Origin of the sequence: Shinella oryzae, from assembly GCF_023038235.1 — a bacterium.
Lineage (GTDB): Bacteria > Pseudomonadota > Alphaproteobacteria > Rhizobiales > Rhizobiaceae > Shinella > Shinella sumterensis.
On sequence record NZ_CP081988.1, the window covers coordinates 968515 to 1429887 of the forward strand.

Below are 461373 nucleotides of genomic sequence, written 5' to 3' on the forward strand. Positions count from 1 at the left end.
CCGCAGCCCCAGATCGCGATCGTATCGCCCGGCTTGATGTCGCAGAACTCCGCGGCCATGTAGCCCGTCGGAAAGATATCGGAGAGAAACAATACCTGTTCGTCGCTCAGGCCATCCGGCACCTTGATCGGCCCGGCATCCGCGTAGGGCACGCGCATATATTCCGCCTGCCCGCCGCTGAAGCCGCCGAGCAGGTGTGAGTACCCGAAGAGCCCGGCGGGGGAATTTCCCCAGAGCTTTGCCGCCTTTTCCCGGTTGGGATTGGAGCGCTCGCATCCGGAGTAATAGCCGCGTTTGCAGAAGAAGCATTCGCCGCAGGCGATCGTGAATGGCACCACGACGCGGTCGCCGACCTTCAGCGCCTTGTTGTCGGATCCGACTTCGACCACCTCGCCCATCGTCTCGTGACCGACGATATCGCCATGCTCCATGCTGGGAATAACGCCGTCGAAGATATGCAGGTCCGAGCCGCAGATCGCACAGGCCGTCACCTTGATGATCGCATCACGGCCATGTTCGATCCTGGGATCGGGAACGCTCTCGCAGCGGATGTCACTCTTGCCATGCCAGGTCAGCGCTTTCATGAGGGCGTTCTCCATCGTTTGTTGCTACCAAGAGATCGCCTGCCAACCTCACCGATGCATATTTGTTCCCATTATTCGGCAGCGCTTCGTCTTCCGCGCAGAAAAGGCCGGGGCGGCCGCCCCGGCCTGTAGGCCGTTACGCGGCTTTGCTTTGCCCCTTCACATTGACCTTCGTCTCGGCAAGCTGCGTCAGCGTTTCGTCGGTCTTGGTCTCTTCCTGCAGCGTCTGATCCAGAAGCTTGGCCACATCGTTCTTGCCGAGCTGCAGCGCCCAGGATTTCAGCGTGCCGTAGCGTGCAATCTCGTAGTGCTCGACGGCCTGTGCGGCGGCCAGCAGTCCGGCGTCGATGGCGGAGGAGCCCTTGAACTCCTCGAGGATTTCCTGGCCTTCCTCGATGATCCCGTCGATGGCCGGGCAGGTCTTGCCGCGCGCGGGCTTTCCGAGCAGTTCAAAGACCTGGACGAGGCGCTCGACCTGGCCTTCGGTTTCCTGGAGATGCGTGTCGAAGGCCGCTTTGAGGTCTTCCGACTGGGCGCCGCGGATCATCTTCTTCAGGGCTGCGATAATCTTGCGTTCAGCGTAGTAGATGTCCTTCACGCCATCGGTGAACAGGTCTTCGAGTGTCTTCGGAGCCATGGGCTTCTCCTATGTTGAAAATGATCGCGTAGACCGCGGCTTCGAAAGCGAAGCAGCCTGACGAACCGAAGAGGCAGGTAAATGTTCCCGCATGGCTCCGCCCGCCGCCCACGGTCCGCGGAAGCCTGAACGGTCCTCGTATCGCCACGGATAAGCAGTGAAAGCCGTGATAGGGCGGGCGTTGTCAGCCGCCGCGTGCGGTCGACAAAAGCGCTTGCTATGAGATCAGACGATCAAGGGGGATGTATAGGTCTAAGCCCTGTCGGGCGGGGCTCATGACGCGCGTTGGCATCAGCCCCTAAGGAGGAGTGCCACAAAGCCGTCACGCGGAGGCTGCGTCATTTTTTCAAGCCGGCGTCCCGCTTGTCCAGGGCGTCCTGCAGCGCTTTTGCCAGTTCCACCATCTTGCGCGGAAGCGGCTCTTGCCGGATTTGCCTGATCAGGTTCTCAATCGCTTTGTCCGCGTCTCTGGCTGTATGTTGGTCGGTCATGAAAACCCCGCATGTCGACTTAAAATGTCTTTTACGCAGCCCGTTTGTCAACGGATCAGCCGCGAGCTGGAAGTATGGATAGAACGCCCCAAACCGGGAGAAAGGACGCGAGTTCCGCATCAGATGCGTGGTCCGGTTTCAGGAACATTCTTTCAAGGACCCGGTTAGCAGCCTGACAGATTGCACAATCCACAGGCACGCGATCGACACGGGGTCATGGAGACCATTTCATCGCGAACGGGGCCCGGCGCTGCCTCACTGAACATCGGGAGAAAACGCGGTATGGCCGGCAACTGGCGTCACATCTGCGTGGACATGCAGCGAATGTTTGCCGAAGACACGCCGTGGCGGGTTGCCTGGATGGAAGCCATTTCTCCGCAGGTCCTGGAAGTCGCGTCACGTCACAGCGAACGTACGATTTTTACGCGTTTCTGTCCGCCGGCCCGGCCATCGGATGCGCATGGCATGTGGCGGGGCTATTATGAAAAATGGTGGATGATGACGGCTGAGCACCTTCCTTGCGAAATGCTCGGCCTCGTTCCCGAACTGGCACGCCTCTCGCCGCCCGCAACGATCTTCGACAAACATGTCTACTCGCCGTGGATGGATGGCCGTCTGCATGCCGGGCTCACGAACGAGGCGGTCGATACGCTCGTCGTCACCGGCGGGGAGACGGATGTCTGCGTGTTGGCGACCGTGCTTGGCGGCATCGACCTCGGCTATCGCGTCATAATTCTCAAGGATGCGGTGTGCAGCGGGACCGACGAGACCCACGATGCGTCGCTCGAACTGCTCGGAAGCCGCTTCTCCGCACAGGTCGAGCTCATGCTGACAGCCGATTTTCTGTCGTCCGATCCGCAAAGGGGTTTGTAGCGCTGCACATCTCCCGCAAGAACGGAAAAGCCCCGGCCAAGGCCGGGGCTTTTACTTACCGGCTGGCAATTGCCGCCAGGGCAATCAGCACAGCGGCGCCGGCAATATTCCACCATCGCGTCGTGTTCTGACGACGGCGGGCGCGGACACGCTGGCGCATATCGGCGACTTCAGCACGCATCGCTGCCAGGATGTCGAGGTCGGCCTGCGTGTCGCGCGGCCTTGGGGCAGGTCGTATCACCCGTTCGTCGATCTCCTCGAGATATTCACGCCATTGCGCATCGCTTTCAAAGCCGTGTTTGCGGATATCCGTCATCTCAACCTCCCTTAGATCATGATCTCGCCGCCCGTGACGGGGATCACCGCCCCCGTCATGTAGCTGCCGAGATCCGAGGCGAGCAGGACATAGGCGCCGGCGAGTTCGGCCGGCTGCCCGGCGCGCCCGAGCAGCACCTGCTTGCCGAAGTCCTTCGTCTTGTCAGGCGGCATGGTGGAGGGAATGAGCGGCGTCCAGATGGGACCCGGGGCGACCGCGTTCACGCGAATGCCCTTGTCGGCAACCATCTCCGCGAGGCCGGCGGTGAAATTCGAGATCGCGCCCTTCGTCGACGCATAGGCCAGCAGATGCGGCGAGGGCTGGCGGGACTGGATCGAGGTGGTGTTGATGATCGCGCTGCCCCGCTTCATGTGCGGGATCGCAGCCCGCGCCAGAAAAAACGGCGCGTATATATTGGTGCGGAAGGTCTGGTCCCACTCCTCGGTGCTGATATCGGCGATATCGCCATAGGTGCGCTGGAAGGCGGCATTGTTGACGAGAACGTCGATCCGGCCAAAATTTTCAAGGCATTGGCGGACGAGATGCTGGCAATGCTCCTCGCGTGTGATGTCGCCCGGCAGAACCACGACCTTGCGGCCGGCGGCCTCGACGAGCCGCGCGGTATCGTTCGCGTCCTGATCCTCATTGAGGTAGGAAATGACGATGTCAGCACCTTCTCGCGCAAAGGCGATGGCGACCGCGCGGCCGATACCGGAATCACCACCAGTAATCAGCGCAACCTTCCCTTCAAGGCGGCCGGACCCGACATAACTGTCTTCGCCATGGTCGGGCGGCGGGTTCATCGCGTTCGTCAGGCCGGGAGGGTTCTGCTGCTGTTCCGGCTGGGGCGGAACAGGACGACGCACGTTGTTCTCAGACATCTCGGTCTCCGTATGAGTGGGTTCGATCACCCAACTCGGCGTCCGCCGCGATGTTCCCTGCTGGACAGCCGCCGGCAATCCGAGCCTGCCGCCGGCTCCAGCCTCTTTATCGTCCGCCAATTTATGGAAGGCTGCGGGAACATATCCGCCCGCTCCATGTTGGAGACTTGCTTCGAGCATAGCCTGGAGCGGTCCCTGGACTGCAGGCGCGATACATGTCGTGCCTGCAGTTTCCGTTTCTGCGATCCGACGCCTCAAGCGACATCGTCGCGACGCGCGATGAATTCCGTGTACCGGATCTCCGGGGTCAGTAGCGCCTATTCATGCAATAGACGCGTTTGATGCGAGGCTCACCTCGCATCAAACGCGTCCTGTTCAGTCAACGGTCATCAGGAGAGTTGGCCACCGCTTCAGCATGGAAGACATACCGCAAGCGCAACCAGGCGTCCTATTCCGTCGAGTCTGCAGCGATATGGCTGTCGATGCCGCGTGTCGCGAGGCCTTCGGCCGCCACATCGCGCACCCCCTTCACGCCTCGAACGAAGCGGATGAGATGGTTTCGGTCATCTTCGCTGTCGACGGCGCCATCGAGTTCGGCAACACCGTCGCGAATGGTGATCTGCAGCATGTCCAGTTCCACGCGGCCATCGTCCTCGAGCGCCTCCATGATGCGGGCCTCCAGATCATCGTCGCTGATCGTTCCACCCTCCTCGTCGGAGAATGGCGTCGGTGCGCCGGCGACGGCGCGCTCCTCGGGGTCCGACGTCACAGCAAGACGCTCGTTGTCGATCTGGTCGAGTTCCGCGCCTCCGGCGCCATAGGGTGCGTTGCCGCCGGCCTTTCGGCCGTCGTCATTATCCGAATAAGGCCAGCCGTCGCGGATATCCCGCTCTTCGTAGTCGCGAAAATCCTCTTCGCGGGATGGGTGTTTGCGATCGGTCATCGTCGTTTCCTCGCTCACAATTGGCGTTGCATGCCTAACCGATCAGGGTTCGCCCTTGTTCCACGTCGCATTTCGCTCGCCGGGAAGACCGGCGGCGACGATGCGGCTTTTGAGGAACAATCGGCGAAAAGCGTGGTTGGTCATCAATCCCGACACGCGATGCCCAACACAAGAGGCGAAGATGGCACTGACAGCACTTGCGCTCAACTGCACCTTGAAGACGAAGAGGGCCGAGGACCCGTCCTCGACCGACCGCATGGTGAAACTTCTCGCCGCGGCCATGGAGCCGTTCGGCGTCACCACGCAGTTCTTGCAACTGGCCGATCACGATATCAAGCCGGGCGTCACGTCCGATGAAGGCGATGGCGACGCGTGGCCGGCCATCCGTCAGAAGATCCTCGACGCCGACATCCTCATCATGGGCACGCCGATCTGGATGGGGCAGCCCTCCAGCGTCTGCAAGCGCGCGCTTGAACGCATGGATGCATTTCTGGAGGAAAAGGACGACGAGGGGCGCATGGTGTCCTACGGTCGCGTCGCCGCCGTTGCCGTCGTCGGCAACGAGGACGGCGCGCATCATGTCTCCGCGGAGCTTTTTCAAGCGCTCAACGATGTCGGCTTCACCATTCCCGCAAATGCCGTGACCTACTGGGTCGGCGAAGCGATGGGATCCGTGAACTTCGTCGACCTTGAGGAAATCCCGGAGGCCGTGCGCTCCACGCTCTCGCTCGTCGCACGCAACACCGTGCACGCCGCGACGCTGCTGAAGGCCCGTCCCTATCCGGGTGAAGGTGCATGACCATGGGAAAGAAAAAGAAGAAGTGGTCGCAGGACGTCACGGAAAACAGCGACGCCATGGACCTCGAAAACGGCGTCTTCAAACACAAGAGCGCCAAGAAGATCGCCAGTTCGCTCAAGCAGTCTGCCGAAGAAAGCGGCCGGCGCAAATCGAGCCCGTTCCGCTCGGCCATGTCCATGCTGACGTTCTATATCAACCGCGCCGGCAGCCAGCTCTCGAAGAGCCGGCGCGACACACTGGAAGACGCGAAAGCGGAGTTACGAAAGGATTTCGGCAAGCAGCCAAAGAAGGGCAAGTAGCCTGAGATTCATGATGCTCAGGGCGCCAAAGGCGTCACCCTTCAGGCCAAGGCGCCGTCTCAACTATCCTGCGCAATGATGGACGACCGCTTCTTCAACCAGCGAAACACCTGGATTTCATCCTCGTCCATCCAGTCCAGAAGACGTTTTGCGCTTGTCTTCATCTTCAATACCTCGCCCAGCCTGCCGGCATGAAAATCCTCGAAAACGGCCGGATGAATGTAGGATGAGCGACAGACGGCACGCGTGTTCACCAATCTTGCCGCGACCGTGTCGATCGCCTGGTTGATCTGCCGGGTGAGTTCGCGCTTGGTCGGCGGAACATCGACGGTGGCAAGCGCCTGGACGGCCATGCACGTTGCGCCCCAGGTGCGAAACTGCTTCGAGCTGAAACCGTCGCCGGCGATCTCGCGAATATAGTCGTTTACGTCCTGCGAGGAGATCGGCCGGCAGCCGCCCTCATCACACACATATTTGAAAAGGTGCTGTCCCGGCAGCTCCTGCAGCTTGAGGACCACATTGGCAATCCGGCGATCGCTGTGGACGAGGTTCCATTCCTTGCCCGACTTTCCCTTGAAACGGAACTTGAGGTTGCCGCCGTCGACCTTGACATGCCGCCTGCGCAATGTCGTCAAGCCATAGGATTTGTTCGCCTCGGCATAGGCCGCGTTGCCGACACGGATATAGAGATTGTCGAGCATCCAGACGACGGTCGCCAGCGCCTTGTCGAAAGTCAGGCCGGGCGAACGCAGGTCGTGTTCCACGCGCTCACGCAGGTCCGGCAGCCGGTTCGCGAAGTCGATGAGCCGTTCGAATTTGGCGCGGCCGCGCTCGGCATGCCAGTCGGCGTGATAGCGATACTGGCGGCGGCCGCGCGCATCCTTGCCGATCGCCTGCAAATGAGAATACGGGTTGGTGGAAATCACCACGTCGGTATAGGCAGGTGGAATCGCCAGAGCATTCAAGCGCGCGATTTCCGCGCGGTCCGTGATCCTCCGCCCGTCGGGCCCGTAATAGAGATATCCCTTGACGCCTGGTTTGCGCGTGATACCGGTTTCCAAACCTTCGATGTAAACCAACTTCGCGTGGAGGTCGGTATCGGAAGGGGCATCGGCGAACACGCGGGGCATCTGGTTCATGACGCGATAACTCGCAGACCCGTCCGCTGTTCCCGGTCTAAATCGTCGGAAGGACCTCAACGGCTCCAAGATCGCGCAGAGCTTGGAGCTGGTCGCCCGAGGGCTCGCCGTCCGCAAAGACGCGGAAAGCCTTTCCCTGGTCCTTCAGCCCCTGCGCCATTTTCAGCGCATCTGGAAAGACCAGTTTCGGCTCGTCGCGTGTGTCCGTGCCGTCGGGATCGAGCGCGCTGAGCGCGACGATCTGATAGGTGGTCGGCATCCGCCTCTCCTCTTCAACCTTCATTTCCATCCGAAACGAAATTGTCGAGCACAGCCGCACGTGCGCGTCTCATCGCCTCGATCTGATCGAGCCAATTGCGGCTCAAGACCTGCTGGATCGCCAGAGCGATGTCCTCCATGTTCCAGCCGGCATCTTCGAGTTCCACAACGAGAGCGGTCAGCTTTGTATCGATGACGGCGTTCAGTTCTTCGGTCCGGTCGTCACGGGAATCACGCATGTGCCTGGCCTTCTTGTCGTGGCGCTCTAACGTCAAGCGTCGGGCGCGGTGATATCTCGCGGCTTAACGCCTGAAATGGCATCAGGTTTCGCGGGATGGATCAGACGGCGCCGAAATGGAACCGTAACGGCATTTGGCGGTTAGGAGATGTTGGGGCAACGCAGCATCTCGTCAAAGACCTGAAACTGGATGCTGCTGCGAGAAGGAGCCGGCCTTGGCCACGGACAATCACAGCAATGGACTGCTTGCGCGCATTGACCCCGATGATTTGGCGGCGTTATCGGCGCATCTTGAGCGCGTGGATCTGGACCAGGGGCAGTTCCTGTTCCACGCCCACGAGATCATCGAGCATGTCTATTTTTTGCTAAACGGCCTATCGTCGGAAATCGCAGGCTTGCGCGGCAAGGAGGTCGAGGTGGGCTGCGTCGGCGCCGAGGGATTGTCCGGCGTGCCAGCACTTCTCGGCGTCGACAGCAGCCCGCATTATGCTTTCATGCAGGTCGGCGGGACGGCCTTGCGTATCCGCAGCGACGCCCTGAGGGACCTGATGGACGATCGACCGCGGCTAAGGTGGTTTCTCCTGCGTTTCGCGCATGTCTTCATGATGCAGATCGCCGCCACCAGCCTGGCCAATGGAAGGTTCAATGTGGAGCAGCGCCTCGCGCGCTGGCTGCTGATGTCGCAGGATCGCCTCGGCGACAACCTTCCCCTCACCCACGATTTTTTCGCGCTTATGCTTGGCGTGCGCCGGCCGAGCGTAACGGACGCCCTGCATCTGCTTGAGGAAAAACGACTGATACAATCCAGTCGCCGCCTGGTGACGATCCGCGATCGTGCAGGGCTGGAAAACCTTGCCGGTGCTTCATACGGAATGCCTGAAATGGAATACAGACGGATTATAACGGGTCATGCCGAACAGCGCACACCGCTCATTGCGACTTCGATCTGAGCGCTGAGCGAAACGGCACGCTGACAAGAACCCGGCCCTCTTCATCGGCGATATCGAAAAACTGCCCGTCCGGCTCATATCCCGCCAGAACATGCTCCGCCATGATCTCTCGCGCCGCCAACCGTGCGTCCTCGATCGCAAGCTCCAAAGTATCGAATTCCGATCCTTCGAGATCCTTTTCCGTGCGCTCTCCGTCGCGAATATTAAAGAAGTATCGCACTCTTATTTCCTCCTGCAAACCATGCGAACAGACAGCTGCGGTGCTTTGTTCCGGACGGTGTTGACCCGGCAGGTCGACGGGTCGCGCACAAGGCGACGCCGTGCGCCCGATACTCCGCTTAGAGACCAGCGCCCGCCTTGTTTTTCACGCCTGTCGGTCCCTTTGGAAACGGAACATCCCGCGATCCAGACGGTTTAGAGCGTGAAAGGAGATCTCACATGGGTATGAACAAACCGCAGGACGGTGCACCAGGCACCACGGATCAGTCCCCTCGCTGGGAAGGGCCGGAATCATCCAGACCGCGCGGCTACCTGCCTGCTGAGGACGATCCGGATACCGCGCGCGACGCGGTAGGTGAAACAAACAAGGATCCAGAGCGCAATGGAGTGACAGACGCGATGAAAGCCAAAGATGATCACAACGGACAGTCTCCCGCCGTGCAATCCCTGAAGGAAGAGCAATCCCGCCAGGCGCGACCCACCCAGGAGGGCGAGCTTGAGAAAGGGCTGGAGGACACCTTCCCCGCCTCCGACCCGGTTTCAGCCGCCAATACCTCGACCGTGAAGAAACACGTTCCCCAGGATGAAACATAGCCACCGCAGCGGGCACCGCAACACCGACACGAAAGACGGCGGCATCCCGGATGCCGCCGTTTCTCTTGAGGCGGTACGATAGAAAGAGCGGCTCCCGTCAGTCGAACAATGTCCCGCGGGCGCCTTCCTGCTCGCGTGCCAGCTGCCTTATGGCGGCTTGCGCCTCGTCGGCGCGCCACCCTGCTCTCTCCGCTCTTGCAACAAGCTCCGCGAAATCGCCCGCAGGCCCGGTGGTCATCGTTGTCGTCAGATCTTCCGGCGCCGCTATCGCCAGGTCCGCGACGGCAGGTCGCAGCGCGGCGACGCAGTCGGCGCTGCGCCCGGGATAGTCTGAACTCTCCTTGGGAGGCTCGATAGCGTGCTGATGCGGCATGGCGTTTTTCCTCGTTGGCACTACACTGCCAATCCCCGCCAACCTCCATTGTTCCCCGCCAAGGTTGGAACAATCCTTGAAAGCCGAGGTTGGCCCATTGTCCTGATGTGCAGCGGCACATGTCATGAAAGAGGCGCGCAAGAGACCATGTCCACCCATGACCCTTACACGCATTCTCAGGTCGTGATCATTGGCGCGGGCTTTGCCGGCCTTGCCTGTGCAAAGGGCCTCGGCAAGTCGGGCATCACCGTCACCGTCGTGGACCGGCGCAACCACAATCTCTTCCAGCCCCTGCTCTACCAGGTGGCCACTGCCGCCCTGTCGCCGGCCGATATCGCAGAACCCGTGCGTCGGACGCTCGGGCGATATGACAATATCCGTGTCCTGCTGGGCGAGGTTGTCGGTATCGACAGCACTGGGCATCGTGTCCTGCTGAAGGACGGCACCTCGCTCCCCTATGACGACCTCGTCATCGCGACCGGCTCGGAATACAACTATTTCGGCAACGACGGGTGGAAGCCATTCGCCCCGGGCCTCAAGACCATTCATGAAGCACGGCTCATCCGCCACCGATTGCTGTCCGCCTTCGAGCGTGCGGAGCGCGCAATCGATCCCGCGATCCGCAAACGCCTGCTCACCTTCGCCATCATCGGCGGCGGTCCCACCGGTGTCGAGATGGCCGGCGCCATTTCCGAGCTGGCGCGCCAGATGATCCATCATGACTTCAAGGCCATCAACAAGAACGAGGTCGATGTCCTTCTCATCGAAGCCGGGCCCCGCATCCTTGCCGCCTTCCCGGAGAAACTCGCGGCCTACGCGCATGCCTATCTGACGGATATCGGCGTTCGGGTCCTGACCGGCCGCAGCGTGACCAAAATTGACGCCGACTCCTTGTCGCTGGGCGACGAGCGCATCGAAACAAGCTGCATCGTCTGGGGTGCGGGCGTGCGTGCCTCGCCCGCTGCGCGCTGGCTTGGCGTGGAAGGCGGGCAGCAGAGCCGCATCCCCGTGGAACCGGATCTGTCGCTGCCCGGGCATCCCGATATCGCGGTCATCGGCGACACGGCCCTGGCGACGGATGAGGATGGAAAGCCGCTTCCGGCACTGGCGCAGGTCGCCAAGCAGCAGGGTGAGTATGTGGCGGATCGCCTGCGCCATAAACTGACCGGCCGCACGCACACGGCACCGTTCCGGTTTCACAACCGTGGCAACACCGCCGTCATCGGCCGCAACGCCGCGATCTTCGATTTCGGGTCCTGGACCCTGAAGGGCCGCATGGCCTGGTTCCTGTGGGCCCTCGTCCACGTCTATCTGCTGGTGAATTTCGAAAAACGCCTGCTGGTCAGCATTCAGTGGATAACGCGGTACTTCACCCGGCAACGCAGTGCACGCCTGATCGACGAGAACCACGGTCGCGACGACGACACATCGGATCCACCCGACAAACCGTTCGAGAACCCGCCGGCAGCGGGGCGTTAATTCCGCGAGGTCGACAAGGCCGGAGGCGGCCTGCGTCGCCTTCACGAGCCAAACAGGAGGACGCTATGGAAGCGATGGAAGAACAATTCTGGTTTCTGGCGATTGCGGGCGGTGCGCTGCTCCTGGGGGCTGTGCTGGTTTACGGTATTATGAAGCAGCGACGCCTGTCACCAACGGACCGCGCGCAGCAAAACCGGAAGGTCAGAAGCCTCTATGGAAAGGACACCGCCGCCGCAACGCCGCCGGTCGACGACGGTTCGGACCAAACCCGCGCACGGACCGGGCCTATCGTTCTGGCGGTCCTGTTAGTCGTGGTGGGCTGCATTCTCGGCTATTTCGTCATCAGGCAACCGACGGCGCCCTCCCCTTCCGTCGAGGGAAAGGAAACCAACGATGCCCAACCTGCCGCCCCGGCTGACAAGAATGCCCTGCCCGGCCAGTCTTGAGCGCGCGGCCTACGTCTCTTTCGCGTAAAACATGCGAGCCGACGACTCTACGACAAAGCGATGCTTGGCGGGATCGAATGTAGCGTCGGCGAAGGTATCGAAGAGATATCTGGCAAAGCTCTCTCGCGCTTCGTCCGAGGCGTCAAACCATGGCTGTGCAGTCAGGTCGTCGAAGACCGACTGCAGCGCGCCCAGTTCTTCACGGTCGAATGCGCCGTAATGTGTGTAGCTGCACATGCTCACCTCCTGAATAACAAGAGGAAAGCTTAGAGAACTTGCAACCCAATACAAAGCAGGAACACTGTACGAAAGCGTACAGTGTTCGGGCCGCTCAGCGCCGGCGCGGGTGGACGCCTACATGACCCCGGGGCGCCCGATATCGTCCTCGAGCATCTTTCTCGCACGGTTGACCCGGCTCTTGACCGTGCCGATTTCACAGGCGCAAAGCCTTGCCGTGTCGATGTAGCTGACACCCATCGCCACCAGCAGCAATGTGCGGCGAGTGCTGAAAGGAATGCGCTTGAGCGCTGACCGCAATTCGCTGCGGCAGACCGCCCATTCCTGCGGCGCGCTGATGCTGATCCGTTCGAAAAGCTCCGCATCCATGCCTGCGGGCTCCCGGCAGCGGCGCCGATATTCGGTGTTGAAGGTGTTGCGCATGATCGTGAACAACCACGATCGGAGATTTGTATTCGGGCGAAACTGATGGGAGGACCGCAGGGCCCGCATCACCGTTTCCTGAACGAGGTCTTCGCGATCGCTGATTGCACGACACAATTGCCGCGCAAACCGCCTGAGGGCAGGCAACTGGGCTTCGATCTGGGCATGAACTGTCTGCTCGATGGGGGCAATAACCAAGGCGTCCATTCGTTCCTCCATTTCAAAGGGAACGAGACGGCTTCAAAGAGGTTGCGGTACGTTATCGTACGGATCACCGCACGGAAATGCGCACGCGGTCGCGCTTCGCGATCGGCGGGACCGCACGGTTTCCGGCAAAACGCGAAGGCGTATTCCGATCAGTCCAAGGGACGAGCGATGCTTGTCCCGATGAGGCGCTCATATTGCCGCTCGCATTCGCCATAGGCGTCCCGCGCGAAGGCGACCAGCCCCGCCCTGTCGCGGACGCTGACGACACCCCGTTCGGAATAGATGAGCTTCTTGCCCTCCAGCACGTGGAGCGCCGTGGTGATGCTGGGACGCCTGACCGCAAGCACCATCGACATGAACTCGTGCGTCAGACTGATCTCCGTTCCGTCCACACGGTCATGGCACATCAGGATCCAGCGGGCGAGACGCTCGCCGATCTGGTGCACTGCGTTGGAGAGCGAGGTGTAGGCCTGCTGGACGGTCAGCGCCTGGACGTAACAGGCAAGCAGCCGCTGGATCTCCGGATCTTCGGCCATCATCGACTTGAGCGCGGGCGTGGCAATCCGGTGCGCTTCGCCCTGGATCTGCATGTGGACCGAGAACGGATCGGCATCCACGTCCAGAATGGCCGAGGCGGGATACATGCCATCCCTGCCGATGATGCCGATTTCGCTGCACCGTCCATCAGGCGATCGGATAACCACCGATGCTATGCCGCTTTCGAAGAAGTAGGCGTGTTTCATCGGCTGCTGGGGTGAAGACAGCTGATGCCATCGGGGAAGCCGCACCCGTTCGAGATGCGGCAAAATCCGTTGCAGGCTCGCTTCCGGTAAACGCCGGAGAAGGTTGTTCCGAAACCCGCCGTCACAACCAGCTGCCATCAATAAATCCAATGCAGTCCCATCGACCGCATATCCGCCAAAGGCCTCGGTCTCTCCCAAAGTCAATGGCTGTCCATCTATGGCCATACAATCGGCGAAACAACCCGGTGCGGAGGGTCGGTACGAAAGCGGACAGAGGTCTCCCGCCCCCAGGCGCCGCATCGCATTCGTACGGTTTCGTACGGAGCTTTTACCCGCGGAACTTCCCGCCGCCGCGTGCATTTCGAGGGCTTCACCGGGAGGAACACCATGCAACACGTCGACAGCAATCGCTCTGTAGCGCAGGTCACGGTGTATGACGTCGTGCTCTACTGCAGACAGCAGGGCATACACGAAGCGGAAGCCCGGAAACTGGTCCGCCTGATCGGGCCATTCGCGGACCGCTTGGCGATCCAGATGAACCTGACGAAACGACCGGTCCGTTTCCGCTAAAGCCAGCGGAGGCCGTCCGTCCTTGACGATGTTCTGATATAGAACGCTTGCGGTTTAACTCTCGAGCCCACGCCTATATCTTGTCGGACTGAACAGCAGTGCGACAGAGGGCATTCGTGACGGGCAGACTGAGCCATCGGGAAACAAAACTCGGCCGTAACCGGCGTCTGGACACTGCGGGGAACGCCATTTGGCCCGCGTTCCGCTACGGTGTCGTCGGCCTCCTGATCTGGCTTACGGCATCCTGCCACGCGTGGGCGCAACAGCCCGTACCGGCGGGCTGGACGAAACAGACCTTCGACTTCGGGAGCGCGGACCTTCGGGGCGAAATCCTCGTTCCCGCCAACGCCGATTTCCAGACCGTGGAAATTCAGCCTCGCCAGGCGGGTACCGCCGGCAACGTGACGGTGGTCGGCAAGATCGCACCTTCGGCGACTGTGCCGGCGGACGTGACCATCATGGCGCTGGATCTGGAATATCCGGCGGCGGCATTACGGGTCTGCCTCTACGAGGCGGGATTGATTGGCCTCGAAGTTTTCTCGCGATCCGTCGGGGACGACCTGTCGAGCGCATCCGTGCGCAGCATGCGCGTCAAAGACGGCCGGTTCGAGCAGGTGGCTTATTCGCACTGCCTGACACGCGGCACCAAGCTCCTCGTCTTTCATTTCATCGCCTCGCCCGCCGGTACGGACGAGGAAAGCGCCTTCGCGACCGGCGGGAACATCGAGACATTCGCACGAACGGCGCTCGATGGCCTGACCTTTGCCGACGGGAAGCCGGTGAGCCATTGGGCCGGCATGACCGATGTAACGCTTAAGCTCGGGTCACGCACCGTGGCCCTGCCGGTGTCGCCCGCCTGGAGCATCGCCATCAACGACTTCCAGGGCGGCATCCCAGCCGAGCTCAACATGGTGCGCAAGCGCGATGGCAAGGATGCCGGCCTCGTCTGGCTGGGTGCTTTCGATGCGCCCGCCGGCTTCGACATCGCACGCGATGGGGAAACGTTCCTGCGCGATTTCATCGCCAGGCAGTCGCCGGATTTCGGTAGCGCGAAACTGCTGTCGAGCGACAGCGCTTCGCCGCCCGATGGCGTCGAGGGCACGAAGAACCATTTCCACTTTGACATCGCCACGAAAACCGGAGGCGAGGCCGGAGAGGTTTTCGCAACCGTCGCCCTGAGCGGCGACAGGCTCTACACCGCTGCATGGTGGTCGCCGCCCGTGTCCGGCGATGGTCGCGCCGCGTTCATGGCCCGCCTGCCCGGCATGACGGCCTTCGATCTGGCACGGCGGGCGGCCGACCGGATGATGGCCGCGCCGTAGCGTCCGGCGCGCCAAACCGAATTTCCGAAGAATATTCCAGGCCGCGCGGACGTCGAACAATCGGGTACGGGCTGGGGCGCCCTACGAACACGCAGATGGAGGACAGCACGATTTCGAACAGACCGGAACTGCGCGAGCTTTTCCCCCTCCCCTATGCGCACTGGTACGCGGCATCGCTCTTTGCCGACGTGGGGCGCCCCGCACGCGAAATCCTCTCCCGGCTCGGCATCGACGCTGCCCGCTGGCAGCACTGCAACAATCGTTACGGGCAGCTTCACTTCGCCAATACGGGTTGGGTTGCCGGCGCCTATGCCCGCGAGGGCTTGCCTGAGCCCGAGCAGGACCGCGCGCTCTTCGATCATCTGACCGAACATGACGGCATCGACCTTCCCGTGCACGAGCCGTTCAGCATGCGCCGGCAACTCGGCACCCTGCGGCGGGCGGTCGAGGCCAACCCGCGCATCGGCCCCTTCTCGGATGTCGACTGGGTCGCGCACTACATCTGCGAGCGGCGCTTTCCCGTTATCCGCTACGTTCACGATGGCAGCCATGTCTGCGTCGACGGTGCTCCGATCTCAGATCGAAAGGGGGTGCCTCTCGCCGGCATCGACCTTTTGACCTTCCGCCAGCTTGGCGACCGCTGGTTCTGTGACGCCAAGCGCGTCTACGGCCAGGGCGAGACGCCCACGAAAATCTTCTGGTTCGTCGCGCGCGGCGCCGATCCGGAAAGCTTTACCGTGCTGAACGAGCGCTACGGCGCCGACAAGGCCGCCGGCTTCTACATCACCAACCTGCGCCTGCCGACGGAGGAGCCCGGCACGTTCGAAATCGTGAGCTATTATTACGGGCGCGGCCAGAAACCCGGCATCCATGTCGATGAGAGCCACTATGCGAAGGACAGCCGCAAGGTCTATGCCTATGGCGTCGAAATCAAGGGCGCGGACGCACCGAGCTTCCACGCGATAGGCGACGAGGGTCGGTATTTCGCCGACAGGAACCGCATCTACTGGGAAAACCGTCCGATCCCCGAGGCGGACCGGCAAAGCTTCACCTGCGCGTCCGAGGCCGGCCAATATTGCGCCTACGACAAGGACCGGCCCTTCTCGCGTGGGGAGCCGAAATCGGTGTCAGCCGAATTCGAACATTGGAGCTCCTATTTCGAGTCGCATCCCGAGCTCACCGGCACCTGGTGGCATCGCGAAAAGGCACGGCGGGAGCGTGGGGTCTCGGACGCCGCCGAGCCGGTCCCCATGGGCGGGCCCTATTTCAGCGAAGGAGGCCGTGTCCTGGTCCGGCCGGCACGTCCGCGTGATGGCGCGTGGGTCTCGCTGGATCATTTCGACCATGACAGCCTTCGCCACATCGTCGATGTCTTTGCCGAGGACAGGCACGGGCTGCGCTATTTCGAACCGGGGATGGAGCGTTACGGATGCTCGCCGGTCAGGGGTGCCGACCCCGCGAGTTTCGAGCGTGTGTCCGGCCCCTGGTTTCGCGATCGCCGGCAGGCCTATTATTTCGACAGCACGGCGCCCATGCCGGCGCTTGTTATCGTCAAGGCGGATCTGAAGAGTTTCGAGGTGCTCGGCGGCGCCTATGCGCGCGATGCCAAGGGGCTGATCGTCGAGGGCGTGCGCAAACGCGGCATCGATGATCCCGATGCTGTCGAAGCGCTCGGCTGCACCTTCGCCCGTATGGGCGAGACGCTGCTTTACCGGGGTAAACCCGTCACCAGGCCCGGGAAGGTCGATCCCGCAACGGCGCGTGGCGTCCACGAACAGCTTCTGATCGATGCTGAGGGACACATGCTTTTCGGCGGCAGTTATCGCAAGCCCCTCCCCGGCATCGATACCGCCACACTGACCTTCCTCAACCGCATTTTCGCGGCCGACGCGCGGCATGTCTATGCCCTTACCGATTCCGGCCTCGTCGCGTGCCCGGAGGTGGACCGCACCCGCGTGCGGACGCTGGGGCACTATGCCGTGCATGTCGGAGACGTCAAATTCCAGGTCGTCAGCGGCCGCGTTCAACAATTCCCGTTGGAGGAGCCGGTGTGAGCGACTGGCGGATCCCCTTGCCATACGTCATGACTGCGACCACGATCGACATCAGAACACCGAGGCGAAGCGAACCCAGATGATGACCACTCCAAGCCGCGACCATAGACGATACACGATCCTCATGACCGTGCTGGCATTCATCATCATCGCGGCCTGCATGCGTCTTCCCATTCCCGGCATCGATCTTATTTCGGCAAGTTTCCAGCTGGCGCAGTCCGGCGGCATGGAGCGGCTGTCGCTGTTCGCTTTGGGAACCGTTCCGCTGTTCAGCCTGCTGGCGCTCGTCGAACTCGTGAGACTGGTGGCGCCGGACCTGGCGGAACGGCTGGGCCATGCCGGCTGGCCAAGGCTGCTCTTCGGCATTGCCGTGCTGCTTTTGACCGCCCTGCAGGCCTACGGTGTGTTGACGGCATTCGTCGCCATGGGCCTCATGGCCGATACGCTCGGCGCCATGGTCCTGGGGATCGCAGCCTTTGTCGGCGTATCCGCCCTGTTGCTGTGGCTGAACGATGCGATCCGGCTTCCGGGCCTCGGCAGCGGCATCTGGCTGCTCATGACGATCCCCATGTTTTCGCGCGTGCCTCGGGAAATCGTCATGTCCATTGAAGCGGTCCGATCCGGCATCATGCCGCCGTGGCATCTCTGGGCGCTTGCCGGCGCCGTCGTCATAGCCGTCGCCATCGTCGTGGCGCTGAACCGGCTGCTGCTCGATACCCGTCGGAATGACGGCATGCGGCAGGATACGCCCTTGAGCGTTCTCCTCTGGCCTCCGTTTCTAGCGGGCATCGCCACCGGATATCTGATGGTCGCTCCCATCATCCTGCTACCGGCCTCGCTCGAAGCTGCGCCATGGCTCGCCACGGCGATGCAGACCGTGTTCATGAGCGTGCTCATACCGCTTTTCGTCTATGGTTATTTCCGGCAGCTGCCGGTCGATCGCCGGGCAGACATGAAGCCGATCCTGACCGTCGTGGCCTTGTCGCAGGTGCTGCTCTGCGCGGGCCTCGGGCTGCTGCCCCTGATCGTCTTCGCGCCAGCGGCACCCACCGGCCCCGCACTCATCGTCTGCGTTACGGTCGTCCTCGCCCTGGGGCGGGTTCTGGTGAGCGACCGCCGGCAGACCCGATGAGGCATTTGCCCGGCCAACTGAACTCTCGGGTCAGGCCGTCGCGAAACGACTCATGGAATGCGCAGTTATACCGCGCTAAATCGCGCAAAACCGCACGCCCCGTCAGACGTGCATAATGCGCGATAATCGATGGATTACAGGACTAAGGTAGGCGTCCCGCATGAAGGGCAAAACCGAGATGAGCCGCTGGAATTATAATGGTGAGACTGACGGATAAGATGGGAAAAAGACCGCGCATCAATTCAGCAACGATGGACACGAAAATCCCGTAGCAAACGACCATCAGCGGAATCACCGCACAACTCAGACCAAACCAGTATCGCCGCCTCGCTTGCGCTAATACTGCTTGCCTTCCGCGAATATAATCCAACGAGAGCCTGAGAAATATACAAATTGCCGACACGCTGAGAATCGCCAGGCCGATACCCATTCCGCTACCAACGGTGCGCTGTACATTTTCGACCCCGCCGTGCGAAAGCGCAGACCACGCGCTTTCCAGGAAGAAACGACCGCTATCCATCCCCACCAGCACGGCAAAATAGCCGGCAAGGAGCGTCGCTGGAAGCGCAAACACAGCCAGTTCAGCAATGTAAACACCGCGCGCACGCAGTGACCACATTCCCGATGCGCCAACTCCTGTTTCTTTGTTTTCGCCTCGATCGTTTTGACCCATTTTACCGGTTCATATGGGATTGAAAGCAAGACCTTCTGCAAACCCGCTAGGCTGTTCTCACGCGCGCTTGATGTTGGCGGCCAGCATTTGCCTGAAGTCGTCGATCTGGGCTGGCGTGAGGACACGCTTGGGCAGCATGTTGAACAGGCGCGGCCCCTGGAAGAGGAGGATCACCTTGCTGTTCTCGGTCCATTTGAGGTAGTCGGCCCAGGGGATGTTCCATTCGCCTTGCTCTGCGGTGCTCTTGAAGCCATCTTCCGACCAGGCAATCGTCATCGGGTGCTGAAGGGTTTTCTGGGCTGCGTAGGCCTTGCGGGCAAACACGGGAGCGGCGAAGAAATATTGGTAGAACGGTATCGCGATCACAACCGCCACACAGATGTAGAAGAATGCCGCGTAAGGCTCAACACGAAGCCGCAGCGCCGGTACGAGGAACGAGCCGAGCAGCAGCGCAACGAATATCAGCCAGCAAACGAGCGGCCGGAGTGACGTTGCATTTTTCAGGATGAACAGCTTGTTGGCCGCGACATAGTCGTCGGCGGTCAAGGTGAGGGTAACGCTGCGGTTCGTATCGCTCATTGCCTGCCTGGTAAGGGTCTGTTTCAGCTCTTTAACAGCAAACGTTTGTGACGTCTAAAAGCAACGACTGCGACGTGCAAAAAATCAGGATTTCGGCGACATCTGGTGGATAAGAAGGTGCTGAACGGGCTGCCGATGAACAAACTCGGCCTCCACGCACAACAGCAGGCTATTGTCATGACGGTCAGAACAAGGAGAAGATCATCATGCCGGCGAAGGCTATGAGCAATATGATGTAAAACGGACGGAAGAGATAGAAGCGCTGCCAGTTCGTGAGGCCGAGAGCATTGATATGAACACGCTCATCAAGCTTCAGATTGTCGACGCCGCTGTCGACGGAAAAATCACCGCCGTTGCTCTTATAAAATCGGTACTCCCTGACCTGCGTGACAATTTGGTGAGCCGCCAGAAGAATGACTGCCAAAAACGCTGCTGAAAAAAGCAAGATTTCCACTAACAGCAAAACTGGAAGACTCCTCTTCAACTCCCTTGGGCAGGCGTAAATAGCAGCCAGCGTCTCTATGACCAATGGCGATGCGCTCCCTTTGAGACGCTTCGAAGACGCGTGTAAACCCGATCTGTGAGCCCATGGAGGAGAGCCGGTCAGTCCATCGCCTCGTTTGATATCTCGATGAGGTTCTTCTCCTGGAACAGGCCATGGCCGCGCTGAAACAGCACCAATTGCGGCCAGGTAAATCCTGTCGTCTTGCTCATGAAGATCGGCGGCTTGCCCTTGGGGCTGTATTCAATGACAAAACCGGCCAGTTCCAAGCCCAAAGAGGGCATAATCACGCTGTTATGGTGCCAATAAACCGCACCAGCGGCCCGCCCCAGTGTCGAGTAGACGTGTTTCGGATCATCCTTGAAAACGGACACATCATGAAACCTGACGTCGATAATGTCGGATTGGCCAATCGAAATATAGGTCAGGAACCCGTCCTGAAACGAGCACAGTGGCGCGTCGCGATGACGAAACTCGTTTAATGCCACGCGTCCATTGGATAAGGCCTCTTCCTGCGTTTCGTCGAGAGGACCCATGATGTGCTCGAATTTTGCGACCTCGGCTCGCGACATGCCAAACTTCAGCGGCCCCAGACCTTCTTGTGGAAGCACATTCCAAACGACGCTCATCTTGTACAAATCTCTCCAGAAAGCCTGGTTTGCCCCATGTAAAGCGGAACCAGCGCCAGAATAGGTATTTTTGCAGCGATCTCCAGCGAGCAGGTTGCTCACGGTTCCAGACCCTGTGCCGTTGGGACCGGCGACCGATTAGGACAGCACGGATATGGCCTTGCCGCGCGCGACCGGTCGCGCATGTCGTTGATCAAAAGGTCGATGCTGCGTCGCAGCCGACGAGCCGGGAAAGCGGCTCTCGGCCACTGGTCCGGATGAAGCGGAAATGACCGCTCGACACGGGGCCCGGGTCGGGTTCGCAGTCGAAAAGCCATGCCTGCCGCGGCCGTCACTATATAGTAACGTCCGATATACGGTTCATTCGTTGTTCAAAAATTGGGGGTTTAAAAATCGGAAAGGCTTTTTCAGCCGACGAAGCCGAAAACCACGGCGCTGACGAAGATGAAGGCACCGGCAAAGAGCACGGTGCTGACGAGGGCCTGGCGCTCCGCCCGGCGGGCACGGCGCGAGCCGAAGGTTGCGTAAGTCGCACGGCTGTCGAGTTTCATATCGCGCATTGCCACCGTCCTTTGCTCGAGCGTCTGCTTATCGCAGGTTGGCCAGGAGGAGCGCTTCATTCCGCTCCGGGAGTTATTTCTATAGGATCCCTATAAGATTGGTAGGGTATTTTTTCTCATTTTGGCCGCAATCGTAAATTCGCGTTTCTCCCTTCTTCCAGCGATGACTTGCCACAGTGGGTGACGGGTTGCAGGGCAAGGCGTTCTAGGCCATAAATCCCGCCCCACCTGTCGGAGGCAGCCGTCATTGCGAGTGTTGCGGGCCGTGCGTGAATGTCACGCCACGACGCCTCCCCTGCGCTCCTCCCGCCCCGACAGCACCGGACACGACTGCGGACCGACCAAAAAGGAGAACGCATCATGGGCGCAACGGGACACCTTGGCACAGCCTGGCGCAAGCGCGACTATCACCGTCAGTGGCTCTGGCGGGAGGCAAACCGCCTGTTTGATTTCTTCCAGAACCGGGCCTTCAATCCGCTCGGCGGCTTTCACGAACTCGACGTCGACGGTCGCCCGCTCAATGCCGGCAACCCGGTGCGCGGCATTCATTCCACCGCCCGCATGGTCCATTGCTTTGCGATCGGCAGCCTGCTCGGCCGACCCGGCTCCGACGATATCGTCGACCACGGCATGAAATTCCTCTGGGAAAAGCACCGCGACCACGAACGCGGCGGTTATCATTGGTCGCTCGACAATGCCGGCCTGCTGGATGCCACCAAGCAGGGCTATGGCCATGCCTTCGTGCTGTTGGCCGCCTCGAGCGCCAAGCTTGCCGGCCACCCCGATGCCGACCGCATGATCGCCGACGTGACCGAGGTTCTGGACAAGCATTTCTGGGAAGACCGTCACGGCGCCATTGCGGAGGAATTCGAGGCCGATTGGACGCCGGTTGCCGGCTATCGCGGCCAGAACTCGAATATGCACCTCACCGAGGCCCTCATGGCGGCATACGAGGCGACCGGCGAGCGCTTCTATCTCGACCGGGCCGAGAGCATCGCCGACCTCATCATCCGCCGCCGTGCCGCCGAGAGCGGTTTCCGCGTGGGAGAACATTTCGACGAGAACTGGATGCTGGATCGCGATTACCGCGGTAACGAGATGTTCCGCCCCTCCGGCACCACGCCGGGCCACTGGCTGGAATGGACCCGCCTCGTGCTCCAGCTCTACGCACTCGGCGGCCGCAAGCATGCCTGGATGCCGGAGGCGGCGAAGGCCTTGTTCGACCACTCCATCGCATTGGGCTGGGATACGGAAAAGGGCGGCTTCTACTACACGCTCGATTGGGACGACGTCCCGGCCAAGCGCAACAAGCTCTGGTGGCCCATGGCCGAGGGCGTGGGCGCCGCCGCGTTTCTGTGCGAACATCTGCCCGATGATAAGCATGAAATCTGGTATCGGCGGATCTGGGACTCGATTTCCCGCCATTTCCTCGACAACGAGCGCGGTGGTTGGCACGAAGAGCTCACGGAAGACCTCACGCCGAGCTACACGCTGTTTGCGGGCAAGAGCGATATCTATCACGCCCTCCAGGCCTGCCTCATCCCGCTCTATCCGGCAACCGGCAGCCTGACGCGCGGCATCATCGAAGCCGGCCAGCGCTGACATCTGCTGCCGCGCCGAGACCGACGGGATCCGAAACGCCGCCGCACCGGCGGCGTTTTACGATGTGGTGTTCCCGGCACCATGCACGCAGGACGATGCAGGACCGCCAAGGGGACGATAGCGACGGCGCCCGCCCCGGCCCGGAAGCCGGCTCGGCTTTTAACGACATCCTCCAGGCCGCAATCGTCTCCATGCCGGCCGTCGTCGCCGGCGAAGGATTTTTCTCCCGCAGACCCTTTCGTAAAATAGATTGTCTACTGATTTTATAGAAATCCTGAAAGGCTACGCTTTCCGCCAACAGGGAGCACCGCCATGGGGATCATCGAACAGCAGCCGATCGACTACACCGTTCATCCGCGCGTCAACTCCAGCGATCCGGTCCCGCCGCGGCCGCGGCCACAGACGCCGGCCCATATCATCACAAGCGATGCCGAAGCCATCGAGGTTGCTCAGCGACTGGCTGCGGAGTTTAGCGCCGGCGCGGCACTGCGCGACCGTGAAGGCCTGCTTCCCCTTGCCGAAATCGATGCCTATTCCCAGAGCGGCCTGTGGGGCATCAACGTGCCCAAGGCCTATGGCGGGGCGGGCGTTTCCTACCGCACCCTCGCCCGCGTGATCGCCATCATCGCGGCGGCGGACTCCTCCATCGCACAGATCACCCAGAACCACCTCTCCATCAATGGCCATATCGAGCTCGACGGCACGGAAGCGCAGAAGCGCGAGTTCTTCGGCTGGGTCCTCTCCGGCCTGCGTTTCGGTAACGCCTTCTCGGAGCTGAACAGCAAGAATGTCGGCACCTTCGAGACGCGGGTGGCGTTCGATGGAGACGAGGCCGTCGTGAACGGCGAGAAGTTCTACACGACGGGCGCCCTGCTCTCCCATATCATTCCCGTCGTTGCCCTGGACGATGACGAAAAAAGCTACCTCGTCTTCGTCGACAGAGAGGCGCCCGGCATCACCGTCACGAACAACTGGTCGAGCTTCGGCCAGCGCACGACGGCATCCGGCTCGGTCAGGATCGAGAATGTGCGCGTGCCGAAAAGCCGCGCGCTGCCTGTCCTCGCCTTCGATCGGCCGACAGTGGCCGGCCCGGTTTCGCAGATCATCCAGGCGGCCATCGATGCCGGCATTGCGCGCGGTGCCATCGATGACGCCATCGCCTTCATCAAGACGCAGAGCCGTCCGTGGATCGACAGCGGCAAGGAAACCGCGGGCGAGGACCCTTTCACCATCGCCGCCATCGGCGATCTGAAGATCAGGCTGCATGCCGCCGAGGCGCTGCTCGATATCGCGGGCGACGCCATCGATGCCGGTCTGGCAAACGCCACGGAGGACACCATCGCCGAGGCGACCGTGAAGACTGCGGAAGCCAAGGTGCTCACGACCGAGATCGCCATCCTCGCCACGAACAAGCTCTTCGAGTTGGCCGGAACGCGCTCCACCCTTGCCAAGCACAATCTCGACCGCCACTGGCGCAACGCGCGGGCGCACACCCTGCACGACCCCGTGCGATGGAAGTTCTTCCACGTCGGTAATTACTACCTGAACGACCTCAATCCACCGCGCCACGCCTGGAGCTAAACCGGCCCGAGCCGAAAGGCTGACCGCCGTAAACCGAGGAAGGCCGCCATACGCTGGGTGCGACATGCGGCGGTAAAGTTCCTGTCAACGAGATGGCCCGCGAGCCTGGCGGGCCACAGTTCTAACATTTACTGCGGGATCAAGTGCGACATGGTTCATGATCGTGAACTCTCCGATTACGAGAGGCATTGCACATGAGAGCCCTCCTCCCATAACAGAACTTGCCTCCGTGACAGAATGACGGGTTGCGGACGGCGGGGCCCGCTCGTATCTGATCATCTCTCGATGCGCGTTCGTCCGGGGAGGAATCAGGTGGGTCTGTCGCAGAATCTCGTTCGCCGGCTGGAAAATCCGGCCTTGTTCCGGGCTATTGCCGATGGCGCGGGTGCGGCGACGTTCGAGGTGTTCAACCCGTCCACCGGCGAGGTCCTTGCCACGCTTCCCGATATGGGCGCGGAAGAGACGCGGGCGGCCATCGAACGCGCCGCCGTCGCGCAGACCGAGTGGGCGGCGCAGACCGCGCGCGAGCGCTCCGACACCCTCTGGCGTTGGCACCAGCTCATCGTGCAACACACCGATGACCTCGCCATCATCCTGACGGCCGAGATGGGCAAGCCGCTCGCGGAGGCGAAGTCCGAGGTATCGCACGCCGCCGCCTATCTGCAATGGTATGCCGAAGAAGCGAACCGCATCTACGGCGAGACGATCTCCGCCCCTTCCCGCGACCGGCGCATGATGGTCATCAAGCAGCCCATCGGTGTCGTGGGCGCCATCACGCCCTGGAATTTTCCGGCATCGATGGTGGCACGCAAGATTTCGCCGGCGCTTGCGGCGGGCTGCACGGTCGTCCTGAAGCCTGCCGAGCAGACGCCGCTCGTCGCCGGCGCCATGTTCGCGCTGGCCGAGAAGGCCGGGTTCCCCGAAGGCGTGGTCAACCTCATCTACGCATCGGAAGGCGATGCCGTCGGTCGAGAGCTTTGCAGCCACCCGAAGGTGCGCAAGATCAGCTTCACCGGTTCGACGGAGGTGGGTCGGCTGCTGATGCGGCAATGTTCCGACCAGGTGAAGAAGCTCAGCCTGGAACTCGGCGGCAACGCACCCTTCATCGTTTTCGATGATGCGGACGTCGATGCTGCGGTGGATGGCGCCATCCAGGCGAAGTTCCGCAATGCCGGCCAGACCTGCGTTTCGGCCAATCGGCTCTACGTGCAGGCCGGCGTCCATGACGAATTCGCGCGGAAATTCACCGAGCGCGTCGGCACGCTGGCGGTCGGCGACGGGTTCGATCCGGCCGTTTCCATCGGTCCGTTGATCGACGACCGCGCGCTCGCCAAGATCGAGGCCCATGTCGCCGACGCCGTGGCCAAGGGCGGCAGCATTCATTGCGGTGGCCGGCGCTACGAGGGTGCCGGCACCTTCTACGCGCCGACGGTCCTGACGGACGTCACGCGCGACATGCGCGTCGCCCAGGAGGAGACCTTCGGGCCGCTTGCCCCAATCATCCGTTTCGAGGATGCGGATGCTGTCGTGCGGGAGGCGAACGATACGATCTACGGGCTCGCCGCCTACTTCTACGCTTCGAATCTCAGCCGCGTCTGGCGCGTCGCCGAAGCGCTGGAATACGGCATGGTTGGCATCAATACCGGGCGCATGTCCTCCGAAGCCGCCCCCTTCGGCGGCGTCAAGCAATCCGGCATGGGTCGAGAAGGTTCCCGCCACGGGCTGGAGGATTATCTCGAGATGAAGTATCTCTGCATGGGCGGGATCTGACGGGACGGGAACAGCGAGCGCCCTGCCCCGTTTTCTTCCCATCGCGGAACCGATATCCGTAATCATGCCGGCGTTCCGTATATATGAGACCGATAAAATGCTGGTTGCACGATGGAGGCCGGCATGATCACCCGGCGCTGCCGGCATCGGATTGGCGCTGAAAACCATCGAAAAGAATCTATACAGTTTCTATAGAATGTGATTTTTTACCCGCTTGAGCCTGTGCGACCTGAAACCACCTTCGGCAAGGAGCAGACGACATGGGTACGATTTCGTCGACGCTCGACCATCCCTCGCGCACTGCTGCCGTTATCGGTACGGAGGACGAGGCCTTAACGATCATCCGCACGCTCGCGGGTGTCTTCGGCGGTACTACGGGCGAGCCCGGCACGGCCGAGCTGCGGCTGGAACTGCTTTCGCGCTCCGGCCTCTTCGGCATATCCGTGCCCACCGACAATGGTGGCATCGATGTTTCCAACACGGTGCTGGCGACGATCTGTTGCGAGGCTGCGGTGCGCTCCGCCCCGCTCGCCGATATTCTGGCCGCCCATTTCGTCGGGCTTGAATCTCTGCGCAGCCACGGAACGGAGGGCCAGCGCAAGACCGTGTTCGCCGCCGCGCTCGCCGGCGCGCGTGTGGCTCGCGGCGCCGCGCGGTCGGGCGAAGCCCTGCCGATCCTGTCGAATGGAGTTGCCTTGCGCTTTGGTGGCGAGGTCTTCTGCACCCCCTGCGCTCGCCACGCCGATTGGATGCTGCTGCCGGTGCAGACCGGCGGACGGACGGGGAAACTCCTGTTGCCCGTTCGCGCCGAAGGCGTGCATTTCGTCGCGAATACCTGCGAGCCCGCGCCGGGAGCCGCACAGGCGGCCGAACATGTGCTGTTGAAGGATGTCGCGGTGGAGCCGGACTTCCTGCTTCAGGCCTCCGGAGATGCGGCGCCCGTGGCCGTTCCCCGCTCGCTCGGCCTGCTTCTGGAGGCGGCGTGCCGGCTCGGTGCCGCGCGGGGCGTCCTGGAAAGGCTTCTGGATGCGGGTGATGCGGACCCTCTCGCGGTCGGGCTGTTCACGGCCCGCCTTGCCGCTACCGAAGCGATCATCGCGGATGCAGGGCGCGCGATCGACGCGGCGCAGATCGGCCTTGCCGATCAACATCGCATCAATGCGTTCCAGGCATCCGCGTCCGCGCTGGCTTCTGCGCAGGCGGTGGCGCATGACGCTGCATCAGCCGGCCGCGAGCCGCCGGCCGATATCCCCCTCACCGCGCAGGCGATGGAAGCGCTGGCCGAAAGCGGACGGATCACGATCGATGCCCACAGGAGCGGGGCGCGGGACGTTTAGGCGCAGATCCGGCGGGCGCGATCAGCCCACCAGTTTCTCGCGTCCGTCTTCGTCCTCGATGATTGCCGCAGCACCCGGCACGGCGACGAACTGTTCCAGCGTCATCGTGTCGAGGATCGAGGCGATGGCATCGCGCACATCCGTCATGGCGCGGCGGACCTGACAGGTCTCCGGATCGGCACAGTCCTCGCAGGCTTCATAGGCCGTGCGGCTGGCACAGCGGATGGGCGCCAGCGGGCCGTCGAGCACGCGGATCGCGTGGCCGATGCGGATTTCGGACGCGGGATGAGAGAGCGAATAACCGCCGCCCGGGCCCTTCTTGGAGCGCAGCATGCCGGCATTGCGCAGTTCCAGGAGGATCGTGTCTAGGAACTTCTTCGGGATATTGTTGCGCAGGGCGATTTCGCTGACGAAAGCCGTTTCGCCCGGTTGAAGCCGTGCGAGGTCCACTAGGGCCTTCAGACCGTATTTTCCCTTTTTCGTCAGCATTCTTGCCTGCTTTCCATCAGCATCTATGCGTTGCGTGCCGCACGTTTGCGCACGCCGCGTTTCCTCGTCTTCTTCGGGAAGATCGACCGACTCCCCTTTGACGGGTGATTCTGGCCCATTCTAGGCACCGAAGTGCGAAAAACATATAAAAACGGTATAATTTATTTACGGCATCGCCCGCAAGGAAATTGCTGCTTCTGTCAAGCCCTTAGGTCGTTTTCGTCCGATCCGTGCCCATTCGGCACCATCTCGGGCGATTTCTACCTGCCGATACGGCGCTAGGCCTGCCATTGCGCGGCCGATAGCATTGCTCGACCCGGTTTTCGCGGTGCGCGTGCAAAACGCAAAACCAATCGCGGACAGCCACCAAGATTGAGGCGAAAATTTCTCTACTAAAATTATTGATTATGTAGCCTTGAGTAACCGGCCCGCAAAGACAGGGCGACGGCAATTTGAGGAGAGGACCATGACCATTACCCGCAGGACCCTGCTGGCCGCCACCGCCGCCGTTGCAATGGCAGCGTCGTTCAGCACCGCCCGCGCCGCCGATGTGACGCTGAATATCGGCTACCAGCCGATCGTCGAGCCGTCGCGCGTTCCGCAGGCCGACGGCACGTACGAGAAGGCGACGGGCGCCAAGATCAACTGGCAGAAGTTCGATGGCGGCGCCGATGTCATCGCGGCGATCGCTTCCGGCTCGCTCGATATCGGCTATGTCGGTTCGTCGCCGCTCGCGGCGGCGGCAAGCCGCGAGCTGCCCATCGAGGCGATCTTCGTCGTCGGGCTGATCAGCGAAGCCGAGGCGCTGGCCGTCAAGTCGGTCGAGAAGCCGGAAGACCTCGTCGGCAAGAAGATCGCGACGCCCTTCGTTTCCACCGCCCATTACAGCCTCCTGACCGCGCTCAAGCATTGGAATGTCGATCCGAAGTCGGTCGAGATCCTCAATCTGCGCCCGCCGGAAATCGCAGCCGCCTGGGAGCGTGGCGACATCGAGGGTGCCTATGTCTGGGATCCGGTGCTGGCGCAGCTGAAGAAGAGCGGCAAGGTGCTCGCGACCTCGGCGGATGTCGCCGAATGGGGCGGGCCGACTTTCGACGCCTGGATCGTCAGCAAGAAATTCGCCGAGGAACATCCCGACGTCGTGACGGCCTTCGTCAAGGTGACGGGCGATGCGACCGCGGCCTATCGCGCCAACCCGGATGCCTGGAACGCGACGTCGCCTGAAGCGGAAAAGATCGCCCGCCTCACCGGCGCCAAGCAGGATGAGGTGCCGGCCCTGCTCAAGGGTTACATCTTCCCGACGCTCGAAGAGCAAGCCGGCGAACCGCTCCTGGGCGGCGGCACGGTGAAGGCCGTTTCGGATACGTCCGCCTTCCTGCTCGAACAGGGCAAGATTCCGGCGGCACTCTCCGACTACACGCCCTACGTCTCCACCCGCTGGGTGACGGATGCGGCAAAGCTTGTCAACTGACGCGCGACAATCCTGCGGCGGAGATGGCCCGGTCGCGCGAAAGCGCCGCCGGGCCATCGGCTGAACCCTTTCCCTTCCGGAGGTCTCATGAGCATCCTGACATTCCGCAACGTGTCGCTTCGTTATCCGCCGCAGCCGGGCCGCAAGGGCGCGGGTGAAAAGCGTGTCCTCGACGGCATCAACCTGCAGGTCGCCTCCGATGAACTCGTGGCCGTCATCGGCCGCTCGGGCTCCGGCAAGACAAGCCTGCTCAACCTCGCCGCCGGCTTCCTGGCACCGAGCACCGGCACGATCACCGTGGATGGCACGCCGGTGCGCGGGCCCGGCGCCGACCGCGCGGTCGTCTTCCAGGACGATGCGCTCTATCCGTGGCTCGATGCGCGCGACAATGTCGCCTTTCCTCTCAAGCTCAAGGGTGTGCCGCTTGGCGAGCGGCGCGCGCGTGCACAGGCGCTGCTCGACCGTGTCGGCCTCGCGGATGCCGGCGACCGGAATATCTGGGAACTGTCGGGCGGCATGCGCCAGCGCGTCGGCATCGCGCGCGCGCTCGCGGCCGAACCGCGCTTCCTGCTGCTGGACGAACCGCTCGGCGCGCTCGATGCCCTGACCCGCACGCGCATGCAGGAATTCCTGCTGCGCATCAAGGCGGAAAGCGGCGCGGGTGCGCTTTTGATCACGCACAGCATCGAGGAGGCGCTGCTGCTCGGCACGCGCGTCGTCGTTCTCTCTCCCAATCCGGGCCGCCTGACCGCCGAGATCGAGGCCGGCTTCAATGCCGAGGTGCGCGCAGGCGCCTCCGTCGCAGCCGTGAAGGCCTCGCCGATCTTCAAGCGCATGCATGCCGGGCTGACCGGCCTGATCCATTCCGGTGACGACGAGGAGCTCGCGGCATGACATTCTCCACCGATATCGAAACGCTCGCCCCCGCGGCCGACACCGCAGCCGACGAGAAGGCCCCCGCCGGCCGGCCCATTCCCGTGGCCCTTATCTCCGCGGTCACGGTCGCGGCAATCATCGGCGCGTGGGCTGTTGCAGCCTCCTACGCGCTCGTATCGCCCGTGTTCCTGCCCTCCCCCCGGCAGGTCGTCGTGGCGCTTTACAATCTCGTGGTAACGGGCTTCGTCGATGCGACGCTCGCCGAACATGTCGGCGCCAGCCTCTACCGGATCTTCGGCGCGCTGATCGCGTCGATCCTGATCGGCATTCCGGCCGGCATCGCCATCGGCACGAGCCGCGTCGGACGCGGCATTCTCGATCCCATCGTGGAATTCCTGCGCCCGCTGCCGCCGCTCGCCTATCTTCCGCTCATCATCATCTGGGTCGGCATCGGCGAGGCGTCGAAGATCACGGTGATTGCGCTCTCCATGCTGCCGTCGATCATTCTTTCGACGTCCGCCGGCGTGCGCTCCGTGTCGAAGGATCACGTCAACGCGGCGCGCTCGCTTGGCGCCACCCGGCGGCAGGTGCTGGCCGAGGTCGTCCTTCCAAGCGCCGTGCCATCGATCCTGACGGGCGTGCGCATCGCGCTCGGGGCTGGCTGGACGACGCTGGTTGCGGCGGAACTCGTCGCCGCGACGAGCGGCATCGGCTTCATGATCCAGTCGGCCGCACAGTTTCTCGTCACCGATATCGTGATTGCCGGCATCGTCGTCATCGCCCTGATCGCGATCCTGCTGGAGTTCCTCGCGCGGCTGATCGAGCGCCGGCTTGTGCCGTGGGCGGCGCATCGCTGATGCTCAGTTGAGCATCAGCCCCGTATTCGACACGGCCGCCGAAAACAGGCGGCCGTCTTTCGTTGCGGCGAAGGCCGCGCGTTCCTTCAGAAGTTCGAGAAAGTCGTAGCCCGCGGCCCAGCGGCCAAATCCGCTCGCGATGTTGATGTGGCCGGCTTCGCCGATATCGATGAGATCGCTGCCCCAGTTGTCCGCCGTCTTCTTGAGCCGGGCGACCGGCATATAGGGATCGTTCAGGCTGCCGACGACAAGCGAGGGAAACGGCAGGCGCGCTGTCGGCATCGCGCCGAACCGGATGATACACGGATGCATCGTTTCCGTCGTATCGAGGTCGCAGGGCGCGACGAGCAGCGCGCCGCGGATGCGCGAGGCGATGGGGCTTTGTGCCAGATGCGCCGCCAGCACGCAGCCGAGGCTGTGGGCGACCAGCCAGACGTCATGGCCCACCCGCTCGATATCCTCTTCCACGCGGCTGAGCCAACTCTGCCGCTCCGGGCAGGTCCAGTCATATTGCTCGACGACACGGCTTTGCGGATTGTCACGCACCCAGTGGCGCTGCCAGTGGGCCTCGGGCGAACCGTTGAGGCCGGGCAGGATAAGTGTGTCGAGCGGAATATCGATCGAGCGCATCGCGCAATCTCCTTCGCAAATCGGAATGCTTGCGATGATGCGCGCGAAGGCTGCGGAAGATAAGAAAGTCCCTCCTATAGTCCTGCAAATCCATAGAATTTCCTTGCGGAAGCTTGGGCTGCGAACGGCAAAACCCCGGGCGTTGAACCCGGGGCGTGCCAGGAGCGCTGCCGATCAGCTGTGCGTGATCTTCGTGCCGAGCACGTTCAGGCACTCGCGCATGAAGGCGGCGAGGCCCGTCCAGCCCTTGGCCGAGACCATGTTGCCGTCGACATAGGCCTCGGTGGGCTTCACGTCGATATAGATGCCGCCGACGGCCGTCACTTCCGGCTCGCAGGCGCCGAGGCCGGCGACCTTCTTGCCCTTCAGCACGCCGGGCACGGCCATCAGGATCTGCACGCCGTGGCAGATGGTGAAGATCGGCTTTCCGGTCTCGTGGAAATGGCGCACCATGTCCTGCACGCGCTTGTCGGTGCGGATGTATTCCGGGCCGCGGCCACCGGCAGCGTAGACGGCGTCATAGTCCTCGACGCGCACTTCGGAAAAGGTCTTGTTGATGTCGGCGTAATGGCCGAGCTTTTCGGTATAGGTCTGGTCGCCTTCGAAATCGTGCAGCGAGGTCTTGATGCGGTCGCCGGCCTTCTTGTCGGGGCACACGACATGTACCGTGTGGCCGACAGCCTCCATCCCCTGCTGGTAGACGTAGATTTCGTATTCCTCTGTGAATTCGCCGGTCAGCATGAGGATTTTCTTGCCGCTCATGTCTTGTCTCCTTGTCTCATGGTTGTCGTGGTGTGCCCGGCTGAAGCCGGGCACGGTCTGCGATCAGAACGGGGATGCGGGGAAGTAGAACTGGTCCGCATTTTCCGGGGTGATGAGCGGCGCGCCAAGCAGGAAGGAGCCGCGCACCGGTGCCTGGCCTGCAAACTGGGCAGCGGTCATGTAGATGGCCGACTTGATCATCGACGGCGGATAGGGCGTGGAGATCGGCGTGCGCTCGTTCTTCTCCTTCACCATCTCGATGACCTGCTTCATGCCGTTGCCGCCCAGCGCATACTTGATGTCCTTGCGGCCGGCATTGTCGACGGCCTCGAGCACGCCGAGCAGCATGTCGTCGTCATTGGCCCAGACGGCGTCGATCTTCGGATATTTCGCCAGATAGTCCTGCATCAGCTTGAAGGCTTCGTCCTGGTTCCAGTTGGCATACTGGATGTCGAGGATCTTGATGTTGGACTTGGCGATCACATCCGAGAAGCCCTTGATGCGCTCGTCGTCGATGACGGTCGGAATGCCGCGCAGCACGACGATCTGGCCTTCGCCGCCCAGCTTGTCGACGAGCCAGTGCGCGGTGTTGGCGCCAACGGCGATATTGTCGCCGGCAACATAGAGATCCTGCACCGCCGGGTCCGTCAGGCCGCGGTCGACGACCGAGATGAAGGTGCCCTGCTGCTTGATCTGCTCGACCGGCCCCGTCAGTTCCTCCGACGTGAAGGGCAGGATGACGAGCGCATCGAGCTTGCGGCTCGCCGAAAGGTCCTCCAGCGCGGAAACCTGCGCGGTCGCCGAGGACGCCGTGGACAGGACGACGTCGATGTTCGGGAACGCGGCCTCGATCTCCTTTTCGGCCTGCTCGGCGTGATAGACCACGCCGCCCGTCCAGCCGTGCGTTGCGGCCGGAATGGACACGGCGATCGTCACCTTCTCCTCCGCCTGGGCGCTGGCGAGCGGCAGGGCGATGGCCAGGGCGGCCGTTGACAGCAAGAGTGCTGCTTTCTGCATGATAGACTTCATTTTCTCCTCCTTTTGAAGTCAATGCCGGTCTCGACCGAGGGCCGGGATCAGCGGTTGGCGGTAAAGCGGTGCGCCAGCATGGCGATGATGATGATCGCGCCCTGAACGGCGGCGACGAGATATTCTGAGACCATGTCCGAGAGCACCATGACATTGGCGATGACCTCGAGGATCAGCGCGCCGGCGACGGTGCCGCCGATACGTCCACGCCCGCCGCGCAGCAGCGTGCCGCCGATGACGACTGCGGTGATGACCTGCAGTTCCCAGAGCTGGCCCGTCGTGGGGGTGGCGGCGCCAAGTCGCGGCACGTAGCAGATGGCGGCGACGGCCACGCAGACGCCCTGGATGACATAGGCCATGGTGCGCACGGCAGCGACGTTGACGCCGGAAAAGCGCGCGACCTCGACATTCGAGCCCGCCGATGTGAGGCGCCGGCCGAACTTCGTCTTGTAGAGCAGGAAGGCGCCGACGAGCACGACGACGAAGGTGATGAGCACCGGATAGGGAATGCCGAAAAGGCTGCCGAAATAGACCGGGCGATAGGCCTCGCGCAGGCTGCGGTCGATCGGCAGCGAGCCGCCGTCCGTCATGAAGGTGATGAAGGCGCGGAAGATGCCCATGGTGCCGAGCGTCACGATGAAGGGCTCGATGCGCCCGACCGTCACGATCAGCCCGTTGAAGAGCCCGCACAGCGAGCCGACGACCAGGGCCACCCCAGCCCCCATCGGGATGGCCCAGGCGCCGAAATTCGGCGCAAGATGGTTCATCACCATGATCATGATACCGGTAACGAAGGCCATCATGGAGCCGACCGACAGGTCCAGCCCGCCCGAGGAGATCACGAAGGTCGCCCCGACAGCAATGATGGCGATGAACGCGCTGCGCGTGATGACGTTGATCAGGTTGGCCGACGAGACGAAATTGGAATTCACCAGCGCGCCGAAGAGCACGATCAGCGCAAGGGCGATGAACGGCGCCAGATCGGCCCAGCGGATGCGGGCGGCGTCGTCAGCCGGCGGGATTGTTATGGTCGCTGCGTTGGTCATGGTCTTCCTCCCCGCCGTCCGCGCCGCCACCCGTCGTGGCCGCATAGACGACATTCTCCTCATTGATCTCATTGCCGCGAAGCTCGGCGACGATCCGTCCGGCCCGCATCACCAGCACCCGGTCGGCGAGGCCGACCAGTTCGGGCATTTCCGACGAGATGACGATGCAGGCCTTGCCGGCGCGCACCATCGCGTCGATGAAGTCGTAGATCTGGCTCTTGTTGCCGATATCGATGCCGCGCGTCGGCTCGTCGATGATGACCACCGAGGGGTTTGCCATCATCACCTTGGCCAGCAGCAGCTTCTGCTGGTTGCCGCCGGAAAGCTTTCCGGCCTCCAGGCGCAGCGAGCGCACCCGGATGTCATAATCGGCCACCGCCTTTTCCAGCCGCACGACCTCCGCCCGCTTGTCGAGCACGGCGCCCGGATTGACGGAATCGAGCGCCTGGAGCGTCAGGTTGGGGCCGAGCTTCTCCTCCAGAAGAAGGCCCTTTCCCTTTCGGTCCTCGGTCAGGTAGACGAGCCCGGCTTCCATCAGCGTGCGCACCGACCGGCCGGCGATCTCCTTGCCATTCACGGTCACGCGCGCCGCCTGCGAAGGGCGAAGCCCCATCAGGCCTTCGATCAGTTCCGTGCGTCCTGCCCCGATCATGCCGCCGATGCCGAGCACCTCGCCCGGACGCACGTCGAAGGATACCGTCTCGGAGCCGTGATCGACGGCGAGATCGCTCACGGTCAGGATCGGCTCGGCCATGGCTTCCGGCCGCTTGTGCGGATAGAGCATGTCCAGCTCGCGCCCGACCATCAGCTCCGCCATCTCGCGCTGGCCAAGGCCGGCGGCCGGCCAGGTGCCGATCATCCGCCCGTCGCGCAGCACGGTGATGCGGTCGGCCAGCGCCTGCACCTCATCGAGGCGGTGCGAGATGTAGAGCACGGCGACGCCGTGGTCGCGCAGGCTGCGTACGATATCGAGCAGCGCCGCCACTTCGTCATTCGCCAGCACGGCCGTCGGCTCGTCGAGGATCACGACCTTGCGCTCGTCCAGCAGGGCGCGGGCGATCTGCACGAGCTGGCGCTGGGCAAGCGGCAGGTCGCAGACGCGGTCGCGCGGACGAGCAGTCGAGCCCACCCTTGCCAGGAGTTCGGCGGTGCGCCGGTTCATCGACCGATCGTCGACCATCAGGCCGCGGCCGACCTCCCGGCCGAGAAAGAGGTTTTCGGCGACCGTCAGGTCGGCCGCCAGCAGGATTTCCTGGTGAACCAGCACGATGCCCGCATCTTCGGCTTCGACCGCATTGCGGAAGGCGACCGGCCTGCCGTCCATGAAGAGGCCGCCCTCGGTCGGCGTCACATGGCCGGAGAGGAGCTTCATCAGCGTCGACTTGCCGGCCCCGTTCTCGCCGATGATCGCGTGCACCTCGCCGGGGCGGATGTCGAGCGTGACATCCGACAGCACGGTGATCTGACCATAGGTCTTGCCAAGCCCCTCGGCGCCGAGGGCGGCGGCCGTGCCCGCGGGCGCCATGGCCAGCTGTGGGGTGACGACCGCGTTCATTCGAAGGCCGACAACAGGCGGTCGCGCGAACGCTCGATATGAATGCGCATGGCATCGTATGCCGCCTGCGGTTCGCCGGAGCGGAAGGCGGCGAGCAGGTTCTCGTGTTCCTCCAGCGCTTCCTGCGTGACGCGGGTGTGGAACATCAGCCGGAAGATATGCAGGTGGACATGCTGGTTCGACAGCGTACTGCGGATGATCTCGTTGCCGGCGATCTTGAGAATGGCGTCGTGGAATTGCGCGTCGGCGCGGGCGAAACGGGAATAGCGCGTGTTGCGGTCGACCGGCGTCTCGCCATGGCCCATGTCGGCGGCGGAGGTCTCCAGCTGCGACAGCGCCTCCGGCGTCATGTTGATGACCGCAAGCCGCGCCGCCTCCGGCTCGACCAGAAGGCGGAAGGCGTAAAGGTCCTCGAACTGCTTGCGCGTCCATTGCGGGGCAGCGCTATAGCCGACGAGATGCTCCTTGCGGACCAGCCCCTCGCGCTCCAGACGGCTCAGCGCTTCACGGATCGGCGTCTGTGATACGCCGAGGTCCCGGGAGAGCACGTCGATCGGAATGCGTGCTCCCGGCGCGATCTCCAGCGACATCAGGCGATGGTAGATACTGTCGTAAACACCTTCCACGACGCTGATGGGGCGAATAACCGGCGCCTTGCCTTCCCGCTCCGCTGCAATTGCCACGTTTGCTCTCCGACTGCTTATTGACATGCGATCTTTTGTTGCAAATAAGATATCCTATGTCAAATACAATATCGTATATGATCCGATATAGGATATGAAATGCAGGTGATGCCCGATCAACTCCGCAGGCTGGCGACGGCGCTGCTCGAAAGCCGGGGCGTGGAGCCTCGGGCGGCAGCGCTTCAGGCCGACCTTCTGGTCGAGGCGGAGTTGCGCGGCCTGCCCTCGCACGGGCTGCAACGCTTGCCCCTTCTGCTGTCACGCCTTGAGAAGGGACTGGCCGACGGGCGCGCGCAGGGGGCCTTCAAATGGTCGCGGCAGGCCTTTCTCGATGCGGATGGCGAGCGCGGCCTTGGTCCCGTCGTGCTGATGAATGCGATGCAGCGCCTGAGGAAGAGCCTGCCCGAAACGGGGATAGCGGTGGCGGCCATTCGCAACGCCAACCATATCGGCATGCTCGCCTATTATGCAGAGACCGCCGCGCGCCAAGGGCTGATCGCGATCGTGATGTCCACGAGCGAAGCCCTCGTCCATCCCTTCGGCGGCACAAAGGCGATGCTCGGCACGAACCCGGTTGCGATCGGTATTCCCGCAGGCGAGCGACCGTTCGTGTTGGACCTCGCGACCAGCGTCGTCTCCATGGGCAAGATCCGCAACCATGCGCTGCGCGGCGTGCCGATCCCGCCGGGTTGGGCCGTCGATGCGCACGGGGAGCCGACCGAGGATCCCCTCGCCGCGCAGACCGGCGCCATCGCGCCCTTCGGCGATGCGAAGGGCTATGGTCTTGGCCTCGCCATCGAGCTTCTTGTGGCGGCGCTTGCCGGTTCGGCCCTGTCGCCTGACGTGCACGGCACGCTCGATGACGATCATCCCGCCAACAAGGGCGACCTTCTCGTCCTCATCGACCCCGCCGCCGGCAAGGGCGCGGCCCCCGCGCTGACCGCCTATCTCGACAGCCTGCGGCTCTCCCGCCCGCTCGATCCTGCAAGACCGGTCGCCATTCCCGGCGATGGCGCGCGCAGCCGCCGGGCCGCCGCGATGGCCGAGGGCATCACCCTGCCGCAGCCGCTTTTCGAACAGCTTATGGCCCTTGAGGCCGCCTGAATTCACTGGAGGAGACACGGAATGAACCTATTCGGCACATTGAGGGCGCCGCGCGAACTGCTCTTCGGGGCCGGCCAGCGCCACGCGCTCGGCAGCGTCGCGGCCAGGCTCGGCCGCCGCGCGCTGGTCGTCACGGATACCCGCCTTGCGGCGGACGCCGATTTCCGTGCGCTGGTCGGCCAGTTGGAGGCCGCGGGCCTTGCCGTGCTCATCGACAGCTCCACCCTGCCGGACGTTCCCGTCGAACAGGCCGTCGCGAGCGCCGAGAATGCGCGGATATTCCGGCCTGACCTCGTCATCGGCATCGGCGGCGGCTCCTGCCTGGACATGGCGAAATGCGTGGCGCTTCTTCTAGCGCATGGCGGACGCCCGCAGGACTACTACGGCGAACACACGGTTCCCGGGCCGGTGCTGCCGCTGATCGCCATCCCCACCACCGCCGGCACGGGGTCCGAGGTGACGCCGGTTGCGGTGCTGTCGGACAGCGAGCGCAGCCTGAAGGTCGGCATTTCCAGCCCCCATCTCATTCCGACCGTATCGATCTGCGACCCTGAACTGACCCTTTCCTGCCCGCCCGGTTTGACGGCGATTGCAGGTGCGGATGCGCTGACCCACGCCATCGAGGCCTTCACGGCGATCCGGCGCGATCCGGTGCCCGGCCTTGCGCTGCAGCGGGTCTTCGTCGGCAAGAATGCGCTGTCGGATCATTTTGCGCTGAGCGCCATCCGCCTCCTGTGGCTGGGGCTTGAAGCGGCCTGCAAGGACGGCGCCGATCAGGCCGCGCGCGAAAAGGTCATGCTCGGTGCGACGCTTGCGGGGCTTGCCTTCGGCGTGGCCGGCACGGCTGCGGCCCATGCCATCCAGTATCCCGTCGGCGCGCTCACGCACACCGCTCACGGCCTCGGCGTCGCCTGCCTCATGCCCTATGTCATGACCTGGAACCAGCCGGCCATCGGGCCGGAACTCTCTGAGATCGCCGACGCCGCGGGTCTCGACGGCCCCGAGGACGTCATTCCCGCGCTTGCCGCGCTGTTCGAACGGATCGGCATTCCCGTCACGCTTCGCGATCTTGGCCTCGCCGAAGACCGCATCGACTGGGTGGCCGAGCAGAGTTCCGGTATCGCGCGCCTCATCCAGAACAATCCCCGCCCGCTGAACCCGCAGGAAATGCGCTTCCTCGTCGCCGCCGCGCATGGCGGCGACCGCGCCAGCCTGATCTGATCTGAAAGGACAAGCCATGACGTTCCACGCCAAAGTTTCCGGCTATGCCGATCCCGCACTCCACGCCCAGGGCCTCTATATCGGCGGCAGCTGGGTCAAGGGCGGCGGGATAAAGGTTCTCGACCCCTCGACCGGAAATCTCCTCGCCGAGGTAGCCGACGCGTCCATCGACGATGCCCGCCGCGCCGTCGACGCGGCCGAGGCGGCTGCCGCCGGCTGGCGCGCCACCCCGGCCCGCCAGCGCGCCGAAATCCTGCGCCGCTGGTTCCAGCTGATGACGCAGCACGCCGAGGAGCTGGCCACACTGATCTCGCTCGAAAACGGCAAGGCGCTGCCCGATGCACGCGGCGAAGTGGCCTATGCAGCGGAGTTTTTCCGCTGGTATGCCGAGGAGGCCGTGCGCATTCCGGGCGAATATCGTCATACGCCGTCCGGCTCGCACAATATCCTCGTCGATCACGAGCCGATCGGCATTGCGGTCCTCATCACGCCGTGGAACTTCCCCGCCGCCATGGCGACGCGCAAGATCGGCCCGGCGCTTGCCGCCGGCTGCACCGTCATCCTCAAGCCCGCCTCCGAGACACCGCTCACCGCCTATGCCATGGCGCGCCTCGGCGAGGAGGCAGGGGTGCCGCCCGGTGTCGTCAACGTGCTGACCACGACCAATCCGAGCGGCGTGACGAACGCCATGCTTGCCGATCCGCGCGTGCGCAAACTCTCCTTTACCGGCTCCACGGGCGTTGGCCGCACACTTTTGGCTGAGGCCGCCAAGTCGGTCGTCAGCTGCTCGATGGAGCTTGGCGGCAACGCGCCGTTTCTCGTCTTCGACGACGCGGATCTTGAAGCCGCGCTCGATGGCGCGATGATCGCCAAGATGCGCAATGCCGGGGAAGCCTGCACCGCCGCCAACCGCTTCTATGTGCAATCGGGCATCCACGACGCCTTCGTCGCCGGCCTGACGGCCCGCATGGCGGCGCTCAGGATCGGTCCCGGCTATGATCCGGAGACGCAATGCGGTCCGATGATCACGACGAATGCCGTGCGCAAGATCGACCGCCTCGTTTCCGACGCTGTGGCCGCAGGCGCCCGCGCTACGACGGGCGGCAAGCCGCTTGGCGAAAACGGCTATTTCTATCCGCCGACGGTTCTGGAAAACGTGCCCGTCGACGCAGCGATTGCGCGCGAGGAAATCTTCGGCCCCGTCGCGCCCGTCTACAAGTTCGACACCGACGACGAGGCGGTTCGCCTTGCCAACGACACCGAGTATGGTCTGGCCGCCTATATCTATTCCGGAGACCTGAAGCGGGCGCTCAAGGTCGGCAAGCGCCTCGAAAGCGGCATGCTGGGCATCAACAGGGGGCTGATGTCGGACCCGGCGGCACCCTTCGGGGGCGTGAAGCAGAGCGGTCTGGGCCGTGAAGGCGGCGTTACCGGTATTCTGGAATTCATGGAGGCGAAGTATTACGCCGTCGAGTACTGACGCAGGAGAGCGAAGAGGATGACGTCACAGGACCTTTACCGGATTCGCGATTTCGTGCCTGATTTCGATGCGATCGCGGCCGAATTTGCGGAGCGCAGCCGGGTGTTTTCGGCTCGCGCGGAGGTGCTGGCCGATCTGCGTTACGGCGCGCGGCCGCGCGAGGTCCTTGATGTCATCCTGCCGGAGCGCCCGAAGGCCGGTGCGCCGATGCACGTCTTCGTCCACGGCGGGTACTGGCGCTCCGGCGAGAAGGAGAACTATCGCTTCGTTGCCGCACCGGTCCTGGCCGCCGGCGGTGTCGCGGCCCTTGTCGAATATGATCTCATGCCCGGCGAGCGGCTCGATGTGCTCGTCGGCCAGGTGCGGCGTTCCGTGCTCTGGCTTCAGGAGCACGCACGCGATTTTGGCGCCGATCCCGCGCGGCTCACCGTCAGCGGCCATTCGGCGGGCGCCCATCTCGCCTCGTTCCTTGCCGCGACGGGCGTCGACGAAAAAGAGGCGCCGCCACTTCCCGCCCTGAAGGGACTTTTCCTGCTCAGCGGCATCTATGACCTCTCTGGAATTCCCGGCAGCTTCCTGCGCGACGAAGCGCGGATGACGCCCGCGGAGGCGGCGGCGTGGTCGCCGTTGACCGCCGCCCAGCATGCCTGCGCCCTGCGTGTGATCGCTTTTGGCGCGGAGGAAACGACGCCCTTCCTTGAGCCCGCATCGGCACTGCATTCCCGATTGAACGCGCAGGGCGAGGCTGCCCAGCTTCTCCCGCTGCCTGGCCTCAACCACATGTCGGTCGTGCTGGACCTGGGAAACCCGCTCGGCATCGCCGGCGGCCGCATCGCGGATATGGTCGCATCGAGCTGACGCGATCCGGGCGGAAAGCGAAGCCGCGCCGCCCTGTCTCTTTCCCTGAATTTCCCAAAGCTGCAAATGTTGCCGGCATTTTCGCTCGGAAAATTCCCGCAAACGGAATTTTGCACGCCCCTGTCGCGCAGGCGGGATGAATCTTCCAAGAAAAATCACTGATAAAAGCAGCAAATTCAATCGGTTGGATATTCTTTCCATCAAGGCCTCGCCACGGGATTGACAAGGTTCCGGCGCCCATGATGCCATGCTAGCAACATATGTGAAATAATATCACTTATGTTGCTCTCTGGGAGAGAGGGCGATTTTCGGTTCTTTAGGGAGGAAACCAATGAACACGCGTCGTACATTTCTTGCCGGTCTCGCCGGCACCGTTTCGGTTCTCGCCGTCATGGCACTTTCGCCTGCCGCCGCTCATGCCGAGGGCCTGAAGATCGGTTTCAGCCAGGTCACGCTTCAGTCGCCCTTCTATGTCCAGCTGAAGAACGGTGCGGAGGCCGCCGCCAAGGCATCCGGCGATACGCTCGTCTTCCTCGACGCCAATGGCGATGTCAGCAAGCAGAACAACGATATCCAGGATCTGATCACCCAGGGTGTGAGCGCGATCATCATCAACCCCGTCAACCCGGAAGCCGTCGCCCCGTCGCTTGAGGCCGCCGCCGCTGCCGGCATTCCCGTCATCACCGTCGACCGTCCCGTCACCGGCGGCAAGGTCGCCGCCCATGTCGGCCGCGACAACAAGGCGATGGGCAAGCTGGTCGGCGAAGCCGTTATCGCGAAGCTGAAGGCCGATGGCGTCACCGGCGCCAAGGTCATCGAGATCCAGGGCGATGCCGGCGGCGCGGTCATGATGGACCGTCGCGATGGCTTCCATGCCGCGCTTGAAGGCTCCGGCCACACGATCGTCGAAGGCCCCTATGCGGAATATATCCGCGCCAACGCCGTGACGGCCATGCAGGACCTGCTTCAGGCCAATGCCGACGTCAAGGTGGTCTACGCCCATAACGACGACATGGCGCTCGGCGCCCTGCAGGTTCTCAAGGAAAACGGCCGCGACGACGTGCTGATCGCCGGCGTCGACGGCCTGTCCGAGGCTCTCGAGGCCATGGCCGACGGCAAGTACATCGCCACGGCGCTGAACGACCCGCAATATCTCGGCGACGTCACCATCCAGGTCGCACGCGAAGCTGCTGCCGGCAAGACGGTCCCCGCTTTCGTCGATGCCGGCACGGCCCTCGTGACGCCCGACAAGGTCGGCGAATACCCGCATAAGGAACTGTTTGCGGAATACCGTCCGCAGGTTCTCGACAAGTAACTCCCAGGGCGGCGGGGGGAGCTCCGGCTCCTCCCGCTTTTCCGAACGCTGGCGGCTGTCCGCCGGCGCAAGCCATTTCGTTTTAAAGGAACCCATTCATGCGCGCCGCCGTCCTCTACACGCCCGGAGACATCCGCCTCGAAAATGTCGACAAGCCCGTTCCGAAGGCGAACGAGGTCCTGCTGCGCGTGGCCGCCGTCGGTGTTTGTGGATCGGACCTGCCGCGCATGCTCATCAAGGGCGCGCACAAGATGCCCATCATCTGCGGCCACGAATTTTCCGGACATATCGAGGAACTGGGCGCTTCGGTAACGGGCTTTTCCAGGGGCGACCTCGTCACGGTCCCGCCCATGCTGCCGTGTGGCACCTGCGACCAGTGCGCAACCGGAAATTTCTCGCGGTGCCGCAACTACGATTACTTCGGCTCGCGCCGTGACGGCGCCTATGCCGAATGGGTCTGCGCGCCGGTCGAAAACCTCCTGAAGGCGCCCGAAGGCTGCGATCCGCGAGCCGCCGCCATGGTCGATCCCGCCTCGATTGCCCTTCACGCCATCTGGAAGGCCGGCGGCGTGCGCATGGGCGATCGCGGCGCGGTCATCGGCTGCGGCCCGATCGGCCTCTTCGCCATTCAGTGGATGTTGCTGATGGGCGCGCGCGATGTCGTCGCCATCGATGTGTCCGAGCAGAAGCTGGAGCTTGCCCGCCAGGCCGGTGCGACGCACACCTTCCTTGTCGGGGGCGACCTGCCGAAGGAGCTGCTTGCCGATATCATCGTGGAAGCGGCGGGGCATCCGACATCGGTCAACGCCGCCGTCAGGCTCGCCGCGCCAGGCGGTCATGTGGTCTTCATCGGCATTCCCGTCGGCGACATACCCCTCACCAATGCCGCATTCCAGCACTTCCTGCGCCAGGAAGTGTCGCTGCACGGTTCGTGGAACTCCTTCGGCGCACCCTATCCCGGCAAGCAGTGGACGGTGACGCTGGACAAGCTTGCGTCCGGTGCGCTGAAGTGGGAGTTCATGATCACACACGATCTGGAGCTGGAGGAACTGCCTGGGATCTTCGAGCGGCTTCGCACCGACCGCGAATTCTTCTTCTCGAAGATCATGTTCCACCCCTGAAGGGGTGCCCGGCACTGGAGGCGCTGCCGGGCGACGGAGAATTTAGGGAGGATCATCGGTCATGGCTCATATCCTGAGCTTCGACTTCGGTACGGGCGGCCTTCGCGCCGGCATCTACGACACGGACCGGCGCCAGATGCTGGCCCAGGCGGAGGCGGCCTACGCGACGCACTATCCGCGCGCCGGCTGGGCGGAGCAATCCCCTGCCGAGTGGCGTGCGGCCCTGCGCACGGCCGGCCGCGCCGTGCTCGAAAAGGCGGGCCGGCGCACCGTCGATGCGGTCTGCGCCGCCACGACCGCCTCCACCGTGGCGATCTGCCAGCGCGACGGCACGCCGCTCTCTCCCGCCCTGCTCTGGATGGACTGCCGCGCTGAAGCCGAGGCGCGCGAGACGGCGAGCCTTGACCATCCCGTCATGCGCTATTGCGGCGGCTCCGATGCCGTCGAATGGCTGGTGCCGAAGGCCATGTGGCTGAAGCGCAACCGCCGGGACATCTGGGATGCCGCCGAGGTCGTCTGCGAGGCGCTCGATTACGTCAATTTCGACCTGACGGGCGAATGGGTCGGCTCACGAATGAACGCCGCCTGCAAATGGAACTACGACAGCGCCGTCGGCCAGTTCGTGCCCGCGGTCTACGAGGCCTTCGGTATCGCGGACCTGACTGAGCGCCTGCCGCAGCGCATCGTGCCCGTCGGTGGCGTGATCGCGCCGATGCGCGCCGCCATGGCGGCAGAACTGGGACTGGAAAACCGGCCCGTCGTCGCCCAGGGCGGCATCGATGCCCATATCGGCATCCTCGGTGCCGATACCATCGAGCCCGGCGGCATGCTGTTCATCGGCGGCACGTCCATCGTCCAGCTGGTGCAGCTTGCAGAAGAGTCCGACGTTTCCGGCTTCTGGGGCCCCTACCCCAACGCGCTCAACGACGGCCGCTGGCTGGTCGAATGCGGACAGGTGGCAGCCGGCTCGATGCTCAACTGGCTTGCCGGCGAGATGTTCGGGCTGGATGCCGCCGGCCACGCCGCGCTGATCGCCGATGTCGCGGCCAATCCGTCGCGATCGGAAGGCCTGCTGGCGCTGGATTACATGATGGGCAACCGTACGCCCTATCGCGACGCCGCCCTGCGCGGGGCGCTGATGGGCCTGACGCTCGGCCATACCCGAACTGACGTCTATGCCGCCTCGATCGATTCCATCGCGCTCGGCTCGGCCAATGTGCTGTCGGTGCTGAAGGCGCGCGGCGTTTCCGTGGACCGCGTCATGATGGCGGGCGGCATCGTCAAGAACGCCGCCTGGCTTCAGGCGACGGTCGATGCCATCGGTCAGCCGGTGCAGGTCGCGCGCGAGGACAATCTTTCGCTCGTCGGAACCGCGGCCGCTGCGGCTGCCGCCATCGGCGAATTCCCGGATCTTCGCGCCGCCGCCGCCGCTTGCGTGGCGCCGTCGAAGGAACTGCTGCCCGATCCGGCGCGCGCTGAATGGTTCCAGAAGATGCTGCCGCTCTATCAGGATGCGACGGAACGGCTGCGGCCGGTGCTCCACCAGCTGGCAAGCCGCCAGAGGGAGGCGTGACATGGCCGAACGCAATCCCTATTCCGTCCGCCTGCCCTCCTCCGATCAGCGCGATCACCTGATCGTCCAGGTCGCCAAGCTCTATTACGACCTCGACCGCACCCAGTCGGAAATCGCAAACGAACTCGGCCTCACGCGCTGGCAGGTCGGCAAGCTTTTGACCGAGGCGAAGGAGGCGGGCATCGTCCGAATCGAGATCACGCCGCGCGCCGGCCGCAGGACCACGGTCGAACTCGAATTGCAGCGCAGCTTCGGAGTCAAGGAGGCCATCGTCGTGCCGACCGGCGAGATCGATGACCCCAGCCTCGTCATCGACAGCGTCGCCCAGGCCGCCGCCACGCATCTGGCGAGCCTCAGCCCCAAGCCGAAGCTGATCGGCGTCAGCTGGGGGCGCACCATGTCGGCAGTCGCCCGCGCGCTTCCGAAGGACTGGTGCCCGGGGCTTCATGTCGTGCTCGTCAACGGATCGACCGCGCTGACGGCGACCAGCAGCCGCAATTCCGCCGTCGCGGAGGAATTCGCGCAGTCGACGGGTGGGCGCGCGACGCTGCTGCCCGTGCCGGCGATCATCGGCTCGAAATCCACCCGCCAGGCGCTTGAACAGGATCCCATTCTCGGCCGCGTTCTGGCGCTGGCCGAAGAGGCGCCGGTGCTCTGCTTCGGTCTCGGCGGCCTCACATCCCAGTCGGTCCTGCTCGGTTCCGGCTACCTCGGCGACGAGGATATCGCGCGGCTGCGCAATCTGGAGGCCGTCGGCGACATCATGGGCCGCTTCGTCGATCGCAACGGCCGCATCGCCGACACCCAGCTCGACGACCGCACCATCGGTCTGAAGCTGGAGGCGCTTGCGGCCAAGGAGCGGGTGATCGGTGTCGCGGCGGGCGAGGACAAGCACCGCATCGCGGCGGCCTGCCTGCGCGCCGGTTACGTCACCGATCTCGTGACCGACGAGGTTACGGCACGCCGCATTCTGGAGGAGGGCGTATGACGCCGGACGTATTGACCATCGAGGGCCTGTCGAAACGCTTCCCGCCCAGCATCATTGCGCTGGAAGAAGCCAATATCGCCGTGCGCAAGGGCGAGGTCCATTGCCTTCTCGGCGCGAATGGCGCCGGCAAGTCCACCTTCCTCAAGCTCATCGCCGGAGCGCTATCGCCATCGGCCGGCAAGATTCAGGTGGACGGCACGCCGGTGCATTTCCGCGCGCCGGCGGAAGCGGCTCGCGCCGGTATATCGATGATCTATCAGGAACTCGATCTCGTGCCGCAGCTGACGGTGGCGGAAAACCTCTTCCTCGGTCACCCGCCGTCGCGCTTCGGCTTCATTGATAAACGAAGCCGCCGGGCGCGGGCCCGCGAAGCCCTTGCCCGGGTCGGCGCGAGTTTCACGCCGGAGGACCGCGTCGGCAGCCTTTCCATCGCCAACCAGCAATTGACCGCGATTGCCCGTTCGCTGACGCGCGAGGCGAAGGTCATCATCATGGACGAGCCTTCGGCGGCACTCAACGAGACCGAACTGAAATCCGTCTTCCGTGTCATCCGCGAACTGACGGCGCAGGGCGTCGCCATCCTTTATGTCAGCCACCGCCTGGGTGAGCTTCGCGAGATCGGCGACCGCGTGACCGTGCTGCGCGGCGGGCGCACCATCGAGACCTTCGATGTCGAGGGCACGCCCGACAGTGCGCTGGTGGAAGCCATCCTTGGGCGCGATCGCGGCTTCGTCGAGCGCCGCGAGCGGCCGCCGGTCACCGGCGAGGTCGTGCTGAAGGTCGATCGTCTGACGGCGGCGAACGGCCTCGATATCCGCGATTTCGAACTGCGGCGCGGCGAGATCGCCGGCCTCACCGGGCTGAATGGCTCCGGCCGCACGTCCTTCCTCAAGGCGCTGTTCGGGGCCGACCCGCACGAGGCGCGCATGTCGCTCTACGGTAAACCCTACAAGGCGAAGACGCCGCGCGATGCCATCGCCGCCGGCCTCGGTCTCGTGCCGGAGAGCCGCAAGACGGAAGGGCTCATCCTCGACGCGCCGATCTATCGCAACGCCACCCTGCCCGCCATGCAGGGGCAGTTCCTCGCACGGCACGGTCAGCTCAAGGCGAAGACGGTGCCGGTGCTCAGGCAGCTTTCCACCAAATACGGCTCGCCCGAGCAGAAGGTCATCCAGCTTTCGGGCGGCAACCAGCAGAAGGTCGTGCTGGCCAAGTGGATCATCAAGGGCGCCAGGCTGCTCCTGCTCGACGAACCCTCACGCGGCCTCGATATCGGCGCCAAGGCCGATCTCTACCGTCTGGTCGACGAACTGGCCGCCGATGGGGCGGCCGTCATCGTCGCCTCGTCCGAGCTGGAGGAGCTCTATGCCGCCTGCGACACGATCTGGGTGTTCCATGAGGGGCGCAACATCGCCCGCTTCGATCCCGCCACCACCGATCAGGACACGATCCTGAAACATCAGATTCTCGGAGACCACCATCATGACTGATACTGTGACGGGCGTTGCGCCGGCACGCACTTCCGGGCGTCGCGTCGCCGATCTTCTGATCGAGTACAATTTCATCGCGATCTTCCTCGTCGTCGTCGCGATCGCCGCGATCCTGTCGCCGAACTTCCTGACGTCGACCAACATTGCCAACCTGTTTCAGCAGGCGGCCGTGGTCGGCGTCGTGGCGGTCGGCATGACCTTCGTCATCCTGACGGGCAATATCGATCTTTCCGTCGGGTCGGTCGTGGCGCTGTGCGGCATGCTCGTCGCCGTCTTGCTTGCCGGCGGCATGCCGATCGTGCCCGCACTGGCCATCACCATCCTGACCGGCGCGCTTGCGGGCGCCGTCATCGGCCTCATCACCGCGCTGGCCGAAGTGCCGAGCTTCATCGTCTCGCTTGCCGGCCTCGTGTCGTTCCGCGGCATCACCTACCTGCTGACGGATGGCGTGCCCGTCTCCGGCCTGCCGCCATCCTTCGGCGCGATTTCCTCGACCATGGTCCCGGTGCTGCCCGGCCTCCAGGTCAGTTCGATGGGCCTCATCTTCGTTGTGCTGTGCATTGCCGCCGGCGCGTTGCTGCGCCTCACGGTGTTCGGCGAATCCGTCTATGCAACGGGCGGCAATGCGGAGGCGGCAAGACTTTCGGGTTTGCCCACCACCCGCATTCTCGTTCTCGTCTTCACGGTGTCCGGCGTCATGAGCGCGCTCGCCGGCATTCTCCTCACATCGCGCCTGCGCATCGGCCAGCCGACCGCCGCACAGGGGCTTGAACTTGACGCCATCGCAGCGGTGGTGCTTGGTGGCACATCGCTTTTTGGCGGACGCGGCGGCGTGCTTGGCACTTTTTTTGCCGTCATGCTGCTGCAAGTGCTGCGCAATATCTTCAACCTGCTCGGGCTCGGTTCCTTCTACCAGATGACCGTGACGGGCCTGATCATCGTCGCGGCCATCCTTCTCAACCGCTTCATCGACATCCGCAGAGGCCGGGCATGAAACCGCAAGAAAAATCGCTGGAAACCACCATGACAGATCACTTCCCCCGGCCCGAGGGCACGCCGCTGACGCTCGACTGGTTCGAGACGCATTCGGTCAACCTGTCGGCCGCGCAGCGTCGTGCCGCGACCCTGCCCACCCGGCGCTCGGTCAAGAAGGAGTGGCAGGCGGCGTGGCTGCTGCGCGCAATCACCTGCATCGACCTCACGACGCTGGCGGGCGACGACACCGAAGGCCGCGTCCAGCGTCTCTGCGCCAAGGCGAAGGCACCGGTGCGCGCCGATCTTCTCGAAGCGCTCGGCATCGAGCGCCTGACGGTCGGCGCGGTCTGCGTCTACCCGACGATGGTCGGCCATGCCGTGAAGGCGCTCGAAGGCAGCGGCATCCCGGTCGCCTCCGTCGCGACGGGCTTTCCCGCCGGCCTCACGCCCCTGCCGCTCAGGCTCGGCGAAATCCGCTACGCCGTCGAGCAGGGCGCCAAGGAAATCGACATCGTCATCACCCGCGAGCATGTGCTGCGCGGCAACTGGTCGGCACTCTATGACGAGATGCGCCAGATGCGGGAAGCCTGCGGCGACGCCCATATGAAGGCGATCCTCGCGACCGGCGACCTCAAGACGCTTTCCAACGTCTACAAGGCCTCGATGGTCGCGATGCAGGCTGGCTCGGATTTCATCAAGACCTCGACCGGCAAGGAAGACGTCAATGCCACGCTGCCGGTGTCGCTCACCATGGTCCGGGCGCTGCGTGACTATAAGGACCGCACGGGCCAGATGGTCGGCTTCAAGCCGGCCGGCGGGTTGAAGACCGCCAAGGATGCGATGAACTGGCTGATCCTCATGAAGGAGGAACTCGGCACGCGCTTCATGATGCCCGATCTCTTCCGCATCGGCGCGTCCTCCATGCTCGGCGACATCGAACGCCAGCTCGAACATCATATTACAGGCCGCTACTCGGCCGCCAACCGCCACGCGCTGGCCTGAGGTTAGACCATGCCTTCCATCAAGGACATTATGCAGACCATGGAATACGGCCCCGCCCCCGAAAGCAACGCAGAGGTCAAGGCCTGGCTTTCCGCCCGCTCCGCCGGCATCGGCCACTTCATCGACGGCAGGTTCACGAGCGCCGCCGGCGATCTCATCGATGTCGTCAACCCCGCGACGGAGGACGTCATCGGCCGTGTCGCCAAGGGCACCGCTGATAATGTCGATGCGGCGGTCGCGGCTGCGCGCGCGGCGTTCCCCGAATGGTCGGCGCTGCCGGGCCATGAGCGCGCGAAATATCTCTATGCCATCGCGCGCCACATCCAGAAGCGCGAGCGCTTCTTCTCCGTGCTGGAGACCATGGACAACGGCAAGACGATCCGCGAGACCCGCGATATCGATATCCCGCTCGTCGCGCGCCACTTCTACCATCATGCCGGCTGGGCCGAACTCGTCGCCGACGCGTTCCCGCAACACAGGCCGGTCGGCGTCTGCGGCCAGATCATCCCGTGGAACTTCCCGCTGCTGATGCTCGCCTGGAAGGTCGCGCCGGCGCTTGCGGCCGGCAACACGGTCGTGCTGAAACCGGCCGACCTCACGCCGATGACCGCGCACGCCTTCGCCGAACTTCTCGTCGAGATCGGCCTGCCCGCCGGCGTCGTCAACATCGTGCAGGGCGACGGCGAGACGGGAGCCGCCATTGCCGGCCATCCCGATGTCGACAAGGTCGCCTTCACCGGCTCGACGGATGTCGGCCGCCTCATCCGCCGCCAGATCGCCGGCTCGGGCAAGAAGCTCAGCCTGGAACTCGGCGGCAAGTCGCCCTTCATCGTGCTGGAGGATGCCGATCTCGATGCCGCGGTCGAAGGCGTCGTGGATGCGATCTGGTTCAACCAGGGCGAGGTCTGCTGCGCGGGCTCCCGGCTCCTCGTCCAGGAAGGCGTCGCGCCGCGCTTTTTCGACAAGCTGAAAGCCCGCATGGCGACGCTCCGCGTCGGCGATCCGCTCGACAAGACGATGGATATGGGCGCCGTCGTCTCCATGAAGCAGCTTTCGCGCATCAAGACCCTTCTGAAAGCCGGTGAAGAGGAAGGGGCGACGCTCAATCTCGCTCCCGTGGCCTTGCCGGAAAAAGGCGCCTTCTGCACGCCGGGCTTCTTCACCGACAGCCATCCCGCCAACAGCGTGTCGCAGGTCGAGATCTTCGGCCCTGTGGCAACGACGCTCACCTTCCGCACGCTGGACGAGGCCGTCGCGCTCGCCAACGACACCCGCTACGGCCTGGCCGCCTCTCTCTGGTCGGAGAACGTCAACCGCGCCATCGAGCTCGCCGCCCGCGTCAAGGCGGGCGTCGTGTGGATCAACGCCACCAACATGTTCGACGCAGCCGCCCCCTTCGGCGGTTATCGCGAAAGCGGCTATGGCCGTGAGGGTGGCCGCGCCGGCATGCTCGAATATCTCACCACCGGTTGGGACAAGCAGGGCAAGGTCCGCGCCGCCTCGGCCGCCCCCATCGATGTGGCCCCTGCCACGGGCAAGGCCGACCGCACGGCAATCGACGTGACGGCAAAGCTCTATATCGGCGGCAAGCAGGCGCGGCCGGATGGCGGCCAGAGCTACACGGTCTATGGCAAGGGAGGTGCGGCCATCGGCGAGGCCGGTCTCGCCAACCGCAAGGATGTGCGCAACGCCGTCGAAGCGGCAAACAAGGCGACCGCCTGGGGTGGCGTGACCGCGCATAACCGCGCGCAGGTGCTCTATTTCCTCGCCGAAAACCTCGAGCAGCGCCGTGATGAATTCGTGGCGGCCCTCGCTGCAACGGGCACCGTCGCGAAACCGGAAGAGGAGTTCGAGGCGGCGATCCGCCGGTGCTTCTGGTATGCCGCGCAGGCCGACAAGTTCGACGGCGCCGTGACCGCGACGAAGTCGCAGCATGTCACGATGACCGTCAACGAGCCCTTTGGCACGATCGGCGTCGTGGCGCCCGACGAGGCGCCGCTTCTCGCCCTCCTCTCCTTGATCCTGCCGGCGATCACCATGGGCAACCGCGTCGTGGCCGTCGCCTCGCAGGCGCATCCGCTCATCGCCGCCCGCCTCTACCAGGTCTTCGAAACGTCGGACATTCCCGCTGGCGTCGTCAACCTGCTGACCGGCGAGCGCGATGTGCTGGCAAAGACGCTTGCCGAGCACGACGACGTGGCAGCACTCTGGTACTGCGGAAGTGAGGACGGCTCGCGCATGGTGGAAGTTGCGTCGGCCGGCAATCTCAAGCCGGTCTGGTCCGATCTCGGCCGTCTGCGCGACTGGCTGGACCCGCGCTTCGGCCACGGCCAGGAGTATCTGCGCCGCGCCAGCCAGGTGAAGACGATCTGGCTGCCTTACGGCGAATGACCAAGACGGGCGGGGAGCGACAGCCTCCCCGCCCCGCCGTCCCCGATCTCGACTTTTTGACGCCCTGCGCCCACGGCATATCGCATCCGCCCGACCTCCAGCGACCAGCGCATCCCCGGGTTAATTCGTATTTGAATGATCAATTCCTCTGTGGCAGTGTGGCCGTGCGGAGGAGGCACGCATCATGATCATCGATACCCACCTGCATCTCGTCTACCGGGACCGCCTGACCTATCCCTGGCTTGCCGACGTGCCGCCTCTCAACGCCGATTTTACCCACGATCTTTACGCCAGGGAGGCCCGGCGTCTCGGCATCGCGGCCTCGCTGCATATGGAAGTGGATGTCGCCGAGACGGACATCGCGCGGGAGACGGAGGTCATCGAGGCGCTCGCCTCCGCTGCGGACAGCCTGCTCGTCGGCGCCATCGCCAGTTGCCGGCCGGAGCTGCCCGACTATCCCGCCTATCTCGAGCGCGTGCGCGCCAACCCCTTCGTGCGCGGCTTTCGCCGCGTGCTGCATGTCGTGCCGGACGACGTGTCGGAAGGGGCCTTGTTCCGCGAAAACATCGCAAGGCTTTCCGGCAGCGGGCTTACCTTCGATCTCTGCGTCAAGCCGCACCAGATCGAACGGGCGATCGCCCTTGTCGACCTCGCGCCGGATGTCTCCTTCGTGCTGGATCATTGCGGCGTGCCTGACATCGCCGGCGGCGGGTACGATCTCTGGAAGGGCCCATTGTCGGAGATCGCCCGGCGCCACAACGTCACGGTCAAGCTGTCGGGGATTCCGGCCTATGGCGCGGAAAACTGGACGCTGGAGGACCTGAAACCCTATTTCGCCCACGTCGTGCGCTGCTTCGGTTTCGACCGCATGGTCTGGGGCAGCGACTGGCCGGTCTGCACACTCGGCGGCGGCCTCTCCACCTGGATCGGCGCCACGCATGCGCTCCTGTCGGGCGTCAGCCTGCCGGAAAAGGCCGGGGTGCTCTCGGACAATGCGCGCCGGTTGTGGAAGATCAGCCCGCGAGCGTAGCGCCGGCTTGCCGTAGCGGTCAGAGCGTCTGCGGCGCGATGAACTGATAGTAGGCCCACGCCAGCAGGATCACGGCCAGCACGGCGAGCCAGATGTGCCCGGCCTGGAGCCGTTGCGCGGCGGCGGGTTTCTTTTCCGGCTGCGGCTTGCGTCGTTCGAACTTCACTACATTGTCGTCGTCCAAGGCGTTTCCTCCCGATGGCAGCGCCGCTGACTTACCGGTGCTTCGCCATGCAATGCAAGAGCGGTGTGGCTTGCTCGCCTAATCTGCCCTGCCGGTGATCGCCACACGTTCGAAATGCCCGCGGCCGAGATGGCCCGCACCGTCACGTATGTCGGCGGTTATGGCGGCCTTCAGCGCCTCGGCGTCCTGTCTTGTTATGGCCAACAGCGCTTCGGCGTGGCGATCGACCTGGTAGGTTTGGGAAAGGTTTTCGCCGGCCCGCCGCATGAAGGGGCCAAGACGCAGCCAGAGGGATTCGATCAGCGGCAGAATCACCGTGCCCGGGCGCGCCTCGTACAGGGCGCGATGGAAGGCGAAGTTGGCTTCCACCAGCCGGCGGAAATCGCCCGCGGCCAATGCCTCGTCCGCCTGTCGGTCGAAGGCCCGCATACGGGCGAGCGCAGGCGGGTCTATAAAGGGCATCGCGCGTTCGGCGGCGCGCGTCTCCAGCGCGGTGCGCGCCTCCAGCACCTCATCGAAACCGGCGGAATCGAGGTCCGGTACCCGGACGCGGCGGTTGTCGAGCAGTTCCAGCGCACCTTCGGAGACGAGCCGGTGCAGCGCTTCGCGTACCGGCATGGCGCTGACGCCAAGCATGTCGGCGAGGCCGTTGATCGTCACCGGTTCCCCCGGTTCGAAACCGCCTGTCATGATGCTGTGCCGCAAGACACGATACACCCACTGCTTGGCGGATTCGCTTTCTTCCCGCCGCTCGGAAACCAGCATGCTCATACCCTCCCTGTGCGGGTCCGCCAATCTGCGCCAAAGGCCGACTTAGGGCTGAATTCTCGGTAGATTGCACGCAGAACTGATAATGTTGCGAAGCCGAAAATGACCCTTTACAGATTTGATCAAATTATGATTTGTTGTGATCATAAGCAAGATAAGCATATCACATAAGAGCCGTGATCGACGGTCAGACAATGGTAAGCCGGCGATCCGGACAGAGGAAGTCTCGGGTGTCGGTCGACGAACGGGGAACCGATGACTGAATCGCGAACGACTGCGGCGCATGGCGGTGCCATTGGCCTGCACGGTATCAAGAAATGGTTCGGAAACTTCCAGGCCGTGGACAATGTCACGCTGGATATCCGCCCCAATGAATTCTTCACGCTCCTCGGCCCGTCGGGATGCGGAAAGACCACGCTCCTGCGCATGATCGCCGGTTTCGAAATGCCGACCGAAGGGCAGGTCCTGCTCGACGGGTCGGATATTTCGGGGCTTCTGCCCAACCAGCGCCCGGTCAACACGGTCTTTCAGAACTACGCTCTCTTCCCGCACCTCACGGTCGCCGAGAATATCGGTTTCGGCCTCAAGATGCTGGGGCGGCCGAAGGCGGAGATAACCTCCGTCGTCAACGACATGCTGAAGCTCGTTCATCTCGACGGCCGTGGCCACAATCCGGTCACGCAGCTTTCCGGCGGCCAGCAGCAGCGTGTCGCCCTTGCCCGGGCACTGGCCCCGCGGCCGAAGGTCCTTCTGCTCGACGAGCCGCTGTCGGCGCTCGATCTCAAGCTTCGCAAGTCGATGCAGATCGAGCTGAAGCGTCTTCAGCTCGAAACCGGCATCACCTTCGTCTTCGTCACCCACGACCAGGAAGAAGCGCTCACCATGTCGGACCGCATCGCGGTCATGTCGGCGGGAACGGTTCGTCAGGTCGGCTCGCCCTGGGATATCTACGACCGCCCGGCCGAGCGTTTCGTCGCCGACTTCATCGGCGAGACCAATTTCCTTTCGGCCGACGTCGTCTCCGTGGCGGATAGCCGGGCGCGGGTGCGGCTTTCCTCCGGCGCCGAAATCTCCGCAAGCTTCCCCGCGGATGTGACGCCGAACGGCTCCGTCACCGTCGTGGTTCGGCCCGAACATGCCCGCGCGGGCGCGCCGACCGGCACCTCGGCGCTGCGGGGCGTCGTGCATGATATCGTCTATCTCGGCACCGATACGCATGTTCACGTGCGACTGGACGACGGCACCGCTTTCATGGTGCGCCAGCAGAATGCGCGCAGTGGCCATTGCGGCTTTTCCAAAGGCGATACCGTCGGCATCGACTTCAGCGACGACGTCGCTCAGATTCTGAGGGACTGACGATGAACGGCGCAGAACAGGTCGCGATCGAGGCCAGGAAACAGGATATCCGCTCCCGCTGGCTCCTCAGTGCGCCGGCCCTCGTCATCATCTTCGTGGCGGCGATCGGGCCGCTCTTCGTGATGCTGCTCTACTCCTTCATGGTTAAGGGCGATTACGGGGATGTGAAGCCCTGGGAATTCTCGCTCGATGGCTGGACCTCCGTCTTCTTCCAGCGGGATATCTTCGACGATACGCTCGGACTGGCCGATGCGCATATTTCGATCATCTGGCGCTCCATCCAGCTATCGTTCTTCACCACCATCCTCACCCTGATCCTCGGCTTCCCGACCGCCTATTTCATCGCGACAAGGCCGCCGCACACCCGCGAAATCTGGGTATTCCTCGTCACCATCCCGTTCTGGACGAACCTCCTCATCCGCACCTTCGCCATGCAGCAGGTCATCCGCAACGAAGGCCTTCTCAACAATGCGCTGATATGGCTCGGCATCATCAAGAGCCCGCTGCAGATCATCTATACCGACACCGCCAACCTGCTCGGCATGACCTATGTCTATCTGCCGCTCATGGTGCTGCCGCTCTATGCCTCCATCGAGAAGCTGGATTTCCGGCTGGTCGAGGCAGGATACGATCTTTACGCGACACGTTTCCAGGTGCTGCGCAAGATCGTCATCCCGCTGGTGAAGCCCGGCATTATCGCAGGCTCGATCCTGGTCTTCATCCCCTCGCTCGGCGCCTATGTCATCCCGCGCGTTCTCGGCGGCGGCAAGAACATGATGCTCGGCAACCTGATCGAGATGCAGTTCGGCGCCGGCCGCAACTGGCCGCTCGGTGCGGCTATGTCGATCACGCTGATGATCATCGTGATGGTCGCTCTCATCGTCTATGTCCGCAACGCCTCGCGCGGAGGGTCCGGACATGTTTAGATCGCGTTTCGACATCAAGTCGCAGCCTGGCTTCGGCTTCATCACGCTTTTCACCTTCTTCGCGCTTTACCTGCCGATCGGCGCGCTGGTCGTCTATTCCTTCAACGACGCGGAATCGCTGTCGCAATGGGGCGGCTTTTCGGGGCGCTGGTTCGTGGCGGCATGGCAGAACTCCGCCGTGCAGGACGCGGCGATCCGCTCGCTCATCATCGCGCTCTGGGCGGCAGGCCTCGCGACGATCGCGGCGCTGATGGCGGCGCTCGCCACGACCCGCACCGCGCCCTATCGCGGGCAGACACTGAAATACGCGATGATCAACCAGCCGCTGATGGTGCCGGAAATCGTCACCGCCGTTGCGCTGCTGATCGTGTTCTCGCGCATCAAGGTCTGGACCGGCTATTCCGGCCTCGGATACCTCGTCCTCGCGCATACCGCCTTCTGCATTCCCTTTGCCTATCTGCCGATCCGCGCCCGGCTGGAAAGCATGGACCTCACGCTGGAACGCGCGGCGGCGGATCTCTACGCCTCGCGCTGGCAGACCTTCCGTCATGTGACGCTGCCGCTCCTGCGTCCGGCCGTCATCGCCGGCTTCATGCTGGCCTTCGTCATTTCGCTGGACGACGTGGTGATTACCGAGTTTGTCAAATCGGGCGGGCAGGATACGCTGCCCACCTACATGCTGGGACAGCTTCGCCGTGAAACCACGCCCGAGATCAACGCGATCGCCACCGTGTTCCTCGCGCTTTCGACCGTGCTGGTCGTGATCTTTTTCTTCATCAACCGGAAAAAACAATAGCCAAATCCGACAGACCAACGACAGAGAGGAACAGACATGAAATCGAAATGGATCACCACGACGGCAATGGCTGCGGTCGCCGCCCTGGCCTTCGCCAACAGCGCATCGGCCGCAGGCGAACTCAACATCTACAACTGGGGTGACTATACGAGCCCCGAACTGATCAAGAAGTTCGAGAAAGAGTTCGACGTCAAGGTCACCGTGACCGACTACGATTCGAACGATACGGCGCTTGCCAAGGTCCGCGCCGGTGGCCACGGCTTCGACATAGTCGTCCCCTCGGCCAACTACGTCCAGATCTGGGTCAAGGAAGGCCTCATCGAGGAGGCCCGCCCGGACCAGATGGAGAACTTCAAGAACGTCGATCCGCGCTGGGTGGACGTTCCCTGGGATCCGGGTCGTCATTACACCGTTCCGTGGCAGTGGGGCCTGACCGGCATCGGCGTCAACACCGCGGTCTATAAGGGCGATATCAACACGTCCGCCATCTTCCTCGATCCGCCGCCGGAACTGGTCGGCAAGATCAACGTCGCGCCGGAAATGAACGACGTGCTCTTCGCCACGATCAAGTATTTCGGCGGCGACTGGTGCACCACCGACAAGGAAGTGCTGCGCAAGGTCCGCGACAAGCTGGTGGAAGCCAAGACCAAGTGGCTCGCCATGGATTACAGCGTCACCGAGAAGCTGCCTTCCGGCGACTATGCCGGCGTCTACTACTGGAACGGCGCCATCATGCGCTCGCGCCTGAAGAACCCTGATGTCAAGATGGGCTATCCGAAGGAGGGCTTCCCCTACTTCATGGACAGCGCAGCACTCCTCAAGGACGCGAAGAACCCGGAAAACGCGAAGCTGTTCATGAACTTCATCATGGACCCGGAAAACGCCGCGATGATTTCGGCCTTCGCGAAATATGCCAACGGCATCAAGGGGTCGGACAAGTTCCTGCCGGAGGAGATGAAGACCGCGCCGGAACTGGTCGTTCCGCCGGAATACGAGAAGGCCGGCGAGTTCCTGCTGAGCTGCGAGCCGGAGACGCAGCAGCTCTACACCCGGATCTGGACCGAACTGCAGAAGTAACGCGTCGCATGTAACAAGGACAGCCATATGCGGGAGGGCTTGACGCCTTCCCGCAGACCGGCGGCATTCTCATGATCAAGACCTTCAAGGAAACGCACGGCTTTGCCCGTGCCGACGTTACGCTCGCAAATTGGCGCACCGCTCCCTACAGCCGCTGGACATTCCAGAACGTGCGCGATTTCGTGCCGACGGCCGTGATCGCCGCCGAGCTGGTCAGCGCGGAGCAGCCCCTTTCGAGCGATGCCTTCCTCGATGCGGCGATGGAGACGGGCCTTGCCGGGGCGGCCACCGCACGCGCCTTCCTCGATTTTGCCCATACCGACGCGTTCGTCCTGATGCGCCGGGGCGAGATCGTCGCTGAATATTACGCCCCGCATGCCGATCCCAACGCGCCGCACCTCGTCTTCTCGATTTCGAAGTCGCTGACGGCCGTCGTCTCCGGCATCCTTGAAGCCGAGGGCATCATCGAACCCGACCGCCCCGTCACGGACTACCTGCCCGAGGCAAAGGGCAGCGTTTATGGCGACTGCACCTATCGCGACGTGCTGGACATGCGCGTGAGCCTCGACTTCGAGGAAGCCTATCTCGACCCATACGGCGCGTTTGCACGCTATCGCCGCGCCATGCTGTGGAACCCGCCGATGCCGGATGTGGAGCCGGAAACGCTGGCCTCCTTCCTGCTGACGCTTCAGAAGGCTGAACGGCCGCATGGCGGACCGTTCTACTACGCCTCGCCCAATGCCGATCTGCTCGGCGTCATCATCGAACGGGCGACGGGCGCGCGCTTTGCAGACCTGACCTCCGATCTGCTGTGGAAGCCCATGGGTGCCCGGAACAATGCCGAGGTCACGGTGGATGCCATCGGCACGCCGCGCACCGCTGGCGGCGTTTCCATCACGGCGCGCGATCTGGCGCGGCTTGGCGAACTGCTGCGCAATCACGGTGTGCGCAACGGCCGTCAGGTCATTCCGGAAGGCTGGATCCGCGACATGCAGGACAATGGCGACCGCGAGGCCTGGCAACAGGGCCGCAATGTCGACCTGCCGAACGGCCGCTACCGCAGCCAGTGGTATCAGTCCGGCGAGGCCGACGGCGCATTCTGCGCGATCGGCATTCACGGCCAGTGGCTCTATGTCGATCCGAGCACCGAGACCGTCATCGTCAAGCTCTCCTCCCAGCCCGAACCGCTGGGCGACGAGGAGAACCAGGACGTCTTCACCTTCTTCCGCGCGCTTTGCCGCCGGGCAATCTGACCCTTCAAGGAGCATTCCATGCAGGCCGAGGCGAGCTTTATCATCCGCAATGCGCGGGTGCTGACGATGGACGACGCCAATCCGCGTGCAAGTGCCGTGGCGCTTGCCGGCAACCGCATTCTCGCCGTCGGCTCGGAAGCCGAGATCGATGCCTTCTCCGGTCCCGACACGCATGTCATCGACGCCAAGGGCGGGACGGTGCTGCCGGGCTTCAACGAGGCGCATATGCACATCTTCGGCGGGTCGGCCGAGCTGCGCGAACTCTCGCTCGCCGGCGTGAAGGGCTTCGATGCGCTGGCAAAGGCCTTGCGGGATTATGCCGCCGAATATCCCGACAGGGCGCTGCTGATCGCCCAGCATGCCGACTACACGGTCCTGTCCGACGACGAGCGCGTGACGCGGCACCATCTCGACCGCATCCTGCCGGACCGCGCCGTGCTGATCTTCGCGCCCGACCATCACACCGCCTGGGCGAACACGCTGGCGCTGAAGGGCGGCGGCATCCTGGAAGGCCGCGATGTCGGTATCGGCAACGAGATCGTGATGGGCGATGACGGGCTCGCCACCGGCGAACTGCGCGAAAGCAACGCCATCCGTCCGGTCTCGGCGCTCGGCGAAACGGGCGGCCGCGAAATGCTCGGCGTCGGCACCGGCGGTGACCCGGAGCATGTGACGGACGAGGAGCGCGCCGGCGATATCGCGATCCTCAAGGAGGGTCTCGCCTACGTCGCCTCACTCGGCATCACCTCGCTGCAGAACATGGACGGCAGCCTCTACCAGCTGGAAATGCTCGAGGAGATCGAGAAGACCTTGGGCCTGCCGGTGCGGGTGCGCATGCCCTTCCACATGAAGAACTTCATGCCGCTGTCCGACCTCGAGACGAAGGCCGCCGCCTGGCGGGCGCGCTTCGATACGGACCGGCTGCGTTCGGATTTCGTCAAGCTGTTCATGGACGGCGTGACGGAATCCGGTACGGCTGTTTTCGTCGACGACTATGCCCACCAGCCCGGCTGGAAGGGCGAGCCGCTTTTTACGCAGGAGCAGTTCGATTCCATCGCGATCGCCGCCGACAAGCTCGGCCTGCCGGTCGCGGTCCATGCCATCGGCGATGGCGCAGTGCGCATGGTGCTGAACGGATACGAGGCCGCGATCAAGGCGAACGGTAAGCGCGACAGCCGCAACCGCATCGAGCATATCGAGGTGGTTCACCCCGACGACATCCCGCGCTTCAAGGAACTGGGCACGGTCGCTTCCATGCAGCCGACACATCCGCCGGGCAGCGCCGGCCTGCCGCTCGAACCCTACCTCTCCTATATCGGGGAGGAGCGCTGGCGATACGCCTTCGCCTGGCGCACGCTGGTCGATGCCGGCGCGCCGATCGTGTTTGCCACCGACTGGCCGGTCTCGCCGCTCGATCCGATGCATTCCATCGAGTGCGCGATGTCACGCAAGGTCTGGAAGGACGGTTTGAAGGACGAACGTCTCTCGCTGCACGAGACGCTCGCCGCCTATACCAGGACCGGCGCCTGGGTCGAGTTCATGGAAGACCGCAAGGGCATGCTGAAGAAGGGCTACCTCGCCGATGTCGTCGTGCTTTCGGCCGATATCGAGGCGACGGACGTCACGGCGCTCGCGACGGTGCGTCCGGTCACGACGATCTGCGACGGGCGGATCACCTATCAGGCCTGATGAAGGGCCGCCTACAGCGGCAACGACTGTATCCACGCGGCGGTTTCGCCCGTGGTTTCAAAAAGCGTTCGGACGGGGCGCCGGAAGCTGCCTCGACTAAAATATATTTTGATGACACCTTCCGGCGCCTCGTTCGGCGGTTTTTGCCTGCGACTTCGGTCTCTCTGCGATGACGGGGTGCGTGGGAACGGTGGCGCGCCCCTCCGCAGACGGGGTCATGCGCGCCCTCAGACTTACGATGCCGCAGCCATGACTGCCGGTCGGCATCGTCTTCCACTGCGCCGCGCGACAGGGACACGTCCCCCGGACGCCCCGCGGCGCATCCGTCCACTTGTGTGCCACACAGGCACGCCCGGCGAAGGCGTGGTCGAAAAGGCGGTCCGACGCCCCTCGCCCGTCCCTTGCCGGAGGGAGACCATTTTCCGCAGACCCGGTGCTTGAAGTCCTGCGTCCTTCCTTCACGCCCCGCGCCGACCTCGCCTCGCCGCAACGCCTTGCGGTGTATCCGAGGGCGGGATGGAGCGATTGTAGGCGCGACCTGACTGCGCGGGGAAATCGGCGCGGGATTTTGCTTGAAAATCAAAGGGCCCTTCGAGGATTGTCCCCGGTAGCAGCCCTCTCGAACCCGCCGCTCAGTGCTCAGGCGGGACGGTCCAGATCGGCCAGGTAGGTGTTTTCGGCGCGTGAGGCCTCGTAGTCGGCCGGCCGGATGTCAGCGAAAAGCAGAGCCTCGCCTTGCGCCGGGCCTTCGGCGAGCAGCGCGCCATCCGGGGCGGCGATGCGCGAGAGGCCAGCATAGGCGAAAAGGCCGTCGCTGTCGCAATGATCGACATAGGCGACGAAGACCTGGTTCTCGAAGGCCCGCACCTGGATCATGTGATTGGCGATGAAGGTGCCAGAGGCGCCCTCCGGCAGGGCGGTCGGGACGACGACGAGATCGGCGCCGGCACGGGCGAGGCGGCGGACATTCTCGGGGAATTCCACATCGTAGCAGATCAGCATGCCGAGCCTCAGCCCGCCAAGCTCGACAAGGACGGAGGCCGGTGTCGCAGGCTTGAAGGCGGCGCGCTCGTATTCGCCGTAGAGATGGGACTTGCGGTAGACGGCATTGGTGCCGATGCCATCGGTGAAGACGGCGCTGTTATAGACCGCCGTGCCCTCGCGCTCGGCAAAACCGGCGATAATGGCGATGCCGTTCTCACGCGCGATGGCGCTGAGGCGGGCGACGGTGTCGCCGGATGCCGGAGAGGCGAGGTCCGCGAAGGCCGCCTCGCCCGCGCCATAGCCGGTGACGGCAAGTTCGGGCACGACGAGCAGGCTCGCGCCGCCCGTCGCGGCATCGGCGGCCGCAGCCGCGATGCGGGCCATGTTCGCTTCGACATCGCCGGCGACGGCTTTCATCTGTAGGGCGGCGATGCGCATGCTCTTACTCCTGGTCGCGCGACGACATGGCGCCGAGCAGCTTGGGCAGGTCGCCGAAGCGCGCGACGAGGCCGAATATCGTGGCTGCGATGGCGACGAACAGGATCGTGACCGAGGCCATGGTGGGCGTGTAACCGTAGCGCAGGGCGTTGAAGATCTTGATCGGCAGCGTTTCCATGGTGAAGCCGACGGTCATGTAGGCGACGATGTATTCGTTGAGCGACAGCACGAAGGCGAAGGCATAACCGGAGACGAGATAGGGCAGGATCAACGGCAGCACGACGGTGCGGAAGACCGTGCGGTCGTCCGCACCCATGGTCGCGGCGGCCTCCACCAGCGAACGGTCGATGGAGGAAAAGCCGAGCGATAGCGTCACCAGCGGCAGCGTCACGAAGAAGATGGCGTGGCTGATGACGGCCGTCGCCGGCTGGCCATAGAAGCCCGTCGCCGCCCAGAAGGTGAGCAGGCCAAGCGCCGTGATGACCGGCGGCAGCGTGAAGGGTGCGATGCCGAGCAGCTGGAAGATATTGGCCCAGGGCGCATGGCGCCGCCACAGGAACCAGGCGAGCGGCAGCGCGATGAGAAGCGCCACGGCCGCCGACAGCGCGGCGAGCGTGATCGACGCGAAAAGCGCGTTGCGCCATTCGACATTGGTGAAGATCTCTGCGTACCAGCCAAGCGAGAAGCCCTTTGGCGGGAAGGCCAGGTCCTGCTTCTCGTTGACCGAGACCCCGGCGACCACGATGATCGGCAGGGCGAGGAAGAGGCCGATCAGGCCGAAATAGAGGCGCTGGAGAAACACGGTCATGCGGTTTCTCCCTTGCGCCCGGCATAGACGGTGAGCCCGACGAGACCGAGCGTGACGAGGACGAGGAACACGGCCATGGCGGCGGCGAACGGCATGTTCGACTGGTAGATCGCCTGGTCGGTGATCAGCACCGAGAGCGTCCAGTGCTGCGGCCGGCCAAGGATCTGCGGCAGCAGATAGCAGCCGAGCGCGAAGATGTAGACCATGATCAGCGTGGCGACGATGGTGTTGCGCAGCGCCGGAACGACGACGGTGAAGAAGGCGCGGATCGGTGATGCCCCGAGCGTGCGCGCCGCTTCCGTCAGTGTCGGGTCGAGCCGCACGAGCGCGGGATAGAGCACGAGGACGGTATAAGGCAGCGCCTGATAGGTCATGGCCGTGAGCACCGCACCGAAGCTCGGATTGAGCGCCACCGACTGATCCATGATGCCGAGCATGACGAGGAGATTGGTTATGCCGGCGGTGCGCGAAAACAGGGTCGACCAGGCAAAGCCGATGATGACTTCCGAGAGCGACAGGATCGACAGAAGTGCGACGAGCCAGAGCACCTGCGTGCGGCGCCTGGCGCGCGACAGCAGGTAGGTGAAGGGCACGGCGAGCACGATGCAGCAGATGGCCACCGCAATGGCGAGCATCAGCGAGAAGCCGAGCACCTTGCCGAAGAACAGGCTGAGGAAGCGGGCGTAATTGTCGAAGACGAAATCCGGCGTATAGAAGCCGGATGGATTGCGCTTGAAGAAGGAGACCGCGATCATCGTCGCGAAGGGCACGACGAAGAAGACGATGAGCATGCCGGCCGGGAAGACCAGCGGGCTGTAATCGGTGAGTTTCTGCGGCGTCTCGCGTCTCATACCTTGAGCACCACGCAATCATCGGGGTTGAGCGCAATGCCGACGCTCTGCCCGACGGCGACGTCGGGGCGGGCATTGGGCATGGACACGGCGACGATCTGCTTGCCGGCGGCCTCCACGAAGGTCTCGATCGTGCCGCCGAGATCGCGCACGAAGGTGACGGTGCCCGTGATCGGCGCATTGCCCGGTGCGGTGAGATGCACATCCTCCGGGCGCACCGAGATGATGCCGGATGGCAGGCCGTTCGGTATGACGAGGCCGGGAACGGAGGCGCCGAGAACCTGCGTGCCGGCGCCATCGGCCTTGAAATCGATGAGGTTCGTCATGCCGATGAAATCGGCGACGAAGGTATCGGCCGGGCGGCGGTAGATCTCGACCGGAGGCGCGGCCTGGCGGATCTCGCCGCCGTTCATCACGACCACGGTGTCGGCCATGGTCATGGCCTCGCGCTGATCATGTGTGACGACGATGGTGGTGATGCCGAGGCGCTGCTGGAGCTGGCGCAGCTCGACCTGCATGGCCTCGCGCAGCTTGGCGTCGAGGGCGGAGAGCGGTTCGTCGAGCAGGAAGAGTTTGGGCGAGATGGCGAGCGCGCGGGCGATCGCCACGCGCTGGCGCTGGCCGCCGGACAGCTTGGCCACCGGGCGGTCGGCGTAGCCGGTCAGGTGGATCATGGCGAGAAGCTCGTCGACGCGCTTCTTCTGCTCGGCCTTGCCGACGCCGCGGATGCGCAGCGAATAGGCGATGTTCTCGCCGACGGTCAGATGGGGAAAGAGCGCCAGCGACTGGAAGACCATGCCGAGGTCGCGCTTGTGGGTGGGCACATTGGTGATGTCGCGGTCATCCAGGCGGATGGAGCCGCTGGTGGGAAGATCCAGCCCCGCGACCATGCGCATCAGCGTGGTCTTGCCGCAGCCGGACGGGCCGAGCAGGCAGACGAAGGTGCCGTGCGGCACCGTGAGTTCGACGTTCCTGACGGCGGTAAACGTGCCGAATTCTTTGGTGACGTTCTGGAGGGTCAGTCCGGACATTGGTTCTCCGCTCGGCGCGTTCGGTTCAAGGCACGCGGCCGCCAGCATAGGCTTCACGCTGGCGGCCGGGCAAGGTTTCGATGGATCGGGCTATCAGCCGGCGATCATTTCCGTCCACTTCTGGTTCAGCCAGTCGGACTTGGTCTGGTAGAGGTCGTAGCGCGGAATGATCGGCTCGATGTCCGACGACACGGCGGCAAACTCTTCCGCCGTCAGGTCGAGCAGATCGCGCTTGACGGTCGGCGCGGTGCCGACCTTGCGCGACAAGAGCGCCTGGATCTTCGGCTGGCTCATATAGTTGATGAAGGTGTGGGCTTCCTCGACCTTGGCGGAGGCGCGCGACAGCGCCCAGCAGCCCGAATCCATGATGCCGCCTTCCTTGGGGAAGGTCGAGCGCACCGGCTGGCCATCGGCCGCGGCAAGGCCCGTCACGTCATGATAGTACTGGCCCATCGGGATTTCGCCCGACTTCAGGGACTGTTCGAACTGGGCTTCGTCGCGATACCACAGGCGCACGTTCGGCTTGACCTCGGCGAGCTTCTCGAAGGCCTTGAGGAGGCCGTCCTCGGTGTCGAGCGCGTTGGTGCCGCCGAAATGGGTCTTGGCGGTCACTTCCAGCAGGAACGAGTTGGAGACGAGCGCCAGCAGGCCGAGCTTGTCGGCATTCGCCGGATCCCACAGCGCGTTCCACGAGGTCGGCGCTTCCTTGTAGACATCCGTGTTGGTGACGAGCGTGATGTACCAGGCGACGGCGCCGATGCCGGCGATGCGGCCATCCGGGTACTTGTTGACGAAATGGTCGATGAGGTTGGACGCGTTCGGGATCTTCGCCACATCGAGCGGCGCCCACAGCTCGGTGGACTGGCCCTTGAGCATGGCGACCTGCGACATCATCGAGACGTCGGCCGGGGCCTGGCCGGCCTTGGCGGCCTGTTCCAGCTGGACCAGCCATGCCTCACCGGTCGGCTCGGCGACGGATTCGACGGCGATGCCGGTTTCCTTGGTGAAATCCGCAAAGATGTTCTTGTCGAAGGAATCCTTGAAGTAGCCGCCGTAGACGCCGACCTTCAGCGACTTGTCCTGCGCGCGCAGGATGGCCGGCATGGCCAGCAGAGAGGCACCGGCGACGCCGGCGCCCAGCACCGCGCGGCGGCTGACAGTGGTCTTGAGGATATCACGCATGGTCGTTTTTCTCCTGTTAGGCCGACCGGTCTGGACCCGCCGGCATGTTCCCGTTGTTGCTATTGTATGTCAGGCTTTCGCCGCCACGGAAGGGCTGAATACCATCAGGCTCAGAATTTCGAACAGCACCTGCGCGCCGGCATGGGCGCTGTTGGTCGTCGCGTCGTATTGCGGGGCGACCTCCACGACGTCCCCGCCGACGAGATTGATGCCCTTGAGGCCGCGGATGAGTTCCAGGACCTCGCGCGTCGTCAGCCCGCCGATCTCGGGCGTGCCGGTGCCGGGCGCGAAGCTCGGATCCAGGCTGTCGATGTCAAAGGAAAGGTAGGTCGGGCCATCGCCGACGATCGCCTTCGCCTTCTCGATGATGGCGGGGATGCCGAGGCCGGTGACCTCTTCCGCGTGGATGACGGTCATGCCGGAATCGTAGGAGAACTCCCACAGATATTCCGAGGAGCCACGGATGCCGATCTGGATGGTGCGCCTCGGATCGAGCACGCCGTCGAGCACGGCGTTGCGGAACGGGCCGCCGTGGTGGAACTTCGTCTGGTCGAAGAGGCCGCCGGTGTCGCAATGGGCGTCGATATGGATCATGCCGACCGGCTCTCTCTTGCCGACGGCCTTCATGATCGGATGCGTGATCGAGTGGTCGCCGCCGACGGCGAGCGGAATGACGCCGGCATCGACGATCTGGTTGAAGCGCTTCTCGATATCGTCGTGGCTGAGCTCGAGCCGGTAGCGGCTCTGGAACGGCACGTCGCCGATATCGGCCACGCGCAGCTCCTGCACCGGCGCGCAATCCAGCACGTGGTTGTAGGGGCCGATGCGCTCGATGGCGCGCATGGCGCGGGGCCCGAAGCGCGAGCCCGGACGGTTGGTGACGCCGAGATCCATCGGCACGCCTGTTATGGCCACCTGGAGATTGCCGAAATCGGGCGCTTCGGCATCGACGGGCATATAGGGGGCGGAGAGGAAGGTGGGGACGCCGGCATAGGGCGCAAGACGCGTGCCGCTCTTGTTGAAAATCTTGTCCGCTACCTTGCGGAAAGCCGGGTCGAAGATGTCGCCGCCATGGCTCTCGCCGTATTTCGCCCTGAGCTCTTCGAGCTTCGTGTCGCTCATGATCCTGCCTCACCTGTTGAGATGCGGGCGGTCCGGGGCCGGTATGCGATAGCCTGATAACGTTCCCCGGGGCTTTGCCCTCGTTGACAGCATTATCGCGGCAATCCATATGGAAAATCAATTGACATTGTTGTAGCGGTATTCGTGAGAAAAACTCACATACAGGTTTGCCATGGCTTCGCGCCTTCCGCCACTCAACCCGCTGCGCGCCTTCGAGGCCACCGCCCGCCGTGGCGCCGTCTCCGCGGCCGCGCGGGAACTGAACGTGACGCATGGCGCGGTGAGCCACCAGATCCGCGCGCTGGAGGAATCGCTCGGGACCACGCTCTTCGAACGCAATGGCAAGCGCCTGAAGCTGACGCCGCAGGGCGCGCTGCTTCTGCCGGCCGTCACCAACGCCTTCAGCGAGATCGCCGCGGCTACCGCGCTGATGAAACAGCCCGAAACGCGCGGCGACATCACCATCAGCTGCGTGCCCGCACTGCTGTCGCTCTGGCTTCTGCCGCGGCTGAACACGTTCACGGACCAGTTTCCCGGCGTGAAGGTGACGCTGATCGCCTCCAACGACCCCGAGCACCTGCGTTCGCTCGATACGGATGTGAGCCTGCTCTATGGCGATGGCAACTGGCCGGACTGCTGGACGCGGCTGTGGTCGAACCTGCGGCTTTTCCCGGTCGCCAGCCCCACGCTCCTCAACAGCCGCCCGCTGCGCTCCGTTCGCGATCTGGCCGATCACGCGCTGTTTCACGGCGATGACGGGCGCGAATGGAACACATGGCTGGCCGCCGCCGACGCCATCGACATGCCGCGTGACCGCCAGCATTTCATGAGCGATGCACGTCTTTCGACGGAAGCGGCGCTCTACGGACAGGGCATCGCGCTGGGCGACAACATCACGGCGAGCAACCTGATCGCCCGCGGCGAGCTTGTCGTGCCCTTCGACCTTTCGGTGCCGGCCAACGATGCCTTCTATGTCGCCTGCCGGCAGGCGCTGCGCCAGTCGCCCATCGTCAAGGTGTTCATCGACTGGCTCTTTGCCGCGCTGGAAGAAACCCTGCCCGAGCCGCAGGCCTCCGCCCGCCTGCATCTGCGCGGGCGCGGCGGCCGTAGCGCCGATGCCTACCGCGCCACCACGACACCGGCCAAGCGCCTGATACCAACAAGCCCTCCGCGCAAGACCCGCGCCTGATATCAACGGACCGACCATGCCTCGCTTCAATCCTCTCGTCGAAACCCTCGCCGCCCCGCCGATCCCTTCCGTCTTCGCCTGGGCAGACGCCTATGACGGGCGTGGCGGCGCGATGATCGATTTCTCGCAGGCCGTGCCGGGTTATCCGCCGCATCCGGACATGCTGAGGCTGCTGGGCGAATACGCCGCCTCGCGCGCCTATACCGGCTATGGCCCGATCGAGGGCGAGACGGTGCTGCGCAAGGCCTATGCAGACCATCTCTCCGAAAGCTACGGCGTGGCGCTTGCCGCCGGCAACGTCCATATCACCGCCGGCTGCAACCAGGCCTTCATCTGCGCCGCCATGGCGGTGGCGGGCGCGGGCGACGCGGTGCTGATGACCGATCCCTATTATTTCAACCAGGAAACGACGCTGGCCATGCTGGGCATCAAGACCCGGTTTGCCGCCTGCGACCCGAAAAACGGCTTCCTGCCCGACCTCGCGGCGCTGGCCGCCGGCGTCACCCCCGACGTGCGCGCCATCGCCCTCGTCTCGCCGAACAACCCGACCGGCGCGGTCTATCCGCCGGATATGCTGGGCGCGATCTACGATCTTTGCGTCGCGCGCGGTATCTGGCTGATCCTCGACGAGACCTATCGCGACTTCCTGCCCGCCGGCGCCGGCCGGCCGCACGACCTGTTCGGGCGCGCGGGCTGGGAGGATACGCTGATCGGCCTCTACAGCTTCTCCAAGTCCTTCTGCATTCCCGGTCATCGCCTTGGCGCGATGACGGCTGGCAACGCGGTGGTGACGCAGGTGGCCAAGATCATGGACAACCTGCAGATCTGCCCGCCCCGCTCGGCGCAGGCCGCCGTGGCGACGGCCATTCCACTTCTGGCAGAATGGCGCGCGGAAAACCGCCGCGAGATCGCGCGCCGGGTGGAAGCGCTTCGCACGACCATGGCAGCGGCGCCGGACTGGCGCGTCGGTGCGGTCGGGGCCTATTTCGCCTTCATCGGGCATCCCTTCGCCGGCACGCCATCGGCGGCGGTGGCGGAGCGCCTGGCCAAGGAGGCCGGCATTCTTTGCCTGCCGGGCAGCTATTTCGGGCCGGGGCAGGAAGGCTATCTGCGTTTCGCCTTCGCCAATGCGGATGTCGAGACGATCGGCAAGCTCGGCGCGCGCCTTGCCGGCTTTTCGATGGACGGGGCTTGACCTTCCCACGCGGGAAGGCGCTAGCCTCGATCCAACATCAAGGAGTTTGCCATGCCTGCCGAAAACAGCCTCACCTTCACCGTTCCCGACATGACCTGCGGCCACTGCGTCAAGGCGATCACCGGTGCGGTGGTTGCCGCCTATCCTGAAGCGAAGGTCGAGATCGACCTTGCGTCCAAACGTGTCAGCGTCGAAAACGCCGGCGACCGGGCGGCGGTCGCATCGGTCATCGAAGCCGAGGGATATTCGCCCGCCGATGCATAATCGGCGAAACGGGGCTTGACCTTGACATGATGGGAAGGTGCACGATCTATCCAAAAGGATGAAAGGTGCACCATGCTCACCACCACGGGACCGGGCGACCGGCAGACCATCAAGCTTTCCATTTCCGACATGACCTGCGCGTCCTGCGTGCGCCGGGTGGAGAAGGCCATAGAGACGGTGCCGGGTGTTTCCGGCGCCGCCGTCAATCTGGCGACGGAGAAGGCAGACGTGACCTTCGACGGCGCGCCCGACATTGCCGCCGTTGCCGCAGCCGTGCGCGGCGCGGGTTACGGCGTCGATGAGGACGTGCTGGAATTTCCCGTCGAGGGCATGACCTGCGCCTCGTGCATCGGCCGCGTCGAAAGGGCGCTCAAGGCCGTGCCCGGCGTGCTGGATGCCACGGCGAACCTTGCGCAGGAGCGGGCGCGTGTGCGCCTTGCCAGGGGTGCGGCGACTTTCGACGACCTTGCCGCCGCCATCGAGCGTACGGGCTACAAGGCGGTGCGCGTTGCCGCCGACACGCCCGCGGAGGATGACCGCCGCGCGGCGGAGGCAAGTGCGCTCAAGCGTGATCTCATCATCGCGGCCGTGCTGACGGCACCGCTTTTCGTGATGGAGATGGGGGCGCACGCCGTGCCCGCATTCGGCCATTATATCCACGAAACCATCGGCATGCAGGCGAGCCGGGTCATCCAGTTCGTGCTGGCGACGCTGGTGCTCGTCGGCCCCGGCCGGCGCTTCTTCCTGAAGGGCATACCGAGCCTCGTCCGGCTCGCGCCCGACATGAACGCGCTGGTGGTGATCGGTACGCTCGCGGCCTGGATATTCTCCACCGTGGCGACCTTCGCACCGGCTCTTCTGCCCGGCGGTACCGCCAATGTCTATTTCGAGGCGGCAGCCGTCATTGTGACGCTCATCCTGGCCGGCCGCTTCCTAGAGGCGCGCGCCAAGGGCCGCACCGGCGAGGCGATCCGCCATCTCGCCGGCCTGAACGCCCGCTCCGCCCGCGTGATCCGCGGCGGAAGGACCGAGGACGTTTCCCTGGAAAGCGTCGTGGCCGGCGATGTCGTTCTGGTGCGGCCGGGCGAGAAGGTGCCCGTCGACGGCGAGGTGATCGAGGGCGAAAGCTATATCGACGAATCCATGATCACCGGCGAACCGATGCCGGTCGCCCGCAAGCCCGGCGACACGGTGACGGGCGGCACCGTCAACACGACGGGCTCGCTGACCTTCCGCGCCACGCGTGTCGGCGCCGATACGGTGCTCTCGCAGATCATCCGCATGGTGGAGGACGCGCAGGCGGCGAAGCTGCCGATCCAGGCGCTGGTCGACCGCGTGACGCAATGGTTCGTGCCGGCCGTCATCGCCGTGGCGCTCCTCACCTTCGGCCTGTGGCTGATCTTCGGGCCGAGCCCGGTTCTCGCCCATGCGCTGGTGAATGCCGTGGCCGTGCTCATCATCGCCTGCCCCTGCGCCATGGGGCTCGCGACGCCGACCTCGATCATCACGGGCACCGGCCGCGCGGCGGAACTCGGCGTGCTGTTCCGGCAGGGCACAGCGCTCCAGACGCTCGAAGGCACCGATATCGTCGCCGTCGACAAGACAGGCACGCTGACGCTCGGCCGCCCGACGCTGACGCGCATCGTGCCGGCAGAGGGCTTCGGCCGTGATGAGGTGCTTGCCCTCGTCGCTGCTGCCGAGATGCATTCCGAACATCCGATCGCGGCCGCCATCCATGGCGCGGCCGTTGCGGAAGGCGTGGCGGTGCCCGCGGCGTCCGGCTTCGTGGCGACATCGGGCCAGGGCATCGCCGCCGAGGTGGCCGGTCGCAGGGTGGACGTCGGTTCCACTGGCTTCATGGCGGGGCTTGGCCTCGACGTCCGGGCCTTTGCGGACGAGGCGGCGCGACTTGCGGCCGAGGGCGCCTCGCCGCTCTATGCCGCCATCGACGGCAGGCTTGCCGCGCTCTTTGCCGTGACCGACCCCGTCAAGCCGACGACGCGCGAGGCGATTGCCGCGCTCAAGGCGCTCGGCATCGAGGTCGCGATGATCACCGGCGACAACAGGGGCACGGCACAGGCCGTCGCCGCCTCGCTCGGCATCGACCGGGTGATGGCGGAGGTGCTGCCCGATGGCAAGGTTGCCGCCGTGCGCGAACTGTCGGCGGGCGGCGCGAAGAAGGTCGCCTTCGTCGGCGACGGCATCAACGACGCGCCGGCGCTGGCGGCGGCCGATACCGGCATCGCCATCGGCACCGGCACCGATGTGGCCATCGAAAGCGCCGACGTGGTGCTGATGGCCGGCGACATGCGGGGTGTTGCGACGGGCATCGGCCTCTCGCGCGCGACGATGCGCAATATCAGGCAGAACCTGTTCTGGGCCTTCGGCTACAATGTGGCGCTCGTGCCGGTCGCCGCGGGGCTGCTCTATCCCTCCTTCGGCATCCAGCTTTCACCGGCTCTTGCCGCAGGAGCCATGGCGCTCTCCAGCGTCTTCGTGGTGACGAATGCGCTGAGGCTGAAGCGCTACAGGCCGTCCTTCAAGGGAGACAAGGCATGAATATCGGCGAAGCGGCGGAGGCCACGGGCGTGACCGCCAAGATGATCCGCCATTACGAGCAGATCGGCCTCATCAAGGCGGCCGGGCGCACCGGCGCGGGATATCGCGTCTATGGTCCAAACGACCTTTCGACGCTGTCCTTCATCCGCCGCTCTCGCGATCTGGGCTTCTCCATCGCGCAGATCCGTGACCTGCTTGCGCTGTGGCAGGACCGCGCCCGCGCCTCCTCCGAGGTCAAGCGCATCGCAAGCGAACATATCGCGGAGATGCGCGCCAAGATGCGGCTGCTGGAGGACATGGTGGGTACGCTGGAGCATCTTTCGGCGAACTGCCACGGTGACGCGCGGCCCGATTGTCCGATCCTGCAGCAGCTCGCCACCGGCAATGCCGAGACGTCCTGCTGCTAGCCGCCTTTCCACCCTTGGCACTTTCGGGGGCTTGCGCTTTTCGCCGCGCCGAAGGACATTCGCTGCCGGAAAGACGGACCGGCTCATGCAGGGTCGGCGCGATAAAACGGGAATGACGGGAGAAAAGCATGCTCGACAGGCGCAAGTTCTATATCGACGGCCAGTGGGTCGATCCGTTGACGCCGAACGATCTTTCGGTGATCAACCCGGCGACGGAAAAGCCTATCGCGGTCATCTCGATGGGCACGGCCGCCGATATCGACCGCGCCGTGGCGGCCGCCAAGAAGGCGTTCGCGACCTACAGCCAGACCAGCACGGAAGAGCGGCTGGCGCTGTTGGAAAAGCTCCTCGAAATCTACAAGCGCCGCTATGACGAGATGGCGCGCACCATCACGCAGGAACTCGGCGCGCCCATCACCATGAGCACCGAACAGCAGGCGGATGTCGGGGTCGGCCACCTCCAGGGCTTCATCGATGCGCTGAAGCGGCTGAAGAACCGCGAAGTGCTGCCGAACGGCGACATCGTGCGCCGCGAGCCCATCGGGGTCTGCGGCCTGATCACGCCGTGGAACTGGCCGATCAACCAGATCGCGCTGAAGGTGGTTCCGGCACTGGCGACGGGCTCGACCTGCGTGCTGAAGCCGTCGGAATTCACGCCGCTCAACGCCATGCTCTATGCGGAGATGGTGCATGAGGCCGGCTTCCCGGCGGGGACATTCAACCTCGTCAACGGCGACGGCCCGGAATGCGGTGCGGCCCTGTCGCGCCACAAGGACATCGACATGATGTCGTTTACCGGCTCCACCCGCGCCGGCATCGCCGTCAGCAAGGATGCGGCCGATACGGTCAAGCGCGTGACGCTCGAACTCGGCGGCAAGTCGCCGAACATCGTGTTCGCCGATGCCGATCTCGAGGACCGCGTGGCCGGCAGCGTGCGCGAATGCTTCAACAATTCCGGCCAGTCCTGCGATGCGCCGACGCGCATGCTGGTGGAGCGCTCGGTCTATGACAAGGTGGTGGAGATCGCCGAACGCACCGGCAAAGAAGCCAGGGTCGGCAATCCCGAAGAGGAAGGCGAGCATATCGGCCCGCTCGTCTCGCACATCCAGTTCGGCCGGGTGCAGGCGCTGATCGAGGCGGGCGTTGCCGAGGGCGCGCGGCTTCTGGTCGGCGGTCCCGGCAAGCCCGATGGTTACGAGACCGGCTATTTCGTGAAGCCGACGATCTTCGCCGACGTGAACAACACCATGCGCATCGCGCGTGAGGAGGTGTTCGGTCCGGTCCTGTCGATCATTCCCTTCGACACCGAGGAGGAGGCGATCGCGATCGCCAACGACACGGCTTACGGACTTGCGGCCTATGTGCAGACCGGCGACCCGGACCGCGCGGAACGTGTTTCCGCCCGCCTGCGCGCCGGCATGGTGCATATCAACGGCGGTCCGCACCGCTATGGCAGCCCCTTCGGCGGCTACAAGCAGTCCGGCAACGGCCGCGAGGGCGGCATGTTCGGCCTGGAGGACTTCCTGGAGATCAAGACCGTGCATCGCCCCGAGGCGGCGTAATACCCAGGGGCCGGGCCGCCCGCTATTGCGGGTGGCCCGGCCTCCTCGTTCCGCGTCTTCGCCCGATGACCGGCCGTCGGCCAAAGCCCGTCGCTTTGCCGCCGCTCGCCGAAGTTCTCCGGAGAATACGCGGCGTGCCTCTGGCTGAAGCCGCTGCGCTCTGATAGCGCGCACGGCATCGCCGCTCCCTGGACGTCCGCCTTGTCCCCCGTTGCATCCCCGTCGCATGCGCGCCTCGCGCTCATCGCTCTCCTCGTTGGCGGCATCGCCATCGGCGGCTCGCCGATCTTCGTGCGGTTTTCCGAAGTCGGGCCGATGGCGACGGCGTTCTGGCGCGTCGCGCTCGCGCTCGTGCCGTTCTTCATCGTCTCGCGCGCGCTCCCGCACGCCGACGAGCGGCCGTCCGGTCTTCGCGACCGCCTCTTCCTGTTCCTGCCCGGCATCTTCCTGGCCGCAGACCTTGGGTCCTGGCATCTCTCGCTGCACATGACCTCGGTTGCCAATGCGACGCTCTTTGCCAACCTGGCACCCGTCTTCGTCACGCTCGGCTCCTGGCTGCTTTTCCGCACGACCATCACGCCCGTCTTTCTTGCCGGGCTGGCGCTGGCGCTGATCGGCGTCGTCGTGCTGAAGGGCGGGCCGGCGGCGCTGGGCGGCGGGCAGATGGCGGGCGATGCGACGGCCGTCGTCGCGGCGATGTTCTACGCCGGTTACATGCTGTCGATCGGCCATTTGCGGGCGCGGTTCTCCACGTCGCGCATCATGGTGTGGACGACATTCGCCGCAATGACCTGCATGCTGCCGGTCGCCTTCTTCCTGGAAGCCGACCTGGTGCCGGCGACGCTCGTCGGCTGGGGCATGCTGCTCGGTCTCGCGCTCATCAGCCATGTCGGCGGGCAGGGCCTCGTCACCTACGCGCTCGCCTATCTTCCGACGGCGTTCTCCTCGCTGACGCTGCTTCTCCAGCCGGTCGTCGCCGCACTCCTCGCCTGGCTGCTGCTGGGCGAGCCTGTCGGGCTGATGCAGGCCATCGGTGGCGCGATCGTGCTCTTCGGCATCCTCATCGCGCGCCGCGGCTGAACCGCATCAGTGGTTGTGGCGCGGCGGGGTTTTGGCGATCCTGCGGAAATCTGCCGCTCCGTCGATCACCGCACCATCCGAGAGCTGCGTAACGGTGCGGCGATAGAGGCGCTGCCACGGCGTGGCGTCTGCCGGAACGGCGGGGATGCCATCGGCCTTGCGCTTTTCGATCTCTTCCTCTGCCACCAGCATGTCGCAGCGGCCGTGTTCGAGGTCGATGCGGATGATGTCGCCGGTGCGCAGCCAGGCAAGTCCGCCACCGGCCGCGCTTTCCGGCGAGGCATTGAGGATGGACGGACTGTCGGCGGTGCCGGACTGGCGGCCGTCGCCGATGGTGGGCAGGCTGGTGACGCCGCGCCTGAGCAGATGGTCCGGCGGCTGCATGTTGACGACCTCCGCCGAACCCGGCCAGCCAAGCGGTCCGGCGCCGCGGATGACGAGGATCGTGCGCTCGTCGATGCCGAGCGCCGGGTCGTTGATGCGCGCGTGGTAATCCTCCGAGCCGTCGAAGACCGCCGCCCTGCCCTCGAATATGCCTTCGCGGCCGGGCTCGCTCAGATACCGCTGCCGGAACTCCTCGGAGATAACCGAGGTCTTCATGATGGCGAAATCGAAGAGATTGCCCTTGAGGACAAGGAAACCGGCGCGTTCCTTCAACGGCGCATCATAGGACCGGATCACCTCGCGATCGCTTCCGGCGCGTCCCTCCAGGTTTTGCGCCATGGTGCGGCCCGTGACGGTGGGACAGCTGCCATCGAGTTTTCCCGCCCCCAGCAGTTCGCGCATGATGGCGGGGACGCCGCCTGCACGGTGGAACCGCTCGCCGAGGAAGCGGCCGGCCGGCTGCACGTCCGCCAGCAGCGGGATATCGTAGCCGTAGCACTGCCAGTCGTCGGGCTCCAGCGCGACACCGGCATGTTTGGCCATGGCCATCAGATGCGGCTGCGCATTGGTGGAGCCGCCGATGGCGGAATTGACACGGATGGCATTGAGGAAGGCCTGCCGCGTGAGGATATGGGAGGGGCGGATATCCTCCAGCACCAACTCGACGGCGCGCCGGCCGGTGCGATAGGCGATCTGCCCGCGCTCGCGATAGGCGGCCGGAATGGCGGCGCAGCCGGTGAGCGACATGCCGAGCGCCTCGGCCAGCGCGTTCATGGTGGAGGCCGTTCCCATCGTGTTGCAATGGCCGATGGAGGGTGCGGAATCCATCGCGGCCTGCAGAAATTCCTCTTCGTCGATGGCGCCGGCGGCAAGCTTGCGGCGTGAGCGCCAGATGACGGTGCCCGAGCCGACAAGATCGCCGTCGTGCCAGCCATCGAGCATCGGCCCGCCCGACAGGACGATGGCGGGAATGTCGACCGTCGAGGCGGCCATCAGGGCCGACGGCGTGGTCTTGTCGCAGCCGGTCGTCAGCACGACCCCATCGAGCGGATAGCCGTAGAGGATTTCGACCAGCCCGAGATAGGCGAGGTTGCGGTCAAGCGCCGCGGTCGGCCGCTTGCAGTTTTCAAAGATCGGATGGGTGGGGAACTCGATGGGAATGCCGCCGGCATCGCGGATACCGTCGCGCACGCGCTTGGCGAGATCGACATGGTGGCGATTGCAGGGCGTGAGATCGCTGCCGCTCTGGGCAATCCCGATCACCGGCTTGCCCGAGCGCAGCTCCTCCGGCGTGATACCGTAATTCATGAAGCGTTCGAGATAGATGGCGGCCATGTCGACGTGGTCGCGGTTGTCGAACCAGTCCTGCGAGCGCAGCCGGCGTTTCGTCGTCTTCGTGTCCGTCATCATGAAGCTCCTCCGCAACGGCCGCACTGTTTCATTGCCGGCGACGGGGATCAACCGCCAGGTGGTGATGGAGGGGCTTATGGAGCCATCAAAAATAGTCGCTGGATCGGGGACGGCGAATGTGTCACAGCGCGTCAACCGCCATCAGAGTTGCCGACATGACAGACACCGCCGCCGCCACGCCCGCCACCGGCTCCGCCCGCCTCGGCGTGCTGTTGATGCTGCTCGGCATGGTGATGTTTTCGCTGAACGACGTGCTCGGCAAGTGGCTGGTCTCGACCTATTCGGTCGGGCAGCTGATGCTGATCCGCAGTCTGGCCGCCATGGTCGTGCTGGCACCGTTCTTCTGGCGGGTCGGGTGGCGCCGGCTGATCGAGGTCGAGCAGCCGAAACTGCACCTGCTGCGCTCCGCGCTCTTCGCATTCGAGGCATCGGCGTTCTATTTCGCGGTGGCCTATATGCCACTGGCCGACGCGATGACCTACTGGCTTGCGGCACCGATCTATGTCGCCGCCCTCTCGCCGCTGATGCTGGGCGAGCATGTCGGCTGGCGGCGCTGGTCGGCCATTCTCGTCGGCTTTGCCGGCGTCATCATCGCGCTGTCGCCCTCCAGGGAAAGCTTCACGCTGCCGGCCCTGATCGCGCTTGCGGGCAGCCTCGCTTTCGGGCTCGCCATGGTGTTCAGCCGGTCGTTGCGCGCCACACCCGACACGACGCTTGTGTTTTGGCAGGTGACCGGTGCGGCGCTCTTCGCGGGCGTCTGGTGTCTTTCCGATCCCGGCGGCTGGGCGCCGGTCAGCGCCGTCGATTTCGGCCTGCTCAGCCTGCTCGGCATCGTGGCGATGGCGGCGCATATGCTGGTCAACCGCTCGCTGAAGCTGGGCGATGCCGCGACCGTGGTGCCGCTACAATACACGCTGCTGATCTGGGCGGTTCTGTTCGGATGGCTGTTCTTCGGCGATGCGCCGCGCCCGGCCATGCTCATCGGCGCAGGCTTTATCGTGGCCTCCGGCCTCTTCATCTTCTTCCGCGAATTGCAGCTGAAGCGGCGTGGCGGCTGAGCGGGCTTACTGCGCCTTGACCGATTTCAGATAGGCGATGACGTCGGCGATGTCCTGCTCGGACTTGAGGCCGGAAAAGGCCATGCGCGTCTTGGGGATCATCTTTTTCGGGCCGGCGAGATAGGTGGCGAGCGTCGCCTCGTCCCATGTCAGGCCCCTGGCCCCTTCTTCCTTCATGGCATCGGAATAGTTCGTGTAGTCGGCAAGCGCCGCCGCGGGCCGGCCGACGACGCCGTCCAGATGCGGGCCGACCTTATTCGTCGCCTTCTCGGCATTGTGACAGGCGGTGCATTTCTTGAACACGACCTTTCCCGCCTCGGCGGAGCCTTCGGCTGCCAGGGCGGTCGAGGAAAGCGTCAGGAGGATCAGGGCGGCAAGCGTCTTCATGCGTCGTTCCATCGAAAAGGCGGCCGGCGTGAGCCGGCCGGAGTTGGCGCGGCCTGCCGGCCGCACGCGATCACCGGCCGCCCGAAGGCGACCGGGGAGGATCGCCAGGAGATATCAGATCGAACCGGCGGCCATTTCCTTGGCGATGTAATCCGCCTGGCGGATCGCAAGCGACACGATGGTGAGCGTCGGGTTTTCCGCGCCGCCCGTCGTGAACTGGCTGCCGTCCGACACGAACAGGTTCTTGATGTCGTGGGTCTGGCCCCACTTGTTGACCACACCGTCGCTCGCCTTCTCGCTCATGCGGTTGGTGCCGAGATTGTGCGTGGATGGATAGGGCGGCGTGGGGAAGCTGCGCGTCGCGCCGACGGCTTCGTAGAGCGCCTGCCCCTGCTGGTAGGCATGGTTGCGCATCGCGACGTCGTTGGCGTGATCGGTGAACCAGACATCCGGGATCGGCATGCCGTACTGGTCCTTAAGTTCGCCGTGCAGCTTCACGGCATTCTGTTCCTGCGGCATGTCCTCGCCGACGATCCACAGGCCCGCCATGTTGGCGTAGCTGTCCATCGCCGAGGCGAAGGAGCGGCCCCAGCCGCCGGGATCGAGGAAGGCCGCCATGAAGGGCACGCCGAGGGAGAGCGTTTCCAGCTCGTAACCGCCGACGAAGCCGCGCGACGGATCGTGCTTCGCCTCGTCCCTGATAATGCCGGCCATGGTGGTGCCGCGATACATGTGCACGGGCTTCTCGAACACGGCATAGACCGAGCCCGTCGTGTGGCGCATGTAGTTCTTTCCCACCTGGCCGGAAGAGTTGGCAAGGCCGTCGGGGAACTTGGCCGAGGCCGAGTTGAGCAGCAGGCGCGGGCTTTCGATGGAGTTGCCGGCGACGGCGACGATGCGGGCCTTCTGGCTGTGCAGCTTGCCGTCCTTGTCGGCATAGACCACGGCATTGACCTTGCCGCTGGCATCATGCTCGATCTTGACGACATGCGACTGCGGACGCACTTCCAGCTTGCCGGTGGCCTCCCCCTTGGGGATTTCCGTATAGAGCGTCGACCATTTGGCGCCCCATTTGCAGCCCTGGAAACAGAAGCCCGTCTGCTGACAGCTCATGCGGTCGTCGCGATCGGCGGAGTTGATGGCCATGTTGCCGGTGTGACATTCCTTGTAGCCGAGCTTGTCGGCGCCGGCCTTGAGGATCTTGAAGTTGTTGTTGCCCGGCAGGCCTTCGATGCCGTTGGTCCGGGTCACGCCCATCTTGTCTTCGGCCTTGGCGTAATAGGGCTCCAGCTCGGCGAGCGTGATCGGCCAGTCGAGCAGGTTGGCGCCGTCGATCTTGCCGTAATGGCTGAGCGTCCTGAACTCATGCTCCTGAAAGCGCAGCGAGGCGCCGGCCCAGTGGGTGGTGGTGCCGCCGACCGCCTTGACGATCCAGGCCGGCAGGTTCGGGAAGTCCTTGGCCACACGCCAGCCGCCGCCCGTCGTGCGGTGATCGAGCCAGGCGAGCTGGGCAAAACTGTCCCACTCGTCGTTGATGAAGTCCTCGTGTTCGTGCCGCGCGCCGGATTCGAGCACGACGACGTCGATGCCCTTCTGCGCCAGTTCGTTGCCCAGCGTACCGCCGCCGGCGCCGGAACCGATGATGACGACCACGCTGTCGTCGTTGAGATCGTAAGGAGCTGCCATGGTTTCCTCCTGAAACGGGACGGTCGGCTTTGCGCCATGCGGCCGCGCCTCCTCCGGCGCTGGCCGTCAGACCGTCGTCAAAGCCATTCGATGTCGTCGAAACCGCGGGCGATATACCCGCCCTTCGAGTAGGATTCGCCCTCGTAGCCGAAATGCGGCCAGAGTTCCTTCTGGTTATAGAAGGAGACGACGAGATCGCCGCGCACCGCCTGGAAGAACGGTGTCGTCTCGATGTCGCGCAGGATCGCGACGCGGTCGTCTTCCCAGCCAAGGCCGCGATAGCCGTTGGCGCCGGCGCGCTTGTCGAGATCGGCAATGCCGTCCTCGATCAGCGTCTTGTGCGCGGCATCCGTGCCGGCCTTCGTCTCGTGACCCTTGACGGCGATGGCGTAGAAGCGATCGGAAATCGCGTCGTGCGGGTAAATGTCACGGGCGAGCTTGATCAGCGTCGCCATGGTCTCCGGCTTCAGCGCCGTCGTTTCCATGCCCCACGCGCGGTCGGGGCTGATGACGGCGTTGCCGGCGATGATGAGTGCGGCACCGACCGTGCCGCGCTTCAGAAGCTCGCGCCGGGAAATGCCGGGGCGCTGCTCGTAGATGGTCGTCATGTCACGTTCCTCCCGTTGCATTCATGGCGGGCGGCCTCCCCCGGGCCGCCGGCCTCTTTACTTGTAGCGGCCGTGCCGCTGCAGAACCTCGATCTTGTAGCCATCCGGATCGGTGACGAAGAAGAAGCGGGCAAGCAGGCCGCCATCCCGGTTGAATTCGACGATCTTGCCGGTGGTGAAGCCGAGCGCGGAGACGCGGGCACGCTCGCTGTCGAGATCGGACACCGAGACGGCGAGATGGCCGTAGCCATCGCCGAGATTGTAAGGTTCGGTGCGGCCCTTGTTGATCGTCAGTTCGAGTTCGAATTCGCTTTCGGCATTGCTCATATAGACGAGCGTGAAGGTCTCGAAATCCAGCCGCTCGGCGATTTCGAGGCCGAAGGCCCTGTTGTAGAAATCCACGGACCGGTCTTCGTCCAGAACACGGATCATGGAATGTATCGTCTTCGCCACGCCTGGTTTCCCCCGCTTGCAGTTCGCTTGTAGGGGGAAGTGTGCGTCCGGAATCGGGGCTGCGGGTAGCAGCCCGTTACCGCACATGGATTTTCATTTCTGGAGTATATGGAGAAGGAATTTTTATCGGTTCGCACACGCCGGGATGATTTGACCAAATACAAGCGTCGCCGCATAATCGAGGGCATAAAAACAAGACTGGAGGATATGCCAATGTGTGAGGTTTTCGCGGGCCAGGATCCGCAACGCTACCGGCCCGTCAACCGGTCGGTGCGCATCGGCGGACATTCGACGAGCATTCAGCTCGAGGCGGCCTTCTGGGTGCTGATCGACGAGATCGCCAGCGGTCAGGGTATGTCGACGTCCCGCTTTCTCTCGACGCTCTATGACGAGGCGCTGGAGCGCAACGGCACGGTGTCGAACTTCGCGTCGCTGCTGCGCACGAGCTGTCTCATCTATCTGATGGGCGGCACCGCCAGGGAGGCCGAACCGCGCGCCTTCCACATCGTCGCGGCCGAGTAGCGTCAGAAGGTCGGCGGGGTGTTAATCCAGATCAGCACCGTCTCGCCGTCATGGCTGTTGTGCCAGGAATGGTGGCGGGTGCTCTCGAAATAGAGGCTGTCGCCGGGCCCAAGGTCGTGGAATTCGTGGCCGTCGAGCACGATCTCGACGCGCCCCGCCAGGACATGGACGAATTCCTCGCCGTCGTGCTGGTAGGCGCCATCAGAGGTGGCGCCGGGCGCCAGCACGAAACGGTGGCAATCCATCATGTTCCGGCCGTCGGCCAGCACCTGCACGGTCACGCCCGGCGATGTCTCCGGCCACAGCTTCCATTCGCCCGAGCGCACCACCGCACGGTTGTCGGTCTCCTCCTCGCCGGAAAGCTTCGAGACGGTCGTGCCGTAATAGTCGGCGAGATCGTGCAGCACGCGGAAGGTCACGCCCTGCGAGGTGCGTTCGAAGGTGGAGAGAACGGAGGTCGCGATGCCGATATCGCCGGCCACCTGCTCCAGCGTCTTGCCCTCGGCATGGCGCAGGCTGCGGAACTTGCGGCCGATGCCCTGCGGCGCATCGCCGTCCGACGCCTGCGTTTCCGCGGCAGGCTCTTCCGCCTCCAGCGCCTCGCGGATCGCGGCCGGGTTGAGGCCGCGCTCGGTGCGATACCAGGCAATGCGCTTGAGGCGGTTGACATCGTCGGCGCTGTACTGCCGGTGGCCGGTGTCCGAGCGGCCGGGCACGACGAGACCCTGCGTCTCCCATAGCCTCAGCGTGGAGGCCGAGACGCCTGCAAGGCGTGCCGCCTCCGTCACCTTATAGTGCACCGGTTCCGGGGAACCCATCGCGCCAATCCCTGATTCTGTGTTCGTTTCGCTTATACACACCCACGCGGGCGCGCGGCCTGAAAATCGGTCGCATTTCCCGCGTAGAATGCCAGTTGCATTCTTGCAGAAAAAATGTAGGAATTCCACTCGAAGCTTGCAGAAAAAATGCAAGTTATTGATCGAAGCCTCCAGATTCAGGATAGCGCCATGACCGCCTCCCCGCTGACCGACCGCAAGAACGCCGCTATTTCGCGCGGCGTGGGCATGACCACGCAGATCTACGCCGACCGCGCGGAAAATGCGGAGATCTGGGACAAGGAAGGCAATCGATATATCGATTTCGCCGCCGGCATCGCCGTCGTCAACACCGGCCATCGCCATCCGCGCGTCATCGAGGCCGTCAAGAAGCAGCTCGACCGCTTCACGCATACCTGCCACCAGGTCGTGCCCTATGAAAACTATGTGGAACTCGCCGAGCGCCTGAACGCCATCACCCCCGGCGATTTCGAGAAGAAGACGATCTTCGTCACCACCGGTGCCGAAGCCGTCGAGAACGCCGTGAAGATCGCCCGCGCCGCCACCGGCCGCCAGGCCGTCATCGCATTTTCCGGCGCCTTCCACGGCCGCACCTTCATGGGCATGGCGCTGACCGGCAAGGTCGTTCCCTACAAGGTCGGCTTCGGCGCCATGCCGGCCGACATCTACCATGCACCGTTCCCGGTCGAGATGCACGGCACGACCGTCGAGCAGTCGCTGGATGTGCTGAAGAAGCTCTTTGCCGCCGATGTGGACCCGAACCGCGTCGCCGCGATCATCATCGAGCCGGTGCAGGGCGAAGGCGGCTTTTATCCGGTTCCGGTCAACTTCATGAAGGCTATCCGCGAAATCTGCGACAAGTACGGCATCCTGCTGATCGCCGATGAAGTGCAGACCGGCTTTGCCCGTACCGGCAAGCTGTTCGCCATGGAGCATTTCGGCGTGACGGCCGACCTCGTGACCATGGCCAAGGGCCTTGGCGGCGGCTTCCCGATCGCGGCCGTCACCGGCCGCGCCGACATCATGGACGCACCCGGTCCGGGCGGCCTGGGCGGCACCTATGCCGGCAGCCCGATCGGCGTTGCGGCAGCTCATGCCGTTCTCGACGTCATCAAGGACGAGGACCTGTGCAACCGCGCGGAAAACCTCGGTGCACGCCTCAAGCAGCGCCTCGCATCGCTGCGCGACAAGGTTCCCGAGATCGTCGACATCCGCGGCCCGGGCTTCATGAACGCCGTCGAGTTCAACGACGTCGCGACGAAGCAGCCGAGCGCCGAATTCGCCAACAAGGTTCGCCTGAAAGCGCTCGAAAAGGGCCTGATCCTGCTGACCTGCGGCGTGCACGGCAACGTCATCCGCTTCCTCGCGCCGATCACCATCCAGGACGACGTCTTTGCCGAAGGCCTGGACATCCTCGAAGCGGCGATGATCGAAGCCCGCGGCTGAGCGGTACGAGACAGACGACACATGACCAAGCAAGCGACACCCGGAGCAGAGGCTCCGGGTGAAGGCGCTTTGCGACCCAAAAGGAACGACAATGGCTTTCTATGATGCTCTGACCCGGCACTTCACGTCGGGCGACCTGCTGCGCGATGCCGGCTATGTGGACGGCAAGTGGATCAGCGACAGCGCGGCCGGAACCTTCGACGTGCTCAATCCCGCGACCGGCGAGACACTGGCGACCCTGCCGGAAATGGGTGCGGCCGAGACGAAGGCCGCAATCGACGCGGCCTACCGGGTCCAGCCCGCCTGGGCGGCGCGGCCGGCAAAGGAGCGCAGCATTCTCCTGCGCAAGTGGTTCGATCTGATGATCGCCCATGCCGACGAGCTTGCCGCCATCCTGACTGCCGAAATGGGCAAGCCGCTGGCCGAGGCCAAGGGCGAGATCCTCTATGCCGCCTCCTATGTGGAATGGTATGCGGAAGAGGCAAAGCGCATCAACGGCGAGACGATCCCTGCCGCCAGTGCGGACAAGCGCATGATGGTCATCAAGCAGCCGGTCGGCGTGGTCGGCACGATCACGCCGTGGAACTTCCCGACCGCGATGATCGCCCGCAAGGTGGCGCCGGCGCTCGCCGTGGGCTGCACGGTGGTTTCCAAGCCTGCCGAGCTGACGCCGCTTTCGGCCATTGCGCTCGCCGTGCTTGCCGAGCGAGCCGGCATTCCCGCCGGTGTGTTCAACATCGTGCTCGGCACGGACGGTCCGGCAATCGGCAAGGAACTGTGCTACAATCCGAAGGTGCGCAAGATCTCCTTCACGGGCTCGACGGAAGTCGGGCGCATCCTGATGCGCCAGTGTGCGGACCAGATCAAGAAGATGAGCCTGGAACTCGGCGGCAACGCGCCCTTCATCGTTTTCGACGATGCGGATCTCGACGCTGCCGTGGAAGGCGCCATGGCCTCCAAGTACCGCAATGCCGGACAGACCTGCGTCTGCGCCAACCGGCTCTATGTACAGTCGAACGTCTATGACGCCTTTGCCGAGAAGCTGGCCAGGAAGGTGGCCGAACTTTCCGTCGGTGACGGTTTCGCCAAGGGCACGACGGTCGGTCCGCTGATCGAGGAAGCCGCGATCGAGAAGGTCGAGGCCCATATCGCCGATGCCGTTTCCAAGGGCGCGACGGTGGTTTCCGGCGGCAAGCGTGTGGCCGGCAAGGGCACCTTCTTCGAGCCGACCGTGCTGAAGGGCGTCGCCCGCGGCATGACGGTCGCGCGGGAGGAGACGTTCGGCCCGCTCGCGCCGCTCTTCCGTTTCGACACGGTCGAGGACGTCATCGAACAGGCGAACGACACCGAGTTCGGTCTCGCCGCCTATTTCTATGCCGGCGACCTGAAGAAGGTCTGGAAGGTGGCCGAGGCGCTGGAATACGGTATGGTGGGCGTCAATACGGGCCTCATTTCCTCTGAAGCCGCGCCCTTCGGCGGCATCAAGCAATCCGGCCTCGGCCGCGAAGGCTCGGCCCATGGCGCCGAAGACTACCTGGAAATGAAATATGTCTGCATCGGCGAACTCGCCTGATGAATGAAGGTCGCCCGCATGATGCGGGCGACCTTCATGCCGTATCGATGTCGGTGCGGGCGAAATCGTCGCCTTTATAGAGCAAGGGAATGCCGTGCTGACGGGCGCAGGCATAGGCGAAGCAGTCGCCGAAGTTCAGCGCCGCCGGATGGCGGCCCTTGCCGAACCGTTGGAACGCCTCGACGTCCGCCGCTGTGATGGCGGCATCGACGGCGAGCGTTTCGATTTGCAGCAGGCGGAGATAGGCCTCCACTTCGCCCAGCGCCGCCTTTGGCTCAAGGCCCGTCACCCGCGCATAGGCGACGGCGGCCTCCCAGATCGCCATCGGTGACGTCAAACGGCGGTCGGTCGCCACGAGCCGTTGACCGAGCGATCGCGCGTCATCCTCGTTCGTCATCATCGCGACGATGGCGGAGGCGTCGACGAACATCAGTCCTCGTACAGGCTATCGATGAAGGCCTTGTCGGCGGCGGGACCGACAGGCGGATACTTCCGGTTCAGCACGCGGGTCATCTCAAGCGCCTTGTCGACCAAAGAGGGCTCCTGCTCCAGCCGTTGCAGCTCATGCGCCAATGCCTGCCGCACCGCCTCCGTCTTGCTGACCTTGCGCAGTGCGGAGACGCGCTCGGCCAAGCGATCGACTTCGCGGTCCTTGACGTAGAGCGGCATGGTATATCCTTTCTTTCGTAGAAGTATATACCATGCCCTTGCCGCCTCTGAAAGACCGGCGTGTGGCCGCTCAGCCCCTTTCGTAGCGCGTCACCGTCTGCTCGATCGCGCCGAAGATGGAGTGGCCGGTCTCGTCCTTCATCTCGATGCGCACGACGTCGCCGAACTTGAGGAACGGCGTCTTCGCCGCGCCGGTGGTGATGGTCTCGATGGTGCGCAGCTCCGAAAGGCAGGAATAGCCGGCACCGCCTTCCGCGATCGGCTTGCCCGGACCGCCGTCGAACCTGTTGGACACGGTGCCTGAGCCGATGATGGAGCCGGCGACGAGCGGGCGGGTCCTTGCGGCATGGGCAACGAGCTGCGCGAAGTCGAACACCATGTCGATGCCCGCATTGGCCTTGCCGAAGGGGCTGCCATTGAGGGAGACCAGAAGCGGCAGATGGAGTTTGCGGCCATCCCAGGCCGTGCCGAGCTCATCCGGCGTGACGGCGACGGGCGAGAAGGCAGAGGATGGCTTCGACTGGAAGAAGCCCAGCCCCTTGGCGAGTTCCGACGGCATGAGGCCGCGTAGCGACACATCATTGGCGAGCATGATCAGCCGGATGGCGGCCCCTGCCTCCTCCACGCTTATGCCCATCGGCACGTCATCGACGATGACGGCGACTTCGCCCTCCATGTCGATACCCCAGGTCTCGTCCTGTACGACGATGGGGTCACGGGGACCGAGGAACGTGTCCGAGCCGCCCTGGTAGAGCCGGGGATCGCTATGCGCGCCCTCGGGCAGCTCGGCGTTGCGCGCCTTGTACATGAGTTCGACATGATAGAGATAGGCGGAGCCGTCGGCCCATTGATAGGCGCGGGGCAGCGGCGAGGCGGCATCGTGCTCGTGAAAGCGCATGGTGGGTTGCGAGCCGGTTTCCAAGCCCTCGGCGACCCGCGCCAGGCGCGGTGCGGCGTGTTCCCAGTCGTCGAGCGCATCCTGCAGCGTGCGGGCGATATGCCCAACCTCCGAGCAGCGCGTCAGGTCACGCGAGACGACCACCAGGCGGCCGTCACGGGTGGAACTTTTCAGTGTCGCCAGTTTCATAAGTCTCTCTCTCCCAGTCTTGTTTCCTGCCCTGCGATCGTGTCATCTACCGGTCGCATGAACCTTCCTGCGCCCTCCCCGGCGCACCGCTTTTCAAGGACATTCCGCTTGAACCCTACGGTCCGAAACGCCCTGCTGATCGTCGCAGCCTTCGTCGCCGCGACGGCCACGATCCTTTATACGATGGGCCAGCCGCTCATCTGCAAGTGCGGATATGTCAAATTGTGGCACGGGGTCGTGGTCTCCTCGGAGAACTCGCAGCACCTCACCGACTGGTACACGCCAAGCCACATCATTCACGGCATCCTGTTCTTCGGTTTGTTCACCCTCATCCTGCGCAAGGCTAGCATCAATGTCCGCCTGACGCTCGCGCTCATTCTCGAATGCGCCTGGGAGATCGTCGAAAACACCGACATGGTGATCAACCGTTATCGCGAGGCGACGATCGCGCTGGATTACTTCGGCGACAGCGTCATCAATTCGAGCGCCGACATCCTGGCCATGGTGGTGGGCTTCTTCCTCGCAGCGCGCCTGCCGGTCTGGGCGAGCGTGGCGATCATCATCGTCTTCGAGGCGACGACGACATGGCTCATCCGCGACGGACTGGCGTTGAACATCCTGATGCTCGTCTGGCCGATCGACGCCGTGAAGGCGTGGCAGGGCGGCTGAGACATCCGGCAGCACGCGTGGGAGCCGGTCTTCTCGCGCGGCAGGAAAGCCCGAACGGCAAAGATTACGGGCGGATCGTATGATGGCGGCACAGCGGATTTGCGATTGGAAACCGCGTGTTAACCACGGGCTTCCTAATGATGGGCGGAGCAATAGGGAAATCCGAATCAATGCCGTCACCTGCCTCGGCCCAGCCGCGCCGCCGTTCCACCGCTATCGAAGCCGGCCCGGTCGTGCCGTTTCCGGCTGCGCGTCGCACCGCGCATGTCCGTCAATGCGCAGGCGAACTGGGCGGGCTGCATGGCGAGGACGCACGCCGCTACTGGTTGAAGGTCTGCCGCGAACTTGCCGACGAGCTTCTGAAATTCGGTTCGAGCGAAAGCCAGGCACGATCCGCGGTGCTGGCCTTCCAGGATGAAGTGCAGCGCGAGCTTCTGCGCCAGCATGAAAGCGAACAGGACTGATCCGATTGCCGTCATCGAGGGTGAGCCCCACCCTCCTGCCCTTCCCTTTCCCAAGAAGGCCGGCTAGGAACGGTCGGGAAAAGCACTGGGAGGATGGCTATGACGGAAGCGATTGCGGACGATATCCGCCGGCTTGAAGAACAGGAACGCCTGCTGCGTTTCAGCCGGTTCAGTCCCGATGATGCCTGGGCGCTCGGCAACCGCATTCGCGAGGTGGCCATGGCGCGCGGCGCCGGCGTCGCGATCGATATATCGCTGCGGGACCGGCCCCTGTTTCATTGTGCCCTGCCCGGCACCACCACGGACAACGGAGAATGGATCCGGCGCAAGCGCAACACCGTGTTGCGTCTGTGGAGCGCTTCCTATCTCGTCGGCCGACGCTTCGCGCTTTCGGGCCGTGACCAGGTGGAAGCGCGCAATCTCGCCTATGCGGATTTTTCCGTGCATGGCGGCAGCGTTCCGCTTTTCGTCGCGGATCTCGGTTGCGTCGGCGCGGTCACCGTCTCCGGCGTGCCGGAGCGCATCGACCATGCCATCGTCACCGACGCGATGGCGCGTTTCCTCAACATCGATCTCGGCGACAGCCGGTTGCCGGAGTAACATCCCTCCCCCTCACGCGGAACGGGATGAGCCATGCCCTGACGTTGTCAGGCAGTCGGAACGCCCGAATTTATGGCGTGCGTGAGCCGTTACCCGGGAGCCGTGTGTTCGGCGGCAAAGCGGCAATCGCAACATAGCCAGGCCGCTGAGCCGCCCTATGCTTCCTTGAAGCATTACCGGGAGAGAACAATGAATGTCGTCGAAATTGCCGATCTGACCGAATGGGATGCCAACGACCTTGGAAACCTCAATCTGGCCGTTCCGCTGTTTGCAGAAAGCTTGCCGTTTGTGCTGTTTCCCGCGCCTGGGGCGCGACCGGTCGTCACCGAAAAAATGGCAGCAACCATAAACGACGTCCTTGCCCTGCCGCCGAGCGAACTTCAACGCGTCAAGGAGATGCTCTGGGACGAGGCAAACTTTGCGTTCCAGGTAGCGGACTACGGGGTCGAACCTGAAGGTGACGAAACGCCGCTGGAAGCACATCTCCGTGAATTCGCCATAACGACCCCGGACGACGCCTATGAGAAAAGCACGGTCCGCGAAGTGCATATCTTTGATGAGTTTGCTGGCCGCTTCGCGGAAATCAAGGTTTATACCGGGGCCGAAAACAGCATAAGCGTTATCGTCAAGAACGGCCGGATCATCGATTGGGACAATGACGGCACGTATCTCGGCTGGTTCGACGATGACGAGCAGTCCGCCGCGAAGAAGCGCCGCGATGTGTTGGCGTGACTGGTCACGGATATCTCAAGGCAGTAGCGGCTGGGGATAGGGTAGACAAAGGCAGAGGATGAATCATTCCGATATACTTGGCCGCAGCATCGCCGACCCGGTCGTGAAATCCTACCTGGCCGATCACGAAAATCTGGACCCTGTCGATTTTCATGCCAATGCGGAGATCGGATTCTTCGGTGGTTTCGACAGCGGTTTCGGCCTGCAGGTGGAAAGCCTCGGCGCATACAATGCCGAATTCGAAGACATACGGTCGAGACACCTGCCGGACGATGAGGAAGGGATCGTTTCCCGGCTGTCTTTTACCGGGCCCGACGCGATAAGGCCGGTGCAACGCGCCTATCGGTCGGCACTGCCCTTCGGCCTGACATTCGGAGACAGCAGCGACGTTGTGGCCGAGAAGCTCGGGACGCGCCCATTCCGGGAAGACAAGAGCGGCACGCTGCCGGACTATTCAGCCGCGCGCTTCGATCATTCCCATGCGGTCGGTGACTTGGTCGTGATCGCAAAATATGATGCGGACTTGCGGCTGATCGCGGTTTACCTGGCGCCGGCAGACCGCACCATGCGCAATGCGAAGCGCCGGAAGGCGTCCTTGCCCAGGCAGAAGATCGTGCCCGGCAATGCCGATAAAGTCGAAGCATTGCGGGGGCGGATCCCGACGCCGCGTTGGCGCGAGTCGATGGCCCAGGGAGACGATCTCTTCAACGAGGCCGATATCGCCAAGGCCGAAAAAACGCTGAATGTCTTCATCGACACGGTGAAGGCCGCAACGATTGAACGGGATGCCCCGACCATCCGGGCGGCTGTCAAGGGAGCCGTTCTTGCGACCAACGAGATCAACAGTCGAAGCGGGATGATCGAGACACTGGAACGCGACGAGCTTGGTGCCCTGATCGATGCGGTGGTGAGGGCGTCGGGCTTCAGCCTGCGTGATGATGAGGATATCACGGCGGAATGGCGTGATTGGTAACGGAGTCGTCATTTTCCGGGATGCTGCGTTGCACCGCTGCGTGGAACTGACAGTCACGGTATACGCTCGAAACGTAAGTATACGCTAACGCAATGACCGGCCTCGTGACAGTTCTTGGCGCGGTGCGGAGGCTAACGACAAGCGATTTCCCTTCCCACCCGGTCCCCTCGAATTGGGTCATGTTGCGCGCGACGCCATTTGCCTGTAGAAAACTTGAGGGAGACAAGAAGGTATAACCGGACGGCAAGATGACCTTCCAGCCGCGCATGCAAAACAGGATCGAAGGCTTTTCCGTTGTGGGCGATCTCAGCCGGCGGCATTGGAATGGCATCGTGGCCGACGTCTGGAATGTGGAATGTGCACCGCATGCCGGCGGCTACTATGTCGGGCGCGATCCTCGCCTTTTCGTGCTGCTCGACAAGCGGGGCCCCGGATCCTCCCGAATGCGCCTGTCATCCGGCGGTAAGGAGACGGTCGCGGATTGGGGCTTGCAGCCGATTGCCTATATCCCGGCGGATTTCGAACTCTGGGCCGAGCTTGCCGACCACCGCTTCATGCGCCATCTCGACCTGCATTTCGATGTCGAGACGATCCGCCGGAGGCTGGCCGACGATCTGGACGCCGAGCGCCTGGCGACGCCGCAACTGTTTTTCTCCGACAACCGGCTTCTATCCCTGGCGCACCTGATCGCCGCGGAATGCTGCAACCCCCTCCCCCTGCACGACCTCTACGGCGACGGCCTTTCGCTCGCCCTGCTGATCGATGTCATGAAACTGGCCAAGGTGCAGGGCCGCAAAAGAAGCAAGCTCGCCGGGTGGCAACTGCGTCGCGCGACCGACTTCATTGAAGAAAACTGCTTGCGCAATATCAGGCTTGAGGAACTGGCCGGGCTCGTGGGGCTTTCCCAATCGCATTTCAGCCACGCCTTCAAGGCCTCCACCGGCATGGCGCCGCATCAATGGCAGGTCAATGCGCGGCTGCGCCGCGCCAAGGCATTGATTCGACGTGGAAATTTTTCGTTGATCGACATCGCGGTCGAGACGGGCTTCGCTGACCAGGCGCATTTCACCCGGGTCTTCCGCAAGAACTTCGGCACCACGCCCGCCAATTGGCGCAAGTCCAATGGTGCCTGAAGGCGTGCCATCCGTGCCCGCGACCTCGGCTGAAAATAGCCCAAGAACGTTCAATTTTCGCGGAATGTGACAATCCCGAATATTAAAACTGAGTTAATTACTCATCTTATTGCCATTCGCTCGGCCGATCAGGGCCGAGCCTGAACTGCGTGGGATGTGTAGGGGATGATCACGTTGAAAAACCAGAAGAAAATCAGACTGGCCCTCGCCTGCGGGACCGCCGTCTGCGCCATGATCGCGTCGGCAGGCGCGTTCGCCCAGGAGCGTGCGACCCAGCTTGAGGAAGTGCGCGTCGAGCAAGGTGCGGAGAATGCCGATACCGGTATCGAGCCGGTCAAGGGTCTTGTCGCAAAAACCACCCGTGCGGGCAGCAAGGCAGCCACGAAGATCAATGAAATTCCGCAGTCGGTCACGGTCGTCGGCCGCGAGCAGATCGATGCGCAAAGCCCACAGAAGGTTGACGAGGCGCTGCGTTATGTTGCCGGCGTGAACGCATCGACCTATGGCACGGATGCGGATACGGACTGGCTCTTCATTCGCGGCTTCCAGGCGGAACAGTCCGGCATTTTCCTGGACGGGCTGTCGCTCTATCAATCCGGCTTCGGTACCTTCCTGATCGATCCGTTCTTCCTGGAGCGCATGGATGTGGTGAAAGGGCCGAGCTCCGTGCTCTATGGCAGCGGCAATCCCGGCGGTTTCGTCGATCTGATCAGCAAGCGGCCGACGGATGAGCCGCTGCGCTATGTCGAGACCGGCGTCAACAGCTTCGGCAACGGCTATCTTGGGCTCGACTTCAGCGATCAGCTCGGCGCGGACGACGCGGCCCGCTATCGTGTGACCGGCAAGGTTTCCGGCGGCGGTTGGGAAACGGACAAGGCGAAGGATTTCCGCGGCACGATTGCGCCAAGCCTTACCTGGCAGCCGGACGAAGATACGAGCCTCACCATCCTGAGCTCGTATCAGCATATCGACCTGACGCATACCAGCACCGGCTTCCTGCCCTATGTCGGGACGGTCATCGACGCGCCCGGGGGTATCCGTATCCCCCGTGACTTCTTCTATGGGGAGGAGGACTTCGACACCTACGATCGCCAGCAGGCGATGATCGGCTACGCGTTCGAACACCGGTTCGACAATGACTGGACGGTGCGCCAGAACCTGCGCTACGCCCGTGTTTCGCTTGAGGAAGATGCGCTTTATGCCAACGGCATTACGGGTACGACGCTGAACCGTTTCCGCTTCGCCCACGATACGGATGTCGGGTTGTTTACCGTGGACAACCAGCTTGAAGGCGCTGTGCAGACCGGCGAAATCGAACATAACCTCTTGTTCGGATTGGACTATCGCCGTTATGGAATTGATCAGGTACAGGCGTCCGGCAATGCTCCGGGCATCGATCTGCTCAATCCGGTCTATGGCGCGGCCCCCTCACCGCTCTTTGCGCCCTATCTGAACGAAGACCTCACCCGCAACCAGCTTGGTCTCTATGCGCAGGACCAGATCAAGTTCGGCGGCGGCTGGATCGTCACGCTGAACGGTCGCTACGACCTCGTTTCCACCGACATCGACAACCGCAACAACGACACGTCGATGAGCAGCGACGACCGCGAGTTCACCTGGCGCGCCGGGCTCGCCTATGAGTTTTCAAACGGCCTGACGCCCTATGTCAGCTACACCACCTCCTTCAACCCGACCACGGCGACAGACCCGGTCAACGGGCTGCTGCCGCCCGAAACGGGCAAGCAGCTGGAGCTGGGCGTAAAATACCAGCCTGACTTCATGGACGGCCTGATCTCGGCCGCCTACTTCGACATCACCCGGCAGAACGTGCCGACCGCGCTCATGGAAAACGGCGTTTCCCGCAACTTCGCCATTGGCGAGGTGGATGCGCGGGGCTTCGAGACCTCGGTCCAGGCGAACGTGACGGAGGGCCTGAAGCTCATCGGCGCGTTCACCTATATCGACATGGAAGTGACCAAGGCGACCGGCGGTGCATTCGACGGCACGCCGGCCGGCAATACACCGATCCAGGTTCCGGACGTGACCGCGTCGCTATGGCTGGACTATGCCTTCCAGAACGAGACGCTGGACGGCGTGAGCGTGGCCGCCGGCGTGCGGCATGTCGGCCAATCCTGGGCGGACCGGGCGAATACGCTCAAGGTGCCGTCGGCGACGCTGGTGGACGCGGCCATTCGCTACCAGAAGGACAACTGGGCCGTCGCGCTCAACGTCGCCAACCTGTTCGACAAGGATTATGTGGCGAGTTGCCAGGGGCTCGGCTCGTGCGGCTACGGCGCGGGGCGCACCTTCATGCTGAAGGCGAGCACGAGCTGGTAGTTCGGGCGGACGGTTTTCGTCCAGCATGACGTTTCAACGGAAGGCCCGGCGATTTTTCGCCGGGCTGGAGACGTTCATCCAAACTGCATCATGCTTGCTCCTGAGCGGCGAGACGGTCGGTAAACTGCTGAAAATGGTTTCCCTCGTCCCCGCCAAGCGATATGGCTCAATTCATCGAGAGAGCAACGAGCCGCCGTGCTATGCTTATCAGAAGTGAGCGCCATGGATGAGACGACCGAGACGATGACGATCGCCAACCGCGGCGATTTTGCCATTTGGGCTATCGAGCGAGCAAAGGCGATTGTCGCCGAACAGGGCGGCAACCTCGCGGTCGCCACCCGGGATCACGGCGACGAAGAGATTGCCACGTCAGCGAACGCGCTCGGCCAGGCCATCGTCGATGCCCTCCTGGAAGTTTTCGACGGCCTGACGGAACCGTAAGGTAAAGCGGCTGCCGCTCTGCCTCGTCTCATCGTCGTCGCCTGGGCGCTCCCTCTCGCGTGATCGCGCCGGCCCTATTAATTCTGCATTAATTCGGCTCGCGCATATTTGCACCTCACTCGGAATGAAACCGCTGTCCGAGGCGAGAAGCGAGCGCATGAGAATGCCCGAAATCGCAGTGAAAAACGCGCTCTCACAGGAGACGGAAGCCGTGGGCATTCCTGCGCATGGCCGTTCCCGCCAGGATGTCGATTTCTGGATGAACTGCATCGGCGCGCCCCTGGTGCTCGTCGAGATGCAACAACTGACCGTTCGTCAGGCCAACCGCAACGCTGCCATCCTCTTTGGCCGCGGCCTCGAAGCCTTCAACCACTGTCAAATGGAAGAACTTGTCGGGCCGGAAGCCACCATGATGCTCGGCCAGATCTGGAACGTTGCGCCCGTGGGAACGCCCGGCGAGCCGTTCATCATCCCGGCACGGGTGCAGGGCCAGGAGCGTTCGCTCATGGTGCAGGTCACGAAGATCGCGGTCGAGGACGAGGTCCTTCGCCTGTTCACCTTCATGGATGCACCGCCACAGGGCTCCGTCGCGCTCGCGGGTTGGCAGGACAATATGCTGTCCTTGCTCAACTGGCTGCCCTTCGGCTTCGAGATCGCGGGCGCCGACGACCAGATCCAGTTCGCCAACTCCACCTTCAACGAACTGTTCGGCTTCTCGCAGGACGACATTTCCGACATCGAGGATTGGTGGCGTGTTGCCTATCCCGATCCCGAATACCGCGTCTATGCCCGCAAACAGTGGTATGATTCTATTGCAGAGGCCCGCGCCGAGCAGCGCGAGATGACCCCCTTCGACCTCGAGGTCGCCACGGCGAGCGGCCGGACGCGGACCATCCAGTTCCGCCACCGCACGATCGGCAACTTCAACATCAATCTCTATATCGACGTGACGCAGGAGCGCGCGGCCGCGCGCGAGCTGAAGATACTTGCCGAAACCGACTCGCTGACGGGCGCGATGAACCGCCGCCGTCTGATGGACGAGGCTATACGCCTGCACGCCGAGAGCCGCGACCGCAGCGCCGCTTTCGCCTTCCTCATGCTCGACATCGACCACTTCAAGTCGATCAATGACCGCTACGGCCACAGCGCGGGCGACCGCGTGTTGGTGGACTTTACCCGGCGCTGCCTCGATGCGCTGGAACCGCAGGATTGTTTTGGCCGCATGGGCGGCGAGGAATTCGCCGTATTGATGCGGCGTCCGGATCTTGCATCCATCGCCGCCGCGGCGGAAAAGCTGCATCGTGTTGTTGGTGCCACACCCTTCTGCATCGACGACGACAGCTTGACCATCACCGTCAGCATCGGCGTTGTCATCTGCGATCCCGAGGCGAGCCTGGAAGCCGCCATTTCACGGGCCGACAAGGCGCTCTACATGGCGAAGGAAGCCGGGCGCGACCGCGTCATCATGTGGAAAGCGCCCTAACCCGGCCGCCAGCCGCCCATTTCGCTATGCCGTGCGCCGACTTGGCGTATGATGCCGGCGAGTTCCAATGTCGCATGAGAGGACGATGCGCAAACTTCCCGGCCTGTCGGCCATGAAGGTTTTCGAAGTGGTTGGCCAGACCCGCAGCTTCACGCGGGCCGCCGAGCGGCTGAACCTGACGCAGAGCGCCGTCAGCAAGCAGATCAAGAGCCTGGAAGACGATATCCGCGAGCCGCTGATCATCCGGCACCATCATCGCCTTGAGCTGACGCCGGCCGGCGCCGCCTTGCTCGAAACCGTGCAGCAGGCATTCCACGATATCGAGACCTCGCTGCGTGGCATTGCCGACAAGCAGAACCGCAACCGGCTGCGCATCAACGTTCCCGCGACATTCGCCCGGCGCTGGCTGATGCCGCGGCTTGCCGATCTCAGGCGCACCCTGCCCGACATCGATCTCAGCATCGGAACCGAGGCCGCAGACAGCCTTGCGGAGCGCGGTCTTCTTGATTGTGCCATCCGCTTCGGCGACGGCGAGTGGCCCACGCTCGATGCCAGCCTGCTGATCAGCGAGGAACATATCGCCGTCGCAGCCCCCGGCCTTGTCGACGGCAGGCCGCTTGCCTCACCCGCCGACCTTGCGCAATTCACCTTCCTGCATGTGCTGGCTGCCCCCGACCAGCGCTATCTCACCTGGCGGCACTGGCTCGACGCAGCCGGCTTTCCCGAACTCGACACCAGCCACGGCCTTGAATTCGACGTGCTCGACCTCGCAATCGAGGCGGCGCGCGCGGGCCTCGGCGTCACCATCGCCGACCGCTGCATGGTGGCCGCCGATCTGGCTGCCGGCACGCTGCGCCAGCTCTTCGATATCGCCGTCGACGGCCATGAATCCTACTGGCTCGTCACCCGTCCCCGTGCCGTGGTCTCACCCGCACTCGCCGCATTCCGGACCTGGCTCTTCGCGCAAGCCGGGCGGGCCGGCTGAGGCCTCGAGCATTCCCCGGCGGAATACCTCACCCGAAAATTCCTCGTTTGCGCATTTCTACCGCCCCCGCGACACTTGCCCGGCGGACTGGCGCGGGGAGAGGCGTCGTGCGCCGCTCGCTCATCCTCTCCCGGCCATCCTCCAGCGAAGAGGGCGCCAGCCGAGATGGGACATATGCGCGAATTCCGCAACTTCATTGCCGGCCGCTTCGAGCGGGCCGCCTCGTCCGAAGAGATTCCCGTGCGCAATCCCGCGACGGGCGAGGTCATCGCCACCCTGCCGGCCACAAGCGAGGCGGAGGCGCTTTCCGCTGCCACCGCCGCGCGGCGGGTGCAGCCCGCATGGCGCGTCCTGCCCGCCATCGCCCGCGGCGACGCCTTACGCCGGCTGGCCGATGCGCTGACCGCCCGGGCCGGCGAGATCGGCGCGGTGCTCGCCGCCGAATCCGGCAAGAGCCTTGACGATGCGACCGGCGAAGCGACCTACGGCGTCGAACTGCTGCGCTACCACGCCGAATGGGCGCGGCGCATCGAGGGCGAGGTCATCGAGAGCGACAATCCAGACGAGACGCTCATGCTGCGACGCGAGCCCATCGGGGTCGTCGCCTGCCTCATCCCGTTCAACTATCCGATCTATACGCTGGTGCGGAAGATCGCGCCCGCGCTGATCGCCGGCAATGCGGTCCTCGTGCGGCCGAGCAACAACACGCCCCTCTCCGCCCTGGTCTTTGCGGAGGCGGTGCAGGCGGCGGGCCTGCCGGAGGGGCTCGTCAGCATTCTCGCCATGAACCACGACACCGCCCGTGCGCTCTGCACCCATCCGGCCGTGGGCATGATCACACTGACCGGCAGCGTGGCCGCGGGGCAGGCCGTCCTCGATTACTGCAAGGAAAACATCGCCAAGCCCTCGCTGGAACTGGGCGGCAAGACGCCTGTCATCGTCGAGCACGACGCCGATATCGACGCTGTGGCGGCGATGATCGTCGCAGCCAAGACGAACCATAGCGGCCAGGTCTGCACCAGTCCGGAACGGCTCTATGTGCACGAGGCAGTGCATGACCGTCTGCTCGCGAGGCTGAAGGAGGCCTTCGCCGCACGGACCTTCGGCGACCGTGCGGAGGATGCCGCGCGCATGGGCCCGCTCGTCAGTGACGCCGCTCGACAGCGCGTCCATGCCATGGTGGAGCGCGCGCGAGCAGCGGGCGCGCGCGTCGAAGTTGGTGGTTTCCTGCCCGAAGGCGCGGGTTTCTTCTATCCGCCCACGCTGCTTTCCGACTGCCAGCAGGATATGGAAATCGTGCGCGAGGAGGTGTTCGGCCCGGTTCTCGCCATGCTGCGCTATGCTACCTTCGAGGAGGCGCTGGCGCTGGCGAACGACCATCAATATGGCCTCAGTGCCGTGCTCTTCACCGAGAGCTATCGCAAGGCCATGCGCGCCGCAGCGGCTGTCGAGGCCGGCGAACTCTACATCAACCGCCTGCCCGCCGATCCCTATCAGGGCTTCCATGCCGGCTGGAAGAAATCCGGCCTTGGCGGCGACGACGGCAAGCACGGCATGCTGGAATTCACACAAACGCGGCTCGTCGTGTTCAAGCACTGAGCGCGCCCATCGATTTCACGAAGACGGGGGAACCCATGAAGATCGCCTCTCTCACGACCCATATCGTCGCGGTGCCGCCGCCGCATATCGGCGGCATGTACTGGATCTTCGTGCGGCTGCGCACCGAATGCGGCATCGAGGGCGTGGGCGAAATCTACGCCACCGCCTTTCATCCGGCCGCGATGACGGCGCTGATCGACGACGTCTTCGAGCGTTACCTGCTGGGCCATGATCCGCACCGGATCGAGCGCTTCTGGCGAGCGGCCTATTCCAGCGGCTTCACCCAGCGCCCCGACCCCACCATGATGGGCATCATCTCCGGATTGGAGATCGCCTGCTGGGATATTATCGGCAAGGCCGCCGGCCGGCCGGTCTGCGATCTGCTCGGCGGCACGGTGCATGAGAAGTTGCGCGCCTATACCTATCTCTATCCCGTGAATGCGGCCGGCGAATATGATTACAACGACCCGGACCTTGCCGCCGACTATGCGGTGAAGATGGTCGAGATGGGCTTCACCGCCGTCAAGTTCGATCCGGCCGGCCCCTATACGGATTACTCCGGCCATCAGCTCTCGCTCGCCGTGATGGACCGCTGCGAGGCGTTCTGCCGCAAGATCCGCGACGCCATCGGCTCGCACGCCGATATCCTGTTCGGCACACATGGCCAGATGGTGCCCTCCTCGGCGATCCGCCTCGCGCGGCGCCTGGAGAAATACGATCCGCTCTGGTTCGAGGAGCCGGTGCCGCCCGGCCAGGAGGCCGCGATGGCAGAGGTCGCGCGGGCGACCTCCATCCCGATCTCGACCGGCGAGCGGCTGACGACGAAATACGAGTTCCAGCGCGTTCTTGAGGAGAAGGCCGCCTCGATCCTTCAGATGAACGTGGCGCGTGTCGGCGGCCTGCTGGAAGCCAAGAAAATCGCGGGCATGGCAGAGGCGCAATACGCGCAGATCGCGCCCCACCTCTACAACGGCCCCGTCGGCGCGGCGGCCAGCATCCAGCTTTCGGCAGCGACCCCGAACTTCCTTATCCACGAGGCCATCGTGGATTTCTCGGGCTTCCACGCCGAGATCCTGAAGACGAAGCTCTCCGTGGAGGACGGCTACATCATTCCGTCGCGCGAGCCCGGCCTTGGCGTCGAACTCGATCTCGACGTGGTGGAGCGCCACTCGCCCTATACCGGCGCGCGCCTTCACCTGCAGATGGCAAGCGAGCCTGCCGACGTGAAGGCGCTTGCCCCGGCGCGGGGCTGAGGGCGCGGCCATGCAATACGACTATATCGTCGTCGGTGCCGGATCTGCGGGATGCATCCTGGCGAGCCGGCTCAGCCAGGACGGCCGGCATTCCGTGCTCGTGGTCGAGGCCGGTGGCAGTGACCGTTCCTTCTGGTTCCAGATCCCCGTCGGCTATGCGCGCAGCTACTACGATCCGCGCGTGAACTGGATGTACCACAGCGAGCCGGAAGGTGCACTGAACGGCCGGCGGGTCTACGTGCCGCGCGGCAAGGTGCAGGGTGGGTCGGGCTCGATCAACGCCATGATCTTCGTGCGCGGGGCGAAAGCGGATTTCGACGATTGGGCCCGCGCGGGAAATCCCGGCTGGGGGCATGACGACGTCCTGCCCTATTTTCGTCAACTCGAAAGCCATGCCGGCGGAGCATCCGAGTGGCATGGCGCCGACGGACCGATCCATGTCACGCCGATGCGCGGCATGACGCATCCGATCAGCGACGCCTTTCTCGAGAGCTGCCGCGCGCTCGGCCTGCCCATGAACGCGGATTTCAACGGAGCGGACATCGAGGGCGCCGGCGTCTACGATATCAACACGAACAAGGGCCGGCGCTCCCATTCCAGCGCGGAATATCTGCTCCCGGCACTACACCGCGCCAATCTGGCGATCGAACGGGACGCGCTGGTCGAGCGGCTGACCTTTGCGCAAGACGGCCGCGTCAGCGGCATCGAGGTCGTCCAAAACGGCGCGAAGCGCCGCTTTACCGCACGCCGCGAGGTGGTGCTGGCAGCCGGCGCCATCGGCAGCCCGCAGATCATGCAGCTTTCCGGCCTTGGCGACGGCGACCGGCTGAAGGATCTCGGCATTGCCGTGCGCCGGCATCTGCCCGCCGTAGGCCAAAACCTTCAGGACCATCTGTGCGCCAGCTACTATTACCGCGCGACGATCCCGACGCTGAACGGCGCATTCGCCAGCCTGTTCGGCCAGGCGCGGCTCGGGCTGCAATATCTTCTGACCCGCAAGGGTCCGTTTGCGATGAGCGTCAACCAGGCGGGCGGTTTCTTTCGCGGCGCGCCGGACGAGGCAGCGCCGAACATTCAGCTCTATTTCAACCCTCTCTCCTACCGCACTCCAGCCGAGCCGAAGGCAGGGCTGAAGCCCGAGCCCTATCCCGGCTACCTGATCTGCTTCAATGCCTGCCGGCCGCAAAGCCGCGGCAGTGTGACGATCACCTCTGCCGAGCCGCATGTCGCGCCGGCGATCCGGCCCAACTACCTCTCCACCGACAGGGACATCGCGGACGTGTTGCAGGGCAGCCGGCTGGTGCGGCGGATCGCGGCACAGGCCGCGCTCGCCGCCGTGACATCGGAGGAAGTGTCTCCCGGACCCGCAGTTGATGGTGACGCGGCGCTGCTGGCCTATTTCCGCGACAATGCCGGCTCGATCTACCATCCGTGCGGCACCTGCGCGATGGGCCCGGATGCCGGCACGGCGGTCGTCGACAGCAGGCTACGGGTGCATGGCGTGGCGGGCCTGCGCGTGGTCGACGCGTCGATCTTTCCCAACATCACCGCCGGCAACATCAACGCGCCGACCATGATGGTGGCGGAAAAGGGCGCCGCGATGATCCTCGAAGAGGCACGCTAGGCGACACCATCGCGTAGAGAGATTGTCTACACGCCGAGACGCATTTGGCCCAAGTCTCTGCTGCCAGCCCACCCAATAGACAATTTGACCGCCATCCTCTGGCAGACTTTCGGCACATCAGAGGAGGCCTTCATGACCGCCACATTCGCCCGTCCCGCTTTTCACGAAGCCCTTGCCCGGCTTGCCGATCCACATTTGTTGCGCAGCCTCGCCTATGTCGATGGCCGCTGGGTGGCGGGGCGTGATGGCGCAAGCTTTGCGGTGACGGACCCCGGCTCGGGCACAACGCTCGGCTGGGTCGCGGCGCTCGACAGCGCGCAGGCGGATCAGGCGATTGCCGCCGCAAGCAGCGCCTTCCCGGCATGGCGGGACCGGCTGCCGCAGGAGCGTGCGAAAATTCTGCGCAAATGGCACGACCTGATGCTGGAGGCCCGCGAGGACCTCGCGCTGCTGATGACGCTCGAACAGGGCAAGCCGCTGGCCGAATCCCGCGGTGAGATCGACTATGCGGCGTCCTTCATCGAGTGGTATGCCGAGGAAGGAAAGCGCCTCAACGCCGAAAGCGTCACCAGCCACCTTCCCGGCGCAGAGATGATCGTGCGCCGCGAGGCGCTCGGCGTCGCCGGCATCGTCACGCCGTGGAATTTCCCGTCCGCCATGGTGACGCGCAAGGCCGCGGCAGCGCTCGCCGCCGGCTGCACCGTCGTCGCCCACCCATCCAGTGAAACCCCGCTCTCCGCGCTCGCGCTTGCCGAACTCGGCGAGCGGGCCGGCCTTCCCGCCGGCGTCTTCAATGTCGTGACGGGCGACGCCGCGACCATCGTCGGGCGGATGAATGCCGATGCCCGCGTGCGTGCTCTCAGCTTCACCGGCTCGACGGAAATCGGCAAGCTGATCGCCGGCCAGTGCGCCCCCACCATGAAGCGGCTCGTCATGGAACTCGGCGGCCACGCGCCGCTGGTCATCTTCGCCGATGCCGATATCGACAAGGCCGCCGATATCGCGATCAACGCGAAATTCGCGACCTCCGGGCAGGATTGCCTCGCCGCCAACCGCATCTACGTCGAGCGCCCTGTGCTTGCCGCCTTCACCGCCGCCTTCAAGGCCCGCATCGAGGCGCTTAAGGTCGGCGGCGGGCTGGAGGACGGTGTCGAGATCGGCCCGCTGATGCACGAACGCGCCGTCGCCAAGGTGGAGGAACAGGTGGCCGACGCTCTCGCACGCGGCGCGACGCTGCTGACAGGCGGCAGCCGCCACCCGGCCGGCCCGCTGTTCTACACGCCGACACTCCTGGCTGGTGTGACGGACGACGCGCTGATCATGCGCGAAGAAACCTTCGGCCCGGTCGCCGGCATCAGCGTCTTCGACAGCGAGGCGGAGGTGGTGGCGCGCGCCAACGACACCGAATATGGCCTCGTCGCCTATGTCGTGACCGAAAACGGCGCCCGCCAGATGCGGCTTGCCCGCGCGCTGGAATACGGCATGGTGGCGGTCAACCGCGTGAAGATTACCGGCGGCCCGATCCCTTTCGGCGGCTGGAAACAGTCCGGCCTCGGCCGCGAAGGCTCGCGCCACGGCATGGAGGCCTTCACCGAACTGAAATATCTCTGCATCGACACGGCTGCCTGACCGCGCCGGACACCAACCTCTCCATCGTCATCCTCGGGCTTGACCCGAGGATCTATGCACCGCCCGGGTTGTGGATCCTCGGGTCACGCCCGAGGATGACGGAGGAAGAGTGTAACGTTTGAAACAACGACTTCGAAAGGAAATACCATGCTCGACCAACGCAATGAACTGAACGCCTGGGACCGCGATCACTTCTTCCACCCCTCCACCCATATGGGCATGCATGCGCGCGGCGAAACGCCGACCCGCGTCATCGGCGGCGGCGAAGGCGTCTACATCACCGATACCAGCGGCAAGACCAGCCTCGATGCCTTTGCCGGTCTCTACTGCGTGAACGTTGGCTACGGTCGCCAGAAGATCGCCGACGCGATCGCCGAGCAGGCCAAGAACCTCGCCTATTACCACGCCTATGTCGGCCACGGCACGGAAGCGTCGATCACGCTTGCCAAGATGATCATCGACCGCGCGCCCGAGGGCATGAGCCGCGTCTATTTCGGCCTGTCCGGCTCGGACGCCAATGAAACCAACATCAAGCTCATCTGGTACTACAACAACATTCTGGGCCGCCCCGAGAAGAAGAAGATCATTTCCCGCTGGCGCGGCTATCACGGCTCCGGCGTCATGACCGGCTCGCTGACCGGCCTCAGCGTCTTCCACAATGCCTTCGACCTGCCGCGCGCACCCGTTCTGCACACGGAGGCCCCCTATTTCTATCGCCGGCCGGACCGCTCGATGGACGAAGAGCAGTTCGCGCAGTACTGCGCCGACAAGCTGGAAGAAATGATACTGGCCGAGGGGCCGGACACGGTGGCGGCCTTCATCGGTGAGCCGATCCTCGGCACGGGCGGCATCGTCCCGCCGCCGAAGGGCTACTGGCAGAAGATCCAGGCCGTGCTCGACAAGTACGACATCCTCCTGGTCGCCGACGAGGTCGTGACGGGCTTCGGTCGTCTCGGCACGATGTTCGGCTCGGATCATTACGGCATGAAGCCGGCGCTGATCACCATCGCCAAGGGCCTCACCTCCGCCTATGCGCCGCTCTCCGGCACCATCGTTTCGGACAAGGTCTGGGAGGTCCTCGTCAAGGGTTCCGACGAGCTCGGCCCGATCGGCCACGGCTGGACCTACTCGTCGCATCCGATTTGCGCTGCGGCCGGCGTCGCCAATCTCGAACTGGTCGATGAACTCGGCCTCGTGGAGAACGCCGGAACCGTCGGCGCCTATTTCCGCAGCGAACTCGCCAAGGCCGTGAGCGACCACAAGCATGTCGGCGACGTGCGCGGCGATGGCCTGATGGCGGCAGTCGAATTCGTCGAGGACCGCGACGACCGCGTCTTCTTCGATCCTGCAAGGAAGATCGGACCGCAGGTCTCGGCCGCGCTTCTCGAGCGCGGCGTCATCGGCCGCGCCATGCCGCAGGGCGATATCCTGGGCTTTGCGCCCCCGCTTTGCCTGACGAAGGACGAGGCCGATATCGTCGTGAAGGCGACCGCCGACGCGGTGAAGGCCGTGCTCGGCTGACGTGACAGCGCGAGGGCCGTCATCCGGCGGCCCTTGCTCCTTGACGATAGAAGAAAGCCGCCACGGCGCATTCTCCTGATGACAGGAGGGAATACAGGCAATATACAGTCAATACCCGTTTGACTGGAACCTGTGACGTGAAGACCTGGCATCCCGATCTCGGTCGAAGCAGCAATCCCCTCTACATGGCAATCGCCGACCTGATCGAACTGGACCTGAAAAGCGGCCAGCTTTCGCCCGGTGACAAGCTGCCGACCCATCGTGATCTCGCCCGCCGGCTCGCCATCGACGTCACCACCGTGGCGCGCGGCTATGTGGAGGCGCAAAAGCGCGGGCTCGTCCAGTCCCATGTCGGCCGCGGCACTTTCGTCACCGGCACCGAGAGCCCGAGGGCGAACCCGCCGGTCGCGACGCCTCCCGACGGCCGCCGCGCGGCGGTTATCGACCTCTCCATGAACATGCCGCCCGAGCCGGACGACCCGGCGCTCATCGCGCGCATGCGCGAAGGCCTTGCCACCGTTTCGGCCGATCTTCTGCCGCTCCTGCGCTACCAGGGTTTCGGCGGCGCCGCGATGGACAAGGAGGCGGCCGCGTCCTGGCTTGTACGCCGCGACGTGCGTGCGCCGGCCGAGCGCATCTTCGTCACGCCGGGCGCGCACCCGGCCCTGCTGGCTATCCTTTCAATACTCGCGAAGCCGGGCGAGACGGTGCTTTCGGAAAACATCACCTATCCGGGCCTGCGCTCTATCGCCGCGCAACTGCGGCTCAGGATCTGCGGCCTGCCGATGGACGCGGATGGCATCCTGCCCGATGCCTTCGCCGAGGCCTGCAAACGCGAGCAACCGAGAGCGCTGTATCTCAATCCGACCCTGCAAAACCCGCTGACGTTGACCATGTCGCAGGCCCGGCGGCAGGCGATCGTGGACATCGCGCGGCATTACCGGGTGCCCGTAATCGAGGACGACGCCTATGGCTTCCTGCCGACGGGGGGCCCGGCGGCGCTGGCCTCGCTTGCTCCCGAGCTGACCTGGTATATCGGCGGGCTTTCAAAATGCATCGGCGCTGGACTGCGCGTTGCCTACGTTGCGGCACCCGATGACAGCCGTTCCCTCTGGTCCTTCGCGGGCGCCATGCGCAGCGGCAACGTCATGGCCTCGCCGCTGACAACGGCGCTTGCCACCCGCTGGATCGGCGACGGCACGGCGGATGCGATCCTCGCCTTCCTGCGCGCGGAAGCCGCCGCGCGGCAGGAAATCGTTGCCGGGCTGCTGCCTGCGGGAAGCTACGGCGCTGACGCCGTCAGCTTCAACATATGGCTGCCGCTGCCACATGGCTGGACCCGTTCCATCTTCAGCGCCCATATGCGCAGCTGCGGCTTGGGCGTGGTCGCAAGCGACGCCTTCACCGTGGACGGCACGCCGCCCGAAGCCGTGCGCGTCTGCCTCGGCGGGCCCATCCCGCGCGCGCAGCTGCAATCCGCGCTGGAATTCATGGCGCATGCGCTGGAAGGGCCGCCGGAAATGGCCGGCTCCTTCTTCTGACGACCTGCGTCATCATGTCTAATCGACAGATTGACAGGATGCGCACATCTATATGACTGCATTTAATGACAGGATTGAACGGTTCCGAAAGGCATGTGTCATGAGTGAGACCTATCCCGCACTTCCGCCCCTCCAGACGGGCATTCGCGGCCGGTGTCCGCGCTGCGGCCAGGGTCACCTGTTCAAGGGTTTCCTCAAGATGGCGCCGCGCTGCGAGGCCTGTGGGCTTGATTACGCCTTCGCCGATCCCGCCGATGGCCCCGCCTTCTTCGTCATGATCTTTGCCTGTATCCCGAGCGCGGCCCTCGCCGTGTGGCTGGAGGTGAATTACAATGCGTCGCTGTTGACGCAGCTCTTTGTGACCGGCCCCTTCATGCTGCTCACCTGTATCCCGCCTTTGCGCCCGCTCAAGGGATGGCTGGTCGCGAGCCAATATTTCTACAAGGCGGAACAGGGCCAACTCGTACGCCGGTCCGAGAACACCTGACCCTACCCTGTGTCGTGCCGGCCATGCCGGTGCGACCGTCTGGTCCTGCCGTGAAACCGCGAGTGCGGTCACAGCCCGCCGACCTCAGACGCCTGACGGCTGTCCTGCCCCTATTGCCGTTCTGTTCATGCGTCGCCGCCGCTGTTTGGCTCGAGCGTGGCTGATGCTGCGTCGGTCCATGCTGCCCCAATGCGGCAAACACAAATTCCATCTCTTTTATAGACTTCTTTTCGGAACGTTCTTTTCCGTTCACGGCCCCGACGCAAACCGCATGCCTCGCGGGCGGACAGGCAATGCCCGTAAGCTCTGGCCCGTAAGCTCTGGCCCGTAAGCTCTGGCCCGTAAGCTCTGGCCCGTAAGCTCTGGAACGAAACAACGGCGGGCGCATTACAACGCCGCTGCCGGCTCCGCCGGGCGTGAAGACGGCCACGTTAACCATTTGTTAACCAAACTGCCGGACCCTCGCCGACCTGGGGCTCGATATCCGAACGGAAGGAGACGCCGAATGACACTGATGACGATGCCGGGCAAGATGAGGCAGGACGGCCAGCACACGTTCCTCGTCATGCGCGACGAGCGCAAGTGCCAGGCGGTCTGCATCGTCGATGACGGCACGATCGGCGACGTCACCACCAAGCTCGGCCTCATCGAGGCCATTGCCAGCCGCAAGCTCGCGGACGGCGAACTCGCCTTCGACGGGCGCGTCTGGATCACCCCAGCCGACATGCCCGTGCCCGCCGCCATATCCTGAGCCCGATCTTGAGCCCGGGCGGACCGGATATGGTGGAGAGCTTGTACGACGCGGTACGGGAGAGATAGGCCGGCCGCTGCAATTCGGATATAGCAGGTCGCCACCGATCTGACGCTGCCCGGAGAGCGCCCCGCATGAAACTCGACGCCATCGACCTGCGCATCCTGGAAGCCATCCAGGAGAACGGGCGCATCACCAAGCTGGCGTTGGCGGAGAAGGCGGGCCTGTCTCCCACGCCCTGCTGGCTGCGGCTGCGCAAGCTTGAGAAGGCCGGCATCGTCACCGGCTATCACGCGCGCGTGGCGGTGCGGCGTGTCGCGCCGGTGGCGAGCGTCATGATGGAAGTGACGCTGGCAAATCACCGGCAGGCGGATTTCGAACGCTTCGAGCGCGCCGTCGCCGCCACGCCGGAAATCGTGGCCTGCTGGTCCGTCGGCGGCGGCGTGGATTATATCCTGCGTATCATGGCCCCCGATATCGACGCCTATCAGCGGCTGGTCGACGGCCTGCTGGACCGCGAACTCGGCATCGACCGCTATTTCACCTACATCGTCACCAAGACGGTGAAGGAGGAAACGGTGCTGCCGCTCGCGACCCTCCTGCCAGCGCGCGACTGAAACGCAAGGCAAACGCCTGAAAGCAGAACGCCCGGGCGCAAGACCCGGGCGCTACGGCCCCGCCTTGGCGGGACCATACGATGGTGTGCGGCTTATTCGGCCGGCTGGAGCACCGGAACCTCTTCGGGCAGCGGGAGGGCATTGCCGTTCAGCGCTTCGTTGAGACGCTCCACGTCAAGCTCGTTTTCCCAACGGGCCACGACGATGGTCGCGACCGCGTTGCCGACGAAGTTGGTGAGCGCGCGGCATTCCGACATGAAGCGGTCGATGCCGAGGATCAGCGCCATGCCGGCGACCGGCACGGAGGGAACGACCGACAGTGTCGCGGCGAGCGTGATGAAGCCGGCGCCGGTGATGCCGGCAGCACCCTTGGAGCTCAGCATGGCGACGAGCAGAAGCAGGACCTGATCGGCGAAGGACAGCTGGATACCCACCGCCTGCGCGATGAACAGAGCCGCCAGCGTCATGTAGATATTGGTGCCGTCGAGGTTGAAGGAGTAGCCCGTCGGGATGACGAGGCCGACGACCGAGCGCTTGCAGCCGGCCTTTTCCATCTTCTGCATCAGGCCGGGAAGCGCCGCCTCGGAGGACGACGTGCCCAGCACGAGCAGCAGCTCTTCCTTGATGTAGCGGATGAGCGCGATGATGGACAAGCCGTTGTAGCGCGCGACCGCACCCAGCACGACGAAGACGAAGAGGAACGACGTGATGTAGAAGGTGGCGATCAGGAAGGCGAGATTGGCCACCGAGCCGATGCCGTATTTGCCGATGGTGAAGGCCATGGCCCCGAAGGCGCCGATGGGCGCAGCCTTCATCAGGATGGCGACCAGACGGAAGATCGGGCTGGTCAGCGACTGGAGGAAGTCGACGACCGGCTTGCCCTGGTCGCCTACCATGCCGAGCGCGACGCCGAACAGCACCGAGAAGAACAGAACCTGCAGGATATCCCCTTCGGCGAAGGCGCCGACGATGGTCTGCGGGATGATGTTCATCAGGAAGCCGGTGATGGTCGATTCATGCGCCTTGGTGGCGTAGGTCGCCACCGCATTGGCGTCGAGCGTGGCCGGATCGATATTCATGCCCGCACCCGGCTGCACGACATTCGCGACGAGCATCCCTACGGCGAGCGCCAGAGTGGAAAAGGTGAGGAAGTAGATCATCGCCTTGCCGGCAACGCGCCCGACCTTTTTGAGGTCCGACATGCCCGCGATACCGGTGGCGACCGTCAGGAAGATCACCGGTGCGATGATCATCTTGACGAGACGGATGAAGGCATCGCCGAGCGGCTTCAGGCTGGCGCCGAAATCCGGATAGAAGTGGCCGACGAGCATGCCGGCGACGATGGCGACGATCACCTGGAAATACAGGTGACGATAAAATGGGAGAGGTGTGCGCGGATGCGTATCGACAGCCGAGATCTGCATGATTTCCTCCTGTGACACCCCAACCGGAAAACCGGCTCTTCCCGGGGTGGTTTGCTGAACATGACATTTCTTCAGCAAGGGCTGTGCCAGATCACGAACTTGGATTTAAATCATTGAAATCAAAATATAATCTTGTGGCATCAGCAACCGATCGCTCAGCAATGTGCGATAATCCGCACGAATTTCATTGAGCTCTGTGCGGATTTGTGCTCGAAATGGCCGATGGAAACATCTGCGGCGAGCCCCGACCAGACAGAGCTTTCGCGCATCGCGCGGCGGCAATGGCTCGCCTTTGCAGTCGTGCTGCTGTTTGCATTAATCGGTGCGCTCCATGCCGCCGGTCTTTACGGCCGCGCCTCCGCGCTGGCCGGTCTGGAGGAGCAGGGCCGCACCGATGCCAATCTGAAGGTCGCGCTGCTGCGCGCCGTGCTGGAGCGCCCACGCGCCCTGCCCTTCCTTCTTTCGCGCGACCGCGATCTCGCCGATGCCCTGACCGCCACCGATCCTGCGCCGCGCGCCACGCTTGATCGCAAGCTGGAGGAACTGGTGGCCGGCACCAGTGCCGCGGTGATCTATGTGATGGATGCGGCCGGCATGACGATATCGGCCAGCAACTGGCGCGAACCGACGAGTTTCGTCGGCAACGACTATTCGTTCCGCCCCTATTTCTTCCGCGCGATGCAGGACGGCACGGCGGAGCATTTCGCGCTCGGATCCGTCAGCAAGCGGCCGGGTCTCTATATCTCGCACCGGATCGGCCCGCCGTCCGCGCCGCTCGGCGTCGTGGTCGTCAAAATGGAATTCGACCAGCTCGAACAGGACTGGCATGAAACGCAGCGCCCCTCCTATGTGGTCGATCCCGGCCATGTGGTGCTGATCACCAGCATCCCGTCCTGGCGCTTCATGACCACGCAGCCGCTGCCCGCCGAAAACCTCGCGGCCATCCGCGAGAGCCTTCAGTTCGGCGAGGCCCCGCTTTTGCCGCTGCCCTTCATGCCCACGGCCGACGACAACATCATTCGCGTCGTCGAACCGGGCGGCGGAAGCGAGAACTATCTGCGCATTTCAGTACCCGTGGCCACAACGCCCTGGCGGTTCGAGTATCTCGTACCGGTGACGGAGGCGGTTGCGGCCGGACGGCGTCAGGCACAGTTGCTGGCCCTGCTCCTCATCGGCGCGGCCACCATTGCCGCCGCGATATGGCTGCGCCGCCGCCAGACCGCGCTTGCGGGCGCGGTACGCGACCAGGCGGCACGCGAGGAGCTCGAGCGCCGGGTGGTGGAGCGCACGCGTGACCTCAGTCTCGCCCGTGACCGCCTGGAGGCCGAAATCGTCGATCACCATCGAACCGAGACGCAATTGCAGGCCGTGCAGCAGGATCTGGTGCAGGCCAACCGGCTTGCCATCCTTGGCCAGGTGGCCGCCGGCGTGGCGCATGAGATCAACCAGCCGCTCGCCACCATCCGCGCCTATGCCGACAACGCCAAGGTCTTCCTCGGGCGCGGCCGCACGGAGCCAGTGGCGGAAAATCTCGATCATATCGCCGGCCTGACGGACCGCATCGCGACGATCACGGAAGACCTGAAGGCGTTGGCGCGCAAGGGCCGCTCGGGCGAGGAGCCGGTCAACCTGCGCGCAGCTCTGGACGGCGCCGTCCTGCTGCTGCGCAGCCGCTTCACCGGCCGTCTCGATCGCCTGATCATCGCCCCCTTCCCGGCCGGCCTGGAGGTCATGGGCAACCGGCTTCGGTTGGAACAGGTGTTTATCAACCTCTTCCAGAACGCACTGGAAGCGGTTGCGGAAAAGGCGGACGGCCGGGTGGATGTTACCGTCGAGGAAAACGGGACGGAAATCGCCCTGACGGTTGCAGACAACGGTCCCGGCCTTTCAGACACGATCCTCGCCTCCCTGTTCGAGCCCTTCAACACGTCCAAGGAGGCAGGCCTGGGGCTCGGTCTCGTCATCGTCAAGGACATCGTTTCCGATTACGGCGGCCGGCTGGAGGTGGAAACGGACACGCGTGGTGCCAGATTCCGCGTGCATCTCAGAAAGGCTGCGCCATGAGCACACCCGTTCTCCTTATCGACGACGACGGGCAGTTGCTGCACGCGACCGCGCAGACGCTGGAACTGGCCGGCTTCGACGTGACGCCGCTTGCCCGCGCGACCGATGCCCTCGGCTCTATAGACAGCGGCTTTGCCGGCGTCGTCGTCTCCGATATCCGCATGCCGGGCATGGACGGGCTGCAACTTTTCGAGCGGATCCGCGCAATCGATGCCGAAATACCGGTGATCCTCGTCACCGGCCACGGCGACATCCCGACGGCGGTGAAGGCCATCCAGGACGGCGTCTACGACTTCATCGCCAAGCCTTTCCCGGCCGAACGCCTGATCCAGTGCGTGCATCGCGCCGCCGAAAAGCGCAACCTGGTCATGGAGAACCGCCGCCTGAAGCACGCTGCCCGGCAGGCAGAGGATGATTTTCCGCTGATCGGCCAGACCATGGCGATGGACCGTCTGCGCCAGACGCTGCGCCAGATCGCCGATACCGATGTCGACGTGCTCGTGACGGGCGAGACGGGCAGCGGCAAGGAGGTGGTGGCGCGCCTGCTGCATGGCTGGAGCCGGCGCTCGAAGGGCAATTTCGTCGCGCTCAACTGTGGCGCCCTGCCCGAACAGGTCATCGAGAGCGAACTGTTCGGCCACGAGCCCGGCGCCTTCACCGGCGCGCAGAAGAAGCGCGTCGGCCGCATCGAACATTCCAGCGGCGGCACGCTCTTTCTCGACGAACTGGAAAGCATGCCGCTTTCGACGCAGATCCAGATGCTGCGCGTTCTCGAGATGCGTGAAGTAACCCCGCTCGGCACCAACGAGGTGCGTCCCGTCGATATCCGCATCGTTGCGGCCGCCAAGGTCGATCTCGCCGACCCCGAACAGCGCAAGACCTTCCGCGAGGATCTCTATTATCGCCTCAACGTGGTGTCGCTGACGATCCCGCCGCTGCGCGAGCGGCACGAGGATATTCCACTGCTGTTCAGCTATTTTGCAGAGCGCGCGGCGCGGCGCTTCCAGCGTGAAGCCCCGCCGCTGTCCGCCGCCATCCTCAAACATCTGGCCGAGCACGATTGGCCCGGCAACGTGCGCGAACTTTCCCATTTCGCAGAACGCGCCGTGCTGGGCATGATGCCGCCCGCCGCGCCGCAAACAACGACCGCGCCTGCCGGTGGTGACGGTGGCACACTTCCCGAACGGCTGGAGAGGGTGGAGGCGCAAATCATTCGCGATACGCTGTCCGCCCACGGCGGCGACGTGCAGGAGACGATCGCCGCACTCGGCATTCCACGCAAGACTTTCTACGACAAGCTCCAGCGCCACGGCATCGTGCGCCGCGACTTCACGCAGAAAACGGACGGCTGAGCGATCGTCATCGCCGCACCATCCGAACGCCGAAGCGAGCCGGCGTCTCGTGGCTTAGAACAGGGCGTCCTCGAAGAGATCCTCGTCGCTGCCGGCGGCAGCGGGTGCGGCCGTCGGCTCGGCGGCCACGCCGAAGATGCGGGCGTGCACATCCCGCTCGGACACCATCGTATAGGTCTTGGCAATCCGCGCACCGAGATCGGCCAGCACGGCTTCGAGGCCGGTCGTATCCGGCAGCTCGGGCCCGCTGAGATCGCCCGCCCGCGCCGTGCAATCCGCGAGGACATCGCCGAGTTCGGCATTGAAATCGAGGCCCTCCACCATGCGTCCGGCCGTTGCGGTGACATCGACCGCGCAGGCGCGCAGGGCCGTCATATCCTCTTCCATGCGGTCACCGGTCTGGCGCAGATGGCCGAGGACGTCTTCAAGCCGCGCATCGAGCGAGTCACCGGCCGCAGCGCCGACGGCGCCAAGCTTGCCGGCATCCTCTTCAAGCGATTGCAGCGCCGTGAGGATGCGCTCCGCCGTCTCGTCGAGCTGGCTGGAGAAACTGCGCAGCTCCGCCGTGACGACATTGATCGCGCGGCCTTCCTCGCCGAGCTTGCTGCAGCGCAGATTGGTGTTGAGTGCCATATACTGGATGTCGGTGCGCACCAGCTGGATGGTCTTCACGCCGTTGAGAAGTTCGCGCACCGTGGCGACCGTGCTTTCGCCAAGGGTGTTGGCCTTGTCGGCCACTTGCTCGATGTCGCGCACCACCGCACGCGCAGCGGCGATATCCGCCTCCAGCGTGCGCATCGCGCGGTCGGCGGACGCGCCGTCGCCCGCATCCATCTCCCGATAGAGCGTCATGAGACTATCGACATCGGCGCCGAAACTGCGGATCGTCTGGACGACGGTGCGGCATTCGCGCTCGAAATCACGCGCGATTTCCGCCAACTGGGCGTGGACGAGATGGCGGATGAACTGCGTCAGGCGCGCCGATGCCTCCTTGTCGAAGCCCCCCGTCGTCAGCTCCGCTTCGAGCATCGTCAGGGCCGACTGGCAGTGTTCGATGCGTTGGCGCGTGATGTCGCCGATCTGCATGGCCGAAAGCGTGGTTGCCACTTTGCCCTGCACGCCGCGAGCCAATGCGCCGACCTTGCCGGCCAGCTGTGAAAGATGCCGGCGCTGCGTGCCGAGATCCGCGGCGTTGCGCGAAAGGTTGCCGGCGATATCGGGCACGCTGCTGCGGAAGCGCTCCAGCGCATCTCCGCCACCGGCCGAGGCGCTGGAAATGACGGTGCCGAGCGTGCTGATCTTGCTGCCGAGGGCGTTGACCTCTCGCGTGCCGAACTGAATGCGTTCGAGGATTTCTTCCGCAAAGCCGGCAAAATCGGGGATCGCGGCGCCGGTGATCTTGGCTGTGGTGGCGAAGGTGCGCAGGTAGCGCAACGTCTCCTGCATGGCGGCGATGTGGGTGCCGAGGGATTTTTCGGTGAGCGCCACACCGGCAAGCCGCTGCTGGCGCGTCTCCTCGATGCCGGGCAAGGCCGTCAGCTGGTCGATCGTCGCCAGGAGGCGCGCCGTGGTGGCTTCCGTCTCATCGCCCCCCAGCGAACCGGAGAGGTTTTCCAGCGACGCCACGAGCCGGTTGAGCACGTCGAGCACGCCGAGCAGCACGACGCCGCCATCGAGAAAGCGTTGCTCGATACGAGAACGCGCGCCTTCGAGCCGCGATACGAGTTCGGCTTCATTCGTCTGCTGCTCAAGCCGCAATGCGCCCGCTGTTCCTGACACGCCATACCCCATCTTCAAGAATCCCAGAGCCGACGCTAAGGCAAACAATGTAACGGCCAGTAAATTCGGATTCCCTCATAGAGGCGAAAACGCCCTTTTGGGCCTCCGACACGCATTATGCGCCGCTTGCACGCATCCCTAGAATTAGTGGTTCATAAATAGTATTAACTATATCTAATTTACGTGATTTCCCATATTATTCAAATATTTGATCGTATATTCTAGATCCATTGAATAATGATTTTCTTTTTACATTCCCCCCAACTGGTGGATTTCGCCTCTCCAAATTCACAGTTCGTTAAGCATGAGCTGGGAATTTGCACAGGCAAATAATCTACGCAAAAACCTTATATCGAGGCCTCCATGTCGTCGCCTGCGCCCGATCACACGTCGTTAACCTTACCAAAAACGCTAACGATCAAAAATATACTTGAAGCTCACGAGAAATTTCTGGGCGCCATCGACAATAATGCCGATATTGTACTTGATATCGCCGATGATGCGCAGGTCGATCTCAGCTTCGTGCAGCTTGTCGTCGCAGCACGCAGCCACGCCGCAGAGAAGACAGGACGTGTTCTACTTGCGCGACCGGCGGCAGGCGAGTTGCGCGAGGCTCTCCGGCGCGGCGGCTTTCTCGATGAGCTGACACCCGACGCCGCCCAATTCTGGTTACATCAGGAGCAGACTTTATGACCGCAAAGATTTTGACCGTCGACGACTCAGCCAGCATCCGGCTGACGACACGCATTGCGCTTGGCAATGCGGGCTACACCGTCACAGAGGCCGTCGACGGCCTTGACGGCCTGAACAAGCTGAAGGGCGGGGAATACGACCTCGTCGTCACCGACCTGAACATGCCCAACATGGACGGCCTCACCATGATCCGCGAGCTGCGCAAGCTGCCCGCGCATACCGGCGTTCCGGTCGTCTTTCTCACGACGGAGTCCGACGGCGAGCTGAAGGCACAGGCCAAGGCGGCCGGCGCCACCGGATGGCTCACCAAGCCCTTCGATCCCGAAAGCCTCGTCAAGATCGCCCGAAAGGTCCTCGGCAGATGAGCAACCCGGACCCGATCTCAGTCTTCCGGACAGAAGCTGCCGAACTGCTGGAGCAGATCGAGTCCGGCCTTCTCGACCTCACCCGCCGCCTTGACGACCGCGATCAGATCGACGCGGTCTTTCGTGGTTTGCACACGCTGAAGGGCTCCGGCGCGATGTTCGGCTTCGACCAGCTCGCCGCCTTCACGCACCATTGCGAGACCGCTTTCGACCGGGTGCGCAAAGGCGATGTCCCGGCAACGCAGGAACTCGTCTCGGCGGTTCTCTCCGCGCAGGACCATATGCGCGCCCTGCTCGAAACACCGAACGGCGATCACGACGCCGTCAGCGCAGCCTTGCTCGAAGGCCTCCACCGCGCCGTCAACGGTGCCGGCATACCCGCTTCGGCCCCGCAACATGTCGAGGCGGTTGCGGCTGCCGGCGACGATGCCGGTGGCATGCGCGAATGGCGCATCCGCTTCAGCCTGCCGACCAACGCCATGGCCAACGGCACCAACCCGCTCGGCCTGCTCGACGAGATGCGTGATCTGGGCGAATGCACCATAGTCGCCGACACTGCCAAAGTGCCCTCGCTCGATGCGCTTGATCCGCGCGACATCCATCTCCACTGGCTCGTGACGCTCAAGACTGAACGTCCACGCAGCGAGATCGAGGACGTCTTCATCTTCGTCATGGACGAGATGGAGCTTGATATCACGGAAATCGCCGCCGAGCGCCCTGTCGCTGCAGCGGCCGCCAAAGTCGAGCCGGCCGCACCGTTGACGCCCGTCTTCACCGAGCGCGAGCCCCCGCAGGCGGCCAATGATCCCAGGCAGAACAAGACCGCCGAGAATGTCCGCGTCCCGGCCGAACGCCTTGACGAGATGATGGACCGCGTCGGCGAGCTGGTCATCGCGCAGTCGCGCCTGACCCAGCTCGCGGGCACCGCCGCCGATCTTGGCCTGCGCTCGGTTTCGGAGGAAATCGAACGGCTGTCCGGCGAACTGCGTGACACGATGATGGTGCTGCGCATGATGCCGGTCGCCAGCCTCTTCAGCCGCTTCCGCCGCCTGGTGCACGACCTGTCGCGCGAGACGGGCAAGGAGATCGAGCTCATCACCGAAGGCGAAAGCACCGAAGTCGACAAGACGGTCATCGACCGGCTGGCCGATCCGCTCGTGCATCTCGTACGCAACTCGATCGACCATGGCCTCGAACAGCCCGATGAGCGCGTGGCAGCCGGCAAGCCCGCCAAGGGCCGCGTCGCGCTCTCGGCGCACCAGACGGGTGGCGAGGTCATCATCACGATCAAGGACGACGGCCGCGGTATCAACCGCGATCGCGTCCGGGCCAAGGCGGAGGCCTCCGGGCTCATCCAGCCGGGCGCAACGCTTGCCGACCAGGATCTTCTCCAGCTGATCTTCCAACCCGGCTTCTCGACCGCTCAGCAGGTTACGAACCTGTCTGGGCGCGGCGTCGGGATGGATGTCGTGAAGAAGACGGTGGAAGCGCTGCGCGGCACGATCGACATTGCCAGCCGGCCCGGCGAAGGTTCCGAAGTGTCGCTGCGCATCCCGCTGACGCTCGCCATCATCGAGGGCCTGCTCGTGCGCGTCGGCAACGGCTGCTACGTCATCCCGCTCTCGGCGGTCGAGGAATGCCTGGAAATCTCGCTGGAGGACGATGTCCGCTCGCGCGGCCGCAGCTTCATCTCGCTGCGCGACAGCCTCGTGCCCTTCCTGCGCCTGCGCGAACTCTTCCGCACGGGAACGCAACCCGATCCGCACCAGAAGGTCGTCGTCATCTCGACGGGCTCGGAGCGCGTCGGCCTCGTCGTCGATCAGATCATCGGCGACCATCAGACAGTCATCAAATCCATGTCGAAACTGCACCATGACGTCGTCACCTTCTCCGGCGCGACCATCCTCGGCGATGGCAGCGTGGCGCTGATCCTCGACGTCACCCATCTGGTCGCGGTCGGACAGCAGCAGGAGGCGCAATTGCGGGCGGCAGGATGAGCGAAGCAGCACGAAAACTCGACCATGATGCAATCTGGGGCGCCGACGAGGACCTTTCGGTCCTGACGTTCAATCTCAACGGCGAGACCTTCGCCATCGAAGCGACCGTCGTGCAGGAAATCCTCGATCTCCTGCCGGAGACCCACGTTCCCGGCAGCAAGCCCTTCGTCTCCAGCGTGATCAACTTCCGCGGCAAGGTCATCCCCCTGTCGGATATCCGCCTTGCCTTCGGGATGGAGGCAGTCGAGGCGACGATCGACAGCCGCATCATCGTCATCGAGCTGTTGCTCGACGACGAGACGACGTTGATCGGCATCCGCACGGACAAGGTCAACGAAGTCACCACGCTGCCCAAGGTCGCGAGCGAACCGCCGCCGAGCGTCGGCATGCGCTGGCGGGCGGACTACATCAGCTGCCTCGTCAAACGTGACGGAGAATTCATCATCGTCCCGAACCTGCAGGCGATTTTTGCCCCGCAGAGAGACCGTGTCGGCGTTGCAGCCGGGACCAACTAAAGGATTTGAACGATGCGTATTGCGATTAAGACAAAGCTTATAGCCACCTTCACGACCGTCATCCTGCTGTCAGGCGTCAGCATGTATGTCGCGGTGCAGGACCTGGGGGAACTTAACGACCGCATGGAACGGGTCGTCAACGGCCGCGCGGCCGCCACGCTCGGCCTCAGCCAGACCGAGACCCTGACCACCGACGTCGCGTCCCAGACCCGCCAGATGATCCTCAGCGAGGATCCCGAGGAGATGGCGGCAATTGCCCGGACCCTTGAGGCAAGAAACGGTGAGATCGCCGCAACGCTGGCAGACGTCCGCTCGAAGCTGACGACGGACGCGGGCCGCGCCATCCTCGACGATTTCGCCAAGAAGTGGGAGCTCTATTGGGCGCAGAACCTGAAGATGCAGGCGCTGACGCGCAAGAACACCGATGTAGAGGCGCTGCGGATCTCCACGACAGACGGCAGCGCGGCCATATCCGCTGCTGAAGAAAACATCATCCGCTTGTCGAAGACACTCCAGGAGGCTGCCAATCGCGGTGAGCCGGGTGCGATCGAAAACTTCAGCCGCGTCTCGGAGTTGCGCGCCGACATCAGCGACTTCTTCCGCCAGCACCGCAATATCCTGCTCGCGAGCAGCGATCCGGAGCGCCAGACGAACTGGGCGGCAGACTATGCCAAGGCCGGTTCCGATATCGAAACGAACATCTCGATGCTCGTCGCAGGCTTGCAGGGCAACGCCCGCCAGCTGGCCGTCGAGGTGCAGAAGAGCTTCGCGGCCGTCAAGGATGCCGCGGACCGCGGCAACGCGCTGGCACTTGAGCGTAGCAACTTCGAAGCCAGCCGGCTTGCCAACCACGAGATGCGCGCCGCGCGCGAAGACGCTGTCGCCTCGCTGAACGAGCTCGTCTCCTTCAACGGTGAACGCCAGAAGGAAGATCTCCAGGCCGCGGTCGAGACCTACGAAGCCAGCCGTTCGCTGCTGATCGCTCTTCTCGCCATCTCGACACTGATCGCCGCCGGCGCCGCGTCATGGATCGTGGTTTCCATTGCACGCGGCCTGCGCAAGGCGAACGAGGCGGTTCGTTCCGTATCCGAAGGCGATCTCACCCGCTTTGCCGATATCACCACCAAGGACGAGATCGGCGACCTGCTCGGCTATGTCAACACCATGATCGAGCGCCTGCGCGGCGTCGTGGCCGATGCGCTCTCCGCGTCCGAAAACGTGTCGTCGGGCAGCCAGGAACTGTCGTCGAGCTCGGAAACGCTGTCGCAGGGTGCGACCGAACAGGCGTCCTCTGCCGAAGAGGCATCCGCCTCGATGGAGGAGATGGCCGCCAACATCAAGCAGAACGCCGACAACGCCGCGCAGACCGAGAAGATCGCGCGTCAGTCGGCCAAGGACGCCGAAGTCTCCGGCGAGGCCGTGGGCCGCGCCGTCGGCGCCATGCGCACCATCGCCGAAAAGATCTCCATCGTACAGGAAATCGCCCGCCAGACCGACCTGCTCGCCCTCAACGCCGCGGTGGAAGCCGCCCGCGCCGGCGAACATGGCAAGGGCTTTGCGGTCGTCGCCTCGGAAGTGCGCAAGCTCGCCGAACGCAGCCAGGCTGCGGCCGCCGAAATCAGCACGCTTTCCGGCCAGACGGTTTCCGTCGCGACCGAAGCCGGCGAGATGCTGAACCGCCTGGTGCCTGATATCCGCAAGACCGCCGAACTGGTTTCGGAAATCTCGGCCGCCTGCCGCGAACAGGATATCGGCGCTTCGCAGATCAATGAGGCGATCCAGCAGCTCGACAAGGTGACGCAGCAGAATGCCGGCGCATCCGAGGAGATGTCAGGCACGTCGGAAGAACTCGCCGCACAGGCGGAGGAACTCCAGGCCTCCATCGCGTTCTTCCGGGTCGACAACGCCGCACGCAGCGAGCAGAACCATGCCGACAAGCTGCGGGCAACGGCAGCCCGCATGGCGGCTCCGGTCGCCAAGCGCCCGGCCGCGACCCCGGCCTATCGTGCGGCGCCGGCCACGGCCAAGACGACCCGCAGCGGCGGCTTTGCCCTCGACATGTCGATGGGCGGCCCCGACGCCGACGATGACGATTTCCGCCAGAGCGCGTGATTGAACAATCCGCCGCGCAGAACCTGCGCGGCGGAAAAACCGGCGTGTGTACGCGCCGGCTCAAGGGCCGCTTCGACGGTCCGCGGAAGGGTGAATGTATCGGTCTTCACGCATAAAGAACGCCACGTTTCGGTATGCCGCCGGAACAGGGCATCTGTGATCAAGGAGACCTACTAGATGCGCCTGACCATCAAATTCAAGCTCGCCCTCGTCTTCGGCTTTCTGATCATTCTGCTTTGTGTTTCCGCTGGTATCGGCGTCCGGAGCATGAGCGAGATGAACGCGCTCCGTGACAGCCTTCTTGAAGGTCCAATCCAGCAGGACGATTATGCCGACGAGCTCGCCGGCGCCTTCGACGGCCTTGGCCTCGCCGAAGCGGACCTTCTCCTGGCCTCGACGCTCGAGCGCGCCAACAAGGCGAAATCGACAATGGCCGCGGAGCGCGAGGCTTTCGAGACGGCGCTGAAGCATGGCCAGGAAACCGCCACGGATGAATTCAAGGCGAAGTGGAAGGAAATAAACGACTTCTGGGACGACTACCTCGCGATCAACGAACGAATGGTCGCGCTCGTCGCGTCGGGACAGCGTGACATGGCGATCGAGCTCAACCAGACGGAAGGCACCGTCGCCAGTGAGAAGCTCGACAAGATGACCGAGGACCTGGCCGCACTGACCGAGGTGGCGATCAAGGATTCCGACGCCACCGCCGATGCCCGCTATGCAAGCGCGTTCTACACCCTCGCAGCCCTAACGGCGATCGCCTTCGTTCTTGCCATAGGTGCGGCGTTCTGGATCGCCATTGGGATCAATTCCGGCCTGCGCAAGATCCGTGAAGCCGCTGAATCCGTCGCAATCGGCGACCTCGACCAGACGATCTCCGTCAAGACGAATGACGAGATCAAGGACCTTGTCTCGACCATCAACGTCATGACCGGCAACCTGCGCGAAACGGCTAATATTGCCGACCAGATCGGCAAGGGCGACCTCTCGGTCACGCCGAAGCCGCTTTCCGACAAGGATACGCTGGGTCACGCCATGCTGGGCATGGTCGTCAACCTGCGCAACACCGCCACCATCGCCGACCAGATCGCCAATGGCGACCTGACGGTCACGCCGAAGCCGCTTTCCGACAAGGATACGCTCGGCCTTTCGCTGGAAAGCATGGTGGAGCGCCTGCGCGGCGTCGTCGCCGATGCGCTTTCGGCCGCCAACAACGTGTCGTCGGGCAGCCAGGAACTGTCGTCGAGTTCGGAGACATTGTCCCAGGGCGCGACCGAACAGGCATCGTCTGCCGAAGAGGCGTCCGCCTCGATGGAAGAGATGGCCGCCAACATCAAGCAGAACGCCGACAACGCCGCACAGACCGAGAAGATCGCGCGTCAGTCGGCCAAGGATGCCGAAGCCTCCGGCGAGGCCGTGGGCCGTGCCGTCGGCGCCATGCGCACCATCGCGGAAAAGATCTCCATCGTACAGGAAATCGCCCGCCAAACCGACCTGCTCGCCCTCAACGCCGCGGTGGAAGCCGCCCGTGCCGGCGAACATGGCAGGGGTTTCGCCGTGGTTGCTTCTGAAGTGCGCAAGCTCGCCGAACGCAGTCAGGCTGCCGCCGCCGAAATCAGCACGCTTTCCGGTGAGACCGTATCCGTGGCAACGGAAGCCGGCGACATGCTGACCCGCCTGGTGCCTGACATCCGCAAGACGGCCGAACTGATCTCCGAAATCTCGGCCGCCTGCCGCGAACAGGATATCGGCGCCTCGCAGATCAATGAAGCGATCCAGCAGCTCGACAAGGTGACGCAGCAGAATGCCGGCGCATCCGAGGAGATGTCCGGCACGTCGGAAGAACTCGCCGCACAGGCCGAGGAACTGCAGGCCTCCATCGCCTTCTTCCGGGTCGATCTTTCATCCAGCGCCCAGGCCGCCGCGCAACGTCGTCCAGCGCCTGTCGCCGCCCGCCAGCCGGCCGCCAAGCCGATCCGCAAGGCGGACCACAGCATCAACGCCCAGCAGGCCCGCGCCCGCGGCTTTGCCCTCGACATGTCGATGGGTGGTCCCGACGCGGACGATGACGATTTCCGCGAAAGCGCGTGATTGAACATGACCGCCGCGCACCCACCACGGATGCGCGGCGGAAGAAAACCGGCGTGTGTACGCGCCGGCTCAAGGGTCGCTTCGGCGGCCCGCGGAAGGGTGAGTGTATCGGTCTTCACGCATAACGGACACCGCGTCGGTGTCTCGCCACAATACGGCATCTGTGATCAAGGAGACCTCTTGAGATGCGTTTCACCATCAAACTTAAACTCGCGATCGCGTTCGGCATCATCATTGTCATGCTCGCCGGCACGTCGGTTTACGCCATAATCAGCCTTTCTGCGCTCAACACGGCGATCAGCGACATGATCGCAGGCCCGGCGGCCCGGCTTGAAGCCGCGCAGAATCTTGCGAACTATCAATTGCGTCTCGTACGCTCGCAGATGAACCTCGCGACATCGACAAACCCGCGTGATGCCGCGTCCTACATCGAGGCCGGAGATCGCAACCGCCAGGGCTTCGACGACACACTCAACACACTTATGGGCCTGGCCTCGGATCCGGCTGCGCTGCAGCAGTGGAAGGATGTCGGGGAAAAGCAGAAGCAGGTTGTCCGCCTCGATGATCAGGTCCGCTCCCTGATAGCGGCAGGCAATGCGTCTGAAGCCATTCGCCTCGTTACGACGGACAGCCGTCGCGTCATGGATGAGATGGAAGAGACCATCAAGGCTCGCATCGAAGCCAACAAGGAGATGATGACGGCGGCGGATCGTGCAACCGATGCGCAGTATGCCACGACGCGCAACCTGATCATGGCCATTTCCGGCGTCGCTCTGCTTCTCGCGGTTGGCGCTGCCATCTGGATCGCCATCGGCATCAATGTTGGCCTTCGCAAGATCAAGGCAGCTGCGGAAGCTGTCGCGATCGGCGACCTCGACCAGAATATCGATGTCAAGACAAACGATGAAATCAAGGACCTTGTCGACACCATCAATGTGATGACCGGCAACCTGCGCAACACCGCCACCATCGCCGACCAGATCGCCAATGGCGACCTGACGGTCACGCCGAAGCCGCTTTCCGACAAGGATACGCTCGGCCTTTCGCTGGAAAGCATGGTGGAGCGCCTGCGCGGCGTCGTCGCCGATGCGCTTTCGGCCGCAAGCAACGTCTCGTCCGGCAGCCAGGAACTCTCGGCAAGCTCCGAAACCCTCTCGCAGGGCGCAACCGAGCAGGCATCGTCTGCCGAAGAGGCCTCCGCCTCGATGGAAGAAATGGCCGCCAACATCAAGCAGAACGCCGACAACGCCGCACAGACAGAGAAGATCGCACGCCAGTCCGCCAAGGATGCAGAAGCCTCCGGTGAGGCCGTGGGTCGTGCCGTCGGTGCGATGCGTACCATCGCGGAAAAGATCTCCATCGTGCAGGAAATCGCCCGCCAGACCGACCTGCTCGCCCTCAACGCCGCGGTGGAAGCCGCTCGCGCCGGCGAACATGGCAAGGGCTTTGCGGTCGTCGCTTCGGAAGTGCGCAAGCTTGCCGAACGCAGCCAGGCTGCCGCTGCCGAAATCAGCACGCTCTCCGGCCAGACGGTTTCCGTCGCGACCGAAGCCGGCGAGATGCTGACCCGCCTGGTGCCGGATATCCGCAAGACGGCCGAACTGATCTCCGAAATCTCGGCCGCCTGCCGCGAACAGGATATCGGCGCCTCGCAGATCAATGAGGCGATCCAGCAGCTCGACAAGGTGACGCAGCAGAATGCCGGCGCATCTGAAGAGATGTCCGGCACGTCGGAAGAACTCGCCGCCCAGGCCGAGGAACTTCAGACATCGATCGCCTTCTTCCGGGTCGAGATGTCATCAGGCGCCCAGGCCTCCATGCAGCGCCGCCCCGCTCCCGTCGCCGCTCGCCACCAGCCCGCCAAGCCGGCCGCTACAGCGGCCCGCAAGGCAGACAACAGCGTCAATGCCCAGCAGGCTCGTGCCCGCGGCTTTGCCCTCGACATGTCGATGGGCGGCCCCGACGCCGACGACGCCGACTTCAGAGAAAGCGCTTGATCATGACCGGTCCGTCCTCCGAATCCCAATACGTCACCTTCTCTCTCGACAACGAGGTCTTCGCGGTGCCCGTTTCGGTCGTCCGGGAAATCCTCGATCATGAGGATGCCTTCCGGATACCGCACGGCCCCGACTACCTGCTCGGGCTGAGGGACGTGCGCGGCCAGGGCGTGCCGGTCATCGACCTGCGTCTTCGTCTTGGCATGACGAAGACGCAGAAGACGCACAACACGCGGGCACTCGTGCTCGACGTGCCGATCGACGGGAAGATCCTGACGCTCGGCCTCGTCGCGGACCGGGTCTACGAAGTGGTGCCGTTCCGCAACGACGAGATCGAGGGCGCGCCCGATATCGGCGTGCGCTGGCCTTCCGATTACATTTCCGGCGTCGTGCGCCGGAACGGCGCCTTCGTCGTCATCGTCGATCTCGCACGCCTCTTCTCCAGTTCCGAAGTGGCGATGATGGGCACGGCAAACCGCCTTGCGGCCACGGCATAAGCTTCAGGAGGACCGCGTGGCGGCAGCAGCAGCACTACAAACGCAAGCGCAGACGGGCCCGGACGGATTGAACAGCCGGAACTTCGACGCCCTGTCCCGCTTCATCTACGACTACAGCGGCATCAAGATGCCGATCACCAAACTGACGATGCTCGAGGGCCGTCTTCGGCGGCGCCTGAGGGCCACCGGCATCCCGGACTTCAACAGCTATTGCGACTACCTCTTCAAGCATGGCGGCATCGAGAAGGAAGCCATCTTCCTGATCGACGCCGTCACGACGAACAAGACGGACTTCTTTCGCGAGCCCAAGCATTTCGAGTTCATGGAAAGCACGGGCCTGCCGGAAATGGCGGCCGCCGGCCACAAGCGCTTCCGACTGTGGAGCGCGGCCTGCTCCATCGGCGCCGAGCCCTATACGATGGCCATGGTCATGCAAGAGTTTATCGAGAAGACGTCCGGGATGGATTATCGCATCCTCGCCACCGACCTGTCGACCGACGTGTTGCAGGCCGCGCGGCGCGGCGTCTATCCGCGCGACATGATCCAGCCCGTGTCCCCCGAAATGCGTCGCAAATACGTGATGGTTTCGAAGGATGCCGCGCGCGGCGAGGTCCGTGTCCATCCGCGCCTGCGCGCGACGGTCGGCTTCGCGCGCATGAACCTCATGGACAGCGCCTACAAGGTGGGCGAACCCATGCACATGATCTTCTGCCGTAACGTGCTGATCTACTTCGACAAGCCGACCCAGGCCAAGGTGCTGACGCGCCTGTGCGACTGCCTGCTGCCCGGCGGCTTCCTGTATGTCGGGCATTCCGAAACGGTCACCGGCATTTCCCTGCCGGTGCGCCAGGTCGCCAACACGGTTTTCAAGAAGATCTGATGCCCATTCCGACCAAGAAGATCCGCGTTCTCATCATCGACGACTCCGCCAGCGTGCGCCAGGCGCTGACCCATGTGCTGGAGCAGGATCCGGAAATCGAGGTCATGGGGGCCGCCTCCGATCCGTTCATGGCGGCCAAGAAGATCCAGGAGGAAATGCCCGACGTCATCACGCTCGACGTGGAAATGCCGCGCATGGACGGCATTACCTTCCTGCGCAAGATCATGTCGCAGCGGCCCATCCCGGTGGTGATGTGCTCCTCGCTGACGGAAGAAGGCTCCGAGACGCTGATGCAGGCGCTGGAAGCCGGCGCCGTCGATATCATCCTCAAACCGAAGATCGGCGCTGCCGACCACCTCGCGGAATCCGGCGCGCGTATCCGCCAGGCGGTGAAAGGTGCGGCCGTCGCCCGTCTCGGGGCCGTTCGCCGCGCGATGGCTGCCGCCAGCGCCACCGCCAACGTGACCACGAAACTGACCGCCGATGCCGTTCTGCCGCCGCCCTCCGGCCGCGCCATGGCAAAGACCACCGAGATGGTAGCATGCATCGGCGCCTCCACCGGCGGTACGGAGGCGTTGCGCGTCATGCTGGAACAGCTTCCGGCCAATTCGCCGGGTATGGTCATCGTCCAGCACATGCCGGAAAAATTCACCGCCGCCTTTGCCAAGCGCCTCAACTCGCTGTGCGAGGTCGAGGTCAAGGAAGCGGTTCACGGCGATCCCGTGCTGCGCGGCCATGTGCTGATCGCCCCCGGCGACCGGCACATGATGCTGGAGCGTCAGGGCGCGCGCTACCATGTGGCCGTGCGCGAGGGGCCGCTTGTTTCCCGCCACCGCCCGTCCGTCGACGTGCTGTTCCGCTCCGCCGCGCGCGCGGCCGGCGCCAATGCCATGGGCGTCATCATGACGGGCATGGGGGACGACGGCGCACGCGGCATGGCCGAGATGCACCAGGCCGGCGCCTATACCGTGGCACAGGACGAAGCCTCCTCCGTCGTATTCGGCATGCCGAAGGAAGCGATCGCGCATGGCGGTGTCGACAAGATCGTGTCGCTCGACCAGATCGCGCGTGAAATTCTCGCTGCCGACCGGCGGCATTGAGAAAAATACACCAACGATTAACCATAGTTGGCGAGGATGACGACGCACCATGCAAGGTGCCCCAGGCGAGCAATGATCGGCTCGAGAACCATTCCGGGGGACCTCATGCCCGTCATCACATTCGCCAACACCAAGGGCGGCGCCGGCAAGACCACCGCCGTCCTGCTGCTCGCCACCGAACTTGCCCGCATGGGCTACCGCGTCTCCGTGCTCGACGCCGATCCGCAGCACTGGATCACCCGCTGGTACGAGACCTCCGAGGGCCTGCTGGGCAAACGCCTGAACGTCGTTCCCTATGTCACGATGAACTCCATCGACCGCCAGCTCGCCGAAGAGAAAGCGTGTGCCGATTTCGTGCTGATCGACCTGCCCGGCTCGCGCAGCTCCCTGCTTGCCAAGGCCGTCGGCCATGCTGATTACGTGCTGATCCCCGTTCAGGGCTCGGCCATGGATGCCCAGGGCGGCGCCAATGTCATCGAGCTTCTGCAGTATCTGGAAGACAAGGCGAACATCCGCATCCGCCATTCCGTCGTGCTGACCCGCGTCAACGCCATGGTGACGACGCGCGCGATGAACGCGGTGAAGGACCTGCTGGCGGCGCGCCGCGTGCACCTGCTTCCGACAGTCATCGGCGAGCGCGCGGCCTTCCGCGATATCTTCGGCTGCGGCGGCACGCTCTATTCGATGGATCCGCGACGCGTCAGCAATCTCGACAAGGCGCAGGAAAACGCCCACGCCATGGCGATCGACGTGCTGCGGCAGATGGCGATCCCCGCCACGGCAAGCGCGACCGTGCTGCGCAAGGTGGCTTAAATCCCCCTCATCATGCCGCGACACCGGACGCGGCATTGTCGGTCATTGAAAGGCGCCGCCAGAGCGGCGTCATCGCAGCCGCGATATCCGCATAGAGCGCATAGCGGCGGCTGTAGTGTGCTGCCATCGCGGCATTCGGCCGGTAGTGCCGTTCACTGCGCACCATCGCATTCGCGCCCTCGGTAAAATCGGCAAAGAGACCGACACCCGTGCCGGCGGCAATCGCCGCACCGAGCGCACCGGTCTCGCGCGACACCGCGACGGACACCGGTACGCTGAGCACATCCGCGAAGATTTGCGGCCAGAGCATGCTGCGCGACCCGCCGCCGGACAGCACCGCCTCCTCGAAGCGCGCTCCGGCCTTGCGGATGGTCTCGATGTGCTGGCGGTGGCCGAAGGCGACGCCTTCCAGCAGCGCCCGGATCAGATGGCCCTTTGTGTGCCAGCCCGCCATACCGTAGAAACCCGCCCGCGCATGGCCGTCCTGCTGGGCGCCGTAGAGATAGGGATGGTAGAGCGGATCGTCGGCGGCCGGTGTGACGGCGGCGGCAAGCGCACAGCAGGCATCGAAGGGCGAGACGCTTTCGTCATGCGCGCCTTCGAAGAACTCCCGCACCAGCCACTCCAGATTGGCCGCCGAGGTCGCGCTGTTTTCCATGGCCATGTAGCGCGTGCCGTCGAAGGTCGACGACATGAAGACGGGACCGTCCAGATCCGGCCCGTCGATCACGACCTGATTGATGCTCCATGTGCCGGCAATGACCGAGGCGCTGCCGGTGCGCGAGACGCCGGAACCGAGCGCCGAGGCGACGACGTCGAAGAGCCCGCCGACGACGGGCGTGCCCACCGCAAGACCCGTTTCCAGCGCAACGGCCTGCGTGACCGTCCCGGCGATGTCGGCGCTTTCGATCAGCGGCGGCAGGAGGTCCATGCAGTCGGCGAGGCCATAGGCCTCCATCAGCGTCCTGTCATAGCGGCGGGCGGCAAGATCGAGCAGGCCGGCGCCGGACATGTCCGACATCTCGCTGATCCGCTTTCCCGTGAGGCGGTTGACGACGAAATCCTTGGCGAAGAACACCGTGCCGATGCGCTGGAAAAGCGCGGGCTCCGAGCGCTTCAGCCAGGCAAGAAGGGTGGGTGTCTGGGCAGGCCAGGGACGCTGGCGCCCGATCGGATAGGTCCGGTCGCCGACGCCTTGTGACGCCCATTCCTCGACAAGGCCGGTGGCGCGCGTATCGATCGACTGGATGCCGATGAGCGGCTCGCCATCGCGGTCGAGCGCATAGAGCCCGTTGCCGTGGCCCGCACAGCCGATGGCCGCGATGTCGCTCGCAACGATGCCCGCCTTCTCCAGGCAGGTGGCGATCACGCGCTTCGCATTCTCCCAGAATTCGCCGAGATCGCGCTCGACATGGCCGGGCCGCGGCATGCGGCTCTTGCCCTCCTGCCCCGCATGGGAGAGTTCGCGCCCTTCGAGATCGAAGATCACCGCCTTGATGATGGTATTGCCCGCGTCGAGCCCCAACAGATATTTCGGCATCCTGAACCCCTCCCAAGGTTCGCTTTCTTTCGCGGCGCCGGGAACGCGCTGGCGTCCCCGGTGCATGCTTCACATCAGCCCTGCTGATAGAGCGAATAGGCCTCCTCGCCGCTCGCATCCGCATGGATGATCGCCATCAGGCCGCGCACGACGGCGCTCGGATTGGCATGCTGGTAGATGTTGCGCCCGTAGACCATGCCCATTGCGCCCTGCCGCATCAAGGCGGCAGATTTCGCAAAGACGGCCGAGAGGTCTTCCTTGCCGCCGCCGCGCACCAGCACCGGGCAGCGCGCCGCCTCGACGACGCGGTGGAAATCCTCGGCATTGCTTGTGGGATCGGCCTTGATGATATCCGCGCCCATTTCCCTGGCAAGGCGGGTCAGCGTGACGATCTTGTCTGCATCGCCATCCACCATGTAGCCGCCACGCTCCGTGACGGGCTGCATGACCAAAGGCTCGATCATCAGCGGCATGCCGTATTTCTCGCAGTCGGCACGCACACGCGCAATGTTCTGCACGCATTGGCGGAAAAGATCGGGCTCGTCCGGCAGCATGAAAAGGTTGACCACCACGCAGGCGGCATCCATCTCGAGCGCGCCGATCAACGGCTCCGCCTCGTTCTGGAGCACGGCCCACATATCGCGGTGGCGGATGCGGTTATACGGATTGCCCATATCGACGCGCATGACGAGCGCCGGCTTGTCCTTGCCCGGCAAAGCCTGCAATAGGTCCGCCTGGCCGTAATTCATCTGAATGGCGTCAGGCTTCGCATCGACGAGCGCCTTTACGACGACTGGCATGTTCTCCAGCCCGTCCAGAAAGGACGGTTCGTTGCACACGCCGTGATCGATAGCGACGTCCAGGCAACGGCCGTTGCCGAACAGCCGGTTCATCCTGACCTTGCGGTTGTCTCTCATCGTTTACTCCTTTGTTCGTTCCTTGCGGACAGGGTTTCCTCCGCGACGCCATGGCGCTCGCGCATGAGGGTGAGAAAGCGGTCACGCTCCGCCGCGGTGCGCTCAGCGCTCCAGCCCTTTTCGCCGGCCAGCACGTCCAGCGTCGCATCGACCATTGCAAGCGACACTTCGCCGGAGATGGCGAGCGTCGTGCGGCGCAAAAGCAGGTCGTCGAGATGTTCGACGGCCTCGCCCCTGACGAGGTAGAGGACTTCCCGCACGCTGTATCCTTCGTGCGGCAGCGGCCGGTCGGCTTCGGCCGCGATGAAGCGGGCGACATCCTCGGCTTCCGTGCCGTAGCGCGCGAAAAGCGTTTCGACGCGCGAGACGGGGACGCCTGTCGATGCCGAAACACGGCTGATCCAGCTGCCGCGATCCCCGGGGAAGCCGCGCCCGCCGCCAATGGCGCGCTCACCCGTGGCAACGCGGCGCGCATGCCCCAGCCGGGCGAGCGCCATGTCGGCGGCGAGCTCCCCGAAGGAGCGGAAGGTCGTCCACTTGCCGCCGATCATGCACAGCACCGGCGGGCCACCATCCTTGCCCTCCAGCACCGTACAGAAATGATCGCGCGGGATGCGGCCGGTGAAACTGTCCTTGCTGGCAGGCAGGGGGCGCACGCCGGCAAACTGGAAGACGATCTCCTCAGGCCGGATGGTGACACCGGGCAGCACGAAGGCGAGCGATTGCAGGATATAGTCCCGCTCATCCGCCTCGCACCGCACCGTGCCGGGATCGTCGACACGGATATCCGTCGAGCCGACCAGCACCTTGCCGAGATAGGGAAACAGGATGCAGATGCGCCCGTCCTCATTCTCGTAATAGACCATGTGGCCATCGAGCATGTCGCGCAGCGCCGGATTGTCGACGATGAGATGCGAGCCCTTTGTGCCACCCATCAGCGGCGCCGGCGTATCGGCATCGGCAAACAGCGTGCGGTTGGCAATATCGATCCAGCCGCCGGTGGCATTGATGATCAGCCGCGGCACGATCGGCAGTGTGTCGCCGGTCACGCCGTCGCGCAGCAGGTAGGTCCCCTCGCCGGCCTGCTCAGTTGTCGCATAGTTGAGTGCTCTGGCGTTCGGCCCGGCAGACAACGCATCCTGCAAAAGCTCGATGCCGATGCGTTCGGGATGGCTGACCCAAGCGTCGTAATAGGTCGCCGAATTGCGGATCGACGGATTGAGCGACGGCCACTTGGCAATCGTCGCCTTGCGGCTGCGAAACTGATGCTTGGGCATCAGCGCACGCTTGCGCGTCAGGAAATCGTAGATGCCGAGACCGGTCTTGATGGCAATGGCGCCACGCCGGCTGGGGCGGCGCGTCAGGCCCAGAAAGCGCACGAGGCCGTTGGCAAGCCCCGAGAAGGTATCGAAGATCGGCACGGTCGTCGGCAGCGGCGCGACGTAATGCGGCGCATTGCGCAGCAGCCTGTCGCGCTCCATGAGCGATTCCTTGACGAGGCTGAATTCGCCGTTTTCGAGATAGCGCAGCCCGCCATGAACCATACGCGAGAGCGCCGCACTCGCGCCGGAGCAATAGTCCGCCTTCTCGACGAGCAGCACATTGACGCCTTGCAACGCCAGCTCACGGAAAACGCTGAGCCCGTTGATGCCGCCGCCGAGGACGCACACGTCCACCTTCGGGCTTTGGCGAAGCCCGTCCAAAATCTCGTTCCGGTTCATGATGGCAGTCCGTTATCCGTCCATATTGGCCAGTTTCGCCACTATGGCATTGTTGATGACCGCGAGGTCTTCCTGCGAGAGCCGGAGCGTGCCGGCCCGTGCATTGTCGAGCGCCTGGGTGGGGTTTCTCGCCCCACACAGCGCAAAGGTCACGCCGGGCTGCGCCAGTGTCCAGGCAATCACGACCTGCGCGATGCTGGCATCATGCCGCTCGGCCACGGCGCCGATCGCCTGCGCGAAATCCTTGGCTTTCTGCCGGTTGGCGACGGAAAAGCGCGGATTGTCCTTGCGCTGGTCGTCACCCGCAAAGACGCGGTCCGGGCCGATGGCGCCGGAGAGCAGGCCAAGCGCCAGCGAGGAATAGCTGAGCGTTGCCACACCGTTCGGAACCGTGAGCGGCAGCAGGTCCGCCTCGATCTCGCGATCGATCATGCTGAACCGCTCCTGGATCGCGTCGAGCGCGCCGGTCGCGATGTATTGCTCCAGTTCGGCGCGGTTGACGTTGCTGGCGCCGATGGCGCGGATCTTGCCGGCCTTCTTCAGTGCCTCCAGTGCCGCGACGGTCTCCGCGACGGGTGTTGTCGGGTCCTGCCAGTGGGTGATGTAGAGATCGATGTAATCGGTGCCGAGCCGGCGCAGGCTCTGCTCGACCTCATGGATGATTGCGTCCCGGCCGAGATAGCGGTGGACCGGCTTTCCGTCCTGATCAAAGAAGTGCCTGCCCTTCTGCGTATGCCAGACCAGGCCACACTTCGTCGCAATGACCGCCTTGTCACGCCGGCCGGCAATGGCCTTGCCGACAATCTCTTCGGAACGGCCGAGCCCATAGGCCGGCGCGGTGTCGATGAGGCTCACGCCCGCATCGAGCGACGCCTGGATGGCGGCGATGGATTGCGCCTCGTCGGTGCCGCCCCACATCCAGCCGCCGATGGCCCAGGTGCCGAGGCCGACGGCAGAGGCCTTGACGCCGGAGCGCCCGATATCGCGGATCAACTGTTCGCCGCTCATGCGGAAAGTCCTTCTTCGGAGGCCAATTCGAGGATGCGCGCGCCGGTCGCCTCGTCTGTGACGAGTGTGTCCAGGTGATTGCCGCGCAGCACACTCAGAATGGAGCTTGCCTTGTTGAGGCCGCTCGCCACGCCGATCTTCGTCGGGATCGAGGAGAATTCCGCGAGCGTCAGCGAAACGAGGGAACGGTTGAGCGAGTAGTCGCATACCTGCCCGTCACCATCCAGGAGATGGGCGAGCAGTTCCGCGCTCGCACCGGAATGCTCGATGGCGCTGCGGTCCGCGCTCGGCGAGGGGTGCAGGTCATAGTAGGTCGAATCCGAACTCAGGATCGAGCCGATGCCGACCACCGCGACGGTCGCCTCGCGAGCCCGTTGGAAGACATCGGCCACCGAACGCATGTTCATGAGCATCGCCCGCTGGGCGGCATCGTCTGCAAACAGCGGCGCATGGATCTGCCAGGAGCGGCCGCCCAGGCGCTCGGCCATCAGCGTCGAGACGTGGTTGACGTCGGTATAGTGCTTGCCCTGCACGCAGCCCGTGGCGGGAATGACCTCGACATCGAAACGGTGCGGCGCCTGAAGGCCGGCGACCACGGCGCTCACACCCTTGCCGCCGGTGATGCAGATCGTGTCGCCATCGCCGATCTCCTCCAACAGCAGCCGGGCGGCCGCCTCGCCGACGGCGAGAAGCGCGGTCTGCGGATTGTCGGAAACCGTGGGCACCACCACGGCGCGGCTGATGCCGCCGAGCGCGAGAAGCCGTTCCTCCAGGTCGACCAGCGGCTCGACCGGCGACTTGATCTTGATCTCGACGAGGCCGAGCTGGCGGCCGCGTTTGATCAGCCGGTTGACGGTGGCATGCGAGATGCCGAGCTGGTCGGCGATCTGCGCCTGCGTCAGGCCCTCCAGAAAATGCAGCACGAGCGCCTGGTGCATCTGACGGGCGATGACGATTTCTTCGCGTGGCGCCGTTGCCCGGGGTTTCAGCGATGGTTTCAGTCTGGCGATCGGCATGTCAGGCGGCCTTCCGCTTGTGCAGGAAATGATCGATCGAAACGGCCGCGAGAAGAATGCAACCCTTGATCATATCCTGCCAGTAAACCGAAACGTTCAGAAGGATCAACGACGAGGTGACGAGCGACAGCAGCGCGATGCCGAGGATGGCGCCTAGAATGGTGCCCGAGCCGCCGTTGAGCGAGGCCCCGCCGATGACGGCCGCCGCGATGATGTTCAGTTCCATGCCGACGCCGAATGTGGGCGTGGCGGCGCCGAAGCGGGACATGTAGATCACGCCTGCAACGCCTGCGAGCGTCGAGCACAGCACCGTGACCCAGAACTTCACCTGATTGGTCTTGATTCCCGAATAGAGCGCGGCCTTTTCGTTGCTGCCCGTGTAGAACACCTTGCGGAAGGCGGTGGCCCGACGAAGCAGGAAGTCGAACAAGACGACGACCGCGACAAAGATCAGGATGACATAGGGCACACCGTAGAAGGTGCCCTGCCCGACCTGCTTGAAGGACGCCGGCAGCGTGAAGAGCGACAGCGGCGTGCCCTTGGTGATGATGAGGCAGAGCCCGCGCACGATCACCATCGCCGCCAGCGACGTGATGAAATGGTTGAGGCCGACAACGGTCACGAAGAAGCCCATGGCGCCGCCGATCGCCGCACTCGCGAGAATACCGATAAGCGAAGCCGACCAGGGATCGAGCCCGGCGAGGAAGAGCGAACCCGACAGCACCATGGCAAAGCAGACGACGGAGCCGACCGCAAGATCGATGCCGCCGACGATGAGCAGGATCGTCATGCCGACGACGACGATGCCATCGACAGAGAAACTCATCAGCATGGCGCGAAAGTTGCCGAGCGTCAGGAAGTGCGGTGACGCGAAGGTCATGGCGATGCTGAGCGCGAGAATGATGGCGATCAGCCCGGCCTCACGCATGGTGCCGACGCGTTTGAAAGACGATGTCCTCGGCGACGGTGCCGTCATCGTATCGATTGCCATGGTCTTCTCTCCCGCTTCCTTTTTATGCGGCATGGTGTGCCGCCTGTTCGTTGCCGAGCCCGGAGGCAAGGCGGATGACGGCCTCTTCCGACATCGCGTCGGCGCCGAGTTCGCCTGCGATGCGTCCCTCCCGGACGACCAGCACGCGGTCGGAAAGGCCGAGCAGTTCGGGCATCTCCGAGGATATGACGATGATGCCGATGCCGGCCTGCGCCAATTCGCGCAGCAGGCGGTGGATTTCGGTCTTGGCGCCGACATCGATGCCGCGCGTCGGTTCGTCCATCAGGATGACCTTCGGCTTGACGGCCAGTTGCTTGGCGATCGCCACCTTCTGCTGGTTGCCGCCCGACAGCGACTTGACCGGTGCCTCGACCCCGCTCATGCGCACGGCAAGTTTCCTGGCAAAATCCTCCGCCAGCGCCGTTTCTGCGCGGCGCTTCAAAAGCCCGGCGCCGTTCGTGAGCGCCTTCAGTTCCAGCACGGAGACGTTCTGCGCGATGGACATTTCGAGGAAGACACCGGAGCCCTTGCGGTCTTCCGAGAGATAGACGATGCCTGCTTTCACGGCGTCGGAATAGGACTGGATCTTCTGCGGAACGCCATGCAACGAGACCGACCCGGCCGTGCGCGGGCGCAAACCGCAGATGCCCTCGGCGATCTCTGTCCGGCCCGACCCGATGAGGCCGCCGATGCCGAGGATTTCGCCTTCGCGCAGTTCGAAGCCGACGTCGTGGAAGCGCGTTGCGTCGGAGAGGCCTTCAACGGATAGAATGGTTTTGCCGACGGGTGCGCTTGCATCCCGCTTGTCGGGATACAGCTGCGTGATCTCGCGGCCCACCATGCGACGCACGACATCGTCAGGCGTGACGTCGGCGATGCGATCGGTACACACATAGCGCCCGTCGCGAAACACGGTCACGCGGTCGCAGAGCGAGAAGATCTCGGCCATGCGGTGGCTGATATAGATGATCGAGATGCCGTTCGCCTTGAGGTCCCGGATGATCGAGAACAGCTGCTGCGCCTCGGTTTCCGTCAGTGCCGCCGTCGGCTCGTCGAGAATCAGGACGCGGCAGTCGAGCGTCAGCGCCTTGGCGATCTCTACGAGCTGCTGGCTCGAAATCGGCAGGTCGGCGACCTTGCGACGGACATCGATGGCGGCGAGGCGGTTCATCAAGGCCTGTGCATCGCGTTCCAGCGCCCGGTAATTCATGAAGGGCGACCGGCGGCGGTTTGTGGCCGCCATGAACATGTTCTCGGCGACCGTCGCGTCCGGGCAGAGCGCGATCTCCTGATGCACCAGGCCGATGCCGAGCGATTGGGCGGCGGCGGGAGACGCGATGCGCACCGGCGCGCCGTCGACGCGGATCTCGCCGGATGTCGGCTGCAGGACGCCGGCGATGATGTTCATCAGCGTCGACTTGCCTGCGCCGTTTTCGCCGCAGAGCGCATGGACCTCGCCGCGCTCCAACGTGAAGTTGACATCCGTCAACGCCTTCACCGCACCGAAATGCTTGGTTACCCCATGAATGGTGAGCACCGGCTCCGCCATCATCGTCCTCCCTCGTCCCTGGAGAGCCACCCGCACCGAAGCGCGGGCGGCTTCGTCTTGGGAGATTACTCCTCGATGCCCTTGGTGCCGCGGCGCTTCAGGTACTTGTCCCAGTAAAAATCGTCGGCGTTTTCGGCTGTCACAACGGACAGGCCGTTATCGACGACCGGGATGCTCATCGGGTTGAAGCCCGCGCGCTTGGCGTCGTTCATCGGATCGATCAGTTCGGGATGCTTGGCAAGCCACAGCAGCATGAAGCCCATATAGCCCTGCATGCCCTGGTTCGGGTTGATCGAGCCGAAGACCTCACCGGCCTTGATCATGTCGAGGATGTTGGCGTTGACGTCCGCGCACATGACGAGAACCTTGCCGCCCGCTTCCTTCGCCGCCTGTGCCGCGCCTATGGCCGAGCTTGCCTCCGGCATGAAGACGGCGCCGAGATCGGGATTGGCCTGGATGATGCTGGAAAGACCCTGATACGCCTTGGTCGGATCCTGGTTGGAGGCCGCGCGGCCGACAAGCTTCATATCCGGCCACTTCTCTTCCATGCGGGCGATGAAGGCCGCGATGCGCTTGTCGTGGTTGTCCTGGCCGGGATTTTCCAGAACCGCATACTCGCCCTTGCCGCCCATCTTCTCGGCAATCGCGTCCGCAGCATAGGTGCCTTCGCGCGTGTTGTCAGAGGTGATGAAGGAAACGCGCTTCGACAGCGGCGAGTCGGCGGCGAAGGTCACCACGGCCGTGCCCTGTTCGATGGCGCGGTTGATCGGCTCGATGAACGGATCCGAATTCATCGGATGCACGAGAATGCCGGCCGGGTTCTGCGCCAGCGCCTGGTCGAAGGTGGCGATCTGCTTGTTGACGTCATATTCCGGTGTGCCGGTATATTCGGTCTCGCAGCCCATCTGCTGGCCGGCCTGCTTGAACATCTCATAGACCGGGAACCAGTATTCGACGCCGGATACCATGACGTTCATGACGTATTTCTCGCCCGGCTTGCAGCGGAACGGGCTTTCCGTCTCGGCAGCGGCCGCACCGGCAAAAAGCGTCGTCGCAAGAACCGCCATGGCGGTCGTCGTGAAAAAAGTGCGCACGTTTCCTCCTTGAGGCCGAAGCCCCTCCCAAATAACCCCAAGGCGCAGCAACCGCGCCGATGTTTGCATGAAGACCGGAATTCCTCCTCGAAATCCGATGGAGGGCAGCTAACGGCAAGCTCGAAGCGTTGTCAATATAATTCACGCCAAGAAATATATTTCACGCAAGCCGTCGAAAACGACCCCCCTTCTCTCGCGTGTATCCGTGCGCTATCTGCAAACGCAAAAAGCCCCGGTTCTCACCGGGGCTCCTGTTTGTGCTTGATGACGCAGGCTAGAACAGGGCTGCGGTGTTCTTGACCGTAACCCAGATGCCCCAGAGCAGCGGCAGGCCGACAATGGCCCAGGCGACGGCCGCCTTGGCGTCGAAGCCGCCGGTGCCGATGCCGAACGAGCCGGTCGGACCGGCATTCGCCGCCGCGGTCTTGGCCTGCAGGGAAGCGACCTCCTCGTCCGACATGAACCATTTGTCGGAAAGCGGCCGAACCAGCGCATTGGCGATCAAGCCCACGGCCAGCATGCCCGCGAGGATATACATCGTTCCGCTGTAGAGGGCCGGGCCAGGCTCCACGCCCGCGGAGATCTGCGCCTCGCGGATATAATTGACCACGACGGGGCCGACGATGCCGGCGGTTGCCCATGCGGTCAGGAGCCGGCCATGTATGGCGCCCACGAACTGCGTGCCGAAGATGTCGGCAAGATAGGCCGGCACGGTGGCGAAGCCGCCGCCATACATCGACAGGATGATGGCGAAGGCGCAGACGAAGAGGACCTTGCTGCCCATGTCGGCGAAGGTCGGCGCCAGCGCATAAAGCACGATGCCGAGGATGAAGAACGTATAATAGGTGTTCTTGCGGCCGATCTTGTCGGACAGCGACGCCCAGAAGAAGCGCCCGCCGATGTTGAACAGCGACAGGAAGCCGGTGAAGCCCGCCGCGATTGCGGCAATGGCAGCCTTCTGTTCGAGGCTGAGATCACCGAAGGAAAGCTCGGGCTGACCGATGAGACGGCCGCCGAAGATTTCCTGCAGCATGGGCGAGGCCATGCCGATGACACCGATGCCCGCGGACACGTTCATGCACAGCACGATCCAGATCATCCAGAACTGCATGGTCTTGTGCGCATCGCGCAGGTGGACATGCTTGGTGGTGATCATGGTGGTCTTGGAAGCCGGCGGCGTCCAGCCCTCCGGACGCCAGCCGGCCGGCGGGATACGGTAGCCGAAGGCGCCGCCCATCATGAAGCAAAAGTAGATCGCGGCCATGACCAGGAAGGTCTGCCACACGCCCGGGCTCACATCCGTCTTGAAGACGTTCATCAGGATGTTGGCGAGCGGCGCGCCGATCATGGCGCCGCCGCCGAAGCCCATGATGGCCATGCCGGTGGCCATGCCGCGACGGTCGGGGAACCACTTGATCAGCGTGGACACCGGGGAAATGTAGCCGAGACCGAGACCGATGCCGCCGATGAAGCCGGCGCCCAGCCACATCAGCCACAGCTGGTGGGTCATGACGCCGAACGCTGCGACGACCATGCCACCGCACCAGCAGCAGGCCGAGACGAAACCGGCCTTGCGCGGGCCGACCCGCTCCAGCCAGCCGCCCCAGATCGCGGCCGAACAGCCGAGCAGCACGAAGAACAGGGTGTAGATCCAGCCGAGATCGGCGACGCGCCAGTTGCAGCTTGTGGTGAACAGCGCGGACAGAAGGTTCATGTCGGCGCAGGCCGGATCGGGATCGCCGGCAATGGCCTTGGACAACGGCAGCCAGAACACGCTGAAGCCGTAGGCCATGCCGATGCACAGATGGATGGCGAGAGCAGCCGGCGGAACCAGCCAGCGGTTGAAGCCGGGTTTCGCGATGATGCGCTCCCGGTCGAGGATGCCGGCGCCATTGCCGCCGGCATAGGTCTCGGTCGATGCAGTCATTGTGTCTCCTCCGCAACGCACCCCTCGGATGCGAAGATTTCGTGGCGGGAGGTGGCTGAATGTCCTTCCGGCGTCCACGGCCGCACCCTCTTGCGAACGCAGGCCACCGGCCCTCCCGCACGCACCTGTGCAAGCGCCATGCCAGAGAAGACTTCCTTTTATATCAACCTGTTAAGAAAGAGATTCCCTGGAAATCAGACAAATTGTCCTAAAGGCCGGACAAAGTGTCCGGTCACTCCGCCTCCGGCAGCCAGACCGTGAAGGTCGCGCCCTCACCCGGCCGGCTGGCCAGCGAAATACTGCCGCCCTGACGGCGCACCAGCGTCTGGCTGATCGACAGGCCGAGCCCGGTGCCTTCCTGCCGCTTGGTCGTGAAGAACGGATCGAAGATCTTGGCGGCGAGCTCCGGGTCCATGCCGACGCCCGTATCGCTGACGACGATCTCCACGCCGGGGCGACCCTCGCGGTCGCTGTCATGCGTCTTGATCGTCAGGCGCCCGCCATCCGGCATGGCATGGATGGCGTTGACCACGAGATTGACGACCACCTGCTGAAGCTCGGTGCGGTTCATCAGCACCTGCCGGGCGGCCGTGTTGTCGAGCGTCACGGATATATCGGCCCTCGCAAGCAGGTGCTGGACAAGCGGCAGGCAATCGGCCACGGCAAGTCCGGGCGCATGCCGGTCGATGATGCCCGCGAATTCCTCAGGCTTGGCGAATTGCAGGAGCTTGGTGACAATCTGGCTGATGCGTTGGATCTGCTCGTCGAGCAGCTGGAACTCGACCTTGGCCAATTCCGCCCGGTCTCCAACCACGGAGCGCACGACCTCGAGATTGCCCTGCATGACGGCAATCGGGTTGTTGATCTCATGCGCCACGCCGGCGGTGATCTCGCCGATGGCGGCGAGCTTTTCGGACAGGATGAGCTGCTTGGTCGTGGCCTCCAGCTTGCGGTTGGCAAGCTGGAGTTCGCGCGTTCGCTCGTCGACACGCGCGTTCAGCTCTTCGTTCCAGCCGCGCAGTTGCTGGTCGTTGCGCTCGAGCTGGTCGAGCAGCGCGTCGAGATGCACGGCGACCCTGCCGATCTCGTCCTGACTGTCCACCGAACCGGTGCGCGCGCCGAGATCGCCGCTTTCCACCCGCGCGATGGTCGCATCGACGCGCTCCAGCGGCTTGAAGATTCCGCGCGCCCAGCGCAGGAAGATCGGTACGCTGGCGGCGGCAATCGCGAAGAAGGCTGCCACGATGGTCAGGACCGTCTGGTACTTCGCCGCCGTAAAGGGCGCCTCCAGGAAGCCGACATAGAGCATGCCGACCCGCTTGCCGTAACTGTCGACGATCGGTTCGTAAGCGGAGATATACCAGTCGTTGACGACAAAGGCGCTGTCGAGCCACGTGCGCCCCTCGTCCAGCACGGCGGCGCGCACGGCGGAGGAAACGCGCGTGCCGAGCGCACGCCGTCCCTCGAACAGCCGGACATTGGTGCTCACGCGCACATCGTCGAGGAAGAGCGTCGCCGTGCCCTGGCTACCCTCGGGCAGGCTCGCCTCGCGATAGACGAGGTCGTTGATCGTGTCGATGAAGACGAGGTTCTGATTGAGCAGGATGCCGCCGACGAGAACCGCGCCACGCCCGCCGCCGAGCGTCACGGGGCTCGCGCTCTGCACGACCATGCCGCGCGTTTCCTCCTGCCGCTCGGTCGGCACGGCATTGGGCGTGGGCACGAGCGGCAGACGCGCGCGGGCAGCGAGATCCGATGATAGCCGCTCGAGATCGGCATTCTCGAAGATGTCGATGCCGGTGGCTGATTTGCCCGCGATCGCATCCTGGATCACCGGCCAGTCCGTGCGCAGCCGATCCGCCGTCTCTGTGATGACGGAGGCGACGAGCCGGCCATCGGGCTCCATGACATAGAGGAAATCGAGTTCGAGCCGCGCCCGTGCATCGTCGAGCAGCGCCTTGAGTGCGGCGGGATCGTCTGCGGCGTCGCGAAAGCGGGCCGAGCCGCCAAGGGCGGTGACATGTTCACCGGTGTTGTCGAGGATATGGGCGAGATACTGGTGCGCGATGGTCAGGTCGCCATTGACCTTGGAGATCAGCGTCGCGTCGAATTTCTCGTTCCAGCGATAGACCGTCACGCCGAGCAGGAGCGGCAGGATGACCAGCATCGGCAGGAGCGCGATGGCGAGCAGCCGGTAGCGGACGGAGCGCGCGGGCCGCACGACCCCGGCGGGCTCGACCTCAGCCATCCCAGGCCGCCAGCTTGCGCTCGATGGTCTTGCGCGAAATGCCGAGCTGCCGTGCGGCTTCGTCCCTCTGGCCGTTGCAGGCGGCGAGCACCGAAAGGATATGGCGCCGCTCGACATCGGCAAGCGATCCGCCACCGCCGGCCGCGGGGGACGTGACGGCAGAACCGAAACCCTCCGGGAAACGGCCGAGGATCAGCGTGCGCTCGATAAGGTTGCGCAACTCGCGCACATTGCCCGGCCAATCGTAGCTCGAAAGCGCCCGGCGCGCCGCATCGTCAATGGGCACGGCCGGCATGGCGAGCTGCGCCGACAGCTTGTTCATGAAGAGCGCGGCAAGCTCCACGGCATCGCCGTCCCGCTCCTTGAGCGGCGGCAGATGGATCTGCATGACATTGATGCGGAAGAACAGATCGGCGCGAAAGCGGCCGGCCTGCACCTCCTTTTCGAGCTCCGCGTTGGTGGCGAAAACGAACCGCAGGTCGACCGGCACCTCGCGCTCGGAGCCCACGGGCCGCACCTTGCGGTCCTCCAGAACCCGCAGCAGCTTGCTCTGCGTGGCCATCGGCATTTCGCTGATCTCATCAAGGAAGAGCGTGCCGCCCTGCGCATGCAGAAACAGACCTTCGCGTGCCCGCTCGGCACCGGTAAAGGCGCCCTTCAGATGGCCGAAGAGCTCGCTTTCGATCATGTCAGGCGGGATTGCGCCGCAGTTGACGGGGACGAAGGGCTTTAGCGCCCGGTCAGAGAGCGTGTGCAACGAGCGTGCGGCCACCTCCTTGCCCGTGCCCGACTGCCCGGTGAGCAGCACCGTGGTCGGCAGCGGCGCGACGCGCGCAATGGCATCGCGCACGCGGGCAATCGCCGAGGACTGCCCGATGAGCCGGTCGCGCAGCAGAATGTGGTCGGACGCCGCCTTCAGCTCGTAGCGCAACACATAGTTCTCGCGCTGCAGGCGGATACGGTCCAGGCAGCGGGCGACAGCGTTGAGCAACTGGTTGGAGCGAAACGGCTTGAGGATGAAATCGACTGCGCCGGCCCGCAGCGCCTGGATGGCCGTCTCGAGGTCGGCATAGGCCGTCATCAGGATGGCATCGGCAAAAAAACCGATGGCGCGCTGTTCGGCAAGCCACTCCACGCCGTTCTTGCGGGGCATGATATTGTCGAGGATCACCACGTCGAAATGGTGCTGATCGAGCTTCACCGACGCCTCTTCCGTATCCGCCGCCAGCTCCAGCCGCGCGCAGCGAGGCCCCAGCGTCCGCATCAGGAAGTTGCGCATGCCGGGCTCGTCGTCGACCACCAGGATCGAGGCCTGCGCCAGCCAGGGGCCGAATTCCGGATCGACGGACGTGTCGCGCGGCGCGCGCGCGGCTTCACTCGACACCTGGTTCCCTCCCGGCGGTCATTCGCATCACGCCGCCACCATAAGAAGCCGCGGCCGCAAGCACAAGGCAGCCGGGCTCCTGCTCGCATGGCCAATCACGTCCTTTTATTGTGCGGGACGGCGGCCTGGAGCGCAGGAGGAAGAGAAACGGGCTTGTGCGTTTTCCTGTCCTAACGGAGGATGGGGACGACGATCACTTCGCGAGCTGCCACGCAAGCGCGGCGGCAAGGATCGCCGGAACGATGAAAACCACCGCAAGGATCGGCAGCTCCTGCGCGACGGTGTAGCCCGCCTTCGTGACGCCCACCCACATGTTGGTGATCGCGACCACCAGCCAGACCGGGATGAACAGGCGGGCGCCCGCGGCAATGCCGGCGACATCCGCGCCCCACAGCTTTCCAAACAGCGCAAAAACGCCAAGCAGGATCACCCCGCCGGCGATGACAAGAAGCATGTGCATGGGACGTCTCCCGTTGAGATTAAAAAGACCACCGGCGGGACGGACCGCCGGTGGCCATCCCGTCACTTGGTGGTGTAACCACCATTGACGAGGATGGTCTGGCCGGTCATCCACCAGCCCTCGGATACCATGAAACGGATGTAAGGCACGATATCCTCGATATCCGTGAGCCCGGTCTTGGAGAATTTCGACAGGGCCGCCGCCGTCTTGTGATAGGCAACGGCATCCTCGCCCTCGGCCGGGTAGAAGAAGGGCGTATCCATCGGGCCGGGGCCGATCGCCGTCACCGAGATGCCGCGCTCACCGAACTCCTTCGATGCGGCCCGCGTGAAATGCTCGACCGGAGCCTTCGTGCCGGCATAGCTCGCGTAAAACGGCGTGTAGGCGCCGAGAAGCGAGGTGACGAGCGTGCAGATCTTGCCGTTGTCATTCAGATGCTTGCCGGCTTCCTTGAGGAAGAAGAAAGCCGACTTGGCGTTGACCGCGCTCATGGCGTCATATTCGGCTTCGGTGATCTCGACGATCGGCTTCTTCAACACCTTGCCGACCGTGTTGATGGCGATATCGGGTTTGCCGACGGCGGCGACGGCATCGGCAAAGAGCGTCTCCATGGCGCCCGCCGAGGTGAGGTCGGCCTGGAAGGCGACCGCTTCGGCGCCGGCGGCCTTGACGGCGGCGACGGTCGCGTCCGCATCGGCCTTGCTGGCAGCGCTGTTGTAATGAATGGCGACGGCCCTGGCGCCGTGCTCGGCGAGGTCGCGGGCAATGAGGCCGCCGAGATTCTTCGCGCCACCGGCGATGATGACGGTTTTGCCCTTGATGCTGTGATCGGTCATGGGAGGTGATCTCCTTCTCTGGCACGGCCTTATGCCGCGCTTACACGATCAATCTACGGTCTAGGATTTCGGGATAAAGCGGCCTATCATGACATCACTTGTCAGAAATCAAGAACAATGATCGAGCGCGATGGACCGGATCGACCTGTTTCGCATCTTCTGCCGGGTGGTCGAGTGCTCCAGCTTCACCCGGGCCGCCGATACATTGGGCATGCCGCGATCATCGGTCTCGGCGGCAGTTCAGGAGCTCGAGACGCGCGTCTCGGCGCGCCTCCTGCAACGCACCACGCGGCGCGTCTCGCCCACGCAGGACGGTCTCGCCTTCTATGAGCGCTGCCAGCGGCTGATCTTCGATGTGGAGGAGGCCGAGAGCCTGTTCCGCCACGACGCCGCCCAGCCATCCGGCATGCTGCGCGTCGACGTTCCAGGCCGGATCGGCCGGCTGATCATTGCGCCTGCGCTGCCGGAGTTCCTAGAGCGCTATCCGAAGATCGATATCAGCCTCGGCGTCACCGACCGCGCGGTCAACCTTTACGAAGACAGCCTGGACTGCGTGCTGCGTGTGGGGCCGCTCAGCGATTCCGGCCTGATCGCCCGCCCCGTCGGCAAGCTGCCGCTGATCAATGTCGCAAGCCCTGCCTATCTGGCACGCCACGGCACGCCGCAAGCGCCGGGCGACCTCCCCGCGCATTGGGCCATCAGTTACGCCTCCCCGTCATCGGGCCGCGTCGAGGAGTGGGAATGGCTGGAGGACGGCACGTTGCGGACCCTCACCGTCCGGAGCCGCGTTACGGTCAACAGCGCGGAAGCCTATATCGCCTGTTGCCTTGCGGGGCTCGGCCTCATCCAGATTCCGGCCTACGACGTGCGCCGCCATATCGAGGCGGGCGAACTCGTCGAGGTCATGCCGGACCATCGCCCGCAGGCCATGCCGATGACCCTGCTCTACCCGCACCGGCAGTTCCTGTCGCAGCGCCTCCAGGTCTTCCTGGAATGGCTCGAAGCCCTGCTGAAGCAGCATCTTCTGCCGTGACAAGCGCGCCGCCATGGTGCGGCGGCACAACAGCAAACAGAATTTGTCGGCGGCGCGTTTTCCGCCTCAAAAAGCCACTTTTCTTTTTCTAGAGCGGGGCGTATGGCGCCACCTCGACGATGGCGGCAGTCGCAACGGTCCCCCGCCGGGCGATTCGAACGGTCCCGCGCCGCGCAGGCGCGCCACTGCCCGAACGCCAGTTCGCCGGACAAGGCACAAGCAGGATTTTAGAACATGAATGATGCAGGGCCCCTTTTGCGCGGCCTCACCCAGGGCGCTGTGGAAACCACGGTGAGCGGCCTCATGCCGCAAATCCTCTGCGGTCCCGATTTTCCCCATCCAGGCCATCCTGGCGAGCGGCTTTCCGGCGTCTTCGAGGGATTGGCGGCAACCTTCGGCGACTCGCCCGCCGTGCTCGATAACGGCAGGGTCTGGAGCTACCGGGAGATGGATGCGGAGGCGAACCGCCTCGCCCGCCTGCTCGCCGAACGCGGGGTCGCCCCCGGCGACCGCGTCGCGCTGTTGCTCGACCGTTCCGCCGAGACCTACATCACGATCCTCGCCGTGATGAAAGCGGGGGCCGCCTTCGTGCCGCTGGCGCCGGCCTTCCCGGATGAGCGCATGGCGCTGATCGTCGAGGATGCCGGGGTCCGCCTCGTCGTCACCGTCGCCGGCTATGCGCCGCGCGCCGCAACGCTTGCGGTGCCGCACGTCGTGGTTACCGCCGGCGGCGAGGAGACCGCCCGCTATCCCGCAACGCCGCAGGACGTCGACACCGCCGGCGACGACATCTGCTACATTCTCTATACGTCGGGCACGACGGGCCGGCCCAAGGGCGTGGCGGTGCGCCACCAGAGCATCTGCAACTTCGTGCGCGTGGCCGCGCATGCCTACGGCTATCGTCCGGGCGACCGTGTCTACCAGGGCATGACCATCGCCTTCGACTTCTCCACCGAGGAAATCTGGGTGCCGTTCGCCGCCGGCGCGACCGTGGTGCCCGCCCCCGGCCGCATGACGCTGGTGGGCGAGGAACTGGCGGACTTCCTGCGCGCCAACGCCATCACCTGCATGGCCTGCTCGCCGACGCTGCTCTCCTCCATCGAAAGCGACGTGCCGAGCCTGCGCGCCATCCTCGTCGGCGGCGAGGCCTGCCCGCACAATCTCGTCACGCGCTGGTCGAAGCCCGGCCGCCAGATCCTGAACACCTACGGCCCGACGGAGGCGACGGTCACGGCCACCATGGGCTACCTGTCGCCCGACCGCGCCGTCACCATCGGCGCGCCGCTGCCGACCTACTCCATCGTCATCCTCGATGCCGATGCGCCGCAGCTGACGGCGCCCGGCGAACTGGGCGAGATCGGCATTGCCGGCATCGGGGTCGCCGTCGGCTACCTCAACCGGCCGGACCTGACGGCGCAGAAATTCATTCCCGATTTTCTCGGCCTGCCGAATAATCCCTCGCAACGCATCTATCGCACCGGCGATCTCGGCCGCATCAACGCCGACGGCGAGGTCGAATACCACGGCCGTATCGACACCCAGGTGAAGATCCGCGGCTACCGTATCGAACTCGGCGAGATCGAGGCCGTGCTGCTCGACCAGCCGGGCATCGCCCAAGCCGCCGTCACCACATGGGAAATGGAACCCGGCCGCGTGGAACTCGTCGGCTACTACGCGCTGAAATCCGGCGCGGACGCCATCGTGCGCGCCGATCTGGCCAAGGCGCTGCGCCAGCGTCTGCCCGACTACATGGTGCCGTCGTTCCTGGAGGAGCTGCCGGCGCTGCCGATGACCGTGTCCGACAAGGTGGACACCCGCAAGCTTCCCAAGCCCTCCGGCCTCAGGCTCGGCGGCGAGCGCAAGGAAATCCTGCCGACCACGGACGATGAGCGCTTCATGACGGAGGCGCTGCGCGACGTCCTGAAGATGGACGATATCTATGTCGAGGATCATTTCTTCGATGATCTAGGCGCCAACTCCCTGCTGATGGCGCGCTTCTGCGCCAGGCTGCGCACGCGCAGGGAATGGGCCGGCACCTCGATGCGCGATATCTACATGCATCCGACGGTCGCCGGGCTCGCCCGCCACTTGCGCGGTCCGCAGGAAGAGGTGTCGCTCCCGGAGGAGCCGTGCCTGACGCACCGCGCCTCGAACCTCGCCTACTGGACCTGTGGTGCGGCCCAGCTCGCCTTCTACGGCCTCTACAGCTATTTCGGCTTCTGGATCCTGAATTCGGGCCTCAACTGGGTCTATGACATGCTGGACGACCCGGTTCAGCTCTATTTCCGATGCGCCGTGCTGTCGGCTGCCGTGTTCTTCGGCATGTCGGGCTTCGCCGTGGCGATGAAGTGGCTGCTGGTCGGGCGATGGAAGGCCGAGAGCTTTCCGATCTGGGGCCTGCGCTACTATCGGTTCTGGGTGGTCAAGACGCTGATCCGCACCGCGCCCGTCGTGCTGTTCCGCGGCAGTCCGCTCTACAGCCTCTATCTGCGCCTGCTCGGCGCGCGGCTCGGCCGCAGCACGACCGTCGAATGCCGGGCCGTGCCTGTCTGCACCGACCTCATTTCCATCGGCGAAAACGCAATCCTGCGCAAGGAATCGATGGTTCTCGGATACCGCGCCCAGTCCGGCTATATCCATACCGGTCCCATCACCATCGGCCGCGATGCCTTTGTGGGCGTCGGCTGCATGATCGACATCGACACCGCAATCGGCGACCGGGCGCAGCTCGGGCATGGCTCCTCGCTCCAGCGCGGCCAGCACATCCCCGACGACGCGCACTGGCATGGATCGCCGGCCGTTCCGACATCGGCGGACTATTGCGCGGTTCCCGTCGTCACGTTGTCGAAGACAAGGCGCTTCCTCTACGAGGCGGTTCAGCTGGTCACGCTGTTTGCCGTCGTGACACCCTTCCCGCTCTTGTTCCACAGCTACTGGCAGAATGTCAGCGACGACTATCAGGAATCCATCGGCATCGTCGCCATCGGCACGACGGTGACGCTCTTCATCCTCATCGCCGCGCTTTTGTTTGCAGCACTGGCGCTGCCGCGCCTGTTCAGCCTCGTCCTGAAGCCGGGCCGCGTCTACCGGCTCTACGGCTTCCATTTCTGGCTGCAATCGATCGTCGAGGTTTGCACGAACGCGCGGCTGCTCAATCTGATCTTCGGCGACAGTTCGGCCGTCGTGCACTATATCCGCGCGCTCGGCTGGAACCTCAACACGGTGGTCCAGACCGGCTCCAACTTCGGCAGCAACCAGCAGCAGGACAACCCGCTGTTCTGCGAGATCGGCACGGGCACGATGGTGTCGGACGGTCTGTACATGATCAACGTTCACAAGTCGGCTTCCGCCTTCCGGCTCGAGCATACCAAGGTCGGCGAGCGCAATTATTTCGGCAACAACATCTTCTATCCCCCCGACGGGAAGACGGGTGACAACGTGCTTCTCGGCACCAAGGTCATGGTGCCGATCGACGGGCCGCTGCGCGAGAATGTCGGCCTGCTTGGCTCGCCACCCTTCGAGATCCCGCGCATGGTCAAGCGCGACAAGGAGCTCATCCAGGGCGTGAGCGACGAGGAGCGCCGCGCGCGCCTGCCGCACAAGAACCGCCACAACCTCGCCACCGCGCTGATGTTCATCGCCGTGCAGTGGACGACCTTGTTCGTGACGCTCGCCATCTGGGACCGCGCGCTGAACTACTATACGGAATGGGCGAATGTCGCCTTGTTCGCCGCCGTGGTTCTGACGGGCGTCATCACCATTCCCTTCTACATCTTCATGGAATGGGCGAGCCTCGGCTTCCGCAAGCTCCAGCCGCAGGTGACGACCATCTACGACGTCGCCTTCTGGCGGCACGAGCGCCACTGGAAACTGTCGGATTCGCCCATCGTGCGCCTCTTCGCCGGCACGCCCTTCCGCCCGATGATCCTGCGGGCGCTGGGCGTGAAGGTCGGCAAGCGCGTCTACGACGGCGGGGCCAATCTCACCGAACGCTCGCTGGTGGAGATCGGCGACGACGCCACGCTCAACGAGGGCTGCGTCATCCAGGCGCATTCACTGGAGGAAGGCGCCTTCAAGTCCGACCATATCCGCATCGGTAATGGCTGCACGCTGAGCCCGGCCGCCTTCGTGCATTACGGCGTCACCATGGGCGACGGCTCCGTTGCCGATGTCGACTGCTTCGTCATGAAGGGCGAGATCCTCGAACCGAACTCGATCTGGCGCGGCAACCCCGCCAAGCTCCATGGTTGGGTCAAGCCGGTCGCGGCCGAATGAGCGACAGCGCGCGTCAAGTCGCGCTGTCAGCCGCAATGGAGCGGATGGCCCCGCCGGGCATCCGCCTCGGCTGTCGCCTTATCCGCGAGGGCGACGAGGCGCTGCTCCTTCCCGAAGAGGCCGCAGCCCTTCGAGCCCGACGGCCCGCCGCCCGGCGCGCCAGCGGTGCCGCGCGCGCCCTTGCCCGGCATCTGCTGAAGAACGAGGGGATGGCGGGCGCCATCATAGGCCGATCGGCGACGGGCGCTCCGCTCTGGCCGCCAGGCGTGGTCGGCTCGCTTGCCCATGACGACGAAATGGCGGTGGCGGCCATCGCCAGGGTCGCCGACGTTCCCTCGGTCGGAATCGATGTGGAGCCGGCCGATCCGTTGCCGGACGACATCGCCGCCCTCGTCTTCCATGACGGCGATGCGGTCGGCGGCGTCGAGCCGATGCTGTCCGGGCGTGCCCTCTTCAGCGCCAAGGAGGCCGTGTACAAGGCTGTCCATCCGCTCGCCGGCGAAATCCTCGGCTATGAGCATATCCGCGTGGACTTCCCACGCGGCCGGGCCACCACCACGACCGGCCACGCCATGCGGCTGTTCTTCAGCCTTCGTCCCCGCGTGGTCGTGCTGGCCGTTTCGACGGAAGATCAGCCGAGCAGCATCTTGTAGGCGACGTAGAGCACCACGAGCAGGACGGCGACCGCGCCCAGAATGAGCCCGAGGCGCTTTTCCACGAAAGCCTGGATCGCCTCGCCGTAGCGGCGCAGCAGGAAGGCGAGCAGATAGAAGCGCAGGCCGCGCGCGATGACCGCCGAGACGATGAAGTGCCACAGCTTGATATGCACCACGCCCGCGAGGATGGTGACGATCTTGATCGGCGGCAGATGCGCAAGCCCGGATGTGACCAGAAGCAGGTTGAGCTGTTCTTCCGTGACCTGCGCCTTCAACCGCTCGAAGGCCTCAAGCTTGCCATAGAATTCCAGCACCGGCACGGCGATGGTCGCATAAGCGTAATAGCCGAGCAGCCAGCCCGCGATCCCGCCCGCAACCGACGACACCGTGGCGACGAAGGCGTAGCGATAGGCCCGCTCGCGCCGGGCCAGCGCCATCGGCACGAACAACACGTCCGCCGGCACGAGAAACACCGAGCTTTCGACGAAGGCGATGACCGCAAGCCAAACTTCCGCAGCCTTGCGGCCGGCAAGCGAGAGGGTCCAGGCATAGAGTTTTCGTAACATGGGGCTCGGGTATGTGCGGCAGGTGGCTGGGAGGGTGTGACCGCTGCCTACACGCTTCGTTCGCCGAAATCCAGTGAAGCACCGGCCAACCGCCAAGGGCCCTTCGCGACAAACCGTGGGGATCGCCGGCCGGATGCATGAAGAACATTGATTATCCGATCAAATTATTGGCCATTATGCTCGCGCCGAAACAGACAACGTCAGCGGTAAACAGGACGGAGACCCATGAAGCCAGATCCCATCACGCAACCGCCATCCGACGCCAGCGCGCGCAAGGCGATCCAGCCGGTGATCTGCTATCCGCGTGATACGCTGCCGCTGGCCGATCTTGCCGCCTACCGTGCCGTGCGCGACGATGTGGAGCTCGTGGAGACGGTGGTGATACCGCCGCGCGAGGCTGCGTCCTGGGAGGTCCCGGCCGGCCATTTCTGCCGCATGCTGTGTTCCGAGGGGCCGCAGGTCGGCGATCTCAACCTCTTCAACCTGCACGACATCGAGGAGCGGTTCTTCAGCGGCAAGACGCGCGCGCTCAACGGAACGCATGTCGGGCTCGGCGACCAGCTCTTCTCGAACTTCCCCTATATGCGACCCATCGCGACCATCACCCACGACACGCTCGACTGGTACGGCTTCGATGAATACGGCGGGTCGGTGCACGATGTCATCGGCACGCGCTGCGACCCCTATACCAACAACCTGCTGAGCAACGGCGGCCAGTACCACCATTGCTGCCATTCCAATCTCACGCGCGCGCTGTCGCAGAAAACCGGCCTGCCGCTTGTCGAGGCCGAGCGCCATGTGCACGATGTGCTGAACGTCTTCATGTGCACCGGTTTCACGCGCGACACCGGACAGTATTTCATGAAGGCGAGCCCGGTGCGGCCGGGTGATTACCTGGAATTCTTCGCGGAAATCGATCTTCTCGGCTGCATGTCGGCCTGCCCCGGCGGCGACTGCTCGGCGCAACATTCCTCCGATACGGCCGCCTGCTACCCCATGGTCGTGGAGATCTACAAGCCCAAGCGCTTGCCGGAAGGCTGGCAGTCCCCGCCCCGCAACGGCTACGACCGCAGCCACGGTGTTCAGGCGTAACGCGCCCGAGGCCATCGCTCCCTATGAACAGGATGTGTTCTTCATGATCCAGCTTCCCTTCGCGCTGACGGAATACAAGGCCCGTCTCCAGGCCATCCGAACGGAGATGGCACGCCGCAATCTCGATCTGCTCATCGTCAACGATGTCGCCAACCAGCATTACATCACCGGGTACGACGGCTGGTCCTTCTATACGCCGCAGGTCGTGCTCGTGCCGCTGGCCGACGAGGAGCCCGTCTGGATCGGCCGTGCCATGGATGCGGCCGGTGGCCTGCTGACGGCGTGGATGAAGCCGGAAAACGTGGTCGGCTTTCCCGAAGACCACGTCCAGCGCGCCGACCGCCATCCCATGGACTGGATCGCCGCATGGATGACCAACAAGGGCTGGGGCAAGGGCCGGATCGGTATCGAGCAGGAAGCCTATTACTATTCGCCCAAGGCGCATGCCCGCCTCACCGCCGGCCTGCCGAATGCGACCTTCCACGATGCGGACCTGCTGGTGAACTGGGTGCGCAGCGTGAAATCGCCCGCCGAGATCGACTATCTGCGCAAGGCATCGCGTCTGGCCGAGGCTGCCGTGACCGCCGCCTATGATGTCATCGCGCCCGGTGTTCGCGAATGCGACGCCATCGCCAAGATCCAGGCCGCGCAGGTCGCCGGCTCGCCGGACTTTGCCGGCGACATCACCGCGCTGCCGCCGACCATCCTCGGCGGTGAGAACGCGTCGGCGCCGCATGTCATGTGGAGCGACCGGCGGTTTGGCGAAAACGAAACGGTGGCGCTTGAACTGGCGGGCGTCGTGCGCCGCTACACGGCGGGTCTTGCCAGAACGATGCAGCTCGGCGCCATGCCCGCCAAGGTGAGCGACACGAGCAAGGCGGTTCTGGAGGGCATGGAAGCCGTTCTCGACGCGATCCGGCCGGGCGTGACGGCCGAAGCCGTCGAGGCGGCCTGGCGCCAGGTCATCCAGCGCTATGGCCTCAAGAAGGAATCACGCATCGGCTATTCGATCGGTGTCGCTTATCCGCCGGACTGGGGCGAACACACGATCAGCCTGCGCCCCGGCGACACGACCATCCTGAAACCCGGCAACGTGCTGCACTCCATTCTCGGCATGTGGATGGACGGCTGGGGCATCGAGGTCAGCGAGACCATCCTCGTCACCGATAGCGGCTGCGAAACCCTCACGCGCTTCCCGCGGGATATCCATGTCAAAGCCTGACGATACCGGCATGAAGATGGATGCGGCGCTGGCAGGCCGGATGATCGACATCCGCCGCCATCTGCACCGCCATCCCGAATTGTCCAACGAGGAACGCGAGACGCAGGCCTATCTGCGGGAAGCCTTGGTCGATGCAGGCTTCGAGACAGTCCGTTCCGTGGCCGGGTTCGGCCTTGCCGTGGATATCGTCGGCACCGCACGACCATCGAACCGCAAGGTGGTGATCCGCGCCGATATCGATGCGCTGCCGATCACCGAGGCTTCCGGCGTGCCGTTCGCGTCCGAGCGGGCCGGCGTCATGCATGCTTGCGGACACGACGCCCACGCGGCGATGGGCTATGCCGCCGCCGTTCTGCTCGACGCGCACCGGGAGAGCTTCAGCGGCACGGTCCGGCTGATCTTCCAGCCGGCCGAGGAGGCTGAGCCGCTGGGCGGGCGGCGCGTCATCGAAGAAGGCCTGCTCGACGACGTGGATGCCGCAATCGGCATCCACGTGGATCCCTACACGCCGGCCAGCCGGGTCGCCGTCGGCGCGGGCCCCTACACACTGGCCTGCGATAATTTCGATGTCGTGGTCACCGGCAATTCCGCGCATGCCGCCAAGCCCTCGGACGGCGTCGACGCCATTGCCGTCGCCTGTTCCATGGTGACGGAGGTGCAGAAGATCGTGGCGCGCGAGATTGATCCCTACGATCCGTTGGTCGTCTCCGTCACCGGCATCGAAGGCGGCGGCGCCTATAACGTCATCGCCTCCCAAGTCCGCCTCAGGGGTACGATCCGGAGCGGGCTTGAGGAGACGCGGCAGAAGGCGTGGCAAAGGCTGCGCCAGGTTCTCGCCGGTATTGCGGCCGCCCATGGCGCTGAGGTCGCCGTGGATATCAGGCGTGGCGAGCCGGCCGTCGTCAACGACCCCGACATGGTCGATATCATCAAGCGCGCGGGTGCGGCGGTTGTCGGCGGCGACAATGTCCTGATGGCGCCGGGCTGGACCGCCGCCGACGATTTCGCCTTCTACAGCGAGAAGTGCCCATCGGTGTATTTCCGCCTCGGCATCCGCAACGCCGATATCGACGCCGTCTATCCGTTGCATCATCCGAAGTTCCGCGCCGACGAAACCGCCCTGCCGAAGGGCGCGATGGTGCTTGCCGAAGCTGCACGCGCCTTTCTCGAAAAGCCCTAGATTCATGTTTTTACCGCATTATCCGACGCCGAAGCGACTTCGCTTCGGCTGGAAATGCTCTCGGTGACAGCGCCTTACGCGATCACACGCCGGCCAAAGGGCGTATCGCCGAGATTATCGAAAGGAATATCGAATTGATTGCGCGGCTTAGCCGTCCCGACAGGGTATGCCCCTGAACGACAGCAATCGAAACGAGGTTTGAGCGATGCATCTTGTGGGTCTTCTGGTGATGGTGCTCGGTGGTGCGGCGGTCTGGTACTGGCGCTTCAAGATGGTGCGGGAAGCCGGCAGCGAGGTGATCGACTCGATCGAAAGAATGCGCGGCGCCTACAACCGCAAGCAGTTCCGCCAGAAAGCGGAAGCGGCTCCGCTCGCCTCGATTGCCGATCCGGCCATCGCTGCCGTGGCGTTTTTCCTGGCCCTTGCGGCCGAGAAGCCGCATGCCAAGGACCAGGCGTCGGCCGTCATCCGGACGCGTATGAACGGGATCATCAAACCCCAGGACATGGACGAGGTGATGATCTTCGCCGACTGGGCGACCCGCCACGTCGTAAACCCGCAGGACCCGATCCGACGCTTCCGGGATCTCTGGCTGAACAGGCTCGATATCGCCGAACGTCAGGAATTGATCGCCATTGCCGACGCGGTGGCCTCGGTCGAAGGCGAGCCGACGCCCGAACAGGCCGAAACGCTGCAAACCTTGCGGCGCACCCTGCTGAACTGAAGTCCGGCGTCGAAACGCCGTGGCCTGCGCTCAGGCCGCGGCAAGCCTGGCCGAGGTGCGACCCGTTGCGTGACGAGGCGACAGCACTGTTCCGCCGAGCTGGAAGGTGGCCAGAAGCGCATTGAGCGCCTGGGATTGCGATGCGAGGTTGGCGCTCGCGGCCGATGTCTGCTCCACCATCGCGGCATTCTGCTGCGTGCCCTGATCGACCGTACCGACGGCGGCGTTGATCTCCGCAAGGCCGGTCGACTGCTCGCGCGATGCCTCGATGATGGCAACGACGTTGCTGCTGACCTCCTGAACGTCGCGGATGATCTGCTCCAGGGCCGCACCCGTTTCGCCGACCAGCTTCACGCCCGAACGGACCTCGTCATTGGATTTCCGGATCAGGTCCTTGATCTGCTTTGCGGCCTCGGCGGAACGCTGGGCAAGCACGCGCACTTCCTGCGCCACGACGGCAAAGCCCTTTCCGGCCTCTCCCGCACGCGCCGCTTCCACGCCGGCATTCAGCGCCAGCAGATTGGTCTGGAAGGCGATTTCGTCCATCATGTCGGTAATCGAACTGATCTCACGCGAGGAGGATTCGATCTCGCCCATGGTGGCGACGGCGCGCTTGACGACCGTCTCGGAAAGCTCGGCGCTGGCCTTCGTCCGCGCGACGATCTGGCCCGCCTCCTCGGCCCGGGCCACGGAGCTTTTCACCGTCGCGGTAATCTCGTCGAGGGCCGCGGCCGTTTCCTCCACGGACGCGGCCTGTCTTTCGGTTCGCATGGAAAGATTGGACGCCGCTGCGCTCAGCTCGCCGGCCGACGCATCGATGCTGAAGGCATTTTCACCGACCTTTCGCAGCGCGGTCCGGAGCGTTGCGACGGAGGCGTTGAAATCGAGGCGCAACTGATCGAGGGCGGGTATGAATGCCTCGTTTAACTCGCAGGTGAGATTGCCGCCCGCGACCTGCGCCAGTCCGGCGCCGATGGTGGTGACGGCCTTGACGCGCGCCGTGATGTCGGTGGCGAATTTGACGACCTTGACCACCCGGCCATCCGGATCGAAGATGGGATTGTACGAAGCCTGGATCCAGACTTCCCTGCCGCCCTTGCCGATGCGCTTGAACTCCGCCGCCACGAACTCGCCACGTTGCAGGCGCTGCCAGAACGCCGCGTAGTCCGCGCTCTGCGCGTAGGCCGGCTCCACGAACATACTGTGCGCACGACCGACGATTTCCGCAAGGTCATAGCCGAGCACCGCCAGGAAATTGTCGTTTGCCGTCAGGACATGTCCGTCGAGGGTGAACTCGATGATCGCCTGCGCCCTCGAGAGGGCCACAAGCTTGCCGATGGCCTCGGCGGCGCGCATCTTTTCGGCGGTGATATCGGTGGCGAACTTAACGATCTTGAGCACCTTGCCGCTGCTGCTGACGACAGGATTGTAGGACGCCTGGATCCAGACCTCTCTGCCGCCCTTGCCGATACGCTTGTATTCGGCGGCATCGCACTCGCCGCGCAGGAGCTTGCGCCAGAAGACGGCATAATCCTCACTGGCCGCGTAGGCGGGATCGACAAACATCTTGTGGTGCTGTCCCGCAAGCTCGCTCTTGCTGTAGCCCATGACGCGCAGGGAGTTCTCATTGGCGGAGAGGACGTTTCCGGCGGCGTCGAACTCGATGACCGCGAAAGTCTTGCCGATGGCGGCAAGAACGGCATCGGCCGTCGCTCCGCCCCTGAATTTCGTCCAGACGCTCGTCATGCGTGTCTCATCCTGATTGAGGATGCGCGGCTGGCAGCATTGCAGCAGGCATCGATATCACGAGCCCTCGGCATCATCCCGGGGCAGTTCGTCGGTAAGCTTCCCGCCGGATCGACAGGCAGGAACGCCTGGCCAATTCGCGGCAACCAAGACGCTTCACAAGCACCAGCCGGCCACCGCAGACAACTTTCGCCTTTCTAAACGAATCCGGTAAATATTTAGATTATGTAATATAGGTTGTGCTTGCGCGACACAGTCCCGCAGTTGGGGTGGCGCAGCCGCCACCCGCATGACGAAGGACCATGGCCCTCAGGACGGCTTGATCCATCTAAAGCCGTTGGCTAGGCATGGGCATTCGCTTAAGGTCTCGCCCATGAGCATCCAACTCTTCGATCTGACCGGAAAACGTGCCCTCGTCACGGGCTCCTCGCAAGGCATCGGCCTCGCTCTGGCGCGGGGCCTGGCGGCCGCAGGCGCCGATGTCGTGCTCAACGGCCGTGAGGAAGCCAAGCTCGCGGCAGCCGCAGGCGAAATCGGTGCAAGCCACAGGCTCGCCTTCGATGTCACGGATCACGCAGCCGTGCGCGACGCGATCGATGCCTTCGAGGCGAAGGTCAGCGCAATCGACATCCTCGTCAACAATGCCGGCATGCAGCACCGCGCGCCGCTGGAGGACTTTCCCGCCGACGCCTTCGAGCGGCTGCTGAAGACCAATATCGCCAGCGTCTTCAATGTCGGACAGGCTGTCGCCCGCCACATGATCGCGCGCGGCACTGGCAAGATCATCAACATCGCGAGCGTCCAGACCGCGCTCGCGCGCCCCGGAATCGCGCCCTATACGGCCACCAAGGGGGCCGTCGGCAATCTCACCAAGGGCATGGCGACGGATTGGGCGCGATACGGTCTCCAATGCAACGCCATAGCGCCCGGCTATTTCGAGACGCCGCTGAATGCGGCCCTCGTCGCCGACGAAACCTTTTCCACCTGGCTGGAAAAGCGCACGCCGGCGGGACGCTGGGGCAAGGTCGAGGAACTCGTCGGCGCCTGCATCTTCCTCGCTTCCAACGCTTCCTCTTTCGTGAATGGACACACGCTCTATGTCGATGGCGGCATCACGGCCTCGCTCTGAAACGCCCCGGCGCATCGTCCTCATGGGCGTCGCCGGCTCGGGCAAATCCGCCGTCGGGGCGGCGCTCGCCGCACGTCTCGGCGCCCGCTATCTCGATGGCGACGACCTGCATCCGCAGGCGAATATCGAAAAGATGAGCCGCGGCGAACCGCTCACGGACGAGGACCGGTGGCCATGGCTCACCCTTGTAGGCCGAAAACTGGCAAAGCCGGAGGGCATCCTGATCATCGGCTGCTCGGCGCTGAAACGTCGTTATCGCGACCACATCCGCGCAGAGGCCGGCGCCCCCGTAACGTTCGTGCACCTTGCCGGCAGCCGCGAGCTGATCACTAGGCGCATGGGCGCCCGCGCCGGGCATTTCATGCCGACGAGCCTTATCGACAGCCAGTTTTCGGCGCTCGAGCCGCCGGAGGCCGATGAAAGCGCCGTCACCGTGGATATCGATGCACCGCTAGACGTGCTGGTCGGGACCATCGCCACGAGATTGGAAGAGACCACCCGGGATGACGTTGGGAACGGGTGACGATCCCGTGCGACGTCAATGTGATCGGTCGCACGGGATCGTCGATCTTCATCAGGCGCCGTTCAGATAGGGCGCGATGAGGCTGAGATCGGCCTCGCCCAGACGGTCGTTGGCGGTGTTTCTCTGGTGCCAGTAGGGATATTGCAGCCACGGCTGGCTGACCTGGTCGAGACGACCACGTTCCTCGTCGCTCAGCTTCAGGTCCGCGGCGGCGAGATTGTCCTTGAACTGTGCCTCGGTGCGCCCGCCGATTATGACGGATGTCACGCCCTTGCGGCCAAGCAGCCAGGCGAGCGCCACCTGTGCGGCCGACACACCGCGCTCTCCGGCGATGGCAACCAGCGTCTCTACGATGGACCAGAGGCGGTTTTCATCGCGGATCGGCGGCTCCGTCCAGCCGGCAAACTGGCGCGTGCCTTCCGGCGCACCCTGATCGCGGCGATGCTTGCCGGACAGAAGGCCGCCGGCGAGCGGGCTCCAGACGAGGATGCCGAGGCCCTGGTCAATGCTGATGGGAACGAGCTCGTTTTCGGCGTCGCGGCTCTCCAGCGTATAGTGGATCTGCTGGCTCACGAACCGTTGGAGTCTGTCGCGCTCCGACACGCCGAGCGCCTTCATGATGTGCCAGCCGGAGAAGTTCGAGCAGCCGATATAGCGCACTTTGCCTTGGCGCACGAGCGTATCGAGCGCTTCCATGGTCTCTTCCAGCGGGGTGAGGCCATCCCATTCGTGCACCTGGTAGAGATCGATCACGTCGGTCTTCATCCGCTTCAGGCTTGCCTCGCAGGCGGCGATTAGGTGCTGGCGCGACAGGCCGCTGTCATTCGGGCCGTCGCCCATCGGAAAACGGGCCTTTGTAGCGATCAGGACGCCGCTTCTGCGCGGGCCGCCAAGGATTTCGCCGAGAATTTCCTCGCACACGCCCTGCGAATAGGCATCCGCCGTATCGATGAGGTTCACCCCGGCATCGACACAGAGGTCGACGAGGCGGCGCGCATCGGCGACGCCGAGATCGCCCACCGTCTTCGCCCAGCCGACGCCCCCGAAGGTCATGGTGCCCATGGTGATTGCCGAAACCTTGAGGCCGGAGCGGCCAAGCTGCCGATATTCCATTCGCCTTCTCCCTTCAGATTGCAGAGCCTGCGCCGCACACGGTAAGCCGGGTGCGGCGCAGGCTGTGTTTCAGAACCGCGTCATTTCGCGCTGATCATGTCCCGCCAGAGGTCGATGCCGCCTTCCGTGGCGTGGGTATCGATCTCTTTCAGCTCTTCCTCGCTGAAGGCGAGATTTTGCAACGCATCAAGCGAATCGTCGAGCTGGGCGACGTTTCGTGCGCCAATCAGCGTGGACGTCACGCGCGGATCCCGCAGTACCCAGGCGATCGCCATCTGGGCGAGCGACTGGCCGCGGCGCTTGGCGATCTCGTTCAGCGCGCGCACGCGGGCAAGGTTGCCTTCGCTCAGCAGCGCCTCGTCGAACGAGCCGGCGCGAGCAGCGCGCGCGTCCTGCGGAACGCCGTTGAGATATTTTGACGTGAGCAGACCCTGCGCGAGCGGCGAGAATGCGATGCAGCCGACGCCCAGTTCGCCCAGCGTGTCGAGCAGGCCGTCCTCGATCCAGCGGTTGAGCATGGAATAGGATGGCTGGTGGATCAGCAGGGGCACGCCTTCCGCACGCAGGATGCGCTCGGCCGCGCGGGTGCGCTCCGGCCCATAGGAGGACAGGCCGACATAGAGCGCCTTGCCCTGTCGCACCATCTGGATCAACGCGCCCATCGTCTCCTCGAGCGGCACATCTTCCGTCGGACGGTGGGAGTAGAAGATATCAACATAGTCGAGACCCATGCGCTGCAGGCTCTGGTCGAGCGACGCGAGCAAGTGCTTGCGCGAGCCGCCGCGGCCATAGGGCCCGTCCCACATCTCCCAGCCCGCCTTCGACGAGATGACGAGCTCGTCACGGTGATGGCGAAAATCTTTCTTCAGGATGACGCCGAAATTCTCTTCCGCGGAGCCGGGCGGCGGGCCGTAATTGTTGGCGAGGTCGAAATGCGTGACACCACGGTCGAAAGCGCGGCGCACGACGCTTCGGCCGGTCTCGAAGAGATCGACGCCACCAAAATTGTGCCAGAGGCCGAGCGAGATCGGCGGCAGGCGGAGACCGGCGTTTCCGCTGCGGCGATAATCGGTGCCGTCGTAACGGTTGGGATTGGCGAGATACATGCTGTCTCCTTTGTATTTCAGCCGGGCGGGACCGGGCTCCGGCAGTCAGGCATCAGGGGTACGCCGTCGCGATCATTGCATCAATGACCAATCGCTCAACGGATCATTGAGCCAGGCTCAACGATGGCGCGGTTGCACTTCGCGAATGGTCTGGATCAGCGCCTGCAAACCGTAGGGCACCTGCCGTCGGCTGGAATAGTAGAAGGCCAGCGGCGGCCCGAGCGACGACCAGTCCGGCACCGCGCGCTCCAGCCGACCGGCCCGCAGATGCGGTTCGGCCACCTTCTCCAGGCAATAGGCGATGCCGATGCCCGATAGCGCCGCCGACACCGAGACATCCGTCGAGCCCGATATCAGCGCGCCGGGCACATCGATCTGCCGCTTGTCCTCGCCGCGCTCGAATTCCCAGTGATAGATCTGCCCACGCCCCGTGCGGATACGAATACAGTTGTGCGACAGCAGGTCCTCTGGCTTGGTGGGCCGTCCCGAGCGGGCGAGATAGGCGGGCGAGGCCACAGCCACCCAGTTCAGCGCCTCCGTCACCGGCACGGCGATCATGTCTTCGGGAATGGTACCGGCGTAGCGCAGACCCGCATCGAAGCCCTCCGCCGTCACGTCCACGAAGTAGTCGTTGGAGGCGATTTCCAGCTCGATATTCGGATAGCGTTCGCGAAACAGCGGCAGCACCGGCGTGAGCAGCAGGTCGACGGCATCGCGCAGCACATTGATGCGCACGCTGCCCGCGATACCGCTGAAGCGGCCCTGCAACTCCTCCAGCCCGCTCGTGATGAGATCCAGACCGGCCGAGACCTTCTCGGCCAGTGCGGATCCCGCCGCCGTGGGGGAAACGCTTCGGCTCGTCCTGTTCAAGAGCCGCACGCCGAGCCTCGCCTCCAGCGCCTTCATGCGGTGGCTGAGGGCGGACACGGAGATTTCAAGCTGGTCGGCGGCCTTGCGGAAGCTGCGGGCGCGAACGATCTGGAGGAACACCGCCAGATCGGATAGCTCGTTGCGATTGGAAACCATGCTCACCGTCACCCCCTCGCCCCGTCATAAATCGCGCGACGGAGCGCGTCAAAGCGCGGTCAGACCTTGTTGACGCTTGCCGCGTAGATTTCCTCGATCGTCTTCCCGAGACTCGCATTGAACGCCGCGTCGTCCATCGTCGCGCGCAGGTCCTCCGTGAGGGCGCGGGAGAAGCTGGCGATCATGCCGTGGTTGCGGCTGAGCTTTTCGCAGGCATCCGCACGGCTGTAACCACCCGACAGCGCCACGACACGCGCGACGGCCTTGTGCTCGACCAGCGGCTTGTAAAAATCCGCCCGGGTCGGAAGGGTGAGCTTGAGGAAAACCCGCGTTCCGGCCGGTAGCGCATCCAGCTCGCGGGCGAGTTCGTCGCGCAGGCGCGCTTCCGCCTCCTGCTTGCTGGGACTGCCGATGGAGACTTCCGGCTCGATGATCGGGACGAGGCCGTGGTCGAGGATCTGGCGGCCGATCTCGAACTGCTGGCGCACGACCGCGCCGACACCGGCCTTGTCGTCCTTGGCGATGACCGAGCGCATCTTGGTGCCGAAAATGCCCTTGGCGGTCGCGCGGTTGAGCAGCGCGTCGAGATCGGGCATCGGCTTCAGCACCTGTGCGCCGTTTTCTTCCGCCGCTAGGCCCTTGTCGACCTTCAGGAACGGTACGACGCCACGGTCTTCCCAGAGATAGGTCGGCACGGGCTTGCCGCCCGCCTCGCCATCCATCGTCTTTTCGAACAGGATCGCTCCAATCACCCGGTCGCCGGAGAAGGCCGGCGCGGTCATGATGCGCACCCGCATCTCATGCATCAGGCGGAACATCGCCTCATCGCCGTCATAGTCGGTCTCGGCAATGCCGTAGAGCTTCAGCGCACCGGGCGTCGAACCGCCGCTCTGGTCGAGCGCGGCGATAAATCCGGGCTTGTCTTCCATCTGCGACATCATTTTCGGATCGCTCATCTCGCCTCCTCCTGTTTTACCGGCTTCGCTTCGGCCGGGCCTGTTTCTGACTGTGAACATAGACCAGAACGGACGTAATCCAACCGGTACCCGGTCGCTTTTTCAATACAGCCGCGCGACTGGCGAACCGTGTCCGCCAAAACGCGGCGGGGTGCGGGGTGTCCGGCAAGAATCCACCTTGACGGACATTCGCAGGCGTCGCACACTCTCTTCGACCGTCCCCTTGCCCGCTCCGGCCATGCCGCAAGGCCACGGTCACGGCCAGGCACATCTGCCCCGCCACACGGGGACGCGAGCCGATACTCCTCCTGACAAGGACGTCAGACAATCAATCCGCAACCGTCGATGCCGTGCGCCGCGCAAAGGCGCGCGTCTTGCCTGTTGCGGTCCATCTTGCGCAGCCGGAGCACCGCTCCGGGTGCCCCATGCGCTTGTCTCGCGCGGAAAGGACCCATCATGACCGCCTCTGCCAGAATCGTTCCCGATCTGCTCGCCGATCTCGGCAGCCTCACCATTGCGCAGGTGCAGGCAGCCTTCGCGGCCGGCACGCTGACTTCCGAAGAGCTCGTGCGCGCCTCGCTCGCCCAGGTCGAGAAGCTGAACGGCAAATACAATGCCATAATCTTCTCGTGCGACGACGCCCTTGAGCAGGCCCGCGAGATCGACCGCCGCCGGGCGGCCGGCGAAGCGCTCGGGCCGCTGGCCGGCATCCCCGTCGTCATCAAGGATACCGTCGACATGGTGGGCTATCCGACCACGGCGGGCTGGCGCCTGCTCTATTCGGGCACCGGCGGCATCGATCTCTTCCCCGAGCGGGATGCCCCGGTGGCGGCGCGCATGAAGGCCGCGGGCGCCGTGATCCTCGGCAAGACGAATGTGCCGATCCTGAGCTGGACCGGCACCCACGCCAATGACAGCTGGGCCGGACCGACGATCAACGTCGCCATCGAGGACCGCGCGCCGGGCGGCTCCAGCGCGGGCACGGCAAGTGCCGTCGCCGCGCATATGTGCCTTGTCGGCCTAGCCGAGGAAACCGGCGGCTCGATCCAGAATCCCGCCTCCGCACAGGGCCTCGTCGGCATCAAACCGACCATCGGCATGGTGCCGAATGCCGGCGTCGTTCCGCTTTCGAGCAATCGCGATGTCGTCGGGCCGATCGCCCGCACGGTCGCAGACGCCGCCCTCTGCCTCGACGCTATCGCCGGCTTCACCTGCGAGGACCCCAAGACGCTCGCATCCATCGGTCACATTCCGCCGGGCGGTTTTGCCGCCAATCTCTCGCGCGACGCCCTCAAGGGCAAGCGGATCGGCCTTTATGGCCCGGGTTGGCGCAAGGATACGCTTTCCGACGAGACGGCAGCACTTTACGAGCGCGCCAAGGGCGAACTGGCCGCCGCCGGCGCCATTCTCGTCGACGATCCCTTTGCCGGCACGGATTTCAACACCCACCGGCAGATCACGCCCGGCACGCCGTTCTTCGACGGGCGCGGACTGGAATCCCTGCCCTACGACATCACCTGCTATCTACGCCGCCTCGGTCCCGAGGCGGCTCTGAAGAGCTGGGAGGAGTTCACCGCTGCGACGAGCGCGGAAAATCCGCTCGCCCCCGGCGCGATCCTCGGCTACCTCAACGAGCTGCCGGACTTCCTGGAAGCCGTCAAGGCGCCGGCCGTGCCGCCGGCCATGCCGGAATTCGCGGCCCTCAAGGAAACCTATCTCAGGCTGCTCGACACGGTGTTCGCGCACCACCAGCTCGACGCGCTCGCCTATCCGCAGATGCTCGGCGAACTGCCCGGCCTGCATTCCGGCAACGCGATCAGGGAAACCACGGTGGGTGAGCTCAACATTGCCGGCATTCCAGGCATCACCGTACCCGCCGGATACTATGCTTCGGGCGCGCCGTTCGAACTCATCTTCCTCGCGCGGCAGTGGGATGACGCCAAGATCATCGACTTCGCCTACGCCTATGAGCAGGCTACGCTGCATCGCAAGCCGGCCGTCTGACCGCTGCGCTAAAGCCGGGCCGGCATGTCGTGCCGGCCCGGTTAGTCTCGAACGGTCGTGTGACGGGACGGCGACACTCACTCTTATGCGCGGCGTGGCAATGTCGCCCTTGCCAGATTGCCGGCGGCCTGACATGATCCGGGCTATTGGTATTTCAAGATCCTTGAGCGGGGTGGCTCTCGACCGGCATCGGGCGGGAGCTTTTTTGTTTTGGCGGTAGGCATGCGGAATGATGATTGGCGCGTTGGCGTCCTTTTTTCGGAAACCGGGGTGACCGGCGCGGTGGAGCGTACACAGCGCGCCGCGACATTCCTCGCGATAGACGAGATCAATCGCGCCGGCGGGGTGCGGGGGCGGCCCATCGTGCCGATCGCCTACAATCCCGCGTCCATTCCCGCGAACTATCGCGACATGGCTTTGAAGCTCGTCGACCAGGACCGGGTCGACGTCGTCTTCGGCTGCCACATGTCCAGCACACGCAAGGCCGCACTGCCGGTGATCGAGGCGCGCGGCGCACTTCTGTTCTATCCCACCCTCTACGAGGGCTTCGAATATTCGCGCAACTGCATCTATACGGGCGCGGCGCCGAACCAGAATTCCGTGCAGCTCGTCCAGTTCCTCACGCAGAACTACGGCGACCGGGTGTTTCTCGTCGGCTCGAACTATGTCTATCCCTATGAATCGAACCGCACCATCGCCGATCTCTTCCTGCGCGGCGGAGGCCAAGTGGTGGACGAGATGTATGTCCCGCTCGCCCTTGATGACGCCAGCATCGCAACGATCATCGAGCGTATCCGTCGCACGAAGCCCGACGTCATCTATTCCACGGTCGTGGGAGACGGCATCGTTCCCTTCTTCAAGGCCTTCAAAGCGGCGGGCTTCGATTCCAAACACATGCCTATTGCCAGCCAGTCCACCAGCGAGGCGGACTTCCGGCAGCTGGCGCCAAGCGTCGCCGAGGGTCACGTTACGGCAGCGCCGTTCTTCTCCACGATCGACCGCCCCAAGGCGCGGGAATTCGTCGCAAGCTATCACAAGGCATTCGGTGACGACGTCCTTCCGACCGCACCGGCCGAGGCGGCCTATTTCCAAGTCCACCTCTTTGCCCAGGCCCTCGAACGGACAGGCAGCATGGCGCTCGGTGATCTGCTGCCAGCACTTGCCGGCGTCGAATACGATGCGCCGCAGGGGCTGGTGAAGATCGACGGCGCCACCAATCACACCCATCTGTGGCCGCGGGTGGCGAAGGTGAACGCAAACGGCGAATACGACATCGTCTACGATCCCTCCGTCCGCGTCGCGCCCGATCCGTTCATGCTGGAATACAGACCGGAGTCGGCGATGTCGGCGACCCGCGATGCCGTCGGTCTTTAGGAGGCAGGATGTCATTTGCGCTTCTACGAGATCTCCGGGACCTCAAGGTGCTCGTGCTCCATCCCAACAACGCCGAGGGCCAGTCGCTGACCGAGCATCTAAGGCGTATCGGCTGCACTCCCACCCAGATCTGGCCCGTTCCACCGGAGCTACCCCTCGGCACCGATGTGGTCTTCCTGGCGATCGAGGACGATGCCCGTCCCGAGATCGAGCGGTTCATCAAGAACCAGCCCAAACCCGGCCCGACCATGCTGGCGATCGTCGGTTACGAGAACCCGTCGACACTTCAGATCGTGCTGGAGAGCGGAGCCCAGGCCGTGGTCGAGCGGCCGATAAAACCCTTCGGCCTGCTGACCAATCTCGCCATTGCCAGAAACCTCTGGCTGGAGCAGCAGCGCCTCCTCAAGGAGGCACGAAAGTACCGCAGGAAGGCCATGGGCGACCAGCAGCTCGCCCGCGCCAAGGCCATTCTCATGGCCCACAATGGGGCGACGGAAAACGAAGCATATCAAGACCTTAGGCGACAGGCGATGGAGCGCCGCGTTTCCATCGAAGAGGTGGCGAAGTCCATCGTTCTGTCCGAGGAGCACTTGCGCGCCTCACCGAAACGTGCTTAGTTCGTCCCTGTCCTGAGGGACACAATATATCCATGGGTCCCCGTGCAACGTCATGGCCATTCATGGAAGCGGCACAGAGGAAAGTGCCAACGGCAAAGTAGCCCGCAGGTTCGAAAGAGCCTCGCGGGTTTTTTATTGTCGCCTGACAAGGTCGTCAGTCCCACCAAAGCCAAAATCAGCGCCGGAATGCCGTTCTACGGCGTCCTGAGGCGTCGCGGCATGCAACGTTCATCAACAAGGGGAACACAATGTTGAACAGACGCAATTTCCTGAAGACCACAGCGGCCGCATCGGTCGTCCTTTCGGCGCCGACGCTCATCGGCCGCGCCTTTGCAGCCGACCCGATCCGCGTCGGCGCGCTCTATTCCCAGACCGGTGGTTTGTCGGTCGTCGAAAAGCTTCTTGCCAATGCAGTGCAGATGGCCGCAAGCGAGATCAACGCCACAGGCGGCGTGCTCGGCCGGCCAATCGAGGTCGTCGTGGAAGACGGTGCCTCCGATCCGAAGACCTTCAGCGAGAAGGCCTCGTCGCTCATCCTCAAGAACAAGATCGATACCGTGTTCGGTTGCCACACCTCGGCGAGCCGCAAGGCCGTCTTGCCGATCTTCGAGCGCCGCAACGCCACGCTGTTCTACCAGACCCACTACGAAGGCTTCGAGTGCTCGCGAAACGTGGTCTATTCCGGCGCGGTGCCCAACCAGCAGCTCGGAAAGTACATTCCCTGGATCGTGGAGACGCTCGGCAAGAAGAAGTTCTTCATCGTCGGCTCGAACTACGTCTATCCGCGCGAGATGGCGAAGGTCTCCAAGAAGCTCATCGAGGCCAGCGGCGCCGAATGGGTGGCAGACGAATATCTGGAACTCGGCCATTCCGAATGGGCGGTCATGGTCAACAAGATCAAGGAATCGGGCGCCGACGTCGTTCTCTCCAACGTGGTCGGCGACAGCATCATCGCCTTTTACCGCGAGTTCAAGAACCAGGGTCTGTCCCACGAGACCATCCCGATCTGCGCGACGGTGACCTCGGAAATCGAGATCGCCGCGATGGGCGCGGAATATGCGGCTGGCAGCTACATGTCGGTGCCTTACTTCATGTCGATCGATACGCCTGCGAACCACACCTTCATCGACAATTTCCGCAAGTTCACCAACGATCCGAAGGCCGTTACCTATCACTCGCTCGAAGCGGCCTATTTCCAGGTCTTCCTCTGGAAACAGGCGGTCGAGAAGGCCGGCAATCTGGATCCGCAGGGTGTGCGCGGCGCCATTCGCGGCCAGAGCTACGATGCGCCCGGCGGCAAGGTGACGATCGACGCCGACAACCTGCATTGCTGGATGACGCCGCGCATCGGCCAGTGGCAGGCCGACGGCCAGAGCAAGATCGTCCGCGAGGAGCCGGCCCCGGTGAAGCCGCTGCCCTATTCCGCTTATGGCGAGACCGAAGACAACCTGTTCTGCACCGCCAAGGGCCTCGATCAGGCAAAGCTCAAGGGCTAAGGCGGCGAACAGCGCCCGCCGGGTCCTTGCGGCCCGGCGGCTTTCGCTCGACCGGAAGGAACAGCTCAATGTTTGATGTGATTTTCATTGGCCTCAGCCTCAGCTCGATCCTGCTGCTGGTGGCGCTGGGGCTTGCCATCACCTATGGCGCGATGGGCGTCATCAACATGGCGCACGGCGAAATGGTGATGATCGGCGCCTATGTCGCCGTGCTGTCGAGCATCTGGCTCGGCGCCAATTTCCTGCTCGCCATTCCCATCGCCTTCGTGGTGACTGCCCTGCTCGGGCTTCTCATCGAGCGCCTCGTGGTGCGTCGCCTCTATGGCCGCCTTCTCGATACGCTTCTGGCCACCTGGGGGATTTCCATCCTCATCCAGCAGGCCGTGCGTCTTGAATTCGGCCTTACCTTCTTCGGCATCCATATCGACGGGCTCGGCCCCGGTCTTCAGAACGTGACCGTGCCGGCCTATCTGCAGGGTACGGTCTCCGTCGCCGGGCTGGAATTCAACGGCTACCGCGCCTTCATCATCGGCGTGACGCTCGCGCTGACGGCGCTGACCTGGCTCATCCTCTACCGCACATCGGCCGGCGTTCAGGTGCGCGCGATCATCCGCAATCCGAAGATGGCCGCCGCCTGCGGCATCGACGTCAAGCGCGTCAATGCGCTGACCTTCGCCTTCGGTTCGGGGCTCGCAGGCGTTGCCGGCGTCATGATGTCGGGCTTCAAGACCGTGTTTCCCGATATGGGCGCGACCATGGTGGTCGATGGCTTCATGGTCGTCGTCACCGGCGGCGTCGGCAGCATTTTCGGCACGATCCTGTCCTCGGGCCTTCTCGGTGAGATCAATGCGCTCGTCGCAATCGGCACGAACGACATCATCGCGCGCGCGGTGGTTTTCGCGGTCGTCATCGGCGTGATCCTGTTCAGGCCCAACGGGCTCTTCTCATACAAAGGACGCTGACCCCATGGCGCTCGAACGCAAGATCCAGCTCGCGGCCTATGGACTGTTCATTGCCGCGCTCTTCCTCGCTCCGGCTTTCGGCGACGAGTTCTGGCTGAACCGCATCGCGAAATATCTCGTCTACGGCATGCTCGGGGTCGCCATCGCGCTGACCTGGGGCTATGCCGGCATTCTCAACCTGGGACAGGGCCTGTTCTTCGGCATGGGAGCCTATATGCTCGCCATGTCGCTGAAGCTTTCCAGTCCCACAAGCCTGGCTCAGGGCTCGGATACGCCAGTGCCGGATTTCATGCTGTGGAACGCAGAGCCCGGAGCGCCGACGGACCTGTGCTGCATCAACAAGGGATCCTTCCTCTGGTTGCCCTTCCAGCACCAGTGGTTCGGCCTTGCCACGGGTATCGTCCTGCCGGTCGTCATCGCAGGCGTGCTCGGCGCCATCATCTTCCGCAAACGCATCTCTGGCGTCTTCGTGTCGATCATCACATTGGCGCTCGTGCTTCTCGTGCGGCTCGTCCTGGTCGATGCGCAACCCATAACCAACGGCTTCAACGGCCTGACGGACCTCGGCTGGCTGACGATCGGCGGCATCGAATTCGATCCCTACAGCCGGGCCACCTACTATCTTTGCGCGGCATCGCTTTCGCTCACTCTGATTGCCGCACGGTTGCTCGCCGACACGCGGGCGAGCCTCATCCTCCAGGCGATCCGCGACGACCAGCTGCGCGCCCGCTACCTCGGCTTCGACGTGCCCGTCTACCAGACGTTCTTCTTCGTCGTGTCGGCGGCCATCGCCGGATGTGCCGGCATGCTCTACGTGGTCGTCACCGAATTCGCCTCGCCGACCTTCATGGACCTCTCCTTTTCGGTGACGATGGTGGTGTGGGCGGCCGTCGGCGGGCGCTCGTCGCTGCTCGGTGCCTGCATCGGCGCCATCCTGATCAACATGATCGAGGCGCAGGTCAGCGAGACCGAGGCGCTCGTCGAAGCGTGGAAGGCGATTATCGGGCTCATCTTCGTGCTCGTCGTGCTCTTCATGCCGCGCGGCCTGGGCGGGCTCGCCCATTCGCTTGTCGCCCGCTTCCAACGGGATGAACAGCCTTCGGTTTCAGCGACCGCAGGCGCCACACGATCGGAGACCGCGTGACATGAACCAGGCACTCGCACTCAACGGCCTGAGCGTCGCCTTCGGTGGCTTCAAGGCGATCAAGAATGTCAGCCTGAGCGTCGCGAGCGGCGAGCTCAGGGTCCTCCTCGGCGCCAATGGCGCGGGCAAGACCACGCTGATGGATCTCATCAGCGGCAAGATCCGCAGTACCGACGGCAGCGTGCGCGTCTTCGGCCATGACATCACGAACTGGCCGGAGCACCGCATCGCCCGAGCCGGGATCGGCCGAAAGTTCCAGATCCCGAGCGTGTTTCGCGATCTCACCGTCGAGCAGAACATTCAGGTGGCCTGCTGCAACAAGCATCCGTCTGTTTTCGCAAATCTTCGCTTCGGTGTTTCGGCCGAGCAGCGGCGCCGTATCGCCGAGATACTGGACCTGACAGGCCTGGTTTCGGTCGCGCGTAAGACGTCGGCGTTCCTGAGCCACGGGCAAACCCAATGGCTGGAGCTCGGCATGCTGATGGCGCAGGACCCGAAGGTCATTCTGCTCGATGAGCCGACCGCCGGCATGACCCATGCCGAAACGTCCAAGACCGCCGATATAATCAACCGCCTCAAGGGTCGCCACACCCTGCTCGTCGTCGAGCATGACATGGGGTTCGTGCGTGAAATCGCCCAGCACATTACCGTCCTGCATCTCGGCGAGGTCCTGGCGGAAGGCAGCGTGGCGGAGATCGAGACCGACGCGCGGGTGCGCGCGGCCTATCTCGGTTCGAAGGGAATATCCTGATGCTCTCGATCAAGAACCTGAACAGCTATTACGGCCGCAGTCATGTTCTGCAAGGCATTTCGCTGGAAGTGCCCGCCGGCAGGATTACAAGCGTTCTCGGTCGAAACGGCACCGGCAAGACGACGTTCCTCAAGACCCTGATGGCACTGACGGACCGCAGCACCGGCGCCTTGGTGCTGGATGGCCAGGATATCTCATCTGCGCAGACCCACCAACGCGCGCGCGCCGGCATCGCCTATGTGCCGCAGGGCCGCGAGATCATTCCCGATTTCACCGTGCGGGAAAACATCCTCATGGGCTCGTTCGCACGTGCCGACCGCAAGCATGTCGTGCCTGAACTGGTCGGCGAACTCTTTCCCTATCTGGTCGAGAATTTCGACCGTCAGGGCGGCCTCCTGTCAGGCGGGCAGCAGCAGCAGCTGGCGATTGCAAGGGCGCTCGCCACAGGCCCCAAGCTTCTGCTGCTCGACGAGCCCAACGAAGGCATCCAGCCCTCCATCGTCGAGGAAATCGAGCGTGCCATCGTGCGTCTCAACCGTGAACTCGGTATGACCGTGATCCTCGTGGAGCAGAACATCGCCTTTGCGCGCGAGGCCTCGGATAATTTCGCCATGATGGAAAAGGGCAGCATCGTCGCGCAAGGCCCGGTTTCCGCGCTGACGGATGACCTCGTGCATCGCCATATGACGGTCTAGTCCGTGCGGAAAGCAGGGAAGGCCGGAGAAAGGGCAGGCCGAGAGAGCCGGCCTGCCGCTCCACGCGACGAGGGGGCGAAGCCCCCTCCCCTGGCTTTTCCGTTCCCTTACTTCTTGCCGCCCCAGCGCTCAGGATAGCCCGGCAAATCCTGGCAGCCGCACAGGCTGTAGTGCAGCGGCGGCATCCGCTCGTCGACATGGTCGGCCAGCACGTCCTGCGTGATCGCCGGCTGCGGAAGCACCCATTCGGGTCCGGGCACCTGCTTGCCGTCAAGCACATCCAGCGCCGCGATAACGGCCGTGCGCCACTGATAAGTCGGATAGGATGGGCCGATAGCCGTCAACTTGTCCGACTGCCACTTGCGCAGAAAGTCCTGCTGGTCCTCGCCGCTGATGACGGGATAGGGCAGGCCCGCATCCTCGAAGGCTTCCAGCGCAGCCGTCGCCGTATCCCCGGCATCCATCCACACCGCGTCGATCTTGACCCCGCGATTGATGTAGTCTTCCACGACGGACTTTGTCTTCGCCCGGTCGCTACCGGTAAATTCAGAGCCGACCACGTTGATGCCGGCTTCGTCGAAGATGTTCTTCGCTGCCGAGTAGCGCGTCTCCAGCACGTCGACGCCGGGCATGATGCGCAGTGCCAGCACGTTGTCGCCCTTCTTCAGCTTGCCGGCTATGAACTCGCCCGACGTGATCCCGAAGCCGTAGCCGCCGACCGGATGGATATAGGTGACCGGGCAGGACGTGTTGACGCCGCGGTCGAAGACGATGACCGGGAGCTTGCCGCAGGCCGCCTCGACAGCCGGGGTAAGCGCCGCCGTCGTGTTCGGCGACACGATCAGCGCATCGCACTTGCCGCCGCTGACCAGGGACTCGATATCGGAAATCTGCTTGTCGTCCTTGCCCTCCGCATCAACGACGATGAGTTCCTTGAGGCGATCCTTGTGCAGGTCAGCCTCGGCATTGAGGTTGTTGAGGCCCACCACGCGCCAGGGGTTGAAGACGCCGGCATTGGAGAAGCAGAGCGTGACGTGGCCGTCCTTCTTGTACTTCGCCGTATCGACCATTCCCTCGCCGAGATGCTGCGCCCAGGGCTGGCCTTCCGGGCCCTGAGGCGTCATCGCCAGCTGCTCGCGCTGCTTCTTGAACTCGGCTGGATCGTTGAAATTCTGCGCCAGCGCCTGGCTGGCGAATGTGAGCGCCACCGTGGTCGCCATAAGTGTCCTGAATGTCATGTCTTCCTCCTCCAGAATGCCGGCTTTGCCGGCGGTTGATGTCGAGTTCCCCTACGTCCTCCGGCGGCCACGCCAAACGGTGGCGCCCACGGCGGCAATCAGGATCGCGCCCTGGATGCTGTCGCGCAGCGCCTGTGGCAGGCCAAGCAGATTGAGTAGGGTGAAAAGGGCAAAGAGGCTGAGGGCGCCGAATACCGCGCTCCACACCGAGCCGCGCCCGCCGAGCAGCTGCGCGCCGCCGATGACGCAGGCGGCAATGGCCTGCAGTTCCAGCCCCTCCCCAGCATTCACCGAAACGCCTGAGAAGCCGCCGAGCAGGATGCCCGCCGTCACCGCCGAGACCGCCGAGACAACAAAAGCGAGGATGCGCGTGGCGGCGACGGGGGTGCCGGCCAGTTCCGCCGCGCGCGGGTTGTCGCCGACCACAAGAGCGCGCTTGCCATAGACCGTGCCGTTCAGCCCCCACCAGGCGATCGCGACGAAGCCCAAGAGGACGATCACCGCCATTGGAAGCGTGCCAACGATCGGCACGTCGCGCAGCACGAGCCGGCCAAGATTGCGAAAGTTCTCCGGAAGGTCGCCGCGCGCCGCACCCCCCGACCAGGCAAGCGCCAGACCGTTGACGGACAGCATGGCACCGAGCGTCGCGATGATCGATGGCACCTTGAGGAAGGCGACGACGAGGCCGTTTATCAGACCGACGGCGATACCCATGACATAGAGCGCGCCGATCACGGCCCAGGTTGTCTCCGGATCACCGTTGATGAGGATCGATGCCGCCAGAACAACGAGCGTCGCGACGGCGCCCATGGACAGATCGAAGCCGCCGGTCAGGATGACGTAGAGCTGGCCGCACGCGAGAATGACGAGCGGTGCCGCGCGGCGCAGGAAGTTCATGAACAGCCCCGGCTCCAGATAGTTCGGCTGGAGGAAGGCGATGGCGGCATAGAGTACGACAAAGATCACGAGGCCGGCATTGAGCGCGATGCGCGCGGGGCGGCGGGGAAGCGCAGAGGCCTGCGGCGCGGTGGTCATGCGACATGCCCCTTCGTGCGGACGGCGTGGACGGCGACGGCTGCGATCACGATGGCGCCGCGCAGAACCTGTTTCAGGAAGGCATCGATGCCCAGCATGTTGAAACCCGCATCGAGGCTGGCAAAGAGCAGCACGCCGGCAAGCGTGCCCGCCACCCCGCCCTTGCCGCCGGCCAGGATCGTGCCGCCGATGACCGTGACGGCGATGGATTCGAGATCGTAGATGCCGTCGCGGCCGATCCAGGGCGTGCCCGATTGCAGGCGCGCGGCAAGATAGATCCCCGACGCACCGGCGAAGAGGCTGGCCACGACATGGGCGGACAGGATCACCCGCTCGGTGCGAATACCGGCAAGCCGCGCGCCGTCCGGATTGCCGCCGACGGCATAGATGCGCGCGCCGAACAGGGTGCGATCCAGCACGAGGGCGGCGGCCAGCGACAGCGCGGCGAGAAGCACGAGCGAATAGGGCACCCCTAGTAGCCCACCATAGGCTAGGACCTGGAACTCGCGCGCAACCGCCCCCTGCAACATGCCGAAGGATGCCGCCAGAACGCCCTGGATGACGAGCCCCGTGCCGAGCGTGGCGATCAGCGGATTGATCCCGCCATATGCGACCAGCGCGCCGTTGATCAGGCCGACCATGAGGCAGAGACCAAGACAAAGCACGATGGCCGGCAGCATCATGGTCGGATCGCCCTGCATGACATGCGAGGCGAGAACGGCGACGGCGCTGATGAGTGCCGCGACCGAAAGGTCGATCGAGCCGACGAGGATCACAAAGGTCTGCCCGATGGCCACCAGACCAAGCGCCACCATGCGCTGGAAGAGGCCGAGGATGCCCGATGCGCTCAACTGCGCGGTTTCGCCGGTCGACAGCGCGATGATGATGTAGAAGCCGAGAGACAAGCCCGCGAGCAGTACGGAGACCGGCAGGCGCGGCGCACGCGGCGTGATCTTGGTGATATCCGTCGTCATGGGCTTCCCCCCTTTTCCGGCGCACCGCTGGTGCCGAGCGCGAGGTGCATGACGTCCTCCTCCTGCGCGCCACGCGGTACTGTTCCAGCCATTCGGCCGCGATGCATGACGACGATGCGATCAGCGATGCCGATCAGCTCCGGCATATCTGAAGAGACGACGACGATGCCGCGCCCCAGATCGGCGAAGCGGCGCATGGTCTCGTAGATCGCAGCCTTGGCGGCGATGTCGATGCCGCGTGTCGGCTCCACGAAGACCAGCACGTCTGATTCCTGCGCCAGCCAGCGCGCGATGATCGCCTTCTGCTGGTTGCCGCCCGAGAGCGTGCCGATCTCCTGGCCGAAATCCGCCGCGCGCACATCCATGGCACGCAGTTTCTCGTCGATGGCATCGGGTGCCAGACGGCCATGTTCCGGCCGCGTGAAAAGCCCGGTCATTGCGCGCAGTGTGAGAAGCGCGTTGTCGCGCACGGACTGGCGCAGCGCCAGCCCCTCGCCCTTGCGGTCGCCCGGCAGATAGCCGATGCCTGCTGCCGTCGCCTGGCGGGGCGTTCGAAGCGCCAACGGCTGACCACGCAGGAACACCGTTCCGCTCGTGAACGGCGCGTCGCCGACCAGCGCCTGCGCCAGCGCCGCCTTGCCGGAATCCTCCAGTCCTGCCACTCCGACGATCTCGCCTGTCCGCACCTCGAAGGCGATGTCCCGCATGTAGGCATTCGCACCCTCCTCAACCGCAAGCAGCACAGGGCCGGGCGCGGACGATGGCGGGGCGGGGTAGAAATCCTTGAGGTCACGGCCGACCATCGCCCGCACGATCTCGCCGACCGGCGCCTCTCCGGTGCGTCGCGTCCAGATCCTGCGGCCATCTTTCAGCACGGTGATGCGGTCGGCGATGGCCGTGATCTCGGGCATGCGATGGGAGATATAGACGATGGATACCCACTCGCCGCGCAGAGTGCGCACGAGATTAAGAAGCGTGCGGCTGTCGCGCTCGTCGAGGGCCGCCGTCGGCTCGTCCATGACAAGGATGCGCGCGTCGAGAAGCAGCGCCTTGGCGATTTCAACAAGCTGCTGTACGGCGATGGACAACGAGGAGACGAGCGTTTGCGGATCGACATCCGCGCCAACGCGCGCAAGAAGTCCTGCCGCCCTGTCCCGCATGGCCGCCTTGTCGAGCATGCCGCGTTTGGCGATCTCGCGGCCCATGAAGATGTTTTCCGCCACCGTGCGGTGCGGCAGGAGACTGAGCTCCTGGTGGATGATGGCGATGCCCGCCTCGGCCGCTTGCCGTGGATGCGTGAAATGCACCGCCCTGCCCGCTAGACGAATCTCGCCCGCATCCGGGCGGTAGCTGCCGCCGAGAATCTTCATGAGCGTGGATTTGCCCGCGCCATTCTCGCCGCAGATCGCATGGACCTCGCCCGGCAGGCACTCGAAATCCACCGCGTCGAGTGCACGCACGCCCGGAAAGGCCTTACTGATGCCGATCATGGCGAGGGCGGGTTCGACCGTCATGCCAACCGCTCTCCCGCCGCCGCCCATTCGCGCCTGACGAAGGCGACGCTTTCGGCAAAAAGGCTGTCGAGGTTATCGAAAAGATCGCGCCAGACGCGTGTGGCACCGGAAAGCTCCGGCAGGGCACGGCCAAAAGATTCCACCGTCAGCCAGCCATCGTAGCCGCAGCGGCGCAGCGCATCGAAATGCGCGGCGAAGGGCACATGGCCGGAGCCCGGGACGCCCCGATCGTTCTCCGAAACATGAAAATGGTTGATCTCACTATGGTAGCGCTCGTAGGTCGCCGGCGGATCCTTTTCCTCGATATTGGCGTGAAACGTGTCGAACATGTAGCCGTAATTCGGGTGATTGACGGCGCGGTAGACGGCTGACGCCTGCGCGACGGTCGACATCATGTAGCATTCGAAACGGTTGACCGCTTCGGCCGAAATGCGAACACCCGCCGGTGCCGCATAGTCGGCCAGTGCATGCATCGCCTCCACACAGCGATCGAACTCCTCCGGCGTCGGCCCGAACCCAGTGAAGACACCCACGGGGGAGTGCAGCGGGCCGGCGACGATCTCGCCACCCATGGCTGCGGTGCAGTCAACGATCCAGCGATGGTGATCGCGGGCTTTCGCCCGCACCGACGCATCTGCGCTGACGGGGTTGGCCTCCGACGTCGCGACGGCCGCGGCACCGGCGACGAGGCCGATATCGGCAAGAAGCCGGCCGACCGCCGCATAGTGCTGCTCTTTTCCGGAGAAGACGGGAACCTCGACGGCATCGTAGCCGAGCACCTTCAGCCGCTCGAGCTGGCGCGCGTGCTGCATGCCGATATCCGCACCGATGACCAGCAGGTTGAATGCGACCTTCACTGACGTCCTCCCCTTCGCCGCGATGGCCCTCTCCTCAGGACCACCGTCAACGAGACCCACAATGACAGGCTTGACTCGTGCAATCTTGCGGATGACAACAGTGGTAAATTTCTTAAGTCGTTTTGTGTTGGGAGGCGCGAAATGAACAGGCACACGGTGATTTCTCCGGCCGGCTACAGGCCCTCTGTTTTCCGCCAGCCAGACTCGGTCATGTATGCTGATAATTGCAAGGAATTGCAGGCCGCGGCGCGCCGCGGCGAGGTCGAACTGCATGCCTGGACGCGGGGAAATTATCCCGGCATTTCTCTGGATGGGCGACTGTCGGGCATCCGGACCGTCGGTTTCTGGGACGCGCGCCACAGCCAGACCTGGGGGCTCGGCCGACATTGCAACGAAGGCTTCAAGATAGCCTACCTCGCGCGCGGCAGCCTCGATCTCGTCGTGGACGACACGCCCCATACGCTGAGCCAAGGGCAGTTCATCGTCATTCGCCCATGGCAGCTGCATTCGATCGGCAGCCCGAATGTCGGGCCGAGCCGGCTGCTCTGGATCATCCTCGATGCCGGCCTGCGCCGGCCGAGCGAGACACCGGACTGGCCGGACTGGCTTGTCTTTTCCCGCGCGGAGGCGACCCGTCTCGGCGAAATCCTGACGCAGAACAACCAGCCCGTCTGGGACGGAGGCCTCGAACTGTGCCGGGCCTTCGAGGCCATCCCCTCCATCCTTCTGGAACGCAGCCCCGAGGACGGCGAGACTCGCCTCAAGGTCGCGATCAATGCGATGATGCTGAGCCTCATCGATCGTATGAGCGAGCAGGTGCCGGCACTTGATCCCGACCTTTCCACCTCGCAGCACACGGTCGCGATTTTCCTGCGCCGTCTCGCGCATGCGCTGGACGAGGACTGGACGCTGGAAGGCATGGCGGAGGAATGCGGCCTGTCGCGCACCCGCTTTTCCGATTACTGCAAGAAGCTCACCAACATGGCGCCGCGCCAGTACCTCCAGCACCTTCGGCTGGAGCAAGCCTCACGCCTTCTACGGGAGCCGCACAATACGAGCGTGACGGAAATCGCGCTCAGCTGCGGCTTCAATTCCAGTCAGTACTTCTCCAACGCCTTCAAGAAGCGCTACGGCCATGCCCCGAGCCACGCGCGCTAGGGGCCGGTTACCAGCGCAGCAGCCTGCGGCCGAGAAGCGCCCCGACGGCGGTTACGGCGCCGATGGCGATCGTATACCAGGTCGCAAGGAAGAGCGGGCTGTCATCAGGGCAGTGCCATGCATAGATGGCGGCGGCAATTGCACCGGCGGCAAGACCAGCCGCAGCCCCGGCAGATGTCGGGTTTTCCGGCGCGCCATTGCGTAAAACGAAAAGAAGCGCTGCAAGCGGCGCAAGCGACAGCAACGGCACGAAGAACAGGCAGAACAGAGCATTGCCACCGAGCCAGTTGGCCCGCCAGGAAGCGACCGGCAGCGCCACGAGTTCGGTGAATACCGCTACCGAAACGGCCATAACGGGCAAGACAAGCAGCAAGCCCGGAAGCCGCGTTGCAGCCCCGGGCCGCCCGATGCGCGACACAAGCCGCGCGGCAAGTACGGCGAGCAGTACCGTGACCATGATCTTGAAGAACACCCGTGGCGTCTCGACGACGCTGGCCAGGTTGTGCCGCAGGCCGACGGTGGAGGTCAGCAGCAGAGCCGACAAGACGATGCCCACCCCCAGCGCAAGCGCCATCCCGAGGCTGTAACGAAGCCGAACGGGCGCATCTTGCGCCATCAGGGTGATCAGATCGTCTGTCTTCATGTCATTCGCTCCGGTAAAGGGCGGCCAGCGATTTCAGCGCTCGGTGAAGAGCAACGCGCACCGCGACCTCACTCATTTTCAGCCGCGCCGCCGTTTCACGCACGCCCTTCCCTTCCAGAGAGATGGAACGCACGATATCACGCTGCGGATCCTTCAGACGCGCCAGAACGCTTTCCGTGTCGAGCCGGTCGGCCGCATCGCTGGACACTTCCCCCGCCTCCAGAAAATCCGCGACATCCTCGATCGGAACATGCGCATGACGGCCGCGGCGGCGCAGGCTGTCGACAAGTTTGTTGCGCACGATCGTCGTCAGCCAGGGGCCGAGGGGCCGGGTCGTGTCCCAGGTGGCACGTTTCAGATGAACCGCCAGCAGGACTTCCTGCACCACGTCTTCCGCTTCGCTCGCCGGCGCGCCGTACTGGTCGCAGCGCCGCCGCGCCATGGCGCGCAGGTGCGGCGTCACTGCAATCAGGAAACGGTTATAGGCCTGCGCATCGCCGTTCATGGCAAGGCGCAGCCAGGCCGCCCATTCCTCTTCGCGCGCCGACTGTTTCACGTCTAATGGCCTACGCTGGCAAACACGCGATTGTTACCCGACCCGCAAAAGAAATGCGACCCGCCTCGTAAAAGGCGGCACACGGCACGACGGAACAGCCCTGCACAAAAATTCGCTCTCGATCCTGTAACGCCGCCCCGATGCTCAGCGTAGCCGTTCATGTTCAGTCAATGACGGCTGGGCCGAAAACGGAGATGAAGAATGAAGACCACGATCGCCACCCTCGCTCTTGCAGGATCGCTCGCGTCCGCACTTGCCGCCATCGCCACGCCAGCCGCCGCCGATGACGCCAAGGAGAAGTGCTACGGCATTGCGATGAAGGGCCAGAACGACTGCGCCGCCGGACCTGGCACCACCTGCGCGGGCACTTCCAAGGTCGACTATCAACAGAACGCCTTCAAGCTGGTCCCGAAAGGCACCTGCGTTTCGATGAAGACCCCGACCGGCCACGGCATGCTGGAACAGGGCCCGGCTCCCGCCTGATCGCCAGATCGCCAACGGACGGCGTCGTACGACGCCGTCACCTCCCGTCCGAAAGGTTTGCCATGATTGCGTCCTCCCTTCCCTCGCGCGTGGGCATCGGCTTCAAGCCGGAGCATTTCGCCGACATCCTTGCCGAGCCGCAGCCTGTCGGTTTTTTCGAAGTGCATGCGGAAAACTACATGGGTGACGGTGGGGTACCGCATGCCCAGCTTGCCCGGCTGCGTGAGGACTACGCGCTCTCCATCCACGGTGTCGGCCTTTCCATCGGCTCCATGCAGGCACTGGACCGCCTGCATCTTTCCCGCCTCAAAACGCTTTGCGACCGCTACCAGCCGGAGAGCTTTTCCGAGCACCTCGCCTGGTCCACGCATGACGGCGTCTTCCTCAACGACCTGCTGCCCTTGCCCTATACACGGGAGACGCTTGACCGTGTCTGCGACCATATCGACACGGTACAGGCGGTTCTCGGCCGCCGGATGCTTCTGGAAAATCCTGCGACCTACCTTCTTTTCGCCGAAAGCACGATCGAGGAGACGGCGTTTCTTGCGGAAATCGCGCGACGAACCGGCTGCGGTCTGCTGCTCGACGTCAACAACGTCTTTGTCGCCGCAACCAACCACAATATCGACCCGCACGACTACATCGCCCGCTTCCCGCTGGAGGCCGTGTGCGAAATCCATCTCGGCGGCCATTCCGAGACCGTCGATGATCTCGGCGCCCCTCTGCTCGTCGACAGCCACGATACGCCGGTGAAGGACCCCGTCTGGGCGCTTTATCGGACGGTTCTTCAAAACACCGGCCCGATCGCAAGTTTGATCGAATGGGACAACGACGTGCCCGCCTGGCCGGTGTTGCGCAAGGAGGCTTCGGCCGCGCAACGGCTGCTCGACGCGGCCGCACGCAAGAGAGTGGCTTGACCATGTCGCAAACCATGCAATCCGCTTTCGCCGCCGGGCTGTTCGACGCGCACCCGCCACCGCCGGGCCTGGCCGCCTGGAACAAGGCGACGCCTCAGAGGCGCTACGCCGTCTACAGCAACAATGTCGGGACAAGCCTGACCGGGGCGCTCGCCGCTCGCTTTCCGGCAGCCGAACGCATCGTGGGAGCGGATTTCTTCCGCGCCATGGCCGGCGCATTCATCAGGGCCTGTCCGCCGCGCTCAGCCGTGCTGCTTGCCTATGGCGACGCGTTCCCGGATTTTGCCGCGCGCTTCGAGCCGGCACGAGACGTCGTCTATCTGGCGGATGTAATGCGGCTGGAGTTCGCGCGTGGCCAGGCCTATCACGCGGCCGACGCATTATCGCTCGATCCCGGTAAGCTCGCCGGTATCGATCCGCGCCGGCTCGAGGAGCTGATCTTCGTTCCCCATCCATCCCTATCGATCCTGTCCTCGCTCCATCCGTTTCACACCATCTGGGCGATGAATACCGGGGAGCGGCCGCTGGCCGACTTGGAGCACTGGGATGGAGAGCACGTGCTAGTCGTTCGCCCGCGCCTGATCGTCGACGTCATCCCGCTGCCGGGCGGTTGCGCGAACTTCCTGCGCAGGCTTGCTGCCGGATCAACGCTTGGCGAAGCGGCAGCACTTGCCGGCGGCGAGGATTTCGATCTTTCGCATGCCCTTGCCATCCTGCTCCGTTCCGGGGCTTTCACGACATTCAGGGAGGGTAAAGCCAATGAAAACCGACACGATGACTGATCACACTACAGGCGTCGCCCGCAGCCTTTCCGAAAGGGTGGTCGCGGCGCTCGAACGCATCCCGAACGGGCTCATTGCGCTGATCGCACGCTTTTCCATTGCAGCCGTCTTCTGGCAGTCGGGCCAGACGAAGGTCAATGGCTGGATGCTCTCCGACAATGCGCTCTACCTTTTCGAGAATGAATACAAGCTCCCCCTTATAGACCCCTGGCTTGCCGCTCATCTCGCTGCCTTGGCAGAGCACATATTTCCCCTTCTGCTGGTCGTCGGCCTGGCGAGCCGCCTGTCCGCGCTGGCGCTCCTAGGCATGACGCTGGTGATCGAGATCTTCGTCTATCCCGGCGCCTGGCCAACTCATGGCACCTGGGCGGCGTGTCTGCTTTTCATCGCAGCCCGGGGACCGGGTCCCCTATCGCTGGATGCGCTGATCGCGGGACAAACGAGGCGGCGGGGAACGTGAGGGAGGGCCTCATTCATAGCCAACGCGTTTGAACGCCTGGGTCTGTCCTTAGGCACTACGGCGCAGCACAGACAGGCCTGTCGCACGATCGAACGCGTGCAGGTTTTCGCCGCTGACGGAGAAAGAGACCGGGGCGTCGCGCGTCGGCCGGCTCCCGGCCGGGACGAGGGCACCGATTTCCTTGCCGCCGACACGGAAGGAGATGAGCGCACTGTCGCCGTGGAACTCGACGAGATCGGTGACGCCGGCAAGCATGTTCTCGCCGCCGCGGGCATCCGGCGATGGCGACAGGGCCGAGGGCCGAACGCCGAGCGTCAGCGCCTGGCCTTCGGTGATCTCGAAGCGCTCTCCGCTGACCCGGAACCGCACGCCGTCACCATCCAGCAGCCATGTGCCGGCGTCCGCGCGCGCCGTGACATCGAGGAAGTTCATGTTCGGCGTGCCGATGAAACCGGCGACGAACAGGGTTCGGGGCCGTTCGTAGATCTCCGCCGGTGTGCCGACCTGCTCGATGGCGCCGCCTTTCATCAGCACGATGCGGTCAGCGAGCGTCATGGCCTCGAGCTGGTCGTGGGTCACGTAGATCGTGGTGGTCTTCAGGGTCTGATGCAGGCGCGCGATCTCGACGCGCATGTGGTTACGCAACTTGGCGTCGAGGTTGGAAAGCGGCTCGTCGAAGAGGAAGACGCGCGGCGTCTTGATCATCGCGCGGGCGATCGCCACGCGCTGCTGCTGGCCGCCCGACAGTTCCGTCGGCTTGCGGGAGAGATACGGCTCCAGCCCGAGCGTACCGGCAACCGTCTTGATGCGGCTTTCGATTTCCGCTTTGTCGACCTTCATGCGCTTCAAGCCGAAGGCGATGTTGTCGTGGATCGTCATGTGCGGGTAGAGAGCATAGTTCTGGAACACCATGGCGACCCCGCGGTCACGCGGCTCCAGGTCGTTCACCGTACGCCCGGCAATCGAGACCGTGCCGCCGGAGATTTCCTCCAGGCCGGCGATCATGCGCAAAAGCGTGGATTTTCCGCAGCCGGACGGGCCGAGGAAGACCACGAATTCGTGGTCGTCGATTTCGAGGTTGAAGTCCTTGATGACGTTGACGGCACCGTAGGCCTTGTCGACATGGGAACAGACGATATTGGCCATGCTCACCCCTCCTCCGTAACAAGGATCTGTAATTTCACATCGGTCGGCCGCGCCTCCACCGCCCGGTCGAAGGCGGCGATGCTATCCTTGAAGGCATAGGTGCCGGTGATCAGCGGCTTGAGGTCGACCTTGCCGGACGCGATGAGCTCCAGCGCGCGGTCGAAGACATTGGCGTAGCGGAAAACCGTCTCGATGCGCACCTCGCGCGAGATGGCGCCGGCCACGTCGAAACGCACGGCATCCACCGGCAGGCCGACGAGCACCGCCGCGCCGCCCGGCCGCACCAGATTGAAGAGGCCTTCGAAAGCCTTCGCGCTGCCGCTCGCCTCGAACACCACGTCGGCGCCCCAGCCGCGGGTGGCCGTGTCGATGGCGGCGGCGAAGGTGGTTTCCTTGAGGTTGACCGCTTCGATGCCGGGATAGGCGGCAGCGATGGCGAGCTTCTCGGCGGAAAAGTCCGAGATCAGCACCCGGCTGCACCCGCCGGCCAGTGCCGCCAGTGCCACCATGATCCCGATCGGCCCCGCGCCGATGACGGCCGCGACATCGCCCGGCACGATGCGGGCGCGCGTTGCAGCCTGCATCCCGATGGCGAAGGGCTCGACCATCGCGCCCTCGGCGAAGGAAACGCTGTCGGGCAGGCGATAGGTGAAGGCGGCGGGATGCACCGCATAGGGCGCGAGAATGCCGTGCACGGGGGGTGTCGCCCAGAAGCGAACGGCGGGATCGACATTGTAGAGGCCGAGTTTCGAGGCACGCGAGGAGAGATCGGGAATGCCGGGCTCCATGCACACCCGGTCGCCGACGGCTAGCGAGCGCACATTCTCGCCGACCTCGACGATGGTGCCGGCTGCCTCGTGACCGAGCACCATGGGCGCGCGCAGCACATAGGGGCCGATGGCGCCGTGAGTATAGTAATGGACGTCGCTGCCGCAGACACCGACCGTGTGGATGGCGATTTTCACATCGTCGGGGCCGACGGTCTGCGGGAGGTCGATGTCGCGAAGGGCAAGCACGCCCTTTTCTTCGAGAACCAAGGCTTGCATGGCTATATGTCCTGTCATCAATTGCTCTTGCGCCGGAAGGCATTGTTGAGAAGGCCGCTCAGAATGCCGATGAGCAGGAGCGGCGGTATGGAAAGCAGAACCACCGAGGCATTGAGGATGCCCCATGGCACGTCGCGACCGAGCTGCGTGAGTTCCGAGGCGACGATCGGCAGCGTCTTGGCATCCGAGGTCGTCAGCATCAGCGCGATCAGGAACTCGTTCCAAACCAGCACGAAGGCGAAGGCAACGGCACCGATGAGCGAGCGCGAGGCAATGGGCAATGCGATCAGGAAGAACACGGCATAGGGCCCGTAACCATCGACCCTTGCCGCCTCCTCCACCTCCTTCGGCACGCGGGCGAAGGCCGGGACGCCGAGCCAGATGACGGTGGCGAGCGTAAGCAGCGTATAGGTGACGATCAGCGAGAGACGCGTGTCGTAGAAGCCAAGATCGAGCCAGATCACCATGAGCGGGATCGCCACGGCGACCGGCGGCAGGAACCGCAGGGACAGCACGAAGAACTGGATGTCGGCGGACCAGCGGTTGGGGTAGCGGGCGATCGCATAGGCGGCCGGCAGGCCGAGCAGCGCACCGATCAGGACGGAACCGCCGGCGGCGATCACCGAATTGACGAGACCGGCGGCCACGCTGTCGCGGCCCAGCACATAGGCGAAGTTGTCGAGTGTCGGCGTGAAGATGAAGAGCGGCGTGGGTGTCACAATGTCCACGCGGTTCTTGAAGGCGTTGATTGCCGTCCACACCATGGGGAATATGGCGGAGAAGCCCGCGAGATAAAGCACGGACTTGCCGAGGAAACGTGACAGGCTCATGGCTTCACCCTCTTCCAGATCACCGTGAAGATGACCGTCGTCGCGACCATCATCAGCACCGCCATGCTGGAGGCGTAGGAGATGCGGCCTGATTCGATGAAGCCTTGCGAGAAGGCGTACATATCCAGCGTTTCCGTCACGATGCCGGGCCCGCCGCGGGTCATGACATAGATGAGGTCGAACGCGCGCAATGACTCGATCATCTTGATGAAGGTGAGCGAGATGAGCGGCGCCTTGAGCATGGGAAGTGCCACATAGAGATAGACTTCCCAGGGACGCGCGTGATCGAGCCGGGCGGCCTCGAAGGGCTGCGGCGGCAGCGTTTCCAGAAGCTTCAGCACGATGACACCGAAGAACAGCCCCCATTGCCAGACATCGACGAGCGCCACCGTCATCAGCGCCGTTGTCGGGTTCGACAAAAGGTCGAGCGGCTGGCCGGTCATCGCCTTGTAGGGATAGGTGACGACGCCGTAGAGCGGATGGAAGGCGAACTTCCAGACGAAGGCGGCCGAAACGCGCGGCAGGATGACCGGTACGAGGAAGATCAGCGTCAGCACCGCCCGCTGGCGCGCCGAGGCGAATTCGAACATCAGGATGCCGAGCACGATGGCCACCAGCAGCGTCAGCGTCACCGTGACCAGCTCCCAGGTCAGCGACACGCCGATGGCATTGATAAAGCGGCGATCCGAAAAGAGATCGATGTAATTGGCAAGGCCGACGAAGCTGCCGTCCGGGCGGCTGAGCTCGCGGTTGCGGAAGGAAATGTAGATCGCATAGGCCGTCGGCACGAAGGCAAGCACCGCCAGGATGAGCAGCGGCGGCGCGAGGAAGACGGCAGGCAGGCGGGTTCTCGATGTCATGGATTTTCCTCGTGATCGCGCGGCCGCCGTCTCGGGAGTGCGGTGGCGGCCGCGCTGCTCAAAGGCTTACTGGCTGCGAGCGACGAGCTCCTTGGCGAAGCCTTCGAGTTCGTTCAGGCCGTCCTTGATGTCCGTGCGTGAACCGGCGATCAACTCTTCGAGAATGATGCCCCAGCGGTCGCCGAGATCAGGCCAGAGCGGGCTCTGCCAGAAGTTGACAGCCGTCACCTTGCCGGTCTCTGCAAGCGCCTGGCCGAGGTCAGGCCCGTAGAGCTTGGCGAAGGTGTCGCTGGTCATGATGCTGGTGCGGTTGAGTTCGCTGAACTGGTTGGCCTCCAGGCGGCGCTGCTCGTTCTCCTTGGATGTTGCCCAGGCGATGAACAGGCCCGCGCAGGCCTTCGATGCGTCATCCGCATTGGCCTTGGTACCGATCGCGAGACCATGGCCGTAGCCACCGCCGGTGAGCGGCGTCGGCGGCGGCAGGTAGCCGACCTTGCCGGCGACCTGCGAGGACTTCGGATCGATCGCCATGCCGACAAGCGGGGTCGACTCCACCAGCATCGCGACCTGACCGGACGTGAAAGCGCCGACCGATTCATCCCAGCCGCCGGTCTGCGTGCCGGGTGCGGAATACTTGAAGAGTTCGAGATAGGTCTCGGTGGCCTTCACGGCCGCCTCGCTGTTGAACTTCGGCTCGTTGCCGTCGAACCACTCGCCACCGAAGCCCTTGAAATACGGCATCCAGCGCCAGACATTGGCGCCCGAGCCGCGCTGGCCGCGCAACGCGATGCCATAGATGCCCTTGTCCGGCTGATGCAGCTTCTTGACGGCGTCCTTCATCTCGTCGAGCGTCGTCGGTGGCTTGACGCCGGCAGCTTCCAGCAGGTCCTTGCGGTAGACAAGCAGATCGCCGCCGCCGGTCAGCGGTGCGAACCAGACCTTGCCGTTATAGGTCGCGACCTTCTGGCGGCCGGGATCGAAGTCGGCATAATCATATTCGGCGGGATAATAATCCATCAGCGGCGCGACCCAGCCGGCAGACGCGAACAGCGCCACATTGGCCTCGTCGATGTAATAGACATTGTACTTGCCGATGGTCGACGCATCCGCCTTAGTCTTGGCGCGACGGTCGTTTTCGTTGAGATAGTCGATTTCGAAGGATGCGCCGCCGGAAAGCTTGGCGAACTCGTCCTTGTGGCTTTCCAGAAGCGTCAGGCCGTCGCGCGGCTGGGCCAGCACACGGATGGTACCGGAGCATTCCGCCGCCAGCGCGACCGATGAGACAGAGCTGGCGAGAAGGCATGCATAGGCGATGCTCGAAACGAGCGTTTTCACGGATGTCATGGGTGAACCTCCCTCAAGGTATCGTTGGTCGGCGCGGCACGACCTCCTCGTCGCCTGCGCCAATCGTCCAGCGAATGACTTCGCTAGCTGCATATTATGCGGGGAAATCGCGGAAACTAGCGTGTCTGTTGCAGTGAATCTGTATTTTAATGCGCGATTTTATGCTGCACTGCGAAAAAACAACACTATCCGCGCAAGGTTTCATCGGGGACGGGGACATCGCCCCGCAGGGAGCGGCGTTGCGGCGTGAGCCGGCGATAAGCGGACGGCGTCATGCGGTGCTGGCGCAGGAAGGTCCGGTTGAAATTGGAAATGTTCATGTAGCCGACCTCGAAACAGATATCGGTGATCGGCATGTCGGTTTCCGCCAAAAGCTTGCAGGCCTGCCAGATGCGCAGCTTGTTGACATGGTCCGTGAAGGTGTTGCCGGTGTTCTTCTTGAAGAAGCGGGAGAAAGCGCTTTCCCTCATGCCAGCGAGATCGGCGACATCAGACAGGCGGATATCGGTCGCGAAGTTGCGGTAGATGAAGACGAGCGCGCGCTGGAGCGCGTCGAGGGTTTCGGCGTCGAGCTTTGGCGAATATTCGGGCGATGACAGCACCTCGTATTCCGTCGAGCCGGCAAGCAGATCGAGCAGCTGAAGGAAAAGCGCGAGCCGCGCCACGCCCTTCTGCGTACCCATGCGCTCGACGAGATCGGCGCCGCGCGCCAGCGTCTCGCCGCTGAAGACGAGGCCTCTTTGAGCGCGAGCAAAGAAGTCCTCCAGCTGCGCGAATTCCGGCAGCATCCGGGTCGCCTCGCGGATGCGATCAGGATGGAACTGCAAGACGACGTCGCGTCCCTCGATCACCTCGCCGGGTGCGGTCATCGTCACCCAGTCATGCGGCAGGTCGCTGCCGATGACGGTCAGATAGGTCGCGGAGAACGCGCCGATATAATCGCCGACAAAGGCCACTCCGGTGCCCTTGCGAATGAGATGGATCTCGAATTCCGGATGAAAGTTCCAGACATTGCGCTCCCACGGATAATCGTCGATGCGCCAGAGAAAGCTCTCGTCGATGCCGGTGATGATGTGCTCGAAGGTCGGCGGGCTGGCCGAAAGCGGGCTGAACTTCGGCTCCGGTATGCTCCTGCGCTCCCGCATGCTGGTGGGGCTGCTCAATGGGTGCTCCTGCATTGCCACGACATCGCGGCGGGCATTTTGACCACAAAACCGCGGCCGGACAACCGCCCCGAGTGCTACGGCTCCTCGCCCTCGGCATCCGTCTCGACGCCGGCCTCCACCGCTTCCGTCTGCACAGCCTGCCGGCTGAGCAGACCCGCATCCTCGAGCGCCTCGATATCAGGCAGATCTCGCAGCGTCTGCATGCCGAAGGCGGTCAGGAACTGCTTCGTGGTCACATAGGTATAGGGCGCGCCCGGTGTGGGGCTGCGCGGGCCGGAAGCAAGGAAGCCGGCATTGCGCAGGGACGCGATCGTGTCGCGGCTTATCTCCTTGCCGAAAACCCGCGACAGTTCGGCTCGGGTCACCGGCTGGAAATAGGCGATCGCCATCAGCACCATGGCCTCGAAGTCCGATAAGGCAGCGGATGAGCTGCGCGTCGGCGCCTGCGACGCCCGGACCGTCTCCGCGTAACGGGGACGCGTTCGATGCTGCCAACCGCCCGCGACCGACACGATCTCGTAGGGTCGGCCGCGCAGTTCCTCCTGCAGATCGTCGATCAGGAGATCGAGGCTGCAATCCTTGCCGACGACGCGCGACAGCGTCTCGCGGCCGACGGGCGAGGCCGCGGCGAACAGGACCGCCTCGACGCGCAGCATCCACTCGCGCCAGCGCAGCTCGGCAGGCAGGTCGGCAAGCTCCCGGTCGAGCGACTGCTGGTCCTGCGCCCTGGATTTGCGGCCACGCCGTGCCTTCGTGCCGTCAGGTGCGTCCATCGTCACAGCCCGTAAATCCGGAAGGATGCGCGCCCGGAAAGCTCCCGGACGGCGGCAAAACCTTCCAATCGTTCGAACAGGCGAGTGGCGGCCCAGCGGGACAGGTTGCTGCCGGGCGCCGATGCCGGCACGGCGTCGTCATCGAGCAGCCTTGCGATAACAGGCGCGGCTCCCTTGGTGCGCACCTTCGGCGCGACGGCGAGAAGTGCTTCGGCGCGATGCGCGATTTCGCCGGCAGACCGCAGGGCGGTCGTGGCCCCCTCGGCAAGCGCGACGCAGACGGCGCCGGCAAAAGCGGGTTCGCCGGGCTGCACGCGCCCTCGGCCCGCCGGCGTGCGGAAAGCCGCTCCGTAACGCTCCGCCATTAAGAGCGGCACCGCGGAAGGCCAGTCGAGCATGCGCGCGATGAGCAGGTCGGCCAGCGCCCAGGCCAGCATCTCGCCATCGGGCCGGTCACGCATGATCGCCGTCACCAGTGCAGCCGCAGCGAAGGGCGGTGCCCGGCCCGATTGCAGCGCTGCATCCGCATGATCGACCGCCGCCAGCAGCCGCTCGTCGGCGGCGAGGCCAAACAGGTCGGCCAGTTCGCCGACGGTCTTGGAGGAAAAGCCGGGCTTTCGCGCCGCAATCCGCCGGAACGCCACAGAGACGCGCCCGGCCGGGCCCGGATCGTCGCCTGCCGATGTCAGGAGCACGGCGTCGCGCAGTCCCGCCTCCTCTTCGTTGCGTCCCATCAGACGCACTGCAACCGCTGCGCATTTCAAGGCCTGCCGCGCGCGCCAGCAGCCGGCCCAGACGGGCGCAGAACGCACGAGGTCGTCGAGTGCTTTCAGGGCGACGCCGGCGGCGAAAGCGGCATCGCTCTCATTAGGTTCGCCCCCGCGCGAGCGGATCCAGCCCGGCAGCTGCGGTACCGGCGTGGCGGCCGGTTGAGGGGATGGAACGCGCGAATCCATCTCGGCAGCCTACATTCCGCGTGCGGTTCTCGCCAGACGGATCGTGCACAACCGCACATGAAATGCGGCGCGGGAACTCGAAGGCCCATCGTCACCTGCAGAACAAGTCGCCGCGTCCAGAACAAAAAGGGCGCTCGACCCTTTCGGGGAGCGCCCTTTGGACCCGGACGACTACGAACGCGCGACGAGGGGGTTATCGCTGCAGGCAGTCATCGATGACGGGTTGTAAGCGTTAGATGGGGAGTCTCGCGGAGATATCAAGTCCCCCGCGGCGTCGCTAACTGCGGCGGTGATTTCCGCGATATCGTCGGCAGTTTCGTGCAAGGCCGCGCGGCATCGTGCTGGTCTCACCGCGCCCGGATTTTCAGCGGCCGACGCGGTCTCATTCGCAACGGCATCAGCCATTCTGCCGAAACAGATGTAACGGATCGGAAACTCTTGCAAATGTGCTTTCCAAACCGGGATCGAAGCCCATATACGTCGAACAAAATATACGAGATCACCTGATGACGATCCCCGCAGAGCCGACCAGTGAAATGAGCCGACATGTCCAGGCGCTTGATTGGGGCAGCCATGGCTTGGGCAACCCGTCCGAATGGCCATCGGAATTGCGGATGGCGGTCAATCTGTGCCTAAACACATCTCTGCCCACTGCCATCTACTGGGGCGACGAGTTGCGGCTCATCTATAACGATGCCTGGGCGCCCATTGCCGGGGAAAAGCATCCGTGGGCGCTGGGGCGGCCGGCCCGTGATGTCTGGGCGGACATATGGCATGTGATCCAGCCGCAATTGGCAGCGGTCATGACGACGGGCAAGGGATTTTCCGTCGCCGACCAGATGCTGCCGATGGAGCGCGGCGGCCGCGTGCAGCAGACCCATTGGGACTACAGCTTTGCGCCGATCGTCGATGACAGGGATCGCGTTCTCGGCATCTTCAACCAGGGCAACGAGACGACGGCGCGCCTTTCGGCGGAGCGCGCGCTTCGCGCCAGTGAAGAGCGGCTCGAATTCGCGCTGGGCGCCTCCAACACGGTCGGGACCTGGGATTGGGACGTCCCGAACGACACGATCATCGCGGACGCGCGCTTTGCCAAACTCTATGGTGTTCCGCGGGAGAGAGCCGCCGCGGGCGCGCCGATCGCCGAATTTTTCGCTGGATTGCACCCTGACGACCTGCCAGCGGTCCGAGACGCCATCAACACGGCGATGAAGACCGGAAAAAATTTCTCGCAGGAGTACCGGCTGTTGCAGCCGGATGGTACGAGCCGGTGGGTGATCGCCGAAGGAAGGCCGACGCTTGCCCCGGATGGAACCGTCCTGCGCTTTCCCGGCGTCAGCTTCGACATCACTGAGCGAAAGAAGACCGAGGCCGCCCTGCGCGACAGCGAGGAAAGGTTTCGCGCCATCACCAACTCGATTGACCAGATGCTCTGGTCGACGCTGCCGGATGGCCATCACGACTATTACAATCAGCGTTGGTACGACTTCACCGGCGTTCCCGTCGGTTCGACGGATGGAGAAGGCTGGAACGGCATGTTCCACCCCGACGACCAGGAGCGCGCCTGGAACGTCTGGCGTCAATGCCTGACGACCGGCGAGCCCTATCACATCGAATACCGCCTCCGGCACAAATCAGGTACTTACCGTTGGGTGCTTGGCCGCGCGCAGGCGGTACGCGACAACGCGGGCAACATCACGCGCTGGTTCGGCTCCTGCACGGATATCCAGGACATCGTCGACGCGCGGGAGGTCCTCACCCGTTCGCGCGAAGAGCTCGAAAAGGCGGTCGAGGAGCGGACCACCAAGCTGATGGAAGCCGAAGCCCAGCTTCGCCACGCGCAGAAGATGGAAGCCGTCGGCCAACTGACCGGCGGGGTGGCGCATGACTTCAACAACATGCTTGCGGTCATCCTCGGCGCGATGAACCTTCTGGAACGGCGGCTTGCGCGCGGCGAGACCGACCTCAGCCGCTACATCGAGGCGGCCAAGGACGGCGCGAACCGGGCAGCCGCCCTCACCCAGCGCCTCCTGGCCTTCTCCCGCCGGCAACCGCTCCAGCCCGAAGTGATCGAGCCGAACCGCATGGTTTCGGGCATGACGGAGCTTCTGGCCCGCGCGCTTGGAGAACAGATCCAGGTGGAGACCGTGATGGCCGCCGGGCTGTGGAGGATCAACGCCGATCCGAGCCAGCTGGAGAATGCGATCCTCAACCTCGCCGTCAACGGCCGCGATGCAATGCCCCAGGGCGGCAAGCTCACGGTGGAAACCGCCAACACCTTCATCGCCGAGGATTATGCCAGAGAGCATTCCATGTCCGTCGGTCAATATGTCATGATCGCCGTGACAGACACCGGCGCGGGCATGACGAAAGACACGCTGGCCAAAGCGTTTGATCCGTTTTTCACGACCAAGGAAGTGGGCAAGGGATCCGGCCTCGGCCTCAGCCAGGTTTTCGGTTTCGTCAGGCAATCGGGCGGGCATGTCAGGATCTATTCGGAGCTCGGACACGGCACCAATGTGAAGATCTACCTTCCCCGTCATTACGGCACCGGCGAAACCAAGAACCTCGCACCGCTCGGCAATGAGCCGGCGCGCGGCAGGCGAGACGAACTTGTTCTCGTGGTGGAGGATGACGAGCGCGTCCGCACCTTCTCGACCGAAGCGCTTCGCGAACTTGGCTATACCGTCGCGGAAGCCGCGAACGGGCCTGCGGCCTTGGCGCTCCTCGATGCCGGATTGAAGCCGACCCTTTTGTTTACGGACGTCGTCATGCCGCAGATGAGCGGTCGCGAGCTTGCCGAAATCGCAGCCTCCAAGGTCGCCAATCTCAAGGTGCTTTATACGACCGGCTATACGCGCAATGCCGTGGTCCATAACGGCATCCTCGACCCCGGCACGCACCTGCTCCAAAAGCCATTCAGCCTCGACCAGCTTGCCGAGAAGATCCGCCACGTTTTGGATGGATAGCCGTTTTCGGCGGCGCGGAACCTTTTTTCCTTCTGTCCATTTCAGGAGGCTTTTTCCACTCATCTCGCTTCATCGAGGCCGCCGCGCATGCAGTCCACGCCATCGACACTTGCCGGCCGCTCGCTCGTCGCGCTCGCCGTCCTGAACTTCTTCCTGGCCGATGCCCGGGACGGCCTGGGGCCGTTCCTGGATGGCTTTCTCGCCACCCGCGGCTGGTCTTCGATGACGCTTGGATTCGTCGCAACGCTTGGCGGCGTACTCGGCATGATCGCAACGCCGCTCTTCGGCGCATGGGTGGATGCGTCACGGCATAAGCGCGCCTTGATCATCCTTCCCGTGCTGCTCGTCACGGCTGCGGCCCTCTGGACGCTGGCCAGCCCGTCCAACGCGTCCGTCTTCGGCGGCCAGTCGGCGACCGCCATCGTCGGCGCGGTCATCGGCCCGGCGTTGATGGGGCTGACGCTCGGTCTTGTCGGCGAACGCCGCTTCTCCGATCAGGTCGCGCGCAACGAGTTCTGGAACCATGCCGGAAACGTGGTCTCGCTGGCGGCGATCTACGTTGCAACCAGCTATTACGGCGAGATGGGCGTCATCGTGATGATGATCCTGACCGCCGCGGCCACCATCGTCGCCGTCCTTGCCATCGATCCGTCCAAGGTCGACCATGCGGTGGCGCGTGGCCTCGCCCATGACGAAGGCGAGCCGGGACCATCAGGCTTTGCCGTGTTGGTGAGCCGTAAGGGGCTGATCCTTCTCGCGATCACGCTGATGATCTTTCACTTCGGCAACGCACCCATCAGCCGGCTGATCGCCCAGGATTTTTCCATCCAGCTTGGCACCCCCTTCCGAACGACCGCCATCACCACCGGCGTCGCACAGCTTTCCATGATCGTCATGGCGGTGGCGGCCCCCTTGCTCATCCGCCGGTTCGGCCTGGCAAGCGTCTTTCTCCTGGCCCTTGCCGCACTTCCCATCCGCGGAGCCCTTGCCGGCACGTTTTCGAGCTTTGCCTGGATCTACCCCGTGCAGATCCTCGACGGCGTGGGCGCCGGCCTCATCGGCATTGCCACTCCTATTGCCGCGGAACGCATCCTGGCGGGAACCGGGCGCTTTAACGTGGGCCTTGCCGCCGTCATGACGGTGCAGGGGATTGGCGCATCGCTCAGCAATGTGGTAGCGGGATGGCTGACCGATATCGGCGGTTACGGCTTGGCCTACTGGGTCCATGGCGCAGTGTCGATCTTGGCCTTCGTCGTGTTCTGTACCGCGCATCGCCTGATCGCGCCGGCACGGTCGGACGACGATAAAGAGCACCGCAACGCGATGACCGCGCCCTCCTGAGAACGTTTATGAGCACCTTTTCACTGACCTGGATTGTCGCGGGCCTTACGGTGACCGGCGTCGTCCTTCGTCCCTTCGCCTGGCCGGAGGCCGTCTGGGCGCTCGCCGGCGCCACGTTGCTCGTGGTTGTCGGCTCGCTTGCGCCATCCACGGCGCTGGAGGCCGTAGGGCGAGGTACGGATGTCTACCTCTTCCTCATCGGCATGATGCTGCTGTCGGAGATCGCGCGCCGCGAACGGCTGTTCGACTGGCTGGCCGCCTTCGCCACGTCGCATGCCCGCGGCTCGCCGCGTCGGCTCTTCGTGCTGATATATGGATGCGGCATTCTGGTCACCGCGTTTCTCTCGAACGACGCCACCGCCGTCGTCCTCACGCCCGCCGTCTACGCCGCGTGCAAGGCGGCGAAGGTGCGCGATCCCATGCCCTACCTGCTGATCTGCGCCTTCATCGCCAATGCCGCGAGTTTCGTGCTGCCCATTTCCAATCCGGCCAATCTCGTCGTCTTCGGCAACGGTACCATGCCCTCGCTGCTGCACTGGCTGAGCCTGTTTGCGCTTCCCTCCATTGTCGCCATCCTCGTCACCTTCGCCGCACTCTGGTGGACACAGCGCAAGGCGCTGGCAGAAGACACCGTCTCCACCACGGTCGAAGTCGTTTCACTGACACGCCAGGCGCGGCTTGCCGGCCTGGCGCTTTGCGTCACCGCCGTTCTGCTTGTGGCGGTGTCGGCGCTCGGGGGCGATCTCGGCCTGACAACGTTCCTCGCCGGCGCGGTGACGACCGCCCTGATCCTGATCGCCAATCGCGAGGGACCGGGCGAAATCCTCCGTGGCATTTCCTGGACCGCCCTTCTCCTCGTGGCCGGCCTCTTCGTCGTGGTCGAAGCGACGGAAGCCACCGGTCTTCATACCCTGATCGGCAGTTGGATCGTGCAGGGCGCAGCGCAGAGCGTCTACGCCACGGCCTTCGCATCGGGCACTGCCGCAGCACTCTTCTCCAATCTTGCGAACAACCTTCCGGTCGGGCTTCTGGCGGCAAGCGCCCTTCACACGGCCGACATGCCGCAACTCGTATCGGCGGCCACGATGATCGGCGTCGACCTCGGCCCCAACCTGTCCGTCACCGGATCTCTCGCCACCATCCTGTGGCTGACGGCGCTGCGCCGGGAAGGGCTGCATATCGGCGCATGGCAATTCCTGAAAATCGGCGCAGTCGTTGCCACACCGGCCGTCATCCTGTCGCTCGCGACGCTCATTATCGTGGGGCCGCTCACATCCCTGCCGTAAGTCGAGCGTGCCGCTATCGCTTTTGCAGGAGAGACGTCAGCGCCGAAACGATGGTGTTTCGGCTGTAGGGTTTATGAACGATCGGGACACCCGCAAGCTCTTCCGGGAGCTGTGCGTTTTCGCCGTAGCCGGTCGCGAAGACGAACGGGATGAATCTCCGCCGAAGCTCCTCGGCAACGGGGAAGGATGTGGTCTGCCCCAGATTGATGTCCAGGATGGCAACGTCCGGTGCCTCGGTCTCGATCTGTGCCATTGCCTGCCGGATTGAACTCGTCGTCATCACTCTGGTCAGTCTCTCGTCCGCAAGCATCGCCTCCAGATCCAGCGCGATGAGGATCTGGTCTTCCAGGATCAGAACCGAAGGATCGGCCGCGGCCAGTGTGTCGGCGGCCTCCGGAGCGCGCTCGGCGGCCCGCATCGTCGTTTCCACCTTGGACGCTGTCAGTTTCACATGCGGCGGGGGAATGCGGAATTCCGCAACGAGGCCCGACGGCTCGAACCTGATCACGCTTTCGCCGCCAAGGTCATAGGGCACGCTGCGATCGATAAGGGCACTGCCGAACCCGCTGCGCGAGGGAATGGTGACGACCGGTCCGCCTTGCTCTCGCCAGTGGATTTCGCAGGTTCCCGCCGCCGTCATCTCCCACGTCACAGCGACAGTGCCGGTCGGCGCCGAAAGGGCACCATACTTCGCGGCATTGGTAGCAAGTTCGTGAAAGACCAGCGCCATGACGGAAAAAGCGCGGCTGTCCAGCCAGATCGCCGGGCCTTCGAGGACGATCGTCGCCTCCTTGGCCCGGTAGGGCCTGAGTTCGGCATCGAGAAGCTCGGAGAGTATGCCGCCCCCATCGCCGCGTACGACCTGGTCATGTGCGATGGCCAATGCCTCGATCCGTCCTTGCAACGTCGCGACATATTGCTCCAGCGTATTCTTGTGGTGCTGGGGGCTCGTCACCAGAGACTTGATGACCGCCAGGATGTTCTTCACCCGGTGGCTCAGTTCCTCGTTCAACATGCGCTGGCGCACTTCCGACTTGCGCCGTTCGCCGGCCATCAGCTCGTTTTGCCGAAGAACGATTTCAACGATTGCGACGCGCACAATCTCGGCGATCTCGCGCTCGGATTCGGCCCAGGACTGCGCCTGTCCCTTCACCGTCTCCTTCCAGATCGCGAAGCTCTTGCGCGGTGTCAGACGATCGCCGAGCGGGCCGGTCTCGTACGTCTTATCGGGATTGCCCGCCCAATTCAGCGTCTGGACGAGTTCCTTGCGGAAGAAGAAAAGGCAGTCCGATCCCGTCTGCGACAGCGGAATGGCGAGCACGCCGGACACGCGGTCGCCGTAGGCGCTCGCTTCGGGCATTCTCTGAGACAGGCTGTGGGTCGCCCAGATACGACCCTCTCCCACGCGCTGCACGAAATCGAGAAGAGCAGGCAGCGCATCATCCGGCGGCGTGGAGCCCGTACCTGTCCACTGGCCGTCGAACATGACGCCAGCGCCATCGTTGGGCAGAAGTCGGGAAAACTCGTGCAGGCTCTGCCGCAGCAGGGCGCCAAGATCTTCATGATGGGAGGAAAGGATCAGAAAGCGATCGAGCGCCTCGCGCGTTCCCGCCACGGCGGCTACGCGCTGGCGCTCCTTGAGCGATTTGAGGTGCAGGGAGAAGAACTCGCCGAACACCTCCATCGCGACACGCTGCGCCATCGGTAGAACGCGCGGCGAGTAGTGGTGGCACGCGATCAGCCCCCACAGGGAGCCGTCGAGCACGATCGAGATGGACATCGAGGCGGCAACGCCCATGTTGCGCAGATACTCGCAATGGATCGGCGATACGCTGCGCAGATGCGCGAAGCTGAGATCGAGCGGTTCACCGGAGGCATCCAGGACGGGCTCGATCGGTACGCGGCTGCCGCTGGCATCCGCAATGACCCGGATCGTGTTCTTGAGGTAGAGCGTTCGAGCCTGCTGCGGAATGTCGCTCGCGGGAAAATACTGCCCGAGAAAGCTCTCCAGATCCGCACGTTTGGTTTCGCTCACCACCTTGCCCGAACCGTCGTGTTCAAAGCGGTAGACCATGACCCGGTCATATCCTGTGACGCCGGCGACGACGCGCCCTGCGCGTTGCACGAGTCGTTCCACCTCCGTAACATCGCTGATCCGGCCAATCATCTCACGGGCGATGTGCAAGGGCTGGCCAACAGATGGTGCAAGCTCGAATTCGATTATGGCCGCAGACTTGTAATGATGGATCGCGACATCGAAGACACGTTCGCCAAGTGCTACATCCAGCATGAGCGCCGGCCGCGATGCCGAGTTTGTTGCAGCCATGGCGTTGCGAAGGTCGTGCAGCAACTGCTCGCCGAGCACTTCGGCAGCGTCCCGACCGACAAGATTGCCGGGATATCCGAGAATATCGGCGGCATTGGCCGACGCACGCTCGATCCGCGTCAGGCTTATATCGCACGCAATCAGGCACCCATGCGGCTGAATGCTGCCGGGGATGTGGATCGGCTCGCGATCGCATGTACTCAGGTTTACAGCATCATTGATAGACAACACGACCACTTTCAAAGCAACGCAAGGCCAGGGCAAAGACCTGGTTGGCCGTCGCGGCCGCCTGGTCCAGTTCGAAATCGCCTGCTTCGTCCAACAATAATAGGAATGACTGCCACTGCGCCATATCATTTGACATAAGGGACAGATGTCTCGCGCCGAATCCGTCGGTCATGCCCAGATCCGCAGCACGCCGCCTTAGAACGCGGGCGCCGAGGGTCGATCCCTCAAGCACATAAAGGGCGCCGAGCAAGGCGCTGGGCTTTTTGAGGTCGATCACCACCTTCATTGATCGGGCGACCTCCAGCCCCAGATCTTGCGCGTCCTGAGCCAACGCTGCCGAGACCATGGTGGGCCGCCATCGCCACTGAGCGGGCCAGGCGACACCAGCCAGCTGGTCATCCATCGTAGCTCGGAATATGCCGAGAAAGCCGACATAGCGGCCATAGCTTTGCACGCTGTCAAACGCGCCAACGGCCGCGTCCAGCCGCTCGTGGCCGTCGCGTGTCCGGTCTCTCAGTTCAAAGCGTCGTTCGCTGTAAGCCATGTGCCTCGGTCGTTCGAATTCAGGCGCCATGCCTCGTTCCATCGCGGCATGGCTTTGTTGGAATCGGAGCTGGATAACTGACGGACGGCTATGCCGCCGCTCCGCCGATCAGGTCCTTAACACGGCGTGCGAGGGTTTCCGAGGAAAACGGTTTCGTCACCACCTGCATGCCGCGCTCCAGATGGCCGTGGTTCAAAACGGCATTTTCCGCATAACCCGTGACAAAGAGCACATTGAGTTCCGGCCGCTTTTCGCGCACGACATCGGCCAGCTGGCGGCCGTTCATGCCGTTCGGCAGGCCCACATCCGTCACCAGGAGGCAGATGTCCGGCCGGGCCTCGAGAATTTTGAGCGCCGATGGACCATCGCCCGCCTCAAGCACCACGTAGCCGAGGTCCTCGAGAATTTCCACAGCGACCATCCTGACGAGCGGCTCGTCGTCGACCACCAGGATCGTGCCTAGCGTATCTGACACAGGGATCGGATCGTTTTCCAACTGCGGCTCCTCCTCTTGCTGGTCGCCGGCATGACGCGGCAGATAGATGCAGATCATCGTTCCTTTGCCGACTTCGGAATAAATGCGCACAGCGCCGCCGGACTGACCCGCAAAGCCGTAGACCATGGACAATCCGAGGCCCGTTCCCTGGCCGATCGGCTTTGTGGTGAAGAAGGGATCGAATGCCCGCGCAACCACATCCGCCGACATACCGCTCCCCGTGTCGCTGACACAGAGAGAAACATATTGTCCCGGCAATACGCCCCTCTGGGATGCCGCCCGCTCGTCGAGCCAGCGATTGCCCGTCTCGATCGTCAGCCGCCCACCGTCAGGCATGGCATCACGCGCATTGATGCACAGGTTCAGAAGCGCGTTCTCGAGTTGCCCGACATCGACGAAGGCTGTCCACAGGCCACCTGCGGCAACGGTTTCGACTGCCACTGCGGGACCGACGCTTCTGGTGATCAGGTCCTGCATGCCCGCCACGACGCGGTTAATGTCGGAGGGTTTTGGATCGAGCGTCTGCCGGCGTGAAAAGGCGAGCAGACGCTGGGTCAGGGCAGCCGCACGCTTCACAGCCCCTTGCGCGCCGGTGATGTAGCGATCGATCTCGCCGATGCGCCCCTGCGTCAGGCGTGTCTTCATCAGATCGAGGCTTCCGCTGACGCCAGCAAGAATATTGTTGAAATCGTGCGCCAGGCCACCCGTGAGCTGGCCGACGGCCTCCATCTTCTGCGCCTGCCGCAGTGCGGCCTCCGTCTGCATCAGCGCTGCGGTGCGCTCCTCGACGCGCTGTTCCAGCGTGTCGTTAAGGCCACGCAAAGCGACGAGCGCACGGTCGCGCTCGGCTTCCACCGCGCGGCGGTTTTCGATATCGATGAGAACACCGGGGAACTTGAGCGCCGTGCCGTCGGGCGAGAGCTCGACGCGGCCATTCGCCTCCAGCCAGTAGTATTTCCCATCCGCCCGTCGCGTACGGTACTGGTGAGCGTAGGCGCCGCCCTTGGCGATCGCGGCATTGATGGCTGTAATCAGCCCTTCCCGGTCATCCGGATGGACGGTCTCGATGACGTCCTCAAGACTGAGGCCGCTTCGGCCTTTCTGCGGATCAAACCCGAAAGCGTCGGCGAAACCCTCATCGACCGTGAAGCGGTCCGAAGGAACGTCCCAGAACCATGTGCCTATGATGGCACCCGCAGCCATCGCGAGCTGGACACGTTGAATGTTGTCGCGCGCACGGCTCTCGCTCTCCCGCAGGGCCGCCTCGGCAAGCTTGCGCGCGGTCACGTCACGGAACAGCACCGCGACCTGGCAGAGGCTTTCAGGCTCGATACGGGTTGCTGACACTTCGATGAAGCGGCCGGCCGCCTTGAATTCCTGTTCGAAACGGACCGCCCGCCCGGTGCGCAAGACACCCCCATACAGCTCCAGCCAGATATCCGCATTGGCGGGCTCGATTTCACGGAGTCGCTTGCCGACGATGTCGGGGATACCGGTGTGGCGCTCGTAGCCGGAATTGGCCTCCACATGCACATAGTCGCTCATGGGACCTTCCGGTCCGTCGATGAAGCCGATAATGCAGAAACCGTCGTCGATCGCCTCGAACAGCGCGCGGTATCGCGCCTGCGCCCGCAGCATGGCGCCCTCGGCCGTATCGGCTTCCGCCTCCGTCCCCATCGCGCGAAGACGAACGACCTCGCGTTCGAGTTCGTCTCGGGACAACGCTTTCAAATCCATTCAAAAATCCGCCTTCGGTGCAACGCTTGCATAACATAGGAGCCGGCCGCCAATTGCCAACGGTGCTCAGCTCCCACCGAAACAACTTTGCTGCCGATATTGAACAAAGCCGCCAAGGCTCTACTTACAGCGGGCGCTCGCTAACAGGAAATATCGGAATATCAAGTGAACAACGGATTTGAAAACAAGCGCGTCCTCATTCTGGAGGACGACCCTCTCCTGGCTCTCGATCTGGAGGACTTCTTCACCGACCTCGGTGCGAGGGTCGTCGGTCCCGTGTCCAGCGTCGAGCAGGCTTTGCGAGCGGTCTCCGAAGGCATTGACGCTGCCGTTCTGGATCTCAATCTGCGCGGGGTCTACTCCTATCCCGTCATCGAACAACTGGACAAGGCGGGCACTCCGCTCGTCGTCTGCTCGGGCTATGCCGAACTCCCGGAAACGCAGGCGGATCTCAGCAATGTCGTGCTCCTGCCAAAGCCCTGCGACCTGAGCCTTCTGCATCGCCGCCTGTTGGAGCAGATCGACAAGGCATCCTAGAGCACCGCATTATCCCACGCCGAAGCGACTTCGCTTCGGCTGGAAATGCTCTAGACCACGGGAAGCGGAATGCTGATCTCCGCCGCAAAGCCTTGATCATTGTAGTCGAGCCTTGCCTGACCCTCGAGTTCATATTCGATATTGGTCTTGATCAGCTGCGTGCCGAAGCCCTCGCCGTCAGGCGTCGCGACACTCGGCCCGCCGCGTTCGGACCATGTGAAGTGCAGCACCGTGCCTGAATTCGTGTCCTCCTGGACGAACCACTCGATCGCCACACGCCCCTGATCATTCGTCAGGGCACCGTATTTCGCTGCGTTTGTGACGAGTTCGCTAACCACCATGCCGATCGAAAGCGCGGCCTTCGGATCGAGCCGAACGAGATCGTGACGGCCGAAATCAAAGCGTGACAGATCGGCGTCGTAGGGGCGCACCGCCCTGCGGAAGACATTGAGAAGCTCGGTCTCATCCCAGTTGCCTTCGAAAAGAAGTTCGTGGGCATCTGCCATGGCGCGGACACGGGCAACAAGCTTCGCCTCGAATTCGGCGACGGTGGCGCAGTTTCGACCGGTACGGCGGATCAGCGACAGGACGACGGCGAGGTTGTTCTTGACGCGGTGGCTGAGTTCACGGACCAGCAAATCCTTCTGTTGTTCGATCCGCTTGCGCGTGTCCCGTTCGCGCGCCTCGTTCAGCGCCCGCGTGACGGCCGCCGGCAGGCGCACCAGGCGCTGTTTGAGGACATAATCGGTCGCGCCCTTGCGGAAGGCCGCAATCGCCGCCTCTTCGCCAAGCACCCCGGACACGAAGATGAACGGCGCCTCGGGCGCGGCCGACAGCGCGAAATCGAGCGCCGCCATGCCGTCGAAATCCGGTAGGGAAAAATCAGAAAGGATGATGTCGAAGCTCTCGCGCGCGAGCGCGGCCTCATACGCCGCCCGCGTCGCGACCCGGGTCAGGGTCACCGTCCCCTCCAGGCTTTCGAGCTGGGCTTCGATCAGTTCGGCATCGACGGCACTGTCTTCCAGAAGAAGAATTCTAGGCATGCAATCCATATCAGCTCCCGCCACGCTGCCGGGCCTTCGGCGGGGGCTCGTTGAGCAGCGCCCAGAATACGCCGAGGTCCTGGATCGCCTTGAAAAACTGGCTGAACTCGACCGGCTTCACGACGAAGGCATTTACGCCGAGTTCGTAACTGTTGACGAGGTCCTGCTCCTCGCGGGAGGACGTCAGCATAACGATGGGAATATGGCGCAGGTTCCGATCGCCCTTCACCTTAGCGAGCACCTCCAATCCATCCACCTTGGGAAGCTTGAGGTCCAGCAGCACCACGGCAGGATCGCCCGGTTCGCGCGTTGCGAATGCCCCGTCCTGATTCAGGAAATCCAATGCCTCGGCGCCGTCACGCGCAACGACGATATCATTGGCGATCTGGCACTTCTCCAGCGCCGTCAAAGTCAATTCGAGGTCTCGGGGATTGTCTTCCACCAGCAAGATGGGTCTCAGATCGGACACGCGTTACTCCTCAGGTAGAACGGGTAGGAAAAAAGTGAAGCAGGCGCCGCCATCGACCGTACCCGTGGCATCAACGCTGCCGCCATGCCTTTCCACGATGCGTTTGACAAGTGCAAGACCGATACCGGTTCCCTCGAAATCCTCGCTGCGCTGGAGGCGCTGGAATACACCGAAGAGCTTTGCCTTGTAGGCCATGTCGAAGCCGACGCCATTGTCCTGCACCCGGTACAAAAGGCCGCCATCAACGGTCTCGCCCGATATGTCGATGCGCGCGGGCGCGCGCGGTCGGGTGTACTTCACGGCGTTTTCGATCATGTTGTGCCACACCTGACGCAACAATGCGCCGTCGCCCCGTGTCATCGGCAGATCCCCGACCCGCCATTCGATAGCGCGGTCCTTGATGTCTTCGGCCAGGCCCAGCCGCACTTCCTCGACGAGTTTGTTCATATCGACCTTGCCGGTCGCCAGCGTCGCCCGTCCGAGATGAGAGAACGTCAGGAGGTCATCGACCAGTTCGCCGGCAGCCAGCGCCGAGTCCGATATCATCTTGAGATAATGGCGCGAACGCTCGTCGAGATTTTTCTCGCGCTCGGTCAGGAGCTGTGAGAAACCGACGATGTGCCGGAACGGCGCGCGAAGATCATGGGAGATCGAATAGGAGAACGCCTCCAGCTCCTTGTTGGATTTCTGCAGGTCGGCCGCAAGCCGCGCCAATTGCTCGGCCTTCTTCAGGACGATCTCGACAATGGAGGCACGAAGATCATGTGCCGCGCCGATCTCCGCCTCATGCCAGGGCGCACTCCTGTCGCGTACGCTTTCCCGCCATGCCTCGAAAGACTTGCGCGGATGGATCCGGCCGCTTTCGCGCACCACCTTGTGCGGATCCCCACCCCAGGTGACGGTTCGGATGACCTCCGGCCGAAACCAGACGAGCCAATTGTCATCGCTTTCGGAGATGCGGCACGCCAGAATGCCGCAGGCGGTCTCCGTCACGGTCCTATCGTAGAAACCGGCGGCAGCCAGGCAGTCCGTCGCATAGACATCGGATGCGATGCCGTTTTCGGACAGCCATTGCGTCAGCCGGCGCACCGCCTCCTCGTCCGGCGCATCTCCCACCCGCGAGAAACCGTTCTGCGAGAGGATCGCCGCACCGGACGCGCGTGTGATGGCCAGCAGAGTGTCGGGCGCATTCGCCAGCCCGTCGTCCCAGCGCTCTGCATCGGCCATGGATGCCAGGAGCTTCGTATGCAGCCGCCCAAGCTCGACGCCGATGGCCGCCGTTTGCGCACGCGAGGCAGCACCAATCTGCATCGCAAGGCTTTGAGCGATGAAATTGCAGGCGTCACGCACCCGGACGGGAACGATATGCGGCTGGCGGCTATGGCAGGCGAGCAGGCCCCATAACCGGCCGTCGATCAGGATCGATATGGACATGGACGACAGCGTGCCCATGTTGCGCATGTATTCGAGGTGGACGGGCGACACGCTGCGAATCTGCGTGAACGTCATGTCGACCGGCGCGCGGCCCTGCTCCTCGTCCAGGGCGAGCAAGGGCACCAGCGTATAGTCGGCGTCCGGGATCAGGCGCAAGGGATTGAGACGATAGAGGTCGCGCGCCTGGGCGGGGATGTCGCCCGCCGGGAAGCGCAGATCCAGATAGGACGGCAGCGTGCCGTTGCCGGCTTCCGCAACGACGTGGCCGTTCCAGTCCGCATCGAACCGGTAGACGAGCGCACGGTCGAAGTTCGAGAGCTGGACGATCAGCCGGGCTGCGGCCGAAAGCGCATCGCCCAGGTCGATGTTGCCGGCCATCTGCTGCGCGAATGCGGTCAGCCGCGCGAACGGATCGTCCATCGCTTCCGATGCGGCCCGCTCCAGCTCCACGATGACGCGGCCATCATGAAGATGCACGGCGATATCGAGCGGATAGCCGGGCGCAACGAGGCGCGCCGGGAGAGATCCCGACGCTTTCCAAGCGGCAAGCTCGGACGAAAGCACCGCGGCAATGCCGGCCGCATCCGTACCGGCGATGTCGGCGACATTCGCGGAAACCTGCAGAATGCGGAGATCGGCGGGATCGAGCACGAGCAGCGCGCCGTGCGGCTGGACCGATCCGGGAACGTGGATGGGTTCGCGCGCGCAGCTATCGAGGTCAACATCGTTTGCGTGCATCAAATCCTCCGTAGGCAAAACGCAAACAACACCCAGATGCGCCTCACATCACCACCGGCCCGACGTCACGGGTCGGCATCCAAGCCCTGACAGCCGCAAAGCCGTTCATTGCTCAATGTAAGGCCCGAAGCGTGTTTGGAAAGGCCAGAAGGGCACATCCCTCACGTAAGGGGAAGGCCCGGCCGCGGATTTTTCCCCCAGATGGCGCGAACCCGCTGAATCGGAAAGGCTTTTACCCGAAACCGGCGGCCCAATTGTCAGCCAAGCAGGCTTTCCACCGCACCCGCAACGGCAAGGAGGGCATCGTCGCTATCCTTCGGGCCCGAGACGAGGAGGCCCACCGGCATGCCGGCCGCGCCCGTGCCGCACGGTAGGGAAACGCCGCAGACGTCGAGGAAATTGCCGATCAGCGTGTTGCGCAACGTCTTGGCATTCGTCGCGAAGAACAGGTCTTCATCGTCGAGCAGGGGCTGAACCGCCGGCGCGACATGAGGAAGCGTCGGGCTGATGAGGAAATCGCCAGGGCCGAGGCGGGCCGTAAAAGATGCGGTCAAGCTGTCCCGCGCTTCAAGCGTCGAGATATAGTCGGCGAGGGAAATCTTCTCACCCATGAGCGTGCGCTTGACGACGCGCGGGTCCATGTCAGCCGCCGATGCGCCCGTGATGCGCTCGCGGTGAAGCACGTAGGCCTCGGCGGTCACCAGCGCACCGTGCCTGGCCATCAGGTCGAAGATGGCGGCGAATTCCGGAAAGGCTTCGCGGCGGACGCGGGCACCCGCCTTCGCCAGCCGTTCGACGGCCGCCTCGAAAGCCGCGACGACCTCTGGTTCCGCGCCGTCGAACATCACGGTCTGCGGGACGACGAAGGAGAGGTCGGAAACCGCCACGCGCTTCAAGACACCGGCGGCCGGCGCGCCGCGCATCGCCGCATCGATCCAGACCGCATCCTGCACGGTATGGCAGAGCGGCCCTAACGAATCCAGGCTCTTTGCCAGCGGAAAGACCCCATCCATCGCGTAGCGCCCGCGCGTCGCCTTGTAGCCGACTACGCCGTTGAAGGCGGCGGGAATGCGCACCGATCCGCCCGTATCCGTGCCGATGGAGACGGGCACAAGCCCGGCGGCGACCGCAACGCCGGAGCCGGACGACGAGCCGCCCGGAATACGGTGCTCCCCCTGCGGCGAAGCCGGATTGCGCGGCGTGCCGAACGTCGGATTGATACCGAGGCCGGAGAAGGCAAACTCGCTCATGTTGACCCGTCCGACGCTCACCATGCCGGCATCGGCAAGCGCGCGAACCACGGCCGCGTCCTGTCTGGCGGGCGCGCTGTCCTTCAGCACGCGGGAGCCGGCGGTGGTCGGCAGGCCCTCGATGTCGAAAAGATCCTTCCAGGCGAGCGGCATGCCTTCGAGAACGCCGCGCGAACGGCCTTCCGCCAGCCGCTTGCGGGAGGCCGCTGCCTCCATTCGCGCGCGCTGCGCCAGCACCGTCGTGAAGATGGTCTGGTCCGGGTGGCCGGCAATGGCGGCGAGCGTTTCCTCCACGAGATCGACCGGGTCGAGCGCACCCGACTGGAGAAGCACCGAAAGCTGCGCGATCGAGCGAGGGGTCATGCTCAGATATCCTTGTCTGCGCGACCGACCAGCTGCATCCAGCGTCGGACGAGGTAGTTGTGTTCATCCATGGTGGTGTTCCACACGGCAATGCTGTTGGCACGCTGCCAGTAGGAACCGCCGCTGCGCACCGCGCCGCGCCTGATGCGGACGGTTCCATCCGGCCCGGGCAGGTCTTCGCGCGCCGGAAGCCCCTCGTACCAGTAGTCCCATTCCGCTGGCGTCATATAGCCGCGCGACCGCTCCGGCGTCGAGATGTAATAGCCTTGCCGCGCGACCACAGCACCCGGCCAGCCGGAAATCCACCAGTTGAGATATTCATAGGCGACATCGAGCATGCGGCCGGACAGGTTGCGCGACAGGCAAAGACCGCCGTGCCAGGCGCGGTACCCTTCCGCGGGCGCCGCCTGCTCGACGGGCAGGCCCTGGCTGTTGAGAATGCCGATGCCCGTCGACCACATGCTCTGGATATCGGTGTCGCCGTCGATCATCAACCGGGCGGCGTCCTCGGCCGTACGCCAGAAGCTGCGGAAGAAGCCCGCCTTGCGACGCGCCTCCAGGATATCCACCAGTTGATCGATCTCCGCGACGGTCATGTTGCCGATGTCGCCGAAGGTCATCAGGCCGGCGGCCTGGGCCGCAAGTGCCGCATCGAAGATGCCGATGGCCGGCTCGTCGACCAAGGCGGCACGGCCGCTCCAACGCTCGTCCAGAAGGGCGGCCCAACTCGCCATGCCCGGCCGGTGCTCCACGGCATCGCTCCGATAGGCGAAACTGTCGAAATTGTGGGTCGTCGGCAGCATCGAGATGCGTGCTGTCGGCGCATCACCGAGCGCGAGGCTCGGCTGCACATAGAGCTTGCGCGCCGGAACATCGCCCAGCCCCATGCGGGCGCTGGGACCGATCTGGCCGGTCTTCGTCAGATCGTTTATTTCGTCCCACAGCGTTATGCGCGCCGTCTCGATGGGCTGGATGGCCCGCCAGTACCAGACGATATCGAGATTGTGGAAACACTGATCGTAGATATCGTAGCTGTCCGGCTCCTGCGCGGCTTTGTGCTGTGTCACGATAAAATCGTTGTTGTCGAAGCAGATGTCCATGCCAAGATCGGCCTCGGCCTTGAGCCGCAATTCCTCCAGGAGAGAGATTGCGGTTCCCAGCACGCGCAGCTTCGGGCGACCGGCGGTGTGGACGGCCGGAGCTGCTGGAACCGCTTTCGGGGAATGCTTGTTCATGAAGGGCTCTAGGCGTTCCGGATCTGCGCTGCGGCCTCTGGCTGTGGACGGGCATCGCTGTTCCCGGCAAGCGCGAAGGCGTTGAAGGACCGTTTCAACAGGTTCGCATCGAGACCGTCAACAATAAAGACGAGGCGCGAGACACGCTGCCCGGAAGGCCACGCATCGAGGTGCACCGGCGGGTGCACGAGATGCTGCACGCCGTGCACGGCGACGGGGCGGTCCTCGCCCACGAGGTCGAGGATGCCCTTCACCCGCAGCACACGTTCGCCATGCCGGTTGAGCAGCATGGTGAGCCAGATCCCGAAACCGGTCCAGTCGATCGGCCTGTCGACGGTGACGACGAAGGAGGAGATGGCCGTATGCAGCGCCACGCCCTCGGCCGTCACCCGCAACGTCGGCGTATCGCAGTAAAAGCCGCTCGGCGACTGGAGCTTTGTCGCGCGCTGGGCCGCATGGTCACCGAAAAGCGCATCGGCATCCGGATCGTCGGTGCCGGCCATGATACGCTGGGCATCCGGATTGAACTCCGTCAGGCGCGACAGGAGGCGGCTCAGGTCGGCCTTGTCCTCGCACAGATCGGCCTTGGTGATGACGAGCCGGTCGGCGATAGCCGCCTGCCGGGTGGATTCCACATAGGTATCGAGCTGCGACAAGCCGTTGACGGCATCCACTGTCGTGACGACGGTGCCGGCCCGGAAATGGTGACGCAGGACGGGATCGGATTTCAGCGTGGAAAGCACCGGAAAAGGGTCCGCCAGGCCGGTGCTTTCGATGATCACACGCGTGAAAGGCGGCACGAGGCCGCGCTCGCGCTTGGAATGGAGCTCGCGCAGCGCATCGGCAAGCTCGCCGCGCACCGTGCAGCACACGCAGCCCGACTGCAGCAGAACCATCGTGTCGTCGATACGCTCGACAAGATGATGATCAAGGCCGATCTCGCCGAATTCGTTGATCAGAACGGCGGTATCGGCAAGCGCGGGATCGGCAAGCAGCCGCTTGAGCAGCGTCGTCTTGCCGGAACCGAGAAAACCGGTCAGCAGGTGGACGGGCGTGAAGGCGGGCATCTCAGCCATGGTTCGCCTCTTCCATGCGCAAAATCAGCTGCGGGTCGAGCGGATCGCACAACCGCCCGGAAAGCCGCTCCGCCGCCGGCCAGAGATGGCCGAGGTCCTCGATCATCTCGCTTTTGCCGGTGCGGGTCGCCAGCACAAATGCAGACCCTTGCCAGTCCGAGAGGCTCATGCCGAAGGCCGACAGCACGCTGTTTGCCGCCGAAACGCGCCGGGCACGTTCGCGCCGGCGGTCGAGCCGCTCGACATTGCGCGTGAAGACGCCGGGCCGGGCGACTGCATCCGTCCAATGTTCGTTTCCGCCGATGACGCCGCACAGCGAACACATGACGCCGTTCCTTTCCGAACCGGGCAAGGGAGCGGGCAAACCCGCTCCCTCGATATTTACTTCTGGCGCGGGAAGCGCTTGGCGAAATCGTCCGCGATCTCGTTCATCGTGACGAACTTCACGCCCGGATGCTTGATCATATGGGCATAAAGACGTTCCAGCATCATCAATACCTGCGGGCGCCCGGCGACGTCAGGGTGGATGGTGATAGGGAAGACGGCATAGTCCATCTCGCGATAGACCCAGTCGAACTGGTCACGCCACATCTGTTCGATATCGTGCGGATTCACGAAGCCGTGGCTGTTCGGCGACTTCTTGATGAACATCATCGGCGGCAGGTCATCGAGATACCAGGAGGCCGGGATTTCGATGAGGTCGGTCTCATGACCCCGCTTCAAGGGCACCATCCAGTCGGACGGCTTCCTGGAATAGTCGATCTTCGTCCAGCTGTCGCCGACACGCACATAATAGGGCGTGAAGTCGTTGTGCATCAGCGAATGGTCGTACTTGATACCGCGCTCGAGCAGCAGCTCGTTGGTGACGTTGGAGAACTCCCACCACGGCGCGACATAGCCGGTCGGACGCTTGCCGGACAGCTTGGTGACGAGCTCGATGCACTTGTCGAGCACTTCCGTTTCCTGCTCGCGGGTCATCGCGATCGGGTTTTCATGGGTGTAGCCGTGGATGCCGATCTCGTGGCCGGCATCGGCGACAGCCTGCATCTGCTCAGGGAAAGTCTCGATGGAGTGACCGGGGATGAACCAGGTCGTCTTGATGCCGAAGCGTTCAAAGAGCTTCAGAAGCCGTGGGCTGCCAACCTCGCCGGCAAACAGGCCGCGCGAGATATCGTCGGGCGAATCCTCGCCGCCATAGGAGCCGAGCCATCCGGCCACGGCATCGACGTCGATGCCGAAACTACAAAAAATCTCTTTTGCCATGGGGTATCTCCTTGGTTCCCTACGTGTTTTCGAGTTGTCAGTGGGCTGGAATGACCGTCGCTTCGGCGGGGTTCCAGCTCAAAAGGACGGGCGTGCCGGCCGGGAAGGTGCCCGGGCGGTACTTGTCGACATGGGCTTCCAGCGAGACGGATCGGCCATCACCCAGCCGTGCCGTCAGATGCGCGATATGGCCGACGACCTCCGACCGTTCGATCCGGGCGTCGACGCGATTTTTGGCGCCCGGGGCCGTCCCCTCGCCCGCCACATGCACCTCGATCGCTTCCGCCGGCACGACGAGGTTGACGCGGCCCTTGTGGGCAACGGTCCCGTTGGCCCGGCCGGACAGCGTGCCGATGCCGGTCGTGACCACGACGTCCTCCCCCTCGTTGCCGGCAACTTCGCCCGAAAGGACGGTGTTGCGGCCGATGAACTGCGCGACGAAGGGCGTGTTCGGCCGGGTATAAAGCTGGTGGGGCGGGCTCACCTGCTCGACCCGACCCTGGTTCATCACCACGATGCGGTCGGACAGCGCCAGCGCCTCCGACTGGGCGTGGGTGACGAAGATGAACGTGACGCCAAGGCTCTTCTGCAAAAGCTTCAACTCGTTCTGGATGGCCTTGCGCAGGTTCGCGTCCAGCGCCCCGAGCGGTTCGTCCAGCAACAGAATATCCGGCTCCACGACGAGGCCGCGTGCCAGCGCGATGCGTTGCCGCTGGCCGCCGGACAGCTTGTCGGGCTTGCGGCTCGCAATGTCCTCAAGGCCCAGCGTCGCGAGGATGCGGTCGACCTTCGCATCACGCTCGGTCTTGGCGATGCCCTTCACATCGAGCCCATAACCGACATTCTGGCGCACGGTCATATGGGGAAAGAGCGCATAGTTCTGGAAGATCATCGACGTCGGGCGGCGCTGCGGGGGAACGTCGTTCATGCGCTCGCCGCGGATCAGCATGTCGCCGGAGGATATGCCTTCGAAGCCGGCGATCATGCGCAAGGTCGTCGTCTTGCCGCAGCCCGACGGCCCAAGGAAGGCGATGAACTCGCCCTTGGTGACGGACAGGTTGAAGTCGATGACGGCGGGCGTTCCGTTATCATAGACCTTGCCGACGGATTTGAGTTCCAGGTCGAAAATCATAGGGGCATCTCGCGAATTGTCGGTCCGTGGACCGGAGCCACGCGCGCCCCGGTCCACACGTCTTGGGATCAAGCGTTGAGGAATTCGTCCCACTTCTGGATGAGGTGGTCGTATTCTTCCGGCCACTGGTGCCAGTAGGCGACGTTCTTTGCGCGCTCCTCCAGGGAGCCGCCGTCGCGCAGGTCGCCTTCCTTGATGCCGCGCTCTTCCGCGCCGACCCAGGGCTTGCCCTCATACCAGAAGGCGTATTTCTCCGGCGCCATGACATCCTTGATGTTGGTGGACGGCGAGTAGTAGCCCTGCTCGGAAACCGTGATGCCCGGCTCGCCCGACAGCCAGTAATCGGCATAGGCGATGACGGCGTCGCGGTTGGTGGTGCCAGCGATCATCGATGGACCGATGGCCCAGCCGCGATAGCCTTCCTTCGGAACGGCATACTTGGCCGGCTTGCCCTGTGCCTTGACGGCCATGACGGCTGGCTGCCATGCGTCGGAGACGACCATTTCGCCTGACGCCATGAGGTTGACGAGCTCGCCGAAATCGCCCCAGAGCGCGCGGAACTGGCCTTCCTTCTTCTTGGAAATGAGAAAGGCCGCGGCCTCGTCGATTTCGGCGGCGGTCGGGTTGCCCGGGTTCTTCACGTCGGACAGGCCGAGCGAGTTCATGGCCATGATGGCCTGGCCGAAAGCAATCAGCGGGTCGGTATTCAGGCCCGACTTGCCCTTCCACTTCGGATCGAAGATGCAGGCCCAGGTATTGGCCTCTTCCTCGGAAACCACATCCGGATTGTAGCCGATCGAGTCGTAGTTATAGACGGCTGGCACCATGTTGAGCACGGTCTGCGCCTCATCGGCCCAGATCTGGCCGACGATCTGCGCGGAACGGTCCCACTTGTCGCTAGCCGTGGTAAAGGTATCGCGGATATTGGCCCAGTTCTTCAGCGAAGCGGCCGGAATCGTCTCGACATTGTCGGTCATGACGATGGATGGCAGGCGCTCGGCGATGATCTCCCAGCAGTCATAATCCTTCGAGCCCGAAAGGATCTTGGTCTGCGCGTCGGGGAAGGTCGCTGCCGTGCCCGAGGTGCCGCCGACGCCCGATTCCTTCTTGAACTGCTCGAGAATGCGCTCCTGCACCGTGACGGAAAGACCGATGGTGCGCAGCTGCTGGCCGGCGAGATCGGCGGCCTGCGCAAATGCCATGCGCGAGGACAGGAACGGCGTGCCGCCCCCCATCGCAAGCGCCATCACTCCGGCCGAGCGCTTAAGGAGCGAGCGGCGATTTATTTCCGACTTGAACATATCTCTTCTCCAGTTTGTTTGTCGTTCCCTGGAGCCGTTTTGCGGCCCCTGTTCTCCGTCCTTTGGGGACGGCTAGTACCGGCCCACCAGCAGGCCACCATCCACGACCAGCACCTGCCCGGTCATGTATCTCGCATTGTCGGAGGCGAGGAATGCAGCGACATCGGCGATGTCCTCGCCCGTGCCGAGCCGCCCCATCGGAATGAATTCGGCCGCCTTTTCAGCACCCGCCGGCCCGAGCGAATTCTCTTCGGAGAGGAGCTGGGCGGTGCGGATGTAGCCCGGCGCGATGCCGTTCACGCGAACGCCGTCGCGCGCCATTTCAACCGCCAGGCCGCGCACGAGGCCAACGACGCCCGATTTCGCGGCGGAATAATGCACGTGCTCGTCCCAACCGTAGGCGACACCCATGATGGACGAGAGCGCGATGACCGCGCCGGAGCGTCTGCTGCGCATGCCGGGCGCGGCCGCGCGCACGAGCCGGAAGATGCCCTTCAGGTCGATATCGAAGGTCAGGTCCCATTTTTCGTCGGTGAGGTCGGCAAGCGGCGTGCGGTGCGCAATGCCAGCATTGGCAACGATCACGTCGATGCGGCCATGCCGCGCCTCGATATCGGAAACCAGCGCATCCGTCGCGGCGGTGGAACGAACGTCATAGCGATGGAATTCTGCCGAGCCGCCGGCCGCGACGATCGCCTCGGCGGTCTCACGACCTTCCGTTTCGAGGATATCGGTGACGACGACGTGATCGCCGAGCGCGCCGAAGGCTTTCGCGGTTGCTGCGCCAATGCCGATACCGGCCCCGGTGACGATGACGATGCGTTTGTTTTCTGCAGGCATGGTTTTCTCCGGTATCAAAGCATCACGTCGCCGGAATTCGGTCCGAGCGTCTGTCCGACAAAAAGGCTAGCGGCGGGGGATGCGAGGAAGGCGACGGTCTCGGCCACCTCTTGCGGCTCGCCGAAGCGGCCAAGCGGCAGGCCGGCGCGCTTGGCGTCACGCCACTCCTCTGAAAGCTGCATGACGAGCGGCGTGTTGATCGGCCCCGGCGCAACGGCATTCACGCGTACTCCACGAGCCGAAACCTCGCGGGCAAGCGCCTTGGTCATGCCGATGATCGCAGCCTTCGCACCCGAATAGTGCACCAGCTCGACGCCGCCGATCTGGCCGAGCTGCGAGGCGACGTTGATGATGACGCCTGCACCGGCCGCCAGCATCGCGGGCAGCACGGCCTTGGTCATCAGAAACGTGCCGCGCACATGGACCGCGAACATGCGATCGAAGTCGGCCACGTCGAGGTTTTCGAACAGCGCCTGATGCGCGATGCCGGCATTGTTGACCAGAAGCGTGACGTCGCCATGCGCGGCGATCGCGGCGCGGTGGATAGCGGCCGCATCCGCTTCGCTCGACACATCGCCGGCCACGCCCACCGCCTTGCCGCCTGCGCCGCGGATTTCGTCTGCCACGGCCTCGGCACGTTCAAGCGAGAGGTCGTTGACCGTCACGGCATAACCGTCGGCGGCGAGCTTCAGGGCGATGGCGCGGCCGATGCCGGAACCCGCGCCGGTGACGAGAGCGACGCCACTCATCACGCCTCCTCCTGGATGGCCATGCGCTTGGCGCGTCTGACGGACATGCCCATCAGCACGGCGTAGGTGCCAAGCAGCGCGAAGGAGAACAGCGTGGTCAGCACACCGAAGGCAAAGACGTTCGGATGCACTTCGACGGAGAAGGTGCCGTAGATGGCAAGCGGCAGCGTCAGGTCGCGGCCCGAGGCGAACAGGGTGCGCGAGAACTCGTCATAAGACAGCGTGAAGGCAAACAGCATGGCCGACAGCACGCCGGGAAAGATCAGCGGGAAGGTGATCTTGCGGAAGGTCCGGGCCGGCGGAACGCCGAGCGACCAAGCAGCCTCTTCCACACTCGGATCAAAGCGGTTGAAGATCGCCAGCATGACGAGGAAGGCGAAGGGGAACGTGTAGACCACATGCAGCACGAAGGCCGTGCCCCACCAGTGGCGGTCGATGCCAAGCGTGTTGGCGACCAGCGCCATGCCGAGGCCGACGAGCACGCCCGGAACCATCATGCCGAGCACGATGAGATAGAAGATCACACCCGAGCCGCGGAACTTCCTGCGGAACGCCTGGGCGGCGGTGACGCCGAGCACGGTGGAGACGATCATGGTCATGACGGCGAGCGCCAGCGAACGGAACAGCGCCTGATCGATAGGCAGCGGGGCGATGCGCGAGGGCGGGGCCAGGCCGAAGAGGTGCTTGTACCAGTAGGTCGACCATTCGATGATCGGGAACTGCGGGCCGCCCTCCGGTCCCGTCTGGAACGACAGGATGGCAAGCACCGCGAGCGGGCCGTACAGGAACACGATGAACAGCGCGGTATAGACGCCGAGGCCGAACTTGATGCCGGAAGCGTTCATGGTCAGAGCTCCTTCCTGAGATCGACGACGCGCAGCAGGGCGGCGACGACGGCGCCCATCAGGATCGTCAGCACCACGCCGGCGACGGCGGCGAAGGCCCATTTCAGCGACCCGACCTGGGTGACGATGATGTTGCCGAGCAGGTTCACCTTGCGGCCGGACAGCGCGGCGGATGTCGCGAACTCGCCGAGCACCATGACGGAGACGAAGATCGCGCCCACCACCACGCCCGGCATGGAGAGCGGCAGGATGATGGTGCGGAAGATGCGCCAGAAGCCGGCGCCGAGATCCTGCGCGGCCTCGATGACCGAGGGATCGATGCGGCCCAGCATGAAGGCGATGGGACCGACCATGAAGACGCAGTAGATCTGCGTCATGCCGATGATGACGGAGAGTTCGGAGAACAGCAGCACCTCGATCGGCTGGGTGATCACGCCGATCTTCATGAGGATCATGTTGATCGCGCCTTCCTTGCCGAGCATAGGCCGCCAGGCCAGCACGCGGATGAGGAAGGAGGTCCAGAACGGAATGACGCAGAGCACGAGCAGTGCGGTCGACAGCGTCTTGTTCTTGACGAACAGCCCGACGAAGAGTGCCGCCGGATAGCCGACGAGCAACGTGGAAACGAGCACGATGAGCCAGATGCGCACCGTGGTCCACAACGCGCCGAGATAGGTATCCGACGTGAAGAAGGTGACCCAGCTCTTCAGCGTCAGCGTCGGCTCGATCTTGAACGTGGTCTGGGTCCAGAAGGAAACATAGACCATCATCAGGATGGGCGCGACCAGGAAGAGCAACATCCACAGCGCACCAGGCGCCAGCAGCCAGAAGGTGCGATCGGGTTGTTTGCGGGTCGGACGCTCCGCCGTTTCGACGGGCGTGTCATGGCTTGTGGCGGCCATCGTCATCTCTCATTCTCCGGGTGGATGGGGGCAGGACCGGCGATGGCGGTCTCAAACGAACACAAGAGCATCCTCCCGCTTCCACACGAGGGCGTAGCGGCCCTTCTCCTCATAGGCCGCAGGCGCGGCATGGCTCAGGTGCTGCTCCACCTCGAAGAGGCGACCGTCATCGAGCGTGAAGAAGGAGTTGATCGCAGCGCCCGAATATTCGCTGGCGACGAAGCTCGCCTCAATGCGCACCTCGTTATCTGCGGTCGCCGCGTCCGTGGGGCGGATCGCGACGCGATCGTACCGGATGGCGTAGGCCGGCTTACCCGACGTCTGGCGGATGCCGCCCAGCGCGAGCGCGCCGACGGGGCTGGCGAAAGCATCGCCGGACACCGCACCGGGAAAGATGTTGTAGCAATTGAGGAAGCGCGCCACGTCGGCCGAGGCCGGACGGGTGTAGAGCGTGCCGGCATCCGTGGATTGCGCGATGCGCCCCGCATCGAGTACCAGCACCGTGTCACCCATCGCAAGCGCCTCGGTCTCCGAGCCCGTGACATGCAGGAAGGTCACGCCGCAGCGCTCGCGAATGGTGCGAAGCTCGCCGCGCATGCGCATGCGCAGGTTGGCGTCGAGCGCACCGAGCGGCTCGTCGAGCAGAACCATGCTCGGTTCGGTCACGAGCGTGCGGGCAAGCGCCACGCGCTGCTTCTGGCCGCCGGAAATCTGCGTGGTGGCGCGGTCTTCCAGACCCGACAGCCCGACAAGGCCGATGATGTCGCGTACCCGGCCGGCGACGACTTTTGCATCCGTCACCGGATTAACGGCGCGGTTGGTCAGGCCGAAGGCGATGTTTTCGGCGACGCTCAGATGGGGGAAGAGCGCGAAATTCTGGAAGACGAAGCCGATGCCGCGTTCATGCGGCGGCACACCATCGACGCGGCGGCCGGAGAACAGGATTTCACCGCTGTCCGGCTGTTCGAAGCCGGCGATCACGCGCAGCAGCGTCGTCTTGCCGGAGCCGCTGGGGCCAAGCAGCGAGACATAGGTATCGTTCGCAAGCGATGCGTCGATACCGGCCAGTGCTGGAACGCCCGAAAAGGCCTTGTGCACATTCTTCAGTTGGAGGACGGATGACACTCTGTTCCCACCAGTTTTGAGCCGGGAATGTCCTTGCGCAAAGCTCCGCACGCCGCCGGACGCGCGATGCATCCGAACGAGCAAAAAAGCCATGGTTCACGCATCGTCAGATGCGCGGCGCAGCGATATTCCTGAACATTTCACTTCGTTCCGCTTACGGAGCCTCTTGCGGGCGCCTTGATTTCAAACCATGCCATGAATGGTTTTTGTATTCAATAGACTTTTTATTTTTTCCGATTGACCGCATTGAACCCGAAAAATCCCGCTCGGAAAGCCAGGACGACGGCGTTTGCGTAGCCTTTGCGGCTGCGCGCAGCGACGGAGATACGCCTGTTGCGCACAATATTCACAAAATGGGAGGGAGAATCCGGCAGTCATGCGGCATCTGCCTCGCCCGCGATACGCCGCCGCAACGGATTCTCCGATTTCAAACTTTGTATTCAATAATCATTTATGCCATCCTTTTCTTCCGGCGGAGAATGCGGCACAGTGCGCCCGCTATAAACACCCAGTGATGACGGGACCCATGAAGGAAGAGCAGGCCGCCCCAGGCAGCCAGAAGCGGTATGAAATCGTCGAGGAGGTGCTGCGCAGCAACATATCGGCCGGAACGCTGCCGCCCGGCATCGTTCTGCTCGAAGGCCCCATCGCCGACATCCTCCAGACGTCGCGCGCGCCGGTTCAGCGTGCGCTTCAGACGCTGGAGGCCGACGGGCTGGTCCACCGCTTCGCCGGCCGCGGCTTCCTGGTGGGCCCGCCGGGCGGCGATATCGAGCCGATCCGCACCGATATCAAGGCGCTTGGCCTCGTCGTGCCCCGCCATGCGGACGAGGCATTGCAAAGCCGCTCGTCCTGGGAGCGCATCTACAATACGGTGGAGGCGGATGTCGCGGGCTGCGTGGTCTTCGGCCGCTATCGCATCGTCGAGATGGAGCTCGCCAACCATTTCAATGTCAGCCGCACCGTCGTCCGCGACGTGCTCACGCGCTTGCGCGAGCGCGGGCTCGTGCGCAAGAACCAGAGTTCGCACTGGATCGCCGGCCCGCTCACCGCGCAGACGGTGAAGGATCATTTCGTACTGCGCACGATGCTGGAACCGCCGGCCATACGCCTCGGCGCACCCGCGGTGAACCGCGCGCGGCTGGAGGCGCTGCTGAAGCGCCTGCGGGCCGCGGAGGATAGCGCGGCCGGCGGCCTCGGCGATAGCGAGGCGATCCAGACCGAGTTCATCGAGTGCTGCGTTCTGGCCGCGCCCAACGAGCGGCTGAGGGATCTCGTGCGCAACAATCTGCTGCCGGTGACGGCGACCGACCGGCTGCTGCGCCGTCTCGGGCTGCCCGGCGATCCTGCGATCATCACCGAGCTGCGGCTGGTGGCCGAGCTTCTGCTGCGCGGCGCGACGGAATCGGCGGTCTCCATGATGGCGACCCATCTGGAAGCCTCGCTCAACCGCACCATCGCGCAGATGAAGATCGTCGCGATCATTCCCGGGCCCAGCGTAACGGCGGCCTACCTGACGCCCGTTCTCGACTGACCCGCCTTGCGGCGAACCCTGTCGTGTCGGGAGTACAGAGGCCGCGCGCATCACCCTCTCCTATGCCAGCGCTTCGCGCAGCCGGGCGAGCGCTTCCCGGCGCTCGCCGCGTGCCGCCAATGCCTCTTCCATCGTCACCTTGACGAAGCGCGTCGGCGTGTGCGGCTGGAGCTGGCCGATCAGATCCATGTCCGCGGAAATGACCGTGCCGACCATGAAGTAGCCGCCGCCGGATACGGCATCCCGATGCAGGATGATCGGCTCCGTGCCGCCCGGGACCTGAATCGAGCCATAGGGGTAGCAGCTGTCGACGATATTGGACGGGTCCGAACCGGCGCCGAAGGGCTGTTCGCGCTCGACGAAATCGAGCTTCCGGCCGCCCTTGAAACGATAACCCATGCGGTCCGCCTCGTTTGCGACCTTCCATTCGTCGGCGAAGAAGTTCTCCTGCGACTGCTCCGTCACGCGATGCCAGTAGAGGCCGGGCAGAACGCGCAGCTCCGCCGGCATGCCGGGCTTTCGTTGCATGGCTTCGGGAACACTCTTTCCCTCGCTCGCAAGACGACCCGTGCCGACCGGCAGTTCGTCGCCGGCAGCCAGCGGACGACCCTTGAAGCCGCCGAGCGCGCCGATCGGATAGGTCGAACGGCTTCCAAGCGCCTCAGGCACATCGATGCCGCCCGAGACGGCGATGCAGATGCGTGCACCGGATTTCAGGAAATCGAAGGTCAGCGTCTGCCCGGCCTTGACCTTGAAGGCGGTCCATCCAGGCTGAGACACGCCATCGACCTTGGCCGGCATGTCTGCGCCGGTGACGGCGACAAGCGCGTCCTCGGTGAATTCAAGCTTCGGGCCGATGAACACGGCTTCAAGCCCCGCCGCGCCCTCGTCATTGCCGACGAGCAGGTTGGCTGCGCGCATGGCATAGCGGTCCATTGCCCCGCCGACGGGGATGCCGAGGTGGAAGTAGCCGGGACGACCGAGATCCTGAACGGTGGTCGCAAGACCGTGGTGAAGAACCTTAATGGCCATGGAGCAAGCCCTCCAGCTTGGCGTTTGTACCGTCGATATCCTTCTGGTAGTCGCGCAGGTCGAACGTAACCTCGCGGATCGGCGGGGCAAACCGACCCTTGTCGACATCCTCCACCGCCTGGTCGTAGGCGTCGCGGTCGATCGGCTTGAACTTCACGATGTCGCCGGGGCGGAAGAACACCATGAAATCGCGCAGATAGCTGGTCGTCTGCGTCGGATCGAAGATCGGCATGGGCGTGATGCCGAACATCTGGTAGCCCCCTGCACCGCGCACCGAATAGATGCAGCCGAAGCAGCCGCCATGGCCGACAGTGAGCCGTGGCGTATCCGTGCGCGGCCTGAGGTATTTCGGCACCTGTATCTGCCGCTGGCGCTCGACCATCTGATACATGAAGGGAAGTCCGGCGACGAAGCCCACCATGGAGACGAACCACGGCGAGCCGGAATGGGCGCCGACGAAATCGTCGACGGAGCCGTAGCCATTGATGCGGGCCGCATAGTCCAGGTCGGTTCCCGTCGGGTCCTGGTGCCGCTCGCGAAAACGCATCAGCGTCTCGTGTGTCCACGGGTCGTTGTAGAAGACGGGGATTTCGACGACGCGGGTCTTCAGCACGGGCTCGGCCTTGGCGGCTGCGCCCTCGATGGCCTTGACCTCCTTCAGGACATCGTCCGGATGGATGATGTCAGGATCGAACTTGATCTGGAACGAGGCGTTGGCCGGGCAGATTTCCGTCACGCCCTTGATGCCGCTGTCGCGCACGCCTTTTGCCATGGAAAGGCTCTTGAAGAAGGCTTCAAGCGACATTTCCTCGCTGCATTCGACGAACAGGTGCTCGTCGCCTCCGAATGAATATCTGGTCGTCATCAGGCAACCTCCGCCGTCGCGCCGGTCTTTGCGGCGAATTCCGTTTCAAGCCATCGTTCGAGGAAGCGCGTATCGAACGCACCACGCGCCACGCTCGCATCGCTGGCAAGCGCCAGGTGCAGGGAAATGGTGGTGGGAATGCCCTCGATGACGAGGCCGCTCAGCGCCTGCCTCAGACGCTCCAGGCAGGCTTCGCGCGTTTCGGCCCAGACGATGAGCTTGCCGACGAGCGAGTCGTAGAACGGCGGGATCATGTAGCCCTCGTAGAGCATCGTATCGAAACGGATCCCCTCGCCCTCGGGCACGACGAGGCGCGAAATCGTGCCCGGCGCCGGCATGAAACCCTTGGCCGGGTCTTCCGCGTTGATCCTGCATTCGATGGCATGGCCGAATGCCTCGACATCCGCCTGGCGGATCGACAAGGGTGCGCCGCCGGCGACGCGGATCATCTCCGAAACAAGATCGATGCCGGTGATCATTTCCGTCACCGGATGCTCGACCTGGATGCGCGTGTTGACCTCGATGAAGTAAAATTCGCGCGTCGTTTCGTCATAGAGATATTCGACGGTTCCGGCACCGCGATAGGCGACCTCGCGCGCCAGCGCGACCGCACTTTCGCAAAGCTTGGCCCGCACCTCGGCCGGAAGAAGGAACGATGGCGCCTCTTCCCAGACCTTCTGGCGGCGGCGCTGCAACGAGCATTCCCGTTCGAAGCAATGAACGAAGTTCTTGCCGTCACCGAGGATCTGCACCTCCACATGGCGGGCCTTGGTGATGACCTTTTCAAGATAAAGCCCGCCATCGCCGAAGGCGGCGAGCGCCTCGGCGGAGGCCTGGGGGAAAAGCCGCTCAAGATCCGCCAGATCGGCGGCGATGCGGATACCGCGACCGCCGCCGCCGGCGGCCGCCTTGATCATGATCGGGAAGCCGGTTTTCGCCGCCACGGCCCGTGCTTCCTCGATCGTGGCAAGGCGCCCGGCGCTGCCCGGCACCGTCGGAACGCCGGCCTTGGCGGCAACGGTGCGGGCGGCGACCTTGTCGCCCAGAAGGCGAATGGCATCGCCCTTCGGGCCGATAAAGATGAGGCCTGCTTTTTCCACGGCGTCGGCAAAGTCGGCATTTTCGGACAGGAAACCGTAACCTGGATGCACGGCATCCACGCCTGCGGCCTTGGCCGCATTCACCACGGCCTCGATGTTCAGATAGGATTTCTTCGGCGCCGGCGATCCGATGTCGATCGCTTCGTCGGCGAGCTTCACCGCGAGCATGTCGGCGTCGGCGGCGCTGTGGACCTGTACCGTGCGGATGCCGAGCGCCTTCGCCGCTTTGATGATGCGCACCGCGATCTCGCCGCGGTTGGCAACGAGGATCGAGCGGATGGTCATGCCTCCACCTCGGCAATGACCTGACCTGCCATGACCGGCTCCTCGTTCTCGACGAGGAAGGTGATGTTCTTGCCATCGACGCCGGCAGGTACCTCCTGGAAGGTCTTCATGACTTCGATCAGGCCGATCGCGTCGCTCGCCGCCACGCTGTCGCCATCCGCCTTGAACGGCGGCACATCCGGCGAAGACGCGCGGTAGAAGGTGCCCGGCAGGGGCGATCTGATCTCGATCTTGCTCATGTTTTTCTCCACTCCAGAAGGTCAGCGCCCGGCCGAGGCCGAAACCGGCGCAATACGTATACCTGCTCCCACCAGCGCATCACGCATCTGGCGCACGATGTCGAATGCGCCGAGCGTGTCGGAATGGAAGCAGATGGATTCGAAGGCGATATCGATGTCGCGGCCCGTTACCGTCCTGACCTTGCCCTCCTGACAGGCACGCAGAACCTTGCGTGCGATGGCGGCGGGATCGGGCCGGCCGGCATCGCGCGTGAACACGATGGAGCCGCTATCGTCATAGTCGCGATCGGCGTAGAATTCCCGAACAACAGGCTGGCCGGCTTCTGTCGCGGCTCGGAACGTCGCCGAACCACCCATGCAGAAGATGTAGGCATTCGGTTCGACGGTGCGCATGTATTGCACGAAGCTCTGGGAGAGTTCCGGGTTGACCGCCATCTCCATGTAAAGCGCGCCATGCGGCTTCACATGCTGGAGGCGCACACCGTGGCGATGAGCGAATTCCTTGATGGCGCCGACCTGGTAGACAAGATCGTTCACCAGCTCCTTTGCTGTGCCGGCGATCTTGCGACGGCCAAATCCCTGAAGATCGTTGTAGCCGGGATGGGCGCCGATGCCGACACCGTGTTCGGCTGCGAGCCGCACTGTCTCGTCCATCAGGTTGGGATCACCGGCATGGAACCCTGCCGCGATGTTCGCCGAGCTGATCAGCGGCATGAGGGAAGCGTCGTCCGTATCGCCGACGCGCCAGCGGCCGAAGGCCTCGCCCATGTCGCAATTGATATCGACCACCTCACGCACCGTCTCAACCTCGCATGCATTTCTGAACAGGGAAACGCTAGGCCCATTAGGACCATTTGAAAAATTCTATTTTTCCATATATGAATTCTGAAAATCAGAACTGATTGCCTTGTTTTGCTGCGGCGCAAAAACCTTAAGAAACAAAGGCCTAACCTGTTTGTGCCCTGAACGGGGCGGCCCGATGCTCATTTCGACGCCGCCTGTTCTGATTTTTCGATAGCCTCGCGCAGCAAAACAGAATGGGAAGGACAACCATGACGCTGAGCCTTCGGCAAATCCGCTACTTCGTCGCGACCGCCGAACTCGGCCAGATTTCGCAGGCGGCGGTCGATCTCTCCATATCCCAGTCCGCGGTGACGACGGCGATCAAGGAACTGGAGCGCACGGTCGGCGTCAGCCTCTTCCTGCGCACGCCGCACGGCATGGACCTGACGCCCGCCGGACGGCAGTTTCTGTCGCATGCCTACGAAATCCTGAAGAAGGTAGACGAGGCGACGCATCTCAATGTCGTCAGCAACGAGATCGAAGGAACGCTGACGGTCGCGGCGACCTATACCGTCATCGGTTACTTCCTGCCGCTGCACATCGAGCGGTTGCGGCGGCTCTTTCCCAGGCTGGAGATCCAGCTCTTCGAGCTCAACCGGGAATCCATCGAGGAGGGGTTGTTGAGCAACCGATACGACATGTCGGTCCTGCTCACCTCCAACATCCTGAACCCGGCCCTGATCACGGAGAAGGTGCTGAGCTCGACGCGCAGGCTCTGGCTGCCGGCTCAGCATCCGCTGCTGCAGGCCGAGACTGTCGGGCTGAGGGACATCGCCGACGAGCCCTACATCATGCTGACCGTGGACGAAGCCGCGCATTCCGCCCTGAAATACTGGAGCGCCACGCCCTACCAGCCGCGCGTCATCCTGCGCACCTCTTCGGTGGAAGCCGTTCGCTCGCTGGTCGCGAACGGCCAGGGCGTCGCCATCCTTTCCGACATGGTGCACCGCCCCTGGTCGCTCGAGGGCCGGCGCATCGAGACGGTGAACATCAGCGACACCGTGCCCGCCATGGATGTGGGCCTCGCCTGGCGGCGAAACATGGAGCTGACGCCCCCCATGCTCGCCTTCCGTTCGTACTTCCAGCAGGCCTTCCACCTGCCGGAACGCTGAGCGGACAACCACAGGAAGCACGGCCGCCGGCGCCGACATGTTGCCTGCCATTCCGGTCTCCCTGTTGCGAGGCATCGCTCCGCCCGGAGCGGAGCGGATTCTCACTTTGCGCGTGTCAGCAGATAACTGCCGCTCTCATGCAGCACGCTGGTCCAGCCGGGTTCGATGACGATGGTCGTCGTCACCTCCTCGATGATGGCAGGACCCTCGATGCGCGCGCCGGCGCCGAACTTCGCGCCATCATAGACCGGCGTGGAAGTGACCTTGCCGGATTGCTCGAAGATCGCATCGCGGTGGCCCTTCAGCGCAGCTTCCGCGTCGCCGCCAGCCGCCAGTTTCGGCGGGCGCACCTTCTCGATACGGCCGTAGAGGGTGGATTCGATGTTCACCACCTCCACCGCGCTGTGCCGTTCGGCGTAGGTGTAAAGCTCCTCGTGCCGGGCGTGGAAGGCGTCCTTGACCTTCTCGATGGTGTTCTCATCGATCGGGAAGGTGCCGATATCCACGGTGCATTCATGCACCTGGCCGACATAGCGCATGTCGAGCGAACGGCGGATCTCGATCGCAGCCCCCGCGAAACCGTCGGCCTCAAGATGCGAAACGCCCTTGGCCTCGATCTCCTTGAAGAGGCCATCGATGCGCGCGTAGCTCGCAGGATTGTCGAGCCGCACGGGAGCCGGCGCCATGTAGTTGTACTTCACATCGGAGATGATCTGACCGAAGGCGCAGAGACCGGACGCAAGCTTGGGCAGGATGATCGTGTCGATGCCCATGTCCCGCGCCAGCGCCGTGATATGGGCGGCCGTCGCGCCTCCTGCCCCCACAAGGACGAAATCGCGCGGGTCGTAACCGCGCTCGACCGAAACGCGCCTGATACCGTTGACCATGTTGTTGTTGACGATGGCGAACATGCCATAGGCCGCCTGCTCCGTGGAGATGCCCAGCGGTTCGGCGACCCTCGCCACCGCCGCCCGCGCTTTCTCCACATCGAGCGGCAGCTTGCCGCCGAGCAGACCCTCGGGGTTGAGATAGCCGAGCACGAGATTGGCGTCCGACGTCGTCGGCTCCGCTCCGCCCCGGCCATAGCAGGCCGGGCCAGGCTCGGAACCGGCCGATTGCGGGCCGACCTGAAGGAGGCCGAGCGGATCCACCCAGCCGATCGAGCCTCCGCCCGCGCCGAGCGTCTCGACCTGGATCATCGGAACACCGATGCGATAACGCAGGAAATCGATGTTCTTGTTAAGGTTGGTCTGGCCGTTGCGGGTGAGCGTGATGTCGAAGGACGTGCCGCCCATATCGACGGTGATGACATTCTTGTGGCCGAACGGCGCACCGGCATAGAGCCCTGCCTGTGGCGCGGAGGCGGGGCCGGAATTGATGGCGTAGACGGAACGGTCGGTCATGACCTGCCCGATGGCGAGCCCCCCGTTCGACTGGAAGTAGCGCACCGGCTGCTTGGCGCCGAGCGAGCGGAAATAGGCATCGACCGCCGTGATGTAACGGCGCATGACCGGGGCGAGATAGGCGTTCGTGACCGCCGTCGACGTGCGGGTGTATTCGCGCACCTGCGGATAAAGCTCGCTGCCGACCGTCAGCACGGCATCCGGCATCATCTCGCGCACGATTTCGGCCGCGCGCCGCTCATGCGAGGGGTCGAGCACCGACCAGACGAAGGAGATGGCGACGGTCTCGACGCCCTCCTTGAGAAAGAGCCGGCACGCCTCGCGCACGTCCTCCTCATGCAGCGGCGTGCGCACGGACCCGTCGGACAGCACACGTTCGCGAACACCGCGGCGCAGATAGCGTGGAACGAGCATCGTGGCGGCGGGATAATCCGGGTCGTAGCGGAAGCCATCTTCCTTGTGGCCGTTGCGGATCTCGATGGAGTCCTCATGGCCCGCCGTGCAGATCAGGCCCGTACGGCCGCCACGATGGGTGATCAGCGCATTGAGGCCCACCGTCGTGCCGTTGATGCACAGGTCGCAGTTGGCGATGATCTCCTCGATCGGCCGCTGGAGATCGGTGGCGATCAGGCCAAGACCGTTCTCGATGGCCTTGGTCGGGTCGGACGGTGTGGAGAGCGCCTTGAACAGCCTGACCTCACCGGTCGCGCGGTCGGCAATGACGAAGTCGGTGAAGGTGCCGCCGGCATCGATGCCGAGACGGTAGGAATGCATGGTCATGTCTGTCTTCCTTAAACAGCGGCTCTGAGCCGGTCGGTCTCGGCCGTATCGACATCAAGGGTCTCGAGGCTCACGATGGCGACGCCGTAGTCGAGCCGCGCGCCTTCCAGGGAGACGAGGCCGTTGCGCACATCGGAAACGACCTTTTCCACCGGCCGCTCGAACGGGTTGCCGAAGCCTCCGCCGCCCGGATTGAGATTGGTGATCGTCTGGCCGGGCTTGATGGTCTCGATGATGTTCTTGCGCTCGACCCGAACCGCGCCGTCACGCCGCAATTCGACGCGGCCCACCTTGGTATCGACCATGGCCGAGGTCGCACCGGCGGCACCCATCGCCGGAATGCGCCGCCCCTCGCCGAAGCCGATGCAGAGCATGTCGCCGTTAAGCGGCTCGACTTCCCAGGCCGTGCCGGAACCACCGCGGAATTTGCCGGCACCGCCGGAATCCGTCATCAGCGAATAGCGGTGGATGACGATGGGATAGGAGTATTCGAGCAGTTCCACATCGCCCGAGGTGAGCGCGCCGAAGCAGCATTCCGGACCGACGGCATGCCAGCCGTCCTGCTTGGGCGTCGCGCCGCCGCCCGAAATGATGGTGGCCAGCACCATGGTCACGAACTCCTCGTTGGTGCGGGAATCGCGGCCGGCGATGTTGAGGCCGTTGGCATGCCCCCAGGAGGCCGAGACCCGCGACGGCACCGCCTTCTCGAAGGCGAGACGCACGGCATCCGTCAGCGTCTCCATCGGTGTCGTCGTGCAGTTCATATGCGGCGCGGGCTCCTGCGCGTTGCACAGCGTGCCCTTCGGCCCGAAATCGAGACTGACGCAGCGATAGAGACCTTCATTGTAGGGTGGCGGCAGAGCCGCAAACATCATGAGGCCCAGATAGACGCCTGAATGGGAATTGCCCTCGTAGGAGTTGATGAAATAGGGAATCTGCGGCGGGCTATCGATGGCGATATGGCAGGCGTCGCCGTTGATCGTCACCGTCGCCTTGATCTCGAAATCGCCAAAGCCGTGGCCGGCATCCTCCAGGATGGCGATGCCTTCATAGGTTCCGTCGGGAACCGTGGCGATCAGCGCGCGCATGTGCTTGTCGGCCATGTCGAGAAGCGTATCGACGCAGGCATCCACCTGCTCCTTGCCGTATTTGTCGAGCATGGCAAGAAGGTTGCGCTCCCCCACCTGGCAAGCGCCGATCAGGGCGCGGAAGTCTCCTTCCTGATCGCGGCGGGCACGCATGTTGGTGAGGATCATGTTCAGAACATCGTGGCGCGGCTTTCCGCGATCCCAGATCTTCACCGGCGGAATGCGCAGGCATTCGGCGTAGATCTCCGTGGCATTCGGATTGTATCCCGCCGGCACCGGCCCGCCGATATCGGTGAGGTGGCCCTTGCAGACGGTCCAGTAGACGAGCTCGCCCTTGTAGAAGACCGGCTTGTACATGCAGGTATCGATGGCGTGGCTGCCGCCGAAGGCCGGATCGTTGTGCAGGATCAGGTCGCCCTCGTGGATGTCGTCGCCGAAGAAGGCGGCAACCGCCTTCATGGCGGGAATGAGCGAGCCGAGATGGATCGGGATATCCTGCCCCTGCAGGATCATTTCCGGCCGGGCGTTGAACAGCGCCGTCGAATAGTCGTGCGCCAGGTTGAAGACCGACGAACGGGCCGTTTTCTCCAGCGCGAGCGTCATTTCGCGCTGTGTCGTCTCGAGCATGCCGCGCACCACCGAAAGGGTGATCGGGTCCACCTTGGAAGTCTGGGTATGGAGCATCGTGTTCACGCTGGTTGAAGGCGAGAACCGACGGCCTGGAAACCGTTCGAATAGCTGTAATGTCTGTTCCCTGGGCCGCCGGTGTCTGTCGCACCGTTGAAGCCGGGTTCAATCTATGCAGAGTTTTCCGGCCCGGTCTTTGCAGGCGGCGAACAACGGTTTGCGCTTGAGCGCACAAGCTGCCATTTTCATTGCCTGGCAGACATCATGTGCATACCTTTCAACGAAGAGGGAAAGCCGCATGAAGACGAGCATCACCACGAGCGCGACGCGCGCACCCGATCGCAGCCGTCACTGGCACGAGGCCATCGCCTCGGCCTACTTCCCGCTCGACCTGCGCTTTCGCGAAGCCGACCGCTTCTCCGGCGACCTGACGACATGGCAGTTCGGCGACGTCTCGATTTCGCGGCTGACCTGCGATGCGCTGCAGTATCTGCGCCTGCCGCACCATTTTCGCGCCGCAAGGGAGGAGGAATTCCTCGTTACGGTTCCGGCAAAGGCGGAGGTATTCTTCTCCCAGTGCGGTCGCGAGGTGACGTGCCGGCCGGGTGGCTTCTTCCTGGAGCGCAGCAGCGAGCCCTACCAGTTCAGCCATTCGGAAGCGGCCGACATGTGGGTGCTCAAGGTCGAGGCCGACGCGCTTGGCGGTCGCATGCGCGCGCCGGACCGCTTCTGCACCCTGCAATTCGAGGCCGACAACGGCGCCGGCGGCCTTTTCACCGACATGCTGCACCTCCTGCCCGCCCGCTTCGACGGCATGACGCAGGAGGCGCGCACGACGGTCGGCCGCCAGCTTGTCGATTTGCTCGTGCTTGCCATCAAGGCGGATGACCGCGTGTTGACATCCGGCAACTCGACGGTGCGCAGCGCCCATCTCGCCCGCGTCGAGGCCTATGTGCGCGCCAACCTCCAGGATTTCCGCCTTGACCCGGAACGTATCGCCGGGGCCTGTGGAATCTCCACCCGCTACCTGCACGAGCTGTTCAGGGATACCGGAGATACGATCCGCAACTGGATCCGCATCCAGCGGCTTTCGGCTTGCCGCGAGGCGCTTGCGGATGCCGGCAACGTGCAGACCGCCGCCGAGATCGCCTATAGCTGGGGCTTCAGCGATCAGACCCAGTTCTCCCGCGCCTTCAAGGCCCAATTCGGCCTTCCACCGGGAGAATACCGCGCGATGGCGTCAAAGGGCCGGATGAACGGGTAGGCGTCCCGCGTTCAGAACCGATAGGTCAGTCCAAGCACCGGGCCGGAAAGACGGGTATCGAAGACATGGCCGTCCTGGTCGTAGTCGACATCCAGCACCTTGTATCCGGCCGACACGGACAGGTTGTCGGTGAAGGTGTAGTTCACCGTGGCCAGTGCCGACCAGGTCAAATCGGACCCGACACCGAAGCCGCCGATATCGACCTGCCCCTGTACGGAGAGTTTGTCGGTCAGGTTTACGAACAGCCGCGCGCCGATCACCGGATCCACCCAGCCGAAGCTCTCCTCATGACTGGCGGATATCCGGCCCAGAATAGGATGGCTTGCCGTAACCGAGACATCGTTGGAGATGTACCAGAAGCGGGCACCACCAAGCGCATCAAGGGTAAGTTCCGGTGTATCGATGATACGATAACCGCCCTGCAAGGTCGCCATGAACTCGCGCGTCTCGACATCGGCATCAATGTTCGCGCCGGCGGGGATGGCCGCCAATCCCGGGATCTGCAACGCCGGCAGCGGGCCGGTCGCCTTGCTGTCGGTGGTGTTCACGTACATGACATCGCCCGACAGCACGAAGCGATCGTACCGTCCCCAGATATTGATAAAGCCGCCGAAATTCAGATCGTCCATCACATCGGAGAACGATTTCTCGACTTGCAGCCTCGGACCACGACGAAAAGGTGATATCGCGCCATCGAGACCCGTCGCCCACATATAGGGCGTGATCTGCAAAGCCCAGTCGGAGCGCAGCCCTGCGGCAGGATCCACATCCGCGGCGACATCATTATCGGCGGCATCCGCAAAGCCGGCCGTGCAGAGCGCCAGAGCGGTCGCAGCAAGGTATCTCTTCATGGCGTCGTCTCCGTGGCCGGCAGCGTGTTCTTGTGTATGCGGCCATCCTTCATCACCAACATCAACGTACGATCCGGATCGGCAATCAGCGAAATATCCTGAAGCGGGTCGCCATCGACGACCAGAAGGTCCGCATAGGCATCCGCCTCGATGTGCCCGAGCCTGGCGGGATAGGGGTTGCGCGGGCCGGACAACCCGGCAAGATCGGCGTTGCCGCTCGTCAGCATACGCAACACCTCGGCATTGTCGTACCAGCGCGCAAACTTGGCCAGTTGCCGACCCTGCGTCGCGGTTCCCTTCGGGTTAAAAAGGATATCGGTTCCCAACGCCATCTTCACCTTGTGCTTACGGCCGAATTCCACCGCCCGCACCGTGCCTTCGGCGATCATTTGCTGCTGGGCGCGCTGCTCCGGCGACGCATAGACATTGGCATCCTCGTCGGCCAGGAACGGCTGGATGCTCCACCAGGCGCCGGCATCCGCCATGCGTTTTGCCGTCTCCTCATCGGCAAGCTGGCCATGCTCTATCGAGCGTACGCCGCAGTCGAGCGCCCGCTGAATGGCCGCGGATGTGTAAGCATGGATGCACACATACGTGCCCCAATCCGTTGCGGCCGACACGGCCGCCCGCATTTCGACCTCGGTATACTGCAACGCGTCGATCGGGTCGAAGGCGGACGCCACGCCACCACCGCCCATGATCTTGATCTGGCTGGCGCCCAGCATCAGCTGTTCGCGCACACGCCGCAGCACCTCGGCCTCACCATCGGCGATCGCTGCGATGCCTGCCTGCTCGGCCACGCTGAGGCCGCTCAACGCCGAGCGCGGCAATTCCGTGCGCATGCGGAAATCGCCATGCCCCGACGTTTGCGAAATCATCGCGCCGGAAGGATAGATGCGCGGGCCGGCGATGCGTCCCTCATCGATGGCGCGCTTCAGCGCAAAGGACGGGCCGCCGACATCGCGAACGGTCGTGAAGCCGCGCAGAACGGTGCGTTCGGCCTCCTGTGCAGCGACGAGATGGACATAGGGAATATCGGCCGTCATCGCGGCCACCTGTGAAATTGCCGCAAGGATCGAATGCCAATGGGCATCGATCATGCCGGGCATCAGCGTCCGTGCGCCGCAATCGATCACCTCCGCATCCGAAACGGTGTCGGCAGCCGGCACGAGCGCCTTGATCCGGTTGCCTTCGACAAGAACGCCCTGCCCTTCAACCAGAGCGCTGCCTGTTCCATCGAATATCTTCACATTGCGCAGCAGGGTCGGTTTGGTGGAAGCTTGTGCAAAAACCGGGCTCGACAGGCCCAATACCGGCGCTACCAGGCTTGCCGCGACGCCTTTGAGAACGGAACGTCGCGAAAGACCCTCCTCAATGCGCGCAAAAAGGCTCTGTGCCTGCGGACTGTGGCACGCGCAACCCTGGCCATGAACGAAGTGGCGGTACCGACCTCCCAAACGCAATACCAAAGTCGCCCCTTCCCCCGTTACGGCATCCCAACCAAAAGTTGTCGGTCAGTTAAGCTGATTTGACCGGCCGCGCCAAGCGGGTTTTCCGCGACCTCGGGTCACATACAGGGCGTTGCCTGCTCCGATCCTAGATCTCGTGCAGCACGTTGGCGGCCTTCACGGCGGCGGAGGCGCGGTTTTCGACGCCGAGTTTGACGTAGATCTGCTCCAGGTGCTTGGTCACTGTTCGGGCGCTGAGGCCGAGGATTTCGGCGATGTCACGGTTCGACTTACCCTTCGCGATCCACAGCAGGACTTCGGATTCGCGGTGCGTCAGTAAGAAGTGCTGGCGCAGGATCTCATCGTCGGAAAGGCGGCTTTCAGCCGTGAGGCGGAAAAGGAATTCGTCCGCGTCGATCCTGCCGAGGAAGGAAAGTTGCAGGCTTGCCTGCCCGGGCTGGCGGATGGCGAAGGTGGTTTCGCGGGACGCGCCGCGCATCTTCATCCAGTCACGGATATGGTCGGAGACGACGTCGAGACCCTCGTCGCTGCCCGTCGCGGCATTGACCAGCCGGGTCGCCTGCGGGGTCGACCAGCGGATCTTGCCCTCGCTGCTCACGGCCAAAAGGTGCCGCCCGGCGGCATCCAGCGCCACGCGGGCGCTCTGGGCGGAACGGGCATTGGTGAGATGCACGCGGATGCGCGCCCGCAGCTCGTCGATATTGATCGGCTTTGTGAGATAATCGACGCCGCCGGATTCCAGCGCCCGCACCACATGCTCGGTCTCGGTGAGGCCGGTCATGAAGACGACGGGAACGGGGCTGATGGCGGGGTCGGCCTTCAGCCTGAGGCAGGTCTCGAAGCCATCCATGCCGGGCATGACGGCGTCGAGCAGGATAATGTTGGGCGTGATGCGGCTGACGATATTGAGCGCCGAAGCGCCCGACGTGGCGATCAGCACGGAGAAGCCGGATTGCTCCAGTGCTTCCGTCAGGAATCCCAGGGCCTCGGGGGAATCGTCGACGAGAAGGACGATGTCGCGGGGAATGGCTGTCTCAGTCACGGGCGGCGGCATCCTTCCGATCCATGGTTCTCAGGAAGGCATCATAGCCGGCGAGGTCGAAAACCTGAACATAGGCGCGCACGGCTTCCGCGAAGGGCTGGTGTTCCGGCACGCCGGCGATTTCCGCGAGTTTCGCCTCGATGCCCCTGATATAGCCGATCTCGCCGAGACGGATCAGCTCGCGCACATGGTCTTCCTCCGGAATGACGATGCTGGTTTTCGAGCGATCGTCTGTCGCCGCGTCATCGTGATAGATCCAGTCGAGGCCCATATGCAGGGCGAGCTTGTCGGTGAGCTCTCGCAGGTTGAACGGTTTTGCCAGCATGTCGTTGTGGCCGGAACGGGCCGTCGTGCCATCACCGATATTGGCCGAAAGCATGATAACGGGAGCCGGCTGGGCCTGCGCGCGCAGGCGTTCGACCAGCTCCCAGCCGTTCATGCCGGGCATGGAAATATCGACGAGGAAGAGATCAGGCTTCAGCCCCTCGACGAGCGACAGGCATTCCTCGCCGCTCGTTGCGGTGAGCACGGTGAAATCGAGCGGGCGCAGCACCTCTTCCATGAGATTGCGGTGGTCCGCATTGTCATCGACGACGACAATGGTGCGGCGTGGGCCCCTGTAGCCCTTGATGCGCTGCACGGCATCCTTCGCAGCCGCCGGGCGATCGACGGCCGACAGCATGAGGCGAACACGGAACTCCGTGCCCTTGCCCCATTCGCTGGTGACGGAGATTTCCCCGCCGAGCGTCTGGGTCAGAAGGCGCGTGATGGTGAGGCCGAGACCAAGGCCGGGCATGCGGCCGTGCTCGGCGCCGCCGCGCTGGAACGGCTCGAAGATGCGCGACAGGTCCTTTTCCTGAATGCCCTGGCCGCTGTCGCTGACGGTGAAGGTCGCGACCTGGCTGCGATAGGCGACATCGAGGCGGATCGCACCCTGATCGGTGAACTTCAACGCATTGGAGACGAGGTTGACGAGGATCTGGCGCAGCCGCTTGTCATCGGTGCGCACATAGCGCGGAAGGTTTGCCGGGCGGCTGTGCTCGAAGGCGACGCCTTTGGCCTGAGCCTGCGGACGGAACATCTCCACGATCTGGTCGAGAAAATCAGGCAGATGGATTTCGTTGGAATAGACTTGCAGCTTGCCGGCCTCGATCTTGGAAATATCGAGCAGGCCGTCGATGAGGCCGGAAAGGTGATCGGCGCTGCGCTTGATGACGCGGATGGCGTTCTGGCGTTGCGGCGGGATGCTCTCGTCGCGCTCCAGCACCTGCGCATAGCCGAGCACGGCATTGAGCGGCGTGCGCAGCTCGTGGCTCAAGCCCACGACATAGCGGCTCTTGGCGCGGTTGGCCGCCTCGGCCGCCTCCTTTGCCTGCTGGAGGGCGGCGTCGGTCTTCTTGTGCGCGGCGATCTCCTTGAGGAGAAGCGTGGTCTGGCGGGAGGACTCCTCCTCCGCCACCACCCGGCTGTCATGGGCCAGCACATAAAACCAGCAGACCACGCCCGCGACCACCGCGAAGACGAAGAAGACGACAGCGATGGTGCGCTCCACCACGGCCGCTGTTTCCGGAGAGTGGGTTCCGACCTGGTGGGCGATCATGGCGAGGATGACGCCCATGCCCGCGATGGACAGAACGGCGGCGATGCCGTAGCGGCCGAGCCTCGTGCCGAGAGCCCGCACCGCCGCCGCGGGCAATATGGTTTTCGCCACCCCGGCGATCTGCGCATTGAACCGCGCCTTCGGCTTGCACAGGTCGTGGCAGCGGCTGTCGAGCGAGCAGCAGAGCGAACAGATCGGCGCGGCATAGGCCGGGCACCAGGCCATGTCCTCGGGCTCGAAAGGGTGCTCGCAGATCGAGCAGGTGATCGAGTGCTCGAGCGCCCAGCTGCGGCGCGGCTTGCGGGCAAGGTAGTATTTTCCGCCTGTCGCCCAGGCGATCAGCGGCGAGGCAATGAAGGCCACAATGGCGGCGATGTAGGGTGCGAGCGACGCCGCGATCTCGCCGAACGCGCCGAAATGGGCGGTCAGTGCGATGACGGCCGACAGCGTCATGGCACCGAGGCCGACCGGATTGATGTCGTAAAGATGCGCCCGCTTGAACTCGATCCCGGGCGGCGACAGTCCAAGCGGCTTGTTGAGGAAGAGGTCCGCCGAAATGGTGCAGAGCCACGCCATGGCGATGATGGAGAAGACGCCGAGCGTTTCCTCCAGCAGCCTGTAGATGCCGAGTTCCATCAGGAGCAGAGCGATCGCGACGTTGAAGACCAGCCAGACGACGCGGCCGGGATGGCTGTGGGTCAGGCGTGAGAAGAAATTCGACCAGGCGAGCGACCCGGCATAGGCGTTCATCACGTTGATCTTCAGCTGCGACACCACCACGAAGGCGACCATCAGCAACAGCGCTGCCATGTCCCACGGCAGCATGTAGCCGAAGGCCGTGTAGTACATCTGCGCGGGATCGGCCGCCCGGGTGGAGGGCACGCCAGATGATAGCGCCAGCACGACGAGGAAGGAGCCAGCAATCAGCTTCGGCGCGCCGACGATGACCCAGCCGGAGCCCGCGAGGAAGACGGCGATGCGGTGATGCAGCTTGCGCTGCCCGTCCGGCGGCAGGAAGCGCAGGAAGTCCACCTGCTCGCCGATCTGCGCCATCAAAGCGAAGATGACGGCCGAAGCCGCACCGAACTCCACGAGGTTGAACGGCGCGTAGGTGCCGGGCGGGCCGGAAGGATGATGCAGGCCGGAATAGGCGAGCCATTCACCCACCTTCTGCCAGTCCGCGAAGGCGATGAAGACGAAGGGCAGAATGTTGAGCACGATCCAGAACGGCTGGGTGACGAGCTGAAAGCGCGAGATGAGTTGCACACCGTGGGTGACGAGCGGGATCACCACGATGGACGATATGATATAGCCGATCCACAGCGGCAGGCCGAGCGCAAGCTCGAGCGCACCGGACATGATCGAGGCTTCGATGGCAAACAGGATGAAGGTGAAGCTCGCATAGATCAGCGAGGTCAAGGTCGAGCCGATATAGCCGAAGCTTGCGCCACGCGTCAAAAGATCGATGTCGACACCGTGGCGGATGGCGTAGCGGCTGATCGGCAGGCCGACCACGAGGATCATCAGGCTGGCCACCAGCGTCGCCACGATGGCGTTGGTGGTGCCGTAGGACATGGTGATCGCCCCGCCGATCGCCTCCAGCGCCAGGAAGGAGATCGCACCGATGGCGGTCTGCGAGATGCGGTCGGATGAAAACCGGCGCGCGCTCTTGGCTGTGAAGCGCAGCGCATAGTCTTCCAGCGTCTGGTTGGCGACCCAGCGATTGTATTCGCGGCGGATCGGTATGATGCGCTGGCGTGCGGCCATCGTGTGCTGCTGTCCCCTGTGCCGTTTGTCGGCCGTCTGGCAATGTTCCTAACACAGATGCGCCGGCCCCGAAATTGGCGCGCCGCCGCAAAAGCTTCCCGCTTATCCCTGCCTTCTACGCAATATGACGTATGTGCAGCGCAACATGCCTGTCGGATAGTCCCCGCAGCAACGGCCAAAAACAACCAATCCGCCCCGTTGCGGTCAAACGAACAGAGGGGTTCAGACCATGTCCATCAAGAGGCGCGCCACCGGCGCATTGCTCGCAGCCATTCTTTCCACAACGGCCTTCCACGGCGCTTTCGCGGCCGACGACACCATCAAGGTCGGCATCCTGCATTCGCTTTCCGGCACCATGGCGATTTCCGAGACGACGCTCAAGGACGCCATGCTGATGCTTATCGACGAGCAGAACAAGAAGGGCGGCCTTCTCGGCAAGAAGCTCGAGGCCGTCGTGGTCGACCCGGCCTCCGACTGGCCGCTCTTTGCCGAAAAGGCCCGTGAACTCATCTCCGTCGACAAGGTATCGGCTGTCTTCGGTTGCTGGACCTCGGTGTCGCGAAAGTCCGTGCTTCCCGTCTTCGAAGAGCTGAATTCCATCCTCTTCTACCCCGTGCAGTACGAGGGCGAGGAAAGCCAGCGCAACGTGTTCTACACCGGTGCGGCACCGAACCAGCAGGCCATCCCCGCCGTCGATTACCTGATGGCGAACGAAGGCGTCGAGCGTTGGGTGCTTGCCGGCACCGACTATGTCTATCCGCGCACGACCAACAAGATCCTCGAAGCCTACCTGAAGTCAAAGGGTGTGGCCGCCGAGGACATCATGATCAACTACACGCCTTTCGGTCATTCCGACTGGCAGACGATCGTCTCCGACATCAAGAAGTTCGGTTCGGCCGGAAAGAAGACCGCCGTGGTCTCGACCATCAACGGCGACGCCAATGTTCCCTTCTACAAGGAACTCGGCAACCAGGGCGTCAAGGCTGAGGATATCCCTGTCGTCGCCTTCTCCGTGGGCGAGGAAGAACTCGCAGGCCTCGACACCGGCCCGCTCGTCGGCCACCTCGCGGCCTGGAACTACTTCCAGTCCGTCGACAACCCGGCGAATGCCGAGTTCATCAAGACGTGGCAGGCCTTCACGAAGAACGACAAGCGCGTCACCAACGACCCGATGGAAGCCCATTACATCGGCTTCAACATGTGGCTGAAGGCCGTCGAGAAGGCGGGAACCACCGATACGGATGCCGTGCTCGACGCGATGATCGGCGTTTCCGTGCCGAACCTTTCGGGCGGCTACTCCACCATGATGCCGAACCACCACATCACCAAGCCGGTTCTGATCGGTGAAATCCAGACCGACGGTCAGTTCGAGACCGTGTGGGAAACGCCCGGCCTCGTCGTGGGCGACGAATGGTCGGACTTCCTGCCGGACTCCAAGGACCTGATCGCCGATTGGCGCAAGCCCATGGAATGCGGCAACTTCAACGTCGCCACCGGCAAGTGCGGCGGCAAGGGTTCGTGACCTGAAAGGATGAGCGGGGCAGCGATGCCCCCTCATCCGGCCCTTCGGGCCACCTTCTCCCCGCTGGGGAGAAGGCAAGGACGGCAAACGCTCGTTCCCTCATTCGCCTCGCCGGGACCGCCAGCGTATCGGTTCACCCCTTCTCCCCTCGGGGAGAAGGTGCCGGCCGGCGGATGAGGGGCCGTCTCGCCTTCCAACGAAATCCATCATCCCGACCCGTCGGGATGCTCCATCCTTCACCCACCGAGGACGTGACATGCACGCGCGGCTCATCCATCGCTTCCTGCAATGCCTGCTCGTCGCATTCTGCCTGACGGTGACGCTGCTTGCGACCGATCTGAGGGCGGCCGACGAGCTTCGCACCATGGTCAACGCACTGGGCGGTGGCAACTTCCAGCAGAACCAGAAACAGGTGGAAGCACTGGCGAAGACCGGTGATCCCAGGATCGTCCCGGCGCTGGAAGCGCTCTCGGAGGGCGACCTCTACCAGCGCAAGGCCGATGGCACGGTCTTCATCGTCAAGCCGGCCGGTTCCAATTTCACGCTGATCGACGCCGTCACCGGCGATGCGGCCGGCGAAGAGGCAAAGGCCGCGCTGGAAAAGATCAAGGTCAACAACGGCCTGCGTCGCACCATCCGCGCCGCACTCGGCGGCCTGACGCTGATGAGCCCCGATACGGGCGTGCGTCTCCAGGCGGCAAACACCATTTTGCGCACCCCCTCGGCCGACGCGCTCGACGGCCTCGATGCCGCGCTCGCCGCCGAGACGGACGGCACAGTCCGCGCCGTGCTCGAAAAGGCCCGCGCTGCCTCCGTACTGGTTTCCGATCGACCGGTGGACGAGAAGAAGGCGGCGGTCGCGACGGTGGTCGAGACCGGCGGGCGCGACTCGCTCTCGCTGCTCTCCGCAGCACTGGCCACGGCCGACGAGAGCCTTCGCCCCGATATCGAGGCCGGCATCACAAAGATCGAGGACCGGCAGGCACTGTGGGCCGCCGGGCAGAACGTCTGGTACGGCCTGTCGCTCGGTTCCGTCCTGCTCCTGGCGGCCATAGGTCTTGCCATCACCTTCGGCGTGATGGGCATCATCAACATGGCGCATGGCGAGATGGTGATGCTCGGCGCCTACACCACCTTTGTGGTCCAGCAGATCATCCGCACGTCTTTCCCAGGCCTGTTCGACTGGTCGCTGGCCATTGCGCTGCCGCTCGCCTTTCTTGTCACCGGCGTGGTCGGCCTCGCCATCGAGCGCGGCATCATCCGCTTCCTTTATGGCCGGCCGCTCGAAACGCTGCTCGCGACCTGGGGCGTATCGCTCATCCTCCAGCAAGCCGTGCGCTCGATCTTCGGGCCGACAAACCAGGAAGTCGGCAACCCGTCCTGGATGTCCGGCGCGTTCGATCTCGGCGGCATGACGATCACCTGGAACCGCATGTGGATCATCGTTTTCTCGCTTGCCGTGTTCGCCTTTCTCCTGTTCCTGCTCAAGAGGACGCCGATGGGCCTGCAGATGCGCGCCGTTACGCAGAACCGCCGCATGGCCTCTTCCATGGGCATCAGGACGCCCTGGGTGGATGCCCTCACCTTCGCGCTCGGCTCCGGCATCGCCGGCATTGCCGGGGTCGCGCTCAGCCAGATCGACAATGTCTCGCCCAATCTCGGACAGGGCTACATCATCGACAGTTTCATGGTCGTGGTGTTCGGCGGTGTGGGTAACCTGTGGGGAACGCTCGTCGGCGCCTTCACGCTCGGCATCCTCAACAAGTTCCTCGAGCCCTATGCGGGCGCAGTGCTCGGCAAGATCCTCGTGCTCGTGCTGATCATCCTCTTCATCCAGAAGCGGCCACGCGGGCTCTTCGCACTCAAGGGAAGGGCGGTGGAAGCATGATCACCTCATTTGTCCTCAAGGCGCTCGACCGCAACATCGTCTGGGTCACGGCACTGCTGCTGGTGACCGCGGCCCTTGTTCCCGCCCTCAACCTCATGACGGCGCCGGACCACCCGCTGCACATTCCCACCTATATCGTCTCGCTGTTCGGCAAGTATCTCACCTACGCGCTGCTGGCGCTGGCGCTCGATCTGGTCTGGGGTTTCTGCGGCATCCTCTCGCTCGGCCACGCCGCCTTCTTCGCGCTCGGCGGTTATGCGATGGGCATGTATCTGATGCGCCAGATCGGCGCGCGCGGCTCCTACGGCAATCCGCTGCTGCCGGATTTCATGGTGTTCCTCAACTGGAAAGAGCTGCCCTGGTTCTGGTACGGCTTCGACATGTTCTGGTTCGCAGCCCTGATGGCGGTGCTCGTGCCGGGCCTGCTTGCCTTCGTTTTCGGATGGTTCGCCTTCCGCTCGCGCGTCAATGGCGTCTACCTCTCCATCATCACCCAGGCGATGACGTTTGCTCTGCTGCTTGCCTTCTTCCGCAACGACATGGGCTTCGGCGGCAATAACGGCCTCACCGACTTCAAGGATATTCTCGGCTTCAACATCCAGTCGAACGGCACGCGCTCGGCGCTCTTTGCCGCCTCGGCCATCGCACTGGCCCTCTCGCTGGTCATCACATCCGGCATCGTGCGCTCGAAATACGGCAAGGTCCTCATCGGCGTGCGCGACGCGGAAAGCCGTACCCGCTTCCTTGGCTACCGTGTGGAGCACATGAAGCTCTTCGCCTTCACGATCTCGGCCATGATGGCAGGCGTCGCCGGCGCGCTCTATGTGCCGCAGGTCGGCATCATCAATCCGGGCGAGTTCGAGCCGGCCAATTCCATCGAGGTCGTCATCTGGACGGCGGTCGGGGGACGCGGCACGCTGATCGGCCCCATTGTCGGCGCAATCCTCGTCAATGGCGGCAAGAGCATCTTCACGGACGCCTTCCCGGAATTCTGGCTCTTCGCGCTCGGCGGCCTGTTCGTTGTCGTCACACTGTTCCTGCCCAAGGGCATCGTCGGCACCGCGCGGCAGGTCATCGAGCGGCGGCGCGAATACCGCAAGGTCCGCCAGGCCGAGGCGGCACGCGCCCTTGCAGCAGAACCCCAAGCGGCGGAGTAACGGCCATGAACACGCTCGCAAGCAATGCGAAGCCCAGCAGCATCCTCTACCTTGACGGCGTCTCCGTTTCCTTCGATGGCTTCAAGGCACTGAATTCGCTCTCCTTCGTCATCGAGCCCGGCGAACTGCGCGCCATCATCGGCCCGAACGGCGCGGGCAAGACGACCATGATGGACATCATCACCGGCAAGACACGACCGGATTCGGGCGAGGTCTTCTTCAAGGGCACGGTCGATCTCACCCAGAAGGACGAGGCGGAGATCGCCCAGCTCGGCATCGGCCGCAAGTTCCAGAAACCGACGGTGTTCGAAAGCCATACGGTCTGGGACAATCTGGAACTGGCGCTCAACCGCAAGCGCGGCGTCTTCTCAACGCTGTTCTATCGCCTGACGGCCGAGGACAGGGAGCGCATCGAGGAAATCCTCTCCACCGTGCGTCTCACCAACCGCAAGGACGACTATGCCGCCAATCTCAGCCATGGGCAGAAGCAATGGCTGGAGATCGGCATGCTCTTGGCGCAGGAGCCGGAACTGCTTCTGGTCGACGAGCCCGTCGCCGGCATGACGGATGCGGAGACGACGGAAACGGCGCTCCTTTTGAAGGAGATCGCCAAGACCCGCTCGGTGGTGGTGGTCGAGCACGACATGGGTTTCATCCGCGATCTCGGCGTGAAGGTGACATGCCTAGCCGAAGGCGCCGTCCTGGCCGAAGGCTCCATCGATTTCGTCAGCGCCGATCCGAAGGTGATCGAGAACTATCTGGGGAGATGAGGGTGTATTCGGTATTTTCGTCGTTGGAATTCGCCGCAGCGATACCCCCTCCGCCCTGCCGGGCATCTCCCCCCTTGAGGGCAAGGTCAAGCCCCTCTGGAATGCAATCATCGCCACGATCCCCTTCTCCCCCGAGGGGAGAAGGTGCCGGCAGGCGGATGAGGGGGAGGTCTGAGGCGGAAATGATTGATATGATCCAATCGTGCCACCCCCTCATCCGGCCCTTCGGGCCACCTTCTCCCCGTGGGGGAGAAGGGAGTGCGGCATCGTCCTGCGGAGATTTTCCATGCTGAACGTCGAAAAAGTCAACCTACACTATGGCGCGGCGCAAGCGCTGCGCGGGGTATCGCTGACCGCGGAGATGGGCAAGATCACCTGCGTGCTCGGCCGCAACGGCGTGGGAAAGTCGAGCCTGTTGCGCGCCATCACCGGCCAGCATCCGCTTTCGGGCGGCTCCATCGGGTTCAACGACGTCAAGCTCGACGGCATGGCGCCCTATAATCGTGCCAAGCAGGGCGTCGGCTATGTGCCGCAGGGCCGCGAGATCTTTCCGCTGCTGACCGTGAAGGAGAATCTCGAATCCGGCTATGCCCCGTTGAAGCGCTCCGAGCGATTCATCCCCAACGAGATCTTCAGTCTCTTCCCGGTGCTGCACACCATGCTCGGGCGGCGGGGCGGGGATCTGTCCGGCGGCCAGCAACAACAGCTTGCCATCGGCCGGGCGCTGGTGACGCGACCCAAGATCCTCGTCCTCGATGAACCGACGGAGGGCATCCAGCCCTCCATCATCAAGGATATCGGCCGGGCGATCCGCTACCTGCGGGACTCGACGGGCATGGCCATCCTGCTGGTTGAGCAATACCTCGATTTCTGCCGCGAACTCGCCGACCACGTCTACATCATGGATCGCGGTGAGATCGTGCACGAGGGCGCGGCCGAGACCCTTGATACGCAAGAGGCGCGACAGCACCTTACGGTCTGACGCAGCCCTTCAATCCACAGCGCCATCCCTAATGTGTTCCGGCGTGGCGGTCGACCCAACTTCGGTGCGGAAGGCTGACCCTGACCGTGCCGCAGAAACAGAAAATTCATCAGCGAGTTGACCACTCCAGACCGGGGCCATCCTTCCTCGCCGAAAGGGGTCGAACGTCGACGCTTAATCACATCTCCCAAATGTCCGGAGCATCAACGCCACGGAAAAGCATTTCCGAGGCAACCGGACCGGATGGAACGGCGCCACCCCTCCGAGCGTTTTCTAAGCTTGCGAAAGCCGAGATCACGGAGAGAGACATGGACGACGACCTCATTGCCCGCCTCAATACGGCAGGCGCAAGCTTGCGCCAGCGAGCGTTGGAAATTGATAAAACCAGCGGAGACCGAGATACCGCTCTTCTCATGCAAGGATTGGCAACGGCTATCGATGCGATCAATGCGCTGGCGGTTACTGCCGATCGCTTAGACGGTCCATCCGGACTTGGCCGACGCGGCGACTAGTGGACGTCTGCCGGCCGTAGCCGAATCTCTCACGGCCATTTCGTATTTGTTCGGGATTTCGGGCGTTATCGCCCTCGATCGCCGAACTGTTTTGGCTTATGACGGCTCCGAGGTCGTACAGATGGATGCCTGTAGCCCGACGGCCGGTCACTCGCTTTGGACTCCTTAAGCGCGAAACAAAGCCTGGTAAAGCGATCGCGCACCAACTTCAACTTTTCGGCCGGCGCGATCGGCAAGTCTACGACAGGCATCAATTCACGAACGACTGCTTTCGCAGCTCGTCTGACTGCTATTGGCAAATCTGTCGCCTTGAGCATGCCTCCTGCAATTTCATACATTCTCCGATAGCTGCGCGCATCGTCGAGGGCCTTGGTCCAAGCGCAATCAGTCAAACTCTATTCCCGTCACAGATGCCCCATCTCGGACCGTAACGCATCAGAGCTCGATTGGTGGTTCAGCGCAGGGAAGCATGATTAACAGTCCCTTAAGCAGATCGATCAGAACGGCCGGACCAAGCGCAGAAGGTCGGACGTCTCGCGAACACCGGCGGAATAGGCCAGGAGCATCTTTCGAGCTCGATCGCGCGCCAACCGCCCATCGGGATCACATCCGTACTCGCCACACCACCACTTAACCAGACCGCGAAGCTTCTCGACTTCTTCCGGGTCGAGAGGCGCGACAACGATCAACTCCCCATTAAACATGGTAGCCTCCGTCAACAGGCATTCATTGCCTGCTTCAGGAGAGTAGAGTGTACTAATTTAAGAACAAGTTATAATTGCAGACATGTTTCCATATGGTTGCCGAATGTTTACGACCGGGAAGGAACGGCAAACATCAGCACAATCTTTATGAATGGATACTTTGCTACCGAACGGGAGCAAAGCCTCCATTGTTCTTCACTTTCCATCCTCCAGTTCCCGTTCGGTGTCACAATAATCACGTAACGCTCCCGCTTGGGAGACCTTGTTCGACCTGATGATCGGCAACGTCGATGCCCACGCCAAGAATTTCGCCCTCCTCTATGAACCCACCGGTGGCGTCCGCGTTCCGACTCATCCTGCCCGACGTCGTCGGCCTCCCAAATTGTCTCGATGCAGCCCTGTCTCGACCGGTTTGGATAGGGGTCATCTTCCCGCGCCAAAACGGCTCAAACTACGACGCCCAATCATTCCCCAACCCTCCGCTGTTTCAGCGGAGGGCTCGTTGTTGCTCAAGGCACTTCTGGCACCTCCGCATCTCAGATTTTACAAATGACAGACATCATTAGAAATTTGTCAGAACCATCGTTGACATTTGTCGACGGCTGATCTTATTTTGTAAAACGCGATGGGAGAGCATCGCGCGAAATGCCGGGAGGAATGCATGCAGCCACTTCTGAAAGTGGAAGGACTGAGAAAGTCCTTCGGCGGCGTTGCCGCGCTTCGTGACGGCCGGTTCGAGCTCGAAGCAGGCTCGGTGCACGCGCTGTGCGGCGGCAACGGCGCCGGCAAGTCGACCTTCCTCTCCATTCTCATGGGCATCCACAAGCGCGATGGCGGCACGATCCTGCATCGCGGCAGTCCGGTGGAATTCGCCAACCCCGCAGAAGCGCTGCGCTTCGGCATTGCCATCATCGAGCAGGAGTTGAGCCCGGTCCCGCACATGACGGTGGCGGAAAACATTTACCTTGGCCGTGAGCCGTCCGCCCGCTTCGGCGGAATCGATTTCAAGACCATGAACCGCAATGCGCAGGCGCTGCTCGATCGGCTCGAATTCAGCATCTCAGCCACGCAATACATGATGAACCTCTCGGTGGCGCAGATGCAGCTCGTCGAGATCGCCAAGGCGCTGAGCCATGAGGCGGATGTCATCTTCATGGACGAGCCGACCTCGGCCATCGGCGAGAAGGAGGCCCAGCACCTCTTCTCCGCCATCAAGCGCCTGAAGGCCGAAGGCAAGGGCATCGTCTACGTCTCGCACCGCCTCTCGGAAATCTTCCAGATCGCCGACAGCTACACCGTCTTTCGCGACGGCGGCTTCGTCGGCGCAGGCAAGCTTGCCGATATCGATCGGCCCGGCCTCATCCGAATGATCGTTGGCCGCGAACTGGGCGAGGAATATATCAAGACCAATACGCCGACCGATGTTTCAGGCCTGGAAGTGTCCGGCCTGTCGGCCCCCGGCAAGATCGAGGACATCTCGTTTACGGCGCGCAAGGGCGAGATCTTCGGCATCTACGGCCTGATGGGCTCCGGCCGCACGGAAATCTTCAACTGCCTGTTCGGCATGGACAATCCGTCGGCCGGCGACATCCGCATCGAAGGCAAGGCCGTCACCATTCGCCAGCCGTCCGACGCCATGGCCGAAGGTATCGCCTTCGTGACCGAGGATCGCAAGGTCACGGGCCTCAACCTCTCCGACACCGTGCGCAATAATATCTGCCTCGCCAGCCTGCCGGAAATGAGCCCGGCCTTCGTGATGCGCAGGAGCGAGGAACAGGCGGCCAGCGCCGACATGATCGACCGCTTCGCCATCAAGGCGGCGCGCGACACGATGCCCGTCTCAGGCCTATCGGGTGGCAACCAGCAGAAGGTCGTGCTCGGCAAGTGGTTTTTGCGCCAGCCGCGCGTGCTGCTGCTGGATGAGCCGACCCGCGGCGTGGATGTCGGCGCCAAGCGCGAAATCTACCGCATCATCTGCGATTTCGCCGCCGCGGGCGGCACGGTCGTGATGATCTCGTCCGAAATCGACGAAATCCTGGGCATGTCCGACCGCATTCTCGTGATGCGCGCGGGCCGGTCGGCCGGCATCCGCAACAGGCAGGAAACGGACGCCCAGACGCTCGTGCATCTGTCGACCTGACCCGTGCAAAGGCCCGAACAAAAACCGCGTGACAAGAGGTAAGACCGTGTCCAGCATCGAAAACAAGCCCGCCGGAAACTGGCTGAACTCCGATCGCCGCAGGCTGATCGTGCAGGAATACGGCATCTTTCTCGCCTTCCTGCTGCTGGTGGCTATCCTCTCCGTCTCGAACGAGTTCTTCCTGACGCCCGGCAACATTTCCAACGTGCTGCTCCAGACGTCGATCAACGGCATCCTCGCCATCGGCATGACATTCGTCATCCTGACGCGCGGCATCGACCTTTCGGTCGGCTCCGTCGTGGCGCTGGCCGGCATGGTCAGCGCGAGTTTCGTGACAAGCTCGGCAACCGCCGGCATCGCCGGGGCGCCCTATCCGATGGCCTTGGCGCTGGCCGCCGGTATCCTCGTCGGCGTCGCCTGCGGCGCGGTGGTCGGCCTCATCGTCTCGCGCTTCTCCGTTCCCGCCTTCGTGGCGACGCTCGGCATGCTGTCGGCGGCGCGCGGCGCCACGCTGATCTATGGCGGCGGCCGGCCGGTGCCAGGCCTGAGTGCCGAGTTCCGCTGGATCGGAACGGGCAACATCCTCGGCATTCCCATGCCGGTCATCCTGCTGGCGCTGGTCTTCGGCATTTCCTGGTGGGTACTGACGCGCACGCGATTCGGCCGCTACATCTACGCTGTCGGCGGCAATCCGCATGCCGCCAAGACGTCGGGCCTCAATGTCAGCCGCATCCGCTTCATGGTCTATGTCATCTCGGGCGCGCTGTCGGGCCTTGCCGGCATGATCCTCTCGGCCCGCACGGGTTCGGCCCTTCCACAGGCCGGCATCGCGTATGAACTCGATGCCATCGCGGCTGTCGTCATCGGCGGCACCAGTCTCTCGGGCGGCGTTGGCCGGGTGACGGGCACGCTGATCGGCGCGCTCATCATCGGCGTCATGAACAACGGCCTCGATCTGATGGGCATCCAATCCTACTACCAGCAGGTCCTCAAGGGCGCCCTCATCGTCGGCGCCGTGATGCTCGACCAGAAGCGAAATCAGGGCCTCTAGCCCCCAAAGACCGGGCCCGGTGCCCGTGCACGGAACGGCACGCCGGAGGGCGGCCGCAATTCTCAAAGGAGGAGAATGACATGAAGAAACTGATGATCGCACTCGCCTCGGCGACGGTGCTGCTCGCCTCGTCCGCTTTCGCTCAGGAGAAGCTGAAAATCGGCGCGGCTCCCTACGGCCTCAACGCTGAATTCATGCAGATCTGGTCGGCAGCCCTGGAACAGCATCCGGCCGTTAAGAGCGGCGAAGTCGAACTGACCGTCTTCGACGGCCGCTACGACGCGCTGGTCCAGCAGGAACAGTTCAACACGATGATCACGCAGAAGTTCAACGCAATCATCTTCGTGCCGATCGACATCGAGGCCGGCGCCACCGCCGTCCAGGCCGCGCATGACGCCGGCATTCCCGTGGTCGGCTCCAACACCCGCGTGAACTCCGACCTTCTCGCCTCCTATGTCGGCTCCGACGACACGATCTCGGGCTACATGGAAGCCAAGGCCGTGCTCGACAAGATCGGCTGCAAGGGCAATGTCGTGATTCTGGAAGGCCCCATCGGCCAGTCGGCGCAGATCTCGCGCCTGGAAGGCAACAAGAAGGCGCTTGCCGAGTGCCCGGACGTGAAGGTGCTGGAGCAGCAGACCGCCAACTGGTCGCGCGCCGAAGCCCAGACGCTGATGGAGAACTGGCTGACCTCGCATTCCGGCCAGATCAACGGCGTCATCGGCCAGAACGACGAGATGGCGCTCGGCGCAATCGAGGCGATCAAGTCGGCCGGCCTGAAGACGGACGATTTCGCCATTGCCGGTATCGACGGCATCACCGATGCGCTGACGGCCGTCAAGGAAGGCACGATGACCTCGATCCTCCAGGACGCCCGCGCACAGGCACAGGGCGCGCTTGACCTGGCCATCTTCCATGCCAGGAAGGGCGACTACAAGCCGGAATCCGATATCTGGGCACAGTATCCGGACATGCCGTTCAACGACGGCAAGGACAAGGAATACAATGTTCCGTGGACGCCGGTCACGGCCGAGAACGTCGACAAGCTCCTTGAAATGCGCAAGTAAATTGATCCGCGGGGCGGCCTGGTCGCCGCCCCGCCCTAAAAAATCTCTCGAAGGCTGAACCGATGACCGACACACCTCCCAAGATCGATCTCAACTTCCAGCTCGACGGCAAGGTCGCGCTGGTCACCGGCGGCGCGTCCGGCATCGGCTCCGCCATCGCGTCTGCCTTCGCCGCCAAGGGTGCGAAGGTCGCCGTGCTCGATATCAATGCCGATGTCGCACGGAAGAAGGCGGAAGAGCTGGGCGGCGCGGCGAAGTCCTTCGTCTGCGATGTCTCCAACCCTGCCTCCGTCGAGAAGGCCGTTTCCGACGTGGTCGCTGCCTTCGGCAGCATCGATATCGCGGTCAACAGCGCGGGCATCGTGGCGCTCGCGCCGGCCGAAGACCTGACGCTTGCCCAGTGGGACCGGACGATCGACATCAATCTCAAGGGCTCCTTCCTCGTCACCCAGGCGGTGGGCCGCGCCATGATCGCGGCCGGCAAGGGCGGCAAGATCGTCAACCTCGCCTCGCAGGCCGGCACGGTCGCCATCGAGGAGCATGTCGCCTATTGTGCCTCCAAATTCGGCGTCATCGGCATGTCCAAGACCTTCGCCGCCGAATGGGGCAAGCACTCCATCACCGTCAACACTATTTCCCCCACCATCGTCCTCACCGAGCTCGGCAAGCAGGCCTGGGCCGGCGAGAAGGGCGAGAACGCCAAGAAGCGCATACCGAACGGCCGTTTCGCCTTCCCCGAGGAGATCGCCGCCGCCGCCGTGTTCCTGGCCTCGCCGGGCGCCGACATGATCAATGGCGCCGATCTGCTGATCGACGGCGGCTACACCATTCTGTAAGAGGATTTGTCATGCAGCGTTTCATCAACGACCCGGATCTGGTGGTCGAGGACACCGTCAAAGGCTTCGTGAAAGCCCATTCCGATATCGTTCGCCTGGCAGAAAACCCGCGCGTCGTGGTGGCGAAGGATGCCCCCGTTGCCGGCAAGGTCGGCGTTGTCACCGGCGGCGGTTCGGGCCACGAGCCGGCCTTCATCGGCTATACCGGCAAGAACATGCTGGATGCCGTCGCCATCGGCGAACTCTTCTCGTCGCCGACCGCCAAGAGCTTCCATGACGCCATCCGCGAAGCCAATGCGGGCAAGGGCGTCGTCGTGCTCTACGGCAACTATGCCGGCGACAACATGAACGTGAAGATGGCGATGAAGCTCGCCGCCAAGGACGGGATCGATGTCGCGACCGTCGTCGCCAACGACGACGTCTGCTCCGCCCCGCCTGAGGAGCGCGAAAAGCGCCGCGGCGTGGCCGGCGAGATCTTCATGTGGAAGATGGGCGGCGCGAAGGCCGCGACCGGCGCAAGCCTCGAAGAGGTCCGCGCCACCGCGCAGAAAGCCATCGACAATTGCCGTTCGATCGGCGTCGGCCTCGGCCCCTGTACCCTGCCCGCCGTCGGCCATCCGAATTTCCAGATCGAACCGGGCACGATGGAGGTCGGGATCGGCCACCACGGCGAGCCGGGTGTGCGCGTCGAAAAGCTCAAGACCGCCGAAGACGTCGCAAGGGACATGGTGAAGATCGTGCTTGACGATCACAACCTGCCCTCAGGCACCGAGGTGGCCGTGCTGGTCTCCGGCCTTGGCGCCACGCCGCTGAACGAGCTCTATATCCTCAACGACACGATCGAGAGCGAGATTTCCGCCCGCGGGTTGAAGATCCGCAAGACCTGGATCGGCAACTATTTCACCTCGCTGGAAATGGTCGGCGCGACGCTGACCGTCATGGCGCTCGACGATGAACTGAAGACGCTGCTCGAGGTCGAGACGCGTTGCACGATCATCCTGTAACGGAGGACGCCCATGCAGACTTTCGACAATGCCTCTTCCGGCGCCATCGTGCTGTCGATGGCCGAGCGGATCATCGAGAACCGCGCCTATCTCAGTGAAATCGACGGCAAGATCGGCGATGGCGACCACGGCGTGAACATGGCCAAGGGTTTCGGAATGGCGGCCGAGCGCCTGAAAGGCACGGACGCCTCGCTTTCCGGTGCGCTGGATACGCTCGGCACGGTGCTGATGACGGAGATCGGCGGTTCGATGGGCCCGCTCTACGGCGTCATGTTCACGGAATTCGCCGAAACGATCGAGGGCGTGGAGAAGATCGACGCCGCAGCCTTTAGCAAGATGCTGCATGCGGGCCTCGCCGGCATCCAGTCCATCGGCTCGGCCAAGGTGGGCGACAAGACGCTGCTCGACACGCTCGTGCCCGCGGTGGAAGCCTTCGACACGGCAACGGCCGAGGGCAAACCGTTCGGTGCCGCGTTGGAAGACCTCGTCGCCGCCGCGGAAAAAGGCCGCGATTCGACGATCGACCTGGTGGCAAAGATCGGCCGCGCCAGCCGGTTGGGCGAACGTTCGCGCGGCGTCCTAGATGCCGGTGCGACGTCCTGCGCCATCCTGCTCAAGGAATTGTCCGACGGCGCGCGCGCCCGTCTCGCCTGATAGCCGGCACTTAGGTTCCTCCCGGGATGCGCGGCCTGTCCTCCATGGCGGGTCGCGCACCGCTTTTTTGCCGAAGCATGTTGCAAACCGGCGGCGTTGCTTTCATCTTCGCCGCCATAACGGGGGAACGGCGAAACCGATGGCATTGAAGACTTCCGCGCCGCGCAAGGGTGTCGCCGGCCGCACGAATGGCGCGGACGGTCTCGACACCATTCCCCTGCGCTATGGCGACGACCCCTATGTCTGGGCCTGCTGGCTCTATTACGAAGACGGCATGACGCAGGGCGAGATCGCCGAGGCGATGGGCGTGTCGCGCGCGACCGTCAACAGCTACCTCGCCGAGGCCCGCGAAAAGGGCATCGTCAACATTTCCATCGAGCCTGCGCGTCTCGCCTCACTCACCATCGCGCAGGAACTGAAACGCCATTTCGGCCTGGCCGACTGCCTCGTCGTGCCCAATGACGACGATACGCGCCCGCTGATCGGCAGGCTCGGCGCGGCCGGTGCTCAGGCGCTCTCCAAGATGATCAAGTCCGGCGACACGCTCGCCGTCGCCTGGGGCCGCACGATCCTGTCGGTCGGTGAGCATTTGCAGACGGGCCCGTTGCAGGACGTGACCGTCGTGCAGGCAACGGGCGGCACCACCGCGAGCTTCGCCTACACGCCCGAACTCACCGCCGCCGCCGTTGCGCGCGCCATCTCCGCGCGCTGCGTCAACATTACCGCACCGGCCATCGTCGGGTCCGCGCAGATGCACGACATGCTTCTGGCCGAACCGCTGATCCGCGAACAGTTCGAAACGCTGGCGCGCGCCAACCGCGTCGTCTTCGGCATCGCATCGCTGCGTCCCAACTCGACCATCCACACCAGCGGTTTCTTCGAAACCGTGCCCTTGCAGCACTACCTCGCCAAAGGCGCCGCGGGCGTGTTGGCCGGCCGCTTCATCGATGAGCGCGGCCGCCCCGTTGCGGGCCCGCTGGACGACCGCACCATCGGCATCTCGCTGGACATGCTACGCGACATTCCCACCCGTATCGCCATTGCCGGCGGTTTCGACAAGGTTCCCGCGCTGCTGGCCGCGCTGCGCGGCGGTTATGTCAACGTTCTGGTGACGGATGCGGCAACCGGCGCCGGCATCCTGCGCGCCGACGGCGTCACCAGCCTCGACGGAAAGCTCTCGCAGCGGCAGAGAAGCGTGCCGGTCGCCAACAGCTACCGCACCCACGTCAAGAAATTCCTCAACAATCCCAACGATGTCGTCGAGGAAATGCTGGACGGACTGATCGCCGCGCACAGGCCTTACATTGAGACAGTGGGCATATCCCGCCGGGCGCTCGTCGCGCGCAACGGCCCGCGTCCGGGAAAGGTCGGCCTCGTCATCGGCGGCGGCACGGGGCACGAGCCCTGCTTCGTCGGTTATGTCGGCAAGGGGCTGGCGGATGCGGTAGCGCTCGGCAATATCTTCTCCTCGCCGCCACCCGATCCCATCGTCAAATGCGCGGTCGCGGCTTCCGGCGGCGCGGGCGTGCTTTTCGTCTACGGCAACTATGCCGGCGACGTGATGAATTTCGAGATGGCCGCCGAGCTTGCGGAAGAACAGGGCATACCGATCCGCACCGTGCTGACGACCGACGACATCGCCTCCTCGCCCGTCGAGGACAAGGAGGGACGCCGCGGCGTGGCCGGCAACTTCTTCGTTTTCAAGATCGCCGGCGCGGCCTGCGACCGCGGCCTGACGCTCGACGAATGCGAGGCAATCACCCGCAAGGCGAACGACCGTACCTATACGGTGGGCGTGGCGCTTGAGTCCTGCTCGATGCCGCAGACACGGCGGCACAATTTCGAGATCGGCCCTGACGACATGGAGCTCGGCATGGGCATCCATGGCGAACCCGGCGTGTCGCGCGAGCGGCTGCGCACCGCCGACGAGATCGTCGATGCGATCATGGACAACATCTTCAAGGAGATGAAGGCGGAGGCGGGCGACAAGGTGGCGGTTCTCGTCAACTCCTTCGGCGCCACGCCGCTGATGGAGCTGTACATCCTCTATCGCCGGGTGGAGCAGCGGCTCGCCGCCAAGAATATCGAGATCGAGGCTAACTGGGTCGGGCACTACTGCACCTCGCTGGACATGGTGGGCGCCTCAATCTCGATCCTGCATCTCGACCGCCAGCTGACCGAGCTTTTGTACCATCCGTGCCGGACGGCGATCCTGACGATCGAGGGGCATGAAACGAACGGGGCGGCGCGCGGCTGAGGCCGTTTTGCCCAATGGGGAGGAAGACATGTCGGAAACTGCGGCGCGGACGCTCGCCCGGATGTTCGAACGGATGTCCGAGGTGATCGAGGCGGAGAAGGATCATCTCTCCGAACTCGACGGCGCCATCGGCGATGGCGACCACGGCATTACCATGTCCATCGGCTTCAAGGCGGTGACGACGGCGCTGGCCGGCATGAACCTCGAAACGGCCAGCCCCTCCGACGTGATGTCGACGGCAGCGAGCGGCTTTCTCGACGCCGTCGGCGCTTCCACCGGCCCGCTCTATGCAACCGGTTTCCGCCGCGCCGCACAGGCCCTTTCAGGCCGCGACACACTCGACCTGCCAGCCTGCCGCGACATGCTGACGGCCATTTCCGAGGGGATCCGCGACCGTGGCAAGGCGCAGCGCGGCGACAAGACCATGCTTGATGTCTGGCTGCCCGCCGCCGAAGCCGCGACGGTCGCGGTCGCCAACAACCTGTCGCGGCCGGCATTCTGGGAAGCCGTGGAGACCGCTGCGGAAAATGGCGCAGCCGCCACAGCAACGATGATCGCGACAAAGGGCCGCGCCGCACGCCTGCGCGAGCGCTCGCTCGGCCATGCCGATCCCGGCGCAGTCTCCGCAGCAGCCCTCATCAAGGCCATCGCCAGCCTGCAACCGTAATCGCATGAAGAACGGGTAAGGCCGCGATGATGGAGGCCCAAGTCAGCCCGGATGGTGCAGTACGGTCAACCCGCCGTCCGCGGTCAGGCAGGTTGCATTGATGAAGGGGCACTCGTCCGAGACAAGGAAGAGCGCGGCCATGGCAATCTCTGCCGGTGTCGCGATCCGGCCGCCGGGATGCAGCTTCATCGTCTCGGCCTCGGCCGCGATGGGATCGGGAAAGCTGTTCCAGTAGTCGATGACCTTCTGCGTGCGTACATAGCCGGGCGCGAGCGCATTCACCCGCACGCCCTGCCCCGCATATTCCAGGCCGAGCGCTTTCGTCATGCCGAGAAGGGCATGCTTGGCGACGGGATAGGGGAATGTATGCGGAATGATCGTGAAGGCGTGCGTCGAGGCAATGTTGAGAATGACGCCGCCGCCCTGTCCGATCATGCCCGGCAGCACGGCCCTGCTGCAGTTCCATGCCCCCTTGAGATTGATGTCGAAGCAGCGCTGCCAGTCCGCATCGCTCATCTTCAACGGTTCTGAAAAGACGTTGACGCCGGCATTGTTGACCAGGGCATTCGGTTGCCCGATCTCCTTGTCCGCCGTTGCGACCGCCAGCTCCATCGCCTCCGCATCGGTGATATCAGCCGCCATGATGCCGATCCGGCGAGCCTCGGTCCCAAGCCTAGCGGCTTCCTGGGCCAGGAGGTCGCCGTCGCGGTCGATCAGGAAAAGGGCCGCACCTTCGGCAAGGAAGGCCTCGGCCATGGCGAGGCCGATGCCCTGTGCAGCGCCGGTGATGACGATGCGCTTGTCTTCAAGACGTCCGGCCATAAACTTCTCCTACCACTCGGCGACGCTGCCATCGGCATGACGCCAGACAGGGTTGCGCCAGCGGTGCCCTTCCATTGCCCGCTCGATGACGTAGGCCTCGTCCACCTCGATGCCAAGGCCCGGCCCTTGCGGGATCGACACGAAACCGTCGGCATACTGGAACACCTCCTTGTTGGAGATATAGTCCAGAATGTCGTTGCCCTTGTTGTAGTGGATGCCGAGACTCTGCTCCTGAATAAAGGCATTGTAGGAGACGGCATCGATCTGCAGGCAGGCGGCGAGCGCGATTGGCCCCAGCGGGCAATGGGGCGCCAGTGCCACGTCATAGGCTTCGGCCATCGCCGCGATCTTGCGGCATTCCGTGATGCCGCCGGCATGGGAAAGGTCGGGCTGGAGGATATCGACATAGCCGTCGGCCAGCACGGATTTGAAATCCCAGCGCGAGTAGAGCCGTTCGCCAAGCGCGATCGGCGTCGAGCAGTGGTTGGCGATCTCCTTCAGCGCTTCGCGGTTTTCCGAAAGCACCGGCTCCTCGATGAACATCAGCCTGAACGGCTCGAGTTCCTTGGCCAGAACCTTGGCCATGGGGCGGTGCACGCGGCCGTGGAAATCGGCACCGATACCGATATGCGGGCCAACCGCGTCACGCACCGTGCCGATGGTCGCGACGATCGCATCGATCTTGTCGTTGCTGTCGACGATCTGCATTTCTTCCGCGCCATTGAGCTTGAGGGCCTTGAACCCGCTGGCCACGATATCGCGCGCGTTCCTGGCGACATCCGCGGGGCGGTCGCCGCCGATCCAGCTGTAAACCTTGATCCGATCGCGCACCTGTCCCCCGAGCAGGGCGTGAACCGGCTGGCCATAGGCCTTGCCCTTGATGTCCCAGAGCGCCTGGTCGATGCCCGCCAGCGCCGACATGTGAATGGCGCCGCCGCGATAGAAGCCGCCGCGATACATGACCTGCCAATGATCTTCGATCATCAGCGGGTCCTTGCCGACCAGGTAGTCGGCCAGCTCGTGCACCGCCGCCTCCACCGTCAGCGCACGGCCTTCCACGACCGGCTCGCCCCAGCCGACGATGCCCTCATCCGTCTCGATCTTGAGGAACAGCCAGCGCGGCGGGACGATGTAGGTGGTCAGCTTGGTGATCTTCATAGGATCGCCCTCCGGTGCTCTAGGCTGCGCGTTCGAGGATGAGGGCCGCGGCCTTGGCGGCAGCGCCCAGCACCGCCGCATTGGTATTGCCGCTCACGATGGTGGGCATCATCGATGCGTCGATGACGCGAAGCCTCGCGGCGCCGCGCACGGTCAGCTGCGGCGTGAGAACCGCCATCTCGTCACCGTCATGACCCATGCGGCAGGTGCCGACGGGGTGGTAGCCGGTCTTGACCGTACGCCGGCAATGTTCGGCGATGGCTTCATCACTGGTCACGTCCGCACCGGGAAAAATCTCTCGCTCGATCAGCTCACGCATCGAGGACGCATCCAGAACCGTGCGGGCGAACCGGAAGCTCTTGACCGTCAGGCGCAGGTCATCGGGATGGTTGAAGATGCCGGTGCTGACCACGGGATTGCGCAGAGGATCAGCGGAAGCAAGCGTCACGCTGCCACGCGCCTTCGGCCGAAGCAGAAGCGAATTGATGGTGACGCCGTGGCCCGGATCGGTTCCCATCACGTCGCGGTCGAGATAGACCGTCGGCACGCAGAACATCTGGATGGTCGGCTCGGCATTGTTGCCGTCGGGATCGTAGAATGCGCAGGTCTCGACGCCCGTTGTGGTCACGGGCCCGGACTTGAACAGCAGATACTGCAGGCCGGCCTTGATCATCGGCCAACCGCGATCCTGACCGTAGTAACCGAAAGCACCCTTGGTCGTCGCCACGACCGGGCACTCGTAATGGTCCTGAAGGTTCTGGCCGACCCCCGGCAGGGCAATCTCGGTGCGAATGCTGTGGCGCGACAGCTCCGCTTCGGGGCCGATGCCCGACAGCATGAGGAGTTTCGGCGTCTGGTAGGCGCCGGCGGCCAGGATGACCTCGATGCCCGCCTCGGCGCGTCGCGATACACCGCGCTGGATATATTCGACGCCGGTCGCCGCGCCGTTCTGCAAAACAAGTTTCGTCACCGTCGCTTCGGTTTCGATGGTCAGCAGAGGGTCATCCATGACAGGTGCCAGAAAGGCGTCGACGGCACTGCACCGCCGGCGGGTCTGCCAGTCGATGGTATGCTGCATCATGCCGACGCCGAACTGCCCGGCCCCGTTGAAATCCGGGTTCCAGGGGATGCCCATGGTTTGCAGCGTCTTGATATAGGCGCGGGTCATTGGGCTGGTATGGCCGAGATCGGAAATCTTGAGCGGCCCGCCGACGCCGTGGAATTCGCCGGCCAGGTGGTCGTTATCCTCCTGAGCCTTGAAGTAGGGCAGCATGTCCCGGTAGGACCAGGCGCCGTCGTTTTCCGCGCCCGGCTTGGTGATGGCGGCATTCCACCGGTTATAGTCGGCCGCCTGCCCGCGCATGTAGACCATCGCATTGACCGTGCTGCCACCGCCGAGAACCTTGCCCTGCGGCACGATCGGACCGCGACCGCCCAGCTGCGGCTGCGGTTCGGTCTGGTGCATGGCGAGATAGGTGTCCTTGGCCAGGAACTTCATGTAGCCGGCCGGAAAGTGCATGATGGGATTGGCCTTGCGCGGACCGCGCTCGAGCATGAGCACGCGGGCGCGAGCCTCCTGCACAAGCCGTGCGGCGACGACACAGGCCGCGCTGCCGCCCCCGACGATGATGTAATCGTAGCTTGTCTCTTGCGGCATCGCGCCATCTCCTGCCGGTCTTCGGCAAATCATCGTTTCGTTTCAGGCCAGCCTGGCCGGCGTCAGGCGCACACTGCCGGACAATGTCTCTCCCGGGCGGAGCACTTTAAGGTCGCCGAGCCCCGGCATGTTCTGGCCGTCGGCAAGATGCGACATCGGCTCGAAGCAGAAATAGTCGCGCTGGAAGGCCGGATCGAAACCGGTATCGGACACGAAGACGAAAGCATGGCGAAACAGCGGATCAGCACTGAGCGACAGCCGCGTCGCGCGCTCCGGCCAGTCTATACGTGCCTCGCCCGACCAGTCTTCGAAACCGTTGTTTACCCAGCGATGCGGCAGGGAACGCGGCGAGCGGAAATCGACATCTTCCGGAATATCCACGGCCTCGCCGGGCAGCCAGCCTTCTACCTCCGTCCAGTACCGGGTAGCGGGCGCCAGCAATGTCGTTTCCGGCGTCATCGGGAAATACGGGTGCCAACCGAGCCCGAAGGGCAGCGCCGCATCGCCGCAGTTCGTCACCGACAAGCCGAGCACGAAGGCTCCATCGTTTACGGCGAAGCGCTGCTGCGCTTCATACCGATATGGCGTACCCTCGCCGCTCAGATGCGCGAAGGAGAGCGTAACCGCATCCGCGCCGTGCTGCAGAACCGACCAGTCGGCCTGCCAGCCTTCACCATGCAGATAATGCGGGTCCCAATCGGTGTTCGGCTGAAAGCGATAGTCCCGTCCTTCGAAGCGGAAGGCATTGCCGCGCACCCGGTTGCCGAAGGGAACCAGCGGGTAGCAGCCGGAAGCAAGCGCGTCGGCATCATCCCCGGGTGCTGGCCGCAACAGGGGAACCGATGCCCCATCCCTGTGCCACCACAGCCCGAGCACGAGGCCGCCGGCCGTGGAGATGCGTGCCGAGAGATCGCCCTTGCCGATATCGATTATCGCCATGGCGCGCCTCAGCCTTTGTTGCGCGCCGCGCCGCGCTTGATCGCCTGAATATTCGCGAGAACGGCAACGACGATGATGAGACCGCGTACGACCTGCTGGAAAAAGGGATTGATGCCGAGCAGGACGAGGCCGTTGCCGATGAGCGTGATCACCAGCACGCCGAGTAACGTACCAAGCATCGAGCCGCGGCCGCCCGACAAAGCCGTGCCACCGACCACAACCGCCGCGATCACGTCGAACTCGAGCCCGCTCGCCGCCGTCGCATTGCCCGAGCCGAGGCGGGACAGGAGGAGGATGCCGGACACGGCGGCCATGGCGCCGGCGATCGCAAAGAGCTGGACGCGGATGCGCGCGACATTGATGCCGGACAGGAACGCCGCCTGCGGATTGCCGCCAATGGCGTAGACCGAACGGCCGAATGCGGTCTTGCGGCTGACGAAGGCAAAGACGGCGAAAAGGATGAGCATGACGATCGCGGCCGGCGGTACGCCAAGCACGGGGCGATCGAGCATGTCGACGATATCGTTGCGACCGATCGATACCGGAAGTGCGTCGGTCATGAACAGCGCCGTGCCACGCAGTGCACTCCACAGCCCGAGCGTGCCGACGAAGGACGGAACGTCGAAATAGGCGCGCAAGATGCCGGCAATCGAGCCGAGGGCCGCGCCGATGATGATGGCGAGCACGAAGGCAAGCGGCGTCGGGACGCCCCATTGCAGAAGATAGGCGAGCGCGACCGAGATGAAGGCCACCATCGGGCCGACGCTGACATCGATCTCGCCGGAAATGATGATCAGCGTCGCCGCCCATGCCGCGATGCCGATCGTCGCGGCGTCACGCAGGATGTTGATCTGGTTGTTGAAGCTCATGAAGCCGTTGGCTGTCGTCGTGAACACCACGTAAAGCACAACGATAGCGACGAAGAGGCTGATTTCGTTCATGTGCCGTGAGAAGCCACGGCGACGCAGCGCTCCACTCGGCACGGTTCGAACGGCCTGGTCGTTGGACATTCTGGTCTCCATCAATGACCGGCGATGCAGGCCGCCATCACGGCATCCTGATCGATATTGGGGGATGTGAATTCTTCCATCAGCCTGCCTTCGCGCAGCACGAGCACGCGATCGCAGACCAGTGGCAGTTCCTCGATTTCGCTGGAGACGAAGATGACGCTGCGGCCCTCCGCGGCAAGCTGCCGGATTATGGCGTAGATCTGCGCCTTCGCCTCGACATCGACGCCGCGGGTCGGCTCGTCCAGCAGCAGCACGCGGCTGCCGGCATGAACCCAGCGGCCGATGACGACTTTTTGCTGGTTACCGCCTGACAGCGTGCCGATCGGCGTATCCGTCGCCGCCGTCTTCACGTGAAGCCGTGCGATGACATCCCGGGTCGCCCCGGCGATCCGCCGGGCCGAGAGGATGCCGCGCCGGCTGACCGCTGCAAAATCCGTCGCCACGGTGTTTTCGTCGACACCGAGGAGCGGCACGATGCCCTCTTCCTTGCGGCTTTCCGGCGTGTAGCCGAAGCCGCGGTCGAGCATGGCCCGATATCCAGGGCGCCGGATATCGGTACCGTCGACGCAGATTGTTCCGCTGTCATAGGCGCGGACGCCCATGATGGCCTGAAGCAGCTCCGTGCGTCCGGCGCCAAGCAGGCCTGCAAGGCCCAGAACCTCCCCCTGGCGCAGTTGGAACGAGACGGAAGCGAGCTTTGGCGCCAGCGCAAGACCGGAGATATCGAGGACCACCTTGTCGCGCGCTTTCGTCTCGACAGCCGCCGCCTGGGCCGCCTCGGAGCCGAGCATGAGGCGGACGATCTCACGCGTATCGGCACCGGCGACATCGACCGTGTCGATGATTCGGCCATCGCGCATGACGGTCGCGGAGCGGGCAATCTGGCGAATCTCGTTCATGCGGTGGCTGATATAGATGACTGCGATCCCGTCCGCGGCAATACGCTTGACGGCCGCCATCACCTTCTCGGCTTCAGCCGCAGCGAGCGAGCTCGTGGGCTCGTCCAGGATCACGAGTTTCGGCTTGCCGAGCAGCACGCGGGCGATCTCGACGAGCTGACGCTCCGCCGGACTTAGACCGGCGACGGGATCGGACGGCGGCATCTCGAGGCCGAGCCGTTGCATGGCATCGCGTGCCTCAGCCTCCATGCCGGTATAATCGAGAACGCCGGCACGCCGCGGCCAACGGCCGAGAAAGAGATTTTCGGCAATCGACATGCCGGGGACGAGGCTGAGTTCCTGATAGACGACGCGGACGCCGCGGACAAAAGCCTCCTGCGCGCGCGCAGAACCGCTCCCGCTCAGCGCGACGCCGTCGATGCTGACGGTGCCGCTGTCGGGTACCTCGGCGCCGGTCAGCATGCGGATCAGCGTGGATTTGCCGGCCCCATTCTTGCCAAGCAGCGCGCGCACCTCGCCGGGAGCGACCCGGAAGGAGGCATTGTCGAGCGCCAGAACGCCGGGATAGCGTTGCGTGCAACCCTCAAGCGCGGCTATGGCGCCGCCGACCGGGTCGCTTTGACGCGCATTTGCGGATTGGATCATGACGGGCCCGCCTGAAGTCCTTGGATTTAAAACGAATGCTCCAGCCCGGCCGGAACCGTGGAGGATACCCGCCGGGCTGGTCGCGACGGCCGCAAAGGGCCGTCGCCCTGGGAGATCACGGAATGCCGTCGGCGTGCGCCTCAAGCCAGCTCTTGCCGTCTTCCGCACTCTTATAGAGGTCGATTTCGTAGGCGACCTTGATATCGGCCGGCGGTTTGCCGTCAATGGAATTGATTGCCTGCGTCAGCGCGAGCTTACCGAGGCCCTGGCCCGAGATGTCGACCACCGCCTTGATGACGCTGAAGTCGGCGAGCTCCTGAGCAATTTCCGTCGTCATGTCGCCGCCGAAGACCACGGTCTTGCCGACGCGGCCCTGGCTTTTGACGGCGCGGGCCGCACCAAGGGTTGCGCCGCCCGCTTCACCGAAGAAAGCATCGAGATCCGGATGCGACGAGAGCATGGTGCTGGCCACCGATACCGCCTTGTCGAGGGTAGCACCCTCCTGGTTATCGACGATCTTGGCGTTCGGCACCTTGGCGAACAGCGCCTCCTCGAAACCCTTGCGACGGGTGACGCACACTTCGACGAACTCGCAGTTGAGCACCGCGATGGTCGGCGCGTCCTTCTTTTCCGCGAGGAAATAGTCGGCGGCCGCGTCGCCCAGCTTGTGGCCGAACTGATAAGGGTCACCCACCGCATAGGCGGAGACATAGTCCTTCATGTCGTTTTCGCTAAGGCAGGTATTGTAGCAGACGACCGGAATGCCGGCGTCATGGGCGCGGCGGATCGCGCGGAACGAACCGTCGGCGGAGACCGGCGAGACGATGATGGCCTGCACGCCTGCGGAAATCAGCGAGTCGATGAAGGACGATTCCTTGCTGACATCGCCTTGCGCATTGGTCTCGATGACCTCGAGCTTGCGGCCGGCATCCTTAGCGCCATCCTGGATGCCCTTTCTTACGCCGGCATAGAAGCCCTGCGCATCCATATAGATGGCGCCGACCTTGAGATCCTTGTCCTGCGCGAACGCGGTCGACGCAGCAAGAGCGGCAAGGGTCGCCAGCGCGGCTTTGGCGATGAATTTCATATGATCCTCCCACAAAACGATGGTGTGCGCCGATGGTCCGCGGTTGGCGAGCCGTCGCGATGCCAGCGCACCCTAAACTTCATCATATTAATGTCAATATAAATACGATTTATTTTTTTATAAGCGCCCTGTACACGCTTCTTCACTGGATACAGCGCGGAAAACACGTTAGAAGCGGCGGAATAAATAATACTTAGTGCAGCCGGATGTCCTGCGTGACCTTTCTCAAAAGGCGCCGAAGCTGCAGGCGGGGGCATAGGAGAAGCAGTGTGGCGGCAACACCCGTGGCACGGAACCTGACGCAGAACGGAGATCCGATTGCCGAGCGGGGCAAGCGCAGTGTCCGCGAAGCGCTTTTGCGGCAGATCGTCGAGAAGATCGTTTCTGGAGAGATGGCGGAAGGCTCGACCTTGCCGAATGAGGCCGAGCTCACGGAGCAGTTCGGCGTCAGCCGCACCAGCCTGCGCGAGGCCATGCAATATATGTCGGCCCTCGGCATGGTGCGGTCCCGCACCCGCGCTGGAACGACCGTGCTGCCGCGGGAGAACTGGAACTATCTTGATCCGCTCCTTCTCGACGCCATGTTGAGCATTGGTGCGGACGAAACGTTCTACACGTCCCTGATCGACGCGCGCCAGCTGCTCGAGCCCGCAGCAGCGGCACAGGCAGCGGCCAATGCGAGCGCCCGCGAACTGTCGCAGATAGCCAAGGCCTTCGAGGACATGGTGGAGGCCAATTCGCGCGACAACGAGGAATGGAGCCGCGCCGACCTCGATTTTCACACCGCCATCATCAATGCCAGCGGCAACTGGGTCTACCGCCAGTTCGCCACCGCCATCCGCGCCGCCCTGCTCGCGAGCTTTCGTCTCACCAACCGCGCGAGCCAATCGCACGAGCAGGCAATCCTCAAGCACCAGGACGTCCTGGAAGCCATCCGCATGCGTCGACCAGACGCGGCACGCCACGCCATGGAACAATTGATCGGCGTGGCAAGAAGCGAGATCACCGACGCGCTCAGAAAATCGCGCGGCCGTGAATGGCCGTCGAAGGATGAGACGTAGATCACGGCCATCAGACGCAAGTGATCCTCGTCGGGCGGGTCACTTTGCCAAATGCCGGCCCAGCTAGGCCCGCAACACGCGAAATCCGTTGCACAAAATCAATACCAGTTTAACATCAGAAAAATATTCTGGTAAGGAATCGCCTTGAAGGCGCGCTTTTCATGACCGACCGACCGATCCTGGACTTCCTCGCACACGAGCTTGCGGCTGCCAGCCGTGAACCGCTCTATCGACAGCTGGAAGCCGCCCTCAAGCAGGCGATTGCATCCGCACAGATCAAGCGCGGTGGCGTCATTCCGAGCGAGCGCGTGCTGAGCCAGGAACTGGGCCTGTCGCGCGTCACCGTTCGGAAGGCCATCGAAGGGCTCGTATCGGACGGCGTGCTCGACCGGCGCCATGGTGCGAAAACCGTCGTGTCCTCCCGGCTGGAAAAATCGCTCGCGACAATGACCAGTTTCTCCGAGGATATGCGCTCACGCGGTCTCGAACCGGGATGCACATGGATTTCACGCGAAATTTCAAGACCTTCTCCCGCTGAAATGATGGCGTTGGGCATTTCCGGAAGCGAGAAGGTGGTGCGGCTGCGCCGCCTGCGGACAGCCGACGGACAGCCGATCGCCATCGAGATGGCGACCCTGCCCGCGCGCTTCGTGCCCGAGCCGCAGGCCATCGGCGACTCACTCTACGAATATCTGGAGGCCGCCGGCGCCCTGCCCGTGCGCGCACTGCAACGCATGCAGGCAAAGCCCGGCAGCGACGAAGAGCGGCGACTGCTCGCCGCGCCTGACGACGCATCCCTCCTCATCATGGAGCGCCGCTGCTTCCTGGCGGACGGCCAGATCGTGGAATTCACGCAGACCAAGTATCGTGGCGACGTCTACGATTTCGTGATCGAATTGATGCGATAATACCAGTATAATTCCTGTTGCCATCTGGTCTTGCTTTGCTACCATTCCAGCGATGACAGGAGACAGTTTCGTGCCGATTGATTTCAAATCCCTCGACAAGGGTCTGATCGTATCCTGCCAGCCCGTGAAGGGTGGCGCCATGGACAGGGCCGAGATGGTCGTCGGCTTCGCACTGGCCGCTCTCGATGGGGGCGCTGCGGCCTTGCGCATCGAATCGGCAGCATATGTAGCCGCCGTACGCGCCGCCACGAACCGTCCGATCATCGGCCTTGTGAAGCGTGACCTCAGCGACAGCCCCGTCCGCATTACCCCATGGATCGAGGACGTCGACGCTTTGGCCAATGCCGGCGCCGACATCATCGCCTACGACGCGACACAGCGCCAGCGCCCGGTCCCGACCCGTACGCTCATTGAACGCATTCAGGCTCACGGCCGGGTCGCCATGGCGGACTGCTCGATCCTGGCGGATGCCGAGCAGGCGCTCTCGGAGGGCGCCGACATCGTTGGGTCCACGCTTGCCGGCTATACCGGCCCGGTCGAACCGACCGAACCCGATCTCGCCCTCGTTGCCGCCATGCGCCGCCTGACGCCGCATGTCGTTGCGGAAGGCAACATCCGCACGCCCGCGCAGGCCCAGCAGGCCTTGCTCGCCGGCGCCTCCATGGTCGTCGTCGGCTCGGCCATCACCCGGCCGGAATTTGTCACCGCCTGGTTCCGCTCGGCGCTCGATGACACGCTCGCCGGACAGGAGGTCTGACCCCGGTGGCCCGCTCCGACACGATCCTTTCGCTTGACATCGGCGGCACCAAGATGCTCGCGGCACTGGTGCGCGGAAATGTCGTGAGCGAAACCCACACCATGGCCACCCCGCGCAACGGCGACCCGGAGGCCTGGCTTTCGGCGCTCTTTGAAGCAATCGGCAGCTGGCAGGAGCATTACGATACCGTGGGCGTGGCCGTCACCGGCATCATCGACGAGGGGTGCTGGTCACCGCTCAACCGACGGACCCTCGACATTCCCGACCGCTTTCCGCTCATAGAGACCGTTGCACGGCTTTCCGGTGCCCGAAGCGTGCTGGCCGCCAATGATGCACAGGCCGCCGCCTGGGGTGAATATGCCTTCGGTGCGGGACAGGGTCACGACCTCGTCTTTCTCACCATCTCCACCGGGGTCGGCGGCGGCATCGTCGTCAACGGCCGCCTACTCGGCGGGCTTGCAGGTCATTTCGGCCAGTTCCGCAGCCTCGGCGAGGAAGGCCGCGCGCTGGAGGACAAGGTTTCCGGCCACTGGATCGCCGCCGAAGCCGTGCCGCACCAGCCGGGCGCGACGGCGCGCGATGTCTTCGAGGCTGCTGCAACCGGTCATGGCTGGGCGCAAGCCATCATCGAGACCTCCGCGCGCCAGACCGCGCTTCTATGCGGCAATATCCAGCTCGCGCTCGACCCCGCCCGCATCGTCATCGGCGGCGGCATCGGCCTTGCACCCGGCTATCTCGAATCCGTCCGTCGGGCCCTGGGAGGCCTGCCGCCACGGCTCACCCCGCAGCTTCACCCCGCCGCACTCGCCGAAAAGGCAGGCGTCGTGGGCATCGCGGATCTCGCAAGACGTCAGAATTAACCTGAGGGAGAACCAGAACATGACCTTTGCCAGACTGAAGAAGCGCGGCCTGATCGCCGCTGCGATCGCCACCCTGCTGGCCGGCCCCGCCTTTGCGAAAGTGACCGTGCTCGGCTGGCCGGGCGGCCCGGAAGAAGCCGCACTACGCGCGGCCGCCGATACCTACAATGCCAAGCCCGACGTGAGCGACGACAACAAGGTCGAGCTCTTGTTCTTCAACCGCGACGGCTTCTGGGACAAGCTGCAGGCCGACCTTGCCGCCGGCTCCACCGCTTTCGACGTGAACCTGCTCGCCACCTACTCCATCGGCCGCTACGCGCCGTTCATGGAACCGGTCGAATTGTCCGGTGAGGCCAAGGACGTCTACGGCGACCAGGTTCTCACCACTATGCAGTACGAGGGCAAGCAGTTCGGCGTGCCGACCGACCTTTCGCTGCATTTCATGTACTACCGCAAGGATCTGATCGACGCGCTGCTGAAGGACGACGCCGCCAAGGCGAAATACGCGGAGATCGCAGAAAAGCACCTCGGCAAGAAGCTTGAGCCCAAAAACCCCGACGAATGGACGTGGGATGATTATGCGGCGACCGCGCTCTATTTCACGCAGGCCGTGAACCCCGACAGCCCGACCCGCTACGGCACCGTGCTTCAGCTCAAGAACCTGCTCTTCAACATGATGGTGTTCCAGTCCTTGCCGCGCACCTATGGCGGCAACTGGATGGACGACGCGGGCAAGATCACGGTGGATTCGGAGGCCTACCGCAAGGGGCTCGAAACCTACAAGATGCTCTACGATGCCGGCGCGACGCCGCGTGACTCGCTTTCCTACGAATTCGCCGAAGCGAACGCGGCCTATGCCTCCGGCCAGGTTGCGGCCATGGTGCAGTGGAATGCGGCCGCCTCTGAGCTGATGTCGAAGGAGAAATCGCCTGTTGTCGGCGAGGTGACGGAGGCGATCGCTCCGCCAGCCGGCCCCGAAGGCCGCTTCACCCATATCCATGGCCTCGGTTTCGGCCTCAACAAGAACGCCGCCAACAAGGAAGGCGCGAAGGCCTTCATCACTTGGCTGTCCTCGAAGGAAGCAGCGCTCGTCTATGCCAGGAACAGCGGCGCACCAGCGCTGACGCCCGATGTCGTCAAGGATGTCGCTGCCGAACGGCCGGACCTCGTCAAGCTCGGCGAGTTCGCCGGCAAGTACGGCTATGTCATGAATGGCGGCACCTCGGCCAAGGCGCTCTCGGTCTATGAGCTTCAGGCCAAGGAGTTCACCGGCTACTGGTCGGGTCAGCAGTCGCTGGATGACGCCCTGAAGAACACCGAAAAAGGCATGGCCGAACTGCTCAAGTGAAGCCATTGCCGGCGACCGCCCCTGGTGGCCGCCGGCTCCCTCGCCGCGTTCCGGAAAGACCGAGCCAGGATCGATCGATGACAACGAAGACGCATCGCAGCCCCGTATCCGAATTCCGCCTGCTGACGATGCCGCTGGTCGTGTTCCTGCTCGTCTTCCTGGGGTTTCCGGCCATCGTCAACCTGGTCTATTCGGTTTCGTCCGTCAGCTTTGAGACGTTGCGCAGCCCTGAGATCACCGGCTTCGGCAACTTCGCCGACGTGTGGCGTGATGGCGCCTTCTGGCGGGCGAGCTGGTTTTCCTTCCGCTTCGGCCTGCTCACCGCGATACTGGAATGTGCACTCGGCCTGTTCCTTGCCATCTTCCTCGCGCCGCTCATCGAACGACGCAGCTGGCTGATGGCGATCCTCATGCTGCCGCTGATGGTGGCGCCCGCGCTTGTCGGCCTCATGTACCGGCTGGTGCTGCACGAATTCGCCGGACCGGTGCCCTATTACCTTTGGGCGTGGTTCGGGGCGAGCCTCTCCTTCCTGGGCCCCGGCTCGGCCTTCTGGACGCTGGTGACCGTCGAGACGCTGCAGTGGACACCCTTCGCATTCCTGCTGTTCTGCATGGCTTATCAGGCGATCCCCCGCGAGATCGTCGAAGCTTCCGCGATGGATGGTGCGCGCTACCGTCACCGTCTCTGGTACATCGAGCTGCCGCTGATGATGCCGACCATCGTGGTGGCCCTGCTCATCCGCTTCATCGACGGCTTCCGTGTCTTCGACAATGTCTATGTGCTGACCGGGAGCGGCCCCGGCGGGTCCACCGCCTCGCTGTCGATCTACATCTACGAGGCCTTCTTCAAGCAGGGCGCCATCGGCAAGGCGGTCGCCGCCTCCGTCGTCCTGTTCGTCGCCTCCTTTGTCGTGCTTTACGGCCTCAACGCCATCGCCGCCCGCCGCAAGGGAGCCGCCCGATGATCAATATCCTGCGCTGGATCGTCTTTGCCATCGCCGCCGTCGCGATGAACTTCCCGATCATCGTAACCCTCGTCACCTCCTTCAAGAGCCCACGCGAGCTCACCGCCAATCCGGGTCTCTGGGTCCAGGCGCCGACGCTCGAGAATTATGCAGCGGTCTTCACCGTCTCGGATCGGCTGAACATCTTCCTGTATCTCGTCAACAGCCTTGCCGTCGCCGCTCTCGGCACCCTGCTGGCCGTGGCGCTCGCACTTCCCGCAGCCTATGCCATCGCGCGTGGCAAGGTTGGTGAACGCACGTTGCTGCCGCTCATCGTCAACTTGCGCGCCGTGCCGCTCGTGATCTTCGCCATTCCGCTCTACATGATGTTCCAATGGCTCTCGCTGCTCGATACGCGGCTCGGCCTCGGCCTCATCCTCACCATCGTGAACCTGCCGCTCGCCCTCGTGATCCTCGTGAACGCGATCAGGGATCTGCCGGGCGAACTCGATGAGGCTGCCTTGATGGACGGGGCGACGCGCACGCAGATCCTCTTGCGGGTTATCGCCCCGCTCTGCCGTCCGGCCATCGTCACAGGCCTGATCTTCGGCTTCATCACCGCCTGGAACGAGTTTCTCTTTGGCCTGATGCTGACGACGTCCAAGGCCGTGCCCATCACCGTCGGCGCCTCGTTCTTCTTCGCCGCCAGCGGCGGCGGCGTGCAGTGGGGCGTCGCCTCGGCCGTGATGATCGTGGGCGCCCTGCCGCCCATGCTGCTCGGCCTTCTCATGTATCGCCAGATCAGCGGTTCGATGACGGCGGGCGCGGTCAAGGGCTGAAACAGGTTTCCCCGGAGGTTCAAATGGGTACGATTCTGCTGGAAAAGGCCGGAAAACGTTATAGCGGCGTGGAGATCATCCGTGATCTCGACCTTGCCATCGCCGACGGGGAATTCGTCGTCATCGTCGGCCCGTCGGGCTGCGGCAAGTCCACGCTGCTGCGCATGATCGCGGGGATCGAGGAAACGACCTCCGGCAGGATCGTGATCGACGGCCGCGACGTGACGAAGGCGCCACCGGTGGAGCGCGAACTGGCCATGGTGTTCCAGTCCTACGCGCTCTATCCGCACATGACGGTGCGCCAAAACATGGGCTTCGGCCTCAAGCTCGCCAAGCTGCCCTCCGCCGCCATCCGGGCCAAGGTGGACGAGGCGGCCGAAGCACTGAAGCTCACGCCCCTGCTCGACCGCTATCCCAGGCAGCTTTCCGGCGGCCAGCGCCAGCGCGTGGCGATCGGTCGTGCCATCGTGCGCCAGCCGACCGCCTTTCTCTTCGACGAACCGCTCTCCAACCTCGACGCCGCTCTGCGCGTCGATATGCGGCTGGAGATCGCAAGGCTACACCGGACGTTGGGCGCGACGATGATATATGTCACCCACGACCAGGTGGAAGCAATGACGCTCGCCGACCGCATTGTCGTGCTGAAGGACGGGCGCATCATGCAGCACGGCAGCCCGCACGAACTTTACGAGCGGCCGGCCAATCTGTTCGTCGCGCAGTTCATCGGCAGTCCCAAGATGAACGTGCTCGACTGCATGCCCGCTGGCGACGGCACGCTCGACCTTGCCGGCGAAGGCCGGATCGACCTTGCCTTTTCCGGCGCACCGACCCGCCTTGGCGCACGCCCGGAACATCTGCGGCTCGTTTCACCCGAAGCCGGTCATTGCCGCGGTACGATCGAGGTCGCCGAGTATCTCGGCGCAAGCACCAGCGTCTTCGTGCGCAACGACCGGCTCGGACTGGTCAATATCAACGCACCGGCGGACACGCCCGTGCGCATCGGCGAGACCGTCGGCATCGCCATCGACGCCGGCCGCGCTTCCCTTTTCGGGGCGGACGGCGTCAGCCTTGAAAGACGTGCGGGTTAGGCGGACGCGCTACAGGATCGCGAAGGGCGTTCCCGGAGAGCCGGTTGCGCCTTCGATGGCCAGCGGCGCGAACCCGTAGACGAACTCATAGCGCCCGGTCTCGGCGATCGGGTCGAGGTTCATGCCCTCGTGCAGGTAGATCCCGTGCCGCATGATGAGATGCTGGTGGCACGGCAGCACGATATCAGGGTCAACGGGCGGCACCACGTCGATTGCAAAATTGTCCGCGCCGACGATGACCGGCTGGAGCGCCGACAGGTATTCCGCGGCCTCGAGCCCGAGACCGGGTTCGCCATCGTACCATGTTTCGGCCTCGGAGAAGAAGCGCGAGCCATGGCCGGTGCGGATCAGGACCACATCGCCCGGCGACAGCCAGTCATCCGGATTCATATCCTGCCGGACGAGGCATTGGCGCAGATGGTCCGGCGTGATCACGAAGCCGTTTTCAAGCGGTCGTCCGAAAAGCCCCTGCACATCGAGGAGCACTGCGCGGGTGAAGAAAATCGGCGCCTTCTCGATGCCGAGCTTCTTCAGGCCGTAAGGCGACCAGATCTCCGAGAGCTTGTTGCCGTTATAGACCAGCGTATCGCAGTGGCCGCACGGATAGGTCACCTGATGGCCGAGATGGCCGAGGGCATCCATGTGGGTGCCGATCTGGCCGATTTCCGTGCAGATGAAATCATCGTTCCACACGGTGCGGCTGATCGCACCTTCCGGCCCCCCGGTCGGGCCGCCCGGCATTTTGAGCCCGAACGTGCGGCCGGGTGAAAGCGGCATGCCGACGCGGTAGGGAAAGCCGAGGGAGATGGTCTCGCCGGTGCGGATCAGGTCGCGCGCCTGCAGCACCTTGTGGGGTCCCAGCAGGTTGCCGGCACCGCGTTCGTCTTCGGGGCCCCAGCGCGAGGGAAACCATTCGGTTCCGAGGGCAGGATTGATCTTGTCCGTCATCGGCGCAGCCTCATGCCGTCGTCAAGGCGCGCGCCATGCGCCGGCGCCGCGTGATGTAACCGATAGCAGCTTCGGCGATGATGACGAAGATGAGCAACGCGCCCGTCGCGAGGCTCTGCATCCAGAAGGGTGCGCCGAGCGCGGCGATGCCGCTCACGAGAAAGCGGATCGTGAAAAGGCCGATCAGCACGCCCAGGATGCTGCCGCGCCCGCCCGCAAGCGCGATACCGCCGATAAGGCAGGCGGTGACCGCTTCAAGCAGGACAGCTTCGAAACCAAGCGGGCTGGCGCTGCCGGTGCGGAAGGAAAGCAGCGCGCCGGCGAGGCCCGCCAGCGCCGCGGAAATCGAAAAGGCCACGATAATGGGGCGACGGATCGAGACGCCGGCCGCGCGGGCCTCGCCCCTGCCGCCGCCGATTGCGAAAATCTCGCGCCCCCAGAGCGTGCGCCGGCTGAAAAAGTCGACCAGCAGCACCAGGACCAGAAGTGTCGCCGAGGAGATGGAAAAGACGAAGAACTTCGCCGACAGGAAATCCGTCTCGGCAATGTTTTCGAATGGGATGAGAACGGTCTTTTCGTTCGAGGCGACGAGGGTGAGGCCGCGCAAAGCGATCAGCGTGCCGATCGTGAAGACCATCGAGCTGATGTTGAGCTTGTAGATGCAATACCCCTGAAGCGCACCGAGCAGGCCGCAGAACAGGACCACGATCACAAGCGCCGGCACCATGCCGTAGGGAAAAAGCTGGATCGACAGGATGCCGGCAAAGGCCGCCATCGAACCGACGGAAAGATCCATCTCGCCTGCGATCATCGTCAATCCCACGCCGATGGCGATGATGCCGGCGAGGACTGCGCTGTCGAGAAGGGCGGCGATACCAGGTTGCGAGTAATAGCTCGGAATGCGCGCCGCGAGGATGAGATAGACCGCGATCATGAGCCCCAGGCGGGCGAAGTTGCTTTTCGTTTCCGACGTCATCTCAGCGTCCCCGTCCCTGAAGAATGTGGAAAAGGCTGATGGAGGCGATCACCAGCAGGCCGACGATCGTCATGCGAACGCCGGCACTCAAGCCATGCAGCAACATGAAGTTCTGCAGGAGCGCGATCAGCACGGCGCCGAGCGCGGCCTGGAGCGGCGTTCCCTTGCCGCCGCGAAGCGCGATGCCACCCACCAGCACGGCGGCGATATAGTCGAAGTCGTATCCCATGAAGAGATCCGCCTTGGCCTGCGAGAACTGGGATACCGTCATGATCGCCATGACCGCCACGCCGATCGACAGTGCGGCACAGGCGATGGCGGTGACGAGGCCGACGCGCAGACCGCTTGCCACGGCCGCCTTGGGGTTTGCCCCGCAGAGAACGATTTCACGACCGATCTTGAAGTGGCGGATGATGAACCAGCTCAAAATCGCGGCGATGATGAAGGCCCAGCTCTGCGTGGGGATGCCGAGCGGCCGGGCGGTGCCGAGCCAGAGCGCCGCTTCGCTTTCGATGCGCAGGATGGAGTTGCCGCTGAAAAGCGCCGCCAGTCCGCGAAAGACGGTTCCGAAGGCAAGCGTCGTGATGATCGGGTTGCCGATCAGCGAAATCGCCACGCTCTGCGCGAGCCCGCAAAGCACGGCAATGCCCAGTGTCAGGAAAAGGCCGGCCGCGAAGCCCAGGGCGGCCGTCAGAAGCGCGAAGAGCACCGCAAGCAGCGCACCGAGCGCACTCGCCGACAGGGCGAACAGATTGCCTGATATCGTGATGTAGCTCATTCCGATCGCGACGATGCCCGTAAGGGAGGCCGCGCGGATGACCACGAAAATATTGTCCACCCGCGCGAAACCCGGCGTCGTCACGCTGGCGACAACGAGCAGAACGAGGATGGCGATGAGCCCGTAGGCCGTCTTAGGAAGGGTGACTTTCGCGCGGTGCGACACGTCCTGGCTTGTCATGGCGGTTCTCATGCTTGTGCCCGTCAGGCAGCTTCGCTGGCGCGCGTCACGTCGCGCGTGAGGCTTTCGGCGGTGACGTCGTCCGCATCGCAGATGCGCACCAGTTCGCCGTGGAAGAACGAGGCGATCCGGTCGGCGAGACCAAGAACCTCCTGCGTGTCGGACGAGGCGAAGATGATCGACAGGCCCTCATCGGCGAGCTTGCGCAGATGGCTGTAGATCTCCGATCGCGCGCCCACATCCACGCCGCGCGTCGGCTCCTCGACGAGCAGGATCTTCGGGTCGAGCCCGATCCATTTGCCGAGCGCGACCTTCTGCTGGTTGCCGCCACTGAGATTGCCCGCGAGACGGCCAAGAAAGCGCTCGCCAAGGCCGAACTGGCGCGCGATCCGCGTCACGTGCTCGCCTTCCAGCGCCGGCGACAGGAGGCCGAAGCGGCTGACGGCCGAAAGCGCGGGTGCGGAGAGGTTTTCCGGAACGGAGCGGACGGCGAAAATGCCATCACGCTTTCGGTCGTCGGAGCAATAAAGCACCTTGCGCGCAATACTGCCCGCAATGCCGGAGGGCGCATAGGCGCCGCCCTCAAGCGTCACCGAACCGGACTGAATGGGCGTAACACCGGCCAACATTCTGAGAACGGCACCGGCACCGCTCCCGACCTGTCCTGCAAGCGCGAGGATTTCACCCTTGCGCAGCGACAGCGAAACGGGCGCCTTGAGGCCGCTTGCCCGGCATGCATCGAGGCGGAGGATTTCCTCTCCGGCATGAGCGGCGCGTGGTGGAAACATCTGGCCGAGCTGGCGGCCGAGCATGGCTTCGATGAGGTCGCCGATGGACAGCCCGGCGGTTTCGACGGCGGGAAAGCTCTTTCCGTTGCGCAGCACCGTGACCTTCTGGGTGAGGTCGAAGACCTCAGGCATGCGGTGAGTGACATAGATGATGGCACAACCCTCGGCGGCCAGGGTGCGGACGGCCGCCTTGACGCGCACGATTTCCGTCTCAGAGAGGGCTGCCGTCGGCTCGTCCAGAATGGCGATGCGCGCCTTGCGCGACAGGAGGCGCGCGATTTCGACGAGCTGGCGCTCGGCCACCGAATGCTCCTCAGCCAGCGACAGCGGATCGATATGGTCGAGGCCGACCCGTTCCAGATAGGGCCTTGCGCGGCGCGCCAGCGAGGCGGCGGAGCGAAAGAAGCCGAGCGTCTCGTCACCCAGGAACACGTTCTCGGCAACGCTAAGGCTCTCGACGATGGAAAGCTCCTGCGCCACATAGCCGATGCCGGCCGCCTGGGCATGGCCCGGCGAGCGGATCGAGACCGTCGCGCCATCGATGGAAATCGTGCCGCCGTCGGCAGGCTCGATGCCGGCGAGTATCTTCACGAGCGTGCTCTTGCCCGCGCCGTTCTCGCCCATCAGCGCCATGACCTCGCCCGCCTCGACGGCAAGGTCCACGTCCTCGAGCACACGCGTCGGGCCGTAGCTCTTCACAATCCCGCTCATCCTGAGCATTGCGTTCTCCTCCCGGAAAGCGCCGCGTCACGAGACGCGGCGCTGTCTGCATCAGAAATTGCAGAGCTGGTCTGCCGTCTTGCCCCAGAGCTTTGCCGCATCATAGGCAGCCTGGCTGTTGGCGACGGCAGGGTTGGGCAGGAAGTTGTACTTGTAAAGCGGATCGGCGTCGGAGGGCGGCGCATCCGGCGTGCCTTCCAGGTAGCTTTCGCCATCCACGACCTTGCCCTGCACGACGAACTTGCCGAGCGCCTGCATGGCCATCCAGCCTTCCCAGTAACCGGACTGGATTGCCGTGCCGGCGATCTCGCCGCTCTTCACATGTTTGGAATCGCCATGGCAGGTGCCGCCGACGATGAAAATGTCCTTGCCCGGTGTCAGGCCGTTCTCGCGTGCGGCCTGCGCGGCGGCTCCGGCAAGCGAGTCGTTCTGGGTGTAGAGCCAGGTCAGTTCGCCCTTGTGGGCCGGGATGATCTGCGCGGCAACCTTGTAGCCCTCATCCTCCAGGAAGCCGGCCGTCGGCACGACGTCGATCACGTCGAGCTTGCCTTTCACAGCGTCCTCGAAACCGGTCGCGCGGTCATCGCCAGCCGAGACGCCGGCCGGGAAGCGGATGATGGCACCCTTGTCGCATTTCGCGCCGGCCTTCGCACAGGCGTCCAGCAGGATCTCGGCCGCGGTCTTGCCGCTCAGGAAGTCGTTGGCGCCGGCATAGGCCGTCCAGTACGCTTCCGTACCCTTGATGGGGTATTGGTTGGAGACGATGACCGGCGCGCCGGACTGGGAGAGCGCGCGCAGCGAACCGACGCCGGCGGCATTTTCGAAGGGCCACCAGATATAGCCTGCGACCGTCTCGCCAGAGGCGAGCTGCTGCTGCACCTGGCTGTCCTGTTCGGACTGGTTGAAGTTGTTCTCGATCACCTTGATGTCGTAGCCGAGTTCCGCAGCCTTTTCCTTAGCGCCGAGCTGGAACTGGCCGATATAGGGATTCGTGCTGGACGGCACGAACACCACGACGGTGCCCTTGCTTTCGGCATAGGCGGCCGTCGCCATCAGGCCGGCGAGCATGGAAGCCGCCAGCGTCATCGATACACGCAATTTCATAGTACCCTCCCTCGGCATAAGCCGTAGCGACCGCCTCGCGGCCTTTCCTCATCCACCTTCCCGTCGCGACGGACGGAAAGTCATGTCTCCACGGGTTTCCCAACCCGTGAATTCAGATTCCCCCGCCCTCGCCAAGCGACCCGAAATGCCGGATCATCCGCTCGACGTCGGGGGCAATGCCCGTAAACAGCTCGAAAGCGCCAACGGCCTGGTAGACCGCCATGCCGCCACCGTTGGCGACGCGGCATCCACGCTGCCCGGCGGCCTGAAGCAGCGCGGTCTCAAGCGGGAAATACACCACCTCGGCGACCCAGTGCCGTTGCTCGAGAAGATCGGGGTCGATCGGCAGGCCGGGATGGCCCACCATGCCGGTCGGTGTCGCATGGGCAAGGCCATCGGCCTGCCGCAAGGCCTGCGCCATGTCTTCGCCCGCTTCGAACCGGCAGGCGGCGTGATGCGGCGCAAGCTGCGCGACCAGCCGTGCGGTGCGCTGCGGATCGATATCGAAAACCCGGATCGTCTGCGCGCCAAGTGTGGCGAGCGCATGGGCCACGGCGACACCGGCGCCGCCCGCACCGATCAGCATGACGTTTCCGACGTGAGCCCCGGGCAACCCCCGTCGAAATCCGGACGCAAAGCCCCACCAGTCGGTATTGTGACCGATGCGGCGACCGTCGCGAAAAACGATCGTGTTGATCGCGCCGAGCGCCTCGGCATGCTCCGAGAGTTCATCGACCTCGTGCGTTGCGGCCTGCTTGCAGGGATGGGTGATGTTCAGCCCGGCGAAACCATCGTCCTGCGCCCGGCGAATGAGCCCGGGCAGCGCATCCGCGCCCACGCCCAGCACATCGAGATCAATGAGATCGTATCGGCATTCGATGCCGTTGCAGCGCCCTTCCTCGACATGCATGGCAGGAGTACGCGACCGCTGGATGCCGCTTCCGATCAGGCCGGCATGAACCGTCCGGACCACCGTTTGCGTTTGTGAAACCACGCTCCACCCCTATGCCATTTCCCGGGCATGCCACCATGCCCCAACCTCACGGCTCCATGAAATGTACGAACTGGTTAGTGAAGTCAATCGGCAGATCGGGCTTTCCCGATGCCGAGACAGAGAAAAATCGACATGGAGGAATGGCGCGCTTCCCGGCCTGCACGCCTGCGTCGACTTGCGGAAAATTGCGCTTCGTCAGGATTGCAGATAAGCGAGGATCATGTCCGCGACCATCTCCCGATGACGCGCCTTGATCTTGTCATCCATAAGGTCGCGGCCGAAGATGGCGCCGAAGGTATGGCGGTTCGAAACGCGGAAGAAACACTGGGCGCTGATCATCTGGTGCAGGTCGACCGGGTCGATTTTGCGGGTGAAGGTACCCGCCTCCTCGCCGCGCTTCAGGATATCCGCAATCAGGCCGATAACCCCCGAATTGGCCACGCGCAGCACATCGGAACGCTTGAGATGTTCGGCGCGATGGATGTTCTCGATGCTGACGAGCTGAACGAAATCCGGATTGGCATCGTCATGGTCGAAGGTATTGGTAATGAGGCTGCGCATGGCCAGATCGGGCGCGAGATGGTTCAGGTTCAGCCCATTCTCGCGCGAGCGGATCTTGATATAGGCCCGTTCGAGCACAGCGAGATAGAGCCCTTCCTTGCTGCCGAAATAGTAATAGAGCATGCGCTTGGAGGTGCGCGTCTTCTCCGCGATGGCATCCACCCGCGCGCCGGAGAATCCGGCATCGACGAATTCCCGCGTTGCAACCTCCAGGATGTTCTCGCGGGTTGCGTCGGGATCGTTTTTTCGCGAAGGGCGGAGCTGGGCCAAAGCCAATACCTATATCCTCGTTTGCTGGTGAAGGCGAACGGATGGATATCGTCACATCCGTCGGCGGGTCAACCGCAGGGCAGAAAAGATCATGCGCGCGGGCTGACGATAGCGAAAGGCAAGCATGTTCGGGCTTGAATTTGAAATAAAGCCTGTATGTTGACCGTCTTGGATATGGCAGGCGCCCGCAAGCCATGCCGCAAGCCGTTCGATATCAATGCCAGATCGTGGGTTCATGCTGCTCTTTTCCAAATCCCTCCGCATCGCCGCCACCGCCCTGATCATCATGCTTTCGTGCGCGCAGGGCTTCGCACAGGCGCCCACGCAGGAAGCGATCAAGCGGTCCGACCAGATTGCCCCGGAGATGAAGGCGCTTTCCGCCCAAGGCGATCATGAAGGCGCACGCCGCATTGCCGAAGAGGCGAGCGCGCGCTTCAAGGCCGAAGGCGAAGCATGGCTTTCGGCAAGCTACATGGTATCGGCGGCGGACTACGCCATGCGCATGGGGGACGCCGCCCGGGTGGATGGCGAGTACTATCCGCGCATGCGCGAACTGCTTGCGACGCTCGATCCCGTCGAGGAGACGCGCGCCAACCTCCTGATCGAGCTGCTGATGGACGCCAAGGGCCGCCTTTCGGACCGTGCCGGGCAGGACGAGTTGGTCGCGTTCTACGAAAAGCGCATCCGCAAGGCGCATGGCGAAAACAGCGAGCAGGATATAGACGCGCGGGTGCGCGCGGCCTACAGCCTGCTCGAAAGTGGTCGCCTCGATGATGGCCGCAAGCATCTTCGCGCGGCCCTTGCGGCCTCGGCGAAAACCAAACTCCACGCCGTAACGCTTAAGCATTATGCGCAGGCCGCGCGCAGCTTCCATGCGAGCGGCCTCAATGAGGATGCCGCCGCGCTCTTCCGCGAGGCAGAAGGCACCGCCGCCATCCAGGCCGAGGTGAAGGAGCTGGCGGATTTCTATCTCGCCTATGCGGAATTCCGCACCGCCGTGCCGGACAGCCAGCAGCATTTCGTGCCGCTCTATTCGATGGCGACCAATCTCTATGCCCGCTTCTACGGCACCGAATCCGAAGAGCTGATCCACGCGAACGACAAGCTCGCAAGCGCATTGTCCGGCGTCGGCCAGTACGGTACCGCGATCGACCTCGAAAAGCGCAATTATGAGATCGCCGAAAAATCGCTCGGCAGCGACAACACCATCACATGGCGTATTGCCAACAATCTCGCGGATATGTTGCGCGGGCTGGGCTCACCCTCCCGCGCACTCGAATACGATCTAAAGGTTCTGGAGAACCGCACCCGCCATTACGGCCAGAACCATTTCAACACCCTGGTGAGCGCAAACAACACCGCGCAGAACTATCTCGATCTCGGTGATTATGCCACGGCACGCCACTATTTTTCGCTGTGCCTGGATATTTCCAACGCGCTCGGCGATGCCGGCAATATCGCCGGCATGGAGGCCTGGATCGCCTATACGGACCTCCTGTCCGGCGCGGCGCCGATGGATGACGCGGCTGTCAGCCGCATGGAGGCACTCGTCACCGATTCCAACTATCCCGGCATCCTGAGCATCAAGGCCGCCTATCTGCTGGCGGATCATTTTGCCAGGAAGGGCGACCACGCGCGCCAGATCAAGCATCTGCAGCAGGCCTACAGCATTGCCGCCGGCGAAATGAGCACAGGCCATCCGCTGGCCTTTGCGGGACGCATCGCCATCGCTAACGCCAAGGCCGAGACGGACCCTGAAACGGCGGCACAGGAATTCGCGGGCATCGACCAGGACATGCTGCGGTGGGTGCATCTGCAGGTCTCGGTTGCCGGCGGACGCGACGTCGGCGAGACGGTGCGCGCCATGGCGGACGATATGCTCTACCACTATGCCCGTTTTGCCGAACGCAACCCGTCTGCCGTACCGGCCTTTGCGGATGCCGCCCGGCGCTGGCCGTCGCTGGCGACGCCCGATGCCGACAATGTGCTGAAGCTCACGCGCATGATCGACACCTGGGATACCGAAACCGCCCGCCTGCTCGACCGCATCTCGCGCCTTTCGCGCATTGCCCGCGAAATCTTCGCCGCCGATGTCGAGCAGGACCTCGCCTATGCCTATTTGACGGACACCAAGGCGATGGAGCGCGAACTCCACCAGCGCCTCGTCAAACGCTACCACGTCGACCGCCAGGCGATCCTGAACCAGTCGCTGCCGACGCCGGCAGAGCTGGTCGGCAAGGATCAGGCTTTCGTCCAGTATTTCACAACGCGCAAGTGGCGCGCCGATCACGACGCCGCCGACCCGATCGAGGACACGCAACTCTATGCCATCGTCTGGCGCAGCGGCAAAGCGCCCGTCATGCGCGCGCTCGGGGATCCCCGCGCGGTGCTGGGGAACGACAGCGACGCCGTCGCCGCACTTGAAAGCCGCAGTGGCGGCGACGAAAACAGGGGCTTGCTCGTCGAAGCGCACCAGCGCGCCTTCGCGCGGCTGCACGAGCGGCTGATCGGGCCGGTCGAGAAGGAACTGGCAGGTGCGAAGACGCTCTTCATCGTGCCGGACGGGCGCCTGTTCGCCCTGCCGTTCTCCCTGCTGGAAGCGGCCGACGGCACGTTGCTGGAGGAGCGCTTCACCCTGCGGCTGCTTACGGAACCGGAGGCGCTTTACCGAGCCGTCGCGGACGCCCGCATGCCGAAGGACGGACGCGCCGTCCTGGCTGGCGGCATCGACTATGAAAAGGGCGACGAGGCGGGCGCGACACCTCTGCCCGGCACGCTGCGCGAAGTGGAGGCCATCCGCGGCATCCTCGACGGCCCGGGCATGAAGGTCGAAACGCTCACAGGGGCTGCGGCAAGCGAAACGGCGTTGCGCGAGCGGATGACCGGGGCAAAGATCGCGCACCTGGCGACGCATGGTGCTTATGGCAGCCCGAAGAACGGGGGCACCAGCAACGTCGACACGCTCTGGCAGAGCGAAGTCATCCTTGCGCATTCGGGCGACACCCGCACCATGCGCCGTGATGAGAAGGACGGGCGGCTCTATGCATTCGAGCTAATGGCATGGGACCTGTCCGGTCTCGATCTGCTCGTGCTGTCGGCCTGCGAGACGGCGCTCGGTGACGAGGCCTTCGTGGGCGGTGTGCGCGGACTGCCCACCGCGGCAAGCCTTGCCGGCGCCAAGCGCGCCCTCCTGACGCTGTGGCCCGTTGCCGACGATGGAACCGCCGATTTCATGGTTCGCTACTATGGATACCTGAAAGATGGGCAGACCTATGCGGAGGCGCTGCGCAACACCCGCCACGATGCCATCGCGGGAAAGATCCCGACGGCGAAGGACCCGCTCGTGTGGGCAGCGTTCGTGCTTTTCGAGAACTGACGGCGCGAGCGCGCGCCGTACGCTATGTCTGCTGATAGACGGCGATAACCTTGTCGAAGCGGCGGTTGTCCAGGTCGTCACGCCGGATCACGAAGAAGACCGTTCCCTCTACGAACGGTGCCTGCATCCAGTCGGCGAGATCGATCTGCAGGAGAAGGGTCCAGTCCCGCGCCTTCTCGAATATGGCCGCGCGGTGCTTGCCCCACTCCTCGCGCGACAGATGCTGCTTGCCGAATTCGCTCACCACCACGGCGTCCAGGCGCGGATCGTCCTGCTCGGGCATGGGGCTGCCGAGCAATTGCTGGCGACGCCAGCCGTCCTCAGGATACTGGTCGTGGTTGGCCTGAAGCGCCTCCTCATAGGCGGCGAGCATATCCTCGCTCTCCTCGCCGGCCGGCTCCCCGCGGGCGGCGCGGGCAAGATCGCCAAGCCTGTCGAATTCGAGCGCGGCGGGATTGGGTAGCCGGTAGGTCGCCTCCAGCGACACAGCCCTTGCCGGCGCGCCATAGTTCGTGCCCTGCTCCCCGGACGATGTTTTGCCCGGCGTTCCGAATTCCGCCTGCAGCGCTAGCGCCTCCTCCAGCGCCTTCGCCTGGGCAGCAGCAAGATCGTCCGGGACGGGCAGCACCGCGAGCCGATCGATCGGCGTCCGATCCCAGATGACCTTCGCCGCGCGCATGCCGGTATCCCACGGGCCAACGGCAATGTCGTAGAAGAACAACAATCGGCCGTCGGCAGGCAAAGGGGCCGCGACCGTACCGAGCTTTGCGGCCTCGGCGAGATCGATCTGCGCCATGAAGGCATAGGGCAGATCCTTCGCCATATGGTCCCGCATCTCCTGTGCCGCATCTTCATTGCCGCGCTTTGCGATTTCCTCTGGATCTTCGGGCTTTAGCGGCCGCGGCCATTTGAAATCGGGCGCTGCATGCGGCGTGCCGCCAAGCTGGCTTCCGCCGATGACGATCCGGCCGGCCGAGGGATGCAGCACGATGGCCGGCACCAGGGCCTCCACGATAATCTCGATCCGCGGCTTGTCGAACCACGTGAGCAGCGCCTCGCCGGCAGCTTGCGGACTATCGAACATGAAACCTCCATATGAGCTTTGGACCTGCCCGGGAAATGGACCGCCAAGCGCGGCGGACAATGGTGGCGAGCGTTTTTTTCACCTGTTTCGGACAGGAGGTCTATCCAAAAAGCGCACGCTTTGACGGCTTCGCCAGGCCAGCGATTGCCATCGATCACGTCCGCGGTTTCGGTTGGGCTCTCATCTCATTCTCCCCGCGGGTAGCGTTTGGCCTGGTCCATTGCATCGTGCATGAACGTCTTGAGATCGTCATGCTCGACATCGAGGCAGCCGAGCTGCCGCATCAGGCCGGAAAGCTCGTCAGTGAAGATTTCCATCGCCCGGTCCACGCCGCCCTGGCCGAAGCCGGCCGCGCCATAGAGGAAGGGCCGGCCGGCAAAGACGTAATCGACGCCGCAGCACAGGAGCGCGAGCACGTCCGACCCGCGGCGCACACCGCCGTCGAACATGACGGGGAAATCCGCGCCAACCGCTTCGCGAATGGCCGGAAGGCAATCGATGGAGTTGATCGCGCGGTCGAACTGCCGTCCTCCGTGATTCGACACGATGATGGCATCAGCTCCGGCCTCGCGCGCCATATGCGCGTCCTCGGGATGCAGGATGCCCTTGATGACGAGGGCGCGCGGCCAAAGCTGGCGGAACTGCCGCAAATGGTCCCAGGTCTGCAAGGCATAGCCGTGCTCGAGGGAGAATTTCGCCACATCGAGCCCCGAAGCGCCCTTGGGAAGATAAGGCGCCCAGTTCTCCATGACGGGCAGGCCGCCCGCCAGCAGATAACGCAGCGTCCAGGCCGGATGGAGCAGACCATCGAGGATCGCCTTCGGCGTGAACTTCGGCGGGATATCGATATTGTTGCGGATGTCGCGCTCCCGCTTGGCGGCGACCGGGATGTCGACGGTCATGACGAGCGCGCCGCATCCGCAATCCTCCGCCCGGCGGATCATGTCGCGATTGATGGCGTCATCGGCAGTCGTGTAGATCTGGTACCAGAGGTTTTCGCCCGCGACAGGCGCGGCCGCCTCCATCGAGGACACGCTGACGCCGGACATGATGTAGGGAACGTCGAAACGCTTCGCGGTCTCGGCGAAGAAAAGCTCCGCCTGCGGGCGGAACAGTCCGGAATAGCCCATCGGCGCGATGCCCAACGGCCCTGCGAAGCGGCGGCCGAGCACGGTCTTCGAAATCGAGCAGGTGGCGACGTCGCGCAGGTAACGCGGCATGAAGCGGAACCGGTCGAGGGCGGCCCGGTTGTCGGAAAGCCCGCGCTCGTCTCCCGCACCGCCGGCAATCCAGTCATACAGCATCCGGGGCAGGTAGCGCTGCGCCGCCTGCTCCAGATCATCGGTGTTCACGATGTTGTCGAGCGACGATCCGGCCATTGTTCTTCCATGCAGTTCGTTTGGTTAGCCCACGGTGCGGTGTGCCACACCGTGAGACGTCAGATAACCTTGCCCGGGTTGAGGATGCCCTTTGGATCGAGCGCGCCTTTCAGAAGGCGCATGGTGGCGAGCTCGGCGGGCGTTCGGGAGTAATGCAGGTAATCGCGCTTGGCAACGCCGATACCGTGCTCGGCGGAAATCGATCCGCCGTAACCCGCGATGAGGGCATAGACAAGCGCGCGGACCTTGCCCTTGCCCTGAGGCGTCGGCAGGCCTGTGGTGACATGCAGGTTGCCGTCACCCAGATGACCGAGGACGTGCAGCCCGAGATTATCGGGCACCTCTTCATCGAGGCGGCGCTGCACCTCGTTGACGAAGGCCTCCATGCTTGCAACGGGAAGGGAGAGGTCGAAATCGACCATCGTCTTGAAGAGCAGCATCTCGGCTTCGAAGTCTTCGCGGATTTTCCACAGCTCGGAGCGCTGGCGCGACGAGGTCGCGATCACCGCATCGGCGATGAGACCGGTTTCCAGCGCCTGGCCGACCACCCGCTCGAAAAGCCCGGCATCCTCCTCGGGATCGAACCCTTCGGATTCGCACAGGATGTAATACGGATAGCGGCCTTCGATCGGCGAGCGGCCGCCCATAAGCGCGTCGACATTGGAATGGAAGAATTCGGCCCACATGATTTCGAACGACGACAGCGTGCCGTGCAGATCGCGACGCATCAGCCCGAGCGTCTCGGCGACCGCGTCGAAGCTCTCGAAGGCGAGCAGCGCGGTGTTGACCGACCGCGGCGCCGGATGCAGCCTGAGCACGGCCCGGGTAATGGCGCCCAGCGTGCCCTCGGATCCGATGAAGAGATGCTTCAGGTCATAGCCGGTATTGTCCTTTGTGTAGGGCGTCAGGTGGCTCAGCACCGTCCCATCGGCAAGCACGCATTCGAGCCCCAGGACCTGATCACGCGCAACGCCATACCGCAGGGCCTGAAACCCTCCGGCGTTGGTGGCAAGCGCGCCCCCGATCATTGCGCTTCCCCGCGCGCCGAAATCCAGACCGAAACGCAGGCCTTCGGCCGCGCAGTGCTGCTGGACAGCCTCGACGATCGCACCGGCGCCGACCTCGATCGTCATGCCCTTCCGGTCGGGCGCACCGATATGGTTGAGGCGTTCGAGCGAGATCAGCAACGTCTCGCCATCGGACTGGGTTGCCCCGACAAGGTTGGTGCGCCCGCCCTCGAAGATGACCGCCTGCCCATGCTCGTGGCAGAGCGCCAGAATCGCGGAAAGCTCGACCGTGTCGGCAGGTTCTACGAGGCCGAGCGCCTGCGTCGGAGTGTTGATCCAGAAATCCTGTGGCCGGTCACGTAGCGTCGTTGCGTCGATGACATTGCGCGCGCCGACGATTTGCCGTGCATCCTCAAGATCGATCATGTGCCCTGCCCTGTCGAAAACGCTGCCAAATCCCTGACCAGCCCGCGGCCCGACGCCTGGATGAACCCCATGTCCGAGCCGATGGTGAAGAGGCAATAGCCCATCTCGATCAGTTCCGGAATGGCCGAGATCGCCGACACGTCGATGGCCGCCAGCTTTCCCGCGCGTTTTACGGCATCGGCCGTGCGCTGCAGCACATCACGCATCTCGCCGTCGAACCGGCCAATGGGCAGGCCGAGGGACGACGCGAGGTCGGCGGGTCCGACGAACAATACGTCGAACCCCTCGACGGCCAGGATGTCCTCCAGGTTGGCGAGACCCTTGGCGCTTTCCAACTGCAGGATCAGGGTCGTGGCGTCATTGGCTTCGGCAAGATAGGTCTCGAAAGCCTCGTAGTAACCGGACGCCCGCCATGGGCCGATGCCTCGCATGCCAGCCGGCGCATATTTGCCGGCGGCAACGATGGCGCGGGCTTCCTCGGCGGTCTCGATCATCGGCACCATGAGGCCCGATACGCCAGCATCAAGCGCAGCCTTGATATCGGCTGCCGACTTCGACCGCGGCCGAAAGATGGTGGGCGTCCCATGCAGTTCGGCAGAGGGTAGAAGGCTTGCCAGATCCTGCACGCCGATGGGCGAGTGCTCGCCATCGAGGAGCAGGAAGCCAAACTGCGACCGCGCCATCAGTTCGATGACCGTGGGATGGGGAATGCCGACCCATGCGCCAAAAACGGGTTGGTCGCTGCGAAGTCGCGCTTTCAGGCTCTTGGCCAGAGTGAGTGGCATTGGCTTGCTCTTTGAAATCAGGATTTTGACAAGGCGGTGTTGTCCTGGCCCTGTCCGGAGAGCCAGGCAAAGACCTTGGTGATGACGACCGCCATGAGAATGTAGATGGCGGAAATGAGAAGAAGAGGCTCGTAGGTCAGGTATGTCTGCTGACGCACCTGGGCTGCCACCGAATAAACGTCGATGACCGTGATCGTCGCCACCAGCGGCGTCGCCTTGAGCTGGAGGATCGTCTCGCCGGCGAGCGTCGGCATTGCCCGCTTGAAGGCCTGCGGCAGCCAGATGCGGCGAAACATCAGCAAACCGGACATGCCGTAGGCCCTGGCCGCATCGAGCTGGCCCTTCGGTACGCCCTTGAACGCGCCGCGAAAGACTTCACCCTCATATGCGGCATAGGAAAGGGTGAGGCCCAGGAACGCATAGGGCCACGCTTGCCGCAGGATCGGCCAGAGTGCGGAGTCACGGATCCAGGGAAACTGCGGAAACAGCGATCCAAGGCCATAATAGAGCAGCCAGAGCTGAAGGAGCAGTGGCGTTCCGCGAATGACGGTGCAGAAGGCGCGCGCGGGCAGGGCAAGCCATTTCGGGCCGACGACTTGTACGAGGCCGATGGGAATTGCCAGCAGCATGCCGAGCGAACTGGTGACGACGACCAGAAGCACGGTCATGCCCAGGCCGCGCAGCAGCAGGGGATAATAGGTTTCGAGCCAGTCCCAGCGCATTTGCAGCGCCGCATAGGTGCCGAAGAGAATGGCAGCGATAACGGGCGTCAGCGTCCCGGCATCCAGCCACCGGCGCCGTGTGCCGGCCCGCGCTTCACGGGCGGTCGCATCCAGCGCACTAGACATGGGCCATGCCCCTTGTTGCCCGCGCCTCCAGACGGCGCGAGAGCAGATTGGAGATCATCGTGGCGAGCAGATACATGCAGCCCGCCGCGAAGAAGAAGGTAAAATAGGCCTTGGTGGTGCCGGCCGCCTGACGGGTGACTTGCGTCAGTTCGCCAAATCCGAGCACTGCGAGCAGCGCCGTATCTTTCATCGCAATCAGCCAGAGGTTGGAAAGTCCCGGCAGCGCGAAGGGCAGCATCGCAGGAAGCGTGATACGGCGAAGCGCCAGCCAGGACGACATGCCGTAGGCTTGCGCCGCTTCGATCTGGCCGCGCGGAACCGAAAGAATGGCGCCGCGGATGACCTCGGTAGAGTAGGCGCCCTGGACGACGCCCAGCACGACAATGCCGGCAATGGCGCCGTTGAAATCGATCTTCGCCTGGCCCAAGGCCGTCAGAACACCGTTGATCAGATCGGCGCCGGCGAAATAGACGATGAGGATCAAAACGAGTTCGGGCACCGAGCGGACGATCGTTGTGTAGAGGTCGAGGGCCTGACGCGTCACCGCCCCGCCGGAGAGCTTGCCCAGCGCGCCGGCTATGCCGATCAAGAGCCCGAGACCGAAGGCACCGAGCGCGATGGTGAGGGAGCGTGCCAGGCCGACGAGCATGGCGCTTCCCCACCCTCCCGTCGTCAGCAGCGCGATGCTGCCGGCGGCGGGAGACCAGATCATGTCGAACAGTTCTTTAATCGTCGTTCTCCAGCAACGTCGGTGAAAGCGCGAACCGGCCCTTGGCCTCAGTCGCCGCCGTAGATGTCGAAGTCGAAGTACTTCTTGGTGATGGCGTCATAGGTGCCGTTCTTGCGAATGGCCGCGATGGCGTCGTTGATCTTCGCCTTGACCGCATCGTCACCCTTGCGCAGGCCGACGCCATAACCCTCTCCGAGCGTCGAGGGATCGCGCTTGAGAACCCCCTTGGATTCGCAGCATTCCGCGCCGGACGCCGACTTGAGGAACTCGTTCATGGCGACCACGCCGTCGATCGCGACGTCGATGCGGCCGGCGGCGAGATCCTGGTAGACCTCGTCCTGCGTGTTGTAGCCCCTGATCTCCGATGCGTTCGCCCCGAAATTCTTTTCGGCATAGGCCTGCTGGCCAGTCGAGACCTGCACGCCTATGATCTTGCCGTCCATGCTCTCAGGCGTCGTGTCGACGGTGGCCGACTTGGCCGCGACGACGACGGTCGGAACCTCGTAGTACTTGTCGGAGAAATCGATGACCTTGCGACGCTCGTCGTTGATGCGCATCGAGTTCATGATCATGTCGATCTTGCCGCCCAGCAGTGCGGGAATGATACCCTCCCAGGCGACCGGCACGCGCTCGCAATCGAGCTTGGCCTCCGCGCAGACCGCATCGATGATATCGACTTCCCAGCCCGTCCAGTTGCCGTTCGCATCCGCGACCCAGAAGGGCGGATAGGCTTCCGGCGCAAAGCCGACGCGCGTCTTTTCGGCATGCGCCGTGCCACCCATGGCAAGCAGGGCGCCGGCCATCATTCCAAGCACATATTTTTTCATGTCATTCCCCTTTTTTTGGACTGTTAATGGAAGCTGCCCAGAAACCGGGCGAGACGCTCGGACTTGGGATTACCGAAGACCTCCGCCGGCGTTCCGGCTTCCTCGACGAGGCCGCCGTGCAGGAACAGGACCTGGTTGGAAACGTCGCGCGCTAAGGACATTTCGTGGGTAACGAGGATCATCGTCCTGCCTTCCTCGGCAAGCTCACGGATGACCCTCAGCACCTCGCCGACGAGTTCGGGATCGAGCGCGGATGTCGGCTCGTCGAATAGCATGGCAAGCGGCTGCACCGCCAAGGCCCGGGCGATGGCGCCGCGCTGCTGCTGGCCGCCCGAGAGAAAGGCCGGATAGACATCGCGCTTGTCGTAGAGGCCGACGCGTTCAAGCAGCCGCAGCCCCTCGTCGACCGCCTGCTTGCGGTCCACGCCCAGCACGTGAACCGGCGCCTCGATGACGTTTTCAAGAAGCGTCATGTGGTTCCACAAATTGAAGCTCTGGAAGACCATGGCAAGCCGCGCGCGGATGCGGCGCATCTGCGCCTTGGACGCCGGCTCCCTGTTGCCGTGGCCATCGGGTTTGAAGGCGATCGCCTCGCCATCGACCCGGATCTCGCCACCGGTCGGATGCTCAAGACAGTTGAGACAGCGAAGGAAGGTCGACTTGCCCGATCCGCTTCCACCGATCAGCGAAATCACATCGCCCTTGTTGGCCGTCAGGCTGACGCCGCGCAGGACCTCGAGGTTGCCGAACGTCTTGCGAATACCGTCCGCGTGAAGCATTTCCATCTTCAACCCTCTCCCCGCCAGCTGGATATCCTGCAAACAGGATTTGACTGTCGAATAGAGCTAGTCCAAAGAAGACGGGCTGTGACTAGCAAAAAAACTCACATTTGGATGAATTCAGCTCATGCGAGATGTACGTCGCTTCATCCCTTCGGGGAACCTGCTCTACGTGTTCGACGCTGCCGCGCGACTGCAGAGTTTCACGAAAGCCTCAGAGGAACTGAACGTCACGCCAGCGGCGATCAGCCATGCGATACGACAGCTCGAAACGGGACTGGGCGCTTCACTTTTTCACCGCAAGCACCGCCAGTTGCAGCTGACGGATGACGGCGAAAAGCTTTTTCGGTCTGTGGAAAGCGGGCTCGACCAGATCGAACGCACGGCGATCGAGATCCATTCGACGGCGGCGTCCGACATCAAGGTCTATGCCTCGATCACCGTGGGCACCTACTGGCTTCTGCCAAGGATATCGACCTATCCCAGCCACGATGCGCGCATCGAGATGCAGCTCTACAACTCCGACAAGAAACTCGATCTGCCAGCGGACGGCGTGTCGATGGCGATCACCAATGGACGGGTGGACTGGCAGGGCTACGAGGTCCTGCCCTTCACCGCGGAAACGATGTTTCCGGTCTGCAGCCCCGGTTATCTTGAAAAGCATGGGCCGCTGTCATCGCTTGCGGATCTCCCGGCCCATAATCTCCTCCATCTCGATAGCCACTATCACGAAGGCGCGACATGGCGGGAATTCCTTGGCCATTACGGCCTGAACTACACGCTGCCGGGCGGCGTCTCGACATTCAACAACTACATCCTGGTGGTTCATGCCGTGCTGTCCGGCGTGGGGATCGGCCTTGGCTGGCAGCATTCGGTCGGCGACCTTGTCGCCAGCGGCGCCCTGGTGCGCCCGCTGAAAGAAGCCCAGACCACCACGAACGATTTCTTCCTCGTCTACCGCAAGGGACGCCCCCTGACGCCGCGCGCCGCCGGCGTGCGCGACTGGCTCCTCGGACTAGGGTCGCTCAAGGCGTCCTAACGCGGTGGACTTTCATGTGGGATTGTTTGTCGTTGAGGAAATGCCGTCCCGCGGCCATCGCTGAAGGGCCTCCCGGCCCGCATCGGTGAGGCCGTAGACGCCGCGGTCGAGCCGTTCGAACCAGCCATAGACATTGGACAGCAGGATCTTTCCGGCATCCGGCGTGCCCGCCCTGACGTCGCGCACCCGCATCGGGCCGGATGCCAGCGCCGTGGCGCAATCGAGCGCCTGCTGGCGGTAGGCCGTCATCAGCGGCGTGCGCGTACTCCCACCCAGCGCAGGGTCGCCGCGTCGCTTCTGATGTTCGCGCATGAGCCTGGAGCGCCGCTTCGGGTTGGTCCGCGGCATCGGCGACACGGAGCCGACGATGATACTGACCTCGCCGGTGTCCGAAAGGCCGAGCATGCCGATGCCAAGTCGGCGGCAGAGATCGCGGTAGCGCTTGTCCGTCTCGCGGCCCCTGCCCTTGGCCGAGACCCGCGCCGCGATCCAGACCTCGTCTGCCGCGGCCGCGCGATCGACGGCCTGAAGGATGAGCTCCAGATTGAAGCTCATCTTCAGCTCGCAGACCACGACAACAGGCGGATCGCCCTCGCTCAAACCGACAAGGTCGCATCCCCCGATTTCGCCCTTGACGGTATAACCTGCCTTTTCGAGAAAGCCTTTGACCGGCAGATAAAGCGACGTTTCCATGGGCCCGCGGAATTCATTGGGAATCGGGCCATATCTACATCGATCCGCCCGCACGCGACAGCCACTATCGTCACTGTCGAGGCCGTTGTCCCGGTGCCCTTAGACGCGCGAACCCGATAGAGCCAGATCGCCGACGACTTTCACGCGCACCCGCAGCGGATTGCCCGGAATGTAGGACAACGGCACGTCTTCGACATCGAGCAGCTCGATGCTCTCAGGATTTGCGCCCGCCGTTGCCGCGCGGGCGTCGGCGATCTCGCGGGCCTCGTTGATGGCTTCCTCGCGGGAGACACCGTAGAAAACCTGATCGCACTCCCCGCTCACCTGCGCCATCGCGGCACCGATAGCATTGGCGACGCCGGCATGCTCCACCTTGATGATCCTCGCGACACCAGGCAGGCTGTCCGGCACCAGCGCGGCACCGCCGCCAACGGCGATGACGGGAATATCGGCCGCGCTCGTCTTCATGCGGTCGACGAGATCGGCGAGACGGCTCCGGATCCACGCTTCGACATGAGCGGCAAGCTCGTCCGATACGTCTGCGACCAGGTCCGCATTGCCGAACGCCATGCGTCCGATGCGGACGGCAATGTCCGTCAGGGTCAGCGTATCGCCGCCCCGCACAAGGGCCTTTTCGGAAATGCGGTAACCGACGCTGGTGGGCCCGATCTTTCGCGTCTCGGGATCGATGATCGTGCCACCGCCGAGCGCGACCGCGATCACGTCCGGCATGCGGAAGAACGTGGCCACGCCCCCGATATCCACCCGTGAGTTGGCCTCCCGGGGGAAGCCGCCCACGAGCATGCCGGCATCGGTGGTCGTGCCGCCGACATCGAGCACGATCGCCTCGTCCAGACCTGAGAGCATCCGCGCGCCGCGCATGCTGTTCGTCGGGCCCGAGGCAAAGCAGAGCACGGGATAACGCGCCGCATGCGCGGCCTGCATCACGGTGCCGTCGTTCTGCGTGAGGTAGAGCGGCGCCGTCAGGCCGCTGTCGGCGATGGCCGCCTCGAACGCCGCGACCGTCTGGCGGGCGAGCGCATGCAGCGCGCTGTTGAGGATGGTGGCGTTCTCGCGCTCGATCAGCCCGATACGTCCCAGCTCGCTCGACAGCGTGACCGTCACGTCGGGAGCGACATCCGCCAGGATGGCGGCGGCCTCTTCCTCGCAGGCCGCCGTCAGCGGTGAGAAGACAGCGGTGATCGCTGCGGCGCCGACGCCGCTGTCGCGGATTTCCTGCGCGATCTTTCGCATGTGCTCGCGGTCGAACTCAACGATCTTGCGGCCGTCGAATTCGTGTCCGCCGCGGATCAGGAAGACCGGTCCCTCCACGGCGACGCGCAGGTCCTCCGGCCATGCCTGCATCGGCACGATGCTGTGGGCGGCCGGCAGGCCGATGCGGATGACCGCAACCCGCGACAGGCCGCGCCGCTCGATCACCGCATTGGTGAAATGCGTGGTGCCGATCATGATGGCAGCGACGCCTGCGCCCTTCCCGTCGCGACCCTCCAGAATATGGTTCAGCGCCGCCTTGATACCGCTTGTCACATCGGCAGTGGTGGCGGTCTTGATCGACCGGAGAATGCGCTCGCCTTCCAAGAGGACGGCATCCGTGTTGGTGCCGCCGACATCGATGCCGATCCGTTTCATGGCGCCGTCTCCGTGAAGGGCTGATAGTCGAAGTCGAAACCGAAGGCGCGCGGGCCGACCACGGCGAGGCCTTCCGGGCTTGTCATAATGGCATCGGCCGGCAGGGCGACCACCTTCACCCGCTGCCCGTAGCGCAGCACCTCGGTGCCGACGGCTTCTGCGCTTTCCTCGTCAAGGACCGTGATGAGGTCTGGAACGCAGGCGACGCGGACGCCATCGAGCCATGCCGCGGAGAATTCGTTCTGGAAGTCTATCTCCAGCTGGCGGCCTTCGAACAGGCCATTGCCGCTCACGACGGCCCGCCCGCGCACGAACCCGTCCGTCGTGCGCCTGGAAACGTCGTGCACCTTGCCTGAGAAGAGCAGCTTGCCCTTCTCCACATCGAGCACGGCCTCGACCGGATCGGTGCCCGACCGCTTCGCCGCAAGAACGGCATTGCCGATGCCGAGTGCGCGGCCGATGGAATTGAGAATGGCGTGGTCCTTGATTTCCCGTCCCGTTCGCGGCGCCGCACACGTGCCGGCGATCGAGCCGAGTTCGACGACGATCTTGCGGCCGATCCGCTCGATGCGGGTGGCGTTTTCCGCTTCCGGGATCAGCACGGCATTGTCGCGCACGTCGGCGATGGCAAAGGGTGCGACCGGGAGGCCGCGGATGGCGAAGCTTGCCATCTGCGCCTCGGGGAACGCCCGGCCCATCGTATCGGCATCGACGACCGGCAGGCCAAGTTCCATCGCGACGAGCAAGGCAAAGAAGGCATTCTCACCACCGATCTCGATAGACATGATGGCATCGAAGGGTTTGCCGCAATGGGCTTCCATCAGGCGAACGGCCTTGCAGATCGCCACGGGCTCCGGCAGCCGTTCCTTCGTGACGAGCGGCGCGCCCATGATGCAGACGACCGCGACACGCGCATCGTCGGCCAGCTCCTGTGGATCGAGAATCGTCACCCGCTTGCCGCGCCGGTAGTCTGCTTCCGCGCACATCAGCTCCAGATGGGGATGGTTGCCGCCACCGGTTCCCAGGACACCGGCACCGATCGCCAGCGCCTCCAGTTCGTCGAATTCGAGTTCACGCATTCTTTAGTCCATTCGTGGGGGCGGTAAGATCAGCGGGCGACCAGCCAGGACAGCGACCCGTCCCAGTGAAACAGCACAGTCGACCCGCGTTCGGGCGGCGGCTTGAGGCCCTGTTCGTGCGCGACGAACAGCGAGCCGTCGGCTAGACGCCCGACAATCTGCTGCACGGCGCCGGAAAACAGCACTTCCGTCACCGTAGCCTCGATGGCCGGACCCGGTGTCTGGCTGCCGAGTGCCGATGTGGAAACGCATTCGGGACGCACGACCAGCGAGACCTTGTCGCCGATGGCGCGGTCTTTCACGGCGTCCGACGCGATGCCGCTCAGGGGCAGCCCGCGGAAAAGCAGGGCACCAGCCGGCCCGACTTCGGCATCGATCAGGTTGGCGCCGCCGACGAAATCCGCAACGAAGCGCGTGGCCGGCCGGCGATAGAGGGTCTCGGGATCGGCGAACTGCTCGACGCTGCCCGCGTTCATGACGGCGATGCGGTCGGAAAGCGTCAGCGCCTCTTCCTGGTCATGGGTGACGGCGACAAAGGTCAGCCCGAGCTCACGGTGGATCTTCTTCAGCTCGGCCTGCATCTGCTTGCGCAGTTTCATGTCCAGCGCGCCAAGCGGCTCATCGAGCAGCAAGACGGATGGCCGCACCACGAGCGCGCGCCCCAGCGCCACGCGCTGCGCCTGGCCGCCCGAAATCTCGCTGACGCGCCGCCCGCCGTAACCGCTCAGGTTGATCAGCGCGAGCATCTCATCGACGCGGCGCGCGATTTCCGCACGTTCGACCTTGCGCATCCGCAGGCCGAAGGCAATGTTTTCGGCGATTGTGCGGTGCGGGAACAGCGCATAGTCCTGGAAGACCATCGCGGTATCGCGCTTGTAGGGCGCAAGCCCCACCACCGACTTCCCACCGATCCGCACATCGCCCGTCGTCGGCTCGGCGAAACCGCTGATCATGCGCAGCAGCGTGGATTTTCCGCAGCCGCTCGGGCCCAGAATGGTCACGAACTCGCCATCGCGCACGTCCATGGACACGCCCCGGATCGCGGTGGTCTCGCCATAGGACTTGGTGATGGCGTCGATCTCGACGGCCGGAGGCTTTGTATTGGTCATGAGGTCTGTACTTTGCTGGTGAGACGCGTCTGACGGATGACCCAGAGCTGTGAAACGAGGCTGATGGCGAGCGTCACCAGAATGATGACCGAGGAGAGCGCGTAGACCTTCGGCGAAATCACCTGCCGTAGCGAGGTCCAGATGGTGATCGGCAGCGTTTCGGTGAAGCCGGCGACGAACCAGGCCACGACGAATTCCCCGAAGGCATCGGTGAAGGCAAGCATGAACACCGATATCAGGGCCGGTCGCACCAGAGGCAGGATGACCTCGCGGAACACGACCAGTTCGCTTGCGCCAAGGTTCATCGCGGCCTCGATATAGCTGCGCCGGAAACCGAGGAAGCGGGAATAGAGGATAAGCGTCGCGTAGCTCGATGTGATCGTGGTGTGGGCGAGAATGATCGCCGGCTCGCCCACGAGATCAGGGGCCGAGCGCAGCAGGATGACCAGGCCGAGCCCCAGCACGAGTTGCGGCAGGACGACCGGCCCCAGAACCATGGCCATCACGAGAGATTTTAAGCGGATCGGAAGCCACGCCAGCACCATGGCGGCCGGCATGGCCAGCAGCGTCGAGAGAATGGCCGAGACGACGGCCAGCCTCAGGCTGGTCAGGAGCGATCCTGTCAGCTTCTGGTCCCGCAGGGCTTCGACGAACCATCCCGTCGTCAGCGTGTCTAGCGGCAGGCCGGGGATCGGCTTGGCATCGAAGGCGAAGAGTACGATGACGGCGATCGGAAGATACAGGAACAGATAGATCAGCACCGCATAGAGGCTGAGCAGCGCGAAGCCGCCCCTCTCCTGCAACAAACTGGAACGTGCGCTCATAGCTTTTCCCCGCTTGCCTTGCGGAACCATTTCATCGACACGGCCAGCAGCGCGAAGACGATGACCAGCATGACGATCGAGATGGCCGCGCCCGCGGGCCAGTCGAGCCGGCGTTGGAACTGGTCCTGGATGACCTGCGACATCATCAATTGCTTGCCGCCGCCAAGCAGCGCCGGCGTCACGAACTCGCCGAGACCGAAGATGAAGCAGAACACCGCGCCGACGATCAGCCCGGGCAGCGACAGAGGAAACGTCACCTCCCAGAAGGCGCGCATCGGCCCGGCGTTCAGGTCCTTCGCGGCCGCGATCCAGTTGTCCTCGATGGCATCGATCGAGGCATAGAGCGGCAGCACGTAAAGCGGCAGATAGGCATAGATGAGGCCGATGGACGTCGCGATCGGCGAATAGAGCAGGAAGCCGAGCGGCTGGTCGATCAGCCCGACCGACAGCAGCGACTGGTTGATGACGCCGTTCTCGCCGAGCAGGAGCCGCCAGGCCGCAACGCGCATGACGATGCTGATCCAGAACGGCGCGATGACCGCGATCAGCAACAGACCCTTGAGCCGCCCGGCTTTCTTGGCGATGAAATACGCGATCGGATAGGCCAGCACTGCACAGGCGATCGTCACGAAAGCCGCCGTCTGCACGGACAGTAGGAGCGCACGCCACATCGCGCCGTTGGTGAAGACCGCGATATAGTTGGCGAAGGTGAAATCCGGCACCATCCGGTAGCTGCGTGTGCGCCAGAAACTGATCACCAAAAGCAGGATGACGGGGACGACGAAGAAGACGAACTGCCAGAGCATAAGCGGCGCAATGCCCGCAGCAGCAAACCGTCGCCGACGCTTCTCGGCCGATCCGCCACTGGCCTGCATCATCGTCTGACCCGCGCTTGCCATCACGCGAACTCGTATTCGCGACGATCGAAGGCCGGGCGCGGATAAGCCATCTTGGAATGGCTCAAGCCGGTCGCGACCATGGCACGAGCGAAATGGAGCGCAACCTTGCCCGGATCGATAACCGGGATATAGGCGCCGAAATGCGCCTTGAGGGCGTCTTCGATGGTGATCGCCATATCGAAGCCGGTGCCTGTGCAGCCCATGACGAAGGCCTCGGCGCCGTCACGCTCGACGCTGTCGATGCATTCCGCCACGATGTGGGCGACATGGCTTTCGTTGAGGTCCATGACGCTCGCATCCGCCGAGCGCACCGAGGCAAGGTTCGACGACAGGCCGTAATGGGAAACCGTGCGGCGGATCAACGAGAAGAACGGCTTCTCCGTGATCACCACGGTAAAGCGCGTCGAGAGCATGGCGGCCATATGCAGCGCCGCCTCGCCCTCCCCGACGACCGGAATGGACACCAGTTCGCGCGCGCCGACGAGGCCCGGATCGGTGAAACAGGCGATGGTGCAGGCGTCGACGCCATCGGCCTCGGCCTCTTGCGCCAGCTTCATCACCTCGGGCGCGGCCAGCGTCGAATCGAAGCCGCATTCGATGGAGTTGGTGCCGCGCCTGAGCGGCACGGCCGAGATTGTCACCCCGTCGCCCGCGAAGGATCGATACTCCTTCTCGGCTTTCCCAACCAGCTCGTCGCTATCGAGAACCGGCACGATCACACGGATATGCATGGTAAATTCCCTTATGCGCCGTCTGATCAGCCGGCCTTGAATGTCTGCCAGGCATCGGCCCAGGCCATGTCGTCGACGGGCGCCTGGCTCATCGTGCATTTGGAAACCCACTCCTCCATCATGTCGAGGCCGAGCGCCTTGACCTGATCGGCGGTGAGCAGATCCTTGACCTTGGAATTGGTGACCGCGAACTTGTCGGCCCCCCATGCCATCTGCTTCATGGCCTTGGCGCTCGTCATGTAGTCGATATAGGCGAGGGCAGACGCAAGGTGCTCCGTGCCGCGCACGATCTGAAGCGTTTCCATCCACATCGCCCCGCCCTGCTTGGGAATGGCGAGATCGACATTGCCGCCGGACAGGCGGGCCGTCGTGCGCACGTTGTCGCTCGACGAACCCCAGACCATCCAGGCCTCGCGGTTGGCCAGGTCTGTCTTGACCGTACCCATGTCGCTCTGCAGGGCACGCATGTTCGGACGGAAGGCGATCATCTTGTCGAGGATCTTCTGCAGATCGTCGCCGGTCGCGGTTTCCGGCGTCTCCATGCCCAGCCACTTGCCGGTCATCCAGAGATAGAGCTCCGGCCAGTCGATGATCTCCACCCTGCCCTTCAGCGAAGGATCCCATGCAAGCTCGGCGTCGAGTGCGGCTTCTGCGGAGATCTTATCGGGCCAGTAGACGAAGCCGTTCACGCCGAAACGGGTCGGGATGGCGTAAACCTGACCGTCATACATGGTCTCGGGCCGATTGCGGAACATCGGCATGGTCTCTTCGATGGAGGCCAGCTTGGCCGTCTCGATGGGCAGGGTCAGGCCCGCTTCCGCGAACTTCGAGGTCCAGACAGCGTCCGGGTTGATGACGTCGAACTTGACCGTGCCGGCCTGTACGAGGCTGAGCTGGGCACCGTTGCTCTCGGCTTCCTTGACGTTGAGCTCGACGCCGGTGAGCTCGGTGAAGCCCTTCATCAATTCGGGATCGTTGTAGCCAGACCATGCCAGCACGTTGAGCGGGCCCGTCAGCTTCTGCTCGTTCGCGAAAGCGGGCCTGGTCAGGTCGACCTGCGAGGCGATGGTCGCGAACAGTGCGGCATTGGCACCGTGACGCAGGAGCTCCCGGCGCGAGAGGTTGAACGGCTTTGCACGCTTGCTGTCATCGATCATCTGGTCATTCCCCTGAGCTGGCGCCTTTTGGCGACCTTAATTGATTAGAAATCGCGCACTCACAATAGACAATTGCCCATTCCGGTATCCATAGTGACCGCAGTCACCGCCCGTCGCCCGGGCCGTGCGCCTGTTCAGGAGCCGGCATGAAAATTGCGTCGATGCATGAAACACCGCTGAAAGACCCGTTCATGTCCAAGAGCATGCCCCTATCGACAGCGTCCGGCCTGCCCCAGGGTTTCGGCGCATTGATGGCCGCCGCGCTTCGTAATCTCGGTCATCCCAACTTCTACGAAAGCATGGTCGAACTCGTGCGGCAGATGATCCCGTGCGACCTCTGGATCATCGCCCGTTACGACGCGCTGAGCAAACCGCTGATCGTGTCCGAAAACGGCATGAACGTGAACGCCAAGGCACTGTATTCCGACAGGATGTGGCAGCACGATCCGCTCTCCAAGAGAACGGACCAGGCCGATGCGCGGGTATTCAGCCTGGGCCAACTGCGCAGCAACGGCACCCTCGACAGGGTCTATGCCCGCTACGTCGATTCCACGCTCGGCATCGAGGACGAGCTGGCTTTGCTCTTTCCGATCAGCGACGGCAGCTTTCTCGCCCTTTGCCTCGACCGGCAGGGCAATCTCTTCTCGCAGGAGGAACTGGCGCTGGCGCGCGAGCTGCAGACCATGCTGGTGGAGATGCACAATCAGCATATCCTGCGTGCGATCGATCGTCAGGTTTCGCTGTTCCTGCATCACAACACCAGCGGCAAGCCCGAAGTCATGATCATGAACGCCAACAACACGGTGCTCTACCAGTCGGATACTTGGTCGCTCGCCGCCGCACAGGCCTTCGACCGGGAGCCTCAGCCGGCGGAAATCGGTTCCGTCCGCATCGCCGAAACGTCCGGCCGCGATGGCTGGTCGCTGACACGGCTGAATGACGACTGCCCCGACGCGTTCCTGGCCGGCGCCGAGGTCTATCTGCTCCGACGCAATAGCTTCGGGCTCGACGAGCGCCTCTCGCATTTCGCGCGGGTTCATCAGTTGACCCAGCGGCAGCAGGAAATTCTCGCCCTTTCCTTGAAGGGATATTCGAACGCCGCAATCGCCGCGCAGCTCAACATCACCACCGGCGGTGTCAAGAACCATAAGCTCAGGCTTTACGAGAAGCTGGACATCACCACCGAACGCGAGCTGATCTCGGCCGTGCTCTCCCATCTCTGACCCCGCATCCGCGGTATGATGTGGCCGCTGGTGACTGCGGGCATCATTGCCTATCGATGTCTGCCATGCCGATCTGCGCGTCGAACGCAATCATCGGAAGCGACGCGCGATGACCATCGACACAGCATTCCTCTCGGTCGGCGAACTGGCGGCCGGCTACAGGTCCGGCGCCTTCACGCCGCTCGATGCCTGCCGCCAGGCGCAGGACCGGCTTGCCCGGCTGGAGCCTGATCTCAACGCCTTCATCGAGCCGATGACCACGGAGGTTCTCGACCAGGCGAAGCGGTTGACGCAGGAGCTGCGGCAGGGGCGGGACCGCGGGCCGCTGCATGGTATCCCGGTCGCAATCAAGGACATCATCGACGTCGCCGATGTCAGGACGACCTTTGCCACGAAGGCCGTGCCGCCGCGGCATGCGGCGCGCGATGCCGAATGCGTGGCGCGCCTGCGCGCGGCCGGTGCGATCCTCTTCGGCAAGACCAACCTCCTGGAATTCGCCGCCGGCGTGGCGCATCCCGCTTTCGGCCAGACGAACAATCCGCACGATCGAAGCCGCACGGCCGGCGGATCGAGCGGTGGATCGGCGGCGGCCGTTGCCGCCGGCATCGTGCCCCTGGCGCTTGGGACGGATACCGGCGGCTCCATCCGGGCCCCTGCCGCCTATTGCGGCGTCATCGGCTTCAAGCCGAGCTTTGCGGCCTTATCTCTGGACGGCGTCTATCCGCTTTCTCCGTCCCTCGATCACCTCGGCCTGTTTGCCCGAAGCAGCGCCGACGCGAGCATCGCCTTTTCCATCCTCAACCCCGGCGTGGCCCCCGCCCGCCCAAGTCGAAAGCCGTTGCGCCTCGGGATCGTTGGGAACCAGTGGAACCATCGCGCCGTGCAGGCCGAGGTGCGCGCCGCCCTTGATGCGGCACGCCTGTCGCTCGAGCGGGACGGCGTGCCGCTGACAGAAATCCAGCTTCCCGACCCTGCCGAGATGGCGGCCGCCCTGCTCGATATCCTGATGCCGGAAGCGGCCGCCATCCACAGGTCGACCATGGCCAAGAGCGCGGACGGCTTTGCGCCGGGAACACGCGATCTCCTTGAGACCGGAACGACGATACCGGCAACGCGCTACATCGAAGCCATCGAAAAACAGCGCCGCTGGTTCAGCGCATTCGAAAGCGTGATGGCCGATCTCGATGCCGTGATCGCGCCCACCGTGCCATTCACGGCGCCGGACACGGACCCTGCCCTCTCGACGGAAGGGGATGACGAGATCATCTCGCTGACGCACGCCAACCTGACGGGCGCTCCCAGCGTTTCCTTGCCTCTGCGTACCCAGGGCGCCATGCCCGTCGGGCTTATGCTGACTGCCGCACGCAATCGCGACAGCGATCTGCTGTCGATCTGCGAGACCATCGAAGGGATCCTCTCGCACACGGCCTGAAACGGCGATCGACGGACCCGGCGGCGCTTCCTGGCCATGACTTTTACCGCTCGTTAACCATGATTGCTTAGGGATTGTTATCTATCCCGCCGATGGATGGCGGCGCTACAAGCATCGGCGGCCCCATGAAACGTCAACCGCTCTCGGCCTATTCCCGACGTATCGGCTTGTTCACGGCACTGGCATCCGTCACCCTGGTCACGCCGTCCCTCGCCCAGTCGGTCTGGTCCGGCAGTACGGACAATGAGTTCAGCACCGGAACCAACTGGACCCCGTCCCCGCCCGGCGAGAACGACACGGCCGAGGTCGATACCGGCTCGCCAATAGTCACCGACAACGCCACGGTCGGAAAGCTCGACATCGATGGCGGCAATGTCACGATCAGCAACACCGGCAGCCTGACCGTCAAGAACGGCACGACGATCCAGTCCGGCAGCCTCGGCATCAATGCCGATGGCGTGATGAATTCGAATGTCGAGCTCAACGACGGCAGCCTGTTCATTGACGGCACACTCAATGGGAAGCTGACCCTCAACAAGGGCAACGTCTCCGTCAACGGCGCGCTCGGCAGCGCCGCCGTCGGCGACACCACGGCGCTGACCAACAACGGTACAGTCGGCGATGTTTCAGTGTCCTCGGGCGGCACCTTCACCAACAACAATGGCGCATCTGCCGGCACGCTGACGAATGCGGGAACCGCGAGCAATGCCGGCACGCTCGACGCACTCAACAACACGGCCGGCACGTTCACCAACGATGGCGAGATCACCGGAAACGTCAGGGCGACCGGCGGAACGGTGACCAACAATTTCGTGATTACCGATGCCGATGTCGCCGCCGCCGCGATCTTCATCAACAACTCCAATGGTATCGCTGGGAATGTGCGCAACGCCGGCACCGCGTCGAATGCGGGCAGCATCGCCTCCCTCCGAAACGATGCGGGCTCCTTCACCAACAACAACGACGGCGAGGTCACGGGCAGAACGACCGTGACCGGCGGCGGCGTGACCAACAACGGAACGCTCAACGATGTCGTCGTGGGTTCGGGCGGCGTCTTCACCAATGCCAGCAATGCAACGGCGGGTGCGGTCACCAATGCCGGCAACGCGTCCAACGCCGGAACCATCGCCTCCCTGACCAACACGGCGGGAAGCTTCACCAACAACACCGACGGCGAGATTACCGGACAGACCAGGATCACCGGCGGAACGGTGACCAACAACTTCATCATCACCGATGCCGACGTCGCGGCGGCGGCTGCCTTCGTCAACAATACGAATGCGCAGGCCGGCGCCATCAGGAATTCCGGCAGCGTCACGAATGCCGGAACGATCGCCTCCGTCCGCAATGACGCCGGCACCTTCACCAACAACAGCGGCGGGCAAGTGACGGGCACGACGTCCGTGAACGGCGGCACGGTCATCAACAATGCCACGCTGGCAGACGTCAATATCGCCGCCCAAGGCACCTTCACCAACAACAACAGCGGCAGGACAGGCGCCGTCGTCAATGCGGGCATCGCCTCCAACGACGGCATCGTCGCCGGGCTCGCCAACAGCGGCGGCACGTTCACGAATACGGGCGAAATCGCCGGGGCGGTTCAAATCACCGGCGGCGCGCTCGTCAACCATGGCACGGTGGACGGCACGATCGATGTTTTCGACGGCGGTCTGCTGTCCGGCACCGGAATTGTGGGCGGCATCACGGTGAATTCAGGCGGTGTGCTCTCGCCAGGACCCGGAATAGCCACGCTGACGGTCGGCGGAGACCTGCGGTTTGGCACAGGCTCGTTCTACGATGTCGATATCATCGGCGCGGGCAGCGCCGACAGGGTGGACGTTGCCGGCGCCCTCACCATCGATGGCGGCACGGTGCGTTTGAACAATGCCGGCGGCACCTACGGTCTGACGAACCGCTACACAATCCTGACGGCGGACACCGTCACGGGTCGTTTCGGCGCCATCGAGAGCGACTTCGCCTTCCTTTCGCCGACACTCGTCTATGGCGCAAAGCAGGTGAATGTCGATCTCGACCGCAACGATGTCCGCTTCTCCGACGTTGCGCAGACCGGCAACGACCGCGCCACGGCAGCGGCCGTCGAAGCGCTGGGCGCTTCGAACCCGCTCTTCCTCTCGGTGCTGCCACTCGATGTCACGACAGCTGCGGACGCCTTTGCGCAGTTGAACGGCGAGGTGCACGCCTCCCTGCAAAGCCAGTTCCTCTTGGAAAGCCGCTTTCCCCGCGAGGCGGTGCTCGATCGCGCGGGTCTCCTGATCAGCGACAGGCACATGCCGGATGATGGCGTTTCCTTCTGGAGCTCAGGCGCGCTTGCAGCAAACCATTTTTCGGCCGACGGCAATGCCAGAGGCATGGACAGCCGGTTCGCGGGCGGCATCGTCGGGGGCGATCTGGCTATCGCCGACGACTGGCGTCTGGGCGGTCTCGTCGGTTATAGCCATCTCTCCGTCCAGCCGCAGGCGGATGCCGACACCTATCATGTCGGCGTCTACGCCGCCGGCTCGGTCGGGCCTGTCAACCTCACCGGCGGGGCTATTTACAGCCGCAACGCGATATCGACCCGACGCACGATCGCGTTCAGCAATTTCGAAGATCGCGTCGAAGCCGATTATAACAGCGACAGCCTGCAGGCCTTCGCCGAGATGTCCGCCGATCTGGACCTGACTGCTATCAGGCTCCAGCCCTTCGCCAACCTCGCCTATGTCAATCTCGATACCGATGCTTTCGGCGAAACGGGCGGGGCGGCCGCATTGACAGCCGGCAGCGGCTCAAGCGATCTGGTCATATCCACCATCGGCGCCCGCTTTTCGGCGGACCTGCCGGCCTACGACATTCCGGTAACCCTGACAGGAACGCTTGGCTGGCAGCATGCGGCCGGCGATCTGTCGCCATCCGCGACCTTTGCCTTTTCCGGCGGGTCACCTTTCATCCTGAAAGGCGTGTCCCTTCCCCGCGACGCCGCCGTCGTGAAAGCCGGCGTTACCGCCAGGCTCTCGAAATCGGCGCGCCTTACGCTCGGCTATTCAGGCGCGTTCGCCAATGGCCTGCATTCCCATACCGCCCAGGCAAACCTGCTCGTGAACTTCTAATTTGCGATGGCATCGCCTCGATGCGGAGGTCTCATCGAGGCGAGCCAGCGGGTTCACGCATCGAGCATGGAAAAGTTCATCGCCCGGAGGTCATCAAGCAGACCAGGCCCCGTCGGAACCCAGCCGAGTTTCTGCCGGGTCAGCGCGCTGGTCGCGCTGATGCCGGCCGCGGCGAAGAGGCTGAACCAGCCGAAATGGCTTTCGGCCTCGTCCGGCGACAGCGAAACCACGGGAAGTCCGAGGCCGGCCGCAATCACGCCGACGATATCGCGCATGGCAATGCCTTCTTCCGCGACGGCATTGTAGCGGGCGCCGCGCTCGGCGCGCGCCAGTGCCAGGACATAGAGCGCCGCCACATCGCTTACATGTGCGGCTGCCCAGCGATTGTCGCCCTCGCCGACATAAGCGGCGACACCCTTTTCGCGCGCCATCGCGATATAGGGCGAGATGAGGCCCTGCTTGACCGTGTCATGCACCTGCGGAAGCCGAACGACACCGATATTGACGCCGGCTTCCAGTTGCTCCTGGCCCGCCAGTTCCGAGGCGATGCGCGGATTGCGATGGTGCGCGTCGAACACGTCCTCGCGCGCGGGCTCTCCGTTGCCGGGGTTGCCGAGGCCGACGCCCGACGTGATGAGCATGGGCCGGTCCGAGCCCTTGAGCACGGATCCAAGCGCCGCGATGATCCGACGATCCTTTTCGCAATTGGCCACGAAGTTCGTAAAATCGTGATCGAACGCCGTGTGGATGACGGCGTCGGCGTTCTCCGCTCCACGCGCGAGGCGCGCCGGATCGTCCAGCGTTGCTATATGGGCGGACGCGCCGGCGCGCGCGAGCTCGTTTGCTCCGGCATCGGAGCGCGTGAGGCCTATGACCTCATGCCCCCCGGCCAGCAATTCACCAAGGATCCGGGAGCCGATGAACCCGGTGGCGCCTGTCAGAAAAACACGCATGAAACATCTCCTGCATTGACGCGCACCGGGATCTCATGAAAAATTGTCCTGTTAAAGTAGTGACTTTATCCTAGTATAATGGGCAACAGGATCGCATGAGCGGCACCGCCAAAGACAATGCGCTGGGGACCTTCCTGCGTGACCGACGCATGCGGCTTGACCCGACGACCTTCGGCTTCCAGCCCGGGCGGCGGCGCACACCGGGCCTGCGCCGCGAAGAGGTCGCCCAGCGCGCCAATATCAGCCCGACATGGTACACCTGGCTGGAGCAGGGACGCGGCGGGGCCCCGTCCTCCCATGTGCTCGACCGTATCGCCGCGGGGCTGATGCTGACCGAGCCGGAACGCGATCACCTTCATGTTCTGGCATTCGGTCATCCCCCCGAGCCGCATTATCGCCCGCACGACGGCATCACGCCCCGGCTGCAACGCGTGCTGGACGCCATGCCCTTCAGCCCCGCCATCATCCGGACGGCAACATGGGACGTGGTGGCGTGGAACAAGGCGGCCGCGATCATCCTGACGGACTATGCCAGGCTGCCGCCCGACCGGCGCAACATCTTGCGCATGATCTTTTCAGACGAGCGGGTGCGCGCTGCGCAGGACGACTGGCGCAACGTCGCCCGTTATGTCGTCGGGGCCTTCCGTGCGGACGCCGCACGCGCCGGCGCGGGGATGGAAATCCGGCAGTTGGTCGATGAGCTCTCCGCCAGCAGCCCGGAATTCAAGGCAATGTGGGACGACAATGAAATCGCGGGGGCGCGCGAGGGCATCAAGCGCCTTCATCATCCTCACCTCGGATCAATCGAGCTGGAATTCTCGAGCTTTGCGGTCGAGGGCCGGCCGGACCTCAACATGATGGTCTACAATCCGGCCAATGCAGAGATCATGGCGCGGTTTCGCGCGCTGATCGCCGATCCTTCAGTCTAGAGCCGCGCCTGCCACGCGCTGGCATAGCGGCGCAACGCAGCCTCGTGTCGCGGGCGTGGATTTGCCCTGCCCGTGGCGGGAGGCCGACCGTCCGCATCCAGCAAAGCGGCGCCAACGCTGGTTCCGGTGCCGGCGACGGCTTCCACAGGCCGGCCGGTCGAGGCGGCGAGCATGTCGAGATAGGCCGCGTTTTGGGCAAACGGACCTTCGACCAGAACCGGGCCTTGCGCCCCGACGATCTCGAGCCCCGTCGCCGTCATCAGCGCGAGGTAGAAGGAGATGACGACGAGCCGTTCCGCCGGCGCCAATGTCGCCGCCTCCACCGTCCATTCCGCCTTGCGCCCCTGAAAAGGGCCGGACTGATTTTCGACCGCCGGCAGAAGCATGACGCCACGCGCCAGCACGGCATCGATATCCGCGGCCGCATAGGCCTTGCGGGCGTCGCCGATCAGTCGCTCGAATTCCCGCCCGCCCATGAAGCGGGCGGAGGGAACGGCGTCGCCGTGGGCGTTGACATTGACGAGCGTATCGCGCGCCGGGTCGAGCGTAACCTTGGCGCCTCCCACGGCCATCGAGATGACCCATGTCCCCGTCGAGACGACGGCAAAGGGTTCATCGCGGGCAAGGAGATGAGCATAGAGCGAGGCGTTGGAATCGTGAATGCCGCAGATGACAGGTGTCGCGGGCGCGAGCCCCGTCACCGCCGCGATCTGAGGCAAGACCGGCCCCAGCCGGTCGGAGGCGCGCACCACCGGCGCCATCAATGCAGCCCAGCCCTCACGTTCGACCAGCGTGGAATATCGACCGGCCGCCGGATCCCAGAGATCGGTATGGCAACCAAGCGACGTCACCTCGTTGACCGCAACACCGCTCAGGCGGAAGGCCCAGTATTGCGGATAGGTCAGGATCGTTCGCGTCCGCTCCAGCAATCCCGGAACTGTCCTGAACAGCCAGAAGAGCTGGGCGCCGAGATTCAGGCCGAGCGGCAGGCGCGGCGAACCCGTCTCGGCAAACGTCGGGCGGACGGCATCATATTCCGCGGCAAGGCTGTCAGGACCGTCGAATTCGTAGTCCAGCGCAGGCGCGGCAAGCTTACCGTCGTCATCGAGAAGCACGGCCGAGGCGCCATGGGTTGTCATGGAAATGGCGTCGACACCGAACTGCGCCTGGAAGCGCCTCAGCGCGTCCAGAATGAAATCCCAAAGGCCCTCGATGTCATAATGCGGATAGGGCGGGCCCGTGAGCACCGCGTTCGGCCTGCGCATAACGGCGACTTCCGTCAGGCTCCCGCGTGCGACCAGCGCGACTTTCGCGTTTGTCTTGCCGATGTCGATGACGGCGATGTGGCGCATCGGGTTTCGGCTCATTCCATGTGGAAGACGGGCACGAGATCGATGGCGATCGGCTCGTTTCGGTCGTTCGTCGCCATGATGTCTGCCATGTGCGCCCACCATTTCTGCATGAGCGCCGTCTGCGGCAGCGCGGCCATCGTATGATCCCTTCGCCGCCACAGCACGCCGAACAGCACATTGGTCTCCTCATCGAGAAAGATTGAGTAATCGCTGACGCCTGCGGCGTGCAGAAGATCCACGAGCTCCGGCCATATCGCATCGTGCCGGCGCTTGTACTCGTCCTTCATCCCGGAATTGAGCAGCATCTTGAAGGCGTGTTTCTCGAGACCGGCATGGCTCATCGGCGGCGGTTCCTGACCTTGCGGAAGACGATCGGCAGGGCGATGACGAAGATGAGCAGCAGGCCGATGAAGATCGACATCACGATGCCCGGAACGTTGAGGAGGCCAAGGCCGAAGGTGACGAGGCCCATGATGAGGGCAGCCAGAACCACGCCCTGGATCGTTCCCGCGCCGCCGAGAATGGAGACGCCGCCGAGCACGACCATGGTCACCGCTTCAAGCTCCCAGCCGGCCGCGATGGAGGGACGGGTCGAATCGAGCCGGGAGGTCAAAAGTACCGCGGCAATTCCAGACATGAGACCGGTCAGCAGGAAGAGGATGAATTTCACCCGCTCGACCCGGATGCCGGAGAAGCGGGCGGCCACGTCGTTGTTACCGATGGCGAAGACCTGCCGGCCGAAATTCGTGCGGTGCAGGAGCACGTAATAGAAGAGCGCGAAGAGGACGAAGAGCGCGAACTCGAAGGAGAAGACCCAGAAGACATAGCCCTGGCCGAAATAGGCGAAGCTTGCCGGATAGCCTTTGAAGGCCTGGTCACCGAGCACGATATAGGAAATGCCGCGAAAAAAGCTCATCGTGCCGATCGTCACGACGATGGAAGGCAGGCCGAGCCCGGTCACCAGGAACCCGTTGAACGCACCGCAGACGATCCCGGTCGCAACCCCGATCAGCACCAGCTCGGGCGTGCCCGCGCCGTATTGCAGCGCCAGGCCCATCATGGTCGAGGCGAGCGCGATGATCGAGGCCACCGAGAGATCGATTTCGCCGGAGATGATCAGCAGCGCCATGGCGAGCGCAATCAGCGCCTTTTCCGTGAAGTTGAAGGTCGCGTCCGATAGCGCCCACGGCGACAGGAAATAGGGCGAGGCGAACGAATTGACGACGAAAAGCACGATGCCGACCACCAGCAGCAGGCTCGGCCAGGAGAAGACCGCCGAGCGCAGCGGCGTGCCGAGCCGGTCGGGAATGCGGCGGGTTTCGGTGGATGGCACGCTCATGCGGCAGCCTCCGCGGTTCTGAGAATGAGGCGCTGGCTGCGCTTGGCGCCGCGCCCGTTGAGAACGACGGCAAGAATGATCGCCGCGCCCGAGATCGCCATCTGCCAGAAGGGCGAGATATTGATGACCGGCAAGGCACCGTTGATGACGCCGAGGAAGAGTGCGCCAAGCACCGCGCCCGCCACGGTGCCGACGCCGCCGGAAATCGAGATTCCGCCGATGACGCAGGCCGCGACCACGGTCAGTTCGTAACCGCGCGCCACTTCGACCGAGCCGATGACATAGCGCGAAACCCAGAGATAGCCGCAAAAGCCGGACAGAAGGCCGGAGATACAGAAGGCGAGGAAGGTCGTGCGACCGACGTCGATGCCGGCATAGACCGCCGCGGTGGGATTGACGCCGACTGCATAGAAGGATCGGCCGAGCGCCGTGCGCGACATGAGGACCACGAAGGCGAGTATGATGGCGACCGCATACCAGACGAGCAGTGGCAGCCCCAAGACCTCGATGCGCGTGAAGGCCACGAAGGAGGGCGAAAACGCATCCGCATTCACCCATTGTCCGCCGGCGATCAGGAAGATGACGCCGCGATAGATGGTGAGCGAGCCGAGCGTCACGACGATGGCGGGAATACCGAGCCCCCAGATGAACACGCCGTTGAGCGCCCCGAGTAGCAGGCCGCTGAAAGCAGCCACTACCATCAGCATCGGCACGGGAATGCCGGGAGCGGCCTGGTTGATCAGCGCCACGATCATGCCGGAAAGGGCAAGGTTGGACGCCATGGACAGGTCGATCGAGCGGGTGAGGATCACCACCATCTGGCCAAGCGCAAGAATCATGAGGATGGATGAATCCTCGACGATGCCGGAAAGGCGCGATGGCGACGCGAAGCCCGGCGCGCGCAGGTTGGCGGCGAAGACCAGCGCTGCGATAAGCACCGCCAGCCAGAATTCCCGCACTTTGACGATCGCGCTCATGCGGCCTCCCCGATGCCTGCGGCCGCCCTGACCAGCATCTCCGGTTCCAGGGTGGCGTCGTTTTCGAATTCACCGACGATGCGGCCCTCGCGCATGACCACGATGCGGTCGCTCATCCCCATGATCTCGGGGAGTTCGGAGGAGACCATGATCACGGCGAGCCCCTGCGAGGCGAGCTCCGACATGAACTCGTGGACCGCCGCCTTCGAGCCGATATCGATGCCCTTGGTCGGCTCGTCGAGGATGATGACGCGCGGCTTCGTCGCCAGCCACTTGGCGATCACCACTTTCTGCTGGTTGCCGCCAGAGAGGTTGCCGACATTCTGGTCCAGTGCGGCAGCACGCAGGTCCAGCCGCTCGGTATATTCGCGCGCCAGCTTGAACTCTTCCGCCAGCCGCAGGAAACCGTGCCGCGACGTCTTTCTGAGCGAAGCGAGCGTGACGTTCTGGAAGATCGGCAGGCCGGTGACGGCGCCCTGCTTGCCGCGATCTTCCGGAACATAGACGATGCCCCTGTCGACAGCCTGGGCGGGCGAGCGGATGACGGCCACCTCGCCATCGATGCGCACCGCGCCCTTGGACGGTTTCGTGATGCCGAACAGCGACTGCATGACTTCGCTCCGGCCCGCGCCGACAAGGCCGTAGAAGCCGAGGATTTCTCCAGCCCGAAGCGAAAAGCCGATATCGGCGAACTCGGTCGGATGGCAGTAACCGACGACCTTGAGCACCTCGTCGCCGGGCGTCACCTCTTTCTTCGGAAACACCTGATCGACCGAGCGGCCGACCATCATGCGGACGATCTCCTGCTGCGACGTGTCCTGCAACAGCCCCTCGCCCACCATCTCGCCATCGCGGAAGACCGTGTAGCGGTCGGCGATACGGTAGATCTCGTCGAACTTGTGGGAGATGAACAGGATCGCCTTGCCCTGCCGTTTCAAGAGCTCGACCAGTTCGAAGAGGTCCTGGATTTCCTTGTAGGACAGGGCTGCCGTCGGCTCGTCCATGATGACGACCTCGGCATTGACCGAAAGCGCGCGCGCCACCGCCACCAGATGTTTGTTGGCGATGGACAAATCCTTCAGCTTCGTGTCGGACGCGATATGGCCGGCGCCGATTTCCGTAAGCAGCGTCCTGGCGCGCGCATTCATTCCCCGCCAGTCGATCAGGCCGAACGCGCCGCGGGGCGCATGGCCGAGGAAGATGTTTTCCGCCACCGACAGCTCGTCGAAGAGAACCGTTTCCTGGTGTATCGCGGTGATTCCGGCCTGGAAGGCGGCATGCGGCGACGACAGCACGACGGGCTTGCCGGAAACCCGGATCTCACCCTCGTCCGGCTGGTAGATGCCCGTCATGGTCTTGACCAGCGTCGACTTGCCGGCACCGTTCTCGCCGATCAGCGCGGTGACCTCTCCCGGATAGAGGCGCAGCGCCACCTTGTGCAGCGCGCGCACCCCGGGAAAGGATTTCGAGATCCCCGACAGCTCGACCTTCGGCTCATTTGGGATAGTCATCGGCTTCAGGACCCGACCTGTCTTCAAGAAAGGAGTGTGCGACAACGCCGCCGGAAATCGCCTCCGGCGCGCAGGAAGAGCGCGGCGGAGACCGTCGCTCCGCCGCGTCGCCTTTCAAGGCTTCAGTAGATCTTCGAGAATTTCTCGATATTCGACTTGTCGAACTGGTAGGGCGCGGCCATGGCGGCGGCATTCGTGTCATCGAGCGTGATCGAGCCGACCTTGCCGATGGAGAAGGTCGCGCCCGGCTCTGCCGCCTTGCCCTTGACGAGCTGGTCGGAGAGGTAAACGGCCGAATAGCCGAGGTCGATGGGGTTCCACAGCGCCACGCCTTCCGACGCGCCGTTATCGATGAACTTCTTGAACTCGGAAGGAAGCGCCAGGCCGGTCACGTTGATCTTGCCGATCAGCTTCTGGTCGGTGACGACCTGTGCGGCCGCCACGACGCCGACCGTCGTCGGCGCGATGATGGCCTTGAGATCCGGATAGGACGAGATCAGGCCCTTGGCTTCGTTTGTGGATTTCACGGAGTCATCGTCGCCATAGACCACGGCGGCGAGCTTGATCTTCGGGAACTTGGTCGGCAGCACTTCCTTGGCGGCCTCGATCCAGGCGTTCTGGTTGGTCGCGGTGGACGACGCCGACAGGATCGCCACTTCGCCGCCTTCGGGCAGGTGATCGGCGGCAAGCTTGATGATGGTCTCGCCGATCAGCTTCGTCTCGGACGGATTGAGATGCAGCAGGCGGCCATCCTTGGCGACGCCGGAATCCCAGGAGATGACCTTGATGCCGCGATCCATCGCCTTTTTGAGGACCGGAACGAGCGCATCGGGATCGTTGGCCGAGATGGCGATCGCGTCGACCTGCTGGGCGATCAGCGAATTGATGATTTCGATCTGGCCTTCGGCCGTGGCCGAGGTGGGGCCGGTATAGATGACCTCGATGTCGCCGATTTCCTTGGCGGCCTCCTCCGCTCCCTTGGCGGCGGCATCAAAGAAGCCGTTGCCGAGCGACTTGACGACGAGCGCGATGCGCTCGGCAGCGGACGCGGGCCCCGCCATCAGAGCGGCGGCGATGGCCGTGGAAATTGCAAGCTTGTGCAGAAATTTCATGGTGGTTCCTCCCGTTGAAGTTTCCCCGACGGCGCTCACGCGACGATCGAGGCCTGATCTCTTGCTGTTTTATCCGCGATGATAAGCCCGACGCCTGCCTCCTCCAGCATCTGTCGGTCCTCGTCGCGAATTCCGTCATCGGTGATAACGGTGGTCACACGGTCCAGCGGGCAGAGCACAAGGCTGGACCGCTTGCCGAATTTCGATGAATCGGCGAGCACGACGAGTTCGTCGGCCTGGCCCATGAGCTTCTGCTCGGCCTGGATCAGCAGCGGATCGGCCTCCATGAGACCGAGCTTGCCCAGGCCCTGCGCGCCCATGAACATGCGCCGGGCGTAGAAATTGCGCGTCACATCGTTCTCGAAAGGGCTGAGAATGATGTTCTGCTCGCGATAGATGACGCCGCCGGACAGCATGATCGTGTTCTTGGAATGCTTCAGCAGGTGCTCGGCGATCGGAAAGGAGTTGGTGAATATCTGCATGCGGCGCGCGGCCAGAAGATGCACCATTTGGAACGTCGTCGTGCCACCGTTGATGATGATCGGGTCGCCGTCGACGCACAGTTCCACCGCCTTCAGCGCGATCGCGCGCTTCTGAGCGATATTGATCGTTTCATTGACGGAGAACGGCCGGCCGGCAAGACCGGGGAACTGCGGCGGATTGATCGCCTCGGCACCGCCGCGCACCCTGCGCAGCTTCTTCTGCACATGCAGCGTCGCAATGTCCCGCCGGATCGTCGCTTCCGACGATTCCGTCAGTTCAACCATTTCGCCCACGGTCACGACAGGCTTTTCCTGGACCGCGGACAAAATGATGCGATGGCGCTCTTTCTCGTGCATGAAATCCTCCTTGCCTGAACTTTCCACTGAACGCGAAACTTGTCAATCATATCCAATCATAAATAATCATATCGCAGTGCAATATGATCGATTTTGATTGAATGCGATTGACTTGGAAACATTTCTGCCGCATCGATAACGCAAAAGCCAAATATGCGCATCGCGCCGGGAGGAAGAGATGTCGACACAAGAGGCCGGTTCGCGGCTGACGAACCTGTGGGATAAGGCCCGTGCGGCCGGCATGAGCGAGCCGGAGCTGCTTCTCTACCGCTCCAATCTTCTCGGATCCGACAAGCGCGTCACCAATTACGGCGGCGGGAACACCTCCGCGAAGGTCATGCAGAAGGACCCGCTCACCGGCGAAACGGTCGAGGTCCTCTGGGTGAAAGGCTCGGGCGGCGACGTCGGGACGATCAGGATGGACGGCTTCGCCACGCTCTACATGGACAAGCTGCGCGCGTTGAAGGGCCTCTATCGCGGCGTGGACTTCGAAGACGAGATGGTCGGCTACCTGCCCCATTGCACGTTCAATCTCAACGCCCGCGCCGCCTCCATCGATACGCCGCTGCATGCCTATGTGCCGAAAAAGCATGTCGACCACATGCATCCTGACGCCATCATCGCCATTGCGGCGTCCGCCAATTCGAAGGCGTTGACCCAGCAGATTTTCGGCGGCGAGATCGGCTGGCTGCCCTGGAAGCGTCCAGGCTTCGAACTCGGCCTCTGGCTGGAGACATTCTGCCTCGAAAACCCCCAAGCGAAGGGCGTGGTTCTCGAAAGCCACGGCCTCTTCACCTGGGCCGACGACGCCGCATCCTGCTACGGGCTCACCATCGACGTCATCAACCGGGCAATCGCCTGGTTCGAGACGGAAACGGCCGGCAAGGCGATTTTCGGCGGCGAAAAGCACAAGGCGCTTGCTCCTGCGGAACGTCGTGCCGTCGCCGCGCGCTTGATGCCGGCGATCCGCGGCATGGTTTCGGAAGAGGCCCATATGGTCGGGCATTTCGACGACAGCGACGCCGTGCTGCAATTCGTCTGCGGCAAGGACATGGAGGCGCTCGCCACGCTCGGCACCTCCTGCCCCGACCATTTCCTGCGGACGAAAATCCGCCCGCTGGTCGTCGATTTCGATCCTGCGAAGCCGGATGTCGCGGGAACGCTGGAAAGCCTGAAGCCGGCTGTGGAAGGCTACCGGAAGGACTATGCGGCCTATTACGACCGTTGCAAGCATGCCGACAGCCCGGCGCTGCGCGACCCCAACGCCATCGTCTATCTCGTGCCGGGCGTCGGCATGATCACCTTCGCCAAGGACAAGGCGACGGCGCGCATTTCCGGCGAATTCTACACCAACGCCATCAATGTCATGCGTGGCGCCTCGACCGTCTCGACCTATGTCGGCCTGCCCGAGCAGGAGGCCTTCGACATCGAATACTGGCTGCTAGAGGAAGCGAAATTGCAGCGCATGCCGAAGCCGAAGTCGCTCGCCGGCCGCATCGCCGTCGTCACCGGCGGCGCCGGTGGTATCGGCTCGGCGACCGCCGCCCGGCTGCTTTCCGAAGGCGCGTGCGTCGTGCTCGCCGATATCGACGAGACTGCCCTTGCCTCGGCCGCCGACAATCTTGCGGGCAGCCACGGCAAGGATGTCGTGCGCACCGTGCAAATGAATGTGACCGACGAAGCCGCCGTGATCGCTGCCTATGCGGAGATCGCGGTCGAATTCGGCGGTATCGACATCGTCGTTTCCAACGCCGGTATCGCCTCGTCCGCCCCGGTGGAGGAAACGTCGCTGGAACTCTGGAACCGGAACCTCGCCATTCTCTCCACCGGCTACTTCCTCGTTGCCCGTGAGGCATTCAAGGTGTTGCGCCAGCAGGCGATCGGTGGGTCGGTGATCTTCATCGCCTCCAAGAACGGCCTTGCCGCCTCCCCCAACGCGTCGGCCTATTGCACGGCGAAGGCATCCGAAATCCATCTCGCGCGCTGCCTGGCACTGGAAGGGGCGGATGCCGGCATCCGCGTCAACGTGGTCAATCCGGATGCCGTGCTGCGCGGCTCCAAGATCTGGTCCGGCGAATGGCTCGACCAGCGCGCCTCGACCTACAAGACGGACAAGGAGGGGCTGGAGGAAATGTACCGCCAGCGCTCCATGCTGAAGCGTTCGGTGCTGCCGGAAGACGTTGCGGAAGCGACCTACTTCTTCGCCTCGGAGGCCTCGTCCAAATCGACGGGCAACATCATCAACGTGGACGCCGGCAACGTCCAGGCGTTCACGCGCTGAGACCGGCTGCTCTGGGAGGACGATGATGACGGGAATCGAAAAGAGCGTCGTGGACGCACATAATGACGGGGCGGCGGCGGCACTGAAGGCAGATTATGCCGCGCTCGGTGAGCATCTCAACCGCCGCGGCATCGATATCGATGCGATCAAGGCGAAGGTGTCACGCTATGGCGTTGCCGTCCCCTCATGGGGGGTGGGAACCGGCGGCACGCGTTTTGCGCGTTTTCCGGGCGCCGGCGAGCCGCGCGACATCTTCGACAAAATGGACGACTGCGCCGTCATCCACCGGCTCACCGGCGCGACACCCTCGGTCTCGCTGCACATCCCGTGGGACAAGGCCGATCCGGCCGCGCTGAAGGCCAAGGCCGAAGAAACGGGTCTCGCCTTCGATGCCATGAATTCCAACACGTTCCAGGACCAGGCGGACCAGACGCATTCCTACAAGTTCGGCTCGCTGTCGCATGCCAGCGCCGCGACGCGCCAGCAGGCCGCCGAGCACAACATCGAATGTATCGAAATCGGCAAGGCCATCGGCTCGAAGGCGTTGACGGTGTGGGTCGGCGACGGCTCGAACTTTCCCGGCCAGACGAATTTCACCAGGCAATTCGAGCGCTACCTCGACGCGATGCGGACGGTCTACAAGGCGCTGCCCGACGACTGGCGCATCTTCACCGAGCACAAGATGTACGAGCCGGCCTTCTACTCGACCGTCGTGCAGGACTGGGGCACCAACTACATGATCGCCGAAGCGCTCGGGCCGCAGGCTTACTGCCTCGTCGACCTTGGTCACCATGCGCCCAACGTGAATATCGAGATGATCGTCGCGCGCCTGATCCAGGCGAAGAAGCTCGGCGGCTTCCACTTCAACGATTCCAAATATGGCGACGACGACCTCGATACGGGTTCGATCGATCCCTATCGCCTCTTCCTCGTCTTTAACGAACTGGTCGACGCCGAGATCCGCGGTGCGGAAGGCTTCCGTCCCGCCCATATGCTCGACCAGTCGCACAACGTCACGGACCCGATCGAAAGCCTGATGGTTTCGGCCATGGAAGTGCAACGCGCCTACGCTGCCGCCCTTCTTGTCGACCGAAAGGCGCTGGAGGGCTTCCAGGAAGGCAACGATGCCCTGATGGCGACGACCACGCTGAAAAAAGCGTTCCGCACCGATGTCGAGCCGATCCTGGCGATGGCGCGGTTCGAGAAGGGCGCAGCAATCGATCCGGTCACCGCTTTCCGCGCGTCCGGTTATCGCGCCAAGGTCGCCGCGCAACGCCCGGCAGTATCGGGCGCGGGCGGCGGCATCGTCTGATGCAAGGTGCCGGCGGCCTGCGCGCGCAAGCCACCGGCATTGTCTGCTCCGTCAGGCCGGAAGGTGCGCCTGGCGGACCAGCGCGTCCTTGAGCCGGGCCGTCTCGAGGCCCAGTTCGATGAAGCGATGGGCGTGTCGGGCAAGCGCGACATTATCGTCCCACAGGTTGCGCCAGATCGCGGTCTTCAGCGACAGGTCCTTGTCGACGATGGTCGTCGAGAAGGATTCGAACGTCACGTAGTCATCCCAGCCGATGGCCACCAGCGCATCGAAGATCGCGGCGAAATCGATCGTGCCTGTTCCGAGATAGCCACGATGGCTTTCACCGATATGGATGTAGCCGATCTTGTCGGCGGCGTGCCGGATCGCGAGGCCGACATCCGCCTCTTCGATGTTCATGTGGAACGTATCGAGGTGCAGCAGCACGTTCGATGCACCGGTATCGCGGATATAAGCCATGCCCTGCGCTGCGGTGTTGAGCATGTTGCTCTCGAAGCGGTTGACGATCTCCAGATTGAGGGTCACGCCGGCCGCCTTGGCGCGCTCTGCGACCTTGGTCAGCGCCGCGACACTGGTATCCCAGCTCTTGCGTGTGAGCGCGTGTTCCTGCTTGCCATGGGCGGAGCTCAGGATGCCGGCGAGCTTCGTGCCGCCGAGATCGCGCACCAGCGCCACCGCCCTGTCGAGAATATCGGTGCCGTTGGCGACGACGGAGGCGTCATCGCTGGAAATGTCGCCTTCCGGCGGCAGGCCCATGCTGATTGCCACGTCGAGCTCGAGCTCCCGCAACCGCCCGGCGAGCCAGTTCACATCGACCTGCCTGGGATCGAGATAGGAAAACTCGATGAGCTTGTAACCGAGCCTGTGCGTGTTCTCGAGCGCCTTTTCGAGCTCGTTACGCGAAGAGCCTGCGCTCCAGACGAAGGAGTGAACACCGATTTTCGACATGATCCCGGCTGCTTTCTGAAAGGAAGGAATGAAACACGGTCGGCCGGACACGCCGCTTTCGCAAGACGCGCCCGGCCGTCGGGGAGGAAGGCTTAGCGGGCTGCGGTCCAGCCCTTGTAATCCTTGACGTTGTCGGCCGTGATGAGCTGCGGATCGAGCAGCACGACGGGCTCGGCCGGCTTCTTGCCGTTCAGAACCTCGACCCCGAGCTTCAGCGCCTCACCGGCCATGACATAGGGATCCTGCGAGGCGGATGCCTTGATCATCGAATTGCCGCTGGCAAGCGCCTTCTCGATATCCGGCGCGCCATCGACCGCAGTGAAGAAGAACTCGCTGCGGTTCAGCTGCTTGGCGGCAAGTTCCGCGCCGATCGCGGTCGGGTCGTTGATCGCGAAGACGGCATCGATCTTGTCGAAGCGGGTGAGCAGGCCCTGCATCACGGCAAGGCCGCCATCGCGCGAGCCCTGGCCGTTCTGGTCGTCGGAGAGGATCTTGATATCGGCATGCTTGCCGAGCGCTTCCTTGCAGCCCTGCACGCGCTCGAGGATCGACGAGGAGGCCGGACCGTTGATGATGACAACGTCGCCCTTGTTGCCAAGCTTCTCGGCGATGTAGTTGCAGGCCTCTTCGCCGGCCTTGACGTTGTTGGTCATGACGGTGACGTCGGCGCCGGGAGCGGAAACGTCGAACGCCGCGACGACGACGCCGGCAGCCTGGGCCTTCTTGACGGCGGGCGCGATCGCCTTCGCATCGACGGCGTTCAGCATGATGATGTCGACGCCGGCCGCGATGAAGCTGTCGATCTGCGAAACCTGCTTGTTGAGGTCATAGTCGGCCGAAACCGAGGTGACTTCGACATTCGGGTTGATTTCCTTGGCGCGGTCCTCGATGCCCTTGATCGTGGCGACGAAGAACGGGTTGCCGAGCAGGCCGACCGAGATACCGATCTTGTTGAGGTCCTTGGCGGCGGCAGGCATGGCGAGTGCGGCAGCCATGGCGGTGCCGACGAGCAACTTGGACATAAGACGCATGTTTTCCTCCTTTGGTGACGCTTGTCGCGCCGTTGTCTCCGGTTGTGACCGGTTCTTTCAGCCGGACCTCACGTCCGGCTAAGCCCTTTGAGCCTGTAGCGATCAAGGCCGACGGCGACGATGATGACCAAGCCCTTGATGATGTATTGCCAGATATCCGAGACCCCGACGAGAATGAGGCCGTTGGAGAGCACGGCGATGATGAGCGCCCCGATCAACGTGCCCCAGATCGAGCCGACGCCGCCGACGAAACTGGTGCCGCCGAGAATGACGGCCGCGATGGCATCGAGTTCATAGGCCTGGCCGAGCTGCAGGCCGTTGGCCGCATAGAGGCGGGCAGCCGACATGGCACCGCCGAGGCCCGAAAGCAGGCCGGACATGGAATAGACGAAGAGCAGCACCAGCGGCACCTTGATGCCGGTCAGACGCGCGGCCTCGGAGTTGCCGCCGACGGCATAGATCCAGGTGCCCAGCACGGTTCGCTTCAGGATGAACCAGGAGACGATGATCGTGGCGATGGCGATGATGGCGAGCCAGGGAACGCCGAACAGCGAGCCGTTGCCGATGAAGTCGAACGGCAGGTCCGGGTTGAACACGGTCGTGTCGCTGCCGAGCAGGCGTGCCACGCCGCGGATGGCGGTGAGCGAGCCGAGCGTCACGATGAAGGGCGGCAGCTTCAGCCAGGCGATGATGGCGCCGTTGAGGAAACCGCAGGCAAGGCCGGCGGCGATCGCCGCGGGAACGCCGAGCATGCCGAGGTCAGGTACGAGCGAGACGATGACGGCGATCATGGCCGAGGCCGCGAGGATGGATCCGACCGAGAGGTCGATGCCGCCGGTCAGGATGACGAAGGTCATGCCGGCGGCCAGCACCGTGTTGATCGATGCCTGCTGCATGACGATCGACAGGTTGTTGACCGAGAGGAACCGGCCGCTCAGCACATGAAAGCCGATGGCCAGCAGCACGAGCACCGGCAGCATGCCAAGCGCCGTCAGCGTCGAGCGGAACTTCAGCTTGTCCATCCGGGTCTGTTCGGTTTCGCCTGCAGTCATGATGTCCGTTCCCGTCTTCGTCTGTCTGGTTTCTGCTTCAGGCCGCGGTGCCGGTCGTGCCGGTGGCAAACGCCATGATCGCTTCCTGCTCGATCGGCTGGTTCACCTCGCCGGCAATGCGCCCTTCCCGCATGACGAGCACACGGTCGGCGATGCCCAGGATTTCCGGCAGGTCGCTGGAGATGACGACGATGGCGATGCCGTTCTGGGCGAGTTCGTCGATGATGCGGTAGATTTCGGATTTCGCGCCGACATCCACGCCGCGCGTCGGTTCGTCGAGGATGATCGCCTTCGGCCGGGTTTCGAGCAGGCGGGCAAGCAGCGCCTTCTGCTGGTTGCCGCCAGACAGCGCGCCGACATTAATCTGCGTGCCGGCGGTGCGGATGGAAAGTGACTTCACCGCCTGCGCTGCACGCTCCCTGGCCCGCGCAAAATCCAGAACGCCGCCGGCCTTCGCATCCGCCGCGATGACGCCGATATTGATGTTGTCGCTGATCGACATGTCGAGAAACAGGCCGAGCGCCTTGCGGTCCTCTGTGAGATAGGCGATGCCCGCGTCCAACGCGTCGCGCGGCGATGTGACCGAAATCGGTTTGCCGTTCAGCATCACGTCGCCTGTGGTCCGACGATCGGCACCGTAGACCAACCGCGCCAGTTCGGTGCGCCCGGAGCCGACAAGGCCGGCAATGCCAAGCACTTCGCCCGCGCGCACCTCGAAGGAGCAGTCGTGCACCTTGACGCCGTCGCCGATGTTCCTGACTGACAGCACCGCCGCGCCTCTGCCCGTAACCTGACGGTGCTCCTTCTTGTAGAAGGAGGACAGATCGCGGCCGACCATCATAGAGACCAGCTTGCTGGCGGAAAGATCGGCGCGGTCCAGCGTTCCGACATAGGCGCCGTCGCGCAGCACACTCACCCGGTCGGAGAGCTGGTAGATCTCCTCCATGCGGTGGCTGATATAGATGATGGCAATGCCATCGGCCTTGAGCCGGGCGATGACATCGAACAGCTTTTCCGTTTCCCGGCTGGTGAGCGAGGTGGTCGGCTCATCCATGACGATGATGCGGGCATTGGTCGTCAGCGCGCGTGCGATCTCCACCATCTGCCGCTCGCCAAGCGACAGTTCCGCGACACGGCGGGAGGCATCGAAATCGATGCCGAGCTGCTTGAGGATGGGATCGGCGCGACGGCGCATCTCCGCACGGTCGGCCAGGCCGAAGCGCGACGGCTCGTTGCCGAGGAACATGTTCTGCGCGACGGTCAGGTTCGGCGCGAGTGAAAGCTCCTGGTAGATGACGGCAATGCCATAGGCCTTTGCCTTCAGCGGATCGCTGAGCGTCGCCGGCACGCCCTCAATCAGCACCGAGCCGCCGGGATCGGCCGTGTAGGCGCCCGACAGGATCTTCATCAGCGTCGATTTACCCGCCCCGTTCTCGCCCATCAGCGCGTGAACCTCGCCGGCTCGAACCGTCAGGCTCACCTGCGACAGCGCCTTCGAGGCCCCGAAGGTCTTGCTGATGTCGCGCATCTCCAGAAGCGGACGCTGTTCGTTGACCGTCGCCGTCATGCGCGCTTCTCCTCTCGCGAAACGGCCTCAGCCGATGCCATGGCATCCACATGGTGCCGCCATTGCAGCCGGTATTCGTCGAGGCCGGGAATGGATGCCGGTTCGGCCACGGCGCAATCGTTGACGAAGGGATTGTCACCGATGGCATCGAAGACGAGCGCCGCCGCGCCGAAGGCGCTGCCTTCCGGGTTGGCGCTCGTGTGCACCGTCTGCCCCGACCGAAGCGCGGCAAGCACGGACGCGTAAAGCCCCGTCTTCACCAGGCCGCCATCGATGACGATGGCATTTTCAGACCCGATGAGATCGAGCGACAGGTCGGTCATCAGCGCCACATAGAGCATAGCGACGGCTGCGCGCTCCTCGCCCGCGACCGCCGGGCCGACAAAGCGGCCCTCGTGTCCCGGCATCGGCCCGCCCGCCGCAAAGGACGGCAAAGCGAACGCCTTTGCGGTAATGACACTGGCAACGGCTTCGGCCGAGACAGGTTTCGTCCAGCCGCCGCTGGCAACATCGTACTCCCGGCCGCCCATGAAGCGGATGGTCGCGACCGGCTGGTGATCGACCGTGACATTGGCCAGCATGTCCCTGTCGGCATCGAGCCTTTCCAGCGGACTTGCGGGATTGAAGATGATCACCCAGGTGCCGGTCGAGACCAGGGTGAAATCCGTGAAGCCGAGCGAGCGGTAGAAGTAGAGCGCCGCGTTGCTGTCATGCACGCCGTTATGGACCGAGATCTCCACGCTGCGCCCGTCGTCGCGCGTCACCTTGTGGGTGCCGACGACCTCACCGGCTTTTGCGAATTCCGGCATCCGGCTGCGCCAGCCCATGCGGTCGACAAGGCTGCTGAAATCATCCCGCAGCGGCGCCCACAGGTTGGAATGGCAACCGAGATAGGAGACTTCCGAGACGGGACGGCCGGAGAATTTCCAGGTCCAGAATTGCGGATAGGCGAGAATGGCTTCCGCCTTTGCGATCAGGTCCCCATCGCGTTCGTTCAGCCAGAGCAGGTGTCGCCCATAGTTGAAGCCCAGGGGCAGCGGCGGCGAGAACGTTTCCTGGAAGTCCGGCGCCATCGCATCGATGCGGCCGGCGATCTCTGCGGGCGGCTCCTGCTCATAGTCCAGGATGGGGTGAACGAGCGACCCGCCGGCAACGAGCGCGAAGGTGCAGCCGTGACCGGAAAACGTCATGCGATCGACACCGTGCGCTGCGACGGCCCGGGCCAGTTCAGCCGTCATCCAGCCGAACAGCGCCGCGTCATCCAGCACGCGCAGATCCCCTTCGTCACGCCAGACGGGGCGTGTTCGCGCCTCGTCGATGACCCGTCCCTCCGACGAGACGACGAACAGCTTGGAATTGGTCTTGCCGAGATCGAAGACGGCGATGGGGGACCCGCTCAATTCACCCCTCCCGTCTTTGCGATCTGGATCGTGACGCCCGCATCTTCCAGTATCTTGGCCGCCGCGTTCGTCAGGCCGTCATCCGTGATGATCGTGCCGATGCGCGACAGCGGCAGAGCCACGTTTCGCGGCTGGATCGAGAATTTGCGGCTGTCGGCAAGAAGCACGATCTCGTCCGCGCAGGCCGCCAGTTCACCGATCACCTTGACGAGCAGCGGATGGGATTCGAGCAGCCCCTTGCTGCTGATGCCCTGCGTGCCGACGAAGAAACGCGAGGCGAAAAAGCTCGGGGAGCCCCCCGACGGATCATGGATGATACCGGGCTCGCGGTAGAGCTCGCCGCCAGCAATGGAAAGCTGGCAGGTGCCATGCTCGCCCAGGTAAGCGGCGAGCGGCATCGAATTGGTCCAGACGCGCAGATTGCGCCGCGAAAGCAGTGTGCCAAGCTGATAGCAGGTCGAACCTGCATGGATGATGAGGGAATCGCCGTCACGCACCAGGTCCGCTGCGGCGGCGGCGATGGCGCGCTTCGCCTCGACCGCGATATCGCGGTTCTCGTCATAGGGCCTGGCCGAGAGCCGGCCGCTATCGCCCGCCTCGCTGGCGGAAATACCGCCATAGACCTTCCGGGCCCGGCCCAGTTCGTGGAGCTTGTCGATATCGCGGCGGATGGTAGCGGGAGAGGCGCCGAGGCGCTCCTGAAGGTCGCGCACGGATGCGAACGGCGTCTCGCGCAAAAGCTCAATGATGGCCTTGTGGCGTTGCGTGTCGTTCACGAATGCTCCTCCCGGCGTCTCCAGCGCCGATGAACGAAGATAATCATACTAATCCAAAACGATCAAGCATCATGACGTATTTTCTTCACAGTTGACGATATGCGATCATATCAATACCATCAGCCAAAAAGTTTGATCACCTCTCATCGCGATCTGCGGTGAGCGGTGGCGCAGGGTCGTCTAGAGGAGGAGGCTGGCATGGCTTCGGGCAATCGGTCGGGCGGTGATCCGGCCTTCGACGCGTTTCTCGCGCTTTCAAGGGACATCGGCAGCGACATCCTGAAGACCCAGGGCGCCGGCGGGAATACCTCGTTCAAGCGCGACGGCGTGATGTGGGTCAAGGCCTCGGGGACATGGCTTGCCCATGCCGGCGAACGCGACATCATGGTGCCGGTGACGGCAGCACCCCTGGTGACGGCGCTGCGGGCCGGCGAGCCGAGCGCGGAGAAGGCAACCGACTTCATCGTCACCGAGCTGAATGCCTCCGGTCTGCGCCCGTCGATCGAGACCAGCTTTCACGCAGCCCTTCCCCAGGCCGTCGTCGCGCATTATCACTGCGTCAATGCCATCGCGCTCTCGGTCCTCACCGACCGGGACGTCGTGATTGCCAAACTGATGGCGAAGCTCCCCGACCTGCGCTGGACGACCATACCCTATCGCCGCCCCGGCACGCCGCTCGCGCTGGAAATCGACCGCGTCGCCGCGACGCGGCCGGACGTACTGGTCCTCTACAATCACGGCATCATCATCACCGGCGACACCGTCGAAGAGGTGCGCGAGCGCATCGCGCGCGTCACCGAAGCGCTCTCCGTCGCCGTCCGCGCGGAGGCGACAGCCGACACCGCCGCCTTGCAGGCGTTGGCGGAAGGCTCCGATTTTCATGTGGCTGACGATGCCGAGAGCCACAAGACGGCGCTCAACCCGGCCAATGTGGCGTTTGCGGCAGGCGGTTCGCTCTACCCGGATCATGTCATCTTCCTGGGTACGGAAATCGGCGTGCTTTCCCCCGGCGAAACGGTGAGTGCCTATGTCGATACGCGACGCGCGCGCGATCTTTCCATCCCGAAGATGCTGCTCGCGCCAGGGCTTGGCGTGCTGCTCTCGAATGAACTCACCGCAGGTGGCCGCGTCATGGCGCGCTGCCTTGCCGAAGTCGTTTCACGCATACCGGATGGTGCGTCCGTCGTCTATCTCAGCGCCGATGAGGAATATGAACTGACCCATTGGGAGGCCGAGCAGTACCGCCAGGCACTCGACCGCAAGGCGAGCCGGCAGGCATGAGCACCGGCACGCAGCCCGCCATCGCGCTTGGCATCGACCTCGGCACGTCGGGCGTGCGCGCCGCGCTGCTTTCGAAAGACGGAGAACCGGTCGATATCGCGGCGTGCCCCTTCCCCGATGCCGCGTCCGCACGCCTGCCCTCGACCTGGTGGAACGGCGTCACGTCATGTCTTACGGAACTCGCCTCCCGCAACACCTTCTCGTCCCTTGAAGGGGTCGCCGTCGACGGGACGTCCGGGACCGTGCTTGGCGTGGACGAAGCCGGCGTTCCGGTGGGCGAGGTGCTTATGTACAACGACCCATGCCCCGATCGCGCCATCGTCGACCGCATCGCCGCGGTGGCACCTTCGGATAGTCCCGCGCGCGGTGCCACGTCGGCGCTGGCACGCGCAATCTACCTCTCACGCAGGCCGGGCGTGCAGGCCATCGTGCACCAGGCGGACTGGATTTTGACGCAGCTTGGCCTTGCCGCCGCAACCAGCGACGAGAACAATGCGCTTAAGACCGGATACGATCTCGACGCCGAGCGCTGGCCTGACTGGCTGGAAGCATGCGGCATGGACATAGCCCTGCTGCCGTCCGTCGCACGGGCCGGCGCGCCGCTCTCGACGGTGACGGCGCACGGACGCGCACTCGGTTTGCCGCCGCAATGCCGCTATCATGCGGGCACGACAGACGGCTGTGCCTCGTTCCTGGCGACCGGCGCTGCGGCCATCGGCGACGGCGTGACCGCGCTTGGATCCACACTGGTGGTGAAGCTTGCCTGTGCACGGCCGCTCAGTGCTGCCAGTTACGGTATCTATTCCCACCGCATCCTCGACTTCTGGCTTGCGGGCGGCGCGTCGAATTCCGGCGGCACCGTCATCCGCACGTTCTTCGACGGCGAACAGTTGAAATCGATGACGCCGAAATTGCGCCCCGATGTGCCGACGGGCCTGTCCTACTATCCTCTGCCGGCGCCCGGCGAGCGCTTCCCCATCAACGATCCCGCCTACCCGCCGCGGCTTGAGCCCCGCCCGGTCGACGACGTCCTGTTCTTCCAGGCAATCCTCGAGGGCATTACCGCAATCGAGAAATCCGGCTACGACCGGCTGGCGGAGCTCGGCGGCCCCGAGGTGCTTTCCGTGCGCACGGTCGGTGGGGGCGCGGTCAACGAGGCCTGGACGCGGATGCGGGAAACGGCGCTCGGCGTGCCCTTCCTTGCAGCGCGCTCGGCGGAAGCATCCGTCGGCACCGCCTCGCTTGTGCTTGCCGGAAAGGAGCGCTGGCCTTGAGCATTGCGCCGCACACCACGCTCGCCGACCTGGCGGATCGTTACGATGCCTTCTTCGTCGACCAGTTCGGCGTGCTGCGCGACGACGACGGGGCCTATCCGGGCGCCAACGCCGCCCTGCTTCACCTGAAGGCCCTTGGCAAAACCATCGTGATCCTGTCGAATTCGGGCCGCAGCGGCGCCTATAATGGCGACCGCCTGGTCAAACTTGGCTTCGATCGTTCCGGCTTCGACCACTTCCTCACCTCCGGCGACGTCGCCCATCACATTCTGGCTGAGGAGACGGCCGGAAAGGCCGGCATCACGCGGTGCCTGACGATTTCAAGCGGCGGCGACCGCAATCTCGCCGAGCGTCTCGGTTTCGAAAGCGTCGAGGACGCGGCGCTTGCGGATATCGTGATCATCTCGGGAAGCGAAGCGGAGCGCATTCCGCTGTCGGCCTATCGTGACCGGCTGAGGCCCGCGGCGGAGCGCGGCATCCCCTGCTACTGCACCAACCCCGACCGGCATAAGCTTGTGAAAGGCGGCGGGACCGCCCCGGGTGCCGGCAGCATCGCCCTTGCCTATGAGGCGCTCGGCGGCCCGGTTCGCTGGTTCGGCAAGCCCCATCCCGCAATATACCGGCAGGCGCAATCCCTGCTTGGCAACATGGAAGCCGACCGTATCGTCTGCGTCGGCGACAGCATCGAGCACGATATTGCCGGCGCCGCCGGCGCGGGACTGGCGTCGTGCCTCGTGCGAACCGGCATCCTCGCTTCCACGCCCGAAAGCGCCCTTGCCCCGATCTGCGAAACGCACGGCGCGCGCCCCGACTTCGTGATGGCGCGTTTCACGATCTGAGCGCCGCTCTTCGCTTGCCGCAGGCCTGCTTGAGCGCTACGCACGTCCTGTTATCCTGCCATCACATCGGGCCAGACAGGGACGCGAATTGCAATGCTCATTCATGAAGGCGACACGCGGACACCGGCCGTCGATCTCCTGCTGGCAACCATTCTTGCCTTCGTCGCGGGCGGCATAAACAGCGTCGGCTTTCTGGCTTACGGCTACTTTTCCGCCAACATGACCGGCAACGTGTCCCTCGTGTCGGAGCTTCTATCCGATTGGAAGCTGCGCGCTGCTGCTGCGTTTTTCACCATCGTCCTGATGTTCATTACGGGCGCCTTCCTGGCCTCCCTGTTCATTCAGATGGGCAAGCGCCACCGGCTCAAGACGGTTTACGCCCTGACCCTGGGTTTCGAGGGCGCCATCCTGATGCTCGTCGGGATCTATGTCTCGGCACTGCCTGACACCGTCAACGGCTTCACCATCGTCAGCCTGCTTGCGCTATCCATGGGCATCCAGAACGCGGCCTCGACGCGCATATCGGGCGCCCGGGTGCGGACGACACATGTGTCGGGACTTGCAACCGATATCGGCGTCGGCATCGCGCTGTTGTGGGGTGCGAAGGGAGATGTCCAGCGCGAGGAGATCGCCACACGCCTTCGGCTTCACGCCGCAACGATTCTGGCCTTCGCTGTCGGCGGGGTCGTCGGCGCGCTGATGTATACCAGCTTCCAGGGGCTTGCATTCTGCCTCCTTGCCGCCTTGCTGTTCGCGTTGTGCGCGATCTACTCGAGCGGCATTGTCGCGGCTGACTGAACGGCGCTCACAAATGCGTTTGCCATGTGCGAAGGCCATGGTAGGCAGGCCGCACCTGAGAGTAGAGCCGGATGGTAGCCATGACAGTTTCGTTTTATGCCGACTACATTGCGGAGCTGCGCACACTTTTTGCGGAACTGAACAACGAGAGCGACCTCTTCCAGACCTTCGATGTGCATATCGAACTGATCGCCGCCGGAAGCCTTGTGGTCTATGAAACGAAGCGGCGAAAAGGCCAGACCGACACCCTCTTCTACGGCCGCCCGGCTGAAGCGACGTCCAACCGCCAGATTTCGCGGGAAACAGCGTCGGCCGCGATCACGCATTTCCTCTCGCTCGGTCAATTCATCGCCTTGACCGGCCAGACACGGCAGCCCCTCGAAATGCAGTATCCGCACTGTGCCGTCAATTTTTCCTATCGCAAGAAAGGGCACCCAGCCGGACGTTCCATGTTGATGGTATTCGTGGGCTTCAATGACGATGCGGACGCATCCGCTTATGCCGCTTCCGCCAACGATCCGGCGGCCTTCGTTTCCGCACGGCCCTATCACACGTCAAAGGCCTATGAATGGACGTGAGCGGGGATCGCCGGGCGAACTCTGCTCCAATATCCCATACGCCTTTCCAGGCGTAGGGACGCTCAGGCGCGAATGCCCGATACCCTTTGATCGCCCGCGGCAAGTGTGATGGCGGTCGAGCGTGGCAGAGGTTTCGACAACAGGAAACCCTGCAGATGGTCACAGCCGAAATCCTGCAATGCGCTTCGCTGCTCGTCTGTTTCCACGCCCTCTGCCGTCACCAGCAGCCCCTTCGCTTTCGCCATGCTGATCATGGCGGAGACAACGGCCCTGCTGGCGCCTTGATGCATCTCGCCGATGAACGATTTGTCGATCTTTATACGATCAACCTCGATGCGTTGTATGCGGGAGAACGTCGAGTAACCTGTTCCGAAATCGTCGATCGCAAACCGGACGCCAGCCGAGCGCAGGGTCGATATCGTCGTTTCCAGCTCGCTCTTCTCCGGCGCCATGGCACTTTCCGTCAATTCGATTTCCAGCCTGTTCGGCTGGACCTGCCACCTGGCGAGGATGCCGAGAACGCGCAGCGCATAACCGGGCGAGGCAAGCTCGAGAGCCGACGCATTGACCGCGATGTGAATACCGGGAACTTCCGCAAGCATCCGGCACGCATCCTCAAGGACAAGCGCACTGATCTCGTGGATCAGGCCGCTTTCCTCGGCAAGGGGGATGAACTGGTCAGGGCTGACATAACCCAATGTCGGATGCTTCCACCGTGCAAGCGCCTCAAGCGAACTCAAGGCACCGGTGTCGGCTGCATAAACGGGCTGGTAGAACGTTTCCAGCTGCGAATGGGTTTGAAGGGCCAGGCGCAGGTCTGCTTCCAATGCCCTTCGATCGCTCAGCAGCTCATCCATGTGGCTGCCGAAGATGGCGTGCGTATTTCTGCCCGCCGCTTTGGCGTGATACAGCGCGATGTCCGCTTTTCGGGTCAGCTCGACGGGATCGCAAGGCCCCGTTGTCACGGCAGCGCCGACGCTGGCGCCGATCGCGATCTGTACGGTGTCGATTTCAAACGGCGCCCTGATCGCGGCCACGATGTTCCTGGCGATCTCATCTACGTTATGCGCGTCGGCATCGCTCAGGAGTATGTTGAATTCGTCACCGCCGACACGCGCGATCAGCGATTTCGGCAACAGGTCCCGCATGCGAGCCGCTGCCATCATGATCAGCCTGTCGCCGACGGGATGGCCAAAGGTGTCATTGACCATCTTGAACCGGTCGAGATCGACAAAGAGAATGCAGTAGCTCTGATCCGCGGCCGCGTTGGCCAGCGTGGATGCGAGCCTGATGGCAAAGAAGTTCCTGTTGGCCAGTCCCGTCAGGGCGTCGTGCGATGCCTGATGTTCAAGCTCTGCACGGCTTGCGGCCAGACGGACCGAGCGGCGGAACAGGGCATGACCGGCAAGGCTCGCGCCTGTAAACAGGGTCACGAATGCCAGCACGAGAGCCGGAGCGGTGGCGCGAAGAACGTAGTTTCCGGGTTGAAAGGGCTCCCAGCGAAAGAATCCCACAGGCGCGCCGTCGCGCGATGTCACCGGAATAAAGGTGGCGTTTCGTTCGCTCGGCTCATCTCGCGTGAAGCGAAGGTTGGTGAACGCGTATTCCTGACCGATATCCGCCGGCAGGTCTCCATCCAGAAACCGGATGGCGACGTGGAGGAATTCAGCGCCGGGCGCCTGCACGATATTTCCCGTGTCCGATATGAGCGGCTTGATGCTGACGATCGCGGACCGGTTCCCGATGCGCGCCAGGTCCGACTCCCCGATTGAAAGGACCTTCGCACTTGTGCCTTGTGTATCGCCGCGTGCAAGGCGGGCCCGCAGTTGTCTCGCGAGCGGAAGGTAGGCGTCGCGGAACTGCTGTGCGTCAGGCGAACGTTCGCGATCTTCAATGAACTGATAGATGAGCGATAAATCCGGCGACAGCAGCAGGGATGCGTCATGATCGAAATAGGTGCGCATCCAGGAGCCGAGGTTGGCGTCGATCCAGGCCATGTCGCCACGTTGGCTTTTGCCCACGGCGTCGTCCCAGACTGTGACACTTTCCTGATCATGGGCAATCGCCGACTGCAACTTCGTCACGGCACGCGTGATGAAACCCCGCTGGCGTGATGCAGCCGCCTCATCCGCCTTGCCTGCCGCCCAGGTCAGTGTCAGGAACAGGATGCCGCAGATTGCGAGCGACGCGCTGGCCGGCAAGATCCATTTCAACAGAGATGAAGACTGGAACTTTAGGGTCATCGCCAGGTCCTGATTGTCTCTGGGATATTAGAGCAATCGAACTTAAGCCGATGGCAAGGAAAGCGGTTAAGCAATGGTTAAAACCGATGCTCAGGCGCTGGCCCTTTCGCTGATTCAGGGTGCAGACAGAACCTTCAGTCGATCTGCGGCAGCGGCAAAACCTTTCAGGGACAGTGCGAGCGGAATGGCGGGCCCATCGGCGCTTGTCGCCTGGATTTTAAGAGTAGCGCCCGCCCGCAAATTCGTCAGCATGGCTGGTTCGAGGCTCAGCGGCACCAAACAGCCGCCCGGCAGGCATGTCCTGAACCGCAACGGCTGGCCAGGCGATTTGTCATCGATCGCCAGTGTCACACCCTGATCCAAAAGCAGGCCGAATGGAAGGATCAGCGAGCCGTTCAGTTTCCCGTCCCGTGTCTGCTGCAATTCGACGGCAAGCACCCTCTGGCCATTTTGCTGCACCTGTTGTTGCGACAGCGCGCAGCGCTTCGCATTGTCGATGACCTGACAGCTCACCTGCCAGTCCTGGTAGCTTTCCTGCAGCGATGAGGCTCCGTTTGGAAGCAGAGGCTGTGCAGGCTGCTGCGCTGTCGCAGGACCTGCAATCGATGCGATGGACAACAGTGCAGCCGCTGCGAGCGTCGTCAAAGGGCGTTTGCGTGTCGTATGATACATCCGTCGCATCTTTCAGAACCTGATCCCGAGATTTGCCTTGAGGCCATGCTCTTGCGCCTGACCTGCGATCTGGCCTTGATACGATACGCCGAGTGTCGCGTTGGACGTGAGGTCCAAGCTGAGGCCCACCTCGACGGCAAGGGCGTTCTGCGCGATCGGGCTGCCCGCTATGGTGAAGGCGTTCGAGCCGGCAAACGCATGGGTCATCTCTGGCGTAGTATCGCCCAAAGCGTGCCGCCAGCCGAGCATGCCGGTCAGCCGTGCACTGACATCCCCGAAATCGATGGTGCTGTCGCCACGGATACCGAGCGTCGTGAATGTAACGACGTTGTCGTTCGAAAGACCCGCCAATGCCGCCGCGCCACCCCGTTCGCTGAAGCGCCCCGTATGTGTATTGACGTAAGCAAGGTTCGCGAAGGGCTCAATGCGTCCAAGCGTTGTGTCGATGGCGTATCCGAGTTCCCCGAAAGCCTGGACCGTGCCGGCATCATTGGAGCCCGTCAAACCATCGGCGAAACCGACGAAATCGACCGTCCGTCTGGTGTCGATTTCATGCCGGCTATAGGCGAGCCCTGAACGGAACGACAGCGCGTCCCAATTTGTGCCGCCATAGAGGCCGAGATGATAGCTGCCGACAGAGGCTGAAGAGGTCCGTGCGTCAGCCTCAACAGAGGTATGGCTGTACCCGCCGAGCAGGCCGAGACGCCAGCCATCGAACATGGGCGCATCCACACCCATCAACAGCCCGCCTGTGGCGCGGTCGATTGCGTCGGCATTGCCGTCGCTGTCGGTCCTGCCCCACGAGCCATAGGCGCTCGACCAGACGGAAATGCCCTCTGTGGATATGGCCGGGGCCAGGACCGGGCCATGCTCGCCATAGGTCGTGACAGGGGCGGTGGACGCGCCGACATCGCCGAAGGCGGCGCGAATGCGGTCATTCGCGCTGTTGCGAACAAAGCGGCTGTCTTCGATCAGGCCGGTGACAGCGGAAGCATAGATTTCGCCCGACAGCTGATCGAAGGCCGTACGGGCCGTTGCCGCATCGAGCTGCACCACCTGTTCGTAGAGCGCGTTGCCGAAGCCAAGCGTTTCGAGCGCCTCGGCCGTGGCGATCTGGTTGCGGGTTACACCCGCATCGGCAAAGCCGATCTGGTTGCGTGTCAGCGACAGGGTAACATCGTTGCCAGTGTAGGCGAGCGTCGGGTCGAGAAACGCGAAGTCTGAGGTGACCGCATCGAAGCGACCGCTTACGCCACCGGCGGCGGAGAGGATCGTATAGGTGGCGGTCGGGCGATAGGCGCCGGTCATACCGACATGCGCGACGGTGCCGCCATCAAGCGTGGCCGTGCCCGTCACGACGATCCGGTCGCTCGCCGTCCCGCCGGGCATCACTTCGACTTCAAAGCGCGACCCGGCGTTCATGACGAGACTGCCGTTGATCGTGAGGGTACCGATCGAGTTCCCCGGTGCGAGCGTGCCACCGTCGGCCACGGTCACGACCGAGCTTGCACCAGAGCCGAGCGTGCCGCTGCCCTGCAGGCGGCCATCCCGATCGACCAGCGCCGAGCCGCCGAGATTGCCGTTGACGGCCAGCATGCCACCCGAAATGGTCGTCAGTCCATCAAAGCCTGAACTGTCGCCGGTCAGCTTGACCGCGCCCCCGCCTTCGAAGGAAAGGGTGCCGGCACCCGTGAGTTTTCCCGCATAGGATCCACCGTAAGACTGCTCAAAGGTGAAGCTCGCACCGGATGCGATGGCGACATCGCCCAGGAAGCGGTCCGAAGCGGAGGTCAGACCGCCGGCTTCCACGGTCCAACCCAGCGTAGACGTGCCGGTCAGCGTCAAAAGGCCGGAACCCCGCTTGATCATCTGCCCCCTGACGCCGGAAACGTCGCCGATGTTACCCGCGAAGCGCGCGTCGGACGCCTGTTCGAAGACGAGTGTTCCGCGATTGCGGATATTGTTGCGGATGGATGCCGCATCGCCGATGAGCGTGCCGCCTTGAACCACGGTCGGACCGGTATAGCTGTTCGCCCCCGTCAAGATGAGGGTCCCGAGATCGGCCTTGATCAAAGACGATGCGCCTGTGAGGGCGGATGCTATGCTGGTCGTGATCGCGGCTCCGGCTTGGGAACCGTCGCCGACGCGAATGACAGTGTCGCCGCCGTGACCTTCAAGCATGACCGGATCACCCTCTATCCGGTATCCGGCGGACGCGAACTGCATGCCGGTCACACCGATCGATCCCGCAGCGCCATCGACCGTTACGGTGCCGCCGACGCCCTGGAATACTGCGAAGGTGGGGTTGGGACGGAACGGGCCGCTCACCGTGCCGCTCTGGTCGGTCCAGTTCGCACCGCCAAGGCTCCATGTCCCGTTCCCGCCATCGATGCTGCCATTGGCGTGCAGGCTTGCGTTCCCTCCGTCCCAAAAGCCCAGCGGCGTGCCGACGCGGGACACCAGATTGACCTGCCCTGCGACCGCGGTTTGCAGCGTGAGCTCGCTTGGCGACACGCCCTGCGGCACCGCGCCGATGAGGAGGCCGTTGCCCGTGAGCGCCCCGCCATAATCGATCAGGCGATAGATGCCCGCGCCAAAACCGCCTGCATCTTCGACATTCAACGTGCCGTTCAGTGCCAGATCGCCGCTGACCGAAAAAAGCGCCGTCGACGATGGGATGCCCAGAGAAACATTCAGCAAAGCCCCCCGGGCCAGGATCAGCCCTCCCGTTGAAAGCGTGGTTCCGTAAGACCCTTCCAGCGTTCCGCCGCCGAATACGCGAACTGTCCCTTCGATCTCGCCGCTGCCGCGCAGGCTTGCGCCGGTTCCGACGTCGACGAGCGAACTGGCGAGCGAGCCTTCGACCGCCAGTGTCCCTGAAGAGATCTGCATGCCGCGCAGACTGTCGCTGACGCCGGTCAAGGTCAGCGTACCGCTTCCCGTTTTGGTCAGGCCATACGAAGGCGACGGGCTGATCGGAGTGGCGTCGCCACCGGAAATATTGCCGCCGAAAACGAAATCCGTGTTGTTGCCGCCAACGGTCAGGCCGGTAACGCCGGCATATGCAACATCCACTGTTCCATCGCCGACGAGTTCGCCGATTGTCTCCGCATCGTCCACGCTGACTTTCGCACCCGCGCTCACTGTCACACGCGCCGTGTCGGCGATCGAGCGATTGGCCTCGCCGGACCAGCTATCGAGCCGGAGCGTTCCTTCGCGAACGTGGACATTGCCGAGAAATGTATTGTGGCCCTCCAAGGTGAGCGTTCCCGCACCCGTCTTCGTCAAACCACCCGTGCCCGAGACGGGTTGCCACAGCCCGGCATTCTGTCCTTGATCGACGTCGAAGGTCACGTCACCATTGAGCAAAACCCCGCCGAGGCTGCGGTAGGGAGAGCCGCCGAAGCTCAGCGTCGTGCCGCCGGCCATGGTGATGTTGCCGCTCCCTAGCGTCGAGCCGGTACCGGCAAAGTAGCTGTCAAGCAGGCGCAGCGTTCCCGCCTCGACGGTCGTGCCCCCAGAATAGGTGTTGCGACCTGCACTGCCGCCGCCAAGGCTGAGTGTTCCGTCACCGCGTTTGATCATTCCGCCAGTGCCGGTGACGAGACCGGAGAAGCTCGCCTGTGTATCCGCCGAAATGTCGAAGACGGCTTTGTTTTGTCCGGTGATCTGGATATTCCTGGCGCTCGATAGGTCCGCCGCGGCAGACAGCGTTCCCCCGGAGAATGTCAGGCCGCCGGCCGCGGCACCGAGCGCGCTGTCGCTGGTGATGCTGAGCGTGCCCGCCCGCAACTCCGTGCCGCCCGTATAGGTGTTCGCGCCGGTAAGCGCGAGTGTGCCGAGATCGTCCTTCACGAGCGAAGAAGCACCGCTGAGAACCGATGACACGGTTGCGGTCATCGCCGCACCATCCACCGTTCCGTTCCCGACACGAATGACCGTCTGGCCATTGGCACCTTGAAGCGCCAGGCCATCTCCTTCTATCCGGTAGCCATCCACCGCAAACTGCATACCGGTGACGCCAAGCAGGCCGGTGGCAACGTCCACCGTCACGGTGCCGCCGGTGCCCTGGAACACCGCGAAGGTGGGATTGGGCTGGAAAACGCCGTTGGTCGATCCGCCTTGATCTGTCCAGTTGCTTCCCGTGCTATCCCATATCCCGGTCCCGCCGTCGACGCTGCCATTGTTGTGCAGATCTGGATCGCCGCCGTCCCAGAAGCCGAGTACCATGTTGCTCGCGACGACAAGATTGACCTGACGTGCGACTGACGTTTGCACCGAGAGGTCTGCGGGATCCACCCCACCCGGCACGGTGCCAATGACAAGCCCTCGGTCACCAAGCGCGCCTCGATAATCGACCAGCCTGTAAACCCCGGCGCCAAGGCCACCGGTACTGGACACATTGAGTGTACCGTCCAATTGAAGATATCCGGCCACATCGATGATCGGCGCAAAGGAGAGCCTGTTGAGCGTGACATCCATCACCGAGTTCGCGCTGAGCGCCATGTTTCCGGCGACCGTGAGCGTCCGGCCCGTTCGGCCCTCGATCACACCATCCATCACATTGACGGATCCATTGACCGTTCCTGAGCCGGCGAATATGCCACCGCCCGCAACCGTGACCGTGGCGCCGATGGTTCCTGAAGCAGCCAGTTTGCCACCCGTGATATTGACGGCGGCATTGCCCCATAGGCTGCCGACGTCTCCAAACACGCCATCCACGGTCAACTCGCCCCCGGACAGGTTCAACGTTCCCGTGAATCGATCGGCTGTCGTGTTCGAGCCATGGAAGATTGTGTTGCCGGCAAGGTGGTCGATCGTCCCGGCACCCGTCATTACAGATTCGAATGCATGATCGCTCCCATCGGGGTTTCCGGCGTGATTGAAGACGATGCGCCCGTCACCGTCTCCAAAAGCGATAACGGGAACCGAAATGGTTCCGGCATGCGCCGGTGCCATACCCGTGGCAGCGCCGATGTTCAGCGTGCCGCTGGAACCGGCGGAAGAGGCAATCGTGAGGACATCTGACGTAACCTGCGCACCATCGGAGACCGTGAGCGTTCCTGCGCCGCCGGCTCCTCCCTCTGCGTTGATGCCGAAGCCGTTTTCCCCTGCGAGTGCGATGGTGCCGGCCGTAAGCGTGCTTGCTGCAATGGTCATCGTGCCGGAGCCACCCGCGCCGCCCTGGGCCATGCCTGACCCACCGCCGCCACTACCCCCGACCAAAAGGGTTTCGCCGACAGTCAACGTGGCGCCGTTCACCAGCGTCAATGTGCCGTTGCCGCCCGCACCTCCTCCCCCCGCAAGGTTTCCGCCGGCTCCGCCCCCTGCGCCGCCGACGAGAACGGAATAAGCAGCCGAAAGATCTGCCCCATCCAGTATAAGCGTGCCGGCGCCACCGGCCGATCCAGCCGACTGATGGCTTCCGCCGCCACCACCGCCGCCGACACCCATGAAGCGGAAGGAGGACACCTCCGTGGGTCCGAAGGTGACAACGTTCGATGTCTGAGCGGAATTGGCGCCTTGGCCGGGTTGAGAGCCGGCAGCGCCACCCAGGATCGGGGAGAGCGCGCCACCCCCGCCCCCGCTGCCACTGGCGGTGAATGGATTCGCGCCGCCGCCGCCGCCACCGTAGAAGCTTCCCCTGCCGCCCTGATTGTCACTGCCGTTTTGGCCGGTACCTCCAAACCGTGTTCCACCGCTTCCACCGGGATTAAGCGTTGAGGAACCACCGGCTCCGCCGATCGCGCCTCCGCCGCCCGCATTGTTGCCGCCCACGCTCGCGCCACCGCCGCCGCCGACCCCGCCATCCCCGCCGGCCGACCACCCTCCTATCATATTGTTAGGGGTCCCGCCGCGTCCGCCGGCGATCCCGCTTCCGCCCATGCCGCCACCTGTTTGGCCACTGCCTGCGACTGCGGCGCCACCGCCCCCAACGCCGCCGCCACCACCGCCGCCGCCGGCGCCGCCACCGCCGCCAATGCCGCCACCACCGCCACCCGCTTCACCCGATTGCGTATCGCCGTTTGCAGCGCCATCGCCACCTTTGCCGATCAAAAAGCTGTTGAATTGCGCGTGGGCAAATTCGATTCCCCCGAAAAACACGAGCGACGAGGCAAGCAGTGCCGAGACTGCCGACCTTGCAAATTCAGGTAAATGTGCCGGCGCTCGGCTCGCTGGAATGTCGTCGAAAGGCAGCAGGTCGCGCGAACTCGCCACAGCCTTGGCTTGTCGGCATAACGCGCCCAGCGGTGCTCGCACGCCGCTCCGCGGATTGCGTTTTGTCGTGTCTCCGGTCATGCCGACTAGCCCCAATATACGACAGCAGGGGACCCTCTCCGTCGTGATCGTCTGATGGCAACGAGTTATTGAGGCGCAGCAGCAGGATAGCTAATCCAAAATCTGCACCATTTTCGTTTCCGCAATGGGGACGAGCTGATGCATGGTAAGGAGAGCATGAGCTCGGGGACATCGGCGGCCATGAAATCAGCGATCGCTTCTTATTGTTTGACGATGACGCATGAGAGCCCGCCTGGCTGGCCCGTGCGAAAACTGCTGAATGAATACAAGCGCTACTATGCGTGCTTCATGCTGATCCGAAATTACTATGCGTGGCACGAAGGCTGCGGGGCGATCCCGAATCTGGCGCGTCTGAAAGAGGTCTCCGGACTGAGCCCCCGGCAGACGATCGATCTCGTCAAAGTTCTGAGAATTGCCGGTCTGATCGACAGCGACTCGGTTTCGGGCGACAGCCGTCAGTCCATCCTGCGTCCCACGCTGTGGTTGCTGCAGGAAGTCGGCCGCTCATGTATCGCCTTTCTTCAGGCATACGACGGGCTCCACCAGACCGCTCATGCATCGCGGTTTCGCTCGACGGCGGACGATCTCGGCATCTTGATCCGTCGCTCGGGTGATCGTGTGCTCGAGGAAGGCACGACGATCGGCTTGTTTCCGACGGTTCAAAACATGGCCGAATTCGACTGCGGATATTCTATCCTGGTGGCGGTCATGGCGGCATATTACGGCCGAGCCTCCGGAGGCCCTCCTTTCCCCTTGACGTATGACAGCCTGGCGTGGCGGTTCCAGGTTTCGCGCTCCCACGTCGGCAACGTCCTCAATCATCTGCAAAATCAGCAGCTCATAGACGCAGAGCGGACACCGAGCCGTGCACTGATAGATGAGTTCGAAAAATGGTGCGAAGTCGAGATGACGCATTACGCCACCCTTGCCAGCAGACTCTCGCAGAGCGGCACTGGTGGTCGACAGGTGCAGTGAGCTGCCTAAGGACTGCGGAGGCGGCAGATGCTTGCGAGGCGTTCTGCGCTTCAGGTTGAAAGATGGCTCTCCTTCATGCGGAGTGTCACCACAACGCCGCCATCGACCCAGTTGTAATTGATCGATCCACCGAGCTGCCCCGAGATCGTGCGCTGCAAAAGCTTGCTTCCGTAGCCTTCCATCGCTTGTGGCGAGCGAGCATCCGCGCCGCCATGCTCGCTCCAGACGATCTCGATATCGTCTTCGACGAGCGCGCCGGAGATATCGAGCAATCCCTTGTCATTCGACAATGCGCCATATTTCAGCGAATTCGTTGCGAGCTCATGGATGACGAGTGCAAGGCTCGTCGCCGACTTTTCTCCCAAGCCCATACGCGGAACGGCCACACGGATGCGGCCGGCAAATGCGCCCACATCGTCGTAGGGCGCCGACAGCACCGTGAAGAGGTCGCCAAGCAAGGCTGCTTCTCCCTGACCATCCGGCAGGGGGCGCACCAGTTCGTGGGCGCGCCCGAGCGCCGTCAGCCGCTGTGTCAGCTGCTTGGCCATCTCCTCCTTCGTGTCGGTCGACCGCGACGTGATATTCGTGAGGCCTGCTGCCAGCGCGAGCAGGTTCTTGACGCGATGGCTCATCTCGCCGGCAAGAAGCTCATGGCCCTCCTCGGCCTGCTTGCGTCCTGTGACATCGAGGAAGGTGCCCGTCATTTTCTGGGTTGTGGCATCGCCCTCGTTGCCCTCGCCCCGGGCGGAAATCCATCGGACGTCGGCAGCGTTCGTCAGAATGCGAAAGTCGATTTCGAACGGTCCATCGATCGCCCGGGTCGCGACGAACGCCGCCCTCACGCGGTCCCGGTCGGCGGGATGGACCTTGGCGGAAAGATGTTCGAAGGTCAGGTCCGTCTCGTGGGAAATATCCCAGAGTTCGTACGCCTTGGCATCCATGACGAATGTGTCGTCATCGATAATCCAGGTCCACAGTGCCACTCCGGCCGACTTGATAGCACGCCTGAGTTCCTCAGCGCTCCACTCAGGCTGCGACTTGGCTTGGCTCATTGATCATCTCTTCCATTAAACGCGAAAACTGACCTCGCTCCAAAATTAGCGGGTTGGTGAGCGTTATCAATGGCCGAGAACCGCCCCAGGATATCCGGGCGTGTTCATGTTTCAATTTCCAGCGGTCGGTGCCTGGTTCGGCATGAACGCCGGATGCCGGCCTAGCGGCTGGCAGTGAGGAACTTGCGCTCGAGATGGGCGCCATAGATCGTCAGCGGGCAGCACATCAGGAAGTAAAGCGCTCCGACGATGCCGAAGACGGTCAATGGCTGGAAGATCTGGTTCGAGATGATGTTGCCGGCACGGGTGAGTTCAGTGAAGCCGACGATCGAAGCGAGCGACGTTCCCTTGATGAGCTGCACCAGGAAGCCGATCGTGGCCGGCAGCGAAATCCGTATCGCCTGGGGAAGCACGACGTCCTTCATACGCGAGACATAACCGAGGCCAAGCGCCTTTGCCGCCTCCGTCTGTCCGCGCGGGACAGCCTCGATCGAGCCGCGCCAGATTTCTCCCAGGAAGGCGCTGGCGTGAAGCGTCAGGCCGACCGAGACCGCGGCCCACGCATCCATCTGGATACCAATCAAGGCAAGGCCGTAATACACCACGAAAAGCTGCATCAGGAGCGGCGTGCCCTGGAAGACCGCGATGTAGCCGGCCGTCAGACGCTCGACGATGGCGACACCGGACGTGCGCAGCAAGGCCACCATCAGCCCGGCAACACAGCCGCACACGAAGGCGACCGCAGACAGCGCGACCGTCCATTTCAGCCCTGTCAGAAGAAAGAGGAATTCTTCGCGTCCCATTCGGTTTCCTCCTATCTGAGCGGATAGCTGAAGTAGCGGGCGGAGAAGAAGGCGAAGATGCGCATCATCACCCAGGAAATGACGAGATAGAACGCCGTCACGGTGAAATAGACCTCGAAGCTGCGGAAGCTGTCGGACTCGATCCGCTGCGATACCGATGTCAGTTCGTAAGCCGAGATGGCGGACGCGATGCTTGTTGTCAGCGTCAGCAGGATGAACTGGCTCGTCAGCGAGGGATAGATCGTCCTCAGCGCGGGCTTGAGGATGATCAGGCGGAAGACCTGGGCCTTGTGCAGCCCGAGCGCCAGCCCCGCCTCCGTCTGCCCCTTCGAAATGGATTGCACCCCGCCCCGGATGATCTCGATGGCATAGGCGCCGCCATTGATGCCGAGCGCGATGATGGCGGTCGGCGTCGGATCGAGCCGGATACCCGCCAGCGGCAGCGCGAAGTAGATGAAGAAGATCTGCACCAGGAACGGCGTGTTGCGGATCAGTTCGACGAAGCCGATCACCAGCCAACGCAGCGGTTTGAACTGTGACTGTCGCAGGATGACGCCGCCGATACCGATGACGATCGCCAGGAGCATGCCGCAGATGGCCAGCGTGAATGTCCCGAGGCAGGCCCAGAGAAGGTTGGGAAGACCGTCGAGGACCGGAGTGAAATCAAGCGTGTAATTCATTACATCTCCTGCGGCGCACCCTTCAGGACGGCGTTGCCAGACCTGCCATCGCCTCGATAGCCAACTCGTATCCGGCCGCCCCGAAACCGAGCATGACCCCGGTCGCGGTGCGGGAAATCAGGGAATTGTGATAGATGCTCTCGCGTGCATGCACATTGGATATGTGCAGTTCGATCTTCGGGCCGTCGAAAGTTTTCAAGGCGTCAAGAAGAGCGATGGATGTGAATGTATAGGCCGCCGGATTGATGATGATGCCGCACGCATCCTTGCGCGCCTGATGGACGAATTCCACCAGTTCACCCTCAAAATTCGTCTGGCGGAAATCGACCGCAAAACCGAGGGAGGCGGCTTTCGCGTCGCATCTGGCCCTGATGTCACGCAGGGTCGTGGTGCCATAGATGGAAGGCTCCCGCTCACCCAGAAGGTTGAGATTGGGGCCGTTAAGGACAAAGATCGTGTTGGTCATGGACATACTCCAGGCAGCATCGGCGCGCGGATGAACGGCGCCGATGCCCGCACCTTGGTCGGTGCCGCCTCGTGAATTCAGGCTTTACGAAGAGCTAGAGCTCAGTTCGCGGTGAACGGAATGCCTTCGAGGCTGGTCGGGAATTCCGGCACCGGAACCTTCATCCACTTGTCGTAGATCGTCTTCAGCTCGCCATTGGCCTTGATCTTGTCGATGAACGCGTTCACTGCGGCGTTGAGCTCTTTTTCGCCCAGGCGCGTACACGCACCATTGTACAGCTTCTGGAATTCCAGCTTGTTTTCGAACTTGCCGGGAACGGCCTTCTCGACACGGTCAAGATAGAAGATGTTGCCGCCAAGCGCGTCCGTTTGGCCGGAGATCAGCGCCTGGACACTCGCCGCGTCGCCGTCATAACGCCGGATGGTGGCGGTGGACGGCGCATTCTTCGTCACTTGCGTGTCCTGGGCCGCTCCCTTCGCGACGCTGATGGTCAAGCCGGCCATATCCTCGTTCGACTTGATGGATTTGTCCTTGGGGCCGATCAGGACGATGGCGTTCGCGTTGTAGGGCTGGCTGAACTGCACGGCTTTGGCGCGATCCGGCAGCATGGCCATCGTCGCGAACAGAATGTCGACACGCCCGGAGGTCAATGCGGGAATACGATTGTTCACCTCGAGCGGAACGAATTCCACCTCAACGCCCAGCTCCTTGGCGAACAGGGCGCCCATATCCGCGTCGAAACCGTCCTGTTTGCCGGCGCTGGTGACGAAGCCCCATGGCGGGTTATCGCCCTGAATGCCGACAACCAACTTGCCCCTGGCCTTTATTTCCTCAGGCGTGATCGCCGAAGCGGGTTGCGAAAATGATACCGCGGCGACAATTGCCGCAGCGCCCAACAGGGCATGGCGCCGGTTCAACTTGAACTCAAACATAGCTTCTCCTCCTCTGATAGCGCAAAAGGGCGGCCAGCTCTCCTCCAGCTGACACTATAGCAAAGCTGACATAAGGCTATTTTCAAATCAACTGAGTTTTTATAAAATCTCCGATAAAACGTGTTTCAGCGTTCGCTTGTAAAAATTGCGATGTGAACCTTTAGGTCACGAAGAGAAGGAACCGGAACGCCAACGGCAGTGAGTTGAGTGCGGGTGCACGTGTCACCAAAGAGCGGGTGACTAAAGCTCGATATGGCAGAATGGAGGACTTGAACCTGTGAATTGTCACGCCAGCCGGGACAACATGTGAGACAGACAGCCCGCCGTCGGCCTCGCCCGACTGCTTCAGACGGGTTTCAATCGCCCGATAGAATATGTATGAGGAATTAGAAAATCTCCGAGATGCGTGCATGTCCTCTGACCTAGCGACCGAAACCATTGCCGAAAGCAGCTACAAGCGCATTCGGGCCGATATCATTTTCGGACGCCTTTCTCCCGGCCAGAAGCTGAAGCTTGAAAAGCTCAAGGAAGCCTACGACACGAGCGTCAGCACGCTGAGGGAAATCCTGAGCCGCCTTGCCTCGGAAGGATTGGTCGTTGCCGAAGGCCAACGCGGCTTTCACGTGGCGCCGATGTCGTCAACCGACCTGAAGGAGATTGCCGCGCTGCGCCTGCTGCTGGAAACGCACGCGCTGGAGCAATCCTTCGACCGGGGCGACGTCGACTGGGAGGCCCGGCTCGCCTCGGCCCATTACAAGCTGGCGCGCATGGAAGAGGTCATGGCAAGCGGAGACACCAGCCAGACGGAGGCCTGGAAGCGTTATGACTGGGAGTTCCATCAGGCACTCATTTCGGCCTGCGGGTCGAGACTGCTGATGGAAACCCATGCCGCCGTCTTCGATAAATATCTCCGTTACCAGATGGTCGCCCTCTCCTACCGCGGCAAGATCGCCGAGGACGAGCACAGGCAGCTCCTCGACGCCGCCCTCAAGCGCGACCAGGACACGGCGAAGAAGATCCTCGGCCTGCACATCCAGGGCGGCGTGGAACATGCATTGGCGGAGAAGTCGCCCCTTCGGGATTGATCATGCGGGAAGAACGCTCAGGCGAACATGAACGGGTAAACGACAGCGAAACCGTCAGCGATGCGGTCTTCCGGCGGTTGCGACATGATATCATCATGGGAATCCTGCTGCCCGGCTCGAAGATCAAGCTTGAAAAGGCGCGCGAGCGATACTCGATCAGCATTTCCTCCCTACGCGAAATCCTTTCAAGGTTGTCGGCAGAAAACCTTGTACTTGCGGAAGGGCAGCGCGGTTTCGAGGTCAGCCCCGTGTCCAGGCAGGAACTGACGGAGCTCGCCGACCTGCGCACCGTGTTGGAATGCCATGCTATCGGTCTTTCCTTTGCCGCCGGCGATCTGGAATGGGAAGGCTCGATCGTTGCGGCCCACCATCGGCTGGCCGCCGTGGAGCGCCGGCTTCTCGCGGGCGATGTCGCCCGAACCATCGACTGGGTCCGATGCGATTGGGAATTCCACCGGGCGATCGTTGCCGCAAGCAATTCGGCGACACTTCTGCAGAGCCTGTCGTCCGTGTTCGACCGATTTCTTCGGTATCATATGCTCGCCGGAAGTTTCCGGGGCAAAGCGGTCGTCGATGATCACAAGTTGCTGTTCGAACGTGCGCTCGCACGCGATGCCGATGGCGCAAAAGAGATCATAACAAGCCACGTGCAGAAGGGTATCGACCACATAATGAACGACCCGAAGTTCCTTTCAGGCCGATGAGTTTCATGCGTTGAGTTCTTGGGGGAGGCGCTACAAGCCCAATAGCCCTTCGAAGAAGGTCAGCCGCTGGGAGCCATCGCTGCTCGGTATTTCAAAGATCAGCCGTCCATCCCGGAGAACGGGGTCATGCCGCTTGGACAGTCCGGCGAGTATCTTGCGTGTCGGCTTTGCGGCAAAGCTGACAGCCATTGCCCGTGGGCCGGCGTCCATCTTCGAGATGCCGAAGGAAGCGGCAGCAATCCTTAGCCGCGCAAGCCGAAGCAGGATCAGGACGGCTTCGGGCACATCGCCGAAACGATCTTCGAATTCCTCGGCCATATCGTCGATCTCGCGCGGCGAGGAAACCCTCAGCAGCCTGGCATAGAGGTTGAGCCGGATCGCCGCGTCGCCGACATAGTCCGCCGGAATGGACCCAACGATCCCAAGATTGACGGCGACCGCCCCATTCTCATCTGCGGGCTCCTTGCGCAATGCGCGGACCGCCCGGGCGAGCAGCCGCTGGTAGAGACTGATACCAATGACTTTCATATGGCCCGCCTGGCTTTCGCCGGCAATGTCTCCGCCGCCTCTCATGTCCAGGTCTTCAAGGCTGATACTCAGCCCAGCGCCCAGGCGATCGAGTTCGACGAGAGAGGCCAGGCGCTGCCTTGTCTGTTCCGAGACATCCTCTGCGGCGTCGAGAAGCATATAGACGTTGCCCTGCGCCCTTCCCCGTCCGACGCGCCCACGCAGTTGGTGAAGCTGTGCGAGACCAAAACGATCGGCGCGCCATATGAACATGGTATTCGCCTGGGGAACATCCAGCCCGCTTTCCACGATATTGGTCGAAAGCAGGATGTCACCATCCCCTTCAGCGAAACCCACCATGATATCGTCCATCTCGACGGCCGGCAGGCGACCATGCGCGACCCGAACCGACAGTTCCGGCACGATATCGGCGATCATGGCCTGAAGTGCATCGAGATCCTCGATCTGCGGCGCGACGAAAAAGCTTTGCCCACCCCGGCGATGTTCCCGCAAAAGCGCGATGCGCGCCGAGCGGCGATCAAAGTCGGTAAGCGACGTCCGCACCGGGCGCCGTCTCGATGGCGCCGTCGACAAGAGGCTGACTTCCCTCAGTCCCACCATCGCCGCCTGGAGGGTGCGCGGGATCGGTGTGGCCGACATCACTAGCGTGTGCAGGGTGGGCGCCAACGCCTGCATCTTGGCCTTGTCGCGTGCGCCTAAGCGCTGCTCCTCGTCGATCACAAGCAGCTGCAACTTCGCAAACGAAACATCCTTCGCCAGAATGGCGTGGGTCGCAACCACGATTCCAACACCCGCATTGGCAAGTTCCGCCTTGATGCGCTTCACCTCGGCCGGCGGGACGACACGAGAGAGCATCGCCACCTTGACACCCGTGCCGGCGAACCGGCGCTTGAAAACCGAAAAATGCTGGCGGGCAAGCACAGTCGTTGGCGCCACCACTGCCACCTGGCCGCCGGATAGCGCAACCGCTGCCGCGGCGCGAAGCGCGACCTCGGTCTTGCCGAACCCGACATCCCCACAGACCAGGCGATCCATGACTTGACCAGACGAGAGATCGGCAAGCACCGCTTCTACGGCTGAAAGCTGGTCGGGTGTTTCCGCATGCGGAAAGTGGGCGATGAACCTAGCATACTCTGCGCGCGGCGGGACGATGGTAGCGGCTTGCGTCTCCCGGCGTTGTTTTGCCAACCGCATCATGTGGCGCGCGATCGTACGGATATCCCTGGCGATTGTCGCCCGCTTCTTCTGCCATCCCTCGGTATGCAGCCGGTCCAGATTGACCTTGTCTGCCTGGGAACCATACCGCCACAGCTTGCCGAATTCGTGCATGGGAACGAGCAGCATGGCGCCACCATGATATTCGAGCTGCGCGACGTCGCATTCTACGCCATCGGTCACGACAGTTTCGATCCCTCGCAGGACGGAAACGCCGTGATCTTCATGGACGACCACGTCGCCCGGCCGAAGCTCCGGCTCGGCAAGAATGGTATTGTCTACCACTGGTGTTGCCGTTTCGCCGAGGACATAAGCGGCCGGGATCGCCGTGAGGTTCAACTCGGCCTCCGCAAAGCCGTCAGCCAGATCGCTCGCACATGTCAGAATACTGCCTGGCTCCGCCGCCACGATCTCTTGCCAGCCACCGGCAGTCCGCGTCTTGATTTGCAGCCCCGCTTCCAGGCGGCGGCAAAGGCCCCGAAAACGCGGTCCGTGCCCGGTGATGACGACGCGCCGGTCCGCAGCCAGCTGTGATTTCACGTAATCGAGAAAGGCGCCGCGGGGATCGGCCTGCTTTGAAAAGCGAGGCGGCGCGGGTGCGGCCTCTTGTAGAAGATGAAAAACGTTAAGGCCCTTCATAGCGGTGCCCCATTCCGTCCGATCGAGATAGAGAGAGCGGCTGACCTTCGCTTTATCGAACTCTGCGCGCGCGATGCGCGCCTCATCGATGATGTCGAAGTAGGCCTCCAGCCGTTCCGTTACGCCCTGCGCGAATGCGATAGGGGCGCTACCGATAGCATCGAAGACGGTATCTAGGCTCGGATAAAGTTCGAGAAGCTGATCGTCGATCCGTCTGGCGTCCGGCCGCACGTCGCAACCCTTTTTAACCAAAGCTTCCGACGCCGGGCCCAGGACTATCTCTTCGACCAACTCCGTCGTGCGCTGTGTGGCAGGGTCATAGGCGCGCAGTTCCGAGAGCATACCCTTGTCATCGACCACGATGCGCATGGGGCCGCCAGCGCCGGCAGGATAGATATCCATGAGATCATCGCGAACCGCGTATTCTCCGGGATCGTCAACGATCGCCTCCTCGCTATAACCTGTGCGCGTCGCAAAGTCTTCAAACGCGGAGCGATCGAAACGTTTGCCAACGACAAGCCTGTAACGGCTCTGTCGGATCACGTCGGAGGGCGGCACGCGCTGCAACATCGCATCGAGGGAGGTGACCAGCAGACGAGGATGCTGGACAGGCTCGAGCCAGCTGCGCAGCGTGTCCATGCGCCGTCCCATGCAGTGGCGCGTGGGCGACACGCGGTCATAGGGCAAACAGTCCCAGGGCGATAGCATAAGCAGGTTCGCACCCGCATCAAGCGCGCGGATTGCCTCCGCAACCCCCGCCGCAGACGTCTCACCCAAAGCGACATAGACCAGATCGCTTTCCGAAGCGGAAAGGCGCGCAATCAGCCGCGCGGCGACGAGCCCCGGCCCCGGGCGCGCAGCGAAGCCCGGGCTTGGCGAAGCCGGTGGCCGAATTTCTTCAGGATGCATCTTGCGCAATGGAACCTCTCCCCCGCATCCGCCAGGAATGCAGATGGCGGCATGCGGCTTGGTAACCGCCCACCCGGCGCCAAGTTCCCTCACCGTCGAGAGGATTCGGCAAACCCGCAGAATATACTCGTCGGCCGGCGGCCCAAGCAGATCCCTGTAAAGTTGAAGATTATCGGAACCTTGATCTCTTTCTGTTGTTCGAAAGCGAAAGCACGAGAGGAGTACCTGATGGCGAAGCTCAAAAATGACGAACTTGTACAACGAGGCGGGCTTGGAAGCAGAAACAGCGAAGAGCCAAGGGCTCTCGACGTTGAACGCGAGCCCATGCCGGATGCGGCACCGGAAGCGACCTCAAACATCGTCACACAACCTCCGGCTCGCAGCGGACCTGGTTCTGAAGCGACGCTAAAACCCACCGTAGGCAGCGACAAGGACAATCCAGTCCATCACACCGGGCGCATGCCACCTCCGCGCGTTGATTGACGGCAACGCCGACCTGCGCGCGCATGCCGAAGGACGACGGCGCCCCACCCGGAGAGCAACAAAGATGAAACAGCCACCAAACCGGAACGAGAAGGATCACGGCAACAAAAATCAGACTGAGAAGAGTTATCGGACCGACATGGAGTTCGGCAGCGCTGAGAGCAGTCTAGATGCTGAGAAGCACACTGGTGACGATAAGCCCGATCCCGGTAAAGGAGCGCCCAGACATCCTGCCAGATAAGCATATGCCTCTTGAACATACTTGATCGGCCGAAAGCCTAAGCGGGGAAAACCATGTCTTCTCTTCCCCTCTCGGAGCGGACATACCTGCTCGTGGAAGACGAATATTTTACAGCATCCGAGCTGATGGCCTGCCTCGAAGAGGCCGGCGCACGGGTTCTTGGGCCGGTCGCGCATCTCGACCATGCACTTGAGGTCCTATCGCATATTCAGGCCGGAGACGCGGCCATTCTGGACATAAACTTGCAGGGAGAGATGGTCTACCCCTTCATCGACGGTCTCCTCGAACGGAATATCGCAACGGTGTTCGTGAGCGGCTACGAACCGGATGACATCCCTCAACGGTATCGTGCTTTGCCCTCTTTCCAAAAGCCCGTCGACAACGTGGCGCTGATCGCACGGCTTCTCGCACTCTAAGCCGTGCGTCGTGGGAGGTCCGAGATCGTGACAGCTGTTTGGGCAGTTTCGGTGTGCGCAAGTACGTGGTGCCGCCGTTCACCCCATCAGCGTAGTCTCCAGCCATTCTCAAATCGACAGCAGTCTGGAACAGTTTAGCGTGTTCGAGGTTAGCGAAGGCCGGTCCTGACGTCCCTACCGGCAAGCCGGCGCTCTCCTTGTGAACCGCCGGCTCCAGTGAGCGGCTGCTCGTTTTATTCGTGCTCCCAGCGAGCAGCCGCTCAAGGCCACCCGCTCCGTTGCGACAAGGCCCCCATCGAAATGCCGCCCGAGCAAGGTTCCGGTGGAGTGACCTCGGCCCGCAACAGAAAGCCATGCGGTGAGACGCGAGCGGCGGTGAAGGAGTGTTCAATGCAAGATAGACATCACCAGACAGGTCATTGGACGCACCGGCATCCCTATGCCGCCTTCGCCGTCAATATGCTCCTCAGCGCGGCCGTCATGTACCTCGTCATGTTCTCGATGATCGACGGATGGGGTGATTTCAGGAACAATATCAATATGCTCTACATGGCGCTCACCATGGTGGCGCCGATGGGGATTCTCATGTTGGCCACAATGAGCGGCATGTATCCGAACCGGACAGCGAACGTTCTTCTCATTGCCGGTTTCTTCGTTCTGTTCGTCGCGGCATTCGGCGCCACGCGCATCCAGGCGCTGGTCGGCGACCGACAGTTCATCGCCTCGATGATCCCGCACCATTCGGGCGCGATCCTCATGTGCAGAAACGCCGCGCTGAGCGATCCTGAATTAATGACACTGTGCGAGGAGATCACTCGCGGCCAACGAGCGGAAATCGACAAGATGAATGCCATCGGCGCGCGCCTCGGTGCCAACTGAGGAAGCCGATATGATACCCCCCGCGTCAAAGGGTGATGTACTGCGGATCAACGCCTATGTTTCCGACGACATGCCCGGAGGCTCCGGACGCGATGAGGTCCCGCGCAGCGAGAACGCGACGCGTTCAGCCTGTCGCTATCGGTCGTCGCGAGCGCTGCCCGGCGCTGATCGTTCACCGGCTCCGGCGATATCCAACCGGCACCCGTTGGAAATCTGGCTCTGCCATGCGACGAGCCGTTCGCGATCCGGCATTGCCCGCCGCTCGGCCACCACAGGTGCGAACCACAGCACTGTATCGGCGCCGAGCGTCCAGCGCCCTTGAAGGTCGACCGGGCGTATTCCGCCGCCGCCGTAGACAAGGTTCTCGCTTGACCAGACGAGTGCCCACTGCATGCCTTCCGGAGGAGCGTGCAGCGGATCCGCTATGCTGTCGACCGCGATATCCGGCCCCAGATTGGCCACCAAAAGGCGCTCGTCTTTCGGATCGCGCGCAAAATGTCGGAGCAGGAACGCAGAGGGTTCGAGAACGCTGCCATCCACGCGGCTACATGCGCCCTGCGCGAGAACATAGGTTTCGCGACGCAACGCGATCAGGTCCCTGTGAAGCGCGACGATGTGGGTATTCGTCTTGTATTGCGACCAGTCGAGCTTCGAGCGCTCGAATGTCGCGCGGTCGGCCGGCGCCGGCATCCAGCGGGCGAACGCATCATCGCTCAGGCTGGGAAACTGCTTGAGGAACTCGATCCTGCCCTCACGAACCATCTCGGCAAGACCGCCGGCCTGGTCTGCGAAGTAGAAGAATGGGCTGGAGGCCCCAAACTCCTGTCCCTGGAACAGCAGAGGTGTCTGCGGTCCCAGAAGCAGGAGCGCGGTGATCGCTCTCATCCTTGCGGGTGAGGCCAGCCTGTCCATGCGGCAGCCGCTTCCGGAATTTGCGATCTGATCGTGGTTTTGCAGGAAGTGGACGAAGGTCTCAGGCGCGAGGTCGCGGCCGGGCTGCCCGCGCGGCGCATCCTGCCAGTCGTAGCGCTGCCCCTGGAACAGATAGCCGTATTTCGCAGAGGACACGAACTCCTGCGCCCTGCCGCGATGGTCATGGTAATAGGCCTCGCTTCTGCCCGTCAGCGCGACCATTGCAGAATGATGGAAGTCATCGTTCCAGAGCGCATCCAGTCCATAACCGGACCGGTCGCGCGGTCGCACGAGGTGCGTATCTTGCGGCTCGTTTTCAGCAACGAGGTAGATCGACCTGCTCCTTGCCGCCGCACGCGCCTCCCGCGCGACAAGAGCCATGATGTGCTCATCGCTTGCGTCGTTCAGCGCCTGTGTCGCATCGAGCCGCAGCCCGTCAAAGTGATATTCGTCGATCCAGTAAGCGGCATTTTTGGCGAAGAACGCGCGCACGCCGGCACTGTTCTCGCCGTCGAAATTGATCGAGCAACCCCACTCATTCCAGTAGCGTTCGGTAAAGTAATCCGGTGAGAAGGCCTTGAAACGCCCGCCGGCGCCGAGGTGGTTGTAGACGACGTCGAGGATCACGCCCAATTCGAGCCTGTGCGCCGTATCGATGAAGGACCGGAGCTCATCGGGTGTGCCATAGAGCCGGGTAGGTGCATAAGGCAGAACCCCGTCGTAGCCCCAACCGAAGGCTCCGTAGAATTCGTTCAGCGGCATGACCTCGATGCAGGTGACACCGATGTCCTTTAGGACGCCGAGGCGCTCCGTGGCGGCCGCATAGGTGCCCTCCTGCGTGAAGGTCCCGATATGCATCTCGTAGAGAACCTGGCCTTGAGCCTTGAGGCCCCGCCATCCATCGTCCGTCCACGCGAACCGTCGCGGATCCACGACCGCCGAATATCCGTCGGGTCCTTCGGGCTGATAGCGGGAAGCCGGGTCGGCCACCGGTTCCGCCTCGCTTCCGAGACGCAGCCGATAGAGCGTGCTGGGACCGATGCCGTCGAGATCGATGCGAAAATACCCGCCCGGCTCGGCAAGCATCGCATGCATGCGCCCGTCGGCCAGAAGAACGCTGACGCTATCCTGCGCGGGCGCCCAGACACGGAAGGATACGCCAGCACCCAGACACTCGGCTCCGACCGGATAACGCCGTTCCGGCCGTGGAGAAAAATTGGCGGTAGGGACATCGTCTGACGCGGGCATGGATCGTTCCAAGACCAGGATTGCGGCGCACGGATCGAAATATCAGCGCCGTCTGATGCAAACCGCGGCTTGTTGCCTTTGTTCCCTCGTTCAATCCTCGACGGACACCCGGTATCGCGCCCCGCATCGCTGATGCCTTCACATCGACGTCGGCGCGGCGAGCTGCTTCGCCATGTCCCTGACCGCAGTCCAGCCGGGCCGCTCACTCGAAGAGGTCTGGATTGTCGGCCTCGATCTGCGGCAGGTCGGCGAGGATGCCATTAAGGTGACCGCGCATGGCGGCCTCGGCCGCATCGGCGTTGCGCGTGTCGATGGCGTTTATGATCGCCTCGTGCTCGGCAATCAGCCGGACCATGGAATCGGGATGGCGGAGCTGAAGATTGCAGACCCTGTCCATATGCGCCTTGATGTCCGATATGGCGCTCCAGGCAAGGCCGCAACCCGCACCCTCGGCGATCGCGATGTGGAACTGCTCGTCCTCGCGGCGGAAGGCATTGTGATCGTGCGCCGCCATTGCCGCCTTCTGGCGGTCGAGGACTGTATCGATCTTGCGGCGGGTCCAGCTGTCGAAGGCCTCGCTTGCGCGGCGGGCGACGGCGGTCTCTATCGCTTCTCTCACGAAGCGTGCCTCCATCATCTTACGCGCCGAAATCCGTACGACGACCGTGCCGCGATTGGGCCGGATATCCACCAGCTTCGATTTGCCAAGCGCAATCAGTGCCTCGCGCACGGGCTGACGTGAAACACCCATGCGTGTGGCGATTTCCTGTTCGGACAGGCGCATGCCGGGGGTGAGTTCAAGCTGGATGATGGATTCGCGCAGATCTCGTTCCACCTGCGCTGCGGCGGTTTCACCGGTGTCGATCTTCAGGGATTCAAGGTTCACGTCTTTTCCCGCCGCCATGCGTTGACATCCATTTTGAGCCACCATACAGTACCATACAATTCATGCGCAACAGAAATCCGGTGGCCTTAGAACCGGATCAACAGGGAGGGGCTGGCGCGCTGCCGCCGGCCGGAAGACGATATTGCTGTCCAATTTCATAGCACCCGATTCCCATGACCCGCGGCTGAACAGTAAAGCCCGCTATCAGATGCTTGTCGATGGCAAGTCCGTGGATGCGGCGTCCGGCAAGACGATCGAACGCGTGAGCCCGGGCCACGCGGGCGCGGTCGTCGGCATCTGGCCGGAGGCCTCGGCGGATGACGTGCGCCTGGCGATTGCCGCCGCGCGCCGCGCCTTTGATACCGGCCCGTGGCCGCGCATGTCGGGCGCCGAGCGCTCTCGTCTGATGTTCAAGGTGGCGGACCTCATCCTTGCGCATCAGGAAGAACTGGCGCTGGCCGAGAGCCTGGAGGTCGGCAAGCCGATCAATCAGGCGCGCGGCGAAATCGGCTTCTGCGCCGACCTCTGGTCGTATGCCGCAGGTCAGGCGCGGGCGCTGGAAGGCCAGAGCCACAACAATATCGGCGATGACCGTCTTGGCCTTGTGCTGCGCGAACCGGTCGGCGTCGTCGGCATCATCACACCGTGGAACTTTCCCTTCATCATTGCCTCGGAGCGCGTGCCGTGGGCGATTGGCGCCGGTTGCACGGTGGTGCTGAAACCATCGGAATTCACCTCCGGCACATCGATCCGCATGGCGGAGCTGGCACGCGAGGCCGGCATCCCGGACGGTGTGTTCAACGTCGTCACCGGCTACGGCGATCCAGCCGGCCAGGTGCTGGCGGAAGACCCTGATATCGACATGGTGGCCTTCACCGGTTCCGTGCGGGTCGGCACCAAACTCGGCGAGATCGCGGCGCGCAGTGTCAAGCGCGTCGGGCTGGAACTCGGCGGCAAGGGGCCACAGATCGTCTTTGCCGATGCGGACCTCGAAGCCGCCGCCGACGGCATCGCATACGGCGTCTACCACAATGCCGGCCAGTGCTGCATTTCCGGCAGCCGCCTGCTGGTCGAGGAAAGCGTCCGCGACGCGCTGATGGAACGACTGCTCGAGATCTCGCGCAATGTCACCTTCGGCGATCCGCTGAACGAGGGCACCAAGATCGGCGCGATGATATCGGAGGCGCATGCGCAGAAGGTGCATTCCTATGTCGAGGCCGGCATCGCCTCCGGCGCGAAACTTCTGCTCGGTGGCGAACGGGTCGGCAGGGAGGCCGGTCTCTATTACGCACCGACGGTTTTCGCCGGGGTAACGCCGGACATGTCGATTGCCCGCGAGGAAATTTTCGGGCCGGTGCTCTCGACGCTGACCTTCAAGACGGCGGATGAGGCCGTGGCGATGGCAAATGCCACCGAATTCGGCCTGTCGGCCTCCGTCTGGTCCACCAATCTGGAAAGGGCGCTGCAAAGCATCCGCCGTATCCGCGCCGGCCGCTGCTGGATCAACAGCGTCATCGACGGCACACCGGAGATGCCGATCGGCGGCTACAAGAAGAGCGGCCTCGGGCGCGAGCTCGGCCGCTACGGCTTCGACGAATATTCGCAGTTCAAGGGCGTGCATGTCACGCTCGGGCGCCCGGCGCCCTGGTTCGGTTAGCAGGGCCGCATCCTGCGGTCATGAGGAGGAAAACCTCGGCTGGCGAAATCTTTGGTCGGAGCCCGCCAGCCGAGACTTGGGTCTTTTGGACCCGCATTGCACATCCAAAGGGAGGATACGCAAATGAAGTTGACCAGGTTGAAAGCCGCGGCAATGGCCGCCGGCGTTGCCACCATGATGGCATCGACGGCGCTCGCCGCAGACGTCAAGGCCACGATGATCATCTACCTCGATCCAAGTGTCCAGTTCTTTAATCCCGTGGTGAAGGGCGCACAAGACGCCGCCAGCCAGTTCGGCGTCGATCTCGACGTGCAATATGCCAACAACGATCCGGTGCGCCAGAACGACCTGATCGAAAGCGCGACCGCCAGCGGCGTCGATGGAATCGCCGTGGCGATCTCCTCTTCCGACGCGTTTGACGAAAGCATCTGCGCAGCCACAAAGGCCGGAATCATCGTGATCGGCTTCAACAATGACGACCTCGACGGCGCCAAGGGCAATTGCCGACAGGCCTATGTCGGCATGGATGAGTTCGCTTCGGGCTACGAGCTCGGCAATCGTATGATCAAGGAGTTCGGCCTGAAATCCGGCGACGTCGTCTTCAACCCGCGCGAAATCCCGGAGGCGAGCTTCGCCGTGGCGCGTGGCGGCGGTATCGAGAAGGCGATGACGGAGGCCGGCATCAAGGTCGAGACGGTGCGTGCCGGTCTCGACCCGGCCGAAGCGCAGAACATCATCGCGCAGTTCCTGATCGCCAATCCGAACGTGAAGGCGCTGTTCGGCACGGGCTCGGTCACCTCGACAGTTGGTGCGGGCGCCATAAAGGATGCCGGCGTCAACATCCCGTTCGGCGGCTTCGATCTCGCCGTCGAGATCGTCAATGCAGTCGAGTCCGGCGCGATGTTCGCGACCATGGACCAGCAGCCCTACCTTCAGGGCTACTATCCGATCGCCCAGATCGCGCTTGCCAAGAAGTACGGCCTGACGCCGACGGACGTCGATACCGGACAGGGCGCCTTCCTCGACAAGTCGCGCATCAGCTCGGTCAAGCCGCTCATCGGCAGCTACCGCTAACCGGATGTTGCGGGAGCCTGTCGAAGACCCCGGCCGGCTCCCCACGCCCCAAAATCGAGTGCCAGACCGTGACACCTATCCTTGCTGACAACGCCGTGCACCGCTCGCGCACGCAAAGACAATCCGTTCTCAAGCAGATCATGGCGATGCCCGCTGGAGCGATCTTCCTCGTCTTCATGACGTTGCAGATCGTCTGTATCGCCGGCGCGCTGCTTTATCCGAACGAGTTTCGCTATCTTTCGCCGCAGAACCTGACGATCCTCATGAAGGCAATCCCGGTGCTCGGCTGCCTGGCGCTTGGCGCCGGCGTGCTGATGATCGCGGGTGAATTCGACCTGTCCATCGGCTCCGTCTACACCTTCACCGCCGTGCTTATGGCGAGCTTGGTCGGGGCCGGTGTCAGCGCCTTTCTTGCCGCCCCGCTCGGCATCGTCACCGGCCTGCTGATCGGGCTGCTCAACGGCCAGATCACGATCCGCTTCGGATTGCCGTCCTTCATCGTGACGCTCGGCGGCCTGCTGTTCTGGCGCGGCGCGGTGCTTCTCTACAATGGTGCGGTGCAGGTGCGTTTCGATCCCGAGCCGGCCTTCACCAGCCTGTTTTCCGGCACGCTGTTCGGCATCAACGCCGCCTTCATCTGGATCGTGCTGTTGGTGGTCGGCTTTCATTTTCTGCTGCATCGCCACCGCTTCGGCAACCACGTGTTCGCGACGGGCGGCAATCGCGCTGCGGCCGAGGCCATCGGCATCAATACCAGGCGCGTGAAACTGATTGCCTTTGCCGTCGCCGGCGGCATGGCGGCCATGGCCGGCATCCTCGCCACCGCACGCGTCGGCAGCGTCCAGCCGGGCCAAGGTGCCGGTCTCGAACTCCAGGCGATTGCCGCCTGCGTTATCGGCGGGCTTTCGCTGCGCGGCGGTCGTGGCTCGATCATCGGCATCTTTCTTGGTGTGCTGCTCATTCACACCATCACGGATGTTCTGCTTCTCCTGCGGGCGCCCGGCTTCTATCTCGACATGTTCATCGCGACGCTGATCGTGCTGGCCGCCATCTTCAATCATCTCATCGAGCGGCGAGGCGTGGCGTGATGTCCAATCTTCTCGAACTGCACAACATCTCCAAGAGCTTCGGCGCGCTGACGGCGCTGCGTAACCTCAGCTTCCACATTGGCGAGGGCGAGGTGGTCGGGCTGCTCGGCGACAACGGCGCGGGCAAGTCAACGACGGTCAATCTGATTTCCGGCATCCACAAGCCGACCGAGGGCTATCTCAGCGTGGACGGCAAAAAGACGCTCTTCACCTGCCGGTCCGATTCCGCGGATGCCGGCATCGAGACGATCTACCAGCACACCGCCCTCGTCGACAGTCTCTCGATCACCCGCAATATCTTCATGGGCCGCGAACTCACCGACCGTTTCGGTCTTCTCCGGCAGTCCGAAATGCGGGAAATCGCCATGGAGGTCCTGCAGAACGCCGTGCATATCTCGGGCATCGACAGCCCGGACACCCTGGTCGGCAATCTCTCCGGCGGCCAGAAGCAGGCGGTCGCCATCGCGCGCGCCGTGCACTTCAAGAAGCGCGTCCTGCTGCTTGACGAGCCGACCTCCGCACTCTCCGTGCGCGAAACCGAGGCGCTGTTGAACCAGGTGTTGAAGCTCAAGGCCGAGAACGTTTCGAGCGTGCTTGTGACGCACAACATCTATCACGCCTACCAGGTCTGTGACCGGTTCGTGATCATGAGCCACGGCACCAAGGTCTTCGATGTCGACAAGGCCGACACGACGATCAACCAGCTCACCGAATATGTCGTGCTCAACTGATGTTCATTCCCGAAAGAAAGAGGCAGACGCCGTGACACTCTCCGTATCCACTCGCCAGGTCGTCGGGCCTGAAGACGCCGCAAGGCGCAACACCCAGGGTCTGCGCGACGGCTTCGTCATCGAGTCGATGTTCCATCCGGGCCGGATCAATCTCACCTATAGCCATCTCGACCGTATGATCGTCGGGGGCGTGGTGCCAGCCGGTGGCACGCTCAAAATCGACCGTGTCGCCGAGACCGGCACGGACCAGTTTCTCGAACGCCGTGAGGCCGCGATCCTCAATATCGGTGGCGCGGGAACGATCAGCGTCGGCGGAAAGAACTACGCCCTCGGCTTTCAGGAAGCCATCTATGTCGGCAAGGGCTCGGGCGCCCTTAGCTTTGCGAGCGATAACGAGGCCGAGCCGGCGCTATTCTATGTCCTGAGCGCGCCGGCCCACCGCGTCTGCCCGACCGTGCATATCACCCGCGACATGGCGAAGAAGGTGCATCTGGGTTCGGCGGAGGAATGCAACCACCGCACCATCAACCAGTATGTTCATCCCGATGTCTGCGAAAGCTGCCAGCTCGTGGTCGGGCTCACGACATTCGAGCCGGGTTCGGTGTGGAACACCATGCCGGCGCATGTGCATGACCGGCGCATGGAGGTCTATCTCTATTTCGGCATGCAGGAGGCAACGCGTATTTTCCATTTCATGGGCGAACCGGGCGAAACGCGCCATGTCGTCCTGAAGAACCACGAAGCGGTGCTTTCGCCCGGCTGGTCGATCCATTCGGGCGCGGGAACCGGACGCTACGCCTTCATCTGGGCGATGGCCGGCGATAACATCAGCTTCACCGACATGGACAAGGTACCGATGGAAGCCCTGCGATGAACCCGTTCGATCTCTCCGGCCGATGGGCCATCGTCACCGGTGCGAATACCGGCATCGGGCAGGCCATTTCCATCGGGCTGGCAAAGGCCGGTGCAGATATCGTCGGTGTCGGCCGCTCCGCCATGACGGACACGGAAGCAGCGGTGAAGGCGGCAGGACGGACATTTGTCGCTGTGTCGGCCGATCTTTCGCAGATCGGCAGTGCCGCAAGCGTCATGGCCGCCGCGCTGCAAGCCGGCGCGGCGCCGGATATTCTGGTCAACAATGCCGGCATCATCCGGCGTGCCGACTCGCTCGACTTTACCGAGGAGGACTGGGACGCGGTCCTCGACACCAATCTCAAGTCCGTCTTCTTTCTTTGCCAGGCGTTTGCAAAGGCGGCGCTTGCCACCGAACGCAAGGCCAAGATCATCAACATCGCGTCGATGCTGTCCTTTCAAGGCGGCATTCGCGTGCCGTCTTACACCGCGGCGAAGAGTGGTCTCGCCGGCATCACCAAGCTTCTGGCGAACGAATGGGCCGCGCGCGGCATCAACGTGAACGCCATCGCGCCCGGTTATGTCGAGACCAACAACACGGCGGCGCTGCGCGCGGATGCCGACCGCAACGCCGATATCCTGAAGCGGATACCGGCCGGCCGGTGGGCGCGGCCGGAAGACATGGTGGGCGCCACAGTCTTTCTTGCGAGTGCCGCATCCGATTACGTCCATGGAACCATCCTGCCGGTCGATGGCGGCTGGCTTGCGCGATGAGAGGCTGAAATGTCCTTCTATTCCCTGCCCCAGCATACGACCTGGACCGAAGTCGCACCTGGAAATCGCCGCGCGGTCTTGAGCGAGCGTCCGGAAATGATGCTCGTCGCCTTCAGCTTCGAGGAAGGTGCGACCGGCGCGCCGCATTCCCACCCGCATACACAGGTCAGCTATGTCGCCGAGGGCACGTTCGACGTCACGGTCGACGGCGCCACGGCGCGGCTAGGCGCCGGAAGCAGTTTCATCGTCGCTCCGAACCTCGTTCACGGCGTCGTCGCGCTGACGAAAGGCCTGCTGATCGACACATTCACACCGCGACGAGACGATTTCCTGTAACGCAAGCGGGCTGCCGCGATACCGAGGTTTCACGGCAGCCCGTCAGGTCACGGCTTGCCGAGGAACTCGATCAGATCACGATTGAGGCGATCCGGTGCGGTCGCGAAGAGGCCGTGCGGTTCGCCTTCGTACTCAATCAGTTGCGCCCCGGAAATACCCTTCGCGGCAGCGCGCCCGGCGGGATCAATCGGTACAGTCTTGTCCGACGTGCCGTGAATAATCAGCGTCGGGACTGTGAAGGACTTGAGATCCGGCCGGAAGTCCGTGCGCCCGAATGCATCGATGCAGTCGATCGTGGCCTTGGGGCTCGCCATCACGGCGAGGATGAACGACCAGTCCAGAACGCCTTGGCTGACAGGTTTGCTGACGATACCGACACCGTAGAATGTCTTGGCAAAGCTCTGGAGGAAGGCAAAGCGGTCTTCGCGCACTTGCTTCTTCATGTCGGCGAAAACACTGGAGTCGACACCGTCAGGGTTGGTGGTGTCCTTGAGAAGGTAAGGCACGACCGAGGCAATCAAAACGGCCTTGGAAACGCGACCTGCGCCATAACGCGTCAGATACCGGGCAATCTCCCCGCCCCCCATGGAAAAGCCGACCAGATGCGCCTTGTCGATATCAAGACCTTCCAGGACGGCGCCGAGATCGTCAGCGAAGACGTCATAGTTGTAGGTGTCCGCCGGATGTCCGGACTGGCCGAAGCCGCGGCGATCATAAGTGATGACACGGTAGCCGGCCTCGAGAAGTGCCAAAGACTGGTACTCGAACATATCGCCTGTCAGCGGCCAGCCATGGATCAGCACCACGGGATGGCCCGATCCGATATCCTTCACATGAAGCTGCGTGCCGTCCTTTGCCTCGATATAAGCCATTCCTGAATCCTCGGTTTCGTGGAATGACCAAACGACGGTAGCTGGGCGATCGTTCCCCGTGAAAGTGGCGTGCCCGTCGACCGCTGCCCCATTCTCTCTAGCTTGGCAGATACTCCTCGCTCCAGGTCTCGCTGATCGTGCCGGAGGCGATCAGCCGGTCGACCTCGGCGTCCACGTAGTTCAGGGACCGTAGCACGGCGCGTGTAGAGGCTCCGTACTTCTCCGCCGGAGCGACAGCCTTCACCTTGCCGACAGCCGGACGGATGGCGAAGGGGTCGAGCTGCGTGACGGTGTGTCCGCTCGGATGATCCCGGAAGATCGAGAAGGAATAGCTGCCCCGGTCGATGCCCGGCGTGCCGTCGGCAATGCGGGCACTGCGGCTTCGGATCGTTTCGATGTTCTCGCAGAGCGATACGCCGATATCGGCGTCCCGCAGGCGCTGCTGCCAGGTTGCCGCCGGTGCCGTCATGAAGGCATTCGCCAGGTAGGCTTGCCGATCGGATGCTGCCATCTCGACAATCCCCCTCAGACCTTCGACCTTACCGAATCGCGGGAGATCGGCTTCCGAGGCGCACAAAAGGAGGTGATCGCCGCCTGCCGTTTCGTATAGCCGCGACAGGGCATGATACCCCTTTGTCTCGCGTCCGGACGGCTCGTCGAAGGGGCCGCGCCCGTCATAGTCGTAGCAGAACGGTATCTGGGCGAGGCCGGTCAGTGCCGACAGCGATGTGCGCGGGCGGCCGACGATCCCGGTTCTGGATTTCTGGTAGAGGGCGGCGGCGACGCCCAGCGCCGCGCCGAAGCCGCACATGACATCGATGGTGCCGACATGAGCATGTTCCTCCGGCGTGTCCATCGAACCGCCGAAGCGCAGCATGATGCCGGTTGCCGACTGCACGAGGTCGTCATAGCCGAGATAGTCGGTGCGCGGGCCGGTGCGAACGCCGCCGAAGCAATCGAGCTGGCAGAAGATTGCTTGCGGGTTGAGCGCCTTCAGGCTTTCGGCATCGAGCCCCATCGCCTTGACCTGGCGGTCGGTGGCGTTCCAGACCACGACATCGACGGAGCGCACCAGTTCCTCGAAGACGACGCGGCCGTCGGGCGAACCGATGTTCAGCAGCACGGACTGTTTTCCGCGCATGTGCGACATGCCGAAGATCACGGTGTTCCAGCAATCGTAGAGCGGCTTGGCCGGGTCGATCTTGATCACCTCCGCGCCGAAGCGGGCAAGATAGGCGACCGAGTGCGGACCGGCGATCACGTTGCACAGATCGAGAACCTTGACGCCGTCCATCCAGCCCACGGGGGTGTCGGTCGACGGCGCCGGCAAGGACGGGCGCTCCACGCCCGAAAGCGTCGCCAGAGCGTCCTCAAAGGCCCCCCAGCGCCTCGGGCTTGGCGTCAGCATGGCTTCGGCACTCTCCTGCAGCCAGGCCATCGGCCCCGGCTGGGTCATGCGGCCAAGGATCGGATCGTCGACCTCGATCATCAGGCCGGCGGCCTTGGCGTGATCGTCGGCGATCCATTCCTTCAGCCAGCGTTGCGGCGCACCCGGAAACAGCCCCTCCCCGAAGACGCGCTCCCATTCGGCAGCCGTCCTGGTCACGAACACTTCCTTCATGCGGGCCGCGATCTTGTCGGCCCAGAATTTCGGGAGCGGATAGACGCCCAGCGACACGTCCGACGACCATTGCGAGACCGGAAGATAGGTGTCTTCCTCCTCGCGCAGTCCTTCGGCCACCAGTTCATCGTAGATGCCGAGAGCTTGCAGGCAGCGCTTCGCATGGTTCTTGTGGCTGGGGCAAACGACGTAGAACATCCGTCCGTCGGCGCACATATAGCTGCGATAGAAGGGATCGAGAAACTCCTGGAGGTCGTCATAGGACATGTCCATCGGCAGGCCTTCGCCGCGCCGGCGCTCGATCTCCCGCTCGCGCTGGGTCTGGTAGCGCAGCGGATAGTCGTCTATCAGGATCGAATTGTAGGACAGCCCCTCCATGACGGCGCTTGCTAGCGGCACTTCGATGTGATCGCCGTGCCCGGTGCGCTCGCGCGCCTGAAGCGCCAGCACCGTCGCGGACGCCGCAAGCATTGTGCCATAGGCGGAAGAGAGCGGCAGCGGCGAGAAAGACGGATTGATGCCCATCAGCACGCGGTTGAGGCCCATATCCGTGAACACGCCGGAGGAGGCCGCGATCACCGTCTCGAAGGCCCGCCAATCCCGGCGCAGCTCATCATCGGAGGCGAAGCCAGGGATCGACAGGGTGATCAGTTCCGGCCGTGCCTTGCGCAGCGCCGCAAAATCGATCCCGAGCCGGGCGAGCACGCCGGGACGGAAATTCTCGACGACAATATCGGCCTCGGCCACCAGCGCTTTCGCCTCATCCACCCCCTTCTCCGTTTTGAGATCGAGGGTGACGATCAGCTTGTTGCGGTTGAGGATGGCATTTGCGGGATTGTCCCAGAGCGGACCGCCGGGCGGATCGACATGCACGACGGTCGCGCCAAGATCGCCAAGGATCATGGCCACGGCCGGGCCGGCGATGTATTGCCCGAAATCAACCACCCGAACGCCGGAAAGCGGAAGCGCGGAACGCGCGATCGATGTCATTGCTCTTACCTCCCCACGAATTTTCTAGGCGCGCGCATCGGCAACGATCCAGCCGGCCGCCTTCTCGGCGATCATCAGCGTCGGCGCGTTGGTGTTGCCGCTGGTGATCTTCGGCATGATGCCGGCATCGACGACCCGCAGCCCCTCGATTCCACGCACCTTCAGCCGGCTGTCCACTACCGCCATCGGATCGTCGTCACGGCCCATCTTCGTCGTTCCGACGGGATGGAAAATGGTGTTGGCGATATCACCCGCAAGGCGCGCCAGTTCATCATCGCTCTGGAACTGCACGCCGGGCTTCCATTCCTCAGGCTGATATTTAGCCAATGCCGGCTGCGATACGATCCTGCGCACCTGCCGCAAGCTCTCGGCGGCAATTTTGCGATCGTCTTCCGTGCTGAGATAGTTCGGCGCAATGGCCGGGGCATCCGACGCACTGCCGGAACGAATGCGCACGCTTCCGACACTCGTCGGATTGAGATTGCACACACTCGCGGTGAAGGCGGGTACGTCGTGCAAAGGTTCGCCGAAGGCGTCCAGGCTGAGCGGCTGCACATGATACTCCAGGTTGGCGTGGGCCTGGCTGTCATCCGACCGCGTGAAGGCCCCGAGCTGCGAGGGAGACATGCTCATGGGACCGCTACGCTTCAACGCATATTCGAGCCCGATCATCGCTTTGCCGACCAAGCTGTTGGCGAGTGTGTTCAGCGTCCTGGCATTGCCGACCTTGAAGACCGCGCGGATCTGCAGATGGTCCTGAAGGTTCTCACCTACGCCCGGCAGGTCGTGCGCAACCTCAATGCCATGATGCTTCAGCAGCCCGGCCGGGCCGATACCCGAGAGTTGCAGGATTTGCGGCGAACCGATTGCACCGGCGGAGAGAATGACCTCCCTGCGGGCACGGACCTCTGCGCTCCGCCCCTGCCGTTGGACCATGACAGCGGCGCAACGCTTGCGGCCGGAACCGTCGGTTTCCAAGCTCAGTCGTTCGACATGGGCTTGCGTCCAGATCGTCAGGTTCGAACGGTTTTTCGCGGGGCGCAAAAAAGCCTTCGACGTGTTCCAGCGCCAGCCGGAGCGCTGGTTGACCTCGAAATAGCCGACGCCTTCATTGTCGCCACTGTTGAAATCGTCCGAGCGTGGAATCCCGGCCTCGACAGCCGCCTCCGCAAAGGATTCGAGGATATCCCATTTGAGCCGCTGCTTCTCGATCCGCCATTCGCCACCATGGCCGTGCATGTCGGAGAACCGGCTGTTGTCGCCAGTCTTCGGGTCCGCGCCATGGTCCAGCCGGTAGTGATCTTCATGCGCCTTGAAATCGGGCAGGCAATTCTGCCAGGACCAGGCGTCGTCACCCGTCATCGCCGCCCAGCCGTCGAAGTCGCGCGCCTGACCGCGCATATAGATCATACCGTTGATCGAGGAGCAGCCGCCGAGCGTCTTGCCACGCGGATAGCGCAGCGATCGCCCGTTCAGGCCGGCATCCGGCTCGGTTTTATAAAGCCAGTCGGTGCGCGGATTGCCGATGCAATAGAGGTAGCCAACCGGGATGTGGATCCAGGGATAATCGTCCTTGCGGCCGGCTTCCAGCAGCAGCACGCGCAGCGCGGGATCGAGGCTGAGGCGGTTGGCAAGCAGGCAGCCGGCAGAACCGCCTCCGATGATGATGTAATCGAACACATAATCGGACGGCGGGGAAGGTGCGCGTGTCATCGGGCCGTCCACCCGTTCCGGCGGACCGGCCTATGGGCACAATGTTCGCTGACATCTTTCATCATCACAGCCGTCTCCTCGTTTCCACATCAGGAAATAGCGGAGGAATGAAACGGAAATCCAATGACAAATCACATGATGCATTATAAGTGAAACTAATATGCTTCATACGGTCGATCTGAAAACATTGAGGGCATTCGTGACCGTCGCACGGGCCGGAAACGTCACGCGCGCCGCCGAGGAACTGTATGTCACCCAGCCCGCCGTTACGCTGCAGTTGAAGCGCCTCGCCAGGGAGACCGGGCTCACCTTGTTCCGGCGCACGTCGACCGGATTGGAAATGACGCAGGAAGGAGCCCTGCTCGCCGCCAAGGCGGAGCAAGTCCTCGCGGCCCTCACGGACTTCGGGCAGACGGCCGGACATTTGGCGACCCGCGTGCGCGGAAAGCTCAGGATCGGCACGATCATCGATCCGGAATTTACCCGCCTGGGTGCGTTTCTGAACGCACTGATCGAAAGCGGACCGGGTATCGAGACGACACTACGGCATGGCATGAGCGGAGATGTGGCGGAGGGCTTGCGGCGGAACGAGCTGGACGCCGGTTTCTATCTTGGCGATCCCAGAGATCACGACCCATCGTCGGACATGTCAGCAGAAGGCGCTGCACCTTTGTTTCACGCGCGCGAACTGGCTCAACTGACCTATCGCGTCGTCGCGCCACCATCCCTCGCCGGTTTCGTAAGGGAGGCTGACTGGACGCAGCTTGCATCCCTCCCCTGGATTGGAACGCCGCAGGCTTCCGTGCATAGCCGGTTGCTGACGCGCCTGTTCACCAATCTCGGCCTTCGGCAAAACATCGTCGCCGAAGTCGACCAGGAGGCATCGATGGTTGCCATGGTGCGGACCGGGATCGGTTTGAGCCTCTGTCGGGAATCGATAGCGCTTCACGAACAACAATCCCATGGCCTTGTGATCGCTGAAAACGTCAGGATCTCGACGAAACTGAGCTTCCTTTGCCTGGAGGCCCGCACGAAAGACCCCGCGATATCGGCCGCATTGGACGCAATCCGGCGGGTGTGGGGCTGACCGCGACGGCGCTCGGGCGGCGATTTCCGACATTCGCATCCCGCTAGAGGCGAGATTCCGGGGAAATCGCGCGCCTGTAAACCCCCTTGTGATCCGCGTCGAAGCCCTACGCTGCTTTACCCGGCGGAATGAATCGCCAAGGTTCCGCTTGACCATCTTGACGATGTCTAGGCGCGATGATTGGATAAGTGGATACAAAAATCCATGACGTGCTTCCATGACCTTCCTGACCGCCTCTTTAGAGCAGAGCCCGTCCACAGCCGAAGAAGAAGCTTATCTCCACCTCCAGCGAGGCCTCAGGCTTTGCCGCTACAAGCCGGGTGATCGCCTGATACCGGAGGAAATCGCGGCTGAGATCGGCATGAGCCGCATGCCGGTGCGCGAAGCTTTCCGCCGTCTGGCTGCGGAAGGGCTTGTGACGCTTCGCCCGAACCGTGGATGCATTGTGGCGGGTCTGACGTTCGACGAGATCTACGAGACGTTCGAGATCAGGTCCGTGCTCGAGGGCCTGGCGGTGCGCCTGGCAGTGCCGAAAATGGACGCCGACGCCTTTCTCGATCTGGACCGGCTGTTGGATCGCATGGAACGCGCCGGCCAGACCGGCAGCAGCGACTGGGTCGTCCGGCACCAGGAGTTCCATGCACTCATCTACATGCTAAGCGGCCGGCCAAATCTGATCCGAAAGATCAACGCGCTGCATGTCGTGATCGAACCCTACATGCGCTTCTGGTTCGACTACGTCGATAAGCCCCTGTCGGCACGCGAGGAACACGAGCGATTGATCCGTGCTTTGGCGACGGGCGATGCGGTTCATGCAGATCAGATCATGCAGGAGCACATTCTCGGCACGGCGCCCTTGCTGGCCGAATTCGCAAGTCCCGCCCGGCGCTGAGCGTCGTGCGTCTATATGTACGAAGATGGTGAAACATCCGGCAAGGCAAAACGCGACGCGCCCCTTGCCAACGAGGAGATAACATAGGAATGCGCAACTTCGAGAAGCCGACACGCTCGGTTGCCGTCGCCCGCCATGCGATGGCGGCGACATCGCATCCCTCCGCAACGCTCGTCGCGCTGCAGATCCTGGCGGCCGGCGGCAATGCGATGGATGCAGCGATTGCGGCATCTGCCGTGCAGTGCGTCGTCGAGCCGGGCTCGACGGGCATCGGCGGCGATTGCTTCGTGCTGTACGCGGCCGGCGGCTCCGACAAGGTGGTCGCCTATAACGGCTCCGGCCGCACCCCAGCGGCGTTGACACTCGACTGGTTCACCGAGCGCGGGCTTGCCGAAGTGCCGCGGCACTCGCCCTCGGCGGTGACCATTCCAGGCGCCATCGATGCATGGACGAGGTTGCATGCCGATCACGGCCGCATGCCCTTCGCCGACGTCCTGGCGCCGGCCATCCGTTTTGCCGAGGAAGGCTATGGGATCAGCCCGCGGGTTCATCACGACTGGCAGCTGGAGGAGGAACTGCTCTCCTCGGAGCCGACCGCGGCACGCATCTTTCTGCCGAAGGGGCGAGCACCCGGGATCGGCGAGGTACACCATCAGCCGGAACTTGCCGCCACATTGAAGCGTATCGCGGCCGAGGGGCGTGACGGTTTCTACAAGGGAGCGGTTGCGGAAGACATCGTGTCCTATCTGCGTTCTCTCGGCGGGCTGCACACGCTGGAGGATTTCGCCGCTGCGCAGGGCGACTATGTGACGCCCGTCACCACGGATTTCCGCGGCCATACCATCCACGAATGCCCGCCGAACGGCCAGGGCATCATCGCGCTGCTGATCCTCAACATCCTCTCTCGCTTCAACGCCAAGGGCGATCCGCAGTCGCCCGACAGGCTGCATCTGGAAATCGAGGCGACACGGCTTGCCTATGCGGCGCGCGACGCCTGGATTGCGGACCCGGAGAAAGCGTACGTGCCTGTCGAGGAGTTGCTGTCGGACGCCCTCGCCGACCGGCTCGCCGGCATGATCGACCTGAAGCGCGCGCTGACGGACCTGCCGGCCTTCGACATGCCGCTGCACCGTGACACGGTCTATATTTCCGTGGTGGACCGCGACCGCAATGCCGTCAGTTTCATCAACTCGGTCTTCGACAGCTTCGGCACCGGCCTTGTCGCGCCGCGCTCCGGTGTGGTGCTGCACAATCGTGGTCAGAGTTTCTCCTTGAAGCCGGGCCATCCCAACGTGGTGGCGCCTGGCAAGAGGCCGCTGCACACCATCATCCCCGGCATGGTCACGCGCGGCGGCCGGGTGGAAATGCCCTTCGGCGTCATGGGCGGCTACTATCAGGCGATGGGCCACGCCCATCTCATCTCCAAGGTCTTCGACTATGGCATGGACCTGCAGGAGGCGATCGACCTTCCGCGTCTCATTCCAAAGTCCGAAGGCACGCTCGTTGAAGCCGAACACACGCTACCGGCGGCCACCGCAAGCGAACTCGAACAACGCGGCTTCTCGCTCGTACCGGCCGAAGGACCGATCGGCGGGGCACAGGCAATCCGCATCGATTGGGAGAACGGCACGCTGATCGGCGGCTCGGAATCGCGCAAGGACGGCATCGCGCTGGGTCTGTAGAAACGCAGTACCGAAGGCAGGATTCCGCGGTTCAGTCTATCCTTTTGCATGGAGCTGAAGACGTCCTACGGAGCCGCCGCGCCCGACGCGGTTTCAGCGCAGGACGGCATCGCCCATGGCAGGCTTGCTGCGATAATGGCTGGGTGGCGCTCCCATCATCTTGCGGAAGGCGCGGCTGAAGGAGGCCTCGGAATCGTAGCCGAGACGATTGGCGACGGAGGCGACGCGCTGCCCCTCTTTCAGCCATTGATGCGCCTGATGCATGCGCATGCTTGCGATGTAACGCGCCGGGGTCTCGCCCACCACATCGACGAAACGCTGGGCAAAGCCGGAGCGCGACGCGCCCATGAGTTTTGCCAGCTCGGCGATCGTCCAGCCGCGAGCCGGCTCCAGATGGATGGCGGCAAGGACACGGCCGATGTCCGGATTGCGCACCGCGGCCAGCCAGCCCGTCGCTGTCCCGCAGCCATGTTCCACCCAGGTGCGGATGATCGTTGCCGTCAACACATCGGCCAACCGCGCCAGAATACCGCCGGAGCCGACGCGGTTCATCTCCACCTCTCGCATCATGGCGTCGAGAAGCGGTGGGATAGACGGCTCGTTCGATGAGAGGTCGCTGGTGCGCATGACCGAAGGCATAAGCTGCAGGAGCGGATGCATCCGGTCCACATTGAAGCGCATGACGGCAAAGAACATGAGATTGTTCTTGTCGCTGCACGGGCATTGCAGATCGATGATGCCGTCGCAAAGCTGGCGTTTCGGCAGGTCGTTCACAGGGACAGGCGGGACGCCCGGCTTGCTGGCCAGCACATGGGCATCGCCCTTCGGCAACAGGACCGCATCGCCGGCAGCAAGTTCCATCCACTCGCCATCCGGTGTCTGGAGATAGGCGGAGCCGGCGGCGAGAAAATGAAACCGGGCAGGTTCCTGCGACGGATATGCCGTTGCCCAAGGCGCCGAAGGCTGGCATCGCCCGTACTCCACACCGTCCAGGCGCAGGCCGCGCAAAATTTCGCTCAAGGCATCACTCAACGAACACTCCGCAATTTGGAGAAACGGCATAGTTTTATGGATTTCTTAGCATAGAAACTCCGATCCGTCACGCCTACCTTTTTGCCACCTTCATTGGAGATGGAAAAATGGATTTTGTATCAACGTCCTCGCACACGAGCGGTGACGAGCGGGCGGCCCGTTGGGGAGCCGTGCTTTCCCTGTCGCTTGGCGTCTTCGGCCTGGTGACGGCGGAATTCCTGCCGGCGAGCCTTCTGACGCCGATGTCGGCGGACCTCGGTGTCAGCATCGGCGCGGCCGGACAATCCGTCACCACGACGGCCGTCGTCGGCGCATTCGCGGGACCGGCGATCGTCATCGGCACGGGGCGCTTCGACAGGCGCACCGTTTTGCTGGCACTGACCGGCCTGCTCGTCATATCGAGCCTGATCGCAGGCTTTGCCTCCAGCCTGTTTGTCCTGCTGGTCGCGCGCGTCCTGCTGGGGATCGCACTCGGCGGCTTCTGGGCCATGTCACTGGCGCTTGCCATGCGGCTCGTGCCCGACCGGCTGATGCCGCGCGCCATGGCGATCGTGATGTCCGGCGTATCGCTGGCCACCGTCTGCGCGGCACCGCTCGGCGCGTGGATCGGCGCCACCCTCGGCTGGCGGTATGCCTTTCTTCTGGCAGCCGCGGTCGGGGTCGTTACCTTCCTCGCGCAGTTGCTGACCGTGCCGCCGCTGCCGCCCAAGGGCACGACGAGCCTCGGCACGATCCTGCGCGTCATCAGGCGGCCCGCGGTGCGGCTCGGGCTTGCCACAATCCTGCTGGTCGTTACCGGACACTTTGCCGGCTTCACCTACATCCGCCCCTACCTCGAACTCGTGCCACACTTCGGCGTCGAAATGATCACCGCCATCCTGCTTGCCTTCGGCATTGGCGGCTTCTTCGGCAACATTGCCGGCGGCTTCATCGCCGAGCGCAGCACACGTCTGTCGATCACGCTTGCGGCAAGCGGCGTCGCGGTGACAGCATTGATACTTGCCTTGTTCGGCGTATCACCGGTCATCGCTGCCGTCGCTACGGCGGCCTGGGGTTTCGCATTCGGCGCCCTGCCGGTCAGCGTCCAGTCCTTCATCAGCCGTGCTGCGGGTGACGAGGCGGAAGGCGCTGGTGCGGCAACCCTAACGACCTTCCAGATCGCCATCTCGACGGGGGCGATCCTCGGCGGCCTGATCGTTGAACTGCAAGGCCCTGCCGGCGTGTTTCTCTTCTCGGCACTCGCCGCGCTGCTCGGCGCCTCCCTGGTCACCGTCTCTCGCAAGATGCTGGTTCAGGTCGGCTGAAACAACAAACGATATCGAGCTTCCGAGCCCGGCGTCTGAAAAGGCGCCGGGTTCGGATTGACATTCGAGGAGCGTGATTCAGACGATCACGGTCCCTGCCCGTCTTCAAACCGCCGAGGCGTAAACGGCTCGAAGCAGGCTGTCCCCATACCGCGCAAAGCACAGCTGGCCCCAATCGCCGATCAGCCGTTCTTCGGGTGTGACAGCGCGTCGGTACTCGACCGTCCTTACAACGCCCCCATCGTCTGCCTTGACGTCCGCAAGGGTCTTCTTCGGAGTTGCGTCGGAGAAGTAGAGGTACATGTACGCGAACACGATGAGGTGCCGCTTGCCCAGCGCGTTTGCGCGACCGTCTATTATCTTTACGGCGCGTTGCACGGCGTCGAAATCGGCAATCCTGACCGCGCGCTCGAGACGAACGAAGCCCAAAAAGAGGTGTTTGTTCTCAATCGTAACCCGTCCGTCGGGCGTCCGATCAACGCCGTGGCTAATCAGCTTTCGCTTCACGAATATATAGATCGAGCCCTGCATCACGCATGCTTACACCGCAAGAACGCCTGTCGCCAGCATCACTCGCCTCGATCCGCCCGCGTCATGGCGGGCAGCGCGCGTATGAAGTTCATCTTGGTTCGTGGATCGACGCCGCCACCCGCGCCGGAAAGTTGGGTGGCGGCGTCGGCGCCGTCAGGCGTAGCGCGCGACGGCGAGGTCAGTGGCGTCGATCTCCGGCTTTTTGCCGGAGACGAGGTCGGCGATCACACGGGCCGAGCCGGAGCTCATCGTCCATCCGAGCGTGCCGTGGCCCGTGTTGAGGTAGAGGCCGGCGACCTTCGTCGGGCCGATGACGGGCGTTCCATCGGGCGTCATCGGGCGCAAACCCGACCAGAAGCTCGCCTTGGACACGTCTCCGCCGGGGAAGAGATCGGTGACGGAATGCTGCAGCGTCAGGCGGCGCGGTTCACCGAGATCGTTGGTATAGCCGGAGATTTCCGCCATGCCGCCCACACGGATGCGGTCGCCGAGCCGCGTGATGGCGATCTTGTAGGTCTCGTCCATCACGGTGGAGACCGGCGCGCGCGTCTCGTCTGTGATCGGGATGGTCAGCGAATAGCCCTTGACCGGATAGACCGGCAGGCGGATGCCGTGCGGGCGCACGAGCAGGGGAGAGAAGCTGCCGAGCGCCACGACAACCGCATCGGCCTCGATGCGGCCATGCGCCGTGACGACGCCGGTCACGCGTCCCGCCTCCACATCGAGCCCGCGGATGATGCTGCCATAGTTGAAGCCAACGCCGAGTGCAGCCGCCTTGGCGGCAAGCGCATTGGCGAACTTGAAGCAGTCGCCGGTCTCGTCCTTCGGTGTCAGCAGTCCGCCCACGATCTTTTCGCGGACATGCGCGAGCGCCGGCTCGACGCGGATGCAGCCTGCGGGGTCGAGCACCTCATAGGGAATGCCATCAGCGGCGAGCGCCTTGACGTCCTTCGCCGACGCGTCGAGCTGGGCTTGCGTGCGGAAGAGCTGCAGCGTGCCCTGCATGCGCTCGTCATAGGAGATGCCCGTCTCCTCGCGCAGTGCGGCAAGCGCGACGCGGCTGTAATCGGCCAGACGCAGCATGCGGCTCTTGTTGAGCGCGTAGCGAGCGGACGTGCAGTTGCGCAGCATCTGCGCCATCCAGGACAGCATGGCCATATCGACCTTGGGGCGCAGGATAAGCGGTGCATGCTGCATGAACAGCCATTTCATCGCCTTCATCGGGATGCCCGGCGCGGCCCAGGGCGAGCAGTAGCCGAAGGAGACCTCGCCGGCATTGGCGAAACTGGTCTCGAGCGCCGGTCCGGGCTGGCGGTCGACGACCGTCACGTCGTGACCGGCGCGCGCAAGCTGGTAGGCGGATGTGACACCGACGATGCCGGCGCCGAGAACGATGACTTTCATGATGCCCTCGAAGGAAGGAGACGGTGTCAGCGATAGATGCGCTGGTAGCGGTTTCCGAGACCGGTCAGGATCTCGTAGGAAATGGTACCGGCGTCGCGGGCCACATCCTCCAGCGTCTGGTTGGGTCCGAGCAATTCGACACGGCTGCCGAGCGTGAGGCGGCCCTGCGGAAGTGCGGAGATGTCGATGGTGATACTGTCCATCGAGACGCGTCCCACGATGGGCAGCCGCACCCCGTCGCAATAGACGGCGCCGCGGCCCGAGAGACTGCGCGGCAGGCCATCCGCATAACCGGCGGCGATGGTGGCAAGTCGCGTCTCGCCCGTCACGACATGGGTGCCGCTGTAGCCGACGCGCGCGCCGACCTGCACCGTGCGGGTCTGCACGACCGCTACGTCGAGGCTGACGACGGGCTCCATCGGGTTCGCCCGGCCTGAAACGGGCGCGCCGCCGTAAAGCGCGATACCGGGGCGGGCGAGCACGCCGTGATAGGGCTGGCCCAGGAAGATGCCGCCGGAATTGGCAAAGCACAGGTCGAATTGCGGGAAGGCGGCGGCGATGGCCTGCATCTCGGCAAGCTGGCTGGCGTTCTGCGCGCTCTCCGCGTCGTCGGCGCTGGCAAGATGGCTCATCACGAACAGCACGGCGATCCCCGCTTCGGCTTTCACCAGAGCCGCGAGCGCTTCGCGCTCCTCCGGCGGCACGCCGAGGCGCGACATGCCGGTGTCGAACTGGAGGACGGCGGGAAGGATGCGGCCCGCAGCCTTCGCCGCGTCGGCCCATTGCCGCCACTGCTCAAGCGAGTTGATGACGGGCACGATGCCGTGGCGCGCGCAGGCGCTTTCATTGCCGGGCAGCAGGCCGTTGAGGACGAAGATGCGGGCATCATCTGCCAGCAGCGGACGCAGCCGCAACGCCTCGACGAACTGGGCGACGAAGAAGTGGCGGCAGCCTTCCGCATAGAGCCGCGGCGCGACCCGGTCGGCGCCGAGACCATAGGCGTCGGCCTTGACCACCGCCGCCGCACGCGCCGGGGCGACGTCGCGCGCCAGCCGCGCGTAATTGCGAGCAAGCGCGGCCAGATCGATGGTGAGATAGCCGGAGGCGCCGTCGATCTCCGCGCTGATGTCTCGTGATGTCATGCCGTCCATACCCGTCCCCCGAGCTTTTCTCGAAGCCTAGTGAAACGATCGCAGAATTTCCGGTCGATGTGTGCTTGATTGTTGCGTGCGTGCATGATTGTTGGAAGGAACGGTGACTTTTCGGAACAATCTGGCATGGCCGCTCTCGATACGATCGATCGCAATATTCTGCGGCTTCTGCGTCTCGATGCCCGCATGAGCAACGCGGCACTCGCCGCCGAGGTCGGGCTGTCGCCCTCCGCCTGCCTGCGGCGCATCCGGCTGATGGAAAAGGCCGGCGTCATCAGGGGCTACACGGCGCTTGTCGATACCGGAAACGCCGAGGCCACCATAGCCGTCATCATCAATATCACGCTGGAGCGCCAGACAGAGGATCATCTGGATCGCTTCGAGGCAGCGGTGCGCCGCCACCCGGAAATCCGCGAATGTTTCCTGATGACCGGTGGTTCGGACTATCTCCTGCGCGTCGAGGTGGCCAATGCCGGCGACTTCGAGCGCATTCACAAGGAAATCCTGTCTGCGCTGCCTGGTGTTCAGCGCATTCATTCCAGCTTCTCGATCCGCAACGTGCTGGCCACGCGCCCACGGGGCCGGCGCTGAGGCATTTCCGGCCGAAGCGGGATCGCCTCGGCTCATGGCGAGATGATCAGTCCGTGAGCGCCATGCGCAGCTCTGCCTCCCGGCCGAGCATGGTCATCCATTCCGTATATTTCGGCTGGACGCGGAGCTGCCTTCCATAGTGACGGCGCAGGGCGGCTGTCAGATCGCCGCCGCGGCCGAGCTGCTCGTCGGCAAAGCTGATCATCTGCGAATTCGGCCAGGCCTGTGGACGGATGTCGACGAGCCGCCGAAACAGGTCTTCCGCTTCCTCATCCGGGTTCGCCTGCGCCATCAGGGTCAGCATGGCGGCCGTGGAGCGCGATATGCCCATATGGCAATGAACGAGAAGGTGGCTCTGCGCGTCCTGTTCCTGGCGGGCGAGGAAATCGCTGCCGAAGGCGAGCACAGCCGCGACGTGATCGGGGTGTGGCATCACCCGGTCGGGTATCGCGGATATGATGTCGTGGAAGCGCAGCGTCGTGCGATGATGCTGCGCATAGCTCGCAAAAGCTTCAAGCTCCGGCAGATCGGGGTCGACGATGGACAGGACATGGGTGACGGCACGGTCGCGCTGCCCGGGCAGTTCATCGATGCCGCACACAGTCAGCACGGGTGAAAAGATCATGTCCATAGCCGTATCCTCGCAAATTCCTGCCGTGACCGACAAAGCGTCGGAGGACGATAGATAGTCAAATGCGGGCTGCGCGACAACGGAGCGTCTTGCCGATGAACGGCAATCTTCATGCCGCAGCCACGACCATCTTGCAAAATGCCGGTCCGGGGCGCACTGATCCGTATTGCCCGGGCAGGGATGGCCCGGTGGCGAACCGCGACATTTGAGGTATGACGCATGGAAATTCTGACGGCTGCCGGGCTGACGGCGCTTTTGCAGGTGATTGCAATCGATCTGGTGCTGGCGGGGGACAACGCCGTGGTGATCGGTCTGGCGGCGGCGGGGCTTGATCCCGCCCAGCGCAAGAAGGCCATTCTCGTCGGCATCATCGCAGCGACGGTGCTGCGCATCATCTTCGCCACCGTGGCGGTGCATCTTCTGGCCATCATCGGCCTGCTTCTGGCCGGCGGGCTTCTTCTCCTGTGGGTCTGCTGGAAGATGTGGCGCGAACTGCGCAGCGGCCACACGGATGCCGAAGGCCTGCCGGCCGAAGGCGCGCCGAAGAAGACGTTCTTTCAGGCGGCGACGCAGATCGTCGTCGCGGATGTCTCGATGTCGCTGGACAATGTGCTGGCCGTTGCGGGTGCGGCGCGTGAACATCCAAGCGTTCTGATCGTCGGCCTTGCGCTCTCCATCGCGCTGATGGGCATTGCCGCCAACTTCATCGCCCGCCTGCTCAACAAGCACCGCTGGATCGCCTATATCGGCCTTGCCATCATCCTCTATGTCTCGCTCGACATGATCTATCGCGGCGCGATCGAGGTGCTGCCCTATGTTCCGATCGACTGAGGCGGACGCAAAAAGGCCGGGATGAACCCGGCCTTTTCGTTTGCGCTTAGTGCTGGACCGCGGGCGTGCCTTCCGGCTCGTCACCGGACATGGTCGACCGTCCGTGCTGGATAAGCGGGCGATTGCCCGCGATCCGGCGGAGCAGCACGTAGAAGACCGGCGTCATGAAGATGCCGAAGAAGGTGACGCCGATCATGCCGCAGAACACGGCAAGACCCATGGCGGCGCGCATCTCCGCGCCCGCGCCGGTCGACAGGACCAGCGGCACGACACCCATGATGAAGGCCATGGAGGTCATGAGGATCGGGCGAAGGCGAAGGCGGCTCGCCTCGATGGCCGCCTGCACCGGGGTTCGGCCCTCGAATTCCAGCTCGCGGGCGAATTCCACGATGAGGATGGCGTTCTTCGCCGATAGCCCCACCAGCACCACAAGGCCGATCTGGGTGAAGACGTTGTTGTCGCCGCCCGTATACCAGACCCCGGCAAGCGCCGCGAGCACGCCCATCGGAACGATCATGATGATGGCGATCGGCAATGTCAGGCTCTCATACTGCGCTGCAAGCACGAGATAGACGAGCAGTAGCGCCAGCGGGAAGACGACGATGCTCGAATTGCCGGCCAGGATCTGCTGATAGGTCAGGTCCGTCCATTCGAAGTCGATGCCTGCGGGAAGCGTTTCCGCCGCGATCTTCTCGATGGCAGCCTGCGCCTGGCCAGAGGAGAAGCCCGGCGCGGGTCCGCCGTTGATGTCGGCGGCGAGGAAGCCGTTGTACCGCGTCGTGCGTTCGGGCCCCGTCGTCGCGTCGACCTTCAGGAGGGCCGACAGCGGAATCATCTCGCCCGACTGCGACCGCACCTTCAACTGGCCGATATCTTCCGGCTTGGCGCGGAAGGCGGAATCCGCCTGTACGCGTACGCTGTAGGTCCGGCCGAAGGCGTTGAAGTCGTTGACATAGAGCGAGCCGAGATAGATCTGCAGCGTCTCGAACACATCCGTCACCCGCACGCCGAGCTGCTGGGCCTTCGCCCGGTCGAGATCGGCATAGAGCTGCGGCACGTTGATCTGGAAGCTGGAGAACAGGCCCGCCAGCTCCGGCGTCTGGTATGCCTGGCCGAGGAAGGCCTGCGTCGCTTCGTTCAGGGCCGCATAGCCGAGGCCTGCACGGTCCTCGATCTGCAGCTTGAAGCCGCCTGTCGTGCCGAGACCGTTGACCGGCGGCGGCGGGAACATGGCGATGAAGGCGTCCTGGATGCCGGCGAACTTCTGGTTCAGCTGCATGGCAATGGCGCCGCCGGAAAGATCCGGAGTCTTGCGCTTGTCGAAATCATCGAGAACCGCAAATACGATGCCTGAGTTTGAGCCGATGGTGAAGCCGTTGATCGACAGGCCCGGGAAGGCGATGGCATGCGCCACGCCCGGCTGTTCCAGCGCAATCGCGCTCATTCTCTTGATGACGTCTTCCGTGCGGTCGAGCGTCGCGCCGTCGGGCAACTGGGCGAAGCCGACGAGGTACTGCTTGTCCTGCGCCGGCACGAAGCCACCGGGCACGGCGTTGAACACGGTATAGGTCGCGCCGACAAGGGCGAGATAGACCAGCATGACCAGCGACTTGCGGTTCACCAGCGCGCCGACGCCGCGGCCATAGCCGTTGCCGGCCGCACCGAATGCCCGGTTGAAGCCGCGGAAGAACCAGCCGAACAGGCCGTCCATCACACGGGTCAGCCAATCCTTGGGCGCATGGTGATCCTTCAGGAGCAGCGCGGCAAGAGCCGGTGACAGCGTCAGCGAGTTGATGGCCGAGATGACCGTGGAGATGGCGATGGTGAGCGCGAACTGGCGGTAGAACTGGCCGGACAGGCCGCTGATGAACGCCAGCGGCACGAAGACGGCGACGAGCACCAGCGCAATCGCGATGATCGGACCGGATACTTCACGCATCGCCCGGTAGGTGGCGTCGCGCGGGCTCAGGCCGTTTTCGATGTTGCGCTCGACATTCTCGACAACGACGATCGCGTCGTCCACCACGATGCCGATCGCGAGAACGAGGCCGAACAGCGTCAGCGCGTTCACCGAGAAACCGAAGGCATACATGACGGCGAAGGTGCCGATGATCGAGACGGGTACGGCGAGCAGCGGAATGATCGAGGCGCGCCAGGTCTGGAGGAAGAGAATGACGACGAGCACGACAAGTGCGATGGCTTCCAGCAGGGTATCCACGACCTTGTCGATGGAGGCTCGCACGAATTCCGTCGTGTCGTAGACGATCTCGTACTTCACGCCGTCGGGCATGGCGAGCTGGAGCTGGTCCATCGTAGCACGCACGCTGTCGGCGATTTCGATGGCGTTGGACCCCGGCGCCTGAAGCACGGCGACGGCGACGGCCGGCTGCCCGTCGAGCAGCGAGCGCAGCGTATAGTCGGCGGCACCGAGTTCGACGCGCGCGACATCCCTCAGGCGGGTGATCTGTCCCTCAGGCCCGGCCTTGACGATGATGTTGCCGAATTCCTCCGGGGTGCGCAGGCGGCCCTGGGCATTGACGTTGAGCTGGAGGTTGACGTCATTTGGCGTCGGGGAAGCGCCGATGATGCCGGCGGCCGCCTGCACATTCTGTTCGCGGATGGCGTTGCTGATATCGCTCGCAGCCAGCGCATGTTCAGCGGCCTTCTGCGGATCGATCCACACGCGCATCGCATAGTCGCCGGCGCCGAAGACCTGCACCTGCCCAACACCCTCGATGCGCGCGAGCCGGTCCTTGATGTTCAGCGTGGCGTAGTTGCGCAGATAGGTCACATCGTAGCGGTCGGTCGTCGAGACGAGGTTCACCACCATGATGAAGTCGGGCGAGCTCTTGACCGTGGTCACGCCGAGCGAGCGGACCTCCGCGGGCAGGCGCGGCTCGGCCTGCGAAACGCGGTTCTGGACGAGCTGCTGGGCCTTGTCGGGATCGGTTCCGAGCTTGAAGGTGACCGTCAGCGTCAGCACGCCATCCGACGTCGCCTGGCTGTTCATGTACAGCATGTCCTCCACGCCGTTGATCTGCTCTTCAAGCGGCGTGGCGACGGTTTCGGCGATGACGACTGGGTTTGCGCCGGGATAGACGGCGCGCACCACGATCGATGGTGGAACGACTTCCGGATACTCGGAAATCGGCAGGGCGCGCATGCCGATCAGGCCTGCGACCACGATGAGGATCGATAGAACCCCGGCAAAGACCGGGCGATCCACGAAGAAACGGGAGATGTTCATTTTGCACCCTCTCCAGGATGAATTCGGACGAACAAGCCTACCCGGCGGGCAAGGCACCGCCGGCGGACATGGATTTGCATGCAATCGAGGCGGGGCCTTTACGTCGCCCCGCCGGCTGCCGTTACTTCACGGCGGCGACGTTTTCTTGCACCTGCGGGTCGACCACGACACCGGGGCGCACGCGCTGCAAGCCGTTGACGACCACCTTGTCGCCATTGGAAAGGCCGCTTTCGACGATACGCTCGTTGCCCGACAGGCTGCCGAGCACGACCGGCCGGTAGGCGACCTTGTTTTCCTTGTCGACGACGAAGACGAACTTCTTGTCCTGGTCGGTTCCGACGGCCTTCTCGCTGACGAGGATCTTGCTCTCGGCCTTCGGCTCGCCCATGCGGATGCGCACGAACTGGCCGGGGATCAGCCGGTTGCCCGGATTGTCGAAGACGGCGCGCACGGCGATCGTGCCGCTGGCCGCGTCCACCTCGTTGCCGATGAGCTGGAGCTTGCCGTGAATGGGCGTGCCCTCATCGGCGAGCGTGCCGACCTCTACCGGGATCTGCTCGATCGGCGGCAAAGCGCCTTCGGAGGCAGGCAGAGCGGCGAGCGCCGCCGAGACCGTTTCCTCGCTGACATTGAAGCTGGCATAGATCGGATCGACGGAGACGAGCGTCGTCAGCGCCGGGGAGGCCGAGCCGCCCGCCACCAGGTTGCCCGTGGTGATCTCCACCTTGCCGACGCGGCCGGCGACCGGGGCGCGCACATTCGTGTAGCTCAGTTCCAGCTCGGCGGCATCGAGCGTGGCGCGCGCGGTGGTCAGCGCCGCTTCGGCCTCTGCGACCGCGTTCAGGCGCTGGTCGATGTCGCTTTGCGAGATGCTGTTGCTCTGGGCGAGGCGTTCACCGCGATCAAGCTGCGTCTTGGCAAGCTTCACCCGGGCCTCGGCGGACGCGAACTGGCCCTTGGCCTGCGTCACCGCGGTCTGGAAGGGTTGTGGATCGATGGTGAAGAGCAGGTCGCCGGCCTTCACCAGCGCACCCTCGCGGAAGTGAACCGACTGGATGGCGCCTGAAACGCGCGAGCGAACCTGCACGCGATCGATGGCCTCCAGGCGGCCGGAGAATTCCTGCCATGTCACCACGTCGCGGTTCTCGACCACGGTCACGGTGACCGGCACCGCGGGAACCTCCGCGGCGGTGGTCGCCTCGGCCTTGGCGGCGGTGGCGGGAAGTTGGAAGATCAGGGCTGCGGCAGAAGCAGAGACAACCAATCCCAGGCCGGCGCCCGTGAGGGCCCAGCGTTTGCGCTTCGATATCATTGTTTTCTCCAGTGCGGCTTGGGTCCGCGTTATATTTTCAATTCAAATCAGGCAGTGCTTATTGTTTGAACGAAACCGGCAAACTGGTCGGCGACGACGCCTGCCCAGTGCTCGGCCCCATTGGGTGTCCCGCTATAGATCGTTGGCCAGCCTGTTCCCGCGGGAAGGACATGCTGCTGTACTTTGACATCGGCCGCACGCAGGCTCGCGGCATAGCCCAGGCCCTCATCGAGAAGCGGATCGTCTTCGGACGATATGATGAGCGCCGGTGCTAGGCCCGACAGGCGCGAGCACATGGACGGCGCGGCATAGGGATGGCAGACGCCGCCGCTGAGATAGTGGTTCCAGCCGTCGGTCCAGCGGTCGTGCATGCCGATGGCGTCCGCCTTGCGGAAGGATGGCGTGGCCATGAAGGGATCGAGCAGCGGCGACAGCAGAACCTGGCCGTCCAGTTCGTCGGCGAAGTGGTCGCGCGCCTTTAGCGCGACGCCGGCCGCGACGTTGCCCCCGGCTTCCTCGCCGCCGATCAGGAGAAGCGACTTGCGGTCGCCGAGGCCCGCACGCTTCTTGGCCAGATAGGTGAAGATGGAAAAACCCGCTTCGAGCGGCTTGGGGAAGACACCACCCTCATTATAGTTCGGCACGGCGACGATGGCGCCCGTGCCGGCAATGCATTCGGCGAGCGGGCAATGGGTGAGGCCTGACTGCGTGAACGCACCGCCATGGAAATACAACAGGACCGGTGCGCCCTTGGCGTAGTCGGCTCCCTGATAGACGCGCACCGACACGGGGCCGGAGGCCACCTTGTCGAACGTCATATCCTTGATTTCCACCGGCATCGATTTTGTCCTGCAGCCCCGTTGGAAATAGGAGGGGCCCTCACCATTTATATCGTTAGTCATTGCACCCAGATAAGTGTGGTAAAATTGATTTCACTGTTCGATAACTCGAACAATCATAGCTTCCATAGCGGGAATGTTCCATGGATCAGCTTTCTGCGATGCGCGTTTTCCTTCGCGTCGTCGAGATGGGAAATTTCACCCGGGCGGCGGACGCCATGGGCATGCCCAAGGCCACCGTCAGCAATCTCATTCATAATCTGGAAGCGCATCTTCAAACCAAATTGCTGAACCGTACGACCCGACGCGTCATGGTGACCACGGATGGTGCTCTCTACTACGAACGGGCCAACCAGATCATCACCGAGATCGATGAACTGGACGGCAGCCTTTCGCATTCCCGCACCAATCCAAGCGGCCGGCTGCGCGTGGAAATGTCCGGCGCCTTTGCGGATCTGGTCGTCATTCCGGCATTGAAGGATTTTCACGAGGCTTACCCCGATATCAGCATCGACCTGGGGGTCGGCGACCGGCCGGTGGATTATCTCGCGGAGAATGTCGACTGCGCGCTCAGGGCCGGCGCGCCGGGCAACACGTCGCTCATCGCGCGGCGGGTTGGCGAGGTCGACCTGCTCGCCTGCGCGGCACCGGACTATATCGCGGCCTTCGGCACGCCGCAGCATCCGTCGGAGCTTGAGGCGGACCATCGCCTGGTGAACTACTTTTTCGCGCAGAACAACCGCATCATGCCCTTCGTGCTGACGCGGGGCGAGGAAAAGATGGAGATCAACGGCCGCTACACCGTATCGACCAACGATGCCCGCAGCTATTCCGCAGCCGCGCTTTCGGGATTGGGCATTGCCCTGCTCGCCCGCTTCATGGCGCGCGGGGCACTGGAAGACGGCCGGCTGGTTCCTGTGCTGGCAGACTGGCAGGTCGAGCGCCTTCAGCTCTACATCGTCTATCCGCCCAACCGGCACCTGAGCAACAAGGTCCGGGTCTTTGTCGACTGGCTCGTGCGGCTCCTGGCGCGTTCGCAACTCGCCCCGCCCGATTGAGCCTTTCGCTCGCCGCCGCGCGACCCTAACCCTGCCTCGGTTTCCAGTCGGCCGACGGAATCGTATTGATCATCCACGGCACGCCGAACTTGTCGGTCAGCGAGCCAAAACCCGGGGACCAGAAGGTTTCTTCAAAAGGCATGCCCGGCCGTCCGCCGTCACAAAGCGCGTCATACCAGCGTTTCGCCTCGGCCTTGTCCGTTGTATGCAGGGTGACGTCGAAGCCGTTCTTGGGCTTGCCCACATTCGGCGCCCAGGCAACGTCCATGTCCGCGCCCATCAATGCTTGATCGCCGACTTGAAGCCAGCAATGCATCAGCCAGTCCTTGTACTTTTCGTCGCTGATGGGCATGTCCGGCGGTGCGGCACTATAGGGCATGGCGGCCGTGATGGTACCGCCGAGAACGTCGGCATAGAACTCGAAGGCTTCCCGGCACTGGCCCTGGAAACTCAGGCTGGTCACGATCTTCATGACGCTATCCCTCCTCCCTGGAGTGAGGCGCCACTATCCTCCCGATCGACATGGAGGTCAACCTGATGGCATCTCGGCACGCGCGCGGACACGGGGGAAGCCTATTGCGCGCCAGCCGCCAGCCGCTTCTTCAGCCCGTCGATGATGCGGCCGGCAAGCGCCTCGTAGTCACCGTCGAAATGGTGGCCGCCTTCGATCGAGATGGATTCCACGCCCGAGGCCTTCAGTGTCGGGCACGGATCGTCGTCCTCCTCGCTGCCGTAGATGCATTGCACCATCTTCGGATCGATCTTGGCAATGTCCTTTACGGGATCGCCGCCCGCGCCCTCCCCGGCCACGCCGAGCCAGCCTGTCACCGATATCTCGTAGTCCACCTGGTGCGACAGCGCCATCAGCGTCACCTGCGGCACCCGCTTTCGGTCGTCGGCGGAGAGCAGGTTGTAGGTCGCCGGCAGCACATCGGCACCGAAGGAATAGCCGACGAGCAGCACATGCTTGACGTCCCATTCCTTGCTGAAGGCATCGATGATGCGCGAAAGATCGTCCGCCGTTTCCTGCGGCTTTCGCTCCGACCAGAAGTAGCGCAGCGAATCCACGCCGACGACGGGAATACCGCGCTCTTGCAGCGCGCCGGCCACCTGCTTGTCGATGTCGCGCCATCCGCCGTCGCCGGAATAGACCACAGCCATGGTGTCATAGGCCGGCGTCGCCTTCAGAACGCTGAGCGGCAGGCCAAGGGGCGTCTCGGTACCGCCGGCGGCGTCGACGCGGTCGGCCAGAGCCTGGGAAAGGACATCGGCGGCGCTCGCCGTCTCGTCACGCACCTCGATATCGGCATGCGCCGTCTGCAGCGTCGCCACATGGTCGCGGCCGGCCTGCGGGGCATCGGCGGTGAACAGCACCGTAACCGGCGCCGGCAGCGGCCCGTCCGTCAGGCCATAGAGTGTGCGGTCGCCGGCCTTTGTTTTGCTGGCCGGGGTGCAGAGCACCTTGTCCAGCGCGATGCCGGCTTCCGGATCGACGGCGATCGCCTGGTCGAGCGTGGCGGCGGGGCTCTGGGCGATCATGGCGAGCGCCAGGGCACCCCCCTCCCCGATGCCGGCGACAATGGGCGGATTGTACTGCGTCGCCCCGCCGGCGCGCTGCATCTGGTGGGCGAGCGCTTCCACGTCGGAGATCATGTACACGCAGTCGCCGGTATCGGCCGAAAGCGTTTTGAGATAGGCCGGCAGGTCGATGCCGACGACGGCCGCCCCCTTGGCGGCCAGGTCCGCGGCCTGCTTGTCTTCCTGCGCGCCCCAGCCGTCCTTGCCGGAGATCAGGAACACGCTCGCCTCCGGCGCGCCATCGGGCATGGTGATATGATCGCCGGGGATCATGCCCGTATCGAAGTCCTGCGCCATGGCTGCGCATGGCAGGAGGCCGGCGAGCAGCGCGCCGGCCGTAAGACGGGACAGAACCTTCATTTCGAGATTACTCCTTTGACGCCGCCGCCGATCAGAAAGGTCACGTCCATCAGGGCCAGCACTGCCCCGGTACCGTTGGAGACCGCAAGATAGCGCGGTTCCCAGCGGGGATGAAACTTCGATTTGAAAGCCCGCAAGCCTTTGAAATTGTAGAACCGCTCGCCGTGTTCGAAGAGCGCGCCGCCGACGCGATCCCAAACCGGTGCCGCCTCGCGCCGCGCCATGCCCGACAACGGCGCCATGCCGAGGTTGAACTGGGCATATTTTTCGTTGCGCAGATAGTCGAGAATGCTGGCGAACAGGAAATCCATGGTACCCTTCGGGGCGTCGGGCGCAAAGCGCATCAGATCGACCGTCGCCTCGGCTTTCGTATCCGTCACCATGAGCGTGGCGAAGGCCACAATGCGCTCTGCGAGCCGCACGACGGCAACGGGCTGGGACAGCACATAATCGTCGTCGAAGGCCCCCAGCGAGAAGGTCTTTTCCTTGGCGTTGTGATGGTCCAGCCATCCATCCGAGACGGTACGAAGATCGTCCAGGATCGGGGCGACCTCGCCCGGCGGGACGACGCTGAACGTCAGGCCATCGCGCAGGCCCCGGTTATAGGACTGGCGCAGATTGGCGAAACGGCTGCCCTTGAGCTCGAACTCCGCGAGGTCGATGGTGGCGAGTTCCCCGAGCTTGAAGGCGCGCAGGCCGACATCCGCGCAGGCACCGAGCAAGGCTGGCGAAATCTGGTAGAAGGCGGCGCGTCCCCCGCCTGCCCGCGCCGCGCCAACGAATTGCCAGACGAGTTCGGGAAACTCCTCTTCGGCACCGATGGGATCGGCGAGCGCAATCCAGGAGCGGCCATGGATGCCGTACATGATGTAGGAACGTCCGGAGGGCGAGAACATCAGCCGCTTGTCGCCCATGCGCACCAGATTGGCATCCGCCACATCCTGCTGCATCGTCACGGCGACGGCCTGCTTCAATTCCTCCGGCGTCGGCCCTTCCGTTCGGTAATGCGCAGGCCGGAGCAGGCTGGACAGCGCCAGCGTCGATGCAGCGATGGCAAGGCCGAGCAGCGCGCGCAATCCGCGGGGCGCCTCTTCCGAGAATTCGAACTGCCACCATAGGTCATGCGCATAGTTCGTGTCGCGATAGACGAAGAACAGGATGAAGGTAGCCGTCACGAGGATGACGGCGATGGCCATCAGCCAGGATGGACCGAGCGCCTGGCGCAGCAGCGAACTGTGGCGGTCGAAGGCGCGCGCATTGGCAAGCAGCGCGACGATGAACAGCGCCAGGAGTGCCGCCTCGAACACGGCGATGGCCTTCAGGAAGGCGAAGGCGAAGGCGATAGCAGCGCCTGCGAGCGCCACCCACCACGCGCCGTCAAGGCGCTGGCCGAGCCCGCGTGCGGCCACGATCAGAAGCAGGCCGATCAGGCTCGAGAGGAAATGCGCGCCCTCGACGATCGGCAGCGGCAGGTAGCCGGACAGGAAGTCCAGATCGGTGTCGGGCGTTGGCACCACGCTCGAGAAGATCAGCATCGCACCGAGCAGCAGCGACAGCGTGGCGATCAGCGCAGGGGCAAGCTTTCCGGCAAGCTGGGCCGCCTCGGCGACGCCGGGCCGCAGCGCCAGTTGGCGCATTTCGGTCAGGAGCAGGAGAAGCGTGGCCAAAAGCAGCGGCAGCACATAGTAGATCAGCCGGTAGAGCACGAGACTACCGAGCAGCTGATCGATGCCGATGGCGTTGGACAGGCCCGCCATGATGACGGCTTCGAAGACCCCCAGCCCGGCGGGAACATGGCTGAGTACGCCGAAACCGATCGCAACTGCATAGATCGCGAGGAAGGTCGGCCAGCCGACATGAGTTTCGGGCAGGAGCACATAGAGCACGGAGGCCGCGGCGGCGATATCGAGGGCGGAGACGAGGAACTGGCGCGATGCGGTGCCGCTGTCGGGCAGGCGCAGCCGAAAGCCCTTCATGGTGAGCACCCGGCCGTTGCGGCCGATATAGAAGACGGCAGCAAGCCCGGCCACCACCGCGCCGGCGATGACGCGCAACCAGAGCGCATCGACGCCGATGATGCCGGCGACGCGCGGCGCCACGGCAAGCGTGGCAAGGGCGCTGACGCCAAGCAGCCCGAGTCCGAAGGACAGCGTGACGAAGGCGATGACGCGCGCGATCTCGCCCGGCGTGAGCCCGAGCCTGGAATAGGCGCGGAAGCGGATCGCCCCGCCGCTGAGCGGGCCGAACCCCACCGTATTGCCGACCGCATAGGCCATGAAGGCGGTGACGGCGACGGAGGGGAACGGCGCCTTACGCCCCACATGGTCCAGCGCGTTCACGTCGTAGAGGATGAGCGCAAAGAAGCTGAGGCCGGTGAACAGCGCCGCAAGCGCGATGGCGCTCCATGAGGTCGCCGAGAGCGCTGCGAGCACCTCGTCGTAGCGGACCTCGGCGGTCAGGTGGTACAGCGCGAACGCGACGAGCGCGAAAACGAAAAGGCTGGCCGCGCCGAGAATATAAAGTCTGTATGTAAGGAACAGCACAACGAGCCGGGACGACGTGTCCTCGGAAACCACACCTGTTTTATCCGACATGCTCAAGCCCGCGCTAATGTTACGGCGCCGCATCCTAGCCCCGTCTGTGGCAAATATCGGGCTGATTTTTCGCAATCGTGCAACAATGCCCGAGCAACGCGGCCCGTGCATGGCTGCATTGCACAATAAATGTTTTCCATCTGGTCAAAAAAGGAGCATAGTACACCCAGCTGATGCACATGGCGGCTTTTTTTCCTCCCAGTGCCGCCGCAGCAGCTGTTCCCCTCTGGAGGTTTTTTTGAACCTTCACACTTCATGGGCCGCGCAACTCGCCGGCCCATTTTTTTTGACCTGATAGTCCCTGCCCTCACCGGAAATCTCCCGCACCAGAGCCAGCATATCGAGGGGTGATGGGGCGATCGCCATTTTTGCCGAGCGGATGCGGAGTTTCCTCGCGGCAACGGTTCAAGTGTGCCCAGCACGGTCACCCTCGCCGCCAAGCTAGCCAAGACGGGCTTCTTCCTTGCTGTCTCTGCGGGTGCGGACAAGCCGGCCACCCATCTCCCGCCGGCAATCGACGTCTATGCGCTGGTATTCGTGTTTCTTCTTCATTTTCAATCTTCCGTTTCTGCGCTCGCAGCTATAACGACCCCGATGCGGCGGTCCGAAGGCCACGCGCCTTGCGGACGGAGCACGCGGCACTCATCCGAACTGACTGGAACAGAGCGCAAGCCTTTGCTGAAATCTCGGCCCCGGCACGAGCGAAGCCGAACAGGTCGCGGGCCTCGCCGCTTTCTCTTTTCAGACGATCTGGCGACACAACGAGGATGCGTTATAAATCTGACCATCTGACTAGGTGATGCTAATGGGCAAACCGAAACAACTGCTAGCAACGAAAAGGCCGGTGAGCCCGGCCGGGCGCTGGAAGCTCGAGGACGCGAAAGTCCGGTTCAGCGAGGTTGTCCGGCAGGCCCGCGAAAACGGTCCCCAACGTGTGTCCGTGCGCGGACACGATGCTGTCGTCATCATGAGCGTCGAGGAATTCGAGCGGCTGACGCCGGCTGTGCCTCGTGTGCCTTTCGTGCAGTTCATGGAGAATTTGCATCTCCGCGGTCTTGATCTCGAACGCGAGGCCGACCATGGCCGGGACGTCGAGTTTTGAGAGCTGGTTGGTCGACACCAACGTTGTGGCCGCCCTAATCAATCCGCAGGGCGCTCGTTCAGTGAAGGCCTCGCCGCAGGCCAGGAGGAGGATACGTTCCATCTCAGCATTTTGACCTTGGCGGAATATGACAAGGGGATTTTCAACCTGCCGGACAATCACCCCGACCGGCCGCGATACATCGCATGCGTGACGCACTTGCGGATCGTTTCGGCGAGCGCGTGCTCCGCCTGCATGACCAGGCCGTCCGGCATTTGGGGCGCATCTCCGGCGAGGTCAAGAAGGACACCGGGCACCCGCGGCCGGTGATCGATACGCTTCTCGCATCGACCGCGATCGAACACGATCTCTATCTCGTCACGCGCAACGTGAAAGATACGCGGCAATCCGGAGCCGAGGTGTTCGATCCATGGAACGATGACCCGGCGCGATTTCCATTGAGGCCGCGGGGCCGCAAGACGAGATAACGATACGCGAAAGGCCAGCCCTCGGACGGAAGGCTGGCGAAGACGTAGATCGCAATGGTGGCGGCCGAAGCCTTCGCCTGGCACGAACGCGTTGCTGCCTGACAGTTAGGGCACGGCGCGAAACAGCTGGGTCACGGCCCAGCGCGAGCGAGGCCGGTCCCGCGTCCTCTTCAGGCAACTTAGCGATCACAGCGTCGGCGCGCTTCGTAAGAACCTTTGTCGAGGCGGTGCGCAACTACAGTTTTCAATACAATCAGAGTCTCGCGTCGCCGCGATAGACATTTGGCTTAACGCCCGTCAACCGCCCGAATACCTTACGAAATGCCGCGGGATCCATGTAGCCGACCGCGCAGGCAATGCTCTCGACGAAGCCATTCGTTGTTTCCAGCAACTGCCGCGCTTTCATGATACTTACGTTTTGCAGATATTCGGTCAACTTTAGTCGTGTCGCTCGAAAAAAATGACGCTGAAGGGTTCGTTCTGAAAGACGCGCACTATCTGCCAGCTCGCCTATCGACTTTTGAAGCTCCGGTGTCGCATGAACTGGTGCTGGACCTGCAGGACCTCTTTGTTGCCGTGATCGAAGCGCGGAAGAAAAGCCTTGTACTGGCTCTGACTGCGACGCGGCGGATCGACTAAGAGAAAGCGCGCCGTTTCGAGCATCACGGCCTGTCCGACCAGCTTCTCAACAAGGAGCAGACCTGGATCCGCCCAGGCGAGAGGACCGGCGCACCGGTGGGAGCAGTGGCCGAACTGCGAATTAGATTTTCCGTGAACGCGTAGCCAAACGGAAATCCCGTATATCCAACGTTCATAACCGCTCGTCATTTATCTTCTGGCCCAAGGCTCCAGCTCCCTTTGTTCAGAATTCTGGGCATTAAATGGCCTTATGGCCAATCAAATGAACAAAGCTTGGCTGGAACAAGAGCTTCATGCCATAATGTCCAAAATTCTGGACGTGAGAAGGCCTCACGTGCACTCAAATGAACAAAATAGGTATAGCCGTGCCGCGTAAGAGAAGCTACTCCAGAGTCACGCGCCAAGCGCTCGCTATGCTCGGGAAGCTGATCCGCGTCGGCCGTGCCGAGCGCCGCCTGACCGCACAGGAACTGGCCGACCGCGCCGGCATCAGCCGCACGACCCTTTCCAGCATCGAAAAAGGCGCGCCCGGCCCGGAAATCGGCATCGTCTTCGAGATCGCGTCGCTCGTGGGCGTGCGCCTGTTCGATTACGACGAGCGCACCCTGCAGCTGCACAATGCCCGCCTTGATGAGAAATTGACATTGCTGCCCAAGAGCGTCCGCCACACGGTGAGGGAGGTCGACGATGACTTCTAAATCGGATGCGACAGAAGCCTTTGTCTGGATGTGGCTGCCGGGGGCCACGGAACCAGTTGTAGCGGGCCGCCTCGATCAGGATGGTGAGCGCCTGTTCTTTACCTATGGTGTCAGCTACAGGCGCCGCAAGAACGCTATTTCCATCTATGAGCCGGAGTTGCCTATCCAGGAAGGGGTCATTGCGCCCATCAACGGCCTGCCGATGGCAAGCTGCATTCGCGACGGCTCGCCAGATGCCTGGGGCGCCGGGTCATCATCAATAGGCTGACGGGCAAGAAGCCTGATGCTGCCGGCGTGCCGGAGATCAGCGAGCTGACCTTTTTGCTCCAGTCAGGCTCCGATCGGATTGGCGCCCTCGATTTCCAGGCCTCGGCCACGGAGTATGTACCCCGCCTTGCCGCACAGGCCTCGCTTGACGAGCTCATAGAGGCAGCCGCCCTTATCGAAAAAGGCGTTCCTCTGACCCCGGCGCTCGACCAGGCCCTCAATCATGGCACGTCGATTGGCGGGGCCCGCCCCAGGACGCTGATTGATGACGGCACAAAGAAGTTCATCGCTAAATTCTCGGCAGCTAGTGACACCTACAACGTCGTGAAGGCCGAATTTATTGCGATGACGCTGGCGCGCATCTGCGGCCTGAACGCAGCGCCCGTCTCGATGACCCGCGCAGCCCATAAGGATGTGTTGCTTATCGAGCGCTTCGATCGCACGCACACGACGAATGGGTGGACCCGACATGCCATGGTCTCGGCCCTTACAATGCTTGGCCTTGATGAGATGATGGCTCGCTATGCCTCGTACGAAAACCTCGCCGAACTCATCCGTCACCGGTTCACTGACCCGAAGGACACGCTCGAGGAGCTTTACGGACGGATTAGCTTCAACGTGCTGTGTGGCAATACCGACGATCGTGCCCGCAACCATGCCGCCTTCTGGGACGGAAGGATGCTAACCCTGACGCCGGCGTATGACATCTGTCCGCAAGGTCGTACCGGAAACGAAGCCACCCAGGCCATGCTGATCAAGGGCGAGAACCGCGCCAACACACTCGCCGCCTTGCTCGCCGCCGCGCCGGACTTTCACCGGAAAGAAGCCGAAGCCGCCGCGCTGATCGAGCATCAGATCGCAACCATTGCCCAGCAGTGGCAAGCCGTTTGCTAACTGGCCGAAGTCAGCCCCCTCGACCGGAAGCTGTTCGCCGGGCGGCAGTTCCTCAAAAGCTATGCCCTCGAAGGTTTCGATGCCCACAAGGCGCTGCAGAATACATTCAGTGCTGCGCGGAGCACGCTTCTCGAGAGCGCGGGCACCTGAAAGGTCGAACGGCGAGCGTGCCGATCTATTATGTCGGATAACCGCCCGATTACTTGGTTTCCAGCCGCGGCGTCGGGGGCACTGGATTTGCCACAGACGCGCCACAGACCAAGCAGGACCAATTCAGAGAATGGCGGAATTCTGTGGGTTTCCGAGATGTGCGAATTTGTGGCAAATTTCACACCGGAGGCGCATTTCTTTCCGTAGTAATTCTCTAAGTGATTAATTTTCCTGTCGTGTCTCGCTCTCGATTATGATGTCGGCCCAGTATCGCGGTTCTGGCTGCTCTCACTTTCGGTGCATCCGCCAGTCCCATCGGTCGCTGGTGGCGTACCTTCGCGTCGCGCTAACTCATTTTCGACAGCCTCGCGGATGAAGGTGGCAATGCCATAATTTCCGACCAGGGCCTTGATCCGCTCTTTCGTCGCCTTCGGGAGGCGAACCTTCGTTTCTTTCAGATTTAGCGGTGGTCGTCCCATAAAGTGTATAGTTCCCCGTCGCCGTCTATCGAATTAGATCTATATATATAAACGGGCCCCTTTATTGACGGATTAAACGGGGACGTTTATCTTCATGTTATAGACGGCTGGATTGCGTGTTCGCGCACGCCATCCAGCCTAACCACAATCTAGCTTGATGGAGCTTGGATCATGGCTGATTCTGAGAATAGCAGAACTTTGCCTGCAATTTCGCGCGGAAAAGAACGACTTGTGCACGGCAAGTGCCAAGACCTTCCTCCAATCATCGATCGCCGAAATCTGCTCTCCGTGGCGGCGCGCCTGCTGAGCGTAATGATCGCGCATACTCCGCAGCGAAGGGAGAGTGGTCCAACGCCCGTCAGAGAAATGTGGCCTCGCTGGTACGAGTACCACCGAGAGCACATGAGGATCATCCGTCTTAGGGAAAAGCTGCAGGCGCAACTGCTCGAAGAGGCCGGTGGTCTTCCGGTCCTTATGCTTCCGGATGTCGGAAAGGATGGCATCGTCGAGGTTCGCTCATTTGCCGACATCAATCGAATGGCCACTCAACTTGATGCAGAACACCTGTCTCGGGCGCGAGCCGAGCTTCGTAGGCGCCGGAAACAGTGGAAAGAAGCGGATCGACGCTTGGGATACAGTGCGATCGTTGCCAAAGAACAGGAACTCGCGGAACGGGTTTTGATATCCGGACGTGTCATGTGGATCACACGGCCCTCCTCGTTGATCGAAGTCACGGCGAAGCTCCATTGCCTGATCGTCACGCACGATCCAGGCTTGAAGCTTGACGAAGCATCGTGGCCCGAACTGCGGACGATGCTGAAGGATCTCCTTCTCCTTATCGAAAAGGGCCGGCCGGAACCAGGCAATCGACCTGCAGATTTCTGCAAGGCAGCGGACGTACGAGGCATTCTAAATTTGGCAGCCCGATACCGAGACGCCGCCATCACGCTTGGTGAGCGCCTGTCGAAGCCCAACCACCTTCCACGGCGTCTTCTGGCTCTCCATTCGATTGAGCTCTATCTGGATGCTCTTCTGCTTGCTAACGGCTATGATGGCGAGACAATCCGCGGCATTGAGCGCGATTTTAACAAGCGGACCCGCATCGCTACGGATATTGGCCTGGTTCTGCGCAAGCGTACAGCGGCGCATTTGGCAACTCTCTCATCAAGCAGAGAGTATCTCGCCGTCAGTTATGGACCGGAGACGACGGCTACGCTCTCACAGATGAATCGAGTTATGGCGACTCTTGATGAACTCTCGCTAAAAGTACAAAGAATGTTGCAAGGGCTACACGGTAAATGAAGATCCCGCTGCTAATGGGCGAATTTTTTAGAACCTGCTCTTCCTCATTCTGGGATGTGCCAATTAAATACCAATACTGCGACACCGCAGGCAATGACCTGCGGTGGAAAGCGATGGTTCTTGTAGCTGACGATCGATGGCCTCATCGAGACGACAGTGAGCGAACCGTTGCTAGATGAAGGATGAGACGATAGCTTGTTCGGGGCGTGTATGCGAATGGCGTTCGCTGGCAATATGGTATAACCCCATGATCGAAAGAACAGAGGCGCCGGGTTACCGCGGTTTCAGTCCAATGTGCCAACGGAATTCAGGATCCGGCCGATGCGTCGTACCGGTAGCCCGAAGATCCGAAGTTGCCGCCCTCTACGAACGGCTCACCGCCGCCAGCCTGCGGCTCGCCGCCGCTTCCTTGACGATACCGGCGATCTTTTTCAGGAAGGCTAGGCTGAAGCTGCCAAGCGGCTTACTCGATTCGAAGTCGAAAGCCTTGTCGAGTTCGACACGGTTATACTCATCGAGAATGATCCAGCACGGAAAATCGAGGCCGACGCGGCGGCATTCCATCTGGCTGATTGATAAAAATAGGCGATCCTCAGACGGGACCTGCGAGGTAATGGCGAAGAGGAATAACGCACCCGGGACACCAGGTGTGCGGACGACCACGCAGACGGGACGAGCCTTGCGGCCGCTCTCCTCGCCGGCATCCGCCTGTCGCTTCCAGAGATAATGGAAGCGGACGACGTCGCCCACGTTAAACATTATCGTCCTCGAGTAACGCGTCGAGCCCGGTCATCAGTTCTGCATGGACGGAGTTTGGAGCATCGTCGAGGCCGTAGGCGACCGTATGCGATCCGCCGACAAGCCTTCGATACTGTTCCGCCGTCAGGATGACGAGCTTTTCCTTGCCGCGCTTGGTGAGCGCGACCGGCTCTATCAACGCCGCTTCAAGGATTTCCCCGGAGGCCCGGTTCATATGGGAAAACGAAAACTGCTTCATGAGCACCTCCATCACTACGTAAAATACGTATTCCAGGTATTTCATGCAAGTCTGCCTCGACAGAAATCGACTTGCAAGACGTCGAACTGATGCTTCATGCCCACCCATCTCGCGTTGCCCCACGCGTAAGGCCCTGTGCTCGAGGGCTTCTTATAGAGCCCCCAGTGAAGATTCTGGACTAGCGGATGTCGACACCGCAAAACAGGACGGCGATTGCTGCCCGAATTCTGAATCACGTACGGGAGACGGCATACCTCCCTTTTTGCAATCTTGATGGATATAGCACTTAGTGCTATATGAGCCGATGTCAGAACGAGTGTTCAAAACAGCGTGGTTTGCCAAGCCAACAAAGAAGGCGCGCATCTCCGCCAGGGCGTTGTCAAAGGCAATCGATCAGGTTGCCCTTGGACAAGCTGACCATCTCGGCGGTGGCGTCTTCAAGAAGCGCCTCAACGACAACATGCATCGTTCAATCGTTCTGGCGAAGGCCGAAGAGTTCTGGGTGTTCGTCTATCTCTTCGCCAAGAAGGATCGGGCGAACATCGATGACGACGCGCTTCTGGCGTTCCGGAAACTCGCAGACCTCTACCGGGGCAAGGCGAAAGCCGACCTCGAAGCGGAACTTCAGATCGGCGCCTTACTGGAGATTGATCATGGCAACTAAACGCAAGTTCAAGAGCGATGCGTTCGAGGCAATCCATAGCGCTGTCGAGGGCATGTTTGCAGCTGGGAGTATCGACAAGGAAACGATGCGGACCTTCGATGAGGATTGCCTTGTGATCCCGCAGGAACTGTCGCCCCTCGAAATCAAGGCGCTCCGCGAGGATAACCATGTCAGCCAGCCGGTCTTTGCCCGCTATCTGAACACGAGCCAATCGACTGTTCAAAAGTGGGAAACCGGTGCCAAGCGCCCAAGCGGGCCAGCGCTGAAGCTTCTCTCGCTCGTGCAAAAGCACGGGCTGCAGATGTTGCGTAACTGACCCCCCACTGAAGTGGGGCAGCGTTCGAACGTTGAGCAAGTTCGAGCAGACCCATACCACCCGGTGCATTCGAATTTCCGGGTTCCAGATGACAAAGCACCTCTGCCGGTCTTATTGCCGACGCTGGCATAGCAAAGGGTCCGCGACACACTGGATATAGCGTCGCCGCCCTCTGCACCTTAGACGCGACCTGCGAGCGTGTTCCTCTCCCCTTCCTTCTTGATTTTGACCTTCCCTTGAATGCCGATATTTCTGACGCTATATTGCGTCATAATGACTGGCGTCGACATTGAGGTAAAACCCATGGGAATTGCGCAATACGCTGACGAGGGGCTTTTTTCGCCGCGGAAGATTGCCAATGTACTGCGGACGACGAGCGAGGAAATCGCCCGCACGGCCGGACTCGGCAAGGATGCGATCCAACGAAAGGACCGGATCCGGTCCGACAGGACGCAGCGCCGTCTGCGCGAGATGACCGAGGTCGTCAACAAGGTAGAACCGCGCTTCGGATCGGCGCTGATGGCCTATGCCTGGTATCGCTCCGAACCGTTGCCGGGCTTCTCAGGTATGACAGCGATGCAGTTGGTCCGGGAGGGCCGCGCCGAAGAGGTTCTCGACTATATCGACGCGGTCGATGCCGGCGTCCACGCCTGACAAGACGGTGCGGTATGAAGGCACGCTTTTTCGAGCACTGAACCCGATCTATGCTCGCGAGCCAATGTCCGGGCGCGGAGCGCAGTTGTATGGCGGCCGCTTTAACAAAAAGGGCACGCCAGCGCTTTACACCTGTCTGACAGTAATGACCGCCCTTCGCGAGGCCAACCAGGCCGGCAGCTTGCAGCCGACTACGTTAATCTCCTACGACGCCGATATCGGTCGGGTATTCGACTCCAGGGACGAAGCCGCGTTACTGGATGAAGGGATGGTGCCATCATCTCTCGCAGACCCGACATGGCGGGACCAGATGAAGGCGAGCGGCGAGGCCCGCACCCAGACTTTCGCCCGACACCTCGCCGCCGCCGGCTATCACGGCCTGCTTGTCAGGAGCTTCGCGCCGGGCGCAAACGCAGACGATCTCAACTTGGTCCTGTGGCAATGGGGCGCGGCCGCCCCCGCGCGCTTAACTCTGATCGATGATCAGAAGCGGCTGTCGCGATAGCGACACCGATCGTCCCCGCCTGCTACCAACATCAGCTGGCTCCAGCTGGGCAGGATGAGGGTGAACGCAGGAGAAGACATGCATGGGATAACGGGCGACCCATGACTGCCACCACACACGGAATTTGCGGTTTAAGCTATTTATAGCGATTAAACCGCACCGGCTGTCTTTCGTATATCACGATGGATAATCTTGCATTACCATCATCATGCTGTCTGCCGCAGTCGTCGGGGGCCACTTGCTCTGCCGCCACCGTGACGGACCGGGCATTGATACCGGCCGGAACAGCTGTACGAACATAGATCACATGGTCAATCAACAATGGTCCAACAAGGCTTGCCGCTTCGAGTTGCGCACAGACCAGTTCGCCCGGAGCGGATCGTTCGTCACCAGATCGAGCAACACACTTGTGTGAACGAGGATCACGTTTCGCCACGTGTCATCGACAGGATAGAGGCTGTGTCCAGGCCATCGCCGGCGTGGCCGCGGAGTTTCTGAAAGCGGTTTGCTTGCTGCTTTCTGTCAGCTCTAATGAGAACAACACTTCCATCAGCGGCTCGTTGAAAATCCGCCTCGGTAACTCGGGTGATTCCAAGCCAGCCTCTTACTGATTGGAATCGTTACCTAACCTTTCGCTGTGACCGATGTCGCCATAACAAACGCCGGATGATACCTCAGTTCCAAAGGTTATTACGACTTCAGATAAAATCAACATAACCGACGTGCACGGGCGTCCGTCAGGCGCCGAAGACCTGACGCAACGGAAAAAGTCAACGCGGTCTCAACCGATTCAGCGCTGACCTGAAGCCAGAGGCATCTGGCCTAGCTGACCGACTGTAGGATCGCTCGATAGCTGCCGTCACCGCCATATCGGCAATTTGCTAGCTCACCCCGCTAACCGGAAGGAGGCGATCCTGCCGGCGAACCTCATTGTCGTGGATTTGATCGACAGAAGCTCGTTCGGCGATAAAAAATACCGACGCCCCTCTTTCGCCCATAGCTGGCGCAGGACGCGCTTTGTAGGTTTTCGATGCCCGTTGCCATCCTTACGCAAGAAATCCTCTGTACGATGGCGACTAACCATGGTCTTGCCCGCGAGACCGCTGCGCTCAACCAGTTTCCGGCGGAATTCACCGGGGTGGCTCGAAAAGGCCGGAGCACGGCCTTCGGACGATGGGAGCTGCATAGTCTTTTGCAATCGAACTGGATACTGCGCCAAACGGCGCGGTATCCCAAGATGAAGTCCCGGCCAGCGCGCCGCGCTAGGCTCAATGGGCGAGCATTTCCTCCAGGATCTGCTTGCCGTCGAGATTGGCCGGATAATAGGTCGGCCAGTTTGTCAGTTCCTTTAGCACCGCAGCGCGGTCGTTGCCCCAGTAGAGGTGGTAGTGGCCGGCCTTTTCAGGGGCGATGATGTGGTCGCTGAACTGGATGAAGGCGGGTGCTGCCGCGTCCCCCGCCACCTTCTTGAAAATGAAGCGAACGCCGCGATTGCCCTTCTTGTAGGTCAGGATCTCGTGGCCGTCTGTTTCATAATCGCCACTGACGGCCGTCTCGCCGCGGAAGAAGGTAACCTTCGACCCGGCAATCAGGATGCGATCGACATCGGTCTTGTAGCCGACGTCGTAATAGGCCCGGTAATCGGCCGCACTCTTGTCGCCATGCCTGGCCTTGTCCGCCATCACGGGGTCGAGTGTTCCGTCGACGAGGTAGGGATAGACGGACTGCCAGTGGCCCTCCCAGTCCGAAAGCGGACGTGCCTTTACCTGATCATCCGCGAAATAACCGTCATGGACCTTCTTCTGCGCCTCGTCGGCATGGCTGTGGCTGTGGCTATGTTTGTGTTCCGATGCGGCATGGGCGCTGACCAGCCCCGTAAGCCCGAGCGCCGTCGATATCGCCACGGCATAGCTGAGTTTTTTCAATACTTTGGTCATTGCCTCTTCCTTTCCATTGTCCATTCCGGCGCTAGCAGCCGAATCGATATGTAATAACGTAACGTAACTCGATTAACGTGCCTCGAAGATGCTTTCAAGCTAAAAAGGCCTCGAATTTTCACCCGTCCATCACCAGCGCGCATCAGGCTGGCGCTAGCTTGGTCGGGATAAATGCGTGCAGGCGGCAGTTGTGCGGCAGCTTCCGGTTGGTGCGTGAAGAGAGAAACGAGATGAGCGAGATTCAGAACAAGGCTGTTGCCCTTGCCACGCAGAACGAAGGCGACCTCACATCGCAATCAGCCGCCGGAAGGGCCCTTCCCTACCTCGAGAGCGCGCTCAACCTGTATTTCGCTTTGGGCGGCGATCAGGCGCAGGCCGTGGTTCTCGCCGGGGCTGAGCCGTCGCAAACACCTCGCGTGGATGTTTCCGTCGCCAATCTGCTGGTGGAAATCGCTGTCGCCAGCCATCTGAGCGATATCGACATGATTCAGGCCACCTATAATCGCCTCGACTTAGAACTGATGCCCTTGCCCCGCAACAGGTAGGCAAAACCCCGCCCAATCGGCTTATCTCGCGGCAACGAAGGCATTCGCCTCAACCGGTGAACGCACCGTTCTCCCTGCTGGCCTTTTCAAGCGGGAGGCGAGCCTCCATCTTGCACATCAACTCCCATAAACGGACGCACGGCGTCGAGGCGGACTTACATGAAAAAAATCGGCTTTCTTTCCTTCGGTCACTGGACCCCTTCCCCGCAGTCGCAGACCCGGTCTGCGGGCGACACGTTGCTGCAATCGATCGATCTGGCGGTTGCGGCGGAGGAGCTGGGCGCCGACGGCGCCTATTACCGGGTGCATCATTTCGCGCGGCAGCTCGCCTCGCCCTTTCCGCTGCTGGCAGCCGTCGGTGCGCGGACCAAGAGCATCGAGATCGGCACGGCCGTCATCGATATGCGCTACGAGAACCCGCTCTACATGGCGGAAGACGCCGGCTCGGCCGATCTCATTTCGCAGGGCCGGCTTCAGCTTGGCATCAGCCGCGGTTCGCCCGAGCAGGTCATCGATGGCTGGCGCCATTTCGGTTATGCGCCGGCGGAGGGCATGAGTGACGCCGATATGGGTCGACAGCACACGGAAGTCTTCCTGGAGGTGCTGAAGGGCGAAGGCTTTGCCCAGCCCAATCCGCGCCCGATGTTTCCCAACCCGCCGGGCCTGCTGCGGCTTGAACCGTACTCGGAAGGCTTGCGCGAGCGGATCTGGTGGGGCGCCGGCTCCAATGCGACCGCCGTCTGGGCCGCCAAGCTCGGCATGAACCTGCAAAGCTCCACGCTCAAGGACGACGAAACCGGTGAACCCTTCCACGTCCAGCAGGCCAAGCAGATCCGGGCCTATCGCGAGGCCTGGAAGGAGGCCGGCCACACACGCACGCCACGCGTTTCGGTCAGCCGCAGCATCTTTGCCCTGGTCGATGACCGCGACCGGGCCTATTTCGGCCGCGGCGGCAAGGAAGACGATTCCGTTGGTTTCATCGACGACAAGACGCGCTCGATCTTCGGGCGATCCTATGCTGATGAACCTGACAGGCTGATCGCACAGCTTGCCGCTGACGAAGGCATTCAGGAGGCCGATACGCTGCTTCTGACCGTGCCGAACCAGCTCGGTGTGGATTACAACGCGCATGTCATCGAATCCATCCTGAAACATGTCGCTCCGGCGCTTGGTTGGCGCTGACAAGGCATCGGGCGGGGGGCAAATACCGCCGTCCGTCCGGTCGTCCGGGGGGTTTTTCACGCTTCCGTCCATCATGCCCGCGACCGTTCCAGCGCCTGGAGCATCGGATAGATGCTAAAGGCCGCACGCCGGGCCTTTTCCGTCAGGTTTCGCAGATAGCCTCCGGGTGAGCGGACGGCCTCGCCCCGTTCCAGCAGCACAGTGATCACCACGGCCGCCGTCTGTTCACCCATCGCCGCTTTCGCCTTGCGCCATGCATCGGGCGTGATGCCGAGCATCGACCGTGCGAGGTCCGCAGCGGCCAGGAAATCGTTCCAAGACCGGATGCCATCCTTTGTGTAATCGGCAATCTGCGGGCAAATGCGTGTCAATCTGTCGAGACTGATCGCCATCTTTTGCTCAGGCACCGTCAAATTTGAGATCGTGGCGCTGCCTTCAGCATTTTCCCGGCCGTTCAGTTCAAAAGAGAGATCTGTATTTGTATTCTGAATATGCTGCTCATTTTGAAGCTCATTGCCGCTCATTTCTTGTTCGGAAAGGCTTGAAAGATAAGCGTTTTCCACTTCGGCCCGCAGGGTGATCAGTTCATCGCGCCGCCATGCCAGGAGATCGCGTCGCATGCGGCGGCCTAGGCCGGTGGTCATCGTCGCCAATCGGGCCTTGAAATCGAGCCAGTCGCCCGCCCTGCCCTCTTCCAATGCGCAGGCGATGATCTTGGTGATATCGCGCTGGTGCAGCGTTACCTCGCTCCGCAGCGCCCTGATTGCTCTTTCTTCGGCGCGTGCGGCTTCTGCCGCTTCCAGTATTTCTGTGGCCCGGAGCGCGAGCGGTGCCAGGTCGAAACCGAAGGCGTCCTCTATCGCGCCTTTGTCGTCGCGCCGGCAGAAGCGCTTTCCGTTGGCGCTGTCGCGGCGGAAGATCATGCCGGCGTCAACCAGTGCTGCCAGGTGGCGTCGGATCGTCGCCGGCGAAATGCCGCGCGTGCGCACCGACAGTTCGCGATTTGACGGAAAGACAATGATCGGTGCCGAACCGTCGAGCTCCCGTGTGGTGGTGAAGGAGACGAGGGCTTCAAGCACGCTGATTGCGCGATCTCCGATACCATAGGCCGCGCGTGCCTCGGTCAAGGCGCGCATCAGCTGCCACTTGTCGGCCCGGCCGGTATCATTACCGGCCCCACCAGCCCGCAGTTTTTCCTGTCGGCCGGCCGTCTCGCGCTGTCTCTGGAACTGGCGCGCAGTTATCCGTCCGCCGCCAAAAGGCGTCGTTGCAATATGCTCCATCATTCGGGTCCCCTTTTCCGAGGCAAGGAGGTCCCGTCGACGCCATCCATCCGTCCTGTCGCATGATCGAGCGGGGATTCCGCTCCTGAGACAGGCCATTTGGCAGACGAAGTTTCACATTCGCACGACGCTAGCGTCGCACGACTCTTGACTTTGACTGTAGGAAGTGATTCTCTCGAATTGCTACATAGAAGAGGGCTTCCGAAATGGTGACGTTTTGGGGGCCTTTTTTCTTGTCTCTGCGCTTCCTTTCGCTGGTTTCTCAGGCGTTCTCCAACCGCTCACGCGGCCGAATCACAACAATGTTGTCAGGTCTTTCCCGCCTTCGCGTCTTTGCGCGCGGCTAGAAAGTCTGCGTAATCGTCCTTCATGCGTGCTGTTAAGGCCTCGATGAAGGCGGGATCGACTTCTGGGGCAAAGGCAATGCGCACCGCCTTGCCCTTGCGTTCGACATGGGCGAGTACGCCGCCGTCGGGGCGGATAATCGCCTCGGTCGCTGGCGCCGCCTTGGGCGCGCGCCGCATCAGCCGGTCGAACAGCATCTGAAAACGCTCATCGCTCGTCGCCGACCGGAAACGCTCGGAGTGGACCTCGTCCTCCGATTTCTCGATCTCCGCGCCATTGCCGTTCTCGTAAAGCGCGCCAAGCGCCATCCAGCGCTCACGGCCGGCCTTCGGCGCCGGACCGATCTCGCGCACGAAGCGGAACGGCACGGCGTCTGCGACCTGGAGAAGGCGTGACAGCTCGCTTTTCTGCACCGCCAAGGCATCGCAGACGAGCTTGCGCTCGAAACCGCGCCGAACGAGCGTATGCGCAAACAGCGCGCGTTCGATGAAGCTCAGGTTACGGCGTTCGGCATTTTCCTTGCCCTGTGCCAGAACCAGTTCGTCGTCGCTCAGTGTCTTGACGATCGCCTTTACGGGCTGGCCGAGGCGGCGAGCGGCACGTAGGCGGCGGTGACCATAGGCCACCTGATATCGGTCGCCTTCGCCTTTGTCGGCGTTCCCGGCGGGCGCGGGTCGCACCAGGATCGGAACCTGCTGTCCGCTCTCGCGGATGCTGTCGACGAGTGCGAGGAAATCCGGATCGTCACGCTCCTCATCGCTCAGGCGGTCGTTGACGAAGGAGACGTCGATCTTGTCGGTATCGAGTGAAACGATGCGTTCGCCATCCTGCAGCGCCTGGCGAAGCGCCCGCGCCTCCTCCGCCTCGCGGGTAATCGAGGTCAGCGAGAGGCCCATCGCCTTGACGGCACCGGATGACGTCCGCACGGGGGCGGCGGCCGGCTCGTTTGCCGTCGGCGCGGCTTTCGTTTCGGGTGCTGCCTCTCCGGCCGGCAGGATATCGCCGCCGAACAGGGCCTTGATGGAGTTCTTTCGATCGCGCCCGGCCATCACGTGCGTCCCCATGCGGTATGAATAAGCTGTTCAATCTCGTTGTTGACGGCGTCCAGCGCGTCCATCGCGCGGTCGTAGGTGCCGCGCGAGAAGTTCTCGCGCCCGACTTCGTAAAGCGTCTGCTTCGTCAGGCCGGCATCCGAGACGGCGGTGGATTTCAGCATCGGCGCCGTCAGAACGCGGCTGCCGAACAGCGAGCGAAGGAAGCCCGCGATCTGCGCCTGTGGCGCGTCATGCGGCTCGTAGCGTGTCACGAGATAGCGCAGGAAATCGAAATTGAGCTGCCCGCCCGCCTCACGCACCACACCGAGCAGATCCGCCGTCATGAAGAGGAACTGGCTCATCGAGGCGACATCCAGCATCTGCGGATGCACCGTCACGATGACGGACGTCGAGGCGCAGAGTGCAGACAGCGTCAGATAACCAAGCTGCGGCGGGCAATCGATGACGACGACGTCATAGTTGTCGGCCACCGTGGCAAGGGCCGCCTGGACGCGTGTGAAGAAGAAGCCATGTGCGTCGCCAGCGCGACGCTCGGCGAGCGCGCGGGGTGTCGCATGCTCGAACTCCTGGAGTTCGAGATTGCCGGGGACCAGGTCCAGATTGTGGAAGTAGGTCTTGCGGATGATGGCCGAAAGCGGTCGCGCTTCGTCGTCATAACGGATTGCACCATAGATCGTGTCGTTGCCGACCAGATCAAGTTCCGGCTGGTAGCCGAAGAGTGCGGAAAGCGAAGCCTGCGGATCGAGATCGATGGCCAGCACGCGATGGCCGGTCATGGCTAGGTGCTGAGCGAGGTGGACGGCCGATGTCGTCTTGCCCGAGCCGCCCTTGAAGTTGGTCACGGAGATGATCTGGAGATGCTCGCCGCGTGCCTCATCACGCCATTTCAGATAGGAGCGGGCCTTGGCGATGTTGCCCTTGGCGCGCGCCTGCTCGGCGAGGTGATGGCGAAGCGCATCGATATCGGAGAGCGAATACATGCGACGGCCACCGGGACCAGTGGCAAGTTCCGGTCCTTCTCCGGCAAGCGAAATCTGCCGGAGATAACCATCAGACACGCCGATTAGTCGCGCAGCTTCCCCCGAGGTGAAGCTGCGTAACGACTTCCGAGACGTCGGCGAGAACAACCGATCGCGCATTGACTGGAGCTGCGTGGAAAGGGCCTGCGCATCTTCTGCAATGGTTTCGTCGGCCGGGCGAAGCGGCTCCTTGTGTTCTTCCATGGCGGTATCCGAAGGCAAAGCCATCAAAGTCTCCGATTGTTACCCGATCGAGTCAGCGCCTCATGCGCGATCGACCGTAATGCTATTATCGTCCGATTCTCGGCACCGTGGATATGCGGCAGGGCGAAAATCTACAGATACGTCTCGCAGTTACGGCGAACTAACCATCCTTCGCCTTATTCCGTAGGCACGCTGGGCCAAGCTCTGAGTCGCGTCAAGCCTTTGCAGGAAAGAAAAATGGCGATTCACAGAGATGGAAATGCTGGAAAATGAATCGTTTGCGGGGATTTTTGGCGACCGGGGATGGCGTGAGTTGACAGCTGTCAACGACTGCGCCAGCTGAATGTGAGCCATTGGGGTTGGGCCCGTTCGGAAGGGTCGGTGCAAGTCAGCTCGTCGTTAGGCCGGTGGCGAGCATGGGCTGGGCCGCCGCAAGAGAACATATCCCTCAGCGTCCCTGTGCGCATCGTAGTCCGCCCATTATGCTATACCCATTATTGCAATCTTCCGAGCGAGGCATCCTCTTTCGTGAGTTGCCGTGCTTGCTCAGACAATGATGCTCGGCTCGGACGTCGCGCGTACGCGAAGAGCCTCCGTGGGTATAAACAGGTGCCAGCCCGAGATGTGGTTGACGAGCGGCCTGTTGACAGCTGTCAACAGCGACAGTGATGCTCGTCGGCGCGTGCCGGTGCTTGTGTCGTACTAGTCATCCATTTAAAGCCACTTGGTGGGCCCGTTGCATCAACCTTTGCCGCAAATTGGTCGTGCCGCGAAAGCGGTCGCGTTGTGGAGGTCCAAGCGTGCCAACCGCACAATATCTCGGCGCGCAGCGGCCACATGCTCGGACCGGTCACACCACGACCCAGCCGGACATAACCACTGAACTTCGGCGCGAGGGCGCGAGAATTTCCGGCCTAAGCTGCGATGTGCTTCAAGTGGGTGTTAGTCGGCATCGACTTGGGTCGGCTCGATATCTGCGGCGGGCTGGTTCTCGCGGCCCACGCCTTTCGAATCGAAAGGTTCTCAACGTTTCAGCAAGTGCTGGGGCGAGGGTAGGGTAGGGCGGCGGCGGGCACTTTCGCCAAACCGCCTTTTATTGATGTGTTCGTTGAGCTCTAAGCGAGGACGAATGATCGTGAAGATGGGTGCTCGGCGTTCTCGTCACCTATCCTCAAGGGCCTTACGGCGCGTTGGCTAGCTTTTGCGAAAGGGTCCGTCGCTTAGGGACCGATCCTGCAGGATGGTCGGTTCGGGCGCAGGCGTGGCGATCGAAACGTCTTTTTGCCGTTGGTGGGTTTGTCTCAAAGATATCGCGCCGTTTGGCGCGATATCCACTCGATTGCAGGAAGGCTATGCGGCTCGCATCGCCCGAAGACCGTGCTCCGAACCTTTCGATCCCCCAAGATTGAATTGCGCCAGGAGCTGGTTAAGCGCAGCGGCTTCCCGGGCAAGGCCATGGCTGGCAGCCGTCGACTGCTCGACCATCGCCGCGTTCTGTTGCGTACCTTGGTCCATCACGTTAACGGCGGTGTTGATCTCCTGAAGGCCGGTCGCCTGCTCACGGGAGGATTCCACGATGGCGTTCACGTGCAGGCTAATCTCCCGGACTTCCGCCACGATCGTCTCGAGCGAAACGCCGGTCTGCTTGACAAGCTCGACGCCGGTTTGAACCTGAGAGCCGGACGCCGCGATCAAGGCCTTGATTTCCTTGGCCGCGTTCGCCGAGCGTTGGGCAAGTTCCCGAACCTCTTGCGCGACCACCGCAAAGCCTTTCCCCGCCTCGCCGGCGCGCGCCGCTTCCACGCCCGCATTCAACGCCAGGAGATTGGTCTGGAACGCGATTTCATCGATGACGGAGATAATATTACCCATCTCACCCGCTGATTTCTCAATGGCCATCATCGCTTCGACAGCATTCTGCATCAAGGCACCGGATTGTTCGGCGCCTGTTCGTGCCTTCGATACGAGGCGACCTGCATCATCTGCACGCTTGGCCGAATCCTTGACCGTCGTGGTGATCTGCTCCAGGGCTGCTGCCGTTTCCTCGACAGAGGCTGCCTGTTGTTCCGTGCGTCTCGACAGATCGTCTGCAGCCGCGCGGATCTCATTCGCACCGGCATCGATCCCTTCCGCATTCTGCCCGACCGAGCGAAGCACGGAGTGAAGCTTCTCCACGGAGCTGTTGAAGTTCGAGCGCAGTTCGTCGAGCGTGCCGGTGAAGGGCGTCAGGATGCGGTGGGAGACGTTGCCATCGGCGAGAGCTTCCAACCCGTCGCGCAGCGAATCGACGGCAAACTTGGTGTTGGCGGCGTCGGCGGCCTTCTGTTTCTCCCGCTCCAGTCTCTCCTGTTCCGAAAGCGCCCGGTCGGCGTCGCTCTGCTTTTCCAGGCGATCCTTTTCGATGGCGTTATCGCGAAAGACGGAGACGGCCGAAGCCATGCTTCCGAGCTCGTCCCGGCGGTCGACGCCGGGCACAGCCTCATTCACCTGCCCGGAGGCAAGCGACATCATTCTGAGGCGAAGCCGCTCGATCGGATTGGAAATCTCGCGCTTGGTGACGATCACAGCGAGAAGCAGCAGGGACGAAAAAACAGCGGCCAATGCCAACAGAGTATACAGGATCGTGTTGTTGGTTTTCTCAGAAAGGACTGCAGCCTTCTCCTTGAGCCTGTCGCTCGTATTGTTGATCCATGCGCGCATCGCCTTGATCGTCTCGGCAGCCTTTTCATCGGCCTGGACGAGAAGGGCTTTGGCTTCGTCGTTGCGGTCGGCGGACCCCGCAGCGACGGCTTTATCCGTGATGTCGATGACGCTGTTGGATTGCGCCTGGAGAGACGCCAGCGCCTCGCGGTCTGCCGGCATCAACGTCATCGCGTTATCGATCAGCTCGTTGAGCCGTGTCTTGCTGGCCGCGTAGTCGCCCTCCGCTCGTTTCATTCCTTCGGTTCCGGCGTCATAGAGAAACACCTGATAGGCGTCGTAAACGATCGAAACGAGACGCTGGCTGGCAATGGCCATGTCTATCTCGGCGTTCCCGTCATTGGTGACGAAATCCGAATACTCGGTGTCCGCAGACTTGAATTTTCCCGAGACATAGAGCGTTCCGCCGATGCCGATAAGACAGGCGGGAAGGACGAGGGACAGGACCTTTGTTCTGATCCGCAGGTTTTGCAAGAGCGACATAGTATTTTCCGTTGAGGGAGGGGAACAAACGCTAAGACAGGGGGTGAACATGATCGTTCGCGTTATGGACCGAATACAATCGGCGCGCCTCTACCCCGGGATCTGTCACTTAATACTTTAGAAGAAAGCTTAAGGTCCTGTTAAGCTTATTGTGAGTTGCGTTCGCGGCGCTTTCCGATGCAAAAATACAACCTCTATTCTGCGTGACATCGAATTTCCACGGAATGCCAGCGTTTAAAAGTTGTGTTCACTTCGCTCAGTTCGCCCCAAAAAGCACAAGTCTAAGGAAAAGCGGACTCCGGGTGCGTGGTGGAACAAGCCCGGGCGATCATGGCAAAACGGCTCGCGCGAGCCTCGGCGGATCTCCACCTTCCGCCACCCGCTATCGATGAAAAGCGTTGCGAGCGCCCCCTTGTCGAAGATCGTGATCTGGGAGCATGCTGCAGTGCCAGCCGATGAGCAACCGTGGGGCGGGGACGTGGATCACGCAGGGTACTGCGCTCCAATGTCTTAGGCAGGGCGTTCAGATCCTAACACAGGTCCGCCGCCTTCTGATGCAGCGAGGCGGTTTGCTGAATTGGATGAAGGCCAGTGAGCAGCGATCGCGCGGCCGACGGGCCTGGCCATGGCGTTGCAAAAGTAACCAGTTCGGCCGTTCGTCGGTCGGAGCCATATCGGACTGAGGCGTTACGCCCCCTCATGATGGCGCCTCGCTATTCGCAACCAAGCTAGCAAGGCATAGTCTCCGCAATCAAAAAGTAAAAACGCCGAATTTTCCGACCCTCACAGATGGCCGTACAGAGGATTTCTCGCATAGGAATGACCCGTGGCATGGAAAACGCGAAAAACGCGCCCTGAGCCATCTGTGGCCGAAAGAGGGGCGGTTGGCTTTTTCGCCTGACGGCCCCGGCCGGTCTTCCCTCAAGTACGGAAGGAGATCATCAGGCAGGGTCTTAGTTCGGGGAAGGGGGGTAAGTGGGCTATTGCGGAAAGCGGCGGCTATAGTAGCCATCGAGCGATCCTTGCACTCGGTGGACTGGTTCGCATGTGTATGTCTCAGAGAGTCGTAGCCGCGGCTCATAGATCGAGACCGTGTTGGGCTTGCCGCTGCGCGCTTTAGGTGTTCGGTCCCTTCACAGATTTTAGGCGGCGGAGCCGGCGCGCAAGGAGTGCGCGGCGAATTTGGCGCCACGCTCGGTTTCAGACAGGTCACCCCGCACGCCGGCGGCCAGCGCCGTCTTCTTGACCAGTCGGGCTACCTCCTGGTCGTTCAGCCGGCCCGGTCCGACCTCCTTGCCCCGGCCGGTCACGCGGCGAAAAAGGGGGCCTTTCGCCAGCCTGGCGAACCGGATCCATGCATTGACGGCGGCAACAGGGCAGGTGGCCTCCGAGGAGCCGCGGCCGATCTCCACCTCGCGCCACCCGGTCTTGCCGCGCAGCGTAACAAGCATGCCCTTGTCAGAAATCTCAATCCAGCCCCGGCCGTCGTGCGTTTGGTCGCGACCGAGATCGAGCCCTGTAATGTCGGAGCGCCGCAGGCCGCCAGCAAAGCCGATGAGCAGCATGGCGCGGTCGCGCAGGCCGCGGAGCGTGCCGCGCTCCAGCGTCTCGATCATGGCGACCAACTCCTCAGGCAGGACAGCCTCTTTTTGGCGCGGCGGCGCGGCGCGGGTGTTGCGGATGTCGGCCAGGACGCTGGCAATCGCCGGGGCACTGCGGTCGAGCGGCAGACCTGCCTGGGAATAACTCGAGGAGAGCGCTGAGAGCCGCCGCTCGATCGTCGAGACCGTATTGGGCTTGCCGCCCCGCGCACCGGCACTGTTGCTGCTGCCGGAGGCACAAGCTCTTATGTAGAGCGCGACAACCGCGGGATCGGGAGGCATGATTGGAAGACCCTGCCGCCGGCACCAGGCTGAAAAATGCTTCCAGTCGGCGGCATAGGCGCGTCGTGTATTGGCCGAACTCGCCGCCTCTCCATGGCCGACAACTGCGCTGTCAGGCGGTGCTGAAGTGTGCTTGGGATGATTTTTAATTTGCTCAACGATAGGGGGCATTGCTCTATTAAGGAGCATAATGACGATAATGCAAGATTATCCATCGTTATACGCGAAAGACAAGGCGTGCGGTTAGAGCATAAATCTATGGCATGATCCGCACATCTGGCCTAGGACCGGTCATGGATTTGCCCGTCGCCGCGCCCGTTGCCGCCCCGACCTTCATCGCCGCCCTGCCCGGCTGGGCGTTGCCGCGCGGGCGCGAGCCGGACGCGCTTGCTGCGACCATTTCTGCCGGCATCACCCTGAAATCGCTGGATGATATGGCCCGCTCAACGCCCGCCTGGGCCGGCTGCTGGCGGTCGCGCCAGGCCCTCAAATGCGCCGCCGTCGCGGTCCAACCGATGGCGCGCGGCGAGGATGCGGCAGCGTTGCGCGATGCCGTTCTGCCCACCGCCGTGGGCGACGATCCCGGCCCGGCCGGAAAGGTGTTTCTGGCCACCAGGAGATTGTCCACCCGCAAACCCGCCTTCTCCTCAAGGCGGTGGCCGAGCTTGCCGATCTGTTGGGGCTGGCCTGGGACGATCGGCTCACCGCGGCGCTCGACCATGCCGACGAAGCGCTGAAATCCGGCCGTCCCGCGCCGTTCGCCGCTGCGGACCTGGTCACGGCCGTGCATGCGGTGCGGCCGGATGCCGAACCGCTTGCCTGGATGCTGGCTGACATGCTGATCGCTGCGCTGCCGAAATGGGATTGTGCCGTGCCGCTGCTGATGGCCGAGCGCTATGGACCGGCCTTCAAGACGCTTGGGGGGCTTGGGCCGTGTGCGCCCGGGGGAACCGGCCTTTGCCCGGGCCGTTACCAATTTCCGCGCGAGAGCAAGGTGCCAACATGCGTTGACACAAGTTATCATCATAGTTCTGCCTGGGCTGAAGGCGTAGGTGCAGACCCAAACCTGGGAACACTGCGAAATACCGATTTGTCCTAGACATCTCGCTAAAGCTATATCGGCAACAAGACCGGCAAAACGATTGCGTTAGATCGTGCCTATCACCATGTTTATAAATATGAATTACGAGGCATAGAAACCGGCAAAATGGTAACGCTCGCGAGCATCGAACCACTCCTTCCCGAAAGCAATCGGGATCGGGTAGTCGGAGGTCCGGGATCAAACGGCGATAATCGGCGACATCGGCGTCCGGCAGGACCGCTTTCATCCTATCGCGTGTCGCTACGAGGCGCTCGATGGGCAAAGTCGGCGGGTTGGCCGCGAGATTGCGGTTCCACTCTCCATGTATGTCGTCCGTCCAGCGTGCTTCGACCAGACCGTCGAAGGCGCACTGGACCAAGACATTGCGTAGATTAAATGGATACAGGACGCAGGCATCATAGACCGCGCCGGGCGGTTTAGAGGCCATGGGTCTGAATGAGATTCTCCGTGTCTTCGGCAAGCGCATTCATCGCGGCCTGGCGTGTGTCGAGCCTGGTCTTCAACGCGAGTACGTCCTTGAGGAGAGCGCGACGATGCTTGCCCACGTAACGGAACGGCAGATCGCCGCGATCCATGCGCAGAACGACCAGAGGACGGGAGATGCCTAGGATCGCGGATGCTTCTGTTGGGCTCAATTCCTGCTCCTCGGTGAGGAGCGCAACTCGTTCGCCGCGCAACATGTGGGCCAGAAGAGCCTCAACCGCGGCGGCGGCCGACGGTGGAATCGAGAGCTTATGCTCGCGTCCCCCTTCTTGATGAACATGAAGTTCCAACCTGTCGCCAGCAGTAAGCTTTGGCAGCGGCGAGGCTGCCATGCGGTCCCGATCCGACAACCCGGCGAAGTGAATGATTTGGCTGGCCATGATGCGGTCTCCTTGACGGCAATATAGGAGCTGGGATGCCTAACTGCAATAACTGAAATCTCAACTCGTATCATGCGAGCGTGCCGTCTCATCGAGCATCTGGAGGCCCGGAGGTGAAAGGGTCAAACATCGTTGAAACGTAACGATGCAGAATATCGCACCCATCCTCTCGAGCACTGAGTCCACGTGCGTAATGAAAAGGCCTCTTCCGACGCTTGATTTGCTTGAAGAATGTAGCTTTCCTCGAGCCAGGCGAAGCCCGCCTGCTTGTTGTTGGAACAGATGAGTCACATCGGACCAGACGGGGATCAGAGCGATCTCGTCTGGGGTTTGGGTAGAAGTGAAGCCCGCTCGGCGCTTTCGAGGCGTGCGGTGCAAACCGATACAGCGGTTCTTTGCAGCAAGGTCACACGCTTGATCAGCCAAGCCAAGTCTTCTTCATCGATTTTATAATGGCGCGAATATCGGGCCCCGATATAGGCTTTGTCGAGGCGAGCAAAGCGCTGCGCGGCAAAGAAGCTGTCGCGGGGCCAGACCGCGATCAGCCGCGGCGTGACCCGCTCCGCATGTGTGCGCAGCCAGGCAAGTCGATGCGATTTCGGGCTGTGAAGCGTCAGGACACGTAGGGTACCATGATAGAGCTGTTCGGCCGTCTGATGAAGGTCAAAGGCTGCTTCCCTGTTGTAGCCACGCCCCACAGCATGCTTCGCCAGTTCGAAGCGATACTCGGCGTTCGGGAACCAGTGATCGAAATGGTGGAGCATCTCGGCTCTGGCCACCTCTAAATCCAGCGGTTTGGGTTTAACGAAGGGAAAGCCTGGCCTGTCATGGATCATGATGCCGTCGCGGACGATGTCCACGAAGAAGGGACGACCGAGAACAAGCTGGTTGTTCAAATCCATGATGGAATAGACGATGAAGTTTACCGGCGTCTTCAGACACCTCGTGACCGTCAGTTCCCACCGCAGGCGATCCCTGGCCCGATCCCAGAAACCTGGATCGGCAAAGGTTTTTGTGCTAACGACGACGAGCAGGTTGTAGGCAGCGCGATCGTCACCCTCGTACGCTTCGACACCCAAACAGTTTGCGCAGGAACCAAACAGAACCAGCTTCACGATACTGCCGGCCGTGCCCTTCTTCAGCTGCTTGTCTTTCTGTGCCTGCTCGAACTCCTCCAAGAGGATACGCGCGATCGCTCCCAGTTCACGACGCCTGTGCTCGGAGAGATGACCAATATGTTCAGGCGAAGTCAGTTGAACATGCGCCCTCGTTGCGTGCATATGGCGGAGGGCTTCGGTGTGCTGTTCGCCAATAGCGTCTTTCATAATGCGTCCCCGTCGGAATCCAGGAAGGTCTCGGCGCCGCTGCCAAACATGAAGAGGTTAGGCTGCAAGGTTTGCCCGATGCGTATCAGATCGGCCTGCGCTGAACGCACGTGCTGCCAGGGGAAATCCGGGGGCAACCCATAGTACTCGCCTTTACGCAGGACCGCATCAAGCTTGCCCGCAACGCCGGCAAGTGTCGCGGCCGGTGTGTTCATCAGGGCGTCGGCTGTCATCATTTCAGTACGATCAGCTCGTACCTCGGCTTTCGCGGCCCGAGTATATCCCAAGGCATCATCCAAACGATTCCACGCGTCCTGGCGGTTCCGGAAGGATGCTATTGCCCTTGCCCGTATGGCCTCATGCCCAGATGCATCGCCACAGATCCGATCTACCTCTTCCAGGCTGAATGCGCGGACCGGCTTCATTTCTCCGGGGAGCATGATTTCGACGTGTGGAAATCCGATAGCAGCAACCATCCGGCGTTCAAGATCCAGCTGCAATTTCCAGAGGCGCTGTGTTTCATTGAAGGCTTCAAACCATTGTCGCCAAACGTCCAGCGCGGGGTCGCAGATCTTGTTGGTGGCAAATGCTTTTACACTCTCCGTGCCGGGTCCAAATGGCAACGTTGCCATGGTCGCCATCGTACACGTCAGCAGCATCCTGCGCGTGACGGAAGACAAAGTCGTGGTATCGTCCGAATCAGCCATTGATCCGAGCTCCTATCAGCTTGGGTTGTGGTAAGGCTGAGTGGAGTGTTACCGCACTCCGCTTAGCCGCTTGGTTAGGCCAAATTATATCACTGGCATAATTTGGCGGTTCTAGAGATTATGTCAAGGTAATAATTTTGATCACTGAAGAGCAAATTCGGATGGCGCGAGCGGCACTGAGATGGGGTGTCCGAGATCTGGCCCGCGAAGCTCAGGTGACGGCAGCGACTATTACGCGTATTGAAGCTGGAAAGCCCGCGCATGCCTCCACATTGAAGGCAATTCAGGAGGCGTTTGAAACCGCTGGTGTGGAGTTCATCCCGGAAAACGGGGGCGGTCCTGGGGTGAGGCTGGCGAAGAAGACTATCCGCTAATCATAGCGCCGATGATACGTGGGGAAAGGGCTACCGCGCTCTGAACGGCTCGATCATCGCCTTTGTAACATCGCCGGGGAAACACACCGGCGAATATCCGCCCGGCTTGGTATAGGCGCTCCGCTTGCCGCAGCGCCGCCCAGAGCGGTCGCGGCTATACGGACATGCACATGAGCTCGGATAGGAGTCGAGAGATTCCGCAATAATGCGCTGGATCAAGACTGAGTCCGGAACGACGGGGACGGCAACCTCGATTTCCTCCGGCTTTTTCTCCTTCTTTGCCGGTGCGGCCTTCATGCTGGTCGCGGTTTCGGAAAGAAAGCGAGTGGCGATCCATCCCTCATGCTGGGTGAGATCATCTCGAATTCTGGACCAGTCTCCCGCCTCGTCCATCAGGAAGACCTTTCTCCCGGCATCGAAACGATCGATGATAGGATCGGTCGTCGAAGGACCTGATCGAAACCCCACACGCTTGCCCGACACGTAGCGAATAGCCGCATCGACAGGCCGAAGCGCCAGGCCATCGCTGGATGGCGTCTCGACCTTTGCGCCCGAGAGTTCGCGCGTCGGCTTTGCGGAGACCTCTACAGGTTCGATTTCTACCGCCCGTTCAACGCGGGAAGGCACAACATCCTGGGAAGAGGGCACGGTTGATCCATCGTCCGTCTGCCTGAAGAACGCATAGATCAGCAGCGCGCCAATGAGCCAGTATCGTTTCTTCATCCCCTATCCCCGCTCGAATTCTGGCTCACATGAAGCCGGACGACAAGTCTAGGGTGAGAAAGAAACCGGATTTCCCGTTGATCGTGAACTTGCTACAATGCCACCTCGTAATCGGAGGCTGGACAATGACAGGATGGGATCGCTCGCCCGGACCGGACAACGACTATGCTAGTGCACAGCCCACATCGTCTGTCTGGCGCGGTACCCTCGTCATGGTGCTCGTGCTCTCCGCTGCGGGGCTTGTCATCGGCTGGCTCTCATAGGGTCGGCGGCCATCAACCCCAACGCAGCGCGATCGAAACGCGCCCGAGCGGATGGACGTTTCCACATCCGCTCGGATTTCAAGAGATCCCTGCTCGGTCTGGCCAACCTATGCCGCTTCCCAAACCTGGTTCAAGATCTTAGCGGCCAGTGCCGCCTTGTCCTGTGGCAGGAATCGACCGTAGTGCTGCTGCACCACATCCGGCGTATCCTGGATCGCATAGCTTGCCTGTTCATACGAACCTGTTTGCTTGAGAATGTGAGTTGCCAGAATGTCCCGCACATTATGCGGCCCATGAGGCAGCAAGCCTCTGATGGCGCCACGACCTGTATAGGGATTATAGATGCCGTACCGCTGGATCACGGTCCGCCAGGCTTCATAGAAGGTTGCTGAATTATACGCGGCATCCACGCTGTTCGTCTTCACCGTCTTGACGAACAATGTTCCGGGGTCCTTTGCCGGTCCAAGCAAGACGCCGCGATGCCGGTCGATATAGGCTTCGAGATATTTGTAGAGATCGAGCAGGTCCGGCAGAATGAGCCGGAACGGTTTCTGCCCGAAGAAGGACGAGCCGGCATTCTTGAAGGCGACAGACGGAACGAGCACCTCCCATCCTTGCTCGCGGTCGCTCCAACGCAGTTCCCCGCATTTCATATCCTCAAGGCGCCGTTCGGATGTCGGGAAATGTCCGCGCGGGCAGACGCGCAGCTGGCGTAGGTTCTTTTGTCGAAGACCGAGATGCATCCCGAGACGGAGCAGCAGGAAGGATCGAACGGCCTCCGCAGCAGCACGTGGGTAGCGGTTCTCGTCCGGCATCCGGTTCAGAATCTCGTCTGTGATCTTGCGATATTCCGCCAGCGGGCTTTCCGCTTCCAGAACACACATGATTGGCTCGAACGGGTCACGATGCACGCGCATGACCCGCTGGATTTCCTTCGAGCGGTTGGCGGCGTGGCGATGAAACGCGTCGCACGCGCCATGCCAGTCGCGCGTGGCGAACGCGATCTCCTCCGGTGCGATCAGACCATCGATGGGCCGAACATTCTTCAATAGCTCTGGATGCTGGCGGATCCAGCCGACCTCCGCGCGGGTGAGGGCCTGCGCGACCATCAGCATGTCTTCTTCCCATTTGGTGTAAAAGCCGCGGCGCTGTTCTCGCCATTGCAGATACCAGTCCCACACGCCAGGGAAGATCAGCAGGCCAAAGGTCAACTGGCTGAGCGGCACGCCGCGGCCTTTGACGACGCCGGTGGGCGACGCTGCCAGCGCGCCGAACATCAGGCCGAGATGCTCGATCTTCTGCGCGGCCGTCTCCTCGCCCCATACGCCATTCCGCTGAAAGCCGATCGCCGTCAGCGTCGAGGTCTTGAATCGGATCAGGTCGGCCATTTCCATGGCAAGCCGCGGCGGCGCGTCGACGACTCCGGACAAGAGATCCGGGTCTTCGAAGGTTTCCGCGGTATTGTCGTTGGCAGTCGCGATCAGGGAATCGGTGCGCGGAGACAGCGCTCCTCCGCCATAGGCTATCCCGGGAAAGCGGATGGCGTAACGCTGCTTGCTGGCCGCGGCTTGATACCGCCGATAGTTCGTCGATCCCGAGACGATGACCCGGCGCACCCAGTCGACGATTTCCTCCCGCTTGCTGAACGGCAAGCTGCTGAAATCGTCGGGAAGGTGCCAAGCAATCCGGCGCCGCTCCGCCGGGGTGATGTCGCTCAGGTCGTGGCCGTGCAGGGAGCGGGCCTGGTGCGGGAGCTTTGCCTTGAAGTATCCCGCCGGCAGACGGTATCGCCGTTCAATGCGGGCGAGGATGTCGTAGCTGGCGACGGAGCGCGGCACGCGCTCGCCCTGGATCCAGGACAACAAGGTCTTGTGGTCAAACGTCTCGCCGAGGCGGACGACGGCGCGAAAGAGCTGCCAGTAGTTCTCGCCGAAACGGCGCATCTGATAGACCAGCGCATCCTGAAACGCCGCAGGGTCGTCGCTCGCTTCGAACAATGGCTCCGGAAACGGAGGGATGTGTTTAGGCTTTGGTCCTCTTTGAACTGAGGTCGATCGAGTGCGAAAGCCCTCATCGCCAACCTGCGCTTTTCTGGTCGTTGTTGCGGCTTCTGCGGCTTCCGGCTGGCCTAATCCGCGCGATCGGGATGCCTGCTGTCTTAGCGAGCGGACGTCCTCCGCAACGGGTGGGGCATCCAGCCATCGCAGGATGGCATCCAGGGCGACGCGGATCTGCTTCTTGAGGTCGCCCGTCAGCTCTTCACCGAGGCGGCAAGCGCGTGCGATCCCCGTCCAGTCGAAACGACCATTCAGGAGGGGAGGGACTATTCGGTGCGCGATGAGTTTGGTGAGATAAGCCTCGATGGCGTTCGACGAACGCTTCGAGGCGATTGGCGCGATGCGGAGCTCGCAGAATTTTGAGATCTTGCGCTGAAAATGACGTGATGAAAGGTCTGGTTTTGACATGCTCGCATTCCCATTCGCTCGACATCAATGCCGAGGGCGAGCGGAAATAGGGGCTGACGTTTAACAAAAAATGTACCGCAGCCGGCGCGATGAAAAGAGCGACATCGCTATGGAGCGACATATCAGCGACGGGAAGAACAGCTCTGTGGCATGCTTCTCGGAGCGCAGAAGTGGCATTCTCTGCAGTATAAATTCCGAGGAGGAGTTAGAAATTCGGTACAGCCCGTAAATGCTCGTGAAAGTTAAAATATAAATTCGGGTGGTGGAGGCGCAGTTCTCTGTTAACAAGCCTAGCAGGCGTTTTATAACTATCGATAAGGGATACTTATCGATGGCCAGCGGTGCGCTGGGGCAATCTATCCAGTGACGAACCCAAACGCAGAGATAGATTTCCTTTCGCAAATCATTTACCATAAATTCAGTGGCTTACGATCTCACGAAAATCCCCATGACAGCCCTGATGCGGCCGGCCTTCGACGCCGGCATTGCGCTCACCCGTCTCGACGAACGCATCGCCCGCTCAGCAGTCGGCGCGGGCTTTCTCGAGCGCATGCATTTCCGCGATGCCTGCGCCTCCCTCTGGATCGACGGCGAACTCGTCCATCTCGAAGACCTCGTCCTGCACGACGCCACCCGCGACATCCGCACCCCCACCCACGAACTCACCATCGCCCGCGACGTGCTGCGCACCCGCCGGCGTATCTCTGGCCAGTTGCCGGATTGGGCGCTGTCGCCGGAAGGTATTCGCACGCTCCGGCAAACGTCGGAGATGTCGTCGCCCGGCGCGGCGGCGGAGGCAGCCGGCACAATACGGAGCGCGGTCGCGAACGAACCGGACGGCGAGGAGGAAGACGACGACATCGAACATCTCCCCGGTATCGATTATGCCGCCATCGATGCGGTTCTCGCCCGATCGTCGGCCGCGATCGAGGACGCCAGGCGGCCTGACGGCGCCGGCGGCAACAGGCCGGCCGAAAGGGATCCACTTGTCTACGATCTCGACTGGGACGAGGATGCCCGGCTCGACGAATGGCGCGCCGTCCTGCGCCAGGCCGAAAACCTGCCGGCGGTGTGTCGGGCGATCATAGCCCTCGATGCCTGGAATGAGCTTTCGGTGCTGCAGCACGCGCCCTGGCTTGGCCGTCTGTTTGCCGCCTCGATCTTGCGGGTGGCTGGCATCACCACCGGCGCCCATCTCGCTGCCATCAATCTCGGCCTGAAAACCATTCCCGTCGATCGGCGCCGCCACCGCGATCGCGAAATCCGGCTGCTGGCCATCGCCCAGGGTTTTCTGGCGGCCGCCGAGCTCGGTCTAAAAGAGCACGACCGGCTGACGTTGGCGCGGACACTGTTCGAGCGAAAGCTGGACGGACGCAGGGCGTCTTCAAAGCTGCCGGAGTTGGTCGAGCTGGTGATGGCAAAGCCATTGGTGTCGGCCGGGATGGTGGCGAAGAAGCTCGACGTCACGCCTCAGGCGGCGCGGCGGATCGTTTTGGAACTCGGCCTGCGCGAGATGACGGGGAGGGGGAGGTTTCGGGCGTGGGGTGTAATTTGATAACCCCACGCCTTATTTCGTAGGGGGACTAGGCGAGGCTCATGGTGCTGGGCAAGCTGTCTGGGCGGCCCCGCAACGGTCTAAATATGATCATTGCGGCGCTCGCAGGCGCAAATGATTGTGTTGTGGTGACGGAAAACGATAATGACTTCACGGGGCTTCAGATCATTAATCCACTGCGCCGCGGTATATAGGAGAGGAATAGTACCATGACGGCTGCGCCGCCTGTACCTATCGAGTATCAGCTCATTGGCTTAACGGAAGACGGAAACACCGGCGATCTTCTTCTCGGGCTCGACCAGAAACAAGGGCGAGTTCGCCTCCAGGCTCTGATCTCCGAATGGCTGCGGATGGAAAACCTCGTCGTTCTGACGGGTTCCGGCACTTCGGTTTCGGTGGGCGGCAAGACGATGGCCAATCTCGAAACTGCCGTCTTTGCGACAATTGAGGCTCTTCCCGATGTGCCGGCCTCTATCGGCCCTATCATCAAGGCACGACGGGATGCCGTTTCGCTAGCCGATTTTCTTGATGAGCCGACACTGGGGTTCGAGGCTTGGCTGTCCTTTGTCGCGAACGCGCTTGTCGTTGGACAGTCAAAGGACGCGCCATTCTCCGGCGTCTCCTGGCCAGGCACGCCGGAACCGAGCCTGGACGATCTCAAGTGGTTCGTCGATCGTCTCCGTATGTCGATTTTTGCCGAATGCGCGCTGCACTTGCCCGATACGGCCAAGGCGAAGTCGGCAAGCGAGATCGCTCCGCAGCTTGCGTTTCTCTCCAAGCTCGTCGCGCGCGACAGCAATCTCGGGCGAACCCACCTTTTCACGTTGAACTACGACACCCTGTTCGAGCAGGCGCTGGAATTGCTGGGCATCCAATATTTCGACGGTTTTACCGGCCGCGCCGCTGCTCGCTTCGATCCTTCGGTATACGGGCTCGACATCTATTATCCGGGCGAGGTTGCCGAAGGTCGCGTAAGGCGCTTCGACAAGTTCCTGCACTTCTACAAGCTACATGGGTCCATTCACTGGTTGGAGCAGGACGGCGAGATGCGCGCGCGGCATCCCGACCTCGCCCCTTTCAAAACCTACGGCGGCCTAAAGGCGGACGAGAAGGCGGCCGTTCTCGGCGATTTGGCGGGCGGAATGCCATCGGTCGGAATTCTGCCAACGGCCAACAAGTTCGCGCAGACCCTGACGATGCCCTACGCGCATCTTTTTCGGTCCTTTCAGGTTCGTCTCGGTATCCCGCAGACCTTCCTGCTCATTCTCGGCTACGGCTTCGGTGACGATCATGTCAGTCGTATCATCGAAAACGCGCTCATGAACCCGTCATTGGTGATGCTCGTGGTTGAGCCTAATCCAGCAAGTCCTGTCATCGAGCGGGTGCGCCGCTACAAGGATCTCGGCAAACGCGCTTTTGTCCTCACCCCAACCGACGCCGCCTTTGCTGCTGACAAGTTCAGGCACGCCACCTTTGACGATTTCGCCCGCTCGGTAATGCCTGACGTGCAATGGCTGGACGACTTCCTGCGCCTGCGGCGGTTTGAGAAGCAGATCGCTTCCTCCACAATGCCGACCGAACCTGATCCGGCGGTGTAGGATGGATAATCCACGTCTTATCGGCCACATCGTTTCAGTTCAGGGCTTCCGTGTGAAGGTGGAATTGCTGCCCGAAACCCGTTCCGCGCTGCGGGCGACCCTCGATGGGGTTCAGGTGGCGATCGCCATCAATGCTTATCTCACCTTCTCGCTGGGCGCTGGCGAAAGCGTCATCGGCATCATCACCGACCTCGAGGCGCGGGAAAGTTTCGACCCTTCCAGCGGAGACGATCTCAGTCTGGAGCTTATGAAGCCACGTCGGACTGCCAGTGTGCAGTTGTTGGGCACCATCGAGCACGCCGATGATGAGCCATCGTTCAGTCCAGGTATATCCGTCCTGCCGACACTGGACACACCGGCAGAAATCGGATCACCCGACGTCCTGCGCGCGGTTTTTGAGATCCCACCACGTCGCAACAGGCCGGAAGACTATGATGCCAAGGATTTCGACTTCGACCTGAAGATCGGTTCTCCGACCGGCCAAGCGCGCAATGTCGTGCGGGCGTCCTACAATGATCTGTTCTCCAGGCCGTTGGCGATCGTCGGAAACACGGGCTCGGGGAAATCCTTTTCAGTGTCTAGCCTTATCCAGAAAGCGATGAAGGCGCTGGATGGTGCTGCCCAGGAGCCGCACGTCTTCATCCTCGACATCAACGGTGAATACGCCAAAGCCTTTCCTGCCACTGTGGCTGAGACACGCCTACCGGATCGCATCTATCTCAATGGCAAGGAGTTCAGCATTCCGCTGTGGTTCCTGAACGCGGAAGAAATCTGCGCATGGCTGAGCGCAGCTGAACAGACACAGGAGCCTGTGCTGAAGGACTGGTGGGCGATCGCGAAGGGCGGCAACGCGACGGCTGCCGCCAGTCTCGGTTCGCTCCAGAACGCGATGAGCGCTCTCGACCAGCTTCTCAGCGAGCTGACAAAAATTAAGAAGAAGGCGGCAGGCTCCTACTGCGACGCCATCGCTGGCCATCTCGCGAACACCGATATCGACATAACGACGTTCGAAGCCCTCTTCACCGCGCATCGTTCCGCAAACGACTACAACACCGAGGTCATGAACAATCAGGCCGCAATCGCAGCCGAAGCCGAGAAGCTCAAAGACGCTATCCGGACCAAGATTGTCGGCGGGAGCGATACGGCGGAGGCGGGTGCGCGCACCGCAGATTCACCGATCCCGATTGCGCGTTCGACGCTGACCGATCCGTCTCTGATCAATCGCGCCGTGTCGAAGGAAGACACGTTCAGGATGGACGCTCATTTGACGACACTGAAGCTGCGTTTGAAGACCCGCCTCGATGACAAGCGGTGGCGCGCATTCCTCAACTATGAGGACGCTGACACCGCCATCACCAATCTATCCGCCTGGTTCTCTCGCTTTGGTTTGGGCGCTGCCACAGGTCCGAAGGTGTCCGTGCTCGACCTTTCGATGCTGAGCAACGAAGTGCTTCCTTATGCCTGCGCCGTCGTCGGGCGTGTCCTCCTGGAGGCGCGGGAGCGCTTGCCCGCGGCGTCACGCTACAAGCACCCATGGGTACTCGTCCTGGAGGAGGCGCATAATTATGCCCGCCCAGCTCGTACCGACGAGGATCGTGGTCATCGTCTCGCCCGATTGACCTATGAGCGCATCGCAAAGGAAGGTCGCAAATTCGGACTGTCACTCATCGTTGCCAGCCAACGCCGAGTGAGATCAGCCAGACGATCATCAGTCAGTGCGCCAATTTCATCAGCCACCGCCTGCAAAACCCGGACGACATCGACCATTTCCGCCGCATCATCCCGATGCAGGCGCGGCGCCTGCTGGATCAGGTGACGATATTGTCGTCAGGCGAGGCGATCGTTTTCGGAAGCGCATTCCATATCCCGACACGCGTCCAGTTCGACCGACCGGAACCTGGCCCATATAGCCAGACCGCTGCGCCGTTCCACGAATGGTCGAAGGAAAAGACCCCGTTTCCTCTGAGCACGATCATCGACGCTTGGGGAGCATAGCTTAGAGAGGAGCCAACTGCCTCATGTCTCTAAAGCCTTTTGAGGCTGCTCTGGCCCCAGATTCCCGGTTCGCTGACCTTTGTGTTGTTGAGGAGGGTGTCGCGCGTCGAATGGCATTTAAAGACCATCATGCGGGAATTGCCGATGTTGGTTTGAAGGGCGCAGCGCCAGCAGAGGTACAAAAGGCGTTCGACCGGGCGCGCAGCGTCATGATCTACGCCTTTTTCGACTACGATCTCTTTGTCGTGGGGGAAGTCCAGGCGTTCGGGGCTTTCGAACTGGCAATCAAATTCCGATTGAATGGGCATGGAGGAGACGCCCGCGGCACACTCCGCAATCTGGTCGATCGGGCACGCAAGGCAGGTACACTTCCACCAGTGGTTCACGGGAACACGCCGATGAGCGATCCTATTGAGGCGTTGATAGCCATGCGAAATGGCCTTTCGCATGGCACCTCAGATATTCACACACCAGGCATGGCGCTGAACATCTTGGCGGCTTGCGCTGGCTGGATCGATTTTCTGTTTCCGAAACCGCATGAATGAATGCTGGTCGCCAATCGCTTCCCGGATTGCTTATGCAGTTCGATTAGCCTTGGAATCCCTCTTTCGGTGACCAACGCCTGATTTCGATTTTTTTCGGTCGAAACGGATCGCCTACCAGAGCCAAGCCGTCGCGAAACAGCGCGTATTTATAGTCAGAGCCGTCGGCAAGCCGACCTCGGATGTCCTCGCCAATACCAAAACCAGTGGGGTCAAAGCTGGGCAAGTCGAGTTGTGCGGGACGATCACGACCGCCGGCTTGAATCATTCCAGTGAGGCTGTTTAGGAACGCCCGGCAGGCCGTCTCTTCCATGACAAACCAGCCGTTTGACTTGCCCAACAAACCGCGAATGACAGTATCCCGCATAGCAAGCCGCTGCCAAAGCGGAAAGTCCAAGAGCTCGTCGTGCCACCAGTAGGCGCGGAGAGCCTGCCGGATGGATAGGACATTGCCCATGTACCAGCGACCGGCGTAGGAGAAACGGACGAAAGTGACCGGCCCGGGATCCTCTGGAAACTCGCTTGCTGCATTGATCCAGTCAATCCAATCGACGACAGCGCTCGCGCCCATGAGCAAGAAGTTAGACCGGTGTGTCGCCAGGGCTATTGGCGTTGTAACACCGCTGCCGGTAGGCGGCTGGCTCGAGGGCGGCGGTGAAGCCTTTTTCTTGGGCTTCGGAATCCGGGTTTCGGCAACGCTTAGGAACGCGCCGGATGTGCCCGGCCTTGAGCCGAAAGCTACCGAATAGCCGTGGACGACATGGCCGTAAGGTGAGCCGACATTTACATAGGGTTTTACCTGCCGCCCATATTTACGCTTTGCCTGCGCAGCGATGGTCTTTGCCGTGGCGTTGGCCGCGAACGAGCCGTGCGCCTCGGCCAATACAACACCGTGGCCCTCGACATTTCCGCCATCGTAGAGGAAATCGGCATGAGGATCGAGCGTACTGGCCAAGCACGCCGCATTCGCGCGCCAGACATATCCCAGAGCATTCATATAGAGATCGGTGATGCCGGCGCCGCACCGTGCGGTGAACAGTGTTCGCTCCGTGTCGGCCAAGTCCGCGAAATCAGCCGCAAGTTTAAACGTTTTCGTGTTCGAGATCAGGCACTCAAGTTGAGAAAGCGCGCTATTCTTAAGGCCGGTGAGTAGTTGTGGCCGCGCTTGACGTGTCGTCGCCGTCCTGGCGACCGCCGCCGCCAGCGCTATCGGAGAGAAGGTCAGGGTCGCCGCCGCCTCTGGTGCTTCGAAGTTTGGCGATACCGGACTGGGAATATGCTTATGTTTGGTATGGGTCGTTAGGCCGATGATTATGTCGACGCCCCACAACTCCGCAGTTGAACTCAACACGTTCGCTTTTCTCCAATCGCCCAGCGCTATTTGCTGCTCGCCTTGGCGGTGATGTCGAATTCGGGAATTGAAAGGCCGACGATCAGGTTGATGAACGTCTTCGCCTCGGCCATCGCGGCCTCGGCTTCTTCTTTTTTGCTGAACGTGCCCTGATGTACGACGGCGTTTCGAACAGAATTGATGTTCTCAGCCGACTTGATGAGTGATTTCGCGATTTTGCTCTTCGCAGGGTGAGCAAAATAAACGGGTACAAACAAGCGCGTCACCTTGCCGTGCAGACCGTTTGCCCACCGAAGGAACTGGTCGACAATCGCGGCATCGAATTCGGTCTGGCGAGCCCATTCGGTTCGGATGGCGTAGTTCGCCGCAATTTCGGCAGCCGTTGCGCAGCGAACAATCGCGGCAGAAGGCTCGTCTCTCAAATGGAGGCCGGACAGCTTGTTCCACTGCGATTGCAATTTCTCGAGATCGGTACGCTCGTTGTAAGGCTTTTTGGATGTCTTCCTTTGAGCCTCGTCTGCTGATTTTTTCATATCCCCAAACCCCCGGTGGCAACGCGCGTCGCCTGCTAGCTTAGATGCCAAACCCCTCTAGTCAGACAGTAAAAGCAAAAATGCCTCGTGATCAATACTCGAAGGTGGGAATGCGCGACGACGGCGGTGGCCGCAAAGCATGCTCTTATGCTTACAGAGAACGCACTAATCTTCAGGACAGATGAGGCATGATCAACGCCATGGCTTGGCATCCAAGTCTGGAGATTCGGCGGCGCGTAAGCGCCGTCGTCACCCCAAAAGCAGCTGAGGTTGTGTCGGTAGCACGATCCACTCGACGATGTTGCCGGCTCCGATCATGAAGCCGCGCTTGCGCAGCTCATCTGCATCTGCATCGCTCAGCCGGCATTTGGTTCCATGGCTTGCGGTACCGTCGAAATTGACCACGCCAATTTCGACGCCCTTTCGCCCATATACGTGCGCATGCGTCTGTCCTACACCATGGGTCGGCTGATCGATCCGAATGCTCTTGTCAAACCGTCCCTTGACCCATTTGCCTTCGTCAAGCCGCTCAAACCCCGCATTGTCCTTGGAGATGAGGATTTCGCTCAATGTAATGAGGCTCGCAAACTCTTTGAATCTCAAGCAACAACTCCCTGGTTTAGGCGAGAGGTAACCCGCTCGCCGTACTCGTCCCATTCTAATGGCAAATACCTCTCTGCCACTGGACCGACGAAAACGATAAAGTCGAGTGGGCGTGATCGCCAGCCCCGCGAAGTGGCCACGGAATGTGCACAGGCCTTTTTCGTTTCGCTTATGGGGCGCGATTTACAGGAAATGCTATGTCGTCGGGGCTATCGAAGCGCCGTTCATCTCCAGACCTTCAATTTGCTTATGCATCGCTTCATTCGGGCCGAAGACGACATCGAGCGCGCCGGAACGAGGGCCTTATTCACCGACCTAGCGCGACAATGCGCAGGATGCTCGCAACAAGCTCTTCAACCTTCTCGCTTAGATGTCGGACGAATAGACATATTTGGTTCTTAAGCAGCTCGCAAAGGAACATTGTGAAGAGAAGTACCGCCCATAGATGGCGGACCGCGCTCGTCAGCTGAGCCGCAAGTTAATCGAGCCACCGGACCTCGCGTTCCAGCTCCGGTAACTCCAATGCAGTCCAGCGTCAGTCGCGGCTCGCTACAAGCCGCAGCTTTGGCTTGTCTGCCCCCTTAGTATCATTTTGGGGTGGCGCAAGGCCATGCATTTGAGCAAATTCACTTGGATCCGTTCGAAGCGCATCAGCTAATTCCTCGAGGGAATAGCCGAGTTCTTTCATATGAAGATCGACAAGCTGTCTACTGAGCTTCCCTGATTCCGGCTGGATATCAAATTCCTTAGGCTCTCGTGTCCTGTACCCATACATACTCATCTGCTTGTACAAACGTGTCGCGCTCTCATCTGGGATTACCCCGAGCGTCTTCGCTCTGTAGATCAAGGCAGACATAGCAACCCGCCATTTTTGCTTTAGTAGCCCCAGCTTCGGAATTGAAAGCCCTCGCTTAAGGTCTGCCAGGACCCCCGAGCGTGGCATAAGAAGTTCCGCAGCGAACTCATTCGCCTCTTTCTCCATCGCTTCATACGGATAGGGATGAAGCACGACGTGTCCATATTCATGCGCCAGGCTAAAGCGTTTACGATCAACAGGTCGGTTCTGATTGAGTACAATGACCGGCTTCATTCCCGCTGGCCTAAGCGTGACGCCATCGATGTCGGCCTCACCGAAGTCGCCTTCGACAACGAGGATGCCCGTTGATTCAACATAACGGACCAAGTTGCCGATTGGAGTATCCCCCAACTGCCAGGAGGCGCGCACATGAAGGGCCGCCATGCTGGCCGAGGTGACTGCGCTGGCGTGCTCACTCACACTCGAATTGCTATCAACGACCTCAAATTGAAGAAGCGGATACTCGGGCTCCAAATCGATCGCGTCGAGCAGCCTGCGGAACTGGAATACGAAATGGTTGGCGAGCGCAATGACAGCATGTTGATCCTTTGCGGAAACGGCGGCCTTCTTTCGAAAAGCTGCCCCGTGAAGGCTCATTGGTGTTCTGTACAGCAGCTCCTGCTCGTAGAAAAAGCTTACCGGGAATCCCAAAAAACGCGCAATCGATTGGATTTCTTCCAATGAAAGCACGTCTCGAGTGCCGTTTTCGATCCGAGAAATTGCTGCTTGAGCAACCCCAGTTCCAGTGGCCAATTCCTTTTGGGTCTTTCCGCGCCTGTTACGAGCTAGAAGCAGCATCTCCCCGTTTATCGGTTTTGCCGCCATGGTTGAACTCGTCCCCTTTTTCCTTCTTCAACGACAACTTGGTTCCGCTCGGCCCATCTATAGGACCTGTCTCCGCCGCGCCAGTGGCTTCACCGGGCAATTCGCGGTGGATCTCAATCTTCCGTTGATCGACCTTATCGGCAAACTTCAGAAATGCCCGGGCGACCGAAGCGCCAGTGCCACTGAGATGGCAGGCAATGAAAAACAGAAGGTCGGATGGTGCCTCCACTTCAAAGCCGGGAAGAGTGGGCTCGCTTTCAATATCGTAAGCGGCGAATTGGTGCGCAGCTTTCGAGGTGCCGCCCCGCGGCCCGGCAAGATGAAGCTCAAAGCAGACAGTGAAGACTTTCCCGTCAATGCCGAGCTCACCGAATATCTTATTGCTCTGACCATTTTCGCAATAGTTGATGCTCAGTCCGCGATCGCCGAGCTTGGCCGCAGCTCCGGCCTCCGTCATCGCCCCGTTAAGTACCGATCCGGTGGCCCTTGGGTCACCCAAGTTCACATGCCGGACCTTCGCGAAATCGGCCAAAGTGGCTTCCAGCTCGCTAATTAGCGCCCAAATTGGAGCTTCGAAGCGTTCTCGAGCAGCAAGTAGTGCGTTGTCTCTGTTCAAGTGCGAATCGCCTTCTACCATTTGACATTCTCCATATACCGCCGTCGCGACATCTTGTCAAAATATTCAAAAAAATATTCACATGATGAATATTTTCGTTAATACGTTTTCTGGAGGGGGCTCGACGGCTCTTTTCTGTAGCTTCGCTGTCCACACCAAGCTCGGTTCATCGCCTATGGAATCCGCGCTGGTATCCTGGTGGTATTCCGTCGCTGGAATCAATCGGCTTAGTGTTGAGGAGCGCAAAGATAGATGGAGAGGAAAACTAATCCGCGCGGATTGTGTTAATCAGCGCCTGGTGGGGAGATGATTGTGCGGCCCTCAAGGCGCGCCGATGGTGGTGTCTACTTCAATCGCTCAGACGGCAATTGCATTTAGTCGCGCCCCCACGCTTGGCCGACCGATCCGAACTAAAACGACAATCCGATTATTTTCGCGAACGACGCACTCTTTCGGCCAAACTATGGTTTGGTCGCAATCATCGCTGTGACATTTTCAACTTTGTCCAGCCAGTCCGCAGCCGTCTCATCGGTCCAGGCAACGATGGATCTGACCCGGTCGTACTCATCCTGAATGTTACGCCGGAAGATCGGCTCATGATGGGCGATGCGGTTGCGCAAATCACGGATTTTTCCAAGTTTGTCGAAGCCTTCGCCGCGAAGCTGCTGGACGGTTTTCGCTGGATCGGCGTTAGGAAAAACCGTCATAAATTGCTTGTTCCAGACGGCGGCGTCATGGCTCTTGGTGAACATCCTTTCCCAAAACACGAACTTAAGTTCCGCAACAATTTTCCCGGAGGTCGGCAATTTGCTCAGCCCGATCAGGTCCCGGCGAGGGCTATAGCCAAACTGGGGATTTCGAAGGCTGATCTCAAAGCCTTTTTCCCATGGCCAGTTTGCCCCGTATGTGTTCTCAATCGCCGCAACTATTGAATTGCGGACGCTCACTTCGCATATTTGGAGCGGAACAAAAAAAGCAGCCGACAATTCCATATTCCAGCGGTAGAGTTCGAGCGCCGCTTCCTTGTCGCTCGCTTTCTCTGCCAGGTAGGTTGCGAATCTTGGTGCTGATAAAACCGCTGGAAGGCTGTGAATTTCTTCTGGAGTGAACGGCATCTTCTTATTCCTTATAAAGTTGCCGACACGTTCATTGACAGCGACGGTTGGTTTAGAATAGAGTCTTTATCGAAAGGCGCGTGAGGTCGCGGGGTAACACCACCCTCATCGTCATACGATATAAGGGAACGGCCCGCCATTGGCGGGCTTTTCTCGTTTTTGGCACTTCTCATCCTGTTGCCTCAGCGTCTGCTGGGACAATACCGTCGTTCTCACGTGCAGCAGAGCCAGCTTTGGCCGCTTCAGCTTGTGCCTTGTTGTATTCCTCCAAGGCCTGCATGTACTCGCGAAAGCCTTCGATCTCGCCGTAAGCTCCTATCTCCATGACACGGTCGATGAAGCGCGCATAAAGTCCGGGCTGAATTTTGCCTTGCCGCTGAAGGTACTCGACCGCGACGTTTGGGTTTATAAGCATCACATAATGGAAATCTCCAGACGGTCCATTCTTGCAGGCAATAAACCAGAGGTCCCGCAACGCCTTCATGCGCTTGCGCCATGTGTCGACCGCTCGCTCTCCCGTGAATCCGGCTTCAGCGGCAAAAGTGGCAGGGTTTTCGATCGTGACGAACGGGAAATCCGGAGCTCGGGCCCAAAGACCAAACAGAGTGTGGCCGGCAGGGCTGCCCTTAGTCTGTGAGTCGATGATCTGCATGGCGATCGGCAGTGTTCTGGCGATGGTGGTGAAACCGTCGTTGGTTTTGCGATGCCACAAAAAGGTCGCCGGTGTTCCAGGGAAGTGCAGCTCCAGCTGCTGCTGCGCCCGTTCCGCCATCTTCAGCCGTTTGACCGACGCCTGCCTGCCATTTGCCATTTCCATCATCCTTGCTGTTCATCTCTTGGACACACAATGTCCGAACGGTCCGAGATCGGCAATGAGGGATTGCGCTCCTCAAATCGCGCTTTCTAAATAGGCCAGTCGGGCCTCCATTCGCTTGGGAGCAGCTCAAATCGCGCAGTCAGATACGCTCAATTGCGTGATTTGGCGCAAGAAAATTCGAAAAATCCAGACAAATCAACCTCTTGTGCCCGCCTCGTGGTACTCCACGTATTCCCGTGCTGTCGTGATCCCGTCCTCCCGCTACTCCTGGGATTCTTAAGGGGCGCAAGACGGCCACTCGCTTGGCGTTGATCAGCATAAAAATGCTAGATCGATTGTCAGATCTTCAATCATTCCACTCACTGCGCCGGCCTGGAGGCCGGGTATCTGCCGTTCGCCATAGCTTGCCTCCCCGCTCGCCGCGTCGCTTCTCCTTGCCATCCTTGCCGACGGCTACGACTGTGACGGCATCGACATTTCGATACTTCTGGGTGCTGTCCCATTCCCAGTCGAAACTGACGGCCTCTCCCTTGAAGACGAACTTGCCGGACCAGGCGGCGAGAAATGAGTAATTTTCGCCATTAATCGTCAACACATGCTGATGCCAAGCCTTCTTGTTGCCACCACGGCTCGGTGGTCGCGACTTGTCTTTGAGATAGACGCCGTAGTTTTCGACATCGGCTTTTTCAATTCTCACCCCGTTGTCCCTCCCCAAGGTCTGTCTGGCGACGATCATCTTATCAAATCGTCCCGCCGTTGTTTAATCAAGAAGGCCTTCATGGCCTTGGATAGCGGAGGTTCGACGTCGAAATCCCCAAAGCGTTGGCGAAACCGCTGCCATTCCCGTCCCAGCCAGCCCGACCTGCGTGCATCCGGGCATAGCCAAATCCAATCGAGCCGCCATGGGCGGGCCGCATTTCCCTGCTGCGGCCGGAATGCACAGGCCCCGATAATCCTGCCAATCCCGTCCGAAAACAGAAAGCCGATTGCGTCCGGATCGTCCTCGATCGACCATTGCACGAAATCGTATCCGAATTCGCGTCGAAACAGCCGCGCGCGCTCGTACACTTCCTTCCGCTTCCAGCTTGGCGCATCGGCTCCAACCCAGCAAGCGTCGGTATCGCGGGCCAGAGCGACGATTAGTTTGCGATGCGGCTTGGGGTCGTTCACAATGGACCAACGACGATGGGCCTTGCGATGTTCGCGCTCGTCGGTCGGAGACCCTTTCATATAGGTAAGGCCGCAGCTCGGGCATTCGACGGATTGAGGTGCCGGAGGTTTGCGGTATCTCGGCGCGTGGACGGAAAGCGAGATTGCGACGCCTGCGTTGTCTGTGCGATATTCGATCCTGTAGCCGTCCTCGGTCTTGAGCTTTAAGGTCCTTATTCCGCCCCAGGGGCGATGCGGCGCGCACAAGCTGACAGGCGACATGCGATGACGGTTGCCATCGTAAAAGAGCACGGAAATTTCTTCGTCAGTTAGATGCGTCCTGTCCTGCAGATGATCTCGCAGGCGCGCGCATAAGGACGATAGATCGATGCGGAAGCCGAGGCGTTCGAGAAATATGCAAAATGCAGCTGCATCGGTCACCCCCAGTCGCCGAAACCCCATAACGTCGTCATTACGTGTCCGCGGGCGGGGATAAACGAAGCGGTACGGAAGATCGAGTTTCGAAGCCAACTCCGCAGGATCGATAACGGCCGGAGGATCCAGCCTGCGGTCAAGGGCGAACAGGATGTCTTCCAGTTCTGTGTCCGAAACCCATCGGCTTTCGACCATACGGTCCTCGACACTCTTGGGAAAGGACGTCGATTTAGGTGCCCGGCCTTGCAGCGCTCGCCACACCGCATCAATCCTTTCCGGTTCCAGTTCCATTGTCTGCCCCTGTCGCCATAGCCCGATAACGCTCACTGTGCCTACTAGCCCGGATCGATACCATTTGCTCGGAACAGCTGCTCGAAGAATGCCGTCAATCGCGCAACGTGATCGCGTCGGGTCGTCTCGTTGGCACCAAAACGGAAGATCTCATAGCCGGCCAACCTGAGCTCCCTGTCGGCGGAAACCATGTCGGCATATATGTCTAGCGAAGGTTGGCCGTCTTTGCTGAAATGCTGCTTGCCGTCGACCTCGATAACCACGCGTTGCCGTTGCGGCAGCAGCATCAGAAAATCCATGCGCTGGCGTGGCAACGGCAATCTACCGCGGAGCAGTTTCACGACAGTGGGATCGTAGTGCAGGTAGACCTGAGGGATGAGCGCCGGGAGGCGTGGCCCCATGCGCTCGCGAAATGCCTTGAAGTAGGCGGCAAAGAGGTTTCGCTCTCCGTCGGACATGAGCGATTGTTGCAAGCGCACGCCAAGACCCTTTGCCGGATCACCTTCCCCGCATTCCGGATGATTCCGCCACCAATCGACTAGCTGGGACCAAACAGACCTCCTGGCCCGAGCGGCCGGTCGTAGACTAGACAACTGTCCTGCCCAGAGAGGATCACAATGTCGTTGTTGATCGCGTCAGCGAAACCGATTTCCGGTTTCGGGCCGCGAGATGCGAATACAAGGTTCTTTGCCTGTCCATCCACTCCGCGGCGAATGGCTTGCAGCTCATAGACCGGATAACCGGATTCCGCGCCGGCAGGCACCAGGTGATAATGGTCGCGGACCAGAATCCTGTTGAGGCTTTCGACCATCGCAACCTGATCGTTACCTCGGCGCGCGAGTGGGTGCACAGCATCACCGATCAGCGCAGCGAAACGGGCCCTTGAGCACTGGAATGCGCCGATCTGCTCGAACAGAAATTCCACCGTCCAATCCGTTTCATGATGAACCATATGGCGGATGATCTTGTCGCGAAGCGTACTGGCAGATGACGGCAGAAAGGCATCGAACGGCGAGCCGATGGCAAAGTGCCGCTCGATCATTTCTATCAAAGGACGATCTCCCGAAAGATCGTAACCAAATGCCTTGGCGATGTCGCGCCGCGTGATTTCAGTGATCGGCGGTGTCCCGCGTTCCAGCACCGATCGGGCAGTCTCGTCGAGGCGGACGTCATCGGTCCGAAATGCCAGAGCGAGTGCAAAATCCGCAACTTCCTTTTCGGATTTCGTCTCGAGAGCCGCACTGATGCGCTCACGCTTGGACAAACTCTCACCGGTTGGGATAGGAAATCCAAGCTCACCGGGCAGGCCATTGGTGAGCTCATCGTGAGTCATGCCTTGCAGCTTGTCCGACAGCAGTCCGTAAAGGCTGTATCTCATCTCCCGCTTGCCCTCCTCCCTGCATTTGCGACGCGATTTCGAGAGCGCCGGTCGATGATTCCGTGGAAAAGTATCAGAGCAAATCTGTCCAAGCCAAGCCAGAATTGGATTAAACCATGGAGCTACTTGCACCACGGTTGCCGGGATCGGTCCAGAGCCGGGCACGGCCCTTCTTGACGAGCATCGATCCAAGTGATCGGCCGTTGCCTTTAACGGCTCGAATCTACCTGCCATACCGGTCTCGATCGCGATCGGCGGACACGAGCGAGAACGGGCCCGTGTTCAAGAGAGTGAGAAGACGGTGTTTGGTTGTTTTGCTGCGCATCCGTTCGGCCTTGCATCTGGGCGGACTGAGCTCAGGTGCATCAATGTCGTCAATCCGGATATTACCTCGGGGTTTATCGCGAAGTTCAGTCTAACGAGCAGCCTGAGCTGCTTACCGCCGCTTCTGCACCCAGAATGCCCCTCGCTTCGCGAAAGATACTTGTTGCAGCTAACCGGCTATTGCCTCTGATAACTTTTTCAAAATGTCACATTAGTATGAGGGGAGGTTCTATTGAGCTGGACGGTTGCTGACTTGCTCAAGCCCTTGAAATTCAACCGGTCCCGTTTGTCGCGTGGGCTCCACGAGAGCGGGGCCGGCGGTTCGTATCCGTTCAAGAGCATTTAAGAGAGCCGTGAACGGGGAATGAAGGCGTGAAATTTCAGCTAGAAAACGTCATTCAATTGCATTACATTCTCCTTGAATATGGAGACAGCCATGGCCGCAAACGCTCTTGTACAAACACGTATTGATTCCGAAGTCCGGGATCGTGCTTCTGCCGTCCTTGAAAGCATGGGCCTCACGGTATCTGATGCGGTTCGTATCATGCTCACCCGGACTGCTAACGAAGGTGCTCTGCCTCTTGAACTTTTATCCGGCAGTGAGGCGCATGACGCCTGGTTTCGGACCAAGGTGCTCGAAGCGTTAAACGATACTCGACCGGATCTATCGGACGACGAGGCCGAGGCGCACTTTGCCAAACGTCGAGCGGCGGCCCGCCTTAAAGCTGGTGTACCAGAATCGTGAAACTTACTTGGTCTGCTTTTGCGTTATCGGATCGTGACGCCATCTTCACATACATCGAGGCAGATAATCCCGCAGCTGCCGTCTTGATTGATGAACGGATAGCCGCTGGCGCCCGTCGCTTGCTCGATTTTCCTGCCAGTGGGCGCGTGGGTCGAATTGCCGGGACGCGCGAACTCGTCATCAGTGGCACGCCTTACATCGCCGCCTACACTGCTGCCGAGACGACAGTTCGAATTCTTCGCGTACTCCATGGCGCGCAAGAATGGCCAGAAAATCTGCCGCTAAGCTGATCGACTACGTTTATGTAGGGGCCGACGGTTCGATCCCCATCAAGAGCTTGGATGAGCTTTGGCGTCCGGAGTTTCGGGGTGGACATCCGCCGCGGACGCAGACAAAGTTCTGGCGCTCACCTTGATGCACTCAGACTTTTTTGACCGGAGGGAAGTGAGCTTTGAACCGGCACGGACATCCTCGTGGCGTATTTTGGCTTCTGTCGTTGATCGTCTTTCTCGGTTGTGCACTCAGCAGCGCAAGAGCGGAAGATCTGTCGATTATCACCTCCTATCCGCCGTCCTTCTACGAGCCATTCCAGCGGGCCTTCGAAGCTCGCAATCCTGACGTGCGCGTCACGATTGTCCAACGCAACACGGGCAGTGCGAGTCGCTTCATCCTCGAAAAGCCTGAGATTGCCGCGGATATCTTCTGGGCTTCGGCGACGGATGCCTTCGAGCTTCTGAAGCGCAAAGGGGCCCTGAGGGCGATCCGCCCGCGCCAGACCGGCGCGCCGGAACGCATTCTCGGTTATTCGGTCAACGATCCAGATGGATTCTATCTCGGTTTTGCGCTGTCGGGTTACGGGCTCGTCTACAATGCGGCCTATCTCGCGCAGTATGGCCTGCCGGTGCCGCAGAACTGGCAGGATCTGCTTAAACCCGCCTATGCCGGTCATATCGGCATCACCTCGCCCTCCCGCTCCGGCACCACGCATCTCATCGTGGAAGCCCTGCTGCAGGCCTATGGCTGGGAGCGGGGATGGGCGCTGCTGTCAGAGATTGGCGGCAATCTCTCGACGGTCACGGCGCGCAGCTTCGGCGTCGCCTCGGGCGTGGCGCAACGCCGCTTTGGCATCGGCGTCACCATCGATTTCCTGGCGAAGGCGCCGGATGTCGCGGGTGGCGAGAATGTGTTCGCACTGACGCCGGACCCGATCTACGTGCCGGCCAACATCGCCATTCTCTCGCGGGCGCGTAATGGAGAGGCGGCCGAGCGCTTCGTCGATTTCTTGTTTTCCGCGGAGGGGCAGGGCATCTTGCTGCGGCCGGTCATCAGGCGCATTCCGGTGCGCGCGGAGCTGAATGCCGGCCTGCTGCCGCCCGAAAGCACGGGCGGCCTGCTTGCCGCCAACGGGTTCGATGCGCGCCTTTCGGCCGAGCGCTACGGCATCGTCAACCTGATCTTCGATGACTACATCATTCGTCGACGGGCGATGCTCGCCCGTCTGTGGGCGCGGCTTCGGGAATTCGAAGGCCAGGCGCCGGGTGATGCCGCGCGGCAAAGCACGTTGGCAAGTGTGCGCCGACTGCTGGGCACGCCGCCTCTGTCGGCTGGAGATGTCGAGAAACTGGCCAATGACCTCAAGGGCGAGTGGCCGCGGGGAATTGCCCGCACGGCGGCGCAGCAGACCGTCGCGCGCGACATAAGGGGCGTCGTGGAGCAGAACCTTGCCCGGGCGGAAAGCCTGCTGGTGACGATCTCGACCCCGCCCGGCCGGCGATGGTAGAAGCCGGTGCTATGACCTATGATGGATCACGACGGAACGGGCCGAGGCGCTGGCGCTTTGGCATCGGCGCGCGCCTCGGTGCGGCCTTCGTCGCGATCGTCGGTCTTGCCGTCGGCGCCAGTCTTGTCGGCTGGCTTTCCTATCGCGAGTTGTCGGGCGAGCTTTCGCGCATTGCCGAAGTGCAGATGCCGCAGCTGGCTTTCGCCTCGCGGCTCTCCAAGGCGGGAGCGGATATCGGCTCGGTTACGACGGCGCTGACCGGCGCGGAGACACGGGCGGAATATAACGAGACCCGCCGCGTCTATGCCGAGCGGCTGGCCGCCTTGCAGGCATTGCTGGAGGACAACGAGGCCGAACCTTCCGTGCAGAAGCTTCTACCGCTGGCCGCCTCGATCAATGGCAATCTCGCCCGGATCGACCTGGCGGCCGGCAAGCGCTTCACGCTGGCCGAGGCGATGCGCGCGGATGTCGACGAACTGCGCTGGGTGCAGGCCGACCTGATCGAGGAGGCTGATCCGCTGGTTGACGACATCCGCTTCAACATCGAGGCGGAAACACGCAATGGCCGCAGCGCGGCCGCGCTCGGCGAGCAGCGGCGCAGCGAAGCGCTGCTGACCGTGGTGTCGCAGGCCAATCTTGCAACCGGGCTGATCGCCCGGCTCGTCAGCAGCGCGACGGCGGAGGAGGTGCAGGAGGCCAACGCTTTTCTCGGCGACAGCGCGGACGAGCTTGCTGCGCGCCTGGCGACGCTAGAGGGCTGGCCGGACAGTCTGACGGTGCGCCAGCTTGCCCGGCGCATCCTGCAGCAATCTGACCCCGCGACGGGTACACCCAACCGCAAGCGTTCCGAAATGCGCGAGGCGGAGCGGCTCGGTGAACTGGCGAAGGAGAACGGCCGTCTCGTCGCGGCGCTCGGTCAGCGCATCGAGGCGGAAGTGGTGGCCATCGAGGCGAGCGCCGGTGCGGCGGCGCAAAGGGCGGCGGCGGCCATCGATCTCGGGCGTAAGCTGCTTGCGGCCATCGCCGTGCTGGCCGTCGCGCTCGCCGTCGTCATCGGCGTCTTTTATGTGCATCGCAGCCTGCTTGTCCGCATCGACCAGCTCGCCCATGTCGCGACGGCGATCAGCGCGGGCAATCCCGCTGTACCCATCCCGCCGGGCGGCAACGACGAACTGGCGGACCTTGCCCGCGCTCTCACCCTCTTTCGCCAGACGCGCGACGAGCTGGTTCAGTCGGCAAAGCTCGCGGCGCTCGGCCAAATGGCGGCCGGCATCGGCCACGAGCTCAACCAACCGCTGGCGGCAATCCGCGCGCATATCCACAGCGGCTCCACGCTGATCTCGCGTGGCAACAGCGAGCAGGCGCTGAACAACCTGGAGAAGATCCGCGGGCTTACGGCGCGCATGGCCGGGCAGATCAGCCATATCCGCCGCTTCGCGCGCCGGCCGGATGCGAAACTGCAGCCCGTTGATCTTGCGGCCGTCGTGCACGAGGCGTTGAGCCTGCTCGACCATCGCTTCGAGGAGGAGGGCGCGACGCTCGCACTCGTGCTGCCGCCCGATCTGCCGCAGGTCATGGCCGAGCCGGTGCGGCTCGAACAGGTCGTGGTGAACCTTGTCGCCAATGCCCTCGATGCCGTGGCGGAGCGGGCCGAAAGGGTGGTGACGGTGACGGCGGTGGGGAGCGGCGAGGGGGCGAGCCTGATCGTCGGCGATACCGGTGCGGGCATTGCTGCTGGGAAACGCGATGCGGTCTTCGATCCCTTCTTCACCACCAAGCCGGTGGGTGCGGGTCTTGGGCTCGGCCTTTCCATTTCCTATAACATCATCAAGGATTTCGGCGCCGATATCGCCGTGCTGGAGACCGGACCCTGCGGCACGTCCTTCATCGTGTCCCTGAAAGGAGCGGCATGACCGCATCGATAGACGTCATCCTCGTCGACGACGACGCCAATGTGCTCGACGCCTGCCGTGAGCTTCTGGAGATCGAGGGGTTTCGCGTATCCGCGCACGGTTCCGTTTCGGGGGCGCTGGCGGGGCTTGCGGCCGATAGCGAGGCGGTCTTCGTCTCCGATGTTCGCATGCCCCGACAGGACGGTTTCGATCTCGTTGCCGCCGTGCAGGGGATCGACAAGGAGATTCCGATCGTGCTGATGACCGGTCACGGCGATATCCCCATGGCGCTGCGCGCGATGCGCGATGGCGTATGGGATTTTCTAGAGAAGCCAGCCGATCCGGTGCATCTCATCGAGACCGTGCGCCGCGCGCGCGACCATCGCGGCCTGCTTATCGAGAACCGGCGCCTACGCCTGTCCATCGCAACCGACGGCTGGGAGGCGCGGTTGATCGGCCATTCGGCGCCGATGGTGGCGCTGCGCGAGCGGTTGAAGCGCATCGCGGGCGCAGCAACAGATATTCTCGTGCTCGGCGAGACGGGCACTGGCAAGGAGGTGACGGCGCGGGCGTTGCACGATTTCAGCGGCCGCAAGGGCCGCTTCGTCGCGGTCAATTGCGGCGCGATCCCGGAGACCATGCTGGAATCGGAACTGTTCGGCCACGAGGCTGGCGCCTTTACCGGGGCGAAGGACAGGCGCATCGGCAAGGTCGAGCATTCCCATGGCGGCACGCTTTTCCTCGACGAGATCGAATCCATGCCGTTGCCCGCACAGGTGCGGCTGCTGCGCGTGCTGCAGGAGCGGGTCATCGAACGGCTGGGCTCAAACGACGAGGTGGCGGTCGACCTCCATGTCGTCGCCGCCACCAAGGCGGATTTGCACCAGCTTGCCCGGCAGGGCAGGTTCCGCGAAGATCTCGCTTACCGGCTCGACATTGCCCGTGTCGAACTGCCTGCGCTTTCGGTTCGCCGGGGCGACGTCGCGCTGCTTTTCCGCCACTTCCTCGATCTGGCTGCCCGCCGGCAGGGCCGCGCAGCCCCGCATGTCGATGCGAGCGTGTTGGCCGATCTCGACCGGCGCAGCTGGCCCGGCAATGTGCGTGAATTGCGAAACGTTGCCGAACGCTTCGTGCTCGGCCTCGAAGACCTGCCGACGGGCGGCGAAGTGGCCGGCGAGACGCTGGAGGCACGCATGGACCGGGTGGAGCGGGCTATCCTCATAGACAGCCTTGCCGAGCAGGAAGGCCGCATCGGCGTGACGGCGGACATGCTCGGCATCTCGCGCAAGACGCTGTACCTGAAGATGCGCAAGCATGGCCTCGGGGGGGAAGAGGAGGTGTAACGTTACCTTATTGACCCCGGAAAACGGCGGCGATGTTACCTTTCTTTCCCATCTTCCGTGCAAGAACGCTGGAAAACCGGCATTTCCGAAACTGGCACGGGCCTTGCTGATATTCCGATGACCGCCGGAGAGTCGGCGGTGCCATTGGGAGGAAACCATATGCTCAAGACCATTGCCGCGGCGATGCTGATGTCGGCCGCCATGATCGTTACCGTTCAAGCCCAGGACGGCGGAAAAGTCACCGTCATCACGTCCTTCTCCAAGGACGTCACCGATCCCTTCAAGGCCGGCTTCGAGGCCGCCAATCCCGGTTATACGCTCGACGTTCAGAACAAAAGCACGAGCTCGGGCGTCAAGTTCGTCGACGAGACGAAGGGCAACAACCAGGTCGACCTGTTCTGGGCTTCCGCGCCCGATGCCTTCGAGAACCTGAAGAGCCGCGACCTGCTGACCCGGTTTACGCCGTCCGTCACGGGCCTGCCGGAAAAGGTCGGTTCCTATCCGGTCAACGATCCGCAGGGCTACTACTTCGGCTTTGCCGCGTCCGGTTACGGCATCATGTCGAACGATCGCTATCTGGAGGCCAGCAATCTCCCGCAGCCGACCGAATGGAGCGACCTCCTGAAGCCGGAATATCACGACCATATCGCCATCGCTGCACCCTCGCGCTCCGGCACGACGCATCTGACGATCGAGACGATCCTGCAGGGCGAGGGCTGGGAAAAGGGCTGGGCGACGCTGACCGGCATCGGCGGCAATCTCCAGCAGGTGACGGAGCGCTCCTTCGGCGTGCCGGATGCGGTCAATTCCGGCCAGACGGGTATCGGCATCGTCATCGACTTCTTCGCCTTTTCCGCCAAGGCGAGCGGTTTCCCGGTCTCGTTCAGCTATCCGTCGATCACGACGGTCGTGCCGGCCAATGTCGGCATCATCGCCAATGCGCCGAACCAGAAGGGCGCCGAAGCCTTCGTGAACTACCTGCTGTCGGAAAAGGGACAGGCCGTTCTGCTCGAACCGGCGATCCGTCGCCTGCCGATCAATCCGGCACTCTACAAGAATGCGCCGGAAGGCTTCCCGAACCCCTTCGAGGATCCACGCTTCCACTCGATGATCGCCTTCGATTCCGAGGTCTCCAAGCAGCGTACGGATGTTGTCGACGCCCTTTACGACCAGCTGATCACCTTCCAACTCGACAATCTGCGCGATGCGACGAAGGCGATCCATGCTGCCGAAAAGGCGCTGGCAGCCAATGACCAGGCCGAAGCGCGCGCGCTGATTGTAGAGGCCCATGGCCTGATGGCCCGCATGCCAGTCTCGGCGGAAGAGGCAGCGACCGACGAAATGCGCGCGGCCTTCACCGGCGGCGAGGAAAAGACGGCCCGTCAGGCCGAACTGGAACAGACCTGGGCGGCCTTTGCGAGCGAGAAATACGCTGCCGCCAAGTCCAAGGCCGAGCAGGCGCTCGACCTGATCGACTGATGTTGCCAGGGCCGCCCGCCGGACGGGCGGTCTCCCCTCAGCCCTGTCTTTGCTCCTCCCGGCGCCCTTGGCCGCCGGGCCGGCCGATCTCACTCCGGAGACTGCCTCATGGCCTTCGCACTTTCATCCCTTCCTGTCCGGCGCATCACGGCGCGGCCCGGTCAGGTTCTGGCGGTGACGCTGATCGCGCTGTTCCTCGCGATCTTCCTCGTCATCCCCGCCGGAACGGTGATCTACACCGCTTTCACGGAGAAGGGCACCGGCGCGCTCACCGCCGTGAACTTCGTCGATTTTTTCAACACCGATCTTTTTCGCCGCTCCTTCTTCAATTCGGTCTATGTCTCGGCCATGTCCGTGGTCTGGGCGAGCGCCATCGCGCTGCCGCTCGCGGTGCTGACGACGCGCTTCGAGTTCCGCGGCTCGCTGGTCATCCAGACGCTCGGCTTCGTGCCGCTCATCATGCCGCCCTTCGTCGGCGCGGTGGCCATGCAACTGCTCTTCGGCCGCAATGGTACGGTCAACCTGCTACTCAATGACTGGTTCGGCATCCGCATTCCCTTCATGGAGGGGCTGAACGGCGTCATCTTCGTGCAGTCGCTGCATTACTTCCCCTTCATCCTGATCAACCTCTCAACCAGCTTGCGCAACATTGATCGCTCCATGGAGGAGGCAGCGCAAAACCTCGGCTCTTCCGGCATGCGCCTCTTCCGCCGTATTGTCTTTCCGCTTGCCATGCCCGGCTATCTCGCCGGCGCCTCGCTCGTCTTCGTCAAGGTCTTTGACGATCTGGCGACGCCGCTTCTGCTCAACGTCAAGGACATGCTGGCGCCACAAGCCTACCTGCGCGTCACCTCGGTCGGCCTGACGGATCCGATGGGCTACGTTATCTCGGTCATCCTCATCGTCGTCTCGATATTCGCCATGTGGCTGTCGGCCGTCGCCATGCGCGGCAAGGACTATTCCACCACCCAGCGCGGCGGCGGCGGCCTGTCGCGGCGCAAGCTCGGCCTCGGGGAGAGCATCGTCGCCTACGGCGTCGTCGGTCTCATCTTGCTACTCGTGCTCTCGCCGCATATCGGCCTGTTGATGCTGTCCTTCGCCACGGTCTGGTCCTTCAGCCCGCTGCCGGATGCCGTGACGCTTGCCCATTACGGCCGGGTGTTCGGCGAAAGCTCGATCTACATCAAGAACACGCTGATCTACGCCACGCTCGCCGGCCTCATCGACGTGGTCGTCGGCGGCGCCATCGCCTATCTCGTGCTGCGCACCAAGATCGTCGGCCGCCGCTGGCTCGACTGGGCTGCGACCTCGGCGCTCGCCATTCCCGGCGTCGTGCTCGGCATCGGCTATCTGCGCACCTTCTACGGCGTCTCGCTGCCGGATGGCACGCCGCTCGCCACGCTCTGGATCATGGTCGTTCTGGCGCTCGCGATTCGCCGCCTGCCCTACGCGCTGCGCGCCTGCTACGCGGCGCTGCAGCAACTGTCGGAATCGCTGGAAGAGGCGGCGGAAAACCTCGGTGCGACCAAGCAGCGGACGATCCGCCGCATCGTGCTGCCGCTGATGACGGGCGGGCTTCTCGCCGGCTTCGTCACCAGCTTCTCGACGGCCGCCGTCGAGCTTTCGGCGACGCTGATGCTCATCCAGAGCAATTCCGACGCGCCGCTTGCCTATGGCCTCTACGTCTTCATGCAATCGCCCGCCGGTCGCGGCCCCGGCGCGGCCCTCGGTGTCATCGCGGTCGTCATGGTCGCGCTCTGCACGCTGATATCCCACTACGTCATCGAGCGCCGCCAGAAAGCGCTCGGCATCGGCAAATGATCCGGGAGGAACGGACTATGACCATCAATATCGACAAGGCTGCCCTCGCGGAAAGCCCCGCCAAAGCCATCAGCATTCGCGATGTGAACCTCTATTACGGTTCGCTGCATGTGCTGAAGGACATCAACCTCGAAATCCAGCCCGGCGAGTTCTTCGCCTTCCTCGGCCCGTCCGGCTGCGGGAAGACGACGCTGCTGCGCCTCATCGCCGGATTCAACCAGGCCGACAACGGTGCCGTCGTTGTCGGCGGCGAGGATGTGCTCGACATGCCGCCATGGAAGCGCGACATCGGCATGGTGTTCCAGTCCTACGCGCTCTGGCCGCACATGACTGTGGCGCGCAACGTCGCCTTTGGCCTTGAGGAGCGGCGCCTGCCGCGCGCCGACGTGGAAAAGCGCGTGGCCGCGGCCCTTGCGCTCGTCGGTCTGTCGCATCTTGCCGACCGGCGGCCCTCTCAGCTTTCCGGTGGCCAGCAGCAGCGCGTGGCGCTCGCCCGCACTATCGCCATCGAGCCCAAGGTGCTGCTGCTCGACGAGCCGCTGTCGAACCTCGACGCGAAGATGCGCGTGGAGGTGCGGCGGGAGCTGCGCGAACTCCAGCAGCGCCTGAGGCTCACCACGATCTTCGTCACCCACGATCAGGAGGAGGCAAATACGGTCTGCGACCGCATCGCCGTCTTCAATGAAGGTCGCATCCAGCAGGTCGGCACGCCGATGCATCTCTACGAGAAGCCGGCCAACCTCTTCGTCGCCAATTTTCTCGGCACGGCGAACATCCTGGAAGGCAGCGTGAAGGGGAAGGGCGCGGTGCGCAGCTTCGAGGTTGCTGGAGGCGGCAGCATTCCAGTACCGTCGGGCGTCGAGGTGCCGGCGGGAGCGAAGCTCGTCTTCCGCCCACAATATGCGACGATCGGCACGGTGGAAACCGATGCTGTCCCTCTATCCGGCACCATCGCTCATCGCGAGTTCCTCGGTGCGACGGTGCGCTACGGCGTGGAGGTCGGAACGGCGACGGTGCTGGTCGATGCGCCCTTCCATTCTGGCGATGGCCTGCTTGAGCCCGGCAGCAGCACCGTGCTCGGCATCAAGCCGGCGTCGGCGCTGTGGCTTGCCGACTGATAAAGACGGCCTTCGCCGCGCCTGCGGCGAAGGCTCCCCATACAAGAGGACAAAACATGACTGAAACTCTGCCCACCCTCCTCGTCATCCGCCACGGGGAGACCCAATGGAACGTCGCCGGGCGCCTGCAAGGAAGCCGCGATACCCCACTGACCGTCAATGGCATGCGTCAGGCACAGGCCGTGGCCGTGCGGCTTTCGGAAACTGTAACGAGCCTTACAGATGCGGCTTTCTGGGTCAGCCCTCTCGGTCGCGCCCGGCAGACGGCCTCTATCCTCGCCGATCTCTGGTCGCGTCCTTTCGAGCATTTCGTGGAGGAGCCGCTGCTTGCCGAGCGTTGCTACGGTGTATGGGAAGGGCGCCTGCATGGTGAAATCGAGCGGGATCTGCCAGATCAGTATACTGCGCACGCCACCGAGCCGTGGGATTACTCGATGCCCGGCGGCGAGAGTCGAACAGCGCTGACAGGCCGGCTCCGCGCATGGCTTCGCACGCTTGATTCTAAACGCCCGCATATTGCCGTCACCCACAGCGGCTGCCTGCGCGCGTTGCGCGGCATCTACACGGAAGCGCTACCTGTAGACATCCTCGCCTATCGGGAACCTCAGACCTCGGCGTTTTTTCTGAATGGGGGCTCGGAGTGCATGCTGAGCGTTCCCGCGGCAACCCTGCGTGCCTTCGGTTGCGACGGTGAGGGGCGAACTGTTTGGATCTAGGTTAGACGAGAGTAGTCGTGTTTCGTTTGCCACCAGTCATTCAAGGGATGGTGGGTTGAAATTCGTATGCAATTGATGGAGAGAGGCGCAGTTTATCGATGAAACCGCAGCATTATCAGTGATTTATTCCGGTCACTGGTTCGGATCTTCTAAAGGCGTGATATCGAAACAGACTGAATGCCCTGCCTAGTTCATGAGCCTCTTGAAGTTTGTAGGCGCTTTGCATATTTTGATATCAAAGACATCATTTATATAGAGGTGATATCAATGCCGGCAGTCACCATTCGAAACCTCTCTGACGAAACACATCGTGCTCTGCGGGTACGAGCGGCTCATCATGGCCGGAGCACCGAGGCCGAAATCCGTGACATTATTGAAGCCGCTGTTCGTCCTCATCAACGGGTTAAGCTCGGTTCGTTGCTGACGGCTATTGGTCGGGAAGCTGAGCTTTACGATAGCGACATTGAAGCCCTGCAGAAAAGCCGCGACAAGACACCTGCTGAACCGATGACATTCGAATGATCTTGCTGGACACCAATCTTATATCCGAGCCTTGGAAGCCAGTTCCTGATCAGGCAGTAATCGCCTGGTTGGACGCTCAAGCTATCGAAACGCTGTTCCTCTCCGCAATAACGATCGCCGAACTTCGCTTCGGGATCGCTGCCATGCCGTTAGGGAAACGGCAAACCGTCCTTCGCGATCGCCTTGAGGGCGAAGTGCTGCCCCACTTTTCCGAGCGCATCCTGTCTTTCGATCTGGCTGCTTCTCAGTCTTATTCCGAACTAATGGCGCGTGCTCGAATATCTGGGAAAGCGATCGGCACTGCTGATGGTTATATTGCAGCCACCGCGGCAGCAAACGGCCTTGCGATCGCAACTCGCGACACGCGCCCTTTTGAAGCTGCTGGGATAAAAGTTATAAACCCCTGGTCTACATAACGACAGAATGTATGTAGATGTGGTGAGTTCGTATCCTATCAAGAGCGAATACGCGCGTGGAACTCGACAGAGTTACGCTATCAAGCCTGCCATTGAGCTGGCCATCGGGACTTCCCGTATGCAGCCGGTCTGCTGAAATGGGTCAGACGATTGCGGCTTACTGAATAACCTTCTCGAACAGAAACCCTTCGTCATCCGGAAGATCATTCGACGCGGTATGATGTGGGTCCGGGTACTTGGCGTGATGAAACGCGATGATCTTGAAGCCACATTTGTTGACGTAGAAGTGGATGTTCCTCTTCTCGAAATAGCGTGTATGGGTTCGCCACGTGATCGTCTTCGGATAACGAGCTTCGATCGCAAGCCAGGCTTTGTGACCCAGACCCTGCCCATGCTCGTCAACCTTCAGGAAAAATAGATCCAGCGTGTTGTGATGCGTGTTTTCATCGATGGTCACAACCGCGCCACCGATCTTCTCGCCGTCTGAGAGAATACGCAGTGCAACAGCTCCAGGGGCGGCGATAGAGCTGTCGATGTCCTCGTCGGCAGGTATGGGGCCATCGGGCAGCGCTCCGTATTCATCGATGACAGCAACAGAAAATGCCTCCTGGAGCTCTTTCTTGAAGTCAAGGAGATCATCCTGATCTGCAACGGCGAGGCTGACAGTTTGTATGGTCATAACGTTTCTCCAACGGCTTATCGAACGCGGGGCCGGATTCGGTGCCCATAAGTGCGCTTTACATAATCCGAGCAAAGCGTCTTGGTTGGGCCTGGGATTTCCAAGATTTCCGGTTCGACAACGGGGCGCCCGGCGAATGTCCACATTCGAGGACTGCGGCATTAAGCAGGTTTCCCATCAAGAACTCACCGTCCATTGGTCATCGGTGGTGCGGTCGACTCCCGTACGACGAGCGCATAATCCACCTCGTAATGGTTCGGCACCTTGTGTCCGTCGAGGCGGGCGAGGATGTATTCGCCGGCGCCTTTCCAGGTGAGGTCGGTAGGGATGTGAAGCGTCGTCAGCGCCGGACGCAGGTGACGGCTCCATTCCAGATCGTCAAACCCGACGACTGAGAGATCGGCGGGAATTGTCAGGCCGCGCCGCTCCGCTTCCAGCATGACGCCATAGGCAAGCACGTCATTGCCGCAGGCGATCGCCGTCGGTACGCTCCGGCCTATGAGGATCTGCCGCGCGGCTTCGCGCGCGTCGTCCAGAGTATAGCGTACTTCCACGTGCCATTCTTCCGGGAGGGCGAGCCCGTGTTCGGCGAGCGCGCGACGGAACCCCCTTATGCGCGCACTGGCGCGGTCGTTGTTGCGCTGGAGGGCGCTGACCACGCCAATGCGGCGATGGCCGAGATCGATGAGATGTGTCATGGCGCGGTGCGCGGCCGCCTCGTTGTCGACGCCGATGCTGGGGTGGGGCTGAGCCGGGTTGTAGATGCCGACATTGATGAACGGTATGTTGCGGGCCGTTAGCAGGTCGCGAAGCGCCTGATGGTGACAGTCGCCACGCAGGATCAGCCCGTCAACGCCGCGGCTGATTAGGTTGCGGGCCTGCTCCAGTTCGACATCGATATCGTATCCGTTGGTCGAGAGGATGAGCATGTAGCCGCGCGAGGAGAGGAACTTCTGCAGCGACTCGATCCCGCGGGCGAACATGGCGTTGTCAATGGTGGGAATGATAGCGCCGATTGTGCAGGTCCGGTTGCTGGATAGGGCCCGCGCCATGCCGTGCGGCACGTAGCCGGTCTCGTCTATCACCTGCTGGATGCGTGCGCGCAGGTCCTCGCTGACACTTTGCGGATTGTTCAGCGCGCGCGAGACGGTGGCTGTCGATACGCCCGAGAGCTTTGCGACCGCCCTGATGCCTGTTTTTTCCTTGTCGGTGGTCATGAGATCGCTCAGAGGATGTAACGTTACATTCCTTGTGTGGCAAGCAGTGCATGGTTGTCAATCAAAAAAGGCCCTGCAATTAAGCGGAATATTTTCACGTTGTGGCGTGTTGACAGGAGAGCCTTGTACATAATATGTAACCGGTTACATAAATATCGCGCTCGGGAGGAGCGCTTTGCTCGCCGCTTGGGCGTAGCTTTGTGGAGGAAGATATGCTGAAAAACCGTTCTGTCCATGCTGTAGTCCTTTCCATGCTCTTCGCCGGCACGGCGACCTCGGCCCTCGCCTTCGACTGGAAGGCGCATGAGGGTGAAACGGTTTCATTCCTGGCCAACAACAATCCCTGGTCCCAGGCGGTTCTGTCCTACAAGGACGAATTCACCGCCTTGACCGGTATTAACCTGAAGGTCGACTCCTATCAGGAACAGCAGATGCGCCAGCGTCTCGTTACTGTGCTGAATTCCGGCAGCGACGAGATCGACGTGTTCATGACCCTTGCCTCGCGTGAGGGACAGCAGTTTGCAGCGTCCGGCTGGTATTCCGACCTGTCGGCCTACACGCAGGGCGCTGTGGCCCCGGAATACGACTTCGCCGCCGTCAGCCCCGCTCTGGTGAAGGCCGCGACCTTCGACGGCAAGCTGACCAGCATTCCGCTCAACCTCGAAGGTCCGCTGCTCTACTATCGGACGGATGTTTTCGAGAAATGCGGTCTTGCCAAGCCAGCTTCGCTCGATGACGTGCGCGCCGCGGCCGAAAAGATCAAGGAATGCGGTGGCGGCATAACGCCCTTCGCCTCGCGTGGCCTGAAGCCGGCGATTGCCTATACGTTCAGCAACGTGCTGCACAACATGGGCGGCACCTATATAGTCGACGGCAAGTCGGCGCTTTGCTCACCCGCAGGCCAGAAGGCGATCGCCTGGTATGGCGACCTGATGCGCGAATACGGGCCTCCGGGCGCGGCGAACTACAGCTTCTATCAAATCTCGGCGCTCTATCGCAGCGGCCGCGCGGCCATGGCCTTCGAATCGTCCAATGAACTGCGCACGATCATGGAAGGTGGTGAGCGCCTGAACGATACGGACGTCGTTCCTCTGCCTGCCGGCGAGGTGGGAACTGTCCCAACGGCCATAGGCTGGGGCCTTGCGATTTCCAGTCGCAGTGCGAAGAAGGATGCGGCTTGGTATTTCGTGCAATGGGCCTCAAGTCCCGAAATGCAGAAGCGCCTGGCGCTCCAGGGTGTTGCCTCGCCGCGCGCCTCCGTCGCTGAAGAAGAGGAATACAAGGCCTGGATCGCCGAGGCGCCCGTGCGCGCCAGCTGGCAGGCCGCACTTGGCGTTCTAGCGTCGGACGGGTCTTCGGAAGTCGGCTATCCCATCATCGCCAACCCTGAATCGCGGGACTATATCGGGCAGGCCGTGCAGGACGTGCTTCTTGGCCAGCGCTCGGTCGCAGAGGCGTGCGCCGCCGCGGACGGCGCGCTCGATGGTCTGATCGCCCGCAAGTGATGCCTTTACCGGGTCCTGCTTCCAGGGTCCGGCATTCGCTGCAATCGCTCACTCGGAAAGACCGGATTCATGACACCAGGCTCGACCAACAGCCAGGGCCGGCAGCTTGCTGCCCTGTCCGCACCGGCGGTCCTCTTCACCGTTGCGATGATCGCCTTCCCGGTGGTCTATACGATTTGGCTCGGATTCCATTCGTTTTCCTCGACGGGGGAGGCCAGCTTTGCGGGAAGTGACAACTACGCAGCACTTGTTGCTGACGGCGAGTTCTGGAACGGCCTCTACGTCACCTTCGCGCTCTACTTCCTATCGATGGCCCTGCAGCTTGTCGCCGGCATCTACCTCGCCATGCTGTTGTTTCATTCCAAACGCTTGTCCGGGATACTGCGCTCGCTGCTGATCTCGCCCTTCATGATGCCGCCAGTGGTGGCCGGCATGATGTGGCTTGTGATTCTCGACCCGTCCCTCGGCGCGGCCAATTATATCCTTGAAGCGCTCGGCCTTCCGGCTTCCGAATGGCTGGCTTCCCCAACCTGGGTGATCCCGACGATCGCCCTGATCGATACCTGGCAGTGGGCGCCCTATGTCGCGCTGATCGTACTGGGCGGGCTGCAATCCCTGCCGCCGAGCGTCTACGAGGCGGCGCAGATCGATGGCGCGTCGCCCTTCCGCATCTTCCGCCGCATCACCCTGCCGCTGCTATTGCCCACCATCGTCACCGCCGCCGTGCTGCGGAGCGTCGACCTGCTGCGCTTTTTCGACATCATCTACATCACCACCCAGGGCGGCCCGGGTAATACGTCCAACACGCTCAATATCTACGGTTTTCGGGTGGGATTCGAGTTCTTCAACATCGGCTATGCCAGCGCGCTCATGATCACGCTTTCGGCCATCGTGCTGGCCGCGGTCCTCGTGCTCAACCGCCTGCGTAACGCAGTCGCCTGGTAAAGAGGAGACGACGATGAATGATCATTCTGGCCCCCGCCGGTGGCTTCACTGGCTGAACACCCTCCAGTTGACGATCGCGGGCATCCTCATCCTGGCGCCGACCGTCTGGATGGTACTCTCGTCCTTCAAGCCGTCCTTCGAGGTAACCGCCTATCCGCCGACGCTGTTCTTTCAGCCGACCTTCGAGAATTATGTGACGCTATGGGAGACCACACCGTTCCTGTCCTATGCGGTCAACAGCTTCGTCGTGACCATCGGTTCGACGCTGCTCGGGCTGGTTTTCGGCATCCCGGCCGCGTTTGCCGTTTCCTGGTCGCGCGTCACTTGGCCGGCCGTGCTGACGCTCGCCGCGCGCATGGCGCCCGGCACGCTCTTCCTGCTGCCCTGGTACATCATGTTCCGCGAGGTCGGTCTGATCGGTTCGTACACGGCGCTAATTCTCAGCCATGCGGTTATCACCATGCCGATCGTCATCTGGGTGCTACTTCCCTTCTTCGACAACATTCCGCGCAGCGTCTTCGAGGCAGCGCAGATGGATGGCTGCTCTGTGACGCGCGTGCTCTGGCGCATCGCCATGCCGCTGGTCGGCTCGGGCGTCGCCGTCGCGTCGATCCTCGCCTTCGTCTTCTCGTGGAATTTCTTCCTCTTCTCGCTGATCCTGTCGAACTCCGACACGAAAACGCTGATAGCCGCCGCCTTCAACTTCGTTGGTGAAGGTTCCACCCAGTGGGGCTCGCTGATGGCAGCCGCCACGCTCATCGCGCTACCGCCGCTCGCGCTCGCGATCCTCGTCCAGCGTTGGCTCGTTGCAGGGCTGACCCTCGGTGCCGTCAAGGGATGACCAGGATGACTGACAGACACAATGCCCGCATGCGTGCCTCCGTCTTTCACGGCGACCGCAAGATCACCATTGAGACGCAGGACCTGCCGCACGTCGGACAGGGCGAGGTTCTGGTGAAGGTGCTGCGCACCGCGCTTTGCGGCTCGGATTTCAAGCTCTGGTACAAGGGCGCGGAGTTCACGGCCGGTCATGAGATATTCGGCGTCGTCGAACAGCCGGGCCATCTAAGCCACGGGCAGCGTTGCGCGGTTTATATTCCCGAGCATTGCGGCCATTGCGATGCCTGCGCGGCGGGCGACACGCAGATGTGCCTTGAGGTCTCCAGCCTCATCGGCTGGAATCGCCCGGGAGGCTACGCCGAATATGTGCCCGTGCCGGAAAACTGCCTGTTGCCCGTGCCGGACGACATCGAGGACGATCTTGCGCCGCTGCTTCTCGACACGATCGGGACCTCGGCCCACGCTGTTCGCTTTGCCATGCCTCTTGCTCCTCCCGAAGGATCTGTTCCGGTGCTCGTGATCGGTGCGGGCCCGGTTGGGCTCGGCGTGGTGCTAGCGCTCTCAAGCCTCGGATACGAGGATATCCATGTCAGCGATCCGAACGAAGAACGACTGGCGATTGCCGTTTCCTTTGGCGCGATAGCTCATCCGGTTGGCGCGCGAGACAAGCGCTTCAAGCTGATCTTTGAATGCTCTGGCGCCCATGCGGCCCGCAACCTCGGCATCGAACTGGTTCTGCCGCGTGGGGCGCTGATGCTGGTCGGCGAGAATGCCGCGCCCTGGACCATCGAAGAAGGCAAGATCTTCCGTCGCAAGGACTTCTACATGATCCGGACCTTCTATTTCCCGATCGGCGATTTTACGCCGAATGTCGAGCTTCTGCGCGCCAACAAAGAGCGCTACCGCCGGCTCGTCGATGCCGCTTTCGGGCTCGACGAACTGCCGGAAAATTTCGCCCGCTTCGCCGAAGGCAAGCTCATCAAGCCCGTTCTATCGTTTGGGTGATATCATGGCCTCGATCACAATCAGGAACATCGCCAAGAAGTTCGGTGAATTCACCATCATCCCCGGGCTCGATCTGGAGATTGCGGACGAGGAATTCATCGTCTTCGTCGGACCGTCCGGTTGCGGCAAGTCCACGCTCCTACGCATCATTGCGGGGCTTGAGCCATGCACGTCCGGCGAGCTCTTCATTGGCGAGACAAAGGTCAATGACGTGCCGGCCGCAAAGCGGGACATCGCCATGGTCTTCCAGGATTATGCGCTCTATCCGCACATGACCGTCTACGACAACATGGCCTTCGCGCTAGAACTTCGCGGCATGACACGGGCGGAGATCGACCAGCGTGTGCGTCGTGCCGCCGGTCTCCTTCATATCGAGCCTTTCCTGGAGCGCAAGCCGAAGGCGCTTTCCGGCGGCCAGCGCCAGCGTGTCGCCATGGGTCGCGCGATCGTTCGCGACCCTAAGGTCTTCCTGTTCGACGAACCGCTTTCGAACCTCGACGCCAAGCTGCGCGGTCAGGTGCGCACAGAGATCAAGGCCCTCTCGCAGGAACTGAAAACCACCATGATATTCGTCACCCACGATCAGGTGGAGGCCATGACCATGGCAGATCGCATCGTCGTCCTCAAAGGCGGCGAGATCCAGCAGTTTGGCCGGCCGGAGGAGGTGTACGAGACGCCCGCGAACCAGTTCGTGGCCGGCTTCATTGGCTCTCCCGCGATGAATTTCTTCAATATTCGTCGCGCCGGTGAGGGCTTCGTGTTCGAGGGCGCGCCGCATCTCGCCGCACCGGTGCCGGAAGCGCTGAAACCGGCGCTTGGCGATAGGAGCGAGGCGGTACTCGGCATTCGACCTGAACATTTCGCTCCCTCTGAGGGCGCGGCCGGTGTGCTGTCCGTCACGATCGACCTGGTAGAGCCACTCGGTTCCGACACGCTTACGCATTTCTACCTTGCTGGCGTGCGGACCGTCGCCCGCGTCAATCCCGAGCTTCGGCCGAGAGCCGGTGACAGGCTGGGCTTTGTCGCGCCGGCCGGCAAGGTGCATCTCTTCGACAGCACGGACGGAAGGGCCATACGATGATCCGCCCGCCGATCATACCGGAAGGTGCGTCGCCGTCGGTCGTGTGCCTTGGGCTGTCCGCGCTCGATCGTATCTGGCGCGTGGAGGTGCCGTTTTCCGGCGGCAGCGAGAAGATCCGCGCCGGCCAGCACCTGACGGAACCTGGTGGCATGGCGGCGAATGCTGCGGTGGCGGTGGCCAGGCTCGGTGGTACGGCATCCTTCTGGGGACGGGCCGGTGCCGATGAGGCGGGACGTCTGATGGCAGAAAGTTTTGCCGCTGAAGGGGTCGACACCAGCCAGTTTTGTCTCTTCGAGGATGGGGCGTCGTCCGTTTCAGGCGTCATCGTCGATGAACAGGGCGAGCGTCAGATCGTCAATTTTCGCGGACATTACCCGGTCGATCCGGGGTGGTTGCCGCTCACCAGCCTTACCGCCGACTGCGTTCTGGCGGATCCGCGCTGGCCGGAGGGTGCGCAGGCGCTTTTCGCCGAAGCGCGTCGCCGCGGCATCCCGACGGTTCTCGATGGTGACGTCGCCGACACCGACGTATTCGAGCGCCTGCTGCCCTTGACGGACCACGCCATCTTCTCCGAGCCCGGCCTGCGCGGCTTCGGCGGGGAGAACATCGACGCGGCGCTGGAGCGGGCCGCAGGCTTCGGCTGCCGGATGGTTGCCGTCACCCGCGGTGGTGACGGCCTTCTCTGGCAGGATCATTCCGGCAGGCACTATATGCCGGCTCCTTCCGTCCGGATCGTTGATACGACGGCCGCCGGCGACGTGTTCCACGGCGCCTATGCCTTCGCGATCGGAGCGCGGCTCGCCATTGCCGATGCGCTCGGCTTTGCGAGCTCGGTCGCCGCCCTGAAATGCACGCGGCCCGGTGGCCGCGCCTCCATCCCCTCCCTCGACGATTTGAAATCATCCTGAAAGGAAACGTCATGTTGACACTTGGTAAAACCCGTGGTCTCGCCCGTCTCGCCAACAAGGACGGTCATTTCTGCATGGTGGCGCTCGATCAGCGCCCACCGCTTTTCGAGGCCATCGCTGCAGCGCGGGGCATCAACAAGTCGGACGTGCCGTTCTCGGACGTCATCACGGCAAAGCGGCTTCTGGTCGAAAACCTCGCCCCGCATTGCAGCTCCATGCTGTTCGACCCGAACTACGCCATTCCCGCCGCCATCGACGTGCTGCCGCCGGAATGCGGGCTGATCGTCACGCTGGAGGACCACCGTACACAGGAAACCGAAGGCGGGCGCAAGTCCAAGGTCATCGCCGACTGGAGCGTCGAGAAGATACGCCGTCTCGGCGGCGATGCGGTCAAGGTGTTGGCGTGGTACCGGCCGGACGCGTCAGCCGACGTGCTGGAACACCAGAAGGAATTCGTGCGCAAGATCGGTGAAGAGTGCCGTCGCCACGACATCGCATATGTGCTGGAGCTGCTCGTCTTCCCGTTCCTCGGCTCGGCGAACCACACGGCGGACTATGTCGAATCTCCGACCAAGCTGCCGGAACTGGTCATCGAAAGCGTGCGCGAATTCGCAAAGCCCGAATACGGGGTCGATCTGCTGAAGCTCGAAAGCCCGCTTGCCGCAAACAGCCTGCCTGTGCGGGATGGAAGCGAGGCCGCTCAGGCCGCGCAGCGGGAGTTCGATGCGATCGGTAAGATCTGCGCCGGCGCGGGCATCCCGTGGGTTCTGCTTTCGGGGGGCGCGGCGACGGAGAAGTTCGAGCGGGTGCTCGATTACGCCTATGCCGCCGGCGCAGGCGGTTTCCTGGCCGGCCGTACTATCTGGCTCAATGCAATCCGTTCACATTTCCCGGATACGGCGGCCGTCGCCGCAGCACTTGGGAATGAAGGTGTCGCGGTGGTGGAGCGCTTAAGCGCACTCACCGCCGCTAAGGCCCCGCGCTGGACCCCACCGGCTCCGGCCTTCCAGGGTATTCGCAATGAAGGTGACTTCGCCAGCAGCTATGCCGCTGCCTGACGAACCATTAGTGGAAGGAATGACCATGGACGATCGATCGACACGGCCGGTTGCTGCCCTGACGGACCGGTCCCTACTGACCGACAAGGCCTATGTGAGTGGACGCTGGCTGGGCGCCAAGGACGGCAGGACCATCGCGGTCACGGATCCCTTCGACGGATCGGTCATCGCCCATGTACCCGATCTCGGCGTGGATGTGGTTCGCCAAGCCATCGACGCCGCAGCCGTCGCGCAGGTGGATTGGGCACGCCGGTCCGCAAAGGAGCGGGCCGTCGTCCTGCGGCGCTGGTACGAACTCATCATCGAGAATGCCGACGATCTCGCCCAGATCTTGACTGCCGAACAGGGCAAGCCTCTCGCCGAGGCCCGGGGCGAAATCGTCTCCAACGCCGCCTATCTGGAATGGTTTGGCGAGGAGGCAAAACGCATCGACGGCGACATAATCCCCGGACCGAACCGCAACCAGCGCATCATGGTGCTCAAGCAGCCCGTGGGCGTCTGCGCGGCCATCACGCCCTGGAACTTCCCCAACGGGATGATCACGCGAAAGGCGGGCCCGGCTCTTGCTGCCGGTTGCGCGATGGTGCTGAAGCCTGCGGCCCAGACGCCGCTGTCCGCCTTTGCACTCGCGGTCCTTGCTGAGCGTGCGGGCGTGCCGGCTGGTGTCTTCTCGGTCGTCACAGGCGAGGCGCGGCCGATCGGGATGGAGTTCTGCCATAACCCCAAAATTGCCAAGATAACCTTCACCGGCTCCACCGGCGTCGGGCGCTGGCTGATGAAGGAAGCCGCCGACGGAATCAAGCGGCTGTCGCTTGAACTTGGCGGCAACGCGCCTTTCATCGTCTTCGACGATGCTGACATCGATGCAGCGGTCGAGGGGGCGATGATCTCGAAGTTCCGCAATGCGGGCCAGACCTGCGTGTGCGCGAACCGCATCTATGTACAGGAGAGCGTGGCAGAGACCTTCACGACAAAGCTTCTGGAAAAGGTCTCGGCGATCACACTCGGCCGCGGCACGGCGGTGGGCGTTGGCCAGGGGCCGCTGATCGACGAGCGGGCTGTCATGAAGATGGAGGAACACGTCAGCGATGCGCTCGCGAAGGGGGGGCGGGTTCTCACGGGCGGCAAGCGCAGCGCACTCGGCGGCACCTTCTTCGAACCGACCGTCATGACCGGCATTACGCAGGACATGAAGGTCGCGAAAGAAGAGACTTTCGCGCCGCTCGCCCCGATCATCACCTTCCGCACCGAGGAAGAGGTCATCGCCATGGCCAATGACAGCGAATTCGGGCTTGCGTCCTATTTCTATGCGCGCGATCTCGGCCGAGTCTGGCGGGTCGCCGAGGCGCTGGAGGCAGGCATGGTGGGCGTTAACACAGGCATGCTCGCCAACGAGATGGCGCCTTTCGGCGGCGTCAAGCAGTCGGGCGTGGGACGTGAGGGCTCATCCTACGGCATCGAGGGCTTCCTTGAATTGAAATATGTCGCCGTGGCAGGCATTTGAGGGACGGCATGGAAGATCCTTTTGCCTTTCCGTCCGGCTTCCACGCCGTCGTTGTCGGCGGTGTGGGAGGTATCGGCTCGGCGATCGCCAGACTATTTCACGCGCGCGGTGCAAAGGTTACTGCTACCGGTCACGATCGAGCAGCGCTCGACGATTCGCCGCTGTCCAATCTGCCGACGGTCGACCTCGAGGTGTTGGATGTCACGTCCGACGACGCGGTCGAGGCTTTCGCCGCACGCTTCGAACGGGTGGATGCGCTCGTCAATTGCGCTGGCATCCTCGCCCGGGACGAGGAGTACCGCATCGAAACATTCCAGCGCGTGCTCGACGTCAACCTGACCGGCACCTTCCGGACCTCCATGGCCTTTCGCCCGCATCTTGCTGCCAGCGGAGGATCGATTGTCAACATTGCCTCCATGAACGCCTTTGCCGCATTGCCGCGTCTTCCGGCCTATTGCGCCAGCAAGGGCGGCGTCGTCATGTTGACCAAGGCTCTGGCGCTCGCCTGGGCCGAGGAGGGGATCCGCGTCAACGCGGTTGCCCCCGGCTATATAGAAACAGCGATCAACAGCGAGGGCCGCAAGGACATCGCGCATCGCGACCGCATCGCCGCGCGTACCGCTCTGAAGCGCTGGGGCCAGCCGGACGAGGTGGCCGGCGCTGTGATATTCCTCACCATGCCGGCCGCCCGCTACGCCACCGGCACGGTCTATGCCGTCGACGGCGGCTTCCTTGCGGGTTGAGGTGCGATGACAACGGCTTTCCCATCCTGCGTTATCAGGTCCGTTGAGGCGCACGTCTTCCGCGTGCCGCTCGAAAAGCCGGTTTCGACGTCATTCGGTACGATGCGGGACCGGCCGGCCGTCCTGGTGCGGCTGGAGGACGATGGGGGGCTTGTCGGCTGGGGAGAGATCTGGTGCAACTGGCCGGGCTGCGGCGCGGAGCACCGCGCCCGACTGCTCACCTCCGATATCGCGCCGCGCGTCCTCGACAGGCCGTTGCCCGATCCGGCGGAGCTTTGGAAGGAACTGACGGCAAAGACCCACATTCTCGTTCTGCAGACCGGGGAAGTCGGGCCTTACGCCCAGGTCATCGCCGGCTTCGACATGGCCTATTGGGATCTCATTGCCCGTCGTCACGGTATTCCGCTCGCCGCCGCATTATCGCCGGATGCCGCCCGGGCAGTGCGTGCTTATGCCAGCGGCATCCATATTCGCGACGCCAGAACGGTCGTGCCGCAGGCACGCGCGGCCGGGTACCGCGACTTCAAGGTGAAGGTCGGTTTCGACTTCGACCGCGACCTGGCGCTTATCCGTGAGCTTGCCGAAAGCCTGCTGCCGAACGAAACGCTTTATGCCGACGCCAACCAGGCGTTTTCGCCCGATGCGGCGCGCGCCTTTCTTCTGGCGACCGCTGATCTGAGCCTTGGCTGGCTGGAGGAACCGGTGCGGGTCGACGCCGGGCCGGCGGTCTGGGGCGAGCTTGCGCGGGCGACCGAGACGCCGCTGGCCGGCGGGGAAAATCTTGCCGGCCTGAAGGCATTCCGCTCCGCTATCGGCGCGGGCCATCTCTCGGTCATTCAGCCTGATGCGGCAAAGTGGGGCGGGCCGACAGGATGCAGAGCGGTGGCCCGCGCGGCACTTGCCGCCGGCCGGCGCTACTGCCCGCATTTTCTGGGCGCCGGCATCGGCCTTGTCGCTTCGGCCCATATCCTGGCGGCAGCCGGGGGGGACGGCCTGCTTGAAATCGACGTCAATCCGAACCCGCTTCGCGACGCGATCGCGCCCGCCTGGCCCGCGTTGGACGGTGGAATGCTCGGGTTGCCGGACGGGTCGGGCCTCGGCGCTGTGCCGGACATGGATCGGCTGGAACCCTTCCGCGTCTGCGATCCGATGTCCGGCGTCGTGGCATGATCGCACCGGCTGATGTCATCGTCTTTGCCGCGCTTGCTTTCATCGCGGCGTTTGTGCAAACCTTGACAGGCTTCGCATTCGGCTTGCTCCTGATGGCGGCGCTGGCCTTGATCGGGCTCATGCCCTTGCCCGAGGCGGCTATCGTCGTCAGCCTGTTGACGCTTGCCAATGCCGTGATGGTGCTGGCGAAAGGCTGGCGGGACATTGCCGTAAAACCTCTCCTCTTCTCGCTTGCCGGTGCACTGCCGATGGTCATCGCCGGATACGGGCTGCTAGCGCTTCTGGCAGCTTCGTCGCTGTCGGTGCTGCGCCTCATTCTCGGCGTTGCCATCATCGTGTCGAGCCTTCAGTTGATCTTGCGGCCATTCCCGCTGGTGCGACTGTCCGGTGGCTTGTCTTTCATGTTCTTCGGCGGGCTTGGTGGCCTGATGGGCGGGCTCTTCTCCACGGCGGGGCCGCCGTTGGTATTCCAGTTCTACCGGCAGCCCTTGACGCATCCAAAGGTTCGCGAGACGCTCGTATCGATATTCGCGATCAATTCCTTGTTCAGGCTCGGTCTTGTGGCCGTGCATGGCGACTGGCAAAGCCATGCACTTCTATGGGCAGCCGCCGGACTGCCAACCGTCCTCCTCTCGACCTATCTGGCCCACCGCTTGGCCCCGTCATGCTCGGTACGGACCCTGCGTCGAGGCGCATTCGTGCTGCTGGTCTTATCCGGCGTCTCGCTGGTGGCGCCTGTCGTCCTCGGACTTTGGTCCGTCTGAAATCGGCCTCTGCCAATTGAAAAGTAATGCTCGGCAACCAAGACGAGAGGTGTCTACCGTTCATCTCCCTTCAAGAGCATTAAGCGGGAAATGTCCGATCATGGGTTCTATTTCGTGAACCGCCACTCGCTGTCACTGAGGTAGATAGGCATCTGCACCTGCAGCGATGATATCTTCCTCGCTGAGACACCGGTGCCAGTGCGAATAAAGCACGAAGCATCCCTGGGGAAGCCCGACCTGTTTCCTCAGATGCCGATGGATTGCACTGAAGGCTTTGTGTTCACATCCACCCCAGAAGAAGACGCTCTCTCGGCATGCCGGCCATCGAATGGAGCCAATGGCATCCTGGAGCAGCGTCGTGGTGCCTGCACTCTTGCCGTTGCGATATAACCATTGGATCGACATGCCGCTTTGCGAAAAAAGCGGTAACTTGTCGGCTGAAGTGTCAACTTCGATGAAGGCATGGCCGATTGCCGTCGGCGGCAGATCCTCGAGAATTCTAGCGATACCGGGCAAGGCGGTCTCGTCGCCGGCGAGAACGTAGAAGTGCGCCTGCCTTGGGCCATTCGCTGCGGGCCCCAGAATGCCGACGATGTCGTCTGCCCGTGCATTCATCGCCCACGTGGTCGCGGGGCCGGGGTTGGCATGGAGCGCGAAATCGATTGTGATCGTCTGTCTTGCCGTGTCGATAAAGCGGATCGTATAGACGCGCGTCGGAACCGCAGTATTGTCCGGCCAGACGACATGCCCACGATGGTCAATTAGCGGCCAGCGTGGCGCGGCGATGTCGCGTGGCTGAAAAATAAGACGACAGTGGAGCTGATCCTTGCGATCGTAACGTTCGAGGTTCTCGCCCTCGAAAATGATCCTGCGAAAGCCGGGCGACAGGTCCTCAATGGTCTGCACCCGCAAAATACGCAGATCGTCGGGCAAGGCTGGATCCGCATGATGGCCTTCCCACTGAATATCGAGATTTTCACGGGCGGCGATAAAACCGATCGGCCCGACCAGAGCATGTTTTAGTCGGTTCAGTCCGCCCGGATCGGAGGCTTCTGCCGTCAACCGAAAACCGTTTGCCTTCGCCTCGAACGTGGCATCGCCGAATGGCGAATGGATATGATGAATGCCACCTGCCTTTCTAACGGTCATGTCGTGCGTTGCAATCGATTCAACAATAGGTTCGATATAGTCGTCAATCTTTTCAAACTGGACTGCGGCATGTGCGCGGTATCGGTTGTTGCTGGTCGATGGCATCGGGCGTGGCTCCTTGTCTCAGATCGTCGCCCACAGCGGTCCCTTTATGGGAAACGCTGCAAAGTCGCGATTGATGGTGTCGAGAATAGCGGTTGGATCGATATCGGCACATCGATCGGGATGCAGCCATCTGGCTGCCTGCGCGATAAACAGCACGTTGAGTGGCAAGTTGGTGATCAACCCGGTCCATATCCCGTAAACGCGCTTTGAACGAACGCTTGGCAGATGTTGAAAACCCGTTCGGCCCTCGATCAGGCGCTGCAATCCCCGTTTACCCTGTTCGGCGTCGATCCCGGGACCGATGGAAGGACGGCCGCCAGAAGCCCAGCCGCCGCCGGAGGCGATGTAGACCTCATGCGGTGTGGCAAGAAGATATTCGAGCGAAAGTTTCTCAAACCACGGCGCGCTCACGCCGGGAAGCGGCTGACCGCCGGCCAGCGCCAGCAATTCGCCCCAGTTCTTTCTGCCCGCCGCCCAGCAGCAGTCATCGACCGTTGACTGAACCTCCAGATAGGTCGTGACGGGCTTCACACCTGAAATGCGCGTGGCAATGCCCGCCAGTTCCCGCTCAACAAAGGCGGTGTAAGCCTCGGCTTTGTTTGAAGCACCCAGAAGTGTTCCCCACATGCGCGTGGATGCTTTCATCGCATCAACCGGGCCGCCTGCCCGCGCCTCATCGGCGGCGTTTGAGGAGGCGTCGCTGAACACCACCGGAATGCCGATCTCGTTCAGTTGCTGCAGCAGGGAATTCTCATCACCCTGCGGCGTCATGAAAGCCGTGGTCACGATGAGGTCGGGAGACAGGGCGATCAGCCCTTCAAGCGAAATTGTTTCCGGGCCCAGCATCCCCACGGTGCTGACGGAATGGCCGTTTAGCAGTTTAGTCTGCAACTCGCCGCTGTCGAGCCGATCAACGGCCGCCCAGCCCACGACCAGCGAAGCAGGATCGCGATGCAGGAGCGACATCATCAGCAGGTCATGCGCCTCCAGCAGAACGATCCTTTTTGGCAGGGCAGGGAGGTGCACTTCGCGCCCTGCCATATCAATCACGGTAATCGGCTCTTCGGCTCCCGCGGGCTGAATGCCGGAAAGGATGCCGGCTGCCGCAAAAGAGATGCAAAAGTTTCTTCTCGTCATAATCACGGCGACATCACCATTTGTATCTCAGGCCGGCGAGCACCGTGCGGCCGTTGCCGTACTGGCAATAATACTCGGAACTGCAGGAGGAGTAATAGTCCTTGTCGAGCAGGTTGGTGATGTTCAGTGTCGCCTGCAGCCCCTTGAGTTTCGGGTTCGTTGCTCCAAAATCATAGTGAAGTGCGGCGTCAAGCAGGGTATAGCCATCGGCTTTCACCGTATTGGTGTCGTTACTATAGCTGGAGCCGACAAAACGCATTCCGCCGCCGATGCTTAAGCCCTCCAGCGCACCGGAATCGACGGTGTAGTTCGCCCAAAGAGAACCGTAGTAGCGCGGGACAGCCTGCGGCCGGTTGCCTATGATCGAGGTCATGCCGGATTCGGAAACTTCAGTGTCAAGCAGAGAAACCGCAGCGATCAGCTCGAGATTGCTGGTGAGGTTCCCCCTCGCCTCGAACTCCAACCCGCGGGAGTGGATCTCACCCGGTTGTTCATTGAAGCCTGATGAGGCGTTGTAATAGACCACATTTTGTTGGCGAATATCGAAAGCGGAGAGCGTAAACATGGCGTCCAGCCCTGAAGGCTGGTATTTGACGCCTAGCTCATATTGCTGTGCTTCCGTCGGCTTGAACGGACTGCCATTAGCGCCAACGCTGGTGGAGGGTTCGAACGAAGTGGAATAGCTGACATACGGTGCTACGCCGTTATCGAAACGGTAAAGCAGGCCGGCGCGATAGCTTGTTGCGCTGTCGGATCGTTTAAACGATGTTCCGGCGAGGAGATTGTCAGTGTCCTGACTGGCCCAGTCGTGCCGCACTCCGATAACGCCGCGCAGCCCGCCGATCTCGATCTGATCCTGAAGATATATGCCTGTCTGGCGAAGCGACTGATCATTATCGACCGCCGTTATGAACGGGCCGATCGGTCGGCCGTAGACGGGATTGGCCACATCAAGTGGCGTCGCGCCACCCAGCAAATATTCCCAACTGCTGCTTGAGCGCTGAATGTCGAGGCCGGCAAGAAGCGTGTGACCGATGGCGCCGGATTCGAACTTGAATTCAGCCTGGTTGTCGAAGGAAAAGCCTTCGGCGTCCTCGATGGAATGGACAGCCCAGCGGGGAATAATACCCGTCGCGGACATTGGCCCGTTCATCTGGAGCGAACGCATATCGGTATCCACGTCGGAATATCGGAAGTTGGAGCGGACGGTCACCTGGTCATCGAACCTGTGCTCGAACTCGTAACCGGCACCATACTGGGTGCGCCTGAACGCGTCATAATTCGGATCCCCGACATTGAGGTCCCGACTGAGGAAACCGTCATAGCCTGCAGGCGCCAGAAACTTCGGATAAAGCGAGTTGAAATAGCCCCCTTCCGGATCGCGCTGATAATAGCCGGAAAGAACGAGCGAGGTATCTTCGTCCGGCTGCCACTTGAGGGATGGCGCAATGCCGAGACGCTTTTCATCCACATCGTCA

The 461373-nt window shown here is 63.1% G+C and carries 408 protein-coding genes and 9 pseudogenes (2 of these 417 cut by a window edge); 208 read left to right on the forward strand and 209 right to left on the reverse strand.

The window, feature by feature from the left end:
- The 3 genes from K6301_RS20755 to K6301_RS20765 form a co-directional block, all read right to left on the reverse strand.
- On the reverse strand, positions 1-584 hold the 5' end (the start) of the coding sequence (locus tag K6301_RS20755) for a zinc-dependent alcohol dehydrogenase (protein ID WP_247220715.1). It extends 586 nt beyond the left edge of the window; the window shows 584 of its 1170 coding nt (coding positions 1-584); the start codon lies at positions 582-584; its stop codon lies beyond the left edge, outside the window.
- A 136-nt stretch (positions 585-720) separates the two neighbouring features.
- Positions 721-1221, reverse strand: coding sequence for a YciE/YciF ferroxidase family protein (locus tag K6301_RS20760; RefSeq protein ID WP_247220716.1), 501 nt, complete (start codon positions 1219-1221; stop codon positions 721-723).
- A gap of 338 nt (positions 1222-1559) precedes the next feature.
- Positions 1560-1712: a hypothetical protein gene (locus K6301_RS20765; RefSeq protein ID WP_247220717.1), complete on the reverse strand. Its 153-nt coding sequence runs from the start codon at positions 1710-1712 to the stop codon at positions 1560-1562.
- Between the two features lie 282 nt (positions 1713-1994).
- Between K6301_RS20765 and K6301_RS20770 the strand changes: the two genes are divergently transcribed.
- On the forward strand, positions 1995-2585 hold the full coding sequence (locus tag K6301_RS20770; RefSeq protein ID WP_247220718.1) for a cysteine hydrolase family protein: 591 nt from the start codon (positions 1995-1997) through the stop codon (positions 2583-2585).
- Positions 2586-2640: 55 nt separating this feature from the next.
- Here the strand turns inward: K6301_RS20770 and K6301_RS20775 are convergent, their stop codons facing one another.
- The 3 genes from K6301_RS20775 to K6301_RS20785 all read right to left on the reverse strand — a co-directional run bounded on the left by K6301_RS20775 (position 2641) and on the right by K6301_RS20785 (position 4725).
- Entirely contained in the window at positions 2641-2901 is a 261-nt protein-coding gene (locus K6301_RS20775; RefSeq protein WP_247220720.1) for a hypothetical protein, read from the reverse strand.
- Between the two features lie 11 nt (positions 2902-2912).
- Positions 2913-3782 carry an SDR family oxidoreductase gene (locus tag K6301_RS20780; RefSeq protein WP_247220723.1) on the reverse strand — a complete coding sequence of 290 codons (870 nt, stop codon included), beginning with the start codon at positions 3780-3782 and terminating at the stop codon, positions 2913-2915.
- A gap of 448 nt (positions 3783-4230) precedes the next feature.
- Entirely contained in the window at positions 4231-4725 is a 495-nt protein-coding gene (locus tag K6301_RS20785; RefSeq protein ID WP_247220724.1) for a BON domain-containing protein, read from the reverse strand.
- A 181-nt stretch (positions 4726-4906) separates the two neighbouring features.
- Between K6301_RS20785 and K6301_RS20790 the strand changes: the two genes are divergently transcribed.
- Positions 4907-5524 carry a flavodoxin family protein gene (locus tag K6301_RS20790; RefSeq protein WP_247220725.1) on the forward strand — a complete coding sequence of 206 codons (618 nt, stop codon included), beginning with the start codon at positions 4907-4909 and terminating at the stop codon, positions 5522-5524.
- Between the two features lie 2 nt (positions 5525-5526).
- Entirely contained in the window at positions 5527-5823 is a 297-nt protein-coding gene (locus K6301_RS20795; protein ID WP_247220726.1) for a DUF3175 domain-containing protein, read from the forward strand.
- A gap of 59 nt (positions 5824-5882) precedes the next feature.
- On the opposite strand, the gene K6301_RS20800 is transcribed toward K6301_RS20795, so the two are convergent.
- The 3 genes from K6301_RS20800 to K6301_RS20810 are packed head-to-tail and all read right to left on the reverse strand — an operon-like array spanning position 5883 to position 7459.
- Entirely contained in the window at positions 5883-6962 is a 1080-nt protein-coding gene (locus K6301_RS20800; protein ID WP_247222472.1) for a DNA topoisomerase IB, read from the reverse strand.
- A gap of 37 nt (positions 6963-6999) precedes the next feature.
- On the reverse strand, positions 7000-7221 hold the full coding sequence (locus K6301_RS20805; RefSeq protein WP_247220727.1) for a hypothetical protein: 222 nt from the start codon (positions 7219-7221) through the stop codon (positions 7000-7002).
- A gap of 13 nt (positions 7222-7234) precedes the next feature.
- Positions 7235-7459, reverse strand: a complete 225-nt coding sequence (locus tag K6301_RS20810) for a hypothetical protein (protein ID WP_247220728.1) — start codon at positions 7457-7459, stop codon at positions 7235-7237.
- 214 nt (positions 7460-7673) lie between these two features.
- Between K6301_RS20810 and K6301_RS20815 the strand changes: the two genes are divergently transcribed.
- Positions 7674-8408 (forward strand): Crp/Fnr family transcriptional regulator, encoded by a 735-nt coding sequence (locus K6301_RS20815; RefSeq protein WP_247220729.1) that lies wholly within the window; start codon positions 7674-7676, stop codon positions 8406-8408.
- Here the strand turns inward: K6301_RS20815 and K6301_RS20820 are convergent.
- Positions 8389-8628, reverse strand: a complete 240-nt coding sequence (locus K6301_RS20820) for a DUF6894 family protein (RefSeq protein ID WP_247220730.1) — start codon at positions 8626-8628, stop codon at positions 8389-8391. The two genes, K6301_RS20815 and K6301_RS20820, sit on opposite strands and share 20 nt — an antisense overlap.
- Positions 8629-8846: 218 nt before the next feature.
- Here K6301_RS20820 and K6301_RS20825 point away from each other — a divergent pair.
- Positions 8847-9044 (forward strand): annotated as a pseudogene (locus tag K6301_RS20825) (hypothetical protein); the annotation flags it as partial.
- Between the two features lie 274 nt (positions 9045-9318).
- Here the strand turns inward: K6301_RS20825 and K6301_RS20830 are convergent.
- A complete protein-coding gene (locus K6301_RS20830) occupies positions 9319-9594 on the reverse strand; it encodes a hypothetical protein (protein ID WP_247220732.1) in 276 nt (91 codons plus the stop codon).
- Between the two features lie 147 nt (positions 9595-9741).
- On the opposite strand from K6301_RS20830, the gene K6301_RS20835 reads away from it, so the two are divergent.
- Positions 9742-11073, forward strand: coding sequence for an NAD(P)/FAD-dependent oxidoreductase (locus K6301_RS20835; RefSeq protein WP_247220734.1), 1332 nt, complete (start codon positions 9742-9744; stop codon positions 11071-11073).
- 65 nt (positions 11074-11138) lie between these two features.
- The gene (locus K6301_RS20840; protein ID WP_247220736.1) at positions 11139-11519 is read left to right on the forward strand and encodes a hypothetical protein; all 381 of its coding nucleotides are present in this window, start codon (positions 11139-11141) and stop codon (positions 11517-11519) included.
- Between the two features lie 9 nt (positions 11520-11528).
- Here K6301_RS20840 and K6301_RS20845 read toward each other — a convergent pair whose 3' ends face one another.
- From K6301_RS20845 to K6301_RS20855, 3 genes are all read right to left on the reverse strand, one after another.
- Entirely contained in the window at positions 11529-11756 is a 228-nt protein-coding gene (locus K6301_RS20845; RefSeq protein ID WP_247220738.1) for a hypothetical protein, read from the reverse strand.
- A 117-nt stretch (positions 11757-11873) separates the two neighbouring features.
- Entirely contained in the window at positions 11874-12386 is a 513-nt protein-coding gene (locus tag K6301_RS20850) for a sigma-70 family RNA polymerase sigma factor (protein WP_247220739.1), read from the reverse strand.
- 149 nt (positions 12387-12535) lie between these two features.
- Entirely contained in the window at positions 12536-13129 is a 594-nt protein-coding gene (locus tag K6301_RS20855) for a Crp/Fnr family transcriptional regulator (protein ID WP_247220740.1), read from the reverse strand.
- Between the two features lie 387 nt (positions 13130-13516).
- Between K6301_RS20855 and K6301_RS20860 the strand changes: the two genes are divergently transcribed.
- From K6301_RS20860 to K6301_RS20875, 4 genes are all read left to right on the forward strand, one after another.
- Positions 13517-13699 (forward strand): hypothetical protein, encoded by a 183-nt coding sequence (locus tag K6301_RS20860; protein ID WP_247220741.1) that lies wholly within the window; start codon positions 13517-13519, stop codon positions 13697-13699.
- A gap of 116 nt (positions 13700-13815) precedes the next feature.
- Positions 13816-15021: a hypothetical protein gene (locus K6301_RS20865; RefSeq protein WP_247220742.1), complete on the forward strand. Its 1206-nt coding sequence runs from the start codon at positions 13816-13818 to the stop codon at positions 15019-15021.
- A gap of 95 nt (positions 15022-15116) precedes the next feature.
- Complete coding sequence (locus K6301_RS20870) at positions 15117-17075, forward strand: DKNYY domain-containing protein (protein WP_247220743.1); 1959 nt, start codon at positions 15117-15119, stop codon at positions 17073-17075.
- Positions 17076-17154: 79 nt separating this feature from the next.
- A complete protein-coding gene (locus K6301_RS20875) occupies positions 17155-18207 on the forward strand; it encodes a hypothetical protein (RefSeq protein ID WP_247220744.1) in 1053 nt (350 codons plus the stop codon).
- Positions 18208-18349: 142 nt separating this feature from the next.
- Here the strand turns inward: K6301_RS20875 and K6301_RS20880 are convergent, their stop codons facing one another.
- From K6301_RS20880 to K6301_RS20900, 5 genes are all read right to left on the reverse strand, one after another.
- Positions 18350-18880: a hypothetical protein gene (locus K6301_RS20880; RefSeq protein WP_247220746.1), complete on the reverse strand. Its 531-nt coding sequence runs from the start codon at positions 18878-18880 to the stop codon at positions 18350-18352.
- A 57-nt stretch (positions 18881-18937) separates the two neighbouring features.
- The gene (locus K6301_RS20885) at positions 18938-19459 is read right to left on the reverse strand and encodes a YcxB family protein (RefSeq protein WP_247220748.1); all 522 of its coding nucleotides are present in this window, start codon (positions 19457-19459) and stop codon (positions 18938-18940) included.
- A 184-nt stretch (positions 19460-19643) separates the two neighbouring features.
- On the reverse strand, positions 19644-19988 hold the full coding sequence (locus K6301_RS20890) for a hypothetical protein (RefSeq protein ID WP_247220750.1): 345 nt from the start codon (positions 19986-19988) through the stop codon (positions 19644-19646).
- 74 nt (positions 19989-20062) lie between these two features.
- Entirely contained in the window at positions 20063-20692 is a 630-nt protein-coding gene (locus tag K6301_RS20895; RefSeq protein ID WP_247220751.1) for a hypothetical protein, read from the reverse strand.
- Between the two features lie 305 nt (positions 20693-20997).
- Complete coding sequence (locus K6301_RS20900; protein WP_160871198.1) at positions 20998-21150, reverse strand: hypothetical protein; 153 nt, start codon at positions 21148-21150, stop codon at positions 20998-21000.
- Between the two features lie 360 nt (positions 21151-21510).
- On the opposite strand from K6301_RS20900, the gene K6301_RS20905 reads away from it, so the two are divergent.
- From K6301_RS20905 to K6301_RS20920, 4 genes are all read left to right on the forward strand, one after another.
- The gene (locus K6301_RS20905) at positions 21511-22752 is read left to right on the forward strand and encodes an AGE family epimerase/isomerase (RefSeq protein ID WP_247220752.1); all 1242 of its coding nucleotides are present in this window, start codon (positions 21511-21513) and stop codon (positions 22750-22752) included.
- 312 nt (positions 22753-23064) lie between these two features.
- Positions 23065-24333 (forward strand): SfnB family sulfur acquisition oxidoreductase, encoded by a 1269-nt coding sequence (locus K6301_RS20910; RefSeq protein ID WP_247220753.1) that lies wholly within the window; start codon positions 23065-23067, stop codon positions 24331-24333.
- Positions 24334-24618: 285 nt separating this feature from the next.
- Positions 24619-26103 carry an NAD-dependent succinate-semialdehyde dehydrogenase gene (locus K6301_RS20915; RefSeq protein ID WP_247220754.1) on the forward strand — a complete coding sequence of 495 codons (1485 nt, stop codon included), beginning with the start codon at positions 24619-24621 and terminating at the stop codon, positions 26101-26103.
- A gap of 260 nt (positions 26104-26363) precedes the next feature.
- The gene (locus K6301_RS20920; protein WP_247220755.1) at positions 26364-27440 is read left to right on the forward strand and encodes an acyl-CoA dehydrogenase family protein; all 1077 of its coding nucleotides are present in this window, start codon (positions 26364-26366) and stop codon (positions 27438-27440) included.
- Between the two features lie 21 nt (positions 27441-27461).
- Here the strand turns inward: K6301_RS20920 and K6301_RS20925 are convergent, their stop codons facing one another.
- On the reverse strand, positions 27462-27929 hold the full coding sequence (locus K6301_RS20925; RefSeq protein ID WP_247220756.1) for an RrF2 family transcriptional regulator: 468 nt from the start codon (positions 27927-27929) through the stop codon (positions 27462-27464).
- A 466-nt stretch (positions 27930-28395) separates the two neighbouring features.
- On the opposite strand from K6301_RS20925, the gene tauA reads away from it, so the two are divergent.
- The 3 genes from tauA (at position 28396) to K6301_RS20940 (ending at position 31133) form a co-directional block, all read left to right on the forward strand.
- Positions 28396-29400, forward strand: coding sequence for a taurine ABC transporter substrate-binding protein (tauA, locus tag K6301_RS20930; protein ID WP_134650390.1), 1005 nt, complete (start codon positions 28396-28398; stop codon positions 29398-29400).
- Between the two features lie 87 nt (positions 29401-29487).
- Positions 29488-30294: a taurine ABC transporter ATP-binding protein gene (locus K6301_RS20935; protein ID WP_247220757.1), complete on the forward strand. Its 807-nt coding sequence runs from the start codon at positions 29488-29490 to the stop codon at positions 30292-30294.
- Positions 30291-31133: an ABC transporter permease subunit gene (locus K6301_RS20940; protein WP_247220759.1), complete on the forward strand. Its 843-nt coding sequence runs from the start codon at positions 30291-30293 to the stop codon at positions 31131-31133. The genes K6301_RS20935 and K6301_RS20940 overlap by 4 nt, the downstream gene beginning before the upstream one ends.
- A gap of 3 nt (positions 31134-31136) precedes the next feature.
- Here K6301_RS20940 and K6301_RS20945 read toward each other — a convergent pair whose 3' ends face one another.
- The 6 genes from K6301_RS20945 to K6301_RS20970 all read right to left on the reverse strand — a co-directional run bounded on the left by K6301_RS20945 (position 31137) and on the right by K6301_RS20970 (position 36865).
- Positions 31137-31763 (reverse strand): RBBP9/YdeN family alpha/beta hydrolase, encoded by a 627-nt coding sequence (locus K6301_RS20945; RefSeq protein WP_134650393.1) that lies wholly within the window; start codon positions 31761-31763, stop codon positions 31137-31139.
- Positions 31764-31937: 174 nt separating this feature from the next.
- The gene (locus K6301_RS20950; RefSeq protein WP_247220761.1) at positions 31938-32525 is read right to left on the reverse strand and encodes a DJ-1/PfpI family protein; all 588 of its coding nucleotides are present in this window, start codon (positions 32523-32525) and stop codon (positions 31938-31940) included.
- Between the two features lie 63 nt (positions 32526-32588).
- The gene (locus K6301_RS20955) at positions 32589-33554 is read right to left on the reverse strand and encodes a substrate-binding domain-containing protein (protein ID WP_247220763.1); all 966 of its coding nucleotides are present in this window, start codon (positions 33552-33554) and stop codon (positions 32589-32591) included.
- A 47-nt stretch (positions 33555-33601) separates the two neighbouring features.
- Positions 33602-34600 (reverse strand): ABC transporter permease, encoded by a 999-nt coding sequence (locus K6301_RS20960; RefSeq protein ID WP_247220765.1) that lies wholly within the window; start codon positions 34598-34600, stop codon positions 33602-33604.
- Positions 34563-36155: a sugar ABC transporter ATP-binding protein gene (locus K6301_RS20965; RefSeq protein ID WP_247220767.1), complete on the reverse strand. Its 1593-nt coding sequence runs from the start codon at positions 36153-36155 to the stop codon at positions 34563-34565. Before K6301_RS20965 ends, K6301_RS20960 begins: the two co-directional genes overlap by 38 nt.
- The gene (locus K6301_RS20970; RefSeq protein ID WP_306162138.1) at positions 36152-36865 is read right to left on the reverse strand and encodes a GntR family transcriptional regulator; all 714 of its coding nucleotides are present in this window, start codon (positions 36863-36865) and stop codon (positions 36152-36154) included. Before K6301_RS20970 ends, K6301_RS20965 begins: the two co-directional genes overlap by 4 nt.
- A 72-nt stretch (positions 36866-36937) precedes the next feature.
- Between K6301_RS20970 and K6301_RS20975 the strand changes: the two genes are divergently transcribed.
- From K6301_RS20975 to K6301_RS21035, 13 genes are all read left to right on the forward strand, one after another.
- The gene (locus K6301_RS20975) at positions 36938-37942 is read left to right on the forward strand and encodes an Ldh family oxidoreductase (RefSeq protein ID WP_343298947.1); all 1005 of its coding nucleotides are present in this window, start codon (positions 36938-36940) and stop codon (positions 37940-37942) included.
- Positions 37943-37963: 21 nt separating this feature from the next.
- Positions 37964-39163 carry an iron-containing alcohol dehydrogenase gene (locus K6301_RS20980; protein ID WP_247220772.1) on the forward strand — a complete coding sequence of 400 codons (1200 nt, stop codon included), beginning with the start codon at positions 37964-37966 and terminating at the stop codon, positions 39161-39163.
- 16 nt (positions 39164-39179) lie between these two features.
- Positions 39180-40643 (forward strand): NAD-dependent succinate-semialdehyde dehydrogenase, encoded by a 1464-nt coding sequence (locus K6301_RS20985; RefSeq protein WP_247220773.1) that lies wholly within the window; start codon positions 39180-39182, stop codon positions 40641-40643.
- Positions 40644-40661: 18 nt separating this feature from the next.
- The gene (locus K6301_RS20990; protein ID WP_247220774.1) at positions 40662-41501 is read left to right on the forward strand and encodes an alpha/beta hydrolase; all 840 of its coding nucleotides are present in this window, start codon (positions 40662-40664) and stop codon (positions 41499-41501) included.
- A 331-nt stretch (positions 41502-41832) separates the two neighbouring features.
- Positions 41833-42816 (forward strand): substrate-binding domain-containing protein, encoded by a 984-nt coding sequence (locus K6301_RS20995; RefSeq protein WP_160871185.1) that lies wholly within the window; start codon positions 41833-41835, stop codon positions 42814-42816.
- A gap of 98 nt (positions 42817-42914) precedes the next feature.
- A complete protein-coding gene (locus K6301_RS21000; RefSeq protein ID WP_247220775.1) occupies positions 42915-43937 on the forward strand; it encodes a galactitol-1-phosphate 5-dehydrogenase in 1023 nt (340 codons plus the stop codon).
- 61 nt (positions 43938-43998) lie between these two features.
- On the forward strand, positions 43999-45510 hold the full coding sequence (locus K6301_RS21005) for an FGGY-family carbohydrate kinase (RefSeq protein WP_247220776.1): 1512 nt from the start codon (positions 43999-44001) through the stop codon (positions 45508-45510).
- 1 nt (position 45511) lies between these two features.
- Positions 45512-46498: a sugar-binding transcriptional regulator gene (locus tag K6301_RS21010; RefSeq protein WP_247220777.1), complete on the forward strand. Its 987-nt coding sequence runs from the start codon at positions 45512-45514 to the stop codon at positions 46496-46498.
- Positions 46495-47988 (forward strand): sugar ABC transporter ATP-binding protein, encoded by a 1494-nt coding sequence (locus K6301_RS21015; protein ID WP_247220779.1) that lies wholly within the window; start codon positions 46495-46497, stop codon positions 47986-47988. The genes K6301_RS21010 and K6301_RS21015 overlap by 4 nt, the downstream gene beginning before the upstream one ends.
- Entirely contained in the window at positions 47981-48982 is a 1002-nt protein-coding gene (locus tag K6301_RS21020) for an ABC transporter permease (RefSeq protein WP_160871181.1), read from the forward strand. Before K6301_RS21015 ends, K6301_RS21020 begins: the two co-directional genes overlap by 8 nt.
- A gap of 29 nt (positions 48983-49011) precedes the next feature.
- The gene (gene deoC / locus K6301_RS21025) at positions 49012-49965 is read left to right on the forward strand and encodes a deoxyribose-phosphate aldolase (protein ID WP_134650409.1); all 954 of its coding nucleotides are present in this window, start codon (positions 49012-49014) and stop codon (positions 49963-49965) included.
- Positions 49966-49974: 9 nt separating this feature from the next.
- Positions 49975-52356, forward strand: a complete 2382-nt coding sequence (locus K6301_RS21030; RefSeq protein ID WP_247220781.1) for an aldehyde dehydrogenase family protein — start codon at positions 49975-49977, stop codon at positions 52354-52356.
- A 184-nt stretch (positions 52357-52540) separates the two neighbouring features.
- Complete coding sequence (locus K6301_RS21035) at positions 52541-53386, forward strand: amidohydrolase family protein (protein WP_247220782.1); 846 nt, start codon at positions 52541-52543, stop codon at positions 53384-53386.
- Positions 53387-53405: 19 nt separating this feature from the next.
- Here K6301_RS21035 and K6301_RS21040 read toward each other — a convergent pair whose 3' ends face one another.
- Positions 53406-53570 carry a hypothetical protein gene (locus K6301_RS21040; protein WP_247220783.1) on the reverse strand — a complete coding sequence of 55 codons (165 nt, stop codon included), beginning with the start codon at positions 53568-53570 and terminating at the stop codon, positions 53406-53408.
- Between the two features lie 78 nt (positions 53571-53648).
- Positions 53649-54335 (reverse strand): GntR family transcriptional regulator, encoded by a 687-nt coding sequence (locus K6301_RS21045; protein ID WP_247220785.1) that lies wholly within the window; start codon positions 54333-54335, stop codon positions 53649-53651.
- A 258-nt stretch (positions 54336-54593) separates the two neighbouring features.
- Between K6301_RS21045 and K6301_RS21050 the strand changes: the two genes are divergently transcribed.
- The 6 genes from K6301_RS21050 to K6301_RS21075 all read left to right on the forward strand — a co-directional run bounded on the left by K6301_RS21050 (position 54594) and on the right by K6301_RS21075 (position 61435).
- Positions 54594-55694, forward strand: coding sequence for an ABC transporter ATP-binding protein (locus tag K6301_RS21050; RefSeq protein ID WP_247220786.1), 1101 nt, complete (start codon positions 54594-54596; stop codon positions 55692-55694).
- A 2-nt stretch (positions 55695-55696) separates the two neighbouring features.
- The gene (locus tag K6301_RS21055; protein WP_134650970.1) at positions 55697-56620 is read left to right on the forward strand and encodes an ABC transporter permease; all 924 of its coding nucleotides are present in this window, start codon (positions 55697-55699) and stop codon (positions 56618-56620) included.
- Complete coding sequence (locus K6301_RS21060; RefSeq protein ID WP_247220787.1) at positions 56613-57416, forward strand: ABC transporter permease; 804 nt, start codon at positions 56613-56615, stop codon at positions 57414-57416. The genes K6301_RS21055 and K6301_RS21060 overlap by 8 nt, the downstream gene beginning before the upstream one ends.
- A 36-nt stretch (positions 57417-57452) precedes the next feature.
- Entirely contained in the window at positions 57453-58493 is a 1041-nt protein-coding gene (locus tag K6301_RS21065; protein WP_247220788.1) for an ABC transporter substrate-binding protein, read from the forward strand.
- Between the two features lie 71 nt (positions 58494-58564).
- On the forward strand, positions 58565-59746 hold the full coding sequence (locus K6301_RS21070) for a serine hydrolase domain-containing protein (protein WP_247220789.1): 1182 nt from the start codon (positions 58565-58567) through the stop codon (positions 59744-59746).
- A gap of 18 nt (positions 59747-59764) precedes the next feature.
- Complete coding sequence (locus K6301_RS21075; RefSeq protein WP_247220790.1) at positions 59765-61435, forward strand: amidohydrolase; 1671 nt, start codon at positions 59765-59767, stop codon at positions 61433-61435.
- A 639-nt stretch (positions 61436-62074) separates the two neighbouring features.
- Here the strand turns inward: K6301_RS21075 and K6301_RS21080 are convergent.
- The 6 genes from K6301_RS21080 to speB all read right to left on the reverse strand — a co-directional run bounded on the left by K6301_RS21080 (position 62075) and on the right by speB (position 67851).
- Positions 62075-62857 carry a carbon-nitrogen hydrolase family protein gene (locus K6301_RS21080; RefSeq protein WP_247220791.1) on the reverse strand — a complete coding sequence of 261 codons (783 nt, stop codon included), beginning with the start codon at positions 62855-62857 and terminating at the stop codon, positions 62075-62077.
- Positions 62858-62861: 4 nt separating this feature from the next.
- Entirely contained in the window at positions 62862-63665 is an 804-nt protein-coding gene (locus tag K6301_RS21085; protein WP_134650976.1) for an ABC transporter permease, read from the reverse strand.
- Positions 63662-64516: an ABC transporter permease gene (locus tag K6301_RS21090; protein ID WP_247220793.1), complete on the reverse strand. Its 855-nt coding sequence runs from the start codon at positions 64514-64516 to the stop codon at positions 63662-63664. The genes K6301_RS21085 and K6301_RS21090 overlap by 4 nt, the downstream gene beginning before the upstream one ends.
- Positions 64513-65547, reverse strand: a complete 1035-nt coding sequence (locus tag K6301_RS21095) for an ABC transporter ATP-binding protein (protein WP_247220796.1) — start codon at positions 65545-65547, stop codon at positions 64513-64515. Before K6301_RS21095 ends, K6301_RS21090 begins: the two co-directional genes overlap by 4 nt.
- Positions 65548-65640: 93 nt before the next feature.
- Positions 65641-66729: an ABC transporter substrate-binding protein gene (locus K6301_RS21100; RefSeq protein WP_425475412.1), complete on the reverse strand. Its 1089-nt coding sequence runs from the start codon at positions 66727-66729 to the stop codon at positions 65641-65643.
- A 69-nt stretch (positions 66730-66798) separates the two neighbouring features.
- Positions 66799-67851, reverse strand: a complete 1053-nt coding sequence (speB, locus tag K6301_RS21105) for an agmatinase (RefSeq protein ID WP_247220797.1) — start codon at positions 67849-67851, stop codon at positions 66799-66801.
- 172 nt (positions 67852-68023) lie between these two features.
- Between speB and gcvA the strand changes: the two genes are divergently transcribed.
- The 7 genes from gcvA to K6301_RS21140 all read left to right on the forward strand — a co-directional run bounded on the left by gcvA (position 68024) and on the right by K6301_RS21140 (position 76107).
- The gene (gcvA, locus tag K6301_RS21110; RefSeq protein WP_134650980.1) at positions 68024-69040 is read left to right on the forward strand and encodes a transcriptional regulator GcvA; all 1017 of its coding nucleotides are present in this window, start codon (positions 68024-68026) and stop codon (positions 69038-69040) included.
- A 16-nt stretch (positions 69041-69056) separates the two neighbouring features.
- Positions 69057-70235 (forward strand): aminotransferase, encoded by a 1179-nt coding sequence (locus tag K6301_RS21115; protein ID WP_247220798.1) that lies wholly within the window; start codon positions 69057-69059, stop codon positions 70233-70235.
- A 51-nt stretch (positions 70236-70286) separates the two neighbouring features.
- Positions 70287-70499 carry a heavy-metal-associated domain-containing protein gene (locus K6301_RS21120; protein ID WP_247220799.1) on the forward strand — a complete coding sequence of 71 codons (213 nt, stop codon included), beginning with the start codon at positions 70287-70289 and terminating at the stop codon, positions 70497-70499.
- Between the two features lie 72 nt (positions 70500-70571).
- Positions 70572-73058, forward strand: a complete 2487-nt coding sequence (locus K6301_RS21125) for a heavy metal translocating P-type ATPase (RefSeq protein ID WP_247220800.1) — start codon at positions 70572-70574, stop codon at positions 73056-73058.
- Positions 73055-73465: a Cu(I)-responsive transcriptional regulator gene (cueR, locus tag K6301_RS21130; protein WP_247220801.1), complete on the forward strand. Its 411-nt coding sequence runs from the start codon at positions 73055-73057 to the stop codon at positions 73463-73465. Before K6301_RS21125 ends, cueR begins: the two co-directional genes overlap by 4 nt.
- 128 nt (positions 73466-73593) lie before the next feature.
- Positions 73594-75027 (forward strand): aldehyde dehydrogenase family protein, encoded by a 1434-nt coding sequence (locus K6301_RS21135; protein ID WP_247220802.1) that lies wholly within the window; start codon positions 73594-73596, stop codon positions 75025-75027.
- A 201-nt stretch (positions 75028-75228) separates the two neighbouring features.
- Positions 75229-76107, forward strand: coding sequence for a DMT family transporter (locus K6301_RS21140; protein ID WP_247220803.1), 879 nt, complete (start codon positions 75229-75231; stop codon positions 76105-76107).
- A gap of 6 nt (positions 76108-76113) precedes the next feature.
- Here K6301_RS21140 and K6301_RS21145 read toward each other — a convergent pair whose 3' ends face one another.
- Positions 76114-77898: an IlvD/Edd family dehydratase gene (locus tag K6301_RS21145; protein WP_247220805.1), complete on the reverse strand. Its 1785-nt coding sequence runs from the start codon at positions 77896-77898 to the stop codon at positions 76114-76116.
- Between the two features lie 158 nt (positions 77899-78056).
- On the opposite strand from K6301_RS21145, the gene K6301_RS21150 reads away from it, so the two are divergent.
- On the forward strand, positions 78057-78959 hold the full coding sequence (locus K6301_RS21150) for a DMT family transporter (RefSeq protein WP_247220807.1): 903 nt from the start codon (positions 78057-78059) through the stop codon (positions 78957-78959).
- A 6-nt stretch (positions 78960-78965) separates the two neighbouring features.
- On the opposite strand, the gene K6301_RS21155 is transcribed toward K6301_RS21150, so the two are convergent.
- The 4 genes from K6301_RS21155 to K6301_RS21170 form a co-directional block, all read right to left on the reverse strand.
- Positions 78966-79346, reverse strand: a complete 381-nt coding sequence (locus tag K6301_RS21155; RefSeq protein WP_247220809.1) for a c-type cytochrome — start codon at positions 79344-79346, stop codon at positions 78966-78968.
- Positions 79347-79460: 114 nt separating this feature from the next.
- Positions 79461-81032, reverse strand: coding sequence for a GMC family oxidoreductase (locus K6301_RS21160; protein ID WP_134650990.1), 1572 nt, complete (start codon positions 81030-81032; stop codon positions 79461-79463).
- Between the two features lie 77 nt (positions 81033-81109).
- Positions 81110-81640: a gluconate 2-dehydrogenase subunit 3 family protein gene (locus tag K6301_RS21165; RefSeq protein WP_247220811.1), complete on the reverse strand. Its 531-nt coding sequence runs from the start codon at positions 81638-81640 to the stop codon at positions 81110-81112.
- Positions 81641-81697: 57 nt separating this feature from the next.
- Positions 81698-82093 carry a VOC family protein gene (locus K6301_RS21170; RefSeq protein ID WP_247220813.1) on the reverse strand — a complete coding sequence of 132 codons (396 nt, stop codon included), beginning with the start codon at positions 82091-82093 and terminating at the stop codon, positions 81698-81700.
- Positions 82094-82306: 213 nt separating this feature from the next.
- Between K6301_RS21170 and K6301_RS21175 the strand changes: the two genes are divergently transcribed.
- Positions 82307-82615: a ribbon-helix-helix domain-containing protein gene (locus K6301_RS21175; protein ID WP_134650993.1), complete on the forward strand. Its 309-nt coding sequence runs from the start codon at positions 82307-82309 to the stop codon at positions 82613-82615.
- Positions 82616-82617: 2 nt separating this feature from the next.
- Here the strand turns inward: K6301_RS21175 and K6301_RS21180 are convergent, their stop codons facing one another.
- Positions 82618-83433: a MerR family transcriptional regulator gene (locus tag K6301_RS21180; RefSeq protein ID WP_134650994.1), complete on the reverse strand. Its 816-nt coding sequence runs from the start codon at positions 83431-83433 to the stop codon at positions 82618-82620.
- A 189-nt stretch (positions 83434-83622) separates the two neighbouring features.
- On the opposite strand from K6301_RS21180, the gene K6301_RS21185 reads away from it, so the two are divergent.
- Entirely contained in the window at positions 83623-84897 is a 1275-nt protein-coding gene (locus K6301_RS21185; protein ID WP_247220815.1) for a 4-aminobutyrate--2-oxoglutarate transaminase, read from the forward strand.
- A 91-nt stretch (positions 84898-84988) separates the two neighbouring features.
- Positions 84989-86470, forward strand: a complete 1482-nt coding sequence (locus K6301_RS21190; protein WP_247220817.1) for an NAD-dependent succinate-semialdehyde dehydrogenase — start codon at positions 84989-84991, stop codon at positions 86468-86470.
- Between the two features lie 34 nt (positions 86471-86504).
- On the opposite strand, the gene K6301_RS21195 is transcribed toward K6301_RS21190, so the two are convergent.
- The 3 genes from K6301_RS21195 to K6301_RS21205 all read right to left on the reverse strand — a co-directional run bounded on the left by K6301_RS21195 (position 86505) and on the right by K6301_RS21205 (position 88226).
- On the reverse strand, positions 86505-86900 hold the full coding sequence (locus K6301_RS21195; RefSeq protein WP_247220819.1) for a type II toxin-antitoxin system VapC family toxin: 396 nt from the start codon (positions 86898-86900) through the stop codon (positions 86505-86507).
- Complete coding sequence (locus tag K6301_RS21200; RefSeq protein WP_247220821.1) at positions 86900-87139, reverse strand: type II toxin-antitoxin system VapB family antitoxin; 240 nt, start codon at positions 87137-87139, stop codon at positions 86900-86902. Before K6301_RS21200 ends, K6301_RS21195 begins: the two co-directional genes overlap by 1 nt.
- A 70-nt stretch (positions 87140-87209) precedes the next feature.
- The gene (locus tag K6301_RS21205; protein WP_247220823.1) at positions 87210-88226 is read right to left on the reverse strand and encodes a fumarylacetoacetate hydrolase family protein; all 1017 of its coding nucleotides are present in this window, start codon (positions 88224-88226) and stop codon (positions 87210-87212) included.
- Between the two features lie 108 nt (positions 88227-88334).
- Between K6301_RS21205 and K6301_RS21210 the strand changes: the two genes are divergently transcribed.
- The 19 genes from K6301_RS21210 to K6301_RS21300 all read left to right on the forward strand — a co-directional run bounded on the left by K6301_RS21210 (position 88335) and on the right by K6301_RS21300 (position 109065).
- Positions 88335-88895, forward strand: coding sequence for a DUF2585 domain-containing protein (locus K6301_RS21210; RefSeq protein ID WP_134650998.1), 561 nt, complete (start codon positions 88335-88337; stop codon positions 88893-88895).
- 170 nt (positions 88896-89065) lie between these two features.
- Entirely contained in the window at positions 89066-89359 is a 294-nt protein-coding gene (locus K6301_RS21215) for a DUF6074 family protein (RefSeq protein ID WP_134650999.1), read from the forward strand.
- Positions 89360-89458: 99 nt separating this feature from the next.
- Entirely contained in the window at positions 89459-89959 is a 501-nt protein-coding gene (locus K6301_RS21220) for a heme-degrading domain-containing protein (protein WP_134651000.1), read from the forward strand.
- A 189-nt stretch (positions 89960-90148) separates the two neighbouring features.
- The gene (locus K6301_RS21225) at positions 90149-90691 is read left to right on the forward strand and encodes a hypothetical protein (RefSeq protein WP_247220824.1); all 543 of its coding nucleotides are present in this window, start codon (positions 90149-90151) and stop codon (positions 90689-90691) included.
- A 208-nt stretch (positions 90692-90899) separates the two neighbouring features.
- Positions 90900-91664, forward strand: a complete 765-nt coding sequence (locus tag K6301_RS21230; RefSeq protein WP_247220826.1) for a hypothetical protein — start codon at positions 90900-90902, stop codon at positions 91662-91664.
- A gap of 248 nt (positions 91665-91912) precedes the next feature.
- Complete coding sequence (locus tag K6301_RS21235; protein WP_247220827.1) at positions 91913-92797, forward strand: helix-turn-helix transcriptional regulator; 885 nt, start codon at positions 91913-91915, stop codon at positions 92795-92797.
- A 165-nt stretch (positions 92798-92962) separates the two neighbouring features.
- The gene (locus K6301_RS21240) at positions 92963-95134 is read left to right on the forward strand and encodes a TonB-dependent siderophore receptor (RefSeq protein WP_247220828.1); all 2172 of its coding nucleotides are present in this window, start codon (positions 92963-92965) and stop codon (positions 95132-95134) included.
- Positions 95135-95356: 222 nt separating this feature from the next.
- Positions 95357-95575, forward strand: a complete 219-nt coding sequence (locus K6301_RS21245) for a hypothetical protein (protein ID WP_247220829.1) — start codon at positions 95357-95359, stop codon at positions 95573-95575.
- A gap of 157 nt (positions 95576-95732) precedes the next feature.
- Positions 95733-97058 (forward strand): GGDEF domain-containing protein, encoded by a 1326-nt coding sequence (locus K6301_RS21250; protein WP_247220830.1) that lies wholly within the window; start codon positions 95733-95735, stop codon positions 97056-97058.
- Between the two features lie 85 nt (positions 97059-97143).
- The gene (locus K6301_RS21255) at positions 97144-98043 is read left to right on the forward strand and encodes a LysR substrate-binding domain-containing protein (RefSeq protein ID WP_247220831.1); all 900 of its coding nucleotides are present in this window, start codon (positions 97144-97146) and stop codon (positions 98041-98043) included.
- A 174-nt stretch (positions 98044-98217) separates the two neighbouring features.
- Complete coding sequence (aldA, locus tag K6301_RS21260) at positions 98218-99642, forward strand: aldehyde dehydrogenase (RefSeq protein ID WP_247220832.1); 1425 nt, start codon at positions 98218-98220, stop codon at positions 99640-99642.
- Between the two features lie 35 nt (positions 99643-99677).
- Positions 99678-100895: a mandelate racemase/muconate lactonizing enzyme family protein gene (locus K6301_RS21265; protein WP_247220834.1), complete on the forward strand. Its 1218-nt coding sequence runs from the start codon at positions 99678-99680 to the stop codon at positions 100893-100895.
- 10 nt (positions 100896-100905) lie between these two features.
- Entirely contained in the window at positions 100906-102519 is a 1614-nt protein-coding gene (locus K6301_RS21270; RefSeq protein WP_247220836.1) for a GMC family oxidoreductase, read from the forward strand.
- A 132-nt stretch (positions 102520-102651) separates the two neighbouring features.
- Entirely contained in the window at positions 102652-104148 is a 1497-nt protein-coding gene (locus K6301_RS21275; RefSeq protein WP_247220837.1) for an NAD-dependent succinate-semialdehyde dehydrogenase, read from the forward strand.
- A 147-nt stretch (positions 104149-104295) separates the two neighbouring features.
- The gene (locus K6301_RS21280; protein WP_247220838.1) at positions 104296-105669 is read left to right on the forward strand and encodes an aspartate aminotransferase family protein; all 1374 of its coding nucleotides are present in this window, start codon (positions 104296-104298) and stop codon (positions 105667-105669) included.
- A 137-nt stretch (positions 105670-105806) separates the two neighbouring features.
- A complete protein-coding gene (locus K6301_RS21285) occupies positions 105807-107210 on the forward strand; it encodes an aminotransferase-like domain-containing protein (protein ID WP_247220839.1) in 1404 nt (467 codons plus the stop codon).
- 100 nt (positions 107211-107310) lie between these two features.
- The gene (locus tag K6301_RS21290) at positions 107311-107697 is read left to right on the forward strand and encodes a DUF983 domain-containing protein (RefSeq protein ID WP_134651013.1); all 387 of its coding nucleotides are present in this window, start codon (positions 107311-107313) and stop codon (positions 107695-107697) included.
- A gap of 505 nt (positions 107698-108202) precedes the next feature.
- Complete coding sequence (locus tag K6301_RS21295) at positions 108203-108448, forward strand: hypothetical protein (RefSeq protein ID WP_247220840.1); 246 nt, start codon at positions 108203-108205, stop codon at positions 108446-108448.
- A gap of 134 nt (positions 108449-108582) precedes the next feature.
- The gene (locus tag K6301_RS21300) at positions 108583-109065 is read left to right on the forward strand and encodes an Lrp/AsnC family transcriptional regulator (RefSeq protein WP_134651015.1); all 483 of its coding nucleotides are present in this window, start codon (positions 108583-108585) and stop codon (positions 109063-109065) included.
- Positions 109066-109157: 92 nt separating this feature from the next.
- On the opposite strand, the gene K6301_RS21305 is transcribed toward K6301_RS21300, so the two are convergent.
- Entirely contained in the window at positions 109158-110489 is a 1332-nt protein-coding gene (locus K6301_RS21305; RefSeq protein ID WP_247220841.1) for a dicarboxylate/amino acid:cation symporter, read from the reverse strand.
- A gap of 222 nt (positions 110490-110711) precedes the next feature.
- On the opposite strand from K6301_RS21305, the gene K6301_RS21310 reads away from it, so the two are divergent.
- Together K6301_RS21310 and K6301_RS21315 are read left to right on the forward strand one after the other, a co-directional pair.
- The gene (locus K6301_RS21310) at positions 110712-112553 is read left to right on the forward strand and encodes a sensor histidine kinase (RefSeq protein WP_247220842.1); all 1842 of its coding nucleotides are present in this window, start codon (positions 110712-110714) and stop codon (positions 112551-112553) included.
- Positions 112550-113905, forward strand: coding sequence for a sigma-54-dependent transcriptional regulator (locus tag K6301_RS21315; RefSeq protein ID WP_247220843.1), 1356 nt, complete (start codon positions 112550-112552; stop codon positions 113903-113905). Before K6301_RS21310 ends, K6301_RS21315 begins: the two co-directional genes overlap by 4 nt.
- 54 nt (positions 113906-113959) lie before the next feature.
- Here the strand turns inward: K6301_RS21315 and K6301_RS21320 are convergent, their stop codons facing one another.
- Complete coding sequence (locus tag K6301_RS21320; RefSeq protein ID WP_247220844.1) at positions 113960-115684, reverse strand: type VII secretion target; 1725 nt, start codon at positions 115682-115684, stop codon at positions 113960-113962.
- Between the two features lie 363 nt (positions 115685-116047).
- Here K6301_RS21320 and K6301_RS21325 point away from each other — a divergent pair, with 363 nt between their 5' ends.
- The 12 genes and pseudogenes from K6301_RS21325 to K6301_RS21375 all read left to right on the forward strand — a co-directional run bounded on the left by K6301_RS21325 (position 116048) and on the right by K6301_RS21375 (position 128744).
- Positions 116048-116377, forward strand: a complete 330-nt coding sequence (locus K6301_RS21325; protein WP_247220845.1) for an STAS domain-containing protein — start codon at positions 116048-116050, stop codon at positions 116375-116377.
- Positions 116374-116742: a response regulator gene (locus K6301_RS21330; protein WP_134651021.1), complete on the forward strand. Its 369-nt coding sequence runs from the start codon at positions 116374-116376 to the stop codon at positions 116740-116742. Before K6301_RS21325 ends, K6301_RS21330 begins: the two co-directional genes overlap by 4 nt.
- The gene (locus K6301_RS21335; RefSeq protein WP_247220846.1) at positions 116739-118739 is read left to right on the forward strand and encodes a chemotaxis protein CheA; all 2001 of its coding nucleotides are present in this window, start codon (positions 116739-116741) and stop codon (positions 118737-118739) included. The genes K6301_RS21330 and K6301_RS21335 overlap by 4 nt, the downstream gene beginning before the upstream one ends.
- Positions 118736-119254: a chemotaxis protein CheW gene (locus tag K6301_RS21340; protein ID WP_134651023.1), complete on the forward strand. Its 519-nt coding sequence runs from the start codon at positions 118736-118738 to the stop codon at positions 119252-119254. The genes K6301_RS21335 and K6301_RS21340 overlap by 4 nt, the downstream gene beginning before the upstream one ends.
- Before the next feature lie 12 nt (positions 119255-119266).
- A pseudogene (locus K6301_RS25115) lies at positions 119267-119767 on the forward strand (MCP four helix bundle domain-containing protein); the annotation flags it as partial.
- 483 nt (positions 119768-120250) lie between these two features.
- Positions 120251-121366: pseudogene (locus tag K6301_RS25120) on the forward strand (methyl-accepting chemotaxis protein); the annotation flags it as partial.
- A gap of 177 nt (positions 121367-121543) precedes the next feature.
- Entirely contained in the window at positions 121544-123457 is a 1914-nt protein-coding gene (locus tag K6301_RS21350) for a methyl-accepting chemotaxis protein (RefSeq protein WP_247220848.1), read from the forward strand.
- Positions 123458-123642: 185 nt separating this feature from the next.
- Complete coding sequence (locus tag K6301_RS21355) at positions 123643-125454, forward strand: methyl-accepting chemotaxis protein (protein WP_247220849.1); 1812 nt, start codon at positions 123643-123645, stop codon at positions 125452-125454.
- 2 nt (positions 125455-125456) lie between these two features.
- Positions 125457-125951 carry a chemotaxis protein CheW gene (locus tag K6301_RS21360; RefSeq protein WP_134651028.1) on the forward strand — a complete coding sequence of 165 codons (495 nt, stop codon included), beginning with the start codon at positions 125457-125459 and terminating at the stop codon, positions 125949-125951.
- Between the two features lie 16 nt (positions 125952-125967).
- Entirely contained in the window at positions 125968-126831 is an 864-nt protein-coding gene (locus tag K6301_RS21365; protein ID WP_247220850.1) for a CheR family methyltransferase, read from the forward strand.
- The gene (locus K6301_RS21370) at positions 126831-127931 is read left to right on the forward strand and encodes a protein-glutamate methylesterase/protein-glutamine glutaminase (protein ID WP_247220851.1); all 1101 of its coding nucleotides are present in this window, start codon (positions 126831-126833) and stop codon (positions 127929-127931) included. The genes K6301_RS21365 and K6301_RS21370 overlap by 1 nt, the downstream gene beginning before the upstream one ends.
- Before the next feature lie 105 nt (positions 127932-128036).
- Positions 128037-128744 carry a ParA family protein gene (locus tag K6301_RS21375; protein WP_247220853.1) on the forward strand — a complete coding sequence of 236 codons (708 nt, stop codon included), beginning with the start codon at positions 128037-128039 and terminating at the stop codon, positions 128742-128744.
- Positions 128745-128754: 10 nt separating this feature from the next.
- Here the strand turns inward: K6301_RS21375 and K6301_RS21380 are convergent, their stop codons facing one another.
- From K6301_RS21380 to K6301_RS21440, 13 genes are all read right to left on the reverse strand, one after another.
- Positions 128755-130284, reverse strand: a complete 1530-nt coding sequence (locus tag K6301_RS21380) for an FGGY-family carbohydrate kinase (RefSeq protein WP_247220855.1) — start codon at positions 130282-130284, stop codon at positions 128755-128757.
- Positions 130285-130358: 74 nt separating this feature from the next.
- Positions 130359-131201 (reverse strand): class I fructose-bisphosphate aldolase, encoded by an 843-nt coding sequence (locus K6301_RS21385; RefSeq protein WP_247220857.1) that lies wholly within the window; start codon positions 131199-131201, stop codon positions 130359-130361.
- Complete coding sequence (locus tag K6301_RS21390) at positions 131198-132922, reverse strand: glycerol-3-phosphate dehydrogenase/oxidase (RefSeq protein WP_247220859.1); 1725 nt, start codon at positions 132920-132922, stop codon at positions 131198-131200. Before K6301_RS21390 ends, K6301_RS21385 begins: the two co-directional genes overlap by 4 nt.
- Positions 132923-132934: 12 nt before the next feature.
- Positions 132935-133930 (reverse strand): aldo/keto reductase, encoded by a 996-nt coding sequence (locus K6301_RS21395; RefSeq protein WP_247220861.1) that lies wholly within the window; start codon positions 133928-133930, stop codon positions 132935-132937.
- Positions 133927-134946, reverse strand: coding sequence for a sugar-binding transcriptional regulator (locus K6301_RS21400; RefSeq protein ID WP_247220863.1), 1020 nt, complete (start codon positions 134944-134946; stop codon positions 133927-133929). Before K6301_RS21400 ends, K6301_RS21395 begins: the two co-directional genes overlap by 4 nt.
- Before the next feature lies 1 nt (position 134947).
- Positions 134948-135937, reverse strand: coding sequence for an ABC transporter permease (locus K6301_RS21405; protein WP_247220865.1), 990 nt, complete (start codon positions 135935-135937; stop codon positions 134948-134950).
- A gap of 22 nt (positions 135938-135959) precedes the next feature.
- Positions 135960-137486 (reverse strand): sugar ABC transporter ATP-binding protein, encoded by a 1527-nt coding sequence (locus tag K6301_RS21410; RefSeq protein WP_247220867.1) that lies wholly within the window; start codon positions 137484-137486, stop codon positions 135960-135962.
- 65 nt (positions 137487-137551) lie between these two features.
- Positions 137552-138580 (reverse strand): substrate-binding domain-containing protein, encoded by a 1029-nt coding sequence (locus tag K6301_RS21415; RefSeq protein ID WP_134651039.1) that lies wholly within the window; start codon positions 138578-138580, stop codon positions 137552-137554.
- A 274-nt stretch (positions 138581-138854) separates the two neighbouring features.
- Positions 138855-140507: an OFA family MFS transporter gene (locus K6301_RS21420; RefSeq protein WP_247220869.1), complete on the reverse strand. Its 1653-nt coding sequence runs from the start codon at positions 140505-140507 to the stop codon at positions 138855-138857.
- A 232-nt stretch (positions 140508-140739) separates the two neighbouring features.
- Positions 140740-142755: a sensor histidine kinase gene (locus K6301_RS21425; RefSeq protein WP_247220870.1), complete on the reverse strand. Its 2016-nt coding sequence runs from the start codon at positions 142753-142755 to the stop codon at positions 140740-140742.
- A complete protein-coding gene (locus K6301_RS21430) occupies positions 142748-144139 on the reverse strand; it encodes a sigma-54-dependent transcriptional regulator (protein ID WP_247220871.1) in 1392 nt (463 codons plus the stop codon). The genes K6301_RS21425 and K6301_RS21430 overlap by 8 nt, the downstream gene beginning before the upstream one ends.
- A gap of 193 nt (positions 144140-144332) precedes the next feature.
- Positions 144333-144599: a hypothetical protein gene (locus tag K6301_RS21435; protein ID WP_134651043.1), complete on the reverse strand. Its 267-nt coding sequence runs from the start codon at positions 144597-144599 to the stop codon at positions 144333-144335.
- Between the two features lie 62 nt (positions 144600-144661).
- Positions 144662-145435: an SDR family oxidoreductase gene (locus tag K6301_RS21440; protein ID WP_247220872.1), complete on the reverse strand. Its 774-nt coding sequence runs from the start codon at positions 145433-145435 to the stop codon at positions 144662-144664.
- Between the two features lie 130 nt (positions 145436-145565).
- Between K6301_RS21440 and K6301_RS21445 the strand changes: the two genes are divergently transcribed.
- The 3 genes from K6301_RS21445 to K6301_RS21455 all read left to right on the forward strand — a co-directional run bounded on the left by K6301_RS21445 (position 145566) and on the right by K6301_RS21455 (position 151396).
- Entirely contained in the window at positions 145566-146468 is a 903-nt protein-coding gene (locus tag K6301_RS21445) for a LysR family transcriptional regulator (RefSeq protein WP_247220873.1), read from the forward strand.
- 303 nt (positions 146469-146771) lie between these two features.
- Complete coding sequence (locus K6301_RS21450; RefSeq protein WP_247222476.1) at positions 146772-150743, forward strand: Pls/PosA family non-ribosomal peptide synthetase; 3972 nt, start codon at positions 146772-146774, stop codon at positions 150741-150743.
- Positions 150740-151396, forward strand: a complete 657-nt coding sequence (locus tag K6301_RS21455; RefSeq protein ID WP_247220875.1) for a 4'-phosphopantetheinyl transferase family protein — start codon at positions 150740-150742, stop codon at positions 151394-151396. The genes K6301_RS21450 and K6301_RS21455 overlap by 4 nt, the downstream gene beginning before the upstream one ends.
- Here K6301_RS21455 and K6301_RS21460 read toward each other — a convergent pair.
- Positions 151375-151965, reverse strand: a complete 591-nt coding sequence (locus tag K6301_RS21460) for a YqaA family protein (protein ID WP_134651048.1) — start codon at positions 151963-151965, stop codon at positions 151375-151377. The two genes, K6301_RS21455 and K6301_RS21460, sit on opposite strands and share 22 nt — an antisense overlap.
- 225 nt (positions 151966-152190) lie before the next feature.
- Here K6301_RS21460 and K6301_RS21465 point away from each other — a divergent pair, with 225 nt between their 5' ends.
- The 4 genes from K6301_RS21465 (at position 152191) to K6301_RS21480 (ending at position 156183) form a co-directional block, all read left to right on the forward strand.
- Positions 152191-153057 (forward strand): urea carboxylase-associated family protein, encoded by an 867-nt coding sequence (locus K6301_RS21465; RefSeq protein ID WP_247220877.1) that lies wholly within the window; start codon positions 152191-152193, stop codon positions 153055-153057.
- A 43-nt stretch (positions 153058-153100) separates the two neighbouring features.
- The gene (locus K6301_RS21470) at positions 153101-154279 is read left to right on the forward strand and encodes a M24 family metallopeptidase (protein WP_247220879.1); all 1179 of its coding nucleotides are present in this window, start codon (positions 153101-153103) and stop codon (positions 154277-154279) included.
- Complete coding sequence (locus K6301_RS21475; protein WP_247220881.1) at positions 154266-155459, forward strand: M20 metallopeptidase family protein; 1194 nt, start codon at positions 154266-154268, stop codon at positions 155457-155459. The genes K6301_RS21470 and K6301_RS21475 overlap by 14 nt, the downstream gene beginning before the upstream one ends.
- Positions 155460-155664: 205 nt before the next feature.
- Positions 155665-156183, forward strand: coding sequence for a hypothetical protein (locus tag K6301_RS21480; protein ID WP_247220883.1), 519 nt, complete (start codon positions 155665-155667; stop codon positions 156181-156183).
- A 30-nt stretch (positions 156184-156213) separates the two neighbouring features.
- Here the strand turns inward: K6301_RS21480 and K6301_RS21485 are convergent, their stop codons facing one another.
- Positions 156214-157929, reverse strand: coding sequence for a methyl-accepting chemotaxis protein (locus K6301_RS21485; protein ID WP_247220884.1), 1716 nt, complete (start codon positions 157927-157929; stop codon positions 156214-156216).
- A 373-nt stretch (positions 157930-158302) separates the two neighbouring features.
- Between K6301_RS21485 and K6301_RS21490 the strand changes: the two genes are divergently transcribed.
- The gene (locus K6301_RS21490; RefSeq protein ID WP_247220885.1) at positions 158303-159058 is read left to right on the forward strand and encodes an SDR family oxidoreductase; all 756 of its coding nucleotides are present in this window, start codon (positions 158303-158305) and stop codon (positions 159056-159058) included.
- Between the two features lie 22 nt (positions 159059-159080).
- Positions 159081-159581 (forward strand): gluconokinase, encoded by a 501-nt coding sequence (locus tag K6301_RS21495; protein ID WP_247220886.1) that lies wholly within the window; start codon positions 159081-159083, stop codon positions 159579-159581.
- A gap of 51 nt (positions 159582-159632) precedes the next feature.
- On the opposite strand, the gene K6301_RS21500 is transcribed toward K6301_RS21495, so the two are convergent.
- The 4 genes from K6301_RS21500 to K6301_RS21515 form a co-directional block, all read right to left on the reverse strand.
- Positions 159633-160694, reverse strand: coding sequence for an aldo/keto reductase (locus K6301_RS21500; protein ID WP_247220887.1), 1062 nt, complete (start codon positions 160692-160694; stop codon positions 159633-159635).
- Positions 160695-160774: 80 nt separating this feature from the next.
- Complete coding sequence (mgrA, locus tag K6301_RS21505) at positions 160775-161800, reverse strand: L-glyceraldehyde 3-phosphate reductase (RefSeq protein WP_247220888.1); 1026 nt, start codon at positions 161798-161800, stop codon at positions 160775-160777.
- A 117-nt stretch (positions 161801-161917) separates the two neighbouring features.
- Positions 161918-162826: a LysR family transcriptional regulator gene (locus tag K6301_RS21510; RefSeq protein WP_247222477.1), complete on the reverse strand. Its 909-nt coding sequence runs from the start codon at positions 162824-162826 to the stop codon at positions 161918-161920.
- A gap of 59 nt (positions 162827-162885) precedes the next feature.
- Positions 162886-163782: a fructose bisphosphate aldolase gene (locus tag K6301_RS21515; RefSeq protein ID WP_247220889.1), complete on the reverse strand. Its 897-nt coding sequence runs from the start codon at positions 163780-163782 to the stop codon at positions 162886-162888.
- Between the two features lie 456 nt (positions 163783-164238).
- Here K6301_RS21515 and K6301_RS21520 point away from each other — a divergent pair, with 456 nt between their 5' ends.
- The 8 genes from K6301_RS21520 (at position 164239) to urtE (K6301_RS21555) (ending at position 172825) form a co-directional block, all read left to right on the forward strand.
- On the forward strand, positions 164239-165786 hold the full coding sequence (locus tag K6301_RS21520) for an amidase (RefSeq protein WP_247220890.1): 1548 nt from the start codon (positions 164239-164241) through the stop codon (positions 165784-165786).
- Between the two features lie 222 nt (positions 165787-166008).
- Entirely contained in the window at positions 166009-167160 is a 1152-nt protein-coding gene (locus K6301_RS21525) for a transporter substrate-binding domain-containing protein (protein ID WP_247220892.1), read from the forward strand.
- Positions 167161-167168: 8 nt separating this feature from the next.
- The gene (locus K6301_RS21530; RefSeq protein ID WP_134651076.1) at positions 167169-167777 is read left to right on the forward strand and encodes an ANTAR domain-containing response regulator; all 609 of its coding nucleotides are present in this window, start codon (positions 167169-167171) and stop codon (positions 167775-167777) included.
- 248 nt (positions 167778-168025) lie between these two features.
- Positions 168026-169273, forward strand: a complete 1248-nt coding sequence (locus tag K6301_RS21535) for a transporter substrate-binding domain-containing protein (protein WP_247220893.1) — start codon at positions 168026-168028, stop codon at positions 169271-169273.
- Between the two features lie 68 nt (positions 169274-169341).
- Positions 169342-170235, forward strand: coding sequence for an urea ABC transporter permease subunit UrtB (urtB, locus tag K6301_RS21540; protein ID WP_134651080.1), 894 nt, complete (start codon positions 169342-169344; stop codon positions 170233-170235).
- Positions 170236-170239: 4 nt separating this feature from the next.
- Entirely contained in the window at positions 170240-171379 is a 1140-nt protein-coding gene (urtC, locus tag K6301_RS21545; protein ID WP_247220895.1) for an urea ABC transporter permease subunit UrtC, read from the forward strand.
- 1 nt (position 171380) lies between these two features.
- Positions 171381-172130: an urea ABC transporter ATP-binding protein UrtD gene (urtD, locus tag K6301_RS21550; RefSeq protein ID WP_247220897.1), complete on the forward strand. Its 750-nt coding sequence runs from the start codon at positions 171381-171383 to the stop codon at positions 172128-172130.
- Positions 172130-172825, forward strand: coding sequence for an urea ABC transporter ATP-binding subunit UrtE (urtE, locus tag K6301_RS21555; RefSeq protein ID WP_247220899.1), 696 nt, complete (start codon positions 172130-172132; stop codon positions 172823-172825). Before urtD (K6301_RS21550) ends, urtE (K6301_RS21555) begins: the two co-directional genes overlap by 1 nt.
- A gap of 107 nt (positions 172826-172932) precedes the next feature.
- Here urtE (K6301_RS21555) and K6301_RS21560 read toward each other — a convergent pair whose 3' ends face one another.
- Genes K6301_RS21560 through K6301_RS21580 form a run of 5 tightly spaced genes read right to left on the reverse strand, consistent with a single transcriptional unit; the run spans position 172933 to position 178443 of the window.
- Complete coding sequence (locus K6301_RS21560; RefSeq protein WP_247220901.1) at positions 172933-174063, reverse strand: substrate-binding domain-containing protein; 1131 nt, start codon at positions 174061-174063, stop codon at positions 172933-172935.
- A gap of 51 nt (positions 174064-174114) precedes the next feature.
- Positions 174115-175098, reverse strand: a complete 984-nt coding sequence (locus K6301_RS21565) for an ABC transporter permease (protein WP_247220903.1) — start codon at positions 175096-175098, stop codon at positions 174115-174117.
- Positions 175095-176072, reverse strand: a complete 978-nt coding sequence (locus tag K6301_RS21570; RefSeq protein ID WP_247220905.1) for an ABC transporter permease — start codon at positions 176070-176072, stop codon at positions 175095-175097. Before K6301_RS21570 ends, K6301_RS21565 begins: the two co-directional genes overlap by 4 nt.
- Positions 176069-177586 (reverse strand): sugar ABC transporter ATP-binding protein, encoded by a 1518-nt coding sequence (locus K6301_RS21575; protein ID WP_247220907.1) that lies wholly within the window; start codon positions 177584-177586, stop codon positions 176069-176071. Before K6301_RS21575 ends, K6301_RS21570 begins: the two co-directional genes overlap by 4 nt.
- Positions 177583-178443, reverse strand: a complete 861-nt coding sequence (locus tag K6301_RS21580; RefSeq protein WP_247220909.1) for a sugar phosphate isomerase/epimerase family protein — start codon at positions 178441-178443, stop codon at positions 177583-177585. The genes K6301_RS21575 and K6301_RS21580 overlap by 4 nt, the downstream gene beginning before the upstream one ends.
- Before the next feature lie 141 nt (positions 178444-178584).
- Between K6301_RS21580 and K6301_RS21585 the strand changes: the two genes are divergently transcribed.
- Positions 178585-179601, forward strand: a complete 1017-nt coding sequence (locus K6301_RS21585; RefSeq protein ID WP_134651097.1) for a helix-turn-helix transcriptional regulator — start codon at positions 178585-178587, stop codon at positions 179599-179601.
- 7 nt (positions 179602-179608) lie between these two features.
- Here K6301_RS21585 and K6301_RS21590 read toward each other — a convergent pair whose 3' ends face one another.
- Positions 179609-180244 carry an NrsF family protein gene (locus tag K6301_RS21590; RefSeq protein WP_247220911.1) on the reverse strand — a complete coding sequence of 212 codons (636 nt, stop codon included), beginning with the start codon at positions 180242-180244 and terminating at the stop codon, positions 179609-179611.
- A gap of 1 nt (position 180245) precedes the next feature.
- A complete protein-coding gene (locus K6301_RS21595) occupies positions 180246-180800 on the reverse strand; it encodes a sigma-70 family RNA polymerase sigma factor (protein WP_134651101.1) in 555 nt (184 codons plus the stop codon).
- A gap of 201 nt (positions 180801-181001) precedes the next feature.
- Here K6301_RS21595 and K6301_RS21600 point away from each other — a divergent pair, with 201 nt between their 5' ends.
- From K6301_RS21600 to K6301_RS21615, 4 genes are all read left to right on the forward strand, one after another.
- Positions 181002-181283 carry a BufA1 family periplasmic bufferin-type metallophore gene (locus K6301_RS21600; RefSeq protein WP_134651103.1) on the forward strand — a complete coding sequence of 94 codons (282 nt, stop codon included), beginning with the start codon at positions 181002-181004 and terminating at the stop codon, positions 181281-181283.
- Positions 181284-181345: 62 nt separating this feature from the next.
- Positions 181346-182200 (forward strand): MNIO family bufferin maturase, encoded by an 855-nt coding sequence (bufB, locus tag K6301_RS21605; protein ID WP_247220913.1) that lies wholly within the window; start codon positions 181346-181348, stop codon positions 182198-182200.
- 2 nt (positions 182201-182202) lie between these two features.
- Positions 182203-182982 carry an HvfC/BufC N-terminal domain-containing protein gene (locus K6301_RS21610; protein WP_247222478.1) on the forward strand — a complete coding sequence of 260 codons (780 nt, stop codon included), beginning with the start codon at positions 182203-182205 and terminating at the stop codon, positions 182980-182982.
- The gene (locus tag K6301_RS21615) at positions 182975-183442 is read left to right on the forward strand and encodes a DoxX family protein (RefSeq protein WP_247220915.1); all 468 of its coding nucleotides are present in this window, start codon (positions 182975-182977) and stop codon (positions 183440-183442) included. Before K6301_RS21610 ends, K6301_RS21615 begins: the two co-directional genes overlap by 8 nt.
- A 48-nt stretch (positions 183443-183490) precedes the next feature.
- Here K6301_RS21615 and K6301_RS21620 read toward each other — a convergent pair whose 3' ends face one another.
- From K6301_RS21620 to K6301_RS21655, 8 genes are all read right to left on the reverse strand, one after another.
- Positions 183491-184588, reverse strand: a complete 1098-nt coding sequence (locus tag K6301_RS21620) for an ABC transporter ATP-binding protein (RefSeq protein ID WP_247220916.1) — start codon at positions 184586-184588, stop codon at positions 183491-183493.
- 2 nt (positions 184589-184590) lie between these two features.
- Complete coding sequence (locus K6301_RS21625) at positions 184591-185634, reverse strand: NAD(P)-dependent alcohol dehydrogenase (protein WP_247220917.1); 1044 nt, start codon at positions 185632-185634, stop codon at positions 184591-184593.
- A gap of 17 nt (positions 185635-185651) precedes the next feature.
- On the reverse strand, positions 185652-186464 hold the full coding sequence (locus tag K6301_RS21630) for a carbohydrate ABC transporter permease (protein WP_247220918.1): 813 nt from the start codon (positions 186462-186464) through the stop codon (positions 185652-185654).
- The gene (locus K6301_RS21635; RefSeq protein WP_247220919.1) at positions 186461-187324 is read right to left on the reverse strand and encodes a carbohydrate ABC transporter permease; all 864 of its coding nucleotides are present in this window, start codon (positions 187322-187324) and stop codon (positions 186461-186463) included. The genes K6301_RS21630 and K6301_RS21635 overlap by 4 nt, the downstream gene beginning before the upstream one ends.
- 66 nt (positions 187325-187390) lie before the next feature.
- The gene (locus K6301_RS21640; protein ID WP_247220920.1) at positions 187391-188668 is read right to left on the reverse strand and encodes an ABC transporter substrate-binding protein; all 1278 of its coding nucleotides are present in this window, start codon (positions 188666-188668) and stop codon (positions 187391-187393) included.
- A gap of 185 nt (positions 188669-188853) precedes the next feature.
- A complete protein-coding gene (locus K6301_RS21645) occupies positions 188854-189813 on the reverse strand; it encodes an AraC family transcriptional regulator (RefSeq protein ID WP_425475437.1) in 960 nt (319 codons plus the stop codon).
- Positions 189814-189908: 95 nt separating this feature from the next.
- Positions 189909-190607 (reverse strand): SMC-Scp complex subunit ScpB, encoded by a 699-nt coding sequence (gene scpB, locus K6301_RS21650; protein ID WP_247220923.1) that lies wholly within the window; start codon positions 190605-190607, stop codon positions 189909-189911.
- 2 nt (positions 190608-190609) lie between these two features.
- Positions 190610-191563, reverse strand: a complete 954-nt coding sequence (locus tag K6301_RS21655) for a DUF1403 family protein (RefSeq protein ID WP_247220925.1) — start codon at positions 191561-191563, stop codon at positions 190610-190612.
- Positions 191564-192069: 506 nt separating this feature from the next.
- Between K6301_RS21655 and K6301_RS21660 the strand changes: the two genes are divergently transcribed.
- The 3 genes from K6301_RS21660 (at position 192070) to K6301_RS21670 (ending at position 197159) form a co-directional block, all read left to right on the forward strand.
- Complete coding sequence (locus K6301_RS21660) at positions 192070-194532, forward strand: hybrid sensor histidine kinase/response regulator (protein ID WP_247220927.1); 2463 nt, start codon at positions 192070-192072, stop codon at positions 194530-194532.
- 87 nt (positions 194533-194619) lie between these two features.
- Positions 194620-195873 (forward strand): MFS transporter, encoded by a 1254-nt coding sequence (locus K6301_RS21665; RefSeq protein ID WP_247220929.1) that lies wholly within the window; start codon positions 194620-194622, stop codon positions 195871-195873.
- Positions 195874-195881: 8 nt separating this feature from the next.
- Positions 195882-197159, forward strand: a complete 1278-nt coding sequence (locus K6301_RS21670; protein WP_247220930.1) for an arsenic transporter — start codon at positions 195882-195884, stop codon at positions 197157-197159.
- Between the two features lie 13 nt (positions 197160-197172).
- Here the strand turns inward: K6301_RS21670 and K6301_RS21675 are convergent, their stop codons facing one another.
- From K6301_RS21675 to K6301_RS21685, 3 genes are read right to left on the reverse strand one after another with little or no spacing between them, the layout of a single operon-like run.
- Positions 197173-199713 carry an HWE histidine kinase domain-containing protein gene (locus K6301_RS21675; protein WP_247222479.1) on the reverse strand — a complete coding sequence of 847 codons (2541 nt, stop codon included), beginning with the start codon at positions 199711-199713 and terminating at the stop codon, positions 197173-197175.
- A complete protein-coding gene (locus tag K6301_RS21680; RefSeq protein WP_247220931.1) occupies positions 199700-200287 on the reverse strand; it encodes a biliverdin-producing heme oxygenase in 588 nt (195 codons plus the stop codon). The genes K6301_RS21675 and K6301_RS21680 overlap by 14 nt, the downstream gene beginning before the upstream one ends.
- A 58-nt stretch (positions 200288-200345) precedes the next feature.
- A complete protein-coding gene (locus K6301_RS21685) occupies positions 200346-202391 on the reverse strand; it encodes a hybrid sensor histidine kinase/response regulator (protein ID WP_247222480.1) in 2046 nt (681 codons plus the stop codon).
- Between the two features lie 264 nt (positions 202392-202655).
- On the opposite strand from K6301_RS21685, the gene K6301_RS21690 reads away from it, so the two are divergent.
- Complete coding sequence (locus K6301_RS21690; RefSeq protein WP_134652646.1) at positions 202656-203027, forward strand: response regulator; 372 nt, start codon at positions 202656-202658, stop codon at positions 203025-203027.
- A gap of 50 nt (positions 203028-203077) precedes the next feature.
- Here the strand turns inward: K6301_RS21690 and K6301_RS21695 are convergent, their stop codons facing one another.
- From K6301_RS21695 to K6301_RS21765, 15 genes are all read right to left on the reverse strand, one after another.
- A complete protein-coding gene (locus tag K6301_RS21695; protein ID WP_247220932.1) occupies positions 203078-204070 on the reverse strand; it encodes a sensor histidine kinase in 993 nt (330 codons plus the stop codon).
- A 10-nt stretch (positions 204071-204080) separates the two neighbouring features.
- A complete protein-coding gene (locus K6301_RS21700; protein ID WP_247220933.1) occupies positions 204081-204539 on the reverse strand; it encodes a response regulator in 459 nt (152 codons plus the stop codon).
- A 3-nt stretch (positions 204540-204542) separates the two neighbouring features.
- Positions 204543-206711: an ATP-binding protein gene (locus K6301_RS21705; protein WP_247220934.1), complete on the reverse strand. Its 2169-nt coding sequence runs from the start codon at positions 206709-206711 to the stop codon at positions 204543-204545.
- Between the two features lie 257 nt (positions 206712-206968).
- Complete coding sequence (locus K6301_RS21710) at positions 206969-208324, reverse strand: amidase (protein WP_247220935.1); 1356 nt, start codon at positions 208322-208324, stop codon at positions 206969-206971.
- Positions 208325-208326: 2 nt separating this feature from the next.
- Positions 208327-209559 carry an ABC transporter substrate-binding protein gene (locus K6301_RS21715; protein WP_247220936.1) on the reverse strand — a complete coding sequence of 411 codons (1233 nt, stop codon included), beginning with the start codon at positions 209557-209559 and terminating at the stop codon, positions 208327-208329.
- An 8-nt stretch (positions 209560-209567) separates the two neighbouring features.
- Positions 209568-210635, reverse strand: coding sequence for a CobW family GTP-binding protein (locus K6301_RS21720; protein WP_247220937.1), 1068 nt, complete (start codon positions 210633-210635; stop codon positions 209568-209570).
- On the reverse strand, positions 210628-210960 hold the full coding sequence (locus tag K6301_RS21725; RefSeq protein ID WP_247220938.1) for a hypothetical protein: 333 nt from the start codon (positions 210958-210960) through the stop codon (positions 210628-210630). The genes K6301_RS21720 and K6301_RS21725 overlap by 8 nt, the downstream gene beginning before the upstream one ends.
- A gap of 56 nt (positions 210961-211016) precedes the next feature.
- Positions 211017-211898, reverse strand: coding sequence for a polysaccharide deacetylase family protein (locus K6301_RS21730; protein ID WP_134652662.1), 882 nt, complete (start codon positions 211896-211898; stop codon positions 211017-211019).
- Between the two features lie 37 nt (positions 211899-211935).
- Complete coding sequence (locus K6301_RS21735) at positions 211936-213030, reverse strand: ABC transporter ATP-binding protein (RefSeq protein WP_247220939.1); 1095 nt, start codon at positions 213028-213030, stop codon at positions 211936-211938.
- A 68-nt stretch (positions 213031-213098) separates the two neighbouring features.
- Positions 213099-214331 carry an ABC transporter substrate-binding protein gene (locus K6301_RS21740; protein ID WP_160871092.1) on the reverse strand — a complete coding sequence of 411 codons (1233 nt, stop codon included), beginning with the start codon at positions 214329-214331 and terminating at the stop codon, positions 213099-213101.
- A 72-nt stretch (positions 214332-214403) separates the two neighbouring features.
- On the reverse strand, positions 214404-215171 hold the full coding sequence (locus K6301_RS21745; protein ID WP_134652669.1) for an SDR family NAD(P)-dependent oxidoreductase: 768 nt from the start codon (positions 215169-215171) through the stop codon (positions 214404-214406).
- A 14-nt stretch (positions 215172-215185) separates the two neighbouring features.
- Positions 215186-215920: an SDR family NAD(P)-dependent oxidoreductase gene (locus K6301_RS21750; RefSeq protein WP_247220940.1), complete on the reverse strand. Its 735-nt coding sequence runs from the start codon at positions 215918-215920 to the stop codon at positions 215186-215188.
- The gene (locus K6301_RS21755) at positions 215920-216765 is read right to left on the reverse strand and encodes an ABC transporter permease (RefSeq protein ID WP_247220941.1); all 846 of its coding nucleotides are present in this window, start codon (positions 216763-216765) and stop codon (positions 215920-215922) included. Before K6301_RS21755 ends, K6301_RS21750 begins: the two co-directional genes overlap by 1 nt.
- Before the next feature lie 2 nt (positions 216766-216767).
- Positions 216768-217673 carry an ABC transporter permease gene (locus tag K6301_RS21760; protein ID WP_160871088.1) on the reverse strand — a complete coding sequence of 302 codons (906 nt, stop codon included), beginning with the start codon at positions 217671-217673 and terminating at the stop codon, positions 216768-216770.
- Positions 217674-217718: 45 nt separating this feature from the next.
- Complete coding sequence (locus tag K6301_RS21765) at positions 217719-218792, reverse strand: ABC transporter ATP-binding protein (RefSeq protein ID WP_247220942.1); 1074 nt, start codon at positions 218790-218792, stop codon at positions 217719-217721.
- Positions 218793-218902: 110 nt separating this feature from the next.
- Between K6301_RS21765 and K6301_RS21770 the strand changes: the two genes are divergently transcribed.
- A complete protein-coding gene (locus K6301_RS21770; protein ID WP_247220943.1) occupies positions 218903-219307 on the forward strand; it encodes a hypothetical protein in 405 nt (134 codons plus the stop codon).
- An 11-nt stretch (positions 219308-219318) separates the two neighbouring features.
- The gene (locus K6301_RS21775; RefSeq protein ID WP_247220944.1) at positions 219319-220326 is read left to right on the forward strand and encodes a GntR family transcriptional regulator; all 1008 of its coding nucleotides are present in this window, start codon (positions 219319-219321) and stop codon (positions 220324-220326) included.
- Positions 220327-220386: 60 nt separating this feature from the next.
- Here the strand turns inward: K6301_RS21775 and K6301_RS21780 are convergent, their stop codons facing one another.
- Genes K6301_RS21780 through K6301_RS21800 form a run of 5 tightly spaced genes read right to left on the reverse strand, consistent with a single transcriptional unit; the run spans position 220387 to position 224645 of the window.
- Positions 220387-221358 carry a 5-oxoprolinase subunit C family protein gene (locus K6301_RS21780; RefSeq protein WP_247220945.1) on the reverse strand — a complete coding sequence of 324 codons (972 nt, stop codon included), beginning with the start codon at positions 221356-221358 and terminating at the stop codon, positions 220387-220389.
- Positions 221348-222223, reverse strand: coding sequence for a 5-oxoprolinase subunit B family protein (locus K6301_RS21785; RefSeq protein ID WP_247220946.1), 876 nt, complete (start codon positions 222221-222223; stop codon positions 221348-221350). Before K6301_RS21785 ends, K6301_RS21780 begins: the two co-directional genes overlap by 11 nt.
- Positions 222223-223608 (reverse strand): acetyl-CoA carboxylase biotin carboxylase subunit, encoded by a 1386-nt coding sequence (locus K6301_RS21790; protein WP_247220947.1) that lies wholly within the window; start codon positions 223606-223608, stop codon positions 222223-222225. The genes K6301_RS21785 and K6301_RS21790 overlap by 1 nt, the downstream gene beginning before the upstream one ends.
- On the reverse strand, positions 223605-223847 hold the full coding sequence (locus tag K6301_RS21795) for an acetyl-CoA carboxylase (protein ID WP_134652346.1): 243 nt from the start codon (positions 223845-223847) through the stop codon (positions 223605-223607). Before K6301_RS21795 ends, K6301_RS21790 begins: the two co-directional genes overlap by 4 nt.
- A gap of 21 nt (positions 223848-223868) precedes the next feature.
- Positions 223869-224645, reverse strand: coding sequence for a 5-oxoprolinase subunit PxpA (locus K6301_RS21800; protein WP_134652344.1), 777 nt, complete (start codon positions 224643-224645; stop codon positions 223869-223871).
- Between the two features lie 254 nt (positions 224646-224899).
- Between K6301_RS21800 and K6301_RS21805 the strand changes: the two genes are divergently transcribed.
- Entirely contained in the window at positions 224900-225802 is a 903-nt protein-coding gene (locus K6301_RS21805; RefSeq protein ID WP_134652342.1) for a LysR family transcriptional regulator, read from the forward strand.
- A gap of 101 nt (positions 225803-225903) precedes the next feature.
- On the opposite strand, the gene capA is transcribed toward K6301_RS21805, so the two are convergent.
- Positions 225904-227985 carry a caprolactamase subunit alpha gene (capA, locus tag K6301_RS21810; protein ID WP_247220948.1) on the reverse strand — a complete coding sequence of 694 codons (2082 nt, stop codon included), beginning with the start codon at positions 227983-227985 and terminating at the stop codon, positions 225904-225906.
- Positions 227986-227996: 11 nt separating this feature from the next.
- Positions 227997-229757 (reverse strand): caprolactamase subunit beta, encoded by a 1761-nt coding sequence (capB, locus tag K6301_RS21815; RefSeq protein ID WP_247220949.1) that lies wholly within the window; start codon positions 229755-229757, stop codon positions 227997-227999.
- A 241-nt stretch (positions 229758-229998) separates the two neighbouring features.
- Between capB and K6301_RS21820 the strand changes: the two genes are divergently transcribed.
- Positions 229999-230964 (forward strand): AraC-like ligand-binding domain-containing protein, encoded by a 966-nt coding sequence (locus K6301_RS21820; RefSeq protein ID WP_247220950.1) that lies wholly within the window; start codon positions 229999-230001, stop codon positions 230962-230964.
- A gap of 11 nt (positions 230965-230975) precedes the next feature.
- On the opposite strand, the gene K6301_RS21825 is transcribed toward K6301_RS21820, so the two are convergent.
- The 4 genes from K6301_RS21825 to K6301_RS21840 form a co-directional block, all read right to left on the reverse strand.
- Entirely contained in the window at positions 230976-231815 is an 840-nt protein-coding gene (locus K6301_RS21825) for a DUF481 domain-containing protein (RefSeq protein ID WP_247220951.1), read from the reverse strand.
- Positions 231812-233065, reverse strand: a complete 1254-nt coding sequence (locus K6301_RS21830; RefSeq protein ID WP_343298948.1) for a metal-dependent hydrolase family protein — start codon at positions 233063-233065, stop codon at positions 231812-231814. The genes K6301_RS21825 and K6301_RS21830 overlap by 4 nt, the downstream gene beginning before the upstream one ends.
- Positions 233066-233411: 346 nt before the next feature.
- Entirely contained in the window at positions 233412-234326 is a 915-nt protein-coding gene (locus K6301_RS21835; protein WP_247220953.1) for a response regulator, read from the reverse strand.
- Positions 234319-237693: a hybrid sensor histidine kinase/response regulator gene (locus K6301_RS21840; protein WP_247220954.1), complete on the reverse strand. Its 3375-nt coding sequence runs from the start codon at positions 237691-237693 to the stop codon at positions 234319-234321. Before K6301_RS21840 ends, K6301_RS21835 begins: the two co-directional genes overlap by 8 nt.
- 229 nt (positions 237694-237922) lie before the next feature.
- Between K6301_RS21840 and urtA the strand changes: the two genes are divergently transcribed.
- The 14 genes from urtA (at position 237923) to dhaL (K6301_RS21910) (ending at position 254904) form a co-directional block, all read left to right on the forward strand.
- Positions 237923-239215, forward strand: coding sequence for an urea ABC transporter substrate-binding protein (urtA, locus tag K6301_RS21845; RefSeq protein ID WP_134652330.1), 1293 nt, complete (start codon positions 237923-237925; stop codon positions 239213-239215).
- Between the two features lie 256 nt (positions 239216-239471).
- Positions 239472-241103, forward strand: coding sequence for an urea ABC transporter permease subunit UrtB (gene urtB, locus K6301_RS21850; RefSeq protein ID WP_247220955.1), 1632 nt, complete (start codon positions 239472-239474; stop codon positions 241101-241103).
- Positions 241100-242260, forward strand: a complete 1161-nt coding sequence (gene urtC, locus K6301_RS21855; RefSeq protein ID WP_247220956.1) for an urea ABC transporter permease subunit UrtC — start codon at positions 241100-241102, stop codon at positions 242258-242260. The genes urtB (K6301_RS21850) and urtC (K6301_RS21855) overlap by 4 nt, the downstream gene beginning before the upstream one ends.
- A gap of 5 nt (positions 242261-242265) precedes the next feature.
- Positions 242266-243030, forward strand: coding sequence for an urea ABC transporter ATP-binding protein UrtD (gene urtD, locus K6301_RS21860; protein WP_247220957.1), 765 nt, complete (start codon positions 242266-242268; stop codon positions 243028-243030).
- A 286-nt stretch (positions 243031-243316) separates the two neighbouring features.
- Positions 243317-244012, forward strand: a complete 696-nt coding sequence (gene urtE / locus K6301_RS21865; RefSeq protein WP_247220958.1) for an urea ABC transporter ATP-binding subunit UrtE — start codon at positions 243317-243319, stop codon at positions 244010-244012.
- Positions 244013-244320: 308 nt separating this feature from the next.
- Positions 244321-244524 carry a hypothetical protein gene (locus K6301_RS21870; protein WP_247220959.1) on the forward strand — a complete coding sequence of 68 codons (204 nt, stop codon included), beginning with the start codon at positions 244321-244323 and terminating at the stop codon, positions 244522-244524.
- Between the two features lie 1365 nt (positions 244525-245889).
- Entirely contained in the window at positions 245890-247368 is a 1479-nt protein-coding gene (locus K6301_RS21875) for a sugar ABC transporter ATP-binding protein (RefSeq protein ID WP_247220960.1), read from the forward strand.
- 46 nt (positions 247369-247414) lie between these two features.
- Complete coding sequence (locus K6301_RS21880) at positions 247415-248419, forward strand: ABC transporter permease (RefSeq protein WP_134650191.1); 1005 nt, start codon at positions 247415-247417, stop codon at positions 248417-248419.
- Between the two features lie 80 nt (positions 248420-248499).
- A complete protein-coding gene (locus K6301_RS21885; RefSeq protein ID WP_134650190.1) occupies positions 248500-249486 on the forward strand; it encodes a substrate-binding domain-containing protein in 987 nt (328 codons plus the stop codon).
- 62 nt (positions 249487-249548) lie between these two features.
- Positions 249549-250322 (forward strand): SDR family oxidoreductase, encoded by a 774-nt coding sequence (locus tag K6301_RS21890; protein ID WP_247220961.1) that lies wholly within the window; start codon positions 249549-249551, stop codon positions 250320-250322.
- Between the two features lie 11 nt (positions 250323-250333).
- On the forward strand, positions 250334-251326 hold the full coding sequence (locus tag K6301_RS21895) for a dihydroxyacetone kinase subunit DhaK (protein ID WP_247220963.1): 993 nt from the start codon (positions 250334-250336) through the stop codon (positions 251324-251326).
- Positions 251327-251338: 12 nt separating this feature from the next.
- The gene (gene dhaL, locus K6301_RS21900; protein ID WP_247220964.1) at positions 251339-251980 is read left to right on the forward strand and encodes a dihydroxyacetone kinase subunit DhaL; all 642 of its coding nucleotides are present in this window, start codon (positions 251339-251341) and stop codon (positions 251978-251980) included.
- A gap of 139 nt (positions 251981-252119) precedes the next feature.
- On the forward strand, positions 252120-254237 hold the full coding sequence (locus K6301_RS21905) for a bifunctional sugar-binding transcriptional regulator/dihydroxyacetone kinase subunit DhaK (protein ID WP_247220965.1): 2118 nt from the start codon (positions 252120-252122) through the stop codon (positions 254235-254237).
- 28 nt (positions 254238-254265) lie between these two features.
- A complete protein-coding gene (gene dhaL, locus K6301_RS21910) occupies positions 254266-254904 on the forward strand; it encodes a dihydroxyacetone kinase subunit DhaL (RefSeq protein ID WP_247220966.1) in 639 nt (212 codons plus the stop codon).
- Between the two features lie 42 nt (positions 254905-254946).
- Here the strand turns inward: dhaL (K6301_RS21910) and K6301_RS21915 are convergent, their stop codons facing one another.
- The 7 genes from K6301_RS21915 to K6301_RS21945 form a co-directional block, all read right to left on the reverse strand.
- Positions 254947-255726, reverse strand: a complete 780-nt coding sequence (locus tag K6301_RS21915; protein ID WP_247220967.1) for an SDR family oxidoreductase — start codon at positions 255724-255726, stop codon at positions 254947-254949.
- 9 nt (positions 255727-255735) lie between these two features.
- Positions 255736-256884, reverse strand: a complete 1149-nt coding sequence (gene dgoD, locus K6301_RS21920) for a galactonate dehydratase (protein ID WP_247220968.1) — start codon at positions 256882-256884, stop codon at positions 255736-255738.
- Positions 256885-256903: 19 nt separating this feature from the next.
- Complete coding sequence (locus tag K6301_RS21925; protein WP_247220969.1) at positions 256904-258541, reverse strand: GMC family oxidoreductase; 1638 nt, start codon at positions 258539-258541, stop codon at positions 256904-256906.
- A 42-nt stretch (positions 258542-258583) separates the two neighbouring features.
- Complete coding sequence (locus K6301_RS21930; protein ID WP_247220970.1) at positions 258584-259480, reverse strand: aldose 1-epimerase; 897 nt, start codon at positions 259478-259480, stop codon at positions 258584-258586.
- Between the two features lie 8 nt (positions 259481-259488).
- Positions 259489-260490: an ABC transporter permease gene (locus tag K6301_RS21935; RefSeq protein ID WP_247220971.1), complete on the reverse strand. Its 1002-nt coding sequence runs from the start codon at positions 260488-260490 to the stop codon at positions 259489-259491.
- Between the two features lie 11 nt (positions 260491-260501).
- A complete protein-coding gene (locus K6301_RS21940) occupies positions 260502-262034 on the reverse strand; it encodes a sugar ABC transporter ATP-binding protein (protein WP_247220972.1) in 1533 nt (510 codons plus the stop codon).
- A 115-nt stretch (positions 262035-262149) separates the two neighbouring features.
- Positions 262150-263121, reverse strand: a complete 972-nt coding sequence (locus K6301_RS21945; RefSeq protein ID WP_247220974.1) for a substrate-binding domain-containing protein — start codon at positions 263119-263121, stop codon at positions 262150-262152.
- Positions 263122-263390: 269 nt separating this feature from the next.
- Between K6301_RS21945 and K6301_RS21950 the strand changes: the two genes are divergently transcribed.
- The 8 genes from K6301_RS21950 (at position 263391) to K6301_RS21985 (ending at position 270926) form a co-directional block, all read left to right on the forward strand.
- Entirely contained in the window at positions 263391-264182 is a 792-nt protein-coding gene (locus tag K6301_RS21950) for a FadR/GntR family transcriptional regulator (protein WP_247220975.1), read from the forward strand.
- Positions 264183-264343: 161 nt separating this feature from the next.
- Positions 264344-265090, forward strand: a complete 747-nt coding sequence (locus tag K6301_RS21955; RefSeq protein WP_247220976.1) for a GntR family transcriptional regulator — start codon at positions 264344-264346, stop codon at positions 265088-265090.
- A gap of 70 nt (positions 265091-265160) precedes the next feature.
- Positions 265161-265847: an N-acetylmannosamine-6-phosphate 2-epimerase gene (locus K6301_RS21960; protein WP_247220977.1), complete on the forward strand. Its 687-nt coding sequence runs from the start codon at positions 265161-265163 to the stop codon at positions 265845-265847.
- A 5-nt stretch (positions 265848-265852) separates the two neighbouring features.
- Positions 265853-266707 carry an ROK family protein gene (locus K6301_RS21965; protein WP_247220978.1) on the forward strand — a complete coding sequence of 285 codons (855 nt, stop codon included), beginning with the start codon at positions 265853-265855 and terminating at the stop codon, positions 266705-266707.
- 19 nt (positions 266708-266726) lie between these two features.
- A complete protein-coding gene (locus tag K6301_RS21970; RefSeq protein WP_247220979.1) occupies positions 266727-268055 on the forward strand; it encodes an extracellular solute-binding protein in 1329 nt (442 codons plus the stop codon).
- A gap of 77 nt (positions 268056-268132) precedes the next feature.
- Positions 268133-269020: a carbohydrate ABC transporter permease gene (locus K6301_RS21975; RefSeq protein ID WP_247220980.1), complete on the forward strand. Its 888-nt coding sequence runs from the start codon at positions 268133-268135 to the stop codon at positions 269018-269020.
- Positions 269017-269838: a carbohydrate ABC transporter permease gene (locus tag K6301_RS21980; RefSeq protein WP_247220981.1), complete on the forward strand. Its 822-nt coding sequence runs from the start codon at positions 269017-269019 to the stop codon at positions 269836-269838. Before K6301_RS21975 ends, K6301_RS21980 begins: the two co-directional genes overlap by 4 nt.
- Before the next feature lie 23 nt (positions 269839-269861).
- Positions 269862-270926 (forward strand): ABC transporter ATP-binding protein, encoded by a 1065-nt coding sequence (locus tag K6301_RS21985; protein WP_247220982.1) that lies wholly within the window; start codon positions 269862-269864, stop codon positions 270924-270926.
- Between the two features lie 9 nt (positions 270927-270935).
- Here K6301_RS21985 and K6301_RS21990 read toward each other — a convergent pair whose 3' ends face one another.
- The 8 genes from K6301_RS21990 to K6301_RS22025 all read right to left on the reverse strand — a co-directional run bounded on the left by K6301_RS21990 (position 270936) and on the right by K6301_RS22025 (position 278482).
- The gene (locus K6301_RS21990) at positions 270936-271874 is read right to left on the reverse strand and encodes a cyclase family protein (RefSeq protein ID WP_160871044.1); all 939 of its coding nucleotides are present in this window, start codon (positions 271872-271874) and stop codon (positions 270936-270938) included.
- 10 nt (positions 271875-271884) lie between these two features.
- Positions 271885-272850: an ABC transporter permease gene (locus K6301_RS21995; protein WP_247220983.1), complete on the reverse strand. Its 966-nt coding sequence runs from the start codon at positions 272848-272850 to the stop codon at positions 271885-271887.
- A 1-nt stretch (position 272851) separates the two neighbouring features.
- On the reverse strand, positions 272852-273808 hold the full coding sequence (locus tag K6301_RS22000; protein WP_167719200.1) for an ABC transporter permease: 957 nt from the start codon (positions 273806-273808) through the stop codon (positions 272852-272854).
- Between the two features lie 23 nt (positions 273809-273831).
- A complete protein-coding gene (locus tag K6301_RS22005; protein WP_247220984.1) occupies positions 273832-275316 on the reverse strand; it encodes a sugar ABC transporter ATP-binding protein in 1485 nt (494 codons plus the stop codon).
- 51 nt (positions 275317-275367) lie between these two features.
- A complete protein-coding gene (locus K6301_RS22010) occupies positions 275368-276420 on the reverse strand; it encodes a sugar ABC transporter substrate-binding protein (RefSeq protein WP_247220985.1) in 1053 nt (350 codons plus the stop codon).
- A gap of 112 nt (positions 276421-276532) precedes the next feature.
- On the reverse strand, positions 276533-277414 hold the full coding sequence (locus tag K6301_RS22015; protein ID WP_247220986.1) for a shikimate dehydrogenase: 882 nt from the start codon (positions 277412-277414) through the stop codon (positions 276533-276535).
- 195 nt (positions 277415-277609) lie between these two features.
- Positions 277610-278251 (reverse strand): TetR/AcrR family transcriptional regulator, encoded by a 642-nt coding sequence (locus K6301_RS22020; RefSeq protein ID WP_425475413.1) that lies wholly within the window; start codon positions 278249-278251, stop codon positions 277610-277612.
- 45 nt (positions 278252-278296) lie between these two features.
- Complete coding sequence (locus K6301_RS22025) at positions 278297-278482, reverse strand: hypothetical protein (protein WP_247220987.1); 186 nt, start codon at positions 278480-278482, stop codon at positions 278297-278299.
- Between K6301_RS22025 and K6301_RS22030 the strand changes: the two genes are divergently transcribed.
- The gene (locus K6301_RS22030) at positions 278481-281621 is read left to right on the forward strand and encodes a CHAT domain-containing tetratricopeptide repeat protein (protein ID WP_247220988.1); all 3141 of its coding nucleotides are present in this window, start codon (positions 278481-278483) and stop codon (positions 281619-281621) included. The two genes, K6301_RS22025 and K6301_RS22030, sit on opposite strands and share 2 nt — an antisense overlap.
- A gap of 22 nt (positions 281622-281643) precedes the next feature.
- On the opposite strand, the gene K6301_RS22035 is transcribed toward K6301_RS22030, so the two are convergent.
- From K6301_RS22035 to K6301_RS22070, 8 genes are all read right to left on the reverse strand, one after another.
- Positions 281644-282705 carry a DUF1963 domain-containing protein gene (locus K6301_RS22035; protein ID WP_247220989.1) on the reverse strand — a complete coding sequence of 354 codons (1062 nt, stop codon included), beginning with the start codon at positions 282703-282705 and terminating at the stop codon, positions 281644-281646.
- 185 nt (positions 282706-282890) lie between these two features.
- On the reverse strand, positions 282891-284084 hold the full coding sequence (locus K6301_RS22040; RefSeq protein ID WP_247220990.1) for an alpha-hydroxy acid oxidase: 1194 nt from the start codon (positions 284082-284084) through the stop codon (positions 282891-282893).
- Positions 284085-284143: 59 nt separating this feature from the next.
- A complete protein-coding gene (locus K6301_RS22045; protein WP_247220991.1) occupies positions 284144-285517 on the reverse strand; it encodes an FAD-binding oxidoreductase in 1374 nt (457 codons plus the stop codon).
- On the reverse strand, positions 285514-286302 hold the full coding sequence (locus K6301_RS22050; RefSeq protein WP_247220992.1) for an HpcH/HpaI aldolase family protein: 789 nt from the start codon (positions 286300-286302) through the stop codon (positions 285514-285516). The genes K6301_RS22045 and K6301_RS22050 overlap by 4 nt, the downstream gene beginning before the upstream one ends.
- A gap of 17 nt (positions 286303-286319) precedes the next feature.
- Positions 286320-287150: an ABC transporter permease gene (locus K6301_RS22055; RefSeq protein ID WP_247220993.1), complete on the reverse strand. Its 831-nt coding sequence runs from the start codon at positions 287148-287150 to the stop codon at positions 286320-286322.
- Positions 287143-287862, reverse strand: a complete 720-nt coding sequence (locus K6301_RS22060) for an ABC transporter permease (protein ID WP_247220994.1) — start codon at positions 287860-287862, stop codon at positions 287143-287145. The genes K6301_RS22055 and K6301_RS22060 overlap by 8 nt, the downstream gene beginning before the upstream one ends.
- Before the next feature lie 65 nt (positions 287863-287927).
- Positions 287928-288707, reverse strand: a complete 780-nt coding sequence (locus K6301_RS22065) for a transporter substrate-binding domain-containing protein (RefSeq protein ID WP_247220995.1) — start codon at positions 288705-288707, stop codon at positions 287928-287930.
- A gap of 23 nt (positions 288708-288730) precedes the next feature.
- The gene (locus K6301_RS22070) at positions 288731-289492 is read right to left on the reverse strand and encodes an ABC transporter ATP-binding protein (protein WP_281505886.1); all 762 of its coding nucleotides are present in this window, start codon (positions 289490-289492) and stop codon (positions 288731-288733) included.
- A gap of 121 nt (positions 289493-289613) precedes the next feature.
- On the opposite strand from K6301_RS22070, the gene K6301_RS22075 reads away from it, so the two are divergent.
- On the forward strand, positions 289614-290525 hold the full coding sequence (locus K6301_RS22075) for a LysR substrate-binding domain-containing protein (protein WP_247220996.1): 912 nt from the start codon (positions 289614-289616) through the stop codon (positions 290523-290525).
- 12 nt (positions 290526-290537) lie between these two features.
- On the opposite strand, the gene K6301_RS22080 is transcribed toward K6301_RS22075, so the two are convergent.
- From K6301_RS22080 to K6301_RS22115, 8 genes are all read right to left on the reverse strand, one after another.
- The gene (locus tag K6301_RS22080) at positions 290538-291218 is read right to left on the reverse strand and encodes a DUF2161 domain-containing phosphodiesterase (RefSeq protein WP_247220997.1); all 681 of its coding nucleotides are present in this window, start codon (positions 291216-291218) and stop codon (positions 290538-290540) included.
- Between the two features lie 99 nt (positions 291219-291317).
- A complete protein-coding gene (locus K6301_RS22085; protein ID WP_247220998.1) occupies positions 291318-292868 on the reverse strand; it encodes a hydantoinase/oxoprolinase family protein in 1551 nt (516 codons plus the stop codon).
- Complete coding sequence (locus K6301_RS22090; protein WP_247220999.1) at positions 292865-293947, reverse strand: S-methyl thiohydantoin desulfurase family protein; 1083 nt, start codon at positions 293945-293947, stop codon at positions 292865-292867. The genes K6301_RS22085 and K6301_RS22090 overlap by 4 nt, the downstream gene beginning before the upstream one ends.
- A 29-nt stretch (positions 293948-293976) precedes the next feature.
- Positions 293977-295056 (reverse strand): ABC transporter ATP-binding protein, encoded by a 1080-nt coding sequence (locus K6301_RS22095; RefSeq protein ID WP_247221000.1) that lies wholly within the window; start codon positions 295054-295056, stop codon positions 293977-293979.
- Positions 295053-295880, reverse strand: a complete 828-nt coding sequence (locus K6301_RS22100; protein WP_247221001.1) for an ABC transporter permease — start codon at positions 295878-295880, stop codon at positions 295053-295055. Before K6301_RS22100 ends, K6301_RS22095 begins: the two co-directional genes overlap by 4 nt.
- Positions 295877-296779 (reverse strand): ABC transporter permease, encoded by a 903-nt coding sequence (locus K6301_RS22105; RefSeq protein ID WP_247221002.1) that lies wholly within the window; start codon positions 296777-296779, stop codon positions 295877-295879. Before K6301_RS22105 ends, K6301_RS22100 begins: the two co-directional genes overlap by 4 nt.
- Positions 296779-297510, reverse strand: coding sequence for an aspartate/glutamate racemase family protein (locus K6301_RS22110; protein ID WP_160871024.1), 732 nt, complete (start codon positions 297508-297510; stop codon positions 296779-296781). Before K6301_RS22110 ends, K6301_RS22105 begins: the two co-directional genes overlap by 1 nt.
- Positions 297511-297536: 26 nt before the next feature.
- Positions 297537-298667, reverse strand: a complete 1131-nt coding sequence (locus tag K6301_RS22115) for an ABC transporter substrate-binding protein (protein WP_160871023.1) — start codon at positions 298665-298667, stop codon at positions 297537-297539.
- 146 nt (positions 298668-298813) lie between these two features.
- On the opposite strand from K6301_RS22115, the gene K6301_RS22120 reads away from it, so the two are divergent.
- From K6301_RS22120 to K6301_RS22130, 3 genes are all read left to right on the forward strand, one after another.
- Complete coding sequence (locus K6301_RS22120; protein WP_247221003.1) at positions 298814-299890, forward strand: helix-turn-helix transcriptional regulator; 1077 nt, start codon at positions 298814-298816, stop codon at positions 299888-299890.
- A gap of 109 nt (positions 299891-299999) precedes the next feature.
- The gene (locus tag K6301_RS22125) at positions 300000-301322 is read left to right on the forward strand and encodes an amidase (protein ID WP_247221004.1); all 1323 of its coding nucleotides are present in this window, start codon (positions 300000-300002) and stop codon (positions 301320-301322) included.
- Positions 301323-301447: 125 nt separating this feature from the next.
- Positions 301448-304429 (forward strand): autotransporter outer membrane beta-barrel domain-containing protein, encoded by a 2982-nt coding sequence (locus K6301_RS22130; protein ID WP_247221006.1) that lies wholly within the window; start codon positions 301448-301450, stop codon positions 304427-304429.
- Positions 304430-304482: 53 nt separating this feature from the next.
- On the opposite strand, the gene K6301_RS22135 is transcribed toward K6301_RS22130, so the two are convergent.
- Positions 304483-305382: an SDR family oxidoreductase gene (locus K6301_RS22135; RefSeq protein ID WP_247221007.1), complete on the reverse strand. Its 900-nt coding sequence runs from the start codon at positions 305380-305382 to the stop codon at positions 304483-304485.
- A 95-nt stretch (positions 305383-305477) separates the two neighbouring features.
- Here K6301_RS22135 and K6301_RS22140 point away from each other — a divergent pair, with 95 nt between their 5' ends.
- Positions 305478-306311, forward strand: coding sequence for a helix-turn-helix transcriptional regulator (locus K6301_RS22140; protein ID WP_247221008.1), 834 nt, complete (start codon positions 305478-305480; stop codon positions 306309-306311).
- Here the strand turns inward: K6301_RS22140 and K6301_RS22145 are convergent.
- The 7 genes from K6301_RS22145 to K6301_RS22175 form a co-directional block, all read right to left on the reverse strand.
- Positions 306308-307663, reverse strand: coding sequence for an FGGY-family carbohydrate kinase (locus tag K6301_RS22145; RefSeq protein WP_247221009.1), 1356 nt, complete (start codon positions 307661-307663; stop codon positions 306308-306310). The two genes, K6301_RS22140 and K6301_RS22145, sit on opposite strands and share 4 nt — an antisense overlap.
- An 11-nt stretch (positions 307664-307674) precedes the next feature.
- Complete coding sequence (gene rhaM / locus K6301_RS22150; RefSeq protein WP_247221010.1) at positions 307675-308004, reverse strand: L-rhamnose mutarotase; 330 nt, start codon at positions 308002-308004, stop codon at positions 307675-307677.
- The gene (locus K6301_RS22155) at positions 308001-309002 is read right to left on the reverse strand and encodes an ABC transporter permease (RefSeq protein WP_247221011.1); all 1002 of its coding nucleotides are present in this window, start codon (positions 309000-309002) and stop codon (positions 308001-308003) included. The genes rhaM and K6301_RS22155 overlap by 4 nt, the downstream gene beginning before the upstream one ends.
- Positions 308999-309979 carry an ABC transporter permease gene (locus K6301_RS22160; protein ID WP_247221012.1) on the reverse strand — a complete coding sequence of 327 codons (981 nt, stop codon included), beginning with the start codon at positions 309977-309979 and terminating at the stop codon, positions 308999-309001. Before K6301_RS22160 ends, K6301_RS22155 begins: the two co-directional genes overlap by 4 nt.
- Positions 309976-311490, reverse strand: coding sequence for a sugar ABC transporter ATP-binding protein (locus tag K6301_RS22165; RefSeq protein WP_247221014.1), 1515 nt, complete (start codon positions 311488-311490; stop codon positions 309976-309978). The genes K6301_RS22160 and K6301_RS22165 overlap by 4 nt, the downstream gene beginning before the upstream one ends.
- A gap of 122 nt (positions 311491-311612) precedes the next feature.
- The gene (rhaS, locus tag K6301_RS22170) at positions 311613-312602 is read right to left on the reverse strand and encodes a rhamnose ABC transporter substrate-binding protein (protein ID WP_247221016.1); all 990 of its coding nucleotides are present in this window, start codon (positions 312600-312602) and stop codon (positions 311613-311615) included.
- A 35-nt stretch (positions 312603-312637) separates the two neighbouring features.
- Positions 312638-313441 (reverse strand): DeoR/GlpR family DNA-binding transcription regulator, encoded by an 804-nt coding sequence (locus K6301_RS22175; RefSeq protein WP_134650120.1) that lies wholly within the window; start codon positions 313439-313441, stop codon positions 312638-312640.
- A gap of 178 nt (positions 313442-313619) precedes the next feature.
- Here K6301_RS22175 and K6301_RS22180 point away from each other — a divergent pair, with 178 nt between their 5' ends.
- Entirely contained in the window at positions 313620-315722 is a 2103-nt protein-coding gene (locus K6301_RS22180) for a bifunctional rhamnulose-1-phosphate aldolase/short-chain dehydrogenase (protein ID WP_247221017.1), read from the forward strand.
- 22 nt (positions 315723-315744) lie between these two features.
- Positions 315745-317034 carry an L-rhamnose catabolism isomerase gene (rhaI, locus tag K6301_RS22185; protein WP_247221019.1) on the forward strand — a complete coding sequence of 430 codons (1290 nt, stop codon included), beginning with the start codon at positions 315745-315747 and terminating at the stop codon, positions 317032-317034.
- A 51-nt stretch (positions 317035-317085) separates the two neighbouring features.
- Here rhaI and K6301_RS22190 read toward each other — a convergent pair whose 3' ends face one another.
- From K6301_RS22190 to K6301_RS22215, 6 genes are all read right to left on the reverse strand, one after another.
- Positions 317086-317982 carry a sugar phosphate isomerase/epimerase family protein gene (locus K6301_RS22190; protein ID WP_134650117.1) on the reverse strand — a complete coding sequence of 299 codons (897 nt, stop codon included), beginning with the start codon at positions 317980-317982 and terminating at the stop codon, positions 317086-317088.
- A 92-nt stretch (positions 317983-318074) separates the two neighbouring features.
- Positions 318075-319013, reverse strand: a complete 939-nt coding sequence (locus K6301_RS22195) for an ABC transporter substrate-binding protein (RefSeq protein WP_247221021.1) — start codon at positions 319011-319013, stop codon at positions 318075-318077.
- Positions 319014-319081: 68 nt separating this feature from the next.
- Positions 319082-320035, reverse strand: a complete 954-nt coding sequence (locus K6301_RS22200) for an ABC transporter permease subunit (RefSeq protein ID WP_230640233.1) — start codon at positions 320033-320035, stop codon at positions 319082-319084.
- Between the two features lie 67 nt (positions 320036-320102).
- Entirely contained in the window at positions 320103-321632 is a 1530-nt protein-coding gene (locus tag K6301_RS22205) for a sugar ABC transporter ATP-binding protein (RefSeq protein ID WP_247221023.1), read from the reverse strand.
- Positions 321629-323032 (reverse strand): FGGY-family carbohydrate kinase, encoded by a 1404-nt coding sequence (locus K6301_RS22210; protein ID WP_247221024.1) that lies wholly within the window; start codon positions 323030-323032, stop codon positions 321629-321631. Before K6301_RS22210 ends, K6301_RS22205 begins: the two co-directional genes overlap by 4 nt.
- Complete coding sequence (locus K6301_RS22215) at positions 323029-323808, reverse strand: DeoR/GlpR family DNA-binding transcription regulator (protein WP_247221025.1); 780 nt, start codon at positions 323806-323808, stop codon at positions 323029-323031. Before K6301_RS22215 ends, K6301_RS22210 begins: the two co-directional genes overlap by 4 nt.
- Positions 323809-324006: 198 nt before the next feature.
- On the opposite strand from K6301_RS22215, the gene K6301_RS22220 reads away from it, so the two are divergent.
- The 5 genes from K6301_RS22220 to K6301_RS22240 all read left to right on the forward strand — a co-directional run bounded on the left by K6301_RS22220 (position 324007) and on the right by K6301_RS22240 (position 328578).
- Entirely contained in the window at positions 324007-325089 is a 1083-nt protein-coding gene (locus tag K6301_RS22220; RefSeq protein WP_247221026.1) for a class II aldolase/adducin family protein, read from the forward strand.
- Positions 325086-326363 carry an FGGY-family carbohydrate kinase gene (locus K6301_RS22225; RefSeq protein WP_247221027.1) on the forward strand — a complete coding sequence of 426 codons (1278 nt, stop codon included), beginning with the start codon at positions 325086-325088 and terminating at the stop codon, positions 326361-326363. Before K6301_RS22220 ends, K6301_RS22225 begins: the two co-directional genes overlap by 4 nt.
- Entirely contained in the window at positions 326360-327202 is an 843-nt protein-coding gene (locus K6301_RS22230) for a TIGR01459 family HAD-type hydrolase (RefSeq protein ID WP_247221028.1), read from the forward strand. Before K6301_RS22225 ends, K6301_RS22230 begins: the two co-directional genes overlap by 4 nt.
- 93 nt (positions 327203-327295) lie before the next feature.
- Positions 327296-328000, forward strand: a complete 705-nt coding sequence (locus K6301_RS22235; protein WP_247221029.1) for a YoaK family protein — start codon at positions 327296-327298, stop codon at positions 327998-328000.
- An 80-nt stretch (positions 328001-328080) separates the two neighbouring features.
- Complete coding sequence (locus K6301_RS22240) at positions 328081-328578, forward strand: hypothetical protein (RefSeq protein ID WP_247221030.1); 498 nt, start codon at positions 328081-328083, stop codon at positions 328576-328578.
- 62 nt (positions 328579-328640) lie between these two features.
- On the opposite strand, the gene K6301_RS22245 is transcribed toward K6301_RS22240, so the two are convergent.
- From K6301_RS22245 to K6301_RS25045, 3 genes are all read right to left on the reverse strand, one after another.
- Positions 328641-330821 (reverse strand): putative bifunctional diguanylate cyclase/phosphodiesterase, encoded by a 2181-nt coding sequence (locus K6301_RS22245; protein ID WP_247221031.1) that lies wholly within the window; start codon positions 330819-330821, stop codon positions 328641-328643.
- A 114-nt stretch (positions 330822-330935) separates the two neighbouring features.
- Positions 330936-331466 (reverse strand): invasion associated locus B family protein, encoded by a 531-nt coding sequence (locus K6301_RS22250; RefSeq protein WP_247221032.1) that lies wholly within the window; start codon positions 331464-331466, stop codon positions 330936-330938.
- Positions 331467-331505: 39 nt separating this feature from the next.
- A complete protein-coding gene (locus K6301_RS25045; RefSeq protein ID WP_281505887.1) occupies positions 331506-337793 on the reverse strand; it encodes an autotransporter domain-containing protein in 6288 nt (2095 codons plus the stop codon).
- Positions 337794-337973: 180 nt separating this feature from the next.
- On the opposite strand from K6301_RS25045, the gene K6301_RS22265 reads away from it, so the two are divergent.
- Positions 337974-338768, forward strand: a complete 795-nt coding sequence (locus K6301_RS22265) for a hypothetical protein (RefSeq protein ID WP_247221033.1) — start codon at positions 337974-337976, stop codon at positions 338766-338768.
- 50 nt (positions 338769-338818) lie between these two features.
- Here the strand turns inward: K6301_RS22265 and K6301_RS22270 are convergent, their stop codons facing one another.
- The 5 genes from K6301_RS22270 to K6301_RS22290 all read right to left on the reverse strand — a co-directional run bounded on the left by K6301_RS22270 (position 338819) and on the right by K6301_RS22290 (position 342701).
- Positions 338819-339820, reverse strand: coding sequence for a sensor histidine kinase (locus K6301_RS22270; RefSeq protein ID WP_247221034.1), 1002 nt, complete (start codon positions 339818-339820; stop codon positions 338819-338821).
- Positions 339821-339981: 161 nt separating this feature from the next.
- Positions 339982-340623: an amino acid ABC transporter permease gene (locus K6301_RS22275; RefSeq protein ID WP_134650104.1), complete on the reverse strand. Its 642-nt coding sequence runs from the start codon at positions 340621-340623 to the stop codon at positions 339982-339984.
- Positions 340624-340634: 11 nt separating this feature from the next.
- A complete protein-coding gene (locus tag K6301_RS22280) occupies positions 340635-341303 on the reverse strand; it encodes an amino acid ABC transporter permease (RefSeq protein ID WP_247221036.1) in 669 nt (222 codons plus the stop codon).
- A gap of 22 nt (positions 341304-341325) precedes the next feature.
- Positions 341326-341769: a type II 3-dehydroquinate dehydratase gene (gene aroQ / locus K6301_RS22285; RefSeq protein ID WP_247221037.1), complete on the reverse strand. Its 444-nt coding sequence runs from the start codon at positions 341767-341769 to the stop codon at positions 341326-341328.
- Between the two features lie 101 nt (positions 341770-341870).
- Positions 341871-342701, reverse strand: a complete 831-nt coding sequence (locus tag K6301_RS22290) for a transporter substrate-binding domain-containing protein (RefSeq protein WP_134650101.1) — start codon at positions 342699-342701, stop codon at positions 341871-341873.
- Positions 342702-343111: 410 nt separating this feature from the next.
- On the opposite strand from K6301_RS22290, the gene K6301_RS22295 reads away from it, so the two are divergent.
- Both K6301_RS22295 and K6301_RS22300 read left to right on the forward strand, forming a co-directional pair.
- Positions 343112-343786: a GntR family transcriptional regulator gene (locus K6301_RS22295; protein WP_247221038.1), complete on the forward strand. Its 675-nt coding sequence runs from the start codon at positions 343112-343114 to the stop codon at positions 343784-343786.
- Between the two features lie 2 nt (positions 343787-343788).
- Complete coding sequence (locus tag K6301_RS22300; RefSeq protein WP_247221039.1) at positions 343789-344490, forward strand: GntR family transcriptional regulator; 702 nt, start codon at positions 343789-343791, stop codon at positions 344488-344490.
- 30 nt (positions 344491-344520) lie between these two features.
- On the opposite strand, the gene K6301_RS22305 is transcribed toward K6301_RS22300, so the two are convergent.
- On the reverse strand, positions 344521-347781 hold the full coding sequence (locus K6301_RS22305) for a DEAD/DEAH box helicase (RefSeq protein WP_247222486.1): 3261 nt from the start codon (positions 347779-347781) through the stop codon (positions 344521-344523).
- A gap of 228 nt (positions 347782-348009) precedes the next feature.
- Between K6301_RS22305 and K6301_RS22310 the strand changes: the two genes are divergently transcribed.
- From K6301_RS22310 to K6301_RS22320, 3 genes are all read left to right on the forward strand, one after another.
- Entirely contained in the window at positions 348010-348264 is a 255-nt protein-coding gene (locus K6301_RS22310) for a hypothetical protein (protein WP_247221040.1), read from the forward strand.
- Between the two features lie 294 nt (positions 348265-348558).
- The gene (locus tag K6301_RS22315) at positions 348559-348921 is read left to right on the forward strand and encodes a response regulator (RefSeq protein ID WP_247221041.1); all 363 of its coding nucleotides are present in this window, start codon (positions 348559-348561) and stop codon (positions 348919-348921) included.
- A gap of 390 nt (positions 348922-349311) precedes the next feature.
- Positions 349312-349800 (forward strand): DUF305 domain-containing protein, encoded by a 489-nt coding sequence (locus tag K6301_RS22320; RefSeq protein ID WP_247222487.1) that lies wholly within the window; start codon positions 349312-349314, stop codon positions 349798-349800.
- Between the two features lie 135 nt (positions 349801-349935).
- Here K6301_RS22320 and treZ read toward each other — a convergent pair whose 3' ends face one another.
- Positions 349936-351960, reverse strand: coding sequence for a malto-oligosyltrehalose trehalohydrolase (treZ, locus tag K6301_RS22325; protein ID WP_247221043.1), 2025 nt, complete (start codon positions 351958-351960; stop codon positions 349936-349938).
- Positions 351961-352162: 202 nt separating this feature from the next.
- The gene (locus K6301_RS22330; RefSeq protein WP_247221045.1) at positions 352163-352864 is read right to left on the reverse strand and encodes a GntR family transcriptional regulator; all 702 of its coding nucleotides are present in this window, start codon (positions 352862-352864) and stop codon (positions 352163-352165) included.
- Between the two features lie 124 nt (positions 352865-352988).
- Between K6301_RS22330 and K6301_RS22335 the strand changes: the two genes are divergently transcribed.
- The 7 genes from K6301_RS22335 (at position 352989) to K6301_RS22365 (ending at position 359358) form a co-directional block, all read left to right on the forward strand.
- A complete protein-coding gene (locus tag K6301_RS22335; RefSeq protein WP_247221046.1) occupies positions 352989-354503 on the forward strand; it encodes an aldehyde dehydrogenase family protein in 1515 nt (504 codons plus the stop codon).
- A gap of 123 nt (positions 354504-354626) precedes the next feature.
- Positions 354627-355577 carry a sugar ABC transporter substrate-binding protein gene (locus K6301_RS22340; RefSeq protein WP_134650095.1) on the forward strand — a complete coding sequence of 317 codons (951 nt, stop codon included), beginning with the start codon at positions 354627-354629 and terminating at the stop codon, positions 355575-355577.
- 68 nt (positions 355578-355645) lie between these two features.
- Positions 355646-356665, forward strand: a complete 1020-nt coding sequence (locus K6301_RS22345; RefSeq protein WP_247221047.1) for an ABC transporter permease — start codon at positions 355646-355648, stop codon at positions 356663-356665.
- Positions 356665-357396: an ATP-binding cassette domain-containing protein gene (locus K6301_RS22350; protein ID WP_247221048.1), complete on the forward strand. Its 732-nt coding sequence runs from the start codon at positions 356665-356667 to the stop codon at positions 357394-357396. Before K6301_RS22345 ends, K6301_RS22350 begins: the two co-directional genes overlap by 1 nt.
- A 31-nt stretch (positions 357397-357427) precedes the next feature.
- A complete protein-coding gene (gene kduI, locus K6301_RS22355) occupies positions 357428-358270 on the forward strand; it encodes a 5-dehydro-4-deoxy-D-glucuronate isomerase (RefSeq protein ID WP_247221049.1) in 843 nt (280 codons plus the stop codon).
- Complete coding sequence (kduD, locus tag K6301_RS22360) at positions 358267-359022, forward strand: 2-dehydro-3-deoxy-D-gluconate 5-dehydrogenase KduD (RefSeq protein WP_247221050.1); 756 nt, start codon at positions 358267-358269, stop codon at positions 359020-359022. The genes kduI and kduD overlap by 4 nt, the downstream gene beginning before the upstream one ends.
- Before the next feature lie 9 nt (positions 359023-359031).
- Complete coding sequence (locus K6301_RS22365) at positions 359032-359358, forward strand: cupin domain-containing protein (RefSeq protein WP_247221051.1); 327 nt, start codon at positions 359032-359034, stop codon at positions 359356-359358.
- A gap of 47 nt (positions 359359-359405) precedes the next feature.
- Here K6301_RS22365 and K6301_RS22370 read toward each other — a convergent pair whose 3' ends face one another.
- The 3 genes from K6301_RS22370 to K6301_RS22380 form a co-directional block, all read right to left on the reverse strand.
- Positions 359406-360230: an alpha/beta fold hydrolase gene (locus K6301_RS22370; RefSeq protein ID WP_247221053.1), complete on the reverse strand. Its 825-nt coding sequence runs from the start codon at positions 360228-360230 to the stop codon at positions 359406-359408.
- A 97-nt stretch (positions 360231-360327) separates the two neighbouring features.
- Positions 360328-362841: a CoA transferase gene (locus K6301_RS22375; protein WP_247221055.1), complete on the reverse strand. Its 2514-nt coding sequence runs from the start codon at positions 362839-362841 to the stop codon at positions 360328-360330.
- A 24-nt stretch (positions 362842-362865) separates the two neighbouring features.
- Complete coding sequence (locus tag K6301_RS22380; RefSeq protein ID WP_247221056.1) at positions 362866-364554, reverse strand: GMC family oxidoreductase; 1689 nt, start codon at positions 364552-364554, stop codon at positions 362866-362868.
- 160 nt (positions 364555-364714) lie between these two features.
- Here K6301_RS22380 and K6301_RS22385 point away from each other — a divergent pair, with 160 nt between their 5' ends.
- From K6301_RS22385 to ggt, 3 genes are all read left to right on the forward strand, one after another.
- On the forward strand, positions 364715-365641 hold the full coding sequence (locus K6301_RS22385; protein ID WP_134650087.1) for a LysR family transcriptional regulator: 927 nt from the start codon (positions 364715-364717) through the stop codon (positions 365639-365641).
- 217 nt (positions 365642-365858) lie between these two features.
- On the forward strand, positions 365859-366533 hold the full coding sequence (locus tag K6301_RS22390; RefSeq protein ID WP_247221057.1) for a GntR family transcriptional regulator: 675 nt from the start codon (positions 365859-365861) through the stop codon (positions 366531-366533).
- An 89-nt stretch (positions 366534-366622) separates the two neighbouring features.
- Positions 366623-368215 carry a gamma-glutamyltransferase gene (ggt, locus tag K6301_RS22395; protein ID WP_247221058.1) on the forward strand — a complete coding sequence of 531 codons (1593 nt, stop codon included), beginning with the start codon at positions 366623-366625 and terminating at the stop codon, positions 368213-368215.
- A 93-nt stretch (positions 368216-368308) separates the two neighbouring features.
- On the opposite strand, the gene K6301_RS22400 is transcribed toward ggt, so the two are convergent.
- Complete coding sequence (locus tag K6301_RS22400; RefSeq protein ID WP_247221059.1) at positions 368309-369247, reverse strand: AraC family transcriptional regulator; 939 nt, start codon at positions 369245-369247, stop codon at positions 368309-368311.
- A gap of 107 nt (positions 369248-369354) precedes the next feature.
- On the opposite strand from K6301_RS22400, the gene K6301_RS22405 reads away from it, so the two are divergent.
- Positions 369355-370551, forward strand: a complete 1197-nt coding sequence (locus K6301_RS22405) for an MFS transporter (RefSeq protein ID WP_247221060.1) — start codon at positions 369355-369357, stop codon at positions 370549-370551.
- A 105-nt stretch (positions 370552-370656) separates the two neighbouring features.
- Here K6301_RS22405 and K6301_RS22410 read toward each other — a convergent pair whose 3' ends face one another.
- The 3 genes from K6301_RS22410 to alr form a co-directional block, all read right to left on the reverse strand.
- Positions 370657-371082 (reverse strand): hypothetical protein, encoded by a 426-nt coding sequence (locus tag K6301_RS22410; RefSeq protein ID WP_247221061.1) that lies wholly within the window; start codon positions 371080-371082, stop codon positions 370657-370659.
- A gap of 153 nt (positions 371083-371235) precedes the next feature.
- A complete protein-coding gene (locus tag K6301_RS22415) occupies positions 371236-372486 on the reverse strand; it encodes a D-amino acid dehydrogenase (RefSeq protein WP_247221062.1) in 1251 nt (416 codons plus the stop codon).
- 26 nt (positions 372487-372512) lie between these two features.
- A complete protein-coding gene (gene alr / locus K6301_RS22420; protein ID WP_247221063.1) occupies positions 372513-373637 on the reverse strand; it encodes an alanine racemase in 1125 nt (374 codons plus the stop codon).
- A 126-nt stretch (positions 373638-373763) separates the two neighbouring features.
- Here alr and K6301_RS22425 point away from each other — a divergent pair, with 126 nt between their 5' ends.
- A complete protein-coding gene (locus K6301_RS22425) occupies positions 373764-374228 on the forward strand; it encodes an Lrp/AsnC family transcriptional regulator (RefSeq protein ID WP_134650079.1) in 465 nt (154 codons plus the stop codon).
- Between the two features lie 46 nt (positions 374229-374274).
- Here the strand turns inward: K6301_RS22425 and K6301_RS22430 are convergent, their stop codons facing one another.
- Entirely contained in the window at positions 374275-374859 is a 585-nt protein-coding gene (locus K6301_RS22430) for a tyrosine phosphatase family protein (protein ID WP_247221064.1), read from the reverse strand.
- A gap of 219 nt (positions 374860-375078) precedes the next feature.
- On the opposite strand from K6301_RS22430, the gene K6301_RS22435 reads away from it, so the two are divergent.
- Entirely contained in the window at positions 375079-375690 is a 612-nt protein-coding gene (locus K6301_RS22435) for a TerC family protein (protein WP_247221065.1), read from the forward strand.
- A gap of 46 nt (positions 375691-375736) precedes the next feature.
- Here K6301_RS22435 and K6301_RS22440 read toward each other — a convergent pair whose 3' ends face one another.
- The 3 genes from K6301_RS22440 to K6301_RS22450 form a co-directional block, all read right to left on the reverse strand.
- The gene (locus tag K6301_RS22440) at positions 375737-378937 is read right to left on the reverse strand and encodes an efflux RND transporter permease subunit (RefSeq protein ID WP_247221066.1); all 3201 of its coding nucleotides are present in this window, start codon (positions 378935-378937) and stop codon (positions 375737-375739) included.
- 121 nt (positions 378938-379058) lie between these two features.
- Positions 379059-380249: an efflux RND transporter periplasmic adaptor subunit gene (locus K6301_RS22445; protein WP_247221067.1), complete on the reverse strand. Its 1191-nt coding sequence runs from the start codon at positions 380247-380249 to the stop codon at positions 379059-379061.
- A 47-nt stretch (positions 380250-380296) separates the two neighbouring features.
- Complete coding sequence (locus K6301_RS22450; RefSeq protein WP_247221068.1) at positions 380297-381088, reverse strand: alpha/beta hydrolase fold domain-containing protein; 792 nt, start codon at positions 381086-381088, stop codon at positions 380297-380299.
- Between the two features lie 143 nt (positions 381089-381231).
- On the opposite strand from K6301_RS22450, the gene K6301_RS22455 reads away from it, so the two are divergent.
- Positions 381232-382146, forward strand: coding sequence for a LysR family transcriptional regulator (locus K6301_RS22455; protein WP_247221069.1), 915 nt, complete (start codon positions 381232-381234; stop codon positions 382144-382146).
- A gap of 25 nt (positions 382147-382171) precedes the next feature.
- Here K6301_RS22455 and K6301_RS22460 read toward each other — a convergent pair whose 3' ends face one another.
- The 3 genes from K6301_RS22460 to mprF all read right to left on the reverse strand — a co-directional run bounded on the left by K6301_RS22460 (position 382172) and on the right by mprF (position 386678).
- Entirely contained in the window at positions 382172-382618 is a 447-nt protein-coding gene (locus K6301_RS22460) for a VOC family protein (protein ID WP_160870977.1), read from the reverse strand.
- 101 nt (positions 382619-382719) lie between these two features.
- A complete protein-coding gene (locus K6301_RS22465) occupies positions 382720-384084 on the reverse strand; it encodes a virulence factor family protein (protein ID WP_247221070.1) in 1365 nt (454 codons plus the stop codon).
- Entirely contained in the window at positions 384081-386678 is a 2598-nt protein-coding gene (gene mprF, locus K6301_RS22470) for a bifunctional lysylphosphatidylglycerol flippase/synthetase MprF (protein WP_247221071.1), read from the reverse strand. The genes K6301_RS22465 and mprF overlap by 4 nt, the downstream gene beginning before the upstream one ends.
- Positions 386679-387483: 805 nt before the next feature.
- Here mprF and K6301_RS22475 point away from each other — a divergent pair.
- Positions 387484-387780 (forward strand): type II toxin-antitoxin system Phd/YefM family antitoxin, encoded by a 297-nt coding sequence (locus tag K6301_RS22475; RefSeq protein ID WP_247221072.1) that lies wholly within the window; start codon positions 387484-387486, stop codon positions 387778-387780.
- Positions 387758-388247 (forward strand): annotated as a pseudogene (locus K6301_RS22480) (PIN domain-containing protein). The gene K6301_RS22475 and the pseudogene K6301_RS22480 overlap by 23 nt, the downstream one beginning before the upstream one ends.
- A gap of 253 nt (positions 388248-388500) precedes the next feature.
- Here K6301_RS22480 and K6301_RS22485 read toward each other — a convergent pair.
- The gene (locus tag K6301_RS22485) at positions 388501-388761 is read right to left on the reverse strand and encodes a helix-turn-helix domain-containing protein (protein ID WP_343298966.1); all 261 of its coding nucleotides are present in this window, start codon (positions 388759-388761) and stop codon (positions 388501-388503) included.
- Here K6301_RS22485 and K6301_RS22490 point away from each other — a divergent pair.
- The 4 genes and pseudogenes from K6301_RS22490 (at position 388692) to K6301_RS22505 (ending at position 392676) form a co-directional block, all read left to right on the forward strand.
- Entirely contained in the window at positions 388692-388886 is a 195-nt protein-coding gene (locus K6301_RS22490) for a hypothetical protein (RefSeq protein WP_247221073.1), read from the forward strand. The genes K6301_RS22485 and K6301_RS22490 overlap by 70 nt on opposite strands.
- A gap of 413 nt (positions 388887-389299) precedes the next feature.
- Positions 389300-389584: a helix-turn-helix transcriptional regulator gene (locus K6301_RS22495; protein ID WP_247221074.1), complete on the forward strand. Its 285-nt coding sequence runs from the start codon at positions 389300-389302 to the stop codon at positions 389582-389584.
- Positions 389574-390895: pseudogene (locus tag K6301_RS22500) on the forward strand (type II toxin-antitoxin system HipA family toxin). Before K6301_RS22495 ends, K6301_RS22500 begins: the two are co-directional and overlap by 11 nt.
- A 650-nt stretch (positions 390896-391545) precedes the next feature.
- On the forward strand, positions 391546-392676 hold the full coding sequence (locus tag K6301_RS22505) for a hypothetical protein (RefSeq protein ID WP_247221075.1): 1131 nt from the start codon (positions 391546-391548) through the stop codon (positions 392674-392676).
- A 363-nt stretch (positions 392677-393039) separates the two neighbouring features.
- Here K6301_RS22505 and K6301_RS22510 read toward each other — a convergent pair whose 3' ends face one another.
- Positions 393040-393435 (reverse strand): hypothetical protein, encoded by a 396-nt coding sequence (locus tag K6301_RS22510; RefSeq protein WP_247221076.1) that lies wholly within the window; start codon positions 393433-393435, stop codon positions 393040-393042.
- A complete protein-coding gene (locus tag K6301_RS22515) occupies positions 393428-393673 on the reverse strand; it encodes a type II toxin-antitoxin system prevent-host-death family antitoxin (protein WP_247221077.1) in 246 nt (81 codons plus the stop codon). Before K6301_RS22515 ends, K6301_RS22510 begins: the two co-directional genes overlap by 8 nt.
- A gap of 304 nt (positions 393674-393977) precedes the next feature.
- Between K6301_RS22515 and K6301_RS22520 the strand changes: the two genes are divergently transcribed.
- From K6301_RS22520 to K6301_RS22535, 4 genes are all read left to right on the forward strand, one after another.
- Entirely contained in the window at positions 393978-394337 is a 360-nt protein-coding gene (locus tag K6301_RS22520; RefSeq protein WP_247222489.1) for a type II toxin-antitoxin system RelE/ParE family toxin, read from the forward strand.
- The gene (locus tag K6301_RS22525) at positions 394327-394653 is read left to right on the forward strand and encodes a helix-turn-helix domain-containing protein (protein WP_247221078.1); all 327 of its coding nucleotides are present in this window, start codon (positions 394327-394329) and stop codon (positions 394651-394653) included. Before K6301_RS22520 ends, K6301_RS22525 begins: the two co-directional genes overlap by 11 nt.
- 303 nt (positions 394654-394956) lie before the next feature.
- Positions 394957-395307: an MbcA/ParS/Xre antitoxin family protein gene (locus K6301_RS22530; protein WP_247222490.1), complete on the forward strand. Its 351-nt coding sequence runs from the start codon at positions 394957-394959 to the stop codon at positions 395305-395307.
- Positions 395308-395314: 7 nt separating this feature from the next.
- Positions 395315-395812 (forward strand): RES family NAD+ phosphorylase, encoded by a 498-nt coding sequence (locus K6301_RS22535; protein WP_247222491.1) that lies wholly within the window; start codon positions 395315-395317, stop codon positions 395810-395812.
- A 422-nt stretch (positions 395813-396234) separates the two neighbouring features.
- On the opposite strand, the pseudogene K6301_RS22540 reads toward K6301_RS22535, so the two are convergent.
- Positions 396235-396430, reverse strand: a pseudogene (locus K6301_RS22540) (AbrB/MazE/SpoVT family DNA-binding domain-containing protein).
- Between the two features lie 650 nt (positions 396431-397080).
- Positions 397081-397749 (reverse strand): ZinT family metal-binding protein, encoded by a 669-nt coding sequence (locus K6301_RS22545; RefSeq protein ID WP_247221079.1) that lies wholly within the window; start codon positions 397747-397749, stop codon positions 397081-397083.
- Positions 397750-397979: 230 nt separating this feature from the next.
- On the opposite strand from K6301_RS22545, the gene K6301_RS22550 reads away from it, so the two are divergent.
- Both K6301_RS22550 and K6301_RS22555 read left to right on the forward strand, forming a co-directional pair.
- Complete coding sequence (locus tag K6301_RS22550; RefSeq protein ID WP_247221080.1) at positions 397980-398294, forward strand: hypothetical protein; 315 nt, start codon at positions 397980-397982, stop codon at positions 398292-398294.
- Between the two features lie 159 nt (positions 398295-398453).
- The gene (locus tag K6301_RS22555) at positions 398454-399476 is read left to right on the forward strand and encodes an LLM class flavin-dependent oxidoreductase (RefSeq protein ID WP_247221081.1); all 1023 of its coding nucleotides are present in this window, start codon (positions 398454-398456) and stop codon (positions 399474-399476) included.
- A 71-nt stretch (positions 399477-399547) separates the two neighbouring features.
- Here the strand turns inward: K6301_RS22555 and repC are convergent, their stop codons facing one another.
- The 5 genes and pseudogenes from repC to K6301_RS22580 all read right to left on the reverse strand — a co-directional run.
- On the reverse strand, positions 399548-400762 hold the full coding sequence (repC, locus tag K6301_RS22560) for a plasmid replication protein RepC (protein ID WP_247221082.1): 1215 nt from the start codon (positions 400760-400762) through the stop codon (positions 399548-399550).
- A 305-nt stretch (positions 400763-401067) separates the two neighbouring features.
- Positions 401068-402153: a plasmid partitioning protein RepB gene (gene repB / locus K6301_RS22565; RefSeq protein WP_247221083.1), complete on the reverse strand. Its 1086-nt coding sequence runs from the start codon at positions 402151-402153 to the stop codon at positions 401068-401070.
- A complete protein-coding gene (gene repA, locus K6301_RS22570) occupies positions 402153-403406 on the reverse strand; it encodes a plasmid partitioning protein RepA (protein WP_247221084.1) in 1254 nt (417 codons plus the stop codon). Before repA ends, repB begins: the two co-directional genes overlap by 1 nt.
- A gap of 1326 nt (positions 403407-404732) precedes the next feature.
- On the reverse strand, positions 404733-406616 hold the full coding sequence (locus K6301_RS22575) for a methyl-accepting chemotaxis protein (protein WP_247221085.1): 1884 nt from the start codon (positions 406614-406616) through the stop codon (positions 404733-404735).
- Positions 406617-407710: 1094 nt separating this feature from the next.
- Positions 407711-408637: pseudogene (locus tag K6301_RS22580) on the reverse strand (integrase); the annotation flags it as partial.
- Positions 408638-408741: 104 nt separating this feature from the next.
- Here K6301_RS22580 and K6301_RS25125 point away from each other — a divergent pair.
- Positions 408742-409547: pseudogene (locus K6301_RS25125) on the forward strand (DUF1403 family protein).
- 419 nt (positions 409548-409966) lie between these two features.
- On the opposite strand, the gene K6301_RS22590 reads toward K6301_RS25125, so the two are convergent.
- The 3 genes from K6301_RS22590 to K6301_RS22600 all read right to left on the reverse strand — a co-directional run bounded on the left by K6301_RS22590 (position 409967) and on the right by K6301_RS22600 (position 412445).
- The gene (locus tag K6301_RS22590) at positions 409967-410413 is read right to left on the reverse strand and encodes a helix-turn-helix domain-containing protein (RefSeq protein ID WP_247221086.1); all 447 of its coding nucleotides are present in this window, start codon (positions 410411-410413) and stop codon (positions 409967-409969) included.
- A gap of 308 nt (positions 410414-410721) precedes the next feature.
- On the reverse strand, positions 410722-411738 hold the full coding sequence (locus tag K6301_RS22595) for a HEPN domain-containing protein (RefSeq protein WP_247221087.1): 1017 nt from the start codon (positions 411736-411738) through the stop codon (positions 410722-410724).
- Complete coding sequence (locus tag K6301_RS22600) at positions 411735-412445, reverse strand: hypothetical protein (RefSeq protein WP_247221088.1); 711 nt, start codon at positions 412443-412445, stop codon at positions 411735-411737. The genes K6301_RS22595 and K6301_RS22600 overlap by 4 nt, the downstream gene beginning before the upstream one ends.
- A 161-nt stretch (positions 412446-412606) precedes the next feature.
- Here K6301_RS22600 and K6301_RS22605 point away from each other — a divergent pair, with 161 nt between their 5' ends.
- Entirely contained in the window at positions 412607-412819 is a 213-nt protein-coding gene (locus K6301_RS22605) for a helix-turn-helix domain-containing protein (protein WP_241605236.1), read from the forward strand.
- Positions 412820-412849: 30 nt separating this feature from the next.
- Here the strand turns inward: K6301_RS22605 and K6301_RS22610 are convergent, their stop codons facing one another.
- Positions 412850-413542 (reverse strand): SH3 domain-containing protein, encoded by a 693-nt coding sequence (locus K6301_RS22610; protein ID WP_247221089.1) that lies wholly within the window; start codon positions 413540-413542, stop codon positions 412850-412852.
- 125 nt (positions 413543-413667) lie between these two features.
- Here K6301_RS22610 and K6301_RS22615 point away from each other — a divergent pair, with 125 nt between their 5' ends.
- Complete coding sequence (locus K6301_RS22615; protein ID WP_247221090.1) at positions 413668-413805, forward strand: hypothetical protein; 138 nt, start codon at positions 413668-413670, stop codon at positions 413803-413805.
- A 107-nt stretch (positions 413806-413912) separates the two neighbouring features.
- Here K6301_RS22615 and K6301_RS22620 read toward each other — a convergent pair whose 3' ends face one another.
- Entirely contained in the window at positions 413913-416270 is a 2358-nt protein-coding gene (locus K6301_RS22620; protein WP_247221091.1) for a hypothetical protein, read from the reverse strand.
- A gap of 412 nt (positions 416271-416682) precedes the next feature.
- On the opposite strand from K6301_RS22620, the gene K6301_RS22625 reads away from it, so the two are divergent.
- The 5 genes and pseudogenes from K6301_RS22625 (at position 416683) to K6301_RS22645 (ending at position 421963) form a co-directional block, all read left to right on the forward strand.
- Entirely contained in the window at positions 416683-417825 is a 1143-nt protein-coding gene (locus K6301_RS22625) for an RHE_PE00001 family protein (protein ID WP_425475438.1), read from the forward strand.
- Positions 417826-417857: 32 nt separating this feature from the next.
- A pseudogene (locus tag K6301_RS22630) lies at positions 417858-418019 on the forward strand (PIN domain-containing protein); the annotation flags it as partial.
- A gap of 15 nt (positions 418020-418034) precedes the next feature.
- Entirely contained in the window at positions 418035-419423 is a 1389-nt protein-coding gene (locus K6301_RS22635; RefSeq protein ID WP_247221093.1) for an SIR2 family protein, read from the forward strand.
- 1 nt (position 419424) lies between these two features.
- Positions 419425-421239, forward strand: a complete 1815-nt coding sequence (locus K6301_RS22640) for an ATP-binding protein (RefSeq protein ID WP_247221094.1) — start codon at positions 419425-419427, stop codon at positions 421237-421239.
- A 289-nt stretch (positions 421240-421528) separates the two neighbouring features.
- Positions 421529-421963, forward strand: coding sequence for a hypothetical protein (locus K6301_RS22645; protein ID WP_247221095.1), 435 nt, complete (start codon positions 421529-421531; stop codon positions 421961-421963).
- A gap of 43 nt (positions 421964-422006) precedes the next feature.
- Here K6301_RS22645 and K6301_RS22650 read toward each other — a convergent pair whose 3' ends face one another.
- From K6301_RS22650 to K6301_RS22700, 11 genes are all read right to left on the reverse strand, one after another.
- Entirely contained in the window at positions 422007-423311 is a 1305-nt protein-coding gene (locus K6301_RS22650) for a hypothetical protein (RefSeq protein ID WP_247221096.1), read from the reverse strand.
- A 26-nt stretch (positions 423312-423337) separates the two neighbouring features.
- Entirely contained in the window at positions 423338-423844 is a 507-nt protein-coding gene (locus K6301_RS22655) for a hypothetical protein (protein WP_247221097.1), read from the reverse strand.
- Positions 423845-424093: 249 nt separating this feature from the next.
- The gene (locus K6301_RS22660; protein ID WP_247221098.1) at positions 424094-424447 is read right to left on the reverse strand and encodes a hypothetical protein; all 354 of its coding nucleotides are present in this window, start codon (positions 424445-424447) and stop codon (positions 424094-424096) included.
- Positions 424448-424982: 535 nt separating this feature from the next.
- Positions 424983-426128: an XRE family transcriptional regulator gene (locus K6301_RS22665; protein ID WP_247221099.1), complete on the reverse strand. Its 1146-nt coding sequence runs from the start codon at positions 426126-426128 to the stop codon at positions 424983-424985.
- Positions 426082-426765 (reverse strand): hypothetical protein, encoded by a 684-nt coding sequence (locus K6301_RS22670; protein ID WP_247221100.1) that lies wholly within the window; start codon positions 426763-426765, stop codon positions 426082-426084. The genes K6301_RS22665 and K6301_RS22670 overlap by 47 nt, the downstream gene beginning before the upstream one ends.
- A 440-nt stretch (positions 426766-427205) precedes the next feature.
- Complete coding sequence (locus K6301_RS22675; protein WP_247221101.1) at positions 427206-427859, reverse strand: hypothetical protein; 654 nt, start codon at positions 427857-427859, stop codon at positions 427206-427208.
- A 169-nt stretch (positions 427860-428028) separates the two neighbouring features.
- Positions 428029-428679 (reverse strand): hypothetical protein, encoded by a 651-nt coding sequence (locus K6301_RS22680; RefSeq protein ID WP_247221102.1) that lies wholly within the window; start codon positions 428677-428679, stop codon positions 428029-428031.
- 343 nt (positions 428680-429022) lie between these two features.
- The gene (locus K6301_RS22685) at positions 429023-429412 is read right to left on the reverse strand and encodes a hypothetical protein (protein ID WP_247221103.1); all 390 of its coding nucleotides are present in this window, start codon (positions 429410-429412) and stop codon (positions 429023-429025) included.
- On the reverse strand, positions 429409-430551 hold the full coding sequence (locus K6301_RS22690; protein WP_247221104.1) for a C2H2-type zinc finger protein: 1143 nt from the start codon (positions 430549-430551) through the stop codon (positions 429409-429411). Before K6301_RS22690 ends, K6301_RS22685 begins: the two co-directional genes overlap by 4 nt.
- A gap of 44 nt (positions 430552-430595) precedes the next feature.
- Positions 430596-431030: an endonuclease domain-containing protein gene (locus K6301_RS22695; protein ID WP_247221105.1), complete on the reverse strand. Its 435-nt coding sequence runs from the start codon at positions 431028-431030 to the stop codon at positions 430596-430598.
- A 59-nt stretch (positions 431031-431089) separates the two neighbouring features.
- Complete coding sequence (locus K6301_RS22700; protein ID WP_247221106.1) at positions 431090-431929, reverse strand: AbiJ-related protein; 840 nt, start codon at positions 431927-431929, stop codon at positions 431090-431092.
- A gap of 760 nt (positions 431930-432689) precedes the next feature.
- On the opposite strand from K6301_RS22700, the gene K6301_RS22705 reads away from it, so the two are divergent.
- From K6301_RS22705 to K6301_RS22755, 11 genes are all read left to right on the forward strand, one after another.
- Positions 432690-432998 (forward strand): type II toxin-antitoxin system RelB/DinJ family antitoxin, encoded by a 309-nt coding sequence (locus tag K6301_RS22705; protein WP_044460133.1) that lies wholly within the window; start codon positions 432690-432692, stop codon positions 432996-432998.
- Positions 432995-433288, forward strand: coding sequence for a type II toxin-antitoxin system RelE/ParE family toxin (locus K6301_RS22710; RefSeq protein ID WP_247221107.1), 294 nt, complete (start codon positions 432995-432997; stop codon positions 433286-433288). The genes K6301_RS22705 and K6301_RS22710 overlap by 4 nt, the downstream gene beginning before the upstream one ends.
- Before the next feature lie 206 nt (positions 433289-433494).
- Positions 433495-434778 carry an ABC transporter substrate-binding protein gene (locus tag K6301_RS22715; RefSeq protein ID WP_281505888.1) on the forward strand — a complete coding sequence of 428 codons (1284 nt, stop codon included), beginning with the start codon at positions 433495-433497 and terminating at the stop codon, positions 434776-434778.
- Positions 434779-434789: 11 nt separating this feature from the next.
- On the forward strand, positions 434790-436691 hold the full coding sequence (locus K6301_RS22720; RefSeq protein ID WP_247221109.1) for an ATP-binding protein: 1902 nt from the start codon (positions 434790-434792) through the stop codon (positions 436689-436691).
- Positions 436688-438013, forward strand: a complete 1326-nt coding sequence (locus K6301_RS22725; RefSeq protein WP_247221110.1) for a sigma-54-dependent transcriptional regulator — start codon at positions 436688-436690, stop codon at positions 438011-438013. The genes K6301_RS22720 and K6301_RS22725 overlap by 4 nt, the downstream gene beginning before the upstream one ends.
- Positions 438014-438172: 159 nt before the next feature.
- Positions 438173-439492, forward strand: coding sequence for an ABC transporter substrate-binding protein (locus K6301_RS22730; protein ID WP_247221111.1), 1320 nt, complete (start codon positions 438173-438175; stop codon positions 439490-439492).
- Positions 439493-439600: 108 nt separating this feature from the next.
- Positions 439601-441313, forward strand: a complete 1713-nt coding sequence (locus tag K6301_RS22735) for an ABC transporter permease (protein ID WP_247221112.1) — start codon at positions 439601-439603, stop codon at positions 441311-441313.
- Between the two features lie 17 nt (positions 441314-441330).
- Complete coding sequence (locus K6301_RS22740; protein ID WP_247221113.1) at positions 441331-442431, forward strand: ABC transporter ATP-binding protein; 1101 nt, start codon at positions 441331-441333, stop codon at positions 442429-442431.
- Positions 442432-442487: 56 nt separating this feature from the next.
- A complete protein-coding gene (locus tag K6301_RS22745; RefSeq protein ID WP_247221114.1) occupies positions 442488-443147 on the forward strand; it encodes a histidine phosphatase family protein in 660 nt (219 codons plus the stop codon).
- Between the two features lie 267 nt (positions 443148-443414).
- A complete protein-coding gene (locus K6301_RS22750; protein WP_247221115.1) occupies positions 443415-443669 on the forward strand; it encodes a FitA-like ribbon-helix-helix domain-containing protein in 255 nt (84 codons plus the stop codon).
- The gene (locus tag K6301_RS22755; protein WP_247221116.1) at positions 443666-444085 is read left to right on the forward strand and encodes a type II toxin-antitoxin system VapC family toxin; all 420 of its coding nucleotides are present in this window, start codon (positions 443666-443668) and stop codon (positions 444083-444085) included. The genes K6301_RS22750 and K6301_RS22755 overlap by 4 nt, the downstream gene beginning before the upstream one ends.
- A gap of 157 nt (positions 444086-444242) precedes the next feature.
- Here K6301_RS22755 and K6301_RS22760 read toward each other — a convergent pair whose 3' ends face one another.
- Together K6301_RS22760 and K6301_RS22765 are read right to left on the reverse strand one after the other, a co-directional pair.
- Entirely contained in the window at positions 444243-444764 is a 522-nt protein-coding gene (locus tag K6301_RS22760; RefSeq protein ID WP_247221117.1) for a GNAT family N-acetyltransferase, read from the reverse strand.
- Between the two features lie 185 nt (positions 444765-444949).
- The gene (locus K6301_RS22765) at positions 444950-445981 is read right to left on the reverse strand and encodes a LacI family DNA-binding transcriptional regulator (protein ID WP_247221118.1); all 1032 of its coding nucleotides are present in this window, start codon (positions 445979-445981) and stop codon (positions 444950-444952) included.
- A 212-nt stretch (positions 445982-446193) separates the two neighbouring features.
- Between K6301_RS22765 and K6301_RS22770 the strand changes: the two genes are divergently transcribed.
- The 11 genes from K6301_RS22770 to K6301_RS22820 all read left to right on the forward strand — a co-directional run bounded on the left by K6301_RS22770 (position 446194) and on the right by K6301_RS22820 (position 457504).
- Positions 446194-447486 (forward strand): ABC transporter substrate-binding protein, encoded by a 1293-nt coding sequence (locus K6301_RS22770; protein ID WP_425475414.1) that lies wholly within the window; start codon positions 446194-446196, stop codon positions 447484-447486.
- Between the two features lie 69 nt (positions 447487-447555).
- Positions 447556-448431, forward strand: a complete 876-nt coding sequence (locus K6301_RS22775; protein WP_247221119.1) for a carbohydrate ABC transporter permease — start codon at positions 447556-447558, stop codon at positions 448429-448431.
- Positions 448432-448444: 13 nt separating this feature from the next.
- Positions 448445-449272: a carbohydrate ABC transporter permease gene (locus K6301_RS22780; protein WP_247221120.1), complete on the forward strand. Its 828-nt coding sequence runs from the start codon at positions 448445-448447 to the stop codon at positions 449270-449272.
- Between the two features lie 5 nt (positions 449273-449277).
- A complete protein-coding gene (locus tag K6301_RS22785) occupies positions 449278-450276 on the forward strand; it encodes an alcohol dehydrogenase catalytic domain-containing protein (protein WP_247221121.1) in 999 nt (332 codons plus the stop codon).
- 4 nt (positions 450277-450280) lie between these two features.
- A complete protein-coding gene (locus tag K6301_RS22790) occupies positions 450281-451357 on the forward strand; it encodes an ABC transporter ATP-binding protein (protein WP_247221122.1) in 1077 nt (358 codons plus the stop codon).
- Positions 451354-452265, forward strand: coding sequence for a sugar kinase (locus K6301_RS22795; protein ID WP_247221123.1), 912 nt, complete (start codon positions 451354-451356; stop codon positions 452263-452265). Before K6301_RS22790 ends, K6301_RS22795 begins: the two co-directional genes overlap by 4 nt.
- Positions 452266-452276: 11 nt before the next feature.
- Entirely contained in the window at positions 452277-453323 is a 1047-nt protein-coding gene (locus K6301_RS22800) for a tagatose 1,6-diphosphate aldolase (protein ID WP_247221124.1), read from the forward strand.
- 25 nt (positions 453324-453348) lie between these two features.
- A complete protein-coding gene (locus tag K6301_RS22805) occupies positions 453349-454827 on the forward strand; it encodes an NAD-dependent succinate-semialdehyde dehydrogenase (RefSeq protein WP_425475415.1) in 1479 nt (492 codons plus the stop codon).
- Between the two features lie 8 nt (positions 454828-454835).
- On the forward strand, positions 454836-455570 hold the full coding sequence (locus tag K6301_RS22810; RefSeq protein WP_247221125.1) for an SDR family NAD(P)-dependent oxidoreductase: 735 nt from the start codon (positions 454836-454838) through the stop codon (positions 455568-455570).
- Positions 455571-455576: 6 nt separating this feature from the next.
- Positions 455577-456740, forward strand: a complete 1164-nt coding sequence (locus tag K6301_RS22815; protein WP_247221126.1) for a mandelate racemase/muconate lactonizing enzyme family protein — start codon at positions 455577-455579, stop codon at positions 456738-456740.
- A complete protein-coding gene (locus K6301_RS22820; protein WP_247221127.1) occupies positions 456737-457504 on the forward strand; it encodes a TSUP family transporter in 768 nt (255 codons plus the stop codon). The genes K6301_RS22815 and K6301_RS22820 overlap by 4 nt, the downstream gene beginning before the upstream one ends.
- 132 nt (positions 457505-457636) lie before the next feature.
- Here K6301_RS22820 and K6301_RS22825 read toward each other — a convergent pair whose 3' ends face one another.
- The 3 genes in view from K6301_RS22825 to K6301_RS22835 are tightly spaced (at most 18 nt apart) and all read right to left on the reverse strand, a layout consistent with a single transcriptional unit that may run on beyond the window.
- Positions 457637-458758 (reverse strand): siderophore-interacting protein, encoded by a 1122-nt coding sequence (locus K6301_RS22825; RefSeq protein ID WP_247221128.1) that lies wholly within the window; start codon positions 458756-458758, stop codon positions 457637-457639.
- A gap of 18 nt (positions 458759-458776) precedes the next feature.
- On the reverse strand, positions 458777-459895 hold the full coding sequence (locus K6301_RS22830) for an ABC transporter substrate-binding protein (protein ID WP_247222494.1): 1119 nt from the start codon (positions 459893-459895) through the stop codon (positions 458777-458779).
- A 13-nt stretch (positions 459896-459908) separates the two neighbouring features.
- A protein-coding gene (locus tag K6301_RS22835; RefSeq protein ID WP_247221129.1) for a TonB-dependent siderophore receptor crosses the window boundary here: on the reverse strand, positions 459909-461373 show its 3' portion. Its footprint extends 683 nt past the window's final position; 1465 of the gene's 2148 nt are visible here — the last part of the coding sequence; the start codon falls outside the window, past its right edge — the gene reads right to left on this strand; it ends in the stop codon at positions 459909-459911.

What these genes read in the sequence shown, in the direction of transcription:
- urtC (WP_247220956.1), top strand. Translation starts at nt 241,100, where the DNA reads ATGATCACCTCATTTGTCCTCAAGGCGCTCGACCGCAACATCGTCTGG.
- K6301_RS21485 (WP_247220884.1), bottom strand. Translation starts at nt 157,929, where the DNA reads ATGACGAGCGTCTGGACGAAATTCAGGGGCGGAGCGACGGCCGATGCC.
- K6301_RS21375 (WP_247220853.1), top strand. Translation starts at nt 128,037, where the DNA reads ATGCCCGTCATCACATTCGCCAACACCAAGGGCGGCGCCGGCAAGACC.
- K6301_RS21520 (WP_247220890.1), top strand. Translation starts at nt 164,239, where the DNA reads ATGACCGCCTCTGCCAGAATCGTTCCCGATCTGCTCGCCGATCTCGGC.
- K6301_RS22460 (WP_160870977.1), bottom strand. Translation starts at nt 382,618, where the DNA reads ATGAAGATCGTGACCAGCCTGAGTTTCCAGGGCCAGTGCCGGGAAGCC.
- K6301_RS22050 (WP_247220992.1), bottom strand. Translation starts at nt 286,302, where the DNA reads ATGCCACTCACTCTGGCCAAGAGCCTGAAAGCGCGACTTCGCAGCGAC.
- K6301_RS22735 (WP_247221112.1), top strand. Translation starts at nt 439,601, where the DNA reads ATGGCCTTCGCACTTTCATCCCTTCCTGTCCGGCGCATCACGGCGCGG.
- K6301_RS21495 (WP_247220886.1), top strand. Translation starts at nt 159,081, where the DNA reads ATGGGCGTCGCCGGCTCGGGCAAATCCGCCGTCGGGGCGGCGCTCGCC.
- K6301_RS21740 (WP_160871092.1), bottom strand. Translation starts at nt 214,331, where the DNA reads ATGTTCAAGTCGGAAATAAATCGCCGCTCGCTCCTTAAGCGCTCGGCC.
- K6301_RS21015 (WP_247220779.1), top strand. Translation starts at nt 46,495, where the DNA reads ATGACGCCGGACGTATTGACCATCGAGGGCCTGTCGAAACGCTTCCCG.
- K6301_RS22640 (WP_247221094.1), top strand. Translation starts at nt 419,425, where the DNA reads ATGGATAATCCACGTCTTATCGGCCACATCGTTTCAGTTCAGGGCTTC.
- K6301_RS22600 (WP_247221088.1), bottom strand. Translation starts at nt 412,445, where the DNA reads ATGGCTGATTCGGACGATACCACGACTTTGTCTTCCGTCACGCGCAGG.
- K6301_RS21265 (WP_247220834.1), top strand. Translation starts at nt 99,678, where the DNA reads ATGAAGATCGCCTCTCTCACGACCCATATCGTCGCGGTGCCGCCGCCG.
- K6301_RS20995 (WP_160871185.1), top strand. Translation starts at nt 41,833, where the DNA reads ATGAACACGCGTCGTACATTTCTTGCCGGTCTCGCCGGCACCGTTTCG.
- urtD (WP_247220957.1), top strand. Translation starts at nt 242,266, where the DNA reads ATGAACACGCTCGCAAGCAATGCGAAGCCCAGCAGCATCCTCTACCTT.
- K6301_RS21405 (WP_247220865.1), bottom strand. Translation starts at nt 135,937, where the DNA reads ATGGCAATCGATACGATGACGGCACCGTCGCCGAGGACATCGTCTTTC.
- K6301_RS21795 (WP_134652346.1), bottom strand. Translation starts at nt 223,847, where the DNA reads ATGAGCAAGATCGAGATCAGATCGCCCCTGCCGGGCACCTTCTACCGC.
- K6301_RS21665 (WP_247220929.1), top strand. Translation starts at nt 194,620, where the DNA reads ATGCAGTCCACGCCATCGACACTTGCCGGCCGCTCGCTCGTCGCGCTC.
- K6301_RS22440 (WP_247221066.1), bottom strand. Translation starts at nt 378,937, where the DNA reads ATGAACATCTCCCGTTTCTTCGTGGATCGCCCGGTCTTTGCCGGGGTT.
- K6301_RS22270 (WP_247221034.1), bottom strand. Translation starts at nt 339,820, where the DNA reads ATGAGCCAAGCCAAGTCGCAGCCTGAGTGGAGCGCTGAGGAACTCAGG.
- K6301_RS21625 (WP_247220917.1), bottom strand. Translation starts at nt 185,634, where the DNA reads ATGCAAGCCTTGGTTCTCGAAGAAAAGGGCGTGCTTGCCCTTCGCGAC.
- K6301_RS21565 (WP_247220903.1), bottom strand. Translation starts at nt 175,098, where the DNA reads ATGACCACCGCGCCGCAGGCCTCTGCGCTTCCCCGCCGCCCCGCGCGC.
- K6301_RS22385 (WP_134650087.1), top strand. Translation starts at nt 364,715, where the DNA reads ATGCTTCATACGGTCGATCTGAAAACATTGAGGGCATTCGTGACCGTC.
- K6301_RS21905 (WP_247220965.1), top strand. Translation starts at nt 252,120, where the DNA reads ATGGCATTGAAGACTTCCGCGCCGCGCAAGGGTGTCGCCGGCCGCACG.
- K6301_RS22040 (WP_247220990.1), bottom strand. Translation starts at nt 284,084, where the DNA reads ATGGCCGGATCGTCGCTCGACAACATCGTGAACACCGATGATCTGGAG.
- K6301_RS20925 (WP_247220756.1), bottom strand. Translation starts at nt 27,929, where the DNA reads ATGCTGACGAAAAAGGGAAAATACGGTCTGAAGGCCCTAGTGGACCTC.
- K6301_RS21235 (WP_247220827.1), top strand. Translation starts at nt 91,913, where the DNA reads ATGACCTTCCAGCCGCGCATGCAAAACAGGATCGAAGGCTTTTCCGTT.
- K6301_RS22290 (WP_134650101.1), bottom strand. Translation starts at nt 342,701, where the DNA reads ATGTTTGAGTTCAAGTTGAACCGGCGCCATGCCCTGTTGGGCGCTGCG.
- K6301_RS21990 (WP_160871044.1), bottom strand. Translation starts at nt 271,874, where the DNA reads ATGACGGACAAGATCAATCCTGCCCTCGGAACCGAATGGTTTCCCTCG.
- K6301_RS20775 (WP_247220720.1), bottom strand. Translation starts at nt 2,901, where the DNA reads ATGACGGATATCCGCAAACACGGCTTTGAAAGCGATGCGCAATGGCGT.
- K6301_RS22505 (WP_247221075.1), top strand. Translation starts at nt 391,546, where the DNA reads ATGGCTGATTCTGAGAATAGCAGAACTTTGCCTGCAATTTCGCGCGGA.
- capA (WP_247220948.1), bottom strand. Translation starts at nt 227,985, where the DNA reads ATGACCATGCATTCCTACCGTCTCGGCATCGATGCCGGCGGCACCTTC.
- K6301_RS21240 (WP_247220828.1), top strand. Translation starts at nt 92,963, where the DNA reads ATGATCACGTTGAAAAACCAGAAGAAAATCAGACTGGCCCTCGCCTGC.
- K6301_RS22175 (WP_134650120.1), bottom strand. Translation starts at nt 313,441, where the DNA reads ATGCACGAGAAAGAGCGCCATCGCATCATTTTGTCCGCGGTCCAGGAA.
- K6301_RS21695 (WP_247220932.1), bottom strand. Translation starts at nt 204,070, where the DNA reads ATGCCTAGAATTCTTCTTCTGGAAGACAGTGCCGTCGATGCCGAACTG.
- K6301_RS20780 (WP_247220723.1), bottom strand. Translation starts at nt 3,782, where the DNA reads ATGTCTGAGAACAACGTGCGTCGTCCTGTTCCGCCCCAGCCGGAACAG.
- K6301_RS21620 (WP_247220916.1), bottom strand. Translation starts at nt 184,588, where the DNA reads ATGGCCAATATCGTCTGTTCCCATGTCGACAAGGCCTACGGTGCCGTC.
- K6301_RS22575 (WP_247221085.1), bottom strand. Translation starts at nt 406,616, where the DNA reads ATGTTCACCCCCTGTCTTAGCGTTTGTTCCCCTCCCTCAACGGAAAAT.
- K6301_RS21750 (WP_247220940.1), bottom strand. Translation starts at nt 215,920, where the DNA reads ATGAGTGGCGTCGCTCTCGTCACCGGCGCGGGTTCCGGCATCGGCCGC.
- K6301_RS22415 (WP_247221062.1), bottom strand. Translation starts at nt 372,486, where the DNA reads ATGAAAGTCATCGTTCTCGGCGCCGGCATCGTCGGTGTCACATCCGCC.
- K6301_RS22190 (WP_134650117.1), bottom strand. Translation starts at nt 317,982, where the DNA reads ATGTCGAAAATCGGTGTTCACTCCTTCGTCTGGAGCGCAGGCTCTTCG.
- K6301_RS22370 (WP_247221053.1), bottom strand. Translation starts at nt 360,230, where the DNA reads ATGGCTTATATCGAGGCAAAGGACGGCACGCAGCTTCATGTGAAGGAT.
- K6301_RS22680 (WP_247221102.1), bottom strand. Translation starts at nt 428,679, where the DNA reads ATGATGGAAATGGCAAATGGCAGGCAGGCGTCGGTCAAACGGCTGAAG.
- K6301_RS20970 (WP_306162138.1), bottom strand. Translation starts at nt 36,865, where the DNA reads ATGTCAATAAGCAGTCGGAGAGCAAACGTGGCAATTGCAGCGGAGCGG.
- K6301_RS22140 (WP_247221008.1), top strand. Translation starts at nt 305,478, where the DNA reads ATGAGCGGCACCGCCAAAGACAATGCGCTGGGGACCTTCCTGCGTGAC.
- K6301_RS21805 (WP_134652342.1), top strand. Translation starts at nt 224,900, where the DNA reads ATGACGCTGAGCCTTCGGCAAATCCGCTACTTCGTCGCGACCGCCGAA.
- K6301_RS22030 (WP_247220988.1), top strand. Translation starts at nt 278,481, where the DNA reads ATGCTGCTCTTTTCCAAATCCCTCCGCATCGCCGCCACCGCCCTGATC.
- K6301_RS20910 (WP_247220753.1), top strand. Translation starts at nt 23,065, where the DNA reads ATGGGGATCATCGAACAGCAGCCGATCGACTACACCGTTCATCCGCGC.
- speB (WP_247220797.1), bottom strand. Translation starts at nt 67,851, where the DNA reads ATGAGCGACACGAAGCTCGAAGAGCTCAGGGCGAAATACGGCGAGAGC.
- K6301_RS21530 (WP_134651076.1), top strand. Translation starts at nt 167,169, where the DNA reads ATGTCATTTGCGCTTCTACGAGATCTCCGGGACCTCAAGGTGCTCGTG.
- K6301_RS22670 (WP_247221100.1), bottom strand. Translation starts at nt 426,765, where the DNA reads ATGGTAGAAGGCGATTCGCACTTGAACAGAGACAACGCACTACTTGCT.
- K6301_RS22115 (WP_160871023.1), bottom strand. Translation starts at nt 298,667, where the DNA reads ATGATCGATGACAGCAAGCGTGCAAAGCCGTTCAACCTCTCGCGCCGG.
- K6301_RS21370 (WP_247220851.1), top strand. Translation starts at nt 126,831, where the DNA reads ATGCCCATTCCGACCAAGAAGATCCGCGTTCTCATCATCGACGACTCC.
- K6301_RS22235 (WP_247221029.1), top strand. Translation starts at nt 327,296, where the DNA reads ATGCTCATTCATGAAGGCGACACGCGGACACCGGCCGTCGATCTCCTG.
- K6301_RS21890 (WP_247220961.1), top strand. Translation starts at nt 249,549, where the DNA reads ATGACCGACACACCTCCCAAGATCGATCTCAACTTCCAGCTCGACGGC.
- K6301_RS22330 (WP_247221045.1), bottom strand. Translation starts at nt 352,864, where the DNA reads ATGGCGGCGGGAAAAGACGTGAACCTTGAATCCCTGAAGATCGACACC.
- cueR (WP_247220801.1), top strand. Translation starts at nt 73,055, where the DNA reads ATGAATATCGGCGAAGCGGCGGAGGCCACGGGCGTGACCGCCAAGATG.
- K6301_RS22705 (WP_044460133.1), top strand. Translation starts at nt 432,690, where the DNA reads ATGGCCGCAAACGCTCTTGTACAAACACGTATTGATTCCGAAGTCCGG.
- K6301_RS21350 (WP_247220848.1), top strand. Translation starts at nt 121,544, where the DNA reads ATGCGCCTGACCATCAAATTCAAGCTCGCCCTCGTCTTCGGCTTTCTG.
- K6301_RS22775 (WP_247221119.1), top strand. Translation starts at nt 447,556, where the DNA reads ATGACACCAGGCTCGACCAACAGCCAGGGCCGGCAGCTTGCTGCCCTG.
- K6301_RS21035 (WP_247220782.1), top strand. Translation starts at nt 52,541, where the DNA reads ATGATCATCGATACCCACCTGCATCTCGTCTACCGGGACCGCCTGACC.
- K6301_RS21300 (WP_134651015.1), top strand. Translation starts at nt 108,583, where the DNA reads ATGAAACTCGACGCCATCGACCTGCGCATCCTGGAAGCCATCCAGGAG.
- K6301_RS21685 (WP_247222480.1), bottom strand. Translation starts at nt 202,391, where the DNA reads ATGCTGCGGGCGCAGGCGCGATACCGCGCGCTGTTCGAGGCGATCGAC.
- K6301_RS21935 (WP_247220971.1), bottom strand. Translation starts at nt 260,490, where the DNA reads ATGTCCAACGACCAGGCCGTTCGAACCGTGCCGAGTGGAGCGCTGCGT.
- K6301_RS21090 (WP_247220793.1), bottom strand. Translation starts at nt 64,516, where the DNA reads ATGAGACGCGAGACGCCGCAGAAACTCACCGATTACAGCCCGCTGGTC.
- K6301_RS20935 (WP_247220757.1), top strand. Translation starts at nt 29,488, where the DNA reads ATGAGCATCCTGACATTCCGCAACGTGTCGCTTCGTTATCCGCCGCAG.
- K6301_RS22730 (WP_247221111.1), top strand. Translation starts at nt 438,173, where the DNA reads ATGCTCAAGACCATTGCCGCGGCGATGCTGATGTCGGCCGCCATGATC.
- K6301_RS21475 (WP_247220881.1), top strand. Translation starts at nt 154,266, where the DNA reads ATGTCAAAGCCTGACGATACCGGCATGAAGATGGATGCGGCGCTGGCA.
- K6301_RS22620 (WP_247221091.1), bottom strand. Translation starts at nt 416,270, where the DNA reads ATGTCAAAACCAGACCTTTCATCACGTCATTTTCAGCGCAAGATCTCA.
- K6301_RS22495 (WP_247221074.1), top strand. Translation starts at nt 389,300, where the DNA reads ATGCTCGGGAAGCTGATCCGCGTCGGCCGTGCCGAGCGCCGCCTGACC.
- K6301_RS21395 (WP_247220861.1), bottom strand. Translation starts at nt 133,930, where the DNA reads ATGAGCGGCGAACAGTTGATCCGCGATATCGGGCGCTCCGGCGTCAAG.
- K6301_RS22555 (WP_247221081.1), top strand. Translation starts at nt 398,454, where the DNA reads ATGAAAAAAATCGGCTTTCTTTCCTTCGGTCACTGGACCCCTTCCCCG.
- K6301_RS21720 (WP_247220937.1), bottom strand. Translation starts at nt 210,635, where the DNA reads ATGGCTGAGATGCCCGCCTTCACGCCCGTCCACCTGCTGACCGGTTTT.
- urtA (WP_134652330.1), top strand. Translation starts at nt 237,923, where the DNA reads ATGTCCATCAAGAGGCGCGCCACCGGCGCATTGCTCGCAGCCATTCTT.
- K6301_RS21070 (WP_247220789.1), top strand. Translation starts at nt 58,565, where the DNA reads ATGATCAAGACCTTCAAGGAAACGCACGGCTTTGCCCGTGCCGACGTT.
- K6301_RS21325 (WP_247220845.1), top strand. Translation starts at nt 116,048, where the DNA reads ATGTCGTCGCCTGCGCCCGATCACACGTCGTTAACCTTACCAAAAACG.
- K6301_RS20940 (WP_247220759.1), top strand. Translation starts at nt 30,291, where the DNA reads ATGACATTCTCCACCGATATCGAAACGCTCGCCCCCGCGGCCGACACC.
- kduD (WP_247221050.1), top strand. Translation starts at nt 358,267, where the DNA reads ATGAACCCGTTCGATCTCTCCGGCCGATGGGCCATCGTCACCGGTGCG.
- K6301_RS20860 (WP_247220741.1), top strand. Translation starts at nt 13,517, where the DNA reads ATGCAACACGTCGACAGCAATCGCTCTGTAGCGCAGGTCACGGTGTAT.
- repC (WP_247221082.1), bottom strand. Translation starts at nt 400,762, where the DNA reads ATGATGGAGCATATTGCAACGACGCCTTTTGGCGGCGGACGGATAACT.
- K6301_RS21295 (WP_247220840.1), top strand. Translation starts at nt 108,203, where the DNA reads ATGACACTGATGACGATGCCGGGCAAGATGAGGCAGGACGGCCAGCAC.
- K6301_RS22225 (WP_247221027.1), top strand. Translation starts at nt 325,086, where the DNA reads ATGAGCACCGGCACGCAGCCCGCCATCGCGCTTGGCATCGACCTCGGC.
- K6301_RS21655 (WP_247220925.1), bottom strand. Translation starts at nt 191,563, where the DNA reads ATGGATTCGCGCGTTCCATCCCCTCAACCGGCCGCCACGCCGGTACCG.
- K6301_RS20870 (WP_247220743.1), top strand. Translation starts at nt 15,117, where the DNA reads ATGGAGGACAGCACGATTTCGAACAGACCGGAACTGCGCGAGCTTTTC.
- K6301_RS22365 (WP_247221051.1), top strand. Translation starts at nt 359,032, where the DNA reads ATGTCCTTCTATTCCCTGCCCCAGCATACGACCTGGACCGAAGTCGCA.
- K6301_RS21600 (WP_134651103.1), top strand. Translation starts at nt 181,002, where the DNA reads ATGAAGACCACGATCGCCACCCTCGCTCTTGCAGGATCGCTCGCGTCC.
- K6301_RS21355 (WP_247220849.1), top strand. Translation starts at nt 123,643, where the DNA reads ATGCGTTTCACCATCAAACTTAAACTCGCGATCGCGTTCGGCATCATC.
- K6301_RS21535 (WP_247220893.1), top strand. Translation starts at nt 168,026, where the DNA reads ATGTTGAACAGACGCAATTTCCTGAAGACCACAGCGGCCGCATCGGTC.
- K6301_RS22610 (WP_247221089.1), bottom strand. Translation starts at nt 413,542, where the DNA reads ATGAAGAAACGATACTGGCTCATTGGCGCGCTGCTGATCTATGCGTTC.
- K6301_RS21205 (WP_247220823.1), bottom strand. Translation starts at nt 88,226, where the DNA reads ATGAAACTGGCGACACTGAAAAGTTCCACCCGTGACGGCCGCCTGGTG.
- ggt (WP_247221058.1), top strand. Translation starts at nt 366,623, where the DNA reads ATGCGCAACTTCGAGAAGCCGACACGCTCGGTTGCCGTCGCCCGCCAT.
- K6301_RS22425 (WP_134650079.1), top strand. Translation starts at nt 373,764, where the DNA reads ATGGCCGCTCTCGATACGATCGATCGCAATATTCTGCGGCTTCTGCGT.
- K6301_RS21125 (WP_247220800.1), top strand. Translation starts at nt 70,572, where the DNA reads ATGCTCACCACCACGGGACCGGGCGACCGGCAGACCATCAAGCTTTCC.
- K6301_RS22510 (WP_247221076.1), bottom strand. Translation starts at nt 393,435, where the DNA reads ATGTTTAACGTGGGCGACGTCGTCCGCTTCCATTATCTCTGGAAGCGA.
- K6301_RS20945 (WP_134650393.1), bottom strand. Translation starts at nt 31,763, where the DNA reads ATGCGCTCGATCGATATTCCGCTCGACACACTTATCCTGCCCGGCCTC.
- K6301_RS21190 (WP_247220817.1), top strand. Translation starts at nt 84,989, where the DNA reads ATGGCTTTCTATGATGCTCTGACCCGGCACTTCACGTCGGGCGACCTG.
- alr (WP_247221063.1), bottom strand. Translation starts at nt 373,637, where the DNA reads ATGGACGGCATGACATCACGAGACATCAGCGCGGAGATCGACGGCGCC.
- K6301_RS22275 (WP_134650104.1), bottom strand. Translation starts at nt 340,623, where the DNA reads ATGGGACGCGAAGAATTCCTCTTTCTTCTGACAGGGCTGAAATGGACG.
- K6301_RS20915 (WP_247220754.1), top strand. Translation starts at nt 24,619, where the DNA reads ATGCGCGTTCGTCCGGGGAGGAATCAGGTGGGTCTGTCGCAGAATCTC.
- K6301_RS22010 (WP_247220985.1), bottom strand. Translation starts at nt 276,420, where the DNA reads ATGAAATTGCGTGTATCGATGACGCTGGCGGCTTCCATGCTCGCCGGC.
- mgrA (WP_247220888.1), bottom strand. Translation starts at nt 161,800, where the DNA reads ATGTATCTCGCCAATCCCAACCGTTACGACGGCACCGATTATCGCCGC.
- K6301_RS21645 (WP_425475437.1), bottom strand. Translation starts at nt 189,813, where the DNA reads ATGCGGGAGCGCAGGAGCATACCGGAGCCGAAGTTCAGCCCGCTTTCG.
- K6301_RS21955 (WP_247220976.1), top strand. Translation starts at nt 264,344, where the DNA reads ATGACCGACCGACCGATCCTGGACTTCCTCGCACACGAGCTTGCGGCT.
- K6301_RS22825 (WP_247221128.1), bottom strand. Translation starts at nt 458,758, where the DNA reads ATGCCATCGACCAGCAACAACCGATACCGCGCACATGCCGCAGTCCAG.
- K6301_RS20845 (WP_247220738.1), bottom strand. Translation starts at nt 11,756, where the DNA reads ATGTGCAGCTACACACATTACGGCGCATTCGACCGTGAAGAACTGGGC.
- K6301_RS22780 (WP_247221120.1), top strand. Translation starts at nt 448,445, where the DNA reads ATGAATGATCATTCTGGCCCCCGCCGGTGGCTTCACTGGCTGAACACC.
- aroQ (WP_247221037.1), bottom strand. Translation starts at nt 341,769, where the DNA reads ATGACCAACACGATCTTTGTCCTTAACGGCCCCAATCTCAACCTTCTG.
- K6301_RS21340 (WP_134651023.1), top strand. Translation starts at nt 118,736, where the DNA reads ATGAGCGAAGCAGCACGAAAACTCGACCATGATGCAATCTGGGGCGCC.
- K6301_RS21075 (WP_247220790.1), top strand. Translation starts at nt 59,765, where the DNA reads ATGCAGGCCGAGGCGAGCTTTATCATCCGCAATGCGCGGGTGCTGACG.
- K6301_RS21660 (WP_247220927.1), top strand. Translation starts at nt 192,070, where the DNA reads ATGACGATCCCCGCAGAGCCGACCAGTGAAATGAGCCGACATGTCCAG.
- K6301_RS21045 (WP_247220785.1), bottom strand. Translation starts at nt 54,335, where the DNA reads ATGCTGGTTTCCGAGCGGCGGGAAGAAAGCGAATCCGCCAAGCAGTGG.
- dhaL (WP_247220966.1), top strand. Translation starts at nt 254,266, where the DNA reads ATGTCGGAAACTGCGGCGCGGACGCTCGCCCGGATGTTCGAACGGATG.
- K6301_RS21640 (WP_247220920.1), bottom strand. Translation starts at nt 188,668, where the DNA reads ATGACATCCGTGAAAACGCTCGTTTCGAGCATCGCCTATGCATGCCTT.
- K6301_RS22065 (WP_247220995.1), bottom strand. Translation starts at nt 288,707, where the DNA reads ATGAAAAAATATGTGCTTGGAATGATGGCCGGCGCCCTGCTTGCCATG.
- K6301_RS22380 (WP_247221056.1), bottom strand. Translation starts at nt 364,554, where the DNA reads ATGACACGCGCACCTTCCCCGCCGTCCGATTATGTGTTCGATTACATC.
- K6301_RS21480 (WP_247220883.1), top strand. Translation starts at nt 155,665, where the DNA reads ATGCATCTTGTGGGTCTTCTGGTGATGGTGCTCGGTGGTGCGGCGGTC.
- K6301_RS21500 (WP_247220887.1), bottom strand. Translation starts at nt 160,694, where the DNA reads ATGGAATATCGGCAGCTTGGCCGCTCCGGCCTCAAGGTTTCGGCAATC.
- gcvA (WP_134650980.1), top strand. Translation starts at nt 68,024, where the DNA reads ATGGCTTCGCGCCTTCCGCCACTCAACCCGCTGCGCGCCTTCGAGGCC.
- K6301_RS22410 (WP_247221061.1), bottom strand. Translation starts at nt 371,082, where the DNA reads ATGCAGGGCTCGATCTATATATTCGTGAAGCGAAAGCTGATTAGCCAC.
- K6301_RS21760 (WP_160871088.1), bottom strand. Translation starts at nt 217,673, where the DNA reads ATGACGATGGCCGCCACAAGCCATGACACGCCCGTCGAAACGGCGGAG.
- K6301_RS22240 (WP_247221030.1), top strand. Translation starts at nt 328,081, where the DNA reads ATGACAGTTTCGTTTTATGCCGACTACATTGCGGAGCTGCGCACACTT.
- K6301_RS22295 (WP_247221038.1), top strand. Translation starts at nt 343,112, where the DNA reads ATGTCCTCTGACCTAGCGACCGAAACCATTGCCGAAAGCAGCTACAAG.
- K6301_RS21490 (WP_247220885.1), top strand. Translation starts at nt 158,303, where the DNA reads ATGAGCATCCAACTCTTCGATCTGACCGGAAAACGTGCCCTCGTCACG.
- K6301_RS20900 (WP_160871198.1), bottom strand. Translation starts at nt 21,150, where the DNA reads ATGCGCGATATGAAACTCGACAGCCGTGCGACTTACGCAACCTTCGGC.
- K6301_RS21450 (WP_247222476.1), top strand. Translation starts at nt 146,772, where the DNA reads ATGCCGCAAATCCTCTGCGGTCCCGATTTTCCCCATCCAGGCCATCCT.
- K6301_RS21465 (WP_247220877.1), top strand. Translation starts at nt 152,191, where the DNA reads ATGAAGCCAGATCCCATCACGCAACCGCCATCCGACGCCAGCGCGCGC.
- K6301_RS22455 (WP_247221069.1), top strand. Translation starts at nt 381,232, where the DNA reads ATGGATCAGCTTTCTGCGATGCGCGTTTTCCTTCGCGTCGTCGAGATG.
- K6301_RS21195 (WP_247220819.1), bottom strand. Translation starts at nt 86,900, where the DNA reads ATGTTCGTCGACGCCTCCGCCATCGTCGCGATGATGACGAACGAGGAT.
- K6301_RS22515 (WP_247221077.1), bottom strand. Translation starts at nt 393,673, where the DNA reads ATGAAGCAGTTTTCGTTTTCCCATATGAACCGGGCCTCCGGGGAAATC.
- K6301_RS21985 (WP_247220982.1), top strand. Translation starts at nt 269,862, where the DNA reads ATGGGTACGATTCTGCTGGAAAAGGCCGGAAAACGTTATAGCGGCGTG.
- K6301_RS21020 (WP_160871181.1), top strand. Translation starts at nt 47,981, where the DNA reads ATGACTGATACTGTGACGGGCGTTGCGCCGGCACGCACTTCCGGGCGT.
- treZ (WP_247221043.1), bottom strand. Translation starts at nt 351,960, where the DNA reads ATGCCCGCGTCAGACGATGTCCCTACCGCCAATTTTTCTCCACGGCCG.
- K6301_RS21590 (WP_247220911.1), bottom strand. Translation starts at nt 180,244, where the DNA reads ATGAAGACAGACGATCTGATCACCCTGATGGCGCAAGATGCGCCCGTT.
- K6301_RS21670 (WP_247220930.1), top strand. Translation starts at nt 195,882, where the DNA reads ATGAGCACCTTTTCACTGACCTGGATTGTCGCGGGCCTTACGGTGACC.
- K6301_RS21385 (WP_247220857.1), bottom strand. Translation starts at nt 131,201, where the DNA reads ATGAGAGACAACCGCAAGGTCAGGATGAACCGGCTGTTCGGCAACGGC.
- K6301_RS22035 (WP_247220989.1), bottom strand. Translation starts at nt 282,705, where the DNA reads ATGTTCGATAGTCCGCAAGCTGCCGGCGAGGCGCTGCTCACGTGGTTC.
- K6301_RS22280 (WP_247221036.1), bottom strand. Translation starts at nt 341,303, where the DNA reads ATGAATTACACGCTTGATTTCACTCCGGTCCTCGACGGTCTTCCCAAC.
- scpB (WP_247220923.1), bottom strand. Translation starts at nt 190,607, where the DNA reads ATGGACGCACCTGACGGCACGAAGGCACGGCGTGGCCGCAAATCCAGG.
- K6301_RS22100 (WP_247221001.1), bottom strand. Translation starts at nt 295,880, where the DNA reads ATGAGCGCACGTTCCAGTTTGTTGCAGGAGAGGGGCGGCTTCGCGCTG.
- K6301_RS21940 (WP_247220972.1), bottom strand. Translation starts at nt 262,034, where the DNA reads ATGATCCAATCCGCAAATGCGCGTCAAAGCGACCCGGTCGGCGGCGCC.
- K6301_RS22465 (WP_247221070.1), bottom strand. Translation starts at nt 384,084, where the DNA reads ATGAAGGTTCTGTCCCGTCTTACGGCCGGCGCGCTGCTCGCCGGCCTC.
- K6301_RS21980 (WP_247220981.1), top strand. Translation starts at nt 269,017, where the DNA reads ATGATCAATATCCTGCGCTGGATCGTCTTTGCCATCGCCGCCGTCGCG.
- K6301_RS20770 (WP_247220718.1), top strand. Translation starts at nt 1,995, where the DNA reads ATGGCCGGCAACTGGCGTCACATCTGCGTGGACATGCAGCGAATGTTT.
- K6301_RS21250 (WP_247220830.1), top strand. Translation starts at nt 95,733, where the DNA reads ATGAGAATGCCCGAAATCGCAGTGAAAAACGCGCTCTCACAGGAGACG.
- K6301_RS21005 (WP_247220776.1), top strand. Translation starts at nt 43,999, where the DNA reads ATGGCTCATATCCTGAGCTTCGACTTCGGTACGGGCGGCCTTCGCGCC.
- K6301_RS22745 (WP_247221114.1), top strand. Translation starts at nt 442,488, where the DNA reads ATGACTGAAACTCTGCCCACCCTCCTCGTCATCCGCCACGGGGAGACC.
- tauA (WP_134650390.1), top strand. Translation starts at nt 28,396, where the DNA reads ATGACCATTACCCGCAGGACCCTGCTGGCCGCCACCGCCGCCGTTGCA.
- K6301_RS21995 (WP_247220983.1), bottom strand. Translation starts at nt 272,850, where the DNA reads ATGACGTCGGAAACGAAAAGCAACTTCGCCCGCCTGGGGCTCATGATC.
- K6301_RS22605 (WP_241605236.1), top strand. Translation starts at nt 412,607, where the DNA reads ATGGCGCGAGCGGCACTGAGATGGGGTGTCCGAGATCTGGCCCGCGAA.
- deoC (WP_134650409.1), top strand. Translation starts at nt 49,012, where the DNA reads ATGACAGATCACTTCCCCCGGCCCGAGGGCACGCCGCTGACGCTCGAC.
- K6301_RS22205 (WP_247221023.1), bottom strand. Translation starts at nt 321,632, where the DNA reads ATGACGGCGACGGTCAACGAACAGCGTCCGCTTCTGGAGATGCGCGAC.
- dhaL (WP_247220964.1), top strand. Translation starts at nt 251,339, where the DNA reads ATGCAGACTTTCGACAATGCCTCTTCCGGCGCCATCGTGCTGTCGATG.
- K6301_RS21030 (WP_247220781.1), top strand. Translation starts at nt 49,975, where the DNA reads ATGCCTTCCATCAAGGACATTATGCAGACCATGGAATACGGCCCCGCC.
- K6301_RS21455 (WP_247220875.1), top strand. Translation starts at nt 150,740, where the DNA reads ATGAGCGACAGCGCGCGTCAAGTCGCGCTGTCAGCCGCAATGGAGCGG.
- mprF (WP_247221071.1), bottom strand. Translation starts at nt 386,678, where the DNA reads ATGTCGGATAAAACAGGTGTGGTTTCCGAGGACACGTCGTCCCGGCTC.
- K6301_RS21945 (WP_247220974.1), bottom strand. Translation starts at nt 263,121, where the DNA reads ATGAAATTCATCGCCAAAGCCGCGCTGGCGACCCTTGCCGCTCTTGCT.
- K6301_RS20875 (WP_247220744.1), top strand. Translation starts at nt 17,155, where the DNA reads ATGATGACCACTCCAAGCCGCGACCATAGACGATACACGATCCTCATG.
- K6301_RS21200 (WP_247220821.1), bottom strand. Translation starts at nt 87,139, where the DNA reads ATGCCGCTCTACGTCAAGGACCGCGAAGTCGATCGCTTGGCCGAGCGC.
- K6301_RS21460 (WP_134651048.1), bottom strand. Translation starts at nt 151,965, where the DNA reads ATGTTACGAAAACTCTATGCCTGGACCCTCTCGCTTGCCGGCCGCAAG.
- K6301_RS21615 (WP_247220915.1), top strand. Translation starts at nt 182,975, where the DNA reads ATGACTGATCACACTACAGGCGTCGCCCGCAGCCTTTCCGAAAGGGTG.
- K6301_RS20800 (WP_247222472.1), bottom strand. Translation starts at nt 6,962, where the DNA reads ATGAACCAGATGCCCCGCGTGTTCGCCGATGCCCCTTCCGATACCGAC.
- K6301_RS22545 (WP_247221079.1), bottom strand. Translation starts at nt 397,749, where the DNA reads ATGACCAAAGTATTGAAAAAACTCAGCTATGCCGTGGCGATATCGACG.
- K6301_RS21180 (WP_134650994.1), bottom strand. Translation starts at nt 83,433, where the DNA reads ATGGGTTCCCCGGAACCGGTGCACTATAAGGTGACGGAGGCGGCACGC.
- K6301_RS22805 (WP_425475415.1), top strand. Translation starts at nt 453,349, where the DNA reads ATGGACGATCGATCGACACGGCCGGTTGCTGCCCTGACGGACCGGTCC.
- K6301_RS22145 (WP_247221009.1), bottom strand. Translation starts at nt 307,663, where the DNA reads ATGCGCCACATCGCCGTCATCGACATCGGCAAGACAAACGCGAAAGTC.
- K6301_RS22125 (WP_247221004.1), top strand. Translation starts at nt 300,000, where the DNA reads ATGACCATCGACACAGCATTCCTCTCGGTCGGCGAACTGGCGGCCGGC.
- K6301_RS22430 (WP_247221064.1), bottom strand. Translation starts at nt 374,859, where the DNA reads ATGGACATGATCTTTTCACCCGTGCTGACTGTGTGCGGCATCGATGAA.
- K6301_RS21925 (WP_247220969.1), bottom strand. Translation starts at nt 258,541, where the DNA reads ATGCCGCAAGAGACAAGCTACGATTACATCATCGTCGGGGGCGGCAGC.
- K6301_RS20835 (WP_247220734.1), top strand. Translation starts at nt 9,742, where the DNA reads ATGTCCACCCATGACCCTTACACGCATTCTCAGGTCGTGATCATTGGC.
- K6301_RS20830 (WP_247220732.1), bottom strand. Translation starts at nt 9,594, where the DNA reads ATGCCGCATCAGCACGCTATCGAGCCTCCCAAGGAGAGTTCAGACTAT.
- K6301_RS21360 (WP_134651028.1), top strand. Translation starts at nt 125,457, where the DNA reads ATGACCGGTCCGTCCTCCGAATCCCAATACGTCACCTTCTCTCTCGAC.
- K6301_RS22045 (WP_247220991.1), bottom strand. Translation starts at nt 285,517, where the DNA reads ATGATCGATCTTGAGGATGCACGGCAAATCGTCGGCGCGCGCAATGTC.
- K6301_RS21050 (WP_247220786.1), top strand. Translation starts at nt 54,594, where the DNA reads ATGACTGAATCGCGAACGACTGCGGCGCATGGCGGTGCCATTGGCCTG.
- K6301_RS22165 (WP_247221014.1), bottom strand. Translation starts at nt 311,490, where the DNA reads ATGACTATCCCAAATGAGCCGAAGGTCGAGCTGTCGGGGATCTCGAAA.
- rhaI (WP_247221019.1), top strand. Translation starts at nt 315,745, where the DNA reads ATGATGACGGGAATCGAAAAGAGCGTCGTGGACGCACATAATGACGGG.
- K6301_RS21095 (WP_247220796.1), bottom strand. Translation starts at nt 65,547, where the DNA reads ATGTCCGGACTGACCCTCCAGAACGTCACCAAAGAATTCGGCACGTTT.
- K6301_RS21470 (WP_247220879.1), top strand. Translation starts at nt 153,101, where the DNA reads ATGATCCAGCTTCCCTTCGCGCTGACGGAATACAAGGCCCGTCTCCAG.
- K6301_RS22160 (WP_247221012.1), bottom strand. Translation starts at nt 309,979, where the DNA reads ATGAGCGCGATCGTCAAAGTGCGGGAATTCTGGCTGGCGGTGCTTATC.
- K6301_RS21410 (WP_247220867.1), bottom strand. Translation starts at nt 137,486, where the DNA reads ATGGCGGAGCCGGTGCTCACCATTCATGGGGTAACCAAGCATTTCGGT.
- K6301_RS21730 (WP_134652662.1), bottom strand. Translation starts at nt 211,898, where the DNA reads ATGGCAAAAGAGATTTTTTGTAGTTTCGGCATCGACGTCGATGCCGTG.
- K6301_RS22770 (WP_425475414.1), top strand. Translation starts at nt 446,194, where the DNA reads ATGCTGAAAAACCGTTCTGTCCATGCTGTAGTCCTTTCCATGCTCTTC.
- K6301_RS20905 (WP_247220752.1), top strand. Translation starts at nt 21,511, where the DNA reads ATGGGCGCAACGGGACACCTTGGCACAGCCTGGCGCAAGCGCGACTAT.
- K6301_RS22130 (WP_247221006.1), top strand. Translation starts at nt 301,448, where the DNA reads ATGAAACGTCAACCGCTCTCGGCCTATTCCCGACGTATCGGCTTGTTC.
- K6301_RS21870 (WP_247220959.1), top strand. Translation starts at nt 244,321, where the DNA reads ATGGACGACGACCTCATTGCCCGCCTCAATACGGCAGGCGCAAGCTTG.
- K6301_RS21390 (WP_247220859.1), bottom strand. Translation starts at nt 132,922, where the DNA reads ATGAACCGGAACGAGATTTTGGACGGGCTTCGCCAAAGCCCGAAGGTG.
- K6301_RS21440 (WP_247220872.1), bottom strand. Translation starts at nt 145,435, where the DNA reads ATGACCGATCACAGCATCAAGGGCAAAACCGTCATCATCGCCGGTGGC.
- K6301_RS21975 (WP_247220980.1), top strand. Translation starts at nt 268,133, where the DNA reads ATGACAACGAAGACGCATCGCAGCCCCGTATCCGAATTCCGCCTGCTG.
- K6301_RS22720 (WP_247221109.1), top strand. Translation starts at nt 434,790, where the DNA reads ATGACCTATGATGGATCACGACGGAACGGGCCGAGGCGCTGGCGCTTT.
- K6301_RS21400 (WP_247220863.1), bottom strand. Translation starts at nt 134,946, where the DNA reads ATGCCGATCGCCAGACTGAAACCATCGCTGAAACCCCGGGCAACGGCG.
- K6301_RS21825 (WP_247220951.1), bottom strand. Translation starts at nt 231,815, where the DNA reads ATGAAGAGATACCTTGCTGCGACCGCTCTGGCGCTCTGCACGGCCGGC.
- K6301_RS22435 (WP_247221065.1), top strand. Translation starts at nt 375,079, where the DNA reads ATGGAAATTCTGACGGCTGCCGGGCTGACGGCGCTTTTGCAGGTGATT.
- K6301_RS21755 (WP_247220941.1), bottom strand. Translation starts at nt 216,765, where the DNA reads ATGAACGCTTCCGGCATCAAGTTCGGCCTCGGCGTCTATACCGCGCTG.
- K6301_RS20985 (WP_247220773.1), top strand. Translation starts at nt 39,180, where the DNA reads ATGACGTTCCACGCCAAAGTTTCCGGCTATGCCGATCCCGCACTCCAC.
- K6301_RS21270 (WP_247220836.1), top strand. Translation starts at nt 100,906, where the DNA reads ATGCAATACGACTATATCGTCGTCGGTGCCGGATCTGCGGGATGCATC.
- repA (WP_247221084.1), bottom strand. Translation starts at nt 403,406, where the DNA reads ATGGCTTTGCCTTCGGATACCGCCATGGAAGAACACAAGGAGCCGCTT.
- K6301_RS21790 (WP_247220947.1), bottom strand. Translation starts at nt 223,608, where the DNA reads ATGACCATCCGCTCGATCCTCGTTGCCAACCGCGGCGAGATCGCGGTG.
- K6301_RS22120 (WP_247221003.1), top strand. Translation starts at nt 298,814, where the DNA reads ATGAAAATTGCGTCGATGCATGAAACACCGCTGAAAGACCCGTTCATG.
- K6301_RS21060 (WP_247220787.1), top strand. Translation starts at nt 56,613, where the DNA reads ATGTTTAGATCGCGTTTCGACATCAAGTCGCAGCCTGGCTTCGGCTTC.
- K6301_RS20785 (WP_247220724.1), bottom strand. Translation starts at nt 4,725, where the DNA reads ATGACCGATCGCAAACACCCATCCCGCGAAGAGGATTTTCGCGACTAC.
- K6301_RS22530 (WP_247222490.1), top strand. Translation starts at nt 394,957, where the DNA reads ATGGGAATTGCGCAATACGCTGACGAGGGGCTTTTTTCGCCGCGGAAG.
- dgoD (WP_247220968.1), bottom strand. Translation starts at nt 256,884, where the DNA reads ATGAAGATCACCAAGCTGACCACCTACATCGTCCCGCCGCGCTGGCTG.
- K6301_RS21065 (WP_247220788.1), top strand. Translation starts at nt 57,453, where the DNA reads ATGAAATCGAAATGGATCACCACGACGGCAATGGCTGCGGTCGCCGCC.
- K6301_RS22525 (WP_247221078.1), top strand. Translation starts at nt 394,327, where the DNA reads ATGGCAACTAAACGCAAGTTCAAGAGCGATGCGTTCGAGGCAATCCAT.
- K6301_RS21715 (WP_247220936.1), bottom strand. Translation starts at nt 209,559, where the DNA reads ATGAACAAGCATTCCCCGAAAGCGGTTCCAGCAGCTCCGGCCGTCCAC.
- K6301_RS22265 (WP_247221033.1), top strand. Translation starts at nt 337,974, where the DNA reads ATGAAATCAGCGATCGCTTCTTATTGTTTGACGATGACGCATGAGAGC.
- K6301_RS22450 (WP_247221068.1), bottom strand. Translation starts at nt 381,088, where the DNA reads ATGCCGGTGGAAATCAAGGATATGACGTTCGACAAGGTGGCCTCCGGC.
- K6301_RS21725 (WP_247220938.1), bottom strand. Translation starts at nt 210,960, where the DNA reads ATGTGTTCGCTGTGCGGCGTCATCGGCGGAAACGAACATTGGACGGAT.
- K6301_RS21120 (WP_247220799.1), top strand. Translation starts at nt 70,287, where the DNA reads ATGCCTGCCGAAAACAGCCTCACCTTCACCGTTCCCGACATGACCTGC.
- K6301_RS21705 (WP_247220934.1), bottom strand. Translation starts at nt 206,711, where the DNA reads ATGCACGCAAACGATGTTGACCTCGATAGCTGCGCGCGCGAACCCATC.
- K6301_RS22700 (WP_247221106.1), bottom strand. Translation starts at nt 431,929, where the DNA reads ATGAGATACAGCCTTTACGGACTGCTGTCGGACAAGCTGCAAGGCATG.
- K6301_RS21000 (WP_247220775.1), top strand. Translation starts at nt 42,915, where the DNA reads ATGCGCGCCGCCGTCCTCTACACGCCCGGAGACATCCGCCTCGAAAAT.
- K6301_RS21315 (WP_247220843.1), top strand. Translation starts at nt 112,550, where the DNA reads ATGAGCACACCCGTTCTCCTTATCGACGACGACGGGCAGTTGCTGCAC.
- K6301_RS21820 (WP_247220950.1), top strand. Translation starts at nt 229,999, where the DNA reads ATGAAGACGAGCATCACCACGAGCGCGACGCGCGCACCCGATCGCAGC.
- K6301_RS22675 (WP_247221101.1), bottom strand. Translation starts at nt 427,859, where the DNA reads ATGCCGTTCACTCCAGAAGAAATTCACAGCCTTCCAGCGGTTTTATCA.
- K6301_RS22655 (WP_247221097.1), bottom strand. Translation starts at nt 423,844, where the DNA reads ATGAAAAAATCAGCAGACGAGGCTCAAAGGAAGACATCCAAAAAGCCT.
- K6301_RS21895 (WP_247220963.1), top strand. Translation starts at nt 250,334, where the DNA reads ATGCAGCGTTTCATCAACGACCCGGATCTGGTGGTCGAGGACACCGTC.
- K6301_RS21215 (WP_134650999.1), top strand. Translation starts at nt 89,066, where the DNA reads ATGCCGTCACCTGCCTCGGCCCAGCCGCGCCGCCGTTCCACCGCTATC.
- urtB (WP_134651080.1), top strand. Translation starts at nt 169,342, where the DNA reads ATGTTTGATGTGATTTTCATTGGCCTCAGCCTCAGCTCGATCCTGCTG.
- K6301_RS21185 (WP_247220815.1), top strand. Translation starts at nt 83,623, where the DNA reads ATGACCGCCTCCCCGCTGACCGACCGCAAGAACGCCGCTATTTCGCGC.
- K6301_RS22790 (WP_247221122.1), top strand. Translation starts at nt 450,281, where the DNA reads ATGGCCTCGATCACAATCAGGAACATCGCCAAGAAGTTCGGTGAATTC.
- K6301_RS22340 (WP_134650095.1), top strand. Translation starts at nt 354,627, where the DNA reads ATGAAGTTGACCAGGTTGAAAGCCGCGGCAATGGCCGCCGGCGTTGCC.
- K6301_RS21970 (WP_247220979.1), top strand. Translation starts at nt 266,727, where the DNA reads ATGACCTTTGCCAGACTGAAGAAGCGCGGCCTGATCGCCGCTGCGATC.
- K6301_RS21630 (WP_247220918.1), bottom strand. Translation starts at nt 186,464, where the DNA reads ATGAGCCTGTCACGTTTCCTCGGCAAGTCCGTGCTTTATCTCGCGGGC.
- K6301_RS22520 (WP_247222489.1), top strand. Translation starts at nt 393,978, where the DNA reads ATGTCAGAACGAGTGTTCAAAACAGCGTGGTTTGCCAAGCCAACAAAG.
- K6301_RS22390 (WP_247221057.1), top strand. Translation starts at nt 365,859, where the DNA reads ATGACCTTCCTGACCGCCTCTTTAGAGCAGAGCCCGTCCACAGCCGAA.
- K6301_RS22005 (WP_247220984.1), bottom strand. Translation starts at nt 275,316, where the DNA reads ATGCTCAGGATGAGCGGGATTGTGAAGAGCTACGGCCCGACGCGTGTG.
- K6301_RS21225 (WP_247220824.1), top strand. Translation starts at nt 90,149, where the DNA reads ATGAATGTCGTCGAAATTGCCGATCTGACCGAATGGGATGCCAACGAC.
- K6301_RS20950 (WP_247220761.1), bottom strand. Translation starts at nt 32,525, where the DNA reads ATGAGCGGCAAGAAAATCCTCATGCTGACCGGCGAATTCACAGAGGAA.
- K6301_RS22080 (WP_247220997.1), bottom strand. Translation starts at nt 291,218, where the DNA reads ATGGAAACGTCGCTTTATCTGCCGGTCAAAGGCTTTCTCGAAAAGGCA.
- K6301_RS20920 (WP_247220755.1), top strand. Translation starts at nt 26,364, where the DNA reads ATGGGTACGATTTCGTCGACGCTCGACCATCCCTCGCGCACTGCTGCC.
- K6301_RS22180 (WP_247221017.1), top strand. Translation starts at nt 313,620, where the DNA reads ATGTCGACACAAGAGGCCGGTTCGCGGCTGACGAACCTGTGGGATAAG.
- K6301_RS21635 (WP_247220919.1), bottom strand. Translation starts at nt 187,324, where the DNA reads ATGACATCGAGAACCCGCCTGCCTGCCGTCTTCCTCGCGCCGCCGCTG.
- K6301_RS22755 (WP_247221116.1), top strand. Translation starts at nt 443,666, where the DNA reads ATGATCTTGCTGGACACCAATCTTATATCCGAGCCTTGGAAGCCAGTT.
- K6301_RS21710 (WP_247220935.1), bottom strand. Translation starts at nt 208,324, where the DNA reads ATGACCCCTCGCTCGATCGCGCAGCTTTCGGTGCTTCTCCAGTCGGGT.
- K6301_RS21425 (WP_247220870.1), bottom strand. Translation starts at nt 142,755, where the DNA reads ATGGCTGAGGTCGAGCCCGCCGGGGTCGTGCGGCCCGCGCGCTCCGTC.
- K6301_RS21875 (WP_247220960.1), top strand. Translation starts at nt 245,890, where the DNA reads ATGCAGCCACTTCTGAAAGTGGAAGGACTGAGAAAGTCCTTCGGCGGC.
- K6301_RS21155 (WP_247220809.1), bottom strand. Translation starts at nt 79,346, where the DNA reads ATGAAGACGCTTGCCGCCCTGATCCTCCTGACGCTTTCCTCGACCGCC.
- K6301_RS22750 (WP_247221115.1), top strand. Translation starts at nt 443,415, where the DNA reads ATGCCGGCAGTCACCATTCGAAACCTCTCTGACGAAACACATCGTGCT.
- K6301_RS20880 (WP_247220746.1), bottom strand. Translation starts at nt 18,880, where the DNA reads ATGGGTCAAAACGATCGAGGCGAAAACAAAGAAACAGGAGTTGGCGCA.
- K6301_RS21775 (WP_247220944.1), top strand. Translation starts at nt 219,319, where the DNA reads ATGAAGGAAGAGCAGGCCGCCCCAGGCAGCCAGAAGCGGTATGAAATC.
- K6301_RS21420 (WP_247220869.1), bottom strand. Translation starts at nt 140,507, where the DNA reads ATGACTGCATCGACCGAGACCTATGCCGGCGGCAATGGCGCCGGCATC.
- K6301_RS22305 (WP_247222486.1), bottom strand. Translation starts at nt 347,781, where the DNA reads ATGCATCCTGAAGAAATTCGGCCACCGGCTTCGCCAAGCCCGGGCTTC.
- K6301_RS22615 (WP_247221090.1), top strand. Translation starts at nt 413,668, where the DNA reads ATGACAGGATGGGATCGCTCGCCCGGACCGGACAACGACTATGCTAGT.
- K6301_RS21220 (WP_134651000.1), top strand. Translation starts at nt 89,459, where the DNA reads ATGACGGAAGCGATTGCGGACGATATCCGCCGGCTTGAAGAACAGGAA.
- K6301_RS22760 (WP_247221117.1), bottom strand. Translation starts at nt 444,764, where the DNA reads ATGACCATACAAACTGTCAGCCTCGCCGTTGCAGATCAGGATGATCTC.
- K6301_RS21510 (WP_247222477.1), bottom strand. Translation starts at nt 162,826, where the DNA reads ATGGTTTCCAATCGCAACGAGCTATCCGATCTGGCGGTGTTCCTCCAG.
- K6301_RS21145 (WP_247220805.1), bottom strand. Translation starts at nt 77,898, where the DNA reads ATGACGGACACGAAGACGACGAAACGCCGGCTGCGCTCGCAGGACTGG.
- urtC (WP_247220895.1), top strand. Translation starts at nt 170,240, where the DNA reads ATGGCGCTCGAACGCAAGATCCAGCTCGCGGCCTATGGACTGTTCATT.
- K6301_RS21445 (WP_247220873.1), top strand. Translation starts at nt 145,566, where the DNA reads ATGGACCGGATCGACCTGTTTCGCATCTTCTGCCGGGTGGTCGAGTGC.
- capB (WP_247220949.1), bottom strand. Translation starts at nt 229,757, where the DNA reads ATGCTCCATACCCAGACTTCCAAGGTGGACCCGATCACCCTTTCGGTG.
- K6301_RS21435 (WP_134651043.1), bottom strand. Translation starts at nt 144,599, where the DNA reads ATGCACATGCTTCTTGTCATCGCCGGCGGGGTGATCCTGCTTGGCGTT.
- K6301_RS21560 (WP_247220901.1), bottom strand. Translation starts at nt 174,063, where the DNA reads ATGACATTCAGGACACTTATGGCGACCACGGTGGCGCTCACATTCGCC.
- K6301_RS25045 (WP_281505887.1), bottom strand. Translation starts at nt 337,793, where the DNA reads ATGACCGGAGACACGACAAAACGCAATCCGCGGAGCGGCGTGCGAGCA.
- K6301_RS22095 (WP_247221000.1), bottom strand. Translation starts at nt 295,056, where the DNA reads ATGACCAATACAAAGCCTCCGGCCGTCGAGATCGACGCCATCACCAAG.
- K6301_RS22075 (WP_247220996.1), top strand. Translation starts at nt 289,614, where the DNA reads ATGCGAGATGTACGTCGCTTCATCCCTTCGGGGAACCTGCTCTACGTG.
- K6301_RS21085 (WP_134650976.1), bottom strand. Translation starts at nt 63,665, where the DNA reads ATGACCGTGTTTCTCCAGCGCCTCTATTTCGGCCTGATCGGCCTCTTC.
- K6301_RS21785 (WP_247220946.1), bottom strand. Translation starts at nt 222,223, where the DNA reads ATGACGACCAGATATTCATTCGGAGGCGACGAGCACCTGTTCGTCGAA.
- rhaS (WP_247221016.1), bottom strand. Translation starts at nt 312,602, where the DNA reads ATGAAATTTCTGCACAAGCTTGCAATTTCCACGGCCATCGCCGCCGCT.
- K6301_RS21770 (WP_247220943.1), top strand. Translation starts at nt 218,903, where the DNA reads ATGCGCGGCGCAGCGATATTCCTGAACATTTCACTTCGTTCCGCTTAC.
- K6301_RS22320 (WP_247222487.1), top strand. Translation starts at nt 349,312, where the DNA reads ATGCAAGATAGACATCACCAGACAGGTCATTGGACGCACCGGCATCCC.
- K6301_RS21380 (WP_247220855.1), bottom strand. Translation starts at nt 130,284, where the DNA reads ATGCCGAAATATCTGTTGGGGCTCGACGCGGGCAATACCATCATCAAG.
- K6301_RS22220 (WP_247221026.1), top strand. Translation starts at nt 324,007, where the DNA reads ATGGCTTCGGGCAATCGGTCGGGCGGTGATCCGGCCTTCGACGCGTTT.
- K6301_RS22375 (WP_247221055.1), bottom strand. Translation starts at nt 362,841, where the DNA reads ATGACATCGATCGCGCGTTCCGCGCTTCCGCTTTCCGGCGTTCGGGTG.
- K6301_RS21930 (WP_247220970.1), bottom strand. Translation starts at nt 259,480, where the DNA reads ATGGCGATAATCGATATCGGCAAGGGCGATCTCTCGGCACGCATCTCC.
- K6301_RS22685 (WP_247221103.1), bottom strand. Translation starts at nt 429,412, where the DNA reads ATGATCGTCGCCAGACAGACCTTGGGGAGGGACAACGGGGTGAGAATT.
- K6301_RS21735 (WP_247220939.1), bottom strand. Translation starts at nt 213,030, where the DNA reads ATGATTTTCGACCTGGAACTCAAATCCGTCGGCAAGGTCTATGATAAC.
- K6301_RS22090 (WP_247220999.1), bottom strand. Translation starts at nt 293,947, where the DNA reads ATGCGTGAACTCGAATTCGACGAACTGGAGGCGCTGGCGATCGGTGCC.
- aldA (WP_247220832.1), top strand. Translation starts at nt 98,218, where the DNA reads ATGCGCGAATTCCGCAACTTCATTGCCGGCCGCTTCGAGCGGGCCGCC.
- K6301_RS22025 (WP_247220987.1), bottom strand. Translation starts at nt 278,482, where the DNA reads ATGAACCCACGATCTGGCATTGATATCGAACGGCTTGCGGCATGGCTT.
- K6301_RS20840 (WP_247220736.1), top strand. Translation starts at nt 11,139, where the DNA reads ATGGAAGCGATGGAAGAACAATTCTGGTTTCTGGCGATTGCGGGCGGT.
- K6301_RS21245 (WP_247220829.1), top strand. Translation starts at nt 95,357, where the DNA reads ATGGATGAGACGACCGAGACGATGACGATCGCCAACCGCGGCGATTTT.
- K6301_RS22815 (WP_247221126.1), top strand. Translation starts at nt 455,577, where the DNA reads ATGACAACGGCTTTCCCATCCTGCGTTATCAGGTCCGTTGAGGCGCAC.
- K6301_RS21515 (WP_247220889.1), bottom strand. Translation starts at nt 163,782, where the DNA reads ATGAGCGATCCGAAAATGATGTCGCAGATGGAAGACAAGCCCGGATTT.
- K6301_RS20810 (WP_247220728.1), bottom strand. Translation starts at nt 7,459, where the DNA reads ATGCGTGATTCCCGTGACGACCGGACCGAAGAACTGAACGCCGTCATC.
- K6301_RS21100 (WP_425475412.1), bottom strand. Translation starts at nt 66,729, where the DNA reads ATGCGTGATATCCTCAAGACCACTGTCAGCCGCCGCGCGGTGCTGGGC.
- K6301_RS21745 (WP_134652669.1), bottom strand. Translation starts at nt 215,171, where the DNA reads ATGCCTGCAGAAAACAAACGCATCGTCATCGTCACCGGGGCCGGTATC.
- K6301_RS22055 (WP_247220993.1), bottom strand. Translation starts at nt 287,150, where the DNA reads ATGTCTAGTGCGCTGGATGCGACCGCCCGTGAAGCGCGGGCCGGCACA.
- K6301_RS22765 (WP_247221118.1), bottom strand. Translation starts at nt 445,981, where the DNA reads ATGACCACCGACAAGGAAAAAACAGGCATCAGGGCGGTCGCAAAGCTC.
- K6301_RS21335 (WP_247220846.1), top strand. Translation starts at nt 116,739, where the DNA reads ATGAGCAACCCGGACCCGATCTCAGTCTTCCGGACAGAAGCTGCCGAA.
- K6301_RS20805 (WP_247220727.1), bottom strand. Translation starts at nt 7,221, where the DNA reads ATGCCGACCACCTATCAGATCGTCGCGCTCAGCGCGCTCGATCCCGAC.
- K6301_RS21575 (WP_247220907.1), bottom strand. Translation starts at nt 177,586, where the DNA reads ATGACGGTCGAACCCGCCCTCGCCATGATCGGCATCAGTAAGGCCTTT.
- K6301_RS22740 (WP_247221113.1), top strand. Translation starts at nt 441,331, where the DNA reads ATGACCATCAATATCGACAAGGCTGCCCTCGCGGAAAGCCCCGCCAAA.
- K6301_RS22135 (WP_247221007.1), bottom strand. Translation starts at nt 305,382, where the DNA reads ATGCGTGTTTTTCTGACAGGCGCCACCGGGTTCATCGGCTCCCGGATC.
- K6301_RS22070 (WP_281505886.1), bottom strand. Translation starts at nt 289,492, where the DNA reads ATGGAAATGCTTCACGCGGACGGTATTCGCAAGACGTTCGGCAACCTC.
- K6301_RS22475 (WP_247221072.1), top strand. Translation starts at nt 387,484, where the DNA reads ATGGGCAAACCGAAACAACTGCTAGCAACGAAAAGGCCGGTGAGCCCG.
- K6301_RS22820 (WP_247221127.1), top strand. Translation starts at nt 456,737, where the DNA reads ATGATCGCACCGGCTGATGTCATCGTCTTTGCCGCGCTTGCTTTCATC.
- K6301_RS22725 (WP_247221110.1), top strand. Translation starts at nt 436,688, where the DNA reads ATGACCGCATCGATAGACGTCATCCTCGTCGACGACGACGCCAATGTG.
- K6301_RS22000 (WP_167719200.1), bottom strand. Translation starts at nt 273,808, where the DNA reads ATGACAAGCCAGGACGTGTCGCACCGCGCGAAAGTCACCCTTCCTAAG.
- K6301_RS21310 (WP_247220842.1), top strand. Translation starts at nt 110,712, where the DNA reads ATGGAAACATCTGCGGCGAGCCCCGACCAGACAGAGCTTTCGCGCATC.
- K6301_RS22830 (WP_247222494.1), bottom strand. Translation starts at nt 459,895, where the DNA reads ATGACGAGAAGAAACTTTTGCATCTCTTTTGCGGCAGCCGGCATCCTT.
- K6301_RS22445 (WP_247221067.1), bottom strand. Translation starts at nt 380,249, where the DNA reads ATGATATCGAAGCGCAAACGCTGGGCCCTCACGGGCGCCGGCCTGGGA.
- K6301_RS22060 (WP_247220994.1), bottom strand. Translation starts at nt 287,862, where the DNA reads ATGATCTGGTCTCCCGCCGCCGGCAGCATCGCGCTGCTGACGACGGGA.
- K6301_RS21175 (WP_134650993.1), top strand. Translation starts at nt 82,307, where the DNA reads ATGTGTGAGGTTTTCGCGGGCCAGGATCCGCAACGCTACCGGCCCGTC.
- K6301_RS21525 (WP_247220892.1), top strand. Translation starts at nt 166,009, where the DNA reads ATGCGGAATGATGATTGGCGCGTTGGCGTCCTTTTTTCGGAAACCGGG.
- K6301_RS20760 (WP_247220716.1), bottom strand. Translation starts at nt 1,221, where the DNA reads ATGGCTCCGAAGACACTCGAAGACCTGTTCACCGATGGCGTGAAGGAC.
- K6301_RS22665 (WP_247221099.1), bottom strand. Translation starts at nt 426,128, where the DNA reads ATGGCGGCAAAACCGATAAACGGGGAGATGCTGCTTCTAGCTCGTAAC.
- K6301_RS22405 (WP_247221060.1), top strand. Translation starts at nt 369,355, where the DNA reads ATGGATTTTGTATCAACGTCCTCGCACACGAGCGGTGACGAGCGGGCG.
- bufB (WP_247220913.1), top strand. Translation starts at nt 181,346, where the DNA reads ATGATTGCGTCCTCCCTTCCCTCGCGCGTGGGCATCGGCTTCAAGCCG.
- K6301_RS22690 (WP_247221104.1), bottom strand. Translation starts at nt 430,551, where the DNA reads ATGGAACTGGAACCGGAAAGGATTGATGCGGTGTGGCGAGCGCTGCAA.
- K6301_RS22245 (WP_247221031.1), bottom strand. Translation starts at nt 330,821, where the DNA reads ATGACCCTAAAGTTCCAGTCTTCATCTCTGTTGAAATGGATCTTGCCG.
- K6301_RS21330 (WP_134651021.1), top strand. Translation starts at nt 116,374, where the DNA reads ATGACCGCAAAGATTTTGACCGTCGACGACTCAGCCAGCATCCGGCTG.
- K6301_RS20990 (WP_247220774.1), top strand. Translation starts at nt 40,662, where the DNA reads ATGACGTCACAGGACCTTTACCGGATTCGCGATTTCGTGCCTGATTTC.
- K6301_RS22785 (WP_247221121.1), top strand. Translation starts at nt 449,278, where the DNA reads ATGACTGACAGACACAATGCCCGCATGCGTGCCTCCGTCTTTCACGGC.
- K6301_RS22810 (WP_247221125.1), top strand. Translation starts at nt 454,836, where the DNA reads ATGGAAGATCCTTTTGCCTTTCCGTCCGGCTTCCACGCCGTCGTTGTC.
- K6301_RS21680 (WP_247220931.1), bottom strand. Translation starts at nt 200,287, where the DNA reads ATGGCGCCTGAATTCGAACGACCGAGGCACATGGCTTACAGCGAACGA.
- K6301_RS21840 (WP_247220954.1), bottom strand. Translation starts at nt 237,693, where the DNA reads ATGGCCGCACGCCAGCGCATCATACCGATCCGCCGCGAATACAATCGC.
- K6301_RS21255 (WP_247220831.1), top strand. Translation starts at nt 97,144, where the DNA reads ATGCGCAAACTTCCCGGCCTGTCGGCCATGAAGGTTTTCGAAGTGGTT.
- K6301_RS22550 (WP_247221080.1), top strand. Translation starts at nt 397,980, where the DNA reads ATGAGCGAGATTCAGAACAAGGCTGTTGCCCTTGCCACGCAGAACGAA.
- K6301_RS21080 (WP_247220791.1), bottom strand. Translation starts at nt 62,857, where the DNA reads ATGCGCATCGCCGCCCTACAGATGAAAGCCGTCGCCGGCGATGTCGAA.
- urtE (WP_247220899.1), top strand. Translation starts at nt 172,130, where the DNA reads ATGCTCTCGATCAAGAACCTGAACAGCTATTACGGCCGCAGTCATGTT.
- K6301_RS21585 (WP_134651097.1), top strand. Translation starts at nt 178,585, where the DNA reads ATGAACAGGCACACGGTGATTTCTCCGGCCGGCTACAGGCCCTCTGTT.
- repB (WP_247221083.1), bottom strand. Translation starts at nt 402,153, where the DNA reads ATGGCCGGGCGCGATCGAAAGAACTCCATCAAGGCCCTGTTCGGCGGC.
- K6301_RS21305 (WP_247220841.1), bottom strand. Translation starts at nt 110,489, where the DNA reads ATGCAGATCTCGGCTGTCGATACGCATCCGCGCACACCTCTCCCATTT.
- K6301_RS20885 (WP_247220748.1), bottom strand. Translation starts at nt 19,459, where the DNA reads ATGAGCGATACGAACCGCAGCGTTACCCTCACCTTGACCGCCGACGAC.
- urtB (WP_247220955.1), top strand. Translation starts at nt 239,472, where the DNA reads ATGCACGCGCGGCTCATCCATCGCTTCCTGCAATGCCTGCTCGTCGCA.
- K6301_RS22155 (WP_247221011.1), bottom strand. Translation starts at nt 309,002, where the DNA reads ATGAGCGTGCCATCCACCGAAACCCGCCGCATTCCCGACCGGCTCGGC.
- K6301_RS20975 (WP_343298947.1), top strand. Translation starts at nt 36,938, where the DNA reads ATGCAGGTGATGCCCGATCAACTCCGCAGGCTGGCGACGGCGCTGCTC.
- K6301_RS21115 (WP_247220798.1), top strand. Translation starts at nt 69,057, where the DNA reads ATGCCTCGCTTCAATCCTCTCGTCGAAACCCTCGCCGCCCCGCCGATC.
- K6301_RS22795 (WP_247221123.1), top strand. Translation starts at nt 451,354, where the DNA reads ATGATCCGCCCGCCGATCATACCGGAAGGTGCGTCGCCGTCGGTCGTG.
- K6301_RS21915 (WP_247220967.1), bottom strand. Translation starts at nt 255,726, where the DNA reads ATGGCCGGACGTCTTGAAGACAAGCGCATCGTCATCACCGGCGCTGCA.
- K6301_RS22595 (WP_247221087.1), bottom strand. Translation starts at nt 411,738, where the DNA reads ATGAAAGACGCTATTGGCGAACAGCACACCGAAGCCCTCCGCCATATG.
- K6301_RS20790 (WP_247220725.1), top strand. Translation starts at nt 4,907, where the DNA reads ATGGCACTGACAGCACTTGCGCTCAACTGCACCTTGAAGACGAAGAGG.
- K6301_RS22085 (WP_247220998.1), bottom strand. Translation starts at nt 292,868, where the DNA reads ATGAAACGGATCGGCATCGATGTCGGCGGCACCAACACGGATGCCGTC.
- K6301_RS21290 (WP_134651013.1), top strand. Translation starts at nt 107,311, where the DNA reads ATGAGTGAGACCTATCCCGCACTTCCGCCCCTCCAGACGGGCATTCGC.
- K6301_RS22350 (WP_247221048.1), top strand. Translation starts at nt 356,665, where the DNA reads ATGTCCAATCTTCTCGAACTGCACAACATCTCCAAGAGCTTCGGCGCG.
- K6301_RS21160 (WP_134650990.1), bottom strand. Translation starts at nt 81,032, where the DNA reads ATGGCAGCTCCTTACGATCTCAACGACGACAGCGTGGTCGTCATCATC.
- K6301_RS21885 (WP_134650190.1), top strand. Translation starts at nt 248,500, where the DNA reads ATGAAGAAACTGATGATCGCACTCGCCTCGGCGACGGTGCTGCTCGCC.
- K6301_RS22105 (WP_247221002.1), bottom strand. Translation starts at nt 296,779, where the DNA reads ATGGCAAGCGCGGGTCAGACGATGATGCAGGCCAGTGGCGGATCGGCC.
- K6301_RS20980 (WP_247220772.1), top strand. Translation starts at nt 37,964, where the DNA reads ATGAACCTATTCGGCACATTGAGGGCGCCGCGCGAACTGCTCTTCGGG.
- K6301_RS20795 (WP_247220726.1), top strand. Translation starts at nt 5,527, where the DNA reads ATGGGAAAGAAAAAGAAGAAGTGGTCGCAGGACGTCACGGAAAACAGC.
- K6301_RS22800 (WP_247221124.1), top strand. Translation starts at nt 452,277, where the DNA reads ATGTTGACACTTGGTAAAACCCGTGGTCTCGCCCGTCTCGCCAACAAG.
- K6301_RS22200 (WP_230640233.1), bottom strand. Translation starts at nt 320,035, where the DNA reads ATGGACAAGCTGAAGTTCCGCTCGACGCTGACGGCGCTTGGCATGCTG.
- K6301_RS22315 (WP_247221041.1), top strand. Translation starts at nt 348,559, where the DNA reads ATGTCTTCTCTTCCCCTCTCGGAGCGGACATACCTGCTCGTGGAAGAC.
- urtE (WP_247220958.1), top strand. Translation starts at nt 243,317, where the DNA reads ATGCTGAACGTCGAAAAAGTCAACCTACACTATGGCGCGGCGCAAGCG.
- K6301_RS22590 (WP_247221086.1), bottom strand. Translation starts at nt 410,413, where the DNA reads ATGGCCAGCCAAATCATTCACTTCGCCGGGTTGTCGGATCGGGACCGC.
- K6301_RS22645 (WP_247221095.1), top strand. Translation starts at nt 421,529, where the DNA reads ATGGCATTTAAAGACCATCATGCGGGAATTGCCGATGTTGGTTTGAAG.
- K6301_RS20965 (WP_247220767.1), bottom strand. Translation starts at nt 36,155, where the DNA reads ATGAACGCGGTCGTCACCCCACAGCTGGCCATGGCGCCCGCGGGCACG.
- K6301_RS20955 (WP_247220763.1), bottom strand. Translation starts at nt 33,554, where the DNA reads ATGAAGTCTATCATGCAGAAAGCAGCACTCTTGCTGTCAACGGCCGCC.
- K6301_RS22110 (WP_160871024.1), bottom strand. Translation starts at nt 297,510, where the DNA reads ATGCATATCCGTGTGATCGTGCCGGTTCTCGATAGCGACGAGCTGGTT.
- urtD (WP_247220897.1), top strand. Translation starts at nt 171,381, where the DNA reads ATGAACCAGGCACTCGCACTCAACGGCCTGAGCGTCGCCTTCGGTGGC.
- K6301_RS21135 (WP_247220802.1), top strand. Translation starts at nt 73,594, where the DNA reads ATGCTCGACAGGCGCAAGTTCTATATCGACGGCCAGTGGGTCGATCCG.
- K6301_RS21280 (WP_247220838.1), top strand. Translation starts at nt 104,296, where the DNA reads ATGCTCGACCAACGCAATGAACTGAACGCCTGGGACCGCGATCACTTC.
- K6301_RS22635 (WP_247221093.1), top strand. Translation starts at nt 418,035, where the DNA reads ATGACGGCTGCGCCGCCTGTACCTATCGAGTATCAGCTCATTGGCTTA.
- K6301_RS21570 (WP_247220905.1), bottom strand. Translation starts at nt 176,072, where the DNA reads ATGACGACGGATATCACCAAGATCACGCCGCGTGCGCCGCGCCTGCCG.
- K6301_RS21610 (WP_247222478.1), top strand. Translation starts at nt 182,203, where the DNA reads ATGTCGCAAACCATGCAATCCGCTTTCGCCGCCGGGCTGTTCGACGCG.
- K6301_RS21275 (WP_247220837.1), top strand. Translation starts at nt 102,652, where the DNA reads ATGACCGCCACATTCGCCCGTCCCGCTTTTCACGAAGCCCTTGCCCGG.
- K6301_RS20855 (WP_247220740.1), bottom strand. Translation starts at nt 13,129, where the DNA reads ATGAAACACGCCTACTTCTTCGAAAGCGGCATAGCATCGGTGGTTATC.
- K6301_RS21165 (WP_247220811.1), bottom strand. Translation starts at nt 81,640, where the DNA reads ATGACGACCATCTACGAGCAGCGCCCCGGCATTTCCCGGCGCGAGCTT.
- rhaM (WP_247221010.1), bottom strand. Translation starts at nt 308,004, where the DNA reads ATGAGCCATGCCGGTCTCGAGAAACACGCCTTCAAGATGCTGCTCAAT.
- K6301_RS21780 (WP_247220945.1), bottom strand. Translation starts at nt 221,358, where the DNA reads ATGGCCATTAAGGTTCTTCACCACGGTCTTGCGACCACCGTTCAGGAT.
- K6301_RS22195 (WP_247221021.1), bottom strand. Translation starts at nt 319,013, where the DNA reads ATGCGTCTTATGTCCAAGTTGCTCGTCGGCACCGCCATGGCTGCCGCA.
- K6301_RS21150 (WP_247220807.1), top strand. Translation starts at nt 78,057, where the DNA reads ATGACAGACACCGCCGCCGCCACGCCCGCCACCGGCTCCGCCCGCCTC.
- K6301_RS20850 (WP_247220739.1), bottom strand. Translation starts at nt 12,386, where the DNA reads ATGGACGCCTTGGTTATTGCCCCCATCGAGCAGACAGTTCATGCCCAG.
- K6301_RS20960 (WP_247220765.1), bottom strand. Translation starts at nt 34,600, where the DNA reads ATGACCAACGCAGCGACCATAACAATCCCGCCGGCTGACGACGCCGCC.
- K6301_RS21055 (WP_134650970.1), top strand. Translation starts at nt 55,697, where the DNA reads ATGAACGGCGCAGAACAGGTCGCGATCGAGGCCAGGAAACAGGATATC.
- K6301_RS22310 (WP_247221040.1), top strand. Translation starts at nt 348,010, where the DNA reads ATGGCGAAGCTCAAAAATGACGAACTTGTACAACGAGGCGGGCTTGGA.
- K6301_RS20765 (WP_247220717.1), bottom strand. Translation starts at nt 1,712, where the DNA reads ATGACCGACCAACATACAGCCAGAGACGCGGACAAAGCGATTGAGAAC.
- K6301_RS21010 (WP_247220777.1), top strand. Translation starts at nt 45,512, where the DNA reads ATGGCCGAACGCAATCCCTATTCCGTCCGCCTGCCCTCCTCCGATCAG.
- K6301_RS22300 (WP_247221039.1), top strand. Translation starts at nt 343,789, where the DNA reads ATGCGGGAAGAACGCTCAGGCGAACATGAACGGGTAAACGACAGCGAA.